Here is a 461,373-nt window from a genome sequence, read left to right as displayed (position 1 = left end):
ATCGTGCCGATGGTAGCAACACTGAGACACCTATTATCTGCCGATTAGATACGGCTGATGAAGTAAAAATGTACAATGCTGGCGGTATGCTACAACGCTTTGCTAAAGAGTTTATCGAAGGTACGTTAGATATCGTCTAAGGCTATGCTGTAGGTTTTAGTGTGATAAGCAATAAAGTATAAAAGTTGCCGATGTTGTATAACTTCATATGACATCGGCTTTTATTTGCTTTTGCGTTCTATACACTGAGTTTTGTGACTTATTCCTAAGTACTAGATAGTAGCTAAATATTGAGTTTACTTAACCAATGGCGTAATATGTACTATATATTGTACAAGTTATGCAGAATATCATGAAAGGAGTAAGCCATGAGAGTCGTTAGTTTTTCAGAAGCCAGAAAGCATTTAAAGTCTGTCCTAGATACGGTAAATGATGATGCCAACGCCACTATCGTGACCCGCCGTGACGCTGATGATGCCGTTGTGATGTCACTTGATTATTACAATAGCCTGATGGAAACCGTCTATCTACTAAAATCTCCTGCCAATGCAGCGCACTTAGCGGACTCTATTGCCCAGTACAAAGCTGGCAAGACTGCTACGCGTGAGCTAATAGATACGGTAGAAGATAGTGATAAAGGTGATGGTAGCAGCGATAATAATGAGCATACGGATGGCGACATTGAAAGTGCTTGAACTCAAAGGCTTCAATCAATGCAAAGGGTCTAACAATGAGTGAACAACTAGCATGGACAGATGCTGCGTGGAAAGACTATCTGTACTGGCAAACACAAGATAAGAAGACACTCAAACGTATTAACAAACTCATCACCGAATGTAAGCGTAATCCGTTTGAAGGCATTGGCAAGCCTGAACCCCTAAAAGAAAATCTATCTGGATTTTGGTCAAGACGCATCGATGACGCCAATCGGTTGGTATATGCCGTCGATGATAACTATCTAACGATTATCTCTTGTCGCTATCATTATTAACGAGCACTCTTAATCATGCATGTTTACTTGCTGATGGCAGTATACCCAATCTTATAACAATATAAAAAGGACTTAATACAGTGGCCCAAACCAATTCTAAATCAACACCCTCTTTCACCCCACAAATCTCAATCCCCGCCACCTATATGCGCGGTGGTACCTCAAAAGGCACGTTTTTTAAACTATCTGATTTACCTGAGCGTTGCCAAGTCGCTGGCGAATCACGTGATAACTTCCTATTACGTGTCATCGGTAGTCCAGATCCTTACGGCAAGCAAATCGATGGCTTAGGTAATGGTAGCTCTAGTACGTCAAAAACGGTTATTCTATCGGCCTCTGATAAATCAGATCACGATGTGAATTATCTGTTCGGACAAGTTAATATTGCCAAGCCTATGATTGATTGGGCGGGTAACTGTGGCAACTTAACCGCGGCCGTCGGTGCCTGTGCCATTAATATGGGACTGGTTGATGCTGACAAGATCAGTAACAGTATCAATGACAATGCAGATAGCGGTATTTGTGAAGTACGCATTTGGCAAGAGAATATCGGTAAGACGATTATTGCCCATGTACCAGTCTATTTAGATGCACAAAACAAAGTACAAGTTCAAGAGACGGGCGATTTTGAATTAGACGGTGTAACCTTCCCAGCGGCGGAAGTCAAAATTGAGTTTATCGATCCTGTAGATGCCACTAGCGACATGTTCCCTACTGGTAACTTAGTCGATGACTTCGATGTGTCAGGCTGCGGTCTAGAGGCTGATAGCATCAAAGCGACCTTTATTAGTGCAGGTATCCCAACCATCTTTATGAAAGCAGAAGATTTAGGTTTTACCGGTACTGAATTACAAGGCCACATCAATAGCGACAGCGAGCTACTTACCAAGCTTGAGAAAATCCGTGCCGCAGGCGGCGTAGCGATGGGTTTGTTTAAAGACGTGAGCGAGGCACAGACCAGCCAACATATTCCTAAAATCGCTTGGGTAGATGCAGCACAGAGCTATACGGCCTCTAGTGGTAAATCGGTCGGGGCTGGCGAGATTGATTTGGTCGTACGTGCCATGAGCATGGGGCAATTGCATCACGCCATGATGGGTACAGCAGCCGTCGCTATTGCCGCTGCGGCAACCACACAAGGTACGCTTGTTAACAAGGCTGCTGGCGGTGGTGAGCTTAATGAAGTACGTTTTGGCCACCCATCAGGCACATTGCTCGTCGGTGGTAAGACTGAACTGGTCGATGGGCGCTGGCAAGCCAAAAAAGTGTCGATGAGCCGCTCAGCAAGGCGTATCATGGTGGGTGAAGTTTTTGTGCCAGCGGATGCGTTTTAAGCGTAGCCATGGCGTATTTTAATTTGCGATAGAGTTCTATGCCAACATCTCCCCAGCCACGCCGTGTGCAATTAGATAAAAAACCTCCAGTCGAAAAGAAAGAACGGCGGGCACTGCTGTGGGATATCTTAAAAAAACTGGCGGTATTTGCTAAACCTTATCGTCTGCTTATTATCGCCACCTTAGCACTGACCGCCCTAGGCTCCTTTACCGCACAGGTCAATGCGTTTGTACTGCGTTATACCGTTGATACGTTAACCGAAATTGCCGCGCTTACTGATCCATGGCAGGCAGGTCTGCGCATGCTAGGGATTATTAGCGCGGTCTTGCTAACTAAAGAGATCCTGTCGATATTTATCTCTTTTGGTCAGCGTTTTTTTGGTGAAAAGATTCGTATCAACTTATCTCGTGACTTGTCCCAAAAAATCATTGAGCGCATCCTTACTTACCGGATGGCGTTTTATACCAGTAGTGAAAACGACAGTGGTAAATTGCAAACCCGTATTGATTATGGAGTCAGCAGTCTTACCAGCCTTGTGCAAAACTTCTTTATCGATATGCTACCGCTATTTGCCAATGCTATTGTGGCACTTATCATCATGTTTTCGACCAATTTTTGGGTTGGCATGGTCGGTCTTATTATCATACCCATTTACTTTTTTATCAGTCAAAAGCAAGCACACCGTCTGCAAGGGTTTCGTCGGCAAATGCGCGGGTTTCGAGAAGCCAAAAGCGGTTTGGTGATCTCTTTGATTAATTCAATCAGCGTGGTGAAATCCTTTGTCCGTGAATCTATCGAGGCTGAGAAACACTTAGCCATTCAAAAGGAAATGACCGACAACCAATTGCGCATTCGTAGTATTGGCTTTATTTATGATGCCATCAAAACCTTTATTGAGCAGATTGGTGTGGTGGTTATCATCCTTCTCACCGCTTATTTTGTGCTACAAGGTGAGATGACCATTGGCATGATTTTGTTTCATGTCATGCTGTTTCAAAATGTCGCCGCCCCTATCCGTCAATTACACCGCATCTACGATCAGATAAATAATGCATTGACCTATGCCGAAGGTTTTTTTGATATTTTAGAAGATGATAAACAAGTCGAAAACATCGACGGCATCAGTAGCAACAATCTAAAGGGTCATATCGAGCTTAAAGATGTCGATTTTACCTATCCTAATGGTACGCAAGCGCTAAAAAACGTCAGCTTTACCATCAAGCCCAATCGTATCACCGCGTTGGTTGGCCTTTCTGGCGCAGGAAAGAGCACGATTATCAATCTATTGGACAAGTTCTATGCCCCAGATGCTGGCACGATTTGCCTAGATGGGCATGATTTGGCTGACTGTGATACCCATGAATTGCGTCAGCGCATCGGCCTAGTCCTACAGAGTAATCATATTTTTTCGGGTACGATCAGTGAAAACATCCGTTATGGCGATATGAATGCTAGCGAAGATGACATCATCGTGGCTGCAAAAAAAGCCTCTATCCACGAGCAGATTATAGGGTTAGCTGATGGCTATGAGAGCACTGCTAAGTCCTTATCAGGCGGTCAACAGCAGCGTATTGCGCTGGCAAGGATGTTTTTAAAAGACCCACCTATTGTATTTTTGGACGAGCCGACAGCCAGTCTAGACGCCATCGCCAGTCAGCAGGTCAAAAAAAGCCTAGATCTGATCAAAAAAGACCGTACCGTCATTATGGTCTCGCACAATATCGCCCAAATTATCGATGCCGACGATCTCGTGGTGATAGAAAATGGCGAAGTGGTTGAGACAGGTACACATGAGGTACTTTATGCTCAACGCGGCAAATACTTTGAAATCTTTAGCGCTATGTCTGATAGCCTAAACCTAGACAAAATCAGCCAGACCCTAAACGGTTAGGAATGGTTAATGCCTGTCTAAATCGTTATAATGCCAATCTTTTACTGCCTATTGCCAGAAGCTAGCCCACTATGACTTGTGAATTTTCTTTAAAAACCTTTGACGAGCTGACCTCAGTTGATCTTTATCATATTTTAAAGGCGCGCTCGCAAGTGTTTGTCGTCGAACAAAACTGTGCCTATCAAGATATGGATGAAGTGGATTTTGATTGCTTGCACCTAATCGCTCATCAAAATGCAGCATTGGTTGGCTATTGTCGTATCATTCCACCTGAGTTTAATAAGCTAAAATCCAATCTATCAGTAGCTGATCCTGCCATTAAGACCAACCACACCGCGATGCCAGCCATCGGTAGAGTGCTTGTGCTATCAGAGCATAGAGGTGATGGTCTGGCACGGCAGATGATGAATCAGGCTATTGCACAGTGCCGCAAAAAGTATGGTAAAAAGCGCCCGATTATTATCTCGGCACAGGTTTACTTGCTTAGCTTTTACGAGTCGTTAGGTTTTGTACCTGAAGGCGAGCACTACCTCGAGGACAATATCGAGCATGTAAAAATGGTGCTATACGTTGCTAAGAAAAACAAAATCAAAAAAGAGAGCACGGACACTGCGTCAACCACGACCAAAGTGTTAAGTTTCCTGCTGTTTATCATGGCCGCTTTGTTTGTTTTAGGTCTGTTGTACTTAATGATTTAGACCGCTTGTGAGGTCTTAATTCTTAACATAATTCAAATTGGTTGTTCCATATTGAGTATGCTACTTTTAAATGATGATTCCTTTAAAAGGATGGCTGAGCCAATCAGCTCAGTCTCAGTCAAGGAAGTAGTACACTCAGGATGAGGAACCAACCATGTCAAATACTAACTCAGACACAACCAGTGCGACGGTAGAGAGCAACGTCCGTCCAGCATACGACGATGAAATTCAAAAAATTGCCGATTACGTTCTCAACTATTCAATAGACGAGCAGTCCCCAAACCCTACTGATGCGTGGAATACTGCGCGCCACTGTCTGATGGACACACTTGGCTGCGGTCTATTGGCGCTGCGTTTCCCCGAGTGCACCAAGCACTTAGGGCCTGATTGTCCCGATCAAATAACGCCGCATGGCGCTCGCGTCCCTGGCACCTCCTATAGACTAGACCCCATCAAGGCCGCTTTTGACATTGGCTGTATGGTGCGCTGGCTTGACTATAACGATACGTGGCTTGCCGCCGAATGGGGCCATCCTTCTGATAATCTAGGTGGTATCTTGGCAGTCGCCGACTATATTAGTCAGAAAAGTATCAGCCAAGGACAAGCACCACTGACCATGAGAGCAGTGCTTGAAGCCATGATCATGGCGCATGAAATTCAAGGTGTACTGGCACTAGAAAACTCATTCAACCGTGTGGGGCTCGATCATGTTTTTTTGGTCAAGTTAGCATCAACAGCAGTCGTTGCAAAAATTTATCAGCTGCCACGTGAGCGCATCATGGCAGCCATCTCACAAGCCATCATCGATGGTCAGGCACTACGCACCTATCGTCATGCACCTAATGCGGGCAGCCGAAAATCTTGGGCAGCAGGCGATGCGACCAGTCGTGCGGTACGTCTGGTCGATATAACGGCGCGTGGTGAAATGGGTATCCCTGGCGCATTAACTGCACCGCAGTGGGGGTTTTATGATGTGCTATTTAGCCATACCAACAAGGATCTAGCAACCAAGCCTGAAGACGATCGTCGCTTTAAATTCCAGCGAGATTTTGGTAGTTACGTGATGGAAAACATCTTATTTAAAATAAGCTTTCCTGCTGAGTTTCATGCTCAGACCGCTTGTGAAGCCGCGGTGATTCTACACCCACACATCGAAGACAGAATCGACGATATCGACAAAATCGTTCTAACCACACATGACTCAGCGATTCGCATCATTTCTAAAGAAGGCACGCTTGACAATCCAGCCGATCGTGACCACTGTTTGCAGTATATGGTGGCTGTCCCACTATTGACAGGCGATCTGATGGCAGAGAACTATGAAGACGACTATCACGAACAGCATTTGTCAATCGATGAGCTGCGCAGCAAGATGGTGGTAGAAGAAAACGCGCAGTATTCAAAAGATTACCATGACCCAAGTAAGCGTTCTATTGCCAATGCCATTCAAATATTTTTTACAGATGGTAGCAGTACAGAAAAAGTGGCTGTTGAATATCCTATCGGCCACAAACGCCGCCGAGCTGAGGGCATCCCTGTACTGGAAGCAAAGTTCCGCGCCAGTCTGGCCACGCGCTTTATCGAAAGTCGTTGTCAGCAGATTATTGAGCTATGCGACGATCAAGAAAGACTAGAACAAACACCCGTTAATGAGTTTATGGCGCTGTTTGAAGCGTATTAAATTGATGGCTTAACAGTACGCTAGCGTCAGCTTAACGGCTACCAAGGTATCGACTCTCCAGCCCAATCGACAAAACTGCCTGACTGGGTAGCAGTCATACCTGAGAGCACTTCCAATAAGCACTCCGCGCTATACGCTGGCGAGAATAAATGCCCTTCAGCGACATTGCCTTGAAATGGTGCAGACAACTGAGTGTTTACGGTGCCTGGTTGCATAACGACCACACACACATTTTTAAGTGATCTGCCCCATTCGATACTCAGGTTTTTCATGCCCATATTGAGCGCCGCCTTACTCATTCTATAGCTATACCAGCCGCCTAGCCGATTGTCAGTGATACTACCGACGCGGGCTGATACGGTAGCAAAAACGGCAGGATGATTGACGCTTCGATTAGCCTTGGCAAGCAACGGTTTGATGTGTTTGGCTATCAGCAAACTTGCTAGGGCATTGATTTGCATATTTTGTAAAAAGAACTCCGTGTCCATCTGTCGCAAGGCCTTTTCTGGCTGCGCGGTCTCTGTATGCAATAACCCTACGCAGTTGATTACCCAATCCACATGACCGACCGTCTGTTTGATGGTATCGGCAGCTTTTTTAATGCTGTCCTCATCACTGACATTCATTTGCAGCCAGTGCAGGTTTTCTGCTTCAATATTCGGCTCATTTCGATGATGAGTAGCAAATACTTGTGTGCGATGGCTTTGATTAGATTGACTGTCCGTTTGACTCACAGTCGTTTTTTGTATTAGCTGCTGCACCATGGCCTGACCAATACCACCTGTACCACCGACAATCAGGTAAGTTTTGTCATTCATGTGATACTTTTCCTTGTTTATAAGTCTTTATTTATTTTGGCTGATTTTATGAGGGTTTGCTATAGTCAATATACGCTACAATAATTGCTAGCGATTAAACCGACGTTTTATTGTATTTTATTTTTATATTGATGTTTTTATACGGATATCAGCGCCTTATGCTATCACCTCAAGACCAATTGACCGAACTAGTACGTGCCTTAGAGCGCGATCAGCATGTATTTGCTACTGACCCGTTACTTATCACTGAAAAACTACAGGGTGAGGATGGTGCACCTATCCAAAAACTGCACAGACGTGCATCCCGTATCGATAGCAATGGGATGCTCGCTCGGGTACTTGGTAAAATTGATGGTCGCATAAAAGGCATTATGATTGTCATGAGTGTGGTGTGGTGCTTATCAGGATTTTTAGGATTATTTACCCTTTTACAGTCCAACGTCGTGAATTTCTTTTATGTACTGGTCTGCTTGCTTGGATTCCACACTATTATGCTTGGCGGATGGCTTGTCATGACACTCATCAATCGAGACCAACAAGCGCCCAGTTGGTTTGCCAGCTTTGTCAGTCCAAGCTACCTTATACGCGGTAAGGACGACGTGACCAAGGCGGCCGTCGATCTGTATGAGCGGCAGTTGCAGCATAGCGGTATGCGCTGGTATTTGGGCAGATTTAGCCATCAGTTGTGGCTTGCAACATTGACGGGTATGCTGCTTGCGATTATATTTTTGTTGATTGTGCGCCAGTATAGCTTTAGCTGGGAGTCGACCCTACTCTCTAATCAGGCACTAGTAAGCTTGACTCAAATCCTCGGCTGGCTGCCCAGTATGGTTGGGTTCGATGTGCCGGATAGTACCGCCATCGCACAAAGCCGCCTTGTGACAGACGCCATGCCACTGTCTGTCGCACGGCAATGGGCAGGCTTATTAGTGGGTAGTTTGCTTATGTACGGTATTGTGCCGCGCGCAATCGCATGGGCATTTTGTGCCTTGATGTTCCGCCGCAAAAAAATGCGTTTAGACATCAAGCAGCCGTATTATCAAAAAATCCTAAACTTTTGGCAGCGGCACGTGGTGGATGCTGATGACTTTACAGAAGCACCAGTCCCTATCGCCCCAAAAGCGACGGTCAGTGCGGGCAAGAAATTAGTTGCTCTCCTTGAATACCCTGCAAATCAGGACAAATGGTGGCAGTCAGGGCTTGATGACAGCCATCATGGTTTTGGACAATCAAGCGAAGTTGAGGATTTTGGCATCGTCGATGACCGTGATGATATGGCACGGCTCAAAAATTACTTAGATGCGCATCCTGTACAGGTCTTGCTTGGGATTCATAGCAATGCATTGCCAGACCGCGGTACGCTACGTAAACTTGATCAAATCGCTGCTCACGCCAAAGATGGGCTTATCGTACAACTGCTAGGTAATAAAAGCGTTTCTACAGGATTGACTAACGCACGTACCGATGATGAGCCATTAGACAAACAAGCGGTTCGTTATCAGCAGTGGCAAACGGCGCTCTCTGCACGAAAAATTGGCTTAGTTGATATAGCTACTTAACACATTTTAATTTTTAATCTGTTACTCAAGTATGAACTTATCATTATGACTCGCATGATATACAATAAATAAATATTATAGGTCTATCACCTTAAGCAGGTCTAAAGACTTATTGATATAAAAGTTGTTAAGATACGTTTTAATGGCTGTGACGTCATATCAAGATGACAAGGATGTTTTATAGTGGCTAGGAGCCCAAGATGGCAGTAGATATCTCTTTAGACAGCCCCCTTATGACCCTAGGTCAATATGGTCAACTATTGGATGGTTACAAAGAGGCATTAAACCAAAGTATCTTAACGGCTGCGCCAGAGTCATGGCAGCCAATGCTAGAGAGCATTCTACCTGCGTATTGGCAAGAGTGGCTGCTACCGCTGGCTGGCGGTCCATTTTTCTTGTTATTTTTGGCAGAATGGCTCTATCAGTCCAAGCGCGGCAATAGTAAAAGCTTTAGTTGGCGCCGTGCGATGACCAATTTTAGTTTGGGCGGCTCTTATCTAGGGTTTGAATTGATTGTCCAAGCGCTTATCGTCATACCTACCTGCTTATGGTTATATCAATATCGCCTATTTACTATTGAGGTGACATGGCTTACCGCCATCCCTATATTCGTCGCGGTTGAGTTTAGCTATTATTGGTTCCATCGTGCGTCACACCGTATGAATTGGTTTTGGTCAGCGCATGTCGTGCATCATTCAGATGACCATATGAATCTGTCCACCGCCATGCGCCAAAGCCTACTGTACTCAGTGACGGGATGGTGGTTATTCTTTGTCCCGCTGATGATGTTGGGCGTACATCCAGTTTGGGTGTTTTTCTTTTATGCGTTAGATTTGATTTATCAATTCTTTATTCATACCGAAACCGTAGGAAAATTTCCAAAATGGGTTGAGTATGTCTTTGATACCCCATCCAATCACCGTGCCCATCATGGCACCAATAACGAATATATTGACCAAAATTACGGCGGCGTTCTCATTATTTTTGATCGCTGGTTCGGCACTTATGTAGAAGAAGATACGGTCAATAACCCCGTCAAATATGGTGCCGTTGGTGAAACCAGCCACGACAATATTGTTAGCCTGATATTTGGCGTCTTTTACCGTATGTGGCAGCGCTTTTTTCATGCCAAAGGATTTAAGAAAAAGCTCAAGGTACTGCTGCGTCCACCAAGTGCTGTTTAATATAGTCAATTCTCTATAAATTGGATACGGTGTCAGGCTTGCTTAGCCTACTACTTGTAGTGCTTTCATTCGGCTGCCTTGTATCCAAGTTATCCAAAGTATATTGAACCGACTATATCATGATCAAAAATGCGTAGATTACGATCTATGATATGGACAATACGCATTCATAATCGATACCCAATCAGATTTGTTTTACAATAAATGGCTACTGTGTGTTTCTGCCATAAATAAATATAAGACGCTACTATACTATGAATAACGACAATAAAAATGATCATGAGAAGAACAAGCCTGTGGGACTCTTTGCGGACAAAGCTTATGAGACGACCCCTGATGTTTCAAGCACTCCTTCAGACAATACATCAAAATACACAGTAGCTCAGTCAATAGCTACTCAGGATAATCAACCTGTATCAACCGAAGCATCAGCAACGACAGCACCAGCGTCAAAGATGACAAAGAAAACGATTGCCAGTGGTGAACCGCTTAAATTGGCGGTCGTCGGTCATACTAATACGGGCAAAACCTCTATATTACGCACGTTATTGCGAGACGTATATTTTGGTGAAGTCAAAAACGAAGCTGCAACCACACGTCACGTCGAGCAAGCACAGCTGACAGACAGCCGAACTGGTGAGGTGCTGGTAGCGCTATACGATACACCTGGTCTGGAAGATGCTTCAGGGCTTATGGACTGGCTAGAGGATAATACTGCTAGTCGCCGTGATGGTATTGAGCGCTTACAACAGTTTTTAGCAGCGGATGTTGCTCAAGGTGCAGACAGTTATGACTTGCCCTATGATTATAGCCAAGAAGCCAAAGTCATTCGTCAGCTGCTGACAAGTGATATGGCCATTTACGTGGTAGATGCTCGTGAGCCTGTATTGGGTAAATATAAAGATGAGCTAGCGATTTTGTCTTGGGCTGCTATCCCCGTGATGCCTGTTTTTAATTTTACAGACAGCCAGAATGCCAATATCGATGACTGGCAGACTATGCTGGCAAGACGCAATCTGCATATTTCAACGCGTTTCGATTCGGTCGCGTTTGAGTTTGAAGATGAGATGCGCCTATGGAAAAACCTAGCCACTATGCTCACCCACTCTGAGATGCTTGAGCAGTTGATGCAACGTCGAACGGAAGACTGGGCTCAGCTGTATGATGAGGCCAATATCATTATCGCTGATTTTTTATTGAATGTTGCTGCCTTTGTGCGCGAGATCAATGAAGATGACGACCCACTTCCTGTACTACAGCAAATGCAAGAAGCGGTCAGGCAAAGTGAGCGTGCGATGCAGCATAACTTACTTAACCTTTATAAGTTTTATGACAATGCCGTCGCAGCAACACCGCTTGAACTACAAGCCTATCAACAAGACCCTTTCGACCCTGAACTTCTCAAAAGCTACGGCATTCGTACCACTTCTGGTGCAGCAGCAGGTGCGCTTCTAGGACTAGGTATCGATGCAGCAGCCCTAGGTACGACACTGGGATTGGGTGCCGCAATAGGTGGGATCGCAGGAGGGTTGCTATCGAATACCAGCAGTATTGCCGATAGGATTACTGGGGTAAAACGCTTATATATCGATCCTGCTACGTTGACGCTATTAGCCACGCGAGCATTAGACTTACTTACGGCATTACGTCATCGTGGTCATGCTGCTACAGATGCCACTCAGTTATTGTATAAGGGCAGTAGTCTTGGAACGTCGTTAACTGACGACAGTGACCATGCAGATGAGGACAATAATCCAATTACGGTATGGCCAGCACACAAACTACCAAGTGAGCTCAAAAAAGCTCGAGGTAAACCGCAATGGTCATCGCTCAGCAGTGGTAAATCCGAACAAGCTCAGTTATTACGCACAGACATGGCATGGTCACTGTCAGGTAAACTACAGTTGTATAAGCATGAGTCATAAATCACTAGTTAACTATCTATGCACCCTGTGCACTTAACAACGCACTCAATGCATCAGTACCACGTACATCTGTCTGTTGCAAGTAAATCGGATACAGCGGGTACTTAGTAAAGCTTTGTTCGATATCCTGCAGCAGATGCTGCTGACGCTCAGCGCGGCGGCGCCAAAACTCATCCGACTGCGTTGTTGATATCAATTGATTGATGACGATTGCTGCTGGCATGAGCTTACTATCTTCCAATTGCTCGATAGCGCGCTTGGTCTCAGCCAATGGTAAGACGTCAGCGGTCATCACCAACACAATCGCTGTTTGTGTACGGTCATGTAATAGTAACCCTGCTTGGCGGAACAATTGCTTGCGCTTTTCTAATACGGATACAGCTTGCTCCCAGCGATCTGATTTTTTTGCTGCAAATGGATTGGCCACGTCGTTCTTTTGCGTGCTCTGTTTTTGATTGTGACTGTCCAAATGCGTCGCCACCGAACGTAGTTTGGCCTGTCGTCGCTGCTGTGCAAGCAGCCCATCCGTCCACGCCCCCATCATTTCTGGTAATACCAATAATCGCAAAGTATGACCTGTCGGTGCGGTATCAAAGATGATGTGTTCATACCCAGCATCTGCCGCTTCGACTAAATGGTGACACATGGATTCGAGCATCGCGGCTTCTTGAGCGCCAGGTGCCGACTTAGATAGCCTCAGATGCTCACGAATTTTTGGCATCATATCTGGGTTGGCATAAGCTTTAATCGTACGTTCGACTTGAGTAAAATGTTCATCGACAATTACGTCAGGATTTAACTCAATCGCATCTAGATAAGGTGATATCACCGTTTTCTCATTATTGAGTCGTATATTCAATACATCGCCCAAACTATGTGCCGGATCGGTTGAGACAATTAAGGTTTTTTGCTGCTGGCTTGCATAGTAGCTGGCTAGAGCTGCTGCTGTGGTGGTCTTCCCTACACCACCTTTGCCGCCGATAAATATAATCGGTTGCGCCTCTAACTGCTCTACCAATCCATGTAAAGGGTGTAATGCCATATTGTTATCTCGTATTTTGTCTCATTATCTAATAAATGCTTAGCTACTTTTTTATATAGTCAATCCACTACTGTTAGCAGCAGCCGACGTGGTCAAATGGACATCTATCCATTCCCATACGTGTATGCCACTCATGAAAGTTCTCTAAAAATAGAGGTTGCAACTCTAATGTATAAAAGCTGGCGGGATTATCAATACCCAAGCTCTCAGCAAACATGAGTAACATAAAAAAATCTTCTTCATCACGTGCCGCGCGTGCCATCGTCTGACGATAAGGCGCATGATAAAACTCATTTAGTCCACTCTTAAACCGTTGCCACCATGGTTGAGTGTCCTCTAATGGTTGAACATTTTCTATATTATTTGATGTGTTTTCATTTTCCATAATGTACTCATATTTTACTTAATTCTTATGATCTATCATGCCTATATGATACAAAAAACGCCAGCAATTGCTGCTAGCGTTTTTTATTAAACAGATACTTAATATGGGTTAATGTTTAAACCTCACCGCTTTTACCTTTATGTAGTGACCACTCTTTGCGTAGTACAGACAAGCTCTCAAACGTCACTAAAATAGTTGCGATTAAGATAATAATATCCATAATAATAAGTAGCCAATTACCATCAGTAAAGAAGGTTTTGAGCTGAATCAATAGTGCAAAGACAGTCATAACCAACAAGAACGACAATGGTGCTAAGGTGTACCAAACTGGCTTGCCCTTACGTAACAAGATAATGGTAACGATCATCAAGGTTAAAGCAGCCATTAACTGGTTAGTTGTACCAAATAGTGGCCAAATAATCATACCGCCCGCGCCATCGATACCACCAGCACCGAACGCTAATAACAAACAGCTTCCGACAGCAAGTAACGTTGCAACGACACTCTTATTCAATACGGGTAAATTATAAAATTCACCAAATTCTTGGAAGATATAACGTTGTAAACGTACGCCAGTATCCATCGTCGTACCAGCAAACAATGCAGCCATTACTGTAAGCATGGTCTGTGATAGCACCATATCGATACCAACGCCTGCATTCAAGATGGTCGCACCGCCGTCAATGAAAGCACCGATAGAGCCATCACCAAACTTTTGATAGACCGCTTGCCAATCACCAAGAGTCGCAAAACCTGCGGTTGCTGCAAGGATTGCCCCAAGTGCTAGCATACCCTCGCCCAATGCACCAAAGTAACCAACGAAACGAACGTCTTCTTCTTTATCAATTTGCTTAGAAGTAGTCCCTGTGGCGACCAAACCATGGAATCCTGATATGGCACCACAAGCAATTGTCACAAACAACAATGGCAGCAGTGACGGTGTATCGGCTGGTAATGCAGTGTTAACGGCTGGCGCGACAATATTAGGCGTGCCGATAAAAATAGCAGCATATAGTAGAATCAAACCGACAAATAACTGTAAGCCATTAATATAATCGCGAGGTTGAAGTAGCATCCATACAGGCAACAACGACGCAATCGCCGCATAGGCGAACAAGATCAAGATCCATACCGCGTTATCAGGCAAACCCATAACGGTCTCAGGTAACACAATCGGGAACATAGGGCCGAGATAGATAAGCCCGTACAAGGCAGTTACCCCGATAATGGACACCCAGACCAAATTCATGTTGTAGCGATAGATACACTGCCCGATGATAAAGGCAACCACTAAGGCACCCCAAACTGGCAATACCGCAGATGGCGTCTTGATCATCATATTGGCGATAGCTACGCCAAATACAGCATTGACCATCAGTAGTAATAAGAAGATAACAACCATCATCAAGCTGCGAACACGTGTGCCCATGACAGTACCAGCAATAGAGCCAATCGACTGACCTCTATTACGCATACTTGCCCAAATAGCAGACATATCATGTACGCCAGCCATAAAGATAGTACCTACCACTACCCAAATAATGGCAGGCACCCAGCCCCAAATAACCGCAATAGCAGGACCGATAATTGGTGCAGCCCCTGCTACTGACGTAAAGTGATGCCCCCACAATACATACTTATTGGTGGGAACATAATCGATCCCATCTTTCATTGTATGTGCGGGTGTAGGACGGCTGTTGTCCAATGCTAAAATTTTGGTGGCGATAAATTTTGAATAAAACACGTAGCCGCAGAGCATAGCGGCAACGGCGAATAGTAGTACAATAGCACTATTCATCTCATCTCTCCCTAGACAAGTAGTCAATAGCCTTATAAGTTCAAGCTTTTTGAATTAAAATATGAAAAATATGCTAAATTAGTGTGCGATGAGTGACTCAGCTCATCTATCGTTTAGTTAAATTCTAGCAATTTGCAAAATTATTACCAATCAACAAAGTCATTTATCTTACAACTAGGGCATGTCACTAATCAGCATTTGGTTTGATGAGCCTGAGACTAAAACTTTGTTTGAATAATAACCGATTTGGTGATAAATGTAACGCAAGTAAGACATAAAAAACAACAAATAAAGGAAGTGCAATGGCACATTATTTTGGATTCGTACCCTCAGATAAACTAAAAGCTTTAATCAGTGAGGCCGAACAAGTCGTTGCTTCAAATGAGAATGTAGAGTACTACCCTTATCGCGATGCTCTTACGCATCAGACAGCGCGCGATCTTACTGATAATTTATTGGTTGGTTTGGTAGAGATTATTCCGAACCCTGAGCGCCAAGCCTCTATGCGTAAAATTGTTGGAACGATTGAACGCGCGACAGATACTTTGCTCAATATCTTACTGGGTAAAGAAAACAACAAAGACGTGTTACCAAGTTTTCATTTTCTAAGAGATCACGCAACCTTTATTGATAATGAAGGTGTTAAACGTGTCGGCTTTAAACTGTCAGAAAAAAATGCCAATACCATCACTGAAGGTTTTGCTGCTATCACGCCTGAACATGTGGATAGAGCCAAATTTAAAACAGCACTCGAAACCATGAACGAAGAAACACTGACCCACTTCATCAGTCGTTATGCTGAGACATTAAAGCTAGGCATGATCAAACGTAAGTCAGTTCCAGTTGCCAAATCGGCAATTGATAAAGGCATGAGTATGGCACTTAATAAGCTATTACCTGACCTACCAAATGACTCATTGAATAGATTGGCCAATTATTACCGTCCATTTATTATAGAAAAGCCAGAATAACCCCAAAAGTTGGATTAATTTTGTCCCAAAAGTCATATGACGTTGGGCAAATTCACTAAAATTTGCTAAAATAAGCGGCACTTTTTACCAAAGGCGCACCCGATGACCCAAATCAGTAACCAAGAAATTGAAAAAACCTTACGCAACTCAGAGTGCCTTATTAGCAGTATCGAAGTAGCTGCTGCTTATGAGCGTTTGGCCGCTCAGCTCAATCTACATTACGCTGGTCTAAACCCAATTGTTATGGTCGTGATGAACGGCGGATTGATCCCAGCTGGTCAACTACTGACACATCTTACGTTCTACCATCGCATGCATTATATCCATGCGACTCGTTATCGTGATAACGAAGGTACTAATGAGCTTGATTGGAAATTCAAGCCTGATGTTAGTATCGAAGGTGAGCACGTATTGTTAATCGACGACATCTTTGACGAAGGTATTACCCTAAAAGCAGTTGTTGAAGAATTAAGCAAAGAAAAGCCTTTATCACTTGAGTCTTGTGTCTTACTTAATAAGCAACATGATCGCAAAGTTGCAGATTTTGACGTAGATTTTGTGGGTATTGATGTTGCAGATCGCTATGTTTACGGTTGTGGTATGGATTTCCATGGTTACTTGCGTCACCTGCCAGGTATCTATGCAATCAAAGAAGACAAAGTTTAATTCTAGACTTAATTGATTAAAATAGTTAAATCCTAAAAAAGCATCCAATTTGGATGCTTTTTTATTGCGCTGACTTATTGCGCCGACAACAACTTGAATGAATTGTTAAAACTGTAATGCCAAACCAGTATGGCGCTCAGTCGGTGTTTGAACTGCTTTTTCTAAAGCGTGCTTGGTACTATATATCGTTACCTGCTTCTTAGCACGAGTCACTGCCGTATAGATAAGCTCTTTGCTCAGCAACCTTGCATGGCTGTTATCAAAAGTAATAGCAACATGATCAAATTCAGATCCTTGCGACTTATGAATGGTCATTGCATATGCCGTGGCTATCACCTCTTCATTTAGCAAATTAACAGCTATCCCTTGAGTCTTATTTTCAAAGAACACTTCTAATTGGCTCCTTTCATCTGATGTTTGTAAGCAGAAACCAATATCCCCATTAAATAGCCCAAGCTCATAGTTGTTTTGTAGCACCATAACAGGACGTCCATGGAACCATGTATTTTGACCCAATGGTAACTTTAACTCAGTAAGATGCCCGTGAGTAAGGTAGTTATTGATATAGTGGTCGCCCCACTCACCATTGTGTCCAGCAGTGAGGATTCTAAATTGATTAAATATCTCCATTAACGAAGTGGTAGTATCTTTAACTGATTTTGGCACAGATTTTTCTACTGGATTTCTTAGTAAATCTTTAATTTTATCTATATACGATTGGTAACTATGCGAGATCTCCGAGATAATTTTTTCTTTGCTTAGGCTATTTTCTATCTTGTTATGTGATATGGCCTCTGCTTGTAACGTATTAACATATTGAAAATTCAAAGCAGCGTCTTGCCTTAATAATTGCCAAATAGCTTGAAGATTTGTCTCTGCTTGATTGATTTGAGTGGCCAGTTTACCGATACCTGACTCGGCGCTAAATCGGCGGCTCTCTGTTAGTTCTGCGTGAATAGGTTGCAATAGCGGAATGCGACAGAGATCAGCCAATACTGCTCCTGCATCGACGGCTGCTAACTGATTAGCATCGCCTAATAATATCAGCCTAGCACCTGGCTTTACCGCGCTCACAAGGTAATTAGCCAACTCAACTCCGAGCATAGATGCTTCATCAACGATGATAATATCTTCACCCAGTGGGTTGTTGACATCGTAGCGCGGTCTACCCGTTCTACCGATACCTAGTAGACGATGGATAGTTTTCGCCTCTTGCAACTGCAGTTCTACATTTGCGTCGTCTAAAGCCGCCTGCAGAGACTCTTGCATACGTTGGGCAGCCTTACCCGTCGGCGCTGCTAATGCTAGACTAGCACTGTCTGTGCTAAATCTAATATGTTCAGACTGATCTCCCCTACTCTCTGTCGCCTGTTGTAAGGCGATAACTAATTGAGCCACAGTGTAGGTTTTACCTGTCCCTGGGCCACCAGTAATGATACTAAACGCATTATTGTTCGCCACATTGATAGCGGCTATCTGTTGGTCATTTAAGTTCTCAGGCATGGTAATGTCTAAAGGCACTATCTGCTGATTCAAAATATGATTGATATGCTGCGCTAAGTTAAATTCTGCTTGCCATGTGCGGTGTAGCCAAAATGTGATTTTCGAACCTTGGGTCTCTTTATTCTTAGTTATGTTATAAATAATTGGTTGATTGTCTTTGCTTAGGCTATTTTGATTTTTGTTACAATTAGTGTTCGCATTGACATTAGCAAATAAAGCATGCTCATGGATTGAATGAACGAAAGTATTTAAGTCGCTATTTTTCAAGCGATGATATAACGTAGTTATCGCATCAAAACGTTTGATCAACATCTCTTTTTCATGGTTACTCAGTGCTAGCTGCGCCCACAGGTAATCTCGCTGACCAAACAAAGTGTCCAGTAATACAAATAGTGATGTCTCTGTTGTAGTGTCATCGTTTAGTTGCGTGTCTAGTTGCGTGTTTATCTGAGTATCAATCAGCGCAAAAATTGGTGTTGCCAGTATCTCTAGTAAGTTCTGCTGCCATGCATATAGTTTGACCAACTCACCATTAATTTGCCCTTGTAGCGGCGTTTCATGATCGGCTGCATTAATGGTTAATACAGTATGCCCTTCTTCCAAATGAGCCGCTAAAATAACGAATAGAGCCGTAAATAAATCGCTATCTTTTGACTTATCGATTCTTCTATTTTCATCGTTTGTCTTTGCATCTGCCGCGTCATATGCTACATGTGTTTGCTGACGGCGCAGCAAAATATAATCACTGAGATTACTTGCCCAGCTCTCTTGTAAACTAATGGCTGACTTGCTCTTATTGTTATTATTACTCATCGTATATTTATCTCTTATCAATCTGATTAACTGCTATAACAATTTTTATCTACCTAGTTGCTATATAAGGTTTATTAATCAGGCAGGCCAAATAGTGCGTCTAAACCTTTAATAAAGTCGATAGGAATATCCCAAGTGACCAATCCATAGCAACTGTTACTGCTCAAGCTATCGTGGTTAGACTGAGCCCTATCTTGCGATGTAGGCATAGTAGCTGCTTGAGCATTCGGGTCATACACACCGCGTAAAAACACGTACTCTACAGCGCCTAAATATTTATCTTCGTTACCCGTATAATCACTGATTCTCATAGCAAGGAACCGATGCAATGCTACTTGATAGATTGCTGCTTGTAGCCAGTACCCTGCCTTGGACATTGCTTTCTTGAGCGTATCTTTATTATAATCGCTTAGGCTATTTCCTAGAAAGTTACTCTTATAATCGACCACATAATACTTGCCAGCATGCTCATACACCAAGTCAATCTCACCACGCAAATAACGATATAGATGTGCTTTATTTTGTGGGACTAGAGTGACGTGTTTATCTATCTCATCAGGTAAATACTGTTGAAAAAGTTGACTAATATCCTGTGCTTTGAAATTCTCTGACAATCCCATGTTGAACTCTAACTCGGCAAATCGTTTACCTTTATCAAGAGCAATCAAAGGTTGATTAGAAGCCAACAGTGGCGCATGCAACACTTCTTCAATCCAATTAACTAATGCCTCATGCTTGGTTGTATCTATTGACTCAAGATCAAACCCATCACTATTTCTTTGTTTTTTGCCTTGTGATCTACGGCTCTGCTGTTCCGCACTGCTATATATCAACGGCAACTGATAGCTACTAATCGCTCTATCAATAACCTGATGCCACTGGGCTTTATTAGTGAAATCGATTTGTTCAAATATCTCATGCAAAAACGTACCAGCATTGGCACCTTTTACAAAGGTAAAGCGGATATCATCTTCTAACTTGGGACTGAATTCACTGTTTTGTTCGCTAGATTCATCGTTATTAAGTAACGAAATATTAGAAACTGAAGACTCTGTCATATCAATGTCTATCGCATCATCAATACGCTCATCCACTATCGCCATTGCTTGTGTAGATTCATCTAGCTGACGTGCCAAAGCGGTAAAGCTGGTCTTAGCCCAACCATAAAAATAATTGGTTTTCATAACCTCGGCAAAGGGCGCGTATTCAATAGCCTCTGTCGTAGGCTTATGAGCATTTGATTTGGTAATAGCCAATTGAAGACTGTCATTTATACCTGCTGAGTTAGCATCATTGCTTGCGTAACTATTGTCATAGAACTCATTAACTTTATGCCCTCTGAGCATGCCTATGGTACCTTTGAGTCTATCAGGTAGCTCAAACTTGGCATCCTCGGAGGCAAACCAATGGCACACTGGTCTTAAGTCACAATCGTTATTCCTATAGGCCTCTTTTAACACTACATAGAGCTGCTCACTGGCCCGAGTAAATGCTACATAGCCAAGGCGGCGCAGCTCATCAAAACCTTCTTGTGTTTCGATATCGGTGTAGTAGCCCTCGACAGTAGCAGAGCCTTGCAATGGTGAGAAGCGGCGCTGATTTCCTGTTGATTGATTATCTGTCGACTGTTGTACTAGCGCTGAAGGCGCTTGTTGCGCGTTATATAAGTACAGCCCATAGTCTTCCTTATTCCCAGACTTCCTACTGGCATCATCCATCCCCAATACATAGACAATAGGGAACTCAAGCCCCTTTGACTTATGAATGGTCATCAGTTGCACGCCAGACTCTGTCGGTAGCGGATATTGCTTAGCCCAATCACTATTAGGCGCTGCATCTATCTGCTGCCTGAACCACGCCAGCAACTCATACTCACCCATACCTAGACCATACTGCGCCAAGATGTCCATCACATGACGCAAGTCCATGATATGACGGTCACCTTCTGGATGAGCAGCTAGGGCCTGCCAAACACCTTGCGGCTGCACAGGGCTTTTATCTAACAAATAATGTAGCGCTGATAAGATGCCAAAGTGCTGCCAACGCTGTGCACCTTCTTTTAGATAGGTAATAAAGTCTTGATAGCTTTTTTTAGTATCAGTAGCTTCATTAGTTGAGAAGTCTTTCGAATTAGAATTATTTGAATGAGCGCTTGGCGTATTGCTGCCCTCAGTAATGCCTGACTCATGATCCGTCATCATGGCTTTGATGTCTTTGATACTCAATCCATATAGGTGGCTGGTCAACACCCGATTAATCATGTCATGACGATACGGGTATAACATGGCACTCAGTAATGCTGCCACATCTTCCGCCATAATAGTCTCAAAGATACTGACATCACTGGTAGTCAAGGTCGGCACATTAAGTTTTACTAGCTCATCTTCAACGCGTTTCAAATCTTTTTTGGCACGTGCCAGCACCCCGATATCACTCGGCTGAATCGGCTTACCTTTAAGTGTCTGACCACTATTAAGCAAAGTGGCTATATGGCGAGCTGTTATTTCATGTTCATCATAATCAAACTCTTTGTCCTTGTCATAAGGCAGGTGCAATAAGCTCACGGGCTGAGCAGAAAGCACCTCTGTCACCAGTACATCATCCAGACTATTTGACGCATTAAACCAAGACAGCTCATATTCCGGTTTTGCCGCTTTGATATGTTGGTAGTGAATACCAGTACCCAACTGCGACAGCTTATTCTCAGCAGTTGCTGCATCAGCCATGCCAAACCAGCAGTTCAATGCGTTAATCACACCGGCATTTGAACGGCGATTGATATCAAGTGTCCAAAGCGTACTCTTGTCAAACTGGGCTTTCATATAGTTGTAGTTGGCCACATCGCCACCGCGAAACCCATAAATAGCCTGTTTGGGATCACCAACCAATAGCAGAAACTCATGATTGGCTTTCTTAGTGGTTGCCTGCTTATCACTGTCCGACTGTTTACGCTTATTCTTTGGCAAATAAATACTTTCAATCATAATGGCTTGCTCGCCATTGATATCTTGCGACTCGTCAATCAATGCCACTGGATAGTGATGACGAATATAGCGCGCCAGCTTATCTCCTTGACGACCAGTTAATGCTTGGTTTAAGCGTACCATCTGCAAACTAAAAGTCGTCTCGCCACGCTCTTCTAAAATAACTGGCAGCCTATTACGCACAGCCAGCACAATATGACGGTTAAGATTGGCTAAGACAGTTATTATGTATTCGTCCAACTTTTTACTTTGTTCAATATATCGTTTAAAGTCACGCACGACCTGCAACTCGTTGAATATTAAATTAATTCTTTTGCCATCTTGAGGAACACGGAATTGATTACCAATATTGTCAGTTTTTTGAAAAGCCTCAATTAACTTGCTTGTTTTCTTCTTTTTATCAGATACAAACTTATAAGCGGCTGATCCAAAATCCTGTAATGTTTCGATTATTTTTGGCCAAGTATCTCTATTATTAAATAACTGTCCTTTTGGCACTTCATAGTACTCACCCTCAGGTCTAAAGAAAATATCAAGCTCATCGCTACGTTCAATAATATTATGTATAAGCCGCTCATAACCATCAAACGAAAAATCACTTGCCAAAATCTCATCAATCGGCGCAGAGATAAAATTAAGCGAGCGAGTCACATATTTCTTATGATCGCCCACTGCAGTCAGCTTGCCTTGCTGATCCATTAGCGCATAGAGTTTGGGCTGCTCATAGTATAAGCGGCTCTGAAACTGACGCAGCTCATCATGGATAATACTGTCAGTTACCTGCTCAATACTGCTGTCTTCAATAATCCCCATACCCTGCTGGTGACCAGTCTCGCTGCTGTACTCCGTCAACCATTTTTGCGCCAAGCTATCGAGCGTGCCTACAAATAGCTTATCCAATGTGGTTAGTACCAGTGCCGTACGCCTGATAGCTTCCGCCATGGGGTAACTGTACACGTGATCCAGCAAATAACCGACAAGATGCAAGTTAATAGGATCTTGCATGATGCCATCTAAACGCACATATTTGGCCTGATTAACCAACCAATCTTCGCGGTCTTTCTTTGCTTGTTTACGTTGCTCAGCCGCCGCTTGCTTATCAGCAGCAAGGTCTTGATTTAAATCGTCAATTCCTGTCTCAACGTTTGCGTCTACGTCTGAATTACTGCCTGCTTTTGCGTCTTTATTACCCTCAGGCATAACTTGCAGTATATTGGGATAGAGACTCTCTTTATTGCTAGTATCAGCACTTAGGCTATTAACCCATTGTAATAGCTGATAAAAATCTACCAAACGATCGTGGATACGCTGACGCATTTCGGCAGCGGCAGCTCGAGTAAAGGTCGTGGCGATGATTTGCTCTGGTGCACGTCGCGCTTCGATCAGTAGGCGTAGTACAATACCAGTCAACGTCCAAGTTTTGCCCGTGCCCGCTGAGGCTTCAATCAGGTGTTTACCCGTCAGATCAACATCAACTGCCGGTATGACATCAGCTTTACGTTCAGGCATAGCAGATAAAGTCAGCTCATCTGAATATTCATCAAATAAATTCGGTTGTGTAGACGAGTCAATGTTACTGGTTGGGTCGGTAAAGTCTGTCATATAGGCGCATACTTTTAATTATTATTTATTAGAGCAAGAGAGCAAAAAGAAACTATTCTAAACTGTTAGCTATCTAAGTTAGTTAACGCATTAAACATCGGCTCATACAGTGGTTGGGCTAATGTAGTCAACGCTGCAGATAGTGCTTTGAATGAATCTTGGTCACGCAGTACATATTGCCAAATAGCATGCTGCGAGCAAGTATCGTATACCGTGTCTGAGTTATAGTTAGGTCTTAACCAGTCGGAGAAGTCGGCACGTTTTGGCCAGTAGCTATTGCCTTCATCTTCTTCAGTTGTTAGATATCTATCAAGATAATTAAGTGCATATTCTGGTAATAACGTAATAGGCACTTGACCCGTTAACTTGCCAAAAAACGCCCATTTTATCAGCTCAATCACAGCGTCTTCATAGACAATTGGGCTTAGTTTAAATGCAATTGCTTTGTCATACTTTTTAACCTGCGAGTTGGACTTATTAAAACGCCAAATACTTACACCATCATTTAATGCCACTTGCTCGGCAGTGGTACGTCTGGCCACTTGCCAATACAAATGTGATAACCAAAACTTGAGTAAATGCCTAGGACTGGCAGAATTGGGTAATATGTTTAACCACTGCTTGGGTGATTGCTGAGCATAAGGCATGCCCGCCTGAATAATTGATATAGGTGCTAATATTGGTACTGAACCTTTTATCTTAATAATTTTTGGCAACAGCTTAAGCAGAGTCTCTATACCCTCTATATCTATCTGGTCTTTTGAATCATTATCAGTGTTATTCAGTATATTTTTTAGCTCTATCTGAACAGGATATTCGGCGGTTGGCGTCAGTAGCTGTAATACACTGCTGATATCTGCCGTACTCTCGTTGAGAATACTGCTTTCATCAAAGCCATTAGCCATTAACTGCTCTTTAAACTCTAGACATTGCTGTTGTAGCTTCTTTTGTTGATTGGGTAGCGTGGTCTGACGAGCGACACCAGCGGGCATGATTTTTTGATACATCAGGATTGGAATGATGGTTTCAGCCGCTACATTACTATCATTTTTCTTATTCTCATCAGTAACCAACTGCTTAATCAAATGATCTTTGATTTGATAGGTAGTTAAACTGTTTAGAAATAGCGGCTCTTGCTGCGACAGTGTTTCTTCACCTTGTACCACATGCACCTTTTGAGACCGTAAGAATGCTTTGGCAGGATGGCGCACTTGGTACGCCAATGCCCCTTCAATATCTATCTCTCCGATGTTAAATATGCTATCAGATAACTCTTGGATGAGCGTCTCTGTCATGCCACTGACATCGCTAGCATCAACAAATGTATCTAACGCTAGCATATTAGCCAATGCAGACAAGGTTTGATTGTCTACTTGACCTAGCTGACCCAAGCCTTGACCCAACACCTGAGCGATTGACTCATACTGCGCCTTCGTGGGTAAGCCCACCAACTCTTTATGCTCACTAGATACTCGACCTTTCAATGTGTCAAACACCGCTTGCCAAAGCGGCGCAGGCGGAAACTGCTTTTTCTGATCCAGCTTGGTTCTGCGCATGGCTGTATTTAATAAAGCATCCAGCTCGTCAATCATATCGACAGGGCTGGAATCCTGAGCATTGATAGTAATGTTGGCATTAGCATTTTCATCAATATCAGGAGACGCTTGCTCAAAAATATCAGCGCCTTCGATTGCCGTTTCAAACAGACTCTCATGAAAAGGTAGTGCAGGATGCTCAGTCACCAACCACTGCTTAATCAATTTTGGCAAATAGCGCTTAAGGCTTTCGGTGGTAGGATCAATATCCTTAGGTAATGTCTCCAGCGAGTTCACCTGCCATTGCACCTCGCCTTGTAGGAATTGCAATAGCTCACTCACTGGGTTGGCTGGCAGATGCTCATGAGTGTCCGTCAAGCTTTGGCCGTTGTAGAACATCCAGCATGCACTGCGTGCGCACAGTAGCGCATCTAAAAATGCGCCGTTGTCATCATCTTCACTGACTCTGTCACCACGGCGTGCATTGGTCGCTTTCATCAAATCATAGCGGTTATCTCGGTCACGCCCTGGGAACTCAGAGAGATCCATATTGAGCATAACTACCAACTCAAACGGCACGTTTCTTAATGCACCGAATCGACCAAAGGTAATCACCCCAGTCGGCTCGGCACTGACCTGCTGACTCTCAAGCTCGTTTTCGATACTGTCTAGCATAAAGCTCAGCTTGAGCGGCAATTGCTCCACACCTGCCAGCCTCTGCTCTACTTCTCTGTTGTCGACATCACCACTAGCGTACTGCCTATAGTGACGATTGGCTCGTAGACTTGATTTAAAGCCATTCATCGCGTTGTAGATGGCGCGCATGGTACGCGTTTGATCCACATCGCCAAAGTAGCGATGGATAACTTGTGTCTCAATCTGATCGAGCCAATCTTCCGCTTTCATTTTTTGTGTATGATCATCACGACGTGCAACCAAACCAGTATAAATGCGGCAAAGCGCTTCAACGATCAGCGCATCATTTAGGCTAACTTGTGGCAATGGCAAGGTCATTTCTGGTAATGCAGTGCTTGGCCATTCATCGTCATTTAGATCATATAAGCAGTCGCTCAACTCAGCCTCTGGCATGACCAGACCTAGGGTCAATCTGTCTAGTGCTTGTGCAAAGCTAAAACGATAGTCGTAGTCATTGCTGTCCAACGTTTGCTTAAGATGCAGCTCGTCAAAACCACGAATAAAGCCCGCCTCTACCAACAAATCACAGCCACGGCTCATTTGCTCATGAGTCAGTCCAAAGCTTTCAAACAAGGGCGGTAACATGAGCCAATCTAAGACTTCAGCTGCTTCAAAACGGGCACTATGGCTACCCAATAGTTTGTAAAAACCAATAATGGCTTCCCATAACTGGCGAATATCGGCGTCAACAACACCAGTCACTTTAGCAGGCAAAGTCAAACCGTCTTGACCCTTACCATTAACGAAGATAGACCCAATCAATGCATGATGACGTTCAACATCAGGTAGCAGCACAACAATGTCAGATATATGGCGTTTCTTTTCACCAAGTTTGATAGGTTCGTTCAACCAACGGCCGATCATAATACGCAACACTTCAAGCTGACGCTGCAAACTATGACACGAATGAATGCTTAGGCTATTATCTTGGGAAGAGATTGCCCAAAAACGGTCTTTCTCAAAACGCTTATTCTCTAACGCTTCATCTTCATACCAAGCCGTTGCTGGCTTAGCTTCATCAAAGCTTGACTCTATTTGCTTACTTACTGCTTGCGAGACTGTAGCGGCCGTTGCTTGCTGGGTCGATTGCTCATCAAGCATCAGCACATCGTTCTGTAAACGCTTTAACAAACTTGGACTATTCTGAGCGCTATTAGCATCATCGATGTACTCAGCAGCAACCCCATGATTAGAACCAATGCTCAGCGTATCATCAAAATTATCTTGCCATTCAACCAGTGCATCGTCGTATTGCTCATTACCTGATAAATTGGCAAGCATGGCAAAAGCATCGCGCGACTGCTTACCCAAACGTGATAGCAAACTGTGGCCGTAATCACGCAAAAAAACACTTTCAGGGTTAATGATCTGCTGACGCTGTAACCATGATTTATCAACGATATCGGCCCAAAACAGCTTTGATGGATTGTAATGCAATAGCGTGATATTCATGTATTGTGACAAGCGCTGTAGAAAGTCCAGCTCGGTCTGTGGCAGTTGCTGGATGGTAAAAATACGCAGTATGGTTGGCAACTGAGCACGTTCGTTCGCCTTGTTGCCTTTTAAAGCTGACCAAAACGTACGCTCCAGTGCCACACGGTGTAGATGAACATCGGCAAATAAATGCGACCATAAAAAACGTTGGGCAACTTCTAACTCTATATAATGCTCGACCAACCACTCAGGTGTGCCGCGCGCATACTTATCAAAGCGCAGTGATAAGGCGTCTTTATCTGCTATCAACTCACTTACGTTCAGCGGCTCGTTGTGCGACCATAATGCCAACCAATCCTCACGGTGAGTCAAATAGCGGTTAAACACCCTAGCCAAATCGCTTGCCAGCTGCCAAATGCGAGCATCTTGTTGCGCCTTATCCTGTTGTAAGCTGTCTTGTTGAGCAGTTGCCTGTGGGTCATCAATCAAAGACGCTAACAACGGATGAACTGGATGCTTTTCATCTGCAACGATCGACTCCTGATAATAAGTCAAATAACCAAACAATCGCCACTGCATTACTGTGGGTGATAACACCGCCACTTCGGGTACATTTAGAGTTGTCGCTTCAGGGTTTTGCGCCAGTAAGTATGCATTATGGCGAGTCAATACATCTTGCATCAGCGTCCATTGATACTGGCCCCAAAATTTAGTACGCACCAAGGTACTAATACCAGCACGGCTAGCAATAGTTTTGTCCAACCAATCACCCAATACCATTGACGGTACAATGACAATAAAAGGCTCAAAAACAGGCTGATCCTTGGACTGGTATTGTACAAGCAATTGATCAACGAGGTTTTCGGTACGATGCGACTGAATAATAGTGAACATAGACAATAATCTGATTGCAATAAAGGTGAGATATTAGGATTGATAAAAAAGGCTTCACTTATAGATGAGACGTCTGTATCCAATGTCAAAAACGCTATAAAGCGTCCAGACAAAACAAAAATCGATACTCATCAATCCATGTTTGATGGTCGTTACTATGATGCATTTCTGCTAGCATGAGGGCCATAAACAAAAGCAATCATAGTAGCAAATTCTACATATCCATTGATAACGTTGACTTGCCAAATTTGCTATCAGTGTGCCATTGATGGTTATCGTTTACTAGTGTAAATGCCGATATTATAATAAGCTTGCGACATTTAGTGTCGTTTTATACTATCATTCATATTTACAATGAAATAATCTCATTGCGGTTTTTAAATCGGCCTTTACAACCTGTATCTAAATAATACTTTCTATTGACGGGATTACTTAATATTATGCCATTGCGTCCCATTGATGCCATTTTTGTCCATCCAAAACAACGCTTATACGTCGTGTATTATCGCGGTGAGTTGTGGCAACTGCCACGTATGAAAATCGATGACAGATCATGGCAAAACAGACGACCCTATACGGATGATAGCAGCTCACTTTATTTGAGCATCCATCAAGCTATCAGCGACCCTATCCTTGCGCAGAAATTGAGAACGCTAGATCTACCTGTAGCAGTACGTGGTAGCACGTTGCCACGTTTTGAAGCATGGTGGGAGGCACATGGGTTTAGATGGTTGAAAGACAGATTGTTGACCGGTGAATCGCCGTTAGCAGCGCATCAAACTACTACACCTGCCAAGGTATTAAACCACCAACCTGATCCTCTAATAAATCGCCAAACCAATGGCCATACTGATGAAAGTGGTGAAGTTAATGAAGAACAAGTATCTCCCCCTTCTGCAGATACGGATATTTTTGCAGACATGTTGGCTGAATTAACCGATGAAGTACTAGAACAAAAGCTTTAAAAGCTAGATACCACCCTGTATATAAACGTTGCTATGAATCAACTAATAATAAAAGAGCAGTAATATATGAAAGACTACAAACTACTGCTGGCTGGGCTAATCTTGCTACTGCTCACAATCTTTATCGCGGTCTTTATTTGGTTGTGGACCAGTAATCGCAAAAATACAGACCCATTGCCAATTATGGCAAGTGAAAGTGAAGCAGACCCTAGTACGAAAGGTGATGAATCAAGAGAGATTGCTGACAGTGTTTTATACATTCGAGCAGAAGAGAAGTTACAGATACCTTTGGACGATATCATTGTAAGCTTTGAATCTCGTTATCCGCACGTGCAAGTGTTAGCGAGTTATGTACCCTCTAACGACCTTCTTACAGTACCAAGTAGTGGTTCTACCAAAGACAAACTCTCTGACTTTGTCTTTGATACAGATATGATTATTACCAATGACGATAGCCTATCTACAGAACGGGTATCACTCCTACAATCAGAATTGCAACAGGCACAAGATAGAAATGGTCAAAGTCAGAAAAGTACTGAGGGTTCTGGTATAAATGATGCATCTGATAAAAATAGTGATAACAGTGCGCATAATAATGATACCCGTACGCATAACAATGACAAAAAGATACACACTCTAAACCCCTTTAACTATGCGCTAAAAGGTGAACAAGCGCTTGAAGGTGTCATCCTGACAGACGATACAACTGCTATTAACTTCCGTAATTTTTTACTATCGAGCACAGGTCAAGATATACTAAAAAAATATGATTATCAGAATATCAGTGGTTATAAAAACAGTGTAAATGACTTATTTAAACCAACCTCACAGGCAAAAAATGCATCAGGTGATCATGCTGTAGATGTCACTGACGCGCTTAGCAACGGTGAGTAAGGATAAATTGTCTTTATTTATCTTTTGTTGATTGCTTTTATGACTGCTTTTTTCTACAATGTCACTCCATAATGCGCCTATAGCTCAACAGGATAGAGCAGTTGCCTCCTAAGCGATCGATCCGAGTTCGAGTCTTGGTGGGCGCACCAGTTAAGATATGATTAGTAATGATTAAACCCTTGTAAGACTTGTGCTACAAGGGTTTTTTATGTTTAAAGGTTAATAGGCAAGGTTAGTAAGGAATAATAAAATCATATCTTGGCTACTTTTGACGGTATCGACCAATACCGCCTAAATGGTCAAAATCATCCTCGCTATTTAAGTAAGGGTGATTTTTTAGGTTTGGGAAGCTACTTTCTAAGGAAATAAATACAGTACAGTACAAGTCGTCGTTCCAAACTACATCAAGCAAAGTTAGAACCGATATAACATTAACTTAAATTATCATTTATTAGGTATCTTTATCTCAATATTATGGTGTTTGAAATATTGATAGTGCCTCTACATATAGTAGGTCGTCTACATTTTAATAAAGGCAAAAAACCCTTAAACACTATTTGTTACTTAGTATGGAAAGCTTGTACATAAAGTCTAGTCTCCTTAAGTGATATTATTGATATTGGGGTTTGTACCTACTTAATCGACATTGTCCTGTAATACCATGTCAGCCCCTTTTTCTGCGACCATCATCACTGGAGCATTAATATTACCCGATGTTATATTAGGGAAAATAGAGGCATCAATGATGCGCAATCCCTCGACTCCATACACACGCAGGCGACTATCAACGACTGCTGTTTTTGGATCAGGACCCATCACACAGGTACCACAAGGATGATAAATGGAGCCAGCATTTTTTCTAAAAAATTGCAGCATACTATCTTCGTCCGTTACCTCTTCTGCAGGGCTAACTTCCTCTACAGTAATGGCTTTAAGAGCAGGTGCACTCATTATTTTACGAATCAGTTTATTACCTTGAATGACTTCTCTAATATCTTTCTCAGTTGATAAGTAATTTGGCTTAATCAATGCAGGTTTTGCTGGATCAGAAGAAGCTATTTCGATAGTCCCTTTGCTCGTTGGGCGACAAGGATTAAAAGCAAGCAGAAAACCTGAATAAGGTTCTGGTATTAAGCTGGCTTTTGGATCATTAGGTATCCGATACGACATTGGGTTAAAGTATAGTTGAATATTTGGTAGTGTCTCATTAGCTTCGCCTTTGAAAAACCCTCCTGCTTGATTAACACTCATAGAAAGTGGACCAGTCCGATTCAACATATATTTCAAGCCTGCATTTGCCTGACTAAATAAAGAGCCAAGCTCATCATTCAAAGTCTTCATATTAGCGCGGTAATAGTAACTAACACACAAATGATCCTGTAGATTCTGACCCACAGCAGGAGCATCATGCACCACTGGAATATCATACTGAGTCAATAATGCTTTATCTGCAATACCTGATAATTGTAATAATTTTGGCGTGTCAATAGCACCTGCGGCTATAATAATTTCACGTTTAACTTTCACAATTTCACTATTATTGTCTCGACGAATCGCTAAGCCATACGCTCTTTTTTGTTCATCAAATAATATTTTTTCTGCGACAGTATTGTGTAGAATTTTGAGATTCGTACGCTTAAGTGCTGGCTTAAGATACGCGGCGTTACTAGAGTCGCGCTGACCATTACGAGCATTGATATCATAGATTCCAGCGCCTTCAAAATGCTCACCGTTGAAATCTTTGTTAACTTTATAGCCGAGCTCTTCTGCACCTTTTAAATAATGGCTACATATAGTATGGGCACCCTCTTTCATTGAGGTAATAGCTATTTTACCTTTAGACGAGTGGTACTCAGTATCCCCTTCAGCATGTTGTTCCAGTTTTTTAAAGTAAGGCAAAACATCTTTGTAAGACCAACCTTCATTACCTGCTGTGGCCCAATCGTCAAAATCGGCGGGCTGACCACGCACATAGATCATCGCATTGATAGAGCCTGAGCCCCCTTGTACTTTACCTCTTGGCGCATAAATTTTTCTATTATCTAAGGCCTCTTCTGGTTCACTGTAATACATATAATTATATTGCGGGTTGTAGTAGGTCTTACCGAAACCCAGAGGTATTTTTATCCAAGGACTATTGTCTTTACCTCCTGCCTCGAGAATTAACACCGAATACTGACCAGACTCACTCAATCGGTCTGCCAATATGCATCCTGCAGAGCCAGATCCGACGATTATAAAATCATACTCCATTTTTAAATCTCCATTTTTCTGTTCCAGCTGGTGCAAGATTGCTCTTTATAGTCGTATGGTTTTGAGTCCATGGATAAATGAAGTTTTTTTCCTGTGTATGGAGAATGCGCTCTAACCACATCCATATTCAGTTCTATACCCAAACCAGGCTTATCAGATGGAATAATATACCCGTCTTTCCATTCGATTTTTTCCTGTAAAACTTCTGCGTGGAAGCCATCCCAAGTACCAATACTTTCTTGAATCAAAAAGTTTGGCGTTGCTGTTGCTAATTGAATACTAGCGGCAGCACCTACTGGTCCATTATACAAATGGGGTGCTATTTGAGCATAATAAGCTTCTGCCATAGCGGCTATTTTTTTGCCTTCCAAAATCCCTCCGACCCGTCCGAGATTCATTTGTAAAATAGACGCAGCTCCAGACTTCAGGACATCGTGAAATTCATACTTCGTTGTCAAACGTTCGCCAGTAGCGATGGGAATACTGGTTTTTCTAGCAACGCTTGCCATTGCTTCAGATTGTCCAGGAGGCACAGGCTCCTCGAACCATAAAGGATCAAAGGGCTCTAGTTTTTTGGCAAGTCTTATTGCAGAAGAAGGAACCATCTGTCCATGAGTACCAAATAAAAGATCACATTTATTACCCACAGCTTCTCTAATACGCTGGCAGAATGTCGCTGATTTATCTAACGCTTCTAGTGATATCTGATGTCCAGAGTAAGCGGTATAAGGCCCTGTAGGGTCAAACTTGAGAGCAGTAAACCCTCTTTCCATGTCCTTGATAGCGCATTCAACTGCCAGTTCTACGCTATCATAATCGTAATCACCCTCTTTATTCTTAGGATATAAATACGTATATGAACGTAACTTATCGTTTACTTTGCCACCGATGAGTTCATACACTGGTTTGTTTGCAGCTTTACCGATAATGTCCCAACAAGCCATTTCAAGACCACTGATGATACCCATCATTGTCAGATCAGGTCTTTGGGTAAAGCCACTAGAGTATGCCTCACGAAAAAACCGTTCTATATGATGGGGATCATAGCCTTTTAGATAACGATCGAAAACATCTTCAATAGCATGCTTCATTACTGAGGGGTGAAACGTTGCTGCATAAACCTCCCCCACACCCTCTATTCCACAGGCCGTTTTTAAGGTGACAAAAATCCAGTACATACCACCGACATGTGGTGCTGGCGTAGCGACTATGTGTGTTTCACAAGATACAACTTTCATGACAAGTCCTTTTGAGTAGCAATTATTTTTTGAATAGATGTGGCTTAGATTTAGTTACAAAGCTTTTTTCTTAGCAGTCATTTTTTTCAGTTTCAATATGGCAACCGTACCAATTAAACCCATGCTTGCGATGTAGCCAAAATAGAGATTATAGACAGACATTCCTTCATAGCGATCAGCGATAAAACTGTAGATTTGCGGTAAGAATATATCTGGCGTATAAGCAATCAGCGAGATAATACCGATTGCAAGTCCTGTCACATGTAATGGGATATTGCAGTCATCAAGTATTGCCCAATACAAGCCTCGAATGGCATAGGTCAATACCCCTATAAATAATACGACAGCCAGCAACAAGTAAATTGAGCTCAAGTTAGGGAATGCAATCATACTGATCAAACCAAGAGAAGCACCCATCAATGCTATCGCTAGAATATTTTCTTTGCCATATTTATCACCAAGAAACCCTGCACCAATGCCACCAATAGGACGCATCCAAAGCTTAGCAACTGTGATAAAGCCTGCGGTGACTGCCGTTATTTCATAGCCTTCTTGCATAAATGCAGAAAAAGAATATGTTGCCCAAAAGAGTTGATAGCCACAAAAAATGACAACAGCGACCATCCATAATTCAGGAATAGAGAGTAACGTTTTTAAGTCTATAAATAGATTACCGCTACCACTTTTTTTGTCTTTAGGATCATCGACTAACTTGTCAGTACGCACAAACAAGAATGTCAGTATTGCAAGCCCAATACATACGAAAGAGTACATATAGATAATTTGTTTTAAGGCAACTGTATTGCTTTGCCCTTGAGACTCAACAACATAGGCAAATATGCTAATGGCAATAGTCGCAAGAACCGCTTCAACAAGGCCACGGCCTCCATCGAGAATACCAAAAAAACGGCCTTGCTCATCTGGGCGAGCCAGCATTTTTACGCCCTTTAGCATGGAGGCCCAAAAAGTTAGACCTGCCCCAATACCCCAAGCTATAAAGATATAGGGTAATACTTCTTTAGAAGGTATGGAGGCGAACCATAATCCCAGCCCACCTGTTAAAGCCATTGAAAAAGCTATTAAAATACGAGGAGATATTTTATCTGCTAGCCAACCACTAGGGACATAAGCAAGGAAATAGACGATTCCTAGCATCGAATAGTAATTACCTAAGTCAGTTGTAGTAATTTGAAAGGCTTCTAAAATTGACGTTTCAAAGTTTTGGCGCAGGTAAAGTAAAGGGTAAATTGCACCAGCTGCCAACAGCAATAGAGCAAATTGGAAGTAACGCTTAAGATTATTGCTCTGGTTTATAGACACAGATACGGGTTTAGATTGTGGAGTGAGTGTATTCATGGTTTTTATTACCTCGCCAGACATTTATGGCTGAATTGTGGCTGATAATAAATCAGTAGTTTAAAACTACGAGGCGTGTTTGGGTGTACTCAAGCATCCCGTGCTTACCATCGTCACCTCCCAACCCAGAACGCTTCCAGCCTGCATGAAATCCTTGATAAGGATCAGCAGGTGTGCGGTTGATATATACTTCACCAGCTTCAATATTGTTAGCAATCTTCATTGCTGTACGATATTTTTCAGTATAAACAACAGAGGCAAGACCGAATTGGTGGTCATTTGCAAGAGCAAGCGCTTCATCAGAATTGCTGTATTTCAATACAGGTAAAACAGGCCCAAAGATTTCTTCTTGAACAATCTCCATATCTTGGCGGCAATTGGTTAAGAGTGTGGGTGGGTAAAAATGGCCTATACCTTCAGGAATATAACCACCCACTTCCAACGTTGCACCATCATCAATAGCGCGCTCTACCATTTGATGAATGTTTAAGCGAGCATTGTCATTAACCAATGGCCCCATGAAACTAGGATTTATAGAACGATCACCAAATTGTTGTTCACTCATGTGTTTGCGAAGTAACGCAACAAATTTCTCATAAATATCTTCATGAACATAAACGCGCTCAACCGCTGTACACAGCTGACCACAATTGGTTGTTTTGGAGGCAACAATTTCCATTGCTGCTTTTTCAAGATCGGCATCTGGTTCAACGATAGCAGGCGTCTTCCCTCCAAGCTCCAAAGAAGACTTAGCAATGTTCACTTGTGAGTATTCAAGCACTTTACGTCCTGCACCCACACTACCTGTTAGTGTAATCATGCCAACTTTGGAGTGTGTGCATAAAATTTCTGCAGTAGCGTGATCCATGGTCAAGATATTGACAACCCCTTTCGGCAGACCTGCGTCTTGCACGGCTTTAGCAATAGCAAATGCTGAACAAGGTGTGTTGTTACTTGGACGCACGACAACCGTATTACCCGTTATCAATGCTGGAGCAATCTTACGCAGCAGAGTGTAGACAGGATAATTAAAAGGAATAAGACAGCTAACGACCCCTATTGGCTCTCTCTGTAATAACAGGTTTTCCGACGGTGTATCACTAGGAATGATTTCGCCTTCAATACGACGTGCCCATTCTGCATGGTAACGAGTGATATCAGATGCATACACTGCTTCATTGGTCGCATCTTCGAGGCTTTTACCTGATTCCTCAGCCAAAGCGCTTCCAATGAGATGCTTATGCTTTAGCAAGCTATCAGCTAATTTGTGTAAATGTGCTGCTCGTTCAACGCTTGTCAGTATTCGCCAAGCTTTTTGAGCCTCCGCTGCAATCGATACAGCATTGATTGCCTCTTCTGAGGTCGTTGAAGGAACGTGTGCAATGAGTTCTTCGTTGGTAGGGTTATAAACAGAAATAGTAGAAAGGTTTGCTGAGCTTACAAATTCATTGTTGATAAAGTTTTGTTCTATTCTCATGACTATGATCCTTTTGTCGTCAAAAACGTCCTAGTTGTTGTTAGAACCATCCTAGATTCACTCTAATTAATTGTCAATAATTTTTTCATATTTAAAATAATATTTCCATATATAGAATTTTATGTAATATATAGGGTTATACCCAAGCAATAACCTCATTTAAACAAAGAGGATATTTCAAAAGATAAGTATTAAATTTATAGAAGGCAGTCATAATCTGTTACACACTAATGTGGTGTAGTTAGGCCTTGATAGAGGTGTTAAATAATGTAAAGTGGCTCATTTATTTAAGCGCAAAACGACCTACTTAATAGATCTAAGCATACGAATATTGGCTGATAGTGATAAAGGTATAGGTGTTAGAAAATGACCAACGATTTAGAATAAAAGATAGATATCTCGATTTAGCACCTATAAAGGCTTAGCATCATACAGGCTAGGATGTTTCTATTTTCAATCAGATAGTTTTACTAGGATTTTTTCAATGCCTATTGTTGCTTGGCTAAATACAAAGTTAGTTGTATCTATACTTATGTAAGATGAACACTCGTTAATGACAAATTCCAATTGTGAGAAAGAACGCTCAGGAGCAGCTTGCATTCAATATAAATATACGCTTATTATGCCCTAGAAGAATCAGGCTTAGAACAGACTGAGCAAAGAATATTTAGCAAAAAGCAATTTTACTAAGCTGTTTATAACGGCAAAGCACATCAGTATTTTTTATATATGAAAAAAAGGTCGATGAAGACATGCAGAACAAAGAAAAATCTAAAGCACCAGCAGTAGATAGTACGATGATGATTTTGGATTTGTTGGCATCTGCAGCTTATCCTTTAACACTTTCCGAAATTTGTAAAGAAACCGGCATTGCCATTGCAAGTGGTCATCGTATACTTAATACGATGCTTGAGCATCAGATGGTAGCACCAGATCCTAGCCGAAATAAATCCTACTGCATTGGTTCAAAAATATTCCAAATTGCATCAACTATCTATAACAAACAGAATATTATTCCATTTTTTTATCCTATTGCTGAAATTTTAAAGAATGAAATCCATAAATCAATTTGTCTCTGTGTTCCTATTGGTAATAAAATCGTCGTTGTTTCCAAAGTTGAGTCGTCACTCAGTGGTTCTTTCAATATTTACGTGGGTCAGACGATGCCATTGCACCTCTCAGCATCAGGTAAAACGATTTTGGCAATGCGATCACTTGAATTTCAGGCAAGTTATTTCCAAGCAGAGCTGAAGTTGAATCCCTCTCTTCAAGACAGTATGGAACAAATACAGGAAGATTTAGAACGAACCAGAAGATTGGGATATGCCGTCACTCATGATGAGGTTGGCAGTCAAGTCAGCAGTATTGCCACGCCTATTCTCAATCTACGTAATGAGGCCGTCGCGGCGATTAGTGCTGGAATTGTCGGTAAAACATTGAATCCACAAGATGCGCGTAACTACTCAAAAAACATGGTTCAGGCAGCGAGACAGCTATCAGCTAGGATTGTCTAACTTATAATATCCACTATTAAAATGAATATAATTAATCAGGACTGACTTGCCTGAGCCACTCTGTAAAGCGGACAACTTTAGCAAGCCCTTGGCGTTCAGCTTTGATATCAAGCCAGTAACCATAAGGGCCACTCACTTCAACCTGACTAAAAGGTACCAACGTACCCATTTTGAGCTCATGACTGATCATTCTCTTATCTACAATAGCAAATCCTGCACCATTAATAGCAGCATTGCTGACCTGATCTAAGGTACTGAACTCCATGCCGCCATCGACGTTAACCCCTCCTGTCAAACCCGCTGCTTGTAACCAGTTTTCCCATACTGGTAGCCGCTGCCCTTCATGAATTATGTGTAATAAATTGCCGTTTAGCTGCTGAGCTTGCTCTAGTAAATTAGGCGCGCATACGGCCACGTGTTGCTCTAGCATAATCAATTCACTGTAGTGATTGGGCCGAGCAGTACGTCCAAAACGTATATGGCAGTCAAAAATATTATGTTCACTGTCATTATTGTGGATAGATAGCTGTAATTCAGGAGAATGAATATGAAAATCAGCAAGTCTTGGCGCAAGCCAGCGAGTCGCAAATGTTGGCGGGAATAATAACGTGAGTTTTTGACGTTGATTGGGGTCTCTTAACTCTTGAACGGCCGTTTCCATCAGATTAAAAGACTGCTCAAGCTTGCTTAATAGCTGTTGACCGGCTGCTGTTAGCTCCAATCGATGATGACGACGCACGAACAGAGGAACGCCTAGATAGTCCTCTAAGTGTTTAATTTGTCTGCTTACGGCGCTTTGAGTGACATTCAGCTGACTGGCGGCCTTAGTAAAGCTCAGGCATTTTCCTGCTGTTTCAAAAACACGTAACGATGTCAGTGCGGGCAATGAACGCATAAAGTGACCTTAAGCAAAGCTATATTGAGAGTTTAATGATGTCTAAGCATAAAAACTTAGCAGTCTTCAGCTCATTGTGTTTCATTATGAAATAGCGATATTACTCTACTTTCTCAAAAACGGCTATTCCCAAATATACCAACCACTTGCTGTTTACTAGTACCAGTTTCAAATATTATTAGTATAGGATGTTGAATATTAATCAACTATTAAGCACAAAAAGGCCTGAATATATCAGGCCTTAAAACAAAACTATTTTAGAGGAGTGCGTCCCACAGCACAGCTGCGGAACTGATAATTACTAACGCTTACCGACTAACCGTCACCAAAGTACACCCACACACCTTTAGTTTTGGTGTAAGAAGACAACGAATGAATGGCCATTTCTTTACCCCAACCACTCTGGCGGAAACCACCAAACGGTGCAGCAAGTCCATAACAGCCGTAACGGTTAATAAATAACATACCTGCATCAATCTGCTCTGCCACACGATGAGCGCGAGACACGTCACTGGTATACAGACCTGCAGCTAACCCATAAGCAGTAGCATTGGCCATCTCTACCGCTTCTTTGGTCGTATGGAATCGAGTACAGCACAGTACAGGACCAAAAATTTCTTCTTGTGCAATGCGTGAGTCTTGGCTAACTTCAGAGAAAATAGTAGGTCGAATGAAATACCCTTTGGCATTGTCGCCCTCGGTATCTGCATAACCACCAGCGACAAGCTTGGCTTCTTTTTTACCGATTTCTATGTATTCTAAAATTTTATTGAACTGTGCTTCGTTACATTGTGGCCCTTGAGTGACTGTCTCATCAAACTGATTGCCACACCTCACAGCATTAGCCTTTACGATTAACTTATCAACCACTTGGTCATAAAGACTGTCATGAATCAAAAAGCGAGTCGGCTCTGAACACTTCTCACCTTTATGGGAGAACATGACAGTAAAGGCACGGTCAATCGCACCATCTAGGTCTGGTGTATCTTCAAAGAAGATACAAGGTGACTTACCACCCAGCTCTAAAGTGGCAGACTTAAGATTAGACAGTCCTGAGTTCTGTACGATTTTACGGCCAACGTCAGTACTACCTGTGAAAGAAACTTTGTGTACGTTGTCGCTCAAGGTAAGTTGATTTGCCATTTCGCCATTGGTTAATAGCATGTTGATCACACCTTTAGGAAAATCTAGATGCTCATCGATCAGTTCTACCAAAAAAATGCTCGTTAATGGGGTATATTCTGATGGCTTGATGATGACAGGATTACCCATAGATAAAGCGGCGGCTAACTTTAAGCTGGTCTGATATAAAGGAAAGTTCCACGGTGCTATCAGTGCGCAAACCCCTATTGGCTCTTTTATCGTATAGTTTAAAAAACCATCTTCAACAGGTGAAGTTTCGCCATAAAATTTATCCGTCCAGCCAGCGTAGTATTCAAAAATATCAGCACAAGTCGGAATATCATCTACCATAGACTCAGAAAACAGCTTACCATTAGGTAAAGACTCCAGTACTGATAACTTTTCTGTGTTATCGCGAATCAACTGGGCTATCTGACGCAGCATATTGGCGCGCTGTGGGCGGCTAATTTTTGCCCATACGCCCGACTCATAACACTGGTTAGCCATAGACGCTGTGTATTCAACCTGATCTGCATCAGCTATCTCAAAACTGCATAGTGCTTCACGATTTGCAGGGTTGGTGACGACCCACTTTTCATCGCTTGCACCATCGACCCATTCACCATTAATGTACTGACGTTTAGGACTGGTGAGCCAGTTATAAGCCCAAGATAAAGGAATATTTTCGTTAGAATTCATGTGATGCTCCATGTTTTATTTAAGTGACTTTCCGTTATAACGTGGTTTTTCATGATAGAGAGCATTTTCGCTGCTATCTTCACGATTACTAATGAGTCTGAAGGAACACTGGTTGAGTCGCAATTGACATTAGCGCATAGTGTTGTGCAAAAAACTCATCCTTCTGATCGTATTTTATTTTTCTAAATACGCTCTAATCTTTTCTAGGTCTCCGCCTGTTTCTTTGTAGACACGTGCGGTAAATGAATAACCATGGGTTTTTTTAAGACGCATCAGTGTGGGGATAAGCGTGTTGACGTTAGCGTTATTACGCTTTATATCTGGCGCCATACCAGACAGACAATGCTGATCAAACGCCTGCATGCCACTGGTCAGTACTGACATTGCATCGAGCAAGTTACTAATGATAATAGACTGCCAAGGACTATAGTCTAACTCACCGTGGTCTTGCGTCATCTGAACCGCATAACAATGCCCACAAGCTTGCATAGCACACTGCACCAAGTATTCAGGGATAGTTGGATTTATTTTTCCTGGCATGGCTGAAGAACCAGGTTGCACAGCAGGTAGTATAATCTCACCAAAACCTGTCTCTGGCCCTGATGCCATCAGCCGAAAATCTTTCGCAATGCGTAACAGTGCTCTTGCAAGTTGATCTAAATCAGCAGCCACTTTCGCTAAATCATCATAACTTTGAGATGCATCAAAAAAATTATCGGTGTGCATAAAACGATCTGATGCTTCCATCTCATTTATATTGCCGATTATTTTGTCAAAAAACGCATCAGAGCAATCTCCTTTGCGGCCAATAATATTGCCACCCAAATTAATCTTGTAAAGCTCATCGATACTATTGTCTAACCGTTGCTTTTGACGCTTAAGCTGCGCACGATAACCACCAAACATATCGGCGAAACTAATATCGACCGCGTCTTGCAAGCATGTACGAGAAAGCTTTAACACCTCTTTCCACTTATCAGCTTGCACCTCAAAAGTGTCAATCAACCCTTGCAATGTCCCCGTTAATTCTTTTCTCTTATCAATCACTGCTAAATGACAAGCAGTGTTCAAAACATCACTTGTCGAGTTGTTGAGATTGACATGATCATTGGGATGTATGGGGTAATAACTGCCAAGCGGCTGATTGAAGGTATCGTGGTTCGCGACGTTAGCAATAACCTCATTTAGATTCATATTGCTAGAAACGCCGCCGCCGCCATGAAAAGAATGCACCTGAAATTGCTCCACGGGCATTTTTTCAAGTAGATAGTCAACAGTAGCCACAATAGCTTGACCCATCTCAGCGTCGATTTCTTTTGTTTCTATATTGATTAAAGCCGCCAGTTTTTTGACCTTTAGCAACCCCTGTAACAATTCAGGATAAGCCGACAAAGGTTTCTCACCATTTAAGGGATATAACCGTATGGCCCTCTGTGTTTGTACGCCATATAAAGCATTGATTGGGACCTCGAGACAACCAATCGAATCTTCTTCAACGCGATACTGATACTCCGACATTTTTAGCTATCCTTGCCTGATTGCAATTGTCAGTTTGGAGAGTCAAACGATATATCTACTACTAAAGACTGATTAGTCGTCTGCTCTTTCCATACTTTTGAGGTCCAAAGTATTTAACTTGCTTTATCCATAAAAGTTAATTTTTCTGGGCGAGCAACACGTGGAATGCGCTTGCCTGACGTATAGTCGTTTATCAGGTCGCAAGGTGTATAGTTACGCTCAAGCTCGTATATCTCTTCAACAGTAAGCTTCATTTCAACGGCGGCTACTGCGCTATTAAACTGCGCCACTGTGTCGGCTCCAACCAACATAGAAGACACTTCAGGTTTATTTAAAACCCAAGCCTGTGCTACTTGTGCAGGTAAACAGCCACGCGCATTGGCAATTTTGGCCACTGAATGTGCGATATCTTTAGAAGCCTGATCGTTGTACATCTCTGCAGTAAAGAAGTCCGTCTGATTGCGAGTTGATTGCAAATCACTGGTTAAAATACCACGCGCTAAAGGACTGAAAACCGACACACCAATGCCCTGATCCATACAGAAAGGAATCATTTCTCGCTCTTCTTCTCTATACGCACAGTTCAATTGCAACTGCATGTTAATTGGACGTGCCCAACCATTTTTATCGCAAACTTGTAGTATTTTGGCCAGCTGCCAAGTGTACATAGTTGAAACACCGATATATCGTGCCTTACCTGCTAATACGATGTCGTTCAGTGCTGCCATAGTTTCTTCCACTGGGGTTTCAGTATCAAAGTAGTGCAGCATATAGATATCTACATAATCCGTGCCCATACGCTTTAATGAGTTATCAATAGCATTGAAAATATTTTTTCGTGAATGCCCTTGTGCATTAATGTCATTGCTCATGGCATATCCTACTTTGGTAGTGATAACTAAGTCATCTCTACGAGCGATACGGCGCAATACGTTACATACGACTTCTTCACCAGCGCCGAGAGAGTAAAAATCGGCTAAATCGATGAAGTTAATACCCATATCGAGCGCATGTGCAATAATCGGCTCACTTTCTTTTTCATTAAAGATCCAAGGTTTCCATTCTTTTGAACCCATGTTCATGGTACCAAGACAAAGGCGAGATACTTTTAGTCCAGACTGTCCGAGTTTGACGTATTGCATATTTGATCCTTAAAGGTAATCGTAGATATAGTTCTACTAGATAGTATGGTTACCGCATTTTTGAACGTGTTTTTATTGCCACTCTGCTTACGTTATTGAGCGTGAAGGCTCATTAGTTTTCCTTACCTCAGTTGATGATGTTGGTTCTAGCTCAACAATACCCCCATTAATCTCAACCCTACGGGCTAACTTTAAAAATGAAAATCCTGCACCTAATACAATCAACATACCGGGTACACCAGACAAATTGAACAACATCTTGATGGCATCAACCCCAATAAAGCTTGCACTGATCCAGGCGACAAAGGCTACGGCACAGCCCCAAATCGTTTTCACCCATAAAGGAGACGTCAAGTTATCTGAATCAACCCCTTGGATACATAGACCGCCAATCGCATCGGTCGTCGAATCGGCCGCCGTCACAAAGGTAATAAAGCAAGCAAATATGAATAGCGCACTGAGTAAAGTACTACCAGGTAACTGATTGAACAGCACATAAATCACCGAAGCAAAACCATTATCTTGATAGGCTTGGTACATAATGCCGCCCATGGTGGTATCAAAGAACAGTGAAGAACCACTGAATACACTGAACCACACAAATCCGAAAGCAGATGGCAGTAATAGATTGACCATGATGAACTGACGGACGGTATAGCCGCGGGCAATTTTTCCAAGAAACAAACAGCTTAGTGGCGCCCAAGCAAACCAACTGGCAAAGAAAGCAACTGTCCACCAACCTGGCCACGGGTCATTACCAGAAGCACCTGTGACTAGGTTGCGTGCAAAAAAGTCAGAAAGATAAACCCCTAGTGACTCAACACCCAATGATAAGATAAAGGCAGTTGGGCCCACCACAAATATGAATAGAGCCCCTACAAAGTAGAGCCAAGTATTGATTCGAGCAAGCGTTTGGATACCGCGGTGCAGTCCAGATGCAGCAGATATAAGGGCTGCCCCTATAATAACGATAGCGATAATTGCATACCCAGTCGTACTTTTCCCAATGCCCAATACAGATTCCATGCCGTCACTTATCACCAACAGCCCAGAAGTCAATGTTGCAGACATACCCAGTACAACGGCAAACAACGCTAAACCGTCAACCACTTGACCACCAATACCATCAACCCAGCGCCCCAAAATTGGACGTAACATTGAGCCAATCGAAAATGGCAATTTCAGGTTATGAAATGCTAGAGCAAATGCTAAACCGGCAACCGTATAAATCGAGTAAGGGGTAATCGTCCAATGTACAAAAATAGTAGACATCGAAAAGCGCATCGCTTCAGGGCTTTCAGGGATAATTCCTAAATATGCGGGAGGCTCATGATAATGCAGTACTGGTTCAGCAACAGACCAAAATAGAATGCCCATTGCGATAACCGTCGTTAGCGACACTGCAAACCAACGAAATGGTGTCAGCATTTGAGACGCGTTTTCGCCACCAATACGCACTCGGCCTATTGGGGCAAAAAAAGCATACGCTGCGATAAACACCATGAACAAAGCACTAAGGTTGAATAACCAAGAAAGGTTAGCCATGATCATGCTATTTAGACTTGATGTGCCTGTGATAAAATTTTGTTTATCAATGATTGTATAAGCGACTGTTAATACCAAGCAAATAAATGCAGGCCAAAAAGTCACTGGTCGTAATTTTGCCATACAAACTTCCTTGTTATGGTTCTAATTGCTGTTAAGATTACTTCAAATCTTAGTTAGTTGAAAAATGATATAAAGTCTATCAAGCATGAGTTAAAGTAATGCCACAAAATAGCGGCATACTTTTTAGGAGGGGTTCGCCTCAAGAAGTATTAGACTGAGTGATGGACTATCCTACTTCTCAAAACACCCCCTAATAGCCATAAAAAAAGGTTGCTAGCACTATGTTTTATATAGCGTTAGCAACCTTTTTTTATTATGTATCTTTATTAAGTGATGTTCTTAGGTTAGGTGATGTTATTGTTAGGGTCTGTTGTACGGCGAACCAATAGTTATAACTATCTACTGTAATCGGTTCAATATAGTTTGGATACAAGGAAGGCCAGTGAGAGTACTACAACTCTTAGACTAAGAAAGCCTGACACCGTATCCAAGCTATAGAAGATTGATTATCAAAACCATCTACTGCTATACATTTACAGAACAAACAAACCCTAGCCTACTATCTTGTCTTGCCACTTCTCTATTCATAGTTCTGATTAAAAATAACAGACAGCTCATTCGCCGCCTCTTGCATAAGGGGTACATAACTAAGCAACTCCTCTAGACTTTTTCTCACTGTCGGACCGTGTGTAAACACGGTGGCAAACGATTGTTGATCCCCATTGGGAATCATGACTGCACACGCTACCATACCCGGAATAAACTCTTCATTATCTACACCTACTCCCGTCTCACGCGTTGCCGTGATCGTTTTCATTAATTGTTTTTTATCGGTCTGAGTTTTAGTCGTTAATGCGTGTAACGACATTTTCTCAACGATGCGCCCACACTTTTCATTCGATAGTTGCGATAACAATAATTTACCACTAGCACTGGCCCAAACAGGAACATGAGTACCCGACGGTAGAAATATTTGCAACGGCCAATCTGACATAACGCGATCGATATAAACCACGTCTAAGTCTTGTAAAATCGAAATACCTACCGTCTCTCCTATTTTTGCTGACAGCTCATTCAATATGGCCAATCTTTCATTTTTAAAATCACTATTTTGTAATAAGTTCATAGCAAGCTTATACGTGCGTTTTCCGCAAGTTACCTTCCCTGGTAAGTCTAACTGAACGAATCCAAGATCCTGCAATTGATCTAATAACCGATACATACTCGGCACCGGAACTTCTAGAGTTTCAGCAAGGTCACTCACACTCATTGGTCTTTGCGAGTGGGCAAGCACTTCCACTATTTGTAAAACACGCTCAACACTTGAACCCTTCTTTTTAGTATTACTCATTATTTAGTTTAAACCTCTAGCTGATTCTCAGCGAATAAATTTATTTATTATAACGATAAAATTTACGCTTTTGCGTCTTGCTATTATAAAAATATTCTGTTACTTTTTACATAACGATAAGAATTTTATCATTATGTGAAATTTATATTTAAATACTATCCACTTTTGTGAATAGTCCGTACGACGATTGAGCCACTTACCAAGCTCATATCTGACGTCATTAATTCAAGGATGAATAACTATGTCACACAGTATCTTGCTCCCAAGGACGATGGAAATTGGACGCGATGCCTGTAAAAAGCTACCTGCAATATTAGCTAGCTTAGGGGTAAAAAAACCACTGATTATCACTGACGAAATGATGATCAAACTGGGCTATGTTGATAACGTTCAGGCTATTTTGAAAGAAGCTCAAATCAATGCTGATGTGTTTTCAGATACGGTACCCGAACCCACTGAAGGCTCTATCAAAGCAGGCGTCTCTCAAGTCAAATCACAAGATTATGATGGTTTGATTGCTTTAGGTGGCGGCAGCCCTATCGATAGTGCGAAAGCAATCTCAATCTTGGGTAAGTTTGATGGGGTCATGCGTGATTATAAGTTTCCTCGTCAAGTAGATGAAACTGGCTTGCCTATCATCGCCATACCAACTACTGCTGGAACAGGATCAGAAGTCACACGTTTCACCATAATTACTGATGATGATAACAATGAAAAATTATTGTGTGTCGGTATGGGTTTCATGCCTATCGCAGCCATTATTGATTATAGCCTCACGCTCAGCGTACCGCCGCGTACTACCGCGGATACAGGTATCGATGCGATGACCCATGCTATCGAAGCATATATCAGCCCAAAACGTAACGCTTATAGCGACCAACAAGCACTCGCGGCTCTACGCTTGATTGGACCCAATATCCAAACCGCTTATCACGATGGAAAAGACGAGGCAGCCCGTGAAGCAATGATGCTAGGTTCTACCTTGGCAGGTATTGCTTTTTGCAATTCTTCAGTGGCGCTAGTGCATGGTATGAGTCGTCCAATCGGTGCTTTTTTCCACGTACCGCATGGCTTATCAAATGCCATGCTACTACCAACAATTACCGAGTTTGGCATCTCAAGTGCACCCGACCGTTATGCTGACTGCGCACGCGCCTTAGGCGTCACTGACTCTGCTGATACAGATGATGAGGCAAATATCCGTTTGATCGATTTTCTCAAAAACTTAAACAAAGAGTTGCACGTGCCTACACTCGCAGAATTTGGTGTGCAAAAAGCGGATTTTGACAAGCTCGTCAACACCATGTGCGAGCAAGCCTTTGCGTCAGGGTCACCGAACAATAACCCTCGCATACCCAGTCTTGAAGAAATGACTCAGCTCTACACCATGTTGTGGGATGACAGTAGTACAGACCATTCATAACGCTGAAATCGCTTTATTAAATATCAACCCACCAATAGTACATACACATGTTTAAAGGATATAAACCATGCAAACGATAGGACATTTTATTAACGGAAGCTTAGTCAATAATGATAGCCAGACTCAAGACGTTTACAACCCCTCAACGGGCGAACTGAGTAAAAAAGTTGCTTTGGGCGGCGAAAAAACCATCGGTGAAGCAGTAGCTGCTGCTAAGGCTGCATTCCCAGCGTGGAGTAACACACCACCCATAAAACGCGCGCGCGTGATGTTCAAATTTAAAGAATTGCTCGAGCAGAATGCCGATGAGATTTGCCGCTTGATCGGTGAAGAGCACGGAAAAATTGTTCACGATGCGGCAGGTGAGCTACAACGCGGTATTGAAAATGTAGAATATGCGTGCGCTGCACCTGAGCTACTAAAAGGTGAGCACAGTCGTAATGTTAGCTCAAAGATCGACTCTTGGAGTGAGTTTCATCCGCTAGGTGTGGTCGCTGGTATCACGCCCTTCAACTTCCCTGCGATGGTGCCACTGTGGATGTTCCCGATGGCCATCGTTTGTGGTAACACTTTTATCCTAAAACCATCTGAGCGTGATCCAAGCTCTACGCTATTCATCGCTCAGTTGTTGCAAGAAGCGGGGCTTCCAGAAGGCGTTATCAACGTTGTCAATGGTGGTAAAGAAGCTGTTGATGCCATCTTGCATCATCCAGATGTAAAAGCAGTCAGCTTTGTTGGCTCGACCCCTATCGCTGAATACATCTATACGACCGCAGCGGCACAAGGCAAGCGTTGCCAAGCGCTGGGCGGTGCCAAAAACCATGCGATTGTGATGCCAGATGCGGACTTGGATAACGTTGTCACGTCATTACTAGGCGCAGCCTTTGGTTCATCAGGCGAACGCTGTATGGCATTATCCGTTGCCGTAGCAGTCGGTGATGAAATTGCCGATAAGATGATTGCTGCACTAAAACCTGCCATTGAAGCGCTCAAATTTGGTGTGCATTCAGAGAAAAGTAATGACTTTGGCCCTGTTATTACCAAGGCACATAAGTCTAAAGTCGTAGAGCATATCAAAAGTGCTGCCGATCAAGGCGCAACATTGGTCGCAGACGGCTCTGACGTTCAACCAGAAGGTTATGAAAACGGATTCTTTATTGGCCCAACACTGATTGACAACGTTACCAAAGATATGGACAGCTACAAATCCGAGATTTTTGGTCCAGTACTGCAAGTCATGCGTGTACAAACCATGAGCGAGGCAGTACAGCTCATCAATGACCATGAATATGGTAATGGTACATGTATTTATACCAGAGATGGTGAAGCGGCTCGTCACTTTATTGACAATATCGAAGTTGGCATGGTTGGTGTCAATATCCCACTACCGGTACCAGTCGCGTCTCAAAGCTTTGGTGGCTGGAAGCGCTCATTGTTTGGTGACTTGGCCATGTACGGGCCAGACGGTGTACGTTTCTTCACGCGTCGTAAAACTATTACGCAGCGCTGGCCAAGTGCGGCAGTGAGAGACGAGAAGCAATTCTCAATGCCCACTTAATACAATTATCTCTCAAGAGCATCACCTCACAGTTGCTCTCAAAAATATTAAATAGTATGTCAAAAACTGGTGCTTGCATCTTACCCACATCACACGTGGATAGATAGCGAGCACTCTGACTATATAGTTTGGTAGCTACTGATCTCTATGGTACCGCTCTTCACTAAATCTTTATTTCTGATAATTCCAATTTTTCGTAGTAATAGCATAATAAAATTCTAAGGATGGATGACTATGCAAGCAACTCATGAATTGCCACTCATCGGTGTCAAGGTAATCGATTTTGGCCAATATATCGCAGGTCCTGCTGTAGGTATGATGCTTGGTGACTTAGGCGCAACCGTGGTTCATATCGATCCCCCGTCAGGTCCAAAATGGCAAAGTCCCGCTAATGCCGTATTAAATCGCAATAAATTGATGTTAAGACTCGATCTTAAGACGGATGATGGACTATCACAGGCTAAACAATTGATTTTGGAAAGTGACATTGTCATCGAAGGTTTCCGTCCTGGAAAGATGGCAGAGATGGGTCTGGATCTGGTAGCACTGCGAGCAGAACGTCCACAATTGATCACATTGTCCATCCCTGGGTTTGCATCGAATGATGAACAGCGTCGTGAACTACGTGCCTATGAAAGCATCGTATCAGCGAGCTCAGGTGTGTTTACTGACATGGGTTTAAACCGTGTCCTAATGGGAATCAACCCATCGTTTTCTCCCCTGCCACTTCCCTCGGCTTATGGTGCAATGCTGGCAGGTTCCTCAGTCGTTTTTGCACTACAAGCACGTGAAAATACTGGTCTTGGCGATGCTATTGAAGTTCCTCTTGCTGCTGCTGTCATGGAAGGTCTCTGCTACAACTCAATAGAGATTGAAAACCTTCCTGAACGTTATTTGACTCAGCGTGAAGTTGAAATTCAACGTCGTCGCGTTGAAGGTATTCCGATGAACATGGGATACGAAGAGTTGCAAGAACTGCTAGATCCTTTTTATCGTAGCTATATGTGTAAAGACGGGCGTATGTTTTACGTAGTATGTCCTAGCCACAAATATCACGCTAAGCGTTGTTTACAAGTATTGGGATTATACGACGAGTTACTTGCGGAAGGATTGACTGAAGAAGAAGACACTTATTTACCTTCTAGTCAATGGACATCTGATACATCGCTTGGGGTTTATCCAATGCCAAAACATTGGGCAGATCACATTGCTGAAAAAATGAAAGGCGCTTTTTTACTACGTACTTCAAAAGAGTGGCAAAAGATTTTTGGGAAACGAGGCATACCTGGAGCACCGCAGCGTTGGTTACAAGAATGGATTCGTGACGATCATGCAGAAACTGCAGGCCTCATGATTGAAGTTGACGATCCAACTTACGGTAAAATGATCCAGCCAGGGCCGATTGTTTGGTTAGAAGGGTGTGGGGAGTCAATGCTGCAACCTAAACCGCCCATGCCTACTACTTTTGACGAGGTATTCAAAAAACTCAAGAGCTTCAAAACCAAGTTGCCTTCAATAAAGGAGACTAATGAAAAGCACGGTTGGTTAGATGGTGTTCGAGTTATTGATCTTTGTAATGTTATTGCTGGGCCACATTCAGCAAGTTACCTAGCACGTTTTGGTGCTGAAGTTATCAAGCTTGACTCTGCTTCTCCATTGTACGATAGCTGGAATACTGTCATTTATGGCATGTCTCAAATGACTGGTAAACGCTCTATCCTTGCTGATATCGGCAAAGGTGAAGGCCGAGAGCTGTTTGAGAAATTGGTTCGTTCCGTTGATGTCATTGTTTGGAATGCGACCGATACGCAAATTCAGAAAATGGGGCTAGATACTGAAGGGTTAAAGGCCTTAAATCCAGAAGCCATTTTCTGCAAGCTGGATTGCTTTAGTGGTGTTCGCAAAGGTCCATGTAGTGATTTCATAGGATACGATGATGTGGTGCAAGCATCTACTGGCATCATGCTACGTTGCGGTGGTGCTATGGATACGCCTGAAGAGCATGCTCACGTAGGTACCATTGATGTCATGTGTGGTTTTGGCGGTGCAATGAGCATTGGCGTAGCGCTATATCAAAAATACCGTACCGGGCGTATTGGACGTGGCCGTACATCACTAGTCGCCAATAGCGCGTTGTTGCAAATCCCTTATTGTTATGACTTTGAAAAACGTGGGTTATTTAATGAGCCATCCGGTCGCGAAACCAATGGCCATGATGAGTTGACGCGCTTTTACTATACGTCTTCAGGGAATTACTTATTATTAAACGCATATGAAGTCGATGTAAAAAACTTCGAAAACGTTGAAGACTTACAAGGTTTCAGTGAGCTAGATAAAAGTGAACGTGCAGCATTCTTGTCTAATATTTTTCAAAAAGCGCCTGCTCATGACTGGGTAGAACGTCTACAAGCTGCCGATATTGCGGCTGTCGTCTGTGCAGATATTAATGCGTTACGTGCTGAATACAGCCGTATAGCAGATGGTACACCAGGTACTGATCATGGTAGTTATTCGTTTTCAATTTATGAAGATCATCCAAGTGGTCATAAAGTGACACAACTTGATCCTTATGCTATTCGTCCATCGAATAGTATCGTGTACGCACTCTCTCGACCTGAGAAATTTGGGAGATCAACTCGCCAAATCATGCGAGATCTTGGTTACAGTGAAATAGAAATTGAGGCAAGTATCGCTAGCGGTTATGTGAGCGATAGCTGGAGTCAAGAATATCTACCAAGTTAATAACAAATTAACTTAGGAAACATCATCGTCTAGACCCTAAGGCCAAAGTGAATAAGTGTGTCATTAAACAAAAAGCTGTCAATACGAAACAATGGATAAAGCACATGAGAATTTTTGATAAAACTTAACTACTTTTGGCCCTATAGGTTTAGGAAAGTACCACTTGATGACCTACCTTAAATGACATGAATTAAACAGTTGAAAGGATTGCAACACTTAACATTCATTAAAATGAAAAATATACTATCTAAAGGATTAGATATGAGACAGAAACGCAGACAACCTTTAACCAATTTACCGATTAAGGTAGCAACAAAAGGCTTTTACGAGGGGTTTAATAAAGACGTTACGATTACTGCCAAAATTCTACTTGGTTTGCTCATTCTCTGGGCTGTCATCTTTCCTGAGAACTCACTCTCCATACTAGGCTCAATCAATAGCTTTTTGCTCAATCACTTTTCGACATGGTACATCTTATGTGTGGCCTTTTTCTTAGTATTAGCATTGCTTCTAGCGTTTATTCCACGCTATGGCAAGCTCATTTTAGGAGATCAAGGGGATAAACCTGAGTTCTCCAACTTTTCATGGTTTTCAATGATCTTCGGCGCAGGTATTGGGGTTGGCATGTTAACCTTTGCAACCGCAGAACCTATGTATCATTTTGCAAACAATCCTGAAGTTATTAAAGGTATGGCAACAGGCTATGGTGCCGATAATGTACGTTACGCCTATAAATGGGCATTTCTACATTGGGGTTTTAGCGCATGGATTTGCTATTCCTTAGTCGGGCTCTCAATGGCATATTTTTCCTTTAGACGCAAACTACCACTTACCATTCGTTCAGGGCTAGCGCCATTATTTGGCAAAAAACTGTCAGGTAGGCTCGGTGATACAATCGATATTGTCGCTGTTATTGCAACGATTTTGGGTGTAGCACAAACACTAGGATTTGGGGTCGAGCAATTTGTTTCTAGTATGCATCGCGTTGGTATGGGTGAATGGTTAATCAATGCTGACGGCAAGTCGTCAGCCACAGCGATTATCGTTGCATTGATTGTCATCGTTGGAGTAGCAACACTCTCTGCTCTTTCTGGCCTTGGTAAAGGTGTAAAATGGTTATCCAATATAAATATGTGGCTAAGTCTTGTTCTTTTTGCATTTTTCTTAATATTTGGTTCTACCTTCTTCGGTCTACAGTCTTTTTTCGTAGGTCTGTTTGATTATGTTGTCGCTCTTCCTGAGCTCCTAGTGACTGTTTGGCAGCCTAATGGCACACCTGTCGGTGACACACTTTCTACATGGCAAAAAGATTGGTCCGTTTTTTATTGGGCATGGTGGATCGCCTTTGGTCCTTTTGTTGGTGTGTTCTTTGCTCGTATTTCACGTGGTCGCAGCATTCGTGCTTATCTATTAGGGACTGTTGTACTACCGGCATTAATGTGTTTTATCTGGTTCTCAGTGGTAGGAGGAACCGCGATTGATTTAACGCTCAGTGGTATTGCTGGTGATGCGATTTCAGGTGTGGGCCAAGAAGCTCAGTTATTGGCGATGCTTGATGTGATGCTATCACCCGGTTTTGCTTGGATAATGGCCATTTTAGTTTTAGTCTTATTATTGACTTATTTAGTTACTACGTTAGATTCGGCAATTTTAGTTATCAATACTATTAACTCAGGTGGTAATGAAGGACCGAAAGGCCGGCCGCATATTATCTTTTGGGGTGTTATCTTAGCATTGGTTGTTGGAGTACTACTGATAAGCGGAGGCTTAGGTGCAATTAAAACAGCGATGGTAATAGGTGCCTTGCCTTTTAGTTTTGTAATGGTACTGATGGGGATATCTCTTGTGAAAGCCATTCTCTATGATACCAGTCCAGATAAGACATCCACTATAAATGCAGTCGACAAACAGTGACTGAAATGAGCATACCAAGTGTAGCGTTTGATTACGGTTTAACGAAAGTTAGTTAATTGCTCTATGCACTGAACATCAAGGTTTGATAGCAGTTAGTTTATACCACTGCAGAAACAAAAAAGGTTGCCGACACTATATATAATATAGCGTTAGCAACCTTTTTTATTTAATGCTTTACTTAGATAATGTATCTAATATTAGGAATTTTTATATCTAATCTCTAACCTAGAAAGAAGTACGGCGATAGTTACGATATTCAGGTAACCAAAAGTTCGCTTTTAATCGGCGTTGTAAATTCTCCGATGTGATAGGTAGTGCTAGCTTATCTTGAGCCGCTTGCAATGCCACTGCATACGCTATTTTTTCACTGATCTCTCTGATAACTTTGATCGGCGGTAGGATGGCACCAGGTGCTTTTTCGTATTCCATTGATATATCTGCAAGGGCTTGGCTTGCCGCCGTTAGCATATTATCGCTGATACCTGACGCACGTGCTGCTAAAACACCTAGACCAATACCCGGGAAAATATAGCTGTTATTACACTGAGAAACCTCAAAAGACTGACCGTTATAAGTGGTATGAGGAAACGGACTACCCGTCGCAACAATTGCCTTACCTTTACTCCAATTCATGACTTCTTGCGGCGTTGCTTCCACACGAGACGTTGGATTTGAAAGTGGTAGTACAATTGGGTGCTCAGTATTAGCACATAGCGACTCGATCACTTCTTGGGTAAACAGACCTTTTTGTCCGCTAACACCAAATAATACGGTGATTTTTGCTTGTTTAACCACTTGCGCTAAGCCGAGTTTCTTGCTTTTATCCCAGCTGGCAATAGCTGATTCTTTTTGTACTAACGGTTCTTGGAATTTTTGCAGCTCTGTCATGCCATCTGTTAGCAAGCCATAGCGATCAACCATGAATACTTGACTACGAGCTTGCTCTTCAGTCAATCCTTCACGCTGCATTTGGCGAATGATATGCTCAGCAATACCGCAACCCGCAGATCCTGCTCCTAAAAATGCGATATTCTGTTGGCTAAGTTTTTGACCTTTATTTAGACACGCTGCAATCAGAGTACCAACCGATACCGCAGCAGTCCCTTGAATATCATCATTAAAGCAGCATAGCTGATCACGATATTTATTCAATAATGGTGTCGCGTTTTCCTGAGCAAAATCTTCAAACTGCAATAACACTTCTGGCCAACGGCGCTTAACGGCTTGAATGAATAAGTCCACAAATTCATTATATTCATCGCCAGAGATGCGCGGATTTCTCCAGCCCATATACATAGGATCGTCAAGCAGCTGTTGGTTATTGGTGCCGACATCCAGCAAAATAGGTAGACAATAAGCTGGGCTAATACCACCACAAGCCGTGTATAAAGACAACTTACCGATTGGAATACCCATACCGCCAATACCCTGATCCCCTAGGCCCAATATACGTTCACCGTCAGTAACAACGATCACTTTAACGTTTTGTTTGGTGGCATTTTGTAGCATATCGTCGATTTTGTGACGCTCAGGATATGAGATAAACAAACCACGTTTACGACGATAAATTTGCGAGAATTTTTCACACGCCTGACCAACGGTTGGGGTATAAATGAGCGGCATGACTTCTTCGATATGCTGCTCAATGAGATGATGAAATAAGGTTTCATTGGTATCTTGGATGTTACGCAAGTAAATATGCTTATCCATCGCGTCAGTGAATGAGCTTAGTTGATGATAAGCACGTAATGATTGCTCCTCAATCGTTTCAATATTATGAGGTAATAGCCCCGTTAAATTAAAGCTACTACGTTCTTCTGATGAAAAAGCACTACCTTTATTCAGTAAAGGTGTCTCTAAAAGAGCGGGTCCAGCAACAGGAATATATAAAGGACGCTTGTTTGACATAATGTAATCTTCTTATTAAAGGCATATGAGTGAAAGCCATACTGAGTGAAAGCTATGCTAGTGCTGCATTATACATAGCATCGACTGGTATTTAACAATAGATAACAAAATCATTTTGAATAAATATGCTTCTGAACTTGAGGCCACTGATATATTTGCCTAGAAATAATCAAAAAGCACTACCAATCGGCAGTGCTTCTGAAGGTGTACTGAACGTTTATAATAGACAAACACTGAACTATTCAGCTACTTTGCTACTTTGCTTAGCTACTGATAAATAATCAGCCCAATGCCACTTTTAAAGTTCAGTTATAGACAGCACGAGCAATTACGTTTGGTTTTCGGCATTTTACCAATACCCGGATTAAAGGTATTGGTTGGGTCTAAGCTTGCATAAAAGTTCTGCAAATCAGGTTCCGCTTCGTATAGGTGTCCGACATTATGCTCAGCAGGATATTTGGCTCCACGTGCGCTCAGTAGCTCTAACATCATCTTTTTAACAAGATGTGCATCACTGCCCTTCTTCAGAATATAGTCTTGATGAAACACATAACAAAAGAAGTGTCCATAATAGAGTTTCTTCTCCAAATGCTGTTCAATGTCTTCAGGTAGCGTTTCGAGCCATTCTAATTCGTTACGTGGTATGGCAATATCTAATGCCAATATATCGCCGACGTCTTTTTCATGTATGACTTCATACCTTAGTGCGGCACCTGCTGCGGCAAAGCGATGTAAAAAGGCGCTTTCTGATTCTTCTTGACTACATTCAAAATAGTTACCCGTATTTGAAGCGTCGAAAAACACCTTCAGAAAATCCTGTGCTTCTGCTATTCCAGCATCACTCATTTTTAAGATTAAATGATGCTCATATTGGTCGCGATACTCTAGCATTCGCTTCGGTAAATGCTTTGGAAATATATTGGCGACGAATTGCATGACTTTGTCAGTGAAATGCTTTGGCATCCATGACCATTTATGGAATTTTGCATCCATAGCACCTTTGATAGAAAATAGTCTAGGTAAGGCATTGGTACCAAGATGCTTAATACTCAGGAACGTGTCTTTTCCGTATTTAGCGGATACATCGAATATATCACGATGCATGTACTCACCTACTTCCGGAATATTATCGAAGCTTGATAATATTTGCCTCCTGAGCTGTGCAAGCTCACTCACACTGTTGGTACCTATATAAAATGTTTTCTCTTTTACAGCTGTTGGATAGGTATCAAGACGTACTGCAAACACGGCAAGCTTGCCAGCGCAGCCGCTTGCTTCATACAGTCTTCGCTTATCCGCATTAAAACGACTTGGTGTGCTTGCTTCAACATCTTTTACTCTAGCGATGTACTCTTTGTCAGATGCGAGCTTGCCAGTGTCAGGTAATGCTCTTTTATCAAAATTACCTGTTTGCAAGTTAGTGAGTATTTCTTCTGGGGTATCTCCTAACTCTACGTCTAGGTGGTTAACCAGCACTAGCTGACCGTGCTTGTCTATTTGGGCAAACAATGCCAGCTCAGTATAAGCAGGACCTCTTTTCACCAGAGCCCCACCAGAATTATTAGAGACACCGCCAATAATAGATGCACCTAACGTCGATGAACCGATGACCGAGTGAGGCGCTCTATTTACGGCTTTAAGCTGACTTTGCAACTGGTGCAACGTGGCGCCAGGTAAGCTAATCACTTGCTCGTTATCATTCACCAAATACAACTGATTCATTGCAAGGGTATTGATCACAACAACTGGTCTATCGTAGTCATTACCGCTCGGGGTTGAGCCTTCAGTCAGTCCCGTTTTTGCTGCTTGCATGATAATAATGCAGTCGCCTTCCACACATATCTCTAGACTACGCCAAATCTCCAGCAACGTTTGCGGAAACAAAACAGCCAAAGCGCTGCCGCCACCAGAGCGCCACCCCATTCTATAGTGTTCATTTTTTTCTGGATCGGCCTGTACATTGCCGGCTCCCAGTAAATGGGTTAGCTTGTCTAATACTTGCTCAGGATGAAGTGTGTCTTGGTCTTGATGCGCTATATTTGATGAGAAAAGGTTTGATGAAGCTCTATTTAATGACGGCATATGACGCTCTTTATTTAGTGATTGTGTGTCACTCATGATGCTAAAGGCCCTTGAAAACCAAAGATATAAATGGCAGCCATGACGATAATCCCGCAGAACAACACATAATAGATAGTAGGTAAAATAGTGATTAGAACCTTTCAAGCCGCCATACACAGTGATTGCTCATCAGTGTATCGATTAAATATTCAAAATTCCCTAAAATATTCTACGCCTTGTCAATACATTGATATATTGCATCAAAGGACAATGTTATTTTCTTTTTTTGCTATAATCCAAAACGTATTACACCAATTGGGGAACAAGTATGGGCAAAGCTGACGATATGGTTTTATTCGTCCAAGTGGTTGATGAAGGGTCATTTTCTCGGGTCGCTGAAAAGCTGTCATTAACGAATTCAGTGGTAAGTAAACGCATTGCAAGATTAGAAGAAAGCTTAAATGCACAGCTACTGTATAGGACAACCAGAAAGTTAAGCTTAACCGATGCAGGAAGGACGCTTTATAACAAAGCTAAAATCGCTAAATTTGCCTTTCAGGAAGCTGAAAATGCCGTTACAGGCTATGGTGAGGACATGAAAGGCAACATACGTATAACCATGCCAGCGGTCTCTGCAAATCTAATATTGAGCGAATCCATTGCCGAATTCTGTAAACAACACCCAGAAATATCAGTAGATTTACAGATTACCAATCGATTGGTTGATTTGATAGAAGAAGGATTTGATCTGGCGATAAGGACAGCAGAGCTTGAAGACTCATCACTCATTGCAAGACGTCTTATAGATAGCCAGTGGGTCATATGTGCGACACCAGACTATTTAGAGCGACACGGTACACCTCAAACCCCTGAACAATTACGGAGTCATGAGTGTTTGGTCTATAAGTTTGATCATACGGCGAATGGTATATGGCCGCTATATATAGATGGTACGGAGCAACTGCTTCCTGTACAGGGTCGGTTTCATAGCAATCATCTTAATGCGATTAAACAAGCGACTCTCAGCGACCTAGGTATCGCCTTTTTACCACAAGCTCTTGTTTATGAAGAGATGCAGCAAAATACGCTCACTCAAATTTTGCAACGCTTTACACGAAAGAAAATGGGCATGTATGCGGTTTACCCCAAGGCACGGCAACCGGACCAAAAGTTGAAACTGCTTGTAGCGCATCTGCGAGAATCATTACATCAAAAACAGGCTTACTACTGCTAATAACCTTTAGACAGATCAATAGGCTTGTCCACTCTAGCTGCTTCTCCGCTAATGCAATCCTTACGCACATAGCACAGTTGAAAAATGGTGCATGATACATGTGCAAACCTTCGAATGTGGCAACGAATTTATACGTAAGAATAATAATAGGGACAATAGCCTTCCTTATATATTGAATCCGTTAAATGCGATTTTTATCGTACATCTCTTTGATTCGCTTAACTAGGATAAATAATATGCTTGCTCCCAAGCCTAATATTGAGTAAATTCGGTAATATGATGCTAATGCTTTTAGAGCATACTAGATAGGACAATATTTTGACATCAACAGTCATTAAAAATGTCGTTATGATATGAAATTAGCCTTCAATTATCATAAAATCATCAGGTGTAAAGTTAGTAACATGGTCATCAAGTTATTGAATTATTTAATAATATAATAAGTCAAGTAGTATAAACTTATCTGATACTTGCATAGCGATATTTTTGGGTTCTCTTTAATGTTTTTATAAAAATGAAGGTTGAATAATGAAGTAAAACCATCTAATAATAGGTCTATAAGTTCTAGACATTTATCTAGCAACTTATATCCACTACTATTAGGAAATAAATACAATGACGTATAAAAATGTAACTGTCGCGGGAAGCGGCATCCTAGGCTACCAAATTGCTTTTCAGGCCGCATTTCATGATTTTAATGTCAGTGTCTATGACATCAATGATGAGGTTTTAGAAAAAGCAAAGTCAAAATTTCAATTGATGTGCAAGGCTTTTCGAAAGGATTTGAGGGCAACTCAAGAGCAGTTGGATAAGGCTTTTGATAATCTCAGCTACACCTCAGACTTAGCAGAAGCAGTCAAAGATGCTGATCTAATGATTGAAGCCATTCCCGAGATTCCTGAAATTAAAATCGAATTTTATGAAAAACTTGCCAAACTAGCGCCAGAGAAAACCATCTTTGCGACCAATACCTCAACCTTACTTCCTAGCCAGTTTGCAGAATCAACGGGACGACCTGCGCAGTTTTTAGCGCTACATTTTGCCAATAAAATTTGGATGCATAATGTCGCCGAAATCATGGGACATCCTGGGACAGATCCTAAAGTATTTGATGAGGTTGTTGCTTTTGCTACTGCCATCGGTATGGTGGCAATGCCGCTGGATAAGGAGCAACCCGGCTATATCATGAACAGTTTGTTGGCGCCTTTTATAGATGCAGCTTTGCAATTGGTTGCAAAAGAAGTTGCCGATCCACATACGATAGATAAAACGTGGATGATAGTAACTGGCGCGCCGTCAGGCCCCTTTGCCATATTGGACACTATCGGTATCAACACTGCCTACAACATCACAAAACTATCTGCTGAAAAAACTCAAAATCCTGTGAGGTTCAAGGCTGCTCAATATTTAAAAGAGCAATTAATCGATCAAAACAAACTAGGATTCGCGACTGGTGAAGGTTTCTACACTTATCCAAACCCAGCCTTTATGCAGCCTGATTTTTTGAAATAATAAATAGCTTTCAAACTGGCTCTAAAACACAAAAGGCCATTCAAGCTGTATATTACATCGCTTGAATGGCCTTGTCAGTCGCGCATTTTATCTAACTAAATATCTTAATATTAGGATTTACTTTCGGCGATGACTATCCAAACTTATCTAAGTTATGTTGTTCACTAAAGAGAAAAGTCATATCGCGTCAATGCAATTATTTCAATTGGCACTGCATACTTCCAAGGCATACCGCCCGTACAATAGAACTGGCCATCTTCAAAAGCCACAATGCGAGATGTGAAGTCATTACCTACCTGATCTTCTAGAGCATTCTCATCACTCTCATCACTTACAGCACACCATATATTTTTATGACCGTCCTCAAGCATTGAACGAGTTAGTTCGCTTCCAACAATTACCGTATCCATGTTGTTACTCCTATTCAATGACAATGATTAGTAAGCTAAACAAGCGGTTTTGTAACAGCAATCACTTGAGCATCTTCGAACCTGTTTTATCTATCGTTACAAAATATTGATGGTTAGACAGATGAGCTTATAAATAGATAGTACAGATGTATTGTCAGCTAGAACAAGAAGTTGTAGACAGGTGGTAGATTTTCACGCATAGGCTGTAAGACTAATCTGTATGTAGAACGTAACAGGCACTATATTGATAATGAGTTATAGCCCCACATCATCATGAGTAAGTGCCACTCTCTTTACTGAGACAGCATATTCCCATAGATCACCTTTATCACAAACGAACTGATCGTTATTAAAGGCTACAATAGGAACCAACAATTCGTAGTAACCATTATCTATGGTTGCTATAGCATAATCATCGCTAACGTTGCTGACAGCACACCATACATAGTTGCTGATATTTCCCAAGATGGCTTTGGTTAGCTCGCTGCCTTGTAATTCAGCAATCATCTTCAGGCTCCAGTATCTATCAAGTTAATCTATTACTTTATATATAAATTCGGTTTTTGCAATATATCTGTATAACTCATAAGTTCTCGAAATACACCTGACTCCCCTTCGAGCATATTTTTTATAGTTATAATTTATGCTCAATCTATTCAAAGATATTTTTAATCTTATGCCCAATATGTTGTCTTTTTAGCACGAAAAAACAGCTTTCATTTATGCTATAAAAGACTGCTTAATCGATGCTCGTTAACGCTTTACTAACATCTAAGAAATTGACAGCGGGGGGCAGCTTATACTACCCTTTATCACTCATTCACTTTATTAATCTTACTTCTTAAATAGTAAGATCGTTCCGGAGTAATCCCATGCAGTGGACCAAACCAGCTTTTCAAGACATTCGTATCGGTTTCGAAGTGACTATGTATTTCGAAGCACGCTAAAACTTATTAGCACTCAATCCATTAAAAGCCCTAGATGATTAGGGCTTTTATTTTTTTGGAAATATTGATTTATGTATATTCACGTTTTAGGCTCAGCTGCTGGTGGCGGTTTCCCGCAGTGGAACTGTAATTGCGATAATTGCCACGGTGTGCGTCAAGGCACGATTCAGGCAAAAACCCGCACCCAATCTTCGATAGCCATATCAGAAAATGGTGTGGATTGGATCTTATTCAACGCATCCCCTGATATCCGCCAACAATTATTTGAGTTCAAGGCGGCACAGCCAGCACGTCAATTGAGAGATACAGGTATCACCAATGTAGTCTTAATGGACAGTCAACTTGACCATACGACGGGGCTATTGACCCTGCGTGAAGGTTGTCCAATTCCTGTTTGGTGTACTGACATGGTCTATCAAGATCTAACAACAGGATTTCCTCTCTTTAATATGTTAAAGCACTGGAATGGCGGCTTGCAATATAATCAAATTGATCCAGAAAAGACGTTTAAGATTGAAGGATTTGACAATTTAGAATTGACGCCTTTAGTGATTAGAAGCTCTGCACCGCCCTACTCTCCGCACCGCAACGACCCGCATGATGGCGACAATATTGCCCTGATTGTAAAAGACTTAAAAACACAAAAACAACTATTTTATGCGCCAGGTCTCGGTAAAATTGACGCTCAAGTGATGCAAATCATGAAAAGCTCTGATTGCGTAATGATTGACGGTACGCTATGGACGGACAATGAGATGCAAGAGTGCGGCGTCGGTACGAAGACCGGCCAAGACATGGGACATTTGCATATTAGTGGTGAAGATGGCTCGCTGCATTCTCTAGATCAGTTAGATAACGCTCGTAAGGTGCTGATCCATATCAATAACACCAATCCGATATTGAATGAACAGTCTGAACAAGCCGCGACATTAAAACAACATGGTGTTGAAGTAGCGTTTGATGGTATGCAGATTGAGCTGTAAGACAAACGGTAAGGCAAAGATAGCAATCGTAAGGTGAGAACAATGCAAGAAGAAAACACAGCGCTAAGCCCAGAAGCGTTTGAACAAGCGATTATGGCTAAGGGTCAGTATTATCATATTTATCATCCCTTTCATATCATGATGCATGAAGGCAAAGCGACACAGCAGCAAATCCAAGCGTGGGTCGCCAATCGATTTTATTATCAGATCAATATCCCATTGAAAGACGCAGCTATTATGGCAAACTGTCCTGATCAGCGCGTGCGTCAAGAATGGATCCAGCGCATGATTGATCAAGATGGTGTGTATCCTGACGGCGGTGGACGTGAGGCATGGTTAGGTCTGGCAGAAGCAGTTGGTCTGACTCGTGAGCAAGTGATTTCTGAAGAGCTAGTGCTACCGAGTGTGCGTTTTGCCGTGGATGCCTATGTGAATTTTGCGCGGCGGACGTCATGGCGAGAAGCCGCCAGTAGCTCCCTGACTGAGCTGTTTGCCCCGCAAATTCACCAGTCACGTTTAGAGTCATGGCCCAAGCATTACCCTTGGATAAAGGAGCAAGGCTATACCTATTTCCGCTCACGCTTGAGTCAAGCGCGCCGCGATGTTGAGCATGGTCTGACCATCACACTCGACTCATTCAAAACCGCCGAGCAACAAGAGCGTATGCTTGAGATCCTACAGTTTAAGCTCGATATCTTATGGACGATCTTGGATGCATTGAGCTTGGCCTATGTGCATAATCAAGCCCCTTATCAAAGCGTTACCACTGACAATGTTTGGCATAAAGGATTATTCAAATGAGTATACCTGCTAGCTTACCTGAGCTGGATCAATCCATCGTACCGGTATGGCGTCACGGTTATCGTTTTCAGTTTGAGCCTGCGCAAAACGCCTATGTCCTACTTTACCCTGAAGGCATGATTAAGCTCAATGACAGTGCCAGCATCATTGGGCAACATATTGATGGTCAAGCGTCCATTGCTGATATTATCCAAAAGGTACAAGCTATGTTTGGCGATATTCCCGAAATCGAACAAGACATCATTGAATATATGCTGGTCGCCCAGCGTGAACATTGGATTGATTTAGTATGACTGCGCCAGTCGGGCTACCGCTATGGCTGCTTGCTGAGCTGACCTATCGCTGCCCCTTACAATGCCCTTATTGCTCAAACCCTATCGATTACGCTCAGTATAAAGAGGAGCTAACGACAGAGGAATGGTTTGATGTGTTTGATCAGGCGCGGCAAATGGGTGCGGTGCAGCTTGGCTTTTCTGGCGGTGAACCACTGGTTCGTCAAGACCTAGAAGAGCTGGTCGCTTATGCGCACAATCAAGGCTTTTATACTAACTTGATAACATCAGGTATGGGATTGACCGAAGCTCGGATTGCGCGTTTAAAAGAAGCAGGTCTTCAGCATATCCAGATCAGCTTCCAAGCCAGCGATCCAACGGTGAACAATGCCTTGGCAGGTTCAAAACATGCCTTTGAGCAAAAGTATGAGATGTCACGTCTGGTCAAACAGTACGATTACCCGATGGTACTTAACTTTGTCATTCATCGGCAAAACATCGATCAGATTGACCAGATTATTGATCTCTGCTTAGAGCTAGAAGCCGACACGGTCGAGCTGGCTATTTGTCAGTTTTATGGTTGGGCGTTTGAGAATATAGAGGGTTTACTACCAACCAAAGCGCAAGTGGTCCGAGCTGAACGCATTACCAATGAATACCGCAAGCAGATTGAAGAACGTGGTATTAAGTGCAAACTTATTTTCGTGGTGCCTGACTATTACGAAGAACGTCCGAAACCTTGTATGGATGGCTGGGGCAAGATTTTCTTAACAGTCGCACCAGACGGTACAGCCCTACCTTGTCATGCTGCCAGACAAATGCCAATACAGTTTCCTAATGTACGACATACTCCACTGTCAGATATTTGGTATGAATCTGCAAGCTTCAATCAGTTTCGCGGTGACGACTGGATGCCCGACATCTGCCAAAGCTGCCCAGATAAAGAGCGCGATTATGGTGGCTGCCGTTGCCAAGCCTTTATGCTAACTGGGGACGCCAAAAATGCCGATCCTGTCTGTGGCAAGTCGCCTTATCACTACCTGATTGAGGAGGCGCGTATCAACAGCGAGACGCCTGTACCTTTTGAAGAACTGCGCTTTCGCAATCCTAAAAACTCTAAACGATTAAGTATGAGTCAAGAGCAACTGATTCCCACGCGTACGGTTACGGATTAATGATGAATAACCAGCCCATAATTTTTGACGGTCATAATGATCTATTAACTCGTCTATGGCTAAGTTCAACTGCCGATCCGGTACATGACTTTATTTATGGCACGCTACCAGGGCATTTGGACTTACAACGTTGCAAAGACGCGAACTGGATGGGCGGATTATTTTCTATATTTTTACCGCCCTATGCTTATGTGAAAAACAACCATCCTGAAAAACTATCTGACCCCTCAAATTCGGATTTTACTCCGCAAGAAATCGTCGATATCTGCTGCACACAATTGAAACTAGCCCAGCAACTAGAGGCAAGATCTGACGGTCAGATTCAGATTTGCACCTCATTAAAACAAATCAAAGCCTGTCAGCAGAATCAACAATTAGCTATCGTTTTGCATTTGGAAGGTGCTGAGTTTTTAGCCATACAGCCTGACCTGCTTGATATGTTTTATGAGGCAGGCCTCAGAAGCATTGGCCCACTATGGAATAGAAAGAGTCTCTTCGGTGATGGCTTAAATGCGTCTTTTCCGCATTCTCCCGATACAGGATCTGGTTTGACCGCTCAGGGCAAAGCGCTTATTTTGGCCTGTCGTGATAAGCAGATGTTGATCGATGTGTCGCATATGAATGAACGCGCTTTTTGGGATACGCTAGAAATTGCCTGCCAGCCTATTGTTGCGACACATTCCAATTCACACGCTCTCTGTCAGCAAGCACGGAACTTGACTGATCAGCAGCTGGCTGCTATTAAACAAAGCGATGGTTTGGTTGGAGTGAATTTCGATGTGGCGTTTCTTCGTACAGATGGGCAACGTAATACGCAAACTTCGCTTGATGTGATTGTCGATCATCTTGATTATCTGATCGACCATCTAGGCGAAGATCACGTTGGGTTTGGCTCTGATTTCGATGGTTGCCTCCTACCTGATGAGTTATCTGATATCAGTCAAATCTATATGTTGATTGAGCGAATGCAACAACGTCACTTCTCAAATCAACTGATTGAAAAGGTGACGTCAAAAAACTGGTTTACGGTGCTTTATAAAATATGGCAATAGTCATAATAATCAAGCAATTACTGTCTAGGAACTGTTGTTTTGCTCGTCTGAGTAAACAGGGTAATCATTAGTTCTCGTTTTACCTTAATACCTGCTCTACCCGTTCAATCAAGTATTCTTTGACCGCATTAAACAATGGATCGATTAATCGCCGTTCTGGGCAAATCAAATACAGCGGATAGTTGGCCACTTGCCAGCCGTCCAACTCCACCTCGACCAGTCTCCCCGCCTTTAAATCGCCGGCTATATCTAACTGAGACTTTAATGCGATGCCTTTACCCGCCACTGCCCAGCGGCGTACAACGTCACCGTCTTTACTTCTGCGATTGCCATCCACTTCCACACGTTTAGTCTTGCCCTCTTTTTCAAAAGTCCACTCGCTCAAATACTTTTCATCATGACCCAAACGTAAACAATTATGCTGCGATAAATCTTCCGGCATTTTTGGGATACCGATACCCTTATCAATTTTGCTCAAATACTCCTTTGACGCACACAGTATAGGGCGATTATTCAACACTATGGGTAGTGCGACCAGTGATGAATCTTTGGGCGCGCCGTAACGTAGTGCCAAATCAATCTGCTGACCGTACAAGTCCACATAGCTGTCTGACATATGTAGCTGCACCGTCACTTTTGGGTGAATGTCTATAAAATCGTCCAACCAAGGCAAAATTAAGTTTCGACCCAAATCTGATGATGCTGACAGCCGAATTGTACCCATCAGCTCAGCATCATTGTCATGCAGTCCTGCATAAGCATTGTCTAAAATAGCCACCGCATCTCGGCAATGCTTTAAATATTGCTCACCCTTGCTAGTTAGACGCAGCCTACGAGTGGAGCGAACAAACAACACCGTCTCAATTTCGGCTTCTAATCGCTTGACCGCTGCACTCACAACTGCAGGCGACAGATCTAAGTGCCGAGCACAGGCAGATAGGCTACCTAAGCGAGCGGTCTCAATAAAAATATGTAAATCCTGCAAATTTTTCATCGTCATGCCTTCGTTCAATTAGCGTCTAACTTAGCAACCACCATCGCTTGCTGCTGCTAGCCTCATTATTATATAAAAATTATTGAAACTGTTTCTCTAAACCTGCTGATTATCAAAATCATTAATTATAGTAGCATGCACCTATAAGGTTTACTCACACATTTGGAGATATACGATGGATACTATAATACGGCCTACGAGCACACAGGATACTCAACACCATAGCCACCATGATGGCGATAATCAACAGAGCGCACTACAGCAAGCACGCAACTTGCCACTACCTTCAAAATCAGACATGCTTAGACGTGCACCATCGGTAGAGCATTTCTGGAATCAAAACAGCCAGTTACTAGAGCAAGCATGGGCAGAGTGGGAAACCACTGAGCATGACTTACCTGTACTTGATGACTCATTATTTGATCCAACTTTACGTGATGCAGTGACGCAAGCATGGCGCACTCCTTCTACAGAGATGGCTGTTAAAAATTTATGGCAAGAGATACTACCTGACGTATATCAGGGGCAACTCTTTGACCCAACACAACTGTCAACGCTGCGCCGTTATCTGCAAGCAATCGCAGACGCTAATATCCCAATACGTCCTCCTTATGGTATCGCATTGAACAGTAATGGCGCCATGCTAGATGCGCGCTCGCTAGGCTATTTGGCCACCCCTAATTTTCAGGCGTTTTATCATAAAGTCATGAATCAATATATGCGCCCTATCGCTCGGTTGTTATTTGCCAATGTTTATGGCTATGACACTCAGACCTTTGGGTTCTCAATTCAATACCAGCCGACAGGCGACACATCGCTACAACTTCATACTGATGCTTCAGCGGTGACTATGAATATTAACCTAAATCTGCCAGGCGAAGACTTTACTGGATCAGAAGTCGACTTTGTCGATCACCATTTAGGGCAAACCAAACGTGCCATCTTTAAGCCTGGTATGGCGATTATTCATAGAGGCTCGGTGCCGCACGCCGCACATCCAATCACCAGTGGTAAACGTACCAATATGGTGCTTTGGCTGTATGGCGATAATATGCAAGTACCACGAGGAGTTGGGCTTAATAGTCATATTGATGCCAATCAACGTTGGACTGCTACGCACAGCCAGCCTGATAATTTCGCGCCGTTTTAACAGCGGTACGCTATCGTTAGGTCAGACACAGCATAAAAAGTTAAGACAAGCATAAACATCCAATGGGTGAGTACCTCTACGAAAATGCGCACTTAAATAAATAATAGCTAATAATTGATATGTTATAATGTTTCATTTTAACTATTCAAAGGCTATGGTATGGTGACACCTTTTCAACGGTTACAAGCGATCGACGCACTTCGAGGGCTTGTGATGCTCATCATGATGGTGGATCATGTTCGAGAGACCTTTTACTTACACCATCAAGTTCCTGATCCAATGCTGATACCAGGAACGGATGAACCCCTGTTTTTCAGCCGAATGATTGCCCATTTATGTGCACCTGTTTTTGTGTTACTGACGGGACTATCTGCTTATTTGTACCAACACAAGCACAATAGTATTCAAATGACCCGCGAATTTTTAATCAAACGCGGGCTTTTTTTAGTGTTTTTGGAGCTGATTGTCATTAACTTTGCTTGGACAGCACAATTTCCACCTGATGTAGTTTACCTCCAAGTGATATGGGCGATTGGCTTCAGTATGATTGCGCTCTCAGCGGTTATTGGTCTGCCTAAGAAATGGCTGTGGCTACTGAGCTTGGTGATTATATTTGGGCACAATTTATTAGATACCGTCTCCTTTGCCGACATTCCTATTATGCATCAACTGTGGCTGATACTTCATGAACGTGGCTGGATTGAGTTTGGTGAAGTGATTCGTTTCAGAACCTCTTATCCTGTACTACCTTGGATTGGCGTTATCATACTGGGCTACTGTATCGGTACATCTGTGTTCGGTAACTCTACGTCTGTGCAAAAGAGAAATCGTACGTTACTTACATTTGGCATGGTGAGTATCGCGTTATTTGTGGTACTGCGACTGGCCAATGTATACGGCGATCAAGCATGGCTAATGATGCCAACTCTGAGTGAAACCTTCATGAGCTTTATGAATCTCACCAAATATCCACCATCGTTACTCTTTATATTGTGGAATGTGGGCATAGGACTGGTTTTATTAGTGATGCTCCAAAAAATTGAAACCAAATTATGGATAAAACCACTGGTAGTCATCGGTTCTGTGCCAATGTTTTTTTATATCGTACATCTCTATGTATTGAAACTGCTGTATGTATTTGCCGTTCAACAGTTCGGTATGACGCATGGAGAATATTTTGGTGTAAATAACGTCAGTACACTTTGGTTCATTGCGATTGCACTGAGCATTTTACTGTATCCTTTAATGCGTGCTTTTGCCAAATTCAAACATAGTAATAAGCATATTACTATCCTCAAATATTTATAGCGATAGCTCTCAACGATATAAGAACTATATAAAAGAACAACCCTGTAAGCAGGCTTGGCCATCTCATATTGGGTGTGTCACGCCTGTTTATTGTCATCTAACATAAAGTACTACGGTTATACGAATTCTACTAATATCAACTATCAGCCCCAGATACTCGCAGACAAATAAAACACCTCAAAAAAATATCTCCTACCCTAGTACCGCTCTACTTTTCCTAAAATGTATCTAAAGCACTCTAAAAATATTATTCCATTACAAGATAATTTGGCAAGGCGCAAGCGTATCACCGCCTTGAGTATAGTGATAAACAACCTTCAAATGAATTAAAAACGCCATATTCTCAAAATAATATTGAAAGTGTTTACTCTTGTAGCTAGTGGTTCTAATGTATGAACTTTACTATTATGAGTCATCGCTAGGACGGGCTGATCATTTAACTCTATCTATGAACACGTAAGGGTTAAATAGCATCGTTTGTTAAAACCATTTATATGACTAGCTGACTAAAAAACTGCAACTTACTTTACTTAAGGACAATCATGAAAACCATCAATGAAGCACTAAACTGGCGTTACAGCACCAAAGTATTTGATGCTAGCAAAAAGATACCTGCTGAAGATTTTGAGCAGATCAAAGACATGCTACAAATGAGTCCATCAAGTACCAATATTCAACCATGGAGCTTCGTCATTGCAGATGATGATGCAGGCAAAGCTCGCATTGCCAAAAGCACGCAAGGTGCCTTTCATTTTAATACACCTAAAGTCCTAGATGCCTCACACGTGGTGGTTTTTTGTACTCGTATCCATGCCGACAATGAATATATGCAAGCGGTGTTAGAAAAAGAAGATCAAGATGGTCGCTATGCTCAGCAAGAGTTTAAAACGCAGATGCATCAAGCACGCCAATTGTTTTTAGACATTCATCGTTACGATGTGAAAGATGAGACACATTGGCTGGCCAAACAGGTATATCTCAACATGGGCGGAGTATTATTGGGCAGCGCTCTTTTGGGTATTGATACCGTTCCTATGGAGGGAGTTGATTTACAAGCACTTGATACGGAGTTCGACTTACGTAGCAAAGGATATTCTGCCGTAGCAGTGGTATCGTTTGGCTACCGAAGCGATGATGACTTTAATGCCAAAATATCTAAATCGCGCTTGAGTGAAGAGACTATTTTTATTAAGGCTTAAGCAATCATTAAGCAAAGTCTAAACATTATCAAATGGTCAATAAGCATGATTTTAACGTTGCTATTGGCCGTTTGATTTTCTGACGTTTTTTGATAACACTCCTTATTGATCTACTATATTGTTTTTAAAATAGTATAAACAAATATTCCGAGCCATTCATTACTTGCTACCAATAAGGCGAACGCTTTATTTCTTCGGCAAGAAAATCAATAAACTTTCTTTGTAGTGGTGTCACCTGCTTTCGATTGGCATAAACCACATAAACACCCAAGGTTTTGGGTTTCCATTCAGGCAATAACTCAATAAGTTGTCCAGATGCAATCAAAGACTTGACTGCGCCAGATGGTTGTAAACTAATCCCATGTCCACGCAACGTGGCAGAGAGCAAGACTTCAGAGATATTGGCGCTGATATTGCCAGAGATAGGAACAGATTCTAAACCATTTGGCCCGTCAAACACCCATGCAGACCGTCCAAAATACGCAAACGATAGACAGTTGTGATGTACAAGCGACTGTACGTCTGTAGGTCTGCCACGCCTTTGTAAATACTCAGGTGCCGCGCATACGATAGAGTGGCACTCACCGATACGTCTGGCAACGACATTTGGCTCCAAGTCATTGGTGATACGAATCGCCAAGTCAATACGGGCATCAACTAAATTGACCGAATCATCAGTGGTAAGAATATCAATCGCTGTTTGCGGCCAGTGAGATACAAAGCGACCAACCACATCCATCAAAAGGCTATCAATCAGCGAAAAGCTGGCCGTGATTCTCAACTGACCTTTTAGCTCCAAAGTGTTTTGATTGCGTATCTGATCCAACGAGTCAGTCAATCCAAGCAACTGGTACGCCACCTCAAGAGTCTGCTCACCAGGTGCAGTGAGGCTTAGACTTCGAGTCGTGCGATGTAATAAGCGCATATCCATCCAGCTCTCAAGCTCTGTCAGGTAGCGCGTTACCTTAGCTCTAGACATGTCTAAATTGTCCGCGGCACGGCTCAAGCTACCTTGTTCAACGATCGTGACAAACACCTGTAATGCAGTCAGCCTATCCATCTCTTTATCCTTATTTGCGCGAAAACTGAAACAGTAAATACCGAATTATAGCGTATTTAGACGAAATACAATCGAATAGAATAGCTACTAACAACGAATGCCGCCATTAACGCGGTCTATTTACTCAAATGAAAATACAGGTAGATTATGAAGAAATTAATGACAGCTGCTATGGCGGCCAGTGTGCTACTGCTCGCAACCCAAACAAACGCAGCCGGTCTACAACTACAAGCATATAAACCTGATCAAAATGCTATTTTCCCAGTGGTTTCTGTGCTGGCAAGTGGCGAGAAAGATGCTATTTTGTTCGATGCACAGTTTAGCGTCAAAGACGGTGAAGCTTTGGTTGATATGATCAAAAAAAGCAATAAAGACCTAAAAATGATTTATATCACGGCAGGCGATCCAGATTACTATTTCGGTCTTCAGCCTTTAGTCAAAGCCTTCCCTAATGTAAAGGTTATGTCTAGCCCTTCGATTACTGAACACATTGAGGCGACTAAAGATGCAAAATTAAAGCATTGGGGTCCAATCCTTGGTAAACATGCGCCTACCAAAATCACAGTACCGCAAACACTTGATCAGTCTACACTAACCCTAGAAGGTCACAAAATTGAAATCAAGGAGGTGGGAACCCATCAAGCATATATGTGGGTACCAGAGTCAAAAACTGTGTTCGGCGGTGTGTCGGTAACATCAGGTATGCATGTGTGGACTGCTGATACCCAAACTAAAGAAGCTCGTAGCGAGTGGATGCAATCGTTGGAACAAATGAAGCAATTAAAGCCAAACCTTGTGATACCAGGTCACTATTCAGGCAACCTACTCAAAAAAGACTATGCTGTTGATTTCACCCTCAGCTATCTAGAAACCTTTGAGCAAGCATTGGATGAGGCAAAAAAGCAAGACTCCAAGCAGTCAGAAAAGGTGATTTCTACCATGGAAGCAGCTTATCCTGCGTTATCTGGGGATACTAATTTACAAATAGGCAGTAAAGTAAATACAGGTGAAATGAAGTGGTAAATACAGACTATTAGGTAAAAACACCATGATTTGATAAGTCTGTTAGCGAAATACAAGTGTCGAAGTACTGGCGTATGAATGCTTAGTCAATCAGCATACACCAGTACTTTTGATGATCTTAATCTCTCAAAGCATCTTCAACAAAGCTCAATCGGTCTTGACCAAAAAACATCTCACCATTTACGAAGAAACTTGGTGCCCCAAATACGCCTCGTGCTACTGCTTCTTCGGTACTAGATTTTAAACGCGCCTTAACCTCAGGCTCACTAATACGTACCTTAAAATCAGTAGCCTCAATGCCTACTTTCGACAGAACTTCAGCCACAACTTCTGGTGACTCCATATTTAACTTTTCAGCCCATAGCGCATTAAAGATAGCGGATAAATAACTCTCAAATTTAGGTGTCCCTAAATAAGCGGTAACACCGCGCATAAGCTGCATCGTATTGACTGGGAAAAATGGATTGAAGCGAAAAGGCACGTCATAGATAGCTGAAAAACGCTTAAGGTCTTTGAGCATATAAGCGCCTTTAGCAGGTACGGCAGCTGGTGAGGTGTTACCAACGGCTTGAAACACTGCACCAAGTAACATAGGACGCCAAACGACCTCGGCATTATGGCGCTGCGCGATACTCGCTAATTGAGTCCATGCCAAGTAACTGGCTGGGCTACCCACATCAAAGAAAAACTCTACTTGTTTACTCATCTTTGCATTCCTTGCAATATATATTAAGAATCTTGACGGTTATTAACCAGATAGGATTAAAAAGTTTCCATCCATGGGCGTAAATCCAGCTCATGTGTCCAGCTATCTCTTGGCTGACAATGCAACTGCCAATACTGCTCAGCGATATGTTCTGGATTTAAAATACCGTCTTGGTCTTTGAGCTCATAGCGCTCGGGAAAGTTGTCACGAATAAAGTCAGTGTCAATGGCACCGTCAATGATAGGGTGTGCGACATGTATGCCTTTTGGCCCCAACTCGCGTGCCATGCTTTGTGCCAATGCCCGCAGAGCAAACTTAGCGCTAGCAAAAGCCGAAAAACCTTTACTACCGCGTACAGACGCTGTTGCACCCGTAAAAATAATTGTCCCCCTCTCTCGTGGAATCATGACTTTTGCCGCTTCTCTACCTGTCAAAAATCCAGCCAAGGCACCCATCTCCCACACTTTTCGATAGACCCTTTCTGTCGTATCTAAGATGGAGAAATGAACGTTTGCCCCGATGTTAAACACCACTACTTCAATCGGTCCAATGTCTTTTTCAATATGAGCAAACAGCTCAACCATCTCTTGCTCTACACGCGCATCACAACCAAATGGCTTGACCACTCCTCCAGCCGCTTCGATATCACTGACTAATGCCTCTAGCTTCTCAACAGTCCTTCTGGTCACGCACAAAGTAAAACCTTCTCGCGCAAAACGTTTGGCAACAGCACTGCCAGTGGCATCTCCTGCGCCGATTACAACTGCTACGGGTGCTCTGTTCATGTCTATTTCCTTATAGGTTCCTTTTTAGAACTAACAAAAACATATCTTTATTTTTGGACCCTGTCAAGCTAACCTATGACTTAACGATAAAGGAGATAACCTATGCGCTGGGATGAACTGAACCAACAGTCTTGCTCGGTGGCTCGCACTTTAGCAGTCATTGGTGATCGTTGGACGCTCATGATTTTACGTGATTGTTTTTTGGGAGTCAGGCGATTCGACGTATTTGAGCAACGCTTGGGCATTACACGCCATGTCCTATCTAACCGTCTTCGCAAGCTGGTTGAATACGATATTTTAAAAAAAGTCGCCTATCAGCAGCGGCCGCTACGTGAGGAATATAGACTGACAGAGTGTGGATTAGATTTGCACTCTGTCGTACTGGCATTAGTCAGTTGGGGTGATAAATACATGGCTGATGAACGCGGGGCGCCACTGTTGCATAGACACAAGGCATGTGGTCACATTATGCATCCGGTGACAGTATGCTCCAAGTGCGCTGAGGCCGTTACCGCACGTGATATTGAGGTTGAAATAGGTCCCAAATGGATCGGTAATGATGGAGTGAGTATTTAATGTAGTAGCGGTTTATAAGCCATTAGAGCTAGATATCAGACCACTTTATTTAAAAGACTCAACTTTTTACGGCTGTACTGTGCTTCAGCCTAAAGTGTTCCGAAACCTTGTTAACTTTTAATCTAAATGGCGTTATGCAGACCAGCCTTCTAATACAATCTTGCCATGCGCTTGCTGTTTTTCTAGCATTTGGTGCGCACTACGTAGATGTTCAGCGGTGATAGCCCCAAGATTGTGAGCGACCGTGGTTTTGATCTCGCCTGCATCAATCAATTTTGCCACTGCATTTAATAAATGATGCTGTTCAATCATGTCTGGCGTATTGAACATTGAGCGTGCAAACATAAACTCCCAATGCAGGCTTAAGCTTTTGGTTTTAAGAGGGTTGGCATCTAGTGATTTTGGATCATCAATCAGTCCAAGCTTACCCTGCGGCTTTAAGCATTTAATGATTTCTTCATAATGATCTTCAGTGTTATTGAGACTCACCACGTAATCTACTTCAGCAATACCTGTTTTTTGTAGTTCATCAGACAATGGGTTGCGGTGATTGATAACATGATCAGCACCCAAATCTTTGAGCCACTGCACGCTCTCATCTCTCGAAGCCGTACCAATAATCGTGGCAGACGTTCTTGTCTTTAATAACTGAGTTAAGATAGATCCAACACCGCCCGCTGCGCCAATGACCAATACTGAGACGTTATTAGCATCCTCGCTACTATCGCTGTCATTCGCTGCGCTATCAGAGACAGGCACTTGTAAACGGTCAAATAACATCTCCCAAGCTGTAATCGTCGTGAGTGGTAATGCCGCTGCCTCAGCGAAAGACAAAGAGGCTGGCATGTGTCCAACGATACGCTCATCGACCAACTGATATTCAGCATTGCTGCCTGAACGGGTCAAATCTCCAGCATAATAGACGTTGTCGCCTACTGAGAATAAACTGACGTCTTCACCGACAGCCGTCACAGTACCAGCAGCATCCCAACCAATAACAGCATACTCACCTTCTGCGGCAGGACGCCCTTCACGGATTTTGTAATCTACTGGATTGACTGATATGGCTTTTACTTCTACGAGAATATCGCGGCCTGAAGCAATTGGCTTATCAAGGGTGATGTCTTGTAGCGATTGTTCATTATCAATAGGTAGATTATTTTGATAACCAATGGCTTTAATAGTTTGCATAATACTGCGTCCTGTTTTCAATGAGAAATTTTTTAAAAATGAAATTTGAAAATATAGTTAGTAATGGTTTAATTGTTCGAAATTTATTGATGCCGCAAAATATAAATCTTATGCATCTTATGCAAAAATTGACTGCAATACTGTCTGAGTCTGCTGCTCAAGCTCTGCAATGGCTGCTTGGTTTAAAGCATCAGCATGTGGTCGACCAAACATCCCTCTTGCATCGCCATGTACGCCATCTTTTATATCGTTATCAAAGTATTTACCAGTATCGTTAGCGAACTCATCCGAGATGGCCAACTCCGTTAGGATATTTGCGCCCTTGCCTGCTGATGACCAATGCTGACCATACGCTTCGTTAGCCATTTTTGTGTTCAGTAGCGAACCTGGGTTGACGGCGATGACATTGATATCGTTGCTAGCGACGGTGTCAGCTAATGCCATACTCCACATCGTGAGTGCTAGCTTACTTTGGGCATAAGCATCCTTATCATCGAGGCGGGTCTGGCCTGCAAGTGCTTGATAAGATATTGACGCTTGCGCAGCTGAGCTTAAGTTCACGATACGCGCTTTATCAGACTGCTTTAGCAAAGGTAATAAAGCATTGGTCAGCTCATAAGGCGCTAGATAATTGACTACGAAACGTACATCCAAACCGTCTTTAGTCAATGCTGATGCCGTAGTATAAATCCCTGCGTTATTTATGAGTACATCAAGCTTTGGCAGTTTTTCATTGACGTCTGCTGCCATCTTTAGCACATCCGTTAAATCAGAAAAATCAGCCACAAACCCATCAATATTATCTACTGCTGCGCCTGTCGCGACTGCTTGAACTTCTGCAATGACGCTAGCAAGTTTGTCAGCATCGCGGCCATGTAAATACACTTGGTGCCCAGCTTCTGCCAGTTTTAACGCTGCCAATTTGCCAATGCCATCTGTGCTGCCAGTGATTAAAATTGTTTTAGTTGTATTCAGAGTCATAAATCGCCCTTATTGTTTGAATTATTGTTTCAGTTTTGGATACCTGTTCTATTTTATCCATCGTGATAGCGCCCATTGTAATGAAAGTGTTGTGGGTCAAACAGTAGCCATCACCTAAAACACTTTCAATATAATTTTGAAAGTGAGTTATATTTAAGGAGTTATTTAGACTGTTATCTAAGCGATTGTTTGTTATGTTTGAGACAATAAAACCGTCAACCCAACCACCCTATTTAGTCTGATATTTTTCAAACTAGGGCTGCCCTCCATCAGCGTATCTCAATAGGATAAATTGTTCATCCGCTTGATGCGCAAGCTCCGCCTTACTAACAAGGGTGAGCAGTTTTGGCAGCACTGTAAGGATGCACTGGGCATCTTGGACAATGCCTACGTACTTAGAGAAGTTTGGTGAACCTAAGACACCGCCAGCGTTGGCTGAACACAATTGGCTGTGTCTGGAACACAATGACAAATATTTTAGCCAATGGACGTTTGAAGGCTCGGGCAAACAAGTGAGCGTCGCTGTATCGGGCAAAAGATGGTGACGTGGTCAGGCGTTGGACAATAATGGGACATGGTGTTGCACTAAAATCTCGTTTGGACATTAGTTCTGATATAAAAGAAGAACGGCATATTGAAGCCAAACTAGGGGGCTGGCAAGTTGCCCCCTATCCACTATATTTGATCTGTCCTGAACGACGATTGATTGACCCACTGTTCAATGCCGTAAAAGAGTATTTAATCAACTGCGTGCAAAATTTTTTGGCTTAAATAGCGTTCGACCTTAAACAAAATACAGTCGATTCCTCCTAAAGTGCATACGGTTCTACTGGGGTAAATATTGTGCAGCCAATGAGAAAGCTTATAACCAGTAGCAAGATGATCATCGCATGTATCACTTTTATGTTGGATTGACGTCACCTTCCAATACGCCAACCTCTAAATTTGGCAAAAAAACGGTTTATTTTGTCAGAAAAGTTCAACGTCTCTGGTTCCGGCACTGCTTCAACATGATGGCGAGCTGCCAATATCGGCTGCTGTACCAATCTTTCGTGATGATCAAACGCGCGATCAAGACTGATACTCATCATAGAAAAATTGGTCGGTCGTGGTAGGCAGCGATATACCTGACCTTTATTAATCAAATCAATCACCATATGTGCATCTTTGAACTCGGTCAACATGAGCACCATCAGATCAGGCTGGATATTTTTTAGCGCATAAACAATGGGAGTGATATTTTCTTTATTGAGCGTCGAATCCGTAATAGTGACGCCAAAGCGTTTTTTTTGTAATAAGCTTGCAGCCTGCTCAATATTGCTTGCCCAGCTCACGGTATAAGCACTCTTAAAATGACTTTTTATTTGCTGATAGACACTCTCATCATCATCTAACACCAATATACTACGCTTGCTATCAATGCTGGCATGAATACGGTTTTGAGTATCATGATTTTCAGTGACATTTTGGGTGATTTCTTGGGTTTTTTGAGCAATCTCTGTGGCTTTATTAACGGTTTTTTTGAGTTCATCATTCTGCCAAGGCTTTGTGATATAGCGATAAATCTCGCCTTCATTCACAGAATCAATCACTGCATTCAGATCTGCATACCCCGTCAATAAGATACGAATAGTATTCGGGGATGCCGCCTTGATATCACGCAACACTTCTGTACCTTGCTTATCTGGCATGCGTTGATCGCTGACGACCACTTGTACCTCATTCGCGCTGATATATTCCATCAGCTCAATGGCATCGGTGGTGATAAACACATCGTGTGACTGTCGGAAGTGCATTTTTAAACTGCGTAAAATGCGTGGTTCATCATCGATAAAGGCAATTTTTGGTTTTTGCATGAGGCTCTCTTTAAATAAGTAGTTGGAAGTCTCTCAACTTTCAAATAAGGCCTGTGAAGATTCGGTTTTATGAGCGATAGACTGTATCGGCAGCAGGATGGTAAACGTCGTTCCAGTGCCAACGATTGAGCTGACCTCGATGCGACCGCTATGTTGTTCGATAATTTGTGCTGTGATAGCCAATCCCAACCCTGTGCCATCACCGGCTTTTTTGGTGGTAAAAAAAGGCTCAAAGATCTGCGTTAAAATACTCTCTTTGATACCAACACCATTATCTGTAATGCTAATTGCCACGTATTGTCGCGACTCATCAACAGACGAGAGGATCTGTAATGTCCCTTTATAATCCATTGGCATGGCTTGGGCGGCATTATTAAATAGATTGAGTAATACTTGGTTGATTTGCGAAGGATTGCATTGAATCAATGGTAGCTCAGCCAGACTGGTGCTGACATCTAGAGTTTTTAGATTATTACGTGCCATCACCAAAGACGTGTTGATACAGTCATTGATATCGACCTCTTTTACCTTGGATTCGTCAATTCGAGAGAAATCACGCAAACTCACGACCAACTCCGCAATCTGATCGACGCCATACAGGCCGTCTTTGATCAAATCTGTCAAATCCTCACTGACTTCATCTTCTTTAATTGCCTCGCAACACTGCAAGGTCTCCTCTATCAATTGAGTCACTTGTGCTTGGTCAGCCTCTGGTTCTTTTAACGCATGCAATAATTGATCGGTATGCTGTATCAGCTCATCAAAACGCATGAGGTTATCACCGACCAGCTCCATATTGCTACGCACATAGCCAAGAGGCGTATTGACCTCGTGCGCCACGCCTGCCACCATCTGACCGAGTGTGGCCATTTTTTCGGAGCGTACCAGATGCACTTGTGAGGCTTTTAATTCGTCCATGGCTTGCTGCAAATCTTTCGTACGGGCGGTCACTTGGCTCTCTAGATGGACATTTATTTCAGCAAGCGCGCCTTCGTTTTCGACGACACGATCAATCAGTTGATTGGTCTGCTCGCTGATGACTTGGATTTCACTGACATTTGAGTGTGGCAATTTATTCACGCTTAATTTTTGATATTGTTTTTGCTCAATCAATGTGCCCATATCAGCCACGGCCATTGCCATGTGCTTCAATGGACGCGTAAAGTAGCGACGAAACACCCATGCAGTCAGTAATAAAATCGGAATAAACCCCAATAGCATGGCTTGAATCAGCTGGTTTGACAGTGCATTTGCCACACTCATCATGTCATTATCAGGCTTAACGATGACCATCTTCCAATACGTAAATGGCATACGAAACACAAAAGCGGTGGCAGACTGCTGCAACACAAAATCATTGGGCACAGCGATGGTATAGACCAAATGACTGCCGACTAAGTTAAACGTCTGATCGATGTTCAACAGCAATAATGCGGAGAGTAATTGGGATTCTTGTTCGCTGATTTTGTCCAAATTGGTCGTGCTCAAAATACTACGGGCGGCGAGCGTGAAACGGCCTTCATCTTTGGCAGTCGCTTCATCGATCAGTGTGCGATTGATACTATCTAGGCGATCAGCAATAGGTGCAAAGCTAGGGTTTTTCTTGGCCAATTGATGTGCGGTTACCATTTCGCCCTGAGGATTATCTTCCGTCACTTGAGTGACCATCGACTGATCAGGAAAGGTCAAAAACCGATTGTCCAGGTCTACCAAAAAGACGTAGCCACCTACCTTATCTTGCCATTTTTTCATGGCATCATCGAGATTATCCAATAACAAATTAAAACTCACCACGCCATCAAAAGCTTGGTTACGACTGTCATATAATGACTTTGCACACGTCATCATCGGCTGATTGCTCACAGGATCCACATACGCACGGCTCCAGACACAGTGATCATGACGCGCATACATCGCTGGAATGTACCACCAATCTCGATAATAAGGATTGGGCGTTTGGCTCACTTGATTATAACGTTCTGATGGTTGCATGTTGCCTGCCTCATCACGCGCCCACACAAACGACTGACGCTCTCGACCTTGCTCATACATATTGGGGTCAAACCATACACCTCCGCCCACGATTCGCAGGTCCGTCTGCTGCATGAGATTGCCAAAGGTTTCTTTATAAAGAACGTCTTCTTTTGGCAAGCCACCAGCCATCGTACTGGTCGCCTTTGCCAATCCATCGACATGGCTGATACTCGCCATAATGCTATTGATTGCTTCATTACCCGTTTCAACCACTGTTTCTGAAGTCATCTCTAGTAGGCGCGGCTTCGCTTGGGTTTCAATAACCCAGTACACCATCAGAATAATCAATGAAAAAGCCAATGCCAAAATAATCAGCATGCGCGTGGAAATACTACCAAGCCGATTAGTCACACTCATAAACAAACCTTGTATTGATGCGCCTACTGTTATCAATGACCCATGTAATAAGTCAAGACATCAGCCATACGCAGCCACCATTCATAGTGAGCTAAAGAATACGATGCGGTTATGACAAGATAATGACAAAAGTCGTGTTTTCTATTAGGGTTTGTCCTCATTTTAAATATGACAATAAAAATGAGGAAAGTTGCTGTCAAACCAAAAAACAGCGCAGACAATACCATAAGCATTTTGATTACTATTCATCATTCATCCCTGATTAATTTATTTAGTGATAAGTTAAGGTTTATCATTGACGACATCTTTTGCCTGTAGACTATAATTTTATAACAGCGCTTAGAAGTTTGTCGTGCACACGACAATTCCTCAATAAATGAGAGATAAATACGTTTAAACATTCATAGTAAAGGAATAGACCTCCGCTACTTCTAACAAAACGGACAAGTAATATAATCATGAAAAAATCAGTGCGAACACTTTTTAGCCGAGTTGGTCTGACTGCTGTCGTTGCCGCCTTATTGATATCTGGACAAGTGCAAGCAGCAGACAGCGACAGTCATCTGAAAAGCACAGTAGATGCACAAGCCAAGTCGCTAATGAAAGCACATGATATTCCAGGTATGGCATTTGGTATTATTGTCGATGGAAAGTCGTCTTTTTATAACTACGGTTTGGCTGACAAACAATCTGGCAAGGCTGTTTCAGAAAACACTATCTTTGAGTTGGGTTCTATCAGTAAGACCTTTGCCGCGACTTTGGCCAGTTACTCCGAACTCAATGGCACACTCGACTTGGAGGATACCGCTGATAAATACATTCCTTATCTACAAGACAGCGCCATTGGTAACACCAAGCTTATCAACCTAGCCACCTATTCGGCAGGTGGTCTACCACTTCAAGTACCTAACGATGTCAAAAACAATAAGGAATTGTTCCGCTACTATAAGTCGTGGCAACCTGCCTTCCCTATCAACTCAAAACGTCTATACTCTAACGCCAGTATAGGACTATTCGGCCATATATCAGCCTTGAGTATGGGCGCGGATTACACACAGGTGATGGAAGATAAAATACTGCCCTTACTCAATATGCCTAGTACCTTTGTCAATGTTCCTAACGACAAAATGGACGATTATGCGTTTGGTTATAACGCTGCTGGAGAGCCGATAAGAGTTAACCCTGGGATTTTGGACGCCGAAGCTTATGGTATTAAATCAACCAGCGCGGATATGACCCATTACATGGCGGCTAACATGGGGTTAATCCCTTTGGATAAAAATATTCAACAGTCATTGCAAAACACTAGAAAGGGATACTATCAAGCGAGCACTGTTACACAGGGATTGGCGTGGGAGATGTATCCATTCCCCACTCAGCTAGACACACTGCTTGAAGGTAATTCAACGGATGTGGTACTCAAGCCACAGCCCATCATAGCGAACAATCAGCCGACACCTGTTTTAAACGATGTATGGGTGAACAAGACAGGCGCTACCAATGGTTTCGGTGGATATATCGCTTATATTCCCGCAAAAAAATCTGGTATTGTCATTTTGGCAAATAAGAACTACCCCAACGCAGAGAGGGTCAAAGCGGCTTACACCATCCTGCAAAGTGCGATGGCTAATTGAAGTAGAAGAAAACAGAACGTTGCTGTGTCTCTAGTGATATTCACCTTTTTTAAACCAATATAATGAATGTAAAAAAAGTCCTTTATATCAGTATAAAGGACTTTTTTTCTAAACTTGAGAGTGTTAGTTCTTACTATTTTTCAAACTCTTTGAAATCTGCTTTACGAATTTTGGCATGGATACCTTTGGTCTTATCCACGACTTGCGATACTTCAAAATCTGTCGCTGCACTTAGGTAAGCATAAGCGATTGCCTCATCAATACCATACTCTTGATTTAAGAAACGAATCGCTTCACGAGTAGACTTCTTCATCGCCTCATCCAAATCTTCATCTAGCCCTGGCGTGATCCAAAATTCAGCATTCTCTGCCAAAGGTTGCACTATTTCTTTACCCGGAATCTTATCCTTACCTACTTTTAGCAATGTAAATTTAAAAGTGGCGCGAGCAGATGCTTCAAGGGCAGTCAATGCAACCTCGCCATCGCCTTGGGCAAAGTGACTGTCACCTGTATAAAACAGTGCACCTGCCACTTGTACCGGATAATAAACCGTCGCCCCTGCACCCAATTCATTGATATCAATATTGCCACCATACATAGCAGGTGGAACTGAATGCACTCGCTCTGAGGTGTTTGCTGCGACACCCATTAGACCCATAAAGGGACTGAGTGGAAAACGTATAGACTTACCAGAATCTGTTTTTAGGATACCTTCGTATTCACCTTTGGCATTTTTTTCGATAGGCGTAAATACGGAGACATTGCCGTAGCGCTCAGGGTGAGCGGCAGACGCGTTGTCTTGTTTTGCTTTTTTGGGAAACTCGCCTGCCAATGCGCCTTTGCCATGGCGGTTAGAGATGACACCATACGGCACGCGCGGTTCAACGTTGATGACTTCTACTTTTAGGATATCGCCTGGTTGCGCCCCTTTGATTTCGATAGGGCCTGTCACGATATGTGGACCATCTTTATCAAAGTCATGTTTTAATTTTGATTTTGTTATTGTTTTTGCTTCATCTAAAATAAAGTCGTCTTTGACCCCTTTTGACTTAAAGTATTTTTCTGCATCACGGCCCTGATCTTCGAGCAAACCTTCATGTGAGACGGTATCAAAAGTCACCATACTACCAGAGGCAACAGACATAACGGGACTGGCGTCTCTGTTTGGCAAATATCCCCATGTTATGGTGTCCAAAGTAGAAGGTACGTAGTAATTGCCTTTGTATTCACCACTACTCAACTGAGTAGGTTTATCTGCTATTTGCTCAAGAACCGTAAAGTCTTCTGCTTGGGATACTGATATACCAAACGCGCTTAGAATAAACAGTGAAAGAATGGTTTTTTTGAACATAGAACACACCCTCTTTAGTTAAAACATGACAATATTGTCATACCTGTATAAAGGGCAAGTTCTATGCCATGGGCAAAACGGTGTTTTCTACTAAAGTTAGGGATAAAAGCACTATATTGATACAATTGTTTGCTTTATCGTGGTGCCCCAGCAAAAAAAGAGCGTTATTTTAGAGCATAGACATTGCATGCAGAGGTATTAAATTAAAAGGTATTGAATGAAAAGATGATGGATAGAAAACTGCATTATCAATTTTATTCTAAGTCACGCTATGCAAATTGGCGTTCGAACGACGTCCAATTCTCAATATAGGTTGACTGGCAAATAAGACAATCACACCAACTAATGAAAACACACCAAAGGCGTAGAACGCAGTAGCAGCACCATACCGATCCATAATCAAACCAGTAAAGATGACGGGTACACTAAGCCCTATATAAGCCATTAAGAAATAGCCTGCACTCGCACGTGCCTGCTCATTGCCAGCCGAGCGTGCGACTCCTAGCATACCTCCTAGATAGACAAAGCCATAGCAACTAGTACTGGCCAAAAATGCCGCCAAAAGAATGACTGGCAGATTGGCATTCAACGTCCCCCAAGACAATAAAGCATAAGCTGGTAGTAAGATCAGAAGACCAAGCTTGCTTGAAACTTGAGGGTCAAGTTTTCGGGCGATTGGCTGAACGATCAATCCACAACTGATGGCTAACATAGAGGATATTCCTGCATACTTAGCGAGTCCATGCGTGGCCAGTACTGAGGGAATAACTGACAACACCAATCCTGTCGTCGCCCAACAAATCAAAATACCGCTGCCATACCAGATGACCTCACGGTTAAAATAAGGTAGCCGTAGCATAGAGGTGGGCAAATTAGTGCGTTTAGATGCTGTCTCTGGTAATTGATACAACAAAAACATAGCGAACAGCCCGCTCGCTAGCAGTAAGAAAAAACTGGCTGGCTGATCGGTTTCATAAAACATCAAAGAAACCGTCGTCAATACAGGGCCAAGACCAAAACCTATCGTTGTACTGGCCGTCACCCACGCTGTCGCACGCATCGTATCTGTTGAGCCGAGCAGCTCAATCATATAGGCCGTCGCCGTAGCAGCCATCAGAGCCGTTCCCACACCCAGTACGAATCGCGCTATTGCTAACGCGCGCGTATATGGATAAAACAACATAAGAGCCGTCGCTGCTACCGATAGGGCTAGAGAGATTAAAATCACCTTGCGCCGTCCGATGCGATCAGATAATCCGCCAAAAGCTAACAATACAGGTATGACACCCAATACATAAAAGGAAAACGCTATCGTAGTTGCTAGCACGCCATAGCCATCATTGTGTGCATAAACGGCATAAAGCGGTCCTTGAATATTGACGCTTGTCGTTATCACACATAAGGCAAACGCTAAATATTTATTATATTTTTTCGTGGTCATATATCGCTGCTTTTTGAATAATAATCGTTGAATTGACTGAGGTTAGTGCGGTTCACTATAGAATGACACCTACCTCTACATCGTTTACGTTCAATAATTAAAACAAAAGCACAGTAGGTTATCTATATACAATCCAGTACAATTAGACAGAACTGTTTGGACTATAAAACCCATACAGTTGGGATATCCTACCCATATATTGTCATAGCTATAACCTTAAGATAAAACCTTCACAAAATTCGCCTTACCAAAAATTGTAAAAAATATGAATAAGAAGCTAACACGTATCGAAGTTGTCATGGCTGACGTAAAAGAGAAAATAGCGACCGTTATCTACATGCCAGAGTCGCGGCTACCATCTGTCCGTGCTGCTGCCAAAGATTATGGGTTTTCACCATCTACCGTGGTTGAAGCCTACGAGCGCCTGCAAACTGAGGGCATTATTTACTCTCGCCCTGGTGCAGGGTTCTATGTGGCAGAGACGACAGCACCTCTATCATTGACAGATATAGCACCAAAAATTGAGCGAGTGGTAGATCCATTGTGGGTATCGCGGCAGTCGCTGGAGCCGCCCGATGGTGCATTAAAGCCAGGCTGTGGGTGGTTGCCAGCGGACTGGCTGTTTGAAGCAGGTATACGCCGTGGTCTGCGAAATGTAGCAAAAGCTGACGCGTCCATTATCAGTGAGTATGCAACGCCGCTAGGATTGTTAACATTGCGCCAACTACTCACGCGGCGTATGGCAGGATTGAGTATCAATGCAGAACCGTCACAGGTCATATTGACGGATTCCGGCACTCAAGCGATAGATTTGATTTTTCGATTTTTGCTGACACCAGGTGATACGGTTGTCGTCGATGATCCTTGTTATTTTAACTTTCGAGCACAGCTGCTTGCCCATCGGGTCAAAGTAGTTGGCGTCCCTTATACGCCAAATGGGCCAGATGTAGAGGCCTTTGCAGCGATTTTAGATAAGCATAAGCCGCGGCTATACATCACCAATGCTGCCATTCACAATCCTACGGGCGCAACGTTATCACCTGCTACGGCATACCGTGTATTACAGTTGGCTCAAGCGGCTGGCTTGTACATCATCGAAGACGATATTTTTGCAGATTTTGAAGTCAAGCCTGCGGCGAGATTGGCGGCTTTGGATGGTTTATCACGAGTATTCTATATCGGCAGTTTTTCTAAAACGTTATCCGCATCCCTACGCTGTGGTTATATTGCAGCGCCTACAGAATGGGTTGAGAGTTTGGTAGATTTAAAGATAGCGACTGGCTTTGGTGGCAGTCAGTTAGCAGCGGCTGTTGTGTTCTCAGCGTTGACTGATAGCGGCTACCGTAAGCATATGAATGATATCCATACTCGGCTGGCAAGCGCGCGTACCCATACGCTACCACGATTGGCTAAATTAGGCATCGTACCGTGGCTGCTCCCACAAGCAGGTATGTTCCTATGGTGCCGATTACCTGAGAATAATAATGCGACCGAATTGGCCAATCGCTGCTTATCACAGGGTGTGGTATTGGCGCCGGGTAATGTTTTTAGCCAATCGGACAATGCTGAGAACTTTATGCGGTTCAATGTGGCGCAAATGAGTCATTCAAAAGTTTTCGAGGTATTGGCTCAATCGTTAGACTAACCAATCAGAGACTTATATAGTCATTCCACTGTAAAAGTATGACAGCGTTAACCTCGCTTGAAGTATCAAATGTACATCTATACTCGGTTGCCTTGTACTACTTTTAAATTGAATCAACTATAGTGCTAGTACCGTCCTATTATATAGTGACCTTTCGACTATAACTCTAAGTCTAAATATCAGCCAAACACAAGCCGAACACAATTACACCTAACCACTCCCGACAACGAATAATAACTCTCTAGGATAGCTCATATGTCCCCTATATATACTGCATTGGCTGTACTGGTTACCTTTATCTGGGGCGTAAATTTTACTTTTATTGCGTGGGGTCTTGAGAGCTTTCCGCCACTGATGCTTACCGCCCTGCGTTTTTTCTTTACTGCTGTGCCACTGGTTTTGTTTCTAAAGCCGCCTAAATTCAACCGTACCTTGTTTATTTATGCCATCGGCACATTTGTTATGCAGTACGCCTTTGTCTTTACAGCGATGCATCTAGGTGCGTCACCAGGATTGACAGCGCTATTGCTACAAATTCAGATTTTTATCACGGTATTGCTAGCGTACTTTATGTTGGGCGAAGCAGTCAGCCGTATGCAAATCGTCGGTATGTTGGTCGGTGTACTAGGACTCAGCGTGATTGCGTTAAACCTTGGCGGTGATATGCCTTTGGCAGGGTTCATCTGTATCCTGATAGCTGCCGTCGGTTGGAGCTTTGGTAATATTGCCTCCAAGCAAGCATCAAAACAGGCCTTAGAAAAAGCGTCAGAGAAAGCTGCCCTACAAGAGACGCAGCAAGGAACAAGGGTATCTGTTGCCACATCTAGCACTGGAAAAAATAAAGCCTCTGCTTTGTCTGCGCTAGCGCTGGTAGTCTGGGGCGGTCTCATTGCTTGCGTGATGTTGACGATATCTTCTCTTACATTTGAGACTGATGCATGGCAACTAGCAACATTTACTGAAGCATCACTCAAGTCTTGGCTCTCACTTGGGTTTATCGTCTATATCTCAACCTTAATTGGCTTTGGTCTATGGGCACACTTACTCAGTCAAAATACCGCCTCCAAAGTTATGCCGTTTGCACTATTGGTGCCCGTATTCGGTATGGTGACCTCAGTCCTACTCACAGGAGAAGTAGTGACTTGGTGGAAAATGCTGGCCATGATGTTGATTTTGTCAGGGCTGTTATTGGCAAATGTGAAGATAAAAATTAAAAAAGCTGTTAACGATGACCACTAAAAAACTCGGCCATCATTAGCAGCTTTTGATTTTCTGCAGCTTTTTTTCTATAGTTATCGTAAATCATCCACGACAGCTAGCATTGCTACCAGTGATGCTTCGCCTAATTTGATAGAACGCTCGGGTGACCAACCCATCTCTTCATCGGGCAGATTATCATTGTCTTTAAATGGCATCTCTAACGTATTAGCGAGGCAATCAAAACGCTCTGCTACCCAATTGGTGGCAACGGTCATATTGGCAGCACCCGGCGCATCGATCTCATAGCCAATCTCAGACTGAAAATCAGCACTGGCTAACTTTAATACGTCTGAAAATCTATCACGTAGTCCAGCAAGACGGTCACTATAGCTTGGCGTCCCTTGTGACCCAGCTAGGAATACATACGGCAATGCTTCATCGCCATGCACATCGTAAAATAGATCCACGCCTGTCGCTTCCATTTTATTAATCACATGAAATACTTCAGGGCTTTTGTCTAAGCTTGGACTTTGCCATTCACGATTTAAGTTGGTTCCGGCAGCGTTAGTACGCAAGTGTCCACGTACACTGCCATCAGGGTTCATGTTAGGGACAATATAAAAATTGGCCTTGTCTAATAACTGTTTGCCAGTCGCATTATCGCTATCTAACAAGCTATATAATAATCCCTCGATCAGCCATTCAGCCATCGTTTCACCTGGATGCTGACGAGCAGTAATCCATATATTGCGCTTGTGAGCAGCACCGTCACCTATTTTGACTAGGGTCAAGTCACGCTTATCAAGCGTTTCGCCTAGATGCTCTAACGTCACTAGCGGATGCACTTGCACGGCGGCCAATAAATCTTGATGACGCTCATAGCTATAAGGCGCAAAATACGCAATCTGAATGGTTTCGCATTCTAACTCTGCTACGATGGTCAACTTGCCATCTTTATAAGACGTTGGCAGACGGAACCAATGCTGACGATCATAAGAAGCAACCGCTTGGTAGTCCTCCCACCCTTCTAAATAGGACGCTTCGCCTGCATTCATAATATTGAGAACATACTGCTCCCCTACCTGTCCTGATAGGCGAAAGTTAAACCACTGAAAAAACTCGCCACCAACGTCTGGACGAATCGCTAACTGAATGTCTTTTTTGTCATCTGCATTAATAATGTCAATGTTGCCTGCATCGAAATTAGCTGTGATATGCATAGTCATTCCCTAATTGATTTTTATGATTGTGTTTTAAGTATTATGTTCGTTATCGACTTACTATTTTACCTATTGCCTTTTAATAATTTCTAGTTTTTAATAATCTCTAGCTTTATATTGGGCACTAGACATACATTTACTTGGTCATTACCAGCTCGTTTTCAAGGCAATCACTTGCCAAATCTATCTATTCAGATTGAATATCTATCGTTGACTAGGGCGTGTCCTCAATTCAATCGATAGTCATCTAAATGAGTTAAAAATGGCTAAATCTTGCCAAACGGTGTCAAATAGCTGACTAATATCTCGATATTATCTGCGCTATTTTCCTTGTTTGACTGCGATTTATCTCATTTTTATCACCATTTTTAAAATGAGGACACGCCCTACTAAAAGATTAAACCTCCGCTAATAACTCGACACTCACTTGAAAGTAATCATCGTCTTTTATAGTAATACTGACGTTACCGTTATGCGCCCCGACGATAGACTGTACGATAGATAGACCCAAACCTGTTCCTGTATGGCGCTCTATTGTTTTGTAATGTCGATAGAAGCGCTCAAACAACTTATCTGCCTCACTTTGTGCCAATGGCTCATCTAATTGGTTAGTGATGGTCATTCGTAGAACGGCTTGTTTTGATTGTTGAAGACTGGTTATCGTTGTGTCCACTATCTCATCTGAGTTTACTCTATCTGCCCTAATGGTTATAACGCTATCTTGAGCAGCATAATAAATCGCATTCGATATCAGATTAGCAAAGAGCCTTTGTAATAAACTTTTATCTCCTAAAACAGCGCTGAACTCACCTTTGGTTTCAATAGCGATACCTCTGTCTTCTGCAATCATTTCGTAGTAATCAACGAGATTGGTGATTAAACGGTCCGTATCCACATGACTGATTTGCGAGTCACTCAATCCTTTTTGGGTTTTTGCCAGCAGCAGCATATTATTTATCATGGCCGACAGCTGCTCTAACGTGTCATGCTGATGATGTAGCTGCTCAATGTATTCATCACCAGCTCTCGGTTTATTTAACATGACTTGCGTTTGCGTGCTGAGTGTCGCTATTGGAGTGCGCAGCTCATGGGCGATATTGTCTGAAAACCGTGACAATGATTCAAAATTACTTTCAAGCTTGGCCATCATTGAGTTGTAAGATTCTGCTAATGGTCGCAGCTCTAACGGCATATCACTGACCGTGACTCTGTCATCCAATTTGTCAGGATTCATTCTTTTCATTTTTTGGACGATGGTCGCCAAAGGTGCAAAACCCCAGTACACACCCAATGCCGCTACTGAGACAAGCAACAAGGTAATCGCGAACAAAATCATACTAAGCTGTCGATTGAACTGTAATAAATACTGATGATGCACATCTATAGGCAGTGCGATAAGCGCAAGCATTTTGTCGTCTTCAATGACCATTGCTCGATAGTATCGGCTGTTGATATTCATCACAAACTGTTGCTTATCATTATTTTGTTTCAGTGATGACAGATTAAACCCTTCCCCTAGCTCTTGAGCAAAGTTATTGGGGGTACTAGACAGTATCTGCCCTTCTTTATTAGCGATAATGGTTTTTAGATCGTAATCCAGCCAAGAAGAATGCTGATGATCAGCTTCATCTGATATCGCTGCGGTAGAAGTATCTCCATCAGGCATTACGTCAGATGCCGCTCTTCGCGGCTGTTGACTATTCAATGGATTTTGAGAGCTAGGTAGGGTTTGAGAAGTTATAGGGCTACTAGGTTCTATAAATCGTTTACGTAGATTAAAAGCCGCATGGGTCATAATCTCAGCATCCATTTGCTCAAAATGGCCTTTAACAGAACGCTGTATCCATATATAAATAATAACCTGCGATATAACAACAAATATCGTGAGCAACAACACAGTACGCCATAATAGTGGCAAGCGCCGATTATCAAACCTATATTTCATATTAGACATTGCCAGCTTCGTGAGATGGTTTGCTATCAAGCGCCGTATCGACAGCTTCTAACCGATAGCCCATCCCGCGCACTGTATGAATCAGCTTTGCATCATGATCATCGTCTATTTTTATACGAAGACGCCTTATCGCCACATCAATCACATTGGTATCATTTTCGAAGTTCATATCCCATACTTGAGAGGCGATGATTGAGCGTGGAAGCACTTCACCGCGGCGCTCTAATAAAAACTGTAATAAGGAAAACTCTTTTGCCGTGAGCTTAATAGGCTTATCTCCTCTATGCACCGTACGCTTGCCAATGTCCATCTTGAGATCCGCTATTTGCATAATCGTACTTTGATAGTCGGCTTGATTGGCACGTCGTAATAAGCTTTTCATCCTGACGATCAATTCTGCAAAGGCAAAAGGCTTGGTCAAATAATCATCACCACCAATCTCAATCCCTTTTATCTTGTCACTTAAGTCATCTTTTGCGGTTAGAAATAACACAGGTGTATGCTTGCCAGCCGCTCGGTAATTACGCACCAGCTCAAAGCCACTAACATCAGGCAGCATCACATCCATCAATATCACACTAAATTCTTCCGTCATCAATGCATGATAGCCGTCTAATCCTGTTAGCTGATGATCCACGATAAACCCAGCCTCGGTTAAGCCTTTTTTTATATACTCGCCAAGCTTCAATTCATCTTCTACCAGCAGTACTTTCATAATAGCTTCCCATATACCTTTCACGCTTACCTAGCATAGTAAAGCATAACCCCACTTTGAACATCAAAAAATCTCAAGATGACAGAATTGTAATCTTACCGTCATCTCTCTGTCAGAACCACTAAAGTATGCTTTAAAGTAACTTAATATCTTAAAGTCTTTTCGACTACATACTAAATCAAATAAGGATTTACCATGTCACTATTCAAATCAATGCCACTGCTCAAACCAATGCCACTGCTCAAATCAATGCCACTGTCTAAATCAATCGTAGCAACTGCTATAGCTTTAGTTGTTTCAACCTCTGCTTTGGCACATGACCCAAAAATGCATGCTGAAAAAGACCAAATGAACTGTGAGAAAATGCAAAAGCATATGCAGATGATGCAAAAAATGGATCATAGCAAAATGGATATGAATGATCCTGCTATGAAAGCCATGATGGCCAACATGAGCAAAATGAAAGCGATGTACCAAAAGCACTGTGTGAGCAGCGATAGCGACTCTTAAACATCAATTTATAAGTTCAATACTATAGTCAGTTCAATATAATTTCGATACAAGGAAACCGAGTGTAAGTTATACATTAGTATGCTTAGCGAGGATGACGCTGTAGCGGATTTATATAGACTTGACTATATTGTCAGAGAAGCTGATCAAGCAGTAATGGGATATTAAAGAAAATGGATTTTTAGGACAAACCTATGAAGTTCTTGTTAGGAATACTTTTTACTGTCTTTGTCGCTATTACGGGTATTTTTATTACGGTGACTAGTGGCATGATAAATATCGGTGCTGATCGAGCTCATAGTCCGCTGGTTTACGATTTTTTAGAAACTGCCCGCACACGCTCGATTGAACATGCCAGTAAGAATATTTTGGTTCCCAATTTAAAGAAGGCGGAAATGATCAGCTCGGGCGGTGCAGATTACAAAGATATGTGTGCAGGCTGTCATTTGTCTCCCGGCGTCAACAGCACAGATTTAAATAGCGGTATGTACCCAAAGCCTCCTAATTTTACCGAGGCGGATATCGTTAAGCGCTATCAAACCGAAGCTGGTGCCAGACAAAGCTTTTGGGCGATTAAACATGGCATTATGGCGTCTGGCATGCCCGCTTGGGGCGCTACTCACGATGATGACAGGATGTGGGCGATGGTCGCTTTTATTAGATCGTTACCTGACCTAAATGAAAACCAGTACACCATGCTAACGACTCGGTTAGACGATAGTATGTTGGATATGTCATTTGATGGTGAGATGGATATGTCAGGTGATGGATCCGACATGCAACATTGATTTTTTGTACAAAATGCAGTGCTCAATAGTGCTGCTTTTTTCGATTTGAGTTTTAAGCTTTACTAGTACTATTTTATCCAGTGCTATTTTATCCAGTGATTTGGCTCTAATTTTTATAATATTTAATCGTCAGACAGACGCTCGGGAGTGGTTTTATGAGACGCTATACCAATAGATTTATTAATGAACATCATCAGATATCTGGCCGTGTGCTCTCGGCGATCGTGGTATTGCCATTATCGTTAACGATTGCCGCTTGTAGTCAACCTAATTCCGCTGCTGCTGACTCAACACCAGCGACTGAGCCAACTATTGCTACGCAAAACGTGCAAACTACGCACACGGAGCAACCAACAGCTGAAACGACACCTATCAGCGCTCCTTCAGATACCCAATCAACTATCCTAAAAAACATCTCAGCCACCGTCTATAAAGATGCCAATTGTGGCTGCTGCAAAGAATGGGTTGGTTATGCCGAAGGTCATGGTCTAAACGCAACCGCACAGAATGTCGAAGACGTATCCTTATTTAAAGAGCGATACAGCGTACCGCAGCAAATGCGCTCTTGCCATACCACCGTTACTACCGATGGCTACGTTTTCGAAGGTCATGTCCCTGCTAAGTATATGGCGCAGTTCCTAAAAAACCCGCCAAGTGATGCGATCGGACTTGCCGTACCGAGCATGCCAGTCGGTAGCCCTGGTATGGAATACCAAGATAAATTTATGCCATATAAAGTGATGCAGCTTAACAAAGATGGCTCAACAGCTATTTATGCAAGTATTGACACACCGCAGCAGCAAATCTAGCTTGGTTGTCGTTTAAATAGCTTATCCAGCTCTGTTAATAAGCGGCTAAAGACATAGGCTTAGCTGATAAACATACAGACTCAACTCTCACTTTATAGATATAAATCAGGTGAATAATTATGAACAAAACTATGCTTAACCGCAGGCGTTTTTTGACAGGATCTTCTACCTTGTTAGGGGCATCCATGCTGTCCACCCTACCGTCTATTGCCAATAGTGCGCTCGGTAAAGGCCAGCAGAATGTAGCCGTCAACAGTGATAAATCTGACCATATCGTACCTATCCTAACCGGTAATGAGTTTGACCTGTATGTCAGCAAGAAGCCTGTCACTGTCAATGGCAAGTCGAGTATGGCAACCCTCATCAATGACTCATTACCAGCGCCAACGCTAAAGATGCGTGAAGGCGATACAGTAACCATTCGTGTTCATAATCAGATGAATGAGTCAACCTCTATCCATTGGCATGGCTTGCTCGTACCTTTTGAGATGGATGGCGTACCAGGTATCAGTTTCGATGGCATTCCTGCAAATAGCACCTTTACTTATAAATTCAAACTTAAACAATCAGGCACCTATTGGTATCACTCACACAGTGGTTTCCAAGAGCAAACCGGTATGCTTGGTGCTATCGTCATTGAACCCAAAGGCCGTGAGCGTCATCCAATCGAGGAAGACCATGTAATCGTGCTGAGTGATTGGACGCACCGCGATCCGCACAATCTCTTGAAGTTGCTCAAACAGCGCGCTGACTTTGATAACTATCATTTGCCGGATTTCAAAAAACTATTGTCTGATATTGCCGCAACAGATTTAGAAGCTGCTTATGACAAGCGCAAAATGTGGAATCAGATGCGCATGATGCCGACGGATTTTACTGATTTATCTGGCGAAAAGACCTTTACCTATCTGATGAATGGTAAAACCACAGCGGCTAATTGGACACAACTAGTAAAAGCAGGACAGCCCGTTAAATTACGCTTTATCAATGCTTCAGCACAGACGATATTCGATGTGCGTATACCGGGTCTCAAAATGACGGTGGTAGCAACAGATGGTATTGATGTCGCACCTGTTGCGATTGATGATTTCCGCATTGGCGTGGCTGAGACCTATGATGTCATCGTCACGCCTACTCAAGACGCACATACGATATTTGCCCAAAACATCGATCGTTCAGGCTATGTCGCGACCACGCTTGCGACCAAAAAAGGCGCGCGAGCTGCCATACCGGCTATGGACAAGATCGAATGGCTAACCATGGCCGATATGATGGGTGCGATGGGTGATAAAGGCTACAAAGCAAAGCATGCTAAGACCGAGTATGACTTTAAATCTGATATGCGTGTCGACAGTCCACGTATGAACCTCGATGATCCCGGTATTAACCTGCGCAATATCAATCGTGACGTGCTGAATTATAGTCAGCTGCGCTCTGTCGATGAGGCTATATTTGCGGAGCAGCGCAAGCCTACTAGAGAGATCGAGCTACATTTAACGGGTAACATGGAGCGCTATATTTGGGCGTTAGATGGTGTCATGTTTAAGGCTGCAACGCCTGTCAATATTAAGCCTAACGAGCGCGTGCGTATCACCTTAGTTAATGACACGATGATGAACCATCCTATGCATCTGCATGGTATGTGGAGTGACTTGCGCACGCCATCTGGAGACTTTCAAGTACGTAAACATACGATTGTGGTGCAGCCAGCGCAAAAGATTAGTTTCGATGTGACGGGAGAAGTTGGACGATGGGCATGGCACTGTCATCTGCTGTATCACATGGAAGCCGGTATGTTCCGAGAAGTTGCCGTTGTTTAACAAACCTTCAAATATGAGGCTTATTATGAAAATATTTAAGAAGAATCTGCCATTCATTGGTTTGTCATCGCTAGTCTTGCTCACGTCATCTTTTGCAACAGCTGCTGAGATGTCTGATATGGATCACAGCGGCATGGATATGTCAGGCGATATGTCTGATATGGCTCATAGCAGCATGGATATGTCGGGCGATATGTCTGGTATGGATCATAGCGGTATGGATATGTCAGGTGATATGTCTGGTATGGATCACAGTGGCATGGATATGTCTGGTATGCAAGGTGGGCAGCCACCAGCCGATACTCGCAGTCCAGACTATTCAAATGGGGTTCCCTACGGACAGTATGGTAAGCCAATGATGATGGGCAGCATGCCATTATGGGGAGTGTCAGTAGACGACTTTGGCTATCAGTTTGATGAAGACCAAATCAACTTTGAGGCGACGGGTTGGTATGGTACTGATAGCAATCGTATAAGACTACGCACGGAAGGTAGTGCTCATACTAAAGATGATAGAGAAATCGATAGCTTAAGCTCCCTTGCTTATTGGAAACCACTGAGCATTTTCTGGAATGGTGAAGCTGGTGTCGCTTACGATACTGAAAACGATAACGCTGCCATAATGGCAGGTATTGTCGGTACCGCGCCTTATTTTATCGAAACGGATGCGAGAGCCTACTTATATACCGATGGTCAACTTCGTCTTGATCTGGGCGCAGAGTACGAATGGCGTTTGGATCAGCATTGGGTAGTCATACCGGAGGTTGGACTGACTGCCTTTAGTAAAGATGACCATGATAATGGTATTACCAAAGGCTTTAATGAGATGGAAACTGAGGTCAGGCTGACTTACGAGACATTCAGTCGCCAGCTAGCTCCTTATGTAGGTGTTAGTTATGAGACAGCGCTTGGCAAGGCTCGTGGCCAACGACGTCAAGAAAATGAATCAGTTGATAGCAGTAGTTTGACTGCGGGGGTTAAATTCTGGTTTTAACTGTCTACCCATTTTAATTTAACAAAACAATGGAGGTCATATCATGGAAGCTGCTAAGCAAAAAAATATGAACCCTTATGTAAAATTTACCTTAATGATTCTGACATCGACTGTCATCATGTATATCATGATGTACTTCAATACCTACCAGTGGGATCACATTTACTTTAGTGAAACCCGAGCTTATATGGCGCTATACATGGGTGCCGGTATGGCAGTCGTCATGTTGGCATTTATGACCAATATGTATAAGAAGACCAAGGTCAATTTGATGATCTATGGTCTAAGTGTATTGATGTTTGTAGTTGGTATTTGGGGCGTTAGATCTCAAGGGACTGTCGATCAAGTCGATTGGATGCAGGCGATGATACCGCATCACTCGATTGCCATTCTCACCAGTAGTCGCGCTGATATTGAAGATCCGCGTGTACAAAAGCTTGCTGATGATATTATAAAAGCACAAAAGCGTGAAATCTCTGAGATGAAGCAGTTGATTGATGAGCTTGAATAAGAGAATGGTGTACCAGTGAACGCTGCGAAAAGCGATTACTTTTTTCTGCTCAGACGCTCAATGACCCAGCCTGCTAGTGGGAAAGACACCAACTGTGTCAGTGGAACAAGTATTATCGTTTCAATTAATACCACCACTGGCAGGCTTAATCCTTGGGTCACAGGCTTCAATAACGTCAATACGATTAGGAGCGTTGGATAAAGTCCGACATATCCTATCAATATGCGTATAAGTCTGTCTTTGGAATTCTGATTCATTGCCTACTACCTATTGATAAAACGATAAAAGAAAAACCTTTAAGCGACAAAAACAATAATTGTCGCTTAAAGATTGACTGTCTGTGAATATCCAACAAGTCACAAATTTATAAATGAAAATAAGGCCATTAGTATTAATGGCCTTATCTCAGTCACTGTTTATGTACTTTGCTATTCTTGATAGTAAGGATAATCACTGTAGCCCACATCAGTACCACCATACATCGTGGTAGGATCTACTTCATTCAATGGCCAGTTATTGGCAATACGCTCTGGCAGATCAGGATTGGCGATAAAAGGACGACCAAACGCGAATAAATCACCGTAGCCTTTTTCTAAAATGTTCACAGCTTTTTGTACCGTGTACTTGCCAGCATAAATAATACGGCCTGAAAACTCTTCTCTGACTGCTTGATAAAAAGTGTCTGGTAAATCAGGCGCATTATCCCAATCAGCTTCTGCAATGGACAAATAAGCAATACCCGCTTGCTCAAGGACTTTAATCGCTTCAATATACGTATGATGAGGATCTGACTCTACCAATCCTAAATACACGCGTGTCTCATCCGTACTCGCAAACAAAGGCGCAAAGCGTACGCCTAAACGATCAGCACCCACCACTTCACTGACAGCAGCCACGATTTCTTTTAAGAAACGCAGACGATTGGTTAACGACCCACCATATTGATCATCACGTGTGTTGCTATGTTCAGAGATAAACTGATTGACCAAATAGCCATTAGCACAATGTAGCTCTACCCCATCAAAACCTGCCTCCAATGCATTGCGCGCAGCTGCCGCATACATCGTTACCAGTTCACCAACCTCATCAGTACTAAGAGCTCGTGGCTCACTTGGATCAGCCAATGCTCCTTCACCCGGACCTGTTTCGATGAAGACTTTTACGTTATCAGCGGTAATATCAGAAGGCCCTACCGGCTGAGCACCGTTAGGCTGCAAGCTGGTGTGCGACACACGCCCTACATGCCAAAGCTGAGCAAAAATAATACCGCCTTTGTCATGTACTGCTTGCGTGACTTTTTTCCAGCCTTCCACTTGGGCTGGTGAATGAATACCTGGCGTCCAAGCATAGCCTTGGCCTCTTGGCTCAATCTGCGTACCTTCCGTCACCATAAAGCCTGCTGACGCACGCTGTGCATAATAGCTGGCCATTAAGTCATTAGGAATATTGTCAGGTTGCGTGCTACGAGAGCGTGTCAATGGCGGCATTACGATGCGGTTTTTGAGCGTATAAGGCCCAAGTGCTACAGATGAAAATAATATCTTTGTATTTAGAGTGGTTTGTGTCATAAGTGTCTCTTTTAAAGCAGCTGATGGCTTATTATTGAATGTATTGAGCCTGTTTTGATGCTTAATAGCTCATTTAGTGGCTACTTAAGCAATGTTGGTCAGCATAGCGTTTTAAAGGTACAATTAGAAACAACCAATTATTGTTTAAGATACAACTATTAATGGTACTCATTATGAATGGAATGAATCGGCTCGATATTAAGCAGCTTAGAGTATTAAAGGCGTTACTTGATCTAAAAAACCTGTCACAAGTCGCACGCAAAATGGGGCTGACCCAACAAGCCATCAGTGAGCAGTTGCGTAAGTTACGTGAGGTGTTTGATGATCGCCTGTTTATTCGTCAAGGCAATAGCATGGTGGCAACACCAAAGGCGCTATCGATGCAGCAACCTATTGACCATATATTAAAGCAGTTGGAAGATTTGTTAGAGCCAGAGATTTTTATGCCGCACACATATAAAGGCGTCTTTACAATTAGTGCGACTGACTATGCGACGCAGGCATTATTACCGCAATTGTTTAATATTACGCGACGCGACGCACCTGATCTGAAGCTGATCGTCCGTGATTTTGCCTCGGACAATATCAATCAGCTGATAGCAGCAGGTGAGCTTGATTTGTTGATTACCTTTCCTGAATTTATCCCAGATAACTTATCGTATGTGACTTTATTTGAAGAACAACATTTATGCGTGACGGGTTGTGAAAATAAACCTCCAATAGAACCATTAACGCTAGCGCAAGTGGCTGCACACGCGCAGCTCGTCGTGTCACCTTCGCGTGCTAATTTACGTGGCTCTCATGATCAATGGTTTGCAGAAAAAGGTCTAAAACGAAATATTGTGATGTCGGTTCCTAGCTTTTCGGCTGTACCAGATATTTTGCACACGACTGACATGATTGCGTTTTATCCTTCGCGATTATTGCCAAGCAGTAAGGTCAAAGAACTTGAGGTGGAAGCATTGCCGCCTACTTTTAAGGTCATAGCAGCATGGCATCCACGTACTGCTGACAGTGGCATACATCGTTGGTTAATCGAGCAATTACGAAATATATAATAATTGACTTAGCTATATCCAACTTTGAAACGACATCGAACACTCTTAAACTTGATGTAAGTATTATCTAGACTAAACATAGTCCTACGCAAGATTCTAGACGGGTGCACATAATCACCTTAGTAACAGTTTCTTAAAATAACAGTTTCTTAAAAGTAGTTATCCTACGCAATACTCTCCAAATTGGGTATTAACTCATTACTGCTTATCACTTTATCAACATCAATAAACTCACCTTTACCCATGGCGCCAAGATTATAGTCTGCAAACTCATGATATAAAGTAACCACATCACCCATGATTAAAAGTGCAGGGGTTGGCAGTTTTGCTTCAGCTTGCTGATCAGCGATATCACTTAATGTGCCGATAAGTACTTGCTGCGTTGGCATACTGGCATGACTAATGATAGCAAAAGGCGTTTCGCTGTCGCGTCCACTTGCTATCAACCCTTGTGTCATCTCATGCAAACGGTGCAAACCCATGTAAAACACAACTGTCTGGCTGCTGTCCATTAGCTCACTATAATCATTATTGGGCGCGCCATTTTTTTTGCAAGCAGTGACAAACTTGACCGATTGAGCATGGTCACGGTGCGTTAGTGGAATTCCTGTACGGCTAGCAGCGGCACTTGCGGCAGTAATACCTGGAATAGTCTCAAAATGAATGCCATGACGCACCACTTCCTGCAGCTCTTCGCCGCCGCGCCCAAAAATAAAAGGATCGCCACCTTTTAGACGAACCACCATTTTACCTGCCAGCGCGTGTTTGACCAGTAGCTCATTAATGCTCTCTTGTGGCAATGCATGGTTGGCGCGGCGCTTACCAACGAATATTTTTTCAGCCGTGCTCGCGCACATATCCAAAACATCCTCAGACACCAGGCTGTCATACAACACTACCTCTGCACGCTGCATCACCCGCCACGCTTTTAAGGTTAATAGCTCAGGGTCACCAGATCCTGCACCAATCAGATGCACAGTGCCTCTTTTGTTGCCAGTTTGCACGTTTTCTGTGCCGTATTGACCCATTAGTGGATAGGCCTCATGCGTTGAGATAGCGGCAGATATATTGGTCATGATGGTGACTCCTAATAACAGCGTGAATACAGCAAAATGGGCAACCAAAAGCAAAGTTGTCAATAAATCCCTACTCTACAATGGCTTATTGTTCATAACACAACACTCAACCGGTAGTTGCATATAAACGGTTGCAAGCGACGTGCCATACCATCATTTAAGCTTGCGCCAATGCGGCGCATTCTGCGATTAATGCGTTGATTTGCCCCACACAAGATCCACAATTGGTACCTGCCCGGCACTGCTTGCCCACTGCCGTCGCACTAGTACAACCCTGCTGTGTGATAGCGTTGAGAATAGTGTTTTTTCCAACCGACATACATGAGCATACCAAGGGTCCTGGATCAACATACCCACTGGCAGGCCGTCCCGCGAGCAACCACTTATATCGTTGTTTGACAGGTATTTGGCTGGTATCCGTAAAGCAGCTATCGAGCCAATGTACACTCGGTAATTGCGTTTGCGTTGGAGCAACATAAACAGCCATGATCAGTTGTGTACTAGGCCTTTCATCATCTGATACTTGACTAACTATAGCAGTGTTATTTGAGTCTATCTCAGGCGCAGCATGCGTCACAATAAAACGTAATTGATTCTGTACATTATCGACCGTAAACGCCGTATGCATGACACGCTTTTGACAATTTGACTCTGATAATGATTGTATAGACGCTATAAACTGCTGCCAAAACTCGGGGCACGCTAAGGTACTGCTAGCCTCATCCATTGGACTAGCGAGATTGATCAATATACTGTTATTCTGATGACTCAAACTCCAAGTAAGTGCAGGTAGCTCCTCTGGTAAAATATTCTTTGAACGTGCCTCGTATTTTATTTTAGACAATTCTTTCTCTGACGCTTTGGCAGAAAAATTGGCCAAAATAGTACGTAGTTGCACTATAACGGCATCTTGCCATTCAGGATGCACCAAAATCTTACCAAATGATTGCATAGGAACGGGCGTGACACTAATCGCCGTATTTTTGAGCTCTGGCTGCCCTGAATGCGGATCGACGACTGTTGGAATAAGAGGGCCTACTCGGGCGAAGCTAGCAAAAGCATTGCTCCAATGCATGGGCATAAATGCATCACCAACGCGCAACGTATCGCTAATGGCAACTTGCGCCATCACGGTACTCTCTGACTCGTTGCCATCCCTAGCCGTACTCATCACGGTATCATTGACTATGCCATTACTCGCCATGCCATTCTCATAGCTTTCATACTTTTCATACTTTTTGTAGTTTTCATACCTACGATGCAGTTGTACAAAGTCGTTGTCTTGAATACCCAGTTGCCGTGCATCATTAGGATGTATGGTCAGTGTCGGTATTGGCTGATGTTGATTTAACTGCGGTGCAAGGCCAGTGCGAGTCATGGTATGCCATTGATCACGCAGTCTGCCCGTAATCAGGCGTACATGAACCACCTGGCTTTCAGATTGATTATTATGCTCAAACTCACGTTTAGAGAGTGGTCGATGCTCACCAATCAGTTGGGGTTTCTGCCTTCTTTGACGTCGATGCCCATTGGCCGTACTCGCTTCATCAGAGGGCGTAATAGCGATTAACTGTGACTTGGTAACAGTAGCAGCGGAATTAATAATCTCATTTTCTAAAGGTTTTATCTTATCAATCATGGAGATACGCGTACCACCCCATTGAAACGGTAACATCTCTTCGTATGCTTGCTGACTGAGTACGATTGGCTGATATGTTTGATTGCCTTTATGATTAACATGTTGGCTAATATATTGGTGAGCAGATTTATCGGTTGGCATCTCATCTGTTATTAGAGCAGACAAGTCTTTGCTAAGATTCAGGTAGCGAGGATAGGTCTTATTGGAATGAGATACGCTTTGATTATGTGTATTACCATAAGCAGTCAATGCCACATGTTCGTTAAATATCTCGCTAGGATGTTGGTAATCAAACCCCGTTAATCCCATGCGTATGGCAACTTGAGACAGTATCCACCAATCTGGTTTGGCAAGCCCTGGTGCAGGCATTAATTTCCGCTGACGAGAGATGCGCCGTTCAGAATTGGTGACCGTTCCAGATTTTTCACCCCACCCCTGAGCAGGCAATACAATATCGGCACACTTCACCGTATCACTGTCTACCGAGCAGTCAGAAACAATCACCAAATCACATTCAGCAAGCGCTTGGCGAAAATTATCCGCATCTGGCAAGCTGACCACAGGGTTGGTGGCCATAATCCAAATGGCCTTGATACGACCATCCAATATGGCAGCAGCAGCATCGCAGGCTTTGACACCTACATTTGGGGAGATAGCCTGAGGCGACTGCCAAAAGTCTGCTACGAGCTGACGATGATCAGCATTGTCTAGTTCTAAATGCGCCGCCAACAGATTAGCAAGGGCGCCTACTTCTCGTCCACCCATTGCATTAGGCTGTCCAGTGAGTGAAAACGGACTGGCCCCTACTTTGCCCACACGCCCTGTGAACAAATGGGTGTTGATAATGGCGTTGACCTTATCAGTTCCGCTTTGTGATTGATTGACGCCCATACTAAAGGCAGTAACTGTTTTATCAGTGGCGGCAACGCATTCATAGAACTGGCGGATACTATCCGCAGACACTTGACAGGCACTGGCAACTTCATCGATACTCCATGCTTTGGCCGTATTCACCGCATCATCAACGCCCAAGCTTTGGCTAACATATTCATCATCTTGGCAACCCTGCTGATCTAGGTAATGCAGCAACCCATTATATAAATGTGTATCCGTGCCCGCAGCAATTGGCAAATGCAAATCGGCAAATTCACAAGAGTCCGTATGGCGTGGGTCTATCACAATCAGTTTTTTATTAGGATTGGTTTTTTTGGCTGCTAAAAATCGACCAAACAAAATAGGATGGCACCACGCCATATTAGAGCCTACCAGTACCAATAAATCACAAGCCTCCAAATCCTCGTAATTACCCGGCACAAGGTCTGCGCCAAACGCGCGTTTGTGCCCGGCTACTGCAGATGACATACACAGCCGAGAGTTGGAGTCGATGTTGTTATTACCGATAAACCCTTTTATAAATTTGTTAGCCACGTAATAGTCTTCAGTCAGCAATTGACCTGAGACATAAAACATAATGCTGTCTCGCCCGTGTTTGGCGATAGTGTCATTTAAACGACTGGCCACGTCATCTAAAACGGTGTCCCAGTCTGTCTGATTTACAAGTGGCTTGTCAGATAGGTCTTTGGCATTGAAATCATTACCCAATTGCATAGGCTGATGCTGTTGCATGACTGCTTGCTTGTTTTGATAATATGGCTCGGTCAAGCGGCGCGCAGTGCCCAGTGTTTGCGCCAATGCACTCCCTTTGGAGCACAATTTGCCAAAGTTAGCAGGATGATCAGGATCTCCTTTGACGCTCAGCACCTCTGTCTCATTTACGCTCGCTAAAACACCGCATCCCACTCCGCAATAAGGGCACGTCGTGCGGATAGTAGTGATAGAGCTATCAATCAAATCACCATCAGATGACAACGGTGCTTTTTTGATATTTTTGGTGGCGCTTATGTCATGTGTCTCAATGACTCGGCCTGTTGCTTTTTGCACGCTATTAGGCAGGTTGTCCGATTTATTAGCTGGCACTACTTTGCTAGCAGCAGATTCATTGGCGGTAGCGTTATTCATAATGCATCCTCTAACAGTTCAGCCGCTTTATGATGATCGACGTTCCTCTCTGTCTCATTAAATTCTATATCTACTTCCGTAGTTAGCGAATTGTTAAGCGTGATTTCATCCAAATGACAATATGCCTCGCCAAATATGAGTGTGTCTTTGATAGGCGTAATATCAATGTTATCTATAATCAACTGGCTATAAAAGCTGCCATCGCTGGTGTCCCCATAAAGCACAGCACCAATGAGTTTGTTTTCTTTGAGGTACAGACAGTGATAATGGTTTAATTCAGGCTGACGATATACGAGAGTCTCAATAGAGTCGGCAGCGTCATCATCGAAAGCAATTTGCCCTGCAGAAAATGCAGACATACCAGATACTTTTAATTTTAATGACAGCGGTTTACTCACAAAAGGAACCCAGTGATCTGGTACGGCAGCTTTATTGCCTATCACATTTATATCGTTTTCTATCAAGTCATCTTTTAAAACCGTGACCAATGTATCTACCTGCTGATTGACCGGCGCCACCATTCCAAATAGCTCGCCCTCTCGCTCTATACACTCACCAATGGCATAAACATTGGGACAACTGGTATGCATAAAATCATCGACCACAATACCGCGATTAACCTCGATCCCGCTTTGTTTGGCAAGCGCTGTATTGGGTATCACACCCACTGCCATCACGATAAAATCGGCCGCTAGCATGCGCCCGTCCTTTAAAGATAATCCGCATACTTCTCCTGCATCATTCATCTCGATGGCCTCAGTATGGGCAGAAACCGTGAGACCAACCCCTCGGCGACTGAGCTCAGCTTGCAGAAGCTCGGCAGCTGACAGGTCTAATTGGCGATTGAGTACATAACCGTCCATATGAATGACCGTCATGCTCGCGCCCTGTGCCGCCAATGCGCAGGCAGCCTCCAATCCCAGTACGCCACCGCCAATCACCAACCCCGTTTTTCCTTGGCTAGCATAGTCCATCAGAGCGGTCACATCAGCAAGGTCTCGAAACACATGCACGCCTTTAGCCGTGTGATTGGGGAACGGAATGACTCGGGCAGTTGACCCTGTGGCCATTACTACCTTGGCATAATTGAATGTTTGCCCATCATCTAGCTCAATACACTGGTGCCTGGTATCTATTGCCTCTACCGCAACCCCAGACAACACAGTAATACCCAGCTGCTCATACTCTGAGTTATCATATAAATAAGTATCTTTAAACGCTGTGTCGCCAGCCAATACGGGTGACAACATAATTCGGTTATAGCCCACGTGTGGCTCTTTACTGATTAACGTAATTGGCAAACGGGCGGTGTCATCATTTGATTGCGTGCGAGCAAGCTCAATGGCAAAACGACTGCCTGCCATGCCCGCCCCGATAATAACGATGCCAGCGTTTTTTTGATGGTCTGATGCTAAGGCGTGAGTGTTGGTATGAGTATCTACCCTAGTGGAGGCTTGCGACATAGATAGCGACATAAACAGAAAATTCCTTAGCTGTGCGGAGCAGCATTGAATGCAAAACAACGTGTCATGAAAAGTACGCCAACAACAACAATAAAATGATGACAAACTCTATGAAGCAAATGCCATGCCATACCAGTAGAGGGTTACGCTTAATGAGGGGTTCTGGATCGCGGCTGTGCGCCTTATTATCGGGGTTAAAATCTTGTAAAAACTCGCCAATGGCTTGATAGCGCGCGTTAGTGTTGACATGCAGCGCACGCATGAGTGCCTGTTGGCTGGCGTCAGGTACGTTCTGTTGCCGTAGCGGCTGCGCGGGCATGATTAGTGTTTGGTTTGGCATCATTAGTGTTTGGGTATTAAATGGCAATTGCCCCGTCAGCAATTCATAGCCAATCACTGCAATCGAGAACAAGTCAGAATGCACACCTTTTGGTGCATCGGTGTAATATTCTGGTGCAGCATAGTGCAAATCACCATTTGGTGGTCGGGTGCTGTCTTTTAAGATAGAGGAGCTGGCGGAACCAAAATCAATCAGTTTAACGGCGCCAGATTTGGTTAAAAGAATGTTTTCGGGTTTGATATCTTGATGCAGCAGATAGTTGCGATGCATGACTCGAACCGCCATGCCAATTTTGGTGAGTAAATCAAAGGTTTGCCACACATCACAAGGCGCATGACGATCCATAAAGTCCCGTAAACTCTCACCAGCGATATATTCAGTCAAATGATATAAGTATGTGGTACTTGCTGGTACTGGATAGTAACGCAGCAGCCCCGACTCACTGAGTCCAGAACCCACGTTATGACTAATATTGTTGGATGCAGGATTGACAGGCAATCGATTGGGATCAGCTTGATTGTAAGCCGACTCACCCGCACGGCGATGTTTTGATAGGCTCAAACCAATTTTACGTTCTTTTAAAAAATCACGCAGATAGTGACCATCATCCACAGAGTCTAAACTGGGTGATTTTAAAACAAAGTCATGGTTGTATTCATCTTGTACCCAGTACACGTGACTGCGAGCAGTACGAGCAATGATACCAATCACAGTAAAGCCATCAATATGATCGCCTATCTGTAAACCAGTTGGCAGCTGGTAGCGATTCACATCACGTATGACTGTATCCAGATTATCAAAGTCAATACCATCAAAATGACCAATACCCTTTGAGCCATTGATAGAAGTAAAATGGGCTAAGCGTGTGTTCATACTCAGCATGACCATGCTTAGATTATCATGACTGCCTGCACTAAAGGCTTGCTCGCACACGGCTTGACTGGTGTGAAACCCTAGCGGTAATTTGTGTGTAGTAGCCATCAACTGAAATATATCAGTCGCACTGCTGCACAGCTCAAACTGCAACTCTGTGGGCTCTATATGCTCATAAACCCCATCTGTCATGATGGCCAAACACTCGTTTTGATGAAGGGTAAATACTGATTGTTGTAGCTCTAACTGGCTATCTGCGCCAATAGCTGCAGCAAGCGCTCCTTTATCTTGGCCGCGGTGCACGCGGTGATCTTTGCTCAATACTGTCAGACAATCTACCCCAATGCGGTATATTCGAGAATCGCCTGTATGAAACAGGTGAATACGGTCACCGATACAGAGCAAGCCTGATAACGTAGACAACAACGGCGGCACCCGTTGATACGATTGAGGAAAATATAAGATATCGTTGGCTTTGTTGACTGCTGTTTTGATGATAGTGGCGACTTGATCATCGTCAAAACTGATGGATGACGTCTCATCTTGTGATTGTGCCAGTACAGTCAACCCTAATGTGATTTTGTGGGCAACGGTATTCACTACCAGTCGACTTGCCTGTTTTGGAAACTGACAAGCGCTGACCCCATCTGCCATCAGCACCAATAATGGGGCTGATAAGGACGGGGGAGATGTTGAGCGATTAGCATTAGATGATTCTGCACCTGAACATTGATAGGGCAAGCAGGTGGTGATAAGTAAGCTGTCTTGGTTTTCAGTCTTGCGACCTGCCATAGTAAAAAAATCAAGCCACCATAATGCAGTGCTGCCATCATCAATACTCTTACTTTCATTAGTCTCATCAATAGCAACAAACTGACTTGACTCTATCAAAGATGACGAAGTGTTGAAATGAGCAGCCATCTCATCCGCATTTTGACTATTGTTTCTATTGGCATTTGCTGCATGTGTTATCGTCATCTGTCGTCACCCCATACTATCTATGACTCACTTGTATTTCGGCAAATGTGCCATCTGGCATCTCTTCAATAATGATGCCTTCTGGCTCTTTTAAGAGAAACAATGCAAAGAATCCAGCCACTGCTGTCGCGGCAATTACAAAGAAAAACACTTGATAAGACACCAGGCTTAGCACCGTTAAATACACCACTGATCCAACATTGCCATACGCACCTGTCATCCCTGCAAACTGCCCTGTCATACTGCGTTTGATCAGAGGAATCACCGCAAAAACAGCGCCTTCACCTGCCTGTACAAAGAACGAGCAAAACATCGTAATTAACAATGCCAGTGCAAGTGGCCATGTTGAGTCAAGTAAGCCCATTAATAGATACCCGATGGCCAATCCAGCTGTCAAAATCAACAAAGTAATTTTGCGACCAAACTTATCACTTAGCCAGCCGCCACCTGGGCGTGACATGAGATTCATAAAGGCATAGCTTGATGCCAATACCCCTGCCATCACAATCGATAAACTAAAAGTTTCTTGGTAAAACAAAGGAAGCATCGACACGACAGCAAGCTCTGAGCCGAACGTGGCAAAATACAAAATATTTAAGATACCTACTTGCTTAAAATCATAACGATGCGCTACTGGTACAGACGTGGTGAAAACCTCTTTATTAAAACGGTAACTACTGATGAACTCGTAAACATACAGTATCGCAAGGCCAATATAGACCATGATGACACTAGACTGGCTCAGCAAGCTCACACCATCAGGTGATAGTTTCCACGCCAATAGAGCCAATGCCAAATACATAGGCAATTTAAAAACCATCATTAACCAAAAATCACCTGATGACGTCACCATCATGGCACCTGATTTTTTGGGTTTAAAATAAGTGGCCCCTTTGGGTGTATTACGCGCCATCTTATAAAAAATGATGCTATAAATCGCCATCACTACCCCTGACGTGGCTGTTGCATAACGCCACCCTTCATCACCACCGAACACTGCTGCGGCACCAATCGCGATAGTCGGCAATAACAGTGCCGCTGCTGCTGAGCCGAAATTACCCCACCCCCCATAAATACCCTCAGCCGTCCCTAATTCATTGGTTGGAAACCAATCACTCATCAAACGGATACCCACCACAAAGCCTGCACCCACAAAACCCAGTAAAAACCGAGACAGTGCCAAGATGTTGTAGTCCTGCGCGAACGCAAAGGTAAAACAAGGAATAGCACCAATGGCTAAAATGGCAGTATAAACAATACGAGGGCCAAAACGGTCTGTCAGCATCCCGATAATCACGCGGGCCGGAATAGTCAATGCCACGTTTAAAATGAGTAGCGTTTTGACTTGGTCTTTACTCAGATTGAGCGTTTCTCCAATCGCTGATAAAAATGGTGCATGGTTAAACCATACAAAAAAGGTAAGGAAAAATGCCATCCAACCTAAATGAAGGATTTTATTTTTACCCGTAAATGACAAAACATTAAGTTTGTCTTTACTAGATGCAACGGGGGCTGATGATGACATAGGCAACTTCCTCAAATGATTAACTTCAGGGTTCTGACAACGTACTAAAGGTACTAAGTGTTCAAAAAATGCAGTATTCAAATATGATAAGTAGCAATGTTTCAAGCAGTGCAATGGTTATGCCAGTTATTTGTGTACGCTGCCAGATCCATATAAAGATCAGCACTCGTTAATTATCCAAGCGCCTTTACTGGTGGGTCTATAACCATCACCACACCTGACACTTATGCTAATAAAGCATTAATAAAGCAGATTTAAAACACTCCATCAGCCTCCCTTATAAACAGCAATAACATCCAACTTGGGGCACAGCAGTAACTATTTTGGTGCATTAATTTTTGATATCGCTGTCATTAACAATCGTGCTCACCCTGATTTTTGGCAAATAGCAACGCTAATCATGCTGACATAAAAACCTTAGTATATAAGCGACTGGTCTCGATACGGCATACCTTTATGCCTAATAGCAACGCGCAAAAACCTAGCTAATCGAAGTGCTCTGGCATGATTATTGAATACTCTGTAATAGTAGGTATTAAATGCTGTTTATCAGCTGTTGTTGAGAGACGGAGCCGTTTATAGCGTGATAAAAAAATAAACGATGGCCGCGTTCAACCAGCCCCATTACTAAGGACAGACGCATGAGTAGCACTGCATTGAGCACAGAAAGTAAAGGCAATTTGGTGGTGATTGGCAACGGTATGGTCGGTCATCACTTTATTGAACGGGCAATTGAGCAAGGACTGCACCAGCAATTTGATATTCATGTATTTGCTGAAGAAGACCGCCCTGCTTATGACCGTGTTTATTTGTCGAGCTACTTTGAACATAAAGATGCCAGTAAGCTGAACCTAGTAGATTTAACGGCTTACGAATTATCAAAAGTTAATTTGCATTTGAATCAATGTATTGTAGATATCGATTCAGCCAGTCAGCGTATTACTACTGAGGCAGGCGATATTATTGAGTACTCTGAGTTGGTACTGGCGACAGGCTCACATCCTTTTGTACCGCCCATCCCAGGCCGCGAGCATCCGCACTGCCACGTATACCGTACCATTGCAGATTTAGATGAGATTTTAGCAATTGCCGATCTGCCCACTGTTAAAAAAGGCGTGGTGGTTGGTGGTGGCTTACTGGGGCTTGAGGCCGCAAAAGCGCTCGTGACACTAGGGCTTGATACTTATGTGGTCGAGTTCGCGCCGCAATTAATGGGCGTTCAGCTCGATGCCGCTGGCGGTGAGATCTTAAAGCGTAAAATAGAAGCACTGGGTGTCAAAGTACTGACAGGCAAAAACACCAAAGAGATTCTATCTAATACCGCATTTAACCCTGATGACCCCAGCAGTGATGATCAACATTTAACTATGGAGTTTACAGATGGCACCTCTCTAACAACCGATATGATTGTGTTTAGCGCCGGTATCAGGCCCCAAGATAGTCTCATTAAAAACAACCCCGAATGTGGTATCGAGATGGGCGGGCGTGGTGGCATCTTGATCAATGAGCAGTGCCGCACCAATGTAGACCATATTTATGCCGTGGGCGAATGCGCAGTATGGGACAACAAAGTATTTGGTCTGGTGGCTCCCGGTTACAACATGGCCAGTATCTGTGCCGCGCAAATCGCTGGTGACAGCAAGCAGACGTTTAAGGGTGCTGACATGAGCACTAAGTTAAAACTGATGGGTGTTGATGTGGGCAGTATTGGCGATGCACATGGCTCAAGCGAGGGCAGCTTAAGCTACCTGTATCAAAATCCTGCTGAGGGCATTTATAAAAAACTGGTCACCACACCGGATAACAAACGCTTGCTTGGTGCTGTATTGGTCGGCGACACCGAAGACTATAACAACCTATTGCAATTGTATTTAAATGACATTGACCTACCTGCACATCCTGAAAGCCTGATATTACCCAATGTTGAAAAACCCGTGATGGGCATCGACAATTTGCCAGATACCGCCACGATTTGTTCTTGTTATAACGTGACCAAAGGCGCTATCTGCTCGGCCGTCGAAAACGGCGCATACTCCGTCAGCGATGTAAAAACCATGACCAGTGCCGGTAGTGGCTGTGGCGGCTGCGCACCTATGGTCAAAGATACGGTCAGCTATCAACTCACCGCCATGGGCTTTGAAGTGAATAATGACTTATGTGAGCATTTTGCGTACTCTCGTCAAGATCTATATAGCCTGATTCGCGTGCACGGTATCAAAACCTTTGATGAGTTACTAACTGAACATGGTAGCGGTCATGGCTGTGAGATATGTAAACCAACAGTCGCCTCTATTTTGGCATCCTGCTGGAACGACTACGTACTCAAAACCGAACTGACACCACTACAAGATAGTAATGATTACTATTTAGGTAATATACAAAAAGACGGCACTTATTCCGTCGTACCGCGTGTGCCGGGCGGTGAAATCACTGCAGACAAGCTCATCGTACTGGGTCAAGTGGCAAAACAGTTTAATTTGTACACCAAAATCACTGGTGGGATGCGGGTCGATCTGTTTGGCGCACGCATGGAGCAATTGCCTGATATTTGGACGCAACTGGTACAAGCCGGCTTTGAGACTGGCCATGCCTATGGTAAATCTTTACGTACTGTGAAATCTTGTATCGGTAATACCTGGTGTCGCTACGGCGTCGATGACAGTATTGGCCTCGCCTTGAGGTTAGAGGATCGTTATAAAGGCGTGCGCTCACCTCACAAAATCAAGATGGGTGTGTCAGGCTGTATGCGCGAATGTGCGGAAGCGCAAAGTAAAGACTTTGGCATGATTGCGACTGAAAATGGCTGGAATTTATTTGTCTGCGGTAATGGCGGTATTACCCCGCGTCATGGCGAGCTGTTTGCCACGGATCTAGATACCGAAACCATGGTCAAATATATCGACCGCATCATCATGTTTTATATCAAAACAGCGGATAAGCTACAGCGCACCTCAAAGTGGCGTGAAAGCTTAGATGGCGGGCTTGACTATCTAAAAGCCGTCATTATCGAAGACAGCTTGGGCATAGCAGATGAGCTCGAAGCGCAAATGCAGTTATTGGTCGACAATTACGTGTGTGAGTGGGCAGCGACGATTAATGACACCGAAAAACTCAAACGTTTCCGTCATTTTGTAAACAGTGAGAAAGGCGATGATAATGTCGTTTTCGTGACCGATCGTGAGCAGATTCGCCCAGCGACTGATGCGGAAAAAGCAACCATCAACCTGGTTGAATTGGCCTAGCCAATGATAAGTGCCTTGTTAGTTATCACAAAAAGCAAGGCGCTGTTTTTGCACTCATGTTCCTAGACTCAAGTTTTACGACTCATTTTTCTCAAATAGAGCAATATTATCATCACTAAGGATACCGCCTCATGAACCAACAGACCATTTGCAAACTTGACGATATCATCCCTGAAACCGGTGTCTGCGCCCTGATAGATGGCAAACAAATTGCTATTTTTCGTACCAAACAGAACGATTTATTTGCTCTTGATAACTACGATCCATTTAGTCAGGCCAATGTATTGTCTCGGGGGTTGATTGGTGGCACCACGATTACAGATGATGCAGGAATAGCAAAAGAAGTACTTTATGTGGCTTCGCCCATCTATAAGCAGCGCTTTAATCTTGCTACTGGTCAGTGTCTAGATGATGAAAGTATCGTGCTTAACACCTATAAGTTCGAACTTGACGGAAATAATGTGGTGGCAACATATGAATAATAAGAGACGTTATCTCTAATTTGATAGGTCGTTAATAATTGCTCTATTAACCTAAAACATCCTTTGAACCTCGGATTCAAAGGATGTTTTGTTTTTGACAACTACGCTGAAACATTATGATCTATGCTTTAGAACGAATAATCTTTCCACAACACTCTAACGTCTCGCTCAGGGTCGTTAACAATTTTAGAGTCAGTATCAAATACCATCGTTGCTCGATCTGCTAGTCGATAGTTATCCCATGGTGCTTGTCCAGAACGAGCAAACTCGATCCAGTTTTGATGCATGGTATCGGCAAGCTTCTGCGATGGTTGATCGCCAACAAAGCTTTTGGCTTGCTCACTATCAAGAGCGTTAAAGGTAAAAGGCACATCCACAAAATGCGCGGCGCCTAACTTTCCATCAAAGGCTGGTGAAAACCACGAAAAGTTATAATGCCAGACTATATTGCCGTTGTTAACCAAGTGCTCAGCAATATGGACTGCAGGCATTCGAAAGGTATAATCAGACTGAATGTCAGCAAAGCTATCGCCAATAGATTTTTCATTCTTAATTGGCGCGTAAACATTACGCGATGCCCCACTCAAAGATAAGTCACTCAACAACTGCGATCTTTGTGTTGCAGGAATTTGGTCGATAGCACCGCCTGGAACATAATACAGTCTAGCTTCTTGATCCGTACTACCCACGATAACTGGAATGGCTGGATCTGTATTGTTTGCCAAATCTCTCATAGGTGACTCTTTAATGACATCTCCGTCAGCGACAGGTAAAAACGCTGTTCCGCCCCAAGACATCATGCCCCACTGGTCTCGATTCTTTATGGTGTTACCGATATCAATAACTTCAGTGACTAACGTTTCAAGAGGAATTTGAGAGATATCGCTTATCGTTGCTGATACACCCAGCTCTTTGGCAAAAGTTTGGCTAACTCGATCTGCTTGTTCCATGGTCATAAATTGCATTGGTGGGCTTTGCATGATTGCTTGTTGAAAGAGGCCTTTTGCTTTATCTGTGCCCAACAGTATGGCGACGCTTTCAGCACCTGCTGATTGACCGAACAAAGTAACGTTCTCTGGATTACCGCCAAAATTGGCAATGTTTTTCTGTACCCATTGTAGTGCCGCAATTTGATCGAGAATACCTCTATTATCTGGCGCACCATCTAAATGCATAAACCCATCCACACCAACTCGATAATTCACAGTAACGACAATCGCGTCGTTTCTTGCGAAGCTAGTACCGTTGTACGCCTCTTCTCCTGCATCTGCCCGAATAAAAGCGCCGCCTGGTATCCAAACCATCACAGGTAGCTGCTTATTTGATTGTAGAGCAGCCGTTGGCGCCCATATGTTTAAGGTAAGGTCGCCTGCAGCACCGACAAGCTCAACCGTCTGCTCTCTGCCTGGCTGCGGAACTGGCGCTGTTTTTTTTGTGGCGTCCAAGACTCCTTTCCACTTCTCATACGCCTGAGGAGCTTTAAACCTACGCGCTTTTGTAAAAGGATCATGAGCATAAGGAATACCATAAAATGACGTAACGTCAGCATTCACTTTACCTTGAACGTCGCCTTGATGAACAGAAACCGTCATCTGTTGTCCTTCTATATCGTTATTCGCTGCAAATGAAGACGCCATATTAAAGCTTAAAATTATGACTGTCGCTTTGCAAAACCTTTTGACCATATGGTTCAAAGCCATCATTATGATTCCTTTTTTCTGTTTACTTGTCTTTCTTATGAGAGTGGTAAAAGTGGATACCCAACCTGAAGCTTACTGTTCCTTAGAATAATACCGTGCTCTGATCAAAATTTTTATAAGATAAACGTAAGGGTTTTATAACATTATGGTGAGCCCATATACGACTAGAAAATGCAGACTAATGATTTGAGATGAAATTAAAAAGTCATACTAACCAAACTGAAAAGCTGACAATTGCGTTTTTAGCACTTGCTGGGAGTAAACCTTGTGCCCTTTGTCACGTCCTGCTGCACCCACCGCTATCATAAGCGGTAACAAATGCTCCTCTGCCCCTAATGGATGTGAGTCAAGCGCGTGAGGAGCATTTTTCCAACTGGCCAAGGCCGTGAGTCGTTTATCCGAATCTGCTGATTCCACAGTATTCGTTAGCCATTCATCAAAACGCTCTGATGGTTCAGTAAAGCTGGTATCGCCATAACCGCGCATATTATGAAAGCTCATGCCGCTACCGACGATTAGTACCCCCTCTGTACGCAGTGACGCCAGTGCTTGACCAGCAGCTATATGCGCTTGTGGGTCTAAATCATGACGCAAGGATAGCTGTACCACCGGGATACCTGCCTCAGGGAACATTAGCTTAAGCGGTATAAATACGCCATGATCAAAACCGCGCTCCGCATCTTGTTTATTACCTACCCCTGCCTCTGTCAATAGCCGGCTGACTTGCTTTGCCAATGCTGGCGCGCCTAAGGCTGGATAAGTCAAACTATAAGTATGCTCAGGAAAGCCATAATAATCATAAATGAGATTAGGTTGTTTGCCAGTGGTGATACTGAATTCAGCCGTCTGCCAATGTGCACTAATGATTAAGATAGCCTTTGGTCGCTCAGGCAAACGAGCAGAAATACTTTTTAAAAACATTGCCATCTCATACCACATATCCGCTGGTTGCCAATCCATAAAAAAACAAGGCCCTGCGCCATGCGGTATAAACAGTACAGGCTGGCTGACTGGCTCATTAGATAAAAGTGTTGTCATGGCTTTCCCCTGGTTGCTTGTCTTAAATGGCTCTTATTAAATGGCTTTGTTCACTAAAATTGAATGACCCCATTTACAACTATAAAACCTATCCTACTTTTTCTGATAATACCTTATCCATACTGAGGGAGCCGCCACCTTGAATAGCTAGGGCAAGCGTAGCCACCATCAAGGTTAATGCGTATTCATAACCGCCATTATCAGCAAATAGCCCATTGCTAATATGGACAGAAAAAATAGCCACCAACATGGTAAAGGCTGCGGCTAAAGCAGCTGGTCTGGTTAGCAGACCTAATACCAGAGCTAGACCACCGAAGAACTCAGCACCGCCTGCTAGTATCGCCATCAAGTAACCCGGCTCCATACCCATACTGCTTAACCATTGAGCCGTACCTGCTAGCCCATTACCATCAAACCAACCAAATAATTTTTGGGCGCCATGAGCTGCTAAAATCAGGCCAACGGGTACACGAAGCACTAAGGCCGCTGCTCCAGCTTTTGATGTCAAAATAGTATTTAATAGTGATGATTTCATTGATGCTCACTCCATAACGTATGATTAGAATAAATAGTGTCGAAAATGATATAGGCACACTTTACTATCAACGCTATAAAAGAGTAAGCTCAGTTATATTGAATAATTATCAACATACTGTTTATAATGGATTTGATATCGAGAGAAATATAGGTATAAATATGGATAGAATCGATGCCATGCGCGCTTTCGTCGCGGTAGTGACAGAAGGCAGCTTTAGCAAAGCGGCTATTACGATGCAGCTCTCGCCGCAGCTAGTAAGCAAATATGTAGCAAAGCTAGAGGAGGAACTACATACTCGCCTGCTCAACCGTACTACACGCAAAGTCAGCCTGACAGAAGCTGGCAGTCAATACTTTACGCACGCGCAGCAGATTTTATTGAGTATTGATGAAATGGCATCGCAGTTAGGCGGCTTACAGCAGCATCCTAAAGGCGTCTTGCGAATCAGTGCGCCCGTCTCCTTTGCCTTAAAGCATATGGCAAAGCTCATCACTGATTTTCAGGAGCGCTATCCGTCAGTTACCGTTGATCTGCAGTTGAGTGATCGAAAAGTAGATATCGTTGAAGAAGGCTTTGATATTGCCCTGCGTATCGGACAGCTCCAAAGCTCGTCGCTTATCGCCAAGCAGATTGCTCCGATTCGTGTAGTGTTATGCGCCTCACCCGAGTACCTCAAAGCTCATGGCACACCTAAGCAACTTGAGGATTTAGAGTCGCATCGCTATTTGCATTATAGCTATATGAATGTCGAAACTAAGGGTCAAATCTACAAATACCTAAAAACCAAACAATTCAAAGAACGTAGCGTTTTTCATAGTAATAATGGCGACGTACTCGTTGAAGCAGCTATTGCAGGCGGAGGATTGATATTACAGCCGACTTTCATTGCTAGCGAAGCATTAAGTACTGGCAAGTTGGTCGTAGTGTTGCCAGAATATGAACCTAGCCCTTTAGGCTTGTATGCTGTCTACGCCCATAGAAAACTACTACCTCACAAAGTCAGATGCTTTATCGACTTTATGACCAACTACTATGGCACGCCGCCATATTGGGATGAGAATATAGCGTACGCACCAAACGACTAATTACTCACCATACAAAAATCTGTTTCGTAACATAATTCACGTAATTAACAGGTTTGGTTTTATACTCCGCCCGCGCCGCGACTGGATGCTTCACTATTTTCAACCAATATGGCCGCTGCCGTTTTTTTGAGTATCGCCCACTGTTCATCATCGACATAGATGCCTTCTTTCCATGCGCGCTGATGGGTTTCAAACAGCTCGTCTGTCGATATTTTACGATCGAAATGCTGGATATCATGTTCGATATCGAAGTTTTGAGTCGCAATCTCAATAACCATATCATTGGTATTGTAATTTGACTGTGCCTTGTCAAAAAAGTAAAGGTCAGGATAGACAAACCCTTGATTCAACGTAAATAACGTATGCTTGGGCACCGAGCCATTATCCCATTTAGCCAAACAGGCATAGCCTTTGGCCGCCAGCCCTACCAGCTCGCTATAAGCCAGCCAGCGGTTATGACAGTTCTGCAAGTAAATATAAAAATGTGCTGAATCACCCATTTTTTCAAGAGCGTAATCGATGATCGTCGGCAAATGGCAAGCCAAGCTACTACCGTGCAAATCTAAATGCATTGCCTTAGCATTTTGATCGATGATATCAATTGGCGTATCGCTCTCGGTTAAAATATAAGGGCTGGCATTGTTAAAGTGTCTGACACCATCCAAGCCTGCCATCTGCAATTCAGCAACCATCGTAGCGATTACATCAGCTTCTCCAACTTCTCGATGCATCCCAGTAAAGGCTTTGTACACCATTGCTACGATTTCATTATGCGATACGATCATGAGTCAAACCTCCCTGCTCTGTCGACAAATCGGGTAATAGAGGAAACAGCCATTCATCACTATGCACTTCTGCAAATAAAGGTGCGCCTTGGAACAAGGTGATTCTGACCCAGCGATCTGATCTCGGATCAAACTTGGTCGCACCAAACATCGACAATTTACACCGTAACAGATGCATAGGTAACGCGTCTTTGTGTAAGACATTCATCTGAATATCACCCAGTTGCTTATGCCCCATTGTCCAAACACGGCGCGCAATTGAGCGGTACTTTGGTTGGTTTAAAATAAACTCAGATATCAGTTGTTGAGCGTTGACTTGTTTAAGCGCGAAGTACAGCTTGTTTGCTTGCCTTGCGATGTCTAGTGCAAGCTCACGATCTGCGCCCATCTCTTGCCCGCGCACACCTAGGCGTGGCTCTTCTTTATCCACCGAACGATACCAAAACCAATGACTATTCTCAGGCTGGCTAAAATCAATATTAATCGCCCATTGATAGTGGCGCTCCAGTACATCAATCAAATCTTGAATTACCTTACCCTTCGGTAGCGACAAGCTTTCATCGGCATTTATTTTCTCTTGAAACGCATCAACACGCTCAGGATATAGCTCCATCAAGCAAGAAATGATGACCTCTTGGCTCTCAAGACTCAAATCATGGTGCGCTTGCAAGAACTCCGCCCATGTCACATAGTGATTGATGGTAGTCATCAAATTGTTTTGTAGTACCATTAATTCTGTGACGACCGTTTCATTGAGCTTTATTTGCTGCTCATTGATGGTGACAATCTCGCCAAAATGCTGAATAGCACGTTTGATTAAACTGGCAAAATGCGCCGTTTCTTTGGGTTCAATCTGACAAGTCAATGTCGCTTGCAGTGCTTCCTCACGGGTGGTCAGCCATTGATCAACCACGCAAGGATGATTAATCAAATACGGCGCCATACCCAAACCAGTGGCATTACCAATCCCCAAATAACGCTTAATCTCTGGATGCAGTGCAACCGCTTTACTACTGCCCTTTTTCTGCGCCAAATAATCGACCCAGTCTAGACTAAACTCACGCAGCAAATACACGGCACACATCTGCGCGCGAAACGATTGGTCAAAGTCTGCGCTATGGTCTAACGGTTTAAAATCATAAATACCAAATTTACCATTGCCATAGACCGCCGTGGTACGCAAGATATAACCCACTTGCGCCAACACATCCAAATCTGGTTGCTGACCGGCAGCGAGTGAGCTCACAATATGATCAAAGACTCGTACGCTCTTATTTGCACGTGCCAGCACCATCAACATATTAGAGTTGCGACCTGCTTCTTGCAACGGCACATTGGCTTGTAAGTTATCTAGTAACTCTCCGCTTATCTCGCCAAACACCAGACCAAATGTCACATCCCACTTTTGGGCAATGACTCTATCGTTACGTTCTTCATCAGCTAGCTCGTTGCAGAACACCACCAGATGATATAGATGCTCTGGCGTATGTAGACGATAGATAACTTTGCCATAACCATTCTCATCTAAATCCCACAAATGAGTACTGAGCGTCCATTTTTCTTTATCAATCTTGCGTAGTAATGTACGCACAAAGCTAATACGGGTTTGATGCATCGCACCCAATCTTTGGGCATCCATAATCACATCACGAGTACGAAAACCTGTACCCAGTGAAGGCGGTTTGACATCGATACTTTTATTATTTGCATTATTTGTATAAACCATATTCATAATTTCACTACCTTACCTAATATATCGAGCCAGCAGCTTCGTTAACAGGGCGTGTTTGATATTCGACCATGGCACTGACAGAGACTATTTTTTAGACAATTCGACGTTGAAAATAGTAAGCTTAATCATTCTAAGCATGTATTTTTAACAATGAAGTGGCAAAAAAGAGTCCTGTCTCTTCGAGCTGATGCTAAAACTGTTCCATACTGCGTTGTAAATCTCGTTAAGGCACGAGCATTACCATCGTTTTACGCCTTGTCTGGAACAGTTTTAGCAATCAGCAGTGCCTATTTATGAATGTCAAACACGCCCTAGTCTCAATGATAATATCTATCGGTAAATAAGAAATCAGCGGTATAGATAGAGGCTAGTTTAGTATTTACCGTTTAATAATCTAGGGCGTGTCCTCAATTCAAACGAGTGTCCTCTAAATGGGCTAAAAACAGCTAAATTTTGCCAATCATCGTCAAATAGCTGACTAATATCTCGATATTATTTGCGCTATTTTCCTTGTTTGACGGCAATTTATCTCATTTTTATCACCATTTTTAAAATGAGGACACGCCCTAGAACATCACACAGTTTTTTATGTCATGCTTCTTTATAAGCTTTTTTCTGCAGAGATTTTCTTTTCTGTAGCAACTTTAGCGAGCTTCTCTTCACTAATTTTGTGTCTTACCTCTACTTTGTTAGGACGATATAAGTCTTGCTCTCGTGCCATTTTTTGTGCGATTTGTGGACCATTCCATAATGAAGGCAGCAGGACGAAAGAAACTGGCACTGCCGTAATGACGATAAAGGACTGCAATGCTGTCACGCCACCTGAGCCAAGCGAGATTAAAACAATCGCCGTCACACCCATCATGATGCCCCAAAAGGTACGAATCATGGCGTTTGGTTCACGCTCGCCACTGATGACCACGCTGATGGTATAAGTCATCGAATCGCCCGTGGTAACGATAAATACCGTGGTTAAGATTAAGAACAATATCGAGGTGATCAAAGGAAATGGCAGTTGCTGCGTGACGGCTAATAGCGCACCTGGCAAGTTAAAACCCTCAAAGGCACTACTCACACTACCTGGATTGGCAATCTCAAAAGCCAGACCAGAGCCGCCAACGACGGTGAACCAAAAGCACGTCACAAGCGGCGCAATAATACAGACGGTGGTAATCAATTGACGAATAGTACGGCCACGTGAAATACGAGCAATAAATATCGCCATCATCGGGCCATAACCCAAGAACCAACCCCAAAAGAATACCGTCCACCAGCTCAGCCAACCTTCATCACCGCGAAAGGTCGCCATTGGAACGAAGTTGTCAATCATCGTACCCACACCTTGGATATAACCATTGATAATAAAATTGGTCGGTCCGAAGAGTAAGATAAAGACCATCAGTGCAAACGCCAACATAACGTTAAAGCGGCTAAGTAGCTGCATACCGCGTGTCAGGCCACTGATCGCAGACAACGTATAGAGCGCGATAGCAAAGACAATGATAATGAGCTGAGTGGTGAACGTATCGGGAATACCGAACAATTCATTCAGCGCATAGCTGGTTTGCAAGCCTAAAAAACCAATAGGACCGATAGTACCGGCAGCAACCGCCACGATACAGCAAGCATCGATGATTGCGCCTGTTTGACCGGTCAGCACACGCTCACCAAATACTGGATACAGTAACGTACGCGGCTTCAATGGTAAGCCTTTGTCATAGTGCAAATGCATAATCACAATCGCAGTCAAACTGCCAACGATGGCCCACGCCAAAAACCCCCAATGCATAAATGATTGAGATAAGGCGTTAAAAGCGCGCTGCTGTAGATCGGCTGACTCACCGTATAAAGGCGGTGCTGACACAAAATGCGCGATGGGCTCGGCGGCAGCCCAAAAAACACCACCACCAGCCAATAGTGTGCAGAAAAGAATGGCCATCCATTTGAAACTGTCTATCTCAGGTACGGGTAAATTGCCTAAAATCACACGTCCTGTACGACCAGCACCGACGGCTAAAGCAATGACAAAAGTAGCTAGTAGCAAAATCTGCCAAAAAGGTCCAAATATTTTGACGGACCACGCGAAGCCCACTTCGACTATTTTTGCTAAGCGCGCTTCTGCAAAAATAGCCATCAAAACAAAGGCTACAATGAATCCGCCACTGTACCAAAATGCGGGGTTTTTAAGGCCTAATGTGTCGGTAGAAATAGTGGCGGCTTCGGACTCACTTACTCCTTGATTAACAGGAGTTGAGCGTCCTTGCTCACTTTGATTAAATCCCTTTAAATCGGCCATGATGTGGCTCCATATACTATGCTAACGTTGCGTTTTAGATCAGAGTGGTAGCAATGAGGGTGCGATAAAACAACCTCACTATACATACCTATCTAATTTAAAATTACCTACTTCAAACAGATATACGCTATAACACGACTGTCGTCTTATAGCGATTTCGAGCAACCATTGACTAAAATGACTCTTTAAATAGCTAGTTAAGCCAAAGGCTTTAATCCTTGCTCTAAAAAATCGAACCAGTTTTGACCGATGACTTTTCCAGCATCACTTTCGTTAAAACCGTGCTTTAGCAGACCGTTATAGATATTTTCCATACCGTCTTTGCCAGCGAACCATGGCAAAGTATCTGGCCAACCTGAATTACTGGCATTGCCTTCGCCATAGTCCATCGCTTTTGACCAGCGACCATTACGCATCCACTCAAGTACAGCTTGTGGTTGATTGAGACATAAATCACTGCCAATCGCTAAATGCTCCACACCATACTTATCAGCGCAATTGGCAATCATGGTGCAGAAGTCATCAAGCGTACATGCGCTACCATTTGGCAAATGAAACGGGTATAAGCTAAACCCTAACAACCCGCCTGCTTGAGTCAAGGCACTAATGACCGTGTCCGATTTATTACGCAGTGCATCATGAGCCGTCGTTGGATTAGCATGGCTGATACATATCGGACGCGATGACACTTCTATTGCCTCAAGCGTTGAACGCTCAGCGCTGTGTGACATGTCAATAATCATACCAACACGATTCATCTCAGCGATGGCTTGCTGACCAAATCGGGTGATGCCACTGTCATTTTTCTCATAACACCCTGTCGCTAGTAAGCTCTGGTTATTGTAAGTCAACTGCATGATCAATAGACCCAGACGACGCATCACGCTAATCAAACCAATTTCATCGTCGATTGGTGAGCAGTTCTGCGCGCCAAAAAAGATGCCAACTTTACCTTGCTCTTTTGCCGTTTTAATATCAGCCACTGAGTACACGGGTAATATAAGATCTGAGTTTTGCTCAAAGCGTGCATGCCATTCGCTAAAGCGGGTCATAGTTTGGCGAGCGTCTTCGTGATAGACCAAGGTTGCGTGTACTGCATTGATACCACTGGCTTGTAGCATCTTAAAGTAGTCACGATCCCAATGGCTATACTGTAATCCATCAATAACGATATGGTCTTGGTACATATCAATTCCTTTTAATACTTTTATCGATAGCCGCTATCTTTAGCAAGTAAGTACCTTTTGGTACAGCATCGTTCAGATAGCGACGAGCATTCTTGTTAAGACATCCCTAGTACGCTTTTTGATAAGCGGTCTTGACGATGGTATAGAACTCTTTGGCATATTGACCTTGCTCACGCGGGCCAAAGCTTGACTGTTTACGACCACCAAATGGCACGTGATAGTCAGTACCCGCAGTTGCCAGATTGACCATGACGCAGCCTGCTTGTACTTGCTCTTTGAACATTGCACTGCTACGTAAGCTCTGGGTGATGATGCCGCCCGTCAGACCAAATCGCGTATCATTGGTCATCGCAATCGCCTCTTCTAGATTTTTGACACGCAAGACACACGCCAGCGGGGCAAACACTTCTTCTTGGTTGATATCCCAGCTGTTATCCGTCTCAGTAAACAACGTAGGCGACATATAGTAGCCGTCATGCGGCATCTCTAAACGCTCACCACCAAAGGCTAAATTGGCACCAGACTGCTTGGCTTTTTCGATCCAGTCCATGTTTGATGCCAGCTGCTTGTCATCGACGACAGGCCCCATAAAAATATCGTCTTCAAGCGCATGGCCAACCTTCAAGGTTTTCATTTTGGCAATCACACCCTCTACAAACGCATCATGAATACCGTCCATCACAATGAGACGTGAAGAAGCCGTACATTTCTGCCCCGAACCGCCAAACGCACCAGCCACTGCTGCATCGATAGCAACTTGCAAGTCGGCATCGTCAGCGATGACCAAGGCGTTTTTGCTGCCCATCTCAAGCTGACAACGGATAAAGTTTGGTGCCGTCGCAGCAGCAACTTTGCGACCTGTTGGTACAGAGCCCGTAAAGCTAACCGCGTCGATGTCTGTAGAATTGATGAGCGCATCACCGACTGACGATCCGCCACCCAATAGCAGGTTAAACGTACCTTCTGGCATACCTTGACGATGGATGATTTCAGCCAATGCGACCGCGCTGGCTGGTGTTAAATTTGCAGGCTTCCAAATGACAGTGTTGCCAAAGGCCAAAGCTGGCGCGATTTTCCATACAGCGGTCGCCGTTGGGAAGTTCCAAGGTGAGATAATCGCGACCACACCGACTGCTTCACGGGTAACTTCAACTTTGACACCAGGACGCACTGAATCAGCCGTATCACCCATTTGGCGCAATACTTCCGCCGCATAGTAATGAAAGAACTGACCTGCACGATAAATCTCACCACGACCCTCTGCGAATGGCTTGCCTTCTTCCAGAGACAACAGCGTACCTAACTCATCACAGCGAGCAATCATTTCATCGCCAATCGCTTGTAGGATAGACTGTTTTTTTTCTAAAGGAGTCGCTTCCCACTTTGGCTGGGCTTGACGCGCTGCTGCGATGGCATCTTTGACTTGATCGCTACTCGCTTGTGCGAACTCACCGATAGTGTCAGTGATATCAGATGGGTTAATATTGGCGACGGTATTTACGCCTGCCTGCCATTCACCATTGATGTAAAGTGATTTGGTTGGGTCTTGTTGCAATATCTGTTGGGCGGTGTGGGCTGACATAAGTGCTTCCTTGATAAAGTATTAAATATTTTATTTATTGACTAGAGTACATTTAGAGTTTAGGGCACAGCGGCATATACGACCAGCTCAACCAGCATCTCTTCACGAGCCAGTCCAGCTATTACCAGTGCTGCCCGATTTGGATAAGGTGCTTCAAAATATTCGGCATAGACTTGATTGACAGTTTTTAGATGGTCGCGATCGGTTACGTAGATCATTACCTGTAGAACTGCATCCATGCCAACATTGGCACATTCTAGCGTGTGCTTAAGATTGTCTAGTGTTTGGCGAGTTTGCGTTTCAATACCACCTGCAACCACATCACCATTTTCATCAATAGGAATCTGCGCGGTGTACAAGGTTCCGTTATTAGTGATGGCCCACTCCAACGGTGCTTTAGACACATAAAGCGAGGTTTTAACGGCCTGTTTGTTTGAGTGAGTCATCATATTGTCATGTCCTTTGATAAGTGGTTTCAGCAGTGAGTGATCTGAAATTTATTTAATCACTGCCAATTGCTACATGACTTATCCTACTTAATTAGCAACGATAAATCTAACTAATTAAATTTGAATTTTGATAGATTTAATCTATCATTTAAGATAGATTATTAAAGAATAATTTTGAATGGTCTGAATATGAAGCTACAGCAATTGCGTCATTTCTTATTTGTCGTGGAAGAAGGAGGGTTTCGTGCGGCGGCTGATCGTGCTAACCGTTCGCAAGCTGCTTTGTCAGCCTCGATAAAGGAATTAGAAAAAACCTTGGGACAGCGTTTATTTGAAGTAGGAAACAAAGCTCTACTCACGCCTTTCGGTGAAACCTGCTTACCAAAGATTGAGCAGTTTATTAGCGTTTATCAAGCGCTAGAAGATGACTTAAAAGCCTCTGCGTCCGGCGAAAAAGGTAAGATTAGGATTGCAAGCGTACCGTCGCTAGTGACTAAATTGTTACCTAGCGTATTGGTTGAATACTCAAAAAAATATCCTGACATTGAGATTGTACTGATAGATGATAACTCTGTCGGTGTGGCCAATCGATTGTTAGCCGGAGAAATTGATTTGGCACTAGGCAATTGCACCAGTATTGATCAAACGAATATAGATTTTACTTTACTCATATCAGACCCAATCGGCGTGGTCTGTCTGCAAAGTAATGAGCTAAACAACCAGTTAAATCAATCGCACGGGCTAAAATGGCAGCAACTCATGGCGCAGCCGTTTATTTATAATGGCACTTGCAGATTACTCGAAAACACGCCAGCCGAAGCGCTCAATCGCAGGGCAAGGTACACGGTAGAAAACATCACATCGCTGTTTTCTTTATTGCGTAATGATCTAGGTATCACTACTTTACCCAAGCTTGCCTTCCCTGCGAATGAGCCGGAACTCGTTTGGATAGATTTAGTTGACCCTTCTTTAAACCGGCAAATCGGTATCTTTAAACTTGCTGATAAATCTATCTCTCCCCCAGCTCAAGCATTTTATGATCTCTGTATCGCCTATGTCCAAGAGAACTATTGGCTATAATGTTTAAGTATGTTTACTAGGGCGTGTCTTCAATTCACTCGATAGTCATCTAAATGGGCTAAAAATGGCTAAATATAGAGAAATAAAAAAGCCACGATACATTATGTATCGTAGCTTTCGGTTCAAGCAAACTTAAGCGATCTGATTTGACGATCAGATCCAACCTTCTTCTAATAGGTGCTCAGTATTGCTGATTTTAAAATTATTGCATAAATCGTAGAATGCCATTGGGTCTTCCACATTATCGAGCAACTCTCGTTTGTGCAGTGCCACAAACAGCGCCAACGCATACGCTGCACTATGGATAGATTTTTTAGGATTAAAGGTAATATCAGTAAACCCTTGATATTGAATTACTTCCTCATGCAGCTGAGGGTTTTGCTTGAGCGCATTCACGTACAGCCAATCATAAAATGTTGTTAACGGCTCTACGCCCCATTCCATACCAAAGTAATTGTAGCCAATGAGCTCGCCCGAGGTCATCAATCGCTCATCTTTGCGGGCTTGTCTTGGCGCTACTGTTAGCAAATCCGCATAAGGACCACCATCTTCAAAAACCATACTGGCTTGAAAAGCATTTTCGACACTATATGGATTGCCATCATGCTCATCGGTAATTTTTAAGCTAAACGGGCTTAGCGGAAAACTTAGCTTATTACCAGATTTACTAGATAGCTCTAACACATTCTTAAATCCATACTTTTTGCGAATGACTTGTTGTAAGTCATTGATGGATTTTTTCTTTTGTCTGGTCGCAAATCCCACATGCCGCTCAAACATAACCATATCCGTTTTTACCAAATTGTCACTGTTGACTTTGGGCATGAATACGGGTCTTTGTTCTATCGTATTTGGTACTTCTTCCATAGTGATGTGCCTTAATATCAATGGTCTTGTATAAATATTTTGTGTCAACGGTGCTGATATCACCTGCTATTGACAGCGTACTCTGTCATTGCTAGCAGCGTTTCTTATTATTGTTGTTTTATTCGCTAGCAGCCAAATACAGTGAATTGATCGAGAGTTATCGAACCCTATCAGCGCTCGCTGGGCAGTTTATCTTATTATCAGTCATTTATCCTGCCCTATTTTATAATTAATGCCGCCATACCTTCAACAATAAACCATAATTTAGCTATTTTAAGCTTAACGCCAAATATAAGACGCTACTATAAACGGGTTTAAAAGTATTCAAAGAAATACGCTTGACCTTACCATAATGTCAACCTATATGCTGTCGCTATAGATTTGAAAATAAGATTAAAAACAGAATTAAAAACGACAGAGGTTGTTATGAAAACAAAAAATACTAAAGCCCCTACTTATCAAGAAGTGCTGAGCATTGAAGGCATGAGTTGTGCCTCTTGTGTTGGGCGAGTAGAAAAATCCTTGGCCAAAGTCGCTGGCGTGCAACAAGCTACTGTAAACCTTGCGACTGAACGCGCTTGGATTAAAGGCGATGCTCAAATACACACGAGTGACTTAATTGAGGCCGTTAAAAAAGCGGGCTACGAGGCCAAACTGGTAGAACAAGACCAAAGTGATCGACAAGATAAAAAAGCCTCGGAGCAAAATCAGCTTAAACGAGATTTAGGACTTTCTGCGCTGTTGTCACTGCCCGTATTCATTCTAGCAATGGGCTCGCATATGATTCCCGCCTTTCATATGTGGGTAGTGAATAACCTCGGCACTCAGCAAAGTTGGCTGATACAGTTTGTTTTGACCACATTGGTATTACTCTTTCCAGGCCGACCCTTTTATCAGAAAGGCGTGCCAGCCTTATTGCGTTTTGCGCCAGATATGAATTCGCTAGTGGCGATTGGTACGATCGCAGCGTATGGCTTTTCCCTCATAGCGACCTTTATCCCGCAAGCGTTACCTGAAGGCACGGTGCACGTCTATTACGAAGCCGCTGCCATGATTGTGAGCTTGATATTATTAGGCCGTTATTTTGAAGCAAAGGCTAAAGGTCGTACTTCTGGGGCCATTCAGCACTTAGTAGGCATGCAGGCAAAAACAGCCCGTGTACAGCAAGATGGCAAAGTCATTGAAGTCCCTGTAGAAAACGTCACTGCACAAATGATAGTTGAGATTCGTCCAGGCGAGCGTGTGCCTATCGATGGCGAAGTCGTTGACGGTCACAGTTATATTGATGAATCTATGATTACGGGTGAACCTGTTCCTGTGAAAAAACAAGCCGGCGATCAAGTGGTCGGCGGTACTATCAATCAAAACGGTACCGTGAATATTCGAGCAACGGCCATCGGTGAAGATTCTGTTTTGGCACAAATCATTCGTATGGTAGAACAAGCCCAAGGCTCTAAATTACCGATTCAAGCATTGGTGGATAAAGTCACTATGTGGTTTGTACCAGCGGTGATGTTTCTATCAGCATTAACCTTTATAGTTTGGTTGATTTTTGGCCCTGACCCTGCCTTAACCTTTGGTTTAATCAATGCGGTTGCCGTTCTCATTGTAGCCTGCCCTTGTGCAATGGGATTGGCCACTCCCACCTCTATTATGGTCGGTACAGGTCGCGGTGCAGAATTAGGTGTGCTATTCCGTAAAGGTGAAGCGCTACAAATGCTTCAGGATGTGAGCGTAGTGGCCGTTGATAAAACAGGTACATTGACTGAAGGCAAACCTACGTTGACAGATTTTCAAGTTCAACAAGGATTTGAGAAAGAACAAGTCTTACGTGTGGTGGCATCGGTTGAAGCAAAATCTGAGCATCCAATTGCCTTAGCCATTGTTCAAGCTGCAGAACAACAGAATATTCAATTGCTTCCTATCACTGACTTTGAGGCGATGACAGGTTTGGGTATTCAAGCAAACGTGGCAGGCCAAGTGATCCACATTGGGGCGGATCGTTACATGCAACAATTGGCGCTTGATGTTGCGCCTTTTGAACAAGATGCGCTACGTTTGGGGCAAGAAGGCAAAACCCCACTCTATGTATCTATTGATCAGCAATTGGCCGCTATCATTGCCGTTGCCGACCCTATTAAAGAGACGACTCATGCCGCCATTGCCGCACTACATCAGTTAGGCTTAAAAGTGGCCATGATTACAGGTGATAATCGCCATACCGCCCAAGCGATTGCCGCAACATTAAATATCGATCAGGTAGTAGCAGAAGTGTTGCCCGAAGGCAAAGTGGATGCAATACGCCAGTTGCAAGAACAATATGGCCGAGTGGCATTTGTTGGTGACGGTATCAATGATGCCCCTGCATTGGCTCAATCCGATGTTGGATTGGCCATTGGTACAGGCACAGACGTGGCGATTGAGGCGGCTGAAGTGGTGCTAATGTCAGGTAGTCTGCAAGGCGTACCTACTGCGATTGCCTTGAGTAAAGCCACCATCAGCAATATCAGACAAAATCTGGCTTGGGCGTTTATTTATAATGTCGCCTTGATTCCGATTGCCGCAGGTGTCTTGTATCCCGCCTTTGGTATCCTGCTCTCACCCATTTTTGCGGCAGCCGCCATGGCACTTTCTTCTGTTTTCGTATTGGGTAATGCGTTACGCCTCAAGTACTTTAAAGCATAGTCAGCGAACTACTAAACCGCTACAGAGTGAATGTAGAATCGTAAAGGATATCAATATAGGGTTTAAATACACAGGTTATTTAAACCCTTTTGTTATTTAAGTCCCTTTTTAGGCTAGGATGATAAATATGAATATTGGTCAAGCATCAAAGCAATCAGGCATCTCTACCAAAATGATTCGCTACTATGAGCAGGTTGGCTTGCTAGAAACAGTCAATCGCTCGAACTCAGGTTATCGCTTGTATTCTAAAGACGATATCGACGACCTATGCTTTTTAAGACATTCTCGTGACTTGGGATTCTCATCCAAGCAAATGAAAGAGTTACTGTATCTGCGCAAGAATGCCAATCGTCAGAGTGCAGATGTTAAGCAACTGACACAAGAGCATATCGAAACGTTAAACCAAAAAATCGCGCAATTGCAGGAGATGGTCGAATCGCTACAGAACTCTTTTGATCATTGCGCAGGCGATGATAATGCAGATTGCGCTATCTTAGAGGATCTTGGGCACGGCCAATGAAGTAAATAATTAGCCCCACTATTACAGACTTTCGCATAGTTTTAAGAGCACGCCACTTGTAGGAGGCAAGTCAATTGACTTACAATAGTATTGTTAACAAGTTTTGTTAAGTTAACTTATTATAATGTATCGATATCTACTCGATTCATATCAACACCTTCCGCACAAAACTTATGCGATGACTATATAATGCTCTCAAAGCATCTTAATTTTGTACGGCGCTATTCATTGCTATCACCCGCAATGATGTGGACAGCTATGCTGTTAGCATGTTTCGCATGGCTGTTACATACCACTCCATTGTTAACCCCTTTATGGAGTAACAACGCCAGTTTGGGTCACGGCATCTGTATTGAGCTTGCACCTGTTGTATCTGCTTCTCATGATCACAGTATGCATTCGCAGCATCGTGCAAATGCATCGATGCTGACACACTCAGAGGCAGCAGCGCAATCAGCAGTAACCAACACAACGACCTCCAAACCCAACACTCATCAACACGGTAGCTGTGACATATGTACCTCCATGTCAGCAGTGATTACTCCGTTTATCATCGAACCACCTGAATTTCAGCCCATAGAAATCACTACTATCATAGCGACGATACCGTCGACGATAGAGTTTTATTATGCAACTGACTTCTTACGACCCTTCTCCCGCGCTCCTCCATTTGTCCTGATTGCTTAATCAGTCACTATCAATAATATCGGCAGCCTATTTAATGGTTGGGAATTTGCTCGGCGATAAAACGTTGAGAGCATAACCGACGACCAAATATAGCGCTGTACAGCCGGATGTTATTACTATTGATTCTCTCTGACCGTGACTGATACCCAAAAATACAATCCCTTTTATCATGTGTTTTTCAAAGTTTTCAGGACAGCATACTATGCAACATCCATCAAAAAGTACGGCAGCTACACTAAAACTTAGTGTTTTGGCAGCGGCCTTGTTTCAAATCAGTAGCGCATATGCGCACAACGGTGAAGACCATTCTAATCATGACGATATGCCCATGGCTTACCTGCCAGCTATTACCGTGACGGCAGGCGCATCAGAAGCCAATAATCTCGGTACCTCTGCGACACTTCATCAAAATGATATCAACCACCAACAAGCAGCAACCAGCGATACCGCAACCATATTGACCAAAATTCCAGGTATCAATGTGCAAAGTGCTGGCGGCATCTCAAACCTACCAGTAATTAGAGGTTTGGCAGATAACCGTCTGCGTATCTTGGTAGATGGTGTAGACTCAATCGCCTCTTGCCCAAACAGCATGAACTCACCTTTATCTTATATCTCACCGAGCGCGGTTGAAGAAACCACTGTTTATGCAGGTGTCACACCCGTGAGTGTCGGTGGCAATAGTATTGGTGGCACCATCGTCGTTGAATCAGCAGAGCCAACGTTTTCAGAAGACAGTAATGTCGTTACCTCAGGCGAAGTTGGTGCGTTCTATCGCAGCAATGGCAACGGCTACGGCGCAAACGTTGAAACCAACATAGCTAATGACGTACTAAGCCTGTCGTATAAAGGCAGCTATGCAAAGTCAGACAACTACGATGCTGGTGGTGACTTTAAAACTTATACTGATGCAAGTGGCAGCGGTCAAAGTTTGGCGAAAGATGAAGTTGGCTCGACTGCTTTTGAAAGCCAGACTCAGTCTGTAGATGTGGCTTATCACAATGGTGATCATCTGCTGCAAGGTACTTATCTATGGCAACGTGTACCAGAAGAGCTATATCCAAACCAGCGTATGGACATGCTAGACAACCAGCTCGACAGAGTGAACCTGCGCTATAAAGGTGAGTTAAACTGGGGTCAGTTAGAAGCACAGGCTTACCATGAAGACGTCGAACACTATATGAACTTTGGTAAGGACAAACAGTTCTTATATGGCAACGCTGCTGGCATGCCGATGTATACTGACAGTGAAACCATCGGTGCTAACCTTAAGGGTATCGTTGATTTAACTGACCAAAGTACGGTGACCCTAGGCGCTGAGTATCAAGACTATACACTCGATGACTTATGGCCCGCCTCTGGTACTGGTATGATGGGGCCTGATGATTTTGAAAACATAAATAACGGGCAACGTACACGCATTGGTGTCTATGGTGAATGGGAAAAGCAAGTAGCTCCAAAATGGACCACACAGTTGGGTGCTCGTTACGAAAACGTACGCACCAGTGCTGATGAGGTCAGTGGTTATAACTCAATGATGATGACCAACCAAGGCCGCGATAGCGCCATCTTTAATGCCAGTGACCGTAGCACCACTGACAATAATGTCGACGCCACTGCCATTGCCCGCTACGATATGAGCGACAACAGCTCTATCGAATTTGGGGCTTCACACAAAGAGCGCACTCCTAGCCTATACGAGCGTTATACATGGTCGACATGGGGCATGGCCTCTATCATGAATAACACTGTGGGTGATGGTAATGGCTATTTCGGTGATCCTGATCTAAAACCTGAAAAATCCAATACGCTATCCATGACATTTGACTGGCGCGGTGCTGATGATAACTGGGGCATAAAAGCAACGCCTTATTACTCGCACATCGATGATTACGTTGATGCCGTACAGTGGGATTCAGCAAACAATACCGCTGCAACCACTCAAACCAGCGACCAATATAACGTGATGCGTTATACCAACCAAGATGCCAGAATATACGGTATCGACATCACAGCTGACCGCGACTTACCCTCTAATGCTTGGGGTGATTGGGGACTGGCTGGATCACTGAGCTACACCAACGGCAAAAATAAAGATACAGGTTCTCATCTTTACAATATCATGCCACTCAATGCCAGCATTGCGCTCAATCATGAAAACAATAACTGGAAAAACCAAGTTGAAATGGTTGCTGTAGCCGCTAAAAATAAAGTATCAACGCCGCGTAATGAGGTTAAAACAGCGGGTGACGGTTTATTGAACCTGAGCACTGGCTATCAATGGGATGCGGTTAGCGTTGAGGCAGGTATTGATAATGTGTTGGACAAAAACTACGCATTGCCACTGGGCGGGTCTTATATGGGTCAAGGCAGAACCATGGGTATCAATAACGAGCTAACTACCGGATCCAACTGGGGCACTACCGTACCTGGTGCAGGTCGCTCGTTTTACATGGGCGTGAACTACAAGTTCTAAATAAAGACGTGTTTTCGATATTAGATAACTATTTATTCAAATTATTCAAATTATTCAAAATAGACAAGTTATTCAAAAAGCTAATTATTAAAAATAGATCTACTAAACCTCAACGCATAAAAAACCCTTTAAGCGACAGATGATGCTTAAAGGGTTTATATTTTGATTTAATCAAAACTACGTTAACGGTCTTTAACGATGGGCTAACTCGAAAATAGGCTGTCCGTATTCAACGTTCTGGCCACTTTCAACCAAAACTGCCGTGACAACACCTTCTTTATTACTAATCACTGGCTGCAAACGAGTCAATTCATCAATGAAGCAAACGGTTTGACCTTTTTGGATATGGTCACCTTCTTTGACCAAGTTGTCTGTTGCATCGTCTTCACTTAAGTAGACCTGCCCTACGTAAGTGGCACCTACTTGCAAGACATCACTACCAGTCTGTTCAGGCTCATGAGTAGGCGTGATCTCTATAGAATTAGCGCTCACATTATTCTGCGCACCTAAATTATTAACTACCTTAATAGACTGGCCGTTGTTTGCAATCGTGACTTCATGTAACTGACTGCTTTCAACCAGCTTGACCACGCGCGTTATTTGCTCGATATCCATCATATATTCCTTTACGTAATTTTTAACTCAGACCAAGATATTTGGCAATGGTCATGACGCTCAAAACACTCATGACGATAGCGATCAACCAACCAAATACCGCAATCCAAACTGGGTGCTTATAGTTGCCAACGATGTTTTTTCTGTAGGCTGCAATGAGAATGATGACCATGGCGATAGGCAACACCAGACCATTTAGCGTACCAACCAATACCAATACTTGGGCAGGTTTACCGATAGTGGCAAACACCAGTGTAGAGATAATGATAAAACCCATAATGAAATATCGTTTGTTTTTCTCAATAAACGGATGAAAGTTGGTCATAAAAGACACAGAGGTATAAGCAGCACCAATCACTGAGGTCACAGAGGCCGCCCAAATCACCATACCGAAAATCACTTTACCTGCATTGCCTAAAATATATTCAAAAGGCGACATAGCTGGGTTGGCTGGATCTAATGCAAACCCTTGAGACACCACACCTAAAACTGCAAGGAATAAAAACACGCGAATCACAGAGGCAATCAAAATACCCGAAACCGAGCTTCTGGTCACTGAACCTAAGTTCTCTTCTCCACTCACACCTGCTTCTAATAAGCGATGCGCACCTGAAAAAGTAATATAACCCCCAACCGTACCACCAACGAGCGTCACGATAGCGACGGCATCAATCTTATCTGGCATGATGGTTTTGCTGACCGCTTCTGCTAAAGGTGGATCAGATTTGAACACTACATAAATGATCAGCACAATAAGAATAAAGCCCATCAACTGTGCGAATTTATCCATCATAGGCCCAGTTTCTCGGCCTAAAAATATGGCAACGGCAATTACACCGCTGATTAGCGCACCTGTAATAGGTGATATGTTGAACATCGACTGCATACCAAGCCCGGCACCGCCGATATTACCGATATTGAAAGCAAGGCCACCGGCGATAATCAGAAAAGCCAGTAAATAGCCGACCCCTGGAAACACCAAGTTAGCAATTTCTTGTGCACGTTTTTTGGAGACAGCGACGACTCGCCAAACGTTAAGCTGAACGCCAATATCCATAATAATAGAGATTAAAATAACAAAACCAAAACTAGCCATTAGGCTTTCGGTGAATGTAGCGGTTTGGGTCAAAAACCCTGGCCCTACGGCTGAGGTGGCCATCAGAAAAGCCGCGCCTAAAATGGCGGTATTGTGTTTTTTTAGGGTACTCATAAACATCCTTGTACGGTATGGAATGACTTAATCAAATGATTAATGGGTGGATATTTAATGGGCAGATATAGTGATACCCTTGAGTTCTAGTTGTTTCTTTATTTCTTGGGCAAATAAGATAGCGTGTTCACCATCACCATGTAAGCAGATACTTTGCGCCTCTACTGGTACTTCTTGACCACAAACACTGGTGACAGTTCCTGTAGTAATCATCTGCAACACATGCTTAACCGCGTCTTCTGTGTCAGTTATCAGGGCGTTGTCTTTACTACGAGAGACCAGTGAGCCGTCTTTTTCGTAGTTCCTGTCGGCAAACACTTCTGATATTGCTTCTAAACCGTGTTTCTTAGCTGATTTAACCAAATAACCACCAGACAAACCCATAACCTTTAGATTTGGATCAAATCGCTTGATTTCACTAACCAAAATATCTGATAAATTTTCATCAATGGCCGCTTGGTTGTACAACGCACCATGCGGTTTTACGTAGTCTAATGACACACCAACCAAGTCACAAAGCGCTTTGGTTGCGCCCAACTGGTATGCCAATAAAGCACGATAGTCGGCTTCACTTAACGGTTGATGAATACGGCCAAAATTCTCTCTATCGTTTAGACCAGGGTGCGCGCCTACGCTCACGTTGTTTGCTTTTGCCAATTGCAACGTGGCTAGCATCTCGCTATAAGACCCAGCGTGCAAGCCGCAGCAGACATTGGCTGAGCTGACTATCGTCAATAACTTATCGTCTTGCCCGCAGCCTTCAGCCACATCAGCATTTAAATCAATTTTCATTGGCATACTCCTTTATTTGATCGATGTAATGTTGTCTTTTCTGTTGTTCACGCAGCGCCTGCTCTAACGACACAACGACGAACTGACAGGCTTTACCAAATCTAATCTGTGCCATCAGGCCTATGTCTGCTTGAATCATGGTTGCGATTTTAGGGTAGCCACCCGTCGTCTGCCCGTCTGCCATTAGGACAATCGGTTGTCCTTGTGGTGGTACCTGAATCATGCCAATATCAACGCCATGTGAGCTCATTTCTACAGGCTTATTAAACTCAAGCGCTGTAGCTCCCTCTAAGCGGTAACCCATACGGTTGCTACTGCTTTGTAGCTTCCATGGCTGAGTCTCAAACGCTTGCTTAGACGACTCAGTGAAGCAATCATACTCACTGCTTTTTATCACTCGAATAACTTCGGTTGGGGCAAGTCGAGCCACCCCAATCACAGGTAGGCTGGATTCAGATTTTACCGTTAAGCTGTCATCGGTTTTTAAATATCTGCCCTCAAATCCGCCAAACCCTGCTTTGAGATTGGTGCTGACTGACTGCAACACTGGCTCGATGTCAAAGCCACCGTGCACACATAAATAGGTATACATGCCTTGTAACGGACGCAAAAGTTTGAGCGTTTGCCCAGCTGTTGCATTGATACGCCAATAACAAGGAATGCGTTTGTCATCTAGATAGGCCTCGTATAAAGCACCCGTTAAGCAAAAACTGACGCTTTCTTCAAACTGTATGGTTAGCTCACCGAGTGCTATTTCAATAGCGGGTTCGTTGGCTTCGTTTTTCATCAAAGCGTTGCCGGCTTGTAGCGCCCAGCTGTCCATCACGCCATTTCTACCCACACCCATGCTTCGGTAACCCAGTCGTCCCGAATCTTGAATACTGGCAAGGGCACTTGCGGTTAAAATTTTCATTGATACCACCTGTTTTTTTATCTTTTTGATTCATACATCTTTTTTTATTTATCGCTCATTGATGAATATCAATCGCTTTAAATGTCAAAGTATCGCCTGCGTTAAGCAACGTCGGAGAGGTTTTGGTTAAATCAAATAAAGCAGTATCCGTCTGGCCGAGTAACTGCCAACCGCCTGGAGACTCAAAAGGATAAACCCCTGTCTGCTCGCCGCCTATACCCACTGAGCCTGCGGGCACTTGGGTTCTAGGTACAGCATGCCTTGGGAAGTATAAGGACTCAGACAAGCCGCCAAGATAAGGAAACCCTGGCTGAAAACCGATAAAGTAAACGGTATAAGTGGCTTTAGTATGTAGATCGACAACGGCTTCAACTGAGAGATTTAGGTCATTCGCCATGGCCGCTAGATCGGGGCCATATTTTCCACCGTAATGCACTGGTATCTCGACGTGCTTACCTTGGATAGTTTTTGAAGGGATATCATTGAGTAGATCTGATAGCTTATCTTTGAAAGTATTCAGCTCAGCCCAAGTTAATGGAACGATAAATACACTGAGCGTATTCATGCCAATAACTACTTCGATGACTTCTGGCATTTTCTGGATGCTGTCTGATAAAGCCCAGCATTTTTGTTGTTTTTCTAAGGTGGTTGGTTTAGGGAAAAACAACGCTAGATTGGTTTCACTGTATAGTTGCCATTGTAGTTCCATTAGCACGTGCTCCATTATTTTTTATCTACTACAGTCAAATTCTCTATAAATTGGATACGGTGTCAGGCTCGCTGAGTCTACGACTTGTAGTACTTTCACTCGCCTTCCTCGTATCCAAATTATATTGAACCGACTATATCTTGATTCTGACGCTTCTGACACTAATGTCAGATTTGGTTTTCTTTTTTGCGGGCAAGACCTGATTTATATATTGTCTTGTATCCACTGTTCCAGATAATGAATGCTCATTTGACCTTCACAAAACACCTTATCTTCAAAGAGTCGCTGATGCAGACCAATATTGGTATCAATACCGGTGATTTGCGCTTCTGATAATGCCGCACGCATTTTTTCTATCGCTTTTTCTCTTGAACGATCTTGTACACATATCTTGGCAATCAAACTGTCATAAGATGGCGGCACGGTGTAGTTCGATTCAGCATGACTATCTACTCTGATACCAAACCCTGCTGGCATGTGGCAGTAGTCTATGCGTCCAGCATTTGGTAAAAATGTCTGCGCGTTTTCTGCATTGATACGGCACTCAAAAGCGTGTCCGGTAATGGCGATATCACTTTGTTTGTATGCCAATGGAAGCCCTGCAGCTACTCTGATTTGCTCTTGCACAATATCAACGCCCGTCACCATCTCAGTGATGGTGTGCTCAACTTGCACACGAGTATTCATCTCGATAAAGAAGAATTCGCCGTTTTCATATAAAAACTCAAACGTACCTGCGCCTCTATACTGCATTTGCTCGCAAGCTGTGACACAGGCTTGGCCGATTTTCTGGCGCTGCTCTTCGGTGATACCGGGTGCTGGCGCTTCTTCAATGACTTTTTGATGACGACGCTGCATAGAGCAATCACGCTCGCCTAAATAGATCGCATTACCGTGGGTATCAGACATGACTTGCACTTCGATATGACGCGGTGCTTGTAGGTATTTTTCAAGATAGACAATGGAACTACCAAAATTGGCTTTAGCTTCTGTTTGTGTCATAGAGATAGCGGAGAGTAAGTCGGCTTCTTTTTCGACCACACGCATCCCGCGCCCACCGCCGCCGCTTGCCGCCTTGATAATGACTGGATAACCGACCTCATTGGCAATCTTGATAACTTGCTCTGAATCAGCAGGCAATGCGCCATTCGATCCAGGCACACAGGGCACGCCCGCCATCGTCATTTGTTTTTTGGCTTCAACCTTGTCGCCCATGTTTCTGATATTGTCAGCCGTGGGACCAATAAACGTGAGACCTGAGTCTTCAATCAAGGCCGCAAAGTCAGCGTTTTCAGATAAAAAGCCATAGCCTGGATGGATGGCTTGTGCGTTGGTGATTTTTGCAGCAGAAACCAGCGCTCTTTGGTTGAGGTAGCTGTGCGTGGCATTGGCAGGCCCGATGCATACTGCTTCATCGGCTAGGCGCACGGGTAACGAGTCTTTGTCTGATTCAGAATGCGCAATGACTGATTGGATGCCTAGCTGCTTACAAGCTCGGATAATACGTAGAGCAATCTCGCCGCGATTGGCAATTAAGATTTTTGTGAACATGTTTATTCCCTTAAAAATATAGTGTCAAATACAGTGTTTGTGCAGCGTCTATACAATATTGAGCGGCTATTGAGTGACTTTAACTGTTTGGCTCTATAACAAATAAGGGCTGGGCGTACTCTACGACATCACCTTCATCGACCAAAATCTCTTTAAGCGTACACGCAGTTTCTGCTTTGACCTCGTACATCATTTTCATGGCTTCAATGATGCATAGTGTCTGCCCTACTTCCACCTTATCTCCTACCTGAAAAAACACTTCTGCTGTCGGCTCAGAGCGAAGGTAAAACGTACCTAGCATAGGCGCTATTACTTGGGATTTCTCCACCTCTGTAGTCACAGTTTCGTCACTACGATCACTGTCTACATTGGTATTATTCTCCGTACTATTTTGAGCGGTTTCGGTTTGAGACTCTGAATGAGAGGCCGTTGCGTGGGGAGTATGAGCGATATGATTGCCACTACTTTGGTTGTCGTCAGATTGGCAAACGATAGAAATACGTGCATCACCATCAGTGACTTCTAAAGATTTTATATCGGCGCATTCTGCAAGTTTGATCAGTTTTTCAAGATCCGTGAAATTGATGTTCATATGATTGGCTATTCCGTTAGAGTGAAAGTGAATAATTATTTTTTATAAAAAATTCGTACCTAGTGATGTATGTAGAGTGTGATTGTTGAATGTTATGTGACAATTTATTGATTGGCTTATTAAAATAGTAGTTTGAAATTAATTATTTTTATGCGTTTAAAAGCACTTTTGTCATCAGAAATTATAGAACTGCCAAGTCTTCATCTCTTGGGTCGCAGATAAACATATGTCCTGGTGAATGCGTTATCATCAGCTCTGGCTTACTAGTCATAGCGATACTTTGCGGCGTCACACCGCAAGCCCAAAATACAGGGACTTCGCCTTCTTTTATGATGGATGCATCACCAAAATCAGGCGCATGAATGTCGGTTATACCGATGACACTAGGGTCTCCGATATGAATAGGCGCGCCGTGGACTTGCGGAAATCGAGAGGTGGCTTGGACGGCTCTGGTGATTAATGGATAAGGTATTGGCCGCATGCTAACCACCATTTTCCCATGAAACTGTCCTGCAGGCTCAGTTTCTATGTTTGTGATATACATTGGCACATTGTGATTGTCTTCAATATGTCTAATAGGAATAGACGCATTTAGCATGGCAGACTCAAAGGAAAAACTGCATCCTAAAAGAAAGCAGACCAAATCCTCTCTCCAGTAGTCTTTTAGATCTGACACCTCAGCCACTAATTCGCCAAATTTGTATATCCGATACTTTGGGACATCAGACCTCAAGTCTGCGCCTTTTGCCATGAGACGTGGCTCTGCACTACCGACATCTGTTACATCTAAAATAGGACAAGACTTTGGGTTTCTTTGTGCAAACAATAAAAAATCATAGGCCAAATTTTTGGGCACTATGACTAGGTTTGCTTGTATATGACCTTTACACATGCCGGAAGTCGGCTTGTTAAGTTCATTGTTACTGATTAACGCTCTGACCTCTGTCGGCGTCATATTTGCTAAATCTAACATTATTACAACCTCTTACGCTTTATTATTTTTAGCAGATAAAAGTTTATGATTTGTTTTATATTGGTATGGTTATTTATAATTTTATTTCATATATCGAGAACTATGATTATCGTTATGTAACTTATCAGAACACCTTCGATATGACAAGATATGAATACAGAAATATGTGATGAACATGATGAGTGATCTTCTTGAACGCACAGTTAAGGATGCAAATTGAACTATGAATAATGTCAAAAAAAAGGGCTCAAGCGTCGAGCGAGTTTTGCAAATCGTAGAAGTATTGGCCAAATCTGCTAAGCCTATGGGCGTTATTGATTTAGCAGAAACATTGGACATTCCTGTACCTAGTATGTACCGATTGTTAAATCAGCTACAACCGCTTCAATTTGTCCAATTAGATTTGCATGGAAAAGTAACCTGCGGAAAAAGAACGCATGACTTAGCTTTAAACCTATGGAAAAACAGTCCTTTTAAAGCAGAAAGATTGGCGATATTACAACAGCTTTCAGCCAAAATTGGTGAGTCGGTAGGGATTGCGGTGTTGCAAGACTTAGAAGTGGTGTATATCGATCGTGTGATATCTGACTGGCCTGTCCAAATACAGTTACCTACCGGAACCAATATACCTATCTGGGCCTGTGCCAGTGGCAAATTATTGTTGACGCAGTTGGCAGATAATAAGTGCGAGCGTATTGTAGAAAAACTATCGTTACAGGCGCTCACGACCCATACTCAGACTGACAAAAAACAACTCATGACGTCCATTGCTGAAGTACGTAAGACACAGGTAGGGACAGATAATGAAGAGTTTATTCCTGGTATGGTCGCCTGTGCTGTCCCGATTCCGAATGGTGAGCAGCCCGCATTTGCTACGGTATTTACTCATAGTCCTACCGTCAGAAAATCTTTGGATGAGCTACTGAGCTATGTGCCTGTCATGAAAGAAGCTGCCAATGAGCTATCTGTTATTTTCAATCAGGAATATAATGAGTAGCCTGTCATAACATGCTATAACGATTGTATCTCAAGCCTCTTAGGTGTCGATACGAATATGAATGTAATGAGGTTGTAGATAGCACACACTTCCCTTACATCAACGCTCATTTCCTACTTTTATCCTCTCAACCAAGAAATCGACGGCGGCTTTTACCTTAGGCACTAGATAGCGCTGCTTTTGATACAGCAGATATACGGCCATATCAGCATGCTGCGTGATTGCTAATGGATGCTCAAATTTAATCTCTTGCAATGCGCCTGACTCAAGATATGAGGATAGTGCCCACCGAGTGGACATCAAAATCCCTTCACCATCACAAGCCTTTTTTGCTAGCCATGGTCCATTGTTTGAAATTGCCACTGCTGGCCCTGAGACATCATGCCACTGATCGTCCACATAGCAGAGCCAAGGCGTTGGCCCGTTTGGGGCTTTAAAATACAGGCCTTTATGTTCCTTTAATTCCATCACATGACTAGGTGCGCCATGTTTTTCTAAATAACTGGGAGACGCAACCGGTATAAACCCATTGTCCATGAGCCTAATGGCAAGCACTCGCTCATTTGGTGCATAACCCCCGCGAATCGCAATATCGACATCGTCACGTCCCAATGCGGATAATTCATCACTGAGACTGACATCTAGCACAATCTCTGGATACAACTCACCAAACTCATCTAGCAGTGGTAGCAGTATTTTTTCACCAAAACCCACCATAGAGCTGATGCGTAACCGTCCCATCGGCGTCGTTTGATAACTGCGTACTGTTTCTTTGCTTTGCTCGAGCTGATCCAATACTTGCTGCATATCGTCATAATAGACCTGCCCTACTTCGGTCAATTTAACAATTCGGGTCGAGCGCTTTAACAGTGTCGCGCCCAAGCTCTTTTCTAAATCAGACACCCGTCTAGATAGTGAGGATGGCGGCACATTGAATGCATTTGCCGCCTTAGTAAAACTGCCCGTTTCTACGACTTTACTGAAATACTTGATGGCACGTAATTGATCCAACTGACCTCTCCATTTAGATGAATATGTGAGCATTTTCGCTTTATTATTGTCTTAAAGGCAATAGTGATTCACGTTATTCCTTATATATAACCACATTAAAACCAGTAATAATGTGTTTAACTTAGGGCGTGCTTGATATTCGACCATGGCACTGACAGAGACTATTTTTTAGACAGTTCGACGTTAAAAATAGTAAGTTTAGTCATTCTAAGCGTCTATGTTTTAACAATGAAGTGGCAAAAAATAGTCCCGTCTCCTTCTGTTTATATTGGAGCTGATGCTAAAACTGCCCCATACTGTGTTGTAAATCTAGTTAAGTCACGAGCATTACCGTCGTTTTACGCCTTGTCTGGAACCGTTTTAGCAATCAGCAGTGCCTATTTGTAAATATCAAACACGCCCTAAACGTTGCAATGAAAACACGATTAAAAATAACTTTTACGTCAACAATGGAAGAATGACTTATGATTACTTTGCACGGCTTTGCTGCAAGCAACTATTACAACATAGTAAAACACGCTCTTTTATATAAGGGTATCCCATTCCAAGAGGACCTTTTGTACGCTGGTAGTGATGATCTACTGACCGTCAGTCCAGTGGGCAAAGTACCTGCGATCACCATGCCTGACGGTTTTAATCTGTCAGAATCCAATGTGATTTGTGACTTCCTTGAAGAAACATATCCTGAAAAGCCGCTATATCCTACCGATGCAGCAGAACGCGCGACTGTACGTCAGATTATGAAAATAGCAGAGCTGTATTTTGAGCTACCAAGTCGTCGTCTGATTCCATATGTATTTTCTGGTACTCAAGCACCTAACGCAGTCAAAGAGGAAGTCCGTCAAGTATTGGGCCGCGGTATTATTGCTATGAATCGCTTATGTCAATTTTCGCCTTGGATTGCAGGCGAGCAATTCACCATGGCTGACATCTATGTGCATCACGTCAACACTATTGTCAACGCTTTTGGAGCGACTCAGCTTGAGGGGGATGTACTGGCAGAAGTGGAAGGCATGAAAGAATGGAACAAAGCCATGAGTGAAACCGACATTGCAAAAAGCGTTCAGGCAGACAGTCAAGCAAACATGCCTGAGTTTATGCAACACGTTAAAGCTCTAATCCAAGCCGCAAACGCTAAATAACATATGACAGTGTGGCCACTAAAAATGAGCCATGTTAAGAAAACTACTAAAGCTCAATAACCTAAAGAACGACCAATGCCGTAAAGGGATTGGTCTAAAAATCCAACTATTTGCAGGAGCAAATCTTATGACCGATAAAAATAAACAACTGGTTTCAACCATCAGTGATGACAACAAATTAACCCTGTCTTTAAAAGACATCGAGATGCCGCAACCCGGTGCTGACGAAGTTGTCGTTCGCATGGAAGCCATGCCATTGAACCCTTCTGACTTTGGTGTGATGTTCAGCGCCGCTAATATGTCAACCGCTGTACAATCAGGCACTGATGACAGCCCGATCATTACTGCTGATGTGCCTGCGAAATTCATGCCATCACTCAAAACGCGGGTAAACAAAGACACGCCTGTCGGTAACGAAGGCGCTGGTACAGTCGTCGCAGCAGGCTCATCAGAAGCCGCACAAGCACTCATGGGCAAAATGGTTGCAGTGATTGGTGGCGGTACATATCGTCAATACCACTGTGTCAATGTAAGGAGCTGCATAGAAATGCAAGACGGCACGACAGCTACCGAGGCCGCATCGTCTTTTGTAAACCCGCTCACCTCACTGGCAATGGTCGAAACTATGCGCGCTGAAGGCCACAAAGCCATCGTACATGCAGCAGCTGCTTCTAGCCTTGGTCAAATGCTAAACCGTATCTGTATGGCAGACGGCGTTGATTTGGTGAATATCGTCCGTAAAGACTCGCAAGAAAAGCTATTGCGCGATATGGGCGCAAAGTATGTGGTGAACTCAAGCAGTGAGACGTTCCTTGCTGATTTGACCGCCGCGATTACTGAAACAGGCGCTACGATTTCGTTTGACCCTATCGGTGGCGGTAAGCTCACCAGCGATATTCTAAACTGTATGGAGGCAGCTATTACTCGTGACGTAGAAGAATACAGCGTCTATGGCTCAAATACCTTTAAACAAGCTTATATTTATGGCGCCTTAGACCGTGGTCCGATCACCTTAAACCGTAACTTTGGTTTTTCTTGGGGTGTGAATGGATTCCTATTGTTCAATGCGCTAGGCAAACTGGGCACTAAAACCGTCGTGAAAATGCGTCAACGTGTGGCAGAAGAAATCACCACCACCTTTGCGAGCAGCTACACGCATGAAGTGACCCTAGAAGAAGCGCTACAGTTAAAATCAATCGCCGCTTATGGCAAACAGGCGACTGGTGAGAAGTACTTGATCAAGCCTCAAGTCTAATTGCAAGTTAAAGAACAGTTAAAAAAAGCAGATATCTATGATGTCTGCTTTTTTTTGTGCTTAATTATTATTGAACGATGTAAGTAAAAGGCGGTAACTTAGCCTTTTTAAATACTGACTCTATGAACATTGTCTTTTCGAGTATTGCCTTTCTGTAGACTTCTTATTTGAAAATCAAAGCGTCCTTGTAGTTATATGACTTCTTTGTGATAATTAAAATCCAGACACGCTAACTTTTAAATAAAAATATTAGACATTTTAAACTATCTACTTTTTGAGAGATGACTATGAAAAGCACAATGAAAATAATGATGGCCTCCACGCTTGTTATGAGTGCACTTGCTACTGGTTGCCAAACGACGACTAGTGTTACCAAACCAGCCGTACAGCCAGTCACAGTCGAGACGTTAGAGGCGAATAATTGGCGTCTTATAGATGCCAAGCTTAATAATGGAGACTTGATTGAAGCGTTATTTTTTGATCCATCAAGACCACTAACGCTGGATTTTATGACTGTTGAAGGCCGCAATATGGTAAGCCTTATGAATACGTGCAACAATATGAGCGCAGGATACAGTGTGACGAATGGCGAGATAGAACTGAGCGCAATCAGAAGCACTCGAATGGCCTGCCCTGAACACCTAGCAAAGTTTGATAGTGCTGCCGCCACAACAGTACAAGGCAAATACAGCTTTGGTAAAAATAGCGATAACAACCCTGTATTAGTCATCAAGAATGACAATCAGACGGCTCACTTCAAAGCCGTTCCTAAAACAAAAACACCTTAAGTACTATTACGTAGTTCTATCTTAAATTTATGAAAAATGCCTCACTATGAATCAGCGAGGCATTATTTGTATCAACAAACTGCTAGCCCCAGCATCAAAACAATAACAGTAACAAAAACCGCTCTAGACCGTTTCATAGAGCATTAAAAACAAGTATCTAAATCAACCATAATAAGGATATGTCATGTCGTTTATTAAATTTTGCACTTTGGCACTCATTGCCACATCCTCTCTAACTGCGTGTAGCAGTCACAACCAAGCCAACTCGAATGATAAAACGAGTGTCAGCCAGATTGAAGACAGTAACTCATTCATAAACACCCTAAAACCAAGCAGTGCTGAAGCGATAATCAGTCAAGTAACGGGTATTACTTCACAAGACAGAAATCAGCAAAAAGTTACTATCGTAGCCCAAGATGGAAAATCCTATACCGCATCTATTAGTAAAGCTAATTTCGGTCAGCAGAATGCTTATCAAATGCAAAAATTGGCGGTAGGTGACTATATAGAAGTTAAAGGTGACATAGAAGTAACAGGCGATCAATCAAAGCCAAATGGCGAGCATCAGCTAACTGTACATGCCATGCCGTATGTATTACGCAACATCATTGTCGCTGACCATCAAGTAGACTGCGTAGGCGTTGCGCCACAATCATGCCTTTTAACAAAGCCAGTTGACCAAGTGGGCAGTCAAGCCGACTGGCAGTATCGATACAGTGGTATAGAGGGTTTTGATTATGAGCCTGATTATGAATATACCTTGCTTATAAAAAATACAGCCGTTGCTAGACCACCTGCTGATGCATCGTCAGTGCAGAGCAAGCTGATACAAGTCATTGAAAAGAAAAGAACCCAGCCTTAGTGATACAGATATAACTCCTCTAAACAGACAAGCAACCACACGATTAATTGTTAACATTATTCAACCTGTGGTTGCATCTGACGCTTATTACGCCTAGTATTTCGCTCCTTTAAATAACTCTATATTTAACAACAGCACCTCTACAGGTTTGTCTACTCACAATAAAGAAGGATTCGTTATGCCAATAAATACAACCACAATTATTGATGGTGGCATGGGACGAGAATTGGCGAAGCGCGGTGCACCGTTTCGTCAACCTGAATGGTCAGCACTGGCAATGATAGAAGCGCCAGAAATCGTTCGTGATGTACACCGTGCGTATATTAAGAGCGGCGCAGCAGTCATTACGACCAACAGTTACGCGCTAGTACCCTTTCATATTGGCGAGGAGCGCTTTGCGGCACAAGCACAAGATTTGGCAGCGGCATCAGGTGAAATGGCACGTTTAGCAGTGACGCTAGAAGGCACAGCAACCAAAGTAGCAGGCTCTATACCGCCACTGTTTGGCTCCTACCGTGCAGACTTGTTTGATGCTGACCATGTAGAAGATATCGCCACCCCACTGATCAAAGGTCTAAATCCGTATGTAGACTTTTGGCTCGCTGAGACTCAGAGTCTAATCGCCGAATCTATCGCTGTTCGTGAGCTACTTAATACGCTAGATACAGACAATAAACCGCTATGGGTAGCTTTTACTTTAGAAGACAGTATGGATATCGATGTACCACGTCTGCGTTCAGGAGAAACCGTCGAGGAAGCCGTGGCAACGATGGCTGCTCTCGATGTCGAGGCGATACTCTTTAACTGCTGCCAACCTGATGTCATCGAGCAAGCACTAGATGTCGCACAAACTGTACTGCAGGCAAAACAAGCGCAGCATATCAAACTTGGCGCTTATGCCAATGCCTTCCCGCCGCAACCAAAAAATGCGGCGGCAAATGATACGCTTAATGAAGTGCGTGATGATTTGACCCCGCCTGCCTATTTGCTCTGGGCACAAAAATGGCAGGCACAGGGCGCTTCATTAATCGGTGGCTGCTGCGGTATTGGCCCTGAGCATATTCAGGAATTAAGCCAACATTTCACTGCTACTGCTTAAATATAGGCTGATCTGAATATAGAAAAATGTAAGATAATTAGAATATTGAGTTCATCAGGCTGACGACCATCGACTGTTATTTGATGGTCGGCATGTTACTGGTCATGGAGCTATGGAGCTAGTGCTGTAAACGTATCGAAAATTCTAGTAACAGCTATAGGCTTGAATGAAATCATCGACTAGCTTGTCATAAGTATGCGTATTGTATTTTTAACAGTCTACCCCTCCTACCGCTAACCTGAAGCCTGTCTACCCGTTTGTATCAGTAGGACACCACTTAAAATCAGTACCAACGCTATAATTTCTAAGCTGGTGATGTCCTCTCCGATTACCGCGCCAATGATGACAGCAACGACTGGAGCAATATAAGTAGCACCAGCAGCCCGCACTGAACCCAATGTCTCAATGATAAAATAATAAATCAAAAAAGCAGCACCTGTACCCAAAGTACCCAGACCAAGTATTGTTCCCCACATTGCCCTAGTATCTGTCGACAGCTGGGTTATACCATCGAAATCGATGAGTATCGAAAGCGTTATGACAGCCAACCCCACTTGCCAAGTAGCTAACGCCAGTGGTGGCAACCTCAGAGGAGATAGATAACGCCGCGCATACACAAAAGATGCACCCACACTCAAAGACCCTGCCAACATCCACAAAACGCCAACGAGAGAGACACCAGTAGCGCTTTGCCATGGTCGCGCACTTAATGCGATACCAGCAAATCCTAGCGCAAGTCCAATCGCCATTTGCTTGGTCGGACGCTCATCAGGTAAGAATAGCGCCGCGCCCAAAAAGGTAAATATAGGGATTGAACCACTTAATAGACCTGCGATACTACTGGGCAATAGCGCCGTACCTGCGACAAATCCATAATAGTAAAAAGACGTTGCGAGCACTGACATCACTATAAAGTGTGGCAAATGCTGTAACTGCGCTCGAGTAATTACCTTGCTGTGCCAAGCAACGGCAACCAATGGCAAGAACCCAAATAGCAGGCGTAAAAATACGGTTTGTGAGGGGCTGATTAGAGCCGTCGCCCATTTCATAAAAATAAAATTCGATCCCCAGATGACACCAAGGAGCAACAGTGCAGCATATGCTCGGAACATAACATTGGCCTTAACAAATAGATGAGTTGCTTTTTTCAAACAGCTAGCGTCGACAGTGTTTTATTGCTTGTATTAACAGTCTGGTATTAACTATCTTGTATCAATAGGCTTGTACTGACTGACTCGTTACACAGAGCGAATGACACCACCATCAACCCGTATATTCTGACCAGTGATATATCCGGCAGCTTCGGATAGTAAAAAGGCAATTGTTGAGGCGACTTCTTCAGAGGTACCATAACGTCTCATCGGCACGCTCTCACGTCGCTCATCGACTTCAGGCAAGCTATCAATCCAGCCGGGTAAGACATTGTTAATGCGTATACCTTTTGGCGCATAATCGTCAGAGAATATCTTGGTAAAAGCGCCAATGCTGGCACGAAAAGCCGTTGACGTAGGAAAAAGCGCAGTCGGCTGCGTTACCCAAGAGGTAGATATATTGACAATAGCACCGCTACCCTGTGCCACCATGATTGGCGTGACCAAACGAATTGCACGTACCGCACTAAGAAAGTAAACCTCTAGCCCTTTATGCCAATCCTCATCAGTGATGTCCAAGATAGGTGCGCGCGGGCCATGACCTGCAGAGTTCACAAGGGCATCAATACGTCCCCACTGTTGCATCGCCAAATCAACCAAACGTTGTACATCTTCATTAATAATGTTGGAGCCAGTAACACCAATGCCGCCAAGCTGCTTTGCTAAAGCCTCACCTTTACCAGAGGAAGATAAAATAGCGACATGATAACCATCTGCTGCAAGTTTACGAGCAGCGGCAGCACCCATGCCTGATCCGCCTGCGGTGATAAGCGCTACTTTTTTTGTCGTTATAATATTATTCATCTAACTTTCTCCATTAGTTATCGTTTTATCTATCATAACTAATAAAATCAAATTCCTAACATCATAATAAAAGATGCTAGACTGTAGAAAATCTACAGTCTAGGAAAACAAAGTGTCAAACAGCCATCGTACATTACCACCGCTCAATGCCTTGCGTGCATTTGAGGCTGCTGGGCGTCATCTTAATTTTCGGGCGGCGGCTGATGAGCTGTTTGTGACACAAGGCGCGGTTGCTCAACAGGTAAGAATGCTAGAGGAGCATATCGGCTTTCCTTTGTTTCAAAGACTACCAAGAGGCGTGGCGCTCACTAGCCAGGGTTCTGTTTACTTTGCAGAAGTTACGCGCGCTTTTAAGATTTTAGATAAAGCAACAGCTCAGCTCCTAAGAGAACCTAAGACTGTTACTATCAGCGTGACACCGACTTTTGCCACTAAGCTATTATTGCCGCGTTTATCGGCTTTGACTGCTGCGGTTCCTGATGCCGAGTTGCGTACTGTAGCGACCGAGTCCATTGCAGACTTTGATCGTGATCAGGTAGATATCGCGGTACGCCTGACGCGCCCACCATTCCCTGCAGCATTTGATACTCATCTGCTGTTCAAACAAACGCTCGTAGCTGTAGCCAGCCCTCACCTAATGGCCAATAGAGAACTACCCATGTCAATAGAAGCGCTACAAGAGATGCCATTGCTCCATGACTCACATCATCATTGGCCACGATTTTTTGGTACCACAGATAAGCTAGCCGGCGCTGTATTTAATCAAACCGCTTTGGCTTTAGATGCAGCGCTAGCGGGTCAAGGCGTTGCGATTGCTTGTCAGGCTTTCGTACAAGCGGATTTGAATGCAGGAAGATTGGTACAGATAAGCGAGTCAACGCTAACAGTCGAGCCAGATTATTATCTCGTTCGCAAAAAGAACTCGTCATCCACACCGACTGTCGACGCTGTCTGGGACTGGTGTATTACCCACTTAGCACTGGTCTAATACAGTACTAATCTGGCTAGATACTGGCTTAGATTGGCACTGAGCCAGCTACGTCAGTGATGTTGACCTCGTTAACTTTCACTTTAATAATTGTCATTAACGCTGCTTAATGTCAACTGCTCCCGCCTTTAAGCCTAATATGATGCGTATAAGCTCAGCGATATGCATCCTTCCCCTTCTCTTGCCACCTATCCGTTTTATAGCTCTCATCTTTTTCACGCTCATTTTAGCGATCTAAAAATCTAGTACATTCAACAGTCTCTCCTATCGATTAACTTTTTTACGTTCAAAAGAGTATGCGTTTTTCGATTCTTATTACGTAGAATTACACAGTTAATTCTTCATAAACAATTATCGACTAAACCCTTACTTAATTTTGTATTAGTATCTATTGGTATTAAACAAATCAGTGAGGATACAAGTACTTACCTTGTTATAGACACGTTTTTATAGCCACATTTTTTCAGTCACATTCTCTTCATATAAATTCTTATTTATCGCGCATGCTTAAGGACCAGACATGACTGCTAACTCTCAAAAACCATCGACCCATGAAACGCTTAGTTTTCAATTGATGACGCGGTCCGAACCACCAGAACTGGTTATTGCAACGATAAAATCATTATTAGCAATCAAAGAAGCACGCGATGAGATCTTAATTATTGACAACAACAATCAAGAAATCTCGTTATATGAGCCTTTAGCCAAATTTTGCGAAAGCTTAGATACTGAGCTGAATGTTCGTTTTTATCATATTGATCGTGTCGAAGGATTCAAAGCGGGCGCTTTAAACTTGGCACTTGGGTTGATGAGTCCAGACTGTAGTCACATTGTGGTGGTCGATAGTGATTACCAAGCATTACCACATGCTAGAGCCTCTATTATGCACGCTATCGCCCAATATCCTGAGCATACCCTACTTCAGTTTCCGCAGTTTTATCGTAATGAAGGACAGCTCGATGCGCATAGCGAGTTGAATCACTATTTCAATCATCATTTGTATCGTCCTTTTAATCGCATTCGCGCCTTATCAACGGGTACTTACGCCGTCATTCGACGCTCGGATCTTTTGAGCATAGGAGGCTGGTCAGGTGCTTCTATCACTGAAGATGCTCAGATGGGCGTGCTTATGCATCGACAAGGTTTTCGCAGTCAGTTTGTGCCAGAAGTCATTGCCACGGGTTTACTGCCTAACACACTAGATGATCTAATATGTCAACGTCGACGTTGGATTTACGGCAATATGCAGGTGCTCACGGATTACCTGTCAGTCCCGTACCACTCTTTAGTTCAGTATGTCTCACAATCCAAAAGTATGAGTGAACGTCTAGCCTATATGCGTGCTCATCTGTCTCAATTGAGTGCTTGGGTAAATTTCACAGGATTCTTTATTCTTTTGCATATCTGCTTATTACTGGTGATGGTTGATATGCTTTTAATAAATAATGCTAACGTGTCGATGCTTGCACCTTTGTATGTGGTTTATGCAGGTTATGCCTTTTTCATCCTTAGACGGTTGTGGGCATATTGCCATGATAAATCGCCTCTCAATAAACAAATAGATGACAGCTATCAGCCACGTTTTAGCAGAAAAGTACGAGCATGGTTGATGCACTTGAATTTTTGGGAGATTGGCGCACTGTCATGGTTTCCGGTGCTGTGGGGACGAGAAAAACCTTTTGTCTGTACGCCAAAACAAAATTATATCCAAAGTCGTCAGTCATTATTCCTTAAGAATATAGCAGCGTTGCCAAAACTGCTGTTGGTGCTAAATATCATTACAGCTCTAGTTGTAGCACCATTTTCACCGCTCTATTCGCCAGTACTATTTATATGTGCAGCGGCAGTTTGTATTCTTAAACTAAGCGCCGCCAAGGTAGCAATGGATAATTTCTCTGATGCTCGAGCAGACACACCAAGTATGAGTAAGGTTCTGAGACAGACTTTAAAAGTAGCCCATGAAAAGAAGACGACTATCACGACATCTTATGCGACGTCTTTATTTAAAGATAAAAAGACCATCGATTCGTAAAAGCCAGTATTTATAGAACTAGTACTTATAAAGATAGCGGTTTATATAAGCCAATTTTGAAACAAGGTCATTCTATTGTCTTTTATCGTTTCTATACTAGGTTCCCTATACACCACTCTACTAACCAAAACGCTTATAGCCATAATGCTTATAACTATAAAGGTCTTAAAAACATGATTAGGTCTTCGAATTCACCGCTACGTATTGCCATTATCGCGCATTCACTGTATCCCATTGCCCAGCCTTACGCGGGTGGTCTAGAAATGATTACCCAATTAATTTGTGATGAGCTAGTGGCGCAAGGTCATGAGGTATTGCTTTACGCTCATAAAGATAGCGAGACGAAAGCAACGTTGGTGCCATTATTGACTCGTCATGAGTTTAACAAGATGGTCTATGATAATGAGCATGAAACGGTCGCCATGGGCCGTGAAGAGATGTATCAATATCTCACCTATCAAATAGCCTTACGAGACGTTATCGAACGTGATGAGCGCGGTGAGATTGATATCGTACATAACCACAGTCTGCATCATATTCCGATGATGACAGGCCAAGCGTTTGGCGAAAGGTTTTTTACTACTTTTCATACGCCTATTTTTCCACAGCTACGTTTGGCACTTTTAACATTACGCTCTGGTACAACTACTCAATTTACAGCAATTAGTAAGCACCAACAGCAGTTATTCGCTGAGTTTGTCCCCTCACAAGTGGTATACAACGGCATCGACGTCGAATCCTTTACTGCCAATACAGAATCGCTTGGCAATACTAATGGTAGCGATAACGAGGTGTATTTCTGGTATGGACGCATCTGCCCTGAAAAAGGCACTCATTTAGCCATGCGGTACTGCATGGAAGCTGGGAAGAAACTTATCATTGCAGGACCTAAAAGCAACGAAGACTACTTCAATCAAAAAGTAGCCCCTTTGTTGTTTAAAGACAGTAAGAGTGGCGATGACAAACTATTCAGTTATGTAGGTCATGTCACCAAGGACGAGATTAACAATTACTTGTGCCGAGCAACTGCCATGCTATTTACCAGCACTTGGGACGAGCCATACGGATTGACCTTAGCTGAGAGTTTGGCATGTGGCACACCAGTCATTGGTTTCGATGCTGGAGCCAGTGCCGAAATTATTACCCCAGAGACAGGAGTCATCGTACCTAAAAAAGACAAAGCCGCCTTTATCAATGGTTTTTCTATGATTAAAAACATATCACGCCAAGCCTGCCGTGACCGTGCTTTACAATTTTGTTCAGTGTCAGCCATGGTAGACGGCTATCTGGAACTGTACCGAGCAGCGTTAAAAAATAGAACTGCGTTAATAGAAGACAATTCAGAAAGCTACATCAACAGTATTAACAGCTATGAGCTGTCTGATTTAACAAAAGACTCCCTGCAGTTTTTTAATCAAGCCATTCAAGCGCCAGTTGAAACTGATAATGATCTTGTTAGCTTTTCTGAGGGATCGTAATGATGCGTATCGGATATTATGCTCATCATCATGGCTCAGGACATTGCCGACAGGCAGACAAACTGGCTGCATTGCTACCTAATAACGCAAGAGCTCAATTAACGGTATTTACGAGCTTAGATATAGCTAGCTATCGTTTTACCGCTATTGATGAGCAACAAATCATACGTTTGAATACAGAAGACGAACTACCCGATGATATATTGGTAGGTCGTGCGGGAGAATATTGGCAACCAGCCAGCTTACATTACTCGCCCGTAGGCAATAGTGACATTCAAAAACGCAGTCACCAAATACTAGACACTATCTTTCAACGTAAGATTGATTTGATGATTATTGATGTCAGCGTCGAGGTGGCAATGCTCTGCCGTGCGGCAAGTATTCCTTACCTTTACGTTAGGCTTCCGGGTATTCGCGATGATGCGCCACATATAGGTGCTTTTGCTGGTGCGCTTGCCTTACTAGCTCCTTATCCTAAAGCGTTAGAGTCTACCCAGACATCTGAGTGGGTCTGTAATAAAACTCTCTATCTTGACTTTATCTACTCTCAAAAAACTGAGTCATACACTTATGAGAGCTTTATAGATATTTTGGCAAAATTAAGCGTGAACAATGAAACTTTTGTTCCTAAAACTACAAGCTTACCATCTATCGAAACTCAATTAACAGACAAGTCCGGAGCTACAACACCTATTATCACCGTTATTAAAGGCTACGGTGGACACAAAGCGATTGACGAAAAACTACCAGAGCTGCGCTCACTGCTACCCAATGCATTAATCATCTCTCTCGGGCCTATAGACGATGACAAACGATGTTATGTCGATATCTCAGCTGAGGTAGATGACGTTACACCATTCATTTGTCATAGCGATTATCTGATGATGGCCTGTGGCCTAAATGCTGTCGCGCAAGCGTATCATTACGATACGCCGCTCATAGTGGTGCCTGATGACAGGCCACATAATGAACAAGCGGTCATGGCTGAAGCGTTAGTTACTCAAAATAAAGCGCTAAATTGGCAGCAGTTTAAAACCTTAATGAGCGTCGATGATGGTCAACCTGAATCTCTTGCCCAAACCATTCATTACCGAAGCAAACAACACCCCACTATCTCGGTTGATAGTATTGAAAAAAATAACATTGAGGAAAATAGCGGCGAGGAAACCAACGTAGTTACGCTAACAGATGCTCAAGCGTTTATGCATAGCACCACTGCTTACTCTACTACTAAGCTTTGGTTTGAAAACTGGTTACTCCCTCGACTCAACTTAGCACCTGAATCAACAATTAAAGACTGACTTATTAAATATTGACTTATTAAAAACAAAAGGCAACTTGATAGCGAGGCAAAGACAAGCGATGACCATTCAGCCAACGATTAACTCCAATACTAATTCCGATATTGTACCGATGACTGTCATTACGACTTGCTATGGTCGTAATCGCCATCTCTACAACCTACTCAGCAGTCTAGAAAATAGCAGTGTGAAGCCAGCCGAAGTCATTATCGTCAACGATGACGCCGATCGCAATCGGTTAGCTGAATTCTCATTAAATATCGTGAAACTACCAACTACGGTTAAATCAGCTGTAAATGATGGTAGCGATACTACAACTACAGAGTTTGACATCGGACATAATCGCAATCTTGGAGCATTGCAGGCAACTCACGATATGCTGATTTTTTTGGATGTTGATTGCATCGTAGCGCCTACGTTTATTGAGCAAATGTATAAGAAGCTTCTGCAATATCCTAATGCGCTTTTGATGGGTCAACCGCGCTATCTAACGCGACCATTATCAGTAGAAGAAATTGCACTATTAAAAACCAATCATTTGCCTTTTTCTGTTTTAAACGAGCTGTCTGTCTATAACCCTTATCGTTATAATTTTGATGAAGCTGATTCAAACCAAGTAGGGACAGAGCAAACAGCTATCAAACAGACTGAGGATTACGGTGCATTTTGGAGCCTATGCTTCGCTATCAAGCGACATACTTTTGATAAAATTGGCGGTTTCGACACCCAATATACAGGTTATGGTGCAGAGGATACCGATTTTTCCTTTACAGCACGTCGATTAGGTATCGATTTTTACCTCACTGCTGATATCGCTTATCATCAGCAGCACAGTGTCTACCGGCCACCACTCAATCATCTGGACAGTATCATTGTCAATGCCAATCGCTTCTATCAAAAATGGCACTGTTGGCCCATGGCAGGATGGTTGTCCCAATTTTCCGATATGGAACTGATTGATTGGACAGAGGAACAGTCGTTACCGATAGCCATACAACGAGAGCCTAATGACAAAGAGGTGGAGCTTTCTCATCGTCCAGACGCTCCTTATGTTTAACTATTTCTAACTAACGAAAACTTAGTTAATCAATATTCTAGTACCGGTGAGTAGTCACGCCATTCTAGTACCGATGAATAGTTACTTCTGTAGGTGGTCGACTCATTTCCTGACGTTCAAAATCCCAGTTATGCCCATGCCAAAAATGAGCAGTTTTATCATTGTCATTGAAACCGATCATTGCTACTTCTAATGGCAGTTTCGTTTTTCGAATACTATATAAGTATGCTCGAGCTGCCAGCATCAGCCGATACAATAGAAAACCTGATGAGGGTGCTGACGAATGAATATCGGTAAAGTATGGATAGTCAGCAACGACTTCATGACGCTCTGATAGCACACTGTGATAGGTAGGGCTTGACCATAGTTTTTGCATATTCGAAGGAATATCTAAGATGCGATGAGTAGTGATAGGATCGTCATTAGGGCTTGGGTCATCAGCTAATGTTGGAAACTGATAAGGCTGGTTGCTCGTCAATACTCCTAACGGGGCGGTTTCTGACATTTGCTCCATCACTGATATATGATTGCTTCTAGGTGGTAGGCCAAAATGCAGCTTACTGTCACCAATCTGACGAAAAAACAACAGCTTAGGTAGTGAACTAGCTAACTGATGGTTAGCAAAAAAATCAGCGTGAATAAAGTGATTAAATAACACTAAGACATCGTCGGGCTGTATTAGCATCTCAAGCTGAACCGTGGTGACAGCAGGATTATTTGCAATTAGAACGACTCGTTTAGCTTGCTCTAGTGCAGTCTGTATAACGACTGGTAGCGTTAAGAAAGCAGACCGCGCTGTGCTTATATCATTAGATATATATTCACTATTCTCTGATAGCGAGATACTCTGTTTGAATATTGGTTTTTCTGTATTGGACTCTGTATTAGACATAGCAACCTTAGTCAATTTGAACTTTTGATTGCTACTTTAGCATTATTAGCGATTTTATAGAAAAAGCTTTACCCCTATTATGCATGGATAAAGCCTTATCTTAATAAAAGTCTACTACTCCATACTTATTCAACTCAAAAATCATATTTTGCCATTATTTCAATTTGCTGACCTGCTGGCATCCATGGGAATGTCGTTACGTCCTGATTTCTCCACTCAATACCCAAATCTAGATCTGGTAAATACTCATAGATAAGGTTTGCACTTTTTACATTGGCAGAAGTGTCTGCCGCATCGTCTACATTTACCTCACCATAACGCAAGTTGCCACGCAGCTTTTGGGTAAATTGATGCTTATATCCTACGCTATAGCCAGTTTGCGAGATAAGCTTCCCATCTTCAGCATCACAGTCTACGCCGCCATTCATAACTAGCGGTCCTCCAACACAGATGGCAGAATAAGCACCCATGCCTTTACCATTGTATATACTGGCATGGAGTGAATCTTTACCCAATGTCAGCTTGCCCGCTAAAGAAACACCGATACCCACATCTGAACCATCTCCGTTCTCAGCATCACGAGCTGTGACAGCCACGTTATAATCAAAGTTAGATATCTTATCTTTATAGCTGACCACCATATCAGGTAAGCTCGCATTATCATAAACAGGATCTTGCGCCGTAAAACGCAGCCCCTTATAAGTATAGTGCAACGTCAAATCTGGACGAATATAAGAACCTCCACCAGAGGCCGTGCCCAAACCAGTACCCCAGAAGTCAAGCTGCTCCGTAGAAAGAGGCGCCACTGCCAAAAACTGACCGTTCCAAGTCTTACCCACTGTCAAATTATCAACCTGAACATACGCATGACGCAAGCGCAGATTTGAGCCGCCCTTAGCGTAATCGCCATAAAAATCACCTTCGATAAACCCCGTGAGTTTTTTATCATCTACCGACTTGGTCGTTTTAACATTGATACGAGACTGTCGTAAATTACCCTTAAATTCCGACTCGCCTTCATCAGGAGAGTTAAAAGCACCTTCTGCTTTGATGTAACCACCGATACTCAAAGTCGTGTCACCTGTTGTCACAAGATCGATTGCTTGCGCAGATACGCATGTTACAACCATAGCAAAACCTACAGATAGCCTTTTTATATAAAGCATCATTCATTTCTTCCCTGTTTTATGTTGATATCCTTATCAATCCAATTGCTACTACATTTTCTCTAGTCCATAAAAATAAATAATCCTTTTAGATGAAAATTAACTGCTACTTAATAACTACTGTTCAATTAAAAACCCTAATCATAATTCGACCGATATATTAGCTGTTACGCTTCTTGATTAATATTCTCTAACGCAGCAATCGCTTCTTTTTGCGACTCATCGATAGGCTTTTTTTGCCCGCTCAATTTATCGAGATATACCAACACCGACTCACCGATTGCAACGACAGTTTTCTGAACCGTACTGTAATAGGTATATTCATGAATCAGACTTGAATTACCAATTTTTTTGACCTTGACACCAATCCATAATTCATCAGGATAGGCAACGGATATTAAATACCGACATGACGAGGCAGCCATCACCGAAGACGTTTGTTCGTTAAATAAACCAAGCCGCCTATTGTAGTAGATACGAGCGTTTTGAGCATATTCGTAATAAACCACATTATTGACATGACCAAAGGAGTCCATATCACCCCATTCCACTTGCTGAGGATAAATAACGGTAAAGTCATGCAATGGGTGATTATCATCGCTTACGACAATCTCTTGTATTTCTGGGAACGTAGGCGCAGCTTCCATAGTTTTTCTCTTTTTATTAGACAGGTTTTGTTATATAGATGATGAGTGTAACTCAGGGTGCTCGTGACTCACACACCTTCCCCATCCCTAGCATTTAGTCAAACACTAGGGTTTATGCAAGCTTTCGCTTTTGTCAAAGTCGATTTAATGGTGACCAGATTGTTTGACTAGATAAGATTTTCTGAGTACATCGAACGCATGCGTTTTTTATCGAGTTTACCGACGCTGGTTTTTGGCATGTCTGGCAAAAACCTCACTTCACTTGGCACACCGTATTTTGGCAGATGACCTCTCTCTACTGCTTGATGACCCAATGCCAAAATATCTTCCATTTTTGTGTCGACATGGTCTGGTTTTAGCACGATCAATGCCAAGGGACGCTCGCCCCAACGCTCATCTGGCACACCAATCACCGCGATATCAGCCACACTCGGATGAAAGGACAAAATGGTTTCTACCTCAAGCGAGGATACCCATTCGCCGCCAGATTTAATGACATCTTTGAGCCTGTCTGTAATGCTTAGCGTGCCATCAGCGGTCATGCAGGCGATGTCTTGAGTATGCATCCAGCCACCTTTCCACAGCTCATCACCTGCATCGGAGTTTTTAAAGTAGCTTTGGGTCAGCCACGGCGCTCGTATCACAAGCTCACCTGTTGACTGGCCATCCATTGGTTGTGGTTTACCATTCTCATCCCAGATCTCCATCGATACCAGCATAATTGGCGAACCTGATAGACAACGATAGTTAAGGTTATCCTCTAGCGTCATTGACTCTGTTTTGTCATCGAATACTGCTCGAGACAGTACAGGGCACGATTCTGACATACCAAACCCCGACATAAACTCTATGCCACATTCTATAGCTGCCTTTGCCAAGCCTTCGTTAAGCTTTGAGCCACCTAGTAACAGTTTAAGATCTTCAAATTTGCGACCGCGTTCTGCCATTTCTTTGAGAAGCATCTGCAATATTGCTGGGACACCATGTGATAGCGTGACTTTGTGCTGCTCGATCAAGTCGACCAATTTTGGTGCCAGATATCTCCCGGGATATACTTGCTTGAGTCCTATCATGGTTGCACCATAAGGCCAGCACCACGCATGTACATGAAACAAAGGCGTCATCGGCATATAGACATCGTTGTAGCGCGCGCCTTGACCTTCGGCATTGAGCGCTGATGCTAAGGTACTTGCCATCGTCTGTAGTACGATCTGGCGATGGGTAAAGAAAACCCCTTTTGGATCACCTGTCGTACCACTGGTGTAGAACGTAGTAGCAATGGTGTTTTCATCAAAATCTAGGAAGTCAAACTCGTCACTAGCAGCTGCTAATAGCGCCTCATATTCGCCATCGACATAGTCAGGCAGCTCAGCTTTCTCACCACCTACTTTGTCATCCTCTGCATCATCAGCCCACATCACATGCTCGATAGAAGGCGCATCGTCACGATAGTCTTTAATCATCGGCGCAAATTCAGCATTCAACAATAAGGCTTTTGGCGCAGCATGGTTGACGGTATATAGCACTTTTTCTTCAGACAGACGCACATTAACGGTTTGCAAAATCATGCCCGACATTGGTACTGCAAAGTATGCTTCAAGGTAACGATGACTGTCCCAATCCATGACCGCGACCACATCACCTGCCTGCAAGCCCATATTTTTTAATACATTAGCCAAGCGATTAATACGTTTAAAAAACTCAGCATAGGTATAAGTGACTTTGTCGGCATAGCTAATGGTTTGGTTGGTGGAAGCAATCTTGGCGCGGTTTAGTAGCTGTTTGATAATTAACGGAAACCCATACGCTTCTTCGGCTTGATGGTAGTTATCGTGTTCGTTGAGTATGGTTGTCATGGTATCTTCCTTGATAATAAATTGTCCTTGATATAGTCAATCCTCTGTAAAAGAGTGACAGCGTTAACCTCACTTGAAGTATCACAGTTACATCTGCGCTCGGTTGCCTTGCATCTCTTCTAAATTGAATCAACTATAATCAGTAATGGGGCGAGCTTGCTTTTGAGTCTCAAACGCGTTCTATCACCATGGCAAGCCCTTGCCCAATACCAATACATAAGCTAACCACGGCATATTTGCCACCTGTGCGCTGTAGCTCTCGAGCGGTACTCAAGGCAATTCTGGCACCTGATGCGCCAAGCGGATGGCCGACAGCGATGGCGCCACCATTGGGATTGACACGCTTATCATCAAAATCAATATCCAACCCTTTTAGGCAGCCAAGCACTTGAGAAGCAAAAGCTTCATTGATCTCAATGACAGACATGTCCTCGAGGGTCAGATTCGCACGCTTTAGTGCTAGCTTAATTGCTTCAACAGGACCTACGCCCATGATGTTGGGTTCAACACCCATTGCACCTGATGATAGGATCTTGGCAATCGGTTTAAAACCTAGCTTTTTCTCTGCTTGCTTTGAACCAATGATAAGCGCGGCAGCACCATCATTGATGCCAGACGCATTACCTGCGGTGACGACTCCATCTTTGTTTAAAGGCTTGAGCTTTTGTAGTGCTTCAATGTTGGAGCTGGCACGAGGATGCTCATCTTCCGTGACTGTTTTTGTGGGCAATTTCTTACCTTGGGGTACGGTAATAGGGGTTATTTCATCGTCAAAAAACCCTGCTTGCTTGGCAGCTTGGTACTTGGCTTGCGATGCGGCTGCAAACTTATCGGCTTCCTCTCGCGTAATACCATACTTCTGCGCGACATTATCGCCCGTCTGCGGCATGGTATCACTGCCGAACTGCTCAATAATCTTCGGGTTGGGGAAACGGCTACCGATAGTCGTATCAAATACTTTGAAGTCACGGCTAAAAGGCTGTTCTGTCTTGGCAAATACAAACGGTGCACGCGTCATCGACTCCACACCACCTGCTAAAATAATATCCCCTTCGTTGCACGTAATACTGCGAGCAGCATCGACAACAGTAGACAGACCTGATGCACATAGACGGTTGACTGTCTGACCTGGGGTAGTGACATCCAACCCTGCTAACAGAGCCGCGTTACGCGCGATATTGCGAGAGTCCTCGCCTGCTTGGTTAGCGCTGCCTAGCAACACTTCATCAAAGATATCAGCAGATAGTTGGTGCTTTTCGACCAACGCTTTCATCACGGTAGCAACCAAATCATCAGCACGTACGGTTGCTAATGCGCCAACATATCGACCAAAAGGACTTCTTAATCCATCATAAATATAGGCATCTAACATAACGTTTCCTTGTCGTATTTTTAACTCTGAATAATGGTTTTATGGTTTAACAACCATATTTTGTCGTTCAAATTAGTAAGTGATTTGCTGAGTAAACAATGACACATCAAGCTTGGCACGGCGCTGCAGCCAAGGGCTTGGACGGTAACGTGGGTCACCTGTCAGCCCGTAGATACGCTCTAAAATAAGCAATACACGCGAGGCGCCAAGATGATCGCCCCAAGAGATAGGACCATATGGATAACCTAGCCCAAGCTTGACAGCATTATCGATGTCCTCAGGTGAAGCAATCCCTTGCATAGCAATGTCACAACCAAGGTTAATTACCATAGCGATCACACGCTGTGCCACAAAGCCAATGCTTTCGGCAATCAGCGTGGCACCGACCATAGGCTGTGTGGTTGCCTCACTGGCAGCCAAGCCCTTACTGAATAATGCATAAGCTTGTGCGATAAATGTTTCCTGCGTGACGAGACTTGGCATCAAAGTACGATGCTTTGCTAGTCCAGTGAGCATATCAATGGCAACGGCTTGCTTAGGATTAACTTGATAACGAATGGCAGCATTAGTCGTATCTTCGCCATAGGGTGCTAGTAAAACCAAACTATCAGGGTTTGGCTTGTCGTTGTCATCAATAGTGATACCCTGAGACTTTAGGTAATCGACCAGCTGAGTTTTGTCTTCTGCCAGATCAGCGCCAACCCAAACTGATGTGATGACGGCATCAGATATGAGTGCTTCGGACGACTGATCTTGTGCAGTAGCTGCTGACAACTTCTGACCGTTTTCATAGTGATAAAACCCTTCACCAACCTTACGACCAAGCTTTTTACCTACTAGCATTTGACGGGTCAATGGATGTGGACGATAGCGCGCTTCGTGATAGAACTGATTGTAAATCGACTCCATCACGGGGTGCGATACATCGATACCAGTGAGGTCTAACAGCTCAAACGGCCCCATGCGAAATCCTGCGCCTTCACGCAAAATTTGATCAATATTCTCAAACGTTGTTACCCCTTCACCCAATATTTTTAACGCTTCTGTACCGTACGCTCTACCGCCATGATTGACGATAAAACCCGGTGTGTCTTTTGCTACCACACCTAGATGACCCATACGTTTGGCCAAATCGGAGAGAACGTCAACCACTGATTGTTGAGTAGACAGGCCTGGAATGACCTCTACAATTTTCATTAGAGGGACTGGATTAAAGAAGTGAAATCCTGCCACTCGTTCTGGGTGATCACAGTCAGCAGCAATTGCGGTCACTGATAAGGAAGAGGTATTGGTCGCCAAAATAGTATTGGCAGTGACCACACCTTCTAACTGGGCAAAAAGCTGTTTTTTAATGTCTAGATTTTCGATAATGGCTTCAACCACTATCTCAGCAGTCGCAATTTGGCTAAGCTCCTGTAGTACCGTCAAATTACTTAAAGTATCCTGTAGCTGCTCATCGGTAAACTTACCTTTAGCAGTGAGTTTTTCTAGGGTACTTTGCAAGGATTGTCGTCCTTGTTCAGCAGCGCCTGATTTGGCGTCATATAAAAGTACTTGGATACCAGCTTGAGCAGCAATTTGAGCAATACCCATGCCCATAATACCAGTGCCGATAATGGCGATTGTGTTCACAGTCATAATAACTCTCTACATAGTTTGCTATGAAATTTCGGTTCAAAGGTGATAACTTGCTTCAAAAGCGATCACAATGTGGCTCTGAATTCACGTGCTTATGAATTAACGCGGCTAGGGATTAATGCCCTTTGTACTCCGCAGGACGCTTTTCTAAGAAGGCTTTAGCGCCTTCTTTTTGGTCGTGAGTATTGAACAAAATCTGGAAAGCCTTACGCTCTAAAGCCAATGCACCTTCTAAGGGCATATCAACACCTAGATTTGCCACTTCTTTGATTTGCGCTAAGGCAATGGGAGAGTAATGTGATAGCTGCTCAGCAATCTCAATGGCACGTGTGATAGTAGCCTCATCTTCAACGACTTCAGATACCAGCCCCATTGTGTCCGCCTCATCAGCGCTGATCATATCGCCCGTTAGTACCATTTTCATGGCCTTATGTTTGCCAATCGCGCGAAACAAACGCTGCGTTCCGCCAGCACCTGGCATGAGTCCTATCTTGATTTCGGGTTGACCAAATTTGGCAGACTTGCCTGCGATGATGATGTCAGCATGCATGGCCAACTCACAGCCACCGCCCAGAGCGTAACCATTGACGGCAGCAATAATAGGCTTTCGGCAGTTAGTGATGGCATTCCAATAGCGTTCACTATGACGCAAGTACATATCCACTGTGCTAGTAGTCAAAAAATCGTTGATATCCGCACCAGCGGCAAACACCTTGTCACCACCAGTAAGGACGATCGCTTTGGTTTGTGAGTCATCATTTAATTGAATGAACAGGTCTGCCATTTGTTGGCGTAGCTCACTGTTTAGTGCATTGCGCACTTTGGGGCGATTAAGTCTAACGACACTCACGCCCTCTCCTTTTTTCTCACAAATAATGAGCGGCTCTTCCATGATCGACTCCTTAAACATCATTTTTGTATAAAGTACAAACACTCTAGCAAAGCATTTATTTTAAATATTAAATATCGCTATGCGGTATTTAATATCAATATATACTGTTTATTTTGGTTTGTGAAGTAGAAAAAATAGATAATTTAGAATAAAATCGGGATAAAAGGTTGTATTAAATTATATAAATACCGCAATGCGGTTTTTTAAACCAAAACTATTGTAATTTAATAATTCATCGATTATGCTGTTTATCCAAGGACGTCACATTATTTAGCACAGTCACAGAGCCGATATTGATATTAGGCATCAATCAAACAAGGAAGATTCATATGATTAGAGATAAAGAGACCCTCGACCACATCACCCAAACCATTCGTAACTTCGTCAACGATCAACTTGTCCCTATGGAACATTGGGTTGCCGAAAATGACCGCCTTCCAGAAGAGATCATTGAGCAAATGCGAGAATTAGGGCTTTTTGGACTGACCATACCCGAAGAGTACGGTGGACTTGGTGTCACTATGGAAGAAGAAGTTACGCTGGCATTTGAGTTAGGACGTACCTCCCCTGCGTTTCGCTCATTAATAGGGACAAATAATGGTATTGGCTCATCTGGCCTAGTGATTGATGGCACTGAAGCACAAAAGCAGAAGTATCTACCTCGGTTGGCCAGTGGTGAAATCATCGGTTCATTCTGTTTGACCGAGCCGGAGTCAGGATCAGATGCCGCCTCATTGAAAACGACCGCTATTAAGGATGGTGATACTTATATCATCAATGGTACCAAGCGCTATATCACCAATGCCCCGCAGGCTGGCGTATTCACTGTCATGGCACGTACTGATCCACAAAACAAGCGCTCTGGCGGTATTTCAGCATTTATTGTGGAGAGTGACACGCCTGGTATTACTTTGGGCAAAATTGACAAAAAAATGGGCCAAAAAGGCGCGCATACTTGTGATGTGATCTTTGATAATTGCGTCGTACCAGCGGATGCACTCATCGGCGGTGTTGAGGGTGTTGGCTTTAAAACGGCTATGAAAGTTCTTGATAAAGGGCGCTTGCATATTGCAGCAGCCAGTACTGGAGCTGCTACTCGCATGCTGAATGATGCACTCAACTATGCCGTCGAACGTAAGCAATTCGGTCAACCGATTGCTAGCTTTCAGCTTATCCAAGGCATGCTTGCTGATTCAAAAGCAGAAATCTATGCCGCCAAATCCATGGTGCTAGACGCTGCACGTCTGCGTGACGAAGGCAAAGACGTCGTTACCGAATCCTCATGCGCCAAAATGTTTGCCACTGAGATGTGTGGCCGTGTTGCTGATAGAGCGGTACAAATTCATGGCGGTGCCGGTTATATCGCAGACTACGGTATTGAACGTTTTTATCGTGATGTACGTCTATATCGTTTGTATGAAGGTACCACACAAATTCAGCAAGTCATCATTGCCCGCAATATGATTAAAGAAGCCAGCGAATAATCCCTACCACTTTTTCAATCACCAAAATGCACGGCGGTATTTGCTAGGATGCTGATACCGTTCCTCTCTATTTTTACCACTACGCATTAAATTAGTTTTTCATTCTCACAACGTTAAGGATATAAATTGTGAAAAGTGTCGCTATAACTGCAGATCCAAGTATGAGCTCCACCCAAAAACAACCTTGGAAACTGGCCTTCGTTTTTTGTTTTTTAGTTTTACTATGTGATGGGGCTGATATCGGTATTCTTGCCTTTACCTTATCCAGCCTAAAACTAGAGTTTGCACTGACCAATGTACAAGCTGGCGCTCTAGGCAGTTGGTCGTTATTTGGGATGGCAATCGGTGGGTTTTTTGGTGGTTGGGCTTGCGATCGCTTTGGCCGAGTACGTGTCATCGTCCTTGCGACTGGCATGTTCTCTATATTGTCTGGTTTTAGTGGATTGGTGCAGAGCTATGAGCAGTTTGTCACGCTGCGGGTTATTGCCTGCTTGGGGCTTGGTAGTCTTTATATCGCTACCAATACGCTTATGTCAGAGATGGTACCTACCAAGCATCGAACCACCGTCCTTGCTGCATTAATGACTGGTTTTACTTTAGGCTCATTGGTTATCACCAGTGTATCCGCTTGGATCATCCCTAGCTATGGTTGGCGTACACTATATCTACTGACGTTTTTGCCGATACTTTTGGCAGTATCAATGTACTTTTTAGTCCCTGAACCCCAGTCTTGGAAAGACGCTCGAGCACTAAAACTGAGCGGCGCACTAGATACTCTCAAAAAAGCAGAGAACCCATACAAAGCGATAATGGAAAATCCGAAACACCGTATCATGTTTATCCTATGGTCAATGAGCTCAGGACTTTTGTTATTCGGCTATTTTGGTGTCAGCAACTGGCTACCTTCTTATCTAGAAACTGAATTGGGTATCAAGTTCAAAGAAATGGCACTGTATATGGCGGGAACGTACCTGACTATGATGTTTGCCAAAGTCGTGGCTGGATTCATGGCTGATAAAATTGGGCGTAAGATAGTATTTGCCTTTGGTACGATGGGCACCGCATTGTTTATTCCTATTCTAGTATATATGCATACTCCAGAAAATATCGGTTGGTTAATGATCACCTTTGGTTTCTTATATGGTATCCCCTATGCCATTAATGCCACCTATCTAACCGAAAGTTTCCCTACTGCTATCCGAGGTACTGCTATCGGTGGTGCATTTAACATTGGACGGCTTGGCTCTGTGATTGCTCCTGTTGCCATTGGTTATATGGCCATGCATAACTCTATCGGCGCAGGTTTATTACTTATGGCAGGTGCATATTTCTTATGTGGTCTTATCCCTACTTTGTTCATTAAAGAAAAGCAGTACGATCCACAAGAAGCCTAACCATACCTCTTGTAACGGCTATTACTACCGTTCATACCGCATAGCGAAACAATAGTTTCTCGTTATGCTATGCTGAGAATGAGAATGTGAAAGTAAATTGATATAATATAATCAAAGAGACAGTGGGTAACTGTGGGCTGATATTAGCTCACAGAATGCTATGAATAATAAAGTTTTGTGATTTTATAACGCTTGTATGAATTTGATTGGGGATAATAGACGACATATGACTAATGATACCCTTGCCGATGAAGACACTAACAATGAGATGCATATTGAATTGTTAGAACCCATTGCAGAGATGAGAGATAAAAACGACAGACAGTTTGTCACAGCATTGGCTCGAGGATTAGAGCTGCTGCGTTGTTTTACCCCGCAGCGGCCTTATCTAGGCAACCAAGACCTAAGTCAGCTAACAGGACTTCCTAAAGGAACCATCACTCGTCTGACCTATACATTGGTCAAATTGGGATATTTAAAGCAATCGACCAATAGTAGTAAGTACCAGCTCTCGACAGGGGTACTAAGTTTTGGTTATACCATGATGACCAATATCTCTATCAATAACCTTGCGACTCCTTATATGGAAGAGCTAGCAGATTATGCCAATAGCGCTGTTGCCATGGCTACTCGTGATCGACTAATGATGGTCTATCTCAACGTTGTGCAAGGCCAAGGGACGACGACTATGCAACGCAATGTCGGCTCTTATTTGCCTATTCATCTAAGTTCGATGGGGAGAGCTTGCTTGGCGAGTATGCCATCTGCTGAGCAAGAGTTTATTCTTAATGCGATTCGTAGTAAGTATAAAGATGATTGGCTAAAGATTAGACGAGGATTAGATAAAGCCTTTCAAGACTATGAAGACTATGGTTATTGTTTTTCAATTAGTGAATGGCAAAAGGATGTCAATGCGGTAGCCATTGCGCTGATGCACCCGACAGAAGGCTTGCTCACTTTTAACTGCGGCGCACCAAGCTTTATCCTTAGTCGTACCAAACTAGAAGAAGACATTGCCCCTCGCCTACTACATATGAAAAATATGATTGAGAGTAATTTGTATATTAGCTAGCATCACTCAAATGTGCCCTATAAGAATAAAGATTCATCTCCACCAACTATTCAAGCGGTAATCATATAAGTCATTTATATCGCTTTTGCATTTTATGTTACGTGTCTTTTTATTTTCAGTGCCTTTAGACGTGTTTGTTGAGGATTCACCATGAGCCAGCTTTTTTCGCCTTTGAAACTTGGGCAACTCACATTAGATAACCGTATTATCATCGCACCCATGTGCCAATACTCTGCCAACGATGGCGCGGCAAGTGATTGGCATACGATCCATTTGGGCCAAATGAGTTTGAGCGGCGCAGGACTACTTATTTTAGAAGCGACTGCGGTCAATCCACAAGGGCGTATCAGCTATGCTGATTTGGGATTATGGGATGACAGGACGCAAGCGGCACTGGATAAAACGCTAACAGCAATCAGGCAGTACAGTCCTATGCCAATAGGCGTACAACTTGCCCATGCTGGGCGTAAAGCATCAACTGAAAAACCATGGGACGGCGGCGGTTCGATTGCCCCTGATGAGGTAAATGGCTGGCAAACGATCGCACCATCGGCGCTTGCCTATGACGAAAACTCTACTGTACCCACAGCAATGGATCAAAATGACATTGATGCGCTAGTAAGTGATTTTGTGAATGCGGCAAAACGCGCTGATGCTCTGGGCCTTGATTTAATTGAACTTCATGGGGCACACGGTTATCTATTGCATCAGTTTTTGTCGCCACTTTCTAATAACCGTGAAGATCAGTACGGCGGTAACCTTGAGAATAGAATGCGCTTGTTACTTGAGGTGTTTACAGCGGTTCGAGCTGAGTTTTCAAACAAAAAGCCCGTAGGTGTGCGTGTGTCTGCAACCGATTGGGTTGAAGGCGGCTGGGACCTCAACCAAACGATTGAGCTGGCTAAAGCTTTGGAGGCGTTAGGCTGTGATTATATCCATGTGAGCACCGCAGGACTTAGCCCAGACCAGCAGATCCCTGTAGAGCCTAACTTCCAAGTGCCTTTTGCAACCGCCATAAAAGAAGCCGTCAATATACCCGTCGTCGCAGTGGGCTTAATCACCGAAGCCGAGCAAGCGCAAAGCATCATTGCGGAGCAGCAAGCGGATGCGGTTGCATTGGCACGCGGCATCCTGTATGACCCGCACTGGCCTTGGCATGCGGCGGCCGAGCTTGGTGCAACCGTCAAAGCACCTAAACAATATCTACGCTCAAGCCCACATGGTAAGCCGTCTCCGATAGAGTAAATGTAATTGAATCAAAAAAAATAGACTGAAGCCATTACTTGCTTCAATCTACGCATTAACTCGAGTCTAAGTAATTATAGTGTAAAAAATTTAGATGAAGTTTAGTTTATTTAACTTGCCAATGGAAATAATATCAATGCTCGCATAAAAAGTTAGTAATAGTCTGCTAAAATCTGAAGCAAAGTATAACTTAGTAAGCAGCTAGCAGTCCTGATTGAATATCTTTTTACACTTCACCTGTTATTTCTTCTATTTTATCTTCTATTTTATCAAAAGGGAGGTTTTCATAAACTGAAAAATCAAAATCATTATTCATTTTAGCTTTCGCTGCTTGGAGAATTTTTAATGACTCATTTTCATTTCTATTTCTCCAGTAGCACTGATTGTTCTTGTTAGTTCCTTCGAGCAATACCTTAAAATCTTCAACTTCAAATTTATCCAGATTGGGATTAATAAAACGTTTAAAGTACATATCTGCTCTTTCAAAGTCATAGCTGCTGATAAAGCAAGCTATACCAAACCTTCTATACTCATCCTCTAGTGAGAACTCTTCTGCGACACTTTTCAATTTTGATAAATGTTCTTTATTTATGTACTTCCCTTTTCCTCCATACTTTTGGTACAGATTACTTAAAATCCATTCAGTTAATTTTATTAAATGCTTACTTGGTGACTCAGACATAAAAAACGCGATTCCAAAATAAGAAAAGTTATCTAACAATACTCGTTTAATAAGTTCTTGAGCGGAAACATCTAAAGCCAAATAAACTTCTCTTTCCAGAAATATAAAATCGACTAGATGCTTTATAGTTTCAGATTCATTGGATATACTCGAATAGTATTTAACTTCATGGTTAATAGCTTGTATTACTGAAGTTCTTTCTTTTTGAAATATAAGTTTTAATGCCCTTATATTTACATCTCTATTTTCTTTCGATTTTTCTTCTTCAGACTTAAAACCAAATTTCCATAGCCCGCGGAATATTTTTATTTTTATTTCAGACGTTAGAGAATTTAAGTACTTTGCATCCAAATAATTAAATAGCGATTTATCATCAGGGAAAATATCTTTAATTTTTTCAAGATCAGATAAAATAGTAGATAGGATTTTTTGTGTCAAGAATGGAGGCTTACAAAGTATAACTTCAATACTATTTCTAATATCACTTCTCACCATCTCTTCTGTTGGTTCAAAAAGTGTATCCTCACTACTAATAACTGGATGAGCCGATAAGTGTCGATTCTCTTGAATCATCATAACTTTATGATTTGATGCTGTATCTAGCAATTGAGTTCTTTCGAATACCAACTTAATTAGTTCCTTTTCCCATTTTGGAGAATAAGGATCTGCCTTCTGTAAACTTTCAATTTCTATAAGTATTTTCTTTGCAGCTTCATCAGCATATAAGTCTCTTAATTCTTGTAGCTTAAATATAATATCACAAACTATAACAGACCAAAGCATGACAGTAGCAGAGCGATAACATCCTGTAGCGTATGATTTATATACTTCATCAAAATACTTCCTTGTTCTCCTATCATATATTTTACTTTTTTGATTTTCTAATGAGAATATTTTAATGTCCATTTAATTTCCTAGAGATAAAGATATAATAAATTCCATACGGTGTTAGCCTACGCTTTTTTCAGATGATCTTAGTTCAGCATCAAGACCATAATTATTTTGTCTAACAACTCAGTAACAGAGGCTAATATGAATAAACATACTATACTTTATAATTACCTTGATATATATAAAGAATTCAATACCCCACCTATATCAAACCACAATCTCCGTAACAATTTCAGTTTTCACCGAGTTGGAGATAAAGCATTGCTCATGCGCCTGATGATGCATTTTTTCAAGCTGTTCCGTTATCAGCTGTTTATCACCCGAATATGTAACCTGCGGTTTTAATATCACTTTAGTCATTGATATTTTACCATCGCTGTCTTTTTCCATAGTGCCTACCGCATTGTCTATGTATGAATCAATCACATATTTTCTTTTGGCGGCAATAGATAAAAAGAAAAGCATGTGGCAGCCTGAAAGAGAGGCCAAAAAAGCCTCTTCAGGATCTACATTTTCCTCAACAGGATAAGGCAAGGTCCCCACATGAGGAGAAGATGAAGCTTGCACGACAACACCGCCATTAAATATCCATTCGTGCCCTCAGCTATATTTATTATCAATATAGCTTTCTTGACTGTCTCGAACTCAGTTGATTTTGGCAAAATACTCTGACATCTGAACTTCCTGCTAAAAGTAGCCTAAAATTTTAGTGTTTATGCGACACTATGATAGACATTCCCGATCCATTAAATGACCCACAATGGAAAGGCTCATTAGAAGCGGGTACTAAAAAGTACCTAAACGATGTCGCAGCATTAGGTCTAGACCCTCAAGCTGTCTATGAAAAAGCCAAAGAAGCGAGTGCGGCTTGTAAGGTTTAAACGACATTACTCATTTACTAATCATTTAGGAGAGTAAATCGTGAAAGCCGCTATGAAATGGGGAGTGCTGTTTGCTTTAGCCAATGATCTTGATGAATATTGAGTTGATAATAGTCTGGTTTATTGAAAAATAATTAAACTTTTTTAAACAATAATGCATCTAATATACCTACATAAAAAGGGGCGACCTATCTTAAGTCGCCCCTTTTTATATCTCATCACTTCTATTCGCTTAAAACCTTTCAAATCCACGTAAAAATTACCATGCCTCTCATTTTATAGCTATGACTTCAGATAAAGTTGAGTAAGTATCGTCTCTAGAGTGTTGCTAGCCTGCCGACCCTTAGCAAAAAGCTCCTAAGATTGTATTAATGGTTCAGTATCTGCTAGAGAAAGTCACCTTTCTTTAACTTTCATAAAAGTACGTAACGCTATAACTCGCTATTATCTACTTATTCAATAAAGCGACGTTCAACTCAGATACCTTTAACCATTCAATAAACACGCTTACTTATAATCAGCCTAAAGGACCTTACTATGAAAAACTTCAACATGAAAAAAATCGCTATTAGCTCACTATTGGCCGTATCTACTTGCTTTGCTATGATCGGTCCAGCGAATGCGGCCCAACAAGTTGTCGTAGTCAAAGACAAACATCAGACAAAACAAGCAGTCGTCGTGAAGGCAAAGCCCAAAGCGAAACAAGTGGTCGTGGTTAAAGCAAAGCCTAAGGCCAAGCAAGTGGTCGTAGCGAAAGCAAAACCTAAAGCCAAAAAAGTAATCGTTGTTAAAGACAAACATCCAGCACAAAAAGTGGTCGTTGTGAAATCAAGATAGACCAAGCAAGACCGATACCCTATACAGCTTATATAGAACCCGCTATATTAAGCAGGGAACACCACTACCTCATCGCCTTCCTGCCATGGCTGAAACTTAGTCATGGCTTGTACAAATAATGGATGCGCCAACCAGTGTTGCAGCCATAGTTGCAGCTTCGGGTACGGCAACTTATAAAAGACATCACGATCTACATGAGCGAACTGACGGACGAACGGCATAATACCGATATCAGCAATCGTTACGCTATTGCCTAGTAGATACGTATTCTTAGTCAATAACGCTTCTAAATCCTGCAGAAAAATTTCACCCTGTTGCCGATATTCTATTTGAGTCATCTCAGGGTGACGATCGGCATATTTGTAGCGATCGAGCCACTGCTTAAACTCATTGTCGTTCTGTGCTATCAGTGCATTAGCCTCAGATAAAACCTTTTCATCTAGCAGTCCTTGAGGATCGTTTTGCTCAAGCGCCCACATCATAATCTCTGCACTCTCTTCAATGACTGATCCATCTGAAAGCTGTAACACAGGAACCGTGCCTTTTGGACTAATCGCTAGCATCTGCTCTGGCTTATTCTTTAGCGTGATTTCTCGTAGCTCTACTGATAACTCGGCGAATATTAGTCCGAGACGAGCGCGCATGGCATAGGGACAGCGACGAAAAGAATACAAGCGAGGCAATGAGGTATTCATAGATTCTTCCATAGTTGAATAGAGATTAAGCAATAGGTACAAAGCAAAATTAGCAGACGCAAACCTACTGACATCGATAGTTATTAAGACGCTGTTTAATAGGTGCCAGACTTATAACTGGCCATAGTTTCTACTAATGACTTTGGCAGATAAGCATCTTTCAGGTGCGCGTGCGGATAATGCTGCTCAATCCACGAATGATAGTTGTAGACAGTTAGCGTACCACAATATAGCAAATATAGAACTTGCACGCCGATGCTACGTGATAACCCCATCACGCAATGGAAATTGATAAGCGTGATGAGGCTATCTTTTACCTGATTATTTTCTACCTGACTACCCTCTACCCAACTCTCATTATTAGCGGTTATCGCTTGTGTCTCTGCCGATTGTATCAACGCATCAATTTGTTTAAATAAATCAATATAATCTTTGAGCAATACATCACTTAATGGCCGCAAGTCTAGTAGAGGTAGATATAAATAATGGACAGGCGTACTCGTCATATTTTTAGCAGCTGCTTCAAGATGATAAACGTGGCTAGATATCTCAGAGGCTAAATCAATGACGATAATCTGATGGTGAACCGAGGGCGGCAGATTTTCTAATGAGCGCGACCGCTCTAGTAAATCACAGCCAAACAACCAATACGTTAAGTGATTATTTATATCCGTCTGCATCAATCGAGCTGAAGCAACCACTTTGACCATGTCATTGATAGAATATGGTGTGAGTGGATGTCTTTGGTTTCTAGAGCAAACTTTAAAATACCACTGTCCCAAACATGACATACCGTTATAAATGATAATGATCGGCGCAAACTTCATCCAAGTATATAAGGTGAGTCGTCCACTATTGGACTTTTGAAACCAACGTGCATCCCGCATTGGTTTGGCCTGTTGATAGGCGTAAGCTAACATTGTAAAGCTGATCAACCAATATGAAGCAGTAATAATGGCCAAATCTTCTACAACTTCAGACGCTATCATACTCATATTAGCAAAGTAAAACCCTACAATCGCTATTAACAAAAACCCGATACTACCCACTGCCAGATACTTGATTACCAGTGCATTACGGATTCGATTCGACAGCATAAGCACCAAAATGGCCAACACTGCCCCGCCTAGCATGTCTATCGAATGATGTTGATATGTCAACACCGTGGAAAGAGCAATCAATGTACATATGCCAGTAAGCAATAACCGATAAGCCCCTGAAACCCATGATTTTCTAGACCCTGCAATATCCCATAATGACACGCCAAGCAATATGGCATAACTGACATGCAATGAGGGTAACTGATTAAAAGGCTTGTCCACCAACTGTAAAAACTGATAGCCGAACTGCGTCCAATCATTAGGTGTCAATCGACTGAATGAAAAACGAGCAGGATAAAAATAGAAGATCAAACAGGCAAAGATGGTCGCTAAGATTAGGCGATAACTCAATAAAGATAATTGCGTGGATGTCCGTACTAAAAAAAAGCTGACAACAAATAAAATCAACGACCAGCTATAAGGAACAATCATAGCTGGAATAAAAGGAATTATGCTGTCAAATGGCGTGGCGAGATTATGAATTGTCGATGGGTAGAGTTTATATAATGAAACACTATACAAAGTCGTCAGGTTATAGAACAGATAAAATATGGATAATGCAAGAGCCAAATGTCTAAAACGTGTTGATTTCGATGGCGTACGATTCGTAGACAAAAGATGCGTAGACACAGTGTTCAATTAAATAGCCTTGAAATATGCTGACCTGTTTATATTGTTTGGGAAAAGCTCTGAGCGTGATGTCTAGATTGACACCACGCGCCATGCTCCTACTGTTTCTTCTTAAAAAACCACCTTGCACCTATCAGCAATGCTATTACAGCACCAATACCCAATACATAGATAGAACCAAACAAGCTCTTGTCTGCTGCAGCCAATGTCGGCGTGCTTGCTAATTTTATTTTATCATCACCTAAAACACTATCTAGTGCTAGATCATCAGCAGATTCATGCGAATGATTATCTACGTCATGGCCGTCTTCGTCATGATGATGTACCACCTCTTGACCACTTCCATCATGAGTATGCGGTTGAGCAGCATCAGCTGTCATAGGCAATGCATCGCTGTTATTTTGTTGCCACTGACCATCAACCAACTTTAGACTTAAATGATGCTCATTGCTATCACTAAGCGTATATTGCGTCTTTGGAAATTGGTCAGACAGCAATACGACCGTCATTCGGTTGCCATGCAAGTCTTTAAAGAACGTATTGGTCAAACCAATAGATTCGACCGTATCGCCAATACCCTGCGCCTCGGCAGAGAACTGTGTGCCGTGGCCCAGATGTACACTGGGGTTCACTACTTTAACGGGCTGGTCATTGATAGATAAAGTCAATGACTTAACAAAGTGCTCATTGGCTAACTGCTGAAACTCCTCCGCCGTTTTATACGCGTCGGTCGAGTACGTTTCGTTAATTTGCGCCTCTACTCCAGTCAAAGCACCATCTAGACGCACCAAATATTTGCCATCAGCCGCTTTCGACAGTATAAAAGTCGAGGTATTGGGGTTGTGGGCAGTCGCATTGACGCTCACGATACTCAGTCCAAATGCAGCTAAGCACGCAACCGTCGTTGATGACAAACTAGTCTTCAGCATACACACCACGCAGTCCGTTGATGAAGTTGTTATTGCCTGCTTTGTCCACATGATAGTGATACCCTCTCACATCATCATAATGTCCACGTGCTTCATCCAGATCGGTATATTCATTACCCTCTGTATCAGTATTAGCGTATATGCCATAACCATCAAGTGCATAACCTATCATTGGTGCATGACCGTCGTCTTGTTCAATCTTAGTCGTTAGTCCAGTGGCAGCATGATAATGGTAGCCGGCGTGAGGATTAATATGACCGCCTGCATCATCGAACGGCGCAAGCGTATAAGCGCCTAAGATATTACTGACAGGTGCTGGCGCATCAAAACGTACACCATTAAAGGCAATACCGCGTACCGATGGACCTCTCGATTGAGGGCCTGGGCCACCGAACTCAGTGATACTTGCTGAGGCTTTTGGCGTCACTGGTATATAGAAAGTATCGGTCAAATCTGCGGCGTACTCTGGCAGGCACTCCACACAATAGTTACGATACTCTGCACCGACGTTGGGGTTGGCCGCAGCGACACAGTCCTCAAGCGTTGATGTTTTTATAATTTTCCCAGTGGTTTTGTTATACATATTCCAGTTGCTGTCGCCATAGAACTCTGCTAAGTTTTTAACGAACTCGCCATCAACATCATGGACTTCGCCGCCTTCTAGCCAAATCCCACCTTTTGAGGCATCATCTGTAATATTGCTCGGACACCACGGCCCCATACCAACGTCACTTGGCTTATTTTCGGTAACGATTTTATAGCATTCACCAGTGCTGCCATCTGACAATGAGCATGACACCTTACTAATAGGCTCAACCAAGCCATCACTCAAAAAATAAGACGGTTGTACCGATGGCATCACATTGTCTGCATTTTTGCTAGATACACTGGTAGACGTACTTTCACTAGTGTTCGACACGTCACTACTACAAGCGAAAAGCCCGCCTGATGCGAGTGTCAGCGCTAAGCAGCTTAAGCTAAATTTAGCAGTAGAAAGTTGCATAAATAGTATCCCCTTTATATAAATAGTTGATTAATTCCGTATAGAAATAATATAAATTGATTGTTAATAATTAGTAAGTTTTAATGAGTCTGATAAAGAATAGAGACGACTAGAATTTTACCCAACCTACAAGCACCACAAATCATTATTGTCGCTTGTAGGTTTTATAAAACGAGACCTACATAAAAAAGCTTAACCGGTCTGAAAGGGTTAACGAGATCAATCTTAGTTGGGTAAGGCCGCTTTTAAAGCTGCTTCGGTCACACCAAGATCTTTGGCAGCCGCAGCAGTATCGAGCTCTCTTCCACCATTTTTCATAATCGCGCTTAACAACTCAGTTTCTGAAACACCAAGTGTTGTAGCTGCTGTATCAAAACCTGGGGGCAAACCTTGGCCTGGACCACCTGCTCCCGGACCTCCACCTTGAGCGCCAATGCCTTGTTTGGCAGTGGTCGTGAAGTTATCCTTAGCGACTACACCGTTCAAGCAACTTGGCAAGTTTGGAAATTCTGTCGATGCGTGGTAGTGGTAACCACCTTTAGGGTTTTCAAGGGTTGCGCCAGTATGTCCGTTGCAGGCATCCAGATCAGTCGGTATCTTGCCATCACTGTCCACGCTACCGTAGATAGGATAACCGTCAAATGCATAGGCAAACAAGGCATCAGCCTTTTGCTCTAAGGCACAACTAGCATCGACATGTTCATGCTCAAACACTGAGTTGATGTCTGTTGATGTGGCATGCCAGTGGTACCAGCCACCCGGATCAATATGGCCACCGCAAGTGTCGAGCGCAGGCATGTGTCCGGTTTGTAGCACTGAAGGCGCGTCCGCAAAAATAGGCACGCCATCAAGAGCCAACCCAACTTTGGCTACAGTGCCTAGACTGGTTGCTTGGTCAGCTTTGACTGGTGATAATGGCAATAAAATGGTCATCTCGACCGATTCGTCAGCTGAGGCAGACAGGCAGGCATTATTTTCCGTTGGCTGGGTCGTACGCACATCAACGATATTGACCTTGCCGTCAGCGTCATAGAATTGATAACCCTGCGTCTCTAACATCGTCAAAAACTTTTCATCGATACGGTAGAGCCCCGATTCTTCGCCATCCCAGTTCCAGACACCACCTTTGTCATCTAGCGTCTCTGGGCAAAACCGACCAATTTTTAAGTTATCAGGTTGGTGCTTGACTACTATCTTTGCACACTTGGCAGCAGCGCCACTTTCTAATGTACAATCGACAGTTTCAGGGGCTTTTACAAGGGCATCTTGGCTGATGCGTGTCATATCAACACCACCATTAGCAGTGCTAGCAGTTTTTAGCGTTTGACTAGTATCGTTAGCAGCCTCTACCGAATATTGCTCAGCAAGTTGACTACAAGCGGTTAGTGTTAATGCCATACTGACCAGTATGCCATTGTAAAGTATCTTTGTTTTCATAAACCCCTCCATTATGAACAGTAAACATTAGGGCGTGCCTTCATTTTGAAAATGGAGCTAAAAACGGGATAAATGACAGCCAAACAAGGAAAGTAGTAAAGATAATATCGAGATATTAGCAAGCTACTTGATACAGTTTGACAAAGATTTAGCCATTTTTAGTCCATTTAACGCTTAGTGCTCAGAGTGAGGACACATCCTAATAGTTATTATAAATTATTAAAAAAACCTCAATCTTGCCATTGATATTCGACCATAGCACTTATGACACTTATGGCACTGGTACTTGTGAAATTGGTACTTATAATGCTGACAGCGACGATTTTTTAGTCGATTCGCAGGTAAAAATGATAATGTTTTTTATAACGAATACCACGTTACCGATTAAAACTTACCTAGCTCTAATACGGTTTCAGCAGTGACTGTATTGCCTTTATACGTTTGAACCGTGACGTAATACTCATGTCCACTACCACCAGAACAAGGTGGCATATAAGCCCCTTCCTTGTCCCAGCCAGCGCCGCGATGCTCTGCTATCATCTCAAAACCTTTTGGCATCTCATAAGTATGTCCAGCCACAACCGGTAATTGCACCTTATTGGCGCCTTTTGCCAAGGTGTAACTCATGATGCCATGCCCGCCATTATTCATCTTTTTTGAATCTCGGTCGCTATATACCAACACGACACTGTCTGACCCTGCTGGAATACCAGACACACTAAGCTTTGGCGTACCGGGTTTAACTCCATCAAATTTTTGACACTGTTGTCCTTCAGGAATGGTCTTACCATCCCATTTGCTGTCCACAAAATCAACATCAAGTGCGAAGGCATAAGAAGAGGTGGTTAATAACGTCAGTAAAGATAGGCGTTTGATAATACTTTTTGATCGAACAAATGATTGAATAGAGGTCGACATCGTAAATTTCCTGATAGCTGGTTAGACTGAATGGGTGAAAAATCTCTTATAAAAACACTAACATTAAGACTGTTTTAAAATTAATTGTGTAGAAGCTAATTCTTCTGAATTCGAGCTATTCTCACCTGGTGTAAAGCCACCAAACGCATTGCGTAACTCATGAGTAATCCTTGCAAGTTGCGTCGCATTTTCAGACCCTATCGCCTCATATATTTCTTGATCTAATTCGTGCCATACCTCATAAATCTGCGTTAATAAACCTTTACCATGCTCGGATAGCTTGAGGATATTGCTACGCAGTTCTTGCTCATCGACGCGTCTTTCTATTAGACCTGCTGCCAGTAAGCGTGCTGTCATCGTGCTCATGCTTGCAGCAGACAATCCAAACTCGTCAGCCAACTGCACTTGTGATGCTTGCCCCATTCTTCCGAGCGCATCTAATACTCGTGCTTGACGCGGCATGACCTCTAAAGGGGTCAGCTTAGTACGCAGGCGTTCTTCGATGAGATGACCACAATGCAAAAAAAAGTGAAACTGATAAGGTTGATTAGGCATATTAGATAGTATTTAGTTAGCATGTTAATTGTTAGTATACTAACTATACGATGCTATTGTGAAATAATTATATTGCAAAGAATGACGTTAATCTGCATAGCACCTTATACATATGCTTCATAAATAAAGTGTTATGTAGATTACATAAACTAAATCATAAGGAATTATAACGGCATCCAAAATTGTGGAATTTAAAGAAATGTAACGATATGGTCAGCTATCCGTAACTTTTACCAAATAACCCTCTGTATCAGAAATGAAAAAATATCTAAAGTTGTCATAATAGCAACTTATTGTTGGCTAAAAACCGCCTAAACCCATTGGAAATACAGTGGTTTTGAACTTATACTTGACTATTTTCCGGACTTAGAAGGATTTGAGAAATGCAGTTTTTGAGGATGATAAGTCAGCAGTTGAGTCGATTTACGGCATTGGTTATTATTTTAGCGGCCGCAGTGACATTTATAGAGCCTGCGACTTTTTCTTGGGTGACAGGTGATACCCAAGTCATCGTTCTGGGTGTCATTATGCTCGCAATGGGTATGACACTAGGTAAAGAAGACTATAAAGTGTTGGCCCAGCGCCCGCTTGATATTTTTATCGGTTCAATTATCCAATATACCATTATGCCGATTTTAGCGATTAGCGTGGCTAGATTGTTTGACTTATCGCCTGGGCTAACACTGGGTCTAGTATTGGTTGGGACTTGTCCTGGTGGTGTGTCTTCAAACATTATGAGCTACCTTGCCAAAGGTGATGTGGCGTTTTCGGTAGGTATGACCACCGTATCAACCATCATTGCACCGTTAGTGACGCCACTTTGGCTAAATTATTTGGTTGGTCAATCTGTAGAAATGGATGGCTGGGGTATGTTCCGCTTTATGCTATTAGTGACATTGTTGCCAGTCGCTATCGGCTCTATGTTAAACATACTATTTCAAAACAAACACTGGTTTAATGATGTACGTGCGGTGATGCCAGGCGTGGCTGTATTAGCTTTTGCCGCTATCGTCGGTGGCGTTGCCGCTGTATTTGGTGATCAGTTCTTGCAGTCAGGGCTAGTCGTTATCTTGGCCATTGCGGTACACAATATCGTCGGCTATGTATTGGGCTACTACTCAGGTGCCTTATTTGGTATGAGCAAACCCAAAAAACGCACCATATCTATTGAGGTTGGTGTACAAAACGCAGGGTTGGCCACGGGCTTAAGCACGAAATTTTTCCCTGGCAATGCAGAGTCCGCCATCGCTGCCGCCGTCGCTTGTATTTGGCACTCTGTTTCTGGCTCTATATTGGCCAATATCTTCGCTTGGTGGGATAAGCGTCAGGAAGCGAAAAATCCTACCGTCATTGAGATTGAAGAGACCATGGAGCTTGGCAAACCAATTAGAAATCATTAGTACTAATAAAGGTAATACTGAGCTAGGTAATATTGAACTAGTTAGTAAAGCTAAAACGCTATGAGTGAAAACACTATGCTAGATTATTATTTCTAGCATAGTGTTTTCTAATAATGTACCTTTTAATACAGAGTCTTTTAATATAGAAACTTTTAACATAGTGTTTTCTAATAAAGCACCTTCTAATATAGCGCTCTTCAGCATAGTATTTTTAGCATAGCACTGTCGACAATTTGCATGAACTACTAGCCTCTCTTCTAGGTTCTCACTTAACGTAGTCTACCGCAACTCACTTCCAAAACGTTTACGCACCTGACGCAAGTATAAAGCTGGCGCAATACGCCATAGTAAACTACCAAAGCGCGAGAGAGGGTCCGGCAATATCCAACGTTTGCGCCGCTGCAAACCTTGATCGATCTGTTCGGCCATCCACTCAGCACTACGCATATTACCGATCATTGAGCGTGGATGCTTTGCGATACTGCCATCACGGCCGAGCGCGTGGTTCTCGATAGGTGTATCAAGAAAGCTAGGATAGACCATAAGAATATGTATCCCCTCAGACTCTAGCTCCAAGCGCAATACTTCAAAGAACTGGGTCAGCGCACCTTTTGCCGCACAGTATGCTGCCCGTCCAGGAACGGGCATCCAGCCAGCCATTGAGCCGATACAGATAATTTGACCTTTAGATTCTCTTAGCATCGGTAACGCAGCCATGGTCAGCTCTACTGCTCCTTGCCAATCTACCGCCATAACTTTGCGGAACACCGCAGGATCAGTCTGATGCGCTGGTGATCGATGGGTAATCCCAGCATTATTCACCAATAGATCAAGACGGCCAAAGCGCTCGCTAACTTGCTCAATAAGCGCAGCAATATCATCAATTTGAGTAATATTAGTGACGACTGTCATGACTCTAGCAGAGTCCTCTAACTCACGAGCGCGGGCGATCAGCGCTTGCTCATCTATATCAGCGAGTACTAAGTGATGTCCAGCAGCATACCAGTGCTGTGCCATTGCCCAACCAAGTCCTGATGCAGCACCAGTGATTAAAGTAACATTTATTGATGACATTGATGGCATTAATGATTTTCTCCCTATCAAGGTTTACGCAATCCATTGCATTCGATGAAATACTCGAAGGTTTCAGCAGACGTTTTTTCTAAACAATAACCAAACTCTTCTTTGAGTCGCCTATTACTCAGTACTGGGCGATAACGCAAAAAATTAACCTGTTCTGGTCCCGTTGGTTTGCCACCCCATTTTGCCACTTGTAAGACAGCTTTAACCAAACCCACTGGCAGAGTCAATAACGGTTTATTCAGTCGGTTTGCGATATCCTTCATCGTCAGTGCGCCATCACCTGCCATGTTGTAGATGCCAGTTTTATCCTCGCGAATACCTATTTCCATAGCGCCGATCACGTCTTGATCCCAAATAAACACAAAGGGCGACTCACTGCCTTTGAGCGCAAGCACACGCGGCGCCATAAACAGACTGGTAATTTGATTACGCGTATCAGCGCCTAGTACGGTGCCAGGTCGAAAGATCAGCTGCTGTAGTTGCGGATGCTGCTCGCGAAAATCTGCAAGCATTTCCTCGACCTGCCTTTTGTGATCCGAGTAAGCAAACTCAGGGTTACCGCGTAGTGCATCTTGCTCATCAATCCATTCAGGATTGTCAGCATGATAGCCGTAGGCAGCACCCGAGCTGGTGAGCGTTATATGTGTGACACCTGCTTTGATGCAGCAATCAAGTACGTTGCGCGTGCCATTGACATCGATATCATAGTCACGAGCACGACCTTTTGACGCTTGCAAGATAGAAGCGAGATGCACGACATGGGTGATGCCCTCTTCTTTTAGTAGCGTTGCTAAACCCTCATCGCGTACATCTAATACGTGAACCGGAAAGTCTAGATCATCACGCTTGCGAATATCTGTGCCGACGACATGGTAATGATCAGCCAGACGATTGCCCAGTTGATGGCCGATGTAACCTGCGGCACCAGTGATTAATATACGCTTGTTCACTATGCTTTTATTCATTACGCTTTTATTCATAGGGTATCCGTGCCCAAATTTGTGAAAGTGTCAATCCTGACACCAAATGCCATACGCCCCAGAATGCCGTGATCAGCATCATGCCGCCTGCCTCTGGGAAAAAAGTAAATAAAATAACCAGCCCTAGCCCTGAGTTTTGTATTCCTACTTCTAAAGTCACCGCTCGCCGATCCGCGACTGGCAACTTGAGCATCAGCCCCATGCCATAACCTAACGAAAGTGCCAAGAAATTATGGCCAACGACCAACCAAAAAAAGCTATGAAAACGCTCTAAAAATAGCGCGAAATTGCTAGAAAAAGCGATTGCCACAAAAGCCATCAGCACAAGCAGCGAGAAAATACGTAGCGGTTTTTGGATACGCACGACAAGATCTGGCAATCGTCGCCCCGTTACCATCCCCAGCACTAGAGGTAACGCTAGCACCAATAAAACCAGTATCAGAATACTACTAGGCTCAATCGTTATCTTTGTCAGATACTCACGCGTGTGTGGGTTAAGCCAACCGTAAAAGGCAAAATTGACTGGTGTTAATATAGCCGCAGCGAGACTTGATACCGCTGTCATACTGACTGACACCGCGACATTACCGCGTGCCAGCCAAGTCATAATGTTAGAAAAACTACCACCTGGGCAAGACGCGACCAAAATCATTCCTAGCGCCAACTCAGGATTGATATTCAATGCCCACGTAAACAGGCACGTGGCTAAGGGCAGTAGAAAGAACTGAGCGAACAGTCCCGCTATCGGCGCAATGGGAGACAAAACGATACGCTTAAAATCTCCAAGACGTAAACTCAATGACACGCCGAACATCATCAGCGCCAAGATAAGATTGAGCAGAATCAAGCTCCGTGGCTCAAACGCCACTGCCGCTATCATACCTCTGATGCCAATACAGGCTGTTCTGTTTCAAGCTCGGCAATATGCTTGGACAGCGTTTCTAAGTATTCATCTTTATTCACATAATATGCCATACGTGCAAGCTTAATATAATCATAGCCACCATCGAGCGTTTTGCCTGCTCGCTTACGTTTCACTTTATTGAACTGTTTAACGGCTGCTGTATTTTTCTGACGCTGCTGAATATATAGTGCAACGAGCCGTGCTTGTTGATTTCGACCCTCCCAACCTAATCCTGCTGCCTCAACCATACCCATCATAAATAAATTATCATGCTCAGGATGAAAGACATTCATATAAAGCTGCGGAGCGTCATGATTGGCAGGCCAATTAAGCTGCGCGCGCTCAATAAACGGATAGTTTAGTAAATACCCAGTCGCCATAAGAATCAAATCATAATCATGACTTTCACCATCACTAAAAGTCACCGTATGACCATCGATGCGGCGAATATCACGACGCGCTTTAATATCGCCATGACCCAAATGATGCAATACCAATGAATTGACCACAGGATGTGATTCGTACATGCGATAGTTTGGGTTTGGCAATCCATAATCAGAAGGTTTTCCGATGACCATACGAATCATCGCTGCATCCATGCGCTGCTTAACTGGACGCGGTAATTTTAGTTTTCCGCCTAATGTGTCAATGGGCTGACCTTTGATAAATTTGGGCAGAAAGTAATAGCCGCGGCGCAGACTAATATCGACCGATTTGGCATGATGTACCGCATCAACAGCGATATCAGCGCCCGAGTTACCGCAGCCGACGATCAACACACGTTTGTCATTAAACGCTGACGGGCTACGATATTCAGAGGAATGCATCAACGTGCCTGCAAACGTACCTGGCAAACTTGGCATATTGGGGGTATGTAAAGTGCCATTTGCCATGAGCACACCATCAAACAGTCGCGACTGCGTTTGACCATTGCACTCGCTAATTAAGCGCCAGCCTCCCCCTTCGGGCACCATACTGATGACTCGCGTAGAGAATTCATAATGTGATTTTAGATTAAACGTGTCTGAAAAATCACGGAAGTATTGACGGAGCTGGGTATGATGAGGATACGCCGCGACTGAGTCGCTCATAGGAAACTCTTTGAACTCCGTCATACGCTTGGACGAAATCAAGTGGGCACTTTCATACATGGTACTGTGCGGATTGTCGATATCCCATAGCCCTCCTACATCTGTGTGTAGCTCAAAGCCGACAAAAGGAATATTGAGTTTTTGCAAATTTCGGGCTGCAGCGAGCCCCATTGGACCTGCTCCAATTACTGCGTACATAAGCGCCACCTTAAAAATCCATTTCAATTATATAAATCAGTCAATTCCGTTTGACTGCACCTCTGGTGGGCGATACCAGCGTACTCCATGCCCGTGATAAAACAATAGCATACATTGATACATGAACTGGCTCAAATGAATAAATTGTCCATATAGACTACTTATAACAGGTAAACCAATCATCTACTTTATACTTCTTTTTATTCACTCTAAAGAGCCACCCTACTCCCAAATATAAGACTATAGTCATATTTATAGACGATGCTATTAGCACCTTATCAAGCGACAGCCGTACTTTACCAAACCTAGTATATTTAAAATTGACTCAGTAATTCATTGTAATAGAAATGATTATCATTATAATAACTATTTAAATTACATGCTGGAAATATTCATGCAACTGTCTCGCTTATCTGCTGCTTTGTTTCGTCTTAACTCTCTGAATGTGTCTGGCTCTTCTCTGAGATTAGCATCCATACCCTCAAGTTTGCCATCGACGAAATCGCTACCTCTAAAATCACTATGTTCAGTCATCATACTAACCACAAGTCACTCGGCATGGGCGCTAGTAGATGATGCAGATACTCAAACCACCCCTAATGTGGTACTGGACACTATCGTCGTGACCAGTAGTGCTGATGCGTCAGCAGATGGATTACCTAGCGCATATGAAGGTGGACAGGTAGCGACAGGCAGCCGCGTTGGACTCTTGGGCAATCAAGACATCATGGACACGCCGTTCTCTACTACCTCATATACCAATGAATATATCACCAATCAGCAAGCACATAGTGTGGGCGACTTACTCAAAAAAGATCCTACTGTACGTGTGGCTAGAGGTTTTGGTAACTTTCAAGAAGCCTATTTTATGCGTGGGTTTGTGACCACCTCAGATGACACCATGTACAACGGTCTATACGGCATCTTACCAAGACAGTACATTGCAACTGAGTTGTTCGAGCGCGTCGAGGTTCAGCGCGGTGCTTCTACCATGCTAAATGGTGCAGCACCCAGTGGCGGTAACGCAGGTGGTACAATCAATTTGCTACCGAAACGTGCTGGTAATGAGCCACTACGTGAAGTGACGCTTGGTTATGGTCAAGGTGACCAAGGTAAGGTCGCGGTAGATGTCAGTGATCGCTTTGGTAGCGATGATGCTATTGGCGTTCGTTTTAATGCGGCTTATCAAGATGGTGACAGCGCTATCGACGATGAGTCGTCGACCTTGGGTTTGGCTGCCCTTGGTTTAGATTATAGAGGAGATCAATATCGTCTATCGGCTGATTTGGGCTGGCAAGACAACAAACTATCAGAGACTCGTCCTAGTGTGACGCTTGCTGGTGTCTCTCATGTACCAAAAGCACCAGACGGCTCAAAAAACTGGGCACAGCCTTGGAGTTATTCAAACGAGGAGGATGTCTTTGGTACGATTCGCGGAGAATATGATTTTAACGAAAGCATTACTGGTTATGGCGCCTACGGTATCAGACATGGTGATGAGGACAACTCGTTAGCCAACCTCACAGTATCTGACGCAGATGGCACTGGCTCAACCTACCGCTTTGACAATATTCGAGAAGATAAAGTACAAAGTGCTGAGCTTGGTCTGCGTGGTCAATGGCAAACAGGTAAGATTGATCACAACTGGGTACTAGCCGCCGATCTTTATGATCAAGAAGAAAAAGGCGCTTACGCTTTTGACTTTGGTAACCAGCTCGCGACCAATTTGTACCGCCCGACAGATTATGACAATGCTTGGTCAGATACCGCTTTCTTTGGCGGACGTTTTGATGACCCTAAGCGAACGAGTGAAACTCAATTACAGAGTTTTGCGCTTGCAGACACGTTCTCACTGTTTGATGACAAGCTAAAAACCACGGTAGGCGTACGTCATCAGAATATCAAAACAACCAGCTACGACTACAATACCCAAACCAAAACAGCTGACTATGATGAAAGCGCATGGACACCAAGCGTCGGTATCGTTTATCAGCCAACGATGGACTGGTCTGTATATGGTAATTATATCGAAAGTCTTGCCAAAGGTGCCGCTGCGCCATTGGTTGATAATTCTGGCAATGCAATAACCAATGCAGGACAAAACCTAGACCCTTATGTAAGCAAACAAACTGAGCTGGGTGTGAAATATGACAATGGCGTAATCGGTAGTAGTTTTGCCATATTCCATACTGATGAGCCACGAGCTTATATCGATGACAATAATACCTTTACCGCGACTGGCGAGAACCGCCATCAAGGTGCTGAGCTAACTGTCTTTGGTAGCCCAAGTGAAAACATGCGCCTCAATGCTGGTGTTACCTATTTAAGTGCTAAGCAAAAAGATACTGGCGATAGTGCATTAGATGGCAACAGCGTCATTGGCCTGCCCACATTACAGAGTAACGTCAACCTAGAGTATGATTTGGCCGCCGTTGAAGGATTAACTTTAACGGGCGATGTTATCCATACAGGTGCGCGTTATGCCGATGCCGCCAATACCTTAAAAGTTGATGGCTATACTACCCTAGATTTAGGTGCTCGCTATCGCACTATGCTGGCAGGGCAAGACGTTACTCTAAAAGGTATGGTGACCAATGTCACAGGTGAAGACTACTGGCAGTCTGTAGGTGGTTTACCAGGCTATGGCTATTTAAATGCGGGTGAACCAACGGCCTTAAAAGTATCGGCAACGTTCGATTTTTAAGCTTTATTAGTAGGCTTTATTAGCTTCCATAAAAGGGATTAGGCGCGACCTACTCCCTTTTCTGCTATCAAAAATTTATTTTATTACTGAGTTACTATGTCTTCTCATACCACAGCGTCTTCTCGTACGACTGCTTCTTTATATCATATGATTTGGGCGAATTATCGTCTGCCTTTTCTTAAAGTCATTTTGCTAAATCTGATCAATGCCGCTGTCAGTGTCGGTATTATTGCCTATATCAATCACACCTTTATCAGTCAGCCAGTATTTGACACTTTATCTTGGCTCAGTTTGGGGCAGTTTTCACTGTTGGTATTTTTACTGCTAGTGACGACATTTTTGTCGCAATATGCATTGACGCGATTGGGACATCGATTTGTCTATGAGCTTAGAACCAAACTGGTCAAACAAATCATCGATACCACCGTTCCTCAGATAGACCATTTGGGTAGTGCACGCTTACTTGCCAGCTTGTCTTCAGACATTCAATCAATTACCGTCGCTTTTGTCCGTATGCCAGAGCTGGTACAAGGTATTATTTTGTCTGTTGGCGTTGGGCTATATCTGGGCTGGCTGTCGTTGCCATTATTGTTCATTGTCATGTTTTGGATTGTGATGACGATTTGGATAAGTACTATATTGGTCAAGCATGTCTATACGCATTTGACCGAGTTGAGAGAGATTAATGACGCTTTATATCAGGATTATCAATCGATTATAGAAGGTCGTAAAGAGCTTGCTCTTAATCAACATCGAGCAGAAAAACTGTATACAGATGATTTCTTGGCTCATGCCAAATCGTACGAGAAGACCGTAACCAAGTCTGATACTTTTCATTTATCAGCGGTGAACTGGTCCAATATTATGATGTTCGCATCGATTGGTATCGTGTTTGCAGTGGCCAATTATCTCGATATTCCGATGGGGGTTGCCACTACTTTTTCTTTAACGATTTTGTTTATGCAGTCGCCGCTCCTACATGCGGTTGGCGCCTACCCAACATTGCAGACTGCTCAAGTTGCGCTAGAAAAGATACAGTCTTTAGAATTGGCCGAGCATCAGCCAAGCTTTGCAACAGATACTGTCGCCCAGAACTGGCAGTCCATAACTCTAAATAATATCGAGTATCGCTATGTAGGTAGTAGCAGTCATAATAGTAATGCACCAGACACAGCGGTTAATGATAATGCTCAAAATAGCGAGAACAGTGATAATAGTGATAGCAATCAAAACCCTACCAATAACATCTTAAAGTCCGTCAATTTAACCTTGCAACGAGGTGACGTGGTTTTCTTAATCGGTGCGAATGGTAGCGGTAAATCCACCCTTGCCAAAATCATTACTGGTATCTTCACCCCCACTACAGGGACGGTACAAGTCGATGGACAGAGCGTCGACTCAGAGAACAATGCCGATTTTAGACAGCTATTTTCTGCGATTTTTAGCGACCAGCATCTATTTAAGCAGCTGATTGGAATTCAAGGCAATGAGCCTGATGCGGCCCTAGTATCTGACTGGCTGCATAAGCTAAACCTACAAGAAAAAGTAAGTGTGTCTGACCATAAACTCTCTACAGATAAGTTGTCGCAAGGTCAGCGTAAACGCTTGGCTATGCTGATCGCCGTCGCCGAACAAAAGGATATATTACTGCTTGATGAGTGGGCAGCCGACCAAGACCCTGCCTTTCGTCGCGTGTTTTACCAGACGCTGATACCTGAGCTAAAAGCCATGGGTAAGACACTATTTATTATTAGCCATGATGACGGCTATTTTGAGCATGCTGATCGATTATTACTGATGAAAGAAGGCTGTCTCATTGAGCTAAATGCCGAAGAGCGACAGCGTGCCAGCAAAGATGCCATTGCTATGCTTAAGTAAGCAATGCGTTAACTACTAGCATGGACCGAGCTATTTCAATCCCATAAAACGTTTGATCAATTTTAAGCTAAGTAGCAGTTAATCTGAGCAGTTTTTGAAATAATCCGCTTTTAAAATCAGCAATTTTTAAGCAAAAAAGGAGCGCCTCACTATAAGGCGCTCCTTTACTATATAAGGAATAACAGTATTCTGCTATTCGCTTATTTTAATAACTTCTGCAAAAGCCCAACTCGAGAAATCACCAAGAAGTCTAATAGCGCGATAGCCACAATCGCGATAATAGCAGTCGGGAATATGATAGCCACAACTAATAATGGAATAGCAAGTGGCCACCAGACGGAAACATTTAAGCCGCGAGCTGGTGGGTTTAATCCTACGCTATCACTCGCCTGACGAGGACGACGCTGCCACCACATGATATAGCCACTGACACAAATAGCGATTACTGCTAGGCAAAATAGCACATTAGCCAGTACGCTCCACCATCCGAGCGTGCCCATATGCAGCGCGATACCAGCCGCCATAAACTTACCAAACACATTGTAATCGTCAAAATGAATATCAGCCAAAACGTTACCCGAATAGCGGTCGATATGTACCGTACGATCTGCTGTCGGACTTTTCATATCATAGCTCATTGAATCTTGGCTAATGGTCCAGACGCCTGTACTACCTTGTGGTAGGTTCAATTGATAACGCCCTACAAAACCGATTTCACGAGCGTAGTGATCCACCGTATCAATCATAATCGGTATATTGGCGGCGATACCATCTTTACCCATGGTCGTGCCTGACACAGGCATTGGCGTCAGCTCAAGCACCCAAGGAACTTCTTTGGTGTCGCTTGAGTTTAGAGCACTGCCATGTGTGGGTGCATCAGTATGCGCTTCAGACGCTGCCGCACCATGCACATGCGGCGCTGGTGTAGAATCTTTCATAACAGCATGTTGACTGTGGTCAATCGATACCGGAACAGGCGCAACGCCCCACTTACCCGCAGGAAACTGGCTCCATGCCTGCACTACTCTCTCACCCCACACACCTGCCCATGCCATACCTGATATACAGAAAAACAGTAGCAGCACAGATATCCAACTACCCAATGTCGCATGAATCGTACGGATAAAAGAGCGTTTTTTCTTATTGCTTACCCTTTCATTAGGTATCAACATCGCTTTGACTGATTTACGTTTTTGCCACCACAGATACCAACCAGACAAAATCATCAAAATAGTCAATGATGCCGCCGTTTCTAACAGATAATCACCGACTTTACCAATCAGCAAATCACTGTGAATATCGTTAAACGTACTATAAAGACCGCTACTGGTAGGCACACTTTGGACGATATCAGCCGTATAAGGATTGACTGCCACCATATTGCTTTGGTCGTCTGATTTTATCTGAAATAAAGCCACTGTATCGGTATCACGAGGAGCGATATATTTAACCAGTGTGCTATCAGGCAAGGTGCTCAGCGCGTTCTTTGCTTGAGTAGAGACAGGTGATTGAACCGTAGACTCTGGCACGATAACCGTTAAGCGGTCGTTATCACGTCCTACTGTGTTGGACATAAACAGCATACCGAGCGCCGTTATCGCCAAAACAACTAGAAAGGGAGCAACAAAAATGCCTGCATAAAAATGCCAACGCCACACTGTGAAATAGCGCTGGTTGTTGGTGGATTGGTTGGAGGGTGTGTCCATAAATGTGACCTTAAACAATCTTTGGTTGCTCAATAAACAACGTAAACCTATCGATAATAGTGATGTATCTGCTTGCAAGACCACTCTTAAAAGGTCTCGCAGAGAGCTAGCATGACGCCGTATGATAACTGCAATACAGCGATGTAAAAGCTCTACTGTAAATAATTGTATTCAGAATGCTGCTGCATAATACGAGAAAAGCCTGACAAAAACCATCGTTTAAAATACATCGTTCAAAACAGTAAGTCTGCGTGACTCTATTCGTAATACAGCGTCATTCGCAACACTGCGTCTCTACCTGTTTAAATCCTGCAAATACTTCTCAAAACTGTCTCGTTGTAACTTTTTAATGATAATAATTATCATTAGTGTTATTATTAGCGTCGTTATAAATTTGCTTCAACTGTCACAAATAATATTCAATCATTTTAGTCCAAGAGGAAATCTGATGCGGTCTCATCTAACCACTAACGTCATTCGCAAAAAATATCTCACCACAGCAGTACAAATTGGCCTGATCATGGGTATGAGTCACGCTGCGTACGCTGTAGAGACGACAAACAATACTGAAAACGATGAGGCTGCTACACCATCAGCTACCTTAGATGCTATCACCGTCTACTCAGATGGCTATCGTAGTACTGGCACCAAAACTGCATTGGACCCAAACGATGCGCCAATGAGCTATACCAGAATCGATCAAGACCTTTTACAAAAGCGTCAGGCAGATAGCGTCAATGCTGCATTACGTTATGAACCAGGCGTGAGCTCTGAGAGCCGCGGTACAGTCTCTATCTTTGATGAGTACAATATCCGCGGATTTAAGACCTATTCAAACTTTTATGATGGTTTAAGACTGCCTTATGATGGTGCATGGAATCTGATGCCCCAAGTAGATATCTATGCCACTGAAGCAGTTGAGGTGGTGAAAGGCTCTGCATCTTCATTGTATGGTTATGCATCACCTGGCGGTATGGTGAACCAAATAGCCAAAGCCCCTAAAAGCACTCAAGAAAACGAAGTCCAGCTACGATTCGGCAATCAAAATCTAAAAGAAGTTGCTGTCGATAGTACAAGTCCAATCACTGATACCTTAGATTATCGATTTGTGGCGCTAAAACGCCAAAAAGATGGACAAATGCAAACCACAGAAGAAGATCGCCTATTGATAAATCCGTCGCTTAAATGGCAAGCGACTGATAACGTTTCTGTACTCGCTAATCTTTATTATCAAGACGATCCTGATATGGTACCTTCTACCCCATTACCTGCCGTCGGCACTGTTTACAAAGCAAGCTATGGCAAGCTAGATAGTGATGCTTATGCAGGTGACAAATGGAATAAATTTAGCAAAGAAGTATTCATGCCAAGCGTCACTGTAAACTGGGATATCAATGACCAGTTAACTTTTAAACATATCACGCGCTATACCGACGCCGAAGCACAGCAGCGTAATATGTATAACAGTGAAGGATTTGTAGATGGTAGTGACACGATTCTCAATCGTGTGGCATATACTACGGATGAGAGCATGAATAACTGGACCACGGACAACCAACTTGCCTATAAATTCAATACAGCTAACACCTCACACAATCTATTATTTGGTGTTGAGTATCAAGAGACAGACAGCAACGCGACTTACTATGATGCTGGGGCAGATGGCACACCAAATCTTGATTTATCTAATCCAGATTATTCACAAATCAATGCTGATACTCTGCCATTAGATGCTTATCGTCAAGAGGAAGATATCGAACAAAGTCAGCTTGGTTTTTATGTACAAGATGAAATGAAGTGGAAAGACTGGACGGTAGTGGCAGGCTTACGTCACGATGATTTTGACAGTATCACTGATCAAACCAAAGCCACTGGAGGCGTCATCTATAGCGATAAGAAAATTGATAATGATGCATCAGAAACCAGTGGACGTTTCGCTGCCATTTATGATTTTGGTAATAGCTTCTCTCCTTATGCCAGTTACTCGCAGTCGTTTCAACCAGTGGTCGGTAGCAACTTTATTACTAATGAAGCATTTAAGCCAACCACTGCTGATCAACTAGAAGCTGGGGTGAAGTACTTGTCAAAAGATCGTGCCACTCAAGGAACACTTGCTGTATTTGACATCACACAAAAAAATGTCGTGGTTTCAGACTACGTCAACTATAGAAACCAAACCCAAACCGGTGAAATTGCATCTAAAGGCTTTGAGATATCAGGCAGTCGTATGCTCAATGACTGGGTAGATCTCGCTGCGAGCTATAGCTATACAGATGCTGAAATTACAGAAGAAGAGATTAACCCTGAAGTGGTCGGCAATACCCCTGCTCAAACTGCCAAACACAAAGCCACGCTATGGGCAGACTACTATGCTACGGACAAACTCACTCTCAATGCTGGTGTTCGTTATGAAGATGGTATGCAGATCGATAGACAAAATACAGATGAGCTACCAAGCGTGACGCTGGTAGATGTCGGTGGCAGTTATCAAATCAACCCTATGCTGACTGTGGGTGCGAGCATCAATAACCTCTTTGATAAAACCTATGTTGGTGCTTGTTACGACATCAATAACTGCTGGATGGGACCTGAACGTCAAATGACAGTCAGTCTAAAAGCCAATTTTTAATAAATACTACAAGCAGCGGGTTGGTTCTATTAGTAAGCTAACCCCTGACCCGCTGTTAGAAGGAAAGCACAATATGGCAAAACCTACTCCAAGAGTACTAGAAGTTATTGGCACTAAATACATTACGCCAAATATGTGCCGTGTCACACTTGGCGGTGCTGGCATGGTTGACTTCCCTATCGATCAAGAAAGTGCTTATATCAAACTGATATTCCCTCAAGATGCAGATAGTCGCCCATTGATGCGTACTTATACAGTGAGCGTGCAACGTGATGATGCAATAGATGTTGATTTTGCTTTACATGAAACAGAAGGACCTGCATCGGCATGGGCACGAAATACGCAAGTCGGCGATCAAATTTTAATAGGTAGTCCAGGGCCAAAGAAACTCATCAACAATGAAGCAGATTGGTTTTTATTAGTCGGTGATATGACCGCGCTACCAGCGATTACGGTCAACATAGCCCAGTTGCCTACTGATGCTCGTGGTTACGCAGTACTTGAAGTGACGACTAAGGCAGATCGTCAGACGCTCAAAAAACCAGAGAACGTCGAGATACATTGGGTGATTAATGCGCATCCAAACGCAGACGATAGCCCTTTACTGAGCTGTGTTAGATCATTGAACTGGCTTGATGGTCAACCTGCTGTATGGGCTGCGTGTGAGTTCCATAGTATGCGCGCATTGCGCCAGTACTTTAAAGTTGAGCGCGCAATACCAAAGACGCATTTATATGTTTCTAGCTACTGGAAAGTCGATAGCACAGAAGATCAGCATAAAATCGTCAAAAGTCAGGATGCGCAAACGGAAGAGCAGTAAATATGTACTTTTAAACCAAAAAAGGTGGGGCTAATATTAGCCCCACCTTTTTTTATCAATCATTATCTATCATGCTTCGACCACCTTCCCTTCTTTAACCCGACTAATCGTCAGTCCCGTAAAGCCAAACAGCAGCGTCAGCAGCAGTGACAAATAACAGAAGAACGCATACGGCAAATACTCTAATACTGGCACCCCTAACGCCTGACTGATAAACACCCCGCATACACTCCAAGGCACCAATGGATTAATCACCGTTCCCGCATCCTCAATTGTCCGAGACAAATTCTTCGGATGTAAGTGTAGACGCTCAAATGTTGAACGGAATGCCGTACCAGACAATAAGATGCTCAAATACTGCTCACCAATCAGTACGTTAATGCTTAGTGCCGACATCGCTGCCGCAAATATCGCTCGGCCTGAAGTCGTCAATGTGTCTTTAATACCAGATAGCAGTGCAGGCAAAATCCCTAGTGCCGTTAACAGACCACCTAAGCTTAATGCCAGTATCACAATCGCCTGAGTAAAGAACATACTCTGTACACCGCCACGCGACAGCATACCACCTACTTCCCCTAGCTCTAATGACTCAGCAGGAGCATACCCTGCAAACAGATAACCGCCCAATTGACCAAAGCTTGGTGAGCTATGTACATAAGTAATAATAAGTGCCGCGGCAATCGTACAGATAATCGTATAAATCGCATTGACCCGAAACAGTGCTAGTCCGACTAATACCACAAACGGCAGTACCGAATACCCATGTACCAAACCACTGTCTATTAACTGACCTTGCAATATAGTCACTTGACTCAGATCAGCACTGGTCGTCTGTCCGGAGAACATCCAAAACAATATCACCGTCAGTATCCACGCAGGTACGGTCGTATACATCATATTACGAATGTGCTCAAACAGATCAATACCCACTACAGAAGATGCAATGGTACAAGTATCAGATAAGGGCGACATCTTATCGCCAAAGAACGCGCCTGATACCACTGCCCCTGCCGCTATCGCCACATTGGCATCAAAGGCATTACTCATACCAATAAAGGCCACGCCCAAAGTAGCTGCAGTCGTCAAACTACTACCCAATGCAATACCGATAATAGAGGTCAAGATAAAGGCAGAGATATAATAATACTCAGGTGAGATCAGCTGAAAGCCTACATACATCAGTGTAGGAATCGCTCCTGACATCATCAGAGCCGCAACCATCAGTCCGATAAAGAAGAACAGATAGATAGCACCAATACCACGCATGACACCTGAGGCCATTTGAGCTTGCATGTCATCAAAGCTCAGACCTTTATACATACCGATAGCCAGTAGTACACAGATGGCGAGGATAAGAGACAGATGAGGCACCCAGCCAAAGCCGATCATGGTGATACCCATGATACCGATAACGATGGCGGATATGATAAAGGCGAGCTTGGCACTGATTAATGTAAGCGGTTTTGGTGGCATGACACATCCTTAAAATGCCAGTAAATACTGGCACTAAATTGGGTTTTATTTTAATTTTAATGATAGAAGTATGATTAAATTGATTTGCTAATGAAGAAACCTATTACTTACCCAGTAAGTCATCGGTCTTAGCTGCCATGACAAAATCATTGCGATGCAAACCCTTGATACTATGCGACCACCAAGTGACCGTAGCCTTGCCCCACTCTACCAATATACCCGGATGATGTCCTTCTGCTTCAGCAATGTCTGCCAGTTGATTGGCAAATGCCATTGCTGAGACGAAGTTTTTAAATTTATACTGACGCTGCAATTGCTGAATACCATCCACCTCAATTAGTGACCAATCAGGAATTTGCGGTAATAATTCTTTTGCTTCGGCTTCATCGACTTTCGGTGCGCCAATGCGGCAAGCTTCGCAGCTGTTTTGTGATAGTGCTGTCATAATAAAATCCTTTTATAATGGCTGTTTCTAATGGTTGTTTTGATAGCTATTTTCTAATACTCGTACATCGATGTTGATATAGCTGTATTGCTATCTCAATATTCCGTACTGAAGCGATGGTTTTCAGGTTTAATTTTGAATTGATATCTTTAACGAGTTTTTTCTGGATAAGTCGGCTCAAATAGTCCAAGCGACATAGCTTTTTTGACCGCACCCATAATGTCACTATTGACAATATCAAATAAGGTATCTAACTCATCAATGACATAGTAGATCGGCTGTATCTGATCGATACGATAAGGCGTACGCAACACATCGAGCAAATCAAACGCTCGGTGCTCAGGTTGAGACTGAGGTTGAGATTGCGGCTTGTTTTGAGCGATTGAAAGCTCTTGCGGCATCCGATCAAGTGCATAAACCGTTTCAGAAGGTGAGCTTAATATACCGCCACCATAGATTCTACGATTTTCCACGCGACTGCCGACCAAGCCAAACTCGATGGTAAACCAATACAGTCGTGCTAAAAACCAGCGCTCCTCTTTCGTCGCGCTAAGACCAAGCTTGCCATACGTCTCATTAAAGGCTGCAAACGCAGGATGGGTCAATAGCGGACAATGCCCAACGATTTCATGAAAAATATCAGGCTCTTCAATATAGTCCATATCATCGAATCGACGAATAAACGTCGCCACAGGAAAGGACTTATTGGCCAGTAATTTGAAAAATTTACCAAAGCTGATTAATGCAGGCACAGCGGCGGTCTGCCAACCTGTGGTCGCTTGTAATACCTCATCGATATCATGCAGCTGCGGGATATGCGTCGTCGGTAAGTTCAACTTAGTCAAACCCTCTAGATATGCAGTACACGCACGGTTGGGCGTTTGTTCCGCTTGACGTGCCAGCAGCGCTTGCCACATCGCATGCTCATCATCACTATAGTGAATATGACCATTACTATCTGGCTGGTGTGAGATATACGGCTGTTTTTTATTTGTCGCGTTAGAATGACTGGACGCATCGTTGCTTTGCTTACTAGTAGCAACGCTATTGGTACCGATGGCAGTATTAAGAGAATCTATCTGTGATAGGCGTTCCATGCCTGTATTCCTTTTATCGCAATGAGAGCATTACCTTTGCAGTATGCTTGTAGGTAATACTCCTATTAAGGACAACACAAACTCCTTTTGTCTTGTCCATTGATTAAACGTGGTCTAAGCGTTAGATAATACTATAAGGTTTCAGTCTCTGGCTGACCGACTGTGCCGCGACGTACTTGGTCGCGCTCTATCGACTCAAACAACGCTTTAAAGTTACCTTCACCAAAGCCATCTGCATAATCGCCTTTACGCTGAATAAACTCAAAGAACACTGGGCTACCCAAGATGGTCTCAGAGAAAATCTGTAGCAGCAGACGCGGTGCACCGCCTTCTGTGGTGCCGTCTAACAAGATACCGCGCGTTTGCAAGTCAGCAACATTTTCACCATGGTTCGGTAAGCGCTCGCTCAGCATTTCATAGTACGCAGCATTTGGTGCGGTCATGAGTGGAATACCAGCTGCTTTTAGCTTATCGATGCTGGCAAACAAATCATCACTGGCTAGCGCAATGTGCTGAATACCTTCGCCATTGAAGTGCATTAGGTACTCTTCGATTTGACCACCGCCCTGCTTGGCTTCTTCATTCAATGGAATACGGATTTTGCCATCAGGTGCAGTCATGGCTTTACTGGTTAGTCCCGTGTACTCACCTTTGATATCAAAGTAACGAATCTCGCGGAAATTAAAGATACGCTCATAGAATTTTGCCCAGTATGCCATGCGTCCACGATAGACGTTATGTGTTAGATGATCGATGACTTTGAAGCCATAGCCGACAGGGTTTCTATCGATATCTGCAAAGAACTCAAAGTCAACATCATAGATAGATTCGCCATCCTTATAACGGTCAATCAAATAGATTAGTGATCCGCCGATGCCTTTGATAGCAGGCAATCTAAGCTCCATCACCCCAGTTGGCACATCTACTGGCTGCGCACCCATTTCCACCGCACGCTCATATGCTTTTTTGGCATCTTTTACCCGAAAGCCCATGCTACAAGCACCAGCACCATGCTCTTCAACGAAGTAACTGGCTTGGCTTTTTGGCTCACGGTTTAAGATAAGGTTGATATCACCTTGGCGATATAGCGCAACGTCTTTCGAGCGGTGATTGGCGACATGGGCAAAACCAAGCTGCTTAAACAATGCGTCGACTGCATCAGGTTGCGGAGAAGCAAACTCGACAAAATCAAATCCATTTAGTCCCATTGGGTTGTCAAATAAATCTGCCATTGTAATTATCCTTAATTTCAATTGGTAATAGAAAATCGATGAGTAGTAAAAGTCGGTTGTTAGCGAAAGTCTATAAAACGATTAATAATCAATCTTTATTGTTGACGTTGTATTTATATTAGATTAGCTTTATTTATAAGACTAATTGTTTTTTATGATTTATTTATCAGGTTTACTTATGAATATCAGCATTCGCCAATTGACCGCCTTTATCAAAGTCGCTGACAACGGCAGTTTTACTCGTGCCAGCGAACAGATGTATTTGACTCAGTCTGCTGTTAGTGGATTAATTAAAGAGCTAGAGACTGGCCTCGGTATCGTGCTGTTTGATCGCACCACTCGCCAGTTGTCTCTGTCAGCAGTCGGACGGCACCTACTACCGCAAGCGCGGCGTATCTTGAATGAGATGCAGCTGTTTGAAAATGAAGCAAGTAGCTTGACCAGCTTGGCACAAGGTCAGGTGCGCTTGGCGGTATCACAGTTTGCGGCGTCTTCCCTACCTGCCGTCATCGCTCAATTTGCCAAAGAATACCCAAATATCGGCGTCTCACTATTGGACTGCTCAGCCGAGAATTTGCTTAAGCATATCCAAGATATTGAAGTCGATTTAGGCGTTGGTACCGAGCTTGGTTTTATAGAAACTGAAGATGACATTGGGGCTGATTTGTTGTATCAGCTACCTTTTTGCGTGGTTATGCCAGACAATCATGAGCTAGCACAAAGAGATGAAATTACTTGGCAAGATTTATTAGAGACGCCGCTGATTACCTTGCAAGGCCCGTTCCTTGAGCAAGTAACCGCAGAGCTCGACGACTCTATCTCCGCTCATGTTCAACAAGCCCGCTACAAGGTGAACTTTATGTCTACCGCGCTTGAGATGACACGTCAAGGTTTCGGCATTACCTTATGCCTACCCTACATGCCTGAAGTTATTGATTGGGTCAGCGCCAATGGTCTGCTGATGCGACCACTCACTCAACCAGTCAAAATGCGGCAATTCTTTATCTATCAGCGAGCCTCACGGGCGCTCTCTCCGGCGACCATTGCTTTTAAGCAGTTTTTGCAAACGTATTTTGCGACCCATTATAACGACCTACATCACTCTGACTCATCATCTAGCGAATGACGTATAGCATGTCAAATGCGCTTGATAGACGGATAAACAATCTATTTGGCTATTTATTTTATTAATTGCCACATATAACCCACTCTCGTGTTGAGTTCAGCCGCGATTTGCTCTATGATTTTCGGCTGCTCGATTTATATTTTTACAAGGAAATGGCATGTTTGAACGTATCGATTATTACGCTGGTGATCCAATTTTAGGTCTTATGGAAAAATACTCAGCAGATAGCAATCCTAACAAGGTCAATTTAGGTATTGGTATTTATTATGATGAGAATGGCGTATTGCCTGTACTCGACTGTGTAAAAACAGCCGAAGCGCGTATTGCTGATCCTATCGCACCGCGTCCATACTTACCAATGGCAGGTCTACCAGGCCACCGTAAAGGCTGTCAGGAATTACTGTTTGGTAAAGACGCCCAGATTTTAAAAGATGGCTTGGTCGCTACTATCGCTACAATCGGTGGTTCTGGCGCGTTGAAAGTTGGTGCTGAATTTATCCATGACTGGTTCCCACAAGCCAAATGCTATGTGAGCGATCCGACATGGGGCAACCATATCGCTATCTTTGAAGGCTCTGATGTAGAAGTGGGTAAATACCCGTACTACGACAAAGCCAACAGCAGCATCAAATTTGATGAAATGATTGCGTTTTTTGAAACATTAAACAAAAACGACGTCATTTTGCTACACCCATGCTGCCACAACCCAACTGGTATGGATTTGACCCAAGCGCAATGGGATACCGTACTCAACGTCGTGAAGGCGCGTGAGCTGATTCCATTCATGGACATCGCTTATCAAGGGTTTGGTGAAGACATGGACAGCGACGCTTACGCTATTCGTAAAGCGGTTGAGATGGGCTTGCCATTGTTTGTCAGCAACTCATTCTCTAAAAACTTGTCGCTATACGGCGAGCGCGTCGGCGGCCTATCAGTCGTCTGCCCAACCGTAGACGAAACCGATCGCGTATTCGGTCAGCTAAACGCAACCGTACGCCGTATCTACTCAAGCCCGCCGTCACATGGTGGACGTGTGGTCGATATCGTTATGAACGATGAAGCACTACATGAGCAGTGGGTTGGCGAAGTGTATGCCATGCGCGACCGTATCAAAGCGATGCGCCTAAAGTTAAAGTCAGTGTTAGAAGCTAAAATCCCTAACCGTAACTTTGACTACATCACCCGTCAAAACGGTATGTTTAGCTTTACTGGCTTGACGCCTGAGCAAGTCGAGCGTTTACAAACTGAGTTTGGTATCTATATGGTTTCTAACTCACGTATGTGTGTGGCTGGACTAAATACCAGCAACATCGACTATGTGGCCAATGCCATGGCAGACGTCTTAAAAGACTGATTAGACCACGTAAGCCATGTTACTCAATATGTAACTTGATAAAAAATAAACGCGGATAAGAAAGGCTGAGCGATTGCTCGGCCTTTTTTTGTGCTTAGCATTTAATCAAAATTATTTCGTCAAAACTATTTTATTAAAATCATCTAGTCAGAACCGTTTAGTCAAAACAACGACAACCACTTTTCAAAGCAGCCTTTTCACAAAAGACATTGCACAAAAAACTTGCAATCCATATATCAATAAATTACATTATACGTAAGTAATTAATTATAACGTAATTCATAATGTATATTAGCAAGGAGCAAATCATGTCAACGACTGACAGCACCCTCACCTCTTTTATCGATATCGCTGCTGACTCTGACTTTTCTATTCACAACCTTCCTTATGGCATCTTTAGCGAGACCAAAGACGCTGCTGGTGATAGCAAGCGCCGTGCAGGCGTTGCCATCGGTGAGCATGTACTGGATCTATCTGTACTCGAAGCCGAAGGATTATTAAGTTTGAACGGTGGTCCGTATTTTGACCAGTCCACTCTAAATGCTTTTATTGATTCTGGTCGAGACAATTGGACGCAAGCACGTACGACGATTCAGACACTGCTGTCTAGCGACAATGACATTTTACGTGACAATACAGACTTGCAAAAAAAGGCGCTATTTAAGCAAGCAGACGTCACCATGTATTTGCCAGTGCAAGTACCAGGCTTTACCGATTTCTATTCATCGAAAGAGCACGCGACCAACGTCGGCACCATGTTCCGCGATCCAAACAACGCCCTATTGCCTAACTGGACCGAAATGCCTGTGGGTTATAACGGACGTGCCAGCACCGTCATCGTTAGTGGAACTGATATCGTACGTCCATCAGGTCAGCTAAAGCCTAGCCCTGATGAGCGTCCTATTTTTTCTGCCTGTAAGCGCTTGGATTTTGAGCTAGAGACCGCATTTGTCGTTGGTAAAGGCAATCATATCGGTCAGCCAATCGCCGTAGATAATGCCGCTGATCATATTTTTGGCATGGTGTTGCTCAATGACTGGTCAGCACGAGATATCCAAAAATGGGAATACGTGCCTTTAGGTCCATTTAATGCTAAGACCTTTGCCTCCGAGGTTTCTCCTTGGATTGTCACCATGGATGCATTGGCACCGTTTAAAACAGCTTGTCCAACACAAGAACCCAAGCCACTCGCTTATTTAAATGAAAAATCGAGCGACAACAGCTTTGACATCAATCTATCGGTTGAATTACTACCTAAAAATGCGGAAACAGCGACCATCATTTGTGAGACCAACTTCAAATACATGTATTGGTCAATGGCACAGCAGCTTACCCACCACACCATCACTGGCTGCAAAGTTGAAGTCGGTGACATGATGGGTTCAGGCACGATTTCAGGGCCAACGCCTGACTCTTATGGCTCGATGCTAGAGATTGCTTGGAACGCTACCAAACCAGTCACGCTTGAAGGCGGTGAGACGCGCAGCTTTATCGAAGATGGTGACACAGTCATTATGAAAGGCTATAGCGAAAAAGACGGCATCCGTGTTGGCTTTGGTGAAGTACGCGGCAAAGTATTACCAGCACTGAGCTTTGATTTTGATTAATAGTATTTAAGAAATAACATAGACAGAGAAATAGCAAAATAGGCGTGAAAATTCTCATGCAGGCGGATAGGAAAACAAACGCATTCACCTACTCATAGTTATGTGAATAAAGCCAAATGAGTAACACGTCTTATCAAAAGGACATTGATATGAGCTTTCAAATTGAGAAAATTCATCATGTGGCTTACCGCTGCAAAGATGCCAAAGAAACCGTCGAATGGTATAAAAAAAATCTAAACATGGATTTCATTTTAGCATTCGCAGAAGACCATGTGCCTTCGACCAAAGCCTTTGACCCCTATATGCACGTCTTTTTGGACGCTGGTAATGGCAATGTCTTAGCGTTTTTTGAAGTACCCAATCAACCTGAGATGGGCTTTGATCCTAATACCCCAAGCTGGGTGCAGCATTTGGCGCTAAAGGTTAAGGACCGTGACGAGCTAATTGTTGCCAAAGAGCATTTAGAAAATGCAGGCATCGATGTCATTGGCGTGACCAATCACGGCATCTTTCACTCGATTTACTTCTTTGATCCCAATGGTCATCGCCTCGAGCTGACCTATGACGATCCGACCTCAGAAGATAAAGTATCGATGATTACAGATGCCATCAAGCAAGACATGTTAGATGAATGGTCTCGTACCAAGCGTGCTCCTGCACATACACAGTTTCTGCATAGTGATGAGTTGGCTGAAGCACGCGAAACTGCTCCTGTCGGCGAGTGACATGGAACGTCAGAGTATCTTTAGAAATAAGTTCTCTAAAGATATTTTAATTATGCAATTTGATAACGCTGTGCTATCGCTAGTATTTGCTTAACCACGTTATGTTGCTCACTCATCGGTAACTGCTCTGTGGTTCCAATGATAGTAATAGCATATTCTAGCGGTAAATCTTCACCAGCAGTTTTATCACTACTCGTGGATGGTTTAGTAGTACTATTGGCAAGCTGCGGCAATATAACGGGAATCGTAATGGCGTTGATCCCCATGAGCATATCGCCCGTCACTGTTGCATAGCCTTGCGTACGAATTTTGGCCTGTAGCTGGGTAAAGTGCTGCCACTTCTCGGCCATATTTGCGGCGGTATTACTCGTATGCCATTCAGCTGTGACCAATGGCTGAATGACGGTATCAGGTTGATAACTGGCAAATAACTGCCCTGTGGCCGATGTCGTCAGAGGCATACGTGAGCCGATGCGAGTAATGATACTAATCGGACTGTCTGGCTCAACGGACTGAATAATAATAGGGCCTTCGCTAAACCATTTGGCAATTTGTACACCACAGTTTAAGGTGTCTTTGATTTCATTAGCCACTTGCGTGAGACGTACCAAAAGATTGTTCTGGTTGAGTCCAGTATGTCCTAGTGATGCCAATGCATTGACTCTATCACCAAGCCCATAGCGACCATCATTGAGCTTACGCGCGTAGTTTTTGCGGATGAGGCTGACCAAGTAACGATGGGATTTTGCTGGATGCATTTGCATGGCTTCAGCGATATCTTTTAGCATCATAGGCTCATTGCGGTCGATCAGCACATCGAGTATCGACAGCCCAATCTCAAGCGACTGAACCCCACTTTGGTTTTTACTGCTGATAGAACTGTCTACAAGGGTTTTGTCTGCTGGCATGATTTGCTCGATTCTGGTGTGCTTGGTTATTTTTTGATGATGGTTTGCTTGTTAGTAGTTTGTTCAATAAGGGTTTACCCGATCAAATATCACTGAAATACAGCCCCTACTTCATAATATTTATCTTTATAAAAACACATCAATATAAGGACATAAATCATGATGACACTTTATGGCTACTTTCGTAGTAGCACGTCTTACCGTACTCGTATCGCTATGAACCTAAAAGGCTTAGATTACGATGATATCACGATCAATCTGGCACAGGATGAACAGTTAGAATCTGCCTTCAAAGCAATTAATCCACAAGGATTGGTGCCTGTCCTACAGACTGACGATTTATTATTATATCAAAGTCCAGCTATCTTGGAGTGGTTAGAAGAGGTCTACCCTGAGCACGCACTATTACCTAACGATGCTGCTGGGCGCATGCAGGTACGCGCGTTGAGCGCCATGATTGGTTGCGACATCCACCCAATTAATAATCGTCGCATCCTACAGTACCTGCGTAATGAGCTGTCAGTCGACGAGGAAAATGTGGTTGCATGGTGCAATCGCTGGATCAGTGAAGGTTTTGCTGCTTTAGAGACACGTTTGGCAGCGGATAACAATCGCGGACAGTTCTGCTATGGGGACAGTCCTACTCTCGCAGATTGTTATTTGATTCCGCAAGTCTCTTCTGCTCGCCGCTTCAAAGTAGATTTGAGCGCTTACCCCAATATCGTCGCCATTGATACTCATTGCCGTACACTAAAAGCGTTCGCAGATGCCGATCCTATGATGCAGCCTGATTCGCCGAAAAGTTTATAATTATCAACACATTAAAACGGATAAAAGCGTAGACACAATACAGCAAACAAGTGTATAGTTAAAACCGACTTAATAAAGACATTTTTTAGTTAATTGATATTTACAAACGATGTCGAGTCTTGGCCGTCCCATCATTTAAAGTTTCTTTACAAGGATCCGTATGAAACATACCACAAAGGCTCTAATAGCAGCGATAACATTGTGCATGAGTGCAAGTGCTGTTGCGTCAAGTCACCGTGAAGCCCCTTCTATTACCAAAACCCCAAAAGTCGATGCTTCTGACTTTTATATGTTCAATAGTTACGAAAATAACCGGGCAGATTACGTTACGATTATTGCTAACTACTTACCGCTGCAAGACGCTTATGGTGGACCCAATTATTTTGCTTTAGATCCAGATGCGCTCTATGAGATTCATGTTGATAATAACGGTGATGCTGTTGAAGATATTACTTTTCAATTTGATTTCACTCAAGAGCTAAACAGCATTGAAATTGACTCAGATGGTGATCCATCAACGCCAAACGTTGCCATTCCTTTGTCTAACGCTGGTGATGCGTCTAACTCTGCTAATGTACAAACGAGTGAGAGCTATAACGTAACAATGGTCAAAGGCGACCGCCGCAGTGGTTCACGTACTCCACTAGGTAATTTTGATAAGCCATTTGACTATATTGGTACCAAATCTTTTGCAGATTACCCTACTTACGCGCGCAGCTTTATTAAACCTTTGAACTTAGGTAGCTGTGGTCAGGGTAGAGTTTTTGTCGGTCAACGTGCTGAAGGTTTTGCTATTGATCTAGGTAAAGTGTTTGACTTGGTTAACCTAAATCCGCTAGGTGCCCGTGATGCTGGTACTAACGTATTAGCAGGGAAAAATGTTACCTCGATTGCAATGGAAGTACCGAAAGCTTGCCTCGTCAATAGTACAAGTAAAGATCCTGTTATCGGTGCTTGGACAACGGCCAGCGTGCGTCAAGCGACCTTGGTCAATGGCAATCCTGCTTCAGGCATCAGCACAACTGCCAAAAAAGGCGGTGCATGGACTCAGGTTTCAAGACTGGGTATGCCACTGGTTAACGAAGTGGTCATCGGTCTTAAAGACAAGGACAAATTTAATGCCTCAGAGCCAAAAGACGACGTCGCAAAATTCGCACCTTATGTCTTTTATCCTACGCTCCCAGCATTGATTGAAACTTTGTATCCAAGCGCACCTGCACCGACAAACTTCCCGCGTCAAGATTTGGTAACCGCATTTTTGACAGGGGTTCCTACTGTCAACAAACCTGCCAACCCAAATATGGTGCCGTCAGATATGCTGCGCCTAAATACCAACATAGCAGCAGTCGCAGCTGCCAATCAAAACGACTTGGGTGTGATTAGCATCATTGACGCTCAGAACGATGGTCGCCCAAGCACTGCTAACGATATAGCAGGTTTTCCGAATGGTAGACGACCAGGTGATGATGTCACTGATATTGCTTTGAGAGTATCAATGGGCGCTTTATGTCATGCTGGCCTACCAGCTGATGCAACTTGTGTTCCTGAAGATGCAAAAGCTGGCAAAGCGCTTCTTACTGATGGTGCGCTTAAACCAGCTACCGAGTTTGACTCAGTATTTCCTTATCTAACCACCCCTACACCAGGTAGCCGATAAGCTGAATATAACCCAAGGAGAAATACTATGCGCTATATAATATTAGCCGTATTGATCACTGGATCAGCTGCGCTTTCTGGTTGTTTCAATGATAATGATAGCTCATCCGATTTAGCTAAGAGTGATGTTGCAGTAGACCAAGCCAAAGCTGAACTAGCTGTTGACAGAACTTCTGATGTAATTGATGCCAGTAATAATTTAGATACCGATGAGCCTCAAGATATCGATCGAATTATACTGCCTGAGGCCAATTTGGCAGAGCCCGTTGTGGTGACAGACGCCAACGCCTCGCTTTAATGTGATGTGAGATAAATCCAGCACCTAATCAGCTTCCTGATTGGGTGTTTATTTATGTTCTGAGCCGAGAAATTTTATGCATTGGATTCAATTTTATATCAAATCACTCTTGCTATTACTCATTAGCATACAACTTATTCATGCTACCCCTTTTGTACCAAACGATGATCAACAAGTCCTTGCGGTACTACCCGAAGATTCTTCGCCGCCTCGCTATACAAGCTCAGCTGACTTTTCCTCTGATATGAATGAAAACTCTTTGGCGCAGACCAGCGAATTATTAGAGCGCGCCTATCTACAGGGAGATCCACGTGCATTAGGACAGGCGCGCGCACAGTTAGATTTAACCAAAGATCAAAGTACAGAAACTTTGATGTTGCAAGCAAGGGCGCTTCAATCAGATCATAAGTTTGACGAAGCAAAAGAGGTACTGAGACAGATATTAAGCCGAGAGGCTGATCATCCAGATGCTTTATTGACTCTGTCATCTCTACTGGTTGTTCAAGGTCAGTTTGCGGAAGCCATGAGTTATTGCAAAAAACTTAATGATCCTGCATTACGTGTTTATGCATTGGCCTGTGAAGCGCAAGTACAAAGTATGACGGGGAAGCTTGAAGCAACAAAACAGACCCTTAATGGACTTGCGGCTCTAGCACCTGGCCTAGATGCATCAACTGCACGCTGGATCTACCTGATCCAAGCAGATGCAGCATTACGCAGTGAAGACACTGCTCTATCCACTCAAGTTTTTGATGTGATGGATAATCAGACGGTGCCTGCACTTATGGCCCGAACAGACTGGCTACTAAGTATTGGTGAGTATCAGCGAGTACGCACACTTCTCCAGACACACACTGATAAAGACGCTCTACTCCTACGCCTTATCACTGCTCAAATCAAGTTGGATGATCCTCAAGCACAGAAAAACTTGGCCTTAATGAAAGAGCGTATTAATGTATGGCAAATACGTCAAGAAAATGCTCATATGCGAGAACAGGCAACTTATGCTCTGTTATCTAAGCAAGTAGACTTGGCGCTTCAATTGGCTAAAGACAACTGGCAGCAGCAACGCGAAACAGCTGATATTGTTTTATATGCAACAGCAGCTATCGAAGCTGGCAGCCAAGAAGATATCAAGCTGATACGTCAATTTATGACAGAAACAAAGTTTGAATATTCAGCGCTTGAACAGGCATTACGCTTGGGTAAAATCAATGGTTGTCTGCATTGCAGCGCTGATCATACACAAAACTTAACCACCCAAACATCAGGTGCGCAAATGATGAATAAGGACACCCCTTTATGAGCGCATCAAAAAAAAGCCTTTGGCATCAAACCTATCGTTACGTAATGCTGCTCTCTCTGCTACTGACAGCCACTTTCGTACAGGCGCACGAATCTAGTACAGCATACCTAAACCTGTCTACCAATGAAGAGCGTGCCGTAAGCGCTGAATATGAGATCTCACTTCGCGATCTAGCATTACTGATAGAGATAGATCCAAATAAAGACAGCCAAGTTAATTGGGCCGAAGTAAAATCACAAACAGCTCTAATAGAGCAACTAATAACATCCAAGATAAGGTTAGAAGGTGATGCACAACAGTGTCAAATAACCGAGTTCTCACCATTGGCTATTAACACGCGCGGCGGCTTCAACTATTTGTATACAAGTTTTGAGCTAAAATGCGAGCAACCCGTCGATAGTCTTGATTACCAAATATTGACAGGTATCGATGCCAATCATCGATTAATTCTAACGCAGGCTAGTGACGATACGCCATTGCAAGTACTGACTGTAGGGCAGCACTCTATAGGCTCAGAGGCGAACAGTGGATGGATGTCTACAGTAGCTAATTTTCTTAAAAGTGGTATACATCATCTATTGATTGGTTGGGATCACTTGCTGTTTTTGTTTGTGTTACTCATTCCTGCTGTATACATGCGTAAAGAGAAAACATTATTAGCCGTTCCTAAACCAAAAGCTGCCTTACTCGAAGTGTTTTGGATTGCGACGTCATTCACACTTGCTCATTCTATTACGTTGACGCTAGCAGCCCTACAAATTATCAGTATACCTGCCCGTTTTATCGAGTCTGTTATTGCGCTATCTATCGCCTTTGCCGCGCTCAATAACTTGGTACCGATGCTGAGAGTAAGAGCAATCTATCTGGCATTTGTTTTTGGGCTGATTCATGGCTTCGGTTTTGCCAATGTGTTAGTAGACTTGCCGCTTGCCACAAGTGAGCGTGTTTTGGCGTTACTGAGTTTCAATATCGGTATTGAGTTAGGGCAGCTAGTGTTTATCATTGCGGTATTCCCTATCGCATTACTGCTACGTCATACCCAGTTTTATAAATGGATAATATTTTATATAGGTTCTTTGATCAGCATTTTGATAGCACTGTGGTGGTTTTTTGAACGAGCCATTCAATAAAATGACGCCTAACGATACAATGCAAAATATTGAAAAATATAAATGAGTATTTTTAAATCATTCACTCAAGGCCTCTCATAGACCAGTGACATAGGGACGATGGCATCGACAACGTTGCCATCGTTTTTTAATGGATTCAATTGTCCTGCCCTAACTTGAGTGGTCGCTATCGCATCAATAATTGGGCTGCCTGATGACTCCAATAATTGCACCTCAGTAATTACACCTTCTTTGTTGACGTGCAACTCAAGCATAACGATAAAGACATCTCCTAGGCTCATATTGACACTGCGCCATACAAGTGATGGAACACTTGTCGTAGGTTCCCCTCCATCCTGCCAACTGCCATAATCCGCTTTAAACACTGTTTCTACAGTATTGTCCATTTCATTATCTAGCTCAGCTTGGTCGCCATTTTGCTTTTCTGCTTGATCAGCAGCTAACGCAAGCATCTTTTCAATTGCCTCACTAGCCGCTTGTGCTTGCCAGCGATCCTTTTCAACCTGTTCTTTGCTAGCCTGTTTTTTGGCTTGGCGCTTCTGTATGGCCTGTTCACGATTGAACTGAGCTGTCACTGCTCGAATCATAGCAGATAGATCGTCTTCGTTTTCATTACTATTATCAGATGAACGAGCAACTTTTCTTGACTCTGCTATTGTCAGATTTTGGACTGATGACGCAGCGTTGATAGTAGGTTTAGTATTTGTAGATATTTTAGGTAGTGTTTTATTTTCTGCTGGGACGGATGCTTTCTCTTTTGGATTTACTGGATTTACTGGATTTACTGGATTTACTGGATTTACTGGATTTGATACTACTGAAGGTTCCATTACTGGTGCAATTTCGATTTCCTCTATCGGCTTTACTAACGTCTTATCAGGTATTAAGGCTTTGGAAGGTAAAGGTTGTGACCGAGAATCTTTGCTAAGCGTTTTTTCAGATGACGATGGCAGTGTGATCAGCTCTAGCTGAATAGCTTTTGGTGTAATTTTTGTCTCAAGCGGTTTTGGGCTATCCACAGATATCATCGCCCACACAGTGATACCGTGCAATATGATGACAGCAACGGTCACCCAAGTAGTAATAAGACGAGTAAAGAGGTTTGGTATCATTATACCTCTTAGAATACTCATTAAAAACAACCCTGTATATGAGTTTATCTAATTAATATTTATGCACTGTACATATAATCTATACAGTCGCTGACACCTTAACGTAATTACTTAAAACGTAATTACTCAAATTGTAGTGCTAGAGGGTCTACTAACTGCCAAGATTATTGTCAACATTTTAATAAACACACCATTTATTCAATTTTTACAATATAATTTTTAATATATTCATATTAACGGTTGTATGGTGGTCAGCTGTTGGTTATTCTTTATATAAGCATTTGTCATCGCTCAAACTTGTACTTTATCAGCTGTAGAAAAAAGTACTGTCTTATTCATCACAATAAGGTTGAACAATATGAATGATCTATCCTCAGCAGAGATAACCACCCTACCATCGGATGCAGCAAACAAGATTTATGCATCAGCAATCATGTTCAGAGATGAAACAGAAAGCGCTAGAAAAATTGCACCCGTGGTGGTCAATAAACTTTCAGAATTTGCATTATTTAGAATGGGGCTGCCTAAATCGTTAGGAGGATGGGCAGGAAACCCAATAGAAACGCTAAAAACTTATGAGACCTTGGCCAGTGCTGAGGCCTCCGTTGCTTGGATCGTTTGGAACAACCATTTGGCCTGTACATTCGGTCGATTTTTGGACGAATCTAGCATGAAAGAAGTATACAGCGACCCCTCTCATATTTATGCCAATTCCGCACGTCCTGAAGGCGTGGCCCAAACAGTAGATAATGGCTATATGGTATCAGGACAATGGACACTCGTCTCTGGATGCCAATTGGCTGATTGGTTTGTGCTCCGTTGCCTCGTTATCTCCGAAGGCTCTCCTACAACCCTTGGCCCAGGTGCAAACTTAAAGCTATTTTTTATTCCCAAGAAAGATGTAAAAATCATTGATACATGGGATGTGGGCGGTTTAAATGGCACAGGTAGCCACGATATAGTCGTCAAAGACGCTTTTGTCAAAGAGGCTTATGCAGTTGACTTTGATAGTCCTGTGGCTATCGATACTGCCTACAGTCGTCTGCCTATCGGTTGTATCAATGCTGCTGGCTGTGCGGCGATGGCGCTAGGCGTATTAAAAGCCGCCATGGACGACTTGGTTGATATGTGTCTTGAAAGGGTAACACCTGGTAAGAGTCCAGATCTACGCGACCGTGCAACGGTACAAGCTATCATTGCTAAGAGTAAAACAATACTAGCATCAAAACGCGCCCAACTGCATCATAGTGTCGAGGTACTATGGGAAGAATCTCAGCGAAAAAACACCTTTACTGATATACAGCTTGCAGATGTATGGGCAGCGTCTTGTGAAGCCGCAAGAGAAGCTCGTGATATGGTATCTGAAATTTACGCAGTCGCAGGCACGGCTTCCTTATATAAAAAACATAAGATAGAACGAGCACATAGAGACATTCATGCGATTTTGCAGCATGGCATTATTCAGCCTCATTGGATGAATCAAGCAGGTATGGCCTATGTTGGACTGACACCGAATGGTGCAATGTTTAGAATATAACAGCGTCTTAATTATAAGAAATAAGCACTTGTAAGACACAACTTACAAGCGCTTATTTTGATTTATCGATAGCTTTATTACCTTAATTGTTTATCTTTAAGCCGTAAAAAAGCAAGACATCCAATGTCTTGCTTTTTTATAGTCTTCCGATAACTACAGCTGAAAGGCTTTGTTAGTCAAAATGGAAGCCTGCACCCACTGCACCGCCTACGTTGCCTTGAGTATCTGCTGTACCATTTACCTTGATGACCCAGCGACCGTCATTAGATAACTTAGAGAAACCAATTGCTACAGCACTTTCTCCATTATAGGTACCGACACCGCCACCAATCAATGACTTACCTGCGATATAGGCCTGAGGCATTGCCGACATTGCCATTGCAGCTGAAATACCTGCGTTTGCATCGTCTTCTACTTCGTCGATTTTGTAGCCAAGATCGCTCATATTGTTATTGAGTCGACTATCAAGCGCGCTAAGCTGACTATAATTGACGGCGTCTGTCGCTTCGACCCCATCGGCGACACCAGTCATACGTTGGTTACCAGCATATAGACCTTGAGACGTCATACTTGGCCCATCTTGCATACTGATGCCCTCACTATTGATAACCGTTGTCCCAACTGTGACACTATCAACGCTGATATTACCGTTTAGATCAAACTTAATACTACTGCCATCTGCTGTGGTGGTGATGTTATTGCCACCAGTGAAGCTTAGGACACTATCATCGCCAATTGGTCTATTGATATTGGCACCACTGTCTGCGCCAAAATTGAGTCCAGCATCTAGCTTATCCGTATTGGTTTTGATATTCGTGGTATTGGTCGTGATATTGCTGGTATTCGTAGCAATATTTGTCGTATTGGTCGCGATATTGGTTGTATTAGTGGTAATACTCTCTGTGTTAATTTGCACATTTTCACTAATTTCAATCGTGCCTTGTCTGATAGAGGCAATCGCACCATCGATATTGCTTTCACCCGTTCCACCAATGTCACTGTTGGTAAAAGTACCATCTTCGGCATTGTAAACAGTGTCACCACCGATAATACTGCTGATACCAGTGCCTTGGGCATAAAGCTGACTACCGTTTATGGCGTCCTGACTTGTCGCCGAAACTTCCCCATTTTGAACGTTGGTAATTTTGGTATTAGCGGCATCAATACCACTTTTCGTAACACTTGGACCACCTACAATGGTCAGTCCATTGTCATTCATAACCGTACTACCAGTAGTTACGCTATTCAAAGTAATATCTGGGTTCAGATCAAAGCTAATATCATTAGCATTGGTAGGTATGGCTGCAGCTTGTAGTGATGGACTACTATCGAAAGCAGCCACATCACTCACTGATTTCCTAGATACCTTGATATTACCATCTTTACTGCTGAGGTCGACAGCATCTCCTTGTTTTACCATCGTAGCGATATCACCTTGAGCGGTGATGCCCCAACCTTGATCCAGGGCAATGGCGACATCTTTTAACTGCCCAACATTGACAGCATCCGTATTTAGCACACCTTCCCCAACGTTGCGAATGGTGTTGCCGCCATTGTCTAGACCACGGCTACTCAATGAGACCTGCGAAACCATTCTATTCACGCCATTTCCAACGAAGGTAAAGCCTGCATCACTCATGATGCTGTTACCTATCTGTATACTGCCATCATCTCCAAGGTCTAACTGATTATTCAGTTTCACTTGGACGCCAGTCGCAGAAGCGACAGTAGTCAGATTATTATCTCCTGTGACATTGATGGTATTGCCTAGCGAAAATTGCTGATCATTGGCACTATTGCCGTCACCAATCTTGATGCCTTTAGCAATTTCATCATTAGTCATAGTAAGCTGTGCAAAGTTTACGGCATCGGTTGGGGCAATTCCCTTATCAACTTTGATAATTCTATTATTACCATTATCAAGACCTTCTTTGCTTAACGTAATGGTCTGATTAGGACCATCAGTGATAGTGACGCCTGCATTGTTAAGCACCGTGCTTTCCATTCTCACGCTACCGTTTTTACCAAGCATGACATCTTCAGCCAATCTAACATTTAGATTGCCATCTTCATCAGCGATCACACCGATATTGTTTTCAGTTACGTTGGTAGCACCTCCTTGGAGTGTCAACGTTTGACCTAACTTGCGATTGACGACAACATTTGTATCATCTCCTGTAAAGTTCAGTCCTAGGTCCACTGTATTGTTGGTTGCATTTAATTGTCTAACATTGACAGCATCAGTATCTGCATCACCATCATCTACATTGATGATTCTATTACCGCCATTATCAAGACCTTCACCATTCACACTAACTGTACTATTAGCGAAACTGGCACTAGTAAAAGTGACATCCTCTGCTGTCGCGACTTTAATGCCACCATCCTCGGCACTAAGAACAATGTTATCTCCCGTTAGGAAGTTAGCCGTATTATCAGTTTGGTTAAGCGTTTTAACGTCAACGCCATCTATTTGAGCAACAATGGTCTGCATGGCACTGTCCGCTTTTACCAAGCTGGCTTTGCTATCGGCACTTAAATCAACAGCGTAATCGGTCGTGTTAGTTGTATCACCTTTTTCACCTACGGTAACTGTGACAGCTGCAGATCCTGCTGAAGCAGTAACGCCATCTGCATTAATAGTATAGACATCTTGTCCTGTGTCACTGTCGATTGAGAAATCAACACTAGAAACATTGGTTCCCTTTAAGACTTTGGTTCTGGCAGCGGCAGACGAGCTACTTAGTTGACTGACATTGACAGCATCATTTGGGTCTTCACCGTTATCAACATTGATAATCTTTTTGTTACCAGCATCGATACCACCAGACCTTGTTACGCTTGGACCACCAATAATTGTTAAACCATCCATGGTTAGAACAGTACTAGGAATACCTAGTGGACCATTCACCAATACTCCTAAGCCATTAACTGATGTACTAGCCAGTGCATTACCGGTTCTAACACCTAAACCATCTACAGTTGTACTAAAGTATGAGTTACCTGTTGTTAGACCAGAGCGATCAAGTGTCGTGGTATCACCAAAACCGAACGGAGAGCTTGAACCCATTTCTACACTACCGTTATTACCTAGGTCTAAGTTATTGTTGAGTTCGAACGAGACATCATTACTAGTAGTGTCTTTAGAAACAGTGATATTGCTGTTTTTACTGTTGAAGTCAACTGAATCTCCAGGTCCTACCGTACTTGCGGTAGCACTATCACCTTGTGCGCTGATATCCCAGCCTCTATTGGCTGTTTCTGTCACGACGTTTAGCTGCCTGACGTTGACAGCATCCATAGGTGCATCACCATCATCTACATTGACGATTCTGTTGCCGCCATTATCCAGACCTTCACTATTCACACGAACTGTACTATCAGCAAAGCTAGCACTAGTAAAAGTGACATCTTCTGCTGTAGCAACTTTAATGCCACCATCCTCGGCACTAAGAACAATGTTATCTCCCGTTAGGAAATTAGCCGTATTATCCGTTTTATTGAGCGTTTTAACATCAACACCGTCTATTTGAGCAATAATGGTCTGCATGGCACTGTCTGCTTTAACTAGACTGGCTTTGCTATCAGCACTTAAATCAACAGCGTAATCAGTGGTGTTAGTTGTATCATCTTTTTCACCTGCGGTAACTGTAACAGCGGCAGATCCTGCTGAAGCAGTAACGCCATCAGCATTAACAGTATAGACATCTTGACCGTTACCACCTGTAGACTTCACAACACCCGCAATATTAGTACCTGCGGCGACCTCTGTTTTAGCGGCAGCGGAGGCACTATTGAGCTGACTGACATTGACAGCATCATTTGGGTCTTCACCGTTATCAACATTGACAACCTTTCTATTACCAGCGTTGATACCACCAGACCTTGTTACGCTTGGACCATTCAGAATGGTTAGACCATCACTGGTCAACGTGGCATTAGATGGGTTAAAAGGGTTTATACCTGTTACGGTCACACCAGCGCCACTAACTGTAGTTACACCGCCCATCGCTAGACCACCTGTGATCATGCCCAAGCGATTAACTTGAGTGCCACCGAAGATATTACCTGTACTGACACTGCCGTTATTACCTAGGTCTAAGTTATTATTGAGTTCAAATGAGACATCATTACTGGTTGCTTCTTTAGAAACAGTGATATTGCTATTTTTACTGTTGAAGTCAACTGAGTCGCCAGGTTCTACAGTGCTTGCAGTGGTAGCATCACCTTGTGCACTAATATCCCAACCTCTATTAGCAGTTTCTGTCACGACGTTGAGCTGTCTAACATTGACAGCATCAGTATCTGCATCACCATCATCTACATTGATGATTCTGTTGCCACCATTATCAAGACCTTCACCACTCACACGAACTGTACTATCAGTAAAGCTAGCACTAGTGAAAGTGACATCCTCTTTTGTAGCGACTTTAATGCCACCATTCTCAGCAGTGAGAACAATGTTATCTCCCGTTAGGAAATTAGCCGTATTATCCGTTTGATTGAGTGTTTTAACATCAACGCCATCTATTTGAGCAACAATGGTCTGCATGGCACTGTCTGCTTTAACCAGACTGGCTTTGCTATCAGCACTTAAATCAACAGCGTAATCAGTGGTGTTAGTTGTATCATCTTTTTCACCTGCGGTAACTGTAACAGCGGCAGATCCTGCTGAAGCAGTAACACCATCTGCATTGACGGTATAGACATCTTGACCGTTACCACCTGTAGACTTCACAACACCCGCAATATTAGTACCTGCGGCGACCTCTGTTTTAGCAGCGGCAGATGAGCTATTTAGCTGACTAACGTTGACAGCGTCTTTATCTAAGACACCCGCTTTAACGTTTGTGATCTTTTTATTGCCAGCATTGATACCACCAGATCTGGTCATGCTTGGACCATTCAGAATGGTTAGACCATCACTGGTCAACGTGGCATTAGATGGGTTAAAAGGGTTTATACCTGTTACGGTCACACCAGCGCCACTAACTGTAGTTACACCGCCCATCGCTAGACCACCTGTGATCATGCCCAAGCGATTAACTTGAGTGCCACCGAAGATATTACCTGTACTGACACTGCCGTTATTACCTAGGTCTAAGTTATTATTGAGTTCAAATGAGACATCATTACTGGTTGCTTCTTTAGAAACAGTGATATTGCTATTTTTACTGTTGAAGTCAACTGAGTCACCAGGTCCTACAGTGCTTGCAGTGGTAGCATCACCTTGTGCACTAATATCCCAGCCTCTATTAGCAATGTCTGTAACAGCTTTTAGCTGAGATACGTTCACTGCATCAGTGTCTGCTGAACCACCTGCAACGTTAACGATACGACGTTCGCTTCCAACAGCTCCTATCGAGACTGTGCCATTATTTACATCAGCAGCGACGTTGGTTAAGAAAGATGCGCCACTTTGTACCGCCCCAATAGAGTTTTGACCTAAAGCCACGCTGTTTAGAGCATTTGCACTAGCACCTTTACCGAGTGCCACACCGCCTTGCGCTTTAGCTTGTGCATCAAGACCAATTGCAATGGTGTCTTGAGCCATGGCTTTTGCTTGATAGCCTATCGCAACCGCACGACTTGCGTTTCCGTTTGTGGCTCTTTGACCTATCGCCACTGAATTAACACCCGCTTTGGCCTCCTGACCACCAGCAAAGCCGTTGAACGAAGATCGCGCACCTTCACCGATAACGGTTGCATTTGCGTTTGCAAATGCGCTCTCTCCAACAGCGGTTGCATTATTACCTTTTGCATTGGCATTCGAGCCAACGGCAAGAGCGTCAGTACCTGTTACTGACGTGGTGTATGGCTGTGCACTGCTAGAACGAATAGGAAAATCAATGCCAGCAACGATAGTATCTAACGCTTTTAATTGAGATACGTTTACTGCGTCACTGTCTTGAGTACCTGCTGCGACATTTACAATTTGGCGAGTACCATTAGTAGAGCTACCAACAGAAACTGCACCAAGGCCTGTACTATTAGTTGCTGTAATAGCTGTTTTGTCTATGACACTAGCACTTGATGGAGCAAAGCCAACCGCACCACCTGCAACGTTAGCTACAGATTGTGATCCTAGCGCCACGCCATCTTGAGCATTAGACTGAGCGCCAGCACCCAGTGCCAAGGCCCCTTTTTCAGTAGCAGAGGCAGCCACACCGAACGCTGATGACGCGGTTGCAGCAGCATTCGCATGCGTACCTGTTGCAGTTGCAAGATGACCCGCCGTACGAGCTTTGACACCAATTGCTATGGAAGCTGCCCCGCCCGATTCAGTATTTCCTGTATATGGGTCGCTTGCATCCAGTAGATCTCGACCCGCATATTCATTAAAAACCGTATTGACTGTGCCACTGTTTAGATCAGTGCTAGTGATACTACCGTCGATATTGTATATCGATGCTAAGTTTAGGTCATCGCCACCGATGGCAATAGAAGAGCCGCCTCTTGAAACGACATTGGCACCAATAGCAATAGATTGTTCACCACTTGCCAGCGTCTGTTGTCCAAATTCAGAGCTACCAATAGCGATGGTTTGGCTGCCAGTTGCCTTTGCGTTGCCACCCATGGCAATAGCGTTATAACCTGTTGCGCCATCGTTGTTGGCATTACCAATAGCTTCAGAATCAACACTATAATATTTGGTTTTATTGTCTTTAACTATATTAACTAGCCTATATAGCTGTGAGCCATTAACTGCATCTTTACTCCCTGCCATCACAGCACCATTGGATACATTGGTGATTTTGTTATTACCATTGTTTAGGCCACTATTGCTCAAAGTGACACTATTGGCTGGATTTATGGCTGTAATCTTAATGCCTGAATTGTCAACTAAAGTATCACCCGTTTTGAGACTACCATCAGTCCCTAAATCGACATTTTCATCGAGCTTTATCGTTAGCGACTTATCATGTCTATTGGCAGTCACGCTAATATTTTTGGTATTGGGATCGCCAGTGACCGTTTCTCCACCCTGCACCGTTAGTGTTTGGTGAAGGAATGAATTGGTATGTATTTTAGGCGTTGGGTCGTCACCAACAAAGTAGGTACCCAATGCATTCACCTGCATGCCAAAGCCAGCAGCTAGTAGCCCAAGCGCTATAGTGCTCAGACGTAACGTATGGATAACGGACAGGTTAGACGTTGTATTTATGGTAGCGTTAGAGCTAACGCTAGATTTGGAAGATTTGCCACGTCCCTTCGCGTATTCACCAACGGCGGTAAAACAACTTAAGGCTTCATTCCAGATGACTTTATAAATGCGGTTCATGATGCGTACTCCCTTACAGACTTGTCAGATTTAAAAAATCAGAGATAAGATCTATGTCAGAGAGACGATGTGACAAAATAAAACGGGTTATAAGCTTATAATAACGAGACCTTGTTCAAATAATAGTTGTAGTAGTCTTTAAGGAATAAGACGTTCTGTTTTGTATAATCTTTATCACTCTCTGTATATATTAGTATTACCGAATATATACAGAGAGACAATGCCGTTCATCCGTATTTTGATACCGTTCGTCGTTTATATTCATATAAACGAATATAATTACTTTTAATTTTTGTCTATTTATAATAAATTACGTCGGTTTTAGAAAGAGTCAGCTTTTATCTATGACTAAATATGGTCTTATACACATTACAAATACACGATAAGCGCATATTGGTTACATAAATCGTTTCTATATTATTTATTTTTTTGTCTGCTAGGTAGCACTATTTGAACCACTAACCCTTGGATACCGTCTTGACGGTTATGAGCATTGATATATCCTTTATGCGCCATAACTACAGCATGAACAATAGCCAATCCAAGACCATAGCCGCCAGTATCACGATGCCGAGCAGTATCGAGCCGCACAAAGGGATGAAAAATACGTTCTAAGTCTTTTTCTGCGACACCGCCACCTTCGTCTGTTATATTAATTTGAACAGCTGGTGCCTTATTGTCCATTTGTATTGCCTTTACTTCAGCAATCACTGTCGAACCCGCTGCCGTGTGCATAAAAGCATTGCGAATGACATTTTCAAGTGCACTATACAACTGCTCTGCATTACCTTGAACTGTCCAAAATCCTTCCAAACTATCTAACGCTGAGAATACAGGCGGTTGCCATTGCCAATGTACGTCCTTATGTTGAAACTCAAAGCAGACATCCTCTCCGATATTACTAATAATGTCAGATATGTCGACTGCCTCACTTTCCAAATTATCGACGGTATATTGCTGCATTTGCAGAGATTGAATATGAATGATTTGCTCAATTAGCTCATTCATTCGTGTAGATTCTTTATCGATACGGTCTAGATAACGATTGGCATTGGGCGCAAAGTCTCGAGTCAGCTCAGTCGCTACATCCAGACGAGCAAGTGGCGAACGCAGCTCATGTGAGATATCACTGAGCATTTGCTTGCGTGCCAACTCACTATCGACGAGTCTGGTCGAGAGATGGGCAACGTCTTTGGCAAGTAGCCCCAACTCATCATCGCCCATCTTGGACAGTTCTGGGTTGGCTTGATAATTACCATCAATCATACGGTGTACGGTATTTTGTACACGACCAATTCGCTGGGTTAGCGTACGACTGAGCCATATGCAAACCAATATGCTAAAGATAACAATCAATAGCAAACGTATTGGAAAATTGCCGTGCTGTATCTCTACTACGTCTGAAAAACGCAAGTGCGGACGCAACTGTATGATGATTGACTGACCATCAGGTAGTTCAACAGACATATCAGCCAGTTCAGGACGAGTATCGATATCAGCTACTGCGGCACTACTTGCCGTTCTTGGCTTTAGGAATTTTTGCCAAAAAGATGGCTCATCTTTTGGTATCTCATTGTCGTGCTCACGCGGTCTATTATCAGCATTGCGACCTTCTACACCATGAACGTTATTCTCTACTCTAGGTGGTCTAGGCGATACTGGTCGCACCGGTTGTATTGCACGATCCATTAGCTGCCGACCACTTTGCAGTTGTCCTTGCGCGCGATCGTCTTTGTCACGGTAACGCGGGAATATAATAGCGCCTTGCTCATCATAGACTCTGATTTGATTCATCAACTGGCGATCTTGACGATACATCTGCCTGACAGACTCTACATCACCAGCCCGTAGTGACGCGACCATCTCTTCACGCTTTATCAATAGGCTATCGATTTGTATGTCCATACGAGAGGTCAGCTCTTTTTCAGCTAGCCAGCGTTCTACCACGATGGACAGTACAGAGGTAATTAAAATCGTTAGTAATAGGCTCAGGAACAAACGCCAAAACAAGGTGATGCGCACCTTAAACTTAGGTGCTTTTTTGAGGGTCTGCTCAGAAGCTCTCATCGATATGTCCGTCATTACAGCACCAGTTGATAACCTTTTCCACGCACCGCTTTTATTGGTTCATCGTGAAAAGGTTGAAGTTTTTTGCGTAAGCGAGATACGTGCACATCGAGGCTACGGTCAAATGGCTGCAATTCACGCTGCAAGACATTTTCTGACAGCCATGCTTTACTGACCACCTCCCCTTTTTGCTTGAGTAGAGCCACGAGCAGATCAAACTCTGTACCAGTGACTTGTAGCGTCACCCCATCTATCTGACAGGCACGTTGGTTTTGATCGAGATGCAAACGACTCTCTGGCAACGGAGTATGCTCTGATGCGGTCGTATTGGTACGTTTAATCACTGCATTGATACGCGCTAGCAGCTCTCTAGGGTTACAAGGTTTAGTGATATAATCATCAGCACCAAGCTCTAGACCAATAATACGATCAATCTCTTCCCCTTTTGCTGTCAGCATAATGACTGGGATATCGATAATATTTGGTAATTGGCGCAGGACACTCAGACCATCTAGTTTCGGCATCATAATATCGAGCACGAGTAAATCATAGACCGTATCTTCGTGTGCTACTGCCTTGAGTCTTTGTATAACTGCTGCACCATCATGGACGCAGTCACAGCGAATGCCGTGATTGTCCAAGTACTCTTGCAATAACTGAGTCAACTCTTCGTCGTCATCGCCTATTAGGATGTTTGGCATGCTTCTCTCCTTTAATTTTTATTTATCTCTATTTACTCAATCTATAGTAATCATGGCGCGATAAGTCCGCATACAAGTGTTATTTTGATATGGTTAGCAAGATTGTCGCCGTGGCATTTTTATTGTCGGTAGACTGTAGTTAACCATATTATCAGGCAAGCACTTGCCAATTCACCAGAAACGTTACCTTTCTTAATACTTCATAAATGTTCGTAACCTTTAACTGTCGTAATATACTCCTATCAACAGCAAGTATTGCATTTCTAAGATGGCTAACCATAGCGAGCGATAACGTTCAACAGATGGTACTTGCGAGATAAAAATTTAGTACTTATGAAATCAAACTCAATGTAATCAAGGATATTATGATGAAAAAATTACTATTAGGCTCAGTATTAGCAGCGTCTAGCATATTTACAGTGACCGCTTGCACTAGCGTTAACGCAACCACTGATACAACGCCAACTGCGCAAATGCAAAAGAACCACAAAGATGGCGCGATGAGAGGCCCAATGTCGAAACTGGACCTAACAGCGACACAGCAAGCGCAAATTAAAGCCATCATGCAAAACAAACGTGGCGATCGCACTGCTGACCGTGCAGAACATCAAGCAGAACGCGCGCAAATGGATCAGCAAATACAAGCACTGACCAATGCCAGCACTTTGAATACTGCTGCCTTAAACCGTCTGGCTGATCAACGAGCAGCAAAAGAAAAGCAACGCTTTATCGAACGTGTACAAACCCAACATGCCATCGCTCAAGTGTTGACTGCTGAGCAACGTGCAAAAATGGAACAGATGAATTCAGAGAAACAAGAAAAAGGTCGCAAGCATTCAAAAGACCGTAAAGGCCATGACAAACAGCATCAAGGTATGTAATAAGCCACTCCGGAAAAGTGTTATTGTACCCAGCTGTATACGTATAAAATGAAAAAGCGCGCCGTTAATAGGTGCGCTTTTTTATTTATTTTTTATCGTCTATATATTTTAGTTGCATCCATATTGATTGCAGGAATAGTTAAAGCTATTACCATTACTATCACTACCATTATGATAAGTATAAGAACCAATCTGTTGAGAAGATTTATTCCAAGAACCACCATCAGCACTGGTACCGTTAGTATATGAAGTATTACCAATTCTATTGGTACTTTGGTTCCAGCTACTTCCTGTACTACTATTATAGCCAGAGGTATATGTAGTATTCCCTATTCTATTATTTGTGTACGTATTTCCACTAGCATCAGAACATGTGGAGAACGATGAGTTGCCAATACATCCCGCTTGAGCAGAACTAAAAGTGATGACAGCAGAAAATATACCTACTAAATATTGTTTCATACCTATCCTATTCGAATGTGGAAAAATCATTTTTACGAAACTCGCTATTTACTCAACCGAACCAAAACGCTCTCTGACCATCGGCAACATGTTAAAGACCATTTTACCTACTGCCGTGCCATTACCATCTTGGTAGTATTGCAGCAGCTCTGGAGCATACTTTCGTAAATCAATGCTATTGCTAGCGTTCGGCGACTGCACATTACTTGGTAGGTTAGGGAACGCCAAGTCCTTAGTGCTAACAGCGGAATGCTGCTGCAACACATCTATCCTCATGCCTTTGTTGTTATTCGCTTCGCTAGTGTTATCTAACTGACGGCGTAAGTGCTCCCATTTGAGTTGACCACGTTTATCAAACCCGTATAGTTCCTGTACTTCTGTATTGGCAATGGTCTCACCCGTCGTTGCTTCCTCATTCATTTGATCTTTTATCATAGCCAGTATTTTTTGCACAACAGACTTACTGGTGAATGCCTTTGGATTTTGAATCGACTCAAACGCTGTCATCGGTTCGGGTTCTTGTACCAGCTCTGGGTATTTTTCACTGATCCGATCGTAGAAAATCTGCATATATTTCTGTTGCGATGCTTGATAATCCCCAAAGCGTTGTACGCGGCGAATGATTTGATCGCTTGGTAGCATAGCCGATAACTGGTGCGCGGGCAGCTTTGGAGACAGGGAAGCAAGTGAGTTAGGGGCAACATAATTAAACTGGCTGACAGGCGCCGCGTCATAAGTCGCATCTAACGCTGCAAAGTGGCTTTTGATTACTTCACTACCAAACCCTTTAGGCAATGTACCATCATCAATGGCTATTTTTAACCACTTGTTTTGCCATTTTGTACCGAGTTTATCGTCTAACAATTCTGAGTTTAGAATCGCAAAGTTATCTGCCCATAGGTAAATATCACCGTTTTTAAAATCCATATAAATAGGCTGGTTGATGCTGCTGTGATGATTACGTGCTTGATATTGCGCGCTGGCGAGCATCGTAGCCTTGCCTGCCATCGGTTGATAGATCCCTTGAGAATCGATAGAAAGCGGCTTTAGTAGGTACTCATCTAATAACTGTGCTTTCTTCCTATCTAACGGTCTTTGTTTATCCTCATAATTATCAAATAGCGCTTGATAATCTGGTGCTACTTTTACATCGCTATCGTATTGATGGTCATTCCATGCATGATAGGCAGCTACGCACTCAAAATACGACTGCCTTATGCTGTCACGCTTAGTAACGTAATCCACCGCTAAGACATCTTTGTTTTGCTGTTCTGCTTGCAGGATTAGAGCCGCGTACGCTTGGTCATGTGCCTCTTCGCAATGTTCATCTACATAGTCTGATGCCGCCATTTTCTCCGTACCAGTATTAGTATCAGCATCTATAAATTGTTTGTTATTGCCAATTTCAAGATTGCTATGATAGCTAAATGACTGACGACGCTGTTTTTGTAGTGCTGTTTCTAGTGTTTTTTTAGCAACGCTAGGTGCTTGTTTTACAGCCGCCGTGCTGGACTGGCCCAAATTGGTAGACTGGCAACCTGTTAACAACAGTGCCCCTGTCAAAAATGCGCTGGTGATTAACAGATTATTTTTAGTCTTAAATGGCAGACGTTGTGCAATGGTGTGATGTACTGTTTTCATTTTTTATCCTTAATAGATATAAGCGTAAATGCAATAAGATGATGTCATTTGACTTCTATTTTTCATTCATATCATCTTGAGCATCGTCAACTCGGCTCTCATCGACAGCGTCTGCGCCATTGCCATTATCGTTACCGTACTCATCAGTGCCATATTCATTACTGCTATAAGCACCTTCGACACCGCTATCTTGATAGTCGTAGCGTGCATAGCGGGCCGTTTGTAATCTGTCTTTTTTCGCGCGCTGCGTAGCTATCCATGCATTGCCATCGATAGGAGGCGTAGCGTCTGAACCAAAAGACTCAGCGAGCAGCGGTGTCAAGGCATGACGATTGAAGCTGGCTTTATCGTAACGCACTTGGTTTAGCATGGTTGTGGTCGACCCCATAAAATCACTACCGATATTGACACGTTGCTGCTTGGCCAGCAGTCGACCTGAGCTGTCTAAGTAATAGTAGTTGATTTGATTAAACGAGATAGGACCGATAGCTTCGATAAGCTGCAATAGCGAACCGACATCCGCGCTTTGATAGCCTTTATTGTATAACTGCACTTTAGCCAGTGCTGTCTTCAGTGCGGCACCATCAGGATACTTATCTGGATTGGCATCTACGTATTCTTGCAGTGACTTCGTTACATATTTGAGCGTCTTGCCGATTACTTCACCGCTTTGCTGACTACCGAAATAGACTTTTACGGCACGAGTCGCACCGACTTCTTTGGCAAACGCATCACCACTGACATCGACTGCGCTAAAATGCTCGGGCGCGAGCTCAGCCATGCTATTCTGTATTGCGTTGAGCACCGCATCGTAGAGCACCGCTGGTGGCAACTGTGCCGTGATACTTTCAGGCAAACCAAAGCTCACCGTATGCGAGGTCATCTGTGATGGTAACGGCGTATTCTCAGGGTTAACAAGTGCAACAATCGGCATGATGGCCGATGGATCTACTACGACACTGCTATTATTAAAATCAAATGCTAACGGTATCTGTATCGACGAGCTAATCGTGGGTGTGGCGTAGTCGTAGCTATAGACACTTTGTAGCTGGCGCTGCTTGGGACGGTATTGACTGACACTATTGAATGTTAAATGCTCATACTGATAAGCATTGGATGCAGCTATTTGCTCAGGAGTGCGGTGGAACATATCAAATATATTGCCAATCATACCTGTAGATGACATTGGTAGGCTGCCACGATTTACCGTCTCTGTCTTAGCTTGCTGTTTTGCCATTTGCATGGCTTCATATTTTGCAGCCATTGACTTGGGACTTAAACCCGACATCCCTGAGAGCATACCTTCAGCACCGCTACTGTATTCATCATAATTATCATAGTCCTCACTACTGTAATTATCGTTACTATAATCGTCGCTATCATAATCTGCTGTATCGTAGGCATACTCGTTATCGCTGTTGGTATCACTGCTCGTCGACTCATTCTCCCCTGCTTCAGCCAATATAGCAGCAATAGCTCTTCTCTCTGCTTCAGCTTCTGCTCTAGACTTATCATAATCACTAGGATAGTCGGACTCTATCGAATCTTTCACATCATCATAATCATTATAGTCATCATTGTATGGCTCATCATCACTTTCGCTATATGCACCTTCAGGCTGATACACATAGGTTTCTATGATCGTTCTGAGCAAGCTACTCGATCCTGCGTCGATACTATCTGGGTCAATGAATGGTGCTGAGCGATAGTTGGCTGTGGCGACTGCGACATGCTCGGTCGCCAAGTGCTGACGAATGGCTGCAAGCAAGTGTGATTTGGCTTGGTTTTCGGTGCTTGGATACTTCTCTTGATCAAACAGCTGCTCATAACGCGCGGCCTGAGCATTTTGACTGGCAGTAAAGGCTTGACCCTGACGTTGGCTCTGCGCGGCATCTGCGACACTAAAGTCCATCATAGTACTAGAGGCGCTGCTATTCGACGACAGGTTTGAAAATGAGCTGGCTGGAGTTGATTGGCAACCTGCGAGTACAAGCGAGGCACTACCAACTAGCAATGCGATAGAGGTAAATTTACCGGCTGGATATAGATGACCGTTATTATTGTTACCATTATAGTCTTTATAATCAGTGCTAGATAAATAAGCAGGCGCAGTCTCAGAGTAGCGCTGTCGATTGCGGTTATTAATATGGTGTGATGACATAGTAATCTCTTTGTATGAATAGACAGTCGATAATGAGTGTACAGTGGTACCGTTATTTATATCACAAGACGTTACAATTTAGTAATATTAGCGAATATTTCTAAAGAATTTCTTCATTCATAAATAATTTTCTCTGTATAACTGTTGTCTTATCAGTAGCTTCATTTACTTGAAAATCAGCCCCGTTTACTTGAAATATAGCTGATACAGCTAAACGCTATAAAAGCGTACACCACAAAAGATAATAAACAACTTTCTACTATTTCATATTTTCGTTACTATTTAGGCTTACCTACTTCCTAGCTCTATGCTTTCAACTCGCGTAAAAAGGACTTTGCGATGTCACAGTTATTATCTCGCCACCATCGAACCGCTCAGCAGCGTAAACCAAAAATTAATACCTTACTCAAATCTAGCGTTGTGCTCATTACCAGTACGCTTCTGCTATCTATATCTGTACAGGCTGTAGAGTCAACGGCCTCAACAAGTAACGCCACGGTCAACAATACATCAATCAATACCAGTGCCATAAACTTGGCCATCATGGCCGATAGTCCAACGGTACTCTCTGAAACCAAGCGCATCACGCGAGCGAAGACCAATACACTTAACACCACATCGAACAATGCTAACAATGCTAATAATGACCAAGCCATCTATTCTGAAGACGCCATTCATCATCCAGTTTGGGCAAAAAACGGCATGGTAGCGACCCAAGAAGCGCTTGCCTCTGATATCGGTTTACAGATTCTAAAGGACGGTGGTAATGCAGTAGATGCTGGCGTTGCAGTAGGTTTTGCCCTAGCAGTAACCTTGCCGCGTGCGGGTAATATCGGTGGTGGCGGTTTTATGATGATTTATGATGCCAAGCAAGGCAAAACAGTGGCGCTTGATTACCGTGAAAAAGCACCAAGTAGCGCCTCACGCGATATGTACCTTGATAAAGAAGGCAATGCTGTCAGCGACTTATCTCGCTATCATGGCTTGGCCGTTGGCGTGCCAGGGACAGTAGCAGGACTACTAAAAGCATTAGAAGAGCATGGTACGATGAGCCGCGAGCAAGTTATGGCACCAGCGATTGCACTGGCTGAAGACGGCATAGAAGTCACTGCTGGCTTGTCCGAGTCACTCACGGCGCTGAGCGATCGCCTGCAAAAATGGCCAAGTACTAAAAAAGTATTTTTTAAGCCTGATGGCAGCGCTTATCAGCCAGGCGAACGTCTAAAACAGCCTGAGCTTGCGCGTTCGCTAAAGCGGATTGCGGTACAGGGTACCGATGGGTTTTATAAGGGTGAGACCGCTCAAAAATTGGTCAAAGCAGTCAATGAAGCTGGCGGCAGCATGAGCCTACAGGACTTAGCCAATTATCAAGCCATCGCTCGCGAACCTGTCAAAGGCGACTATCGTGGCTATGAGATTGTCTCTATGCCGCCGCCCTCCTCTGGTGGTATTCACATCGTACAGATTTTAAATATCTTAGAAGGCTATCCGCTCAAAGACTACGGACAAAATAGCGCCCAAACCATTCACTTAATGGCGGAAGCGATGCAGTTGGCTTATGCAGATCGAGCTGAGTATCTGGGAGATGCCGACTTTATCGATGTACCTGCCAGCGGTCTAACCTCACAAGCTTATGCAGACAAACTGCGTACATTGATTAATCCAAATAAAGCCACGCCAGCAGCTACTATCAAAGCTAACAACCCTCTGCCGTACGAGAGTGATCAAACCACACACTTCTCTATCGTTGATAAAGATGGCAATGCGATAGCCAATACTTATACGTTAAACTTCTCTTATGGTACTGGTCTCGTTGCGGACGGTACAGGTATTCTGCTCAATAATGAAATGGATGATTTCTCTGCCAAACCGGGCGTACCAAACGGCTACGGTCTACTTGGTGGCGACGCCAATGCGGTGGAAGCCAATAAGCGTCCACTGTCTTCTATGAGTCCGACACTCGTATTCAAAGACAGCAAACCTTACATCGTCACGGGTAGTCCAGGTGGTAGCCGCATCATCACGACTGTCACTCAGATTATCTCCAACGTCATCGATCATGATATGAATATCGCTGAGGCAACACATGCGCCGCGTATCCATGATCAATGGCTACCTGATGAGATTCGCGTTGAAAAAGCACTGAATATTGATACCGTGAAAAAGCTCGAATCAATGGGTCATACCGTCAGTCCAAAATCCGCGATGGGATCTACACAATCGATCATGCTCACACCAAACGGTGTTTATGGATCGTCTGATCCACGTATTGTCGATGCAGCGGTGGTTGGTTACTAAAAAACTGTCTTTAATTATCAGTCACATAGCCCTCTATACCTTGTTGTATTGAGGGCTTTTTGATGTTGCCTATAACCGAGTTTTTATGACGTAATGACTTAACTTGCGCAGATTAAACCCTTTGAACCTGTGGCTGTCTGCGGCAAATAATGCTATTATTGACGACCCCATTTAAAACGTATCAATATGGCTATCGAGGTCTTATCGGCCTCTAGATATCAGTATAATTGATTGATAATCATCAGTTATTTTATCGGTAGCTTATTTCTTTGATCGTACCAGTAAGAGTCTTCTATGGCATTTGTACATCTTGGCATTCACAGCGAATATTCCATCACCGATTCTATCGTGCGTATTAAACCGCTGGTAAAAGCTGCTGCGGCTGACAATCAGCGCGCGTTGGCATTGACCGATTTGTCCAATTTATATGCCACGGTGAAGTTTTATCGTGCCTGTTTAGGTGCGGGTATCAAGCCTATTATTGGCAGTGAAGTCATCATGGATAATGAAGACACACGCCTTACCTTGCTCGCGATGAATAACGAAGGGTATCAGAACATTACCCGTATTGTATCGCTTGGGTTTACCGAAGGTCGCGCTGATCCTGTCAATCATGGTACGCCGGTTATTAAGCGCAGTCATATCTTAGAGCATGCAGCAGGTGTGATTGTACTGCTCACAGAAAAGTCAGACGTGGGTCAAGCATTGGTCGGCTCGATGCCAGAAAAGGCCGATGAACTACTTACTGAATGGCAGGAAAAATTTAATGATCGTTTGTACTTTGCGATCAAGCGTACCAATCGTTCAGGCGAAGATGCTTTTATTAGAGCAGCCATCCACTCAGGTGCCAAACACAATATCCCTATCATTGCGCATAATGACGTGCGTTTCTTAGAGCAAGATGATTTTGATGCTCATGAAGCCCGCGTTTGTATTGCAGGCTCTTATGTCCTTGCTGATCCAAACCGTCCGCAGACTTACTCGGATGAGCAGTATCTAAAAACACAAGCTCAGATGGAGCAATTATTTGCTGATATTCCGCAGGTCATTGACAATACTTTGCGCTTAGCAACTCGCTGCAATGTCACCTTAACGCTTGGCATTAACGTCCTACCTGATTTTCCTGTGCCTGAAGGCGAGACGATTGAATCGTTTTTCCGTGCAGAGTCACAACGCGGTCTTGAGCAGCGCTTAGATAAGCTGTTTCCTGTCGAAGCACGTACGGACAATTGGAACGATTTCCGTCAGAGATACGATGAGCGCCTTGCATATGAATTAGATATTATTCTATCTATGGGCTTCCCTGGTTACTTCCTAATCGTCATGGACTTTATCCGTTGGGCAAAAGCCAATGGCGTACCAGTAGGCCCTGGACGTGGTTCTGGTGCAGGTTCGTTGGTCGCCTATGCCCTAAACATTACCGACCTTGACCCGATTCATTACGATCTACTGTTCGAGCGCTTCTTGAACCCTGAGCGGGTATCGATGCCCGATTTCGATATCGATTTTTGTATCGAAGGTCGTGACCGCGTCATTGATTATGTCGCGCAAACCTATGGCCGTGATGCCGTATCGCAGATTATTACCTTTGGTACTATGGCCGCAAAAGCGGTTGTGCGTGATGTGGCACGCGTACAAAGCAAATCGTACTTTTTAGCCAATAAAATATCCAAGCTGATTCCAAAAACGCCTGGCATCACACTGAGCCAAGCGCTTGAGCAAGAACCACAGCTCAAAGACTTGATCTCTAATCCTGATAATATGGATTATGAAGATGCCATTGAGATTTGGGAGATGGCGATTAAGCTTGAAGGTGTCTGCCGAAATGTCGGTAAACATGCCGGTGGCGTATTGATTGCTCCGCACAAGATCACTGACTTTAGTGCCATCTACTGTGATGATGAAGGTCACCGCGTCAGCCAGTTCGATAAAGACGATGTAGAAGCTGTCGGTTTGGTGAAGTTTGACTTTCTGGGTTTACGTAACTTAACCGTCATCAACGCAGCGGTTGAAAATATCAATTTGCGCCGTGCAAAAGAAAACGTACCTGCCCTAGTTTTAGAGGATTTGCCGTTAGATGACGGCAAAGCCTATAAACTGCTGCAAGATGCCAAAACCACAGCAGTCTTTCAGCTAGAAAGTATGGGCATGAAAAAATATCTGGCTAAACTGCAACCGACCAATATCGAGGATGTCATCGCTATGTGTGCGCTGTATCGTCCTGGCCCACTCGATGCAGGCATGGTAGAGATGTATATCGACCGTAAGCATGGTCGCGAGGAAGTCATTTATGACCATCCCAATCTTGAGCCAATTTTAGAAAACACCAATGGCGTTATTGTCTATCAAGAACAGGTAATGCAAATCTCACAGGTGATGGCAGGCTATAGTTTGGGCGGTGCGGATATGCTACGCCGTGCGATGGGTAAAAAGAAACCAGAAGAGATGGCTAAGCAGCGCGATATTTTTGTCACGGGTGCCACTTCACAAGGTATTGATGAAGTCACGTCAGGCGGTGTGTTTGACTTGATGGAAAAGTTCGCAGGTTACGGTTTCAACCGCTCGCATTCTGCGGCTTACGGGGTATTGGCTTATCAAACGGCTTATCTAAAACAATACTACCCTGCCGAATTTATGGCAGCGGTCTTAACTTCAGATATGAACAACACCGACAACGTCGTGTTCTTTATCAATGACTGCCGTGAAAACTTTGGGTTGACCGTAGTCAATCCTTCAGTCAATCGTAGTGAATGGCATTTCGTTGCCGATACTTCGACCAATATCATCTATGGTCTTGGCGCAATCAAAGGCGTGGGTGAAGGTGCGGTAGAGTCCATCGTAGATGCACGCCGCCGCGAAGGTCCTTTTAAAGATTTATACGACTTCTGCCGCCGTGTCGACATCAAAAAAGTCAATAAGCGCACACTTGAAGCGTTGGTCAGTGCTGGCTGTTTTGATGACTTTGCCGCCACGCTACGACCTGACTTGCCAGCCGATGAAGCTTACGAGATTCGCGGCGCCTTGATGAGTCAATTGCCAAGCGCCGTACAAGCCGCTGAACAAGATCGTCAAAACCGCGAAATCGGTATGATGGATTTGTTTGGTGAAATGGACGGTGTGGTCGCAGCGCCGCCGTTAGTCATGACGCCAGAACTCATTTGGGGTGACAAACACCGCCTAAAAGCGGAAAAGAACACCTTGGGACTGTACTTAACGGGACATCCAATCAATGAGTATTTGGATGAGCTCAAACGCTATACCTCTGGTGCACGTCTCGATAAGTTAACCGATACTGGCTATAACGGCAGCTGCTATTTCTCAGGGCTTATTATAGATATTGCCAACTTTGGTAATCGCAACGTGATTACTTTAGATGATGGTACATCGAGACTCGAGGTCAGCTGCTACGCTGAGCGTTTTAATCGTGTCAAAGAGCAGTTGAAAATCGATGAAGTCGTCATCATCAAAGGCAGTATCCGTGAGCGTGATGGACGTTTGTTTGCACGTCTTGATAGTGCCATGAGCATGGTAGATGCCAGACTACGTTGGCTCAAAAAAATCAGTATCAAAGTTCACGGTAGTGATATTAATTTGCTCACACGTCTACAGCCATTACTCAAATCAGCCCAAGCTGACATTATTCCCGAGCCGCGTCTGGCTTATAACCAAGAGCAAGACGAGCAAGGTAGTAGCAGTAATAGTACCTACGACCCTGCAATGAGTGGCAGTTTGTATGATGAAAACGGTAATGATTTATTGGCATTAGAGAGCGACATGAACCATGATGCGGCCAATCAAAACGGTATGTCAGCCAGTTATGCCAATAATGCCCTGAGTAATACTGACGCTTCTATCAATGATAACTGTCTGCCACTTGGACTAAGCATTTATGAGGTCTATGGCATCGCAAATGTCGGACTGTCTGAACACTGGCGCGTTTACCCAAATGACGATAACTTGCAGACATTAAAGACTTTGGTCAGTGAAGAGAACTTACATTTCCATTACAGCTAAGACGTGCATTACGTTTTAAAAATTCATTATAGTAATCTTATTGCTTTAACTTTTATAAATTGGACAACCACCATGGATGACACTACAAATAATAATATGCTCGGACAAACTGATGAAGAGATTATCAATCATGAACAGTTCGAGGACATGCGTGACCTGCTCGAAGAAGACTTTGTTGATTTGATACAAGTATATTTTGCTGATAGTAAGCAAAGAGTTGCAGCGCTGCGAATTGCCCACCAAAAAGACGATAACGCCAATGGCTTTGAAACTGCTCATGCCCTAAAAGGTGCCAGCGCCAATTTGGGTACGACTCAATTAGTCCGTCTTAGCAGCCAGTTACAAGAATACTGCCGTGAGCGCCGTATCAATGAGCAAGCCGTCCTGATCGAAGAGATTGCCATTGCATTACACCGTGCTGAACAAGAAATCAATCAGAGACTGGGACAATAATGAGTAACGACGCTTCATTAGCAGTATCATCACGCACAGTGAACGACTATCTTGATTGCTTACAAGTAGTCATGGTTAATACGACTTTGCCTGCCAATATTGGTTCGGCTGCCCGTGCAATGCATACCATGGGCTTGTCTCGCTTAACGGTGATCGACCCCAAATTACCGATTGACGAAACCAGTGTATCTCATGCAGCGGGTGGCAGTGAGTTATTATCGTCAGCTTTAATTGCACCTACTTTAGAATCTGCTATCTCTGGCTGTCAATTGGTATTTGCTGCTAGCAGTCGTAGCCGTCATATGCCGCGCCCTGTCGTGACACCTACGCAAGCCGCTAAGATTATGTTTGACTTTATCGATGCACAGGCAGCTTTAAGTGCAGACGATAGTAATGTTGATAACTCATCTACCGCGACTTCTAGCAAACCAAATATTGCTATACTGTTTGGACGTGAAGACCGTGGATTGACCAATGAAGAATTGGCTTATGCCGATTATCATATTCAAATCGATGCCAATCCTGCTTACCCTGTGCTAAATGTCGCATCAGCGGTGCAAGTGATCGCCAGCTTTATTTTTGCTTATGCTCAAACGCACACTCAGACAGCTGATAGTTTAGATTCGGATACAAGCACAGACGCCCAATCGACAATCAATGTGAATTTGCGTCAGCAATGGGATGAGCCGGCTATTAATCATCAGCAGCTGCAACAGCTCACTCAGCGTACCACTGACCTTATGGTGCAGCGTGGACTAGCCAATAGCGAACATCTAAAATCATTGCCATCACGCTTGTCTAGACTTGGGTCACGCCTACAGCTTGATCAAAAAGAGTATCAGCTATTAAGCGCTTTGATTGCCAAGCTATTGAAAGACGAAGACAAGCCATAGTTTATGAGCTTGCTTTTATTTGACAGCTTTTTACTATATTTTGCGGTATAAAGCTGTTATAACTTGCAGAAGCTTAGCGAAAATATATATTCCTGATTATCCGAACTTTATGACCATAGATTAGAGGCATCGCTGTTTTCGCGACGACACTCTACCGACGAATAGATAGGACGCTTTATGTCATTGCCATCCAAATTATTCAAATCACTTGTTACCATCAAGAATGATTTGAAAGAAGATATTGATGCAGTATTCACCCGAGATCCTGCGGCGCGTAATAGTCTGGAAGTGATCCTAACTTATCCGGGCATACATGCGCTTGTTTTGCATCGCGGTGCACATTGTCTTTGGAACAATGAACAGAAACTAGCGGCACGCGTGATCTCTTACGGCTCGCGCATCATGACAGGTATCGAGATTCACCCTGCTGCCAAGATTGGTAGACGCTTTTTTATCGATCATGGTGTCGGCGTCGTCATCGGTGAGACTGCTGAGATTGGCAATGATGTGACGCTATACCATGGTGTTACTTTGGGCGGTGTGTCTTGGAATAATGGCAAGCGTCACCCAACGCTGGAAGACGGTGTAACCGTTGGTGCTGGTGCAAAAGTTTTGGGGCCGTTTACTGTCGGTAAAAACGCTAAAATCGGCTCGAACGCAGTGGTAGTCAAGCCAGTACCAGCAGGGGCTACGATGGTCGGCAGTGCAGCTCGCATGATCTCAGATCATCACGATGAAAAAGGCAATCCAATCGCGACAAAAGTACAAGATGCCAAGCAACAAGAAAAAGTGGCACAAGCTGGTGAGAGCAACGATCAAACTAAAGACACTACCCCTACTGCCAAACGTACCAATACCTTCCGTGCTTATGGTATCGACCCTTATTCACAAGACCCTGTCGCAGAAGCTTTTGCCAAAATGCTCGAACATATTCAACAATCAGAGAATCGTCTCGATCAACTGCAGTCAGCGATGTGTGATATTGATCCCAATTTTTGCAAAAAAGAGTATGACAAACTGTGTCTAGAGGATTTAGATGTGATTGGTCGTGCTGATATCAATGACGTAGATAACGAGCAGAAGTAACTACTAGAATTTCAGCAAAAGAAATAAAACTAAGGGGCGTACACTATACTGTACGCCCCTTAGTTTTATGTACTGCAAAAATATTAGATGTAGTCAGTGTCAATGTCAGTTAAAATAAATTAATTTACCATCTATCTACTTATCATCGACTTTCCCTTAAAACGCTATTCAAACTCTATTCAAACGCTTAATCAATAGATGCATGCGGTTAATTCCCTGACTCCCGCTTTCTCGTGCGCTTTAAATGGATAACGATCGGCCATTACAATCCAATCAGACATTGATTTAGATATTGAATTTTTGCTTAGGCTATTTTCTATATTAGCCAATTTAACCATCAAAATATCAATATCCATCGTCACTCGCCGTACTTGATTCGGCTTAGTCTGTCGACATCTATGACAATCACCTTCAAGCGTTCTAAAGGTTTGCTGTAGTTGTTGTAGGCTCACAGGTGTGGTCAGTGCTAGATGGACACATTGATTGGTATAGTCAGGCTTTGGCTGTTCCAAGGTTGTAGTAAAATCAGGATTTTGAAAAGCCGTAGACAATCGCACCTCACCTAGCGCTGCCAAGCGCTGCCGAGCAAGCGGGAGATACTTGTCGGCTTGATAGTTACTACCTAGCGCTAACACTAGCTCTACCACGGGATGCGCTTGCACAGTCTCAGGTGCGCATTGTATTAGCATTTCCACATTCAAATCCACTGACGTTTTATGCATCATCAGCTTGGCTGACGTTAACTTCTTTGGCAGCTTCTTTAGTAGCTGGCTCGTTGGTTGATGCTGGCGCATAGCGCGTTATTTGCACCCCTACCGTATCCGCTTGAGCAATAGCGGTAGGCTTAGCAATGCTCAACGTTATTTTTTGACAGTCATATTTTGCAAATATCTTATCAGAGATCTGACCAGCCAAATGCTCAAGCAGCTTTGCTTGAATCTCTTTGCACCACTCACTCACATCATCGCAGACTTCTTTATAACTCAGGGCATCGCTGACATCATCTGACACAGCAGCACGGCTAATGTCAGTCTCAAGCGCGATATCAATGAGTAATGGCTGAGTAATGGCTCGCTCCCAATCAAACACACCGATTACTGCATCGACTTTTAGACCTTTTATAAATACAACATCAGACTGAGTATGAAACATCCTTTCATCCTTGTTTGCTAATTTTTTTCGTGTTTTTAATATTTACTTAACCGATTTTAGCGCTTCTTCACGTAGGCGCGCCGCTTTTAACGCTTTACTTGGACGATGGCGCCACAGGTCAATGCTGAATAATAGCAGACCTAACCAAATCAAACCAAATACTGCCAAACGTTGTAAATCGAACGGTTCTTTATAATAGAACACCGCCAAAAAGAAAATAAAGGTCGGCGTCAGATAATTCATAAAGCTCAGAATACTGTATGCAACGAGCTTGGTAGATTTATTGAATAATAAAAGCGGTATTAGCGTAATTGGACCTGCGATCATAAGCAGCCAAATATTTGAGCTAAACCAAAAGCTCAGTTGATGACTTGCCACATCAGACTGCCAAAACCACCACAGACATAACGGTACTAACATCGCAGTCTCGACAAACATGGCATCAACAGCAGTCAATGGCGTTTGTCGTTGAATCGTCCCGTAGGTACTGAAACTAAATGCCAAAATCAACGATATCCACGGCAGACTGCCAAGCATCATCACTTGAATGACCACAGACAATAATGCAAAGCCAATAGCGACCCATTGTAGCGTGCGCAAACGCTCTTTGAACAAGATCATGGATAGCGCAACGCCGACCAATGGCCCGATAAAGTAACCCAAACTGGCCTCAAGAATACGGTCTTGATTGACCGCCCATACATAGGTCAGCCAGTTGGTCGCAATAATTAAACCAGACAAAAAGGTGAATACAATCCATCTTGGGTTTTGCTTGAGCGTTTCTATCCATCCCCAACGTTTGGTAGCCACTAACACAATCAGTAGGCAACAAAACGTCCAAACGATACGGTGACCAATGATCTCCGTCGCATCATAATCAGATAGCTGTTTGAAGTATAACGGAAATCCGCCCCAAATAAAGAACGCGATCAGCGCAGTAATAATGCCGCGTCTGGTTGTGGTTATCGGGGCAACGGGTTTTTTGATGACATTTTGGGTAGTCATAATATAGGACAACTTTTTAGAGCAAAGCGCACTCTCACCTAATTCTAATTATTATTGTCAATCGAATCGTGAAAGCGCAGGGTTACTACAGTGAGATTATAAGGTAAAAAGCAATGTACTCATGCCAATAGTGACATGAGTACATTGCTAACGATGTTAGATTAAACTTTTAAGAGTTAATGGTAGCTTAGCGACTTACTCAGCACCAGTATCCACTTGGATAGACATACCGATTTGGTTGGCAAGTTCAGCAAATCCAGGAAAGCTAGTATTAACCGTTTCAACCCCTTCAATGGTAATTTGCTGGGATGCACGCAGACTGGCTACAGAGAAGCTCATTGCAATACGGTGATCATGATGCGAGACAATATGACCACCACCAAAGACAGGCTGGCTATTGTTGACTTCACCGTTTTCGGTAGCTACGCCTTTGCCTTCGATAATCAGACCATCATCAGTTACAGTACAATCAATACCAAGCGTATGTAATCCTTCTGCCATCACAGCGATACGATCTGATTCTTTGACACGCAGCTCTTTGGCACCAGTCAATACCGTACGACCTTGTGCACAGCTAGCCGCGATAAATAGCACAGGGAACTCATCAATCGCCAGTGGTACGAGATGCTCTGGTATCTCAATACCGACTAGGTTTGAGCTGCGAATCGTAATATCAGCAACTGGCTCGCCGCCCACATGTGTCTCATTGCTTAGGCTAATATCTGCATTCATTAATTTAAGAATATCAATGACGCCAGTACGCGTAGGGTTGATACCTACTTGTGTCAAGGTCAGCTCGCTATTTTGACTGATGGCCGCTGCCACCATAAAAAACGCTGCAGATGAGATATCAGCAGGAACCGCGATATCGCCGCCTGTTAGTGTGCCACCGCCAGTGACACTGATACGATTGCCTTCTACGGTTACCGGATAACCAAAGGCCGATAGCATACGCTCAGTATGGTCACGGCTAATCTCAGGCTGTATGACTGTTGTCGTACCATCGGCCCATAGACCTGCTAGTAGCAAGCAAGATTTTACCTGAGCTGAAGCGACTGGCATATCATACTCAGTGCCTTGTAATGGCTTACCAGCTGTATCACGACCAGTGATACTTAGCGGTGCTGTACCGCTATGACCAGTGCTCTGAATCACAGCTCCCATCGTGCGTAGCGGTGCCGCCACGCGCTCCATTGGGCGTTTATTCAAGCTAGTATCACCTGTCAGCACGCTATCAAATGATTGTGCTGCCAAAATACCAGATAGCAGACGCATACTGGTACCAGAGTTACCCATATACAGTGGGGTTTTGCTAGGTTTTAAACCATTCATACCGACGCCATGAATGGTCAAGTTGCCATTGTCAGGGCCTTCGATAGTCACACCCATATCACGGAATGCTTGTAGCGTTGCTAGCGCATCTTCCCCTTCCAAAAACCCAGTCACATTTGTCACGCCTGTGGCAAGACTGCCGAGCATAATGCTGCGATGCGAGATAGATTTGTCACCAGGAATGGCGATGGTGCCAGAAACAGTATTGCTAGGGGTAATATTATAAGAAGCTGACATAGCAGAAGTATCCGTATAAGGGGTGCTGGCTAACATATGGCCGAAATGTCGCCGTGCGGCTTGCGCGCGGCCCAAAAGTCCCATCAGGGCAGTTGAATCTTGATCAATGATAAGCTGGCGCATTGTCTGTAAATAGACACCATACTCATCAAGTGCGCTGACAATCGCGCTTTGGTTGGCAAAAAATATATCATGCCACATTTTAGGGTCACTGGCGGCGATACGCGTAAAATCGCGGAATCCACCAGCGGCATAACGAAACATATCTAAATTGTCATCATGGCTTGCCAATTGCTCAACTAAGTTGAAGGCAAGTAAATGTGGCAAATGGCTGGTGTGCGCTAATATGCGGTCATGGTGCTCAGCATCCATTGACATGACATTTGCGCCTACTGATTCCCATAATAGTCGCAACTTTGCAATAGCGGTTGCACTGGTCGTCGGTAGCTCGCAAATAATGACGCTATGATTAACAAATAAACTGGCGCGGCGCGCATGATACCCTGAATTTTCAGCCCCAGCAATTGGATGCGCTGGCACCAATCCTGTCGGCAGCGAACCGAACACTACTTTAGCGGCATCAATGATATTGACTTTAGTACTACAGACATCCGTCATGATGCAATCACTGGCAAGCTGTCCGTTATCTATCGCTTGTTTGATATCAACAAACACTGCTTGAACAGCCTGTACTGGCACTGCAATAATGATTAAATCACTGCCAGCGATGACGTCCTGTAAGTTTGCACTACCTGCATCTAGCAGACCATGCTCGATGGCTTCTGTGATACTTGGTGCATGCCTATCGACTGCTACCAAACGCTCGCTCAAGCCATTATCTTTAATAGCTTGCGCAAAACTGGCACCAATCAGCCCAAGTCCAATCACACAAACTTGTTTAAATATAGATGGCGTAGTATTTAGAGGCAATTGAAGTTTATTATTTTTCTGACTACTCACGGCTTTTCTCGTTGGACACACTAAGACATAGATAGGGCCAGTCTTAGTGTTATAAATTTTAATGGCTAATTAAGAACAATTTTTAAATTACAAAGCACTTATGGATACGCTTAGTCTTCAGTCAAAATAGAACGCAGAGTATCAATCAAACGCAGATTGTCTTCAGCCACACCTACTGTGATACGCAGCCAGTTAGGTAATCCATAAGTATCCAACGGACGGACAATAACGCCTTGTTCAAGTAGCGCCTGATGGATAGAAGCAGCGGTTATATCTTCCATCTCAACCTGCACTTCGACCATAATAAAATTGGCATGCGAATTCACAAAACCCAATCCTAGCGCGTCAAACTGCTTTTCTAACCAACGCATTTGCTCATCGTTTATCAGACGAGTTTTTTCGATAAAGTCTTGATCGGCAAGTGCAGCAGCAGCGGCAGCTAAACCAACACGGCTGACGTTAAATGGCTGACGAATTCGGTTTAGTAAATCTGCCACTGCCACCGAGCTTAGAGCATAACCGACGCGTAAACCTGCCAGCCCATAAGCTTTAGAAAAAGTACGTACAATAATGACATTATCGAACTCATCCAATAATGCGCGGTTGTTACTCTCAGGACTATACTCGATATAAGCTTCATCTAGTACCACCAAGACTGAGCTTGGCACACCGGCAACAAATTGGCGCAGCTCTTTTTGCTCTAGCTGCGTACCCGTTGGATTATTCGGATTGGCAATAAAGACGATTTTGGTATTCGTATTGTCTTGAACCGCTTCGCTCATGGCTTTTAAATTATGCCCAAAGCGTTGAGCAGGCACTTCAATTCCTGTGGCACCTTGCATCTTCGCTAGCATAGGATATACCACAAAAGCATACTGGCTATAGACGATGGCATCATCAGCACCCACAAAGCTGCGTGCTAAAATATCGAGCAAGTCATCAGAGCCATTACCCAAGGTAATTTGATTGGTATTGACATCGTTAAAGTCAGCTAGCGCTTGCTTTAGATAGTAGCCATTGCCATCAGGATAGCGCGACAACTGCCCTAGCTGCTCAGTCACTGCTAGCGTCACTCGTGGGGAGCATCCCATTGGATTCTCATTGCTAGCCAGCTTGACCACATCTGAGACACCATACTCACGTGTCAGCTCCTCAATTGGCTTACCAGTTTGATAAGGTGCCAATGCCAAAATACTGTCGTAAGCTGGCGTTAACGGCGATAGATCTGACGCGGTCAATTGAGTAGTCTGCATGGTTTATCCTTAGATGATGTCTGTAAATGCTTTTTTTGAATGCTATCCGCAAAAGCTAAGACCCATCTATTATGTATGAATACCTGTGAGTAAGCCTGTAATTATCTATAGACAGTCGTCTATAGGACAGCTTTTGGATATGAGCCTAATATGCGCAAATCTTTGACCAATGGACGAATATCATTGATGGCAGCGCTAACGTTTGGATCATTAACATGACCATTCATATCGATAAAGAATACATATGCCCACTTGTTAGGACGCTCAGGACGCGTCTCAATACTGGTCATCGATACGCCATGATATGACAAAGGTTTCAAGATTTCGATCAGTGCGCCTGCTTTATCATGAGCGGAGACGACGATAGAAGTTTTGTCTTGACCAGATGGTGCAATCGCTTCATGACCGACAATAAGGAAGCGCGTGGTATTGCTTGGATTGTCTTCGATATTTGAATAAAGCTTATGCAAGCCATACTCTGCAGCAGCGACGTCACCTGCAATCGCAGCAGAGTGCCATTCGTTTTTAAGGCGGCGAGCGGCTTCACCATTGCTTGATACAGCAACGCGCTCAACATTAGGAAAGTTTACATCCAGCCAATGACGGCACTGAGCAAGCGACTGCTGGTGCGAATAAATACGGCTCAAGCCATCAATCTTAGTATGCTCAGCAACCAAGAAGTTTTGGTGAATTGGTAGTTCAACTTCACCAATGATTTTCAAAGTAGAAGATAAGAAGCCATCCAGAGTATGGTTGACTACGCCTTCTGAAGAGTTCTCGACAGGAACCACGCCATACATCGCTGTCCCCGCTTCGACTTCGCGGAAGACATCAGTAATGGTTGTCATCGGCACAGTATCAGCGGCTTTACCAAAGTGCTTGAGCGCAGCGGCATGCGTAAAGGTACCGACAGGGCCCAAGAAGGCAATACGCTGCGGCGCTTCTAAATCCAAGCATACTGACATGATTTCACGGAATAAACGCGCCATTTTCTCATCAGCGATGGGGCCTGCATTACGCTCCATGACAGCTTTTAGTACCTGTGCTTCACGCTCAGGGCGGTAAAAGATAGGATTGCTATTGTCATCAGCAGCGGTATGATTTTTCTTTACCATGGCTACTTGCTGAGCCAACTTTGCACGGTTGTTGATTAACGTTTGGATCTCACAGTCTACTGCGTCAATATTTTGGCGAATATTGTCTAAAAACTCTTTTTCAGTTGCGGTATCGCTAGCGCCTGTAGTGGTTTGATTTAGATTATCCATTGTTTGCTCTGGTGACTGCTCGCTCATTACCGCCCATCCTTTTTAGATTTTATCGCTGTTAGATATTACTATTATTTAAATATGGCTATTACATTTCTATTACTTAGCTAGCACTATTGCCAAATCTGACTGTTTTCTGTTTTTAGTTAAAGACTAAGCCTGATGATAGAAACTATGTTCAAAATCAACCTCAAAACAGTCTATCAAAAATACCTTATATTGCTAGTGCCATTTGGCGTTAATGCTATATTTACTGCCAAATACAGCAGCTTGATACATAGCCGGCTCTACTATAGCAAAAACTAAGGTCAGTGCCCATTCGTAAATGCGTATAAATATACCAACTGTTATTAATATTAGCACAGTTGAGCCAGATAACAGTGACGCATAGCATAACTATGAGGCAACACCTGCCCAAAACTGTGTTACAGTTCCAGTTCAGCTCCCTACCCTGTTATATATAAGAGGAGCATCATGTGATTAATAAGAAAAAGGATACCTGATGAGCGCATTACAACAGCTACGTACTATGACCACGATTGTTGCTGATACTGGTGACCTTGCCGCTATTGCCCGTTTAAAACCTATCGATGCAACCACCAACCCAAGCCTTATTACCAAGGCTCTGATTCATCCTGATAACCAAGGTATGCTGTCAGAGACCATGAGTCGTCACAATGGTGACGTGGATGCCGTGATCGATGCGCTGACCATTCAGGTTGGCTGCGATATTTTAGAGCTGATCGAAGGCCGAGTCTCTACTGAAGTGGACGCTCGCTTATCTTATGATACTCAAGCGACGATAGATAAGGCACTGGCCTTTATGGATGCTTACCAAAAAGCGGGCGTCGATTCAGAGCGAGTATTGATAAAAATGGCGGCAACTTGGCAAGGTATCGAGGCGGCGCGCTATCTTGAGACTCAAAATATCCACTGCAACCTGACCCTGCTGTTTGGACAACACCAAGCGATTGCCTGTGCAGATGCTGGTGTGACCCTGATATCGCCTTTCGTTGGCCGTATTTTAGACTGGCAAAAACGTCAACAAAGCCGTCAAAACGTTCCGGCTTCTGATGACATGGGCGTACAGTCAGTCAAGCTCATTTATCAGTATTACAAACAGCACGGTTACCAGACACAAGTAATGGGCGCTAGTTTCCGCTCTACCGAGCAAATTTTGGCATTGGCAGGTTGTGACTTACTGACTATAGCTCCAAACCTCATTGATGAGTTGGCAACCATGGATACCGAGGTAACTCGCCAACTGTCTCCGAGTATGTCGATGGATATGAAAGCGATGACTCAAGTAAGCTTAACGCATGAAGAGTTTAGTGCTGCGTATCAGCAAGACAAGGTTACACAGGACTTGTTGCCTAAGGGTATTGATGGTTTTATCGGAGCGCGTGACGAGCTGGCTAAGACATTGGCAGCTATTCGCGGCCAATAATAGCCACACGACAGAGCACGACGGATACTGGGCTGGCACAAAAGATATTTGCCTACTAATAGTAAGTTGGCTATCATTACCTACTTCAAATGACAAGAAGCAAGGCTTATATGAAACGGCTATCAATATTATTGGCAGGCAGTGCTTTAGCGATCAGCGCCCAGGCAGTTAACTGGGTAGAGGTGTCCGAGAGCAGCTCTGGATCAATTTTTAGTATAGATTTGGATTCTATTGAAAGCTCTGACATCAGTATCATAGATGAAAAAGACGTCGAAAATATCACAGTATCTATCCTTAGAACCTATCCTAAAGACAAAGATGCCGATAAAGATGATTCAAAGGAAGAAAAAAGCAATATTGACCATAGTGAGCAACAACTACTCATTTCATGCAAAGATGCCAGTTACTATAGACGAGCCTTTGTTAACTACGATGCTGAAGGCAAAGTAACCAAATCATGGCAGTCAGAAAAACCAATATTGACCACAAAAGACTTTAAAGTCACCACACCAAAGACAGTCGGTCGTACAGTGATAGAGCAGTCTTGTAAGGACTACGAACAAGACGAAGAGCAATAAATACAGCCTACTCAACACAGTACTAAAAAACATCAGTACAGTACCAAAAAAGCGCCCTGACATAGTATCAGGGCGCTTTATTATTTGGAGAATCGTTTAGCTATATCGACAATACATCGTGTCTAGTAGTCAAAGAAATAGCAATTCATTTTAAGCTTTTAGTACCGTATAAACAGGTACTGGGAACTCGCCATGCAAGTCGACCAAGTCCAATAACACTAGCGCACCGACCACAGTATGGTCAGCCGATTGGCACAGCTCGTAAGCAGTAGTCAACGTACCACCAGTTGCCAAGATGTCATCGACCAATAGTACGCGCTCAGGCGGCAGGTTATTTTGCATCTCAAGTGTGTCTTTACCATACTCCAGTGCGTAGGCTTTGTTGGCAACTGGTGGCGGCAGCTTACCTGGTTTACGTAGCAAGATCATGCCTTTGCCCAGACGACCTGCTAGCATACTGGCGAATACAAAACCGCGCGCTTCTACCGCACCCAGACAATCTACCTCGTCCATAAGCCCTTCTGGCAAAGCGGCAAGTAGCGCGTCAATGACAGCGTCAATATGACTGCGCAGTAACGGGGTAATGTCATAAAAATCAATGCCAGCTTTTGGAAAGTCTGGTACTGTGCGAATAATCTGCCAAAACGGATGGTCAGTATTGAGCACATGAGACGTCTCATTGTTGGTGGCGGATGTAGCGGCGGCATTGGTACTCATGATGACCCTTAGCTTATGTATTTAGATGGTTTAGTTAGTTTAGATAAGACAACAACTGGATGATATATCAGCGATAAATGCTAAGCATTACTGTGAATTTAGCGGCGATGATTATAGCATAATTGGTTTTCGTATGGCGGGCTGGCGTCCAGTCTCGTTATTAAGCGCTAATAAGGTAACGTATGTGATTGACTTGATAAAAGAAAAGTCATCTCAATATACAAGTGTAAACTTAACTATGAAAATTGCGGTTATATGCTAAACTACGTGCGTTTTTGCAGTCTAATATAATAGCTGTAATATTAAAAATGAGCGTTTATAGTACGCTGTAACTGTAATACTGGTAATGATCGATAGGACTATTTATGAAACGTTATGAATGTATTGTCTGCGGCTGGATATATGATGAGGCGCTTGGCTGCCCAGAAGAAGGTATCGCACCTGGTACTAAGTGGGAAGACATCCCTGATGACTGGACTTGCCCTGAGTGCGGTGTCGGCAAGCTTGATTTTGAGATGCTTGAGCTGTAGTAGATGACCCTCTAATTAGGACACTTCATGACAAAATCAAATGACATCAATAGTGCCAAATTGCCTGAAACGCTAGATAACAATCTAGAAGATCATCTGAATAACTACCCTACTCCTGAGTGGCGCAAATTTGGGGAGCATCAATGGCGCGACTCTGACTTGAGTAAGCACCTTCGTCAAGCAATGATTGACATCGGTGATGGTATTGAGTTGTGTGTCGAAGCTGGCGGTAACCCCAATAATCCGCCGCTGCTGATGATCATGGGGCTAGGCTCACAAATGATATTTTGGCCAGACAATTTTATTAAGCGCTTTATCGATGCTGGTTTTTTTGTGATTCGTTTTGATAATCGTGATATCGGCTTGTCTTCTAAAGTACAGATAGAAGGCTTGCCGCGTATTAGCCAGCTTAAAATGATGGTACGTCTACAGACAGGGCTGTCTAACAAAAGCACGCAGGTTGCTTATAACTTGACGGATATGGCTGAAGACACAGCACGTTTGATTAAAGCACTAAAGCTCGGTAAGACACATCTGCTTGGGGCTTCGATGGGCGGTATGATTGCACAAATCGTGGCAGCACGTTATCCGAGCTTAGTGCAGCGAATGGCGCTTATGTTTACCACGACCAATCGTGCGTTTTTGAAGCCGCCCAAGCCTAAACAGCTATATACCCTTATTAATCGTCCAGAGAGCCACTCTGAGCGTGATATCGTGCGTCATAGCGTTTGGTTTATGAAGACCGTTGGTACACCAGGTCATGTGAATGTGCGTATGGTGCGTGAAATCGCCAAGATTCGCTATCAGCGCAATTTTCACCCACTTGGTACAGTACAGCAGCTCAATGCTATCTTGGCATCAGGATCTATCAGTCGGTTTAGTAAGCAGGTCAAAGCACCGACGATTGTATTACATGGTAGCGCTGACGGACTCCTGCCTGCCTCGCAGGGTCGAGTCGTTGCCAAAACCATCCCTAATGCTACGTTCCATCTCATTGAAGGCATGGCACACGATATTCCAGAGTATTATCAGCCTTATATGGTTGACTTAATCAGTAATCATTTATCGAGCAACTAGCTTTAAAAACATCAATGTCAAAAAAAAGAGTGTAAAACCTATCGCTAACTCACAGGTTTTACACTCTTTTTTATTGTCTATTTAATCCTAGGGCGTGTCCTCAATTCAATCGATAGTTATCTAAATGGGTTAAAAATGGCTAAATCTTGCCAAATGGCATCAAATAGCTGACTAATATCTCGATATTATCTGCGCTATTTTCCTTGTTTGACTGCGATTTATCTCATTTTTATCACCATTTTTAAAATAAGGACACGCCCTAGTAATTGCATCAATCACAAGCAACGCCAGCGCCTTCCTTATCAATACACATTTTATTCCCATTCTTTAGGTTACCAATCCACGCCTTACCACCTGTAAATACAAAGGATGGTTTGCCCTGATAGCTATCGTTAGCGTTCACACCATTATTAGCAAAGCGAAAAGGAATCACCAGCTCACCGCCTAAATTGACAAAGCCCCACTCTTCACCGATACGCACGCCAGCATATTCCTCAGAAAACGGACGCACTTCATCAAATGAGTACGTAATCATGGTGACATTATTGTCATCGACGAAACCCCATTTACCATCTTGCTGACGCGATTGAAGCGTCGTAAAACGCGCCGGTACAGACTGTGATGCTTTGCTAGATTTTTCGTTAGATGAAGTAGGTTTGTTCACTGCCTGAGTGTCATTCTGGGCATTCGGATCACTCGCCGCATTGCCGTTTTTATCTACCCAACTGGTTGCACGACCTTTACGTACACGCGCTACTCCATTACGATAATTATCGATATCATCAATCGCTGCAGAAAACGAGACAACGGTACTATTGGCTGTATTAATCACACCATAGTTACCCTCTTTTTTTACCACGATACGCCCATCCGATACAGGCCGCGCCCAACCTTGACTCTCTGTCAATATATCGTACATGGCAGGCACGACTTCGCGGCCTTGCATATTGAGATAGCCGACTCGACTGTTACGCAGTACAGGCAACAGACCGCCTGACAGTTTATCGGCATCGACTTTTCGATAACGTGATAAATCAACGACTCGTTTGCCTTTTTTATCAATTAACGCCACTGGCGCACCAAAGTCTTTAATCGCCAAAAAGTAACTGCTACTGGCCGTGCAGGAGACGTTTTTGTAATAACTTTTTGGGATTTTGCAACTGGCGGCATGTGCGCTAGGCATCAAAAACCATGCGCTAGATAGCATCGTCACGACGAAACTGTATTGCGATACTTTTGGTAGCAAGCCAGACAATGTATGTGGCTGTTTTTTTGATAGCAATCGTTGAAGCATAAATAAACCTAGACAAATAATATAGATTGTTTGGTATAACAAATCAGACGTTAAGTACATTATATCGTCAATCTACTATACATGTGTTGCAGCGTTAATGTCGCTTAAAGTGCTACACACATATTATCCCTACAAACCATCTCTACAAAAATATCACTTGTATACATCATGCGCTTTCATACTCCTACGAATCGTCACCCTGATACAAATATTTTGATATATGTACTATTATCTAACTGTCATAAGACTCTTGTGAAAAACGTAGCTATATCAAACACTTTGATTATTTATTTGCGTCCAACATGCCCAATAATTTTCCGCATAGCGATAGTACCTGTATTCAGCATAATAAATTATGGTTTTGCCATTTCATTTTGCGTTTAAAACCACGACAATATGGCTTTATGTCAACATAAGTTCTGACATGATGCAATGATAATAAGAGTGCTGTTATTCAAAATGCTGTCATTCAAATACTGTTATAAGGACAAATTATGGCTATTGCTTCAACGCGATCTGCACCTATTGGCTTAGTCATTGGTTGTATCATTTTTGGATTGGGCAGCTTAATTGTCGCTCACGTCGATATTGGTGGTTGGGCCATGTCGTTTTGGCGATTGGCTGTTTCGGGTATTGTATTTGCAGTATTGGCTAAGATAATGGGCCAACGTATGCCCAAATCAAGACGCGCCATTTTTTATGCGCTACTATCAGGGGCGTTTTTAGGATTAGATTTGGCGCTGTGGCATGAGAGTATTTATGCGGTTGGCCCTGGTATTTCGACGCTGCTTAATAGTCTGCAAATATTTTTCTTGGCCGCGATTGGGTTTTTGTATTTCAATGAGCGTCAGTCTATCGTACAGCTTATTAGTTTGTTCTTAGCCATGATAGGCGTGGCGATGATAGGTAGCCCTGAATTCGCACACAACACCGCTGCGACTTGGGGCTTTGTCACTGGTATTGTATCGGGTGCCATGTTAGCTGCATCAATGACATTTATCCGCAAAACGCACGACACTGAACCGACGCCTATATTTATGCTAATGCAGCTGATCAGTATCGGCGGCGTCTTAGCCATGATTATACCGATGTTTGTATTTGACACAGGTAATATCCTACCCAATACATGGTCTGAGATTGGCTGGGTGCTTATTTATGGTACGGTAATGCAGTGTCTAGCATGGGGGTTGATTGCCTATTCTATTCCTAAGTTATCTCTGGCACTGACTGGACTGCTATTGTTGACTGAGCCTATTGCAGCCCTTGTCATTGATTATAGCTGGCTGGACAAGCCGATTAATACCTTGCAGTGGAGTGGCGCACTATTAACGATGTTTGCTATTTACTTAGGCTCATTGAAACCGAAACCACGTGCCCTTCGCCGCTATCGGTTTTTTTCAAGATTTTATAAGCGTGACTATAAGTAATATTGATTTTTTTCAATACTGTTGCTCAATATTGCCATACAAAAAAGCGCCCATGCTATCGATAGTATGGGCGCTTTTTGTTAGAGGAGATATGCTTTGACCATTTTTATTTGATAGGCACAAACTTCAATCTCATAAGCATTACTTATTTCGCTTCAGAACTTTGGTTAAACAAAGCATTTAACACGATAGCGGCTAAAGTAGCAGTACCGATACCGCCTAAATCAAAGCCACCTAAATGCAAGCTAAAGTTACCAGTACCCATAATGACCGTCACTGCCGCGATGATTAGATTGCTGTTTTTACTAAAATCAATATGGCTATCGATCCAGATTTTTATCCCAGCAACCGTGATAAGACCAAAGACAACAATAGAAGCACCGCCCAATAGAGCCGCTGGGATGGTCTGAATGATCGCACCAAACTTTGGTGACAGTCCCAATATGATAGCAACCAAACCTGCTACGACAAATATCGTCGTGCTATACACTTTGGTAACCGCCATGACACCGATATTTTCAGCGTAAGTAGTGACACCTGTACCACCAAATCCTGCTGAAAAGGTCGTGGCTAAACCGTCCGCCAAAAATGCTCGGCCCATATAAGGAGTTACACGAGCCTTGGTCATGCCCTCTACTGCCTTAAAATGCCCTAGGTTTTCAGCCACCAAAATAAAGGCCACAGGTGCAATTAGGATAATAGCGCTCATCTCAAAGCGCGGCGTATGAATGCTTGGGAGTCCAAACCATGAAGCGGCAGCTACTGTACTAAAATCAATCGCTGTACCAAAGCCTAAAATATTGGTCATGACAAAGTAAGCAACGTACGACAGAACCAGACCGACGAGTAGCAACAGACGACGCAACATACCGCGAGTAAATACTGCCACACCACTAATGAGCAATACGGTCAAGGTGGCCATCCAAGCATCAAACTGATTGGCAGACACGCCTTGAATGGTCACTGGCGCCAAGTTAAGACCGATAATCATGACAATCGCACCCGTCACGATAGGCGGCATCAAGCGCTCAATCCAGCCAGTACCTGTTTTCATTACTAACAGGCCAATCAACGCATAAATGATACCGCAGGCCATGATACCGCCTAGCGCGACATTCAAATTGGCATTAAACCCTGCCCCTGCATACGCAGTCACCGCAATCACTGGACCAATAAAAGCAAAGCTTGATCCCAAGTAGCTCGGCATGCGCCCACCGGTAATCATAAAGAACATTACCGTACAGATACCAGACATCAAGATAGCTAAGTTAGGATCAAACCCCATCAATAAAGGCGCAAGCACGGTTGCACCAAACATCGCAAAGGTATGCTGTATACCGAGCAATACGCTTTTTGACGGAGGTAGATAGTCGTTGATACCTACTGGATCACGATCCAAGTCGCCCTTATAAGGACGCCATGTCGGGAACCAACGGCCATTTTCAAAATCTGGATTGTGCGGATAATTGATAGCGGCTGAATCAATGCCTGCAGACTCCAAGGCATTTTGAGTCGATAGATCTTGAGCGCTATTGTCTGACGCTGATGAAGGGTCTTTTTGAGATGGCATGCGCGCTTGTCCTATGTGAGCTAAGCTAAAGTAATAGGCTGGGGCGTGTTGAATATTCGACCATGGCACTGACAGAGACTATTTATGAATGTTCAATACGCCCTTGAATAACTGATAAAATAAGAATCAGATGGATATATTAGTAAATTGACATATTTCTAAGGGCTTGTATAAATAGCAGAACGTTAAGTCTTTCTATCTATAATATGTCATCCCAATTCATTCATTTATGTTGTAATATGACAAACCAAAAGTATTATTTGGTATGATAACCATATCTTGCTAGATGTATGAATAAGGATGTGTCTGACTGAAAAAATTAGTCTTTTTTTTAATCCGTCTTATTTTACGATGATAACCAACTTACAGGATGTTACATAGTTGTTGACTGCGAGCATGATAACGGAGTTTCAAAATAAATAAAAGTTATTATTCAACTGCCCTCAGTGCTCATTTACCTTATAACCTTCATAAATAGTGTCTCGCGCCCACCTATCAATGGTGACTAGGAGCGATGGCTGTCTATTATATTCTTCACAAAAGCGCCCAATGTCATAGATAAAATAGGCTAAAGCGCTTAAAATTTTTGGTGACTTATTATGATCAGTGTTTTTGATTTATTTAAAATCGGCATCGGCCCATCCAGTTCGCATACCGTCGGACCGATGGTCGCTGCAAATTTATTTTTGACCTCGCTAACTGAGCAGATGGAACTGACTGCGGTTAAGACCATTGAGATTGAACTGTATGGTTCTTTGGCGGCGACTGGAAAAGGCCATGCAACAGACACCGCTATTTTATTAGGACTGCTTGGACATACGCCTAGCACGATAGATACACGCATGACCAGTAGCTACCTATCTCCTATCTTCTCTGACAAAATTCTCAATGTATCAGGCACGCATACGATTGCTTTTGATACAGAGCAAGATATCTACTGGTATGACGATACTGTGCTACCTTATCACCCTAATGCATTGACGCTACGCGCTATCTCAACTGAAGGTGTTCGCTATCAGCAGACTTATTATTCAGTCGGTGGCGGTTTTGTCATCAATGAAGAAGATGCGACTAACCCAGACGAAGATCATGCTAGCCCGACCATCGATAGAGTTCCCTACCCGTTCAATAACGCAGCAGAGCTACTAGAGCAATGTCGTGAGCATGATTTGAGCATCAGCGAATTGGTACTGGCAAACGAATGTCACTTTCATGCCAAAGAAGAAGTATTTGCTTACCTAGATAGTATTTGGGAAGTGATGCAAGACTGTGTCAAACAAGGCTGTGAAAATGGCGGCATCTTGCCGGGTGGATTAGATGTAAAACGCCGTGCCCAAGATTTGCATACGCAGCTGTGTGCTGAAAAAGACCAACCTATCACCAAGACCGATAAGTTAGCCGCTATGGACTGGGTCGATTTGTACGCGCTCGCCGTCAATGAAGAAAATGCCAATGGCGGCAAAGTAGTCACGGCTCCAACCAATGGCGCAGCAGGTATCATTCCTGCCGTACTGCATTACTATCGTGATTTTTTGCCCAACTACAGCCAAGATGGCGTTCGTAAATTTTTGCTAAACGCCACTGCTATCGGTAGCCTTATCAAACAAAATGCTTCAATCTCTGGTGCTGAAGTTGGTTGCCAAGGTGAGGTTGGTTCTGCGTGTGCAATGGCAGGCTCTGCACTGGCAGAAATCATGAATGGCACGCCAGCCAAATGCCTAAATGCAGCAGAGATTGGTATTGAGCACAATCTAGGCCTTACTTGCGACCCTATTGGCGGACTGGTACAAGTGCCTTGTATCGAGCGTAATGCGATGGGTGCAGTTAAAGCAATCAATGCAGCACGTCTAGCCTGTAGAGGTAATGGTCAGCACTTCGTCTCTTTGGATAAAGCGATAGAGACGATGAAGCAAACAGGTGCCGATATGTCTGATAAATATAAAGAGACGGCACGAGGCGGTCTGGCGGTCTATGCTGATAGTAGAATCCCTACAGCAACGCGCGGTGTTAGCGTCAACTACAGTCAATGCTAATTTGACTTCTCAAAAACTAATTTACTAACAATAAACACGTAAAAAAGCCTCTAATTCGTTAGAGGCCTTTTTGTCATGTATAACTGCTTTTATAACTGGTTTATCGTCTATATATTGACATCAATATTATTCAGCAGTTTTCGATACCACTTCGTTTAGAATCCAAACTGGCTGTACGACATTAGAGCCTTCTGCTGTTACTGCTTCTTGACGTACATCTAGGACATAACGATAGTTCGGCTCATAAGTGAAGCCCTGAATATTACCATTTAGCGTGGTGTAGTTTTTCTGATAGGTCTGGCGATACTGCAAGCACTGTGATTCAACCATGCTGCCATCAGTAGCAGTTAAGTCACATACTGCTTTACGCGGTGCAATTTCCACTTCAAAACTTGGAATATTTACTACTTTTACATTCATAGGTTGTCCTTCAACAACCATCGTGCGCTCATTGTCCATACCCATGGTAGAGCAACCAGAAAGGGCAAAAGTTGTCATCAATGCTGCAAGTGCTAATTTCTTCATTATTCAATCCTCAGATAATTTATTATTGATTCTTTATTGGTAGCTTAGTTACTGGCTCATTTATTGGCTTAGCTACTGACTTATTGTTACTTAGAAGAACTTATTATTTTGAACATCTTATCTTGCTTTGCTACAAGCTAATAAGGTTGTTTGCTTCTTACTGAAACCAGTATAGGTCGCTAGTCGTCTTGCCCTCTATAACTGCTTTGTAAAGTAACGTCAGCTTTTGCAACTGATGTTAATGAAGCGTATTGAATAGCAGAGTTATTTGCTACTGAGGAGATGATTGACATCAAAAAGCCAGAACAATATTTGTTCTGGCTCTTATACAACTATGCAAATTCTGTTTTGTTAAGAATGACTAGCTACGATAATCAGCGTTTATTTTGACATAATCGTATGACAAGTCGCAGGTATATACGGTATCGCTAGCATCACCACGTGCAAGATCGATATGGATAGTAATCTCAGGTCGACTCATGACTGTTTTGCCCGCCTCTTCTGTATAGTCAGGTGCAACACCGCCATTTTGGCAAATCATTACCTCATCTAGATACACATCGACTTGCTCTGTGTCTAGATCTTCGATACCAGCATAGCCCACTGCTGCTAATATGCGTCCCCAGTTAGCATCACTAGCAAAAAATGCCGTTTTTACTAAGGGTGAATGTGCGACTGCATAAGCCACATCGCAGCATTCTTGCGTGGTTTGACCGCCAGTTACTTTGACCGTCATGAATTTAGTAGCGCCTTCTCCATCACGTACAATCAGTTGTGCTAGACGGACAAACACATCAGCTAATGCATCGAATACAGGCTGATAATGTGGATGCTCTGGACTATCAATCACCTCTGAGCTAGCAGCACCTGTTGCGATTAACACACAACAATCATTGGTTGAGGTATCGCCATCGACAGTAATGCGGTTGAAAGACTGCTCATTGATAGCGCTTAGCATCTCTTGCAATAAGTCAGCAGCGATATTAGCATCTGTCGCCACATAGCCCAGCATAGTCGCCATATTTGGGCGTATCATTCCTGAGCCCTTAGACATACCAGTGATATGATAGCTAGTACCTGCTACATGAATTTTTTGGCTGGCCAATTTAGGAATGGTATCTGTTGTGCGAATGCCATTGGCAGCAGCTAGCCAGCTATCAGGCGCTAGGTTAGCTAATGCATTATCCAGACCTGCGATGACCGCATCACTATTTAATGGCTCACCAATCACGCCGGTAGAGAATGGCAATATTGTATTGGTATCTACACCGGCCTTTTCAGCCAACGCTGTACAGATATCAATAGCGCGGCGCTTGCCATCAGCGCCTGTACCTGCATTTGCGTTACCCGTATTGGTGACTAAATAGCGCGGACTAACCTTAGCAAAGTGCTCACGCAATACTCGCACTGGCGCGGCGCAAAAGGTGTTTTTAGTGGTTACAACCGCAGTAGTAGCTTTGTCAGATATTTCGATGACTACTAGATCATCGCGGTCCTTATAACGGACGCCTGCCGCTGTGGCACTGAGCTTGATACCATCGATAGGATGGATAACATCAGGTACTGATACATTTCCAACAGCCATAATAAAATCCTTATTTCTCAATTTTTATCGTTATTTATGAAATACGAAGTGATAAACATATAGTCAGTTCAAGACAGTTCAGATACAAGAAGAACTAGCTGCGGCACTACAACCAACAGAATTAGCGAACTCAGCATCGTATCTAATTGACATGAGGTTGACTATATATATAGGTATTACATTATATAAGTATTACGGTTTCTTTAGGTCAAATGCTGACCAAATTGGTGCATGGTCAGATGGTTTTTCCATAGCACGTAGCTCATAACTGATACCAGCATCGATACATTTATCGATTAAGTCTGAGGTACATAGAATATGATCAATACGTAACCCGCGCTTGGGTTCATCATTGAATCCGCGACTGCGATAATCAAACCAACTGTATAACTCGGTGCTCTCTGGATAATGCAGACGGTAAGTATCTGTCAGCTCACGCGACATCAATGCTGAATACCATTCGCGCTCTTCCGGCAAAAATGAGGTTTTTCTGTTTTTCAACCAACGCTTGGCATTGACTTCACCAATACCAATATCGATATCTTCTGGTGCGATATTCATATCACCCATGACGATAATCGAACGACCTTCCGCTTTTAGCGTATCAATATAAGCCATCAAGTTGGCATAATAAGCGCGCTTCATTGGAAATTTGGTTGGGTGATCTTGGCTCTCTCCTTGCGGGAAGTAACCATTGAGCACATCCACTTCACGACCTTCAAACTCATAACGTGCATGGATAAAACGTTTTTGGGCTTCTTCATCTTCGCCAGGAAAGCCTTTTTGTACGAATACAGGTGCAGCTTTGGATAATAGTGCAACGCCGTAATGCCCTTTTTGTCCGAAATACTCGACGTGGTAGCCCAGCCCTTCGATATCGCTAAGCGGAAATTGATCATCATGAACCTTGGTTTCTTGTAGGCCCATGACATCAGGATCGATTACCTCGCGCACCGCCTCGAGCTGATGCTGACGTGCACGGATACCATTGATGTTAAAACTGACAAAACGGGTCATAAACTGTCCTATACTGATTGGTTAGAATATAGCGCTCTATAAATGGGTGAAATATAAACGGCTATGATAACAAATGTAAGCGGTTCTAGCGGTTGCATGGCCTGATATCTTGAGCTAGAGTAACTCTATTATAAGCACTATCTATTATTGGTCTATCTGAAACACTTTTATTCAACAATACTTATTAAAAATATCGAGCATCGCTATGACAACACTTAAGCAAAAAAATACGACATCAGCCATGAATGATGACATCAAACCATTATTTGCTAAAGATTATAACGTCTATATTAACCATACTGATGCTGGCGGTATAGTCTATCACGCCAATCATTTGGTGTTTTTTGAAAACTGCCGACGCGACTGGTTTACTGAGCTTGGCTTAAATGGATATTTTTTGCAGACTGATAGCGGTGAAGTGCAGCATTTTGTCGTGAGTCAGGCGGACTTGCAATACAAAAGAGCCATTCTATTAGATGAGGTGATTAGCGTACGTATCGATAAAGTGGAGCTAAAACCTGCCAGCATCATATTTTATCAAAGTATATATCGCAATCTACCAAATCATGGTACTACCGAAACTGATGATAGCCAGCTACTAAGCAGCACCAAAATCGTTATTGCTTGCGTACAAAACCTTGTCAAACCAGAGCCAATGAGTAATGATGAAATAGGCAGCGATAAACCAGATAACTCAGCGACAACCCCACCAATGCGTCCTATTCGTGTACCAAAAAAGCTGCGCGTTACGATCGAACAGGCTATCGATAAGCAAGTAAATGGTCAGCAGTAGAACTGCTATGAGCATAGATACGGATAGAGTGTTGTTTGAATTTGATAATCTATGGGTACATAGCCAACGAATGATACGTACTCATAGCATTAAAGATAGTAAAGAAGCCTCGAATAAAATCTCTATGCCGTCTAGCATTTATCAAAAATGGGCAAGCAAGCTAACCGCAAACGCTTCACTGGATAAAGAGCCATCAATTCATGATCGAACGCTAATAAGCGGTGCGAGCGGTGCGCTATTGTCAGGGCAAGTCACTGTTTTGACAGGATCGTCTGGTAGCGGTAAATCAGTACTATTGCGAGTATTGGCAGGATTATTACCAATGAGCAGCGGTACTGTTCGTTTGCACGATGACTCGTCAAGTAATGTTTATCATGATATTCATGAGACTGCACCTGTACTGTGGCGCAAGCAAGTAGCTCTACTCGCTCAGCATCCACAGTTGTTAGACGGCAGTGTCCTTGAAAATTTACAAATGCCTTATCAATTATATGCTCATCAATCGCAGACTTTTGACATAGACTGGCATGTTACTCAGCTTGAACACTTAGATAGAAGTACAGATTTTTTACAACAAGACGCCAAGCATTTATCTGGTGGCGAGCGCCAACTGGTCAATACATTGCGCCTATTACAACTTAGTCCAAAAGTCCTATTATTAGACGAGCCAACCGCCGCTTTGGACATGGACACTTCAGCACAGCTAGTCAACTTGCTCATCAACTGGTTGCACGCAGATGCACAGCGCACACTCCTATGGGTGACTCACGACACAAAAGATATCATGCCTTTGGCAAATAGACACTGGCACATGCAAGCAGGTGTACTCACCGCGGACTCTTGAAGAGCTTTTATCAGAAACATTTAATCAAATGAGTAAGTCTTCTTATAGTTGCTCAGACAATTTAGCACGTTAATAACCTTAACCCTCACCGTGTATTATTACTATAATTATTTCCTAAATAAGCTCATATGAGTGGTACGAATGATATGCAAATATTTCTCACTTACGGTGATATCGCGCTTGCTAGCAGCCTAATTATCATTGTATTACTCATCTCTTGGCGCTTACGTTTAAAACTAAGCAAGACCCTTTTGATAGCGGCATTTCGTACGATCATACAGCTGAGCTTTATTGGGCTAATACTGGCGTGGATTTTTGCACGCGAACAATGGTATGAAGTGCTACTTATCTTAACGGTCATGACTTTAATTGCAGGAAGTGCCGCCAAAAATCGCGTTAAACGTAGTTATAAGGGGTTATTAACAGATACGTTATTGGCAGTCGGTATCTCAGCAATACTAGTAACGGCGATTGCGATTATAGCGATTTTGAATGTTAAGCCTTGGTATACACCGCAATTCATTATTCCTATATTGGGTCTGATATTAGGGAATTCTCTAACTGCCATTTCGTTGACAAGCAATCAATTGATTGAATCCTTTCATGAGCAATCTGGACGTATCGAGATGATGCTCAGTCTATCTGCTAAGCCATTCGAAGCCGTCCATGAGCAGATAAAAGCAGCTATCACTAATGGCATGACTCCAACCCTGAACTCTATGCTAGTCGTCGGTATTGTTAGCTTACCAGGCATGATGACGGGTCAAATTCTAGCGGGCGCCGATCCCACTCAAGCCGTACGCTATCAAATAGTCACTATGTTCCTGATATGTGTCAGCAGCACGCTTGGCTGCACCATCAGTGCCTTACTCATTTATCGACGTTTCTTTAATAAAAAAGATCAATTCATTTTACCGCAATAATTTTGGCATCTACATTCGTTTGTATTTTATCAGCTTACCAATATTAGTTATCTAATCCTTCATTTATGAGATAACAAAGTCAATATATTCTTATAAGTTAATATATGTACTGATCAGTATCGCTTACTGTTATTGTTTTAGACTAAATTCATGCTAATGTATTGCTCAAATGTATCGTTTTTTTGATACTTTATTGGTAAGCAGCAGATAAATAGTTTTAGAACGAACATTATTTTTATTTATTTGTTTTATTTGATGCTTTATATAAATATTTATTAAATAAAATGTTGTGACAGCAGCAAAAAATTAGCTATTAATCAATAGACAGGGATGCTATTGAATGTGGGATATATCACTTATTTAAATGGTGTTCTGTACTACTGATAGATTGACAACCACCTTTTCAAAATACTTTAGCCTATATCAAATCGCAAGGATGCTAACTATGATATCGAACAAACCTTGGCTTTCTCAATATCCAGCCGGTGTGCCAAAAACCATTAATCCCGATAGATATAGCAGCATCATGGAGCTGTACGAAGAATGCTTCGATCGCTTCCGTGGACATCCGATGAGCATCTGTATGGGAGTGACTCATACTTATGGTGATATTGATAACGCTTCGATGGCAGTCGCTGCTTGGCTACAGAACCAAGGTTTGCCAAAAGGTAGTGTCGTCGCTCTCATGATGCCAAACGTTCCACAGTATCTACCAACTATGATTGGGATATTGCGTGCAGGCTACGTTTGTACCCCTGTCAACCCGCTATATACTGGCCGAGAATTACGCCATCAGCTTAACGATTCTGGTGCCCAAGCAATTTTTGTGGTCGATAACTTTGCCCAAGCGCTTGAGCAAGTCATTGAAGAAACGGCTATCAAACGTGTCATCCTATCGAAAATGGGCGATATGATGGGTTTGAAAGGCATTTTGGTCAATACAATTATTCGTCAGGTCAAACGCTTAGTACCCAAGTACAATCTTAACGACCCTAAATACCATGTCACTAAGCTTCCTGAAGTATTGAAAAAAGGTAAAAACCTACCTTTTCAGCAACCAAAAATGTCTTTGGACCAAAAAGCATTTTTGCAATACACAGGTGGTACCACAGGACTTTCGAAAGGCGCTATTTTGTCACAGCGTAATATCGTAGCAGCAGCGATGCAATCAGAAGCATGGACTCGCCCTATCACGTCAGAAATCAACGAAGTGTATATCAATATGGTGATGGCACTGCCGTTGTATCATATTTTTGCATTTATGCTTAGCCTACTTGGTATGCGTTCAGGCTATACCTTTATACTAGTACCTAATCCACGTGATATTCCTGGATTTGTTAAAACCTTGTCAAAACAGCCGTTCCATATTTTCCCTGCGGTCAATACCCTCTTTAAGGGATTGCTCGATAATCCAAACTTTAAAGATTTGGACTTTAGCGCTTTGCGTATCTCACAAGCTGGTGGTATGGCGGCTACTGAGCAAACTGCGAAGCGCTGGTTAGAAGTGACTGGCTGCGCGATGATCGAAGGTTGGGGTATGACAGAAGGCGTTGCCGTCGGTACCGCCAACGTTATTACCAATCGTGAGTTTAATGGTACTATCGGTGTACCAGCCCCTGGTGTCGATGTCATTATTATCGATGAAGATGGCAGGCATGTAGGTTTAAACGAAGGGGGCGAGCTATGTATTAAAGGCCCTAACGTAACCTCTGGATATCTCAATAGAGACAGTAGTGCTGATTTTACTAGTGATGGTTATTTCCGTACTGGTGATATCGTCAGCATGGACGACAAGGGTTATATTAAACTGCTAGATCGTAAGAAAGACATGATCTTGGTTTCAGGATTTAACGTATTCCCGAACGAAATTGAATCTGTGATGCTTGACTGTGATGGTATTCTTGACTGTGCGGTAATTGGCATTCCTGATAGTCATCAAGGTGAAGCGGTTAAAATATACGTAGTACCTGAAGACAATAATGTTACCAAAGAAGTGATTACAGATTTTGCGCTAGACAATCTAACGGGTTATAAGTGTCCACGCCACATTGAGTTTGTGAGCGACCTACCAAAAAGTAATGTCGGTAAAGTACTGCGTCAAAAATTGCGTGAAAAACACAATGCAGACTACCCGCAAGTATAAATAGAGACAATTTCTAAAAAATTCTAAAAACATGAATTTATTTTTACTAAAGGCATCTTACAGTAATTGTAAGATGCCCTTTTGTATATTTATTTTCTGTCATTCAACTATAAAATTTCTCTATTATAATTACTACAAATCTACTTTTATATCCAATTATATGACATTTTTTGAATAAATTTCATGTTAATTACTTGATAAGAAAGTAAATTATTTGTCTAGGTATTTTCTGATTATTCAACATATATTATTTCATTTATCAAATTTAACTGTAAACTATCAAGTTCTTGTATAAGAATAACAGACACGGTTGTAGTTATGTTAATGTATTGCCAAAATGTGTCACTATACTTTCTGTTATTTTGATCTTATATAGTTATGACTAATATCGATTGATTAGCAGCATTACTAGTAGCTATTTTCATTACCAAAACATTAACTGTTTTTTAATCTGATGAGATATTTATGCTCTGTGATTAAATCAAGCTTTATAAGGGCCCCGTATTTTAGCAGTATGTGAACATATAGGATAGCACTCGACAATTTCTTGCTAACGGAACAGCGATTTAAATTGTTGACATGGATGTGACTACTTTTTTATAGAGCCTTAATTTATTTTAATATTTAAGGACGCTAATCATGACTGTAGATAAACCTTGGCTTGCTCAATACCCGGAAAACGTACCCAAGACGATTAATCCTGATCAGTATGAAAGCCTCATAGAGTTATATGAAGAGTGTTTTAACCGCTTTCGTATGCATCCGATGACTATCTGTATGGGTGTTACGCATACTTATGGTGATGTTGATAACGCTTCACTGGCAATAGCAGCATGGTTACAGGCTCAAGGTTTACCTAAAGGCAGCGTAGTGGCTCTTATGATGCCAAACGTTCCCCAATATCTACCAACTATGATTGGTATTCTACGTGCAGGTTATGTTTGCACTCCAGTAAACCCACTATATACGGGTCGCGAGTTGCGTCACCAATTGAATGACTCAGGTGCTCAGGTTATCTTTGTCGTTGACAACTTTGCTCAAGCACTTGAGCAAGTTATTGAAGAGACCAATATCAAACGTATCGTGCTGTCAAAAATGGGCGATATGATGGGTCTAAAAGGTATTTTGGTCAATACGGTCATCCGTCAGGTCAAACGCTTGGTTCCAAAGTACAACCTAAACGATCCTAAGTATGACGTTACTAAGTTCCCTGAAGTTCTAAAGAAAGGTAAGAATCTACCGATTCAAGCACCAAAAACCACCCTACAACAGAAAGCTATTTTGCAGTATACAGGTGGTACGACTGGACTATCTAAAGGTGCTGTCCTAACACAACGTAATGTCGTCGCTGCTGCTATGCAATCAGAGGCATGGTATCGTCCTGTGACCTCAGGTATCAATGAAGTATATATCAATATGGTTATGGCCTTACCGCTATATCATATTTTTGCCTTCATGCTGAGTCTACTTGGTATGCGTTCAGGTTATACCTTTATCCTAGTACCTAATCCGCGCGATATGCCAGGGTTTATTAAAACGTTATCAAAACAACCGTTCCATATCTTCCCTGCCGTAAACACTCTATTCAAAGGGTTACTTGACCAGCCAAACTTTAAAAACTTAGACTTTAGTTCATTACGTATCACTCAGGCTGGTGGTATGGCGGCAACTGAGCAAACCGCAGCACGTTGGTTGGAAGTAACTGGCTGCCCTATGGTTGAAGGTTGGGGTATGACGGAAGGCGTTGCGGCAGGTACTGCTAACGTGATTACTGATCGTAAATTCAACGGTACTATTGGTATACCTGTTCCTAGTGTCGATATCATTGTAGTAGATGACAATGGCAAACGTGTGGGCCTAAATCAAGCAGGCGAAATGTGTATTAAAGGCCCTAATATTACGTCTGGTTACTTTAATAAAGACAATACCAATGATTTCACAAGTGACGGCTACTTCCGTACGGGTGATATTATCAGTATGGACGAAAAAGGCTATATCACCCTACTAGATCGTAAGAAAGACATGATCTTGGTTTCTGGATTCAATGTATTCCCTAACGAAATCGAATCCGTTATGCTCGACTGTGATGGTATCGTCGATTGCGCAGTAATTGGTATTCCTGATGACCATCAAGGCGAAGCGGTTAAAATTTATATCGTACCCGCCGATAATAATGTCACTAAAGAAGTCATCAAAGAATTTGCGCTGGACAATTTGACTGGTTATAAATGTCCACGCCATATTGAGTTTGTCAGTGAATTACCAAAGAGTAATGTTGGTAAAGTACTGCGTCAAAAGCTGCGTGAACAGCATATGTCAAATAATCCTCAAACGTTGTAATACTTACCCTGCTATTTCAGAGCAAATAGAAGAAGCCCACTACAATAATAGTGGGCTTCTTCTTTTCTGCCTTAGGAAAACCAATTCGATTAACTTAGTTTATTCATTACCTGTAATGGCAAGTGCTTCATCGCGTGACTGACCATGGACCAAGGTAGGCTCGGCACACAGGCTTCATCCACACCCGCTTCGATAGCTGCGACAATAGCTTTAGTACCAGTATCTGCATCGACTTCAAATGGTAATGGCTTAGAGCCTTCGTTGATTTCGGTGCGAATATAGCCTGGGTAAATTGTAGAAACCTTAATAGGAAGATTGGTCAAAAGCATATCAGCACGAATGCCTTCTGCTAAGTGAGCCAAACCAGCTTTACTTGCACCATAGGTTGTCAAGTGTCTAGGTAATCCACGCATGGCTGACATGCTCGATATCACCACCAAATGCCCACTATTCTGAGCACGGAAGATATTCATAGCGGCTTCACACTGTGCCAGTGCTGCTACAAAATTGACATCAGCAGTGCGACGGTTGGTTTCAAAATGCCCTTTACCAATGCGGCGACTATCACCAATACCTGCATTAACCACTACTCGCTCAATGCTACCGAAATCATCTGCAAAAGCATCAAACACTTGAAAAACCGTATCATAATCACTTACATCTAGTGCTTGGTATTCGACTCGGATATTAGGATACTTGTCCATCATTTCCGATTTTAGATGCTCTAAACGATCAGTGCGACGCGCACATATGGCCAAGTTATAGCCAAGGCTAGCAAACAGTCTGGTCATACCCTCGCCCAGACCTGAACTAGCACCTGTGATAAGCACCGTTTTACCTGTGCCTACTTGCTGCTTACTCAGGTCTTTTAGATAGCTTGCAGGTCGAACCGCGCCTACTATCTGGTTTTTGCTATGGCGCGCACTTTTAGCAACCAATTTTATTAATTTATTTTGCATGTACCGTCCTTTGTATATCGATATTGCACAGAATCAAATTGGTATTTAGTATAAACGTCGATAAGGCTTATACTTTAAGTAGGTATGACACTACATTATTCGCAAACCATGTGTAAATTTATCGCCATGTCACAAACGGTTTGCCATCAGAGAATAAATGACTATATTCATTCAAAGACAGCAAGCGAGAGCTTTGATTCTTTAAAGTAATAGAGGTCACCCCCGTATTGACCAAGCTTTTATTCAGCTGATAAGCGGTCTGACTGCCTTGTCGCAATAACTGGGCAGTGATTGCAGCAATGACACCACCTGAAGTGAATACGAGCACGGTGCTGTCCTGATCTAAGCTCATGCTTGCTGCTTTTGTACGTACTTGTTCAAGGGCTTGCTGTGCACGATTATTAAACTGGGGCCAACTTTCAAGATAGTCTTGATCATTATCACCAGCATGCCAGCGCTGCATCGCTTGATCAAATAGCTCAGCCAGTCGTGTCGCTGGCGATTCTGCTTTGGCGATTTCAGCTGAGATGTCAGATCGATTGCCAGATGCCTCTGCTGACTTAACAAACACGTCTTTATGATTAAATTCATCAAATTGCGGCAGAATATAACTATCAGGCTGATCAAAGTTGATTGCGGGCGCAACAGCTGTGCCATTGCTATTACTGGCATGTACAGATGACTGGTAACGCTCCCAAAAATGACGTGCTGAGTCTTGCTGCCGAACCAACCTACCAGTAAATATGGCATCGATGCGGCGCTGCGTAGCTGCATAGTGCTGACCTAACATTTGTGCCTGAACAGTGCCTAGTTCTGAGAGTTGATCATAGTTTTCTTGTCCAAAAGACGCTTGGCCATGACGTGCTAAAAGTATGGTTGTCATAAATTATTACCTTTTATCATATTTGCTAAAGTACAGTTTGCTGAATACTTACGCTTCAGGAGAGTCAGGTGCTTTTGCAAAATAACCTTTTGGTAAAATACTTTTGACCACTTTTTGAACAGGGCTTGGTAACTGCTCGATAGCAGCAGCATCTACGCCTATGTCTTCTAAATGCGGCTGAACATGTGCATTGAATAAAGCTTCGCCTTCATATTGTGCAATTAATTTCAAACATTTAGCATGCATAACATGTATAACGAGCCAAGCGTTTTTGAACGCTGGATTGGTGGTTTGCTTATGATAATAACGATAGTAGATCTGTTGAATGATACCTGAGAGGCGGAACAATCCAAACACTTCATAAAAGGTCCAATTCTCTATCTCTAAACCTGACTGTTTTAGATAATATTCAACCACTTCATCGCGCGTCATCATGCCTTCTAAATGTGTTGGCTGACGACGGAACTGCTGCATGATGATATTATCATCTTCTTCAATCCAGTAAGCCAACGCACTACCCAAGTCCATCAATGGATCACCAAGGGTTGCCATCTCCCAGTCGAGCACGCCAATAACTTTGGTCGGCTCATCTGCATCAAGTATGACATTGTCAAAGCGCCAATCATTATGAATGATACAAGTTTTGCTATCAGCTGGTGTGTGCTTAGCAAGCCATTGTCTAACCAGTGCAAAGCTCGGTACGTTTGGTGTCTTAGCTTTAACGTAACGTTTATCCCAACCACTAATCTGACGTTCACAGTAGCCTTCACCGCGGCCCAAATTGACCAAATCAGGATGCTCGGTATAGTCTATCTGGTGTAGCTCTACCAGAGCGTCTAATACATTGGTGCAAAGCAGACGCGTTTGCTCAGGATTTAGATCGATACCTTCTGGTAATTCTGCACGAGGGATAATACCTTCCATCCGCTCCATCACATAAAAGTCAGCGCCGATAACAGCTTCATCCGTACATAGCGCAATCATCTCAGGCACATAAGGATATGCATCTTTTAACGCTTTTTGAACGGTGTACTCACGCACCATGTCATGGGCAGATTTTGCCTTGGTACCTTTTGGTGGACGACGTAATATGAGGTCTTGGTTTTTATCTTCACCCTCATACTGTAGTCGATACGTCCAGTTTGATGCGCCGCCTGAGAACTGAGTGACTGTAGGCTCGCCTACCACGTCGACACCTTGATCGCGAAGCCATGCGCTTACTGCTTTGGCATCAAGCTCTTCACCTTCGCGTACGGCACCGCCTTTGTCTAGTACTTTATTATCAGTTGCCATGAGACATTCCTTATCATGTGGTCATTTATTTTTATAACAGATATGCGAGCTAGTTCTCAATTCAATTTATCTCATTCTTCTCAATATTTTTGAAATAAGGACTCGCTTTAGTGATGAAAAATTCACTACTAAGTCGTTAATAGTGAATTCTTAATTAGCTTGTTGATTGGTTTATTCTTGATAGTTGCGTGAGCAAATCAAAACTAACTCACACAACCGTTTGTTAAGATTAAGATTAAGATTAAGATTAAGACTAAGCTTTGTCAGATTTAGCAGAACGACTAAAGCCCTGACGTTTTAACTCTAATTTAGCAATCATGGTTTTATGTACTTCATCTGGACCATCTGCCAAACGTAGTACACGTGCTTGCGCGTAGAAATTCGGTAGCAAGGTATCTTGACACACGCCCATACCACCATGAATCTGAATCGCCATGTCGACTACTTCTTGTAGCACAGTTGGCGCGACTACTTTAATAGCAGAGATTTCAGTCAATGCTTTTTTCGTGCCTTGAGCATCCATTTTTTGTGCTGCGTATAATGTTAGCAAGCGTGCTTGGTCAATTTTGATACGGGCATCGCTGATACGCTCAAAGTTACCACCCAATTGTAGTAATGGCTTACCAAAGGCAGTTCGTGACATGCCACGCTTGACCGCTAATTCAAGAGATTTTTCGGCAGCACCGATACAGCGCATGCAATGATGAATACGACCTGGCCCCAAGCGACCTTGCGCAATCTCAAAACCCTTACCCGGCCCACCAATAAAGTGACTGACGGGCACACGTACATTATCAAAGCTGATCTCACCATGACCGTGCGGCGCATCATAATCGCCAAACACTTTAAGCATACGTTTGATATTCACACCCGCAGTATTGACTGGTACCAGTACCATCGAATGCTGATGATGACGATCTGCGCTTTCATCCGCGGTATAGGCCATAACAATCAAAATATCAACCGCAGGATCGCCAAGGCCCGATGACCACCATTTGCTACCGTTAATGACAATTTCATCACCATCGACCACAGCAGTTGCTTGCATATTGGTGGCATCGCTTGAGGCCACATCAGGCTCAGTCATACAAAACACAGAGCGTGTCTTACCTTCTAGGATTGGGGTAAGCCACTTGTCTTGCTGCTCTTGAGTACCGTAGCGCCATAACAGCTCCATGTTGCCGCTATCAGGGGCATTACAGTTAAATACATGGGGTGCTAGCAAACTACGACCAGTCAATTCTGCGATAGGCGCATAATCAGTGACTGACAGTCCTGCACCTAGTGTGTCATCTGGCAAGAATAAATTCCACAAGCCCTCTTCACGCGCTTGCTTGCGCAAATTTTCGTAGGCTTCTGGCCATTCCCAGTTTTCCCAATTACCATCAGGGTTTTTTTTATGACAATCTTCCCAGAATTGGGCTTCGATAGGCTCAATATTCGTTTCGATAAACGCTTTGACTTTGGCATGCATGGCTTGACCATGTTCTGTTGCGGTAAACATTAAATTGTCGTTAGACATAAATGACTTCCTTTTCTTTATTGATTGTCTGAATCAAATGTTGATAAAAAGCTCTACTAGAACTTTAGTGCACGCACGTATACTGTTTTCCGTGTGCTACATTTATAACACAGCAATTGTCAATAAACAGCAAAAAGGCGCGACCAGCTAGGCCACGCCTTTTACAAAATATAAACAATGTATCTAAAAATTCTAAGCACTAACATACCATTATTTAACTATCATAATGATAACTAAAATTATTTCAGAATATTTAGGCGACTATTCAAATCAAAACGTGCAAGTGCATCAGGTAATTTATCTACAGCCATACTCAGTGTCGCTTCTGCTGCCTGAGCCAATCCTAACTTTTCTGCTAACGTCGGCTTCTGACGTGAATATAGTGCGTATACTTCGTTGTCTTCCATACGCTCTAAAATATAACTGTCTGAAGTTTGTAGACTATCAATTAAGTTAAGCTTTAACGCATCTTCGCCATACCAATGCTCACCCGTAGCTACTTTGGCAACATCAAGTGTTGGACGATACGTGTTAACGAAATGCTTGAATAGCTCATGCGTCTGCTCTAGCTCTTCTTGGTATTTGGCACGGTCTTCGGCATCATTCTCACCAAATACAGTCACCGTACGCTTATAGTCACCAGCGGTAAACATCTCATAATCGATGTCGTGGTTTTTTAGCCATTTGTGGAAGTTTGGCAGCTGTGACACTACACCGATTGAACCAATGATAGCGAATGGCGCGGCTATTACCTTGTCTGCAACGCAGGCCATCATATAACCACCGCTTGCCGCCACTTTATCAACACAGACCGTCAGTTTCAGACCAGCATCTTTTAGGCGAACCAATTGTGCTGCGGCCAAACCATAACCGTGTACCAAACCACCGCCTGATTCGAGACGGACGATAACTTCGTCACCTTTATTTGCGGTACTAATTAGAGTACTGATTTCTTCACGCAAATGTTTGACCGCAGTTGCTTTGATATCACCGTCAAAATCGAGCACAAAAACTTGTGCCTTGTCATCAGTATGTTTTTTCTTATTTTTAGTTTTTGCTTTTAATGCTTGCTTGGCTTTTTTGGCCATGACTTTTTTGAACTGTTTGAGGGCAGCTTTACCTTGGGTGGCTTCCATCAAATCTTCACGGCGCTGCTTTTGAGCATCATTTAAGTGCCGTATTTTAAGCTCGACAGGGTTTTTAGGGGGATGAAATAGCATGGTTACAAATCCTCAAGTCAGTAAATATATTGATATGGCTGTTTTTATTAGCGTGCGGTTGATATGTGCACACTAAGCGGTGTTTTCAAGCATGATGACAATATTTAACCCAATATAAATAACGCAGAATAAATACCTCAGATACTTACAGACTCCCGTTCTTTGATTGAACTCAGCCGGTTGTATAACAAAGGCAGATTAGGCATAATATGCGTTTATATCAAATTTTCTGCAGCCAACGTGATGACCATATGTCTTAATCGCGTTGTTTGTGTGTTTTTTTTGCAAATAGCTTGAAACGCACAACAATGGCTGCATTATTGTACTTCGAATTGGGCTGATAACTGGATAACCATATTATGACGCAAAGCACTATGACGCATAGCGAATACCGAGACGAGTATTGCGGAGCCGTAACCGAGAGCTTGCTTGAGCAAACCATTAGTATCGTAGGCTGGGTACATCGTCGTCGCGATCACGGTGGCGTGATTTTCTTAGACATGCGTGACCGCGCTGGTATCTTACAGGTCGTGGTCGACCCTGATACCCCAGAAGCTTTCGCAGCAGCTGATGCTGTACGTCCTGAATACGTGCTAAAGATAACTGGCCGTGTACGTCGCCGTTATGAAGGTACTGAAAATAATAATATGACCAGTGGCCAGATTGAGCTATTGGGCAAAGAAATTGAAGTACTGGCTAAGTCTGAAACGCCACCATTCCCATTGAATGACGAAAAAACGACTGTATCTGAAGACCTGCGTCTAAAGTATCGTTATCTTGATATGCGTCGTCCGCAAATGCAAGAGCGTATGGTGTTCCGTGCCAAGGCAACGTCAGCGATTCGTCGTTATTTAGACGACCATGGTTTCTTGGATGTTGAGACGCCTATCTTGACTCGTGCAACGCCTGAAGGTGCGCGTGATTATCTTGTACCATCACGTACTCGTCCAGGTAACTTCTTTGCCCTGCCGCAGTCACCACAGCTATTTAAGCAATTATTGATGGTGTCAGGTTTTGACCGTTATTATCAAATTGCTAAATGCTTCCGTGATGAAGATTTACGTGCCGATCGTCAGCCTGAATTTACTCAGGTGGATATTGAGACTTCTTTCTTGAACGAAGAAGAAATCATGAACATCAACGAAGGTCTTATCAAGCATTTGTTTAAGACAATGATGGACGTTGAGTTTGAACAGTTCCCACGCATGACTTACGCTGAAGCAATGCGTGACTACGCATCAGACAAGCCTGACTTACGTATTCCTCTAAAGTTGGTTGACGTTGCAGACTTGATGAAAGACGTTGACTTCAAGGTATTTGCTGGCCCTGCAAACGATCCTAAAGGTCGTGTGGCTGCCCTACGCATCCCTGGTGGCGCATCATTAAGCCGTAAGCAAATCGATGCTTATACCAAATTTGTTGGTATTTATGGCGCACGCGGTTTGGCTTATATCAAAGTCAATGACGCTAGCAGCATCAACAACGGTGTGGATAAAGAGTCTGGCCTACAGTCTCCAATCATCAAAAACATGACTGATGACGTACTTGTGAGCTTGATCGAGCGTACTGCTGCAGAAGATGGCGACATTATCTTCTTTGGTGCGGATAAAGCCAGTGTCGTGAATGATGCGATTGGTGCATTACGCCAAAAAATCGGTCTAGATCTTGAAATGACGACTCGTGAATGGGCACCGCTTTGGGTAACTGACTTCCCAATGTTTGAAGAGACTGACGATGGTCGTTGGACATCGATGCATCATCCGTTCACCAAGCCTAAAGGCTCAGTTGAAGAGTTGAAAAACAACCCAGAATCTGCCCTTTCTATCGCTTATGACATGGTATTGAACGGTACTGAGATTGGCGGTGGTAGCTTACGTATCAATACTTATGATATGCAACAAGCTGTACTTGAAGCATTGGGTATTGGTGAGCAAGAAGCTGAAGACAAATTCGGTTTCTTACTTGATGCGCTAAAATTTGGTGCGCCACCGCATGGCGGCCTAGCATTTGGTTTGGATCGTTTGATTATGTTGATGGTTGGCGCAAGCTCTATCCGTGACGTTATCGCCTTCCCAAAAACCAAAACGGCTGATTGCCCATTGACCCAAGCACCTGCTGGCGTTGATAGCAAACAACTACGTGAGCTTGGTATTCGTGTGCGTGAAAAAGCACAAGCTGATACCAGCAAGCCTGCTGAATAAATCGTTTGATGATGCGCGGTTGCTGTCTACAGTGCTTGTTACGTGATTCATTACCATGTGAGTGGTCATGAATCCGTATCATATTTTCAAAGTCGTGCCATTGTCTGTATTGCAGATGCTGGCACGTTTTGTTGCGTGGGTTATCATTAAGATACCCAGTCTAAGTATCATGCGTACCATTCAGATCAATATGGCGCTGATTACTCATACATTGCCTGAGCAGCAAAAGCGCACATTGACCAAAGACATTATTTATCATCAATGTCTGACCAGTATTGAATCTATAAAAAGTTGGGCGATGCCACCTGAGTGGAGTATCGCTCAGATTCGTGATGTCCATAATAAAGACATTTTTTTAGAGGGTCTTGCCAATCCAAATGGCATGCTTGCTATCGTACCGCATCTCGGCACTTGGGAGATGATGAATGCTTGGCTCAACCAGTTTGGTGCGCCAACCATTATGTATAAGCCGGTTGACGGCAAATTCGCTAACGAGTTTATCCTTCAGGGTCGAGCACGACTTAACGCGACTTTGGTACCTACTGATGGGAGCGGCGTCAAAGCTGTGTTTAAAACGCTCAAGCAAGGTGGTTTTAGTATTGTACTGCCCGACCACGTTCCAGAACCATCAGGCGGCGTTGTCGTTCCGTTCTTTGGTATCAAAACATTGACCAGTACCCTTGCCTCAAAATTGGCGAGCAAAACCAAATGTGCGTTGGTTGGCTTATCTTGTATTCGCCGTACTGATGGACGCGGTTTTGATATCTACTGCTACAAACTCGACGATCCAGCCTTGTATGACCGTAATGCTGAAGTAGCGACTCATGCTCTCAATCAGGCTATGGAGCGTATGATTACAGACAACTACAGTCATTATATGTGGGGCTATCGACGTTTTAAGCGTATACCAAACTTAGGCAACCCTTACCGAAAAGATAAAGAGACTTTAGAAGCCTTTATTCAATCTCACCATTCTAACGTTTCTAGTCGTTCTGATAGCGATATCAACGATAGCATTAAAAATGACAACGTTAAAATCGACAATGTTAAAAACGATAGTACTGTTAAAAGCGATAACACTAAGCTCGACAATCATTAGTCATCATTAAACTAACGTTGCACTATTTAGACATACCATCAGTTTAAACGTATCATCAGTCATAGCTATGCTAATATTGGCTGGACTCTATATTCTTTTACTTTTATTAATCCTTCATTTATCTGACTATTATCTTAATACGAGTGCATTATGACATCTGACGTAACTAAGACTTCATCTACAGATCCTAATCAGACAAGCACCAATGCTGCTGAACAGCGTTATATAATCTGTATGAAATGGGGCGACAAATATGGTCCTGAATACGTCAATCGTCTCTACAACATGGTTAGTCGACATCTAACCTTAGATTTCCAAATGGTTTGCTTGACCGATGACAGCACAGGTATTGACCCTGCGATTGCCTGTTATCCTATACCCGATATGGATTTACCAGCAGGTCCTGAACGTGGTTGGAAAAAACTGACTACTTTTAAACCTGAGCTGTATGATTTAAAAGGTGTGGCCCTATTTTTAGACATTGATATCGTCATTGTTGATAATATCGATGCGTTTTTTACTTACCAAGCAGAGCATAAAGACAGTGTCATCATTATCCGCGACTGGAAAAAACCCTGGCGCATGATTGGCAATAGCTCTGTTTATCGCTTTAATATTGGCATGAATACCTATCCTGATTTGCTGTCCAATTTTGAGCGAAACTTTGAAACCATTCGCACCCAAGTACGTCACGAGCAGGCCTATCTCTCTAACTATTTGCGTGAGCATCATCACCTAGAGTATTGGGATAAGACATGGTGTGTCAGCTTTAAGTACCAATGTATTGCGCCGATTCCTTTTAACTTTGTACGCACACCCGCTCTGCCGGATGATGCCAAAATCGTTATCTTCCACGGTGAGATTAACCCGCCCGATGCGATTGCTGGTAGTGGCGGTAAATGGTATCGACATGTGAAGCCAAGCCCATGGTTAAAAGACCATTGGCAATAAATGCTTAGTAATTAACCATATGTAGATAATTTATAATTAGCGTAAAGGCAGTGTATTAAGATATAAGATAGGTGAAATAAACGACTGGAAAATAGTATGGCGCTATATTTGAGATTACCTGCTACCGCTGGGTTCAATATTGATAATGAGCTCATCATTATCAATGCTTTTAATGCCAATGAACCTGAACAAAGCCTGCATGAAAAAGACGTCAATATTATCGCCTCAGGACCATCTATACAGCAGCTGCCGTTAGCAGAGCTACTAGATACACCTACTATTTTTGTTAATGGCAGTATCAGCCTGATTGGGCAGCATCAGTTTACCGATATTGCTGGTTACGTCATCAGTGATGCGCGCTTTATCAATCATCAGCCTGAGATTTTACAGCAGTACTATACGGGTCAACCTCTATATGCAACGTTAGCTGTCTTTGAAGCGATGGCCACCACGCACCCTGACATTATGCAAACGTACTATCATGCCATGCGAGTGTTGTACCCAGTAGATAGGCCATGGGGAGTCAAGTCAAACAAGCTATCTTTTAATAAGCTTATCTTTAAGAAAAAACTGCTTAATAAAAAAATGCCGCTATCGTACTTTATCAATAATCCAAACTTTATTATTGATAGCGATCATAAAGTGGCTGACATCGGTGTCTCTCTTAACATTACTCATGGATTTGTGGAAGCAGGCACTGTCGCTTATGTGGCGGCGCAGTTAGCGTTTTCGCGTCAAGCAGCGAGTATTCATCTGTACGGTATTGATCTGCTTAACAGCAAGCAACCACGGTTTTATGAAAATAAAAATAATAGTGCACCAAGTATGCTTAGCAAAGTCATGAACGAGCGGATTGTCCCTTCGTTTAACTTGCTCGGCAGAATCTATCAATCGCATGGTGTACCCGTCGTCAATCACTCTCCTATCTCTAAATCACTATTCGACACTTTCTAGTTAATAACTCGCCGTTAGTAACCTCTACTTGATGGCGTGTAATTAAGAACCACTAAGACTTATAAACTCTCATTTTTTATCTGAATCTAAAACAGAACCCAAGGCTAAGTACTGTCTTGCAATATTTTTAGGTAGTAACTGCTGGTTTAGCGGCACGATATAATCTGTAAGGTTGTCTATGGCTTGGTCGATAAGCATGGCCAACCCATCAATATCACCTACCGCAATCAAGTTCTGCTCGGGTAATAGTTCTCTTGGCCCAAAAGGACAATCCGTACTGATTACTGGTACGCCCAATGCTTGCGCCTCTACGATTACATATCCGAAGCCTTCAAACTTAGAGGTGAGTACCATCAGTGCAGCTGATCTAATTAATGGATAAGGGTTGGTCTGAAAGCCTAAAAACTTAATGCAATCGCTAATATTTAGTTGGAAAGCCAACTGTTTAATCTCTGATTCAAGCCTACCTTTACCTACTAGAACTAACGGCAGCTTTCGTTCTGTTTTGGCATACGCCTGTAGCAAGTCTCGATGACCTTTCATGTCATCAAATGAGGCGACATGTATAATGTACTCTTTATCTACTAAGCCAAAATGTTCAAGATGGCTAGATGCTGCTGCTTTGGTATTTATACCAGTAGCATCACAAGGATTATAGATTGTTGTGGTTTTGGTAATATTTCCTATAAGATCAATCAGGTCTTGGCGTGCACCCTTACTCACACAGCTACAAGGATAAGCGCCATAGACCATTTTCAAATGACTTATAGTCTGTACTGGCGTCTCTAATAATTGATTTTGGAACTGCTTAGATAGTGCTGTATGCAGTACATTTACGATATTTGACAACTGACTATATGCCATAATCCAGTTTATCTTATAGATATTAGCCAGTATCAAATCTGGCTTCCCTATTTGGCTAAGCACGTAAGTATCAATACGTTTAGCGACTGATTCATAGGCTTGTGCTTGCGTAGATTCTGGGTCGAGATTTTGCTCAGAAAACACCTCATCATATGGCACGATGTGATATTGCACACGAGCGTCTAGTAGCATATCTTGCGTCGCTTCCAAGCATAGGATATGAGTGCGATAGCCCATATCTGCATAAGCGCTTGCCAAAGTCGTAACCATACGCTCAGCACCGCGACCTTCAAGCGCTTTTAAAATAAATAGAATAATAGATGGCATTGGTGTCTCAGCTTGATTTTTTAACGGTATAGGCATGATAGGTTAGCCAAATGAATGCAACTATGGTCATAATTATTGCAGCGTTCTGACTTTATATGCTAGTCTCACCTACCGCTGGTGCTCGGCATTTACTCAGTAAAGTACGAGCAGGATTTAACGGTATCTCTATAAAAAATTATAATTAGTCTAACTATCTAAATCGATTAAACCTTGTTAATAATCGCATCAGCAAATATCATAGCTGGTCTAATATCGCTACTAACATAGATGTGTATCCGCAAAGAACAGGATTAGTTATGAAGCAGCCTAATGAAAACACATTAGATGTCGTCATTGCTTGGGTAGATGGCGCAGACCCTATACTCAAACAAAAGCGAGAACAGTATAAGCCAAGTAAAGAAGTGGCATCTGACGCAATAACTGACACGCGTTTCGCCAGCGACGATGAGATATATTATAATATTGCTTCTATCATCAAATATGTGCCTTTTTGTCGTCATATATATATTGTCACAGATCAACAAAAGCCAGCGTTCGTCGATGAGTTTGCCAAGCAAGGTATTTGCTCAGGAGATAAAATACGCATTGTTGATCATAAGGACATATTTTCGGGTTATGAACAGTTTTTACCTACGTTTAATACCCGCTCAATTGAGTCGATGATATGGAATATTGAGGGGTTATCTGATTACTTCATCTATATGAACGATGATTTCTTTTTTAACCAACCAGTACAAATAGATGACTTTTTGGATGGTAAAAAGCTAAACATTCACGGCCACTGGCGTAAAAGTGCTGCATTAAATGCTAAGCTTAATTTCCGAAAATCTCGCTTTAAATTGTTGGGCACACCGATTCAACCAAGGCATACTATCGCCCAAATGCTAAGCGCCAAAATACTCGGTATGGATCAATTCTTTGAAATTCATCACTATCCGCATATCGTCGATAGGAACACATTGAAAGATTATTTGCTAAATCATCCTCAGCTGCTGACAGAGCAGATTAGATATAAATTTAGAGATGTGGCGCAGGTGAACCCAATAACCCTGATGAATCATCTTAAAATTCAAAAATATGAAGCAAATTTAAAATCCGATACATCTGTTAACTATCTAAAAAATGAAAGTAGTGTCGAGGGTTTTATTGCTGCTTTAGAAGATAAATCTATCAAGTACGGTTGTATCCAAAGCCTAGACCTTCTGGAACCAGATTCACACAACAAAATCAGCCAAGCTATGAAGCATAAATTTTTAGCGTATCTCCCCGTTTCTGTGACGGGAACACCAGCTCTCTGAGCTAAGGCAACCTGACACCGTATCGTGATTTTGAATCTTATTTAGCATAAACCAATTTTGGACTAGATCTATCAAAGCATAAACATTAATTGGATATATTATGAAAATAGCAGTAGTAGGTACAGGCTACGTAGGCCTATCAAATGCAATGCTATTGGCACAGCACAACGAAGTCGTCGCTGTTGACATTGTTCCTGAAAAAATCGACTTGTTGAATGCCCAGCAGTCCCCTATTGAAGATGAAGATATTGAGGATTTTTTATTAAATAAAAATCTCAACTTTTCTGCGACACTTGATGCATCGGCAGCCTATAAAGGCGCTGATTTTATTATTGTGGCGACACCAACTGATTATGATGCCAAGACCAATTACTTCAATACATCAACGGTAGAAGCAGTGATTGAGCAAGTACTTTTGGTCAATCAACAAGCAACCATTATTATAAAGTCTACCGTACCAGTGGGATATACGGCGAGTATTAGAGAGCGTTATGCAACTGACCGTATTATCTTTTCACCCGAATTTCTGCGAGAAGGTAAAGCGCTGCATGACAACCTTTATCCTTCCCGAATCATTGTAGGTGAACAGTCAGAACGGGCTCAATTATTCGCTAACTTGCTCCTTGAAGGCGCAATCAAAAAGGACGTGCCGCTACTGTTTGTAAAGCCCACTGAAGCTGAGGCAATCAAGCTGTTTTCTAATACTTATTTAGCAATGCGCGTGGCCTATTTTAATGAGCTTGATACTTATGCGCAAACCTTTGGACTTGAAACCAAACAGATCATAGAAGGTATTGGTTTAGACCCGCGTATTGGTGATCATTATAACAATCCATCATTTGGCTATGGTGGCTACTGCTTGCCTAAAGATACCAAACAGTTATTGGCAAATTATGACGAGGTGCCAAGTAACCTAATAAAAGCCATTGTCGATTCCAACAGAACTCGTAAAGATTTTATCGCTGATAAAGTTATTGAACGAAAACCGAAAATTGTAGGTATACACCGATTGGTTATGAAAAGCGGATCAGACAACTTTAGAGCTTCTGCCATACAAGGCATCATGAAACGTATTAAGGCAAAAGGTATCGAAGTCGTTGTTTACGAACCAGTATTGAAAGAAAGTACCTTTTTCAACTCACAAGTTATTCAAGACCTAGAAGCGTTTAAATCAATGAGTGATGTCATTGTAGCAAACCGTTTATCTGCTGAAATCGAAGATGTGGCGGACAAGGTCTTTACCAGAGATTTATTCGGGAGCGACTGATGAATATATTAGTCACTGGTGCGGCAGGCTTTATTGGTTTTCATTTAATCAAAGCTCTACTAGAAATAGAGTTGCCTAATAGCAATAATCGCATCGTTGGTATTGATAACATCAACGACTACTATGACGTGAGCTTAAAAGAAGATCGCTTAAGACTACTAAATGAAATATCAGAACCAGAATACTTTACTTTCATTAAGCTAGACCTTGCTGATCGCGAAGCTATGTCTGATCTTTTTTCTACCTATCAATTCGATATTGTCATTAATTTAGGTGCCCAAGCAGGTGTGCGCTACTCTATTGAAAATCCTAATGCATATATTGATTCAAATGTGGTTGGCTTTGTTAATATACTTGAAGGCTGCCGCCATCATGATATCAAGCATTTAATCTATGCCAGCTCCAGCTCGGTCTACGGTATGAATATAAAACAGCCATTTACCACTGCTGATTGTGTTGATTTTCCTATCAGCTTATATGCGGCTACCAAAAAATCAAACGAGCTCATGGCGCATAGCTACAGCCATTTATATAATATCCCTACGACAGGATTAAGGTTTTTTACCGTTTACGGTCCTTATGGTCGACCTGATATGGCATATTTTTCTTTTACCAAAAAAATTATAGCTGGTGAGCCAATCAATGTCTTCAATAATGGTGATATGCAGCGTGACTTTACCTACATTGATGATATTGTAAAAGGTATCATTCGGATAATGGATAAAGTCCCCTTTCCTCAATACTCTACTATCACCACAGCGACTGCCCCTTATAAAATATATAACATTGGCAATAACCAACCAGTGACTTTACGCCGTTTTATCACTGCCATCGAAAACGCTTGTGGCAAAAAAGCGCAAGAGAATTTATTACCGATGCAAGCAGGTGATGTGCCTATTACTTATGCAGATATAGACGAGCTAGTAGATGATATTGATTTCAAACCTGATACCAGTATCGAAGATGGAATCACAAAATTTGTCGAATGGTACAAGCAATACTATTCAGTTTAAACAAAATTATTTCATAAACCACTTTGATAACAATTTTTTCGACAGACCTTTAAGCTCTAATTGCATCATACTTGTTCAAAGGATTTTAGTGACATGACTACACCTTCAAACTGGCAAAGAAAACTGCTATTGATATTTCTAAGTGAAAAAAGATTGAATGCGGGTAAGATTGTCAAAAACTATGATGGTAAAAGCTTTGATGAGATGAAAACGACAATAATCACTGAGTCATCGTGTGATATTGAAGCACTGACAGATGAGCGTAAAAGTACAGACTTAGAAATCCACTTAAATAACTTAAAGTATCAATCTTTAGGAGAGTCTGAGCTCTGCTTTTATCACAATACGCTTATTATATTGATGCGCCGCAAATACAAAATAGATAAAACTTTTGCTGAATTTGAAAAGCTTTGGGAGTCAGAAAGCGATTATTTGTTAGAGCACCTTTCGCTGCGCTGGATTGTTTCAGCCTGCGATACTTTCATTGATCACTCAAATAACAGTCTTAGATCTGCTATTTTAATGAACGTTATCACTCTAATGAATACCTTAAGAGTTCATGAGACCAAAAACTTTTTACAACTAAGCGCTAATGCTGAACCTATGCCGTTATTAGACGAAAAAACCGACATACTTTATGCCGGCGATTTGCCTCTATACGATGGACTTACTTATTTCCGTATTGGTACCGATGATAGCTTAAGAAATATGCGTAAACGCTATAATAAATTTCAGAAAGTCGATAAATTGGCTACGACTATACTACTCGCTGTATTCGAAAAACTACAGAACAACCAAAGTGCTTTCGCTACTCTACGGCAATTGCATAGAGATGATTGGTCCAAATGGTGGTTAGATTAAGACCTTTTATCTGTATTATTAACATTCGATGCAAATTCGATATACTTCTTGGCTATTGTGACAGGAAGGAGTGCTTCGCTAAATTCAGAGTGAAATTGCTCTGGATCTTTCATGGCTAGGCTTAATTTAGCTGCAATAGCATCTATGTCTCTCATAGGCATTAGGTTGTTTTGAGGTAACAACTCACTTGGCCCAGATTGGCAGTCAGTACTGATAACTGGTGTTCCTAACACTAAAGACTCTGCAATCACTAAAGCAAAACCTTCCCAATCAGAAGTCAATACTTTAAATTTCGCATGCTTTATATACGGAAAAGGGTTTTCATGGAAACCTAAAAAGACAACTTTATCTTCTAGATTGAGCTCTGCTACCAGCGCCTCTGTATTGCTTTGAAGCTTACCTTTACCCAAAAGAAGCAACGGCAAAGACTGATCTGTCTTTGCGTAAGCTCTCAATAGCACATCATGACGTTTTGCTTCTTTAAAACTACCAACGTGAATAATATAGTTTTGATATTCTGGAATGAAAGCATCAGCTAACTTTTGAATACCGTCTCTATTAATAGGATTATGTATTGCTGTAGTTGAGGTAACATGACCAAAGTTTTCTACAAAATCTTTTTCTACTCCGTTACTGACACAGGCACAAGGATTTTTGGAATAAATTCTCGTAAAGTTTTCTTTTCTCTGGTGACCAACATCTGTTTTTGCAAACTTATACAGTAATGACAAAGTATTATGAATCACGTAAATGATGTTCGGCAGGCTACTGTAGCTAAAAATACTGTCTGAACGATCAAGGTTAGACAAAATGATATCAGGCTGTCCGATATTTTTTTTGACATAACGATCTACCGCATGAGCGAAAAATTTATCGCGACGCTGTGTTCCTGGTATCATCTTGTAGGGTTTGAATTTGAGCACATGATAAATAAGGTTTGGATTAAGATCATATTCAACCCGTGGTTTGAATCTTAAAATATGTACTTCGTATCCTAATTCGTAAAACCCCTGCCCCAAAGTAAGAACGACTCGCTCTGCCCCTCCACCTTGTAAACAATTAATAGCGAGCAACGCTACTTTTTTATCCTGCTTCATAAACGACAACCTATGGATGAATTTCTATTCATTTAATGTGTGAAATATTATTATATTAAATGAATCAACGTTTAAATAATTTTGCAAATAGTGATTTAGAAGCCTTTGGTCGAGTCACTTTATTGCCTATATATCCTTGTTGTGATTTTTTTGGAAAACTACCAAATGGCTCAATTCGATAACTTTCTAGATCATATCCAGCAGTAAGCGCTTCATTATAGTAGGTATCGAAAAGATCGACCAAATCCTGTCTTGGATGTGGTAACACCTCACCGTCAAACCAATGCTCAATTCCTTCCTCATTCACTCTAGGTAAGGAGTACTTATGACTGAATTGCGTTCCCATATCCGAATAATGCAAAATTTTTATTTGCTCTACTGCTAAGTTTTCACCATCGATACAGTTATAGCTATCTTGATAAGGCTCAATCAGTTGCGTATTTTTCTTAAACAAAGCCATCATTTCTTTGTGACTTTTGGGATCTTTTTTAAGTTTCTCGATAGGCAGAACTATATCTTTTGCAGCGTCGCAATCCCATACACAGGTACATAGACGAGTCATATCAGCATTTACTTTAGCGGCTACTATGGACTGCCCTTTGATAGGATGCTGCCATAGCTTTGCTAGATCGTCTAAAATAACAACATCAGCGTCCATATAGATCGCACGTCCAGAGTAATTGCAATACTCTGGAATCGCCCATCTAAAACCAGAAAAAGGCGTTGACCACTTAGTAGTATCCCAGCCCTTACCAGTCTCAGGATTTGAATACCAGTAGCTGTCCGGATCCCGCGATAACTGCATCCATACTATTTCCACTGGCATACTAGTATGTTTATGAATACTATAATCTAGAACCATCATCTGCTCTAAATCACAGTTATTGGGATCACAGCCAACAAAGACTCTGATGGTATCATTTGTTTTCATAATTCTATCCATTCACTGGGTAATGCTTCTATCTTCAAGAATATAAAGATAGAACACATCAATACTAACGTCTGCTGATATGACAATACTTAACTAGAGAATAAAACCTACTCTTTCCAGTACTTTTCAATCCACCCTACTGGTAAGATAAAATGACGCAAATGGCGCAATGGGCGTTTCAAGTTTTTAGGCTCAGTAAGTCTTTTTAGATGGTCTTTAGCATTATTGGCGGCGTTTTTATTGTATCTGCCTTCAATAGCGTGCGTAGGATACAAGTCACCTGGGAAAATGACAATACGAGTGCCTTTAGGAATCTTCGGTTCTTTGATGTAGTTAAGCGGAAATGGTTGGCGACATTTACGTCTAAAGTGTGCCACCCATGCCTTTGGAAACAGCTTCACACCACCTGGTGCATTGCGGGTGACAAAGCGTTGCTCAAAACGATATTCATCGGCGATACCTTGTGGATCAGCTTTGAACTTCTCTTGGAGTGAAACAAGTGACCCTATTTGAAATCTAAAGCAAGAGGTCTGCCCCAAGCGCTCCAACGGGTTGCTTGGGTTATAAGATAAAATAACATCGTCCGGCTTGCCATACTCAAAGAAAGGATCGAGGCTATCGACGATAATCACATCCAAGTCTACAAATAATACTGTCCCTGTTAAATCGCCAAGTTTTTCGCCCCACAAACGAGATTTAGGCCACTTTCCTAACGTATTCGTTGGCATAGTGACATCTAATGGTGGCAGTTCTTGACATTCGATTTCTGGACGTACATCAGTCGTATCATCCGTAAAACACACAAAACGAAACGGCGGGGTGATATTACGAGATACCATACCATATAGTTTATTGGCGTAATCAGCACCGTACTTTGTACCCCATTTAATACAAATAATTTGTTTGATATTATTATTATCGGCTGTACTAGAATCTATTGGCATTGACTGCTCACTTAAATCGTATGAATAAATATGATGGCTATATTAGCATAGAAAAAAGACTGAACAATTATGTTCAGCCCTTTTGGTCTTTAAAGTAACGGCATTATCAATCAATAAAGCTCAACCAGTCCATATATTGCTCGTTACGACCATGGACTACATCAAAGTATAGGGTCTGTAGTTTTTCAGTCAATGGACCGCGGCCACCATTACCGATGATGCGATCGTCATATTCACGAATAGGCGTCACTTCAGCAGCAGTACCTGTCATAAATATCTCGTCAGCCAAGTAAAACTCATCACGAGTGATACGGCGTTCGATGACATTGATACCTAGGTCAGCCGCGAACTGCAAGATAGTACGACGAGTGATACCGTCTAATGCACCACCTGATAGGTCTGGCGTATGTAGCTCACCATTTTTTACCAAAAATAAGTTCTCGCCTGCGCCCTGACATACAAATCCTTGTGGATCCATCAAGATAGCTTCGTCATAGCCATTACGCGTCACTTCTTGGTTAGCCATTATAGACACAGGATAGTTACTAGAGGCTTTAGCCTTACACATAGTCACGTTTGGCATGTGATGCGTATAAGATGACGTTTTTACACGGATACCGTTTTTGATACCTTCTTCACCAAGATAAGCACCCCAATGCCAAGCAGCAACCATTGCATTGATGCTGTTATCACGTGAAGAAAGACCAAGTTTTTCTGCACCTACCCAGATGAGCGGACGAATATAAGCTTCTGCCAATTTGTTTTGCTTGACCACATCTTTATGTGCTTGCTCTAAAGTGGCAGCATCAAAAGGCACGTCCATCTGAAAGATTTTGGCTGAGCCAAGTAGACGCTCGGTATGTTCTTTTAAGCGGAAAATAGCGGTACGATTATCCGCTGTTTGGTAAGCGCGCACGCCTTCAAACACAGCCATACCGTAATGCAAGCTATGTGTAAGCACATGAACTTTAGCATCTGGCTGTTCGATCATCGTGCCATTCATCCAAAGCTTACCATCTTGTGTTGCCATATTCATTTTATTGTCCTTATGCTAGCACTGACGTCTAACTTTTTTTAGGTAGGTTTTATTTAACAGTATTGATCAACATCGTATGATAACACCGTAGCGTCAATTTTTATTGCCTAAACAACAGCTTCATTATGACGAACGACTGACAGTGTTATGATGATGTGTGACCGATTATATCACTGGCCGTCTTGGCAAATGAAATCTTTTGGTTTGGCACTATATGGTTTTTAATTATATCGTTTCTAGCTACCGATTCTACTCATAGTTTTCGTTTATAGCTTTTATTGAAAGTTTTTGTTCATAGCTTCTATTTATCGTAACGCATTACAGTTTAAGCGTCTCTTGGACTATCGGCAAGGCCTTAATCATACAAGTTTCGATATTAATCGTCATCTGTCTCCACGCCCATGAGATGCTGCCATTGTGACTGTACTAAAGCTCGCGTCTCCTGCCACAATGACTCATCAACGAGCAAAGACTGCTCTGATAGTGCCAATTGATGCGTGGCAGCGCGTATTCTTAGATAGGCATCAGTCAAATCCTGACAGACTTGGTCATCCCAAATACCAAGCAAAGCAACTTCTGCGAAAATTCGCACATTATCGCTCCATTTGGTCAAACTCGGATATTCATGCGAGTAGGCCAATACGGCAAACTGTGCTAAGAACTCAATATCTACAATCCCGCCTGCATCTTGCTTAAGATGAAACTTGCCCGCCTCCTGTTGCCATTGGCTCGTGCCTAGATGCTTTTGCATTTTGATACGCATGCTAGTGACTTCACTACGTACTTGATCCAGTGTCCGTGGCAACGACAGGACATCGCGGCGAATATCACAAAAGCGTGCAGTGACTCGCTTGTCTCCACAGATTGCGCGAGCACGTACCAGCGCTTGGTGTTCCCATGACCATGCTTTATCCATTTGATAGGTTTCAAAAGCATGACAAGACACCACCATCATGCCAGCATTTCCTGAGGGTCGCAGACGCATATCAATCTCATAAGCACGGCCATCACGGGTTTGAGTATTGAGATAATTCATCAGCTTTTGTACAAGACGCGCGGCAAACTTCATGCCACTGACTGATTTTTCACCAGTGGTCATGCCTTGCTCTTTTATCTTGTGTAAGAATACCAAGTCCAAATCTGAAGAATACGATAGCTCTAAGCCACCAAGCTTGCCATAACCGATAATTGCAAAGCCGCAGTCCGCTTCAGTGACTGGGTCGCCATCTTGGCCAATAGGATACCCATAACGGTTAACAATCTCTGCAAAAGCGCGCTCCAGTGCGGCTTCTAATACGACCTCAGCGATGTAAGTTAATGAATCCGACACTTTCATAATTGGGCGTTCAGCCAATACATCGCTAGCAGCAACCGCTAATACCTGATTCTTTTTGAACAGTCGCAGGACGCTCAACAGCTCTTCTTCATCGTTTGGCTCGACGCGTAGCAACTGTTGGCGCAAGATATCACGCAGCTCACGCTTATCTGGCAGATGGCGATAACGCTGCTGCAAAAATGTATCCAATAATACAGGATACTGAGCCAACTCTTTTGCGATCCACGGGCTAGCAGACAGCATTGGAATCAGCTCAATCGTTGCATTGGGGTTTTCAGCAATCATGACCAAGTAGATAGAACGGCGGCAAATCGCTTCAAGCAGTGAGATCAATCTCGGTAAAGCAGTATTGGCAAGTTGCTGCTGTTCTTGATGCGCTAACAATGCATGGACAATGACAGGATATGCGTCGTCTAAGCGCTCTCTGGCCTCATCACTTAAGTTAGCCACCATTTTTGATTGCCAAAAGTTCTGTAATAACTCGCGATTTTCTTCTGTCAGCACTTCATTTAAACGGGCAATTTGCTCATCTAAGTGCTCTGGATCTAGATCGGTGTCTTCGTTATCAGGTACTTGGCGCTCAGTGACCATACGCTCAAACGGGTCATTGACATGCTCTCGATGATGGTTAAGCTGATCTAGCAATGCACGCCAATTTGCAAAATTCAGCGTCACTGCTAGATTATGCTGCCACTGCTCATCGTGAGGTAAGCGCTGGGTCTGTTGGTCATTAATTGCTTGAATAGCATGCTCAAGCCGACGTAAGAACCGATACGCAGCTTGTAAGTTATCGTAGGTTGACTGCTCTAGATAACCAAGCTCACGCAACATTTGCATTGCTTGCAAACAAGGTTTGATTTGCAGCTGTGGATGCCGGCCACCATATATAAGCTGAAAGGCCTGTACGATAAACTCAATATCTCTAATGCCGCCCGCGCCAAGCTTAATATTGTCCAAGTCTTCACGCTGTGCAACTTGGTTTTGAATAAGAGACTTCATTTCTCTCAATGCTGAAAACGCACTGTAGTCCACATAATAACGAAAGACAAATGGCTTAATCAGCGCTTGTATTTCTTCATAAAACGGCTGGTCTATCTGTCCGACCACACGTGCTTTTAACCAAGCAAAACGCTCCCATGCACGCCCATGCATCGTAAAGTACTTTTGTAATGCGGACAGATGAATGGCCAAATCACTTCCATCACCCCATGGACGTAAGCGCATATCTACTCGAAAGACAAAACCATCAGCGGTCTTGTTATCAAGCAGTTTAATAATGCCTTGACCCAATCGAGTCATAAAGCGTTTGTTATCTATGCTACGTGTGCCTTTTGCTTTACTGCCATTGGTCTCGCCGCGCGCTTGATGCACAAAGATTAGATCAATATCACTCGATAAATTCAGCTCTTGCGCACCAAGCTTACCCATGGCCATAATCGCCATATCATCAATCTGTACATTGCCTTGTTCATTGATAAAGGTCGGCTCACCATATTTAGCAACCAAGTGCTGATAAGTATAATCCTTAGCAAAAGAGATACAGCCATCTGCAAATTCAGACAACTCATCGGTCAGTTGCTCCAGACTGATCGTTTGCAAGGCATCTTGCCAAATCCAGCGCATCATTAGTAGCGTGCGCAAGTGACGCAGACCACTCATGACCTTGATTTCATCAGCGAGTTGATAGTTCTCATCTAGCGTATAATCTTGTATCAGATCATCGATTTGCTGGCGGGTCAGCGTACTATTCAACGGATAGCTACGCAAAAAAGTCTGACACGAAACGGTCCGACTTTCCCAAATCTGATAAGCAAATTCGCTCGCTGTCTGCAGGACTTGCAGTTGTTCTACGGTAGGCTGATAATCTGTACCATTGTTCACACGTGAGGGCATAGCAGGTAACATAGTGACAAAAACTCCTTACATAGAATGGTAAGACTACGTGAACCTAGCTCATAAGTTTATTGTTTTTTCTTACGAGGCAGTCACAGCATCAAATAATAATACTCAGTGTGCCTACACTTGAGATAAAACCACGTTAAATAACAGTGACTCTACTTGGTTTGCGGCGCTTTATGGTAGCATAAACATCTTTGATAGAGACGACTCACCTCTCTTTTATGACACAACAACATTTGATGTGACAGTATGATCCGCTGTATGTCGCATTATCAGTATAAATTCTGTTTTCTGTCACGCAAATTTGCACACAAGCACTATAATAATAACGACCAAATGACTTTATACAAAGCATTTATAGCAACTCGGCCATAATTTTTAAACTCTAATTTATAATATGTGATACCGCGCCTTATGACGACCACTACCCCGTTACTACTGATTACTGCTGACCCTAGTCACCCATTGGCACACTTGGCGTTACGCTATGCACGCGCTTACCTGAAGGGCGCAGCGAATAGTGATGATGTTGATAACAATGACACTAATAGCGTAGGCAGCAGCGATAATGTTACCTCTGAACTACCTCTGCTCAACGTCTTCTTTTATGGCGACTCGGCTCACATAGCCAATCGATTGCGTTGGCAGTCAGCCGATCAATTAGACTTGACCAAAGAATGGCAGTCATTGGCTGAGCAGTATCAATTACCCCTGCCTGTCTGTGTCAGTACAGCCCTTAGCCGCGGTGTGAGTGATATAGACAACAGCTCACGCCATCAGCTTGACGGTACCAATCTTGCGACAGGGTTTACCTTAGTGGGACTCAGTGAACTTGCGATAATGATGCAGGACGACTGTCGTTTGATACAGTTTTGATAGCATGTCGTTTGATAGTTTGTCTATTAAGATCACTGGTAGCGGTAACTATTTTTAGGAATACATAATGAGATTATTAATTCAGCTGCACACGCCCACTGAAGCAGCAAGCTACGAAGGTTGTGCGCTTGCGCTAACTCTAGCGACATTTGGTCATGAGGTGCAACTATTCTTAGATGCACCTGTCTTTGGCTTATTGATGCAATCTGACTCGCGACTGCATGGCATGATTCAATCACTTGAGCTTTACGATATGCCAGCAGCTTGGCTACCTGATGACGTCTTTAGTGGCTGGGTCACTGGTATGTTGCCGACAGATCTGGCATCACAGCTCACACTCGTGCCAGAGGTCATCAACGCTCAAGACTTTGAGCAGATACTCACCTTTTAAGACGCTGTATAACTTAGATTTATAAAATAATAAAGCACGTAATCGGACACCTTTATGGCAACTTTATATCAATTGCATAGCACGATGGCTACCCTTAGACGCAGCACCGAAGAGATGTCTCACACTTGGCGCACGGGCGACAGTATTCTCTTGCTTGGCAGCACCCCTGCTTTTATCGACTGGCTCAATGCTTATTTAAATGATAGCGATATCGAGGATATTGCTGGTATTTACGCATTAGCAGATGATATCGAACAGCTCACAGCAAATACGATTAGCAAACTTAATTTAGAGACTAAGTTGACTGCTATTTTAAACGACGCAGAATGGGTGAATCTGACTCAAGACAGTTCGTTTGACAAAGTGGTGACGATTGCCTTATGAGTAATGACATGACCACTCACAACGCTGCGTTATCAGCGGCTGATATCGAATTGGATCAAGACGGCCATCTGTGTGACCATACGATTTGGACACCTGTTATCGCGCAGCAATTGGCAGACACACTAGAGGTCAATCTAAGCGATGAGCATTTAGAAATTTTGCAACAAGTGCGCGCGTTTTTTGATAAATTTAATCACGCGCCAGCAACCCGTCCACTAATCAAATGGCTACAAAAGACTTTGCCAGAACTCGATATTAGCAATCAAAAGCTACAGCAATTGTTTAATACAGGTTTGGTCGCGCGTCACGTCAATCGCTTGGCAGGATTACCCAAACCCCCAAACTGTTTGTAAGTACTTTATAGACGATAAAATATGATCGATGTCTCACTAGAAAATCATCATATGTACATGAGCAGTATCTAATACTTTACTGCTCATTAAGTACGCAAATATTTCTAAGTCTATAGCTATTGCTTGGTAGAATCGCTATTTTGGGTCGTAGACTGTTAATGTCTCATAACCAATGCTACGACCTTCATCGCCTGCAAATCCTTGCTGTCGCCATATTTCGTACAAACAAATAGCTACGCTATTTGATAAGTTCAAACTACGCGAGTCAGCCAGCATGGGCAGTCTTAGCCAATTATCAGCACCGATATCTTCACGTATATCATCTGATAGACCTGCCGTCTCAGAGCCAAAGACTAGCGCAATATTGGGCATGGCAGCTTTATTAGATGCTTCAGAGTCCGAGTTTTTACCAAAATCATAATCGTAGAACGGTTTGCTTAGCTTGGTTGTCAATGCGGTAACCACATGGCAGTCAGTGGCTTTTAGCGCTTGCCTCGCGGCCGTCCAATCATCATGCACTTGCAGATGGGCATATTCGTGATAATCCAGGCCTGCGCGGCGTAGCTTTTTATCATCAAGCTCAAACCCTAACGGTCTGACTAAATGTAGCTGTGCGCCGCTATTGGCACACAGTCGAATAATATTGCCAGTGTTGCTCGGCATTTTTGGTGCTACTAACACGATATGAATGGTCATTCTTACTCCGCAAATATTCAGCGCTCTATTATTTAAATTTATGAGCGGTAGGTAATCGAAAGTTACAGTTTACTGCCAATAATTACATTTTGATACTGTGCAGCGTTTTTAACTTTCACTATGATGTCTGTAATGGATAACGCGATAGCATTTATGTATGACTGTCTCATCCAATACCCCTTCAGTGAAGCTTAAGCACGATGCTTAGCGTCACTGTTGTTATTTATAACCATTCATTTATCTTTGAGGATACTATTATGAAAAAAGTAATCATCGCATCTTTAACTGCTATGTTCGTTCTAACTGGTTGCAACACGTTCAAAGGCTTTGGCCAAGACGTATCAAGCGCTGGTGATGCTGTAACTGGCGGCGCACAAGAAGTACAAAACAAAATCTAAGGTCTGCTTTTTTTAGATTTTCAAAAGGGCTTATCATTCATTTGATAAGCCTTTTTTGTGTTCTTACTTCGCTGTTATTAAACAATCGCTCAAGCAAGCTTTTATAAAAACGCGCGTAATATCTGATTGAGATAACGCTGTCCTAATACGGTCGGTTGCAACTGCGTATCACTATCTACCAACAATCCTTGTTTGACCAAACTGTTTACTTGTTCAGCAATACTATCAAGGGTTAATCCAGTTCTCTCTTCAAACAGTGACCAAGCGACGCCGCCATGTAAGCGCAGTGCATTTAGCATAAACTCGCTCACTAACTCTTCTTGATCAATCGCTTGCCAGCCAACCATTTTTGGTATGATTTGGCGTATCTCAGACATCTTCGTGGTATCTGGATTTATTACTACATAATCTTTTGGCAAACGCGATTTGCTAAAGCGATAGATACCTGACACTACTAACAAGTCATCTTCCATTTTATCTTTTACGTCTGACGAGTTACTACCATTGCTATCGTTACGACCAATCGTCACTTTACCATGTGCCCCAGCGCCAATGGCTAGATAATCGCCAAACTGCCAATAGTTGATATTATGACGACATGGTTTATCTGACTCGCCTGCCCACGCAGACACCTCATAATTGCGATAGCCTAATTGCTGTAATAACGACTGACCTGCTTGTTCAATATCTGCCAAATTGTCTTCATCGGGTAAAATAGGCTGGCTACGGTAAAACACGGTATTTGGCTCAATAGTCAGTTGATACCAAGAGATGTGCGTTGCGCCAGCATCATGCGCCATTTGGATATCTTCTAGCGCTTCATTCATGGTTTGCTGCGGTAGACCGTGCATCAGGTCGACGTTGACCCGTGCAAATCCAGCCGCTTTGGCAGCGCGAATTGCTGATAACGCTTGTACAGGATCATGGATACGCCCCAGTACCTTTAGCTTATCAGCGGCAAAGCTCTGTACGCCGATAGACAAACGATTGATACCAACCTCTAAATACTGAGCAAATGGTGCATGCTCAAGTGTGCCGGGATTGGCTTCCATCGTCACTTCGATGTCTTCTGCAAATTCAAAACATGTACGTAACCCAGAGAACAATCGCTGATACTGAGCAATGGGTAACAAAGACGGCGTACCACCACCGATAAATATCGAACCAATTTTTCGGCCCTGAGTTAAAGGTTGCTGCATTGCGGCATCTAACAGTAATGCATCGACGTATTCCTCATACATGGATAGCTCACTGTCTATCGGTAGCTCATGCGAATTAAAATCGCAATAAGGACACTTCTTCACACACCACGGAATGTGTATGTAAAGAGACAATGGAATGTCAGTCACATCGACCTCGATAGTATCCATTGTTGGTTCAGTAAGACTTAACGTATTTAGTTCGTTTGGCATACTGTCTGTATTCACTTTGGGCATAAATAAACTTATTTTGTAGTGAGCAATGATGATCGATATCAAAAGTAACGCTAGGATAGCGACTAGATGAGATAAAGAAAAGCCTATCTATCATAAAACTATTAACAAAAACACGTAGAAACGTCCTATTCACCATGGCAACTTATGGGCAGTATATAGAGGGTCTGTTAAAAACAGCCTCTACTAAGAACAGAAAATATTAAAAACGGGTTTGAGAGTGAGTCAATAGAAACTAACTCTGATAATTTTAAGAACAAATTGAAAAATAAATAAAAGATCAAAGGACAAATATATGGCGTATTGGTTAATGAAATCCAACCCTAAATTTTTTGGTATTGAAGACTTGCAGCGCCTGGGCACCGACGGTTGGGACGGCGTTCGCAACTACCGCGCACGTAACTTTATGCGTGATGATATGAAAGTTGGCGACAAGGTATTCTTTTATCACTCTAGCGCCAAGCCGTCTGGAGTCGCTGGTATTATGACAGTTACTACAGCAGGGTATCCTGATCCTACTCAGTTTCACCCTGAGCATCGTCATTATGATCCTATTGCGACCGAAGATGCACCTCGTTGGTATATGGTTGATCTTGCTTTTGAGCAAGCTTTTACAGAGGTGTTGCCACTATCAGAGTTAAAATTCTTGCCAACTTTGGAAGATTCTTTATTACTTAGAAAAGGCTGTCAGCAATTAACAGTGATTCCATTAGAGCCCAAACATTGGCGAGCAATTATGGACATGGTGGAGACACTTGAGTTGTTGCCGGAGTAAACTTATTAAATCATCTCTGAGCTATTGGCTATTGGCTGTTGTCCATCAACTATAAAATAGAGTACAAAAAACCTAAGATTAATACTTACATAGCGGTGCTAAAGCGTTGACATCATAGTGTGGCTTCTTTACCATCTTACTATGTATATGACCTGTCAATCCACTACTTGGATCGACGGGTTATTTTTATTTTAGTGTCTTTACTTTTATTTTCATACTCTGCCTATCTATTCATGCAACATTATAAGCTTGCTCATATTATTTATCGGAGTATTATCGTCGGCACTACTCTCCTCGCTGCGTCAACCTTAGTCGATTGATAGCAGTGTTTGTTTATTAAAAATAACTACCTTAATAACAATTACCGCAAAGAATAAAAAGTTGCTTACCATGGTTTTTCCATTGTCTTTCAAAGATTTTAAAAGCTATAGCTTACGTTTAGGCGTACTTGCCCTCCCTATCTTAATTACTCAGTTTTGCCAAGCCGCACTTGGCGTGGTCGATGCCATCATGGCAGGTCAAGTTTCGGCGCTTGATTTGGCTGCGGTAGCCGTTGGCTCTGGTATTTGGCTGCCGCTGTTTTTATTGGCCACAGGTGTGCTTATCGCAACCACGCCTCTGATTGGTGAAGCGATTGGTCAAGACCAACACGGGCAAGTACCGCATATCACGCAGCAGTCCTTATGGACCGCAGGTGTCATTGGCATTATCGGTTTTATCATTGTCAATTTGGCTCCCAATGTCCTTGGCATTATGGGTGTCCCAGAAAACATTCAGCCGATAGCGACACAGTATTTACATGGTGTCTCATTTGGTTTCCCAGCGCTCGCTGTATATGCCGTCCTGCGCAGTTATTGTGAGGCATTGGGTCGTCCTGAGCCTGTGACTGTCATTAGTATCATTGGCCTACTCGCAGATATTCCTTTGAACTATATTTTTATTCATGGGTTATTTGGGATGCCAGAAATGGGCGGTGCAGGCTGCGGGGTGGCGACAGCATTGGTCTTATGGATAAATGTCCTATTGCTTGCAGCCTATACTAGCTTCACGAAACGTCGCGAATTTGTAAGTACGCGATTTTTTTATGGCTTCTCTAGCCCCAATCGTACACAGATTAAAAAGCTGTTGAAACTTGGTATTCCTATTGGCATCTCTATCTTCTTTGAAGCCAGTTTATTTAGCTTAGGCGCACTCGTTATCAGTCCATTAGGAGAGCTGGCAACAGCATCGCATCAAGTGGCGCTGTCAGTGACCTCACAGCTATTTATGATACCGATATCTGTTGCCATGGCGCTCACTATCATGGTCTCCAATCGATTTGGTCAAAAAAACCTATTAGCACTGCGCCAAGTGCAAGCTACCGGACTGGTATGGACGGTATTGATCGCTTTGACCTGTATGGTTGGGATATGGCTATTCAGACCAGAACTGGCAGCAGCATTCACGGATAACCCAGAGGTCAGAGCCCAGTCTATGCATTTGCTTATCTTTGCACTCGCCTATCAGTTATTTGATGGCTGGCAGGTTAACGTCGCTGGTATATTGCGCGGCATGCAAGACACCACCATACCGATGTGGGTAACGCTCTTCTGCTATTGGTTAGTGGCCCTACCACTTGGCGTCTATTTAGTGCGTTTCACTGACGTTGGTGCACAAGGGTTTTGGATGGCGTTGATTACAGGTTTATTCTTATCATCTATTTTACTTACTTTGCGTCTACGCTATCAGCAAAAACGCTTAACTGTGCTATGGGGTTAAGCAAATTGCTTATGGATTGAATTTTATAATCATTATTAGCGTCATTTGATCATACAGACTATGAAAAATCGTGGATATTTTCTTGCTAAAAAGATGGCTTACGTCAAAATATGTAAAAATTCTCAGTTAACAACTGTACATTGATTGCTCATTGCCCTGAATCTAGGTATCATTAGCAATTAATTAGACAATATTTAGTTACACTATTTCTCGAATTTAGTACAAGGCCAGATAAAAACTATGGATATTGAAAAAATACGCACCCTCATCGCCCTTATGGAAGAAAGTGAACTGGTTAATTTAGAAATCAGTTCTGACGACGAGCATATTAGCTTAACTCGTCACTATGACGTGCCTGCACCAACTATGATGGCTGCCCCAGCTGCGAGCGCTGCTCCTGCTGCCGCTGTTGAAGGCAAACCTGCAGAAAAAGCGGGTAGCGTTGAGTCTTCGCCAATGGTTGGTGTTTTCTATTCAGCACCAAGCCCTAATGACCCACCATTTGTAAAAGTCGGTCAAAAGGTTCAGGCAGGCGATACTTTAGGTATCATCGAAGCCATGAAAATCATGAACCCGCTTGAAGCGACTCAAAGTGGTATTGTTGACGAAATCTTGGTAGATAACTCTGAAGTCGTACAGTTCGGTCAACCTGTCATACGCTATAAAGCGTAACGATATTTGCCATACTTTATTTCATTATGGCTGACTTTTGGTATATATACCGCGTCAATGCTAAACAAAATGATGCTATGTATCGAAACTCAGTCAATGACTGACGCTTCGACAAGGATGAACCCATGATAAAAAAATTGCTCATTGCCAACAGAGGTGAAATTGCCCTGCGCATCGTCCGCGCTTGTAAAGCGCTAGGTATCGAAACAGTAGGTGTCTACTCTACTGCTGATGCCAACTTGATGCACTTGCGCTTTGTTGATGAGGCAATTTGTATTGGCAAGCCTAATGCTAACCAAAGCTACCTTGATATCAATACCATCTTAACCGCTGCTGAAATCACTGGTGCAGATGCTATCCATCCCGGTTATGGCTTTTTGTCTGAGAATGCCGAATTTGCTGAACAAGTAGAAGAAGCAGGATTGACCTTCGTTGGTCCTAATGCTGATCATATTCGCCTTATGGGCAACAAAGTTTCTGCCATTAACGCCATGAAAAAAGCTGGCGTACCAACTGTACCTGGTTCAGTTGGCGCTGTGACCTTGCACAATGCTGAAGAGCAAGCACGCAATATTGGCTTCCCACTATTGATTAAAGCGGCTTCTGGCGGCGGTGGACGTGGTATGCGTGTGGTTGAACGCTTTGACGAACTAATTGGTCAAGTACAAGCGGCCAAACAAGAAGCTGAGCTATGGTTCGGTGACGACACTGTCTATATGGAGCGATATCTACAAAACCCGCGCCACGTAGAAGTACAGGTACTAGGCGATGGTAATGGTAATGCTATCCATCTATATGATCGTGATTGCTCATTGCAGCGTCGCCATCAAAAAGTCCTAGAAGAAGCACCTGCACCTGACATCCCAGATGATGTACGTGAGCCAATCTTAAAGGCGTGCGTAAAAGCTTGTGAGCTTGTTAAATATCGCGGTGCTGGTACGTTTGAGTTCCTGTTTGAAAATAACGAGTTTTTCTTTATTGAAATGAACACTCGTGTACAGGTTGAGCATCCAGTGACTGAGATGATTACTGGTATTGATGTTGTCGTCGAGCAGCTCAAAATCGCAGCTGGTTACGGTCTGTCTTATCGCCAAAGCGAGATTGAGATCCAAGGTCATGCGATCGAATGTCGTATCAATGCCGAAGATGCAGCGACGTTTGTACCCTGCCCGGGCACTATCAGCCAACTGTTTACGCCAAGTGGTTCTGGTATTCGCTTTGACTCGCATCTATACCCTGGCTATGAGATACCGACCTATTATGATTCATTAATTGGCAAATTGATCTGTCACGGTCAAACTCGTCAGCAAGCTATTGCTAAGACAGTACATGCCCTTGATGAGCTGATTATCGAAGGTATCAAAACCAATATTCCTTTGCATCGTGATGTGATTTTGGCGGATGATAACTTTACTCGTGAAGCGCAAAATATTCACTATCTCGAAAGAGAGCTGCTGACTGCGAATAAAGCCAAAAAAGACTCGTAGGCTAAAATACTTATAGAATTCGCTAAGTTTAATTAAAACAGCACATAAAAAACCGCTATTAATATAGCGGTTTTTTTATGTCATCAATAAGCTGTCAATCATACATAAAGTACAACGAGCATATCTAATTATGGCAACACTCTATTGAAGTTCATAAAGCATTCGTTACCATCAGGATCAGCGCACCATTGCATCTGGTTGCCATCATGATTGATAAATGCAATTAATGCTTCATCAGTCTGGTCGATCTGATTGCCTGAGCAATCTACTTCATTATTATCATAAACGGTCTTGATCGCAATAACTGGCAGCCCTTCTTCACGGTGGGTGACCAGATAGCGGCCGTATGTCCACTCTTTGCCACTGACAGACCACATCTCATTATCCGCACTAAAGTTATATAGCTCGCGGCACTGGTTAAACTGACCAACTGACGCAAGTAAGTTTTTACTAGTAGTTGGTTGAATGTTTAGAACCCGCTCTTCACTTTGAGTCAGGACGCCGCCGTCCATACCTGTCATCACTTTAGGCTCTACATTGCTAGGCTGTTGCGCAGTATTTGCCGACTGGTTAGCTTCCGCTTCCTTGGTCATCATGGCCTGAGTAGAATGAGCGCTGCTGTCCAAGTCTATTTCCCACTGTCCAGCGATGGCTGGACTAATATGAGTGGTAATGGTCGGCTTGGTAGCCTCACCGTTCGCAGGCAACGAAGCCAAAATAGATGCTAGCGTGAATGAAGCAAATGAAATAGGTTCCATAATTAACCTTTTATTTATAATATTTTAATATATACATTAGCGTAAGTCTTAGACACTAAAAACACAAGTAACATTATGCTATTGCTCATAAATCTATAGTTGAAATGGCGCAGGTATTTATAGCAAAAAATAACGCCATCGCTTTACTTGCTAGAGACAAGAAGCGATGGCGTTATTAGCATACAGGATTTTGCGTGATATTAATGACTACTTGACACTAAGCAGCTTCTGTATTTAGCGCTTGAGCAAAGGCTGATAACGCCCCTTTTAGCATGGCTGACACCGTACTGCTGCAAGTACCGATGCCTGAATACACCTCACCATCAACATTAAGCTGTATATAAGCGGCAGCGTTGGCATTGGTTTTGTTATCACTATTGGTATCATCATCGATACCATTACCGCTGTTATGATGCGGGTTAATCGCATGCTCTGCATAGTTAATAATATGTAGTGATTTGCCCGTATGCTGTGCAAGTCCGTCAATAAACGATGATAATGGGCCGTTACCCGTGCCATCAATATCAATGGTATCGCTATTCATCTGCACCTGACCACTAAAGTAAACCGCGCCGCCTTTATTGTTGACGCTATAGTCTAGTAGTTCAAACTTACCCTGCTGCAAGTAAGTATCTTCAAAGGTCTGCAAGATTTCATCATTCTGCAATTCTCGTGCCGCTGCTTCAGCTTGCTTTTGTACCACACGGCTAAAGTCAATCTGCATCCAACGTGGTAAGTTGAAACCGTAATTACGCTGCAAGATATATGCGACACCGCCTTTGCCCGACTGGCTATTGATACGTACCACATCTTGGTAGCTACGGCCAATATGCGCAGGATCGATGGGTAGATAAGCCACGTCCCAGACATTATCCGTTTCGCTCTGATTGCTTTCATTGTAATCAAGAGATTTTTTGATAGCATCTTGATGTGAGCCACTAAATGCCGTGAAGACCAACTCGCCTACATAAGGATGACGTGGGTGCAATGGTAGGTTATTGCATTCGCTCACCACCTGTACGATTTCGCTCATATTGCTAAAATCAAGCTCAGGATCGATACCTTGGCTAAATAAGTTCATGGCCATGACCATGATATCCATGTTGCCTGTACGCTCACCGTTACCAAGCAATGTGCCTTCGATACGATCCGCACCTGCAAGCACGCCCAATTCAGCTGCTGCTACCGCACAGCCACGGTCATTATGGGTATGCAAGCTCACAATCACATGCTCACGCTGCGCTAGATTGCGGCAGAAATATTCTACTTGATCAGCAAAGACATTGGGCATAGAAGCCTCAACCGTCGCTGGCAAATTAAAAATAACTTCCTGACCCTGCTGTGGTTGCCACACCTCACACACTGCATCGCAAACCTCTACGGCATATTCAGTCTCTGTCTGGCTAAAGCTCTCTGGCGAGTACTGAAATACCCAATCTGTCTCAGGGTACTTTGCTGCATATTCTTGTAATAGCTTGGCACCTGCAATAGCAATCTCTTTGATTTCAGCTTTATCTTTGCCATAGACTTTTTCACGTTGTACACGGCTGGTTGAGTTATAGACATGGACAACCGCACGTTTAGCACCTTTCAATGATTCGAAAGTACGGGCAATCAAATGCTCGCGCGCTTGTACCAATACTTGTAGCGTTACATCTTCAGGTACGTGGTTTTCTTCAATAAGCTTACGCGCAAAGTCAAACTCTACCTGCGCCGCTGATGGAAAACCAATCTCAATCTCTTTAAAACCAACATCTACTAAGGTCTTAAAAAAGCGCATTTTTTGTTCAATGGTCATCGGATCAATCAGTGCTTGGTTACCATCACGCAGATCCACACTTGCCCATATCGGTGACTTCTCAATCGTTTTGCTTGGCCAAGTACGATCTGGCAGCGATGGCGCAAATGCAAATGGACGGTATTTACGGAAGTCAAAAGCGGCACTTTTTGGTGTGATCTTTGCAGTCCCTGTGGCTGCGGTGTGCGTGGCTTGGTCAGACATAATCAATCCTTAGATGATATGGTTATTTATATATTTAGCTAGGCGATTAGCTGTTGATTAGATCAGTATTTATCATACGAGATAACTAGTGTTCATACCATAATAATATCAAAGTTTAGCAGAGAGAAACCTGCTTTCTTTTACTTTATTTTCTGTTATTTTAGTGGAAAAACACAATTTAGACATTATAATCGAATAAATTCACTATTAAGGCTTGAGAAATGCCAGACAATCATATTGATAGTACAGGGACTGCAGATATAGACGAGATAGATAGACAGTTGCTACGCTTACTGCAAACACAGGCGCGTATGAGCATTACTGAACTCGCTGAACGCGTCAACCTGTCTGCCACCCCTTGCGCACGTCGTATAAAGCGCTTAGAAGATGCAAACATAATCACTGGCTACCATACCAAAACCGATGCGCAAAAACTTGGCTATCCACTGGCCGTGTTTATCGCTATTAGTATGGATCGTCATACAGCAGAACGTTTTGAGCAGTTTGAACGCAAGGTTCAGAGCTTTGAAGAAGTCATCAGCTGTAGTATTGTCACAGGTCGCACCGAAGACTATCTAATTAAGGTCAGAGTACGTGATATGACACATTACGAAGAGTTTTTATTACATCGTCTCAATCGTATCGAAGGCGTGGCTCAAGTTCATACCAGTTTTGAATTACGAGAAGTATTTAGCCGTAGCGTGGTTTAGACGATCTATGCGGTCGTTGTCGACTGTCGACGAAACCATACCAATAGTACAAATCCAATCATTAATCCAATAGCAGCGACAAGTAAGCCTGCATTGAAATTACTATCTTGCCCTGCCAGTGCCACTGTTACCAAGGGTCCTAAAAACTGCCCCAATGCATAAGCCAACGTCGCTAGAGCAATCAGTAAATTAGAATAGGCAGGATTGATATTTTTAAATAGCGTTAGAGTCATCGATACCATACCGACGAAGGTCAATCCTAAAATCGCAGCGTTGCCATATAATCCAAGTGCACCATCAAACCATATTGGCAAGCACATCCCAAATGCTTGCAATACCGTCAGCCCCATTAAGGTTTTTATCTCACCGATACGTTTGGCAAGCGCGCCCCATAGGGGGTTTGACAACATCGCAAAAATACCAACGACCAACCAAATCATGAGTCCAGCATACGTCTGTGTTGTTAGACGTTGTGCTGCCATAACGGGTAAAAAAGTTGCTGAGCTAATATAACCAAACCCTGCCAGTACGTAGCTGACAAAAAGCAAAGCAAGCGCTTTATGATGTCCAGAAATTGCTTCATATAAGGCGCGTTTAAAGTTTAAATAGGCCTGATGCATTGACACGTGTTGTTTGGCATCAATCTGCTGTGAATCAACAGCCCGTACTTGTCTTGGCTTTATCGCATACAGTAGCCATACAAGCGGCAAACTGGTGACACCTGCGACCAGCCAAATTACATCGAAGTGATAGCCTAGTTTTAATAGCCACCATGTCACGATGGCAGAGGCGCTAATGCCGACGCCAATACCTGCATAATGGACTGCTGACAATACAGAACGGCGCTCAGGGCTAAGGTTTTGAATGACAAACGATGAGCTTAGAATCATCGCCACGCCACTTGCAATGCCTGCGATTAAGCGAATGATATACCATAGTATGAGCGACATATTTGGTATGACGAGTAGCATCGTGGTGACAACACTGATAATCGCCCACAGCGTCAGCGCTTGCCATGTCGAGCGCTGAGGCACAAACATGGCGATAAGAGCGCCAATAAAGTAACCGATATAATTGATTGATGCCAGCCAGCCTGCGATCGTCGTTGATAGCGACAATTGCACCATAATATCAGGTAAGGTGGCGGTAAACAGAAAGCGGCCATAACCCATAACGACTGCCATGCAGTACATACCGATACAGGCAATGGCAGCTTCGTTGGTAATCGTCGGGACCATACGGCTTTTAAAAGCAGTCATCATGACAGCGCCATTTTTGTGGTAATTAGCACACAATCCTTTGTGTTAGACAGTCAAAAGCAGTAATAAATAAACGCAGAAATAGAAAAGTTATTAGATATATTAGGCCAGCATAAATTTATTAGCGAAAACTATAATACGTCTAACGTTGGCGTCTCTACCGTATCCTGTCCTAGCATTTGTACCCGCTGATCGCTAAACATATCCATATCTGGAGCTAGCGTACGCATAAACCGATCAAAATACAACATCTGTTTGGTCAATAGAGCAAAGTCACGTGGGAAATGGATGCCATGACGTTTACCAACTTCGACAATCTCAAGCATCATTTTATTAAGCTCATCGGCTTGTTCTTTACTATTAAACGGTACACCACTAGTAAAGGTCTTATCTTCTGCCATGATGGTTGTCATCATGCGTTGCAAGTCATTCCCCAGTGCAGTCACATCAACTTTATTGCCACCATGTGTCATTTCCATATCAATCATATGGCGCGCCATGGCTTGATAGTCACTGTCTTGCATGGCTTGCATCATGCCCATACATGCGCGCCAGCTCTCAGCTTTTAGTTTACCGACAATACCAAAATCCAAAAAGCCAATACGGCCATCAGTCAATAGCATTAAATTGCCAGCATGCAGATCAGCATGGAAACTATTGCACAGCATAAGACTGGCAAACCATGTATTTAAAGTATCTGCCATAACTTGAGCAGGATCTGCACAGTATTGACGCATGAGTGACTCATCAACCATAGAGACGCCATAGAGACGGCTCATCGTTAGAACACGCTTGGTAGTCAGCTCTTCATAGACAGTTGGTGCAACGACACGAGTATTACCTGATACCGCTAAGAACTGCTGAAAATCGCGGATGTTCTGCGCTTCAGCGATAAAGTCAGTCTCGGCAAGCATACGCAGACGAATCTCGTCAATAATCGGTGCAATACTCGCAAATTTCATCGATGGCATCAGTATTTCAAGTAGCTTAGTCACACCATGCAATACACCCAAATCGGTCTGCATGATGGTCTCGACGCCAGGCTTTTGTACCTTTAGCACCACTTCATCACCATTGTGCAATCGTGCTGCATGCACTTGAGCGATAGAAGCTGAGGCTAATGGCTCTGAGTCAATATGCGCAAACGTATCATCAAGCGTCATGCCATTAGTCGCCAGCTCCTCTCTTAGCACTTGCTCGATATAAGCATAAGACAATGGCGTGGTTTGATCCAAGCAGCTCTGGAAAGCCTTAACATAATCACGTGGAAACAGCGACGGTGTACTGGCGATAAATTGACCGATTTTGATATAAGTTGTGCCTAACTGCTCAAAGGTTTCTTTGAGTAGCATCGCGTCAGGTTTCTCACCTTTTGCCACTCTTAGCGCAGACAGACCTGCCACGCTCGCTGTTTGGCGAACACGGTTCATGACATTAAAAGTGTGCTTTAATAAATGCGGACGATGAATTTTCATAAAAAACAACTATGGTAATAAGAAGGAGGTTTGAAGATAGGCAATACAATATAAAAATGCGTTAAAATCAGATTACTCAGTTATAGTGGATTCAATATAATTTGGATACAAGGAAGGCGAGTGAAAGTACTACAAGTCGTAGACTAAGCAAGCCTGACACCGTATCCAATTTATAGAGAGTTGACTATAGGACTGCTACAGACAGGACACTGCGGGTCTTTTCGATACCCCATCAGCCGCTGCTGCATCTGACTACCATCCCATATGAGCAGTTTGTTTGTCAGTGGATTTTTGGTTAATCCTAAATATTGCAGTGCAGTATTGGCTTGCAAATTGCCCATGACGGCAGTAGTACTGGCCAGCACACCAGAATTGGCACACGTACGTTCATCAGCGGCTTCGTCGAGCACTACGGAGCCAAACACGCAATGATAGCAACCAGTATCGAGCTGAGGTTCGAACAGTGCTAACTGCCCTTGCATCGCAATTGCCGACGCAGACAATAGAGGAATCTGATAGCGTACACTAATACGATTGATGACGTCACGAGTCGCAAAATTATCCGTACAGTCTAAGAGTAAGTCAGGCTTGCCGGCTGCTATATCGAGCAATTCATAAGCGTTGTCTTCATCTAATCGTGCGACTGTGCCGCGAGCCTTTATCAAAGGATTGATGCGCTCTAACATGTGCGCTGCAGTCAGTGCTTTAGACTGACCAACATCTTCTGGCAAAAACAGCGTCTGCCGTTGTAAGTTGCTTGCTTCAATCTCGTCATCATCAATCAGATGGACATAACTTACCCCAGCACGTACCAATGTCTCAGACGCAGGACAACCAAGGCCGCCTGCCCCTATTATGACCACATGTGCTGTCTTTAATCGCAGCTGAGCGTCCATATCCCAACCGTCTAATAAAACTTGCCGAGCATAACGGAGCAGCTCGTCATCTGATAGCTGTACCAGCTCTTCTACCATATTCATCTACAACCTATAATCAAAGAAATCTACTATCGAAAAACCATCTATTTGACTTGCCCTAGCGTGACACGATCATTATTACCGTAATCTTTCATGGTATGTACTGATTCAAACCCATTGTCTAGAAACAGCTGCCGAACCGCATCACCTTGATCATAGCCATGTTCAATAGCTAATAACCCACCTGTACAGAGATATGTCGTCGCTTGCTGAACGATATGCTCGATATCAGCTAGACCTTGATTGGGCGCACTCAAGGCACTAATCGGTTCAGCTGTTAGACCTGCCAAATGCTCGTCTGTCTCGTCAATATACGGAGGGTTTGACACAATCACGTCAAACTGCGGCTCATCGTTAGTAGGTAACGTTTGATACCAACTGCTTTGGACAAACTCAACATTAGCAACATTATTGCTCACGGCATTTTGCTGAGCAACTTTAAGCGCCTCTGACGATAAATCAACCGCCACGATTTGCCAATTAGCGTGTTTTAATTCATGGGCAAGACTAATGGCGATACAACCTGACCCTGTCCCCAAGTCTAGCAATCGCTTATCACTAAGTTGCGCTGGCTGAGCGTTTATCCAGTTCAATACTTGCTCAACCAGTACTTCGGTATCGGGCCGAGGAATCAAAGTATGCTCGTTTACCTTAAAGCTCAGCGACCAAAACTCCTGCTGCCCAGTCAGGTACGCAAGTGGTATGCCTTGCTGCATTTTTACCACACCGTCATTGAAACGTGCGACCTCACTATCAGTGAGCTGATAATCTTCATCAGTCATCAACGCTATCGCAGGCTTATCAATAACGTGCAACAACCAGTCCGTGAACCAAAATGACGGTAACCGATTATCTGACTCACCATTCGTCAGTTGTTGAATCTGCTGCTTGATTTGACGAATGGTTGATACGGTCATAGATAACTCTTAAAAAACAGTAAATTTATAAAGGTAAAATGCTGCTTAGCCTACTCTGTCGCGCGTGGCGGCTCTTTAGTATCGGTCAGGTTTGGATTGGTTTTGCTCAGTTTGTCACCTACCCCATTGCCACCGCTGCCATCATTATTGTCATCGCCATAAATATCATCGTTATCACCAATGACAATATGTCTATCGACAAAGTAAATCAGTGCCAGAATTGGAATACCAATAGCAAAGGTAAAGATAAAGAAAAACGGATAACCCATATTATCGACGATAGCACCAGAATAACCACCCATCACTTTGGGTATCAGGGTCATCAATGAGGAAAAAATCGCATACTGTACAGCAGTAAAGCGAATCGAGGTTAGTGCTGATAAGAAAGCGATGAATACAGCACTCGCAAGGCCTGCAGCCAAGTTATCAAATATCACTGCCATATACATGATTGGCAGGCTACCTGGGTTATATGTCAATACCACAAACAACAGGTTAGTCGCACACGCTAAAATTGCACCAATCATCATGGCATGCATGATACGGAAACGTTGAGCCAAAATCCCGCCCAAGAAGCCACCTGCAATTGCCATAATCACACCGACCAGTTTTACGGCATTGGCGATATCTGTTTTGCTAAAGCCCATGTCTTGATAAAAGACGTTGGAGATCACGCCTGCGACGATATCTGAGATACGGTATAGACCAATCAATGCCAATAGCAGCAGGGCTTTTTTGCCATAACGTCGGAAAAAATCTAAAACAGGCTCGATCCATGTTGCCATGGCCACTTCTTTTTTCACCAGTCCTACTTGTACCAGTGCATAACCTGCTGCCATCGCCGCGCCTAGGCTTACTAATAAGTGCAAGGTTTCTACAAAGAAGCTAGAAAAAGCGCCTTCGAACTCCGGTAAGACTTGTCCCATCAATATGTAAACAGCGATAAAAGCAATCACTGAAAATACAAACAACGCTACCAGTCTGACGTAGTCTTCACGAGTTTCAGCGACCAACGGGGCTTTGTTAATGATTTTTGGTTGATTGATAATAAAGTACAGTAATAATAATGGCGCGAACGCGACCAATGCTAAAAAGTAAAATTTAATCGCTGGCATTACCATTAGTGGTATCAAGGCCACTGTGCTATTAAATACTGTATTGATCAAAATATTAATCAGGTAAATAACACCGAACAGTAGGCCTGGGATAAGCAGCAGCGCAGAATAAATTAGGAATACTTTTAAGTTACCCTTTTGCTTTTTACCTTGCAGGGTCTCAGCGGTTGGCTCATAACTGGCAAACGTCGTTAATACCCCTAAAGTCATGACTCCTGCCATGATGTAGTAAGTATTACGCCATGCTTCATAACTATAAAACGTCTCATTTGAGCCGAAATAATCAGCCAAATATAACGCGCCTGCCCCTGCGACAATCATACCGATACGGTAGCCTGACACATAAATAGAGGACAGAATAGACTGCATAGACGGCGGTGCAAGCTCAATACGGTACGCATCAATCACGATATCTTGCGTCGCAGAAGAGAACCCAAGCAGCACGGCCGCGCCTGCCATATAAACCAAGACATCTTCGCTAACAGGATTTACCCTTGCCATTAAAAAGATTGCCAGCACGATAAGCAGCTGTGATACCACCATCCAACTACGACGACGCCCTAGCCACTTGGTCAAAAACGGTACAGGGAGCGCATCAATCAATGGCGCCCAAATAAATTTGAACGAATAACCCAATGCTGCCCAGCTGAACATAGTGACGACACTACGATCAATGCCTGCTTCTCTCAGCCATAGCGATAGACTTGAGAAAATCAGCAGAATAGGTATACCCGCTGAGAACCCCAAAAACAGCATAATAATGACACGAGGATCGAGATAAGCTTTTGTAGCCTCGCCCCATGACTTTTTGGCAATTGGTTGATTGGGCGGTACAGATTTGACAGCAGACATAATAACTCACCAACAATTCAGACAAAGAACACAACCGCGCACAATTTTTATCAATCTTTAGAATCAGTTATACACAAAAGGATCGATAAAAATTGCTCTACGTTGCACTAATATTATCGTTACAACAAAATCCAGTTATGGTACTTGAGAACCTTTATCTTGACTAGATGTTTTTGCATTAACTTAGCGATTGCAGGCCATATGCAATCGCTTACATTTCTTAATCGTAACGCAAAAAACCGCAGTGTTTTACCAAGGTTATCTTAGCTCTCTTTTTTATTGCTCATTTCTGTTTTGAAAGATGTCTGACAATGACGTTATTTATAGGTAATATAAAGGTAGTAGTAAAATTGACGCAGGCTTGATTGGTTAGGTGCACACTCTTGGTTTACTCTTAACTGACGATGATAATTATAGGCGTTAATGAAGATTTAGATAAACAAAACATCAAGTCTTTTATGATTGGTAATTTAAAACTTATAATTCTTATATATTAGTTTTATAAATCTACTCAGCTTAGTTATGCTTTGTACATAAACAACGACTACCGAGATTCACGGTTTGTTCTTTCTATTATCATAGCCTAGGAGTTATACCATGTCCGACTCAACCAATAACACCACTGACAAAAACACTACCCCAGATGCTGCTCGTTGTCCTGTAGATCACGAAAGCAACAATAATAATGCGCCTACTAACACAACCTATGATCAGGGTGACGGTCAAGGTCCAACGATCCATAGTGAAAACGTTGATAACTCGCATGAGCCTCAGCGTCCTAGCATGGGTGGCTGCCCTGTTATGCATCAGGCACATACTACCACTGCATCTGCTGCGACAGATTGGTGGCCAAACGCCCTGAACTTAGACATATTGCACCAGCAAGACAAAAAGACTGACCCAATGGGTGAAGACTTTGATTATGCTGAAGCTTTTAAACAGCTAGATCTAGAAGCGGTCAAAACTGACCTGAAGAACCTAATGACTGAGTCGCAAGAATGGTGGCCAGCGGATTGGGGTCACTATGGCGGCTTGATGATTCGTATGGCTTGGCATTCAGCTGGTACGTATCGCGGTGCTGATGGTCGCGGCGGCTCTAATACTGGTAACCAACGCTTTGCACCATTGAACAGCTGGCCTGACAACGTCAACCTTGATAAAGCACGTCGTCTATTGTGGCCAGTCAAGAAAAAATACGGCAATAAATTGTCATGGGCCGATTTGATGATTTTGGCAGGTAACATGGCTTATGAATCTATGGGCTTCAAAACTCTAGGATTTGCCGGTGGCCGAGCTGATATTTGGCATCCAGAAAAAGACATCTACTGGGGTTCTGAGCGCGAATGGTTAGCCGCTACCAAAAACCGTTATGACAGCGACGAAGACCGCGCGTCACTAGAAAACCCACTAGCAGCAGTACAAATGGGCTTGATTTATGTCAACCCTGAAGGTGTCGATGGTAACCCTGACCCACTAAAGACCGCTCAAGATATGCGTACTACCTTTGCTCGTATGTCAATGAACGATGAAGAGACTGTCGCTCTAACCGCTGGTGGACATACCGTTGGTAAATGTCATGGTAATGGTGATGCGACGATACTAGAAGACGAGCCAGAAGCCGCTGACATTAAAGAGCAAGGTCTAGGCTGGCGCAATCCTAAAGGTCGTGGTAATGCAGGTGATACCGTTTCGAGTGGCATCGAAGGCGCATGGACCACCAATCCGACCCAGTGGGACCATGGTTATTTCGAGCTACTATTAAACCATGAATGGGCACTGACCAAAAGTCCAGCCGGCGCATGGCAGTGGGAACCAACTGATATCAAAGAAGAAGATCGTCCGTTAGATGCTCATGATCCAAGTGTCCGTCGTAACCCAATCATGACTGATGCAGATATGGCATTGAGCAAAGATCCTATCTATCGTGAGATTTCAGAGAAGTTCCATAACAACCCAGAATACTTTGATGAAGTATTTGCTAGAGCGTGGTTCAAACTGACTCACCGCGATTTGGGACCAAAATCTCGTTACTTAGGTGCTGATGTACCAAGCGAAGACTTTGTATGGCAAGACCCTATTCCTACAGGTAACGCGGATCTGACTGCTGATGATATTGCAACGTTAAAAGCACAGATTTTAGACAGTGACATTAGTCGTCGTGAGTTGATCATTACAGCATGGGACAGCGCTCGTACGTTCCGCGCTTCGGACTATCGCGGCGGTGCAAATGGTGCACGTATCCGTTTAGCCCCACAAAAAGACTGGGCAGGCAACGAGCCAGAACAGCTACAACGTGTGCTTGAGACATTGACCAGCATTCAGTCTGGCTTTGATAAAGACGTTAGCTTAGCAGACCTTATTGTATTGGCTGGTAACACTGCTATTGAACAAGCAGCAAACGATGCAGGCGTAGATATTACTGTACCGTTTAATCCAGGTCGCGGTGATGCTGACGCTGAAATGACTGACGCTGAATCTTTCGCTGATTTAGAGCCGCTACATGATGGCTATCGTAACTGGATTCAGGGCGACTATGCGGTATCACCAGAAGAGATGCTACTTGATCGCACGCAGCTAATGGGATTGACAGCGCCTGAGATGGTCGTATTGCTTGGTGGTATGCGAGTCCTTGATACCAACCACGGTCAGAGCCAACATGGCGTCTTTACTGAACGTGCTGGCGTGCTTACTAACGACTTCTTTGTCAATTTAACAGACATGAATTACACATGGCACCCTGTAAAAGCAGCCGACAATACTGCTAATAGCTACGAAGTACGTGAGCGTGGTACAGGAAACGTCAAATGGCAAGCAAGCCGTGTAGATTTGGTATTTGGCTCTAACTCTATATTACGTGCTTATGCTGAGCTATACGCGCAAGATGATAACTTAGAGAAATTCATTCGTGACTTCGTCCGTGCTTGGAACAAGGTTATGAATGCAGATCGCTTTGATATTGCAAAATAAACCAAGTTTGAAGTTGGTCAGTATCAACTAATTACCAGTAGTAAATAACTTTATAAATAACGAACAGCTATCTTTCAGAAGGTAGCTGTTTTTTTGTGCTTAGTTTTTTATACTTAATAATGACCGTTCTTTATGAGTTGTTAGGTCAAGTTACCTCACTGACTAAACAGCATTTACTGAACAAATGATTTTTTAGCATTGCAAAATACAAATTCTATATTCATAATTATCATAAATTGATAGCTATTTATTATATACAAGAATAATAGCTTTGTTTTACACTACTTTATTACTGTATGTTCAGACATTTTTACTTTCATATACAGACGAGGTTTGTATATTTATACAATAGGATTAAGTTATGGCAATCGACGTAGTGGTCAACCAACGGCATTTGCAGATTCAGCTCAAACAGCTAGAAACAGTATGGCATACGGTGATTAACGGTTATAACTTAAGCCAAGCAGCGACCGTGCTACATACCAGTCAATCAAGCTTATCAAAGCATATTGCTGCGCTAGAAAACCAGTTAAAGACGGAAGTATTTGTGCGTCAAGGCAAACGCCTGACAGGACTGACTACCATGGGCACAGCGCTCATGCCTCATATCGAGTCTATCTTTGCTGAAATCCGTACCATTGAAAACCTCAGTCTAGATTTTAATAATCCAAACATCGGTACGCTGACGATTGCCACCACTCACACACAAGCGCGTTATGTACTGCCGCAAGTGGTTAAAGAGTTCAAAGATCGTTTTCCTAAAGTAAATTTGATTTTGCAACAGGCAGATCCTGAGACCATCGCTCAGATGGTCATCCGTGGTCAAGCCGATATCGGTATCGCCACTGAGTCCCTGCTACATAACAACTATCTTAGATGCTATCGTTACTATGACTGGACGCATCGCGTGATCGTACCAAGTGATCACGAACTGGCTAGCCAAGAGTCTATTGACCTGCCCACGCTTGCCAGCTATCCAATTGTGACTTATCACGGTGGTTTTACAGGACGCGGCGCGATTGACAAGACGTTTGATGAAGCAGGACTGGAGCCAGATATCGTATTAGCGGCGCTCGATGCCGATGTGATCAGCACCTATGTCGGTCTGGGCCTAGGTATTGGTATCATCGCAGAAATGGCATTTGAGCCAAGCCATTATCAAAACCTGACTGCCATACCCGTCGATCATTTTGGTCGCTTTACCAGTTGGATGGCGGTACGTGATGATGCAGAAATCCGTCAATATGGACGCGCGTTCATGGAGCTATGTCAAAAGCAATTTGCAAATTAATGAGCATTTGTTAAATAAAGTATCTCAGACTTGCTCACCCTTACTAGACTGAGCTGTGGATGATAAAATAGATTCTAGAACGTTATTCAATGTTTCTTTTATATATTATTCACACTTGTATTGATATTTGGTCGAATGAAATTGATTAGCGACTAAATATCAATACATATTAACTTGCTCTTTTGTAAACAGGTGATACCGCTCATGGAAAAATTCGTAGCGATCATTATGGCAATTTTTGCCGCCCCTCTACTCATTGGCGGCGCTTATTTATTGTCCTTAGGCGGTAGTCCTTACTACCTCATTGCTGGCGTTATCATACTAACGACAGCTTTTTTATTATTCAAAAAACACTGGAGTGCTTACGGATTATATGCGCTATTTATCGTAGCAACCATGGCTTGGGCGCTTTGGGAATCTGGGTTCTATTGGTGGGCGCTAGCACCTCGAGTTGGCTTTCCGCTTATATTTGGTTTGCTCATGCTACTGCCATGGGTATCCAACAAAATGCGTGGTCCTAAAACTCAAGTAGCTTCACATAGTACACCAACCACAAACAACGCTAAGAAAAGCCCTCTGTATTATTGGGGTCTACTCGTAAGCGTAATCGTAGGTGCACTGCTCTCTTTTGGTAGTTTAGCCAACAATGCCACTGACAAACTCGGTGAGCTAGACTTGACTGCTGCAAATGATGACGAGCAAAACGTCAGCTCAGATGAGACCTCAGCCAACCTTGGTGACCCATTATCAAACGGTCAGCAAACGCCAGATGGTGAGTGGAGTGCGTATGGTCGTACTGATTATGGTCAGCGCTACTCGCCTCTAGATAAAATCAATACCGATAACGTCAAAGATTTAGAATTGGCTTGGCAAATCCAAACAGGTGATGTCAAAGGTCCTAACGATGTCGGCGAGACCACTTATCAGGCAACACCATTAAAAATTGGCAATGGCTTATACCTATGTACCCCTCATAACTGGGTAATGGCACTAGACGCTGACTCTGGTGAGTCACTATGGACATTTGATCCTCAAGTAGAGAAAAACTTACAACGCCAGCATCAAACCTGTCGCGGCGTATCTTACTATGCAGGTCAAGCGACCAGTCCTGTGCAAGTACAGAAAATTGCTGGTAATACCTTTGAAAACGCATCTAAGCAATGCGATGCCAAGATATTTATCCCAACTTCTGATGCGAAACTATATGCACTCGATCCAAATACTGGGCAACGCTGCCAAGACTTTGGGGATGATGGTGCATTAGACTTGATGCATAACATGCCGTTCAATCAAGCAGGTTACTATTATTCTACGTCACCACCAGTTATCGCGGGTGATACCATCATCGTCGCTGGTGCTGTCAATGATAACTATGACGTCAACTCGCCTTCTGGTGTGATCCGTGCGTATGATGTCAATACTGGTGAGCTTCTTTGGAACTGGGACTCAGGCGATCCTGACAATACAGCACCTTTCGATGTCAATGATCCAACCCAAACTTACAAGACCAGCTCACCAAATTCATGGTCAGTTGCCACTGCCGATGAAGAGCTTGGATTGGCATACTTCCCTATGGGTAACCGTACGCCAGATCAGCTAGGTAGTTATCGAAATGCCGCTGAAGAAAAGTACGCAACGTCTGTTGTCGCTCTAGATATCGAGACTGGTGAAGCACGCTGGGTTCAGCAGTTTGTCCATCATGACCTTTGGGACATGGACACGCCTGCACAGCCAACCTTACTTGATCTAGATACGGCCGATGGTGTACAGCCTGCATTAGTTGTACCAACCAAACAAGGCGATGTATACGTTTTGAACCGCGCAACGGGTGAGCCCATTGTACCGATTAAAGAGCGTCCTGCACCGCAAGGCTATCTCATAGCGGGAGAGCACGCAGCGCCAACTCAGCCTTATTCTGGCTTGAGCTTTGAGCCTGAACCACTGACTGAGAAAGACATGTGGGGTGCCAGTCTCGTCGATCAAATGATGTGCCGTATTGAGTTCAATCAGCTCAACTATGATGGTCGCTACACCCCACCATCAACCAATGGTAGCTTGGTCTATCCTGGTAACTTTGGTACCTTTAACTGGGGCGGTATCGCAGTCGATCCTGAGAATGGCGTGATGTTCGGTATGCCGACTTACTTAGCATTTACCTCAAAACTCATTCCTAGAGATACGTTGGGCGATGCAGAGACCAATAAAGGCGAGCAAGGCGTCAATGCCAATGAAGGTGCAGATTACGCAGTAGAATTGGGCCCCTTCTTGTCACCATTAGGCGTACCTTGTCAGCAGCCACCATGGGGCACGATCGCTGGTGCTGACTTAGCCACAGGTGATATCGCTTATCAACGTAAAAATGGTACGGTACAAGACTTGTCTCCTATTCCTATCAAACTGGAACTGGGCGTACCTGGTATCGGTGGACCTATCATTACTAAAGGCGGCGTCGCGTTCTTGTCCGCGGCGACAGAAAACAACTTCCGAGCTTATGACTTGAAAAATGGCGACGTACTATGGAATGTTCGTATTCCAGCAGGTGGTCAAGCCACGCCAATGACTTACTTGAACTCTAAAGGTGAGCAAATGGTCGTATTGGTCGCAGGTGGTCATGGTTCAGTTGGCACAACCATTGGTGATTATGTCTTAGCTTACAAGCTTGGTGACCAAGATAAATAATGTTGCATTTGGTTCTTAATACAATCATCATTTAACTTATCATTATCTTATAATCGACTAATTAGAGAAGCAGGTAACTTAGGTTGCCTGCTTTTTTTAATGCCATCCTTTTTTAATGCCATAGTGTAATGCTGCTAAATCCTTTTATGACCTCACTTATGGTTTATTTATCGCTTATTTTGACAAACGACAACCTTTATAAATACACCTTAATAATTGTTAAGCGAGCTTAAAAACAGAGTTACCTAGCTTTGTTATGATTCATTAACAGTGATTAGCGGCACTTGAAACTACCACTGTCTATAAGCATATCAGTAGAAAATAATTTACACACTACTGGAACATTTATGAGTAACAAAATCCCTTTATCCTTCTTAGATCTTGCGCCTGTACCTCAAGGCAAAACCATCGCTGAAGGCATCGCCCAAACGGTCGAAACCGCGCAGCAAGCAGAAAAATCAGGCTTAAACCGCTACTGGATGGCAGAGCATCATAATATGCCGGGCATCGCCAGTGCAGCCACTTCAGTACTACTATCGCATATTGGTAGTCAAACCGACCGTATCCGTATCGGTGCTGGCGGTGTCATGCTACCGAATCATGCCCCTCTCGTGATTGCCGAGCAGTTTGGCACTTTGCAGGCACTATACGGCGACCGTGTAGACTTAGGTCTAGGCCGTGCGCCTGGTACTGATGGCGCGACGTTTCAGGCACTTCGTCGGCAAATGAAAGATGCAGAGCGCTTTCCACAAGATGTGCAAGAGCTGATGTATTTCTTAGGTAACGATACAGATGGCAGTCCTGTACAGGCATTCCCTGGCGCAAAATCAGGCATACCGATTTGGATATTAGGCTCTTCTCTATTTGGTGCGACCTTGGCTGCACATTTAGGACTACCTTATGTGTTTGCCTCTCACTTTGCTCCGCAAATGCTAGGGCAAGCAATTGAAGCTTATCGTGAGCAGTTTAAACCGTCTGTCTATCTAGATAAGCCTTATGTGATGCTGGCTGCAAACTTGTTACTAGCTGATGATGATGCGACCGCTCAATATCACTTTACCTCAGCACAGCAGAGCTTTGTACGTCTACGTCGTGGCGAAACCGGTCAAATGCCTAAGCCTACCCACGATATGGACAGTATCTGGAGTCAAGCAGAGAAAATGATGGTAGATAACGCATTGTCAGTATCATTCCTTGGCTCTGTCGACACGGTCAAACCAAGACTCGCTGCGTTTTTGGCAACCTATCAGCCAGATGAGCTGATTGTGACGGCCAATATTTATGACCAAGCCGCCCGTATCCGTTCACTTGAACTTACACCGGAGCTAAACTTATTTACTTTACAATGAAATGAGACACTTGCATAATTATTGATGAACCTTAACTGGATTTTTGACATGGAAGCAACTCCCATTATCGGTGCATCGCTCATGATTGGCTCGTCAATATTTATGTATATCGTCGCCTTTCTTGCCGTTATGGCTATCGGTGGTTATTTGACCTATCGTACTAGCCCAAAGCGCAAGCAGCGCCGTGAAGACAAGCGTAATAGTGAACGCTAGATTAATAAAAAAAGCCCTCTTTTCTTATTTGAAAAGAGGGCTTTTTTTAAAGCTGCCAAAATCAGGCAAATAAAATGTAGTCGTGCAAAAACAGTAACCAATCTGTCTCACAACTTCATTACATCAACCCAAGCGCACGTAACGTCGCTGCCCCAATCGCCATACCAAACATGCCGACAACAGTGGTAAATGCCAAAATATTAGCCGCCAATACATCATTGCCACCCATTGCTTTTGCCATGACATAGCTGGCTGCAGCTGTTGGTGATGCGACCATCAAAAACAACACCCCCATATGCACGCCTGATAGCCCAAATCCGAGCCCAACAGCGATCGCAATCAATGGTGCAATAACAATTCGTCCAATACTCGCCTGCATAGATAAGCCCGAAGGATGCAACATGGACTTTAGGTTAATACTAGCACCCGCACAAATCAGTGCTAACGGCAGAGCAACCGCTGCCAGTAAGTCGCCAGTGGTATGAATCACCCCAGTGAGTGGCGGTAGCGGCAGTGCTTTGTAGACGAATGCCCCAACCAATGCCAAAATTAGAGGATTGGTTAGCAATTTTTTCACAATCATCGTGCCGCGACTAATCCATGTGTCATCCATGCTTTTGGATACGCGGCTTAGAGTAATAACCGCCAAAATATTAAACAGTATCGTCACCACACCCATATAGACAGCACCGATACTCAATCCTTCTGCGCCGTAAGCATTGGCCACGGTTGCAAGGCCAATAATGGCCATGTTGCTACGGAATACGCCTTGTACAAACACGCCTTGGTCTTCAGGACGCTTGACGAAGCGTTTAGCATAAAACTCTGCGCCAATAAATAATATAAACGTCACCAAGATACCAACAAGGATAAGCGTAATTTGCTTACCATAATCGACGTCGCTATCAACCACGCTAAAAAACAATAAACACGGCAAGCAATAATTAAAGACAAAACTTGACGCCTGATCGATAAAAGTTTGGCTTGCTTCACCACGTCGTTGCATAAAAAAACCCAACCACATTAAGGCAAGGTTGGGTAAAACAATGGTAATAGCAAAAACAATAGCATCAATCATAAGTAGACTCAGTTCGGTGACAAGCCCATCAATATATGGACATCAGCGAGACAAATTAACAAGTAGTAAGAAAATTTACTGACCTAGTATAGAGACAAAGTAGCAAGTAGGACAAGGTTACATGTGACTTTCTTTCAAAATCAACCATTTTTTTGACAAACAAAAGCCCGTAACGAAATATCGTTACGGGCTTTTTATACTATAAGTGCTTTATTATAAAAGGCTTTATTGCATGCCTATTATGAGTCCAATGCAGCTTTTGCTTTTTTATGCTTTTTAACCGTCATTGCCAACAACTGAATGGCAGCAGGGGTTACACCACTCACACGTCCCGCTTGAGCTAGCGTCGCAGGACGAACTTGCGTAAGTTTTTGTACTATCTCATTGGACAGTCCTGACACGATACTATAATCAAAGTCTAATGGCAGCGCCGTATTTTCTAATCGCTTCATTTGATCGATATCTTCTTGTTGACGGTCGATATAGCCAGCATATTTAACAGAAATCTCTATCTGCTCGCCCACCTGTGCATCAACGGTTGAGTCCGTGATAGCTGCGATATCAGCAAAATGTATTTGCGGACGCTTGAGCAAATCAAAGGCCGTCGATTCTTTAGAGAGTACCTCACCCGTCTGCTCAGTCACTTGCTTACCTAGTGCGTTGGTAGGCGTGGCCCACATGTCTTTTAAACGTGACGTTTCTGTTGAGATCGCTTCCATTTTTTCTTGATAAGCTTGCCAGCGTACATCGTCTACTAGACCTAGCTTACGACCAGTCTCTGTCAAACGCTGATCTGCATTGTCTTCACGTAAGAGCAAGCGATATTCTGCACGGCTCGTAAACATACGATACGGCTCGGTAGTACCATGGGTAATCAAGTCATCGACAAGCACACCAAGATACGCTTCATCGCGGCGCGGTGTCCATGTTTCAAACTCACTATTGTTAGTAGTGACCAATGCCGCATTGGTACCTGCGAGCAAACCTTGTACGCCCGCTTCTTCATAGCCTGTCGTACCATTAATTTGACCGGCAAAGTACAGACGATCAATCGATTTGGTCTCTAGCGTGGGCTTTAGATTTTGTGGATCAAAATAATCATACTCGATGGCATAGCCGGGACGAGTAATATGGGCGTTTTCTAAGCCTTTCATACTGTGAATAAAGTCTAACTGCACGTCAAATGGCAAGCTCGTTGAGATACCGTTCGGATACAGCTCATGCGTGGTCAAGCCTTCTGGCTCGATGAAAATCTGATGGCTGTCCTTATCCGCAAAACGATGAATTTTATCTTCAATCGATGGACAATAACGCGGGCCTACGCCTTCGATTTTGCCAGAGAACATTGGTGAACGGTCAAGGTTTTCACGAATAATGTCGTGAGTACGCGCATTGGTATGCGTGATATAGCAATTGACCTGCTCAGGATGCATAGAGACATCACCCATATAACTCATCACCGGCAATGGCGTATCACCCGGCTGTACCGTCATCACGCTGAAATCAACACTACGCGCATCGATACGTGCTGGCGTACCCGTTTTTAAACGACCAACTGGCAGCTTGAGCTCACGTAAACGATCTGCCAACTTGATAGAAGGCTGATCCCCTGCACGGCCACCATTGGAGTTCTCTAAACCAATATGAATGACACCGCCCAAGAAAGTTCCTGAGGTCAATACCACTGTTTCGGTCTTAAAGACAATACCTGTAGAAGTCACAACAGCCGTCGCGCGACCGTTTTCAACCAAGATATCATCAGCGGCTTGCTGGAATATATCTAGGTTTGGCTGGTTTTCTAGCGTATGGCGGATAGCTGCTTTATACAAGATACGGTCTGCTTGCGCACGCGTGGCACGAACGGCAGCCCCTTTACGGCTGTTCAATACGCGGAACTGGATACCTGCTTTATCCGTTGCCAATGCCATTGCACCGCCCAACGCATCAATCTCACGCACTAAATGCGATTTACCGATACCGCCAATCGCAGGGTTACAACTCATCTGCCCGAGCGTCTCAATATTATGCGTCAACAATAAGGTCTGTGCGCCCATACGTGCAGCCGCCAGAGCAGCTTCTGTACCAGCATGACCACCGCCGATCACTATCACGTCGTAATGTTTTGGGTATTGCATGTGTGCCTCACTTGACTCATAACGCTGCTGATTGCCATATCTTATGTTCAAATAAGAAAACAGTCAGCAAATAAACGTCAGTCGAATTTATAAGAAGATAACGACTTAGATAAGTCGTTCATAATTGGTTAGGGCGGGTTCTTATTTTGAAAATGGTAATAAAAATGAGTTAAATTGCAGCCAAACAAGGAAAATAGCGCAGATAATATCAGGATATTAACCAGCTATTTGACATAGTTTGGCAATATTTAACCATTTTTAACCCATTCAGATGCTTTTGTTCAGATTAAAGACACGCCCTGAATAACCCATAATTATAACAATTTTTTAATACTTAAAAAACGTTAGAACAAAAACTATTAAAATTAAGCGAAAAGTTCTCTACTCTGGTTATTGTCTTGCTAGTTGTTGCCTTACTAGTTACTGTTTTAATCATCATTTTGGTTATTGTTGCCAGGGCTAAGCGGTACGATCTGATCTGATTGACCACTAGACAGCATATGATGGCTACCATACCCTTCTGGATTGATCTGTAGATAGGCGTTCATTTGACCAATCGCCTCACCATCATCACTGGCCAAGATCTGCTCTTTAATGAGCTCAACTGGCGGTAATGGTAAGTTTTTGAGCAATGCTAAACGCTGATGGTTATCACCTTTGTTGACTACCAACTCGATAAGCTGACGAGCATTAATTGGCAAATCTGGTGTGTTCTGTGCCAATAATGCCAAATGATAAGCGCCTGCAGGATCTTGATCTACAACGATGCGCTGCTCGATAGCCACATATGTCGCTTCAGTTGCACCACCTGCCACACTAAGCTGATGAATACACTTAAGTGCTGAGTATGACTCAGTATTAGCAATCTCAATAATGCGTGTAGATTCATTTTTTAAACGTTCACGGCGCTTTTCAATCGCCGCCTGCTCAGCCGCTTCTCTTTGCTCGTTCAACTGTTCACTGGTTTGGTTATTCATAAAGCTCTCTTACTCATCTGATAATTGTTATTTATATCGCTGACATCTTGGACACTATCTGGGGGTAAATCCTATAAAAACAACGAAACCTAATGACATGGGCGCGTGAAAATACTAATGGGGACAAGAATAGATACGCTACTAAAGACATTAATAGCGACAATAAAAAAACCCAAATAGCCATTAAATGACTATCTGGGTTTGCTGTGCTTGTATCTTGCAAAAGCTAATTGGACATCAAAAACATCCAATTAACACTTTCAAGTATTAAGCAGCAGGGCTGTTTGCTTCAACCAATGGCTTTAGCTCGCCTGATTGATACATTTGTAAGATGATGTCTGATCCGCCCATTAGCTCGCCATCAATCCATAACTGCGGGAACGTTGGCCAGTTAGCGATTTTTGGCAACGTTGCACGGATTTCTGGGTTTTCTAAAATGTTTACAAACGCAAATGGACGACCAATCTGAGTCAACACTTCGATAGAGCGCGCTGAAAAGCCACACTGTGGAAATTGCGGTGTGCCTTTCATGTAAATAATGACTTTGTTGTCACGGATTTGATCACGGATCAATTGTTCAACGTCGTTTGCAGCAGTGTTTGGGGTTTGCTCACTCATAAAAGCTCCTATTGATAAAGCGGTTCATTAAAATGATTATTTATATAAAATAATTGTGTAAAGACGTGGCTGATACATGGGGCGACTGCCGCTGTATTACAAGCACGAATTGCGATCTATGTATGTTCGATAGCATTAGGGACTAATAATACCACGGCATTGGCCATGATGCCCTCTTGACGACCCGTAAATCCCAATTTTTCAGTCGTGGTGGCTTTTACACTGATATTACTAACATCTGTTTGCAGGTCACTAGCGATATTGGCGCGCATGGCTAGATTATGCGGCGCTAACTTTGGACGCTCGCACATTACCGTAATATCAGCATTGCCTAGGCTATAACCAGCCTCTTGCACTTTACTATAAACATAACGCAGCAGTACTCGTGAATCCAATCCAGCATGTGCCGCATCGGTATCGGGAAAATGCTGCCCGATATCACCAAGTGCTAAGGCACCAAGCAGCGCATCAGCCAATGCATGTAACACCACATCCCCATCAGAGTGTGCGAGCAAACTGTGAGTATGCTCAATAGGCACGCCCGCTAGAATGACATATTGTTGCTGCTGACCATTATTATGAAAAGCATGAACGTCGATACCTTGACCAATTTTTATCATTATTATTCCAAGATGAGTTAAAGGTGATTAAAATAATTCAAAACCACTATCTGAATTTTCAAAGCGGTTTTACTAGTAGCCAGACACCATCGGTCGCCACCAGTTTCAATTAACTGGTATAATATGATGTTTATTTTATCATAATACCAGATCCAAAAGACAAGCTGACGTTGTGGTGCTGAGACTACCTATTGTAGTGATTGCATATCACTTGGCGTCGGCATGTACTTTGGATAACGTATAAATAGTTGAGCCGTTTTATGTCAGCCATACAAAATACCTCAAGCACAACCGTTTCTGAGTCTTTTCATGCTCATCGCCCTTTAACACTTGCTGATGTCGAAAATCCTAGCACCAAGCACGTGATCGTCGGTATGTCAGGTGGGGTCGATTCTTCTGTATCAGCCGTATTACTTCAACAGGCAGGCTTCAAGGTCGAAGGCTTGTTTATGAAGAATTGGGAAGAAGATGACGGCACCGAATACTGTACGGCGATGGATGATCTAGCAGACGCGCAAGCCGTATGTGACAAAATCGGTATGAAGCTACACACGGCCAACTTTGCTATGGAATATTGGGATCGCGTATTCGAGCATTTCTTGGCGGAATATAAAGCAGGACGCACCCCAAATCCTGATATCTTGTGCAACAAAGAAATTAAGTTTAAGGCGTTTTTGGACTATGCGTTGACCCTTGGTGCAGATTATATTGCTACAGGTCACTATACGCGCCGCAGTGTGAATTACAAAAATGATGACGGCACTGAGGTTGCGCAGCTCTTACGCGGTCTTGATAATAATAAAGACCAAAGCTATTTCTTGCATGCGGTTGGCGGTGACAAAATCGCCAAAACGCTATTCCCCGTTGGTGAGCTTGAAAAGCCAGTGGTACGTCAGATTGCTGAAGAGCATGACCTAGCGACGGCTAAAAAGAAAGACTCTACGGGTATTTGCTTTATTGGTGAGCGCCGTTTTAAAGACTTCTTACAACAATACCTGCCTGCCCAAAAAGGCGAGATACTTACTGATGATAATAAAGTCATCGGTACTCATGATGGCCTCATGTATTACACATTGGGTCAACGCGGCGGCATCGGCATTGGCGGTGTTAAAGACCGTGTAGAGGCACCGTGGTTTGTATTGGCAAAAGACTTAGAGAAAAACCGTTTAATCGTCGGTCAAGGGCATGAACATCCCATGCTAATGAGCAACGAGCTAAAAGCCTATAAGCTCGATTGGATCGACGGTCTACCACCTGCGAATGTGTTTAGCGACGAAGGTCTAGCCTGTATGGAAAAGTCTCGCTATCGCCAGCCAGACCAAGCGTGTCACGTATTTGCGACCAATGCTGATGGCAGCGAAGTGCGCGTGGTATTTGATGAGCCACAGCGCGCTGTCACTCCTGGACAGTCAGCGGTATTTTATATCGATGAAGTATGTCTAGGCGGCGGCGTGATTGAATCTATCGATGCACCTTGCGGATTCTAATTGATTCCTAAGACCCAACTTAAAGCACAGAGGTTGGTGCAGTGAATAGATTGATTTTAGCGGGCGTCAACATCGCTTTATTTGCATAGACCGCTTTTTTAATATCATATTTCTGCTATATTACGCGCAACGATTTCGACGTCGTTTATTATATGGTAATTTTTTATCTAGACTCTTGCAGTTTTTTATTTCATAACTACTGAGGCATAACCATGACCCCACTTACCGCTCTCTCTCCAATTGATGGTCGTTACGCATCAAAGGCTGACAGCTTACGTCCTTATTTATCTGAATTTGGTCTAATCAAAGCTCGCGTTACGGTAGAGATTCGCTGGTTGCAGTCTTTAGCTGACAACAGCGCAATTGGTGAATTAGCAGCATTTGATGACCAGACCAACGCTTTTTTGAATGCAATCGTTGATGACTTTAGCGAAGCAGATGCTCAAGCTATTAAAGACATCGAAGCGACGACCAATCATGATGTAAAAGCGGTTGAGTACTTTATCAAAGACAAGTTCCGTGGTCAGGATGCCTTGATTGACTCACTTGAGTTTATTCACTTTGCCTGTACCAGTGAAGATATCAATAACCTATCGTATGCGTTGATGCTCAAAGACAGCCGCGAGTTAGTCGTTGCGAAAATGCAGCAAGTGACTGATAGCATCGTCGACTTATCTATTGCTCATGCTGATCAACCAATGTTATCACGTACACATGGTCAGACAGCCAGTCCAACGACATTGGGTAAAGAGATGGCAAACGTAGCCTATCGCCTAGCCCGTCAAATCAAGCAAATCAATCAAGTAGAGCTATTAGGTAAAATCAACGGCGCAGTCGGTAACTATAATGCGCATTTTTCAGCGTATCCTGACGTCGACTGGCAGAGCCATGCTGAAGCGTTTATCAATCAGCGTCTAGAGCTAACATTTAACCCTTATACGACTCAAATCGAGCCACACGACTATATCGCTGAGTTGTTTGATGCTGTTAAGCGCTTCAATACAATCTTGATCGATTTCAACCGTGATATTTGGCAATATATTAGCTTAGGCTATTTCAAACAGCGCCTAAAAGACGGTGAAGTTGGCTCTTCTACCATGCCGCATAAAGTCAACCCAATTGACTTTGAAAACTCTGAAGGTAACTTGGGCGTTGCCAATGCGATGTTGGCCCATTTGGGTGAGAAGCTACCAATTTCACGTATGCAGCGTGACCTATCTGACTCAACGGTGTTGCGTAATATCGGTGTTGGCCTAGCCCAAAGCATGATTGCTTTTGACGCTTGCCTAAAAGGTGTGGGTAAACTTGAGCTAAATGCACAGCGTTTAAATGATGATTTGAATCAAGCACAAGAAGTGTTGGCAGAGCCGATTCAAACAGTCATGCGTCGCTACCGTGTTGAAAACCCATACGAGAAGCTAAAAGCCTTAACTCGTGGTAATGCCATGACTCGTGAAGCCATGCTAACCTTCGTCGAAAGTGACGAGCTATCGGCAGTTAGTGATGCGGACAAAGAACGCCTACGTGCATTGACGCCTGCTACTTATATCGGTAATGCCGCTGAGCAAGCACGCGCTATTAAAGAATGGATTGCCAAGCTTTAATAACTGATAAGAGCATACTGATAATGAAATCAGACTAGCAAGATTGGAGCGCCTAGTATTATTTACTCGCTCCTACTTGATAGTAATTTTATCTTATTAAGTTGTTATCTTAATAGCTATTGTCTGAATAAATAGTAACCTTACTTTGAACACTATGACTGGTTTTGAGTCGATTGCTTTTGATTCAAAACCCATAGTCGATAAGTAAGGTTTTATTTTTTATCATCATCGTCATCACTGTCGCCCGGTATGATGGCTTTACCCACAGCAACGGTTCCTTTGACCACACCTTTGGTAGTTTTATAAGCGATTTTTGCGGGTACTGTGACGATTTTATGGACACAGGCCTGTAGCAAAAACACGCTAGCGATGATGACAACAAAATGTAGCTTTTTCATAACGTTCCTAAGATTGAGTGGATGCTCTGCTGACAGCTATTATTTTGATAATCGTTATTGCTTATATGTACTATATAAACATCACCAAAATAATAGACATCAAATAGATGACAATCTTAAACTATTAAAACCTTCCTATAAAGCATCCCTTATTATTAATCTTGTACACCGCCAAAATATGGATTTATCAATGACTTCTATTCCTCTTTGTTTACCCGACTCTATCACGCCTGAGCAATTCCTAACTGAATACTGGCAAAAGAAGCCACTGCTTATCAAGCAAGGGTTGCCACAGCTAATTGACATGTTTGAACCAGATGACATGATTGGTCTTGCGCTTGAAGAAGATGCTAGCGCAAGACTGCTGACTCAAGCAGCCAGTAAGAAAGAAGGTCAGGCACAGTGGCAACTTAAAAAAAGCCCACTGAATGAAACGGATTTTGAAAAGCTACCAGAGCAATGGACCGTATTGGTACAAAATCTTGAGCAATGGTCGCCAGAGCTTGGTCAGTTGTGGCAAGCATTTGACTTTATTCCGCAGTGGCAGCGCGATGACATCATGGTATCTTACGCACCAGCAGGTGGTTCGGTTGGTAAGCATTATGACGACTACGATGTATTTTTGGCACAAGGCTATGGCTCTAGACGTTGGCAGTTGGGCAAGTTTTGTGATGACAAGACAGAGTTTGTTGCTGATGAGCCGCTGCGTTTATTTGACGACATGGGCGAGCTTATCTTTGATGAGATACTAGAAGCGGGTGATGTCCTTTATGTACCGCCTAAATTATCACATTTCGGTGTAGCACAAGATGACTGTCTGACTTTTTCATTTGGTTGCCGCCGTCCAAACCTAATGCAAATCATCGATAGCGTGGCCGATATTGCGACCAACGACAGCAAGCTATTTATCCCGATGCTACTACCGCAAGCGCTACAAGCGTCAGGTAAATTGCAAGCAGATAGTATTACTGCTATTAAGGCGCAATTGCTAGAGATGCTACAATCTGATCGCGGTGATGATATGATTCGCCAAGCAGTCTCAGAAGTGGTTAGTAAACGCCAGTATGATGCACTGATGCCAGAAGAAACGTTAGATACTGATGAGCTTATGCAAGCGCTATCAGAAGGGGCCACATTGCAAGCGGACTATAGCAACCGCCTACTCTATAGCCAGACCACTGATGGCACCGTGCTGTATGCCAATGGTCAACGTATCGACGGGCTTGATGAAGCTGCGATAGCAGTATTGGTACGCTTGGCCAATGGTGAAGCATTACAGCATAGCGACGTCACCGATGTTGATGCAGATGATTTGAGCGAATGGCTAGAGAACGGCTGGGTATGGGTTGATATTGCCGAATAACATCTTGTCATCAGGCTTAAGTTAAACAGCATAAACAAAAAAACCGCTATCTGATAATTGCTCAGATAGCGGTTTTTTCTTATATATCTCATGCAGTTACTAGTTTGGCATTTATAGCGCTACCAAACACCGCTTAGCCCTTATAAAAGTTGATATAAAAGCTAAGCGGATTCGTAATTAATGCAGTGATTCTACTCTGTACCAAGCTCAAGCAAGCTCGCGTTACCACCGATTGCTGTGGTATTGATAGTCTTTACTCGCTCAGTGACAAAGCGATGCAGATAGTCAGGCGTTAGCATTTCTGACAAGCCTTCCATATCAGTAACACTAATAACCTGCGTCAAAATACCGTCAGTATTGGCAAGCTCTTGACTGACGGCTTGCACTTCGCTGCGGCTACCAGAGACAGCCACTTGTGCTAGACGATCGATATATAAAAGCGTGACTGTTTGCGAATCGTTAGCCACACTCAATACATCTTCGCTGATACCTGTGTCGTGCAGTATCTTAGCAGCTTCATTACACATCTCATCTTGGCTTGGGCAATGCAATATAACTTCATTACCTGTTAGGAGTGCCGCGATAAGCTGACCTAATACTGCCATGGCTCTAGCAGTTTCGCCGCCGATAACCATGGTTTTACCACGACCAGTCACATACAAGTCATTGGACTCGCCTGTTGCCCCTGTCATACGATGCATCTCATCCAAGCTAGGCGCAGCGCTCAACAAATGGTTGAATAAACGCTTTGCTTTATTGGCATCACCAGTGAGCAATGCCAGTTTTGGAATGGCTGCTTGTAGATACGTTGCGCGATTGACTGCGCCGAGTAATCGCCAAGATTCACAAACCTGGGCATGATTTTTTTTGAATTCAGTCGCCATGTTGCTACTCCTTATGCGAGTTCTGTTTGAGTGGTAGTTTGGGTTTCGGTCGCTGTCATATGAGCAGCTGACTGTTCAGCGTTGACTGCTTCTGAGCTAAGTTGCATGAGACGCGCGACATAGTGCGGGCCACCAGCTTTAGGACCAGTACCTGATAGACCACAACCACCAAATGGCTGTACGTTTACGACCGCGCCGATTTGGTTACGGTTGATGTAAGTGTTACCGACAAATGCGCGGCGCTCAATGTGCTCAACAGTATTTTCGATACGGCTATGGATACCTAACGTCAAACCAAAGCCTGTGTTGTTGATGGCATCAATCAGCTTATTCAAATCACGCGCTTGATAACGCAGTACGTGTAGAATTGGACCAAAGTGCTCACCACCGATCACATCAATGCTTTTCACTTCGATCGCTGTTGGTAGTACAAAAGTAGACTTCTCTTGACTGACGACTGAGCTTGAGCTCATTGGCGTCTGTGCCAAAATGGTAGCAGTCGGCTCAGCACTCATACGTTCGATGTGCGCCTCTAAACCATGCTTAGCATCCGCATCAATCACTGGACCTACATCTGTGGCAGCATATAGAGGATTACCTACAGACAGCTCAGCCATATTACCTTGCAAGAGCTCGATCAAATCATCCGCCATCTCTTCTTGTACACACAATATGCGACAAGCTGAACAACGCTGACCTGCTGAACCAAATGCTGATAGTACCGCATCTCTAACGACTTGCTCTGGCAGTGCCGTTGAGTCAACGATCATCGCATTTTGACCGCCAGTCTCAGCGATAAAGACAGGCAATTCGCCACTGGTTTGTGCATGGTCATTTAAGCTTTGGTTGATACGTTGGGCTGTTTGAGTAGAGCCTGTAAATATCACCCCTGCGATATTATCAGCAGCCGTCAAAGCACCACCTACGTCGCCTGCACCAATGACCAATTGCAATGCTTCGGCTGGTATACCCGCTTGATACATCAACTGGGCACCAAAGTGAGCTACCAAACTGGTTTGTTCAGCAGGTTTCGCTACTACGGTGTTACCTGCAGCAAGTGCAGCTACAATCTGTCCCGTATAGATAGCCAATGGGAAGTTCCATGGACTGATACAAACGAAAGTGCCACGTGCTTTATATACTTGACGAGACTGCTTACCAGCCAAGTCTGTGAACTCATGTACGACATCATCTAGACGCTCTGCTTCGTCAGCATAGAAACGACAGAAATCAACGGCTTCTTTGATTTCATCGATGCCATCTTGCATGGTTTTGCCCGCTTCAACTTGGCATAGTGCCATTAGTTCAGCGTAGTTTTCTTCGTATAGCTCAGCAATCTTACGTAATATCTCAGCACGCTTAGCAGCTGGTACATTTTTCCATACCTCTTGACCAGCAACAGCAACGTCAATCGCTTGGCGAGCCACTTCAGCGTTGGCATAAGTTACTTCACCAGCACTAACTTCATGATTCCAAGGCGCAAGTACAGTCTGCTTATCAAGCTGATTCGTTTGACCATCTACTTCATAGGTATCAACCGCTTTACCATTAATGATAGAGGTTGCTGACCATGTCTTATGCAGATGGCTATCAATAGCTGATTTGAACGGTAACCATTGTGACTCTACAAAGATATTAGGGCCAAAACTTGCACGACGTTCACCGTAAATCTCTAACGGTAACGGGATGTCTGGATTGTGCAATGTTGCATTACCAAGCAGCTTGTCATATGGATGCACTGTTAGCTTTTCGATTGGGTAAGACTTATCTAGCAACTGATGAACAAACGAGCTGTTGGCACCGTTTTCTAGCAAGCGACGTACCAAGTACGGTAGCAAGTCTTTATGTGCACCTACTGGCGCATAGATACGTACAGGAATCTCATAAGCTTGCAAAATATGATCATAAAGCGCATCGCCCATGCCGTGTAGACGTTGGAATTCAAAGTCTCTATGTGCACTCATGGTCATGATTGATGACAGTGTATGCGCATTATGTGTCGCAAACTGTGGCCAGATTAGTCCGCGCAGATGGTCTGACAATAAGAAGCGCGCACAAGCAAGGTATGCAGTATCCGTACCTTCTTTACGTGTCCAAACTGGATAGCCTGATAGACCTTTTTGCTGAGCAAGTTTGATCTCAGTATCCCAGTAAGCGCCTTTTACTAGACGTACGGGTATACGATCACCGACTTCAGTAGACAAACGAGCAAGCCATGCTAATACAGCGATAGCACGTTTAGAGTACCCTTGTACAACGATACCTAAACCATCCCAGTCCGCCGTTAAATTATCACGGTACAAAGACTCAAACAGTTTTAGAGAAATCTCGAGGCGATCTGCTTCTTCAGCATCAATACTGATATCGACATTGACTTCACGTGCCGCTTCAATCAATAGCAGGCAACGCTGACGCAATAAGCCCATTACTTGTGCTTCTTGCGTGGCTTCATAGCGAGGATGCAGTGCTGATAATTTGATAGACACTGACGGCTTTGGCATGCCTTCTTTGACTTTTACGTTCGCCGTAGCTCTGATCGCATGTAGATAGTCGTTGAAGTATTTTTCCGCATCTTTATGCGTGATGGCCGCTTCACCTAACATATCAAATGAATAGGTATAGCCTCTATTACGATATGGCTGGCTGTTTTTATTGGCGTCTTCAATGGTTTCGCCCAATACAAACTGATGACCCATGATACGCATGGCTTTTTGCATCGCACTACGAATGACAGGTTCACCCATCTTCTTAGTCATGCGATCCAAGAAACCTGATGCAGTGGTGCTGCTGTCAATACTGACAACGCGACCAGTCATCATCATGCCCCAAGTAGAGGCATTGACCATAAAGCCATTGTCATTTTTAATGTGCTTTTTCCAGTCAGCCACACTCATTTTGTCATGAATCAATGCATCAGCCGTATAGTTGTCTGGTACACGAATCAAGGCTTCTGCCAAGCTCATTAGCAAGATACCTTCTTGAGTATCAAGGCTATACTCAAGCAATAATGAGTCAACCATCTTGACGGCTTTACCATCATTACGTACGTGCTCGACCAGTTTGCGCGTTTGCTCAGCAGCAGCATCGCGTTCTTCTATACTGGGTTTGGCAAGTGGCAATAACTCAGACAACCAACGTTCTTCATCGGCGCTATATAGCGGCGAAATACGCTTATTTAGCGCTTCTGCTGACTGGGCGAGATACTCAGGCGACAGCATATCAACAGGATTAAACAAGATCGGCTCTTGCGGGGTAAACTGGTCTACTGGGTTCATAATAACTCCATAACTATCGTTTAAAAACCATAATAAATGGTGCTTTAGGAAGTCTGATCGTCCTGTATAACTGCTCATAACCGCTATCAAAAAATAGGGGTTATTGACGGATATTCACAGCAATAATCAAAAGACCAAACGGCGCCATCACAAAACTAAAAATCCAGCATAGGCTGGAGACGGTTAAGTAGGTCGTTCGACTGTTAAACGGGCTACGTTAACAATACAAAGGCAACAACGAAAAGCTAAGCGGCATTAGTGCCTTCTTCTTGTTAGTAGTGAAAGGAGTGTGATGACCAAATATCGCCTTATTGAACCGAAAAATCGCTCTAATAATCACAAATCTGTCATCTTTGGTGATGCTAATTCACTGTAAGAAAAACCTCTACGGCGTTGATTGAGGTGATGCGCTTAACTCGGCTATAATATCACGAAATTTTTTTTCAAACTAACGAAATTTATTATTTTCATAAATTAATATATATCTAAATAACAATAACTTACAAGCACTTTATTGGCCATGACGCTTTGGTTACGTTTTTTTGTTTACTATTGCCCATAGTTTGGCATCACCCTACTTAATACTGGTATCAGAAATACTAAACATTAACCCCCAAAATACCGAACTCAAATTAAGACGATAGGCTTATAATGCTGACAAAAAAACCCTCCTTATCATCAGCTGATAAGGAGGGTTTCTTGATTAAGACGCTATTAATGTCTTGCTACACTTTGCATTATAGGAAGATAATTTTGAACAACAATATAGCAGTCAAAATCCAGACAGCGATACTGATATCCGCAAACTTGCCTGCAATTGCTTTTACAGCTGTAAAGGTAATAAAACCAAGTGCGATACCGTCAGCGATAGAGTATGTAAGCGGTGTGAATAGCAATACCACGACCACTGGTGCTGCTTCTGTTAAGTCGCTCCAGTTAATATCCTTTAGGGTACCCATCATAAGCACGGCTACATAAAAGATAGCGCCAGCCGTTGCATAAGCTGGAATCATACCTGCTAATGGCGAGAAGAAGATACTGAACAGGAATAGCACACCTACCGTAACAGCCATTAAGCCTGTACGGCCACCTGAGGCGATACCAGAGATACTTTCGATATAACTGGTCGTCGATGAAGTACCCAATAAAGAACCCGCTACTGTCGCTGTTGAATCAGCGAGTAGTGCTTTGCCCATGTTCGGGATATTGCCATCTTTGTCCGTTAGTTTTGCTTGACTAGTGGTAGCAATCAAAGTACCAGCAGTATCAAACAAATCGACAAATAAGAAAGCAAAGATAACACTGATCATGCCCACATCAAATGCACCAGCAATGTCTAACTGCATCAGTGTCGGTGCAATAGAAGGCGGTGAAGAGATGATGCCTGTGAACTGTGTATAGCCCATCAGTAAACTAATCAACGCAACCAATAAAATACCAATGGTTACCGCACCTGGGACTTTCTTATAAGACAGGCCAATGATAACAACAAAACCTAATGAAGCCATGACAGGACCGAATGATGTCATGTCACCAAGGCCAACTAAGGTTGCATCATGATTGACGATGATGCCTGCGCTTTGCAATGCAATAAACGCCAAGAACGCACCAATACCAGCGACTACGCCGTTTTTAAGAGACGTTGGAATAGCATTAATAATTGCTTCACGAATCTTAAATAGACTCAATAGTACAAAGATACAACCAGACAAGAACACCGCACCTAGCGCTGTCTGCCACGCGTAGCCCATACCAAGCACCACACCATAGGTAAAGAAAGCATTAAGCCCCATACCTGGTGCCAGCGCAACTGGTAGTCGGGCGTAGATACCCATGATGAAACAACCTACTGCTGCTGCTATACAGGTCGCTACAAATACAGCCCCTTTATCCATACCTGCATCGGCTAAGACGTTAGGGTTGACAAAGATAATATAGGCCATCGTCAAGAACGTGGTTATACCAGCGATGATTTCTGTTTTGATCGTGGTATTTTCACCATTAATCCCAAAATAGCGTTCAATTGCATTCATAAGTGTCGCCCCCGACTGGCTAATAAAAAGTCATCATTACCTAAAATTAAACATGACCTCAGCGAAAAAATAACGATGCCACAATAAGAATAATGTAGTAACAAAGCGTAACATATTAGACCAGTTATCTTACAAACTCAATCGTTGATAATATCTATCTCGTACAAAATAGGATTTTTAGAGACTTCAAGACTATTGGTCAGAAAAGCCACATGAAAAGCTATATATAGTCATGTTGCCCTATGCTATTTGAAAAACGACTTTCTATTCGTTATTAAGGTAATATTCGGTTTGAGTCATGAGTTTTAGGTGATAAGTGTTTGCTATGTCATTATTCATGTTATCCAACTAGCTATTGAATGAATCAGTAGCAGCCTAACCAAATAGTCGTTTAACACATTAATAATGACCTTTCTCTCATTTAGAAGTAAACTAGGGGGTTATTATACCGATACCTAAATCGCGATACTTACTGTTGCAGCATTTTTCTAAGCACAGTTACAAATTTTAGTGAAGAAACGTGCTGCGTATTAAATAATAAAGAGTAAATAGTGTTTGTTTAGGGGTTGTCTGGTTCGGATATCACTATTCCAGCCAGCTGTTATCAATTATTCGTGAGTCCATTACATGCCTGAATCATTAAATATTGTCGATCTTATTACCCAAGCCAGTCTATTGGTGCAGATTGTGATGGCACTATTGTTATTAGCCTCTTTACTCAGTTGGGTTATTATCTTTCGCATGAGTGCGCGACTTGGTACAGCCAAAAATTTTGATCAACAATTTGAGACTTGGTTTTGGTCAGGCGAAGACTTGGCCAAACTATATCAAGGCATTCAGGGTTCTCCTGATCGTCAGGGGCTAGAGCAGATTTTTTATGTGGGCTTTTCAGAATACCTAAGAATGCATAAAAAGCGTCAACCTAAAGACGATATTATCGATGGTGTTGAACGCAAGCTACGCGTGGGCTTAGGTCGTCAGCAGCAATTGCTCGAGTCAGGACTGACGACGCTAGCCAGCATTGGCTCCGTTGCTCCGTACATCGGACTGTTTGGTACAGTATGGGGCATCATGAATGCCTTTTTGGGACTGTCTCAAACTGAGCAAGCTACCCTCGCCTCTGTCGCTCCCGGTATCGCCGAAGCACTGATTGCCACAGCCATGGGTTTGTTTGCCGCTATCCCTGCGGTATTGGCATACAACCACTTCACAGCAAAATCGAGCCGACTATATGACTCGCGTGCCTTATTTTGTGATGAGATGACAGGCATGCTACAGCGTGAGACCAGCGTACAAGCGCCTATTAGTAAAGAAACCCAAGTTAATGCAGGTCAGGTGACAGGGCTATGAAACCAAACCCCTACGGCCGTGAGAAAAAAGCCCTTAATGCAGAAATGAACGTCGTACCTTACATTGACGTCATGCTAGTGCTACTGGTGATATTTATGGTGACAGCCCCGATGCTGATTACAGGTGTCGATGTTGATCTGCCAAAAGAGCAGACCAATACTATGAGTCAAAGCCAACTACCTGTGATTGTTTCTTTGACTGATAAAGGTGATATTTTTATCAGTTATGAAAGCAATGTCGACGTGCCTGTAAGTGAGCCTGAGCTGATTAATACATTATCTAACCTGCAGTCTCAGAACGATAATAGTAATGCTGAGCCAGTACAGGTGATGATCAATGCTGATCAAAACAATCAGTACGGTGCCATCATGACGCTCATGGCGACTTTGCAACAAGCAGGTATCGAAAAAGTTGGATTATTGACTGGCGCACCACTACCTACGCCTTCTTTATAGTGATAAGCGTCCTTTAGTAAATGTCTTATATCATAATAGCCAATCCTAGTAATCAATCTGACAAATCACGTTCATGAGTATCCTTACCATGCATAATGCTCCTGCCGTCTATGTACCTACCGAACCAGAAAGCAACGGGCTAACACTGCCAACGTTGCTAAGCTTGCTGGCGCATGGCCTTGTTATCGGCATACTGGTTTACAACTATCAAACCACTGAAGTTGTGACTGCTGGTAGTATCGAAACAGTCATGGTATCTCCTGAGCAGCTTGCTGAAATGCAAGGACAAATATTGGCCAACCGTGCAGCAGCCAGTGCGATGCAGATGGATAGTAGCACTAGCGACTCGTCCAGTAGTGCTCAACCAGAAGTGTCTGGCAGTAGCGTTAGTGCGCAAAATCCAAGTCAGTCAAGCTCTCAGCGCGTGCCTGTATTTACACGATCTGAGGAGCCAGCTGGTCAACCCATACTGATGAGCGAAGACCATCAACAACGTCTGCTTGAACAAAATCAAGAATATGAGCGCAAAATGGCTGAGTGGGCAGCACAATTAGATGAATCCGCCATGGAAGAGCTTGACCAAGTTGATCAAAGCAAACGTGATCAGCTCATAGAAGAACAAAAGAGACTGGGAGAGTTTCGTCAAAAGCAAAACAATCCACCAAAGATAAAACGTCCCACTGCTAGCGATCGCAATATTGAGATTGATACTGCTGGCTCTGGCAATGCAGGGAAAACCTTTAGCCTATCAGATGGGCAGTCTACTATGTCTGGTGATACGTCAACCTCTAGTACGTCCAAGGGCAGTAGTCGTTCTGCATCCAATGGCAGTCGCGGTGCTAGCAACAGCGAAATCATCAATTTAATCAAGCGCAACTATACGCCGCCTACTGCTGCGCGAGGCTCTACTCAACGTGCCACCCTGACCATCACTGTCAATGCAAATGGCGATGTGATCAATGTGACTGCCTCTGGACCTGATAGCACTGTCAACGAAGCGGCAAGACAAGCGGTACTCAATACTGGCAGCCTCCCGATTGATGCTGATGACCCCAAATACCCGACTTTTACCATACAGTTTAAAGGCAGCAATTAATCAGTTGCTAGGTTCTTGTAATATTGGTAACGTGACGTTAAGCGGCTTGTCTCGCATAGGTTGCTGCCTTATCTAGATGCTTGTCTCATTAAATAAAAAATGAATATCATACTAATTTTAGGAGCTCCATTTACTCATGCGTACCCACAAAAAACTACTAGTATCGTTACTCGCCAGCACTTCAGCATTGCTAATATCGCAAAGCGTGCTCGCTGCACCTGTTGTACTAGAGTTGGACTATGAGATTCCTGTTCAGCAAAACCAAGTCGCGTTTGTATCGTTTGCGGGTGACTCTGTCTTATCACCGATTATATTAAATGACTTGAGTAAAACTGAGCTAAAAGTAACCAATCAAGATCTACCGCAGCAGCCGCACAGTAGTAAAGAGCTGACAGGTACATTACCTGTTTGGCAAAGCATGGGCATACCGTATCTGGTCGTCGGTAGCACGCGTACCAATCGTGGCAAAATAATCACCGATTATGAAGTCATCGATGTCAAATCTGGTCGCGTGATAGAAGGCAAGCAAAGCCTAACCGCCGACAATAATAGAGAAAGTATGCGTTATGCCGGTCATGTCATCGCAGACAAAGTGTACGAGCTGATTACTGGTATTCCAGGGGATTTCTCAGGGCGCATTGCTTATATTGAAGAAACAGGAACTGGCAAACAAAAGATCTCTCGTCTCAAAGTGATGGACGCTGATGGCGAAAATGCTAGAACCATTACTGAAGTCGCAGGCTCTATTTTTTCACCAGCATGGTCACCTGATGGTAACCGTATCGCCTACTCAGTACAACGTGAAAAATCGTATCCCGTCATCTACGTGCAAAACGTCAGTGGTGGCGGCGCAACTGCCCTGACGCCTTTTTCAGGTAGCAACCTAAGCCCCTCGTTCTCTCCTGATGGCAGCAAGATATTATTCTCTAGCAGCTTTGAAGGTAGCGCTGATATCTATGAGATGAGCGCCAGCGGCGGTACACCTAGAAGGCTCACTAATTTACCGAGCAGTGAAGTACAACCAAGCTATGCACCAGACGGCAAATCTTTTGTGTTTGTCAGTGATAAAACTGGCTTTAACAAGCCGCAAGTCTATCGCTACGAGTTTGCCACAGGACAAACGACTAAAGTGTCAAACGGTGGTTATGCAACCAGTCCACAGTTTAGCAGTGACGGTACACAAATTGCCTTTTTAAGTGGACGCTCAGCGGCTATTATGAATAGTAATGGTGCTATCACTACCAATCTTGGCAATACAGGTATCGACGAAGCACCAAGCTTCTCGCCAAACGGTAAACGCGTGGTCTACGCATCGACCCAAGGCGGCAAAGGCGTGCTGACTATCAAGTCCCTCAATGGTGGCGAAGCGTTTGGTAAGTCAGGACAAGGCGTTATCCGCTCACCCGTATGGTCATCAAGCCCAAAATAACTGGTCGTCCACCAAAGTAGCAATTTTGGTTATAGTGGAATAAATATCAACCGTTAAGCAAAATTGTAAAAGCCCCAACCATAACGAATATGGTTGGGGCTTTTTTTGATTAAAAAACAGGAATAGAGAGGCCGATAGGTCTTAGTATTTATTTGTTCTCAATGGTCAACACCCCTCGTCTTTAATCTACCTTTCAATGTTACTTAACCCTCCCTCCTTCGTAACAAACCTGTAAACGCACTAGTACCAAAAAAAACATTGCAATGGCTTTTATTTTACCTATACCCTAAATAGACCTGACTAATTGGTCAGGTTGTTCAAATATTAGCCAACATATATTAGCTATTTTCATTACTTATCTTACAGACGGATGCGTACCCCTATTGTTTACATCGATAAAAAACAAGTCGAAGATTGGGTTAAAACTTTGATCTCGTGATCTACCACATTGTCTAATATCTACAGTCAAGCGGGTGCTAAGCAGTTATTTTAGGAGGAAACCACCATGAGTGAAAACATTCCAGCGAATACCGATTTACTGTATAGACTGCATGACCGTCCTACCCCCATCAAAGCATTTTTAGGTGCTATACAGCACGTACTTGCAGCGTTTGTAGGTATCATCACACCCTCTCTTATCATAGGCGGCACATTAGGTTTAGGAGAGCATATCCCCTACCTTCTCAGTATGTCATTGATAGTATCTGGCGTCGCAACCTTTATTCAGACTCGTAAAGTAGGCCCTATTGGGTCTGGCCTCATGGCATTACAAGGCACCAGTTTTGGATTTTTGGCAGCGGTACTGACAGCAGGGTTTGTGGTAAAAAACCGCGGTGGTGGTCCAGAAGAGATATTATCCGTTATTTTTGGCGTTTCATTTCTCGGTGCATTTGTTGAGATATTTTTGAGTCAATTTATCACCAAACTCAAATCTTTTATGAGCCCTATTGTTACAGGCTGCGTGATTGTCACGATTGGTTTGTCATTAACTAAAGTAGGTCTGACTGACTTAGCGGGCGGGTTTGGTGCTGAAGATTTTGGTAGTATTCCGAACTTACTTTTGGGCGGTGGTGTGCTGGCAAGTGTCGTATTGATTAGCATCATCAATAATAAAGTCATTCGCTCAAGCGCCATCTTTATCGGTTTGATGCTCGGCCTTATCGCTGCCGTATTTATGGGACGTATCGATTTTTCTCTGGTTTCTGAAGCGGCTTTTTTTACAGTGCCAATCCCTTTTAAGTATGGCTTTGGTTTTGATTGGCAGGCTTTTATTCCTATTGCCTTTATGTACATCATTACCAGTATCGAGACCTCAGGCGATCTGACGGCTACCTCAATGATATCAGGTGAACCGATCAAAGGCCCTCTCTATGAGAAACGCATCAAAGGCGGTGTACTAGGAGATGGTGTTAACTCTCTGATTGCGGCGATATTCAATACCTTCCCTGTGACAACCTTTAGCCAAAACAACGGTGTGATCCAAATGACGGGTATTGCCAGTCGCTACGTGGGTTTCTATGTTGGCGGCCTCTTATGCCTGATGGGGCTATTCCCTGTCCTTGGTGCTATTTTTACGCAGTTACCGAAGCCTGTCGTTGGCGGCGTCACGCTACTGATGTTTGCGACGGTAGCGACTGCTGGTATTCGTATCTTATCTACCGTGCAATTCACGCATCGTAATGTCTTAATCATTGCCACCTCACTGGGTCTGGCAACGGGTATCGCCTTTGTCCCTGATGTACTGTCACAAACGCCCCAGTTCTTTCAGAATATCTTTGGCTCAGCGGTAACGATGGCAGGGATTGTGGCCATCACCCTTGATATGATTTTACCTCAAAACTATGGCATCGAGTTTGATACCAAAGCACAGCATGCAAAAGACAAATTAGAACCAACGCAAGAAGTCGCTTAATGCTAAACACAAGCTAGGGCTGAACATATCGAAGTGTTTCGCCGTAAACGAGGTGCACAGAAAAATAGAAATAATCTGTGCACTTCGCTGATTAAGCACCTGACTTATTAAATAGGCACCCTGTCAAATAGGTACCTTGTCATTATTCAAGGCCACAGCCTTTTAAAATAAAAGGCACCAGAAAGTCTGCCGCACGTGCTTCATCTGCTGCGTCATACGCCGTCTTATCCATTAATCCAACGATTTCAATCTCGAATTCAGCATAACGTTGGGTAGTCGCCCAAATCAAAATCAGTAGTTGTAGAGGATCAGTAATCCCAATTTTTCCTTGCTTGTGCCACTCTTTCATTACCTGCGCTTTATCGTGTACCCACTCCTTCATCGTAGTGGACATAAATTCATGCAAATGCGGTGCACCACCGATGACTTCAATCGCAAACAACTTATGGCGACTTGGATTGACAAATGCCTGATGTAGCTTGGTACGGACGAATTTTTCGATGACTGTTTTTGGGTCGCTATCTACCGTCATAGTTACCAAGCCTTCGTTCCATTCTTGAATGATCGAACGCAGCACTGCCATGTAGAGGTTTTTTTTATTTTTAAAGTAATAGTGGACATTGGCTTTGGGTAAGCCTGCCCTATCGGCAATGCCCTGCATCGTAGCGCCGCGATAGCTTTGGAGCACAAACTCTTCTTCAGCTGCCGCTAAGATAAGCGCTTGATTCTGTGCGCGAATGGCTTGTTGGCTACGGTGCGAGGGCGTATCAGTCACTGAGGTTTCTTCCTTTTGATTGTTTTGAGTCATAGCAGTGGTATCTCACTCTAAGAGACAGGTTCGACAAAATAGTCGCTATATTTTGCTATGTATTATTATATAAACACATAGATTTGAGCAGCATAACCTGTTAAATAAAAATATTTCGCATAAAACAGTTGACCAATTAGTCAGGTTTTAGCAAAATGGGAACTGTAAATCAATTACGCCGTCATTAACTACCTCTTGCCAGACGTTTTAGACGGCCAAAATATCAGTGTTTCCTTAGCAAATCTGTTTCATATTGTCAGTTCACTATAACTTGAAATTACGCAAAGCGTATATAAGCGCCAAAGGTTTGACTACGAACACATAGATTACTGGCTTTTGATTTTAAGCCAATTAATAGCTGCTAGCTTAATCAAATCATCCATAAAGCTGAAACAGCCGCTGCTTATCAAGATTACTACTTATACCTATAAGTTTATGCAAATAATCATAAGGTATAAACCTCTATCAAACATTTATCGCCCGATACAGATAGCGGGCTACCCTATTAGAAAAGGATGTCATCGTGAGCTTAACCTTAGCGCAATTCAACGATTTATCACAAGAAGTCGCCATCGCCCAGTTAGTGACTTGCTGCACCAGTAAAAGCTGGGCCTATAAGCTTGCAGACGCCCGCCCTTTTGCAGACGTTGATGCACTGCTAGCAAGTAGCGACGCTATCTGGAACAAAGTGCAAAATGATGAGGCTAACTTATTAGAAGCGTTTGATGGGCATCCGCAAATCGGCAATGTGGCATCTCTAAAAGAAAAATATCGCAACACACAAAGTAGCGCCGCACATGAACAATCAGGCGCTAACGATGCAGCAGATGAAGTCCTCGAAGCACTTGCCAAAGGCAATCGAGACTATCTCGATAAATTTGGTTTTATTTTTATTGTCTTTGCGACGGGCAAAAGCGCACAGCAAATGCTGGATCTGTTATTAGCGCGCCTGCCTAATGATCGTGCTACTGAACTGGCAAATGCAGCCGCTGAGCAAAATAAAATTACGCGTCTACGTTTAACTAAATTACTAGGTAATGCTGAGACAACCAAATAGTAGTCGCAAAGTTAGACTAGCATTTTCACCCGATTTATATTTCTCACAAATTTAAAGGAAGCATTATGTCTGCCACCCTATCATCACATATCTTAGACACTCATCTTGGCAAACCTGCGGCTGATGTCGCCGTTACCTTACACCGCGTACAAGACAATGGTGTCGCCACATTACTAGCGCATGGTACAACCAATAGTGATGGCCGTGTCACACCAGACGCTTGGCAGTTTGATACAGCTATCGATAGCACAGAGCGTCAGCTAAATATTGGCCGCTATACCGTAACGTTCGATACTCAGTCTTATTTTGATGCTCAGCAGCTGACAGCATTTTACCCGCAAGTGGTTATCGACTTTGTAGTAAACGATGCCAGTCATTATCACGTGCCGCTTCTGCTTAGTGCGCACGGTTATAGCACCTATCGCGGATCGTAGCTCTAGCGTTGTTTAGCTCTCTGCTTTGTTATTAGTTTTCAAGAAATACTATCAAAAGAAATTACCAAGACATTTTATTAAGACACTGTCATATTAAAGGACATTTATTACATGGGCGCCTATCTTCTCGAATGGTTGAGTTTATTTTTCCGCTGGTTTCATGTTATCGCTGGGGTAGCATGGATTGGTGCATCGTTTTATTTTGTGTGGCTAGATCTAAGCCTACGCAAACCGCCACAGTGGAAAACAGACAAAGGCATTTCGGGTGATCTTTGGGCCGTCCATGGTGGCGGGTTTTATGAAATTGCCAAATACAAACTCGAACCCGAAGAGATGCCAAAGACGCTACATTGGTTTAAGTGGGAAGCTTATACCACTTGGCTGACGGGTGCGGCGATGATGTCTATCGTCTATTATGCCAATGCAACTGCCTACCTAATTGACCCAAGCAAAGTACCTTTTACCAGTATCGGTGCCATTGCCACCAGCTTGCTTTTCTTGTTTGGTAGTTACTTCATTTATGAAGTGATCGTGCGCAGTCATTTGGGTAAAAACGCGTTTATCTTTAGTACGCTAATTTTTATCTTACTGGTCATCGCGAGCTGGGGTTCTTATCAGCTGTTTAGTGATCGCGCCTCATTTATACATATCGGTGCTATTTTGGGCACGGTGATGGTAGGTAACGTATTCTTCGGTATTATGCCGGCTCAGCGTGCGCTCGTTGATTGTGTGCGGCGCGGCGAAAAACCGGGTAAAGAAGTGGCTGAATTGGCATTACAAGCCAAAAACCGCTCACTGATGAATAATTATTTTACCCTACCGCTGATTTTTACCATGATCAGCAACCATTACCCAATGATGTATGCTCATGAGAAAGGTTGGTTGGTATTGGTCTTCGTCGGTATCATTACCGCGACTGCCCGTCATTACTTTAACCAAAAGCATTTGGGTCATAAAAAACCACGCTACTTGGTTATTCCAGCCGTATTAACCGTATTATTAATTATTTGGATGCGACCTGAGCCTATTGAGCCAGCACCTGCAATGCCTGCTTCTGCCTCAGTAGCACCTACGACAACTGATAGCACCCCCATAGCTACAAGCACGACTACTGACTCAAGCACTGATACCGTTGCTAATGCTAATAACAGTATTAGCACTGATGCAGCTACTGCTGAAGCCGTACCCGTGAGCGCGTCAGCAGATGACGCTATGATGAATGTCGTGCATACGCGCTGTAGTACTTGTCATGCGGTACAACCGACGCAACAAGGCTTCGCCGCGCCGCCAGCAGGTATTATTTTGCAAACACCAGAAGACTTAAAAATTCATAAAGCGAAAATCGTCACTGCGGTACAGACTGGCTATATGCCGCTTGGTAATATTACTCAGTTGACTGATGCCGAGCGCCAACAGCTCGTAGCCTATGCATCATCACTTTAATTTGTGATAAAAAATAACTGTCCTTTACGAGCAATATTTTAATAAATATCTAAGGCTCTAAGAGATATAGGAATATAGATAATGAGCAAAAAAATTACCAGTGACTTTGATCTGAGCACGTATCCCCGCGACCTAAAAGGCTATGCTGGCAATCCACCAAAAGCGAACTGGCCAGGTGGCGCAAAAATCGCCGTACAGTTTGTATTAAATATCGAAGAAGGGGCAGAAAATAGCGTCATCCATGGCGATGGTCAATCAGAGCGTTTTTTGTCTGATATTTTGGGCACACCAGAATTTAACAACCGTCACCAGTCTATTGAATCTGCATTCGAATACGGTAGCCGTGTCGGTATATGGCGTGTATTAGATGTCTTTAAAGATTATGGTATTCCTATAACCACGTTTACCTGTGCCGCCGCTGCTGAAAAAACACCGCATATTATCGAGCGTGTATTAGAAGACGGTCATGAGATTGCCAGTCATGGTCTACGCTGGATCACTTATCAGGATATGTACCGTGAAACGGAGCGCGAACACATTCGCTGTGCCACCCAAATATTTCAACGTATGCTCGGTGGTCAACCTCTCGGCTGGTATACAGGACGTGATAGTCCAAATACTCGTGAACTGGTCGCCGAGCAAGGCGGCTATACCTATGACTCTGACTCGTACGGTGATGAGTTACCGTATTGGCTCAATGTAAAGGTCCAAGACGGCAATGTCATCACGCGCAAACCACATTTGGTCATACCTTATAGCCTCGAGACCAATGACATGCGTTTTTCGTCTAGCCCAGGGTTCACTCATGCCGAACCATTTTATCAATATCTAAAAGACAGCTTTGATACCTTATACGAAGAAGGCGCACACACCCCTAAAATGCTGACTATTGGCTTGCATTGTCGCATTATCGGACGTGCAGGACGCATCAAAGCGCTAAAGCAGTTTTTGCAATATATCACCAGTAAGCCTGATGTATGGATATGCCGCCGTGATGATATCGCTAAACACTGGTACGAAAACCATCCTGCTACGTCAGACAACACTGCTAACTGGATGTAAGCTAGGCTATCGTCCTAGTACTCATTCTACTTAGCTGAGCACGTGCTAATGAGCATAGATTAATAAATAAGATAAGCCATACGTTATTAATACACACCATTATTGAAAAAGGAATCATTGTGAGTCAAAACACTTCAGAAGTTGGACAAATTATCTCCGCAAATAATCTACCTGATGCCCTGCCAGCATTTACCAAAAAATCAAACGTCGCTGACAGTCGCTTGGGGGCGAAATCACTATTCGCCACCGACGATTTTTTTGCGGATAAAAGCCGTATTCTAAATCCTGATGCACCTATCTTTGTCGTGGGTAAATTCGATGACAACGGTAAGTGGATGGATGGCTGGGAAACTCGTCGCAAGCGCCACTTGGGTTACGATTATTTAGTTATCCAGCTTGCTCGCCCAACCAAAATTGCTGGTCTTGATATTGATACCAGTCACTTTACGGGTAACTTTCCCTCTTCAGCTAGTGTCGATGCCTTGTACGCGCCCGAGCTGCTGCAGCAAGATGAAGCTGAACTTACTAGTCTAAGCAAAGAAGATTGGGACAATAAAAATTGGCAGGCGCTAGTAGGTATGACCCCGCTGCAAGGGCACAATCATGAGCTTATCGAGATTGATCATGGGCAAACGGTAACCCATATTCGTTTAAACATTTATCCAGATGGCGGCGTTGCCCGACTACGCGTTTATGGTGATATCCAACTTGATGCCAGCCTAAATACACAAGGCGAGATGCTTGACTTGGCAGGCGCATTAAATGGTGGTCGTGCGATTGCTAGTAACGACGCGCATTTTGGTGCGGCTAGTAATTTACTACTACCAACTAAAGCGCCTAATATGGGTGATGGTTGGGAGACTCGTCGTCGCCGTGAGCCAGGCAATGACTGGTGCATCATTGCGCTAGGTCAAGCAGGTATCGTTGATTCCATCGAGATAGATACTGCTCACTTTAAAGGCAATTATCCTGATAAGGTCTCGATCCAAGCCGTCTACTCACCAAATACACCAGAGCAAACTTTAGTAACTCAGAGTATGTTTTGGGAGACTTTGCTTGCACCACAAAAAACCAACGCTGACGACGTTCATACTTTTAGTAAAGATAAGCTTAAGATAGACCAACCTATCACGCATATTCGGGTCAATATCTTCCCAGATGGTGGTATTAGCCGTGTTCGCGTGCATGGCAAAATTGCTGAGGGTGATACTGGTACTGACAGTAAAGAGGCAAAATAATGAGTGTCACTCTAACGGCTAAGCCTTTGACTAAGGCAAACTTTGCCCCCTATGGCTCGGTCATCGAGCGCTATAGTATTGATGAGCAAACCGCTGACAATACTTATGAGATCAATAACGGCTATGCGGTTCGTCATCATGCACTTGCCGAAAGTAAACTAGACGGTGGCACAGTTGGTATGAGTATCTTTCGGGCCAAAAAACGTGAGAACCCGATTGCGCTCTCGATCATGGAATACCATCCGCTTGGAACACAGGCGTTTGTATCTATGGAAGGCCAAGATTATATTGTCGTCGTTGCTAAAGCTGGTATGTCGCCGCAATCGCCTGATGACTTAGTAGTGTTTTATGCGAAATCTAATCAAGGTGTACAGTACGATGCTAATGTCTGGCATCACCCTCTACTCGCGCTTGGGCGTGACAGTGATTTCTTAGTTATTGATCGTATCAATGGTGACGGTAACAACTGTCATGAGATAGATATTACTGACTGGCATGTGCTTATTGAACTAGCAGACGAGCACAACTAACCAGCTAATACGGCACGTACATTACAAACTAAAAGCCAGCTAATTCCTATTAGCTGGCTTTTTTGTGTTTAACAGATCGGCAAGTCTTATTTATATTGACTCAAAGGCGTTTTTATACAGCCCAAGTTGGGGCATACAAAGGTCCATTTTGGTGCTTTTCTTACGAGCTTTTTCGTCCAAAAGCACTGTTTTGTATATCCACTCAAATATATAGAAGCTACTTCTGATATTTAAGAAAAACTAAGCACTATTTTGCTTATTTTATACCCTAATAAGAGCAGATAAACGTAAAAGTCAGCAAATACTAGAAAGCATAGATTTTGGAGGCTCGTGGCATGATTATTGAATACTCTTTAGTGCTAAGCGTATAAAGGCTATTTACTCATTTCTACTCAAAAACAGAAACGGTCAATAGCACGCTTACTGTTAGCTGATAGTGACTTTCAAACAACAAAACCCATTTTATAAATTATCAAAGATACATTTAAGGTAATTAATATTCCATCGTATATAAAGGAGTTACATTTTGCATTTTGATTTACGAACGAGCCTACTCTCCACCTCTAAACTATCTGATCAGCAACCATTTATTCAAAAAAAATCTAGCCAAAAGATAGCTTTACTCAAACCTTTGTCGATGGCAGTTGTTGCTATCGCTGCTTTAGGTAGCATGTCGAACATCCATGCTAAGACCTTCTTTACTGATACGAGTGTCTCCGTACTTTACGGTGATGACTATGAACTTGTAGAAGACGGAGAGCTGACGACCGTCACATTAGAGCATGCTTCTGCGCACGACTGGGGCGGCGTGTTCTTCTTTGTCGATCGAAACCAAGGTGCCGATGACATTGAAAACAATAGATTTAGAGAAACTTATGGTGAGCTGTCTCCTACATTCAAAATAGCAACTTTTAATGACAGTTTTATCAAGCAGGTTAATTTAGCCGCTACTTATGAATTTGGTTCGAACAGTACTGGCTTTGACCAAGATAATTATCTGGTTGGTATTGGTGCAGATCTCAATGTCCCTATTCCAGGAATGAAGTTTGCGTCGGCTACTTTATATCATGCTTTCAATGATAATACTGACGATGATCAGCAAATTACCTTAACCTATGGTTGGGAACGCAACAACTTCGTGGTGGATGGTTTTATAGATTATTCATTTAATAATGATGACATTGAAGATAATATTCATATTAATCCGCAAATTAAATACAACTTACAAGAAGTGCTCGGTATTGATAACCGTTTAGAAGTCGGTATGGAGTATAGCTATTGGAAAAATAAATACGGTGTTGATGGCGTAAATCAAAACTCTCCTAGTGCGTTGGTAAAGTTCCACTTTTAATACCAAATAGAAACCCTCTTGGCAGAAATAAACCCTTGTTCCAACTATATAGGAACAAGGATTTATTTTTTATATCTGAAAGAAGTCTCACTTATTTTCAGATTTAGATACACCTATAAAGTTGATTTACGATAGCGACTTACGCCTGCGATGACTGTCTGATCAATTACTCTATCATCACCCAGCATCATTAGTACAAACAACTGCTCTTCCAGTGTCTTGGTCTGCGCCATACGTCGCTCAAGCAATTCCGTTGCACCCATATCGATGAACACAAAATCCGCTTCTTTATTTGGCATAAAGTTACCGATTTTATTGTCCAATAATAGCGACTGGGCATTACCCAGCGTAATTTGGTATAGCCCTTGATGAGCGGATAACTGATTGCTTTGTAGTTGTTGAATTTTATACGCTTCTGACAGAGTCGTCAGCATCGACAGACTCGTCCCTGCCCCAACGTCAGTGGCGATACTGACACCGGTATAACTTAACGTTTTGGGTAAATTAAATAGTCCACTACCCAAAAACAGATTGGACGTCGGACAGTGTGATATTTGTGTACCAGTCGCGCGCAGACGCTCATACTCAAATATTTCAAGGTGAATACCATGTGCCAAGGTGGTGCGGCGACCCAGTAATCCCATCGTATCATAGACATCAAGATAGCCTTTATGATTGGGATACAGTTGTTTCACAAAGGCAATCTCATCATGATTTTCTGCTAGATGCGTTTGCAGATAAACACTCTCGTAACTGGTATACAGCTCACCTGCCATTTGTAGTTGCTTGGGTGTCGAAGTAATAGCAAACCTTGGCGTAATCGCTACATGCTGACGTCCGCGCTCATGCCAGTTATCAATGATGTTTTGGGTATCTCGAATGCCTTGCTCAGCAGGCACACATAGCTGCGCAGGCGCATTTTGATCCATCAGTACATTACCTGTGATCATACGAGTATTGAGCTTGTGGCTTTCCGTAAAAAATGCGTTCACTGATTCAGGATGACTGGTAGAAAACACCATGGCACTCGTCGTACCATTAGCAAGCAGTTGGTTTAAGAAGAACTGCGCCGTATCATGTGCTACTTTTGGATCGCCAAAATTGGCCTCGGTGACGAAAGTATAATTATTAAGCCAATCAAGTAATTGCTCACCGTAAGCAGCAATCATATCTATTTGCGGATAATGCACATGGGTATCAATAAAGCCTGGCATGATTAACTTATCGCGATAGTCGTGCACTTTGACTGCTGGCTCACCCTCTTCATTGGAATACTTTGACAGTATAGTTTCACTACGACCATACTCTATAATGCACCCTGTCACATCATCTACGACAAGCGCACCATCAGCGATATATTCAGGATAAACCTGTACATCTTCAATCACTGGTAGCAACGTAATGTCTCGTTCCACAGCTAATGTCTGTGAATGATCAGAGGTTGCACGCTCAGTACGATCGCTTTCGGTCAAATAGTGCAGCAGTCGAGCTTGATAGATATGTATGGTCATTCGTAGATCTCACAATGGCTTGGTAGTCCTGAGCGTTTTGATAAATAGTACTGAGCGCTTTAATGATTTGATAAAAAGTATAAAATATATATGAAGTGAGCCGTTCAAAGAGTAGCCTGATGATACTTCTGTAGGAGCTGTGCCACGATAGAAATCGCCACCGCCATCGGCTCTTTTCCGCCAATTTGCAATCCAATTGGCATGACCAACTGATTGACCAGTTGCTCACTGTAGCCACGCTGAATCAAGCGATCTCTAAAACGCTTGGCTTTGGTTGCCGAGCTAATGCAACCTACGTAAGGTGTCGAGATATCTGAGCATTTATCATGTAATGCGCTCATGTCAGAAATAGTATCTAATGCCGCCCGCACTAACTCAAAATCAACACTATGGTCATGAGTCATAACCAGAATAAAACGCTGACCACCCTGCTCGATAAATGGGCGCACAAAATCTACAGGCTCATCATCGATATGCGGACGGATATGTGCTGGTAAGTTATAAAGTTTGGATTGATTAGTAGTAGGTTCATCAACTAAGTAACGCTTAAACATCTCTGGGCGACTGTCCACCCAATCTACCTGACAAGGTAGCTCAGCGAGGATGCTCATTAGCGCTGATGCTACATGTCCTGCACCAAACACTAGTACTGACATCGGTGGCGTCACGTTAAAGCATTCGAACATAACGGTGACGCTACCACCGCAACACTGTGCCAACTTTGCACCTAGCGGGTAGTGCTTGGTGTAGACAGCATCACGGCGCACCGCTTTAGAAGGTACTGATGCGCTTTCACTGTCAGTTTCAGCGACTTTTGGTTTTACTTCTTTTGATACCGTTGCCGCTATTTCACCATTCAATAGCTGCCGTGCCGTATTGACAACGTCGTGCTCTAGACCGCCGCCGCCTAGCGTATCCACGATGCAATCTTGCGTGACAATCATTTTTGCCTGTAGCGCTCGAGGAGCAGATCCATTTATGGCTACGACTGTCGCCAACACGTGAGCGATACCTCGCTGCTGATATCGCGATAGACCTTCATACCAGATCACTGGCGGTGCTAACGACTCATTCACTGTGCGCAGGACCTCTTGCCCCTGCTACATTTGGATGCTCTATCGCGTTAGGCTGGTCATCGGCTTGTTTACCTTCGACTTCCTTTGGATCGATATCTTTGGCATGACGTACGTCTTGTGGCATTGCTTTTTCGTTGTAAAGGTCACTGTTCTCTTCTGCGCCTTTTACTAAACTATCAACCGTATCTGTGTCGGCTTCAGTTGTTAAATCCCACGACGTGCCTTGCATGCGCATCACTGCTTTTAATACCGCTTCTGGCGTCGCAGGCATGGTCAGCTCTGGATTCTTTTTATACTCACCGAGACTTGCGACGGCATTGTTGAGTGCGCACCAGACACTGGCTGCCAACATAAACGGCGGTTCTCCAACGGCTTTAGAGTTATAGATAGTTTGTTCTTCGTTTTTGCGGTCGTATAATTTGACATTCCACTGCTTAGGTAAGTCATGCGCAGTTGGAATTTTATAGTTGGCAGGACTGTCAGATGCGAGCTTTCCTTTATCATTCCAGATCAGCTCTTCTGCTGTGAGCCAACCCATGCCTTGCACAAAACCGCCCTCAATTTGACCGATATCAATGGAAGGGTTAATCGACTGCCCTGCATCATGTAGCACGTCACAGCGCAGCACTTTGTACTCCCCTGTCAGCGTATCAATCTCAACCTCAGCGCAGGCGGCACCTAGCGCAAAGTAAAAGAACGGACGACCCCATGCTTTAGAGCGATCATAAAATATCTTTGGCGTTTTGTAGTAGCCAGTAGACGACAGACTGATACGATTCTGGTACGACAGCTGAATCATCTCAGCAAAAGTTAGAGTTTCTTTATCACCGATATAGACATGGTTATTTTCAAAACGTATGTCTTCTTGTGCCACTTTAAAATGCTCAGCTGCAAATTCAACGATGCGCGCTTTGATGCTCAAGCAAGCATTTTGCGCCGCTTTACCGTTGATATCGGTACCTGATGACGCAGCAGTTGGTGAGGTGTTAGGTACTTTATCTGTACGCGTCGCTGATACCTTGACCGTATCCAGATCCACATCGAACTCATTGGCGACGATCTGGGCGATTTTGATATATAGTCCTTGCCCCATCTCTGTACCGCCGTGATTGAGATGGATACTGCCATCGGTATAAATATGTACCAGCGCACCTGCCTGATTGAGCGTCTGCACGGTAAATGAAATACCGAATTTGACGGGCGTTAGCGCGATGCCTAAACGCTTGTCACTGCCTTCAGCAGCAGCTTTTTGATTGGCTTGTATGATTTGCTGACGGCGATTGTCATAATCGCAATCTTCTGCCAGTGTGCTCATGATGGTCGCCAAATCAAAGTGCTCAATGGTCTGACCATAATGCGTACTTTGACCATCTTGATATAGATTGGCTAGGCGCACTTGCAGTGGATCTTGACCCAAGGTATAGGCGATATGATCCATCATATATTCAGCCGTCATCAGCCCTTGTGGTCCACCAAACCCGCGATAGGCTGTATTGGATACCGTATGGGTCTTGCAGCGATGACCTGCCACATGAGCCGCTGGATAATAGTAGGCATTATCACAGTGGAACATCGCTCTGTCGACAATGGCATCAGACAGATCTGGCGCGTAACCGCACAAACCAGCCAATTGCATATCGACGCCTAGTATACGACCCGACTCATCCAAGCCAACCTCATAGCGATTGGCAAACTCATGACGCTTACCGGTCACAACCATGTCGTCTTGACGGTCTAGACGCATACTGACAGGAACGTTATGGCGCTTGGCAATGATACCGCACAGACAAGCCCATGCCGCGGCTTGCGTTTCTTTACCGCCAAAACCGCCGCCCATACGGCGCACGACCGTATTGACCGCATTGAATGGCAAGTCTGTCACTTCAGCGACGAGCTGCTGCACTTCGCTTGGATGCTGCGACGACGTGTATACCTCTAGCCCGCCATCATCACACGGCACCACGTAAGACACTTGCCCTTCAAGATAAAAGTGCTCTTGCCCGCGCATGTGAATATGACCTTCGATGCGAACTGGTGCGTTCTCAAGCGCCGTCGCAGCATCGCCACGCTTCATAAAATGACTCGGACGCACAAAAAACTCTTGCTCTAGCGCCTTATCAATACTCAGCACCGCTGGCAATGGCTCATATTCAACCACGGCTTTGGTAGCCGCTTTTTTGGCGGCACGGTGACTGCTCGCCACCACTACAAATAGCGTCTGACCGACATATTCTGTAATGTCATCTACCATCAGTGGCTCGCCATCGAACACCGCACCGATATCCGTTTGCGCAGGTAAATCCTGGAAACTTAAAACATCTACCACCCCATCAGCCTCTCTAACAGCGCTCAAATCCATACTCAGGACACGTGCATGAGCATGGCTGCTCTTGCCGACTGCTAGATGTAGCGTACCTTGTGGTTTTGCAATATCATCCACATAAGTCGCCGTCCCCATCACATGACTGATCGCACTATCATGCTTGGCCGAGGTGCCAATTTTGTTTTTTGGCGGACGCACACGGCGGATACTATAACTGTCGAATAAGGACGAATGATGGCTCATGGCAAGTCTCTTCTATTAATACGCTTTTATTGATGCTCTTTTTTTGGCAAATATAACGATAAGGCGGTATTAGCAATTTACAACTCTGCTAATTAAGCAGTCTCAGTCTGTCTACCTGCTACCAACTGCTTACCGCACTTCACCAGCAGACGCTGTACCACATGTGAGCGATATTCACGGCTGGCTCTAACATCAGTCATAGGGGTAACGTCTGCAGACAAAACTTGTGCTGCTTGCTCAAAACTCGCAATTTCAGCCGCTTGCCCAATGAGCGCTTGCTGACAGGTTGTGGCCAATAATGGTATGGCAGCCATTCCGCCAAGTCCAAGCCTTGCATTCTCTATCGTCATGCCATCTGCTGATATATCAATTCGCGCAGCCAATAGACACGCTGAAATATCATCCTCATAACGTTTGCTAATTTTATGAATAAATAAGTGCTGATTGTCATGCATCAGAGGAATATGGATAGCGACTACGTAACTGCCTGCTTGCAGTTTGGTCTTTTTATAATCTAAGAAAAATTCTGATAAAGGTATGATTTCATCTATATAAATCGAATCGCTATTATCCGATTCTGCACGATTAGGCGCGCAATGACGAAGATGAATTGACGCATCTAACGCCAATAAAATCGGTGGTAAATCACCAATCGGCGACGCGTTGGCTATATTGCCACCGATGGTGCCCATATTACGAATTTGCGGAGAAGCAATACGCTCAAATACTTGCGCAAAGCTTGGAAAATACTGCTCAAGCACAGGCAACATCTGCTGATAGCTCATGCCAGCACCTAATACTAGTGATTGGCTAGAAGCTTGCTCATTATCTGACTCTTGACTGTTTGAGTCAGACTTTGCGTCAAGTAATGACCATGATTTTAGTGCCTCGACACCTGAAAGCTGGATAATGACCTCGTGATCAACCAAATGCTGGGTTACACTCAATCCCAAATCCGTACCGCCTGCCCAAATCGTAGCCTGCGGATAGGCCGCTAATACTTGGTTAAGCTCATCTAGTGACTTGGGCATATATAACTGTCGCCCAGCATCACTGATTGCAGGGGCAATCGCTTTCAGCTCTTCATTCTTTAATTCAGTTGGCACATTTGTAGAGACTGCTGATTCCTTTGTACTGTTCATCGCATTTGTCGCGAGACTGATCGTCAAGTCTTTCACCGCCGACTGCTCCGCCTCTCTCTGCTGACCGATATTGCTCATCAATAGGCCCGCCTCGATAATCGGTCGATAACCTGTACAGCGGCATAGATTGCCAGAGATTGAAGCAACCACTTCATCATAGCTTAATTGCTTGGTATCATTCTGACTTGCTATTTCTTGACTTGTCTGCATACGATTGTTTTCGTAAACACAAGCCAGCGACATCACAAACCCAGGCGTACAAAAACCGCACTGTGACCCATGACATTCAACCATCGCTTGCTGTGCCGGATGCAGCAAAGCACGTTCTGGGTGATGTTCTGGATTATCTGCTAAATAAGAAGCCGTCATCAGATGATGACCATCCATGAGCGACACTAGCGTAATGCAGGAGTTGACTGTATAGAACGGAGGCGTCACATTTTTTTCGTCGCCATTTCCATCATTAAGCGCTTGCTGGCTAGCGTTAGGTAGGCGCTGAACCATAACCGTACAAGCTCCGCAATCACCACTACCACAGCCTTCCTTCGTATCCGTTTGGCCTTCATGCAATCGTAGATACTCAAGCACCGTCGTATTAGGGTTAAGCTGGGTTAGCTCGTGGCGTTTCCCATTTAAGTAAAAACTAATCATAGCAAGACTCGGCTAAAATAAAATAATGAAGATAAGCATAAGGCTTTTGACGGCTTAAATGCTGAACGTAAGCACTTGGTTTACATCATGCTGCAACCGTTCAAGTACGGTTATTCTGTTTTATTCGCTGATACATTCTTAAGAGATAAAAAAATCAGCACATCGTGCTTTTTAATATCAGGTAAGCTGGTTGCAAATATCAGCATTCATCGAACAATCTTGTTAGAAAACTCGTACTATAGGATACTTGACTATTTGGTCAGCTTTCAACATATTATCATTATTCTTATTTATAACACAACCCGTTAAAATGCCTATAGATACTATCAAACAGTTGGCGAATAATTGGCAAATAACTTCAATTTTAGGAATAACTATACGTTTTGTAGACTTTATTCACTGCTCAGCTACTCAATATTAGACATTGTTTTCATAAGTAGCTTTAATTTTATATATGACAAATCAAACGAAGCGTTAGATAAGCCATACTATAAACAGCGAGATAGCCTGCGTAAAAACAGTACCGAATACATATATCGCCTTTAAACTGCTATCAGCAGCTGATTTTTATATATAATGTCTGCAAATAAGCCTGACTCTTCACTGTTGTGACTTCTAATGATAAATAATCGTGACATATCGTTGGGCTAAAATCGTTTTTGAGATATTACTATGAAGTCATTTGCCTTTACCTATTTGCTAATAGCAACGATGCTGTTAGGAGGTTGTCAATCATTTCAATTCGTTGACAGTCCTATCCCCGTGAAGCCTGCCCCTACTAAGCTTGTTGCTCAATAAAAGCCTAGCGCTTAATAGCACTTATCGTTCAATAAAAACTGGCACAAAAAAAAGCAGACATCGATAATGTCTGCTTTTTTATTTGATTGCTCTGTCGGTTCTAGCTGTTTTTAAGGTTTAGTGTCAGCTGGTTGATGCTTAATAATCGTTTTGGCTAGATGATCACCAAACCAAATAGCAGTATTAATATCTCCTGAACCTGGTGTCTCTTCAGGTGGCCCATCAAGCGACTGAGTCATTAATCCCAAAAAGCTAGACAGACGGTTCAAATCATGACTCTCATGACCTGTCGGCATCAATGGCAGACCAATCCAATTCATACCATGTTGCATCGCATATAGAGAAATCTGCTGCAATACAGCAAGTTTATCACCGCTCAGGCCGCCCGAATTGGCAAACGCTGCTGCCCATTTACCCTCCCATTTACGATGATACCAACGCTTAGAAGTCTCATCCATAAAGGTCTTAAACTCAGCCGTCACGCTACCCATATACACTGCGCTGCCGAAAACCAGCAAATCTGCCTGATCTAAGTAGTCCCAATCAACATCATAAACATCGACAGCCTTGGCTTGCGCGGCTGGCAATTGCTGATGCGCACCTTGTACTATCGCCTCAGCGACACGCTTAGTATGACCATAATTACTATGGAAGATAACAGCGATTGAGACATTAGGCGTGTTATCAGTAGGTGTAGAGGTTTCAGACGATTTAGCAGGTGTATTCATACGTACTCTAATAATAAATAATTGGTTGAATATAAAACTTATAAAATATTGGATACTTAGCCACAGTCGATAGCTAGTGACTTCACTTTCACTGATAAGTACTTATCGATAGCTCAGGCTCTTAAGCTTTCAAACGATACAACAGAATCAAGCAACGCTTCTTTTAATCAATTTAACTGGTAGAAACATCAATGGTGATGGAGCAATCGCATAGTCCTTGATTGCACTGTTTATAACTACATAGTCTTTAATTACATAGTCTCTATACGTCAGCGTATACATACCAGTATATATGCGATGAACTTCATTGAATTCAAGTCCATTGTATCAGACGTATTTTTGTTTTTAAGTTATTTATTAAAGTCTGACTAATCAGACCATATATACTTTTAATATATTTTGTATAAATAAGTCAGTCACATTAACTAATAATATGACACAAACAAATTCCCGATACCTAATAAACCTATAATTATCAGCAGTATAGACAACTATTAATATCAGCTCATATACACAACGGTTTATTTATTCCATATCATCATATACTAATTCTATTTCTTCTAATCTCTCCGTATTTACATTAATGACAATAGGATTATGATGTACCGCTTCTTACTGCTTAACCAAATCAATCGAATTAACAGAAATACAGTTTCCAATTCTGCAAACCTGCGTAACTATACTCATATAAATTCTTATAAAAATAATATCTGATAACATCATCGGATAAGGAAGCTATTACCTTGACTACTCTCGTTCAACCTGTAAACGACACAAAAGATCCTATCGTCAGAGATGATCTAGCCTTAAATGCACCGCAAAAATCCTTGATTATGGGTGGTGGCATCGTAGGACTGATAGTGCTCGCGTATCTATTAGCCACTCAACATATATCTCAATCATTGCTACTTGGCATAGGTCTTTTATTAGGCTATACCCTTTTTCATGCCCGCTTTGGCTTTACCTCTGCTTTTAGACGTATGATGGCAGTGGGCAACGGTCAAGCGATGCGCTCACACATGCTGATGTTGGCGGTTGCTGTTACGCTATTTGCGCCAATCCTTGCTTATGGCACGACGCTGTTTGGCGGTCCTGTCGCAGGTTATGTCGCGCCATTAGGGGTCAGTCTAGTTGTAGGCGCATTTGTATTTGGTATCGGCATGCAACTGGGCGGCGGCTGTGCCTCTGGTACGCTCTATGCAGTAGGCGGTGGACGCTCTGTTATGTTTATCACCTTTATTTTCTTCATAGTGGGCGCCACGATTGGGGCTTATCACTTGCCATTCTGGACAGAAGAGATGCCTGCTTATGCACCTTTCTCTTTGGCAACCTCTACAGGTCTTGGCTATACAGGGGCATGGCTGGTGTCGCTAGCCATATTCGGCATTATCGCATGGGTGACGTTAGTCGTTGAGAAAAAAAGAAACGCACCGAAGATGGCTCCCGTGCCTTCTGAGTCTGGCTGGAAACGAATCTTTCGTGGTTCTTGGCCGCTTTTTGCTGCCGCAATCGTCTTAGCTTTACTTAACGGTCTGACATTACTTACACGTGGTCAACCGTGGGGCATTACGTCAGCATTCACATTATGGGGCTCTAAAATTGCAAGCGGTTTTGGTATGGATGTGGCTAGTTGGGGCTATTGGCAAGGGGCTAATGCAGCGGCTCTTGAAGCTTCTATCTTTGCAGATTCGACCACTGTATTAAATATCGGCATTATCATTGGCGCGTTTATCGCCTCTGCTGCGGGTGGCTTGTTTAAGTTTACTAAGATTACTGCTGGTAACTTTGCAGCGTCAGTCATCGGCGGATTGATGATGGGATATGGTGCGCGTCTCGCGTTCGGTTGTAATATCGGTGCTTACTTTGGTGGTATCGCTTCTTTTAGCTTACATGGCTATATCTGGGGCATACTGGCAATGGCAGGTACGTTCTTGGCATTGTATTTACGTCCTCTATTTGGCTTGTCAGTTCCAAAATCTAGCGACTCCGTTTGCTAATACATATGGTGTACTAATACAGACCTTATGTTAATAGAACATGTAGCACTTAAATAAAAAAAACAGCAGAATAATCTGCTGTTTTTTTATTGTTTATCACTTCGTTTCCACTACTCATTATTATATAGTCAAAGAAATCTAAAACAGCTACAAGGCAGCCAACCGTAGATTGTACATATAGTACATCTAGGGAGAGTAACATCGTAGCGGTTTAGTAGTTCGCTGACCATAAAACTATTAGCGACGGACGATGACCAGTGCCATCCGACCCGTGGCAGGCTGCTGCATATGAGTCTGGCGGCGATACGAGTAATAGTGAGTATTTGCGTAACTACAGTCAACAGGCAAATCATTCACAACCGTAGCACCAGCAGCTTCTAACTGCATGGCGGCAAGCTTCGGCAAATCTAGCTTTATTTTATCATCATAAGACGATATAGAAAATAGCGACACAAAGTCATCGATATGCGTCTCTGGCAACGTCTGATTGGCTATACACCCAGCCAATAGCTTATCGCGAACGTCTGTATTTACTTCATAGTTTTCCTGACTGATACAAACACCTATCCAAGCTTGTATAGGGCCTGAATCAGTAAATCGATTAACAGTTTCTTGTATGACACCACAGGCCAATCCTTGCCAGCCTGCATGAATCGCTGCGATTTTGCCACTGGTGGGCTGATATAAGACAATCGGTACACAGTCCGCCGTCATGATTGCCAGACCGCGACCACATTGTTGACTAACCATCGCATCAGCAGACATTGGCGCCATATTCAGCGTAGTAGCATCGACATCATGAATATGTTTACCATGAACCTGACTGACCCAATGTAAGCGATTAATGGCCGCATGCTGCTCGTTCTGTGCAGACTTATCTGTCAGTTGCTCATTGATAGCAGCTAATAGATTCATGCGGTTGTTTAATACTTGCAGTGCATTATCATTGACATGGAGGCCTAAATTCAGCTCACCGTAATTTGACTGACCCTCATACCCTGTACGCTGGTTTTTAGCAGCAGAGTCATCAATATCATCATGCAAAAAAGCAGCCGTCTGAAAAATAGCCACATTATCAATTTGCGCAATCATTGTCATCGGGAACGTGTTCGTCATGGCTGCTCGCTCTCACCTCTCATCTAGTAAACGTTAGCGTTTACTCTTCATAATAACCGTCGCTTAGTACTGCCATCAGTTTTTGCATATCTTCAGGTAGTGGCGTCGTTACTTCAATGTCTTCACCTGTCGTCGGATGTACGAATCCTAACGTATAGGCATGCAGTGCTTGGCGCGGGAAATTATTAATAGCTTGACGCTGAGCTTCTGTCAATCCAGAACGCAATTGACGACGGCCACCATAGACACGGTCGCCGACTAATGGATAAGTAATGTGACTTAGATGCACACGAATTTGATGCGTACGTCCAGTCTCAAGCCCGACATCTAGCAGACAGTAGTTTTCGTTCAATGGCGTGACATTTAGCAGATGTGTTACTGCTTCGCGACCAGCGGTCATCACCGTCATTTTAGTACGCTGATTACGATGTCGACCAATCGGTGCATCGATACGACGATGACGAGATAAACTTGCTTGGTCCCCTGCCACCACACACTTATAGTGACGATAAACAGACTTGTCTTTTAGTTGTTCCATCAGTGCCATCTGAGCAGGTTTGGTTTTACCAATCAATAGCAATCCGGAGGTGTCTTTATCAATACGGTGCACCAGACCTGCACGCGGTAAATGATGCTGCTGAGGATAGTGATATAGCAATGCATTGACCAAAGTGCCGTTTTGGTTACCCGCGCCTGGGTGAACCACCATACCGACAGGTTTATTGATTACCAGTACGTCATCATCTTCATAGACGACATCGATATCTATGTTTTCTGGCTGGTCTTCGCCATGCTGCTGTAACGTCGTTGATAGATGCAATACGTCATCTGCTTTGACCCGGACTTTCGGTTTTTGGACACTGCCGTTATAGAGCAGACTACCATCAGTAATCCAGTTCTGGAGTTGCACCCGCGAAAAGTCTGAAAACGCTTGTGAGGCGACCTTATCAATACGCAGACCAGCTTGATCTTCTGTGACCACATGCGTCATATCTACAATCACTGGTACAGCTTGACCCGCTACTGGGGCTTCATCGTCGTCGCCGTCCATGTCGCTGTCATCAATATCATTATCATCAATGTCGCTATCGTTCAGATCATTACCATCATCGATGAGCAACTCTTCATTATCAAGCGCATCATCATGCACTTGCTCACTCATCATTGCTTGATTATCAGGTAGCTCATTATTGTTCAAAACATCATTTGGCATTGGTGACTCTTGTGCTGATGAATCAGTATCTAGCGATTGATTCGGTGATAAATTGGTAGTCATGGCATCATTATTCATAGCGGATTGATACATGGCAAAGTCCCTGACAGTGTTTTGTGAGGTGACTTCGAAGATAGTATTATAAATATCAGTATAAAAAATTGTCGTTTTTTTATTATAGTCTTTGCCTATAAATGGCAGATAACCACCTTTAAGGTACAAAAAAGCGAAGACAATACCCCTCTAGTGTATCATGTCGCACGCATAAGCCCTATAGAAGCTGCATGCTATCTGATAATTTTTGAGCATGCTTTTGAGCTGTAAGATGCCTCGCTTAACTCTCTAGAACATGACATTGCTGTAATTTACTGTATATTTACTCATGCTAGCGACATTCGATATCGCTCGTGACAGCCGCTCATGTTAAACTGCCTATACAATATAGATGGCGAAAAAATAGACGTAGCAAATGTTATTCTATAAAGTATAGCCATGTTTTGCTGTATGCTATGGCACTGTATGCGAATGCCGTACTTAGATACAGTATAAAAATAGCATTGGGTTTTGTTGACCGTGTTTGCCATTTAAGCCGTTTAATTATGGTTAAGTGCATGTGGTCTATGACTGGCTTACTATGCAAGCGCTATGTATCAAACCCAATCTATCAGTACAATACGTCATAACAAAAACTGCATTCGATAAAAAATTTTTGCTGGTGGATCGCTGGCTATTTAGCGTCGTTTTTTATCACTAACCTTTTATATAGCATGATAGCGCCGCTGCTATTATGCGTCTTGTGTCGGAGAAGAAGTATGCAAGCTGTTGGCAATACGTTTATCAAACTGTCCTCAATAACCCTACTGGCGCTTAGCGTCAATCTAGTGGGTTGCCAGACTTTCAAAAATCTAACTGGCGCCAAAGATGGTGAAGCAGTAGAAACAGCTGAAAAATCAGAGCAAGGGTATTATAACGAGGCCGTCAATCAGATTGACAAAGGTCACTATATCCAAGGTATCGAAGAGCTGACCAATCTGCGCACATTCTACCCAACCGGACAGTACGCTGAACAAGCCTTGCTTGACATGATGTATGCACAATACGAAGGCGATAAGTATGAGATGGCGGCAGCAAGTGCTGAGCAGTTTATCCGTCTGTATCCGTCTAACCCACAAGTCAGCTACGCCTACTATGTGCGCGGTGTAGCTAATATGGAAGGTTCATCTGAGAGCCTAAAGCTATTTAAACTGAACCAAGCTGAGCGTGATACCGCGTATTTGCGTATTGCCTTTGCCAACTTCCAAGAGCTTATTAATAAATATCCAAACAGCCCATATGCACCAGATGCCGCTCAGCGTATGACGTTTATCTATAATCAGTTTGCTGAGAGCGAAATGAGCGCAGCCAATTGGTATATCGAGCGTGAAGCTTATGTAGCAGCGGTTAACCGTGCCAAATGGGTATTCCAGTACTACCCGCTGAGTGAGTCAACGCCAGATGCTCTTGCGGTACTAGCCTATAGCCATGAAAAACTTGGTCTAACCGATTTGGCCAATGAGTACAAAACGCTGTTGCAGATCAACTACCCAGAAATGCTAACCAGCAATGGTAGTGTGAAATTAAGCACCAAACGTGACCGTACTTGGCTCAATAAAATCACCTTTGGCAAGCTTGGTCGTTCGAACACAACTGACAAATCAGTCGCGTCTGGCGAGTATAACGGCGCAACTAAGACACAAATGATTCGTAATGCAGCCCAGTTGAGACTAGCAGGGACAAATACGACGCCTGCCAATACTCCAGTCGCCAATAATGCTGCCGCACGTAATGGTATTAGCGTGGGCTTAGGTCTGCCTGAAGCGTCAGCTGAGCGCGTGACCAGTCAATCAAGCACTGGCTCAACTGCAAGAGAAGCCAACGTCGATCCCCTAAATACCAATCCAACACGTCGCACTACGCTAAATGACGACAGTGTGAGCGATATGGATAATAATTGATTACGTAAAGTCTTTTAGCCTAGCTAACACAGTCTGTATTCATTGATAATAAGGTCAACATTATGTTGGCCTTATTTTTCTAGCAGTACCTTATTACCTCTGCCCCAACATAATCGACCTATGGTAAACTGTTTTTTGTATGAGCATTCCTAACCATATTCTTGAACAACTAAATAGCCAAGCTGACCTGATCAGCATCATTGGCAAACACACCACGCTCAAACGCGCTGGTAGTGAATATAAAGGCTGCTGCCCTTTTCACGGTGAAAAATCGCCTTCCTTTTATGTCAATCCACAAAAAAACATCTATCACTGCTTTGGCTGTAGCGTCGGTGGCAATGCCATCAGTTTTTTGCGTGATTATGAAAATTTGACATTTATTGAAGCGGTCAATGAACTATCAAAACAAACAGGCATTGAAGTACCGAAAGAAGAACAGCAAAACGTTAGTTATCAACGTCGCGCACCCAAACCCATTGCACCGCCACCTGTGTACAATGTGCCTAGCCCAACTGTAGAACATAGCAAAGTAGGTCAAGACGGTACAAATCAAGACAACCATCAAAATAATCGTCAAGACATTTATCAAGACAATCATCAAAATAATGTTGCCCAAAGTGACCAAAACTACATCGACCAGCCCATTTATAATGACAATCAGGGCTACGAGAACTTTCCACCATTAGAGGCGTATGATTCAGTGTCCTATTCGATGGACTCGTATTCCTCAGAGCCTTATTCACCAAACCATTCAGATGACAGTGGCTATCCGCCAGCATGGCTGACAGATACCGATACTAGCGCTGGTATGCAGGACGCTCATGGTATTGAGCAAAGCGATGATAAAGATGGCAATCTATATGAGCTGCTAGAGCAGATCCAACAGTTTTATCAGCACAATTTGACCACGCATCCCCATGCCAAACACTACTTTTTATCACGCGGTATCACCGAAGACACCTTTGAGACCTTTGGTCTTGGCTATGCGCCATTTGGTTGGCAGCATCTTGAGCATCAATTTCCGCAGGATATTGAGGGTCTAAAAGCCTTAGGATTGGTACGTCAATCAGAGTCTGGCCGCGACTACGATCTATTGCGCGACCGAGTCATCTTCCCAATTCGTGATAATCAAGGCCGCACCATTGGCTTTGGTGGCCGGGCGCTCGATGACGAAGTAAAGCCTAAATATATCAACTCCTCAGACTCGCCCGTCTTTCATAAGCAGCATGTACTATACGGCTATTATGAATCACGTCAGCAGCGCGCAGACAGCTGGCTGGTGGTCGAAGGCTATATGGATGTGATCGCCCTTTATCAAGCGGGTATCTATGGGGCAATCGCCTCGATGGGTACAGCGATTAATGAAAGCCAAATATCGCGTCTACTGACACTTAATCCAACGCTTACTTTGAGCTTTGATGGGGATAGTGCAGGACAAAAAGCCGCTTGGCGTACACTTGAAGTTGCGCTGCCTGTACTGGCCGATGACAAAGAGCTGCGGTTTTTAACCCTGCCTAACAATCATGATCCTGATACTTTTATTAAGAGTCAGGGCAGCGATGCCATGCGTGAGCAAATCGCTAATGCCATGCCGCTATCACAGTATATTTTTGCGTATTTGAGTGAGCGTTATGACATGAGTCTGGCTGAAGGCAAAGCCAAGCTCATGTCCCAAGTACGCTCGTTGACGACCGCCTTACCCAAAGGCAGTAGCTTTCGCTATTTGCTCAACAATGACGTTTATCAAAAGCTTGGCGGCAGGCGCAGTCAGAATGTCGAGGCCAAAGATGCGCTGCTAGATTTTGATGGTGATATGACCATCAGTCAGCAATTGCAGCTGTGCTTTTTGTTTCAGCCGCGCGCGTTAATCGATGACCCTATTGAGTCGATTTGGCAACAGTCAGGGATTAATGGCTTACACCTACCTGCCCATATAAAACAAAAAGCATCGCCTGATACCCTACGTCCTCTTGCCTGGGAAGACTTGCAAGATGCTGCTTTGCTAGACATCGTAAGCACCATCAAGCGCTGTCTTAATTACCTACCAAAAGACGTCAATGCAGCGGCGCATTTTATCTTATCAAACGTAAAGCCTGCGACCCAAGACATGCTCAGCCGTAATTGGGGCGGCTTCTATAAAGCGCTAACTGCACGTAATATTTTGGGGCTTGATGGTCTAATCGAAGAGCTAGTCAGTCAGCTGCTTGAGCGCAACATGAAGAAAAAAATACAAGAGCTGATACAGAACCCAGATCATATTAAGCTTGCGATCGTTCGCAAACAAACCCAATTATTGAATGATTGGCTACGGGCACAGCAGGCAGAGCAATCTGCCCAGATGGTCACTGTGCAGTCTTAATGTTTAATTTCAAATGGCGACCCTTTAAAAGTCTAGCAGCTGCCCCCACTACTAATGATTATGCCCAGTAGCATGAGTCGCTCCTAAATCATTTCGCTGGTGGTAAATAATCAGTAAAAAATGGTCGGTAGCTATCACTAGCTCGTGCTTGACGACTGTGGTCTGTGTTAAACTGTGTCGCTGTATATTGACAGCACTGCTTGGTGAATGATTGTGAGCATGCATCGTTAAGCACAAATTTTAGGTATTATTTTTACGTATCAGCTTTTAGATACTATTTATTAAGTCTGTATTTTTTTAAGTACCATATTGAAGTCTTTTTAGCTTTTCTAATTTTTAGCTGTTTATCAGCATTGTTATTGTAGTGTTTTGAGCCTTTATTCATATCAACTCATTTTTGATATTATTGACAACCTCTACGCCATATTTTGATCAATCGATTGATAAGATCAACGCAAAGAGCGAGCGATAGCGAGTCACAATATAAAAATGTCCGATGCAAGTAAGCGAGTATTTATGAACGATAAGTCAGTTTCTAAGTCCACATCTCAACTGGCCACCTTAATCCAAATGGGCAAAGAGCAAGGGTATCTTACCTACGCTGAGGTGAATGACCAGCTGCCCGACTCTATTACCGAAAGCGATCAGATCGAAGACATTGTGCAAATGCTGACCGATGTCGGTATCAAAATCTTTGAATCAGCTCCTGATGCCGATGACATCTTGATGAACGATGATTCAAGCGATGATGATATGGCAGCAGATGAGGCAGCGGCAGTACTCGCTTCTGTTGAAACTGAGCCTGGTCGTACCACTGACCCTGTACGTATGTATATGCGTGAAATGGGTACGGTTGACCTACTAACTCGCGAAGGCGAGATTGCCATTGCTAAGCGTATCGAAGAAGGTATTCGTGATGTACAGCATGCCATGGCTTATTGGCCTGGCACCGTACAGTTCGTCCTTGACGAATATGAAAAAGTACAAGATGGCGAAAAGAAACTATCTGACGTCATCACTGGTTTCTTAGATCCTGAAACCGAAGAAGACAAAATCGCAGCCCAAGAAGCAAAAGAGGCAGCGAAAGAAGAGCGTGAGCGCATTAAAGAAGAAAAAGAAAACCCACCGGTTATCAAAGCCAAGATCAATGCGAAAGCAGCTGCGCTTGATGATGACGATGAAGACGAAGACGACGTTGAAGAAGAAGCTGAAGAAGAAACCAGTGGTCTTGATCCAGAAGAAGTTCGTTTACGCCTAGAAGAAATCGAGCATCTATTTATCAAAGCCAAGCAAGCATTGCTTGATTATGGCCGTGGTAGCGTACAGGCTGATACCGCGTATGCTCTACTTGCTGAGCGCTTTATGATGCTAAAGCTAAACAATCGCTTGTCAGACCAAGTCATGGCCATCATGCATGACGTCTATGACGACGTGCGTAAGCAAGAGCGTCAAATCATGCGTTTGGTGATTCGCCGTGGTCGTATGCCGCGTGAAGAGTTCCGTAAGACCTTCCCTAGCAATGAAACCAATGTTGATTGGTTGATTGAACGTATCAAAGGTAAGCCTGCATTTGCTGGTACGCTAGAAAAAGTCACTGATGACGTTATTTTACTCCAACGTCGCATCCGTGATTACGAGCAGCAGCTCGACATGAAAATCCACGATATGAAAGATGTGGCACGTCGTATGGCGGTTGGTGAAGCAAAAGCTCGCCGCGCGAAAAAAGAAATGGTTGAAGCTAACCTACGTCTGGTTATCTCTATCGCCAAAAAATATACTAACCGTGGCCTACAGTTCTTGGATCTTATCCAAGAAGGTAACATCGGTCTGATGAAAGCCGTTGATAAATTTGAATATCGCCGTGGTTATAAGTTCTCGACCTATGCCACTTGGTGGATTCGTCAGGCGATTACTCGCTCTATCGCTGACCAGGCGCGTACCATTCGTATCCCTGTGCATATGATTGAGACGATCAACAAGATCAACCGTGTCTCACGTCAGTTGCTACAGGAAATGGGGCGCGAGCCAACGCCTGAGGAATTAGGCGAACGCTTAGAGATGGACGAAGTTAAAGTCCGTAAAGTGCTGAAGATTGCTAAAGAACCTATCTCTATGGAAACCCCTATCGGTGATGATGAAGATTCGCACCTAGGTGATTTTATCGAAGATGGTACGATTTCAAGCCCTGTTGATGATGCAACAGCTGCTGGTTTGCAAGAAGCGACTCGTGATGTACTCGGCAACCTGACTGAGCGTGAAGCGCGTGTCCTAAAAATGCGTTTCGGTATCGATATGCCAACGGATCATACGCTAGAAGAAGTCGGTAAACAGTTCGATGTAACGCGTGAGCGTATTCGTCAGATTGAGGCAAAAGCATTGCGTAAATTGCGTCATCCATCACGTTCTGAGCATTTGCGCTCTTTCCTTGAAAATGATTAAATTTTCAGAGAAATACTGAGCCTAACTAATAGGTTTCAGATAGTTGCCAAAAATAAAAAAGCTGAGTATATCTCAGCTTTTTTTATGCCTGCTTTTTAATTCTAGAAATTATTAATCACAGCATTTGTTAATCACGATGCTTGTTAGTTAAAAATCTTCTTAATTACAAAGCCTCCTAGTCATAAAACCCTTTAATCCAAGAGCTCCTCCTTCAATATATACCCTTATTTTTCTTACTTCCTAATAACTTATTTCATTGAAAATTATCTAACTATAGATACAGACACTCCTTTAAAAATCACTTTATAGTTGACACTATCAACCTTATTCTATATAGTTGCTCCTATCAACTATATCAAAGAGTTTTTATGTCTAATAATTCATTGAGCGAAACACTACATCAATTGATGCATACCTATACCAACCTGTTGCTAGAAGGCATTCGCCAGCAAGGTGTCGAGTTGTCCGTGACCAATATCAGAACGTTAAAAGGTGTCTGTTATAACCCAAACAGTACTGCGCTATCGATCTCTAAACACATGCAGCGAGACAAAGCGCAAATCACTCGTGCCTTAAATGACCTTTTGGCGGCTGAGCTAATCTTGAAGACAGATAACCCGCTTGATGGTCGCAGCCAATTACTACAGCTGACCCCTAAAGGCGAACAAGTTATGACAAAGCTTGATGCAGCAGAAGAATGGACAAGGCAGCAATTAACGAAAGATTTAAGCCTCGTAGAGCTTGCGTTATTTTTCCGTGTCAGTCGCACCATGATAGACAACGTTAGCAGCAGCAAGACTACCGATAAATAAGTAAGGACAGATCCACATGAATAACACAATAAATCAAAAACCCGTACGCGAAATCATGACTGTTGCTCACAAGCAAATGATTACTCCGCACTACATCCGTATATACCTCACAGGCCAAGCAGATACTATTGCCAATATCGCGACCATGACAGTTGGTGCAAACAACAAAGTGCTTATCCCTGTCGATAAAGCTCAGCCAATTGACCTAAATGACAATACTACTTTCGTTATTCGCACTTATACTCATCGCGGCGTTGATGTAGCAAAACAACAGATCTGGATTGATTTTGTCGCTCATGGTGACGAAGCCCCTGCTTCAGGTTGGGCCACTCATGCTGAGGTTGGCGACGAGATTGGTATCTTAATGAAGCCTAAAACCAAAGCGCTTTGTCCTGATGCAGATAATTTTCTATTGATTGGCGATGCCACAGCGATACCAGTGCTCGGCTCGATATTAGAAAGCTTGCCTGCCAGCGCGACTGGTCAATGCATCATTGAAGTACACGGTACAGAAGATGAGCAAGAATTGTCGACAGCGGCCAATATCACCATGACATGGTTACACAACCCAGATCCAACGCAAGGCAGCCAATTAATCGACACAGTGAAATCTCTCGATTTGCCAACTGCAGAACAGAGCCGTTTTGCTTATATCGCTAGCGAATTCTCATCTGTCAAAGCCCTGCGTCATTATCTAAAGGTCGAGCAACAGTGGTCTAAAGACGAACTATATGCATTTTCTTACTGGAAAGCAGGTGTTGCAGAAGACCAATCTGTAAGCGATCGACAAGCAGAAAAAAACACCGATTAATTAATCGCTCTTTATGATAGGAAAATAACTATGGCTCCAAATACTATGCCAGCAAATACCGAGACCCTGCTCATTGATGGTAATAAAAACAATGGCGCTAAGAATGATGGTGTTAAAAAAACACCGTTGCTCTACAAAGTGTTATTAATCCTTGCTTTGATGACTGTCATAGGTGGTCTCTTAACAGGTGTGATGACCTATATGAATGTCGGGTATTCCGATACATTTTTTATAGACTGGTCTAGAGCGTTACTTGCAGCGTATGCGATTATGCCGATTGGCTTCTTACTGATGGGTCTGGTCACAAAATACATTAATCATAAGCTACCTAATACCAAAGCGTACAAACGTAACCTCATCACAGGCATATTGATGGCTTGCATAATGGAGTCTATGTTGGCCTTTAGCACCGCCTCAAAGACGATTGGTTTTGCCAATCAAACGGCATTTTTGAACGGCTGGTTAGAAGGGTTTCTAGTTGCATTACCAGTAGGATTGACGTTAATGGTCATTGTTTCTATGACTATTAAACCAAAAATTGAGACATTTCTAAAAAGCTAAAATATTACGACTATGTTTATTAGATTTTTTGGCACACGACCGCGACGCTAACCAGATTAACAAAAAATCTTAATAAAATTGAAGAACATAAAACATTAAGGGCGTGTTGAATATTCAACACGCCCTTGTCATGTCAGAAGCTTTCTAATACTATTTTACTGCTGGTTTTGCAAAGAACTAACGTGTATTTAATAAGTCAGTCGTAACAACGTTTAGTGTTAAATTTGATTTGATACAGACTTTTTTTACCCGTCATATATTGTTACTATTCGACAATATTCCGATGACTAGACAGTACAACTGTCATAATTAATCTAGTTTTGGCTGTATACTCTACTATTATAGAAACGTATAGTCAGAATACAAACGCTAGTTATAAACAGTATCCTACTAGTAGCCATTTATTTGTATATGTTTGACACATTGGTGGTAGATAGATTCTACTCCGCTTTAGTGTTTAGACCCATAATGAGTAAGCTAAAAATCTAATGTTCCACTCTGACAGTTGTTGATTATTAACTAGGTATCGATATCACATATTTTATGAATACAGAAAACATAATATCTGCACTTAACAACCCCATGCGTCGTCAAATCATAAAGTGGTTGAAGGACAGATCGAACTTTCCAGCGTCGTTACCAGAGCACGCTAATCTGGATGGGGTATGCGTCAGCTACATCCAAGAAAAAGCTGGATTGTCGCAATCAACCATTTCAAATTATATGGGTGTGTTAAAAAAAGCAGGATTGGTTACGTCCGAACGCCATGGACAATGGACGTTTTATCAGCGTCATGAAGCTAACATCGAAACATTTCTCAATGAAGTTGCAAAAGAGCTGTTAAAGCTTTAAAAAATTCTCATAATCTTTAGAAACACTTTGTTCCACTATAAAACATCTATATATTTCAATATAACGATTAATTATCTTAATATCACACCATTTTCTAAATTATCACCCTCTTTTCTTCTAGCTATCTTGTCCCTTCTGATTATCTATTGCCTCCTAAAATATTTATCCGTAATAGAATATAATCTTCTAATCAGGTTTTAATCTGCATAAAAAAAGCCGAGATACACTCAGCTTTATAATATTTATCAATATGACACTATTAATACGTAGCTAAATTAATGCACGCCTAAGCTTTGCTCAGCATCTGGCTTATCATGCACACCGAAATTATCTATCATCGCTTGGCTCGCCTCGTTCAAACCGATTAACTCTACCTCAGTGCCTTCGCGACGAAATTTAATGATGACTTTATCTATGGCGGCGACTGCTGTCACGTCCCAAAAATGCGCGCGCGACACGTCAATGACCACGTTAGAGACAGATTCTTTAATATCAAAGGAGTCAATCATACGCTCTGCTGATGAGAAAAATACTTGTCCGTCAACTCGGTAATAACGCGTTTGCGCTGCTTCATCCATGTGACTATGCACACTCATATAGCGTTCAATCTTATTGGCAAAGAACAATGCTGACAGCAGCACGCCAATCAATACGCCATAGGCCAAGTTATGCGTTGCGACCACCACAGCGACAGTCGTAATCATGACCACATTACTTTGTAACGGCTTGGTTTTTAGTTCCTTAAACGAACCCCAGTTAAAAGTACCGATAGACACCATAATCATCACAGCGACCAATGCAGCCATTGGAATAATCTTTAACCAATCACTTAAAAACACCACCATTAATAATAAAAATACGCCTGCTACTAGAGTAGAAAGACGTGTATAACCGCCTGATTTTACGTTGATAATCGACTGGCCAATCATCGCACAGCCTGCCATCCCGCCAAAAAAGCTACTAACCACATTGGCAATACCTTGACCTTTGCACTCTTGCGTACGGTCGCCTTTGGTGTCGGTTAAATCATCTACGATAGTCATGGTCATCATAGACTCAAGTAAGCCCACTATCGCCAGACTGATAGAGTACGGGAAAATAATAATCAATGTATCTAAGTTCAACGGAATATCAGGTATCAAAAACATCGGCAGGGTATCAGGCAGCTGGCCCATATCATTGATAGTACGCGCCTCTGCACCTAATAAGATGGCTATAGCCGTGACCAGTACAATACTGACCAATGGCGATGGAATCACTTTACCGATCTTTGGGATATATGGATAGCCATAGATAACGACGAGACCTAGCGCCACCAGACCATAAACATGTACTAGGTTTGAACCTGCCTGCGGCATCAGCTCAGGAATCTGCGACATAAAAATCAAAATAGCCAAGGCATTGATAAAGCCGAGCACTACGGATTGAGACACATACTTCATCAGATTTCCTAGCTTTAAGAAGCCAAAGATAATCTGTATAACACCTGTCAGCACACTGGCTGCTAACAAATACTGCAAGCCATAATCTTTGACCAGTGTCACCATTAGTAACGCCATCGCACCAGTCGCCGCCGAAATCATCGCTGGACGACCGCCAACAAACGAAATCACTACCGCGATACAAAACGAGGCATAAAGCCCTACTTGGGGATCGACACCGGCAATGATAGAAAACGCAATCGCTTCAGGGATAAGCGCCAAAGCGACGACCATGCCAGCCAAGACATCGCCGCGCGCATTGGATAGCCAATGCTCTTTAATTGTATTTAACATATTTAACTCAGTTTTGGAGAACTGCTTTAGTCTGTCAATAAACGAAGTATCTAATCACTATTTAGAAAGCATCTATTTGGAAAGTATCTAAAAAGTAGTTAAAAATCATCTCACATGAAAAGTCTGACACATCTTTATTTAGATCCTTTGCTATCTAGGCACATCTCTGTTTATACCCTTTGATATCCAGACACGTTGCCCATTGCCTATCAAATGATAAATATAAAAATGTGAACGAGCATAGTTATCGAGTTATCGTCATAACATATTTTTAGTGGGATAATTTTTATGATCCACTAGATATATCGAATAGTGATACAAACGTTAAAGCAGTGCGTGCGCACAAGAAAAAGCGTCAGACGCTTTATAAGAGTAATTGCTATAGGAAGCAATCATTACTGAGGAGGGGTACAGCTAGGGTGGCGTATTCATCTTTGTGGTGGCAGCTTTTATAGAGTTAAGAAGTGATATTTTGCATCATTTTAACATACATAAAGTAGATTAATAAAAACATCGCTCTTTTGGCGAGGATTTAACTCCTATAGCTATCTCAATTATCAAGCTTAAGTAATCACCTTACTCTTTAGTTTGAATAAATTTATAGCCTTTTGGGCTTTACAGAACTCATTTCTATATTAGAATCACACGTGACATTTAATAGTGTCTACATATACCCCATCGCTAGGAAACTGACATGATTGTCCGGCAAACACCCAATGCCCTTAAGATATTTTTCACTCTACGTGGATCAATCATTCCAAAAATTTATCCGCAAATTTTGCTGATTACTATTCTTAGTACGCTCATCACGATTATTCAGCACTGGATGCCTGACTCGTTTCCTTATTATGGTATGGCAACGTTTACCTTGCTCGGGATTGCCTTATCGTTGTTTCTTGGGTTTCGAAACAATGCCAGTTATCAGCGTTGGTGGGAAGCGCGCGGACTGTGGGGTCAGCTGGTATATGACTCTCGTAGCTTAACGCGCCAAGTGCTGTCTTTTATAGATGATGACGATGCGAATGCCATAGATGATGGCGAGGATGACAATGCGACTGCACACGATACTCAGCGAACGATGGTATATCTGACCATTTCTTTTGCCCATGCTGTGCGCCACCGATTGCGTGGTACGCCACCTTGGGCGGATATCGAGCCTCTTGTTGCAGCGATACACCATGACCGTATGCGCCAAGCGAAAAACGTACCTGATTATATAATGCGCCTAATGGGTAAACAGCTTGGCGATATTCGGCGTCAAGGACTGGTATCGGAACAAGTCATACAAAATATGGATGAACGCCTGACCTCTATGACAATTGTACTGGCAGCGTGCGAGCGCATTCATAACACACCACTGCCCTTTGCTTACATGCTGCTGGTACATCGCACGACCTATTTATATTGCATTATGTTGCCCTTCGGTTTGGTGGCATCACTCGGTTGGGCAACCCCATTAATTTGTGCGGTGATTGCTTATACTTTTTTTGGTCTGGATGCGCTTAGTGAAGAGTTAGAAGAGCCTTTTGGTTTGGCGGCTAATCAGTTACCTTTGACTGCCTTGTCACGCACTATCGAGATTAATCTAAGAGAAGCATTGGGAGAGGCGGATATTCCACCTGATATCACTCCTATCAATGGTTATTTGCAATAATAGCTTCCATTAATAGTTTTAATAAAAGCCACTTAACTTACTACTTTAAGATGAAACGGACTAAATACAGACTTCACTTGAATAATCGCTCATAGACCACTATAAACAGTGCATATATTCTCTGCCTAATATAGCCATTCCACTATAAAAGTATGACAGCGTTAACCTCGCTTGAAGTATCACATGTACATCTACACTCGGTTGCCTTGTACTACTTTTAAATTGAATCGACTATAGCCTGACTGATTTAAGTGCCACTAATGTCTACACTGAGCCTGTCTCAGCTTTTGGCGTTATGATTTTGGCATGATTTGAGCAGATGTCTAACTAATTGAATGCATATAGCAGCGATTTTCGAATGACTTAATGTTAGTTACTTAATTATTTAATGCTAATGACTGATTAACTTTTTCCTATTTACCTATATAAGCGAGGCTCATATCATGAGTGATGATTCAAAAGACAACAACGACAACAGCACAAATAACCCAACCAGCAATCAGCCGTCAGTTAAAGTCACTGACCTGACGCCAAATAAAGGCGCATTGGTAGGCAAAAAGACCGATATTCAAAACCCAGAGCTTTGGGAGTTCCCGATGAACTACCCACTAAGCATCATCGGTCATGAAGGCGAGCGTGAGAGTTTGCTTAATGAAGTGAAGCTAATTTTGGGTAGCCAATTCCCTGATTTTGATTTGGCGTCTATCGAAGTTAAACCGTCTAAAACGGGTCGTTTTCACTCAGCACGGGTTAATTTGTACCTAACCGCTGCTGAGCAAGTGAATGCGCTTTATGCCTCACTTGATAATGCAAAAACGGTTCGTATTGTTTTATAAGTCGTATAAAAAACTTTCACGCCTTTTTAGTCCAAATCGTCACTCGCTAGTAATAACATATGGGTGGCGATTTTTTGTGGTTTGATGTACAATCTGCGCCCGCATTATTGCCGCTATGACTCCCATTATCAGTCGACAATAACCGAGAGAATGAAAAGTAAATCTCACGATATTTTTACAAAAATTTTATTATTGACCGCATTTGCGTCTAACCCTTATCCCATCGTCCTTTGCCAAAATTTGGACTGCCTACAACCTTGTAGCAACATAGTTTTATTCTAAAATCAATATAGTATTTTCAAAATTTTCCCGCTATATTGTGCCTACCAATTAACAAACACGCTATATGTAGTACTCAGTGATTTTAACCATCACTATGAGTAGTGGTAGCTTTTTGCCCAAAAAAACCAGCTAGCACAACCCAGCATAATAGCGTTATAAAGAATGTCTGCCGCCCACTCGGCGCGCAGCATCACAATAAGCAATCAAAATAGAGGCCAGCATGACACATATTGACAAAATCCAAGTAACCAAACGTGATGGACGTTTAGAGCCTATTGATTTAGACAAAATTCACAAGGTAATAGCGTGGGCAGCTCACGGCTTGGACAACGTGTCTGTGTCTCAAGTTGAGCTAAAGTCGCACATCCAGTTTTATGAAGGTATCAAGACTCGTGATATTCACGAAACCATCATCAAATCTGCCGCCGACCTCATCTCTGAGACCACGCCTGACTATCAATATCTAGCTGCGCGTTTGGCTATCTTCCATCTACGTAAGATTGCTTACAACCGATTCACGCCGCCGCATCTGTATGACCATGTCAAAACGCTAACAGACGCTGGCAAATACGATCAGCATATTCTAGCGGACTATAGCCGTGCTGAATTTGATGAGTTAGAAGAATACCTTGATCACTGGCGCGATATGAATCTTGCTTATGCCGCTGTTGAGCAAATGGCTGGTAAATATCTAGTACAGGATCGCGTGAGCAAGACTGTTTATGAGAGCCCGCAGTTCTTATACATGCTGGTTGGTATGTGTCTGTTTAGCCAATACGACAAGTCAGACCGTCTTAATTTCGTCAAACGCTTCTATGATGCGACCTCAGAGTTCAAAATCTCACTACCGACGCCTATCATGTCAGGTGTGCGTACGCCATCGCGCCAGTTTAGCTCGTGCGTACTGATCGAATGTGGTGATAGCCTAGACTCTATCAACGCGACTACTAGCGCCATCGTACGCTATGTGTCACAGCGTGCTGGTATCGGCATCAACGCAGGTCGTATCCGTGCCCTTGGTAGCCCTATCCGTGGCGGCGAAGCACAGCATACTGGCTGTATCCCGTTCTACAAACTGTTTCAGACTGCTGTTAAATGCTGCTCACAAGGTGGCGTCCGTGGCGGTGCTGCAACGTTGTTCTACCCACTATGGCATTTAGAAGTTGAGTCATTACTGGTACTCAAAAACAACCGCGGCGTCGAAGACAACCGTGTCCGTCATATGGACTACGGCGTACAGTTAAACAAGACAATGTACACGCGCCTCATCAAAGGTCAAGACATCTCGCTATTCTCACCAGGTGACACGCCAGGCTTGTATGATGCGTTCTTTGAAGATCAAGACAAGTTCGAAGAGTTGTATACCAAATACGAAAATGATCCTAACGTACGTAGCCGTCAAATCCCAGCAGCAGATTTGTTCAGCCTGATGATGCAAGAGCGCGCCAGCACGGGTCGTATCTATATCCAAAACGTCGATCATTGCAACACGCATAGCCCATTTGACGCGACGGTTGCGCCGATTCGCCAGTCAAACCTATGTATGGAAATCGCGCTACCGACCAAACCACTGGATAACATCAATGACGAAGAAGGCGAAATCGCGCTTTGTACGCTATCAGCGGTCAACTTGGGTAAAGTCGAAAACGTCAGCGACATCGAAGAGCCAGCTGAGCTAATTGTTCGTGCGCTTGATGCCTTGCTCGACTATCAAGACTATCCCGTAAAAGCGGCTCAAAACGGCAGTATGCGTCGTCGTACGCTCGGTGTGGGCGTGATTAACTACGCTTATTACTTAGCTAGGAATGGCGCACGCTATTCTGACGACAGCGCGCTTGGTCTGACTCATCAGACGTTTGAAGCATTACAGTTCTATCTCTTGAAAGCGTCAAACAAATTGGCAAAAGAGCAAGGTGCGTGCCCTGCGTTCAATGAGACTACGTACTCACAAGGCATCTTGCCGATTGATACGTACAAAGCCGACTTGGATAAAATCTGCCAAGAGCCGCTACATCTCGATTGGGAAACGCTACGTGGCGAGATCACTGAACACGGTCTACGCAACTCTACCCTAACCGCCTTGATGCCGTCTGAGACCTCTAGTCAGATCGCCAACGCGACCAACGGTATCGAGCCACCACGTGGTCTGGTCTCTATCAAAGCGTCAAAAGATGGCATCTTAAAGCAAGTCGTGCCTGAGATCGATAAGCTAAAAGATCAGTACGAGCTACTATGGCAAATGCCAAACAATGACGGTTACCTAAAGCTGGTCGCTATCATGCAGAAGTTCGTCGATCAAAGTATCTCTGCCAACACCAACTACGATCCTGTTCGTTATGCTGGCGGCCGTGTACCGATGAAGATATTGCTAAAAGACTTGCTAAACGCTTATAAAATGGGTGTGAAGACGTTGTACTACCATAACACTCGTGATGGTGCGAACGATGCCCAAGCGGATATGGAAGATGATTGTGCTGGCGGTGCTTGTAAGATTTAAGGTTCTTATTTAAACAAACTTTCTTAAAACTATTGGAGATTTTAAAATGAGTATTAAATTTGCAGATTCAGAAAAGACTATAGTCATTCCTTCTACTCTAGTCTTCACAGATGCTTCAGGGGATAAGCATGAGGTACAATCTAATGAAGTGGAATTCAGTGAAGTTAGAGATGAATTTTCACAAGATATACTAGCTATTAACATGCAAGTAGAAATTGACGAATGCGGTACAGTTACAAATAACGTTATACTTGATAGTAAAGTAGATCATATCAAGAGAAAAATCGTATCTGAAGCATTTGCTAATGTTGGCTACTATAATGAAAACCCCAATAATAGTTATGATGAACGTTCCTACGATACTAATTTAACTCTTTCAAAAGACACTTTAAAAAAAGTGAAAGTTAAACATAAATAAAGTCATGAGTACAGGTTGGGTTATATCAGTATTAATCTGCCCTGTGCTTAACTAATAAAAACTAAATTGGTAGGTTATATTTTATATAAACTGGTTAAAGCTTACGAGACTCAAAAATTCATAAAAACAACCTTTTGAGTCTCGTTTTGTGAAACTAATTTACATTAAGCAAAACAGCTTTCATCTAGTTAGGTATTATTTATGGATGCTACAGATGTAATCACTATTTCGGCTATTTTTCTTGGACCTATTCTTGCAGTACAAATTCAAAAATTTATTGAATATCGGAATGAACACCGAAATAGAAAACTTAGTATTTTCTATACACTAATGTCAACTCGTGCTGCACGTTTAACTACAGAACATGTCAGCGCATTAAATATGATTGATATTGAATTCTATGGAAAAATGTTTTTTGGAAAACGTAAGCAGTCTGAAGGTGAGAAAAAAATTACAAATGCATGGAAATTGTATAATGGCCATTTAAATAATAAGTCTCCGTATGATAACCCAGATATTTGGAATGAAAAAGTTGATGATTTATTTACAGCTTTGTTATATGCAATGGCTAAGTATCTTGGCTACGATTTTGATGAAGTTCAATTGAAAAGAAATTGTTATAGACCTTTAGGTCATGACGATCTGGAATTAGATTTATACAAACTCCGTAAAGGATTAGTAGAAGTGTTAGATGGAGAAAGAGCAGTTCCCATGAATCTTAAAAGTTAATCTAATATTGAGTTTAAAGGTGCGCAAGGCACACCCTGCAAATTACATCCAAGCGGAAGAGTCGTTAATAAAAAAGAAAGCACGTAGGTTGGGTTGACGAAGGAAACCCAACGGTTTGAGTCTTTGTCGGGTCTCGTACCTCTACACCAACCTACTCAAATGCATAGGAAGCGGATATTTTGTAGGGTGCGCCCAATCAGAAGAGTCGTTAAGAAAAAAGAAAGACGCCCTAGCAAGGCTTTTTAGCCCTGAGCGAGGAAATAACGAAGCACTGCTTCGTCCGAGCGCAAGAGAATTTGCATTTTCGCAAATTCTGTAGCAACTATCCTGCTGACGACGATGACTAGGCGGATACAAGCGGTAGGCGGGATTGGCTACTGTTATAATGAAAACATACAGATAGAATTAAAACGATGGAGGTCATGTGCAATATACCGCAATCATCAAAGACGGTGGTTTGTTTATCCCAAACGTATTTTCAGACCTAAACGATGGTGGCTCGCATATCGTACAAGTCGAGGTTGATATTGCAGAGGTGCGTCAGCAGTTAGGTGTGGATGAAGCACCAAAGACAACTATCGCCAAAAAAAGCGTGGCAAAAGCAGCCAAAAAGCCAGTATCGAGATTGGCTAAAAAAGACTTAAAAACAGCAGCGGAAGAATCTGATGTGAGTACCCTACGCAAAAGCGCGCTTGATGAACTAGAAGCGCTTGATGATAGTGAACTGAGCGAGATATTCAAAGCCTATATGAACGATGGGCAAGAGTCATCACAGATATCACTAGAGAACCTCTAAGCTAAAACGCTATAATCCAAAAACGTGTCATAACATCAAATCAAAACCAGTCAAACCCATATAGATTAATAACCGTATCAATTATAAAGGCAGTCCCATGACTTACTCGATTTTTTCTCAAACGCCAAACAATGCGCTAAAAGAGCCGATGTTCTTTGGTCAGCCCGTCAACGTGGCGCGCTATGACCAACAAAAGCACCCGATCTTTGAGCAATTGATTGAAAAGCAGCTGTCGTTCTTTTGGCGTCCAGAAGAAGTCGATGTGTCACGCGACCGTATCGACTTTAGCAATCTGTCCTCGCATGAGCAGCACATATTTTTGAGTAACCTCAAGTACCAGACCCTACTCGACTCTATCCAAGGTCGTAGCCCAAACGTGGTGTTACTGCCGCTGGTGTCTATCCCTGAGCTTGAGACCTGGATTGAGACATGGTCATTCTCTGAGACCATTCACTCACGCAGCTATACGCATATCATTCGTAATATCGTCAATGATCCAAATATTATCTTTGATGACATCATGCAAAACGAGCACATCTTAGGTCGTGCCTCTGATATCGCCCAGTATTATGATGAGCTGTACCGCAACTCGCAGCTATATAGCTTGTACGGTCCAGGTACGCACAATATCAATGGCGAGCAAGTCACGGTTGATTTAAGATCATTGAAGAAACAAATGTACCTATGCATCATGGCGGTCAATGTCCTAGAAGCCATTCGTTTCTATGTGTCGTTTGCTTGCTCGTTTGCCTTCGCTGAGCGCAAGTTGATGGAAGGCAATGCTAAAATCATCAAGCTGATCGCTCGTGATGAAGCGCTGCATTTGACGGGTACGCAGCACATGCTGAACCTTATGCGCAATGGTCGTGACGATCCTGAAATGGTTGAGATTGCCGCAGAGTGCTATGAAGAAAGCATCGAGATTTTCCGTAAAGCTGCTGAGCAAGAAAAAGAATGGGCAGGCTATCTGTTCAAAGATGGCTCGATGATTGGTCTAAACAAAGACATCCTTTGCCAGTACATCGAGTACATTACCAACTTGCGTATGGAAACCGTCGGCTTGCCAGCGGCGTTCCCGAACTCAAAATCAAACCCAATCCCGTGGATCAACACGTGGTTGTCGTCTGACAATGTGCAAGTAGCACCGCAAGAGACTGAGATTAGCTCGTACTTGGTTGGTCAGATTGACTCTGACTTATCAGACAGTGATTTTGATGATTTTGAACTGTAAAAAGCTGAATTATAAGAGCTGAGTTATAAGAGCTTTGAGCTATAAAGGCTTTAAATTATAAAAGCTTAGAATTATAAAGGCTTGAGCGGTAGAGATTTGAAGCTATAAAATTTCTACCGCTGTAATCGTCTTATGGGTTAATAGTAGGGATAGCAATAGCACAGACATATCCCAATAGGATTAACGATGACTTGGGTAATGACCAGTAAAAAGCAGTTCTATCTACATGATGACGAGAGTCTGCTAGATGGACTGCTACGCACCGGACACGATGTAAACTATCAATGCCGCGAAGGCTACTGTGGTAGTTGCCGAGTCAAACGTATTGCTAGTTCGCATACAGTTGATTATCCATTTGACCCACTGGCGATGATTGAAGAAGATGAAATCCTGCCTTGCTGTTGCCGTGTGCAAGGTGTCATCTACATCAATCATGACCCGATTGAAAAGTTATAGCAGAGTTATAAGCAATAGTGGCTATAAGCAAAAAGGGTTATCAGTAAACAAAGCTAATCTTTGAGTTCAGAAAAATCAGCTCCAACAAAAAGCGCGCTCCTTATCTAAAGGAGCGCGCTTTTTTATGCTATCAGCTAAATAAATGTGCTGACTCATATATACATTATGAGCCAGCACATAGTGGTAAGAATAACCTACGACGACTTACTGCGACGCGGCATCTTGTTCAAACAGTTTCATCAGCTCTTCGCGCATACGATCACGCTCTGCCTTTGACATCATTGGCGTTTCTTCATCACCTTGGATGTTTGGCTGCTCCATTCCGCCCAGGCTCTCATTTTGTAGTACGACAGGACGCTCAAGTGGCTCTTGTGCTGGACGCTCTTCTAGCGTGATTTTTACTTGGGCGTTTTTACCTTGACGCAATATCTGCGCATCCAGTTCAGTGTTTGGTGGCTTACGAGCAACATACTGAATCAAGGTATTGGCATCTGTCATCTCAACATCATCGATGGTTAGGACGATATCACCGACACGTAGACCGCTTTTTGCCGCTGGACTGTTATCAATGACGTTTAGTACTTCTACGCCTGTTGATGTCTCTAACTGCGTTGGGTCACGTAGCTGTGACTGAATCTCGATACCTAACCAACCACGACTGACACGGCCGTCTTTAATCAAAGCATTCATCACTTGCTCAACCAGTGCCGTTGGAATCGCAAAGCCAATACCCATCGAGCCACCAGAGCGCGAGAATATGACGGTGTTGATACCAACTAGCTCGCCATGAGCATCGACTAGTGCGCCGCCTGAGTTACCAGGATTGATTGCCGCATCGGTTTGGATAAAGTCTTCAAACTTATTGACGCCCAGTCCAGTACGACCAGTCGCTGAGATAATCCCCTGCGTCACTGTCTGACCCACACCGAATGGATTACCAATCGCTAGCGCCAAATCACCCACACGAATCGGATCTTCGCGGAATCCGAGTGGTGTCAGCCCTGTCATATCGACCTTGATCACGGCTAGATCACTATCAGGATCTGTACCGATGATTCTGGCACGACTCTTACGACCATCATTGAACGCGACTGTGATCTCATCGGCCTTTTCGATCACATGGGCATTAGTCACGATATAGCCATCTTCTGATACGATCACACCAGAGCCTAAGTTGGTATTGCCCTGCTCTTGTGATGGGCCACCATGATATTCAAAAAACCGGCGCAGTACAGGGTCATCCATATAAGGATGCTCGGTCATCGTTTGCGTCGTATAGATATTGACTACAGACTGCGACGCGCGCGCCACTGCATTATGATAAGAAGAGATAGGCGCTGGCGTGTCCGACACTGGTTCTGCTGCTTGCTGCTCAGCAGGCGGGGTTCTCGGCGGCTCCCATGTGGCCTCCGACGTCGACTTCATACTCGTGAACAACCAGATAAACGCTGCCAACACTAGCAGCAATAAGACCCAAGGTAACCATTTTAATAAAGACGCCTTGTTATTGGTGTTCCGGGATGACGACATATAAAACCTCTATAAATTTATTGCAAACAGACAGTGAAAAACGATGTGAGATAATAGCGACCGCTTAGCTAGTCTTGACCCATCAATTGAATGGTCAAATGCTATACAGCTAGGCAGACTCACGTGTATAAATTATAACCGCAATACCAGTAAATAGTAACGTATCGTGTACCATTTCAGTTATCCAGCTTGTCTGCTTGCTTACAACGGCATGTTAAAATAGCTTTTACGATATTCAACACTTAAGCATTTCGAGAATTGAACGTAAAGCTAGAAGCCCAAAACCAAACACTCTCCAACATGATAGATAATACATAATCTTTGCTTAGTTAATCTATAGCACCTTACGACATACACTTTATTGATGACAGGAAAACATAATGACTGCAAATCATACGACAGCTGAATTAAACACTCAAAGCATTAGCGCTCAGGCGTTGACACAGTTCTGTGACGACTACTTATCTACCAATGCGTTTAAAGACTATGCACCAAATGGTCTGCAGGTCGATGGTGGACGCCCGATTCAACGTATCGTCACTGGTGTCACGGCTTGTGAAGCCTTGATAGATGCTGCCATCGCTGACAATGCCGATGCAATTATGGTGCATCATGGATACTTCTGGAAAGGTGAACCTGCTACGCTCACTGGGATGAAAGGTCGACGCGTGCGCAAGCTGATGCAACATGGTATCTCTATGATTGGCTATCATCTACCGCTTGATGCACACCCAATCTCTGGCAATAACGCAAAACTTGCTGACATGCTCGGCATGACGATCAACGGTGCGCTCTATCCTACCGAGTCACATCCTGTAGGCAATATCGCTACTTGCACACCGCAAACTGCTGACGATCTCATTGCCACCATTACTCAAGCTTTAGGTCGCGCGCCATTACATATTTCAGCTGAGTATCATGCAGACTCAGCTGCTCAGACAAATGGCAGGCTGATCGAACGTGTGGGTATATGTACAGGCGGTGCGCAGGATATGATTGAGCAAGCAGCTACTATGGGCTGTGATGCGTTTATCTCAGGAGAGATATCTGAACGTACCACGCATAGCGCGCGTGAGCTTGGGATTGACTATTTTGCTTGTGGTCATCATGCAACGGAGCGTGGCGGTATTCAGGCGTTAGGAGAGATAGTCGCTCAAAAATTTGGCCTGCCAGTTACTTTTATTGATATCGAAAACCCAGCATAACGCAGCCACTTAAAAAGCCATTTTAAACGGTTGTCATTTATAGAGAAAATGATAGTTCGACAGCCAAACTAGACTTGCTAACAGCTATAGTCAAACCATAAGCATAAAGTCCAGTTTGACTACTATTTAAACTTTGTTATTCTATTTTTGATTATTACGTACCAAATATCTGGAAAATTAACCGTTTATATCTCAATTGTTAAGTTTTATCGCTTTTTTCTTAACTCTACTTGAATAATGCAATTAGTAACCGCATATTACTACCCGTAAGAAAGAACGTTTTGTCATGAAACTTCCCATTATTACAGCTTCCGGTTATGGCACCAAAATAATGCTGGTAGTTGTTTAAAACTTTATCATGCTATATCAGCGATAAGATTTTAAACCGCTACCCATTGAAATACTATGTTTGCACTATGTATGTTAGCAGCATGGTATTTTTTTATTTTTGGTGTCGCGATGACGGTATGACCTAGTTAGTTTGATAGACCGCTATAAACTATCAATTCTGGTTATTTTGCTTACCCTCATTGCTGGACAAACAACTTTAGTAGCCAGCTATTCTATTACTAGTAACTTAATATTAGTGATTCAAAGTATAGCCAGCCATCAAAGTTAGCATAGTTAAAACAGATGAATGTATTTGCCTCATTGGCAAAACCTTACATCAATGTTTCAAGCTATGTTTTTGTCTCAATAACTTAATCATGACCTTACCTATGTTTGATATATAGTTGTTTGGCCACTAGCCATATTTAGTTATCGATGAAGGAATCATCTGATTTATATCCTTCGCGTTGTTGTGCGTTCAGTATTTTAAACCAGTACTTATAAATACGGTTTAGAACGTTTTTATGACATATCGATAGCTGGCTGACGACAAACTATCCCACTAACTCTTAGAGAGAGAGTACGCTAGTGGCGCTATAGTCAAACAAGATAGAGCGGCATTTATCCTATTAAAAATGCCACTCTATTTAAGACACGATATCGATATATGTCAATATTATGCACATATGTTTATACGTGTTTTTGCGGTAAGAAGGATGGCTAAAATCAGGAGACATCCATGCAGCGTATTACTTATCGTGTAAAAGTATCTGCGCAAGGGGCCAGACGCCGTATTTCTTATTTACTGCGTCCATCTAAACGCCTACTGAACACCAAAAGTAACATCGTTTCATCCGTTACCCCTATTGCGTCTAATCGTTTTGCCAGAACCAAGAAGCTGGCACAAATCTCTAGTATCGCTCTACTCTCGTTGCCCGCTGAGAGTTTGACGACCATGAACACATCGGTACCAGCCTATGACAATGTCATGCTGGAAAACACCTTGACCATTGCTGCGGTACCAGGCGATAGCACTTACTTTGCTACCGATGGCTTCCAACATGGTTTTGGGTTTGATCTGGTGCGCACTTATGCTGACGAGCTCGGTGTCGATATCAATCTAAAAGCCTATGCCAGTGAAGAAGCGGCACTAAAAGCACTAAGAACTGGCAACGCTGACATGGCGTTGACTACGGCTAGCACCAAGCTAAAAAGCCAGCTGAACCTATCGTCTATCAATGTCAGCTGTGGTTATGATTCTAGTCTGACTAAGAACGGACTACATCCTAAGGTAAGTTGGACATTTAGCTCATCCAATGATCCACTATCAAGAAAGGCCAGTTACTTTTTGTGCGATAGCATCAAGCTAAAAAACACACAAAAACTTGCCGCGTTCTACAATCAAAACTTGCTCAAAGATGCCTATAGTCAGGATCATTTCCAGAGAACGTTGACGGAAAAATTACCGGACTATCAGTCTTCGTTTGAAGAGCAAGCACGTAATTATAATCATGATTGGGAACTATTGGTCGCGATGGGTTATCAAGAGTCACACCTTGATGCCAACGCTGTCTCGCCGACGGGCGTACGCGGGTTAATGATGCTGACCAATAACACTGCAAAAGCGATGGGCGTCTCAGACCGTGTCGATCCTTACCAAAGTATTGGCGGCGGTGCACGCTATCTAGAGCAAGTGAAAGCAGACTTCTCTGATGTGCCAAAAACTGACCGTATCTGGTTTGCCCTTGCAGGTTATAACATGGGTCCCAATGCGGTAAAAAGAATCCAGCGCGAACTACGAGCTCAAGGTATCGATGATAAGAGTTGGGCGAACGTCTATGCTTATTTAGCAGATAATAGAGCGTCGAATAGCCGCTATGGTCAAGCCATGCATTATGTCAGTAATATCAGAAGCTATCTTGAGACTATTAAAACTCAGACGGTCTAGTTTGTAACTATTACTAGACGGTTCGCAAGTTTATTTCTAACAGTAAGTCATTCTTATTAAATAAAAAAAGCTGCTCTTATAAAGAGCAGCTTTTTTTGTGCGATACGATTCATAGTTAATATTAACGACGTCTTATGTAAACGGTATCCATTAATATCTTATTCATTAACGATTAGGTACAGTCAGACGCTGACCACGTTGCAACATCGTATCAGCAGCGATATTGTTCATATCAGCCAGCTCTTGCGTCGATACGCCATATTTACGTGCTAGACCAATCAAGCTATCACCCGAACCAACCGTATAGCTTACTGTCGCTTTTGGTACTTTAAGCGTTTGGCCGCGTTGTAGCTGAGCATTAGTCGCTAGATCATTGGTCGCTGCCAAATCCTCTACCGATATGCCAAACTGACGTGCTAGAGCAATTAGGCCATCGCCAGATTTTACTTTGTAGCTTTCAGTGTTACCTAATTTCGTACCACTGCTTGTTGAGCTACTACTACTGCTACTAGCAGAGCTGTTGCTTTGGCTGCTACTAGATGCACTTGCTACACTGCCGCTAGCAGGAATAGTGATAGTACGGCCCAGTATCAGATTCGAGTTGGTATTTAAGTTATTTGCTGATGCCAAATCACTTAAGCCAATATTGTAACGTTTGGCGACACCCGTTAGCGTATCACCTGATTTTACTTTGTAGCTGACCGCTTTGTCATTCAACTGACGATCGACCAATTCTTTAGTAGCAGGTACTTTAATCGTTTGACCACGTTGCAAGCGAGCTTTTGCATCAAAGTTGCTGTTTACCGCAGCAAGTTCTGTTGCACTCACTCCGATGCTATTCGCAATACCAATCAGCGTATCACCTGATTTTACTTTGTAATTGGTGGTCGCGACCGAACTTGAGCTGTTACTACTGCTAGCACTTGTCGTACTTGCAGCATAGAAATCAACACTGGCTGGCACTTTAAGTGTCTGACCAACATATAGCGAACTTGTGCTGTTGATACCGTTGAGACTGGCTAAAGTATCTGTCGACACATTGAATTGACGTGCCAATGCAATTAATCCGTCCCCTGCTTTTACTTTATAGTTTTTGGTCGCAGTGCTTGATTTACTCGGTTTGGTAGAAGGCGCTGCAGGTGTCGTCGCAGGGGCAGTCACTTTACCCGGTATGAGCCATAATTTTTGACCTCTGAGCAGATCAGCACGGCTGCTCAGATTATTGTAGCTGGCTAGCTGAGTAACTGATAAGCCAAAACGATTGGCCGTACCGATAAGCGTGTCACCACCTTGTACAACATAACTATCAGGCTGACTAGCAGCTGCGTTGTTAGCAGTACTCAATGGCTCGATAGTCTTGGCGTCATATAGATATAGCGTGCTGCCAGAGAGCAGATTGGCACTGGCATCTATCTGGTTCCATTCTGCGATATCACGCCAGCTAACCCCTGCTCGACTCGCAATGTTCGAGAGCGTATCGCCACGTTTTACCGTATAAGTGGTACGAGTGCCTTGTGGTTTTGGTTTACTTACCGAGGTTTTAGCAAAGCTAAGTTTTTTCTCTGCGCCACTCGCTTCTAAGATAGACTGCTGCGTCTGTACGGCTGATAGATTGATGTTGCCGTCAGCATTGATAACATTGGTCTCAGATGTATTTCTACGGATTTGATTAGCAATAAAATCACGCTCTTCTTTGCTAAGCGGTGGTTCTTGAACAATTGTATTGTTCTGAGTAATCTGAGCTGAGGTAGTCGGTAGACTGTTACTGCTCTTAAGCTCAGCGTTGATTTTGTTGGTCTCTGCAGTGGTCAGTGGTGGCTCAGTACGAGCTGAGGAATTACCGCTATATACCGAGCTGCTAGTTGGTGTCGCAGATGGTGAGATATAGCTTGTGGTCTGCTGAGGTACACTTGCGCTAGCCGCATAATCAGCCAATGCGCTACCAGTAGATGGTAGAGATGAGGCAGTATATGGTTTGTTATTATAGCTTGGCGTAGTCGCTGTCGTACTTGAGCTACCTGCGTTATTTGATGCAAGCACGTTACCTGTACCGTTACCTCTGAGCCCACTTAATTTAGCATCGGCATTGAGGCTGACGTCGTTTGGAATGATGACACGCTGCGGGCCTGAAGAGTCAACACGGCCTGAGGTCAGTGCAGTATTTAGACGCTCTAGCTCATCATAGCTAACGCCAGTTAACTGCGATACTTCTGCCAAGCTCACACCATAGTTAACGGGTACACTACGGAAATGCTGACGGTTAGCGATAGCTGGTAGATACACACCATACTGCTCAGGCTTAGCAACGATTTCGGCTACAGCTAAGAAACGCGGCACATAGTTCATCGTTTCAGTCGGCAGTTGGAGTGACCAATAGTCTGTTGGTAGTCCGCGCGCTGCGTTGGCATCGATTGCTTTTTGTACACGGCCAGGTCCAGCGTTATAAGCAGCCAATGCTAGCTCCCAACTACCAAACTGGTTGTGCAATGCTGTCAAAAAGTCATAGGCAGCACGTGTCGACTCAATAACATCACGGCGACCATCATAAGTGCTGCTTTGATTCAAGCCATAGATACGGCCCGTACTTGGAATAAACTGCCATAAGCCCGCCGCTGCTGCACTACTCGTACCACTTGGATCGTAAGAGCTTTCGATAACTGGTAACAAGGCAAGTTCTGTTGGGATATTGCGACGCTCTGCCTCTCGTACCGTATGATAGATATAACGACTGGCACGTGCAGTTAGGCGATTTAGATAATCCTGTCTACTGGTAAACCAGCTTTTTTGACCTTCAATACGCTGATTATAGATTGGCTTACCACCATTCATGCGGTAGCCTGCGCGTAGACGATTCCACAAATCACCATATTGCTGAATAGCAAGTTGGTTACCTTCTACCATGGTCATGTCAGTGGCTTCTAACAAGTCAGCCAACTCATCCAAACTCTCTGCGTCCAAAAACGCAGTTGAGTAGTCTGCACTACTTGTATTAGCCCCTTGATTGGCAGGACTTTTAGTGATGACAGATGAGCTATTGGTCGCACCTTTGTTTTTTACCGCTGATGTATTGCTACACGCACTAATCAGTAAAGTGGATACCGCAAGCGTCAATGGCAACGCAATAAATGAGCGAGAGTGTGATAGCACAGTAGACATGATATTGGAGGTTTCCTAACGACAGAAATTAATAAGATAAAGTTGATAGATAGTATAGTATGCAATGTAAAGCAAAGACTAGCCTAATATAAAAGATAATAATAGACGCTCAAGTAGCCTATAAAACTAAGTAATGACTAGTGTTAGCCAACTAAGACTTTTTATAGGTCGAAATTGCAGCTAGCTCAATCAGATATTGTTTATATTACCTATTGTATTTTGAATCTTGCTTGATTAATGGCGACTTAATTAATAGCCACCTGTGATACTGCGCGCAAGAGCACTGCATTACCAGTAGATAAGGTCAAGGTCACACGAGATGTGGTGACAAATGATACTTGCTGACCGTTTTTTACCCAGCTCTCATTGGTCGTCACATTGGCTTTGGCTTGTGAACCAGTAATCACCACGTTGTCTACCGAAATATCGTAGCGATAATTAGATGTGTCATTCCAGCTGTTTTGCAGCAGCTTTAAGTACGCATCTTTGTCTAGACTGGTAGATTTACCTTTTCTAGATAAAGAAATAAGCGCGTCATCTGACACAAGGCGCGATACCTGATTGATGCTCTGGCTATTCGCTGATGCTTTCATTGCGGCGGCATAGTTCTGTACCAAATCTTCGGTCATAGTTGCCGCTTGTGCATTGATACTGATGGTGCTGGCTACTGCTACGATTGCAGTGATGCTGGCGCTTTTCATCAATAGAGCTAATAGCCTATTTCCCAATAATTTTTTCATGATAATCCTTAGCGATATTTTTTTCGTTAGTGTCATATATTGACGATTAACGCTCTTTTATCATTTATTTTGGCAGTGTATCTGTATAGATATATCTATATAAGTATACTCATATCATATGCCGAGCCTATCATCGAATTCTCACAGCCATGTGACACCCTGTGTAATTATTGCGAATAGAAACACAGGCTATCAAATCAAATACTCTTAAGGTTTTATGCTGTAAATCCTAGCTCAAACGGTTAGATGCTTTGTAGCTCTAGCTTGATAGTCAGTCCATAATGAGCTGACCATTGTTAAACCATCAATCTTTAGAACCGTCAATACTTATCGTTAAGCTATTAACGTTAGAGTTTGGCTTCATTAAGGCATCATTAAGGCTTCGTTAGGATTTAGGTTCGTTATTACTGTCTTCATATTGCTCATCATCGCTGAGCTTCATTCCTAAACGCTCTACCCGTCTGTCCATCATCTGACGAGCCAAGGCCTGCATGTCTTCGACGCGGTCTATCTCATCGACAATCTCAAGACCCAACAATGTCTCAAACACATCTTCTAACGTGACAAGCCCTTTAACTTCACCATATTCACCGACTGTAATCGCAATATGAATACGGTTTTTTAGCATCAACTCTAACAAATCAAACAGCTTCATCTTAGAGAAGACAAAAGTGATGTCGCGCTGAAATTGCGTCAACGGCTTGTGCATAGCATGGTTAACTTTAGCCAACAGCATATCGGTTTTTAGGACAAAGCCTGTAATGTTATCCAAATCACCATCATAGATTGGCAAGCGAGAAAACGTCAGCTTTGGACGATCAACCAATAGCTCAGCAACGGTTTTGTTCTCTTCGAATGCGAGCATCACCGAGCGCGGCGTCATGATGTCTTCGACTTTAATCGCGCCAAACGCGAGCAAGTTACGAATGATACGCGACTCTAGTGGGTCAATTTGTCCTGACTCTTCGCCGATACTAGCAAGAGCAGCAAACTCGCGGCGACTAAAGGTTTGCGGCTCTTTACCGCGTACTAATAATTTCGTCAGACGCTCTGAGAACCAGATTAACGGGTATAGCAGCATGATGATGCCACGAACGAAATAAGCAACCAGACTGCTTAGTTGACGCCAGTAAACTGTACCCAGTGTTTTTGGGATAATCTCAGACAAGAATAAGATAGCAAGCGTCATGAGGGCCGAAAACAGACCAAACCACGCACTACCAAAGACGATCGTAGCCTGTGCACCCGCCCCGATAGAGCCGAGTGTATGGGCAACCGTATTTAACGTTAGAATAGCAGCTAGTGACTGGTCGATATTGTCCACTTTCAGGCTTCTAAGCATGTCTGCTTTTTTAGGACTGGTTTCTTGCACATCCGCAATAAACGATGGCGTCATGCTTAGCAAAACAGACTCTGCTAATGAACAGACGAAAGAGATACCAATGGCGAGTAAGACAAAAAATATCAATAAAGAAACGCTAAGCGCGGTTGGTGCCGCCGCCTCGCTAGATGTTGATACAGCACCAGCTGCCCACACTGCCTGCGGTAGCATAAAGATTGCTAATACAGATAGTGCCGAAAAAGAAGTATAACCAAATCGAGAACTAGTCGTCATTCTCGGGGGAGGTTCTGCAGATGCGTCTTTACGATGAGCGCGCGGACGACATAAACGAGGTACAAACATAAAAGTGGTGAACAAGTTAGGTAACCTAAAAAGAGTAAAAGGAAGATAATGTCATGAGCAATTTATATTGATTTTCAGATTATCTTTAACAAAATAATAAAAGATATCTATCTATCGTATAAATAGTTACTCAAAGCTGATTTAGCTGATTTAATCGCTATTTCAAAGTCATACTATGCTTCAATAAGCCGTAATCTGGTTCAATATATAGCATACTAAATACAGGCAATCATTGCCATTTGATAGTAGCATTGATGATACCATTTCACAATAAGTCACCATTTTTAAGTTTTTGTTTTTTGACGACTTTTATTGCCCTATTATTAACGGTTGTATGACGACATCTTTACTAGCCAATTCATGACAGCTATTTAAGCTGAGGCTTTATATGGGTTATCTGAATATAGTAAAAACATTGTTGTCCTATCCGTTGGCTGATAGTATGCCTTACGCTAAGAAAAACACGCTCAGCCTATGATTAACAGTTACCAAGTCTGGGATTTTTTGTTACTATGCGTCTAATTTTATTATTGTCTATGACTTACTGAGAGATATTATGAGCTTATTTATTCAAGCTGCCCATGCTGCGCCAGAGACTGCAGGTGCTGCAGGTCTATTCGGTCAGATTTTACTGCCTGTTGCGTTTTTTGCGATTTTTTACTTCTTGGTCATTCGCCCGCAGTCTAAGCGTACCAAAGAACACCGTGCCATGGTTAACGCATTGACCGTTGGTAGTGAAATCATTTTCGCTGGTGGTTTAATGGGCCGTATCAAAGCAATCGAAGGCGATTATGCCGTTGTTAGCCTAAACAACAATACTGACGTGAAAGTACAACGTGCTTCTGTTATTTCAGTATTGCCTGCTGGCACGATCGAAAGCGTCTAATTAGAATGTTCACTGGTTTTTATTAGTGAAAATTTATTAGTGAACATTCGATAGTCGTCACATTAATGAATGTAATGACTAAAAAATGACCGTATATGATTTACGGTCATTTTTCGCTATTAACGCAGTAAGGTAAAATTGCTATATAAATTAGGCTTACTGTTTAGATGTCCTATCTTTATCCAAGTCAGCCATATGGTTTTTGGTGACTGGATAAACAGGCATCTGTATTATTTGCTTTACTGTTTTATGCGTTACTATCATCGCGGATGATCGCAATGGTGCATGATGACGGCTGCTGAACATAGCACTCGACCGTTGCTATCGCTAACTTCCCATCTGCTAACTTGTGGCCTACGTCGCCAGTCGTTTATCAACTTAAAGAAGTGATTATGCAATATCCCGCTTGGAAATACTTACTAATTGCCGTCGTGCTACTCGTTGCCGGTCTATATGCTGCCCCCAACCTTTACCCTGACGAACCTGCTGTGCAGATTACGAGCGCAGCCGCAGGAACTCAGCTATCTGAAGGTATCTTGACCGAGTCTCAAAGCTTACTCGAAGAGGCAGGTCTAGATAACCACGATGGTACGTTTGAGGGCAACAGCGCGCTGGTACGCCTCAACAACCCAGTCGATCAGCTAAAAGCGCAAGAAGTGCTACGTCAAAACTTGGGCGAAGACTATGTCGTTGCCCTTAACCTAGCACAGACGACCCCGCAGTGGCTACGTGATATCGGTGCAAGACCGATGAAGCTTGGTCTCGATTTGCGTGGTGGTGTACGCTTTGTACTCGAAGTCGATATGGACAAGGCGCTTGAACAGCGTTTGACCAGTGCCAGTCGTGATATGCGACGTGAGCTACGTGCTGAGCGAGTAGCAATCAAAGGTATCAAAACCGAAGATCGCGGCGTGGTATTGCATTTTGCTGATACTGATACTCGTAACCGTGCCCAAAACGTATTACAAGGCTCGATGAGCAATACGTTCAACTTGCAGTCTTCTATTGATGATCAAGGTCCTGCATTGGTCTTATCGTATAACGATGCGACACTTGACGAAATCAATAGCTACGCGGTCAACCAGAACTTGACGACTCTACGTAACCGTATTGCTGAGCTGGGTGTTACCGAAGCTTTGGTACAGTCGCAAGGCGCTAGCCGTATCGTCGTTGAGCTACCTGGTGTACAAGATACCGCTGAAGCGAAACGTGTACTTGGTCGTACTGCAAACCTTGAGTTCCGTATGGTGGCAGAAGACGCCGACACCTATACTGGCGGCATACCTCCAGCAGGCACAGAAGCATTCCCATTCGAAACACTGGATGGTCCTCCTGTATTGTTAGATCGTCAAGCGATCGTCACAGGCGACAAAGTAACCAACGCGCAAACTGGCTTGGATGAAAGCGGTCTACCTGAAGTAAGTATTACCTTGGACAGTGCTGGCGGCAAGCTCATGCAGAACGCCACACGTACAGCGGTTGGTCAACAGATGGCTGTATTGTTCATTGAAAACAAACAAAGAATCACTTACGAAGAAGATCCAGTGACTGGTGAGACAACTGAGGTGCGCACACCTTACGCTGAGACCAAAGTCATCAACCGCGCTAACATTCAAGCGGTATTGGGTTCATCATTCCGTATTACTGGTCTAGATAGTAGTGCTGAAGCAGCTGAGCTTGCGCTATTGCTGCGCTCGGGTGCACTTGCTGCACCGATGTACTTCGTAGAAGAGCGCACTATTGGTCCATCACTCGGTCAAGAAAACATTGATAAAGGATTGTTCTCTACGCAGGTCGGCTACCTATTAGTCTTCGCGTTTATGATTATCTTCTATCGCTTGTTTGGTGTGATTGCCAACGTTGCGCTAGCCGTTAACGTTATTATCATCATTGCGATTATGTCGATTTTGGGTTCATCACTTACCCTACCTGGTATCGCAGGTATCGTTTTGACCATTGGTATGGCAGTTGATGCCAACGTGCTGATCTTTGAGCGAATACGAGAAGAGATTGCCAATGGTGTCCGGCCAAAATCAGCCATCGTGGCAGGTTTCGATCGCGCATTTAGCAGTATTTTTGATGCCAACATTACAACCTTATTGGTCGCGTTTATCCTATTTGCGATTGGTACTGGTCCGATTAAAGGCTTTGCGATTACGCTAGCTATTGGTATTGTCAGCTCGCTATTCACTGCAATTTTGGTGACACGTGCACTGGTACAAATTGCTTATGGTAAGCGTAAATCCATCAAAAGTCTGAGCATCGGTTAGGAGAATATTATGGCGATCGATAATAACAACCCTTTAGAACAGCAGAATAATCCTGATCGAAATGGCTCAAACGGTGACACGACCAATGCAAGTACGCGTCGCCGTAACAAACCGCGTCGTGATGGTAAAGGTAGCAATACTAAAACCAATAACCCTACTACCGCAAAGTCAGGCAAAAGCTCTAGTCGTCGCGGTGGTAAAGGTCAAAATGCCAAAGACAGTCAAGTACTGTCTACCGCTGTTGATTCTGACGTAATATCAGGTGACGCCGCTGATGATGCCGCAGCTGTCGCTGAAGGTGGCATCAAAGCAGTGGGTAACCAGCGTATCATTCCATTTATGAAGATAGAAAAGCCAATGGCGCTATTATCTTTGTTTATGGTTATCGGTAGTATCATTGCTATCGCGGTAAATGGTCTGAACTTAGGCCTCGATTTCACTGGTGGTGTTTCAGCAGACGTGCGTTATGAGCAGCCTGTTGAGCAAGTTGCTGTTGTACAAGCACTAGCAGACAATGGCTTCGATGATGCGGTTGTACAGTATCTAGGTACTCGTGAAGAGCTATTGGTACGTCTACCCCCTCAGTCTGACAACGTCGATGGGCTAAGCGCAAACCTGACGCAAGCATTGGCACTACCTAGCAACACCGCTACGATTAGCAACGTCAATATCATTGGTAGCCAAGTTGGTAATGAAGTTTATCTAAACTCAGTCATGGCATTGGTATTGGCACTGGTTTGTATGCTTGGCTATGTTGCCCTACGCTTCCAGTTCAAACTGTCTTTAGGTGCCGTACTGTCACTATTTCATGATGCTGTCGTAACCATTGGTGTATTTGCGCTATTCGGCTTCCCGTTCGACCTGACGGTATTGGCTGCGGTATTGGCATTGATTGGTTATTCATTGAACGATACGATTGTTGTCTATGACCGTATCCGTGAAAACTTCCGCCGTGTTCGTGGAATTACGCCAGAACAGACGATTGATTTGTCATTGACCGAGACGCTACGTCGTACGATTATGACCATCTCAACTGTTCTATTAGTTGTATTGGCAATGCTCTTCTTGGGCGGTGATGGGTTATACTGGTTCTCAGTAGCTCTATTCATTGGTTTGCTTGCGGGTACTTACTCATCGACCTATATTGCCAGTTCGATTCCGCTGCGCATGGGTCTGTCGCGTGATGACTTTATCGTAAAAGTAAAACCAGAGTTTGAAGAAGAAATCGTTACTTTCAACGATCCAAAAATGTTTGAGCAAGACAACGTCTAGTAAGGTATATTAGATAGATTGATACGTTGAAATAGCGTGTCATCAGTCTTTATAGACCTACTGATTGTACAGCTACAACGTTTAAATAAGAGCACCTGACTCATGAACAATGAGTCTAGGTGCTTTTGTCTTTATAGCTGTTTTGTCTCTTATACTAAATGTACTGCCTTATAATTTTATTATCATTTAACGAACATATCTCTTTATCGTTCACGTATAAAAGAGTTACCCATGTCAGCTAATTCCGCAACTTCTCACGCGATGCCACCTATTGATACAAGCTATATACGTATTGTCGCGATTGCGCTGCCTGTGCTACTGGCCAATTTGGCCATGCCATTACAAAGCGTCATTGATACGGCCATTGTCGGCAATATGAATGACACGGCGAAACTTGCTGGTATGGGTTTGGCCATACAACTGCTGTCGCTATTGCTTGTTAGCTTTAACTTTTTGCAGTATGCATCATCTGGACTCGCTGCGCAGGCATTGGGACAACTGGCGAATAATAATAGCAATACATCAGCCGTATCAGCACCTACGCCTTTGTTGTCTATCTTACAGCGTGCTTTGTTATTGGCGTTTGCTATCGGAGCAATATTGCTACTGGCAAAACCATGGCTGATTGATTTTGGCTTACAAGCCCTGTCAGCCAATCCTGAGAGTGGACGCGCGGCGAAAACCTACTTAGACATACGCTTTTGGGGCGTGATCGCGGAGCTGATGAATTTTGCATTTATTGGTTGGTTTGCAGGGCAAGGTAAGACCCGTTATATGCTGTATCAGCAGGGCTTTATTGCTGTACTTAATATCGTACTGACTCTGTTTTTTGTATTTGTAATGCAGATGGGCTTGGCTGGTGTCGCACTGGGAACGACTATTGCATTTTGGTTTGGAATATTGATGGCACTGTGGTTGAGCCGTCAACATCTAAAAATATCGTGGTCTGTATTATTTAAAGCAGATCGACAGTATTTTACGAAAGAAAAAATGCTTAGGCTATTTTCTTTAAACAAAGATATTTTCGTGCGCACCCTTATTTTAACGCTAAGCTTTGCTTGGATTACTCGACTATCTGCCCAAAGCGGTGATGTCATACTGGCTGCCAATGCTATTTTATTGCAAGTATTAAGCATATCTGCCTTCGCTTTAGATGGCGTCGCTGTCTCTGCTGAAACGTTAAGTGGACAAGCTGCAGGACGACGTGATTGGCCACGGTTTCGTATTATCGTCAAACGTACAGGCGTGGTTAGTTATGGCCTTGCTATCGTGTTAAGCGCTATTTGGTGGCTTGCAATGCCTACGTATTTGGGATTTATGACCAATATTGAGTCGGTGTTTACCCTCGCCTATGACTACCATTTATATGCCGTATTATTGCCTCTGGTTGGTGTTGGTGCTTATTGGCTGGATGGGATATTTTTCGGTTTGACGGCTGGTAGCGTGATTCGTAATGCGGCGCTGATACTGGCTGCTATTTTCTTCCCTTTGAGCTGGTTGCTCTATCAGCAATGGGATATGACAGGTATTTGGCTTAGCGTGTGGTGTCTATTATTATTAAGACTAATCATTCTAGGTGGGTTTTTGTACCGTGCTAATCAGACTGGCAGTTATGAGAAACTACAACCTGAAGCTTAGTTAATTTTATACTATGTTTGCTCTATCAATTTTCGATAGATCATTTTTATTAAGCTCGTTTTTTGCTTTTTAATTTTATAGTAATACCGTTTGAATCAATAATTTTTATATCGATAAATTTATAAAAATATCATAAGAAAAATTTAGGATGTCATGTGAATACTCATTCAAATGAATTAAGCCACCAACATAAGAGTCATTATCAATGGGCTGAGGGCTTTAAGAAAAGCTTGCCAGTTGCTATGGGATATCTGCCTGCCGGTATTGCCTTTGGTGTACTCGCACAGGTAGCAGGTATCCCGATATGGGCAACGATTATGCTCAGTATCATTCTCTATGCTGGTGCAGCTCAGTATGCTTGTCTGCCAATGCTGAGCGCAGGCCTACCGATTGGCAATATCGCCACCAATATTGCCGCAATTAATCTACGCCATGTATTCTACGGTATGCCGTTATTACAGTATTTACCAAAAAATAAGCTGGCAAAGACGTATTGTTTGTTTGCTTTGACCGACGAGACTTTTTCGATCATGACCAGCTTACCAAATGAGTCGCGACGAGCGCTTATACTTCCTATCAGTCTCTTCAACCAAAGCTGGTGGGTACTGGCGAGTACGGTTGGCGTAATGATTGGCAGTACGCTCAGTGATTTGGTGCCAAATTTAGATTTTGCTTTGGTTTGTCTGTTTGCAATTCTCGCTTATGAGCAATTTCAAAGTATCAAACGCTACTTCCCGATTGGTATTGCCGTGCTTGGCTTAATCATTGCTTCGCTATTTACCAGTGACTGGTTGCTACTAGTGGCCATCACTATCTGCATGTTTATGATCTTGGTACGTGGGTTTTGGATAGAGCGTCAACAGACAGGAGACTCTTATGACCAGTAGTTATCTTATTTTTGCTACGCTTGCCATGGCAGCAGTGACCTTTATCACTCGTGCGCTACCCGCACTGATACCTAGAAAGCTACTAGACACACCTTGGCTACACCGATTAAATGAGAGCTTGCCATTATCAGTGATGGTACTGTTAATTTTGACTAGCCTTTCCTACCAAGACGTATCGACAACTGTTACTTTAAGCGATACCGAATTACATCTATTAATGGCACAAATCGGCGCACTTATTTTGGTATTGTTTATCTATCATATCAGCCGTCAGCTTTTGGTCAGTATGGTTGTCGGTATTGCAGCAATCAATGGTCTCTTTTGGTTATTTAACAGTTTCTTAGGTTAAAATCACTTCTTTCATTTATGCGATTGTTAGTACTCTTAGCTAAATTTCAAACATAAAAAAGCTAGATTCTATTTAGAATCTAGCTTTTTTTAGCTAAAAACAATGACTTTAGTTTAGCTTAAAGCTCTTCCACACCCATCATATCAACTGGGGTATCAGCCACTATTTGTACGCCTTTTTTACCAGTCTTGGCAGTATCATTACGCTGCTCTTGCAGGTGATCAAGATACGCTTCATTGATCTGACCAGTGATGTAACAGCCGTTAAATACCGCACAATCAAAACCTTCCACTCGGCTGTGTTTGGTATCTTTTACTGCGTCGATCAAATCATCCAAATCTTGGAAAATCAAACGATCAGCGCCGATGATATCACGTACTTCTTCAACGCTATTGCCTGAAGCAATAAGCTCGCTACGTACAGGCATATCAATGCCATATACGTTTGGAAATTTCACTGGTGGCGCAGCACTGGCAAAAGATACCTTGTTAGCACCAGCATCTCGTGCCATTTGAATGATTTCATGACAAGTCGTTCCACGAACGATAGAATCATCAACCAACAGCACGTTTTTGCCTTTGAACTCTAGCGGCACAGCGCTCAGCTTTTGGCGAACTGATTTTTTACGCTGCTGCTGACCTGGCATAATAAACGTACGACCGATGTAGCGGTTTTTCATAAACCCTTCACGGTACTTGACGTTCATTTTTAGCGCCAGCTCCATCGCTGAAGTACGCGACGTGTCTGGAATTGGAATAACTACGTCGATATCATGATCATCACCCCACTCTGCAAGGATTTTGTCAGCCAATTTTTCACCCATACGTAGGCGTGATTTGTACACCGAGATATTGTCCATAATAGAATCTGGACGAGCAAAATACACATATTCAAAGATACAAGGCGTGTATTCTTTTTGCTCTACGCATTGATGCGTATGTAGCTTATGGTTCAAATCAATAAAGATTGCTTCGCCTGGTTTTACATCACGAACGATAGTAAAGCCAGAACCTGTCAATGCAACTGATTCAGAAGCAACCATATACTCAGTGCCGCCATTCGGTGCCATACGCTTACCAAAGATAAGTGGACGGATACCATTTGGATCACGGAATGCAAGTAAGCCATGACCAGTAATCAAAGCGACAACGCCATAAGCGCCTTCACAGCGTTTATAAACGGCTTTTACTGCTTCAAAGATATCATCAGCCGTTGGATGCGTTTTGCCTAGATTCTGCATCTCATGTGCCAGTACGTTTAACAGTACTTCAGAATCTGAGTCAGTATTAAGATGGCGGCGATCTTCGATATACAAAGATTTGGCCAAACTCTCAGCATTGGTCAAGTTACCATTATGCGCAAGGGTAATACCATAAGGCGAGTTGACATAAAATGGCTGAGCTTCAGCGCTGCTAGAAGTACCAGCTGTCGGGTAACGAACGTGACCGATACCGAACTTACCAACCAGTTTCATCATATGACGATTCATAAATACGTCACGTACCATGCCATTTTCTTTACGTAGATAGAGTCGCCCATCTTGCAAAGTGACAATACCTGCTGCATCTTGCCCGCGATGCTGTAGCATCGTCAAACCGTCATAAAGAATCTGATTGACTGGTTCGTGAGCTGCAACTCCAATGACTCCACACATAATAGCTATATCCTATTTTGACTCATACATTAGTACGACAATAACGGCAAACTTAACGACAGTATATTGCTAAAATCATTCACTGTCGCACGCCGCTAACCTGATGATATTGTAAGAAACTTAACGAGATTTTTCGATAATCTATGTTTGATTATCAGTGACACGTGTAAACATTTAGAAGTATAAAAAGAAGTAAAATAATAGACAGTTGGATAAAATAATAAGCAATTCAACAATTACGACTGATTGACCTGATCCCAAGCCATACCCAATACGTCCGATACTAGAGCCTTGCCCATCGGTGCATACGGCATCAGCTCAGGCGCTAGTACTGAGGTTTGCCACTGCGGCATCTGTACTAGCAATGGCGCACTGACGCTCAGTACAACCAAGACCATCAATACGTTTTTGGCAGCACCCAGTACGCCGCCCGCCATTTTGTCCAAGACGCCCAAACGTAAGGTTTTGAGCACGCCTGAGAACACGAAAGCCATCAGATGCATGATTGCTAATATGGCAATCACTACCAATAGAAAGGCCATGGCCATCTGTAACACAGGGTTTTGGACGATACCCGTTAATTGGGGCGACACTACTCCTGCCAGCCTAGTAGCAGCGATAAGAGCGATAAACCAACCTACCAAGCCTATTGCTGTTTTAATCAGTCCTACTTGAAAGCCGCGCCATAAGCCAATCAAGACAACGATAGCAATCACAATATCTAAACCACTCATGCTTTACGCCTTATTACCTTATTTATTGGATTAGCTTTCCATGGCATCGTAATAGCCACCGATTGCCTGAATGCAAGACTGCACCAGTCCAGGCCCACGATAAATAAGCCCTGTGTAGAGCTGTACCATGTCTGCGCCTGCTTCGATTTTTTTGACGGCTTTGGCACCACTATCGATACCGCCTACGCCTATCAAAGCGACTTTACCATCTAACTGATCAGAGAATTGTTGCAAAATCTGGGTACTAATATGACTCACAGGACGGCCTGATAGACCACCCATTTGGTCGCCATCACGCAAGTCTTCGACACCTACACGGCTTAGTGTTGTATTGGTGGCAATCAAACCATCAATTTCAAAGTCTATTAATTGCTGCGAGATATAATCAACTTGTAATGGCTCTAAATCCGGAGCAACCTTAAGCACTAATGGGACATAAAAACCATATTCAGTAGCTAACTGACTGTGACGGTTTTTAATCGTATCCATCAGCTGAGTCAGCGCTTCACCACTTTGCAAATCACGTAAGTTTTTGGTATTTGGCGATGAGATGTTGACCGTGATGTATGAGGCGTGCGGATACACACGCTCTAAGCAATACACATAATCATCGGCGGCTTGCTCTACCGGCGTATCGGCATTTTTACCAATATTGATACCGATATTGCCTTTATATTTACAGCGTTTGACATTGTCGATTAGATAATCAACGCCTTCATTGTTAAAGCCCATGCGATTAATAATCGCGTCTGCTTGCTTGATTCTAAACAGCCTTGGCTTATCGTTGCCTACCTGTGGTCTTGGCGTGACGGTTCCTACTTCTATAAACCCAAATCCTAACTCAGCCAGCGCGTCAATATAATCACCGTTTTTATCCAAGCCTGCTGCCAGACCAACTGGGTTAGAGAACTGCAAACCCATACAGTCTGTTGGTTGCATTGACTGACCATACGCCAAGCCTAAAACACGCGCTTTATGCGCTTTATCCAATAAAGATAGTGTCATCTCATGGGCGTGTTCGGGATCCATATTAAACAAAAAAGGACGAAGTAAGGCATAAGACATAGTGATGGCAGACCCTGCTTGGAAGAAATAGTGAATAAAAAATACGAATGAAATCGGGCGCAGCGATTATATCAGCTTAACAGAAATAAGAGCAAAGTTTCAGTCGCTAAATTTCTACATTTAAGCAGTAACCAATACTGATGAGTCTCTGCTACATAACAGTGAATTGTCGTTTTCTAAGCTAAAGACATAGCACAAAGGTACTTTTAAAAATCTACGGTACTGGACGCCCATCAGTCAACGCAATCCAACCACGTATAATGCGATATAAATGCCAGATGAAGGTAAAGGTCATAATCAGTAAACCAAGCCCAGCCAGTAATATAGAGCCAATAGCGATATTGCCACTATCCGCCAATACGCTAACGCCAAAGCCGCCTAGCGCAAAGGTAATCAAAATGATGCCAATGACGAACCAAACGATACTGTACCAAAAAGTCTTAATTTGCCAATCGAAATGCGTGGCTAACCATGAACCATTAGCATCATGGCGCTTGGCATAATTCATGACAATCGGCACAATCCACAGTAAACCCGCAGTAAAGTAGCTGATCACATAGAAGAAATAAGTGATGTGATTATAAGTAATTAACGAACGGCGCTTATCGTTGCTCATACTGTCCCGCATTATGTGAGGTTTTCCTTACTAGTAATATTTTTGTTCGATAGTCATATGATTAACTATTTAATGGAGCCGGATAAATGGCTTTTCAATGATACCAACGATAAAGCTGTATTCTGCTGTCTAATATCGAGTGTCGAGTACTAAGCATACAGTGATATAAGTATCTAAAATTTCTGACATAAGCATCTAAAATATTTATCACAAAATGATGCATTTTAAGAAGTGACCGTTGCTTGTACCTGAATAGATTTATTGGTCAGGTCTTGCTGCATAGATAACTGTGTAAATTGCCAGCCTTGCTGTTCAAGCTTACCCAGTGCAGTGCTGACGACCGCTTGACTAGGATGCGTAAAGCTCAATTGCACTGCATCGCCAGTCGAAACCACCTGAGCATCTGCTATACCTGAGTTATTGAGCAGCGCATTGATACGACTAGCAGGCGGCATATCAACCTCTCCAGTAGCGTTATTCCCAGAATTCAATGCACTACTATCAATATTACCTGCTTGAGCACGCAACCAAAAATAATCCGCCACTTGCTCCTGATAGTCGTCTTTACTATCGCTTGCTGCTTGATGAACGCTATAGCCACCATAGCCGCCTATAAACAACAGTAAAAATATAGACAATATAGCTAATGCGAGTTGATCACGGGGAGGTAATGCTTGCCAGCGCGTCGTTAGTACATTCTGATAATTATTCATACGCTCTGACAATACATGAGCCTTAGTACTGGTTGCAGAAACAGCTGCATTACGTTTGGTACGGCGTTGTAATCGTTTCATGTTTTGACCTTTATTACCAATACCTTGATGAGTTACGACGCTGCCGCATTGCTTGCCATGTCGCTGTTTTCTGCAATATTATTTTCTATCACATTAACAGTGACTTGACCACTAAACTGACCTTGCTCATTACTATTCACTTGCGCAAGTTTGGCATTCAAGCCTTGCGCCACCAGTGTGCTTGTGAATTTATCAAGACTACTACGATCTGGGGCAATCAAGGTAAAGCTGAGCGCTGATGGCTGCATTACTAGCGACTGTGCATGCAATGAGGACTGTTTAATTAATGGTGATATGCGTGACAGTGCGGCCATATGCGATGCAGGCGCTTGGCTATCGCTACGCAGTTTTGGTTGCAGCTGTACTTGCAGTTTGGTGCGCGTACTCAGTGGCTCATCAGCAAACCAAGACTGATATTGTGCCGCAATTGCAGTCTTGGTTGCTGCGGTCGCTTCATTATACTTATACCACTGCACACCATCGGTTGCCATTTGCAGCACTAACGCTGATAGCGCAACCATCATTGCCACTCGCAAATATGGTGATAATTGTGAGTCAGTAGATTTCATAAAGAAATTAAGCGCGTGACGTTCGGGACTGTCAATTGGCTTAGGTACTGTAGACAGGGTCCTCAGCAATAGCTGATGATCAGCGATCAGCGCTTTAGTTTGCGCCACTAAATCCGTGGATGATGATGAACCTAGTGAGTCAAGCGATGCGTCAACAAGTGCCTCAATAGACGGCAGTACCATTACCTCACTCAAATGCGGGAAACGCTCAAACATTAGCGGTAAATAGCTAACGGCCATACCCTGACGCAATGACTGTCGCAATAGCATAGTCTGCGAATCTTGATAAAGGGTCACTTGTTGACCTGCGCCCTCTTCTGGCGGTGGCAACAACAAAAAATCTGGCAGTAACGCTACTATATTCATACCGGCTAGCTGCGCGCTTTGTTGCCATGATTCAATGTCGTTTTGTGCCAGTGCGTACAGTTGCGTCGTATCAGCATGGCTCAATTGACGGATGTTCAATTGCTCAATAGGCGTTAATGACGTTTCTTCAAATAAGTACTGCTTGCCGCTATTACCAAGCTGTTTAAGCTGAGCAGCATTGAGCGCCGTATCCACTTGCAATGCATGACTTGAGGGAAAATATAGACAAAGCGTCTTTTGGCTATTGGACTTATAATTACCATAGATTGTTTGCAGCTGTTGCCAACCATCAACCATTTGCCATTGCTGTACATCTTCGTGCCAGACAGCTAGCGGGCTATGCTGCGCTCGTAACCAAACATGTAACACTAAACGTGTCCTCAATTATTGCTGCGGTTATCAAAATATCGTTAATGATTAATGCGGTTTTTGAAAGAGCTGAATGACTTCATACAATTAATAAGCGGCATGCTTCGCACAAATACCATTTTAAATCCGTCATATCTAATCAATTCTGCTCTAGCAAATCGTTTCTAAGCAAAATATTAGAATGTCTAGTCTAATAAGGCTGGTCAGGAACAAATCGATCAACTTCCGTTGCCATGCCAGTCATCACAAACTCCATTTCAAACACTCTGGCTTCCGCTAGAGAGAACGACTCTGGATAATCGCCTGTCAGCAATCCCGCGATATAGGCGACGATAGACATATGACAAACAACGACCAAACACTCAGCTTCAATATTGGCAATATCTATCAGAGCTTGGCGCGCATCATCCGAGGGCGTGATATTGTCCTGCACAGATGATAGTACTTGCGGCGCTTGTGACTGGAACGCAGATAAAGTCTGCTGCGCTCTCGTATAAGGGCTGACCACAAAACGATCTGGGCTATAGTGAGTGGTCACATACTCTGCCGTTTGCGCTGCTTGCTGCTGACCAAAGTCCGTCAGCTGACGCGCGCTATCTGGACGTGTCTCATCTTCTGCTTGACCATGACGTACTAATATAATTTTCATAACCTTCCTTGGAGCGCTGAGTTCGACTTTCTTAATACTGATTTTTAATGGTGTGTCTTACTTATCAGCATCGCCATCTTTGCTTTTGCTATTGCTATTGCTACCAGAGGTTTTCATATGAGCCGTAAGCGCAGCATTGCTATGATCATGCGCCATGACAAACTCAACATCGCTACGGAACCCAGCTTCCATTAGATGTAGCGCAACACCTAAAGCAGCCTTGTCCTCATAAATGACCGCATAGAGCGCATGGGTAATTGGCATATAGATACCCGCTTTGGTCGCCTTTTCATGTACTTGCTGAATGGTATTTACCCCTTCAGCAGTTTGGCCAAGCTTTTTGACCGCGGCATCAATGCTCATACCACGACCGAGCATATTACCGATACGATAGTTACGACTTAGCTCTGAGCTACAAGTAGCATATAAATCGCCTACGCCAGATAAGCCCAAGAAAGTGAGAGGATTGGCGCCTTCTTCAACACCAAAACGACTCATTTCTGCCAAAGCACGAGTAAGAATCATCGCCTTCGTATTCTCACCTACTTCATAAGCTGCCGCCATACCCATGGCAATTGCGTAGATGTTTTTTAGCGCGCCGCCAAGCTCGACGCCGCGTATATCATCACTAGCAAATACTCTAAAGAAAGCACTATGTAACGCTGCTTGCACGGCATGACGTAACGGTTCCGATTCACTTGCGATAACCGTGGCAGACGGCATATTTTTCATGATTTCGATAGCAAGGTTCGGCCCTGACATGACGCCAAAGTTCACTTCTGGCAGCACTTCTTTGATGATATCGCTCATCATAGCAAAGGTGTCTTTTTCCATACCTTTGGTCAACGATACAATGGACTGACCACTGATAAAAGGTGCGATGTTTTTTAGCGTTTCACGAAAGGCCAAACCTGGCACAGCGATAAAAATAATGTCTTTATCTTTGACGCTTGCCGCCAAATCATGGCTGTATTTCAGTCGGTCATCAAGCTTATAGCCCGGTAGATACTTTTTATTGGTCTGTGTTTTCGCCATCGCTTTTACGGTACGCTTATTACGTACCCACAGCGTGGTATCACAGCCATTACGTGCGGCTAAATTTGCCATTGCCGTACCGAAGCTACCACCACCTAAAAACGCCAAACGCAGCTTGGTTGGATTGCTATGAATGTCGGCCATATCCTTTGCCACAGCTGATTCAACAGGGCTAGGATTTGACTTTTTACGGCCGAGACCTGACTTGGTTGCTCGCTCAAGAATACCTGCAAGCATACCGTTCTGCTTTTCAGACGACTCTTTATCCGTCTCATTATTAGCACTGGTGTTGTTTTTATTACTATTGTTAGGGCTTGTCATGTTCTTTTATCCGTGTTGACTGACGTATTATCAATAGAATCTATCGGGCTCAGCTACTGGCCTTATTATCTTTGAATTACAACTTTGTGCAATTATAATCTTATAAATAGACAGTACTGAGCTACATTACGACTCGAAGCGAACTAGCGGTTCGATATCAATAGGTTTGCGTTTGGATTCATCCTTGGGACTTGTGCCAGTATAAACAAAAGCGGTCACATAATCATCTGCGCCTACGCCGAAATACGCTTTTACCGCAGGCTCATTACATAGCAGCCCAGTGCGCCAAACGGTACTAAATCCTTGAGCTTTTAATGCCAAGATTAGATTTTGTACAGCAGCGCCCGCACTTAGCATCTGCTCAAAAGGTGGCACTTTTTTGTGTTCTTGCATTTGAGTTACAGCCGTTATGATCAACGGCGCTCGCAATGGCATATTTTGAGTCTTAATGATTGTTTTCTCAGACAACTCTTCGCCATCTTGTAGCGCTTTTGCTTGGGCAGCTTCGAGCAAGGCACGGCCCAATTCATGGCGCGCCTCACCTTGCGTCACGATAAACCGCCACGGACGCAATTTCTTATGATCTGGCGCAGTTGCCGCACATTCAATGGCAGACTCAATCTGCGCACGCGTCGGTGCTGGCTCATCTAGATTGCCCATGCTGCGTCTTGAATTGATCCAACCTATCAGCTCGTCACTGGTAGATAAGATATCATTCGCTGCTACGTTCTTCACAGACAGTTTTTTGTCTTCTACCTCTTGGCTTTCATTATTAGCATTGTCAGTTGTAGTCATTGTTTTATCCTTATTTATTATTATCTATCACTACTTATTATTTATAATATCATTTTCTTATTTTTTAACCGCTATAGAGCAGTTGAGAGCTACACATAGGCAGTCTCAACTAAGCAATAAACTATGCAACATCTTCGACTCGGTGGTCCATGCGTAGATAGTCCTCTGACTGCATCTCAAGCAGACGTGAGCGAGTACGCTCAATCTCAAACGCCAACTTCTCTCCTTGGTACAAGTCTAGAATCGGCTGCTCTGCCCGTACCAATAGTTTTACACGGCGATCATAAAATTCATCGACGAGATAAATAAAACGGCGCGTTGGATCACGCAAGTCGTCATCTAATGCTGGTACAGAGTCAACTAAAACGGTGCTAAATCGTTTGGCAAGCTCAATAAAATCGGCGGCTGATCGCGGCGCCATACAGAGATGACGGAAGTCACAGAATAAGATATCTTCGGTACAAGCGTTGATTTTTACTTCTCGTCCATTGATAGTAATGGGCTCTTTACTGATTTTCTGATTATTCGACAAGCTCGCAAAACGGTTGGCTAACCAATGATAGTTCGCCTTAGTAAGCGGCGCTTCGTATAGCTCAGCTTGCTGCAATACGCGCAGACGATAATCAATCCCAGAGTCGATATTCATTACCGTCGTATGACGCTCAACTTCCGCAATGGCAGGCATAAAACGGTCACGATGTAAGCCATCTTTATACAATCCAGCTGGCTCAATGTTTGAGGTAGCAACCAAAGTTATACCGCGATTGAACAGCATAGTGAACAAATCGCCCAATATCATGGCATCAGAAACATTAGAAACAAAAAACTCGTCAAAACAGATGATAACCGCTTCTTTATAAATAATATCGGCGACTTTTTCGAGTGGATCGCTCTCACCTTGTAGTTTGTTAAGCTCTCTATGGACACGCTGCATAAAATGATGAAAATGCAGACGCATTTTGCGCTCGATGGTCAACGAGTCATAAAACATGTCCATCATCCAAGTTTTCCCGCGGCCGACACCGCCCCACATATAAAGACCCGTTGGCGCGACTGGCTTAGATTTTAAAAAGCCAAAAAACCCTTTCTTTTGCGGTGCGCTATTGATGAGCTGATGGTATATCTCATCAAGATAGCTCATGGCCTGAAATTGCTGCTCATCCCGAGTAAACTCATCTGTACTGACGGCTTTCTCGTAACGTTGCAATGGAGATAAACTCATAATACGACTCATCGTTGGATTAAATAAATATCAAAATAGTAGGATAATTTAGCATAATACTGGTGCTACCAAGCAAGCCATGCTAAACCATATCAAAGCAGAAGCTATCAAGCTCAGCTAGGTAACAAATAAATTAGCTGTCCTGCCCAAAGCTATGCTTGTCTAATAAACCTTTGAGCTCTGATAAGCGACCATGGAAGAAATGACCCGCGCCATCGACCACGCTGACTTCAATGCCTAATCGGTCTGCAAATGCCTGCATATTATCAGGTTCAATCACTTCATCCGCATTACCATAAATCTCAAAAATTCTATCCGCAGGCAGACTAATATCAGTACTGTCGTTTTTTTCGACTGATGGTGCGATCAGGGCAATTTTCGTTACTTCAAAGTCACCCAGTCCCCATATATGTGCAGCTTCAAGCACTTGCTCAGCCACGCGTGCCGTGACATAACCACCAAAAGAAAAGCCACCCAGCCATAGCTTTCGAGCATTGGTTTGTTCAGCAATCCATTGTAGCACGGTCATTGCATCGACCACTTCACCTTCCGCATAATCATGCTCGCCTGTCGATTGACCAACACTGCGAAAGTTAAAGCGCACCACATGCATACCATTATCACGGGCAAAGCGATACATGGTGGTGACCACTTTGTTATTCATCGTACCATCAAACAACGGATTGGGATGGCACAGCAGCGCCACCGTGTCTGTATTTGGATCATTAGGATTGTCATTTTGCCACAGTGCGTCAACCTCGAGCACGCCAGCAGGAGCAGGAATTAATTGCATAGTATTACTTATTAATAAAAAATGAATGGCTCAATTATCCTAGATACAATTTATATTTCAAGTGATTTGCTGTGTACGGATGCGACTTGTTTTATTTTTGGTCAATAACGGTTGGCTACAGTTTTGCAATATTGCTGTTCTCAAGATATTGAACCCGTTTATATCTAGGGCAAGGTTCATCGGCAATATACCCGTAATACAGCACACAATAACTGTCTAGACAGGTAATCTCTAGATAAGCTACATTCATAAAGCTTTGCCTATAGCTAAGACATTCTGCTTATATAAATCAGGAATTATTTATGAATACTTTTAATAAAACTGCTAGCTTGACGGCTACATTAGTGGCTGCAATTGCTTTAAGCGCCTGTCAGAGTACGCCTTCTTCACCAGTTATCCAACGTGCCAACTCTATCTATGAGACAACAGGTATCGCTGATACCAAAGTTAAGGCACAACAAAATGCGATCGATAATGCTCAAAAAACTTGTCGAAGCAAGCAAGTGATTATCGTTGATGATAATGTAAAGTATAATGGTATCTTAAACGAACGCACTGGCCGTATGGTTGGTCAAGTAGGTGCTGTCGTCGGCTCAATATTTGGCACGGGTACACCAGATTTGTCACGTAGCGATGATTACGAATACACCATTAACTTCCGTTGCCAATAAATATCGTCAATACCATATAAATCAGATACAGTGTCAGGCTCACTCAATCTGCTATTTGTAGCACTTTCGCTTGCCTTCCTTGTATCTGGATTATCTTGGATCGACTATATCTAGCTAGAAATATCCATCTACTTTTCTCTACACGACGACCTCTTTTAAACAGAAACAGGTTTACAATCCAATCGCTAACATTAATTGACATACAATTCTTCTCTGATTAAACAGCCAACAAACTGCGATATAGATAATATATCAATCAAAGCTTGTTGGCTTCGCTTTTTGTGCTCTTCTTTTTAAGTTAAACTATCCGCTATCGTATTCAGCACATCCTCGTCAGTCTTTATATTTTCATTATCTTTGGTCTAATATTATGCGCAAACCCAATCTTTCAAATATTAAACAGGCCAAAGTATTAGCACCTGCCAAAGATTTGGCCACTCTAGAGGCGGAACTCGCTGAGCAGGAAGACCATCTAGAGGATACCGTCCTACGCCTAAGTGATTATTTATCAGCGGTTGAAATGGTCATCAAACAAACTTTTGACCACCGTGTCTGGGTAAAAGCTGAAATCCGCAATCTGTCGAGTAAAGGTGGTCATTACTACTTTGAACTGGCCGAAAAAGACGACGATGGCAAAGTGGTCGCCAGCTGCCGTGGCAATCTCTGGCGTTTCAAAGCTGCTCGTGTATTAGCTAAGTTTGAACGTGCAACTGGCATGCCGCTTGAGCGTGATTTGACCGTACTCCTCAAAGTATCGGCAGGCTTCCATGCCCAGTACGGCTTTTCAATCACCATTGAAGATATTGATCCCAGCTATACGCTAGGCGACTTGGCACGGCAATATGCAGAAATGGTCGATCGCTTAACAGGTGAAGGATTATTACATCTCAATCAGCAGTTACCCGCTCCTTTTGATATCGAACATGTGCTGGTCGTCGCTCCTGAAAAGGCGGCCGGATTGGGTGATTTTCAAGCAGATGCCGATCGCTTAGCCAGTACAGGTGCGTGTCAGTTCCACTACCATAATGCGACTTTTCAAGGCAATCATGCGCCTGCTGAAATCCGCCAAGCCATCGTTAGCGCCCAGCAGCAGTTTTACGATATTTATCAGCGTCTACCAGACTTGTTGGTCATTATTCGCGGCGGCGGTGCGGTTGGTGATTTGGCTTATCTCAATGATTATGAGCTGGCCGCTTTGGTTGCTGAGCAGCCTGTCCCTGTCTGGGTGGGTATCGGTCATGAGCGTGACAAAGTCATCTTAGATGAAGTGGCACATACCAGTTTTGACACCCCCTCAAAGGTAATCGCTGCTATCCATAGCCACTTGGCCCAGCTCGTCACTCAGACGCTACAACATCAGGCACAAATCAAGCAAGCGGCTCAGCGTCAATTGAATATTGCTGAGCAACAAACCGCACGCCAGTTAAGCCAAATACAGTCGCAAACGGTTGGGCAGCTCACCGCTCTACGAAAGGACAGTGACTATGCATGGCGCAGTATTCAACAAAGTGCCCAGCGCCAAGTCAAGCAAGCAGTCAGACTGACGGCTGAGCGATACACACAAATGCAAACCTTAGCGCATCAAAAGCTCGCAAAAGCCGCGACTAATAGCAAAAGTTATCAAGAATCAATCATGCAAAACGCACAGCAGCAAATTGTGCAAGCACAGCGTGATAGCGAACATCTACGTGATATTGTGCTATTACATCGACCGTCTCGCGTGCTCAAGCAAGGATACACCATGCTCACGGATGCTCAAAACAAGCAGACGCTCACTAGTAGCAGCCAACTCTATCCTGAGCAAACTGTCAATATCATTTTAAAAGATGGCAACGCAAAAGCGCAGATTCTCGATGTCACTATGGATAAAGAAGCGACAGAAACCTCAGGCGCTCCAACTTAACCACATAATAATATCTACAGATTACTCATCTACTTACCTTTAAAAATTAGGAAATTTTATGACAACCCCTACTCGCCGACGCAAAAAAGCCGCCCCAAAAACCTTTAAGGCGGCTTACGATATCTTAAAAACCAATGCGGCGGAACTGCAGCAACAGGACGAGCCTGATATTGATAATCTGATGACAACGGTTGAAGAGTCTATTGCCGCTTATCGCGTTTGCGAGACTCGTATCAATGCTGTACAGCAAGCATTGGATGTGGCCTTTGCCGAAGAAAAATCTACCAGCAGTGTTGATGGTTAAACGAAAAACAGCCACTAGATAGCAGCTGTTTGGTCAAGCCAAGCGTATCAATCTCATTTGGCACATTTGGCAACGCAACAGTTTGATATTCGGTTTACTCTGGTTCGTCAACCTCAAAGACTTGGCGCAGATAGGCAAGATACGTGTCGTTATTTATCATAGTCTTGCCTGGGCTATCAGACAGCTTGGCGACTGGCTGACCATTGCACTCTACCAACTTGAGTACGATATTAATCGGTGTAATGCCCATATCATTGGTTAGATTGGTGCCAATACCAAAGCTAGTTCTAATGCGACCTTTAAAGTATTGATGCAGCTCCCACGCCTTCTCTAAATTTAACCCATCGCTAAAGGTCAAAATCTTGGTTTTTGGATCTATTTTTAACTTTTCATAATGGGCAATTGCCTTGTCGCCCCAGATATAAGGGTCGCCGCTATCATGACGCAGACCGTCGAATAGCTTAGCAAAATATAAATCAAAATCACGTAAGAACGCATCCATTCCAACCACATCTGTCAATGCAATACCCAAGTCGCCACGATACTCATGCACCCACGCTTCAAGCGCGGCCTTTTGTGAGTCACGCAGACGCACATCTAATGCCTGAAACGCCTGCATAAACTCATGCGCCATGGTGCCTATTGGTGTCATTCCTAACTGCTTGGCCAAATACACGTTAGACGTACCACCGACTATCTTTGGCTCGGCTTTATGTAGCGTCTCCACTACATGTGCCTGCCAGCGTCGACTAAAGCGTCTACGCGTGCCAAAATCCGCAACAATAAATGGCGGCGTCTCCTGACCGTACTGAGTTTGCTTTTCGGCATACTGATGTAATAGCGCTACTTTTGCATCGAGGCGACGTTGCCCTTCTTCTATCACGCTGTCATTAGATAAAGCATTAAAATACAGCTCATTGACGATAGCTAGTACAAATACTTCAAAGAACATCGCTTGAATCATCGGCCCTTCGATGTCGATAAACAGGCGACCCTTATCGTCTGTATTTACCGTAATAAAACGACGTTTTAGCTTAAATAACTCTAGATAATCAACGAAATCTGAGCGAATAAAGCGTAAGCTACGTAAGTACTCTAGCTCGTCTGGTAAAAAGCGCAATTCGCATAAGCTGTCTAGTTGCTGCTCTAGATCTTTTTGGATATCAGCCAATGGGTAGGCTGCATCTTTGTTATTACGGCAGCGAAAGCGATAAACACCATGGGTTTGCGGGAACTGATGCAACATGGCTTGTAACATCGTAAATTTGTACAAATCATTATCAAGCAATGAAGTAATAATAGGTGCATAAGAAACGGTCATGCTATGGCCTTAAAAGTGCAAAATAAGAAACAAACGTCATTTGATAGACAAAGCGACATCATATGTGGACGATAAACAATACACGCTCATTCATTATGAGCCATCGATAAACCGTTCAGTATAACGAAGTTTGGTATTTATTTCAGAGTTCACTTTTGATTGCAGCAAAATGATAGTGAAGTGCCAGCAAAATGATTGCGATTATTTAAACCATTTATAAAAACATCGTATAAGTCTATCCAGACAACCTATTCATAGATGGTTAACACGGCTTACGCTTTTGCACTCATAAACTGCTCCACATAATCATCAGCAGGATTATGCCGCAACTCGCTTGGCGTCCCCGTTTGTATGAGTCGACCGCCATTTAGCATACTGATACGCTGACCTACTTTGACAGCTTCATCGATATCATGGGTAATAAATACAATGGTCTTGTTCAATCGCTCTTGTAATTCGAGTAGTTGGTCTTGCAGCTGAGCGCGAATAAGCGGATCAAGTGCAGAGAACGCTTCATCCATTAGCAAAATTGGATTGTTCGTTGCTAAAGCACGAGCTAGCCCGACGCGCTGCTGCATACCCCCTGATAGCTCATCAGGGTAGCTGTTTTCCAGATTTGATAGCCCTACTTCATTCAGCCAGTGTCGAGCCGTTTCATTTCGCTCGTTTGCACTCATTTTTCGGACACGCAGACCATAAGCGACGTTTTGTATGACTGTCATGTGCGGCACTAAGCCGAAATGCTGAAAAACCATACTGACTGTCTGCTGACGATAATGCTGCAACTGCTTGTCGTTGAGCGCTAAAATATTAATAGCCGTAGCAGAACCCTCTTCTACTACCGTACTCATATTATCTGTCGCTGATTGCCTATCAGTCGTTGTATGAGTCGCATATTCTCTATTCAGAGCAGTATCTACCCATATCTCGCCACTGGTTGGATCTATCAAGCGGTTAATATGGCGTATCAGCGTTGACTTGCCAGAGCCCGATAGACCCATGATGCAATGCAACTCGCCTGCCTTGATATCTAGATTGATATCATAAAGACCAACTGAATAGCCCGTTTGCTCTTTTACCTTGATGCTATCCATACCCTCAGCCAGCAATGCCAATGCAGACTGTGCTTGCGTACTACTGGCATTATAAATCTTACTGATATTTTTTAGTTGAATATGATTCATCGGTGCTCTCACTATTCACGTGGTTTTTATTATTAGGGCTTCGGTCGATTACCATGGGTTCAATCGTATACCACTAAACGACTTTCTATCCAATCGGACGTCTGCCTGCTTCAATGGTTTTTTGACGGGTACGCTTACCTTGACCAAATGCTTGCGTAATACGGTCAATGATAATGGCAACGATAACGATGGCCGTACCTGCTTGTAGACCCTGACCGATATTGAGCGTTTGGATAGATTGCAATACATCTTCACCCAGCCCAGGAGCACCAATCATTGAGGCCAATACCACCATGGCAAGTGACATCATCACAGCCTGATTGATACCTGCCATAATACTAGGCAACGCTTGTGGCAATTTAATCCAGAGAAGTAGCTGTAAATGCGTACTACCAAAGGAGCGTCCTGCTTCGACCATTTCATGATTGACTTGTGTAATCCCTAACGTCGTCAGACGAATCAAGGGCGGCAACGCATAAATCACGGTCGCGAATAACGCAGGCACTTTACCAATACCAAACAGCATCAGCACTGGTATGAGATATACAAAACTCGGCATAGTCTGCATGATATCTAGCACTGGCGTCACAATCTTGCGTAGCAGTTTGCTACCTGACATAGCGATACCAATAGGAATACCAATTACCACCGTGACCAGTACCGATACGATAAGCAGCGCTAGAGTGTCAATTAATGCACCCCATAAACCAAAAGCGCCAATCAAAAACAGCCCTGCACCACATGCCAGCGCAAACCAAATCTTGCGAACACCAAACCAGCCAAGCACAGTCACAAATGCAATAATCAACCAAGGCGGGATAACCGTTAATAATCGTTCAATAGGTAATAGCAGATAAGTAAGCGCCATCGTGCTAATAGTACGAAATACATCGCCATAGTTTTGAACGACGTTTGCTAAAGCATTATTAAGTGGGGTCTCAAGCGACCATGAAGGAAAGCTTGATGCGAGCGCTGACGCATTGATACTAGATGCAGTTGCTTCTGTAGAGATAGCACCCGTTGAGCTAAGGCCTAACTTGGTAGCGAGATTGGTAGCAGCCTCATCGGATAACCATGCTTGCCAAACCTCTGGGTTGTCACGCAAAAACACCACGGCTTGCTCATCGCCAGTGCGTTTACTTTCGCTCATCTCCAAGATAGCACCGTTTAGCTCATCAGAGGTAAATTGCACCTTTTCAAAGACAGCTGCTAGTTCAGGATTGGATTCGACAAACGGGGTAGAAACGGCAATACCTAACGGTGATACTGGAAATCCTGACACGCAATCCATCTTACCATCAGCGAGCAGCAGATTTTGCCAACAAGCATCCTCATAAGCTGGGAACTCTAGTGGCGCAAGGTCATATTTTGCCATTAGCCCAGTAGGCTGCCAGTAGTAAAACAACAGTGGCTTATGCTGTTCAAAAGCGGAGGTAATTTCGGCATCGAGAGCAGCACCCGTACCAGGGTGTGCGTTGTTAAAAAGACTGTCTAGACCGGTGGTTTTTAGCAAACGTGTGTTAAAAATCTCACACGTCCAACCAGAGGGGCAGTTCATAAAGCGAGATCTACCAGGATCTTCAGGGTCCTTAAATAGCTCAGTATATTTAGGCAAATCTTGATAACTGCGAAGTCCTGGATTCTCTTCCAAGACGTATCGCGGGACATACCAGCCTTGAGTTGCACCACCTTTTAGCGTATCGCCGATGATAGCCACTTTATTTTGCTCAATGGCTTTTTCCATGATTGGCGAGCGACCAACCCACTGCTCCCCGATGACCTGAATGTCATTTTGTGATAGTGCTGTATCAAGTGCAGGCCCTGCTCCTGGTACCTCCTCTACCGTACAACCGTATCCATCTTCTACGATATGTCTGAGTATGCCAGAGGTGAACTGCCCACTCTCCCATGTCAGTGCCCCAAATTTAATCGTTGAGTTACAGGCAGCAGATGCTGATACAGGCAGTAGTAAAGCGCTCATCCACAGTAAGCTTAATGCAATCCATTGGCGCATGCTCTTTCCTATTATTATGTTGTATCGGCCTGAAATCATTATTAAAACAATAGAGCTAAAAAAAGCTGAACGTCGCTATAACAAGTTTACCAAGGCTAGCCATATACCATTCAGCTACTATCTACTGTTGTTTAGACTTACTACAAAGTGTAGCGATTTATAGAAGTGATGACAAACGCTTATTTGTCGATTAACGCATTAGATAAATTTACGATAATTTTGATAAAGCTCTTAAGATAAGTCGCTCTTAATTTTAGAAATCTATATTTGAGAAGTTATATTTTAGACAAAAAATAGCACCTATCTGGGTAGGTGCTATTGGTTATGGTATCGATCAAAAAAGGTCACTATTACTTTCTATAGCTACTATAAAATGTCTAACTCAAGAATTGTTATTTTAAAAACAGTTATTTTAAAAACAGCGCCATCGCCTTTTTAAACAATCCACCATACGGCGGCAATAATAAATTCAAGCCATTGAGCTTGGTTTGGACAAAAACCGGCTTCATATGGCTGAGACGTTCAAAGCCAGCCTTACCATGGTACGCGCCAGTACCAGAGTCACCCACACCACCAAATGGCAAGTCATGCTGAGCCACATGTATCAGAACTTCGTTGATACACAGACCACCTGAGACCGTATTATTACGCACGTTTTCGATACTGCTGTAGTTGTCACTAAACACATATAGCGCCAATGGGCGTGGACGCGAGTTTACAAAATAAATGGCATCATCAAGCGTCTCATAATGCATCAGCGGCAAAATCGGGGCAAAAATCTCGTTTTGCATAAGGTCGCTGTCAGGCGCAGGCTCGCTGACGATGACTGGCGGCATTAGACGGTTTTCTATATTGGGTTCGGCGCCAGTTAACGCATGTACCTCGCCGCCTGTTAACGCATCTAGATAGCCTTTTACCCGTTTGAACTGCTCACCATTAATAATGCGAGAATAATCTGGGTTTTCTTCAATATTAGGATAATGCTTGGTCATCCACTCTTTTGCGAGTTGGATAAACTGGTCATGGTATTGGCGCTGAATCAAAACATAATCTGGCGCAATACACGTCTGTCCCGCATTTAGTGTCTTACCCATCATCACTCGATTGACGACAGACTCTAGATTGGCATCATCTAGTACGATTACTGGTGATTTACCACCAAGCTCAAGTGTCACTGGTGTTAGATTTGGCGCAGCGGCAGCCATGACTTTTTTGCCCACCGCAGTCGATCCGGTATATAACAGGTGATCAAATGGTAACTCACTAAAGGCGGCGGCAATCTCGACTTCACCGAGTACCACACAGATCATATCTGGCGAAAAATAACGAGCAATGGCATCAGCAAACGTCTGAGCAAATTGCGGTGCGGCCTCACTCATCTTGACCATAATGCGGTTGCCTGCGGTGATTGCATCTATCATCGGGCCAATTGCTAAAAACAATGGATAGTTCCAAGGCACCATGATACCGACCACACCCAATGGCTGCGGCTGAATTTCATTATGAGCTGGCATATATAGCGCTGAAATAGGCGCACGATGTGCTTTCATCCATTTTTTGCCGTGTTTTTTGGCGTGGCTAATACCGGTAAAGCTAGGAAATAACTCAGCAAACTGCGTCTCTGACTGGCTACGATAGCCAAAATCTGCACTAATCGCCTTTGCAAAACTCTCTTGGTTGTCACTAAGCATCACTTCTAGATTATCTAGCTGCATCGTACGAGTGCCCCAATCATTGATTGGCTGGGTACGGCTTAACATTTGCAAGCGAGAGAATTGCGCTTTCATCTCATCGATAGTCGTCGCCGTACTTAGGGCTTCAGGCACACGCTGCAGCGCAAAACCTGTCTCGGTCACTGCCTGCTCATGGGCGCTTTGGTTGCTATCTGTCATTTGTCTTCCTTGTCATAATCATAGTAATAGTCATAAGGTTTGTAGTCACTATACTATATTGGGTTAGAGGCTCTATCTTTCTAGTCAGGTGCACTCTTTGATAACCTACTCTGACTATAAATTTCATCAGATTCCATTCATCACACTTTAATGTAGCGCATCGACTGAGCAATGAACAGCACCTTTGGTTGACTACTGCGTCTGTACTAGCAGCACTTTTATAAGCGACTTGCCACTGTTCTATACCTGTTATTTCATCAGCCATTGCTAGCTGTTTGCTATTAGCATTTACGCCATTTACAGACATTGCGACAGTATATATCTTTGGGCGATAGTCGCCAAAACTGCTACACTACCGATGAACATTATTTATTTTAAACTTGATAATAATAAGACAGATACTCTCATGCAAAATGACACACAACTCCTCAGTGATACGCTTGTCAGCAAATCTCTATCAGCGGCCGATTATGTCCCTACTCTCGATGCGATGCTGGCACGCACCCTCGAACGTATCGATCTAAAAAAGCAACAAGGACTGCGTACGCCTGATGAATTATGGATTGTCGATCATAACGATGTCTACACGCTTGGACAGGCAGGCAAAGAAGAGCACATATTACAGCGCACTGATACGCCTATCATCAAGACCGATCGCGGTGGTCAGGTGACATGGCATGGCCATGGGCAGTTAGTACTCTATTGGTTGTTTGACTTGGACAGTCTCAAATGGAGTGTGCGCAATCTCGTCTCCCATGCTGAGCAAGCGATAGAAGACATCATCAATGACTGTTTGCGTAGCTCACCGTCTAATAGTGACAATATCAGTGCTCATGCACGCCGCGATGCCCCAGGTGTCTACCTATATGCAGATACTACTGCAACAGATGGCAGCACCGCTACAAATGACAACTCTCTTGATAATAAGGTTATGCTTGGCAAAATGGCCTCGCTAGGCTTTAAGATTAAGCATGGCTTTAGCTACCATGGTATTGCGATTAATCTAAATTGTGACCTGTCTTCATTTAACGCCATCAATCCTTGTGGCTATGCCGGCATGCAAATGTTGCGTCTGTCTGACTTTGTAGCCATGCAGACAGATTCAGAGCAAACAGAGCCAGAGGCCCAGTCTAAACAGAAAATGAGCGATTCATTCAGCTATGAGACAGTCACTCAAAAACTTATTGATAACATCGCCAAGCGCCATGCTGGACTGATTGAGTTGCGAGCTATCGCACCCAAGTAAGTTTTGAGCCCATTTTTGCATAATCTTTTTTTGCATAATATCTTGCACGCTTAGACTTAAGCATTAAGAGAAAATTCAGTACAAACTTGCTATAATCGCATGCAGTACAAATCGGACGCAGCAACTATCCTTACTGTATCCCCAGCTCAACCCCTTATTCAAACATTTAAAACAAAAGCAAATTGGAGCATTTTATGGCAGATTTTAACAAAATTTTGGACGCAGGCGATGTAGACGGCGGCATCATCAACGTAGTAGTAGAGATCCCAGCTGGTAGCAGCCATAAAATTGAGTGGAATCGCGAATTAGCGGTATTTGAGCTTGACCGTATTGACCCACAGATTTTTGCCAAACCTTGTAACTATGGTTTCATCCCACAAACACTTGACGAAGACGGCGATGAGCTTGACGTATTGCTATTGACTGAGCAGCCACTACCGACTGGTATTTTCTTAAAAGCAAAAGTTATCGGTGTGATGAAGTTTGTTGATGATGGCGAAGTAGATGACAAAATCGTTGTTGTCCCTGCTGATGACCGTGACACGGGCAATGCTTACAACAGCTTAGAAGACCTACCAAAGCAGTTGATCAACCAATTAGAGTTCCATTTCAGTCATTATAAAGACCTGAAAAAAGCTGGTACGACGGTTGTTGAATCTTGGGGCGATGTCGCAGAAGCGAAAGAAGTTATCAAAGAGTCTATCCAACGTTGGAAAGATCTATAATTATCGAATATTGGCAAAAATGCCGATAACGATAAATAATAAAATACCGCAGTCACCATGGTGGCCGCGGTATTTTTTTGCTTGAACATTGCTTATCTAACATGGTTATAATGAGCATATAACTCATTCGCACTTATACGCCGTAATAAGGACAGTCATGTTTAACCCCGACCCTAGCGCAAAACCGGTCAATACCAAGTTGCCAAAAGACGTCATTATGATGGTCGAAAAAAACAACCTAGTAATGGCTATTAAAACTTTGGCGGCAGACGAAAACATCAGTATGGATGAAGCCAAAAGTAGAATTGATGCTTATGAGACCCAGCTGAAAGTAAAGCAACAACAGAAGCTCAATACTATCGCTAGTAAACAAGGCATTCCAAATCAAGCCATTAGCTTTGATAGAGAGCAAGAGGAAGAAGAGCCTGGACCATTGGTAAAAAACCGTGTTAAAACGACCAAACAAAGTCAAGGGTTTAAGGGGCTGCAAGATGGCGTCGATAGTCAGTTGAATGACTTAGGCTACAAGAAACCTCTACTGCCTTATTGGCTAAAACGATTGCTCGTGATTGCTGTCTTGATGATAGGAATATTTTGGATATTATGGCGAGTATTTGGTTAAGTGATTTAGCTAAATAAAGGACTGAATCAACATACCTTCTATAAAACTGCATACTGGCTAGCTATAATTTAAGAATGTAGCTAGTCAGCATGCTAACTGAAAAACTGCCCTTGAATCTTTTCACAGCGTCCACTAGTCTAAAACTACTTAAAGCAATCCTTTATATAAGAAGTAACAGCCTACGACGGTTAACAGTACTGCAAAGCATTTTTTCAGCAACTGTGGCGATAATGCATGAGCGACTTTCGCGCCTAGCTTGGCGGTGAAAAAGCTCATGATACTAATGCCCAAAAAAGCATAGATATGGACAAAGCCAATCGTATTGGGCACGTCGACTTGCGCCTGCATGCCAAAGAACATAAATCCTAGCGCGCCTGCAATGGCGATAGGCAATCCACATGCGGCTGAGGTTCCAACTGCTTTTTGCATAACCACACAGTAACGTGTGAGATAAGGTACGGTTAAGCTACCACCGCCAATCCCAAAAATAGCAGAAGCGATACCGATACCAGCTCCTGCTGCTAGTTGCTTAGGTTTTGAAGGCAAAGCTATATGGACATTGCCAGCTTCGTTATTTGCTTTCTTTTTGCCACCCATAAACATTTTATAAGCGACCCAAAGCAAAAACACACCAACAATCAACTGAAGATACAACCCAGATATCTGTCCTGCGATACCCGCCCCTAAAAAACAGCCTATTACTAAACCTGGCGTCAGATTTTTAAAGACAGGCCACATGACCGCGCCCTTTTTGTTATGCGCCATGAGCGAGCTTATGGATGTAACGATAATAGTCGCCAGTGAAGTACCCAAGGCCAAGTGCATGATACTGTCAGGACTGTAACCCATTTGCGTAAAGACAATAAATAGCAGTGGTACGATAATAGTGCCACCGCCTACTCCAAATAGCCCCGCAGCAAATCCTGCTAGCGCCCCTATTATTAAAAAAGTTATTAATTCCACAGGATAGTTACTTCTTATTTAGATTTAATGAGATGATAGTTATAGTTAAACGACTGCTCAATATTGCATGAGCAATAGTCCATAGGCTTCGGTGTTGGATTGTAGATATTAGATTAAATAAGCTCTACTTGCCCAACTCTAGAATAGGCACGGTTAAAGTAAACCAACCCTTCATCAGTTCCGCCTTGTGGTTCAGCCTGATTGATGGCGACAACGCGGCACATAAAGACGCTATGCGTGCCGACTTGTTGAATTTGTTCAATCTCACAATCAAAGCTGACTAAAGCATCTTCTAACACAGGAGCGCCTGTTTGTAATTGTGTCCAAGAACCATATTCAAACCGTTCTTCTGAACACAATTTAGAGGCAAAAGCATTGGACAGCTGCTCATGTTGCGCGCCTAACACATTGACACTTAAAATCTTATTTTCCAGAAAGTAGCCATGTGACCGAGACGTTTGATTCATACAGACAAGCAAAGTCGGCGGTGTGTCTGTGACACTACATACTGCCGATGCTGTAAACCCATGCATGCCCGTCGCGCCTGATGTGGTTACCACATTGACCGCAGTCGTTAGCAAAGACATGGCATCTCTAAAGTCGGTCGCGTCAATCCTATCTTTAATCATGGCTTCCATCCTGAGAAACGTTAAAAAATAACGTTAAAAAATTGTGCTTCAATTTTAGTTTTGCAAGGGGAATTCTTTAAATAGAATTTCCTAAACGGCTAAACTCTAAGCAGTCAGTTCTTGACGAACGATTTGAGCACCAGCGCTTAAGGCTGCGAGCTTACCACGTGCGACTTGGCGAGACAAAGGTGCCATGCCGCAGTTGGTCGCAGGATACAGCTTATCAGCATCGACAAATTGTAGCGCTTTGCGTAGCGTATCTGCCACCTCTTCTGGTGTCTCGATAGTGTTGGTTGCCACATCAATGGCACCGACCATCACCTTTTTACCGCGAATCAATTCAATCAGATCCATAGGTACACGTGAGTTTTGACACTCCAGTGAGATGATATCGATTTTCGACTGTTGCAGTTTAGGGAATGCCTTTTCGTATTCGCGCCACTCTGAGCCCAGTGTCTTTTTCCAATCGGTATTGGCTTTGATGCCATAGCCGTAGCAAATATGAACAGCTGTCTCACACTTTAGACCTTCAATGGCACGCTCTAAAGTTGCAATACCCCAGTCGTTTACATCATCAAAGAACACATTAAATGCGGGCTCATCAAACTGGATAATATCGACACCAGCCGCTTCTAATTCTTTTGCTTCTTGATTCAGGATTTTAGCAAATTCCCAAGCCAATTTTTCACGGCTTTTATAATGACCGTCATATAACGTATCAATCATCGTCATCGGCCCTGGCAACGCCCATTTGATTGGCTGATCGGTTTGCTGACGCAAAAACTTGGCATCATCAACGAACACAGACTTTGGACGACTTACCGCACCAACGACTGATGGCACGCTCGCATCATAGCGATTACGAATTTTGACCGTCTCACGCTTCTCAAAGTCGACACCATCAAGGTGTTCGATGAACGTAGTCACAAAATGCTGACGGGTCTGCTCGCCATCACTGACAATATCAATCCCTGCATGCTGCTGCTCTTGCAATGATACACGCAGTGCATCTTGCTTGGCTTCAAGCAACTGCTCGCCCTCTAACACCCAAGGTGACCAAATTTTCTCGGGTTCTGCTAGCCAAGAAGGTTTTGGTAAGCTGCCAGCGGTAGACGTCGGTAATAGTAGTTTCATACGATTTATCTTCTAATTAATTTATTTTTTATTATGTTGATGAGTGATGCTCAGTTAAGCGGCTTGCTTCCTAGCCGTTTCTTTATCAGCAGCTTCTTTTTGAGCAGTCTCGCCTGTTACATCATAGCTTGCAGCCCATTCCTCAAGGATGGTTTGATACGGCTTGATAAAGTGTGTCTCAGTAAATCTGCCTTGGGTTACTGCCATCTGACTACGTTCGGCGCGGTCATAGACTACTTGCGTCAATGAATAGTCTTGGTAATTCAGGCTAGGTTGATACACTTGTCCAGCGCTTGAGTTAGCATTGTAAATCTCAGGACGGTAGATCTTCTGAAAGGTCTCCATAGTACTTATCGCGCTGATAAGCTCAAGATCGGTGTAATCACTGAGCAAGTCCCCTGCAAAATAAAATGCTAATGGCGCGGCGCTTCCTTCAGGTTTAAAATAACGTACCGTTAAGCCCATTTTATGAAAATAGTCGTCGGTCAACGAGTATTCATCTTGCTTGTATTCAATGCCCAATACAGGATGCTGATTGACAGTACGGTAGTAAGTCTTGCTGGTTGACACGCTCAGGCAAATCACAGGTTTTTTGTGAAAATGAGCGTTGTAAGCCTCTGAGTTCAATAAGTATTGAAACAACTTGCCATGTAACTCACCAAAATTATCTGGCGTTATGGATGCTAGGTTTTTGTCGCGATGCTCTGGTAACACAATACTAAAGTCATAATCACGCACATAAGATGAGAAACTGTTGCCAACCATACCGTCGATACGCTTGCTTTCTTTATGATCCACAATCGTTGTTTTTAGCGTTTCGATAATAGGAAACGTCTGACCATTGCCTTTAACATCTAGATCGACAGAGATGATATCAACTTCAACAGAATAACGATCTGCTGTCAGATTATCCCAATGCGCCAATGCATTGAATCGATTATTGATCATGGTTAACGTTTTGCGTAAGTTCTCTTGGCGGTGCTCGCCGCGTGCCAAATTTGCAAAGTTAGTCGTCAAACGCGTGCTATCTGCAGGCTGATAGTTTTCGTCAAAACGAATGTGCTTAATTGAACAATTGAATTCTTTACTCATGGTGGTCCACTACCTTATTTATCTGAGATAAAACCAAATCTGTGTATGAGGTGAATCATACCGAAATCTAAACATGAATAAAAACGATACAATTTAAACATAAGATGAATTTTATTCATCTTACTAAAACTTAGATATATAAAGAAAATTTAACAGCGGAAGTTTTGAGTATTTATTTATCGCATAATTAAGCCTTTCACATACTGGTGGCGAAGAAGGTTCTTATAATGCTTAAGAGTATTTGAGACATAAAAAAAGGATACCGTAGTATCCTTTTTATTCAAATTCGAGCCTGATAACACATCGATTCTAGTGATGCTCACCAGGAAGAATTTTGGCAAAGGCACGCTGAGCAAGGTTAGGCTTGCTATCAGTCGTTTGCGCAGCAGTCGAACTTGGGAAAATGCGATAGCCAATGGACTGGACGCCAACGTTAAAGGCTGGTACCAGTGAATAAGTCGCCGATGCAAATTTACCCATATTACTAGCGATGCTATTTGGCTTATGAACGATGGCTTTTGCGACCATCATCGCTGCTTCGTCAGGCATCAATGCTGGCATATAGCGATATAGCTTGGTTGGCGCAATCATCGGGGTACGCACAAGTGGCATAAATATATTGGTCACTTTGATGTTATCGCCTTTGACTTCAGCAGCCAAACAGCGACTAAATGCATCTAAGGCAGCTTTTGACGCGACATACGCTGAAAAGCGCGGACTATTTGCCAATACCCCAATTGATGAGATATTCACGATTTGACCAGTTTGGCGACCAATCATCGTTGGCAAGAAACCAAGGATGATTTTGACCGCGCCAAAATAATTAATCTCCATGGTACGTTCAAAGTCATGAAAACGGTTGACCGACTCATGCACTGAGCGGCGAATCGAACGACCCGCATTGTTGACTAGTACATCGACATGCTTAAAGTCAGCCAAAATCTTTTCACTGGTTTTTTCAATCTCATCCATATTGGTCAGATCGCATGGATAGTAACTGGCCGCGCCGCCAAGTGTTTCAATGTTTTCCTTGACCATTTTTAGCTTATCTTCAGTACGGGCCAGCAAAATAACATGCGCGCCGCATTCACTGAGCAAAAAAGCCGTACGTTCGCCGATACCACTTGAAGCGCCTGTGATGATAATATTCTTGCCTTTGACGGCTTTGGTAATTGCTTTTTTCGAGAGATTGGCCATAAAAAGTCCTTTTCGTTTATTCTATAGTTATTGGTATTCGGTTATAGCATAGCAAAAAAATGTCGTATGGAGTGAACAAAACCATAGTGGGCGTTAGCTGACGGGACTTTTACAAATTTCGTCGTCGACATAAATATTTATAGATACATTTTTAGCTTGTTGTTAATTACTAAGTGCTAAGTGCTAAGCTTTTTTCTGAACAATTATAAGGAGTATCTGCTTTGATAGACACACTAACTCACTATATCGACTTAATTGCCAAAATGATCGAAGTCATTGGCGTCCTCATTATGTTTTTTGGACTATTTCTTGCTTTATATAGAGCTTTTCGAGCGTCTGGCCATTTTAATAATGATACTTATGTTGAAATCAGGCAGACCGTAGGCAAGTCTATATTGTTGGGGTTAGAGGTGCTAATTGCCGCTGATATCGTGGCTACTGTCGTCACCGAGCCATCGCTACGCAGCGTACTGGTGCTAGGTTTTATCGTACTGATTCGAACCTTTTTAAGCTTATCGCTACAAGTTGAATTAGAAGGACGATTCCCTTGGCAAAATAGAAAACCTGCGCCTGACAAACAGCCTGATACTGATACTGTGCCCATTGATAAAGCATAGCTGTTATATAAAAGAGCTATCGAAAGGCAAGACGTAAAAAGTACTGTGAAAAGTAACTAGCACTGATTTATAAAACAAGATTTAAGCGATTACTACTCGTGCGCCTGTAAAAAAGTCTCGACCACTTTAAACTGTCCAGCGGTACTTTCTTCACCATACATCGCCTGTCTAAAGGCGTTAGAATTTGGAATACCTGTCGTATACCATGCAATATGTTTGCGAGCGATACGGCAGCCTGAGTACTCTCCGTAGAAATCATAAAGCTCTTGCAAATGAGCCAGTACGATCTCTTTTATCTCACTAACGCTCGGTGCCTCTAGACGCTCGCCAGTACGCAAAAAGTGCTCAATATCGCGAAATATCCATGGTTGCCCTTGTGCAGCACGCCCAATCATCACCGCATCACAGCCTGTCATCTCATACACGTGTTGGGCTTTTTGCGCGCTATCGATATCGCCATTGGCAATGACAGGAATACTGATGCTTTCTTTGACTTCGCGTATCAGCTCATAGCGTGCATTGCCTGTATACATGTCTTCACGCGTACGTCCATGAATAGCAATCGCTGCAATGCCGGCCTGCTCAGCACGCTTGGCGACTCGTAAGATGTTTTCACGACCGTTTTCAAAACCTAGACGTGTCTTTAGCGTGACAGGTGCATCAACGGCATTGACCGTTGCATCTAGTAATCGCGCGACCAAATCCTCATCTTGCAACAATGCAGAGCCTGCCAGCTTACGACAGACCTTCTTGGCCGGACAGCCCATGTTGATATCGATAATCTGTGCGCCATTATCAATTTGATAACGGGCCGCTTCAGATAATTTGTCCGGCTCAGCACCTGCTATCTGTGCCGAAATAGGCGCAATCTCGTTATCGAAATTGGCACGGTACAAGGATTTTTTGCGTGCATAAAGAGCGGTATCAGCGATGATCATTTCACTGACCGCATGACCTGCACCAAATGATTTGCACAATCGACGAAAAGGATTGTCTGTCACGCCTGCCATCGGTGCGACCATCAAACGGTTTTCAATCGTCAGGCCACCTATGTTCAATGGCTGCAACAATGGATGGTCAGACAAAGGCGAGGACGAAGGTAAAATGGGAGAATCAATAGACATAAAAAACGGCTTGATTTGTAAGGAAAACAAGCCGTTATTCTAAGGATTCCTGCGTTTATTGCAAGCGATTAACGTGAATAGCTTGCATAAGCATTACTCGTTTTTAATACATTCCATGCATTATTTATCAAGCACACTGCCCTGCTCTAGTGTGATGTCATCATCATGCTCTTGCATGCGCCACGGTAGACTATCAGGCGATATATTGAGGAAATGTAAATACTTCTCAAACTGATCAATAATGTCATTAATCACTGATTCAGATTTGTAGCCGTATAAGTCATAGGTCTGACCACCACGGCGTAGATACACCTCAGCGCGATGATGGTGCTCTTGTGGCAAGGTATCTGCGCTGTCTTCAGTATAATAATCAGGCGCATCATGCTCTGATAAGCGCACCTCATACCAAAACTCGACATCGTCACCGCGCTGTAGCTCTAATACAGCTCGGTTATTGACCACATCATAATTGACCTCAGTCGTCCAGCCGGTTTCTGCAAATTTAGACGACACCTCCATCATCGAAGGCATAACTACTTCTTTAATATAACTTAAGACCTTTTCACGCGTTGGCTTATCGGTCATATAATCAATACGCTCGCGCCATGCAGACGGTTTGAGTAGATGCGGCGGCAGTCTGTTGTCATTACCAAGGCTCTGATTACGATGTCCTTCGATACGCAGCGCACGCCACATGCCAAACATTGAAATAAGAATAATAATCGCAAATGGTAACGCACTAACGATAGCCGCTGTTTGTAGGGCTTCTAAACCACCTGCAAGTAGCAATACTGCTGCGACAGCACCTTCAGTTACTACCCAAAAGCTACGCTGCCACCATGGTGTATCACTGCGACCACCTGCCGCTAGCGAGTCGATTACCAATGAGCCAGAATCCGAAGACGTCACAAAAAAGGTAATAATCAATAAAATGGTCAATGACGACACAAATTCAGTAAACGGTAGATTCTCTAACAGTTTAAACAAAGCAATCGCTTGGTTGTTTTGTACTTCACTGATTAATGAGGTATAACCATCGACCATGATCATGTGTAGTGCGGTATCGCCAAACACCGAAAACCAAAAGAATGTAAAGAAGGTCGGTACCAACATCACACCCAATACGAACTCACGGATGGTACGACCACGGCTAATCTTGGCGATAAACAGACCCACAAAAGGCGCCCATGCAATCGTCCATGCAAAAATAAATAAAGTCCAGCTGCCGATCCAATTGCTATTTTCGTATGCCTGCAAGCTAAAGGTACGCTCGACAATATTACCCAAATAGCTACCGGTATTTTCCATAAAGGCATTCAAGATAAAAATGGTCGGACCGACAACAAATACGAACAACATCAACGCAGTTGCCAATAGCATATTTAAAATAGATAAGCGTTTTACACCCTTATCCATACCTGCCAATACCGATACCAATGCCGCGGCTGTCACCAAGGCAATGGCTATCACCTGTACAGTCGTATTCACTGGAATGATATCTGGCAATAGATAATTGAGTCCAGCATTAATTTGCGACACCGACAAACCTAAACTAGTAGCAATACCGAACATCGTACCCAATATCGCAAACACATCAACCGTATGACCGATAGGGCCATGAATCCTTTCACCAATAATCGGGTATAGCGTCGAGCGTATTGATAGTGGTAAACCATGACGAAACGCAAAATACGCTAGTGATAAACCAACGACACCATAAATCGCCCAAATATGAAAACCCCAATGAAAATACGCAATTTGCATCGCCTCTTTTGCCGCAGCAATAGTCTGCGGATCCGACATTGGCGGACTAGAAAAGTGCATCACTGGTTCCGCTACCCCATAAAACAGTAGCGCAATCCCGTAACCTGCCGAAAACAGCATAGCAAACCATTCAAGAAATCCGTACTCCGCCTCAGCATGATCAGGGCCTAGCTTGATACTGCCATAAGACGAAAACGCCAGTACAATAATGAACATCAAAAACAGTGCCACTGCCAGCATATAAAACCAACCGAATGTCTCAGTCGTAAAACTAAGCACATCACTAAACAGAGCACCCGCCGCTTCAGGATTAATAGCCGTACCAATGACCAATAGCAGCATAATGATGGCTGCAGGTACAAAGACTGGTAATAAAATAGTCGAACGAGGTAATTTACTCATGAAAGATAATATCCTCAAAAGTTGACGATGCCTTTTTATGAAAATTTTTAATTAAGGCAAAGATTAGAAAATGTGTGTGAATGGTTATAATAATTATCACACTCTTTTCCAAAACCCTAGACAAGCGTTCAACTCGTAACATGACTTTAACGAATGTTACATGACTATTACCAAGAAAATAAAAAAGGCAGCTTGCTAGCTGCCTTTTGATTGTATATGTGTTCTGTTTTAGTGATTTATAATCTATAAATGCTCGCTAATTCGTAAATACCAATATTTTTTTACCTAAACAGAAGCAATCTGTTTCCTAACTAGGCATCAATCACTGCAGCCAGTTTCTGCGCAATATTTGCCAAATCATTACTATCGGCTTGGGTTACTGCATGACGACCCAATTCATGAATGCTTGATGGAATGAGGTGCACATGATAATGAAAAACCGTTTGACCTGCTTGTGAGCCATTCAACTGCATTTGGATAACGCCTTCACGCTCAAACACTTGACGCTGGGCTTGCATAACTTTTTTAGACGTCATCAATACCGCAGCGGCATATTCTGGCTCAAGATCGGCCAAATCTACCGCTTTTTGCTTCGGTATCACCAATACATGGCCTTCTGCTTGCGGCATGATATCCATAAAGGCGAGCGTTTTATCATCTTCATATACTTTGTGATATGGAATATCACCATCTAACATTTTGGCAAAAATGTTATTGTCATCATAAGCAGTTTGTGGATTTACTTCAGTCATTATTTCTTCCTTTAAGAGTTTTATTATTAGTTAATTAATAGCTTAATAGCTATCAAAAATAGATAAAAGTGTCTGTCATATAGTGGACGAAATATAAGTTGAGTACAAGCCAACAATGTGAGATCAAGATTATTAAATCAATTGTAACTGGCTTTGTTAACGAACTTTAAAAAAACATTTTTCCAAAAAACGAGCCAGCCATAAAAAAACCGGATACCAAAAACGATAAATATGTATAAACCGTTGATATATAAATTCTCGAACCATGCTTCTTGATCTATCAGACCTAATGTGAACCAGTTTGCATTGGTTAAAAAACCTAACGTGCCAATAGTCATAAAAAATCCAAAGATAAGTGACCAAGCGCAGCTACGTAAAAAAGACATGACGCTATGAATATTTCTGGGGTCAATCTGCTGCATTCCCATAAACTTTAGCGGCTTCCACAATACGATAGACAATGCCGCTAAGATAGGTACAAACATCATCACTCGAATAAAATGGTAAAACATTGCGGCATCACCAAATGGAGAAGCCAAAAATGCCCATTCATCTCCAAAATACTCTTTTAATACTGTGTCATTGTGACCATCATCGAACCATAAATTAAAAATCTGTCTGTCTTCGCTAATTGGAGGCATCGATAGATTATTATGTACCCAGCCAATGCACATATTGACCCAGTCAGGCTGCCACACTAGGCTCAGATCCCTTATCCAGCAGCGGGTATACAATATATCGAAGAGTATGAATGCAAATAAAAATGCCAGTGATAGCGTTTCTAATCGGTTAGGGGGCAACTTGCCATTGCTAGCAATCTGCTTATATACCTGCTCTTTTTGTTCAACATCTTCTATGCTGCCTAATGTTTCATACACTTTGGCAGTGGCTTGAAACAGTTGACCATGACGTCCTTTTATCAAAAAATACCAAAATTTGGGGATGCTCAATGCGACACATAGGATTAAAAACCATACCGTATTAAATGCTAAATTCTGCAAATCGTTGAATACAGGTATGCGTATACCAATAGAAAACAAACCAACGAAAAACCAAAATAGGCAGATGAGTAAGTAGTAGAAGAGATACTCTTCATAGAGACGGTCTGATGTCATCCATTCTTGGATAGATTCATTATCGGAGAACTTTTTCATTAATTCCTTTGCTTATATTTCCATATAAATTATCGACTATATTTTAGATTATTTTAATAGACAAAATACGATTAATTTATAATAAGTCATTCAACTAAAGATATTATTTTATACGTATAAACTACCATCTTATCCCACTAATTTATTGGCGGGCCATGCCCTTAAAATGTTATATTAGCCCTCTATTTTAACAACGCTATGTTTATGGATTTGCCTACTTTGCCAACCAATAGATCAGATAGCCTAGATAACGGCGACCCGTCTTCAACACTCAATGACAATGCCCAAACGTCTGGATCAAATGTCTCTGTGCCTGATAGTACTGGCTTAGAGCAACTTAGTACTGAGCCTAACAATAGTACTCAAACCATCGATCCAAGCGCTATCATATTAGCAGAAGCACTAACTGATAAAGCCATCAGCTGGCAGATACACAATTGTAAAATTATAAAGAAGACTGTCACGCAAGATTTGCCATTGCCTTTTTTGTATCACTATGACAGTTTAGATGATGCGATCAAACAAACGCACCCGCTCACTCCTGAGTTACTGCTTCAATTCAATACACCCATGTCGGCTCATGAGGCTGCCAAATTAATTGGTATTGACGAGGAGCTGCTGACCAGTCCTTGGCATGTGAAAATTATCGGCTCGTTGGTAGTATTTAGTGAGGCATTGCAGTTGGCTGTACGGCTACATTGGACCAATACGGGTAAAGAGACGCAGCAGGTATATACCAAGGATGCTGCAGATGCAATTACAGCAGCGTTCAAAGAATGGCAGTTTTTTGGTCGCGTAGACGTCCTTTATAAAAATAATAAGCAAATATTAATTAGTATTGACGAGCAAAACCCCAATACGCAAGCACTACCTGCCGAGTCACTGTTGACGATTGACGCTAGTGGCGATTATCAACAGCTACTGGCTACTCATGCGCTTGCAGCCATTGTGAAATTAGAAGCAGACAAAGCTGATCTTCCTTGGTTTGATAAAGCCATATTAGAACGTATTGAATAGATATTTTAAATAACTGTTTTTTTTGCTCATCGCTTTTGATTATTAATTCGTTATTATTAATTCACTGTTATTAGCATAATGTTTTTAGTTATTCATATCTAATGGTATGGTAACGAATTAGTATTATTCACTAGTACTCACTCTCTATAAAAAGCACACTATCCCTATTAAAACTGAGGGTGCACATTTTTATAACCCCGCCTATTTGTAAGGAATATCACATGGATTATCGCTCAAAAACTTCTACCGGCGGTCGTAATATGGCAGGCGCGCGCGCATTATGGCGTGCAACCGGCATGACTGACGGCGACTTTGGCAAGCCAATCATTGCGATTGCTAACTCTTTTACCCAGTTTGTACCCGGCCATGTGCATCTAAAAGACCTTGGACAACTGGTCGCCCGTGAGATTGAGCAAGCAGGCGGCGTTGCAAAAGAGTTCAATACCATTGCGGTCGATGATGGTATTGCGATGGGCCATAGCGGTATGTTGTACTCGCTACCAAGTCGTGATTTGATCGCTGATTCTGTCGAGTATATGGTCAATGCCCACTGTGCAGATGCGCTAGTTTGTATTTCTAACTGTGACAAAATCACTCCGGGTATGTTGATGGCCGCCATGCGCCTTAACATTCCAGTGGTATTTATCTCAGGTGGGCCAATGGAAGCAGGCAAAATCTTAGCCAGTACCGTTGGTAAGAGCCACAATACCGATAGTAGTGACAGTAGCGCTGTTCGCAAACTTGACCTTGTCGATGCCATGATGGATGCTGCTGATGATAGCATCAGTGATGAAGACGTCGCCGCTATCGAAGCCTCAGCCTGCCCTACTTGTGGTTCGTGCTCTGGTATGTTTACCGCCAACTCGATGAACTGCTTGACCGAAGCTTTAGGCCTAGCACTACCAGGTAACGGCTCACTACTAGCTACTCACTCATTGCGCCGCGAGCTATTCTTAGAAGCGGGTCGTACAATCGTCTCATTAGCCAAGCGTCGCTACGAGCAAGATGATGACTCTGTGCTACCACGCTCTATCGCTACCAAAGCTGCTTTTGAAAATGCTATGAGCTTAGATATCGCCATGGGCGGTTCGACCAATACTATCTTGCATTTACTTGCTGCTGCCAATGAAGCAGAGATCGATTTTAAGATGGCTGATATTGACCGTTTGAGTCGCGGTGTGCCTTGTCTAGCAAAAGTAGCCCCTGCCTCACAGAAATACCATATGGAAGACGTGCATCGTGCTGGCGGTGTCTTTGCATTACTCGCTGAGCTTGATCGCGCTGAATTACTAAAAACTGATGTACCAACGATCCATAGCGCCACGATGAAAGAGGCGATTGATAAGTGGGACATCATGAACCCTGACAATCATGAAGCTCGCGCACGCTTCCTTGCAGCACCTGGTGGCGTACGTACTACAGAGGCATTCTCACAATCAAAAGAGTGGTCAAACCTCGACGTCAACCGTGAGTCAGGCTGTATCCGTAGTGCCAAACACGCCTACTCTACAGATGGCGGCTTAGCCGTACTATATGGCAATATCGCCGAGCGCGGCTGCGTGGTCAAAACCGCAGGCGTTGACGAAAGCATCTTGACCTTTACTGGTCGAGCGCGTCTATTTGAATCACAAGATGATGCGGTTGCTGCGGTATTGGCTGATCAAATCGTTGCAGGCGATGTCGTCATCATTCGCTACGAAGGCCCTAAAGGCGGCCCTGGTATGCAAGAGATGCTGTACCCAACGACTTATCTAAAGTCAAAAGGATTGGGCAAAGAATGCGCCCTACTGACAGATGGTCGCTTCTCTGGTGGTACATCAGGTCTATCAATTGGTCATGCTAGCCCAGAAGCTGCTGAAGGTGGGGCGATTGGTTTGGTCGAAGAAGGCGATAGTATTCATATCGATATCCCAAATCGTACCATCAACATGCAAGTAAGCGATGCAGACTTAGCTGCTCGCCGAGAAGCTATGGAAGCGCGTGGACGTGATGCATGGAAACCTGTCAACCGTGACCGTCATGTCTCGCCAGCATTACGTGCTTATGCGGCTATGACTACCAGCGCTGATACTGGTGCCGTACGTGACGTGAGCCAAGTCGAGCGCTAGTCTGTAAGCTATCAACGCTTCAAACATACTGATAAGAATATATTAAGCCTGCGCAATGCAGGCTTTTTTTTCACCAAAAAACAACGTAGCTGTCATTTTGATAACTATTTTTTGCGGTAATTATTTTATTTTGACGTCATGATAAAGAGTATCAGTGACTGACTATCAACTATTGCTGTGAATTATCATCAATATCTAAAATTACCCTCTTAAAATCGACCCTTAAAACATAACGACGTGCGTAAACCTTATGATTGAAAAATATAACTTATTCTTATTAATCTGCGGGATTGCCTTTTTACTCGGGGCATTGTTTCCTGTTATTTTTAAGCGCACCTCTATCTCATTACCGATGCTCCAAGTCAGCTTCGGTCTGATGATGGGCTACTGGTGGACGTCTTTGTCCTTTTTAGACCCACTTGATAACGGTTTACTCATCGAAAAACTGACTGAGATTGTTGTATTGGTCTCATTGGTTGGTGCTGGTATTAAAATCGACACAGAGTTGTCTTGGCGATTGTGGCGACCAACAGTAAGACTGCTACTCATTACCATGCCTATTGGTATTTTTGCGATGGCAGTCTTGGGGTATTACGCGTTTGGTTTGAGCCTTGGTGCAGCTATTTTATTAGGTGCAGTGTTAGCGCCTACTGATCCCGTGTTAGCTTCGAGCATTCAGGTGGGACCTCCCAATACAGGAGGAGAAGACACACCGCGCTTTACTTTAACGTCAGAGGCCGGGTTGAACGATGGCCTGGCTTTTCCGTTTGTGTACCTAGCGATTAAGATTGCAGAAGCGTTCAGTGAAGGCAAAGCCTTTACTTACGAGATGCTATGGTCGTGGTTTACTCATGATGTCTTGTGGAAGATTGGCGCAGGCGTAGTGGTAGGTGTATTGGTTGGTAAAATATTGGCCAAAGTCGTGTTTTCTAAACATACCCGTGAGACTACCATCTCGCAAGGCTATGTGGTTATTGCTTTGACGCTACTAGCCTATGGACTTGCAGAGTATGTACACAGTTATGGCTTTATCGCTGTATTTGTGGCTGCATTTGCGTTTCGTCGCTCGGAGTGTGAGCATACCTATCATCAAAAACTGCATGATTTCGCTGAGCAATCAGAAGGCTTACTAATGTCATTAGTGCTGGTTATCTTCGGTATGTTCCTCGGTCAAGGGTTGCAAGCAGGTGTCGAGCTGACATGGCGCGTCTATATCGTCAGCTTTACCTTCTTACTACTTATACGTCCAATTGGTGGATTTATTGCTTTATCAGGATTGAACTTACCACATACCGAGAAATACGCAATATCGGCTTTGGGTATTCGTGGTATTGGTACTTTGTATTATCTGTCCTATGCGCTCAATCAAGGGTTCTTCGCAGATGAAGATGCGCTCAAATTGTGGATTGTCTGTTCGATTGTCATTTTGACTTCTATCTTTATCCACGGTCTTAGCGCATCAAGACTGCTTAAAATGACACCAAATAAGCAGCATTAACATTAATGCTGCTTATATTTAAAACAAAATAAATTCGCGATCAAAACTAGCATTATTAAAGTATCTCTTCTACCCAGCTCAAGACGGCTTCCTTCAGCGCAAACTGACGAACGTCATTGAGCATGGTGGTATCAAAATTATGAATAAAAGCAAATGACAGTTGGCGCTCAGGGTCGCACCAAGCAACCGATCCGTTATATCCCATATGCCCAAATCCTGATAATGCAGGACTCATTCTCTTATCCGTATCATCGTTGTTAGCATACAAGCTGAATAATCTATGGTAGCCCAATCGCCATTTCATGGCCGCTGGCATAACCGCATCTAAACCCTCAACCTGCGGAGTAGATAACTGCTCAAAAGCAGCACTATCAATCAGTGTTTTCCCTTGCCATATACCGCCATTAGCAAGCATTGCATAAATCGTTGCCAGTGCTTTAGCAGAAGCGACACCATTTGCCGCTGGAATGACCGCCTGTAGTGTCTGACGATTATAATAGTCAAGGGCATGTTTGCCAGCAGGTATAAGCGCTGCCTTATAGTTTTTTAGATTGAGCTGACTGGTATTGAAATATAAGCTATTAATACGCGCAGTATTTAATACAGGCTGTACGTTATCATTGTCAGAGCTATCTAGCTTTCCATCAAGGCTACTTTGCATCTCAGCTGCACGCTTGTCATTTAGCATTTTCTGTTGCCAGCAATGATAACTAGGTAAGCTTGCATAAGTACGTAAAGTCTCTTGAGAGTCTACTTTTAAGGTTGGTTTTTGGCGTCTCGATTTTAATTGAGAGCTTATATCTTCTGATTCTTCAAAATCTTTGGCCAATTTTGCCACCTGATCTACTTTGCTATCTGGCACACCAAAATAGCAGCTGTCAGCAATGCCCAGAGGCTCCGTTAGATACTGGCGCAGTGCTTCAGTGAATGATAAATTCGTGACTGCCTCTACTACGCCGCCCAATACCCAACCGTAGACCAATGCACTATAAGCGCTGTCATACTTGGTCGCATCTTCGGGAGAAGTAATAGGCATCGCTGCAATGTGGCGCAACATCGTATCCCAATCGAGTACCGTCTCGCTGTCAACATCAATACTTTGGATCGAAAATAAATCGGCCTGATGTGACATGACTTGTCGTAACGTCATTTGGTCTTTACCATTTGGAGCAAATTCTGGCCAGTAATAGGCAATAGGTTTGTCATATTCAAGCAGTTGCTTCGAAACCAGCACGTGAACCAACGTTGCCAATACCCCTTTACCAGTAGAAAAGTTAATGGCCAACGTATCGGGCTGCCACGGCATATTAGGACGCGCCATACCTGTGCTGGCTTGTGCTATACACTGACCTGCCTGATACACGGCCACAGCCCCGCCAGCAGGTGCATCATCAAGCTGTAAATCTGTCAGTAATTGCTGTAATTTGTTTTGAAAGTCAACGTTTATAGATGTATTAGAATTTTCTGTATTATGATCCATTATTATTACCTTGCTCCAGTGATATAAATTATTCTATTTTTAAGATGATAGTAATACACAAGCTATATAAAATATTTGAACCAGTATAAATGAATTGTGAGCCAATAAAAAAGGCCACCTATTGGTCGCCTTTTTTATTATTTATTTCGATGATATTTTTAAAGTTTACTAACGTCTAAGACAGCACTAATATTCAATGCCACAAATCTAGTTAACGCGGTACTAGTAAACGGTTATGAACTTCTTGTTCAAGCTTGGTCAAACCATGACTGCGACCACGTTCCATCGCTGTATCCATTTTACGTCCACGCAACCATCCTGCCCGCAGCGCTATTGCAGCTCCTACTCTATTACCCGACCCACAGTGCATAGCGACTTTTTTGCCATGGTGCTGGCGCAATACATTATCAAACGCCAATATCTTAAGCTGCTTTAGCTCTTTAGCACCGCTGATAGGCAGCTGTTCGTAGTGCATACCTGCTTGCTCAACTGCTGATGCCTCATCAAAGCTCAACTCGTCATCAGGCTGCAAGTTGATGACCAGCTCGACACCCGCTTTCGCTAAAGCCGCAACTTTTTCGTCATCTAACGCACCGCACACGATAGTGTTTGCATCTGGACGAAAATAAGGCTCAAAGATATCGGCCAAATCAACGCCATTATCGGTACTAATATGAATGTTAGCGCCGCTATCGTTAGCAGCGACCGTATCGGTTGCTATCGAGCTATCTGTTTGATCTACGTCTATCGCGTTTTCTTCTGAAGGCATGTTTTGTGAAGTCATAATAATAAATATGTACGTTAAATATGGCTGTTAAATAGAAGCTTTATGATGTTTATGCTACTTGCTGTCGCTCTTTAAGGTCACAACACCTGCCAAATGCGGTTTATTGTTTTTAGAGCTATACAGTCCAAACTCACAAGTATCATCTACGTTTTTGAGCTGGGCTACTGGCTCAGCAATCAGCTCTACTTCAGCTGGTAAAAAGATAGGCAGCTTAAATGAGACGTCAATTGTATAAGCATCAGGCAAGTCACCCATTAGAGCAAGGCACTTAGCCTTTGACCACATACCGTGTGCAATCGCTTTAGGGAAACCAAACGCGCGTGCTGATAGTGGATGCAAATGAATCAAGTTAAAGTCGCCTGAGACAAAGGCATAACGACGACCGATATCTTCTGGCACTTCAAAAATGCTATGAACACCTTCTTCGTTTACTTCAGGCTTGACCATTACTGGACGCGGCGCGCTCTTTTTATCTTTACTACTAGGTTTCTTGCTACGTGATAAATAAGTTGACGTGCCTTCCCAGATGACTTCATCTTCTGACTTTACGATAGTGACAAAGTCAAACTGCTGACCTTGAGCATGATCACGTAGGTTATCAAAAGTAACCGACATTGCTACCGTTTCACGCTCTCCAATCGGGCGATACTGGGTGACGCTATTATCAACGTGAACAAGACCTAACATGGCAAATGGGAATGGCTCTTTGACCATCATATTCATTTGCAGCGTCTGTGACAATACCGAGAAGTAAGTCGCTGGCACTTTACCATCATCAGCAAAACCGCAAATTTTGCGATAGTCATCTAGGTTTTCTTGATCGATATGCAAGTCATCTACATAGTAAGTAGATTGTGGCAACTGGTCTCTACTAACCTTGCCGCCATTACCAATAGGCAATAAGCTTTTGACAATATTGGCATAAGTGGTGTGCGCTTTTGGCAACGCATCATAATGTTTGTCTGACATAAGTACATCCTAAGTGTGGCTTGAACAAGTTCTTTAACGTATATAAAGACAATCTGCAGTCATTGACTAAAGCCTACTATTAAATCATTTAATAAGCATTAAATTTAATCAACCTCATGAGTATCTCTAACAGCAAAAAATAGTTTGGCTATTGGTTCTTGTGTTTTTATCATAAAAAAGCCACCCTTGGGCAGCTTTATTACACTTTATCAGAGATTATTTCGTAAGCATATGTGATACAAACGAGAAATAATAGCTCATATGATACAACTACTGTCTCTATCTATACCTTATTTCTCACATATACTTATCAATTAATCAACATTATGCACCAAGTAAGCTTTGACCACAGACGCGAATCGTGTTGCCATTTAGACCGCCAGACGCAGGTGACGCGAACCATGCGATAGTCTCAGCCACATCTACTGGCAGGCCGCCTTGGCTCATTGAGTTCATGCGGCGACCAGCTTCACGAATAGCAAATGGAATGGCTTCTGTCATTTGGGTTTCGATGAAACCAGGAGCGACTGCATTAATCGTCATGCCTTTAGCATTGTCTTCTAATTGCTTGGCAGTTGCGTTAACCAAACCAATCACACCAGCTTTAGAAGTGGCATAGTTGGTCTGACCCATGTTGCCCGCGATACCTGAAATTGATGATACACATACGATACGTGCGTTTTCTTTCAATACATCGTTATCTAACAAGTAGCGGTTCAATCTAGCGATACTGCCTAAGTTGATATCGATGACCATGTTCCACTTTTTCTCATCCATCTTAGCCAACGTCTTATCACGAGTCACGCCAGCATTATGGATGATTGAATCTAGGCCACCACGTTTCTGGGCAGCGTCAGCGATTTCTGCACCAGCGTCTTCACTAGTGATATCTACCGTCAAAGCAGAACCACTGATTTCGCTAGCAACTTTTTGTAGGTCAGCTTGCTGCTGCGGTACATCTAGACAGATAACATGCGCCCCTTCACGAGCCAATACCCGAGCGATAGCTTCGCCAATACCGCGACTTGCGCCAGTCACCAGCATAGTCTTGCCGCCCAAAGGCTGGTTCCAGTCAACATCGACTGAGCTGCCTTTACTGACACGTACTACTTGTCCTGATACGTAAGCTGAACGAGCTGAGGTAAAAAAGCGTAAGGTTGAATCTAGGTTTTGCTCTGCGCCTTCTTCAACATAAATCAGCTGCGCTGTGATACCGCGCTTAAACTCTTTGCCCACTGATTTCACAAAACCCTCAAGCGAGCGTTGAGCCATTGCTGATTCAATATCAGTGATGTTTTCTGGCGTACGGCCAACCACAACCACACGGCCTGATTTTTCTACGCGGCGTGCAACTGTATGGAAAAACTCATAAAGCTCTTTTAGCTGTTCAGCATTGCTGATATTACTGGCATCAAAAAGCAGTACTTTGAATTGATCATCGCCGCCCGTGTTGGCTTTTGCCTCAACGCCTGCATCAGCAAGTGCGTCTTTGATATCATCGCTACTATTTACATATACTTCGGCATGGACGTCTGACAGGATACGGGCAACCGACTCACTGACACTCTTGTCATCACCAGTAGCACGGCCAACCAATACACTACCACGCACCAAACGCTCACCGCTTTCGAAACGATCAAGCGTCGTTGGCATCGGCAAACCTAAGTTTTTTGCTACTTTTTTGCCAATAGAAGATTGAACAAAATCACCGTAACGGTCTGACATAATATAATCCTTATAATTAATGATTCGTATAATAATAAAAAATGCAATGAATCTATTATATAGAGACATTGACATCGTAATTATTTAAATTTAGTAAATCGCCTCAAAACTAGCCTAACTATACACTTCCCTTATAAACAAGTCCAAAAACAGATAATGTCTACAACAATCTGTAAACAAGTCAGTATACAAGCCAGTCGTTTTTAGCAGCGTTAAGCGCCACTATAACATGTTAAAATCCGACCTATAGGTTATGGCATACTTAATTATTGATAATAATATATTATCAAACGTACTGTTATGCAATGCTAATATTTCTTACTAGCCAGTCTATTAGAGCGATGCGTCATGGTCATGAATCTACTACCGACCTCATACAAGCGTCACATAGTTTGCTAAAGAGATACATTAAGTGAATAAAAAACGCCTTATGATAAACAGCTGTATTGCGTAATAAATGATAATATTTGCTTGTATAAAATAACTTAACTATTTTTATTGTTACCTATCACTTTTTACTTCTACCCATACTTTTTAAGGATAATATTATGAGTAATAAAAACAATCATCCAGATAGCCCTGTTGTTGAAAGTACAGTTGTTAAAGCAACGGATACAAAATCAGATACAGCAAAAAAAGAAACTGCTGCAAAAAACACCTCGACTAAAGACACTAGCGCTAAAGATACTGCTAGCAAAAAAGCGGGCGATGAAAAAGTAGAAACCACTGTTGCCAAAAAACCTGCTCCAGCTAAAAAAGCCAGCACAACCAAACCAGCTTCAAACCTAAACCGTGTTGCGATCTTAGGTGGTAACCGTATTCCATTCGCGCGCTCAAATGGATCATACGCTGATGTTAGCAACACAGACATGCTAACCGCTGCATTGGACGGTTTGGTTGAGCGTTATAACCTGCAAGGCGAAACCGTAGGTGAAGTGGTATCTGGCGCAGTCATGAAACTTAGCCGTGATATCAACCTTACTCGTGAAGCCACATTGAATACCGCGCTAAACCCACATACACCAACTTATGATATCTCACAAGCTTGCGGTACTGGCTTGCAGGCGACATTTGCTTCTGCCAACAAGATTGCACTTGGTTTGATCGATTCGGCGATTACTGGCGGTGTAGATACTACCTCTGATGCTCCTATCGCTGTCGGCGATGGCTTACGTAAAGTACTGATCAAACTTGGTGCGGCAAAAGACAACAAACAACGTCTAAAAGCGTTAATGGGTCTAAATCCAAAAGACTTAATCGATTCACCGCAAAACGGTGAGCCACGCACTGGCCTATCAATGGGCGATCATCAAGCGATTACTACGCTTGAGTGGAATATCAGCCGTGAAGCGCAGGATGAGCTTGCATTTAACAGCCATCAAAACCTAGCACGCGCTTATGACGAAGGTTTCTTTGACGACTTAATCACGCCGTACAAAGGCCTGACTCGTGATAACAACTTGCGTCCAGATACTACATTAGAAAAATTGGGTAAATTAAAGCCAGTATTTGGTAGAAAAAATGCCAATCCAACGATGACAGCTGCCAACTCTACGCCGCTTACTGACGGTGCTTCTTGTGTACTACTAGGTACTGATGAGTGGGCAAAAGAGCACGGCCTAAAACCACTTGCTTATATCGTCCATCAAGAAACCGCAGCGGTAGACTTCATCGGTAAATCTGGCACCACAGAAGGTTTACTAATGGCACCAGCTTATGCGGTACCACGTATGCTTGAGCGCGCTGGTCTGACTCTACAAGACTTTGACTTTTACGAGATTCATGAAGCCTTCGCTTCACAAGTACTATCAACCTTAGCTGCTTGGGAAGATGAGAAATTCTGTGAAGAGCGCCTAGGCTTAGATGCACCGCTAGGTTCTATTGATCGTAGCAAGCTAAACGTAAACGGTTCATCACTAGCGGCAGGTCATCCATTTGCGGCAACTGGCGGCCGTATTCTAGCTACTGCTGCTAAATTATTGGATCAAAAAGGTTCAGGCCGTGCACTTATCTCTATCTGCGCAGCAGGTGGTCAAGGCGTGACTTGTATCCTAGAAAAATAAGCTTGGTCACTTTTAAGTGAAAAAGATACGCTGACTTATTATTTTAATCAGTACATATCTATCAATAAAAAATGCCCTTTAATTTATTTAAAGGGCATTTTTTATTGTCTGTACTTTGCTATGATAGAAACGACCTAGATAGTAGCCTCTTAAAAAAGCCGATACGCAAAACAAAGGTAATATTTATGGGTAAGACAAAAATTTTATTAAGAAAAATAAGGCAAGTCATTTGTGGCTCTGAAAAACTGGTGATGACAGAACCGCTTGCAACCGCTGATTTTCAATCTCTAACGACTGAGGAGGATATAGAGCGGTACCATCAGGAACAAGCCATTCTTACTGAACGCATCGAAAAAGACATTCTTGATGATGATTTACGTCGAAAAATGCACCAAGACTTAATCGATACATATGATGAAGAACTAGAAAATGAAATAGATGACTATGCACGTGACTTTCGTTTTAACGGACGTGAGATGAGCGAGCAAGAAAAACTGGATCGACGCACCTACTTTCAAGAGTTGGTACGACTACAGCGAGAACTGATAAAACTACAAGATTGGGTCGTTGATCGCGGTGAGCGTATTGTCGTTATCTTTGAAGGGCGGGATTCTGCTGGTAAAGGTGGCGCCATTAAACGCATTACCCAACGATTGAACCCACGCGTGTGCAGGGTAGCTGCCCTGCCGGCTCCCACTGAGCGCGAGCAAACGCAGTGGTACTTTCAACGTTACGTGGCCCACTTGCCTGCAGCAGGCGAAATCGTATTGTTTGACCGTAGTTGGTACAACCGCGGAGGCGTTGAGCGTGTCATGGGGTTTTGTACTGACGCGCAATATGAGGAATTTTTTCAATCAGTACCAGAGTTTGAGCGTATGCTCGTACGCTCAGGCATTCGCTTAGTAAAATACTGGTTTTCTATCACTGATGATGAGCAACATGCACGATTTATGAGCCGAATATATGATCCGCTTAAGCAGTGGAAACTTTCACCAATGGACCTACAGTCGCGTCGACGCTGGGAAGATTACACCAAAGCAAAAGAAACCATGTTTGAGCGCACTCATATTCCTGAAGCACCCTGGTGGGTTGTCGAAGGCAATAATAAAAAACGTGCTAGGCTGAACTGTATTGCCCATTTGCTCGACCAAATCCCTTACAAAGAAGTGCCTCGTGACGAAATTGAGTTACCCAATCGCAAACGCGATGATGAGTACTACCGCGAACCTATTCCCGATGATATGTATGTGCCGCCTCGTTATTAAGCGTCTAGCGCCTACTACTATAAAAAATTAAAGAAAATTGATCTAAAAAAGCAGCCTTACTAAATAATAAGGCTGCTTTTTTTATATTAATAAGTTCAAAACCACAGCCAAACTTATTAAAGATACAGGTGTGTTTTCTAGATATTACCTAGTTATTACCTAGTTATTATATAGATACTACATAGTATAAGTCGATTGCAAGCTATCGATTTTTCCCGCGAGTAGGCGCTCAACCTCATTCTTAATTCTTTGACCAGAGACGTCACTACCAATTTGCACAGCAAACCCTGCTGGGCGACTGCCTTGACTCTTAGAGTTAATCCAAACAACCTTACCATTCATTGGTAGGCGTTCACTAGAGTTGGGTAGCGTGATAGCGATAAACACTTCATCACCCAATTGCTGAGCTTTGTCAGACGGTACAAACAAAGCGCCATTACTGACAAATGATAAATAGCTGGCATATAACATTTCGATACTTTCATAATGACAGGTCAAAATCCCGCCACGTCCTGGCATTGCCATAGTCAGCTTCCTTCATCAACTGGGTTTAGTATGTTTATATAAATAATTGATAGTATATAGTTAAGAACAATTGCAAATTTACGAACACAAATTAAGCGTTAAAACATGGCTCTATAAGCTTGCCAACTCTTGCATTAGCTTATCATAGGCAAATTTTTCTTGCACATTTTGTTGCAGCGCAATTTTGGTCTGCTGCACGCTGTTAGCAAATGCCTCTAACCCGCTATCAGTAGGTTGATAAGTAGCCAATATCGTTGATAGATTGACATCCTTTTGTAGTTCACTCAGCCCCAAACAGACACGGCGTATATCAAGGAACATCAGCTCAGACAGCTGTATAAACTCTTTAATATTAAGCTGACCTTGCCAATAATCACTTGCCGCCACACCACTACGTTTACCACTACGTAATGCCTGCCACGTGGTCAGCCATAAGCTGCGCTTGCTATACCATGGTGCTTGCGCCAAAGCTATAGCAGCTAACGGCGCACCATTGGCTAATTGTATCAATTGCTCAATCGCAGCGTTACTAACGGCTTCGCGGTTAATCGTATGACCTAGCGCCTGCGTCACATAATCGACAGCAACAGTCGGCTCAATTGTCTGTAGTGCCAACTGTTGAACACGACTCTTAATCGTTGGTAATAGCTGAGCAGGCGTATCACTAATCAAAAATAGATGCACCTGCGCTTGTGGTTCTTCCAATGTCTTAAGCAGCGCATTAGCAGCGGCCACCGTCATTTTCTCAGCGTGATCTAATACACAGATGCGCATTCCCTGTCCGCCTTGATAAATAAAAGGCTGCAAAGCACGAATATCATCTACTTTGATTTTAAAAGCACTATTGCTAGTAGCTTTAGCGCCTTTTTTATCTTTTGTACTACTTAATTTTTCTTGAAGCGTATCGCTTTCGGCACTGATAGGCATAATAACGAGTGGTAATACTTGCAAGCTCGGATGAGTTCCCGACTTGAGCCACTGACAACTCTCACATACTTCGCAAGCACCTAATGGGTGTGCGCCACGCTCACGGCATAATAGCCAAGCGACCAATCGCCATACAAAGGCGCGTTTACCCATACCTTGCATACCAGCAGCGAGCAATGCATGCGGCAAAGACTGCTGCTTAAGTACGCGCTCGGTCAACTGTAACCACAGTACTTTTTGCCATGGCAGTAGTGGCGCAAAATATATACGGTCTGTGTTATCTAGTGCGTCCATATTTCCTGTCAAATTATTCATGGTTATGGCTCTATCACATTGATTAAGTATTTCAGGTATAGCCACGACAACAATACTTTAGCGTTGTAGGAAACTTAGAATCGCACACAACTTTGCTCAGACTATTACTTAGTAGGGTTCTAAAAGTTATCTAAGCTCATCGCGTTTAGACGATCTAGATCTTCTTGTGTGTCGACGCCAGCTGGTAGCTGACAGGCAGCTTCTGCGATGGCGATATGCTGACCGTTTTCTAAAACACGTAATTGCTCTAAGCTTTCAAGTATCTCAAGTGGCGTTTGTGGCCAGTCTACGAACTGCTGTAATAGACTGACACGATAAGCGTATAAACCCAAATGGCGATAGGCGTTCTTTGGTGGGTGCATCTGATTATTATCAGCTAATACAACATCACGATCACAAGGGATCGGTGCGCGGCTAAAGTAAAGCGCACGCTGTAAGTTATTAGCAGATTGGCTGACTACTTTTACTACCGATGGCCGCTGGAACGTATCATAGTCATCGATAGGCTCACAGAGTGTGGCCATCACGCTATTCTCATCTGCTACCAAAAGCGCCTGTACTTGCTCTAAAAGTAATGGCGGTACAAGGGGCTCATCGCCTTGCATGTTCACCACAATATCATGCTCAGCCCAACCTTTGATAGCTGCTACCTCTGCCAAGCGATCCGTCCCTGAAGCATGCTCACTACTGGTCATAACCACATCAAAACCTGCATCGGTGCAAACTTTTGCAATTTGCTCATCATCAGTCGCTATACACATGTCATTAGCAAAACTTGCTGTCTGCGCTTTTTCTGCTACCCAAAGTATCATCGGCTTACCATGAATAGTTAGCAATGGCTTACCAGGTAAGCGCGTGCTTTTAAAACGTGCAGGAATCACGATATGGGTCTTGGCGGGCGTGGTGGCGAACGACATGGCGTATTCCTATAAAAGTGGTACGGAAATTTAAGATATTAGTTGATATTTATGATGGGACTGACGTGTTCATATCATGGTCGATACGAATCCCTAGCGCCTTTAGCTGCGCATCTAGATTATGATAACTATTCTCTGATAATACAGCCGTCACTGGCAACACCCATAGTCTACTGACAAGTTCTAAATATTCATCATTGAGTGCTTGTGTCGCTGTATAGTCTGCCAATAATGCGCTGATTTTTACCGCATCTTTACTGGTTACGATGATAGGATAATCACCATACTGTAAAAGCTCAGCCAAACTAAAATCGTAATGGTCAGGGTAAGGATGCTCTATGACCTCAAAGCCAATGGACTCTAAGGTATCAAAAAACCGCTGCGGATAGCCGATACCACTGACAGCATGGACGCGGCTGTTATTAGTAGGCTTCACACTATTTAGTTGTGCTGCGCTCGATGTAGGATCCCATAGGCGCTGTAACTCAGCTGGTTGCAAATGCATGGTCAAACGAACAGTAGACTGTATCTTATTACCACTTCTAGAAGTCAGAGTTAAATCTGTACTTGGTTTTTCATGGTAAATAACATTTGCACCCTCTAATCGTGACATCGGCTCACGCAAAAAACCTGTTGGTAGTAGCTGCTTGTTGCCAAACCCACGGGCGGCATCTACCACAATCCATTCGATATCACGCTGCAGTGCATAATGCTGCAAACCATCATCTGCAATAATCAATTGCAAATTAGGCTCTGCCTTTAATAGAGTGGCAATCGCTTGCTGGCGATTGGGACACACTGCCATAGCAGCGCCTGTCATATGAGCAATCAAACACGGCTCATCCCCGACTATATGGGGTAAGCTAGTAGCACTAACCAATGCTGGCATTTGACTCGTATCACCGCCATACCCGCGACTGATCACCCCTACTTTTATGCCTTTTTTTTGTAAGTAGTTGACCAGAGCAATAATCAGCGGCGTCTTACCACTACCGCCCACACTGATATTACCAATGACCATCACGGGAATAGGTGCTCGATAGCTTGATAACAGGCCGGCCTTATAAGCTTGACGACGCAAGAAGGTGATGAAACCGTATAACCAACTGACAGGCAGCAACAACCACAACCAAACAGCTTGACGTTGCCATGCGCGGGTGACTGTCGTCTCAATACTCATTAATCAATATCGCTTATCTTATTGGTTCATGGCTGCGTGAAAATTGGCTAAAAACTTCTAAACTGACTACTCAAAATCTCGAGCATACATTTGCGCATAGTGGCCTTGCAGCTGCATTAACTCATGATGCGTTCCTAACTCAACAATCTGACCGCCATCCATCACAGCAATACGATCCGCTGACTCGATAGTCGTCAATCGATGGGCAATAACCAATGTAGTACGGTCTTTCATCACATTATCGAGCGCTTGCTGGATATAATACTCAGACTCATTATCCAGCGCGCTGGTGGCTTCGTCTAAAATTAGAATCGGTGCATCCTTTAGTAATGCGCGAGCAATAGATAAACGCTGACGCTGACCACCAGATAGTTGCAACCCTTCAGCACCAATTTCGCTTTGATAGCCGTTTGGCATTTTCATAATAAAGTCATGAGCGAAGGCATCTTTTGCGGCTTGTTCAACCTCAGCTTGAGTCTTGTCAGCTAGGCTACCGTAAGCAATATTATTAAATACGGTAGTATTAAACAATACTACTTGTTGGTTCACCATTGCAATCTGGGCACGCAAACTCTCTAACTTAATGTCTTCAATAGGCATACCGTCTAATGTGATTTGCCCTGAAGACGTCTCTAGAGTACGTGTTAATAAATTGACTAGTGAGGACTTGCCCGCACCACTTCGCCCTACTAATGCAACTGTCTCACCTGCTTTAATATTCAAGGTAAAGTCACGTAGAGCCACCGTCGAATCTGGATATACCAAGCTGATATTGTCTAACGACATTTGCCCTGATAGCGCTTTACTGATTGTGCCTGTGTCTTCTTCTTCTGGCTCATCAAGTAGTGCAAAAATCGACTCACCAGCAGCCAGACCTTTTTGCAGCTTCTGATTAATATCAGTCAGCGAACGTACGGGCTTACTTAATAAACCTGCTGCTGCAATGTAAGAGATGAACTCACCTGCTGAAATATCATCTATTACTTCAGGTCGCAACGCAAGCCAGACGACAACGGCCATCGCAATCGCCATCAACAGCTGTACGGCTGGCGTATTAATACTATTGGTAACAACCACCTTCATACCTTGGCGTAGGTTTTTCTTCGATGTTTTGTCAAAACGTGCTGACTCGTATGATTGACCACCGTAATTTTTGACCACTTGATAGCCGCCGATGACTTCATTGGTAATGTGACTGACATTACCCATCGTTTCTTGGATACCTTTTGAGAGCTTAAGATAGCGCTTTGACGCAATGCGCACCAGCCATAGTATTGGTGGTAATACCACAAATAAAATAAGCGTTAGACGCCAATTGCTATAGAACAAAAAACCAATCAACGCGACAACGGTCAAACCATCACGCAGCAAAGTCTTCATTGAGTCTGTACTGGCTGCCGTGACCTGTTCAACATCAAATATCAACTTCGATGAAATCGTACCGGCTGGATTGGCCAAATAAAATGAACTAGGCAAGCGCAGTAATTTGTTGAAAACTTCTACACGTAGCTCATAGACTAAGTTGCGTGAGACCAATGCAGAGTAATAGTTACCCAAAAAACTACCAACCCCGCGCACAAAGAATAGCAATATAATCAATAGCGGAAATAAGGTTTGTTTGCTTCGATCATTCTGATTGATAGCATCAGTAATATATTGCAAAAGCTTAGCAGTCCAAATCTCTGTCCCTGCATTAATCGCAAAACCTAACGCCGTCAATAGCAATGCCCACCAGTAAGGCTTTAAATACCTTAATAAGCGTAATAGTGTCTTACTCTTAGGCGTAACGGGCGATACTGCCGATGCATTTTTAGCAGAAGATTTTTTAGAGTCAGGTAAATAAGCTTGGCTCATAAAAGCCTCAATTTGGGTATCGTGGTATGAATGGGCTGTGTGACACACAGTTTTATGATGGTAAGGCTATATCTGTTATTGCGGCAGCGTTTGGCCAAGTGGTACCACTGTACTGATATTTAAATTCAAAAATCCGAGCTTTCCAGCGATATCCATCACTCGCACCACAGACTGATGAGTCGCATTGGCATCCGCTGCAATGACAAATAGCATATCGCGGTTGCTGCCCGCCTCTTGCTGCAACATACTGGTCAGTTCAGCCTCATTGCTACTAGCAAGTGTAATGCCATTGACCAAATAGCTACCATCTTCTTGCACAGCTACTTCGATACTGTTGTTTTGTTCTGTCAGTGCAACACCTTCCGCTTCAGGAAGGATAATATTTAAACGACTGAAGTGATTGAATGAGGTGGCAAGTAATAAAAACACAATCAAAAACAGTAAACAATCAATCATCGGTGTTAGATTAATTTCAAGCGGTTCAACCGTTGGTTTTCTAAAACGCATATCAATCTCTTTAATTCAGCTACCATTTATAGGCTTAAGATTTCTATTCTTTAAAATCGCATTGACTACACTGCCGCTATGCTAGTCTTATCCGAATCCAACCCACCGAATGAACGTTCTTGTGCAATACTATCTTCTATTGACGTACGGCTAGAAGCTGTAGATGGCTGCGTACTAGCAAGCAAGTGATAATCATATAACTCTTGAATCATAAGCCCTGCTTGGGTTTCGAACTGAGCATTAATATCAATGATACGGCGCTGAAAATAACGATAAGCAACCAGCGCAGGGATAGCAACGATCATACCTGCAGCGGTAGTGATTAGTGCCTGTGACACGCCAGCAGCTAGCATCGTCGGATCTTGCATGGCACCATCGGTAATCGCCAAAAATGACGAGATGATTCCTAATACCGTACCTAATAGGCCAAGTAACGGAGCTATCGCACCGATAGTTCCTAACATATTGATGTTTTTTTCTAACTGATGAACTTGGACGCTGGCACGGTTTTGCATGTGCATTGCCATCGACTCTAACCCATACTGACGATATAGCAAACCCGTTGCCAAGATATCGCCAAGCGCCGTCTTTTCTTTTACATTCATCAATTGTGTACGGCCAATATCGCCATTTTCACGTAAACGAGTTATTAGCTGTTCACGTAACCTGCTAGGAGCGACTTTGTTAAACTGTAGTGTATGGCTACGTTCAATAATGATAACTAATGCTAATATAGAACAGACCACGATAGGTGTCATTAGCCAGCCACCTGCTTTTACCAACTCCCACATATCTACTCTCTTCCGTATTTTTGCAAAAATAATTATTACAGAGGCGACTTAGCAATTGGATAGATACGGCTAACTCGCAAACGTTCTTAAGCCTGAGCTTCTATATGTTTAATCAACGCAGCTAATTGGTCTTGATTATGGAAAAATATCTCAACACTACCTTGACCATCTTTTTTATGTTTTAGTTTGACTTCAGCACCCAGCATATCTGTTAATCTTTGGGTCAAACGCTCTACATCACGAGATTGTGCTTGTTCAGCACGGTTGATCTTGGGTGCTGGCTGCAAGATTGATTTGACCAATTTTTCAGCCTCTCGCACGGTCATACCGCCATCGATAATCTTTTGCGCGATGATAGGTTGCTGTTCAGAGGACAATGCTAAAAGTGTACGAGCATGACCCATATCTAGCGCACTATTGGCCAAATGGTCTTTTACTGTATCATGCAGCTGATTTAAACGAAGTAGATTCGATACTGTCGTACGCGCCTTGCCGACGACTTCAGCGATCATGGCATGACTCATACCAAACTCTGTATGAAAACGCTGCAATGCTGCTGCCTGCTCAATCACTGACAAGTCTTCACGCTGAATATTTTCAATCAGTGCTAGTGCAATTGCTAACTCATCAGATAAGGCACGCTCAATCGCAGGGATAACCGCTTTTCCTGCCATTTTTGCTGCACGCCAGCGGCGTTCACCAGCGATAATTTCATGAGTGACAAATGCTTCACTCTTATCTTCGTTTGCCAACAATGGGCGGATAACGATAGGCTGCATCACGCCATGCTGCTCGATAGAAGACGCCAATTCTGCAAGTGCTGTCTCACTCATATCTCGACGAGGCTGATACTTACCTGCTTGCAAGCGTGTGACATCGATTTGTACAAGGCTAATCTGGTCTTCAGTTGCGCTCGTATCTGCATTATTGCCACGCGATTTATTGAGTGACGCCTTGCTAGTAGCACGAGATGAACGTGGTGCGCGAGTGCTATTCTCACTAGCAGCATCGTTATCAGTAGTCTTCGCAGATGATTTTTTACTGGCTTTTGTTGGAGTGATATCAGGCGCTATATCCGTAGACACAGTATCTACAGGCGCATTAGTCTCTACAGGCACATTAATATCTGGCGCAGCATTTTCACGCGCCACCATGTCGTCTTGCAAGGCAGAGGCGGTAATTTGCTTTTCTTTTTTGATTGACCCTAATAAGGCATCTAAGCCCCGATTAGCAGCCAACCCTCTTTTCTTCGCCATGATTACCTATCCTCTAACGCTAAAATAAAAGCCAATTGATTAATAATGCGGCTTACTAAATACAATATTAAGTGTTCTATATTTATGCTATTCATTTACTGTCTTGATCAGTGACGCTTTTTATCTAACAACCCTTTGTAAGAACTTTAGATAAAAACTAGTTGCTTTGCTTCATTACTTCAGCAGCAAGTTTTTGATACGCGCGTGCGCCTTTTGACCATCTCTCATACGCAATAACTGGTAAGCCGTGCGCAGGAGCTTCTGCCAAGCGAATATTTCTTGGAATATGAGTTTTGTACATAATATCGCCAAAATGCGCTTCTAGCTCAGTAGAGACATCACGGGCAAGCGTGTTACGCGCATCGAATAGCGTTCTGACCACACCGCGAATATATAGCTTAGGGTTCAACTCTGTAAGACGTTCAATCGTTTGTGATAAGTCAGCCAACCCTTCTAGTGCATAATACTCACACTGCATAGGGATAATCACACTGTCCGTAGCCACCAACGCATTAATCGTCAGTAGATTCAAACTAGGCGCACAATCGATAATTACATAATCGTATGGCTGTTTTTGTGTGGATACCTGATCGTTAACCAATTCGGCCATCGCTGTTTTGAACAGCTCATGACTATCTGTCTTACTCATTAGCGTAATGTCCATGCCAGCCAAATCGCGATTGGCACCGATAACATCGAATCCAGCAGGACTAGTAACAATTGCTTCAGACAACGCGACACCATCTAGCAAAACGTCCGCTATGGTAAGATCTAACTCGTTTTTGTCAACACCTGTACCACTGGTCGCATTACCTTGTGGGTCTAAGTCAATCAGCAGTACATGCTTGCGTTTAGCAGCCAAGCTGGCGGTCAAATTTACTGCCGTTGTGGTTTTACCCACACCGCCTTTTTGATTCGCAATTGCTATGATTTCCATACACTCACTCAATTTTATTAGGGTCTATTACTTTTGACTCGGTTGGTACGATTATTTTTGTTCAATCTTGTGCAGCGACACTCGCTCAGTATTTAAAAATAAGCAATTTATGGTCTGAAGTGCTCAGTTTGCGGTCGAGCATTTTAAATGCTTTTAAATACTATGTCATTTAGATACAGACGTAAACTGTGTTTCACAAAAAACAGTGCCTGTTTCATGACTGCGAAGTGTTTATGCCTTAGCTATCTTTGACAGACATTTCAATTAAATGACGACTGTCGTGCAAACGTGGCACCGTCAGTTTAATGGTTTTGATATGCCAATCACTATCGAGTGCTTGTAGCTCTTCCTCACTCGGGACTTTACCTTTCATAGCACATAAGAAGCCGCCATCTGCCAATCTTGGCTGCGCTACTTCTACAAAATCTATCAAACTGGCAAATGCTCGTGATGTCACCACCGCATAACTTGCTTCATGCGCTTCAATACGCGACGCAATCGGCTGCATATTACTCAAACCAAGCTCGCTGCTAATTTGCTTAATAAAGCGGATTTTCTTCTGATTGCTATCAAGCGCAGTACACTGGCGCTCAGGCTGACAAATGGCAATAATAACTGCCGGCAACCCTGCTCCCGTGCCGATATCTAGCAACGATCCGGCGGGTAAATGCGTTATAATAGACAGACAATCTATCACATGCTTGATCAGCGCTTCTTCTGGATCAGTGATGGCGGTCAGATTATACGCTTTATTCCATAGTAAAAGCTGGTCTAAGTACAATAATAACGTGCGCTGCTGCGTTTCACTTAACGGCAGACCCAGCTCATTTATCGCTTGCGCCAAAATATTAGCCAGCTTTGGCAGTTGCGCACCAAGCTTTACGAAACCAGCCGGATCAATATTGATATTACTCATACTAGCAGACGATGAAGAGTTTTTAGCAGAAGCTGACATACAACGAGTTATCCAGTTTTGACTTGTGAACCGTTTATTTTATCATGCAGTCTGCCCATTGAATAGTTGCAGATTGCGCCAATGTGGGACATCTTATACTATCTACGCTGATCATGAGGCGTTATTCTGCTTTGATTGCCTCCAATTCGCTGATTAAGTCATTCGTTTTTTACTGTTTACGCTCAAGCATTTGCCTAAATATGATACAAAACTGCGCTTAATGACTTCGCTAATAGGTGACTATATCTTGTAAGATGTCATGATTGATTATAAAAAACTCAGAATACGCTTGAACAGATAAAACCAATCACTTCTCATATTCCTTTAATACTTTTTAAGATGATTTTTCAAACGCCTATGACAGAACAACCCTACACCCTTATATCGCAAGTATCAAAAGATGCTAACAATATGGTAGTACCTACTACCAATACAAAAAATACTAAGCAAAAAGCACCTGATACCCCAAACCCTATCTTCACAGAAGTTCAGCAAAATTGTCGCATTTCCGCTGAGCAATTAAAACGTTATAGCGACCCTGATGAATTGCCTACGGATACACGCACTGCGCCCGACTTAGATGTGGGCTTCGGTCAACAACGCGCGCTCAAAGCATTACATACAGCGCTGGATATTAAAGCCAGTGGTTACCATGTGTTTGCCGCTGGTGAAAACGGTTTGGGCAAACGTACTGTCATTAGTCGTCTGTTAACGCGTATTGCCGCCGACGCACCGACGCCTGATGATTGGGTATATGTGCATAATTTCACCGATCCACGCACACCATTGGCACTGCGTCTACCAGCTGGTCAAGCTTCGCTATTACAGCAGCAAGTTAACAACTTATGGCAGCAAGCAAAAAAGCGTTTAAGCCAACGCTTTCGTAGCGATCAATACCAAAGTAAAATCGAAGCCATCAAAAACAGTACTCATCAAAAAGAAAGTCATGCCTATGACGCGCTTAATGCTGAAGGCAAACAATATGACCTAGCATTGACGTTTCGCTCGTTTGATAATAAAGCCGTATTTGTTCATCCTAGTCAACTGCCTACAGAAAGCAATAGCGTTGATGACAAGCAAATAAAAATACCTAGCAATCGTAAAGATTCAGAAAAGCTCGATGATAGCGAAAAAGTTAACATTTTGGGCAATGAAAACACTGAAAATAAAGAAAATAAAGATTCTACATATGGCAATAATGAGTATGAAGCTGAGCTGAATAACTTTGTGCAAAAGAACCATATGCAAAAGCGACTGAGTCAATTGACTATCGCTTTAGAGCAACTAGAAGACGAAGCCAACGATGAGATCGAAGAGTTACATCGTAGTATTGCCCAACGTGCTTTACAGCCATTATTTACTCCTATTTATGAGCAGTTTGCGACTCATCCACTTGTCGTGGCATATCTCAAAGCTGTATTCGACGACATGGTCACTCATGTAGAGCGTATCGTCAATGGCGATGATGAAGAGTTTGTGACGGCAGTGTTGGCTACGACGCCTAGTCGTTATGCAGTCAATGTTATTGTCAGTCACACACCTGACAGTGGCGCGCCCGTGGTCTTTGAGGATTTGCCAACCCATCTCAATTTATTAGGGCATGTCGAGCAGATCACCCAATTAGGTACTGTGACCACTGACGTGAGTATGATTCGTGCAGGTGCTCTACATCGCGCTAATGGCGGCTACTTACTGTTAGAAGCTAGCCACGTCCTTGAGCATCCTTATGCATGGCAAGGCTTAAAGCGCGCTTTACAATCACGAAAAATCAAACTATCAAGTCTAGAGCAAATGCTGACGCTAACCGGTAGCTTGTCTCTCTCACCCGCGCCTATTGATTTAGATATCAAGGTTATATTGTTAGGTGAAGCAGATTTATATTATGAGCTGCTAGAGCTTGAGCCTGAATTTGATGCAGTATTCAAAGTCCGAGCTGACTTTCATGACGATGTGCCTCGTACCACTAAGCATGAATTGGCATTGGTCGCAAAAATGGCCGATATCATCGACTATGCCGACCTTTATCCGTTTGATAGCAGTGCACAGGCCACGCTACTTGAACATTTAAGCTTGCAAGCTGAAGAACAAGATCGCTTAAGCCTACACAGTGACTTATTGATTAAGCTTTTGCATGAATCAAACCGTCACGCTCGCTTAAATAATGAGAATATGGTAACGGCAGATCATGTCACTCAGGCAATCGATGACATGGATGAGCGTTCAGGGTATTTGCGCGATCTGTACTGGGATGAGCTTAAAAACGGCCAGCAACTTATCCAAACGCAAGGCGATGCTATTGGACAAGTTAATGCTTTAACCGTAGTCAGTTATGCTGATAGTGAGTTTGGCATGCCAGCACGGCTTACTGCGGTCATTCAGCCCAATATTGGCACAGGTGAAATTCTTGATATTGAGCGTGATGTAGACTTGGGTGGTAGTTTACACGCCAAAGGTATGCTGATTATGACCAGCTATTTGCGAGCGCTGTTTAGTCAACATCATGCGCTGAACTTTAGTGCCTCGCTGGCGTTTGAGCAAAGCTACGCGCAAATCGATGGCGATAGTGCCACCGTTAGCGAAGGCTGTGCATTGCTATCCGCGTTAGCAAACGTGCCTATCAATCAGTCTCTCGCGATTACTGGATCAATGAACCAGCTAGGCGAAGTACAGGCAGTTGGTGGCATCAATGCTAAAATCGCAGGTTTCTTCGACGCTTGCCGCGAGCAAGAGCTAACAGGCGATCAAGGCGTCGTCATTCCGATGGCTAATGTCAAACAGCTGATGTTACGTGATGACATTATCGATGCGGTAAATAGAGAGAAATTTCATATCTATGGCGTTTATACTCTAAGTGAAGCCCTGACGCTGATGACTGGCTTGCCCATCGACACCATGAATAAAAAAGGCCGTTATCGTAAAGATACTTTATTTGGCAAAGTATTAAGCCGTCTGATGCTATGGGATGAAAATCAAGACAGCACTGATGACATCGATGATGAAAAGTCCAAAAAGAAAGCAAAGAAGAAGCGTAAAGAAAAACGTCAAAAGAAAGAAGATAAGAGAATAAAAGAAAAGCGAAAAGGTGAGAG

General features: G+C 43.2%; 361 protein-coding genes, 1 tRNA gene and 2 pseudogenes (2 of these 364 running past the window's edge). 177 read left to right on the top strand and 187 right to left on the bottom strand.

All coding sequences use genetic code 11. The features are described 5' to 3' along the window. From acnD to AK824_RS07005, 7 genes and pseudogenes are all read left to right on the top strand, one after another. Nucleotides 1-140: the end of a Fe/S-dependent 2-methylisocitrate dehydratase AcnD gene (gene acnD, locus AK824_RS07035; RefSeq protein ID WP_057762487.1), read on the top strand. Its footprint begins 2,494 nt before the window's first position; 140 of the gene's 2,634 nt are visible here — the last part of the coding sequence; its start codon lies beyond the left edge, outside the window; the stop codon is at nt 138-140. Between the two features lie 228 nt (nt 141-368). Further along, nucleotides 369-617: pseudogene (locus tag AK824_RS07030) on the top strand (type II toxin-antitoxin system Phd/YefM family antitoxin); the annotation flags it as partial. A gap of 113 nt (nt 618-730) precedes the next feature. Continuing rightward, a complete protein-coding gene (locus AK824_RS07025) occupies nt 731-991 on the top strand; it encodes a Txe/YoeB family addiction module toxin (protein ID WP_037025847.1) in 261 nt (86 codons plus the stop codon). 146 nt (nt 992-1,137) lie between these two features. Continuing rightward, a complete protein-coding gene (prpF, locus tag AK824_RS07020) occupies nt 1,138-2,325 on the top strand; it encodes a 2-methylaconitate cis-trans isomerase PrpF (protein WP_264753509.1) in 1,188 nt (395 codons plus the stop codon). A 38-nt stretch (nt 2,326-2,363) separates the two neighbouring features. Further along, nucleotides 2,364-4,217, top strand: a complete 1,854-nt coding sequence (locus tag AK824_RS07015; protein WP_057760179.1) for an ABC transporter ATP-binding protein — start codon at nt 2,364-2,366, stop codon at nt 4,215-4,217. A gap of 71 nt (nt 4,218-4,288) precedes the next feature. Next, nucleotides 4,289-4,915, top strand: a complete 627-nt coding sequence (locus AK824_RS07010; protein WP_057760177.1) for a GNAT family N-acetyltransferase — start codon at nt 4,289-4,291, stop codon at nt 4,913-4,915. A 154-nt stretch (nt 4,916-5,069) separates the two neighbouring features. Further along, entirely contained in the window at nt 5,070-6,596 is a 1,527-nt protein-coding gene (locus tag AK824_RS07005) for a bifunctional 2-methylcitrate dehydratase/aconitate hydratase (protein WP_057760175.1), read from the top strand. 38 nt (nt 6,597-6,634) lie between these two features. Here AK824_RS07005 and AK824_RS07000 read toward each other — a convergent pair whose 3' ends face one another. Continuing rightward, nucleotides 6,635-7,414, bottom strand: a complete 780-nt coding sequence (locus AK824_RS07000) for an SDR family oxidoreductase (RefSeq protein ID WP_057760174.1) — start codon at nt 7,412-7,414, stop codon at nt 6,635-6,637. 158 nt (nt 7,415-7,572) lie between these two features. Between AK824_RS07000 and AK824_RS06995 the strand changes: the two genes are divergently transcribed. The 3 genes from AK824_RS06995 to AK824_RS06985 all read left to right on the top strand — a co-directional run bounded on the left by AK824_RS06995 (nt 7,573) and on the right by AK824_RS06985 (nt 12,082). Then, nucleotides 7,573-8,973 (top strand): DUF2868 domain-containing protein, encoded by a 1,401-nt coding sequence (locus AK824_RS06995; RefSeq protein WP_057760171.1) that lies wholly within the window; start codon nt 7,573-7,575, stop codon nt 8,971-8,973. Between the two features lie 200 nt (nt 8,974-9,173). Beyond that, complete coding sequence (locus tag AK824_RS06990) at nt 9,174-10,157, top strand: sterol desaturase family protein (RefSeq protein WP_082624596.1); 984 nt, start codon at nt 9,174-9,176, stop codon at nt 10,155-10,157. Between the two features lie 254 nt (nt 10,158-10,411). Next, nucleotides 10,412-12,082, top strand: coding sequence for a DUF3482 domain-containing protein (locus tag AK824_RS06985; RefSeq protein WP_057760170.1), 1,671 nt, complete (start codon nt 10,412-10,414; stop codon nt 12,080-12,082). A 16-nt stretch (nt 12,083-12,098) separates the two neighbouring features. On the opposite strand, the gene AK824_RS06980 is transcribed toward AK824_RS06985, so the two are convergent. From AK824_RS06980 to AK824_RS06970, 3 genes are all read right to left on the bottom strand, one after another. After that, entirely contained in the window at nt 12,099-13,124 is a 1,026-nt protein-coding gene (locus tag AK824_RS06980; RefSeq protein WP_057760168.1) for an ArsA family ATPase, read from the bottom strand. Nucleotides 13,125-13,197: 73 nt separating this feature from the next. Beyond that, entirely contained in the window at nt 13,198-13,509 is a 312-nt protein-coding gene (locus AK824_RS06975) for a cory-CC-star protein (RefSeq protein ID WP_057760166.1), read from the bottom strand. A 115-nt stretch (nt 13,510-13,624) separates the two neighbouring features. Continuing rightward, on the bottom strand, nt 13,625-15,307 hold the full coding sequence (locus tag AK824_RS06970; RefSeq protein WP_057760164.1) for a carbon starvation CstA family protein: 1,683 nt from the start codon (nt 15,305-15,307) through the stop codon (nt 13,625-13,627). Nucleotides 15,308-15,609: 302 nt separating this feature from the next. Between AK824_RS06970 and AK824_RS06965 the strand changes: the two genes are divergently transcribed. Next, the gene (locus AK824_RS06965; RefSeq protein ID WP_057760162.1) at nt 15,610-16,278 is read left to right on the top strand and encodes a hypothetical protein; all 669 of its coding nucleotides are present in this window, start codon (nt 15,610-15,612) and stop codon (nt 16,276-16,278) included. Between the two features lie 102 nt (nt 16,279-16,380). After that, on the top strand, nt 16,381-16,944 hold the full coding sequence (locus AK824_RS06960) for a hypoxanthine-guanine phosphoribosyltransferase (protein WP_057760160.1): 564 nt from the start codon (nt 16,381-16,383) through the stop codon (nt 16,942-16,944). Between the two features lie 105 nt (nt 16,945-17,049). On the opposite strand, the gene recD is transcribed toward AK824_RS06960, so the two are convergent. From recD to AK824_RS06945, 3 genes are all read right to left on the bottom strand, one after another. Next, nucleotides 17,050-19,260, bottom strand: coding sequence for an exodeoxyribonuclease V subunit alpha (gene recD / locus AK824_RS06955; RefSeq protein ID WP_057760156.1), 2,211 nt, complete (start codon nt 19,258-19,260; stop codon nt 17,050-17,052). Between the two features lie 74 nt (nt 19,261-19,334). Next, on the bottom strand, nt 19,335-23,846 hold the full coding sequence (locus AK824_RS06950) for a UvrD-helicase domain-containing protein (RefSeq protein ID WP_057760154.1): 4,512 nt from the start codon (nt 23,844-23,846) through the stop codon (nt 19,335-19,337). 65 nt (nt 23,847-23,911) lie between these two features. Continuing rightward, nucleotides 23,912-28,405: an exodeoxyribonuclease V subunit gamma gene (locus tag AK824_RS06945; RefSeq protein ID WP_057760153.1), complete on the bottom strand. Its 4,494-nt coding sequence runs from the start codon at nt 28,403-28,405 to the stop codon at nt 23,912-23,914. Nucleotides 28,406-28,845: 440 nt separating this feature from the next. Here AK824_RS06945 and AK824_RS06940 point away from each other — a divergent pair, with 440 nt between their 5' ends. From AK824_RS06940 to AK824_RS06930, 3 genes are all read left to right on the top strand, one after another. Further along, entirely contained in the window at nt 28,846-29,370 is a 525-nt protein-coding gene (locus AK824_RS06940) for a hypothetical protein (RefSeq protein WP_057760151.1), read from the top strand. 66 nt (nt 29,371-29,436) lie between these two features. Beyond that, entirely contained in the window at nt 29,437-30,264 is an 828-nt protein-coding gene (locus AK824_RS06935; protein WP_057760149.1) for a hypothetical protein, read from the top strand. A 73-nt stretch (nt 30,265-30,337) separates the two neighbouring features. Then, nucleotides 30,338-30,413 (top strand) — tRNA-Arg (locus tag AK824_RS06930). Between the two features lie 487 nt (nt 30,414-30,900). Here AK824_RS06930 and AK824_RS06925 read toward each other — a convergent pair. The 4 genes from AK824_RS06925 to aldA are packed head-to-tail and all read right to left on the bottom strand — an operon-like array spanning nt 30,901 to nt 36,588. Continuing rightward, entirely contained in the window at nt 30,901-32,553 is a 1,653-nt protein-coding gene (locus AK824_RS06925; protein WP_264753475.1) for a GMC family oxidoreductase, read from the bottom strand. Beyond that, on the bottom strand, nt 32,520-33,755 hold the full coding sequence (locus AK824_RS06920) for a mandelate racemase/muconate lactonizing enzyme family protein (protein WP_057760145.1): 1,236 nt from the start codon (nt 33,753-33,755) through the stop codon (nt 32,520-32,522). Before AK824_RS06920 ends, AK824_RS06925 begins: the two co-directional genes overlap by 34 nt. A gap of 54 nt (nt 33,756-33,809) precedes the next feature. Continuing rightward, nucleotides 33,810-35,111, bottom strand: a complete 1,302-nt coding sequence (locus AK824_RS06915; RefSeq protein ID WP_057760143.1) for an MFS transporter — start codon at nt 35,109-35,111, stop codon at nt 33,810-33,812. Nucleotides 35,112-35,163: 52 nt separating this feature from the next. After that, on the bottom strand, nt 35,164-36,588 hold the full coding sequence (gene aldA, locus AK824_RS06910; RefSeq protein ID WP_057760141.1) for an aldehyde dehydrogenase: 1,425 nt from the start codon (nt 36,586-36,588) through the stop codon (nt 35,164-35,166). A gap of 752 nt (nt 36,589-37,340) precedes the next feature. Here aldA and AK824_RS06905 point away from each other — a divergent pair. After that, on the top strand, nt 37,341-38,102 hold the full coding sequence (locus AK824_RS06905; RefSeq protein WP_057760139.1) for an IclR family transcriptional regulator: 762 nt from the start codon (nt 37,341-37,343) through the stop codon (nt 38,100-38,102). Between the two features lie 31 nt (nt 38,103-38,133). Here AK824_RS06905 and AK824_RS06900 read toward each other — a convergent pair whose 3' ends face one another. The 6 genes from AK824_RS06900 to AK824_RS06875 all read right to left on the bottom strand — a co-directional run bounded on the left by AK824_RS06900 (nt 38,134) and on the right by AK824_RS06875 (nt 46,437). Beyond that, on the bottom strand, nt 38,134-38,997 hold the full coding sequence (locus tag AK824_RS06900; RefSeq protein ID WP_057760137.1) for a LysR family transcriptional regulator: 864 nt from the start codon (nt 38,995-38,997) through the stop codon (nt 38,134-38,136). 315 nt (nt 38,998-39,312) lie between these two features. After that, complete coding sequence (locus tag AK824_RS06895) at nt 39,313-40,818, bottom strand: aldehyde dehydrogenase family protein (RefSeq protein WP_057760135.1); 1,506 nt, start codon at nt 40,816-40,818, stop codon at nt 39,313-39,315. A gap of 174 nt (nt 40,819-40,992) precedes the next feature. Continuing rightward, on the bottom strand, nt 40,993-42,336 hold the full coding sequence (locus AK824_RS06890) for a lyase family protein (RefSeq protein ID WP_057760133.1): 1,344 nt from the start codon (nt 42,334-42,336) through the stop codon (nt 40,993-40,995). Nucleotides 42,337-42,449: 113 nt separating this feature from the next. After that, a complete protein-coding gene (locus AK824_RS06885; RefSeq protein WP_057760131.1) occupies nt 42,450-43,478 on the bottom strand; it encodes an aldo/keto reductase in 1,029 nt (342 codons plus the stop codon). 87 nt (nt 43,479-43,565) lie between these two features. Continuing rightward, nucleotides 43,566-45,146, bottom strand: coding sequence for a BCCT family transporter (locus tag AK824_RS06880; RefSeq protein ID WP_057760130.1), 1,581 nt, complete (start codon nt 45,144-45,146; stop codon nt 43,566-43,568). Between the two features lie 520 nt (nt 45,147-45,666). Further along, complete coding sequence (locus tag AK824_RS06875) at nt 45,667-46,437, bottom strand: IclR family transcriptional regulator (protein WP_057760128.1); 771 nt, start codon at nt 46,435-46,437, stop codon at nt 45,667-45,669. 241 nt (nt 46,438-46,678) lie between these two features. On the opposite strand from AK824_RS06875, the gene AK824_RS06870 reads away from it, so the two are divergent. The 4 genes from AK824_RS06870 (at nt 46,679) to AK824_RS06855 (ending at nt 54,074) form a co-directional block, all read left to right on the top strand. Further along, nucleotides 46,679-47,860: an iron-containing alcohol dehydrogenase gene (locus AK824_RS06870; protein WP_057760126.1), complete on the top strand. Its 1,182-nt coding sequence runs from the start codon at nt 46,679-46,681 to the stop codon at nt 47,858-47,860. A gap of 67 nt (nt 47,861-47,927) precedes the next feature. Beyond that, on the top strand, nt 47,928-49,418 hold the full coding sequence (locus AK824_RS06865; protein ID WP_057760124.1) for a CoA-acylating methylmalonate-semialdehyde dehydrogenase: 1,491 nt from the start codon (nt 47,928-47,930) through the stop codon (nt 49,416-49,418). Nucleotides 49,419-49,652: 234 nt separating this feature from the next. Next, nucleotides 49,653-52,160 carry a CoA transferase gene (locus AK824_RS06860; RefSeq protein ID WP_197411791.1) on the top strand — a complete coding sequence of 836 codons (2,508 nt, stop codon included), beginning with the start codon at nt 49,653-49,655 and terminating at the stop codon, nt 52,158-52,160. Nucleotides 52,161-52,421: 261 nt separating this feature from the next. Next, nucleotides 52,422-54,074 (top strand): BCCT family transporter, encoded by a 1,653-nt coding sequence (locus AK824_RS06855; RefSeq protein ID WP_057760121.1) that lies wholly within the window; start codon nt 52,422-52,424, stop codon nt 54,072-54,074. A 225-nt stretch (nt 54,075-54,299) separates the two neighbouring features. Here AK824_RS06855 and AK824_RS06850 read toward each other — a convergent pair whose 3' ends face one another. Both AK824_RS06850 and dld read right to left on the bottom strand, forming a co-directional pair. Further along, entirely contained in the window at nt 54,300-55,982 is a 1,683-nt protein-coding gene (locus tag AK824_RS06850; protein ID WP_057760119.1) for an NAD-dependent malic enzyme, read from the bottom strand. 309 nt (nt 55,983-56,291) lie between these two features. Further along, nucleotides 56,292-58,100, bottom strand: a complete 1,809-nt coding sequence (gene dld / locus AK824_RS06845; protein WP_227511128.1) for a D-lactate dehydrogenase — start codon at nt 58,098-58,100, stop codon at nt 56,292-56,294. Between the two features lie 271 nt (nt 58,101-58,371). On the opposite strand from dld, the gene AK824_RS06840 reads away from it, so the two are divergent. Both AK824_RS06840 and AK824_RS06835 read left to right on the top strand, forming a co-directional pair. Then, nucleotides 58,372-59,277, top strand: a complete 906-nt coding sequence (locus AK824_RS06840) for a LysR family transcriptional regulator (protein WP_057760117.1) — start codon at nt 58,372-58,374, stop codon at nt 59,275-59,277. Nucleotides 59,278-59,892: 615 nt separating this feature from the next. Then, entirely contained in the window at nt 59,893-60,789 is an 897-nt protein-coding gene (locus AK824_RS06835; protein ID WP_057760115.1) for a 3-hydroxyacyl-CoA dehydrogenase, read from the top strand. A gap of 164 nt (nt 60,790-60,953) precedes the next feature. Here the strand turns inward: AK824_RS06835 and AK824_RS06830 are convergent, their stop codons facing one another. Beyond that, the gene (locus tag AK824_RS06830) at nt 60,954-61,199 is read right to left on the bottom strand and encodes a hypothetical protein (protein WP_057760113.1); all 246 of its coding nucleotides are present in this window, start codon (nt 61,197-61,199) and stop codon (nt 60,954-60,956) included. Between the two features lie 255 nt (nt 61,200-61,454). Then, complete coding sequence (locus tag AK824_RS06825) at nt 61,455-61,706, bottom strand: hypothetical protein (RefSeq protein WP_057760112.1); 252 nt, start codon at nt 61,704-61,706, stop codon at nt 61,455-61,457. Nucleotides 61,707-62,071: 365 nt separating this feature from the next. Here AK824_RS06825 and pqqA point away from each other — a divergent pair, with 365 nt between their 5' ends. The 6 genes from pqqA to AK824_RS06800 all read left to right on the top strand — a co-directional run bounded on the left by pqqA (nt 62,072) and on the right by AK824_RS06800 (nt 66,429). Beyond that, a complete protein-coding gene (gene pqqA, locus AK824_RS13525; protein ID WP_082894360.1) occupies nt 62,072-62,146 on the top strand; it encodes a pyrroloquinoline quinone precursor peptide PqqA in 75 nt (24 codons plus the stop codon). Nucleotides 62,147-62,217: 71 nt separating this feature from the next. Beyond that, on the top strand, nt 62,218-63,129 hold the full coding sequence (gene pqqB, locus AK824_RS06820; RefSeq protein ID WP_057760110.1) for a pyrroloquinoline quinone biosynthesis protein PqqB: 912 nt from the start codon (nt 62,218-62,220) through the stop codon (nt 63,127-63,129). Between the two features lie 42 nt (nt 63,130-63,171). After that, nucleotides 63,172-63,930, top strand: coding sequence for a pyrroloquinoline-quinone synthase PqqC (gene pqqC / locus AK824_RS06815; protein ID WP_057760108.1), 759 nt, complete (start codon nt 63,172-63,174; stop codon nt 63,928-63,930). Next, a complete protein-coding gene (gene pqqD, locus AK824_RS06810; RefSeq protein WP_057760106.1) occupies nt 63,927-64,223 on the top strand; it encodes a pyrroloquinoline quinone biosynthesis peptide chaperone PqqD in 297 nt (98 codons plus the stop codon). The genes pqqC and pqqD overlap by 4 nt, the downstream gene beginning before the upstream one ends. Beyond that, entirely contained in the window at nt 64,220-65,377 is a 1,158-nt protein-coding gene (gene pqqE / locus AK824_RS06805) for a pyrroloquinoline quinone biosynthesis protein PqqE (RefSeq protein ID WP_057760104.1), read from the top strand. Before pqqD ends, pqqE begins: the two co-directional genes overlap by 4 nt. Nucleotides 65,378-65,379: 2 nt before the next feature. Beyond that, nucleotides 65,380-66,429 carry a dipeptidase gene (locus tag AK824_RS06800; RefSeq protein WP_413772200.1) on the top strand — a complete coding sequence of 350 codons (1,050 nt, stop codon included), beginning with the start codon at nt 65,380-65,382 and terminating at the stop codon, nt 66,427-66,429. 79 nt (nt 66,430-66,508) lie between these two features. On the opposite strand, the gene AK824_RS06795 is transcribed toward AK824_RS06800, so the two are convergent. Then, complete coding sequence (locus AK824_RS06795) at nt 66,509-67,423, bottom strand: LysR family transcriptional regulator (RefSeq protein WP_057760101.1); 915 nt, start codon at nt 67,421-67,423, stop codon at nt 66,509-66,511. A 175-nt stretch (nt 67,424-67,598) separates the two neighbouring features. Here AK824_RS06795 and AK824_RS06790 point away from each other — a divergent pair, with 175 nt between their 5' ends. The 3 genes from AK824_RS06790 (at nt 67,599) to AK824_RS06780 (ending at nt 71,080) form a co-directional block, all read left to right on the top strand. Then, nucleotides 67,599-68,573: a 2OG-Fe(II) oxygenase family protein gene (locus AK824_RS06790; protein WP_057760100.1), complete on the top strand. Its 975-nt coding sequence runs from the start codon at nt 67,599-67,601 to the stop codon at nt 68,571-68,573. 159 nt (nt 68,574-68,732) lie between these two features. Next, nucleotides 68,733-69,881 carry an acetyltransferase domain-containing protein gene (locus AK824_RS06785; RefSeq protein ID WP_057760098.1) on the top strand — a complete coding sequence of 383 codons (1,149 nt, stop codon included), beginning with the start codon at nt 68,733-68,735 and terminating at the stop codon, nt 69,879-69,881. Nucleotides 69,882-70,423: 542 nt separating this feature from the next. After that, complete coding sequence (locus AK824_RS06780; protein ID WP_057760097.1) at nt 70,424-71,080, top strand: oxygen-insensitive NAD(P)H nitroreductase; 657 nt, start codon at nt 70,424-70,426, stop codon at nt 71,078-71,080. A gap of 166 nt (nt 71,081-71,246) precedes the next feature. Here AK824_RS06780 and AK824_RS06775 read toward each other — a convergent pair whose 3' ends face one another. Further along, nucleotides 71,247-72,140, bottom strand: a complete 894-nt coding sequence (locus AK824_RS06775; protein WP_057760095.1) for a LysR family transcriptional regulator — start codon at nt 72,138-72,140, stop codon at nt 71,247-71,249. Between the two features lie 147 nt (nt 72,141-72,287). On the opposite strand from AK824_RS06775, the gene AK824_RS06770 reads away from it, so the two are divergent. Continuing rightward, nucleotides 72,288-73,163, top strand: coding sequence for an MBL fold metallo-hydrolase (locus AK824_RS06770; RefSeq protein ID WP_057760093.1), 876 nt, complete (start codon nt 72,288-72,290; stop codon nt 73,161-73,163). A 118-nt stretch (nt 73,164-73,281) separates the two neighbouring features. On the opposite strand, the gene AK824_RS06765 is transcribed toward AK824_RS06770, so the two are convergent. Together AK824_RS06765 and AK824_RS06760 are read right to left on the bottom strand one after the other, a co-directional pair. Then, complete coding sequence (locus AK824_RS06765; RefSeq protein ID WP_057760092.1) at nt 73,282-73,869, bottom strand: 2-hydroxychromene-2-carboxylate isomerase; 588 nt, start codon at nt 73,867-73,869, stop codon at nt 73,282-73,284. 56 nt (nt 73,870-73,925) lie between these two features. Beyond that, the gene (locus AK824_RS06760) at nt 73,926-74,654 is read right to left on the bottom strand and encodes an SDR family oxidoreductase (protein ID WP_057760090.1); all 729 of its coding nucleotides are present in this window, start codon (nt 74,652-74,654) and stop codon (nt 73,926-73,928) included. Nucleotides 74,655-74,756: 102 nt separating this feature from the next. Here AK824_RS06760 and AK824_RS06755 point away from each other — a divergent pair, with 102 nt between their 5' ends. Beyond that, complete coding sequence (locus AK824_RS06755) at nt 74,757-75,230, top strand: winged helix-turn-helix transcriptional regulator (RefSeq protein WP_057760088.1); 474 nt, start codon at nt 74,757-74,759, stop codon at nt 75,228-75,230. A 132-nt stretch (nt 75,231-75,362) separates the two neighbouring features. On the opposite strand, the gene AK824_RS06750 is transcribed toward AK824_RS06755, so the two are convergent. Together AK824_RS06750 and AK824_RS06745 are read right to left on the bottom strand one after the other, a co-directional pair. Continuing rightward, the gene (locus AK824_RS06750; protein ID WP_057762481.1) at nt 75,363-76,412 is read right to left on the bottom strand and encodes a zinc-binding alcohol dehydrogenase family protein; all 1,050 of its coding nucleotides are present in this window, start codon (nt 76,410-76,412) and stop codon (nt 75,363-75,365) included. 126 nt (nt 76,413-76,538) lie between these two features. After that, nucleotides 76,539-77,402, bottom strand: coding sequence for an SDR family NAD(P)-dependent oxidoreductase (locus AK824_RS06745; protein WP_057760086.1), 864 nt, complete (start codon nt 77,400-77,402; stop codon nt 76,539-76,541). Between the two features lie 362 nt (nt 77,403-77,764). Here AK824_RS06745 and AK824_RS13520 point away from each other — a divergent pair, with 362 nt between their 5' ends. Then, the gene (locus AK824_RS13520) at nt 77,765-77,947 is read left to right on the top strand and encodes a type 2 periplasmic-binding domain-containing protein (protein ID WP_156410694.1); all 183 of its coding nucleotides are present in this window, start codon (nt 77,765-77,767) and stop codon (nt 77,945-77,947) included. A gap of 22 nt (nt 77,948-77,969) precedes the next feature. Further along, complete coding sequence (locus AK824_RS06740) at nt 77,970-78,173, top strand: type 2 periplasmic-binding domain-containing protein (protein WP_057760084.1); 204 nt, start codon at nt 77,970-77,972, stop codon at nt 78,171-78,173. Between the two features lie 146 nt (nt 78,174-78,319). Here AK824_RS06740 and AK824_RS06735 read toward each other — a convergent pair whose 3' ends face one another. Both AK824_RS06735 and AK824_RS06730 read right to left on the bottom strand, forming a co-directional pair. Next, nucleotides 78,320-79,258, bottom strand: a complete 939-nt coding sequence (locus tag AK824_RS06735) for a response regulator (protein ID WP_057760082.1) — start codon at nt 79,256-79,258, stop codon at nt 78,320-78,322. A 33-nt stretch (nt 79,259-79,291) separates the two neighbouring features. Then, nucleotides 79,292-81,649: a sensor histidine kinase gene (locus AK824_RS06730; protein WP_057760080.1), complete on the bottom strand. Its 2,358-nt coding sequence runs from the start codon at nt 81,647-81,649 to the stop codon at nt 79,292-79,294. 458 nt (nt 81,650-82,107) lie between these two features. Here AK824_RS06730 and ampC point away from each other — a divergent pair, with 458 nt between their 5' ends. Then, nucleotides 82,108-83,283: a class C beta-lactamase gene (gene ampC / locus AK824_RS06725; RefSeq protein ID WP_057760078.1), complete on the top strand. Its 1,176-nt coding sequence runs from the start codon at nt 82,108-82,110 to the stop codon at nt 83,281-83,283. A gap of 133 nt (nt 83,284-83,416) precedes the next feature. Here the strand turns inward: ampC and AK824_RS06720 are convergent, their stop codons facing one another. Next, nucleotides 83,417-84,634, bottom strand: a complete 1,218-nt coding sequence (locus tag AK824_RS06720) for an acetamidase/formamidase family protein (RefSeq protein WP_057760076.1) — start codon at nt 84,632-84,634, stop codon at nt 83,417-83,419. A 259-nt stretch (nt 84,635-84,893) separates the two neighbouring features. After that, complete coding sequence (locus AK824_RS06715) at nt 84,894-86,075, bottom strand: MFS transporter (protein WP_057760074.1); 1,182 nt, start codon at nt 86,073-86,075, stop codon at nt 84,894-84,896. Between the two features lie 265 nt (nt 86,076-86,340). Here AK824_RS06715 and AK824_RS06710 point away from each other — a divergent pair, with 265 nt between their 5' ends. Next, nucleotides 86,341-87,720 (top strand): aminotransferase-like domain-containing protein, encoded by a 1,380-nt coding sequence (locus tag AK824_RS06710; RefSeq protein WP_057760072.1) that lies wholly within the window; start codon nt 86,341-86,343, stop codon nt 87,718-87,720. 255 nt (nt 87,721-87,975) lie between these two features. Beyond that, a complete protein-coding gene (locus tag AK824_RS06705) occupies nt 87,976-88,959 on the top strand; it encodes an EamA family transporter (RefSeq protein ID WP_057760070.1) in 984 nt (327 codons plus the stop codon). Between the two features lie 53 nt (nt 88,960-89,012). On the opposite strand, the gene AK824_RS06700 is transcribed toward AK824_RS06705, so the two are convergent. From AK824_RS06700 to AK824_RS06690, 3 genes are all read right to left on the bottom strand, one after another. Beyond that, nucleotides 89,013-90,140 carry a M14 family metallopeptidase gene (locus AK824_RS06700; RefSeq protein WP_057760068.1) on the bottom strand — a complete coding sequence of 376 codons (1,128 nt, stop codon included), beginning with the start codon at nt 90,138-90,140 and terminating at the stop codon, nt 89,013-89,015. 397 nt (nt 90,141-90,537) lie between these two features. Continuing rightward, nucleotides 90,538-92,085, bottom strand: coding sequence for an ATP-binding protein (locus AK824_RS06695; RefSeq protein WP_057760066.1), 1,548 nt, complete (start codon nt 92,083-92,085; stop codon nt 90,538-90,540). A gap of 1 nt (nt 92,086) precedes the next feature. Continuing rightward, the gene (locus tag AK824_RS06690; protein WP_057760064.1) at nt 92,087-92,809 is read right to left on the bottom strand and encodes a heavy metal response regulator transcription factor; all 723 of its coding nucleotides are present in this window, start codon (nt 92,807-92,809) and stop codon (nt 92,087-92,089) included. A 195-nt stretch (nt 92,810-93,004) separates the two neighbouring features. On the opposite strand from AK824_RS06690, the gene AK824_RS06685 reads away from it, so the two are divergent. From AK824_RS06685 to AK824_RS06660, 6 genes are all read left to right on the top strand, one after another. After that, the gene (locus AK824_RS06685) at nt 93,005-93,319 is read left to right on the top strand and encodes a hypothetical protein (protein ID WP_413772199.1); all 315 of its coding nucleotides are present in this window, start codon (nt 93,005-93,007) and stop codon (nt 93,317-93,319) included. 194 nt (nt 93,320-93,513) lie between these two features. Continuing rightward, nucleotides 93,514-94,107 carry a c-type cytochrome gene (locus AK824_RS06680; RefSeq protein ID WP_057760062.1) on the top strand — a complete coding sequence of 198 codons (594 nt, stop codon included), beginning with the start codon at nt 93,514-93,516 and terminating at the stop codon, nt 94,105-94,107. Nucleotides 94,108-94,262: 155 nt separating this feature from the next. Beyond that, entirely contained in the window at nt 94,263-94,916 is a 654-nt protein-coding gene (locus AK824_RS06675) for a DUF411 domain-containing protein (protein ID WP_057760060.1), read from the top strand. Between the two features lie 119 nt (nt 94,917-95,035). After that, the gene (locus AK824_RS06670) at nt 95,036-96,736 is read left to right on the top strand and encodes a copper resistance system multicopper oxidase (RefSeq protein ID WP_057760058.1); all 1,701 of its coding nucleotides are present in this window, start codon (nt 95,036-95,038) and stop codon (nt 96,734-96,736) included. A 25-nt stretch (nt 96,737-96,761) separates the two neighbouring features. Then, on the top strand, nt 96,762-97,730 hold the full coding sequence (locus AK824_RS06665) for a copper resistance protein B (protein ID WP_057760056.1): 969 nt from the start codon (nt 96,762-96,764) through the stop codon (nt 97,728-97,730). A gap of 43 nt (nt 97,731-97,773) precedes the next feature. Continuing rightward, the gene (locus tag AK824_RS06660; protein WP_057760055.1) at nt 97,774-98,241 is read left to right on the top strand and encodes a DUF305 domain-containing protein; all 468 of its coding nucleotides are present in this window, start codon (nt 97,774-97,776) and stop codon (nt 98,239-98,241) included. Between the two features lie 35 nt (nt 98,242-98,276). Here the strand turns inward: AK824_RS06660 and AK824_RS06655 are convergent, their stop codons facing one another. Together AK824_RS06655 and AK824_RS06650 are read right to left on the bottom strand one after the other, a co-directional pair. Next, nucleotides 98,277-98,498, bottom strand: a complete 222-nt coding sequence (locus AK824_RS06655; RefSeq protein ID WP_057760053.1) for a putative antibiotic biosynthesis monooxygenase — start codon at nt 98,496-98,498, stop codon at nt 98,277-98,279. Between the two features lie 171 nt (nt 98,499-98,669). After that, nucleotides 98,670-99,809 (bottom strand): alkene reductase, encoded by a 1,140-nt coding sequence (locus AK824_RS06650; RefSeq protein ID WP_057760051.1) that lies wholly within the window; start codon nt 99,807-99,809, stop codon nt 98,670-98,672. Between the two features lie 173 nt (nt 99,810-99,982). Between AK824_RS06650 and AK824_RS06645 the strand changes: the two genes are divergently transcribed. Further along, nucleotides 99,983-100,867: a LysR family transcriptional regulator gene (locus AK824_RS06645; protein WP_057760049.1), complete on the top strand. Its 885-nt coding sequence runs from the start codon at nt 99,983-99,985 to the stop codon at nt 100,865-100,867. 164 nt (nt 100,868-101,031) lie between these two features. Here the strand turns inward: AK824_RS06645 and cobA are convergent, their stop codons facing one another. The 5 genes from cobA to AK824_RS06620 all read right to left on the bottom strand — a co-directional run bounded on the left by cobA (nt 101,032) and on the right by AK824_RS06620 (nt 110,780). After that, the gene (gene cobA, locus AK824_RS06640) at nt 101,032-101,895 is read right to left on the bottom strand and encodes a uroporphyrinogen-III C-methyltransferase (protein WP_057762478.1); all 864 of its coding nucleotides are present in this window, start codon (nt 101,893-101,895) and stop codon (nt 101,032-101,034) included. A gap of 205 nt (nt 101,896-102,100) precedes the next feature. Beyond that, entirely contained in the window at nt 102,101-105,601 is a 3,501-nt protein-coding gene (locus tag AK824_RS06635; protein ID WP_057760047.1) for a nitrate reductase, read from the bottom strand. Beyond that, nucleotides 105,598-107,076: an NAD(P)/FAD-dependent oxidoreductase gene (locus AK824_RS06630; protein WP_227511218.1), complete on the bottom strand. Its 1,479-nt coding sequence runs from the start codon at nt 107,074-107,076 to the stop codon at nt 105,598-105,600. Before AK824_RS06630 ends, AK824_RS06635 begins: the two co-directional genes overlap by 4 nt. A 52-nt stretch (nt 107,077-107,128) precedes the next feature. After that, on the bottom strand, nt 107,129-109,255 hold the full coding sequence (locus tag AK824_RS06625; protein ID WP_319823144.1) for a bifunctional protein-serine/threonine kinase/phosphatase: 2,127 nt from the start codon (nt 109,253-109,255) through the stop codon (nt 107,129-107,131). 16 nt (nt 109,256-109,271) lie between these two features. After that, nucleotides 109,272-110,780, bottom strand: a complete 1,509-nt coding sequence (locus AK824_RS06620; protein ID WP_057760045.1) for a NarK family nitrate/nitrite MFS transporter — start codon at nt 110,778-110,780, stop codon at nt 109,272-109,274. 641 nt (nt 110,781-111,421) lie between these two features. Between AK824_RS06620 and nirB the strand changes: the two genes are divergently transcribed. Together nirB and nirD are read left to right on the top strand one after the other, a co-directional pair. Next, a complete protein-coding gene (nirB, locus tag AK824_RS06615) occupies nt 111,422-114,022 on the top strand; it encodes a nitrite reductase large subunit NirB (RefSeq protein ID WP_057760044.1) in 2,601 nt (866 codons plus the stop codon). Between the two features lie 131 nt (nt 114,023-114,153). After that, nucleotides 114,154-114,504: a nitrite reductase small subunit NirD gene (gene nirD, locus AK824_RS06610; protein WP_057760042.1), complete on the top strand. Its 351-nt coding sequence runs from the start codon at nt 114,154-114,156 to the stop codon at nt 114,502-114,504. 128 nt (nt 114,505-114,632) lie between these two features. Here nirD and AK824_RS06605 read toward each other — a convergent pair whose 3' ends face one another. The 3 genes from AK824_RS06605 to AK824_RS06595 all read right to left on the bottom strand — a co-directional run bounded on the left by AK824_RS06605 (nt 114,633) and on the right by AK824_RS06595 (nt 117,777). After that, nucleotides 114,633-116,141, bottom strand: coding sequence for a carboxylesterase/lipase family protein (locus AK824_RS06605; protein WP_156410693.1), 1,509 nt, complete (start codon nt 116,139-116,141; stop codon nt 114,633-114,635). A 273-nt stretch (nt 116,142-116,414) separates the two neighbouring features. Beyond that, nucleotides 116,415-117,242 carry a DODA-type extradiol aromatic ring-opening family dioxygenase gene (locus AK824_RS06600; RefSeq protein ID WP_057760040.1) on the bottom strand — a complete coding sequence of 276 codons (828 nt, stop codon included), beginning with the start codon at nt 117,240-117,242 and terminating at the stop codon, nt 116,415-116,417. Between the two features lie 88 nt (nt 117,243-117,330). Then, nucleotides 117,331-117,777, bottom strand: coding sequence for a DoxX family protein (locus AK824_RS06595; protein WP_057760038.1), 447 nt, complete (start codon nt 117,775-117,777; stop codon nt 117,331-117,333). A 161-nt stretch (nt 117,778-117,938) separates the two neighbouring features. Between AK824_RS06595 and AK824_RS06590 the strand changes: the two genes are divergently transcribed. Further along, a complete protein-coding gene (locus AK824_RS06590; RefSeq protein WP_057760036.1) occupies nt 117,939-118,865 on the top strand; it encodes a LysR family transcriptional regulator in 927 nt (308 codons plus the stop codon). Nucleotides 118,866-118,924: 59 nt separating this feature from the next. Here the strand turns inward: AK824_RS06590 and AK824_RS06585 are convergent, their stop codons facing one another. The 6 genes from AK824_RS06585 to AK824_RS06560 all read right to left on the bottom strand — a co-directional run bounded on the left by AK824_RS06585 (nt 118,925) and on the right by AK824_RS06560 (nt 126,896). Then, entirely contained in the window at nt 118,925-119,650 is a 726-nt protein-coding gene (locus tag AK824_RS06585) for a DUF3726 domain-containing protein (protein WP_057760033.1), read from the bottom strand. Beyond that, nucleotides 119,634-121,382, bottom strand: coding sequence for a hypothetical protein (locus AK824_RS06580; RefSeq protein WP_264753503.1), 1,749 nt, complete (start codon nt 121,380-121,382; stop codon nt 119,634-119,636). The genes AK824_RS06585 and AK824_RS06580 overlap by 17 nt, the downstream gene beginning before the upstream one ends. Before the next feature lie 601 nt (nt 121,383-121,983). Beyond that, the gene (locus AK824_RS06575; protein ID WP_057760032.1) at nt 121,984-123,678 is read right to left on the bottom strand and encodes a BCCT family transporter; all 1,695 of its coding nucleotides are present in this window, start codon (nt 123,676-123,678) and stop codon (nt 121,984-121,986) included. Between the two features lie 197 nt (nt 123,679-123,875). Then, a complete protein-coding gene (locus tag AK824_RS06570; RefSeq protein WP_057760030.1) occupies nt 123,876-124,865 on the bottom strand; it encodes a membrane dipeptidase in 990 nt (329 codons plus the stop codon). 106 nt (nt 124,866-124,971) lie between these two features. Next, a complete protein-coding gene (locus AK824_RS06565) occupies nt 124,972-126,447 on the bottom strand; it encodes an aldehyde dehydrogenase family protein (RefSeq protein WP_057760028.1) in 1,476 nt (491 codons plus the stop codon). Nucleotides 126,448-126,506: 59 nt separating this feature from the next. Continuing rightward, nucleotides 126,507-126,896: a RidA family protein gene (locus tag AK824_RS06560; RefSeq protein WP_057760026.1), complete on the bottom strand. Its 390-nt coding sequence runs from the start codon at nt 126,894-126,896 to the stop codon at nt 126,507-126,509. A 189-nt stretch (nt 126,897-127,085) separates the two neighbouring features. Here AK824_RS06560 and AK824_RS06555 point away from each other — a divergent pair, with 189 nt between their 5' ends. Continuing rightward, on the top strand, nt 127,086-127,976 hold the full coding sequence (locus AK824_RS06555) for a LysR family transcriptional regulator (protein ID WP_057760024.1): 891 nt from the start codon (nt 127,086-127,088) through the stop codon (nt 127,974-127,976). A 153-nt stretch (nt 127,977-128,129) separates the two neighbouring features. Here AK824_RS06555 and AK824_RS06550 read toward each other — a convergent pair whose 3' ends face one another. After that, nucleotides 128,130-128,843 carry a DarT1-associated NADAR antitoxin family protein gene (locus tag AK824_RS06550; RefSeq protein WP_057760022.1) on the bottom strand — a complete coding sequence of 238 codons (714 nt, stop codon included), beginning with the start codon at nt 128,841-128,843 and terminating at the stop codon, nt 128,130-128,132. Between the two features lie 468 nt (nt 128,844-129,311). Between AK824_RS06550 and AK824_RS06545 the strand changes: the two are divergent. From AK824_RS06545 to AK824_RS06530, 4 genes and pseudogenes are all read left to right on the top strand, one after another. Then, nucleotides 129,312-131,528 (top strand): annotated as a pseudogene (locus tag AK824_RS06545) (heavy metal translocating P-type ATPase); the annotation flags it as partial. Nucleotides 131,529-131,655: 127 nt separating this feature from the next. Continuing rightward, nucleotides 131,656-132,048 (top strand): Cu(I)-responsive transcriptional regulator, encoded by a 393-nt coding sequence (cueR, locus tag AK824_RS06540; protein ID WP_057760020.1) that lies wholly within the window; start codon nt 131,656-131,658, stop codon nt 132,046-132,048. 189 nt (nt 132,049-132,237) lie between these two features. Next, nucleotides 132,238-132,735, top strand: coding sequence for a DUF2946 family protein (locus AK824_RS06535; protein ID WP_156410692.1), 498 nt, complete (start codon nt 132,238-132,240; stop codon nt 132,733-132,735). Nucleotides 132,736-132,937: 202 nt separating this feature from the next. Further along, the gene (locus AK824_RS06530) at nt 132,938-135,211 is read left to right on the top strand and encodes a TonB-dependent receptor (RefSeq protein WP_082624592.1); all 2,274 of its coding nucleotides are present in this window, start codon (nt 132,938-132,940) and stop codon (nt 135,209-135,211) included. Between the two features lie 192 nt (nt 135,212-135,403). Here the strand turns inward: AK824_RS06530 and AK824_RS06525 are convergent, their stop codons facing one another. From AK824_RS06525 to AK824_RS06490, 8 genes are all read right to left on the bottom strand, one after another. Then, nucleotides 135,404-135,829: an acetyl-CoA carboxylase biotin carboxyl carrier protein gene (locus tag AK824_RS06525; RefSeq protein ID WP_227511217.1), complete on the bottom strand. Its 426-nt coding sequence runs from the start codon at nt 135,827-135,829 to the stop codon at nt 135,404-135,406. Nucleotides 135,830-135,848: 19 nt separating this feature from the next. Continuing rightward, nucleotides 135,849-137,036, bottom strand: coding sequence for an NRAMP family divalent metal transporter (locus AK824_RS06520; RefSeq protein WP_057760015.1), 1,188 nt, complete (start codon nt 137,034-137,036; stop codon nt 135,849-135,851). A 54-nt stretch (nt 137,037-137,090) separates the two neighbouring features. Then, on the bottom strand, nt 137,091-137,828 hold the full coding sequence (pxpA, locus tag AK824_RS06515) for a 5-oxoprolinase subunit PxpA (RefSeq protein WP_057760013.1): 738 nt from the start codon (nt 137,826-137,828) through the stop codon (nt 137,091-137,093). Then, the gene (locus tag AK824_RS06510) at nt 137,818-138,741 is read right to left on the bottom strand and encodes a 5-oxoprolinase subunit C family protein (protein ID WP_057760011.1); all 924 of its coding nucleotides are present in this window, start codon (nt 138,739-138,741) and stop codon (nt 137,818-137,820) included. The genes pxpA and AK824_RS06510 overlap by 11 nt, the downstream gene beginning before the upstream one ends. 55 nt (nt 138,742-138,796) lie before the next feature. Continuing rightward, complete coding sequence (pxpB, locus tag AK824_RS06505; protein ID WP_057760008.1) at nt 138,797-139,450, bottom strand: 5-oxoprolinase subunit PxpB; 654 nt, start codon at nt 139,448-139,450, stop codon at nt 138,797-138,799. 204 nt (nt 139,451-139,654) lie between these two features. Then, nucleotides 139,655-141,001, bottom strand: a complete 1,347-nt coding sequence (accC, locus tag AK824_RS06500; RefSeq protein ID WP_057760007.1) for an acetyl-CoA carboxylase biotin carboxylase subunit — start codon at nt 140,999-141,001, stop codon at nt 139,655-139,657. A gap of 79 nt (nt 141,002-141,080) precedes the next feature. Further along, on the bottom strand, nt 141,081-141,593 hold the full coding sequence (gene accB / locus AK824_RS06495) for an acetyl-CoA carboxylase biotin carboxyl carrier protein (protein WP_057760005.1): 513 nt from the start codon (nt 141,591-141,593) through the stop codon (nt 141,081-141,083). 181 nt (nt 141,594-141,774) lie between these two features. Next, a complete protein-coding gene (locus AK824_RS06490; RefSeq protein WP_057760002.1) occupies nt 141,775-142,566 on the bottom strand; it encodes a putative hydro-lyase in 792 nt (263 codons plus the stop codon). 223 nt (nt 142,567-142,789) lie between these two features. On the opposite strand from AK824_RS06490, the gene AK824_RS06485 reads away from it, so the two are divergent. Beyond that, nucleotides 142,790-143,563 carry an IclR family transcriptional regulator gene (locus tag AK824_RS06485; RefSeq protein ID WP_057760000.1) on the top strand — a complete coding sequence of 258 codons (774 nt, stop codon included), beginning with the start codon at nt 142,790-142,792 and terminating at the stop codon, nt 143,561-143,563. A gap of 99 nt (nt 143,564-143,662) precedes the next feature. Here AK824_RS06485 and AK824_RS06480 read toward each other — a convergent pair whose 3' ends face one another. Continuing rightward, the gene (locus tag AK824_RS06480; protein ID WP_057759998.1) at nt 143,663-144,574 is read right to left on the bottom strand and encodes a LysR family transcriptional regulator; all 912 of its coding nucleotides are present in this window, start codon (nt 144,572-144,574) and stop codon (nt 143,663-143,665) included. Nucleotides 144,575-145,038: 464 nt separating this feature from the next. Here AK824_RS06480 and AK824_RS06475 point away from each other — a divergent pair, with 464 nt between their 5' ends. From AK824_RS06475 to AK824_RS06455, 5 genes are all read left to right on the top strand, one after another. After that, the gene (locus AK824_RS06475) at nt 145,039-145,716 is read left to right on the top strand and encodes a glutathione S-transferase family protein (RefSeq protein WP_057759995.1); all 678 of its coding nucleotides are present in this window, start codon (nt 145,039-145,041) and stop codon (nt 145,714-145,716) included. A gap of 127 nt (nt 145,717-145,843) precedes the next feature. After that, nucleotides 145,844-146,971: a zinc-binding dehydrogenase gene (locus AK824_RS06470; protein ID WP_057759993.1), complete on the top strand. Its 1,128-nt coding sequence runs from the start codon at nt 145,844-145,846 to the stop codon at nt 146,969-146,971. 287 nt (nt 146,972-147,258) lie between these two features. After that, nucleotides 147,259-147,759: an META domain-containing protein gene (locus AK824_RS06465; RefSeq protein WP_057759991.1), complete on the top strand. Its 501-nt coding sequence runs from the start codon at nt 147,259-147,261 to the stop codon at nt 147,757-147,759. 184 nt (nt 147,760-147,943) lie between these two features. Beyond that, entirely contained in the window at nt 147,944-148,621 is a 678-nt protein-coding gene (locus AK824_RS06460; RefSeq protein ID WP_057759989.1) for a DUF4377 domain-containing protein, read from the top strand. 178 nt (nt 148,622-148,799) lie between these two features. Then, a complete protein-coding gene (locus tag AK824_RS06455) occupies nt 148,800-149,720 on the top strand; it encodes a homocysteine S-methyltransferase family protein (RefSeq protein ID WP_197411824.1) in 921 nt (306 codons plus the stop codon). 233 nt (nt 149,721-149,953) lie between these two features. Here AK824_RS06455 and AK824_RS06450 read toward each other — a convergent pair whose 3' ends face one another. Continuing rightward, entirely contained in the window at nt 149,954-150,832 is an 879-nt protein-coding gene (locus AK824_RS06450) for a DMT family transporter (RefSeq protein WP_057759987.1), read from the bottom strand. A 126-nt stretch (nt 150,833-150,958) separates the two neighbouring features. Next, entirely contained in the window at nt 150,959-151,675 is a 717-nt protein-coding gene (locus AK824_RS06445) for an SDR family oxidoreductase (protein WP_264753502.1), read from the bottom strand. Between the two features lie 112 nt (nt 151,676-151,787). Between AK824_RS06445 and AK824_RS06440 the strand changes: the two genes are divergently transcribed. From AK824_RS06440 to AK824_RS06420, 5 genes are all read left to right on the top strand, one after another. Then, nucleotides 151,788-152,663, top strand: a complete 876-nt coding sequence (locus tag AK824_RS06440; RefSeq protein WP_057759985.1) for a LysR substrate-binding domain-containing protein — start codon at nt 151,788-151,790, stop codon at nt 152,661-152,663. Between the two features lie 520 nt (nt 152,664-153,183). Further along, nucleotides 153,184-154,695 (top strand): glycosyltransferase family 2 protein, encoded by a 1,512-nt coding sequence (locus tag AK824_RS06435; RefSeq protein ID WP_057759983.1) that lies wholly within the window; start codon nt 153,184-153,186, stop codon nt 154,693-154,695. A gap of 173 nt (nt 154,696-154,868) precedes the next feature. Then, nucleotides 154,869-156,173 (top strand): glycosyltransferase, encoded by a 1,305-nt coding sequence (locus AK824_RS06430; protein ID WP_057759981.1) that lies wholly within the window; start codon nt 154,869-154,871, stop codon nt 156,171-156,173. Further along, entirely contained in the window at nt 156,173-157,474 is a 1,302-nt protein-coding gene (locus AK824_RS06425; RefSeq protein ID WP_156410690.1) for a hypothetical protein, read from the top strand. Before AK824_RS06430 ends, AK824_RS06425 begins: the two co-directional genes overlap by 1 nt. A gap of 61 nt (nt 157,475-157,535) precedes the next feature. Next, on the top strand, nt 157,536-158,531 hold the full coding sequence (locus tag AK824_RS06420; protein ID WP_057759976.1) for a glycosyltransferase family 2 protein: 996 nt from the start codon (nt 157,536-157,538) through the stop codon (nt 158,529-158,531). Nucleotides 158,532-158,595: 64 nt separating this feature from the next. Here AK824_RS06420 and AK824_RS06415 read toward each other — a convergent pair whose 3' ends face one another. The 7 genes from AK824_RS06415 to AK824_RS06385 all read right to left on the bottom strand — a co-directional run bounded on the left by AK824_RS06415 (nt 158,596) and on the right by AK824_RS06385 (nt 166,994). After that, nucleotides 158,596-159,423, bottom strand: coding sequence for a hypothetical protein (locus AK824_RS06415; protein WP_057759973.1), 828 nt, complete (start codon nt 159,421-159,423; stop codon nt 158,596-158,598). 134 nt (nt 159,424-159,557) lie between these two features. Further along, entirely contained in the window at nt 159,558-160,553 is a 996-nt protein-coding gene (locus AK824_RS06410) for a hypothetical protein (protein WP_227511216.1), read from the bottom strand. A 203-nt stretch (nt 160,554-160,756) separates the two neighbouring features. Beyond that, nucleotides 160,757-161,236: an acyl-CoA thioesterase gene (locus AK824_RS06405; protein ID WP_057759970.1), complete on the bottom strand. Its 480-nt coding sequence runs from the start codon at nt 161,234-161,236 to the stop codon at nt 160,757-160,759. A gap of 167 nt (nt 161,237-161,403) precedes the next feature. Next, complete coding sequence (locus tag AK824_RS06400) at nt 161,404-163,092, bottom strand: fatty acid--CoA ligase (protein ID WP_057759967.1); 1,689 nt, start codon at nt 163,090-163,092, stop codon at nt 161,404-161,406. Between the two features lie 169 nt (nt 163,093-163,261). Continuing rightward, nucleotides 163,262-164,464, bottom strand: a complete 1,203-nt coding sequence (locus AK824_RS06395) for a 3-oxoadipyl-CoA thiolase (RefSeq protein ID WP_057759964.1) — start codon at nt 164,462-164,464, stop codon at nt 163,262-163,264. 72 nt (nt 164,465-164,536) lie between these two features. Continuing rightward, complete coding sequence (locus tag AK824_RS06390; protein WP_057759962.1) at nt 164,537-166,102, bottom strand: 3-hydroxyacyl-CoA dehydrogenase; 1,566 nt, start codon at nt 166,100-166,102, stop codon at nt 164,537-164,539. Nucleotides 166,103-166,217: 115 nt separating this feature from the next. Beyond that, nucleotides 166,218-166,994 (bottom strand): enoyl-CoA hydratase, encoded by a 777-nt coding sequence (locus tag AK824_RS06385; protein WP_057759956.1) that lies wholly within the window; start codon nt 166,992-166,994, stop codon nt 166,218-166,220. 329 nt (nt 166,995-167,323) lie between these two features. Here AK824_RS06385 and AK824_RS06380 point away from each other — a divergent pair, with 329 nt between their 5' ends. From AK824_RS06380 to AK824_RS06365, 4 genes are all read left to right on the top strand, one after another. Continuing rightward, complete coding sequence (locus AK824_RS06380; protein WP_057759953.1) at nt 167,324-168,478, top strand: acyl-CoA dehydrogenase family protein; 1,155 nt, start codon at nt 167,324-167,326, stop codon at nt 168,476-168,478. 161 nt (nt 168,479-168,639) lie between these two features. Continuing rightward, complete coding sequence (locus AK824_RS06375) at nt 168,640-169,872, top strand: MFS transporter (RefSeq protein WP_227511232.1); 1,233 nt, start codon at nt 168,640-168,642, stop codon at nt 169,870-169,872. A 226-nt stretch (nt 169,873-170,098) separates the two neighbouring features. Then, the gene (locus AK824_RS06370; RefSeq protein ID WP_057759948.1) at nt 170,099-170,944 is read left to right on the top strand and encodes an IclR family transcriptional regulator; all 846 of its coding nucleotides are present in this window, start codon (nt 170,099-170,101) and stop codon (nt 170,942-170,944) included. A 150-nt stretch (nt 170,945-171,094) separates the two neighbouring features. After that, nucleotides 171,095-172,189 carry an NADH:flavin oxidoreductase/NADH oxidase gene (locus tag AK824_RS06365; protein WP_057759946.1) on the top strand — a complete coding sequence of 365 codons (1,095 nt, stop codon included), beginning with the start codon at nt 171,095-171,097 and terminating at the stop codon, nt 172,187-172,189. 226 nt (nt 172,190-172,415) lie between these two features. Here AK824_RS06365 and AK824_RS06360 read toward each other — a convergent pair whose 3' ends face one another. Together AK824_RS06360 and AK824_RS06355 are read right to left on the bottom strand one after the other, a co-directional pair. Next, entirely contained in the window at nt 172,416-173,777 is a 1,362-nt protein-coding gene (locus tag AK824_RS06360) for a hypothetical protein (protein ID WP_057759942.1), read from the bottom strand. A 192-nt stretch (nt 173,778-173,969) separates the two neighbouring features. Then, nucleotides 173,970-174,329, bottom strand: a complete 360-nt coding sequence (locus AK824_RS06355; RefSeq protein WP_197411823.1) for an OsmC family protein — start codon at nt 174,327-174,329, stop codon at nt 173,970-173,972. Nucleotides 174,330-174,487: 158 nt separating this feature from the next. On the opposite strand from AK824_RS06355, the gene AK824_RS13515 reads away from it, so the two are divergent. Both AK824_RS13515 and AK824_RS06350 read left to right on the top strand, forming a co-directional pair. Beyond that, on the top strand, nt 174,488-174,643 hold the full coding sequence (locus tag AK824_RS13515) for a hypothetical protein (RefSeq protein ID WP_413772209.1): 156 nt from the start codon (nt 174,488-174,490) through the stop codon (nt 174,641-174,643). A gap of 537 nt (nt 174,644-175,180) precedes the next feature. Beyond that, nucleotides 175,181-175,480 carry a hypothetical protein gene (locus tag AK824_RS06350; RefSeq protein ID WP_057759939.1) on the top strand — a complete coding sequence of 100 codons (300 nt, stop codon included), beginning with the start codon at nt 175,181-175,183 and terminating at the stop codon, nt 175,478-175,480. 47 nt (nt 175,481-175,527) lie between these two features. On the opposite strand, the gene AK824_RS06345 is transcribed toward AK824_RS06350, so the two are convergent. The 7 genes from AK824_RS06345 to AK824_RS06315 form a co-directional block, all read right to left on the bottom strand. Next, complete coding sequence (locus tag AK824_RS06345) at nt 175,528-176,175, bottom strand: glutathione S-transferase (RefSeq protein WP_082624591.1); 648 nt, start codon at nt 176,173-176,175, stop codon at nt 175,528-175,530. A 95-nt stretch (nt 176,176-176,270) separates the two neighbouring features. Then, nucleotides 176,271-177,707, bottom strand: a complete 1,437-nt coding sequence (locus AK824_RS06340) for a phosphatase PAP2 family protein (protein WP_057759933.1) — start codon at nt 177,705-177,707, stop codon at nt 176,271-176,273. Between the two features lie 296 nt (nt 177,708-178,003). Beyond that, nucleotides 178,004-178,834 carry a hypothetical protein gene (locus AK824_RS06335; RefSeq protein WP_057759930.1) on the bottom strand — a complete coding sequence of 277 codons (831 nt, stop codon included), beginning with the start codon at nt 178,832-178,834 and terminating at the stop codon, nt 178,004-178,006. After that, the gene (locus AK824_RS06330; RefSeq protein ID WP_057759925.1) at nt 178,821-179,837 is read right to left on the bottom strand and encodes a YHYH protein; all 1,017 of its coding nucleotides are present in this window, start codon (nt 179,835-179,837) and stop codon (nt 178,821-178,823) included. The genes AK824_RS06335 and AK824_RS06330 overlap by 14 nt, the downstream gene beginning before the upstream one ends. A 225-nt stretch (nt 179,838-180,062) precedes the next feature. Further along, the gene (locus tag AK824_RS06325) at nt 180,063-181,274 is read right to left on the bottom strand and encodes a YHYH protein (protein ID WP_197411822.1); all 1,212 of its coding nucleotides are present in this window, start codon (nt 181,272-181,274) and stop codon (nt 180,063-180,065) included. A gap of 384 nt (nt 181,275-181,658) precedes the next feature. Then, nucleotides 181,659-182,192 carry a hypothetical protein gene (locus AK824_RS06320; protein WP_057759923.1) on the bottom strand — a complete coding sequence of 178 codons (534 nt, stop codon included), beginning with the start codon at nt 182,190-182,192 and terminating at the stop codon, nt 181,659-181,661. A gap of 63 nt (nt 182,193-182,255) precedes the next feature. Next, on the bottom strand, nt 182,256-182,747 hold the full coding sequence (locus AK824_RS06315; protein ID WP_057759920.1) for a MarR family winged helix-turn-helix transcriptional regulator: 492 nt from the start codon (nt 182,745-182,747) through the stop codon (nt 182,256-182,258). A gap of 383 nt (nt 182,748-183,130) precedes the next feature. On the opposite strand from AK824_RS06315, the gene AK824_RS06310 reads away from it, so the two are divergent. After that, nucleotides 183,131-184,147, top strand: coding sequence for a bile acid:sodium symporter family protein (locus AK824_RS06310; protein ID WP_082624589.1), 1,017 nt, complete (start codon nt 183,131-183,133; stop codon nt 184,145-184,147). Nucleotides 184,148-184,426: 279 nt separating this feature from the next. Here AK824_RS06310 and AK824_RS06305 read toward each other — a convergent pair whose 3' ends face one another. Genes AK824_RS06305 through AK824_RS06290 form a run of 4 tightly spaced genes read right to left on the bottom strand, consistent with a single transcriptional unit; the run spans nt 184,427 to nt 188,403 of the window. Further along, the gene (locus tag AK824_RS06305) at nt 184,427-185,221 is read right to left on the bottom strand and encodes an SDR family oxidoreductase (RefSeq protein ID WP_264753501.1); all 795 of its coding nucleotides are present in this window, start codon (nt 185,219-185,221) and stop codon (nt 184,427-184,429) included. Nucleotides 185,222-185,247: 26 nt separating this feature from the next. After that, nucleotides 185,248-186,210, bottom strand: a complete 963-nt coding sequence (locus AK824_RS06300) for an SDR family oxidoreductase (RefSeq protein WP_227511215.1) — start codon at nt 186,208-186,210, stop codon at nt 185,248-185,250. Continuing rightward, the gene (locus tag AK824_RS06295; protein ID WP_057759917.1) at nt 186,203-187,090 is read right to left on the bottom strand and encodes a bile acid:sodium symporter family protein; all 888 of its coding nucleotides are present in this window, start codon (nt 187,088-187,090) and stop codon (nt 186,203-186,205) included. The genes AK824_RS06300 and AK824_RS06295 overlap by 8 nt, the downstream gene beginning before the upstream one ends. Continuing rightward, complete coding sequence (locus AK824_RS06290) at nt 187,087-188,403, bottom strand: flavin-containing monooxygenase (protein ID WP_057759914.1); 1,317 nt, start codon at nt 188,401-188,403, stop codon at nt 187,087-187,089. The genes AK824_RS06295 and AK824_RS06290 overlap by 4 nt, the downstream gene beginning before the upstream one ends. A 394-nt stretch (nt 188,404-188,797) precedes the next feature. Here AK824_RS06290 and AK824_RS06285 point away from each other — a divergent pair, with 394 nt between their 5' ends. Both AK824_RS06285 and AK824_RS06280 read left to right on the top strand, forming a co-directional pair. Next, a complete protein-coding gene (locus AK824_RS06285; RefSeq protein ID WP_057759911.1) occupies nt 188,798-191,107 on the top strand; it encodes a TonB-dependent receptor in 2,310 nt (769 codons plus the stop codon). A gap of 96 nt (nt 191,108-191,203) precedes the next feature. Further along, complete coding sequence (locus AK824_RS06280; protein WP_082624588.1) at nt 191,204-192,985, top strand: multidrug ABC transporter permease/ATP-binding protein; 1,782 nt, start codon at nt 191,204-191,206, stop codon at nt 192,983-192,985. 200 nt (nt 192,986-193,185) lie between these two features. On the opposite strand, the gene AK824_RS06275 is transcribed toward AK824_RS06280, so the two are convergent. Further along, entirely contained in the window at nt 193,186-194,691 is a 1,506-nt protein-coding gene (locus AK824_RS06275) for a PepSY-associated TM helix domain-containing protein (protein ID WP_057759909.1), read from the bottom strand. Between the two features lie 448 nt (nt 194,692-195,139). Between AK824_RS06275 and AK824_RS06270 the strand changes: the two genes are divergently transcribed. Both AK824_RS06270 and AK824_RS06265 read left to right on the top strand, forming a co-directional pair. Next, nucleotides 195,140-197,320 (top strand): TonB-dependent siderophore receptor, encoded by a 2,181-nt coding sequence (locus tag AK824_RS06270; protein WP_057759906.1) that lies wholly within the window; start codon nt 195,140-195,142, stop codon nt 197,318-197,320. 73 nt (nt 197,321-197,393) lie between these two features. Then, nucleotides 197,394-198,140, top strand: coding sequence for a siderophore-interacting protein (locus AK824_RS06265; RefSeq protein WP_057759903.1), 747 nt, complete (start codon nt 197,394-197,396; stop codon nt 198,138-198,140). 69 nt (nt 198,141-198,209) lie between these two features. Here the strand turns inward: AK824_RS06265 and AK824_RS06260 are convergent, their stop codons facing one another. The 4 genes from AK824_RS06260 to hppD form a co-directional block, all read right to left on the bottom strand. Next, on the bottom strand, nt 198,210-199,613 hold the full coding sequence (locus AK824_RS06260; protein ID WP_057759900.1) for a Na+/H+ antiporter NhaC family protein: 1,404 nt from the start codon (nt 199,611-199,613) through the stop codon (nt 198,210-198,212). 103 nt (nt 199,614-199,716) lie between these two features. Continuing rightward, nucleotides 199,717-200,058: a 4a-hydroxytetrahydrobiopterin dehydratase gene (locus AK824_RS06255; protein ID WP_057759894.1), complete on the bottom strand. Its 342-nt coding sequence runs from the start codon at nt 200,056-200,058 to the stop codon at nt 199,717-199,719. A gap of 149 nt (nt 200,059-200,207) precedes the next feature. Further along, nucleotides 200,208-201,155, bottom strand: a complete 948-nt coding sequence (gene phhA, locus AK824_RS06250; RefSeq protein WP_057759891.1) for a phenylalanine 4-monooxygenase — start codon at nt 201,153-201,155, stop codon at nt 200,208-200,210. A 131-nt stretch (nt 201,156-201,286) separates the two neighbouring features. Further along, nucleotides 201,287-202,387: a 4-hydroxyphenylpyruvate dioxygenase gene (gene hppD, locus AK824_RS06245; protein ID WP_057759888.1), complete on the bottom strand. Its 1,101-nt coding sequence runs from the start codon at nt 202,385-202,387 to the stop codon at nt 201,287-201,289. Nucleotides 202,388-202,565: 178 nt separating this feature from the next. On the opposite strand from hppD, the gene AK824_RS06240 reads away from it, so the two are divergent. From AK824_RS06240 to AK824_RS06225, 4 genes are all read left to right on the top strand, one after another. Further along, nucleotides 202,566-203,513, top strand: coding sequence for a LysR family transcriptional regulator (locus AK824_RS06240; protein ID WP_057762455.1), 948 nt, complete (start codon nt 202,566-202,568; stop codon nt 203,511-203,513). 157 nt (nt 203,514-203,670) lie between these two features. After that, entirely contained in the window at nt 203,671-204,867 is a 1,197-nt protein-coding gene (locus AK824_RS06235; protein WP_057759885.1) for an amino acid aminotransferase, read from the top strand. A gap of 308 nt (nt 204,868-205,175) precedes the next feature. Next, nucleotides 205,176-206,474 carry a fumarylacetoacetase gene (fahA, locus tag AK824_RS06230; protein ID WP_057759882.1) on the top strand — a complete coding sequence of 433 codons (1,299 nt, stop codon included), beginning with the start codon at nt 205,176-205,178 and terminating at the stop codon, nt 206,472-206,474. Nucleotides 206,475-206,623: 149 nt separating this feature from the next. Beyond that, nucleotides 206,624-207,199 carry a VOC family protein gene (locus AK824_RS06225; RefSeq protein WP_057759880.1) on the top strand — a complete coding sequence of 192 codons (576 nt, stop codon included), beginning with the start codon at nt 206,624-206,626 and terminating at the stop codon, nt 207,197-207,199. A gap of 50 nt (nt 207,200-207,249) precedes the next feature. Here AK824_RS06225 and AK824_RS06220 read toward each other — a convergent pair whose 3' ends face one another. Beyond that, on the bottom strand, nt 207,250-208,107 hold the full coding sequence (locus tag AK824_RS06220; RefSeq protein ID WP_057759877.1) for an IclR family transcriptional regulator: 858 nt from the start codon (nt 208,105-208,107) through the stop codon (nt 207,250-207,252). Nucleotides 208,108-208,269: 162 nt separating this feature from the next. Between AK824_RS06220 and maiA the strand changes: the two genes are divergently transcribed. The 5 genes from maiA to AK824_RS06195 all read left to right on the top strand — a co-directional run bounded on the left by maiA (nt 208,270) and on the right by AK824_RS06195 (nt 213,307). Next, nucleotides 208,270-208,917 (top strand): maleylacetoacetate isomerase, encoded by a 648-nt coding sequence (gene maiA, locus AK824_RS06215; protein ID WP_197411838.1) that lies wholly within the window; start codon nt 208,270-208,272, stop codon nt 208,915-208,917. 160 nt (nt 208,918-209,077) lie between these two features. Beyond that, a complete protein-coding gene (locus AK824_RS06210; protein ID WP_057759871.1) occupies nt 209,078-210,574 on the top strand; it encodes a DUF4331 domain-containing protein in 1,497 nt (498 codons plus the stop codon). Between the two features lie 27 nt (nt 210,575-210,601). Then, entirely contained in the window at nt 210,602-210,871 is a 270-nt protein-coding gene (locus AK824_RS06205; protein WP_057759868.1) for a hypothetical protein, read from the top strand. A 76-nt stretch (nt 210,872-210,947) separates the two neighbouring features. Next, on the top strand, nt 210,948-212,177 hold the full coding sequence (locus tag AK824_RS06200; protein WP_197411821.1) for a tetratricopeptide repeat protein: 1,230 nt from the start codon (nt 210,948-210,950) through the stop codon (nt 212,175-212,177). After that, a complete protein-coding gene (locus tag AK824_RS06195; RefSeq protein ID WP_057759864.1) occupies nt 212,174-213,307 on the top strand; it encodes a HupE/UreJ family protein in 1,134 nt (377 codons plus the stop codon). The genes AK824_RS06200 and AK824_RS06195 overlap by 4 nt, the downstream gene beginning before the upstream one ends. Before the next feature lie 65 nt (nt 213,308-213,372). On the opposite strand, the gene AK824_RS06190 is transcribed toward AK824_RS06195, so the two are convergent. Then, nucleotides 213,373-214,419, bottom strand: a complete 1,047-nt coding sequence (locus tag AK824_RS06190) for an energy transducer TonB (RefSeq protein ID WP_057759862.1) — start codon at nt 214,417-214,419, stop codon at nt 213,373-213,375. A gap of 358 nt (nt 214,420-214,777) precedes the next feature. On the opposite strand from AK824_RS06190, the gene AK824_RS06185 reads away from it, so the two are divergent. Beyond that, a complete protein-coding gene (locus tag AK824_RS06185; RefSeq protein ID WP_057759859.1) occupies nt 214,778-215,956 on the top strand; it encodes an acyl-CoA dehydrogenase family protein in 1,179 nt (392 codons plus the stop codon). Nucleotides 215,957-216,128: 172 nt separating this feature from the next. On the opposite strand, the gene AK824_RS06180 is transcribed toward AK824_RS06185, so the two are convergent. The 3 genes from AK824_RS06180 to AK824_RS06170 all read right to left on the bottom strand — a co-directional run bounded on the left by AK824_RS06180 (nt 216,129) and on the right by AK824_RS06170 (nt 226,006). Continuing rightward, nucleotides 216,129-223,238 (bottom strand): YadA-like family protein, encoded by a 7,110-nt coding sequence (locus tag AK824_RS06180; RefSeq protein ID WP_057759853.1) that lies wholly within the window; start codon nt 223,236-223,238, stop codon nt 216,129-216,131. Between the two features lie 417 nt (nt 223,239-223,655). Next, nucleotides 223,656-225,305 (bottom strand): sensor histidine kinase, encoded by a 1,650-nt coding sequence (locus tag AK824_RS06175; protein ID WP_057759851.1) that lies wholly within the window; start codon nt 225,303-225,305, stop codon nt 223,656-223,658. Between the two features lie 14 nt (nt 225,306-225,319). After that, the gene (locus AK824_RS06170; RefSeq protein ID WP_057759848.1) at nt 225,320-226,006 is read right to left on the bottom strand and encodes a response regulator transcription factor; all 687 of its coding nucleotides are present in this window, start codon (nt 226,004-226,006) and stop codon (nt 225,320-225,322) included. Nucleotides 226,007-226,371: 365 nt separating this feature from the next. Here AK824_RS06170 and AK824_RS06165 point away from each other — a divergent pair, with 365 nt between their 5' ends. Then, the gene (locus tag AK824_RS06165) at nt 226,372-226,887 is read left to right on the top strand and encodes a Spy/CpxP family protein refolding chaperone (RefSeq protein WP_227511214.1); all 516 of its coding nucleotides are present in this window, start codon (nt 226,372-226,374) and stop codon (nt 226,885-226,887) included. Between the two features lie 108 nt (nt 226,888-226,995). Here the strand turns inward: AK824_RS06165 and AK824_RS13425 are convergent, their stop codons facing one another. The 3 genes from AK824_RS13425 to AK824_RS06155 are packed head-to-tail and all read right to left on the bottom strand — an operon-like array spanning nt 226,996 to nt 231,151. Continuing rightward, the gene (locus AK824_RS13425; RefSeq protein WP_082624586.1) at nt 226,996-227,349 is read right to left on the bottom strand and encodes a hypothetical protein; all 354 of its coding nucleotides are present in this window, start codon (nt 227,347-227,349) and stop codon (nt 226,996-226,998) included. A gap of 48 nt (nt 227,350-227,397) precedes the next feature. Beyond that, nucleotides 227,398-228,990, bottom strand: coding sequence for a hypothetical protein (locus AK824_RS06160; RefSeq protein WP_057759843.1), 1,593 nt, complete (start codon nt 228,988-228,990; stop codon nt 227,398-227,400). Between the two features lie 55 nt (nt 228,991-229,045). Next, nucleotides 229,046-231,151, bottom strand: a complete 2,106-nt coding sequence (locus AK824_RS06155) for a hypothetical protein (protein ID WP_057759839.1) — start codon at nt 231,149-231,151, stop codon at nt 229,046-229,048. Between the two features lie 339 nt (nt 231,152-231,490). On the opposite strand from AK824_RS06155, the gene ggt reads away from it, so the two are divergent. The 5 genes from ggt to cysE all read left to right on the top strand — a co-directional run bounded on the left by ggt (nt 231,491) and on the right by cysE (nt 239,895). Continuing rightward, the gene (gene ggt / locus AK824_RS06150; RefSeq protein ID WP_057759837.1) at nt 231,491-233,449 is read left to right on the top strand and encodes a gamma-glutamyltransferase; all 1,959 of its coding nucleotides are present in this window, start codon (nt 231,491-231,493) and stop codon (nt 233,447-233,449) included. A 294-nt stretch (nt 233,450-233,743) separates the two neighbouring features. Beyond that, nucleotides 233,744-237,463 carry a DNA polymerase III subunit alpha gene (gene dnaE, locus AK824_RS06145; RefSeq protein WP_057759834.1) on the top strand — a complete coding sequence of 1,240 codons (3,720 nt, stop codon included), beginning with the start codon at nt 233,744-233,746 and terminating at the stop codon, nt 237,461-237,463. Nucleotides 237,464-237,535: 72 nt separating this feature from the next. Beyond that, on the top strand, nt 237,536-237,916 hold the full coding sequence (locus AK824_RS06140) for an Hpt domain-containing protein (protein WP_057759831.1): 381 nt from the start codon (nt 237,536-237,538) through the stop codon (nt 237,914-237,916). After that, nucleotides 237,916-238,809, top strand: coding sequence for an RNA methyltransferase (locus AK824_RS06135; RefSeq protein ID WP_057759829.1), 894 nt, complete (start codon nt 237,916-237,918; stop codon nt 238,807-238,809). The genes AK824_RS06140 and AK824_RS06135 overlap by 1 nt, the downstream gene beginning before the upstream one ends. A gap of 177 nt (nt 238,810-238,986) precedes the next feature. Further along, a complete protein-coding gene (gene cysE, locus AK824_RS06130; protein ID WP_057759825.1) occupies nt 238,987-239,895 on the top strand; it encodes a serine O-acetyltransferase in 909 nt (302 codons plus the stop codon). Nucleotides 239,896-240,086: 191 nt separating this feature from the next. On the opposite strand, the gene AK824_RS06125 is transcribed toward cysE, so the two are convergent. The 6 genes from AK824_RS06125 to pheA all read right to left on the bottom strand — a co-directional run bounded on the left by AK824_RS06125 (nt 240,087) and on the right by pheA (nt 247,126). Beyond that, nucleotides 240,087-240,584: a 2-amino-4-hydroxy-6-hydroxymethyldihydropteridine diphosphokinase gene (locus AK824_RS06125; protein WP_227511230.1), complete on the bottom strand. Its 498-nt coding sequence runs from the start codon at nt 240,582-240,584 to the stop codon at nt 240,087-240,089. A 25-nt stretch (nt 240,585-240,609) separates the two neighbouring features. Then, nucleotides 240,610-241,047: a dihydroneopterin aldolase gene (folB, locus tag AK824_RS06120; protein ID WP_057759823.1), complete on the bottom strand. Its 438-nt coding sequence runs from the start codon at nt 241,045-241,047 to the stop codon at nt 240,610-240,612. 42 nt (nt 241,048-241,089) lie between these two features. Then, on the bottom strand, nt 241,090-242,052 hold the full coding sequence (rarD, locus tag AK824_RS06115; RefSeq protein WP_057759820.1) for an EamA family transporter RarD: 963 nt from the start codon (nt 242,050-242,052) through the stop codon (nt 241,090-241,092). A 195-nt stretch (nt 242,053-242,247) separates the two neighbouring features. After that, nucleotides 242,248-244,581, bottom strand: coding sequence for a bifunctional prephenate dehydrogenase/3-phosphoshikimate 1-carboxyvinyltransferase (locus AK824_RS06110; protein WP_156410689.1), 2,334 nt, complete (start codon nt 244,579-244,581; stop codon nt 242,248-242,250). Between the two features lie 110 nt (nt 244,582-244,691). Beyond that, the gene (gene hisC, locus AK824_RS06105) at nt 244,692-245,834 is read right to left on the bottom strand and encodes a histidinol-phosphate transaminase (RefSeq protein WP_057759817.1); all 1,143 of its coding nucleotides are present in this window, start codon (nt 245,832-245,834) and stop codon (nt 244,692-244,694) included. Nucleotides 245,835-245,953: 119 nt separating this feature from the next. Continuing rightward, a complete protein-coding gene (gene pheA / locus AK824_RS06100; protein ID WP_057759814.1) occupies nt 245,954-247,126 on the bottom strand; it encodes a prephenate dehydratase in 1,173 nt (390 codons plus the stop codon). 475 nt (nt 247,127-247,601) lie between these two features. Here pheA and AK824_RS06095 point away from each other — a divergent pair, with 475 nt between their 5' ends. Next, nucleotides 247,602-248,546, top strand: a complete 945-nt coding sequence (locus tag AK824_RS06095) for a transaldolase (protein WP_057759811.1) — start codon at nt 247,602-247,604, stop codon at nt 248,544-248,546. 110 nt (nt 248,547-248,656) lie between these two features. After that, complete coding sequence (locus tag AK824_RS06090) at nt 248,657-249,124, top strand: hypothetical protein (RefSeq protein ID WP_057759809.1); 468 nt, start codon at nt 248,657-248,659, stop codon at nt 249,122-249,124. Nucleotides 249,125-249,274: 150 nt separating this feature from the next. On the opposite strand, the gene AK824_RS06085 is transcribed toward AK824_RS06090, so the two are convergent. Continuing rightward, nucleotides 249,275-249,841, bottom strand: a complete 567-nt coding sequence (locus AK824_RS06085; protein WP_057759806.1) for an adenine phosphoribosyltransferase — start codon at nt 249,839-249,841, stop codon at nt 249,275-249,277. A 365-nt stretch (nt 249,842-250,206) separates the two neighbouring features. On the opposite strand from AK824_RS06085, the gene AK824_RS06080 reads away from it, so the two are divergent. Both AK824_RS06080 and AK824_RS06075 read left to right on the top strand, forming a co-directional pair. Next, entirely contained in the window at nt 250,207-250,371 is a 165-nt protein-coding gene (locus AK824_RS06080) for a rubredoxin (protein ID WP_057759803.1), read from the top strand. Between the two features lie 27 nt (nt 250,372-250,398). After that, on the top strand, nt 250,399-251,448 hold the full coding sequence (locus tag AK824_RS06075; protein ID WP_057759800.1) for an alpha/beta fold hydrolase: 1,050 nt from the start codon (nt 250,399-250,401) through the stop codon (nt 251,446-251,448). 271 nt (nt 251,449-251,719) lie between these two features. Here the strand turns inward: AK824_RS06075 and AK824_RS06070 are convergent, their stop codons facing one another. Beyond that, a complete protein-coding gene (locus AK824_RS06070; protein ID WP_057759797.1) occupies nt 251,720-252,742 on the bottom strand; it encodes a WG repeat-containing protein in 1,023 nt (340 codons plus the stop codon). 494 nt (nt 252,743-253,236) lie between these two features. Between AK824_RS06070 and AK824_RS06065 the strand changes: the two genes are divergently transcribed. Continuing rightward, nucleotides 253,237-254,169 (top strand): DMT family transporter, encoded by a 933-nt coding sequence (locus AK824_RS06065; protein ID WP_057759795.1) that lies wholly within the window; start codon nt 253,237-253,239, stop codon nt 254,167-254,169. 145 nt (nt 254,170-254,314) lie between these two features. Here AK824_RS06065 and AK824_RS06060 read toward each other — a convergent pair whose 3' ends face one another. Next, nucleotides 254,315-255,739, bottom strand: a complete 1,425-nt coding sequence (locus tag AK824_RS06060) for a solute carrier family 23 protein (protein WP_057759792.1) — start codon at nt 255,737-255,739, stop codon at nt 254,315-254,317. 596 nt (nt 255,740-256,335) lie between these two features. Here AK824_RS06060 and AK824_RS06055 point away from each other — a divergent pair. Continuing rightward, entirely contained in the window at nt 256,336-257,772 is a 1,437-nt protein-coding gene (locus tag AK824_RS06055) for an L-serine ammonia-lyase (RefSeq protein ID WP_227511229.1), read from the top strand. 126 nt (nt 257,773-257,898) lie between these two features. Here AK824_RS06055 and AK824_RS06050 read toward each other — a convergent pair whose 3' ends face one another. The 3 genes from AK824_RS06050 to xthA form a co-directional block, all read right to left on the bottom strand. Then, complete coding sequence (locus AK824_RS06050) at nt 257,899-258,297, bottom strand: DUF4377 domain-containing protein (RefSeq protein ID WP_057759787.1); 399 nt, start codon at nt 258,295-258,297, stop codon at nt 257,899-257,901. 361 nt (nt 258,298-258,658) lie between these two features. After that, nucleotides 258,659-259,882 carry a bifunctional glutamate N-acetyltransferase/amino-acid acetyltransferase ArgJ gene (gene argJ, locus AK824_RS06045; RefSeq protein ID WP_057759781.1) on the bottom strand — a complete coding sequence of 408 codons (1,224 nt, stop codon included), beginning with the start codon at nt 259,880-259,882 and terminating at the stop codon, nt 258,659-258,661. A gap of 192 nt (nt 259,883-260,074) precedes the next feature. Beyond that, nucleotides 260,075-260,899, bottom strand: coding sequence for an exodeoxyribonuclease III (xthA, locus tag AK824_RS06040; RefSeq protein WP_057759777.1), 825 nt, complete (start codon nt 260,897-260,899; stop codon nt 260,075-260,077). Between the two features lie 205 nt (nt 260,900-261,104). Here xthA and AK824_RS06035 point away from each other — a divergent pair, with 205 nt between their 5' ends. The 5 genes from AK824_RS06035 (at nt 261,105) to AK824_RS06015 (ending at nt 267,942) form a co-directional block, all read left to right on the top strand. Continuing rightward, nucleotides 261,105-261,692, top strand: coding sequence for a thioesterase family protein (locus tag AK824_RS06035; RefSeq protein ID WP_057759774.1), 588 nt, complete (start codon nt 261,105-261,107; stop codon nt 261,690-261,692). Between the two features lie 7 nt (nt 261,693-261,699). Beyond that, nucleotides 261,700-262,536, top strand: a complete 837-nt coding sequence (locus AK824_RS06030; RefSeq protein WP_197411820.1) for an ABC transporter ATP-binding protein — start codon at nt 261,700-261,702, stop codon at nt 262,534-262,536. Nucleotides 262,537-262,682: 146 nt separating this feature from the next. Next, a complete protein-coding gene (locus tag AK824_RS06025; RefSeq protein WP_227511213.1) occupies nt 262,683-263,459 on the top strand; it encodes an ABC transporter permease in 777 nt (258 codons plus the stop codon). 445 nt (nt 263,460-263,904) lie between these two features. Further along, complete coding sequence (locus AK824_RS06020; RefSeq protein ID WP_057759765.1) at nt 263,905-265,602, top strand: AMP-binding protein; 1,698 nt, start codon at nt 263,905-263,907, stop codon at nt 265,600-265,602. Between the two features lie 639 nt (nt 265,603-266,241). Next, complete coding sequence (locus AK824_RS06015; protein ID WP_057759762.1) at nt 266,242-267,942, top strand: AMP-binding protein; 1,701 nt, start codon at nt 266,242-266,244, stop codon at nt 267,940-267,942. A gap of 89 nt (nt 267,943-268,031) precedes the next feature. On the opposite strand, the gene AK824_RS06010 is transcribed toward AK824_RS06015, so the two are convergent. The 5 genes from AK824_RS06010 to sohB form a co-directional block, all read right to left on the bottom strand. Then, nucleotides 268,032-268,733 (bottom strand): SDR family oxidoreductase, encoded by a 702-nt coding sequence (locus AK824_RS06010; protein WP_057762449.1) that lies wholly within the window; start codon nt 268,731-268,733, stop codon nt 268,032-268,034. 286 nt (nt 268,734-269,019) lie between these two features. Next, complete coding sequence (locus tag AK824_RS06005; protein WP_057759759.1) at nt 269,020-269,784, bottom strand: histidine phosphatase family protein; 765 nt, start codon at nt 269,782-269,784, stop codon at nt 269,020-269,022. A 48-nt stretch (nt 269,785-269,832) separates the two neighbouring features. Further along, on the bottom strand, nt 269,833-271,077 hold the full coding sequence (locus AK824_RS06000) for a phosphotransferase family protein (protein ID WP_057759756.1): 1,245 nt from the start codon (nt 271,075-271,077) through the stop codon (nt 269,833-269,835). 253 nt (nt 271,078-271,330) lie between these two features. Then, nucleotides 271,331-272,581, bottom strand: a complete 1,251-nt coding sequence (locus AK824_RS05995) for an acyl-CoA dehydrogenase family protein (RefSeq protein ID WP_057762447.1) — start codon at nt 272,579-272,581, stop codon at nt 271,331-271,333. 257 nt (nt 272,582-272,838) lie between these two features. Further along, entirely contained in the window at nt 272,839-273,819 is a 981-nt protein-coding gene (gene sohB, locus AK824_RS05990; RefSeq protein ID WP_057759753.1) for a protease SohB, read from the bottom strand. Between the two features lie 374 nt (nt 273,820-274,193). Between sohB and aspS the strand changes: the two genes are divergently transcribed. The 4 genes from aspS to AK824_RS05970 all read left to right on the top strand — a co-directional run bounded on the left by aspS (nt 274,194) and on the right by AK824_RS05970 (nt 279,024). After that, entirely contained in the window at nt 274,194-276,020 is a 1,827-nt protein-coding gene (gene aspS, locus AK824_RS05985; protein ID WP_057762445.1) for an aspartate--tRNA ligase, read from the top strand. A gap of 67 nt (nt 276,021-276,087) precedes the next feature. After that, on the top strand, nt 276,088-277,119 hold the full coding sequence (locus AK824_RS05980; protein ID WP_082624583.1) for a lysophospholipid acyltransferase family protein: 1,032 nt from the start codon (nt 276,088-276,090) through the stop codon (nt 277,117-277,119). 150 nt (nt 277,120-277,269) lie between these two features. Next, the gene (locus tag AK824_RS05975; protein ID WP_057759750.1) at nt 277,270-278,070 is read left to right on the top strand and encodes a hypothetical protein; all 801 of its coding nucleotides are present in this window, start codon (nt 277,270-277,272) and stop codon (nt 278,068-278,070) included. A gap of 96 nt (nt 278,071-278,166) precedes the next feature. Next, nucleotides 278,167-279,024, top strand: a complete 858-nt coding sequence (locus tag AK824_RS05970; protein ID WP_057759745.1) for a hypothetical protein — start codon at nt 278,167-278,169, stop codon at nt 279,022-279,024. A 69-nt stretch (nt 279,025-279,093) separates the two neighbouring features. Here the strand turns inward: AK824_RS05970 and AK824_RS05965 are convergent, their stop codons facing one another. Beyond that, entirely contained in the window at nt 279,094-280,251 is a 1,158-nt protein-coding gene (locus AK824_RS05965; RefSeq protein WP_227511212.1) for a glycosyltransferase, read from the bottom strand. A gap of 260 nt (nt 280,252-280,511) precedes the next feature. On the opposite strand from AK824_RS05965, the gene AK824_RS05960 reads away from it, so the two are divergent. From AK824_RS05960 to AK824_RS05945, 4 genes are all read left to right on the top strand, one after another. Next, on the top strand, nt 280,512-281,513 hold the full coding sequence (locus tag AK824_RS05960) for a Stealth CR1 domain-containing protein (protein WP_057759741.1): 1,002 nt from the start codon (nt 280,512-280,514) through the stop codon (nt 281,511-281,513). A 100-nt stretch (nt 281,514-281,613) separates the two neighbouring features. Continuing rightward, on the top strand, nt 281,614-282,780 hold the full coding sequence (locus AK824_RS05955; protein WP_057759738.1) for a nucleotide sugar dehydrogenase: 1,167 nt from the start codon (nt 281,614-281,616) through the stop codon (nt 282,778-282,780). Then, the gene (locus AK824_RS05950; protein WP_057759735.1) at nt 282,780-283,793 is read left to right on the top strand and encodes an NAD-dependent epimerase; all 1,014 of its coding nucleotides are present in this window, start codon (nt 282,780-282,782) and stop codon (nt 283,791-283,793) included. Before AK824_RS05955 ends, AK824_RS05950 begins: the two co-directional genes overlap by 1 nt. A gap of 93 nt (nt 283,794-283,886) precedes the next feature. Next, entirely contained in the window at nt 283,887-284,654 is a 768-nt protein-coding gene (locus AK824_RS05945) for a hypothetical protein (RefSeq protein WP_057759732.1), read from the top strand. Here AK824_RS05945 and AK824_RS05940 read toward each other — a convergent pair. The 5 genes from AK824_RS05940 to glnE all read right to left on the bottom strand — a co-directional run bounded on the left by AK824_RS05940 (nt 284,651) and on the right by glnE (nt 291,903). Further along, nucleotides 284,651-285,751 (bottom strand): glycosyltransferase, encoded by a 1,101-nt coding sequence (locus tag AK824_RS05940; RefSeq protein WP_057759729.1) that lies wholly within the window; start codon nt 285,749-285,751, stop codon nt 284,651-284,653. The genes AK824_RS05945 and AK824_RS05940 overlap by 4 nt on opposite strands. 64 nt (nt 285,752-285,815) lie before the next feature. After that, nucleotides 285,816-286,682 (bottom strand): glycosyltransferase, encoded by an 867-nt coding sequence (locus AK824_RS05935; RefSeq protein WP_057759725.1) that lies wholly within the window; start codon nt 286,680-286,682, stop codon nt 285,816-285,818. Between the two features lie 107 nt (nt 286,683-286,789). Then, the gene (locus AK824_RS05930; RefSeq protein WP_057759722.1) at nt 286,790-287,626 is read right to left on the bottom strand and encodes a hypothetical protein; all 837 of its coding nucleotides are present in this window, start codon (nt 287,624-287,626) and stop codon (nt 286,790-286,792) included. A 106-nt stretch (nt 287,627-287,732) separates the two neighbouring features. After that, on the bottom strand, nt 287,733-288,662 hold the full coding sequence (locus tag AK824_RS05925) for a branched-chain amino acid transaminase (protein ID WP_057759719.1): 930 nt from the start codon (nt 288,660-288,662) through the stop codon (nt 287,733-287,735). 376 nt (nt 288,663-289,038) lie between these two features. Next, nucleotides 289,039-291,903, bottom strand: a complete 2,865-nt coding sequence (gene glnE / locus AK824_RS05920; protein WP_156410687.1) for a bifunctional [glutamate--ammonia ligase]-adenylyl-L-tyrosine phosphorylase/[glutamate--ammonia-ligase] adenylyltransferase — start codon at nt 291,901-291,903, stop codon at nt 289,039-289,041. Between the two features lie 408 nt (nt 291,904-292,311). Here glnE and tusD point away from each other — a divergent pair, with 408 nt between their 5' ends. From tusD to AK824_RS05900, 4 genes are all read left to right on the top strand, one after another. Further along, the gene (tusD, locus tag AK824_RS05915; protein WP_057759716.1) at nt 292,312-292,773 is read left to right on the top strand and encodes a sulfurtransferase complex subunit TusD; all 462 of its coding nucleotides are present in this window, start codon (nt 292,312-292,314) and stop codon (nt 292,771-292,773) included. Between the two features lie 67 nt (nt 292,774-292,840). Next, nucleotides 292,841-293,164 carry a hypothetical protein gene (locus AK824_RS05910; RefSeq protein WP_057759713.1) on the top strand — a complete coding sequence of 108 codons (324 nt, stop codon included), beginning with the start codon at nt 292,841-292,843 and terminating at the stop codon, nt 293,162-293,164. A gap of 54 nt (nt 293,165-293,218) precedes the next feature. After that, nucleotides 293,219-293,548 carry a hypothetical protein gene (locus AK824_RS05905; protein ID WP_057759711.1) on the top strand — a complete coding sequence of 110 codons (330 nt, stop codon included), beginning with the start codon at nt 293,219-293,221 and terminating at the stop codon, nt 293,546-293,548. 8 nt (nt 293,549-293,556) lie between these two features. After that, nucleotides 293,557-293,901 carry a TusE/DsrC/DsvC family sulfur relay protein gene (locus AK824_RS05900; protein ID WP_413772216.1) on the top strand — a complete coding sequence of 115 codons (345 nt, stop codon included), beginning with the start codon at nt 293,557-293,559 and terminating at the stop codon, nt 293,899-293,901. A gap of 135 nt (nt 293,902-294,036) precedes the next feature. On the opposite strand, the gene AK824_RS05895 is transcribed toward AK824_RS05900, so the two are convergent. Beyond that, entirely contained in the window at nt 294,037-294,597 is a 561-nt protein-coding gene (locus tag AK824_RS05895) for a tRNA (cytidine(34)-2'-O)-methyltransferase (protein ID WP_057759706.1), read from the bottom strand. Nucleotides 294,598-294,854: 257 nt separating this feature from the next. Here AK824_RS05895 and AK824_RS05890 point away from each other — a divergent pair, with 257 nt between their 5' ends. Beyond that, nucleotides 294,855-294,995, top strand: coding sequence for an entericidin A/B family lipoprotein (locus AK824_RS05890; protein WP_057759705.1), 141 nt, complete (start codon nt 294,855-294,857; stop codon nt 294,993-294,995). A gap of 101 nt (nt 294,996-295,096) precedes the next feature. On the opposite strand, the gene hemW is transcribed toward AK824_RS05890, so the two are convergent. Further along, on the bottom strand, nt 295,097-296,365 hold the full coding sequence (gene hemW, locus AK824_RS05885; RefSeq protein WP_057762438.1) for a radical SAM family heme chaperone HemW: 1,269 nt from the start codon (nt 296,363-296,365) through the stop codon (nt 295,097-295,099). A 358-nt stretch (nt 296,366-296,723) separates the two neighbouring features. Here hemW and AK824_RS05880 point away from each other — a divergent pair, with 358 nt between their 5' ends. From AK824_RS05880 to accC (AK824_RS05865), 4 genes are all read left to right on the top strand, one after another. After that, entirely contained in the window at nt 296,724-297,203 is a 480-nt protein-coding gene (locus AK824_RS05880; protein ID WP_057759702.1) for an EVE domain-containing protein, read from the top strand. Between the two features lie 390 nt (nt 297,204-297,593). Further along, nucleotides 297,594-298,961 carry an MATE family efflux transporter gene (locus AK824_RS05875; protein ID WP_057759699.1) on the top strand — a complete coding sequence of 456 codons (1,368 nt, stop codon included), beginning with the start codon at nt 297,594-297,596 and terminating at the stop codon, nt 298,959-298,961. 240 nt (nt 298,962-299,201) lie between these two features. Beyond that, nucleotides 299,202-299,633, top strand: coding sequence for an acetyl-CoA carboxylase biotin carboxyl carrier protein (accB, locus tag AK824_RS05870; protein ID WP_057759695.1), 432 nt, complete (start codon nt 299,202-299,204; stop codon nt 299,631-299,633). Nucleotides 299,634-299,758: 125 nt separating this feature from the next. Continuing rightward, nucleotides 299,759-301,120 carry an acetyl-CoA carboxylase biotin carboxylase subunit gene (gene accC / locus AK824_RS05865; RefSeq protein WP_057759692.1) on the top strand — a complete coding sequence of 454 codons (1,362 nt, stop codon included), beginning with the start codon at nt 299,759-299,761 and terminating at the stop codon, nt 301,118-301,120. Between the two features lie 128 nt (nt 301,121-301,248). On the opposite strand, the gene AK824_RS05860 is transcribed toward accC (AK824_RS05865), so the two are convergent. After that, nucleotides 301,249-301,878 carry a hypothetical protein gene (locus AK824_RS05860; protein ID WP_057759689.1) on the bottom strand — a complete coding sequence of 210 codons (630 nt, stop codon included), beginning with the start codon at nt 301,876-301,878 and terminating at the stop codon, nt 301,249-301,251. Nucleotides 301,879-302,095: 217 nt separating this feature from the next. Next, nucleotides 302,096-303,880 (bottom strand): 2-isopropylmalate synthase, encoded by a 1,785-nt coding sequence (leuA, locus tag AK824_RS05855; protein WP_057759686.1) that lies wholly within the window; start codon nt 303,878-303,880, stop codon nt 302,096-302,098. Between the two features lie 221 nt (nt 303,881-304,101). Between leuA and AK824_RS05850 the strand changes: the two genes are divergently transcribed. Continuing rightward, nucleotides 304,102-304,590 carry an Lrp/AsnC family transcriptional regulator gene (locus tag AK824_RS05850; protein WP_057759684.1) on the top strand — a complete coding sequence of 163 codons (489 nt, stop codon included), beginning with the start codon at nt 304,102-304,104 and terminating at the stop codon, nt 304,588-304,590. Nucleotides 304,591-304,595: 5 nt separating this feature from the next. Here AK824_RS05850 and AK824_RS05845 read toward each other — a convergent pair whose 3' ends face one another. From AK824_RS05845 to AK824_RS05825, 5 genes are all read right to left on the bottom strand, one after another. Further along, the gene (locus AK824_RS05845) at nt 304,596-305,852 is read right to left on the bottom strand and encodes a YbfB/YjiJ family MFS transporter (RefSeq protein WP_057759681.1); all 1,257 of its coding nucleotides are present in this window, start codon (nt 305,850-305,852) and stop codon (nt 304,596-304,598) included. 128 nt (nt 305,853-305,980) lie between these two features. After that, nucleotides 305,981-307,324: an ABC1 kinase family protein gene (locus AK824_RS05840; RefSeq protein ID WP_057759678.1), complete on the bottom strand. Its 1,344-nt coding sequence runs from the start codon at nt 307,322-307,324 to the stop codon at nt 305,981-305,983. 170 nt (nt 307,325-307,494) lie between these two features. Continuing rightward, on the bottom strand, nt 307,495-308,298 hold the full coding sequence (locus tag AK824_RS05835) for a HesA/MoeB/ThiF family protein (RefSeq protein ID WP_413772215.1): 804 nt from the start codon (nt 308,296-308,298) through the stop codon (nt 307,495-307,497). Between the two features lie 47 nt (nt 308,299-308,345). After that, a complete protein-coding gene (prmC, locus tag AK824_RS05830; protein ID WP_057759672.1) occupies nt 308,346-309,218 on the bottom strand; it encodes a peptide chain release factor N(5)-glutamine methyltransferase in 873 nt (290 codons plus the stop codon). Between the two features lie 50 nt (nt 309,219-309,268). Further along, nucleotides 309,269-311,185: an AmpG family muropeptide MFS transporter gene (locus tag AK824_RS05825; protein WP_057759669.1), complete on the bottom strand. Its 1,917-nt coding sequence runs from the start codon at nt 311,183-311,185 to the stop codon at nt 309,269-309,271. 783 nt (nt 311,186-311,968) lie between these two features. On the opposite strand from AK824_RS05825, the gene katG reads away from it, so the two are divergent. The 5 genes from katG to AK824_RS13510 all read left to right on the top strand — a co-directional run bounded on the left by katG (nt 311,969) and on the right by AK824_RS13510 (nt 319,684). Then, nucleotides 311,969-314,152: a catalase/peroxidase HPI gene (gene katG, locus AK824_RS05820; RefSeq protein ID WP_057762436.1), complete on the top strand. Its 2,184-nt coding sequence runs from the start codon at nt 311,969-311,971 to the stop codon at nt 314,150-314,152. A 361-nt stretch (nt 314,153-314,513) separates the two neighbouring features. Then, nucleotides 314,514-315,443 carry a LysR substrate-binding domain-containing protein gene (locus tag AK824_RS05815; protein ID WP_057759664.1) on the top strand — a complete coding sequence of 310 codons (930 nt, stop codon included), beginning with the start codon at nt 314,514-314,516 and terminating at the stop codon, nt 315,441-315,443. A 204-nt stretch (nt 315,444-315,647) separates the two neighbouring features. After that, nucleotides 315,648-318,122 carry a membrane-bound PQQ-dependent dehydrogenase, glucose/quinate/shikimate family gene (locus AK824_RS05810; protein ID WP_057759661.1) on the top strand — a complete coding sequence of 825 codons (2,475 nt, stop codon included), beginning with the start codon at nt 315,648-315,650 and terminating at the stop codon, nt 318,120-318,122. 347 nt (nt 318,123-318,469) lie between these two features. Beyond that, a complete protein-coding gene (locus AK824_RS05805) occupies nt 318,470-319,471 on the top strand; it encodes an LLM class flavin-dependent oxidoreductase (protein ID WP_057759659.1) in 1,002 nt (333 codons plus the stop codon). Between the two features lie 48 nt (nt 319,472-319,519). Then, the gene (locus AK824_RS13510) at nt 319,520-319,684 is read left to right on the top strand and encodes a hypothetical protein (protein ID WP_156410686.1); all 165 of its coding nucleotides are present in this window, start codon (nt 319,520-319,522) and stop codon (nt 319,682-319,684) included. A 118-nt stretch (nt 319,685-319,802) separates the two neighbouring features. Here AK824_RS13510 and AK824_RS05800 read toward each other — a convergent pair whose 3' ends face one another. The 5 genes from AK824_RS05800 to ispF form a co-directional block, all read right to left on the bottom strand. Next, nucleotides 319,803-320,762, bottom strand: coding sequence for an AEC family transporter (locus AK824_RS05800; protein WP_057759655.1), 960 nt, complete (start codon nt 320,760-320,762; stop codon nt 319,803-319,805). 239 nt (nt 320,763-321,001) lie between these two features. Next, nucleotides 321,002-322,897 carry a tRNA uridine-5-carboxymethylaminomethyl(34) synthesis enzyme MnmG gene (mnmG, locus tag AK824_RS05795; protein WP_057759653.1) on the bottom strand — a complete coding sequence of 632 codons (1,896 nt, stop codon included), beginning with the start codon at nt 322,895-322,897 and terminating at the stop codon, nt 321,002-321,004. Nucleotides 322,898-323,325: 428 nt separating this feature from the next. Beyond that, complete coding sequence (locus tag AK824_RS05790) at nt 323,326-323,874, bottom strand: hypothetical protein (RefSeq protein WP_057759650.1); 549 nt, start codon at nt 323,872-323,874, stop codon at nt 323,326-323,328. Nucleotides 323,875-324,141: 267 nt separating this feature from the next. Continuing rightward, nucleotides 324,142-324,492, bottom strand: a complete 351-nt coding sequence (grxD, locus tag AK824_RS05785; RefSeq protein WP_057759647.1) for a Grx4 family monothiol glutaredoxin — start codon at nt 324,490-324,492, stop codon at nt 324,142-324,144. Between the two features lie 116 nt (nt 324,493-324,608). Further along, nucleotides 324,609-325,112: a 2-C-methyl-D-erythritol 2,4-cyclodiphosphate synthase gene (gene ispF, locus AK824_RS05780; protein ID WP_057759642.1), complete on the bottom strand. Its 504-nt coding sequence runs from the start codon at nt 325,110-325,112 to the stop codon at nt 324,609-324,611. Between the two features lie 374 nt (nt 325,113-325,486). Between ispF and mnmA the strand changes: the two genes are divergently transcribed. Continuing rightward, on the top strand, nt 325,487-326,599 hold the full coding sequence (gene mnmA, locus AK824_RS05775) for a tRNA 2-thiouridine(34) synthase MnmA (RefSeq protein WP_264753507.1): 1,113 nt from the start codon (nt 325,487-325,489) through the stop codon (nt 326,597-326,599). A gap of 212 nt (nt 326,600-326,811) precedes the next feature. Next, on the top strand, nt 326,812-328,203 hold the full coding sequence (gene purB / locus AK824_RS05770; protein WP_057759636.1) for an adenylosuccinate lyase: 1,392 nt from the start codon (nt 326,812-326,814) through the stop codon (nt 328,201-328,203). 212 nt (nt 328,204-328,415) lie between these two features. Here purB and AK824_RS05765 read toward each other — a convergent pair whose 3' ends face one another. After that, nucleotides 328,416-328,601, bottom strand: coding sequence for an NF038104 family lipoprotein (locus AK824_RS05765; protein ID WP_057759633.1), 186 nt, complete (start codon nt 328,599-328,601; stop codon nt 328,416-328,418). A 190-nt stretch (nt 328,602-328,791) separates the two neighbouring features. Here AK824_RS05765 and AK824_RS05760 point away from each other — a divergent pair, with 190 nt between their 5' ends. Further along, nucleotides 328,792-329,964: a cupin domain-containing protein gene (locus tag AK824_RS05760; protein WP_057759630.1), complete on the top strand. Its 1,173-nt coding sequence runs from the start codon at nt 328,792-328,794 to the stop codon at nt 329,962-329,964. A 191-nt stretch (nt 329,965-330,155) separates the two neighbouring features. Here AK824_RS05760 and AK824_RS05755 read toward each other — a convergent pair whose 3' ends face one another. The 3 genes from AK824_RS05755 to AK824_RS05745 all read right to left on the bottom strand — a co-directional run bounded on the left by AK824_RS05755 (nt 330,156) and on the right by AK824_RS05745 (nt 336,156). Continuing rightward, the gene (locus AK824_RS05755; protein ID WP_057759629.1) at nt 330,156-330,848 is read right to left on the bottom strand and encodes a 1-pyrroline-5-carboxylate dehydrogenase; all 693 of its coding nucleotides are present in this window, start codon (nt 330,846-330,848) and stop codon (nt 330,156-330,158) included. A gap of 11 nt (nt 330,849-330,859) precedes the next feature. Continuing rightward, the gene (gene putA / locus AK824_RS05750) at nt 330,860-334,123 is read right to left on the bottom strand and encodes a bifunctional proline dehydrogenase/L-glutamate gamma-semialdehyde dehydrogenase PutA (RefSeq protein WP_057759626.1); all 3,264 of its coding nucleotides are present in this window, start codon (nt 334,121-334,123) and stop codon (nt 330,860-330,862) included. Nucleotides 334,124-334,860: 737 nt separating this feature from the next. After that, complete coding sequence (locus tag AK824_RS05745; RefSeq protein WP_057759623.1) at nt 334,861-336,156, bottom strand: NCS2 family permease; 1,296 nt, start codon at nt 336,154-336,156, stop codon at nt 334,861-334,863. Nucleotides 336,157-336,783: 627 nt separating this feature from the next. Between AK824_RS05745 and tolQ the strand changes: the two genes are divergently transcribed. The 5 genes from tolQ to AK824_RS05720 all read left to right on the top strand — a co-directional run bounded on the left by tolQ (nt 336,784) and on the right by AK824_RS05720 (nt 342,398). Continuing rightward, nucleotides 336,784-337,506, top strand: a complete 723-nt coding sequence (tolQ, locus tag AK824_RS05740) for a protein TolQ (protein WP_057759620.1) — start codon at nt 336,784-336,786, stop codon at nt 337,504-337,506. Further along, nucleotides 337,503-337,961, top strand: a complete 459-nt coding sequence (gene tolR / locus AK824_RS05735; protein WP_057759618.1) for a protein TolR — start codon at nt 337,503-337,505, stop codon at nt 337,959-337,961. The genes tolQ and tolR overlap by 4 nt, the downstream gene beginning before the upstream one ends. A 73-nt stretch (nt 337,962-338,034) precedes the next feature. Next, a complete protein-coding gene (locus AK824_RS05730) occupies nt 338,035-339,057 on the top strand; it encodes a cell envelope integrity TolA family protein (RefSeq protein ID WP_227511211.1) in 1,023 nt (340 codons plus the stop codon). A 136-nt stretch (nt 339,058-339,193) separates the two neighbouring features. Further along, nucleotides 339,194-340,486: a PD40 domain-containing protein gene (locus AK824_RS05725; RefSeq protein ID WP_057759612.1), complete on the top strand. Its 1,293-nt coding sequence runs from the start codon at nt 339,194-339,196 to the stop codon at nt 340,484-340,486. A gap of 505 nt (nt 340,487-340,991) precedes the next feature. Then, entirely contained in the window at nt 340,992-342,398 is a 1,407-nt protein-coding gene (locus tag AK824_RS05720; RefSeq protein ID WP_057759609.1) for a nucleobase:cation symporter-2 family protein, read from the top strand. A 142-nt stretch (nt 342,399-342,540) separates the two neighbouring features. Here the strand turns inward: AK824_RS05720 and AK824_RS05715 are convergent, their stop codons facing one another. Next, on the bottom strand, nt 342,541-343,206 hold the full coding sequence (locus AK824_RS05715; protein ID WP_057759606.1) for a TetR family transcriptional regulator C-terminal domain-containing protein: 666 nt from the start codon (nt 343,204-343,206) through the stop codon (nt 342,541-342,543). 523 nt (nt 343,207-343,729) lie between these two features. On the opposite strand from AK824_RS05715, the gene uraD reads away from it, so the two are divergent. The 7 genes from uraD (at nt 343,730) to AK824_RS05680 (ending at nt 350,321) form a co-directional block, all read left to right on the top strand. Further along, complete coding sequence (gene uraD / locus AK824_RS05710; RefSeq protein ID WP_057759604.1) at nt 343,730-344,263, top strand: 2-oxo-4-hydroxy-4-carboxy-5-ureidoimidazoline decarboxylase; 534 nt, start codon at nt 343,730-343,732, stop codon at nt 344,261-344,263. Between the two features lie 65 nt (nt 344,264-344,328). Beyond that, nucleotides 344,329-344,697, top strand: coding sequence for a hydroxyisourate hydrolase (gene uraH, locus AK824_RS05705; protein ID WP_057759601.1), 369 nt, complete (start codon nt 344,329-344,331; stop codon nt 344,695-344,697). Nucleotides 344,698-344,808: 111 nt separating this feature from the next. Next, nucleotides 344,809-346,140: a urate hydroxylase PuuD gene (locus AK824_RS05700; protein WP_057759598.1), complete on the top strand. Its 1,332-nt coding sequence runs from the start codon at nt 344,809-344,811 to the stop codon at nt 346,138-346,140. Between the two features lie 81 nt (nt 346,141-346,221). Continuing rightward, the gene (gene puuE / locus AK824_RS05695; protein WP_057759595.1) at nt 346,222-347,202 is read left to right on the top strand and encodes an allantoinase PuuE; all 981 of its coding nucleotides are present in this window, start codon (nt 346,222-346,224) and stop codon (nt 347,200-347,202) included. A gap of 149 nt (nt 347,203-347,351) precedes the next feature. Next, a complete protein-coding gene (gene alc / locus AK824_RS05690; protein WP_264753506.1) occupies nt 347,352-348,440 on the top strand; it encodes an allantoicase in 1,089 nt (362 codons plus the stop codon). Further along, nucleotides 348,440-348,970 carry an ureidoglycolate lyase gene (locus AK824_RS05685; protein WP_057759593.1) on the top strand — a complete coding sequence of 177 codons (531 nt, stop codon included), beginning with the start codon at nt 348,440-348,442 and terminating at the stop codon, nt 348,968-348,970. The genes alc and AK824_RS05685 overlap by 1 nt, the downstream gene beginning before the upstream one ends. Before the next feature lie 526 nt (nt 348,971-349,496). Next, nucleotides 349,497-350,321 carry a DUF5020 family protein gene (locus tag AK824_RS05680; protein WP_227511210.1) on the top strand — a complete coding sequence of 275 codons (825 nt, stop codon included), beginning with the start codon at nt 349,497-349,499 and terminating at the stop codon, nt 350,319-350,321. Nucleotides 350,322-350,434: 113 nt separating this feature from the next. Here the strand turns inward: AK824_RS05680 and guaD are convergent, their stop codons facing one another. From guaD to AK824_RS05655, 5 genes are all read right to left on the bottom strand, one after another. Then, nucleotides 350,435-351,832 carry a guanine deaminase gene (gene guaD / locus AK824_RS05675; RefSeq protein ID WP_082624582.1) on the bottom strand — a complete coding sequence of 466 codons (1,398 nt, stop codon included), beginning with the start codon at nt 351,830-351,832 and terminating at the stop codon, nt 350,435-350,437. Nucleotides 351,833-351,936: 104 nt separating this feature from the next. After that, the gene (locus tag AK824_RS05670) at nt 351,937-352,908 is read right to left on the bottom strand and encodes an XdhC family protein (protein WP_057759590.1); all 972 of its coding nucleotides are present in this window, start codon (nt 352,906-352,908) and stop codon (nt 351,937-351,939) included. Further along, a complete protein-coding gene (gene xdhB, locus AK824_RS05665; RefSeq protein ID WP_057759587.1) occupies nt 352,901-355,474 on the bottom strand; it encodes a xanthine dehydrogenase molybdopterin binding subunit in 2,574 nt (857 codons plus the stop codon). The genes AK824_RS05670 and xdhB overlap by 8 nt, the downstream gene beginning before the upstream one ends. 92 nt (nt 355,475-355,566) lie before the next feature. Then, on the bottom strand, nt 355,567-357,267 hold the full coding sequence (locus AK824_RS05660; RefSeq protein ID WP_057759585.1) for a xanthine dehydrogenase small subunit: 1,701 nt from the start codon (nt 357,265-357,267) through the stop codon (nt 355,567-355,569). Nucleotides 357,268-358,175: 908 nt separating this feature from the next. Next, nucleotides 358,176-358,793, bottom strand: a complete 618-nt coding sequence (locus tag AK824_RS05655) for a flavodoxin family protein (RefSeq protein ID WP_057759582.1) — start codon at nt 358,791-358,793, stop codon at nt 358,176-358,178. Between the two features lie 743 nt (nt 358,794-359,536). Here AK824_RS05655 and AK824_RS05650 point away from each other — a divergent pair. Next, nucleotides 359,537-360,790 (top strand): YeeE/YedE family protein, encoded by a 1,254-nt coding sequence (locus AK824_RS05650; RefSeq protein WP_057759579.1) that lies wholly within the window; start codon nt 359,537-359,539, stop codon nt 360,788-360,790. A 237-nt stretch (nt 360,791-361,027) separates the two neighbouring features. Here AK824_RS05650 and AK824_RS05645 read toward each other — a convergent pair whose 3' ends face one another. Both AK824_RS05645 and AK824_RS05640 read right to left on the bottom strand, forming a co-directional pair. Then, the gene (locus tag AK824_RS05645) at nt 361,028-361,906 is read right to left on the bottom strand and encodes a purine nucleoside phosphorylase YfiH/LACC1 family protein (RefSeq protein WP_057759577.1); all 879 of its coding nucleotides are present in this window, start codon (nt 361,904-361,906) and stop codon (nt 361,028-361,030) included. A gap of 40 nt (nt 361,907-361,946) precedes the next feature. Continuing rightward, a complete protein-coding gene (locus tag AK824_RS05640) occupies nt 361,947-363,212 on the bottom strand; it encodes an RluA family pseudouridine synthase (protein ID WP_413772208.1) in 1,266 nt (421 codons plus the stop codon). Between the two features lie 719 nt (nt 363,213-363,931). Here AK824_RS05640 and AK824_RS05635 point away from each other — a divergent pair. The 7 genes from AK824_RS05635 (at nt 363,932) to AK824_RS05605 (ending at nt 372,947) form a co-directional block, all read left to right on the top strand. Then, complete coding sequence (locus AK824_RS05635) at nt 363,932-365,113, top strand: outer membrane protein assembly factor BamD (protein ID WP_057759574.1); 1,182 nt, start codon at nt 363,932-363,934, stop codon at nt 365,111-365,113. Between the two features lie 139 nt (nt 365,114-365,252). Beyond that, nucleotides 365,253-367,472 carry a DNA primase gene (locus AK824_RS05630; protein ID WP_057759571.1) on the top strand — a complete coding sequence of 740 codons (2,220 nt, stop codon included), beginning with the start codon at nt 365,253-365,255 and terminating at the stop codon, nt 367,470-367,472. Between the two features lie 516 nt (nt 367,473-367,988). Continuing rightward, the gene (gene rpoD / locus AK824_RS05625) at nt 367,989-369,911 is read left to right on the top strand and encodes an RNA polymerase sigma factor RpoD (RefSeq protein WP_057759568.1); all 1,923 of its coding nucleotides are present in this window, start codon (nt 367,989-367,991) and stop codon (nt 369,909-369,911) included. A gap of 368 nt (nt 369,912-370,279) precedes the next feature. Then, nucleotides 370,280-370,723 carry a MarR family winged helix-turn-helix transcriptional regulator gene (locus tag AK824_RS05620; protein ID WP_057759565.1) on the top strand — a complete coding sequence of 148 codons (444 nt, stop codon included), beginning with the start codon at nt 370,280-370,282 and terminating at the stop codon, nt 370,721-370,723. A 16-nt stretch (nt 370,724-370,739) separates the two neighbouring features. Then, nucleotides 370,740-371,534 (top strand): siderophore-interacting protein, encoded by a 795-nt coding sequence (locus AK824_RS05615; protein ID WP_057759562.1) that lies wholly within the window; start codon nt 370,740-370,742, stop codon nt 371,532-371,534. Between the two features lie 30 nt (nt 371,535-371,564). Then, entirely contained in the window at nt 371,565-372,095 is a 531-nt protein-coding gene (locus AK824_RS05610; protein WP_197411819.1) for a DUF2798 domain-containing protein, read from the top strand. A gap of 543 nt (nt 372,096-372,638) precedes the next feature. Further along, a complete protein-coding gene (locus AK824_RS05605) occupies nt 372,639-372,947 on the top strand; it encodes an ArsR/SmtB family transcription factor (protein ID WP_057759558.1) in 309 nt (102 codons plus the stop codon). A 275-nt stretch (nt 372,948-373,222) separates the two neighbouring features. On the opposite strand, the gene AK824_RS05600 is transcribed toward AK824_RS05605, so the two are convergent. After that, nucleotides 373,223-374,722, bottom strand: coding sequence for a SulP family inorganic anion transporter (locus AK824_RS05600; RefSeq protein WP_057759556.1), 1,500 nt, complete (start codon nt 374,720-374,722; stop codon nt 373,223-373,225). Nucleotides 374,723-375,416: 694 nt separating this feature from the next. On the opposite strand from AK824_RS05600, the gene AK824_RS05595 reads away from it, so the two are divergent. The 8 genes from AK824_RS05595 (at nt 375,417) to yfaE (ending at nt 383,621) form a co-directional block, all read left to right on the top strand. Beyond that, entirely contained in the window at nt 375,417-376,376 is a 960-nt protein-coding gene (locus AK824_RS05595; RefSeq protein ID WP_057759554.1) for a bestrophin family protein, read from the top strand. A gap of 545 nt (nt 376,377-376,921) precedes the next feature. Next, complete coding sequence (locus tag AK824_RS05590) at nt 376,922-377,212, top strand: YbeD family protein (protein WP_057762424.1); 291 nt, start codon at nt 376,922-376,924, stop codon at nt 377,210-377,212. A gap of 502 nt (nt 377,213-377,714) precedes the next feature. Then, entirely contained in the window at nt 377,715-379,991 is a 2,277-nt protein-coding gene (nrdA, locus tag AK824_RS05585) for a class 1a ribonucleoside-diphosphate reductase subunit alpha (protein ID WP_057759552.1), read from the top strand. 46 nt (nt 379,992-380,037) lie between these two features. Beyond that, nucleotides 380,038-380,409, top strand: a complete 372-nt coding sequence (locus tag AK824_RS05580) for a hypothetical protein (RefSeq protein WP_057759550.1) — start codon at nt 380,038-380,040, stop codon at nt 380,407-380,409. Between the two features lie 201 nt (nt 380,410-380,610). Next, on the top strand, nt 380,611-381,138 hold the full coding sequence (locus AK824_RS05575; RefSeq protein WP_057759548.1) for a DUF6680 family protein: 528 nt from the start codon (nt 380,611-380,613) through the stop codon (nt 381,136-381,138). Between the two features lie 424 nt (nt 381,139-381,562). Continuing rightward, nucleotides 381,563-381,934 (top strand): hypothetical protein, encoded by a 372-nt coding sequence (locus AK824_RS05570; protein WP_057759546.1) that lies wholly within the window; start codon nt 381,563-381,565, stop codon nt 381,932-381,934. A gap of 97 nt (nt 381,935-382,031) precedes the next feature. Continuing rightward, complete coding sequence (gene nrdB, locus AK824_RS05565) at nt 382,032-383,165, top strand: class Ia ribonucleoside-diphosphate reductase subunit beta (protein ID WP_057759544.1); 1,134 nt, start codon at nt 382,032-382,034, stop codon at nt 383,163-383,165. Between the two features lie 186 nt (nt 383,166-383,351). Beyond that, nucleotides 383,352-383,621, top strand: coding sequence for a class I ribonucleotide reductase maintenance protein YfaE (gene yfaE, locus AK824_RS05560; protein WP_057759542.1), 270 nt, complete (start codon nt 383,352-383,354; stop codon nt 383,619-383,621). 204 nt (nt 383,622-383,825) lie between these two features. Here the strand turns inward: yfaE and AK824_RS05555 are convergent, their stop codons facing one another. Continuing rightward, the gene (locus tag AK824_RS05555; RefSeq protein WP_057759541.1) at nt 383,826-385,151 is read right to left on the bottom strand and encodes a S1C family serine protease; all 1,326 of its coding nucleotides are present in this window, start codon (nt 385,149-385,151) and stop codon (nt 383,826-383,828) included. Nucleotides 385,152-385,531: 380 nt separating this feature from the next. Between AK824_RS05555 and AK824_RS05550 the strand changes: the two genes are divergently transcribed. Both AK824_RS05550 and AK824_RS05545 read left to right on the top strand, forming a co-directional pair. Then, on the top strand, nt 385,532-386,356 hold the full coding sequence (locus tag AK824_RS05550; RefSeq protein WP_057759539.1) for a Nif3-like dinuclear metal center hexameric protein: 825 nt from the start codon (nt 385,532-385,534) through the stop codon (nt 386,354-386,356). Between the two features lie 1,069 nt (nt 386,357-387,425). Beyond that, nucleotides 387,426-388,634, top strand: a complete 1,209-nt coding sequence (locus AK824_RS05545) for a transglycosylase SLT domain-containing protein (RefSeq protein WP_057759537.1) — start codon at nt 387,426-387,428, stop codon at nt 388,632-388,634. Nucleotides 388,635-388,799: 165 nt separating this feature from the next. On the opposite strand, the gene AK824_RS05540 is transcribed toward AK824_RS05545, so the two are convergent. The 3 genes from AK824_RS05540 to AK824_RS05530 form a co-directional block, all read right to left on the bottom strand. Next, nucleotides 388,800-391,790, bottom strand: coding sequence for a LysM peptidoglycan-binding domain-containing protein (locus AK824_RS05540; RefSeq protein ID WP_057759535.1), 2,991 nt, complete (start codon nt 391,788-391,790; stop codon nt 388,800-388,802). 245 nt (nt 391,791-392,035) lie between these two features. Then, complete coding sequence (locus AK824_RS05535; protein ID WP_057759533.1) at nt 392,036-392,530, bottom strand: hypothetical protein; 495 nt, start codon at nt 392,528-392,530, stop codon at nt 392,036-392,038. 385 nt (nt 392,531-392,915) lie between these two features. Beyond that, nucleotides 392,916-394,214 (bottom strand): CNNM domain-containing protein, encoded by a 1,299-nt coding sequence (locus AK824_RS05530; RefSeq protein WP_082624580.1) that lies wholly within the window; start codon nt 394,212-394,214, stop codon nt 392,916-392,918. A gap of 556 nt (nt 394,215-394,770) precedes the next feature. On the opposite strand from AK824_RS05530, the gene yajC reads away from it, so the two are divergent. The 6 genes from yajC to AK824_RS05495 all read left to right on the top strand — a co-directional run bounded on the left by yajC (nt 394,771) and on the right by AK824_RS05495 (nt 401,516). Next, nucleotides 394,771-395,100 carry a preprotein translocase subunit YajC gene (yajC, locus tag AK824_RS05520; protein WP_057759529.1) on the top strand — a complete coding sequence of 110 codons (330 nt, stop codon included), beginning with the start codon at nt 394,771-394,773 and terminating at the stop codon, nt 395,098-395,100. A gap of 392 nt (nt 395,101-395,492) precedes the next feature. Next, on the top strand, nt 395,493-397,370 hold the full coding sequence (gene secD, locus AK824_RS05515; protein ID WP_057759527.1) for a protein translocase subunit SecD: 1,878 nt from the start codon (nt 395,493-395,495) through the stop codon (nt 397,368-397,370). A 9-nt stretch (nt 397,371-397,379) separates the two neighbouring features. Beyond that, nucleotides 397,380-398,642, top strand: a complete 1,263-nt coding sequence (gene secF / locus AK824_RS05510) for a protein translocase subunit SecF (RefSeq protein WP_057759525.1) — start codon at nt 397,380-397,382, stop codon at nt 398,640-398,642. A 231-nt stretch (nt 398,643-398,873) separates the two neighbouring features. Then, a complete protein-coding gene (locus AK824_RS05505; RefSeq protein WP_057759523.1) occupies nt 398,874-400,280 on the top strand; it encodes an MATE family efflux transporter in 1,407 nt (468 codons plus the stop codon). Nucleotides 400,281-400,435: 155 nt separating this feature from the next. After that, nucleotides 400,436-401,167, top strand: coding sequence for an AzlC family ABC transporter permease (locus tag AK824_RS05500; protein WP_057759521.1), 732 nt, complete (start codon nt 400,436-400,438; stop codon nt 401,165-401,167). Further along, nucleotides 401,157-401,516: an AzlD domain-containing protein gene (locus AK824_RS05495; protein ID WP_057759519.1), complete on the top strand. Its 360-nt coding sequence runs from the start codon at nt 401,157-401,159 to the stop codon at nt 401,514-401,516. The genes AK824_RS05500 and AK824_RS05495 overlap by 11 nt, the downstream gene beginning before the upstream one ends. Nucleotides 401,517-401,634: 118 nt before the next feature. Here the strand turns inward: AK824_RS05495 and purF are convergent, their stop codons facing one another. The 11 genes from purF to AK824_RS05440 form a co-directional block, all read right to left on the bottom strand. Then, nucleotides 401,635-403,170 carry an amidophosphoribosyltransferase gene (gene purF / locus AK824_RS05490; RefSeq protein ID WP_057759518.1) on the bottom strand — a complete coding sequence of 512 codons (1,536 nt, stop codon included), beginning with the start codon at nt 403,168-403,170 and terminating at the stop codon, nt 401,635-401,637. Nucleotides 403,171-403,406: 236 nt separating this feature from the next. Continuing rightward, on the bottom strand, nt 403,407-403,904 hold the full coding sequence (locus AK824_RS05485) for a CvpA family protein (protein WP_057759516.1): 498 nt from the start codon (nt 403,902-403,904) through the stop codon (nt 403,407-403,409). Nucleotides 403,905-403,934: 30 nt separating this feature from the next. Then, complete coding sequence (locus AK824_RS05480) at nt 403,935-404,969, bottom strand: quinone-dependent dihydroorotate dehydrogenase (RefSeq protein WP_057759514.1); 1,035 nt, start codon at nt 404,967-404,969, stop codon at nt 403,935-403,937. A 214-nt stretch (nt 404,970-405,183) separates the two neighbouring features. Beyond that, nucleotides 405,184-405,585, bottom strand: a complete 402-nt coding sequence (locus AK824_RS05475) for a DUF4870 family protein (RefSeq protein WP_227511209.1) — start codon at nt 405,583-405,585, stop codon at nt 405,184-405,186. 224 nt (nt 405,586-405,809) lie between these two features. Next, nucleotides 405,810-406,379, bottom strand: a complete 570-nt coding sequence (gene gspM / locus AK824_RS05470) for a type II secretion system protein GspM (RefSeq protein ID WP_057759510.1) — start codon at nt 406,377-406,379, stop codon at nt 405,810-405,812. Between the two features lie 32 nt (nt 406,380-406,411). Beyond that, entirely contained in the window at nt 406,412-407,683 is a 1,272-nt protein-coding gene (gene gspL, locus AK824_RS05465) for a type II secretion system protein GspL (protein ID WP_057759508.1), read from the bottom strand. A 190-nt stretch (nt 407,684-407,873) separates the two neighbouring features. Then, the gene (locus AK824_RS05460) at nt 407,874-408,332 is read right to left on the bottom strand and encodes a SixA phosphatase family protein (protein WP_057759506.1); all 459 of its coding nucleotides are present in this window, start codon (nt 408,330-408,332) and stop codon (nt 407,874-407,876) included. Nucleotides 408,333-408,389: 57 nt separating this feature from the next. Next, the gene (locus AK824_RS05455; protein WP_057759504.1) at nt 408,390-409,688 is read right to left on the bottom strand and encodes an NAD(P)H-dependent glycerol-3-phosphate dehydrogenase; all 1,299 of its coding nucleotides are present in this window, start codon (nt 409,686-409,688) and stop codon (nt 408,390-408,392) included. 126 nt (nt 409,689-409,814) lie between these two features. Then, the gene (locus AK824_RS05450; protein WP_057759502.1) at nt 409,815-410,483 is read right to left on the bottom strand and encodes a nitroreductase family protein; all 669 of its coding nucleotides are present in this window, start codon (nt 410,481-410,483) and stop codon (nt 409,815-409,817) included. Nucleotides 410,484-410,604: 121 nt separating this feature from the next. Continuing rightward, nucleotides 410,605-411,705: a cell division protein ZapE gene (gene zapE, locus AK824_RS05445; RefSeq protein ID WP_057759500.1), complete on the bottom strand. Its 1,101-nt coding sequence runs from the start codon at nt 411,703-411,705 to the stop codon at nt 410,605-410,607. A gap of 133 nt (nt 411,706-411,838) precedes the next feature. After that, nucleotides 411,839-412,498 (bottom strand): alpha/beta hydrolase, encoded by a 660-nt coding sequence (locus AK824_RS05440; protein ID WP_057759498.1) that lies wholly within the window; start codon nt 412,496-412,498, stop codon nt 411,839-411,841. A gap of 302 nt (nt 412,499-412,800) precedes the next feature. Here AK824_RS05440 and AK824_RS05435 point away from each other — a divergent pair, with 302 nt between their 5' ends. The 3 genes from AK824_RS05435 to xseB all read left to right on the top strand — a co-directional run bounded on the left by AK824_RS05435 (nt 412,801) and on the right by xseB (nt 415,376). Further along, complete coding sequence (locus AK824_RS05435; RefSeq protein ID WP_057759496.1) at nt 412,801-413,169, top strand: hypothetical protein; 369 nt, start codon at nt 412,801-412,803, stop codon at nt 413,167-413,169. Nucleotides 413,170-413,539: 370 nt separating this feature from the next. Then, nucleotides 413,540-415,072: an exodeoxyribonuclease VII large subunit gene (gene xseA, locus AK824_RS05430; protein ID WP_057759494.1), complete on the top strand. Its 1,533-nt coding sequence runs from the start codon at nt 413,540-413,542 to the stop codon at nt 415,070-415,072. Nucleotides 415,073-415,130: 58 nt separating this feature from the next. Further along, entirely contained in the window at nt 415,131-415,376 is a 246-nt protein-coding gene (xseB, locus tag AK824_RS05425; protein WP_057759493.1) for an exodeoxyribonuclease VII small subunit, read from the top strand. 94 nt (nt 415,377-415,470) lie between these two features. On the opposite strand, the gene pncB is transcribed toward xseB, so the two are convergent. The 4 genes from pncB to AK824_RS05405 all read right to left on the bottom strand — a co-directional run bounded on the left by pncB (nt 415,471) and on the right by AK824_RS05405 (nt 421,787). Beyond that, nucleotides 415,471-416,697, bottom strand: coding sequence for a nicotinate phosphoribosyltransferase (pncB, locus tag AK824_RS05420; protein ID WP_057759491.1), 1,227 nt, complete (start codon nt 416,695-416,697; stop codon nt 415,471-415,473). Nucleotides 416,698-416,969: 272 nt separating this feature from the next. Continuing rightward, nucleotides 416,970-417,881, bottom strand: coding sequence for an ATP-binding cassette domain-containing protein (locus AK824_RS05415; protein ID WP_057759489.1), 912 nt, complete (start codon nt 417,879-417,881; stop codon nt 416,970-416,972). Between the two features lie 85 nt (nt 417,882-417,966). Continuing rightward, nucleotides 417,967-419,895, bottom strand: a complete 1,929-nt coding sequence (locus tag AK824_RS05410) for a glycine betaine ABC transporter substrate-binding protein (RefSeq protein ID WP_082624579.1) — start codon at nt 419,893-419,895, stop codon at nt 417,967-417,969. 407 nt (nt 419,896-420,302) lie between these two features. After that, nucleotides 420,303-421,787 carry a coniferyl aldehyde dehydrogenase gene (locus tag AK824_RS05405; RefSeq protein ID WP_057759487.1) on the bottom strand — a complete coding sequence of 495 codons (1,485 nt, stop codon included), beginning with the start codon at nt 421,785-421,787 and terminating at the stop codon, nt 420,303-420,305. Nucleotides 421,788-422,193: 406 nt separating this feature from the next. Between AK824_RS05405 and lipB the strand changes: the two genes are divergently transcribed. The 3 genes from lipB to AK824_RS05385 all read left to right on the top strand — a co-directional run bounded on the left by lipB (nt 422,194) and on the right by AK824_RS05385 (nt 424,380). Further along, on the top strand, nt 422,194-423,033 hold the full coding sequence (lipB, locus tag AK824_RS05395) for a lipoyl(octanoyl) transferase LipB (RefSeq protein ID WP_057759481.1): 840 nt from the start codon (nt 422,194-422,196) through the stop codon (nt 423,031-423,033). A 194-nt stretch (nt 423,034-423,227) separates the two neighbouring features. Further along, complete coding sequence (locus AK824_RS05390; protein WP_057759479.1) at nt 423,228-423,758, top strand: inorganic diphosphatase; 531 nt, start codon at nt 423,228-423,230, stop codon at nt 423,756-423,758. 157 nt (nt 423,759-423,915) lie between these two features. Continuing rightward, nucleotides 423,916-424,380 (top strand): hypothetical protein, encoded by a 465-nt coding sequence (locus AK824_RS05385; protein WP_057759477.1) that lies wholly within the window; start codon nt 423,916-423,918, stop codon nt 424,378-424,380. A gap of 147 nt (nt 424,381-424,527) precedes the next feature. Here the strand turns inward: AK824_RS05385 and AK824_RS05380 are convergent, their stop codons facing one another. From AK824_RS05380 to AK824_RS05360, 5 genes are all read right to left on the bottom strand, one after another. Beyond that, nucleotides 424,528-425,343, bottom strand: a complete 816-nt coding sequence (locus tag AK824_RS05380; protein ID WP_057759475.1) for a sulfite exporter TauE/SafE family protein — start codon at nt 425,341-425,343, stop codon at nt 424,528-424,530. A gap of 113 nt (nt 425,344-425,456) precedes the next feature. Beyond that, on the bottom strand, nt 425,457-425,972 hold the full coding sequence (locus AK824_RS05375) for a flavin reductase (RefSeq protein ID WP_057762420.1): 516 nt from the start codon (nt 425,970-425,972) through the stop codon (nt 425,457-425,459). Between the two features lie 105 nt (nt 425,973-426,077). Then, on the bottom strand, nt 426,078-427,106 hold the full coding sequence (locus AK824_RS05370; RefSeq protein WP_057759473.1) for a methionine synthase: 1,029 nt from the start codon (nt 427,104-427,106) through the stop codon (nt 426,078-426,080). A 54-nt stretch (nt 427,107-427,160) separates the two neighbouring features. Continuing rightward, a complete protein-coding gene (locus AK824_RS05365; protein WP_057759471.1) occupies nt 427,161-428,198 on the bottom strand; it encodes a DUF1852 domain-containing protein in 1,038 nt (345 codons plus the stop codon). Between the two features lie 309 nt (nt 428,199-428,507). Further along, entirely contained in the window at nt 428,508-429,395 is an 888-nt protein-coding gene (locus AK824_RS05360; RefSeq protein WP_057759469.1) for an SDR family NAD(P)-dependent oxidoreductase, read from the bottom strand. 221 nt (nt 429,396-429,616) lie between these two features. On the opposite strand from AK824_RS05360, the gene AK824_RS05355 reads away from it, so the two are divergent. Further along, nucleotides 429,617-430,012, top strand: a complete 396-nt coding sequence (locus AK824_RS05355; RefSeq protein WP_082624578.1) for a DUF1622 domain-containing protein — start codon at nt 429,617-429,619, stop codon at nt 430,010-430,012. Nucleotides 430,013-430,104: 92 nt separating this feature from the next. On the opposite strand, the gene dusB is transcribed toward AK824_RS05355, so the two are convergent. The 4 genes from dusB to AK824_RS05335 all read right to left on the bottom strand — a co-directional run bounded on the left by dusB (nt 430,105) and on the right by AK824_RS05335 (nt 435,208). After that, entirely contained in the window at nt 430,105-431,136 is a 1,032-nt protein-coding gene (dusB, locus tag AK824_RS05350; protein WP_082624577.1) for a tRNA dihydrouridine synthase DusB, read from the bottom strand. A 120-nt stretch (nt 431,137-431,256) separates the two neighbouring features. Further along, entirely contained in the window at nt 431,257-433,302 is a 2,046-nt protein-coding gene (locus tag AK824_RS05345; protein WP_057759466.1) for a BCCT family transporter, read from the bottom strand. A gap of 311 nt (nt 433,303-433,613) precedes the next feature. After that, on the bottom strand, nt 433,614-434,054 hold the full coding sequence (locus AK824_RS05340; RefSeq protein WP_057759464.1) for an HIT family protein: 441 nt from the start codon (nt 434,052-434,054) through the stop codon (nt 433,614-433,616). 137 nt (nt 434,055-434,191) lie between these two features. Continuing rightward, on the bottom strand, nt 434,192-435,208 hold the full coding sequence (locus tag AK824_RS05335) for a hypothetical protein (protein WP_057759463.1): 1,017 nt from the start codon (nt 435,206-435,208) through the stop codon (nt 434,192-434,194). Between the two features lie 204 nt (nt 435,209-435,412). Here AK824_RS05335 and AK824_RS05330 point away from each other — a divergent pair, with 204 nt between their 5' ends. The 3 genes from AK824_RS05330 to AK824_RS05320 all read left to right on the top strand — a co-directional run bounded on the left by AK824_RS05330 (nt 435,413) and on the right by AK824_RS05320 (nt 439,831). Continuing rightward, nucleotides 435,413-436,225: a hypothetical protein gene (locus AK824_RS05330; RefSeq protein WP_057759461.1), complete on the top strand. Its 813-nt coding sequence runs from the start codon at nt 435,413-435,415 to the stop codon at nt 436,223-436,225. A gap of 221 nt (nt 436,226-436,446) precedes the next feature. Continuing rightward, a complete protein-coding gene (ilvD, locus tag AK824_RS05325) occupies nt 436,447-438,333 on the top strand; it encodes a dihydroxy-acid dehydratase (RefSeq protein ID WP_057759459.1) in 1,887 nt (628 codons plus the stop codon). A gap of 250 nt (nt 438,334-438,583) precedes the next feature. Continuing rightward, nucleotides 438,584-439,831: a cation:proton antiporter gene (locus tag AK824_RS05320; protein WP_057759457.1), complete on the top strand. Its 1,248-nt coding sequence runs from the start codon at nt 438,584-438,586 to the stop codon at nt 439,829-439,831. A 55-nt stretch (nt 439,832-439,886) separates the two neighbouring features. Here the strand turns inward: AK824_RS05320 and AK824_RS05315 are convergent, their stop codons facing one another. The 4 genes from AK824_RS05315 to AK824_RS05300 form a co-directional block, all read right to left on the bottom strand. After that, nucleotides 439,887-441,311 carry a serine hydrolase domain-containing protein gene (locus AK824_RS05315; RefSeq protein ID WP_082624576.1) on the bottom strand — a complete coding sequence of 475 codons (1,425 nt, stop codon included), beginning with the start codon at nt 441,309-441,311 and terminating at the stop codon, nt 439,887-439,889. Nucleotides 441,312-441,522: 211 nt separating this feature from the next. After that, the gene (locus AK824_RS05310) at nt 441,523-442,095 is read right to left on the bottom strand and encodes a protein tyrosine phosphatase family protein (RefSeq protein ID WP_227511208.1); all 573 of its coding nucleotides are present in this window, start codon (nt 442,093-442,095) and stop codon (nt 441,523-441,525) included. 57 nt (nt 442,096-442,152) lie between these two features. After that, nucleotides 442,153-443,067 (bottom strand): MaoC family dehydratase, encoded by a 915-nt coding sequence (locus AK824_RS05305; protein ID WP_057759453.1) that lies wholly within the window; start codon nt 443,065-443,067, stop codon nt 442,153-442,155. A gap of 324 nt (nt 443,068-443,391) precedes the next feature. After that, nucleotides 443,392-444,792 carry a 3-oxoacyl-ACP reductase gene (locus AK824_RS05300; RefSeq protein ID WP_057759451.1) on the bottom strand — a complete coding sequence of 467 codons (1,401 nt, stop codon included), beginning with the start codon at nt 444,790-444,792 and terminating at the stop codon, nt 443,392-443,394. A 548-nt stretch (nt 444,793-445,340) separates the two neighbouring features. Here AK824_RS05300 and AK824_RS05295 point away from each other — a divergent pair. Next, nucleotides 445,341-446,855: an acetyl-CoA C-acetyltransferase gene (locus AK824_RS05295; RefSeq protein ID WP_057759449.1), complete on the top strand. Its 1,515-nt coding sequence runs from the start codon at nt 445,341-445,343 to the stop codon at nt 446,853-446,855. A 185-nt stretch (nt 446,856-447,040) separates the two neighbouring features. Continuing rightward, nucleotides 447,041-448,120, top strand: a complete 1,080-nt coding sequence (gene ppk2, locus AK824_RS05290) for a polyphosphate kinase 2 (RefSeq protein WP_264753500.1) — start codon at nt 447,041-447,043, stop codon at nt 448,118-448,120. Nucleotides 448,121-448,297: 177 nt separating this feature from the next. Here the strand turns inward: ppk2 and AK824_RS05285 are convergent, their stop codons facing one another. The 10 genes from AK824_RS05285 to rsmG form a co-directional block, all read right to left on the bottom strand. Next, nucleotides 448,298-448,645, bottom strand: coding sequence for a PilZ domain-containing protein (locus AK824_RS05285; RefSeq protein ID WP_057759448.1), 348 nt, complete (start codon nt 448,643-448,645; stop codon nt 448,298-448,300). A 111-nt stretch (nt 448,646-448,756) separates the two neighbouring features. Next, nucleotides 448,757-449,887 carry a DNA polymerase III subunit delta' gene (locus tag AK824_RS05280; RefSeq protein ID WP_057759445.1) on the bottom strand — a complete coding sequence of 377 codons (1,131 nt, stop codon included), beginning with the start codon at nt 449,885-449,887 and terminating at the stop codon, nt 448,757-448,759. Nucleotides 449,888-450,006: 119 nt separating this feature from the next. Continuing rightward, nucleotides 450,007-450,804, bottom strand: coding sequence for a 3-deoxy-manno-octulosonate cytidylyltransferase (kdsB, locus tag AK824_RS05275; RefSeq protein ID WP_057759443.1), 798 nt, complete (start codon nt 450,802-450,804; stop codon nt 450,007-450,009). 49 nt (nt 450,805-450,853) lie between these two features. Further along, nucleotides 450,854-451,984, bottom strand: a complete 1,131-nt coding sequence (gene lpxK, locus AK824_RS05270; RefSeq protein ID WP_057759441.1) for a tetraacyldisaccharide 4'-kinase — start codon at nt 451,982-451,984, stop codon at nt 450,854-450,856. 66 nt (nt 451,985-452,050) lie between these two features. Next, nucleotides 452,051-453,838 carry a lipid A export permease/ATP-binding protein MsbA gene (msbA, locus tag AK824_RS05265; RefSeq protein WP_057759439.1) on the bottom strand — a complete coding sequence of 596 codons (1,788 nt, stop codon included), beginning with the start codon at nt 453,836-453,838 and terminating at the stop codon, nt 452,051-452,053. Between the two features lie 75 nt (nt 453,839-453,913). Beyond that, nucleotides 453,914-454,345, bottom strand: a complete 432-nt coding sequence (locus AK824_RS05260; RefSeq protein ID WP_057759437.1) for an ExbD/TolR family protein — start codon at nt 454,343-454,345, stop codon at nt 453,914-453,916. 65 nt (nt 454,346-454,410) lie between these two features. Further along, a complete protein-coding gene (locus AK824_RS05255; protein WP_057759435.1) occupies nt 454,411-455,136 on the bottom strand; it encodes a MotA/TolQ/ExbB proton channel family protein in 726 nt (241 codons plus the stop codon). An 86-nt stretch (nt 455,137-455,222) separates the two neighbouring features. Continuing rightward, nucleotides 455,223-456,392 (bottom strand): ParB/RepB/Spo0J family partition protein, encoded by a 1,170-nt coding sequence (locus tag AK824_RS05250; RefSeq protein ID WP_057759433.1) that lies wholly within the window; start codon nt 456,390-456,392, stop codon nt 455,223-455,225. A 157-nt stretch (nt 456,393-456,549) separates the two neighbouring features. Then, complete coding sequence (locus tag AK824_RS05245) at nt 456,550-457,329, bottom strand: ParA family protein (protein WP_057759431.1); 780 nt, start codon at nt 457,327-457,329, stop codon at nt 456,550-456,552. Between the two features lie 238 nt (nt 457,330-457,567). Then, nucleotides 457,568-458,284: a 16S rRNA (guanine(527)-N(7))-methyltransferase RsmG gene (gene rsmG / locus AK824_RS05240; RefSeq protein ID WP_057759429.1), complete on the bottom strand. Its 717-nt coding sequence runs from the start codon at nt 458,282-458,284 to the stop codon at nt 457,568-457,570. Nucleotides 458,285-458,641: 357 nt separating this feature from the next. On the opposite strand from rsmG, the gene AK824_RS05235 reads away from it, so the two are divergent. After that, nucleotides 458,642-461,373: the 5' portion of an ATP-binding protein gene (locus AK824_RS05235; RefSeq protein WP_057759427.1), read on the top strand. It continues 109 nt past the right edge of the window; 2,732 of the gene's 2,841 nt are visible here — the first part of the coding sequence; its start codon is at nt 458,642-458,644; the stop codon falls past the right edge of the window.

It is taken from the genome of Psychrobacter sp. P11G3, assembly GCF_001435845.1.
GTDB lineage: Bacteria > Pseudomonadota > Gammaproteobacteria > Pseudomonadales > Moraxellaceae > Psychrobacter.
Note: the sequence above shows the minus strand (reverse complement) of the source record. Positions and strands in the feature narration are given on the sequence as shown.

What these genes read in the sequence shown, in the direction of transcription:
- AK824_RS07025 (WP_037025847.1), top strand. Translation starts at nt 731, where the DNA reads ATGAGTGAACAACTAGCATGGACAGATGCTGCGTGGAAAGACTATCTG.
- prpF (WP_264753509.1), top strand. Translation starts at nt 1,138, where the DNA reads ATGCGCGGTGGTACCTCAAAAGGCACGTTTTTTAAACTATCTGATTTA.
- AK824_RS07015 (WP_057760179.1), top strand. Translation starts at nt 2,364, where the DNA reads ATGCCAACATCTCCCCAGCCACGCCGTGTGCAATTAGATAAAAAACCT.
- AK824_RS07010 (WP_057760177.1), top strand. Translation starts at nt 4,289, where the DNA reads ATGACTTGTGAATTTTCTTTAAAAACCTTTGACGAGCTGACCTCAGTT.
- AK824_RS07005 (WP_057760175.1), top strand. Translation starts at nt 5,070, where the DNA reads ATGTCAAATACTAACTCAGACACAACCAGTGCGACGGTAGAGAGCAAC.
- AK824_RS07000 (WP_057760174.1), bottom strand. Translation starts at nt 7,414, where the DNA reads ATGAATGACAAAACTTACCTGATTGTCGGTGGTACAGGTGGTATTGGT.
- AK824_RS06995 (WP_057760171.1), top strand. Translation starts at nt 7,573, where the DNA reads ATGCTATCACCTCAAGACCAATTGACCGAACTAGTACGTGCCTTAGAG.
- AK824_RS06990 (WP_082624596.1), top strand. Translation starts at nt 9,174, where the DNA reads ATGGCAGTAGATATCTCTTTAGACAGCCCCCTTATGACCCTAGGTCAA.
- AK824_RS06985 (WP_057760170.1), top strand. Translation starts at nt 10,412, where the DNA reads ATGAATAACGACAATAAAAATGATCATGAGAAGAACAAGCCTGTGGGA.
- AK824_RS06980 (WP_057760168.1), bottom strand. Translation starts at nt 13,124, where the DNA reads ATGGCATTACACCCTTTACATGGATTGGTAGAGCAGTTAGAGGCGCAA.
- AK824_RS06975 (WP_057760166.1), bottom strand. Translation starts at nt 13,509, where the DNA reads ATGGAAAATGAAAACACATCAAATAATATAGAAAATGTTCAACCATTA.
- AK824_RS06970 (WP_057760164.1), bottom strand. Translation starts at nt 15,307, where the DNA reads ATGAATAGTGCTATTGTACTACTATTCGCCGTTGCCGCTATGCTCTGC.
- AK824_RS06965 (WP_057760162.1), top strand. Translation starts at nt 15,610, where the DNA reads ATGGCACATTATTTTGGATTCGTACCCTCAGATAAACTAAAAGCTTTA.
- AK824_RS06960 (WP_057760160.1), top strand. Translation starts at nt 16,381, where the DNA reads ATGACCCAAATCAGTAACCAAGAAATTGAAAAAACCTTACGCAACTCA.
- recD (WP_057760156.1), bottom strand. Translation starts at nt 19,260, where the DNA reads ATGAGTAATAATAACAATAAGAGCAAGTCAGCCATTAGTTTACAAGAG.
- AK824_RS06950 (WP_057760154.1), bottom strand. Translation starts at nt 23,846, where the DNA reads ATGACAGACTTTACCGACCCAACCAGTAACATTGACTCGTCTACACAA.
- AK824_RS06945 (WP_057760153.1), bottom strand. Translation starts at nt 28,405, where the DNA reads ATGTTCACTATTATTCAGTCGCATCGTACCGAAAACCTCGTTGATCAA.
- AK824_RS06940 (WP_057760151.1), top strand. Translation starts at nt 28,846, where the DNA reads ATGCCATTGCGTCCCATTGATGCCATTTTTGTCCATCCAAAACAACGC.
- AK824_RS06935 (WP_057760149.1), top strand. Translation starts at nt 29,437, where the DNA reads ATGAAAGACTACAAACTACTGCTGGCTGGGCTAATCTTGCTACTGCTC.
- AK824_RS06920 (WP_057760145.1), bottom strand. Translation starts at nt 33,755, where the DNA reads ATGAAAGTTGTATCTTGTGAAACACACATAGTCGCTACGCCAGCACCA.
- AK824_RS06915 (WP_057760143.1), bottom strand. Translation starts at nt 35,111, where the DNA reads ATGAATACACTCACTCCACAATCTAAACCCGTATCTGTGTCTATAAAC.
- aldA (WP_057760141.1), bottom strand. Translation starts at nt 36,588, where the DNA reads ATGAGAATAGAACAAAACTTTATCAACAATGAATTTGTAAGCTCAGCA.
- AK824_RS06905 (WP_057760139.1), top strand. Translation starts at nt 37,341, where the DNA reads ATGCAGAACAAAGAAAAATCTAAAGCACCAGCAGTAGATAGTACGATG.
- AK824_RS06900 (WP_057760137.1), bottom strand. Translation starts at nt 38,997, where the DNA reads ATGCGTTCATTGCCCGCACTGACATCGTTACGTGTTTTTGAAACAGCA.
- AK824_RS06895 (WP_057760135.1), bottom strand. Translation starts at nt 40,818, where the DNA reads ATGAATTCTAACGAAAATATTCCTTTATCTTGGGCTTATAACTGGCTC.
- AK824_RS06890 (WP_057760133.1), bottom strand. Translation starts at nt 42,336, where the DNA reads ATGTCGGAGTATCAGTATCGCGTTGAAGAAGATTCGATTGGTTGTCTC.
- AK824_RS06885 (WP_057760131.1), bottom strand. Translation starts at nt 43,478, where the DNA reads ATGCAATACGTCAAACTCGGACAGTCTGGACTAAAAGTATCTCGCCTT.
- AK824_RS06880 (WP_057760130.1), bottom strand. Translation starts at nt 45,146, where the DNA reads ATGGCAAAATTACGACCAGTGACTTTTTGGCCTGCATTTATTTGCTTG.
- AK824_RS06875 (WP_057760128.1), bottom strand. Translation starts at nt 46,437, where the DNA reads ATGAGTAATACTAAAAAGAAGGGTTCAAGTGTTGAGCGTGTTTTACAA.
- AK824_RS06870 (WP_057760126.1), top strand. Translation starts at nt 46,679, where the DNA reads ATGTCACACAGTATCTTGCTCCCAAGGACGATGGAAATTGGACGCGAT.
- AK824_RS06865 (WP_057760124.1), top strand. Translation starts at nt 47,928, where the DNA reads ATGCAAACGATAGGACATTTTATTAACGGAAGCTTAGTCAATAATGAT.
- AK824_RS06860 (WP_197411791.1), top strand. Translation starts at nt 49,653, where the DNA reads ATGCAAGCAACTCATGAATTGCCACTCATCGGTGTCAAGGTAATCGAT.
- AK824_RS06855 (WP_057760121.1), top strand. Translation starts at nt 52,422, where the DNA reads ATGAGACAGAAACGCAGACAACCTTTAACCAATTTACCGATTAAGGTA.
- AK824_RS06850 (WP_057760119.1), bottom strand. Translation starts at nt 55,982, where the DNA reads ATGTCAAACAAGCGTCCTTTATATATTCCTGTTGCTGGACCCGCTCTT.
- dld (WP_227511128.1), bottom strand. Translation starts at nt 58,100, where the DNA reads ATGAGTGACACACAATCACTAAATAAAGAGCGTCATATGCCGTCATTA.
- AK824_RS06840 (WP_057760117.1), top strand. Translation starts at nt 58,372, where the DNA reads ATGGGCAAAGCTGACGATATGGTTTTATTCGTCCAAGTGGTTGATGAA.
- AK824_RS06835 (WP_057760115.1), top strand. Translation starts at nt 59,893, where the DNA reads ATGACGTATAAAAATGTAACTGTCGCGGGAAGCGGCATCCTAGGCTAC.
- AK824_RS06830 (WP_057760113.1), bottom strand. Translation starts at nt 61,199, where the DNA reads ATGGATACGGTAATTGTTGGAAGCGAACTAACTCGTTCAATGCTTGAG.
- AK824_RS06825 (WP_057760112.1), bottom strand. Translation starts at nt 61,706, where the DNA reads ATGATTGCTGAATTACAAGGCAGCGAGCTAACCAAAGCCATCTTGGGA.
- pqqB (WP_057760110.1), top strand. Translation starts at nt 62,218, where the DNA reads ATGTATATTCACGTTTTAGGCTCAGCTGCTGGTGGCGGTTTCCCGCAG.
- pqqC (WP_057760108.1), top strand. Translation starts at nt 63,172, where the DNA reads ATGCAAGAAGAAAACACAGCGCTAAGCCCAGAAGCGTTTGAACAAGCG.
- pqqD (WP_057760106.1), top strand. Translation starts at nt 63,927, where the DNA reads ATGAGTATACCTGCTAGCTTACCTGAGCTGGATCAATCCATCGTACCG.
- pqqE (WP_057760104.1), top strand. Translation starts at nt 64,220, where the DNA reads ATGACTGCGCCAGTCGGGCTACCGCTATGGCTGCTTGCTGAGCTGACC.
- AK824_RS06800 (WP_413772200.1), top strand. Translation starts at nt 65,380, where the DNA reads ATGAATAACCAGCCCATAATTTTTGACGGTCATAATGATCTATTAACT.
- AK824_RS06795 (WP_057760101.1), bottom strand. Translation starts at nt 67,423, where the DNA reads ATGAAAAATTTGCAGGATTTACATATTTTTATTGAGACCGCTCGCTTA.
- AK824_RS06790 (WP_057760100.1), top strand. Translation starts at nt 67,599, where the DNA reads ATGGATACTATAATACGGCCTACGAGCACACAGGATACTCAACACCAT.
- AK824_RS06785 (WP_057760098.1), top strand. Translation starts at nt 68,733, where the DNA reads ATGGTGACACCTTTTCAACGGTTACAAGCGATCGACGCACTTCGAGGG.
- AK824_RS06780 (WP_057760097.1), top strand. Translation starts at nt 70,424, where the DNA reads ATGAAAACCATCAATGAAGCACTAAACTGGCGTTACAGCACCAAAGTA.
- AK824_RS06775 (WP_057760095.1), bottom strand. Translation starts at nt 72,140, where the DNA reads ATGGATAGGCTGACTGCATTACAGGTGTTTGTCACGATCGTTGAACAA.
- AK824_RS06770 (WP_057760093.1), top strand. Translation starts at nt 72,288, where the DNA reads ATGAAGAAATTAATGACAGCTGCTATGGCGGCCAGTGTGCTACTGCTC.
- AK824_RS06765 (WP_057760092.1), bottom strand. Translation starts at nt 73,869, where the DNA reads ATGAGTAAACAAGTAGAGTTTTTCTTTGATGTGGGTAGCCCAGCCAGT.
- AK824_RS06760 (WP_057760090.1), bottom strand. Translation starts at nt 74,654, where the DNA reads ATGAACAGAGCACCCGTAGCAGTTGTAATCGGCGCAGGAGATGCCACT.
- AK824_RS06755 (WP_057760088.1), top strand. Translation starts at nt 74,757, where the DNA reads ATGCGCTGGGATGAACTGAACCAACAGTCTTGCTCGGTGGCTCGCACT.
- AK824_RS06745 (WP_057760086.1), bottom strand. Translation starts at nt 77,402, where the DNA reads ATGACTCTGAATACAACTAAAACAATTTTAATCACTGGCAGCACAGAT.
- AK824_RS13520 (WP_156410694.1), top strand. Translation starts at nt 77,765, where the DNA reads ATGCACTGGGCATCTTGGACAATGCCTACGTACTTAGAGAAGTTTGGT.
- AK824_RS06740 (WP_057760084.1), top strand. Translation starts at nt 77,970, where the DNA reads ATGGGACATGGTGTTGCACTAAAATCTCGTTTGGACATTAGTTCTGAT.
- AK824_RS06735 (WP_057760082.1), bottom strand. Translation starts at nt 79,258, where the DNA reads ATGCAAAAACCAAAAATTGCCTTTATCGATGATGAACCACGCATTTTA.
- AK824_RS06730 (WP_057760080.1), bottom strand. Translation starts at nt 81,649, where the DNA reads ATGAGTGTGACTAATCGGCTTGGTAGTATTTCCACGCGCATGCTGATT.
- ampC (WP_057760078.1), top strand. Translation starts at nt 82,108, where the DNA reads ATGAAAAAATCAGTGCGAACACTTTTTAGCCGAGTTGGTCTGACTGCT.
- AK824_RS06720 (WP_057760076.1), bottom strand. Translation starts at nt 84,634, where the DNA reads ATGTTCAAAAAAACCATTCTTTCACTGTTTATTCTAAGCGCGTTTGGT.
- AK824_RS06715 (WP_057760074.1), bottom strand. Translation starts at nt 86,075, where the DNA reads ATGACCACGAAAAAATATAATAAATATTTAGCGTTTGCCTTATGTGTG.
- AK824_RS06710 (WP_057760072.1), top strand. Translation starts at nt 86,341, where the DNA reads ATGAATAAGAAGCTAACACGTATCGAAGTTGTCATGGCTGACGTAAAA.
- AK824_RS06705 (WP_057760070.1), top strand. Translation starts at nt 87,976, where the DNA reads ATGTCCCCTATATATACTGCATTGGCTGTACTGGTTACCTTTATCTGG.
- AK824_RS06700 (WP_057760068.1), bottom strand. Translation starts at nt 90,140, where the DNA reads ATGCATATCACAGCTAATTTCGATGCAGGCAACATTGACATTATTAAT.
- AK824_RS06695 (WP_057760066.1), bottom strand. Translation starts at nt 92,085, where the DNA reads ATGAAATATAGGTTTGATAATCGGCGCTTGCCACTATTATGGCGTACT.
- AK824_RS06690 (WP_057760064.1), bottom strand. Translation starts at nt 92,809, where the DNA reads ATGAAAGTACTGCTGGTAGAAGATGAATTGAAGCTTGGCGAGTATATA.
- AK824_RS06685 (WP_413772199.1), top strand. Translation starts at nt 93,005, where the DNA reads ATGTCACTATTCAAATCAATGCCACTGCTCAAACCAATGCCACTGCTC.
- AK824_RS06680 (WP_057760062.1), top strand. Translation starts at nt 93,514, where the DNA reads ATGAAGTTCTTGTTAGGAATACTTTTTACTGTCTTTGTCGCTATTACG.
- AK824_RS06675 (WP_057760060.1), top strand. Translation starts at nt 94,263, where the DNA reads ATGAGACGCTATACCAATAGATTTATTAATGAACATCATCAGATATCT.
- AK824_RS06670 (WP_057760058.1), top strand. Translation starts at nt 95,036, where the DNA reads ATGAACAAAACTATGCTTAACCGCAGGCGTTTTTTGACAGGATCTTCT.
- AK824_RS06665 (WP_057760056.1), top strand. Translation starts at nt 96,762, where the DNA reads ATGAAAATATTTAAGAAGAATCTGCCATTCATTGGTTTGTCATCGCTA.
- AK824_RS06660 (WP_057760055.1), top strand. Translation starts at nt 97,774, where the DNA reads ATGGAAGCTGCTAAGCAAAAAAATATGAACCCTTATGTAAAATTTACC.
- AK824_RS06655 (WP_057760053.1), bottom strand. Translation starts at nt 98,498, where the DNA reads ATGAATCAGAATTCCAAAGACAGACTTATACGCATATTGATAGGATAT.
- AK824_RS06650 (WP_057760051.1), bottom strand. Translation starts at nt 99,809, where the DNA reads ATGACACAAACCACTCTAAATACAAAGATATTATTTTCATCTGTAGCA.
- AK824_RS06645 (WP_057760049.1), top strand. Translation starts at nt 99,983, where the DNA reads ATGAATGGAATGAATCGGCTCGATATTAAGCAGCTTAGAGTATTAAAG.
- cobA (WP_057762478.1), bottom strand. Translation starts at nt 101,895, where the DNA reads ATGGGTCAATACGGCACAGAAAACGTGCAAACTGGCAACAAAAGAGGC.
- AK824_RS06635 (WP_057760047.1), bottom strand. Translation starts at nt 105,601, where the DNA reads ATGAATAACGCTACCGCCAATGAATCTGCTGCTAGCAAAGTAGTGCCA.
- AK824_RS06630 (WP_227511218.1), bottom strand. Translation starts at nt 107,076, where the DNA reads ATGTCGCTATCTATGTCGCAAGCCTCCACTAGGGTAGATACTCATACC.
- AK824_RS06625 (WP_319823144.1), bottom strand. Translation starts at nt 109,255, where the DNA reads ATGACGATAACACATGCAGCAAATGCCAATAGAAACAATAGTCAAAAT.
- AK824_RS06620 (WP_057760045.1), bottom strand. Translation starts at nt 110,780, where the DNA reads ATGTCATCATCAGCCCCCGTTGCATCTAGTAAAGACAAACTTAATGTT.
- nirB (WP_057760044.1), top strand. Translation starts at nt 111,422, where the DNA reads ATGAGTAGCACTGCATTGAGCACAGAAAGTAAAGGCAATTTGGTGGTG.
- nirD (WP_057760042.1), top strand. Translation starts at nt 114,154, where the DNA reads ATGAACCAACAGACCATTTGCAAACTTGACGATATCATCCCTGAAACC.
- AK824_RS06605 (WP_156410693.1), bottom strand. Translation starts at nt 116,141, where the DNA reads ATGGCGTCTTCATTTGCAGCGAATAACGATATAGAAGGACAACAGATG.
- AK824_RS06600 (WP_057760040.1), bottom strand. Translation starts at nt 117,242, where the DNA reads ATGACAACACTTTTATCTAATGAGCCAGTCAGCCAGCCTGTACTGTTT.
- AK824_RS06595 (WP_057760038.1), bottom strand. Translation starts at nt 117,777, where the DNA reads ATGAAATCATCACTATTAAATACTATTTTGACATCAAAAGCTGGAGCA.
- AK824_RS06590 (WP_057760036.1), top strand. Translation starts at nt 117,939, where the DNA reads ATGGATAGAATCGATGCCATGCGCGCTTTCGTCGCGGTAGTGACAGAA.
- AK824_RS06585 (WP_057760033.1), bottom strand. Translation starts at nt 119,650, where the DNA reads ATGATCGTATCGCATAATGAAATCGTAGCAATGGTGTACAAAGCCTTT.
- AK824_RS06580 (WP_264753503.1), bottom strand. Translation starts at nt 121,382, where the DNA reads ATGAATATGGTTTATACAAATAATGCAAATAATAAAAGTATCGATGTC.
- AK824_RS06575 (WP_057760032.1), bottom strand. Translation starts at nt 123,678, where the DNA reads ATGGCCGATTTAAAGGGATTTAATCAAAGTGAGCAAGGACGCTCAACT.
- AK824_RS06570 (WP_057760030.1), bottom strand. Translation starts at nt 124,865, where the DNA reads ATGTACCAAGACCATATCGTTATTGATGGATTACAGTATAGCCATTGG.
- AK824_RS06565 (WP_057760028.1), bottom strand. Translation starts at nt 126,447, where the DNA reads ATGTCAGCCCACACCGCCCAACAGATATTGCAACAAGACCCAACCAAA.
- AK824_RS06560 (WP_057760026.1), bottom strand. Translation starts at nt 126,896, where the DNA reads ATGATGACTCACTCAAACAAACAGGCCGTTAAAACCTCGCTTTATGTG.
- AK824_RS06555 (WP_057760024.1), top strand. Translation starts at nt 127,086, where the DNA reads ATGAAGCTACAGCAATTGCGTCATTTCTTATTTGTCGTGGAAGAAGGA.
- AK824_RS06550 (WP_057760022.1), bottom strand. Translation starts at nt 128,843, where the DNA reads ATGGAAGAAGTACCAAATACGATAGAACAAAGACCCGTATTCATGCCC.
- cueR (WP_057760020.1), top strand. Translation starts at nt 131,656, where the DNA reads ATGAATATTGGTCAAGCATCAAAGCAATCAGGCATCTCTACCAAAATG.
- AK824_RS06535 (WP_156410692.1), top strand. Translation starts at nt 132,238, where the DNA reads ATGCTCTCAAAGCATCTTAATTTTGTACGGCGCTATTCATTGCTATCA.
- AK824_RS06530 (WP_082624592.1), top strand. Translation starts at nt 132,938, where the DNA reads ATGCAACATCCATCAAAAAGTACGGCAGCTACACTAAAACTTAGTGTT.
- AK824_RS06525 (WP_227511217.1), bottom strand. Translation starts at nt 135,829, where the DNA reads ATGATGGATATCGAGCAAATAACGCGCGTGGTCAAGCTGGTTGAAAGC.
- AK824_RS06520 (WP_057760015.1), bottom strand. Translation starts at nt 137,036, where the DNA reads ATGAGTACCCTAAAAAAACACAATACCGCCATTTTAGGCGCGGCTTTT.
- pxpA (WP_057760013.1), bottom strand. Translation starts at nt 137,828, where the DNA reads ATGAAAATTGATTTAAATGCTGATGTGGCTGAAGGCTGCGGGCAAGAC.
- AK824_RS06510 (WP_057760011.1), bottom strand. Translation starts at nt 138,741, where the DNA reads ATGAAAATTTTAACCGCAAGTGCCCTTGCCAGTATTCAAGATTCGGGA.
- pxpB (WP_057760008.1), bottom strand. Translation starts at nt 139,450, where the DNA reads ATGGAACTACAATGGCAACTATACAGTGAAACCAATCTAGCGTTGTTT.
- accC (WP_057760007.1), bottom strand. Translation starts at nt 141,001, where the DNA reads ATGTTCACAAAAATCTTAATTGCCAATCGCGGCGAGATTGCTCTACGT.
- accB (WP_057760005.1), bottom strand. Translation starts at nt 141,593, where the DNA reads ATGAACATCAATTTCACGGATCTTGAAAAACTGATCAAACTTGCAGAA.
- AK824_RS06490 (WP_057760002.1), bottom strand. Translation starts at nt 142,566, where the DNA reads ATGTTAGATTTAGCAAATATGACGCCGACAGAGGTCAGAGCGTTAATC.
- AK824_RS06485 (WP_057760000.1), top strand. Translation starts at nt 142,790, where the DNA reads ATGAATAATGTCAAAAAAAAGGGCTCAAGCGTCGAGCGAGTTTTGCAA.
- AK824_RS06475 (WP_057759995.1), top strand. Translation starts at nt 145,039, where the DNA reads ATGATTACTTTGCACGGCTTTGCTGCAAGCAACTATTACAACATAGTA.
- AK824_RS06470 (WP_057759993.1), top strand. Translation starts at nt 145,844, where the DNA reads ATGACCGATAAAAATAAACAACTGGTTTCAACCATCAGTGATGACAAC.
- AK824_RS06465 (WP_057759991.1), top strand. Translation starts at nt 147,259, where the DNA reads ATGAAAAGCACAATGAAAATAATGATGGCCTCCACGCTTGTTATGAGT.
- AK824_RS06460 (WP_057759989.1), top strand. Translation starts at nt 147,944, where the DNA reads ATGTCGTTTATTAAATTTTGCACTTTGGCACTCATTGCCACATCCTCT.
- AK824_RS06455 (WP_197411824.1), top strand. Translation starts at nt 148,800, where the DNA reads ATGCCAATAAATACAACCACAATTATTGATGGTGGCATGGGACGAGAA.
- AK824_RS06450 (WP_057759987.1), bottom strand. Translation starts at nt 150,832, where the DNA reads ATGTTCCGAGCATATGCTGCACTGTTGCTCCTTGGTGTCATCTGGGGA.
- AK824_RS06445 (WP_264753502.1), bottom strand. Translation starts at nt 151,675, where the DNA reads ATGAATAATATTATAACGACAAAAAAAGTAGCGCTTATCACCGCAGGC.
- AK824_RS06435 (WP_057759983.1), top strand. Translation starts at nt 153,184, where the DNA reads ATGACTGCTAACTCTCAAAAACCATCGACCCATGAAACGCTTAGTTTT.
- AK824_RS06430 (WP_057759981.1), top strand. Translation starts at nt 154,869, where the DNA reads ATGATTAGGTCTTCGAATTCACCGCTACGTATTGCCATTATCGCGCAT.
- AK824_RS06425 (WP_156410690.1), top strand. Translation starts at nt 156,173, where the DNA reads ATGATGCGTATCGGATATTATGCTCATCATCATGGCTCAGGACATTGC.
- AK824_RS06420 (WP_057759976.1), top strand. Translation starts at nt 157,536, where the DNA reads ATGACCATTCAGCCAACGATTAACTCCAATACTAATTCCGATATTGTA.
- AK824_RS06415 (WP_057759973.1), bottom strand. Translation starts at nt 159,423, where the DNA reads ATGTCTAATACAGAGTCCAATACAGAAAAACCAATATTCAAACAGAGT.
- AK824_RS06410 (WP_227511216.1), bottom strand. Translation starts at nt 160,553, where the DNA reads ATGGTTGTAACATGCGTATCTGCGCAAGCAATCGATCTTGTGACAACA.
- AK824_RS06405 (WP_057759970.1), bottom strand. Translation starts at nt 161,236, where the DNA reads ATGGAAGCTGCGCCTACGTTCCCAGAAATACAAGAGATTGTCGTAAGC.
- AK824_RS06400 (WP_057759967.1), bottom strand. Translation starts at nt 163,092, where the DNA reads ATGACAACCATACTCAACGAACACGATAACTACCATCAAGCCGAAGAA.
- AK824_RS06395 (WP_057759964.1), bottom strand. Translation starts at nt 164,464, where the DNA reads ATGTTAGATGCCTATATTTATGATGGATTAAGAAGTCCTTTTGGTCGA.
- AK824_RS06390 (WP_057759962.1), bottom strand. Translation starts at nt 166,102, where the DNA reads ATGACTGTGAACACAATCGCCATTATCGGCACTGGTATTATGGGCATG.
- AK824_RS06385 (WP_057759956.1), bottom strand. Translation starts at nt 166,994, where the DNA reads ATGGAAGAGCCGCTCATTATTTGTGAGAAAAAAGGAGAGGGCGTGAGT.
- AK824_RS06380 (WP_057759953.1), top strand. Translation starts at nt 167,324, where the DNA reads ATGATTAGAGATAAAGAGACCCTCGACCACATCACCCAAACCATTCGT.
- AK824_RS06375 (WP_227511232.1), top strand. Translation starts at nt 168,640, where the DNA reads ATGAGCTCCACCCAAAAACAACCTTGGAAACTGGCCTTCGTTTTTTGT.
- AK824_RS06370 (WP_057759948.1), top strand. Translation starts at nt 170,099, where the DNA reads ATGACTAATGATACCCTTGCCGATGAAGACACTAACAATGAGATGCAT.
- AK824_RS06365 (WP_057759946.1), top strand. Translation starts at nt 171,095, where the DNA reads ATGAGCCAGCTTTTTTCGCCTTTGAAACTTGGGCAACTCACATTAGAT.
- AK824_RS06360 (WP_057759942.1), bottom strand. Translation starts at nt 173,777, where the DNA reads ATGGACATTAAAATATTCTCATTAGAAAATCAAAAAAGTAAAATATAT.
- AK824_RS13515 (WP_413772209.1), top strand. Translation starts at nt 174,488, where the DNA reads ATGATAGACATTCCCGATCCATTAAATGACCCACAATGGAAAGGCTCA.
- AK824_RS06350 (WP_057759939.1), top strand. Translation starts at nt 175,181, where the DNA reads ATGAAAAACTTCAACATGAAAAAAATCGCTATTAGCTCACTATTGGCC.
- AK824_RS06345 (WP_082624591.1), bottom strand. Translation starts at nt 176,175, where the DNA reads ATGAATACCTCATTGCCTCGCTTGTATTCTTTTCGTCGCTGTCCCTAT.
- AK824_RS06340 (WP_057759933.1), bottom strand. Translation starts at nt 177,707, where the DNA reads ATGATTGTTCCTTATAGCTGGTCGTTGATTTTATTTGTTGTCAGCTTT.
- AK824_RS06335 (WP_057759930.1), bottom strand. Translation starts at nt 178,834, where the DNA reads ATGCTGAAGACTAGTTTGTCATCAACGACGGTTGCGTGCTTAGCTGCA.
- AK824_RS06330 (WP_057759925.1), bottom strand. Translation starts at nt 179,837, where the DNA reads ATGCAACTTTCTACTGCTAAATTTAGCTTAAGCTGCTTAGCGCTGACA.
- AK824_RS06325 (WP_197411822.1), bottom strand. Translation starts at nt 181,274, where the DNA reads ATGAAAACAAAGATACTTTACAATGGCATACTGGTCAGTATGGCATTA.
- AK824_RS06320 (WP_057759923.1), bottom strand. Translation starts at nt 182,192, where the DNA reads ATGTCGACCTCTATTCAATCATTTGTTCGATCAAAAAGTATTATCAAA.
- AK824_RS06315 (WP_057759920.1), bottom strand. Translation starts at nt 182,747, where the DNA reads ATGCCTAATCAACCTTATCAGTTTCACTTTTTTTTGCATTGTGGTCAT.
- AK824_RS06310 (WP_082624589.1), top strand. Translation starts at nt 183,131, where the DNA reads ATGCAGTTTTTGAGGATGATAAGTCAGCAGTTGAGTCGATTTACGGCA.
- AK824_RS06305 (WP_264753501.1), bottom strand. Translation starts at nt 185,221, where the DNA reads ATGTCATCAATAAATGTTACTTTAATCACTGGTGCTGCATCAGGACTT.
- AK824_RS06300 (WP_227511215.1), bottom strand. Translation starts at nt 186,210, where the DNA reads ATGAATAAAAGCGTAATGAATAAAAGCATAGTGAACAAGCGTATATTA.
- AK824_RS06295 (WP_057759917.1), bottom strand. Translation starts at nt 187,090, where the DNA reads ATGATAGCGGCAGTGGCGTTTGAGCCACGGAGCTTGATTCTGCTCAAT.
- AK824_RS06290 (WP_057759914.1), bottom strand. Translation starts at nt 188,403, where the DNA reads ATGTACGCAGTAATTGGAGCAGGTCCAATGGGGCTCGCTGCAGCCCGA.
- AK824_RS06285 (WP_057759911.1), top strand. Translation starts at nt 188,798, where the DNA reads ATGCAACTGTCTCGCTTATCTGCTGCTTTGTTTCGTCTTAACTCTCTG.
- AK824_RS06280 (WP_082624588.1), top strand. Translation starts at nt 191,204, where the DNA reads ATGTCTTCTCATACCACAGCGTCTTCTCGTACGACTGCTTCTTTATAT.
- AK824_RS06275 (WP_057759909.1), bottom strand. Translation starts at nt 194,691, where the DNA reads ATGGACACACCCTCCAACCAATCCACCAACAACCAGCGCTATTTCACA.
- AK824_RS06270 (WP_057759906.1), top strand. Translation starts at nt 195,140, where the DNA reads ATGCGGTCTCATCTAACCACTAACGTCATTCGCAAAAAATATCTCACC.
- AK824_RS06265 (WP_057759903.1), top strand. Translation starts at nt 197,394, where the DNA reads ATGGCAAAACCTACTCCAAGAGTACTAGAAGTTATTGGCACTAAATAC.
- AK824_RS06260 (WP_057759900.1), bottom strand. Translation starts at nt 199,613, where the DNA reads ATGCCACCAAAACCGCTTACATTAATCAGTGCCAAGCTCGCCTTTATC.
- AK824_RS06255 (WP_057759894.1), bottom strand. Translation starts at nt 200,058, where the DNA reads ATGACAGCACTATCACAAAACAGCTGCGAAGCTTGCCGCATTGGCGCA.
- phhA (WP_057759891.1), bottom strand. Translation starts at nt 201,155, where the DNA reads ATGGAACGCCTATCACAGATAGATTCTCTTAATACTGCCATCGGTACC.
- hppD (WP_057759888.1), bottom strand. Translation starts at nt 202,387, where the DNA reads ATGGCAGATTTATTTGACAACCCAATGGGACTAAATGGATTTGATTTT.
- AK824_RS06240 (WP_057762455.1), top strand. Translation starts at nt 202,566, where the DNA reads ATGAATATCAGCATTCGCCAATTGACCGCCTTTATCAAAGTCGCTGAC.
- AK824_RS06235 (WP_057759885.1), top strand. Translation starts at nt 203,671, where the DNA reads ATGTTTGAACGTATCGATTATTACGCTGGTGATCCAATTTTAGGTCTT.
- fahA (WP_057759882.1), top strand. Translation starts at nt 205,176, where the DNA reads ATGTCAACGACTGACAGCACCCTCACCTCTTTTATCGATATCGCTGCT.
- AK824_RS06225 (WP_057759880.1), top strand. Translation starts at nt 206,624, where the DNA reads ATGAGCTTTCAAATTGAGAAAATTCATCATGTGGCTTACCGCTGCAAA.
- AK824_RS06220 (WP_057759877.1), bottom strand. Translation starts at nt 208,107, where the DNA reads ATGCCAGCAGACAAAACCCTTGTAGACAGTTCTATCAGCAGTAAAAAC.
- maiA (WP_197411838.1), top strand. Translation starts at nt 208,270, where the DNA reads ATGACACTTTATGGCTACTTTCGTAGTAGCACGTCTTACCGTACTCGT.
- AK824_RS06210 (WP_057759871.1), top strand. Translation starts at nt 209,078, where the DNA reads ATGAAACATACCACAAAGGCTCTAATAGCAGCGATAACATTGTGCATG.
- AK824_RS06205 (WP_057759868.1), top strand. Translation starts at nt 210,602, where the DNA reads ATGCGCTATATAATATTAGCCGTATTGATCACTGGATCAGCTGCGCTT.
- AK824_RS06200 (WP_197411821.1), top strand. Translation starts at nt 210,948, where the DNA reads ATGCATTGGATTCAATTTTATATCAAATCACTCTTGCTATTACTCATT.
- AK824_RS06195 (WP_057759864.1), top strand. Translation starts at nt 212,174, where the DNA reads ATGAGCGCATCAAAAAAAAGCCTTTGGCATCAAACCTATCGTTACGTA.
- AK824_RS06190 (WP_057759862.1), bottom strand. Translation starts at nt 214,419, where the DNA reads ATGATACCAAACCTCTTTACTCGTCTTATTACTACTTGGGTGACCGTT.
- AK824_RS06185 (WP_057759859.1), top strand. Translation starts at nt 214,778, where the DNA reads ATGAATGATCTATCCTCAGCAGAGATAACCACCCTACCATCGGATGCA.
- AK824_RS06180 (WP_057759853.1), bottom strand. Translation starts at nt 223,238, where the DNA reads ATGAACCGCATTTATAAAGTCATCTGGAATGAAGCCTTAAGTTGTTTT.
- AK824_RS06175 (WP_057759851.1), bottom strand. Translation starts at nt 225,305, where the DNA reads ATGAGAGCTTCTGAGCAGACCCTCAAAAAAGCACCTAAGTTTAAGGTG.
- AK824_RS06170 (WP_057759848.1), bottom strand. Translation starts at nt 226,006, where the DNA reads ATGCCAAACATCCTAATAGGCGATGACGACGAAGAGTTGACTCAGTTA.
- AK824_RS06165 (WP_227511214.1), top strand. Translation starts at nt 226,372, where the DNA reads ATGATGAAAAAATTACTATTAGGCTCAGTATTAGCAGCGTCTAGCATA.
- AK824_RS13425 (WP_082624586.1), bottom strand. Translation starts at nt 227,349, where the DNA reads ATGAAACAATATTTAGTAGGTATATTTTCTGCTGTCATCACTTTTAGT.
- AK824_RS06160 (WP_057759843.1), bottom strand. Translation starts at nt 228,990, where the DNA reads ATGAAAACAGTACATCACACCATTGCACAACGTCTGCCATTTAAGACT.
- AK824_RS06155 (WP_057759839.1), bottom strand. Translation starts at nt 231,151, where the DNA reads ATGTCATCACACCATATTAATAACCGCAATCGACAGCGCTACTCTGAG.
- ggt (WP_057759837.1), top strand. Translation starts at nt 231,491, where the DNA reads ATGTCACAGTTATTATCTCGCCACCATCGAACCGCTCAGCAGCGTAAA.
- dnaE (WP_057759834.1), top strand. Translation starts at nt 233,744, where the DNA reads ATGGCATTTGTACATCTTGGCATTCACAGCGAATATTCCATCACCGAT.
- AK824_RS06140 (WP_057759831.1), top strand. Translation starts at nt 237,536, where the DNA reads ATGGATGACACTACAAATAATAATATGCTCGGACAAACTGATGAAGAG.
- AK824_RS06135 (WP_057759829.1), top strand. Translation starts at nt 237,916, where the DNA reads ATGAGTAACGACGCTTCATTAGCAGTATCATCACGCACAGTGAACGAC.
- cysE (WP_057759825.1), top strand. Translation starts at nt 238,987, where the DNA reads ATGTCATTGCCATCCAAATTATTCAAATCACTTGTTACCATCAAGAAT.
- AK824_RS06125 (WP_227511230.1), bottom strand. Translation starts at nt 240,584, where the DNA reads ATGCTAATACAATGCGCACCTGAGACTGTGCAAGCGCATCCCGTGGTA.
- folB (WP_057759823.1), bottom strand. Translation starts at nt 241,047, where the DNA reads ATGTTTCATACTCAGTCTGATGTTGTATTTATAAAAGGTCTAAAAGTC.
- rarD (WP_057759820.1), bottom strand. Translation starts at nt 242,052, where the DNA reads ATGACTACCCAAAATGTCATCAAAAAACCCGTTGCCCCGATAACCACA.
- hisC (WP_057759817.1), bottom strand. Translation starts at nt 245,834, where the DNA reads ATGCAGACTACTCAATTGACCGCGTCAGATCTATCGCCGTTAACGCCA.
- pheA (WP_057759814.1), bottom strand. Translation starts at nt 247,126, where the DNA reads ATGAGCGAGCAGTCACCAGAGCAAACAATGGATAATCTAAATCAAACC.
- AK824_RS06095 (WP_057759811.1), top strand. Translation starts at nt 247,602, where the DNA reads ATGAGCGCATTACAACAGCTACGTACTATGACCACGATTGTTGCTGAT.
- AK824_RS06090 (WP_057759809.1), top strand. Translation starts at nt 248,657, where the DNA reads ATGAAACGGCTATCAATATTATTGGCAGGCAGTGCTTTAGCGATCAGC.
- AK824_RS06085 (WP_057759806.1), bottom strand. Translation starts at nt 249,841, where the DNA reads ATGAGTACCAATGCCGCCGCTACATCCGCCACCAACAATGAGACGTCT.
- AK824_RS06080 (WP_057759803.1), top strand. Translation starts at nt 250,207, where the DNA reads ATGAAACGTTATGAATGTATTGTCTGCGGCTGGATATATGATGAGGCG.
- AK824_RS06075 (WP_057759800.1), top strand. Translation starts at nt 250,399, where the DNA reads ATGACAAAATCAAATGACATCAATAGTGCCAAATTGCCTGAAACGCTA.
- AK824_RS06070 (WP_057759797.1), bottom strand. Translation starts at nt 252,742, where the DNA reads ATGCTTCAACGATTGCTATCAAAAAAACAGCCACATACATTGTCTGGC.
- AK824_RS06065 (WP_057759795.1), top strand. Translation starts at nt 253,237, where the DNA reads ATGGCTATTGCTTCAACGCGATCTGCACCTATTGGCTTAGTCATTGGT.
- AK824_RS06060 (WP_057759792.1), bottom strand. Translation starts at nt 255,739, where the DNA reads ATGCCATCTCAAAAAGACCCTTCATCAGCGTCAGACAATAGCGCTCAA.
- AK824_RS06050 (WP_057759787.1), bottom strand. Translation starts at nt 258,297, where the DNA reads ATGAAGAAATTAGCACTTGCAGCATTGATGACAACTTTTGCCCTTTCT.
- argJ (WP_057759781.1), bottom strand. Translation starts at nt 259,882, where the DNA reads ATGGCTGTTGGAAATGTATCAGTACCTGATGTTATCCATCCTATCGAT.
- xthA (WP_057759777.1), bottom strand. Translation starts at nt 260,899, where the DNA reads ATGACCCGTTTTGTCAGTTTTAACATCAATGGTATCCGTGCACGTCAG.
- AK824_RS06035 (WP_057759774.1), top strand. Translation starts at nt 261,105, where the DNA reads ATGACAACACTTAAGCAAAAAAATACGACATCAGCCATGAATGATGAC.
- AK824_RS06030 (WP_197411820.1), top strand. Translation starts at nt 261,700, where the DNA reads ATGAGCATAGATACGGATAGAGTGTTGTTTGAATTTGATAATCTATGG.
- AK824_RS06025 (WP_227511213.1), top strand. Translation starts at nt 262,683, where the DNA reads ATGCAAATATTTCTCACTTACGGTGATATCGCGCTTGCTAGCAGCCTA.
- AK824_RS06020 (WP_057759765.1), top strand. Translation starts at nt 263,905, where the DNA reads ATGATATCGAACAAACCTTGGCTTTCTCAATATCCAGCCGGTGTGCCA.
- AK824_RS06015 (WP_057759762.1), top strand. Translation starts at nt 266,242, where the DNA reads ATGACTGTAGATAAACCTTGGCTTGCTCAATACCCGGAAAACGTACCC.
- AK824_RS06010 (WP_057762449.1), bottom strand. Translation starts at nt 268,733, where the DNA reads ATGACCAGACTGTTTGCTAGCCTTGGCTATAACTTGGCCATATGTGCG.
- AK824_RS06005 (WP_057759759.1), bottom strand. Translation starts at nt 269,784, where the DNA reads ATGACAACCATACTTTTAGCACGTCATGGCCAAGCGTCTTTTGGACAA.
- AK824_RS06000 (WP_057759756.1), bottom strand. Translation starts at nt 271,077, where the DNA reads ATGGCAACTGATAATAAAGTACTAGACAAAGGCGGTGCCGTACGCGAA.
- AK824_RS05995 (WP_057762447.1), bottom strand. Translation starts at nt 272,581, where the DNA reads ATGTTTACCGCAACAGAACATGGTCAAGCCATGCATGCCAAAGTCAAA.
- sohB (WP_057759753.1), bottom strand. Translation starts at nt 273,819, where the DNA reads ATGCTATTTCATCCCCCTAAAAACCCTGTCGAGCTTAAAATACGGCAC.
- aspS (WP_057762445.1), top strand. Translation starts at nt 274,194, where the DNA reads ATGACGCATAGCGAATACCGAGACGAGTATTGCGGAGCCGTAACCGAG.
- AK824_RS05980 (WP_082624583.1), top strand. Translation starts at nt 276,088, where the DNA reads ATGAATCCGTATCATATTTTCAAAGTCGTGCCATTGTCTGTATTGCAG.
- AK824_RS05975 (WP_057759750.1), top strand. Translation starts at nt 277,270, where the DNA reads ATGACATCTGACGTAACTAAGACTTCATCTACAGATCCTAATCAGACA.
- AK824_RS05970 (WP_057759745.1), top strand. Translation starts at nt 278,167, where the DNA reads ATGGCGCTATATTTGAGATTACCTGCTACCGCTGGGTTCAATATTGAT.
- AK824_RS05965 (WP_227511212.1), bottom strand. Translation starts at nt 280,251, where the DNA reads ATGCCTATACCGTTAAAAAATCAAGCTGAGACACCAATGCCATCTATT.
- AK824_RS05960 (WP_057759741.1), top strand. Translation starts at nt 280,512, where the DNA reads ATGAAGCAGCCTAATGAAAACACATTAGATGTCGTCATTGCTTGGGTA.
- AK824_RS05955 (WP_057759738.1), top strand. Translation starts at nt 281,614, where the DNA reads ATGAAAATAGCAGTAGTAGGTACAGGCTACGTAGGCCTATCAAATGCA.
- AK824_RS05950 (WP_057759735.1), top strand. Translation starts at nt 282,780, where the DNA reads ATGAATATATTAGTCACTGGTGCGGCAGGCTTTATTGGTTTTCATTTA.
- AK824_RS05945 (WP_057759732.1), top strand. Translation starts at nt 283,887, where the DNA reads ATGACTACACCTTCAAACTGGCAAAGAAAACTGCTATTGATATTTCTA.
- AK824_RS05940 (WP_057759729.1), bottom strand. Translation starts at nt 285,751, where the DNA reads ATGAAGCAGGATAAAAAAGTAGCGTTGCTCGCTATTAATTGTTTACAA.
- AK824_RS05935 (WP_057759725.1), bottom strand. Translation starts at nt 286,682, where the DNA reads ATGAAAACAAATGATACCATCAGAGTCTTTGTTGGCTGTGATCCCAAT.
- AK824_RS05930 (WP_057759722.1), bottom strand. Translation starts at nt 287,626, where the DNA reads ATGCCAATAGATTCTAGTACAGCCGATAATAATAATATCAAACAAATT.
- AK824_RS05925 (WP_057759719.1), bottom strand. Translation starts at nt 288,662, where the DNA reads ATGAATATGGCAACACAAGATGGTAAGCTTTGGATGAATGGCACGATG.
- glnE (WP_156410687.1), bottom strand. Translation starts at nt 291,903, where the DNA reads ATGTTACCTGCTATGCCCTCACGTGTGAACAATGGTACAGATTATCAG.
- tusD (WP_057759716.1), top strand. Translation starts at nt 292,312, where the DNA reads ATGACGACCACTACCCCGTTACTACTGATTACTGCTGACCCTAGTCAC.
- AK824_RS05910 (WP_057759713.1), top strand. Translation starts at nt 292,841, where the DNA reads ATGAGATTATTAATTCAGCTGCACACGCCCACTGAAGCAGCAAGCTAC.
- AK824_RS05905 (WP_057759711.1), top strand. Translation starts at nt 293,219, where the DNA reads ATGGCAACTTTATATCAATTGCATAGCACGATGGCTACCCTTAGACGC.
- AK824_RS05900 (WP_413772216.1), top strand. Translation starts at nt 293,557, where the DNA reads ATGACCACTCACAACGCTGCGTTATCAGCGGCTGATATCGAATTGGAT.
- AK824_RS05895 (WP_057759706.1), bottom strand. Translation starts at nt 294,597, where the DNA reads ATGACCATTCATATCGTGTTAGTAGCACCAAAAATGCCGAGCAACACT.
- AK824_RS05890 (WP_057759705.1), top strand. Translation starts at nt 294,855, where the DNA reads ATGAAAAAAGTAATCATCGCATCTTTAACTGCTATGTTCGTTCTAACT.
- hemW (WP_057762438.1), bottom strand. Translation starts at nt 296,365, where the DNA reads ATGGATACTATCGAGGTCGATGTGACTGACATTCCATTGTCTCTTTAC.
- AK824_RS05880 (WP_057759702.1), top strand. Translation starts at nt 296,724, where the DNA reads ATGGCGTATTGGTTAATGAAATCCAACCCTAAATTTTTTGGTATTGAA.
- AK824_RS05875 (WP_057759699.1), top strand. Translation starts at nt 297,594, where the DNA reads ATGGTTTTTCCATTGTCTTTCAAAGATTTTAAAAGCTATAGCTTACGT.
- accB (WP_057759695.1), top strand. Translation starts at nt 299,202, where the DNA reads ATGGATATTGAAAAAATACGCACCCTCATCGCCCTTATGGAAGAAAGT.
- accC (WP_057759692.1), top strand. Translation starts at nt 299,759, where the DNA reads ATGATAAAAAAATTGCTCATTGCCAACAGAGGTGAAATTGCCCTGCGC.
- AK824_RS05860 (WP_057759689.1), bottom strand. Translation starts at nt 301,878, where the DNA reads ATGGAACCTATTTCATTTGCTTCATTCACGCTAGCATCTATTTTGGCT.
- leuA (WP_057759686.1), bottom strand. Translation starts at nt 303,880, where the DNA reads ATGTCTGACCAAGCCACGCACACCGCAGCCACAGGGACTGCAAAGATC.
- AK824_RS05850 (WP_057759684.1), top strand. Translation starts at nt 304,102, where the DNA reads ATGCCAGACAATCATATTGATAGTACAGGGACTGCAGATATAGACGAG.
- AK824_RS05845 (WP_057759681.1), bottom strand. Translation starts at nt 305,852, where the DNA reads ATGATGACTGCTTTTAAAAGCCGTATGGTCCCGACGATTACCAACGAA.
- AK824_RS05840 (WP_057759678.1), bottom strand. Translation starts at nt 307,324, where the DNA reads ATGAAAATTCATCGTCCGCATTTATTAAAGCACACTTTTAATGTCATG.
- AK824_RS05835 (WP_413772215.1), bottom strand. Translation starts at nt 308,298, where the DNA reads ATGGTAGAAGAGCTGGTACAGCTATCAGATGACGAGCTGCTCCGTTAT.
- prmC (WP_057759672.1), bottom strand. Translation starts at nt 309,218, where the DNA reads ATGACCGTATCAACCATTCGTCAAATCAAGCAGCAGATTCAACAACTG.
- AK824_RS05825 (WP_057759669.1), bottom strand. Translation starts at nt 311,185, where the DNA reads ATGTCTGCTGTCAAATCTGTACCGCCCAATCAACCAATTGCCAAAAAG.
- katG (WP_057762436.1), top strand. Translation starts at nt 311,969, where the DNA reads ATGGGTGGCTGCCCTGTTATGCATCAGGCACATACTACCACTGCATCT.
- AK824_RS05815 (WP_057759664.1), top strand. Translation starts at nt 314,514, where the DNA reads ATGGCAATCGACGTAGTGGTCAACCAACGGCATTTGCAGATTCAGCTC.
- AK824_RS05810 (WP_057759661.1), top strand. Translation starts at nt 315,648, where the DNA reads ATGGAAAAATTCGTAGCGATCATTATGGCAATTTTTGCCGCCCCTCTA.
- AK824_RS05805 (WP_057759659.1), top strand. Translation starts at nt 318,470, where the DNA reads ATGAGTAACAAAATCCCTTTATCCTTCTTAGATCTTGCGCCTGTACCT.
- AK824_RS13510 (WP_156410686.1), top strand. Translation starts at nt 319,520, where the DNA reads ATGGAAGCAACTCCCATTATCGGTGCATCGCTCATGATTGGCTCGTCA.
- AK824_RS05800 (WP_057759655.1), bottom strand. Translation starts at nt 320,762, where the DNA reads ATGATTGATGCTATTGTTTTTGCTATTACCATTGTTTTACCCAACCTT.
- mnmG (WP_057759653.1), bottom strand. Translation starts at nt 322,897, where the DNA reads ATGCAATACCCAAAACATTACGACGTGATAGTGATCGGCGGTGGTCAT.
- AK824_RS05790 (WP_057759650.1), bottom strand. Translation starts at nt 323,874, where the DNA reads ATGAATAACCAAACCAGTGAACAGTTGAACGAGCAAAGAGAAGCGGCT.
- grxD (WP_057759647.1), bottom strand. Translation starts at nt 324,492, where the DNA reads ATGAGTGAGCAAACCCCAAACACTGCTGCAAACGACGTTGAACAATTG.
- ispF (WP_057759642.1), bottom strand. Translation starts at nt 325,112, where the DNA reads ATGATAAAAATTGGTCAAGGTATCGACGTTCATGCTTTTCATAATAAT.
- mnmA (WP_264753507.1), top strand. Translation starts at nt 325,487, where the DNA reads ATGTCAGGTGGGGTCGATTCTTCTGTATCAGCCGTATTACTTCAACAG.
- purB (WP_057759636.1), top strand. Translation starts at nt 326,812, where the DNA reads ATGACCCCACTTACCGCTCTCTCTCCAATTGATGGTCGTTACGCATCA.
- AK824_RS05765 (WP_057759633.1), bottom strand. Translation starts at nt 328,601, where the DNA reads ATGAAAAAGCTACATTTTGTTGTCATCATCGCTAGCGTGTTTTTGCTA.
- AK824_RS05760 (WP_057759630.1), top strand. Translation starts at nt 328,792, where the DNA reads ATGACTTCTATTCCTCTTTGTTTACCCGACTCTATCACGCCTGAGCAA.
- AK824_RS05755 (WP_057759629.1), bottom strand. Translation starts at nt 330,848, where the DNA reads ATGGCGACTGAATTCAAAAAAAATCATGCCCAGGTTTGTGAATCTTGG.
- putA (WP_057759626.1), bottom strand. Translation starts at nt 334,123, where the DNA reads ATGAACCCAGTAGACCAGTTTACCCCGCAAGAGCCGATCTTGTTTAAT.
- AK824_RS05745 (WP_057759623.1), bottom strand. Translation starts at nt 336,156, where the DNA reads ATGAATGCAATTGAACGCTATTTTGGGATTAATGGTGAAAATACCACG.
- tolQ (WP_057759620.1), top strand. Translation starts at nt 336,784, where the DNA reads ATGCCTGAATCATTAAATATTGTCGATCTTATTACCCAAGCCAGTCTA.
- tolR (WP_057759618.1), top strand. Translation starts at nt 337,503, where the DNA reads ATGAAACCAAACCCCTACGGCCGTGAGAAAAAAGCCCTTAATGCAGAA.
- AK824_RS05730 (WP_227511211.1), top strand. Translation starts at nt 338,035, where the DNA reads ATGAGTATCCTTACCATGCATAATGCTCCTGCCGTCTATGTACCTACC.
- AK824_RS05725 (WP_057759612.1), top strand. Translation starts at nt 339,194, where the DNA reads ATGCGTACCCACAAAAAACTACTAGTATCGTTACTCGCCAGCACTTCA.
- AK824_RS05720 (WP_057759609.1), top strand. Translation starts at nt 340,992, where the DNA reads ATGAGTGAAAACATTCCAGCGAATACCGATTTACTGTATAGACTGCAT.
- AK824_RS05715 (WP_057759606.1), bottom strand. Translation starts at nt 343,206, where the DNA reads ATGACTCAAAACAATCAAAAGGAAGAAACCTCAGTGACTGATACGCCC.
- uraH (WP_057759601.1), top strand. Translation starts at nt 344,329, where the DNA reads ATGTCTGCCACCCTATCATCACATATCTTAGACACTCATCTTGGCAAA.
- AK824_RS05700 (WP_057759598.1), top strand. Translation starts at nt 344,809, where the DNA reads ATGGGCGCCTATCTTCTCGAATGGTTGAGTTTATTTTTCCGCTGGTTT.
- puuE (WP_057759595.1), top strand. Translation starts at nt 346,222, where the DNA reads ATGAGCAAAAAAATTACCAGTGACTTTGATCTGAGCACGTATCCCCGC.
- AK824_RS05685 (WP_057759593.1), top strand. Translation starts at nt 348,440, where the DNA reads ATGAGTGTCACTCTAACGGCTAAGCCTTTGACTAAGGCAAACTTTGCC.
- guaD (WP_082624582.1), bottom strand. Translation starts at nt 351,832, where the DNA reads ATGACCATACATATCTATCAAGCTCGACTGCTGCACTATTTGACCGAA.
- xdhB (WP_057759587.1), bottom strand. Translation starts at nt 355,474, where the DNA reads ATGAGCCATCATTCGTCCTTATTCGACAGTTATAGTATCCGCCGTGTG.
- AK824_RS05660 (WP_057759585.1), bottom strand. Translation starts at nt 357,267, where the DNA reads ATGATTAGTTTTTACTTAAATGGGAAACGCCACGAGCTAACCCAGCTT.
- AK824_RS05655 (WP_057759582.1), bottom strand. Translation starts at nt 358,793, where the DNA reads ATGAATACACCTGCTAAATCGTCTGAAACCTCTACACCTACTGATAAC.
- AK824_RS05645 (WP_057759577.1), bottom strand. Translation starts at nt 361,906, where the DNA reads ATGACGAACACGTTCCCGATGACAATGATTGCGCAAATTGATAATGTG.
- AK824_RS05640 (WP_413772208.1), bottom strand. Translation starts at nt 363,212, where the DNA reads ATGTATCAATCCGCTATGAATAATGATGCCATGACTACCAATTTATCA.
- AK824_RS05635 (WP_057759574.1), top strand. Translation starts at nt 363,932, where the DNA reads ATGCAAGCTGTTGGCAATACGTTTATCAAACTGTCCTCAATAACCCTA.
- AK824_RS05630 (WP_057759571.1), top strand. Translation starts at nt 365,253, where the DNA reads ATGAGCATTCCTAACCATATTCTTGAACAACTAAATAGCCAAGCTGAC.
- rpoD (WP_057759568.1), top strand. Translation starts at nt 367,989, where the DNA reads ATGAACGATAAGTCAGTTTCTAAGTCCACATCTCAACTGGCCACCTTA.
- AK824_RS05620 (WP_057759565.1), top strand. Translation starts at nt 370,280, where the DNA reads ATGTCTAATAATTCATTGAGCGAAACACTACATCAATTGATGCATACC.
- AK824_RS05615 (WP_057759562.1), top strand. Translation starts at nt 370,740, where the DNA reads ATGAATAACACAATAAATCAAAAACCCGTACGCGAAATCATGACTGTT.
- AK824_RS05610 (WP_197411819.1), top strand. Translation starts at nt 371,565, where the DNA reads ATGGCTCCAAATACTATGCCAGCAAATACCGAGACCCTGCTCATTGAT.
- AK824_RS05605 (WP_057759558.1), top strand. Translation starts at nt 372,639, where the DNA reads ATGAATACAGAAAACATAATATCTGCACTTAACAACCCCATGCGTCGT.
- AK824_RS05600 (WP_057759556.1), bottom strand. Translation starts at nt 374,722, where the DNA reads ATGTTAAATACAATTAAAGAGCATTGGCTATCCAATGCGCGCGGCGAT.
- AK824_RS05595 (WP_057759554.1), top strand. Translation starts at nt 375,417, where the DNA reads ATGATTGTCCGGCAAACACCCAATGCCCTTAAGATATTTTTCACTCTA.
- nrdA (WP_057759552.1), top strand. Translation starts at nt 377,715, where the DNA reads ATGACACATATTGACAAAATCCAAGTAACCAAACGTGATGGACGTTTA.
- AK824_RS05580 (WP_057759550.1), top strand. Translation starts at nt 380,038, where the DNA reads ATGAGTATTAAATTTGCAGATTCAGAAAAGACTATAGTCATTCCTTCT.
- AK824_RS05575 (WP_057759548.1), top strand. Translation starts at nt 380,611, where the DNA reads ATGGATGCTACAGATGTAATCACTATTTCGGCTATTTTTCTTGGACCT.
- nrdB (WP_057759544.1), top strand. Translation starts at nt 382,032, where the DNA reads ATGACTTACTCGATTTTTTCTCAAACGCCAAACAATGCGCTAAAAGAG.
- yfaE (WP_057759542.1), top strand. Translation starts at nt 383,352, where the DNA reads ATGACTTGGGTAATGACCAGTAAAAAGCAGTTCTATCTACATGATGAC.
- AK824_RS05555 (WP_057759541.1), bottom strand. Translation starts at nt 385,151, where the DNA reads ATGTCGTCATCCCGGAACACCAATAACAAGGCGTCTTTATTAAAATGG.
- AK824_RS05550 (WP_057759539.1), top strand. Translation starts at nt 385,532, where the DNA reads ATGACTGCAAATCATACGACAGCTGAATTAAACACTCAAAGCATTAGC.
- AK824_RS05545 (WP_057759537.1), top strand. Translation starts at nt 387,426, where the DNA reads ATGCAGCGTATTACTTATCGTGTAAAAGTATCTGCGCAAGGGGCCAGA.
- AK824_RS05540 (WP_057759535.1), bottom strand. Translation starts at nt 391,790, where the DNA reads ATGTCTACTGTGCTATCACACTCTCGCTCATTTATTGCGTTGCCATTG.
- AK824_RS05535 (WP_057759533.1), bottom strand. Translation starts at nt 392,530, where the DNA reads ATGAAAAAATTATTGGGAAATAGGCTATTAGCTCTATTGATGAAAAGC.
- AK824_RS05530 (WP_082624580.1), bottom strand. Translation starts at nt 394,214, where the DNA reads ATGTTTGTACCTCGTTTATGTCGTCCGCGCGCTCATCGTAAAGACGCA.
- yajC (WP_057759529.1), top strand. Translation starts at nt 394,771, where the DNA reads ATGAGCTTATTTATTCAAGCTGCCCATGCTGCGCCAGAGACTGCAGGT.
- secD (WP_057759527.1), top strand. Translation starts at nt 395,493, where the DNA reads ATGCAATATCCCGCTTGGAAATACTTACTAATTGCCGTCGTGCTACTC.
- secF (WP_057759525.1), top strand. Translation starts at nt 397,380, where the DNA reads ATGGCGATCGATAATAACAACCCTTTAGAACAGCAGAATAATCCTGAT.
- AK824_RS05505 (WP_057759523.1), top strand. Translation starts at nt 398,874, where the DNA reads ATGTCAGCTAATTCCGCAACTTCTCACGCGATGCCACCTATTGATACA.
- AK824_RS05495 (WP_057759519.1), top strand. Translation starts at nt 401,157, where the DNA reads ATGACCAGTAGTTATCTTATTTTTGCTACGCTTGCCATGGCAGCAGTG.
- purF (WP_057759518.1), bottom strand. Translation starts at nt 403,170, where the DNA reads ATGTGTGGAGTCATTGGAGTTGCAGCTCACGAACCAGTCAATCAGATT.
- AK824_RS05485 (WP_057759516.1), bottom strand. Translation starts at nt 403,904, where the DNA reads ATGAGTGGTTTAGATATTGTGATTGCTATCGTTGTCTTGATTGGCTTA.
- AK824_RS05480 (WP_057759514.1), bottom strand. Translation starts at nt 404,969, where the DNA reads ATGTCTTATGCCTTACTTCGTCCTTTTTTGTTTAATATGGATCCCGAA.
- AK824_RS05475 (WP_227511209.1), bottom strand. Translation starts at nt 405,585, where the DNA reads ATGAGCAACGATAAGCGCCGTTCGTTAATTACTTATAATCACATCACT.
- gspM (WP_057759510.1), bottom strand. Translation starts at nt 406,379, where the DNA reads ATGAAACGATTACAACGCCGTACCAAACGTAATGCAGCTGTTTCTGCA.
- AK824_RS05460 (WP_057759506.1), bottom strand. Translation starts at nt 408,332, where the DNA reads ATGAAAATTATATTAGTACGTCATGGTCAAGCAGAAGATGAGACACGT.
- AK824_RS05455 (WP_057759504.1), bottom strand. Translation starts at nt 409,688, where the DNA reads ATGACAAGCCCTAACAATAGTAATAAAAACAACACCAGTGCTAATAAT.
- AK824_RS05450 (WP_057759502.1), bottom strand. Translation starts at nt 410,483, where the DNA reads ATGACTACAACTGACAATGCTAATAATGAAAGCCAAGAGGTAGAAGAC.
- zapE (WP_057759500.1), bottom strand. Translation starts at nt 411,705, where the DNA reads ATGAGTTTATCTCCATTGCAACGTTACGAGAAAGCCGTCAGTACAGAT.
- AK824_RS05440 (WP_057759498.1), bottom strand. Translation starts at nt 412,498, where the DNA reads ATGCAATTAATTCCTGCTCCTGCTGGCGTGCTCGAGGTTGACGCACTG.
- AK824_RS05435 (WP_057759496.1), top strand. Translation starts at nt 412,801, where the DNA reads ATGAATACTTTTAATAAAACTGCTAGCTTGACGGCTACATTAGTGGCT.
- xseA (WP_057759494.1), top strand. Translation starts at nt 413,540, where the DNA reads ATGCGCAAACCCAATCTTTCAAATATTAAACAGGCCAAAGTATTAGCA.
- xseB (WP_057759493.1), top strand. Translation starts at nt 415,131, where the DNA reads ATGACAACCCCTACTCGCCGACGCAAAAAAGCCGCCCCAAAAACCTTT.
- pncB (WP_057759491.1), bottom strand. Translation starts at nt 416,697, where the DNA reads ATGACCGTTTCTTATGCACCTATTATTACTTCATTGCTTGATAATGAT.
- AK824_RS05415 (WP_057759489.1), bottom strand. Translation starts at nt 417,881, where the DNA reads ATGAATCATATTCAACTAAAAAATATCAGTAAGATTTATAATGCCAGT.
- AK824_RS05410 (WP_082624579.1), bottom strand. Translation starts at nt 419,895, where the DNA reads ATGCGCCAATGGATTGCATTAAGCTTACTGTGGATGAGCGCTTTACTA.
- AK824_RS05405 (WP_057759487.1), bottom strand. Translation starts at nt 421,787, where the DNA reads ATGACAGATAGCAACCAAAGCGCCCATGAGCAGGCAGTGACCGAGACA.
- lipB (WP_057759481.1), top strand. Translation starts at nt 422,194, where the DNA reads ATGCAAAATGACACACAACTCCTCAGTGATACGCTTGTCAGCAAATCT.
- AK824_RS05390 (WP_057759479.1), top strand. Translation starts at nt 423,228, where the DNA reads ATGGCAGATTTTAACAAAATTTTGGACGCAGGCGATGTAGACGGCGGC.
- AK824_RS05385 (WP_057759477.1), top strand. Translation starts at nt 423,916, where the DNA reads ATGTTTAACCCCGACCCTAGCGCAAAACCGGTCAATACCAAGTTGCCA.
- AK824_RS05375 (WP_057762420.1), bottom strand. Translation starts at nt 425,972, where the DNA reads ATGATTAAAGATAGGATTGACGCGACCGACTTTAGAGATGCCATGTCT.
- AK824_RS05370 (WP_057759473.1), bottom strand. Translation starts at nt 427,106, where the DNA reads ATGAAACTACTATTACCGACGTCTACCGCTGGCAGCTTACCAAAACCT.
- AK824_RS05365 (WP_057759471.1), bottom strand. Translation starts at nt 428,198, where the DNA reads ATGAGTAAAGAATTCAATTGTTCAATTAAGCACATTCGTTTTGACGAA.
- AK824_RS05360 (WP_057759469.1), bottom strand. Translation starts at nt 429,395, where the DNA reads ATGGCCAATCTCTCGAAAAAAGCAATTACCAAAGCCGTCAAAGGCAAG.
- dusB (WP_082624577.1), bottom strand. Translation starts at nt 431,136, where the DNA reads ATGTCTATTGATTCTCCCATTTTACCTTCGTCCTCGCCTTTGTCTGAC.
- AK824_RS05345 (WP_057759466.1), bottom strand. Translation starts at nt 433,302, where the DNA reads ATGAGTAAATTACCTCGTTCGACTATTTTATTACCAGTCTTTGTACCT.
- AK824_RS05340 (WP_057759464.1), bottom strand. Translation starts at nt 434,054, where the DNA reads ATGACTGAAGTAAATCCACAAACTGCTTATGATGACAATAACATTTTT.
- AK824_RS05335 (WP_057759463.1), bottom strand. Translation starts at nt 435,208, where the DNA reads ATGAAAAAGTTCTCCGATAATGAATCTATCCAAGAATGGATGACATCA.
- AK824_RS05330 (WP_057759461.1), top strand. Translation starts at nt 435,413, where the DNA reads ATGGATTTGCCTACTTTGCCAACCAATAGATCAGATAGCCTAGATAAC.
- ilvD (WP_057759459.1), top strand. Translation starts at nt 436,447, where the DNA reads ATGGATTATCGCTCAAAAACTTCTACCGGCGGTCGTAATATGGCAGGC.
- AK824_RS05320 (WP_057759457.1), top strand. Translation starts at nt 438,584, where the DNA reads ATGATTGAAAAATATAACTTATTCTTATTAATCTGCGGGATTGCCTTT.
- AK824_RS05315 (WP_082624576.1), bottom strand. Translation starts at nt 441,311, where the DNA reads ATGGATCATAATACAGAAAATTCTAATACATCTATAAACGTTGACTTT.
- AK824_RS05310 (WP_227511208.1), bottom strand. Translation starts at nt 442,095, where the DNA reads ATGACTTCACAAAACATGCCTTCAGAAGAAAACGCGATAGACGTAGAT.
- AK824_RS05305 (WP_057759453.1), bottom strand. Translation starts at nt 443,067, where the DNA reads ATGTCAGACAAACATTATGATGCGTTGCCAAAAGCGCACACCACTTAT.
- AK824_RS05300 (WP_057759451.1), bottom strand. Translation starts at nt 444,792, where the DNA reads ATGTCAGACCGTTACGGTGATTTTGTTCAATCTTCTATTGGCAAAAAA.
- AK824_RS05295 (WP_057759449.1), top strand. Translation starts at nt 445,341, where the DNA reads ATGAGTAATAAAAACAATCATCCAGATAGCCCTGTTGTTGAAAGTACA.
- ppk2 (WP_264753500.1), top strand. Translation starts at nt 447,041, where the DNA reads ATGGGTAAGACAAAAATTTTATTAAGAAAAATAAGGCAAGTCATTTGT.
- AK824_RS05285 (WP_057759448.1), bottom strand. Translation starts at nt 448,645, where the DNA reads ATGGCAATGCCAGGACGTGGCGGGATTTTGACCTGTCATTATGAAAGT.
- AK824_RS05280 (WP_057759445.1), bottom strand. Translation starts at nt 449,887, where the DNA reads ATGAATAATTTGACAGGAAATATGGACGCACTAGATAACACAGACCGT.
- kdsB (WP_057759443.1), bottom strand. Translation starts at nt 450,804, where the DNA reads ATGTCGTTCGCCACCACGCCCGCCAAGACCCATATCGTGATTCCTGCA.
- lpxK (WP_057759441.1), bottom strand. Translation starts at nt 451,984, where the DNA reads ATGAGTATTGAGACGACAGTCACCCGCGCATGGCAACGTCAAGCTGTT.
- msbA (WP_057759439.1), bottom strand. Translation starts at nt 453,838, where the DNA reads ATGAGCCAAGCTTATTTACCTGACTCTAAAAAATCTTCTGCTAAAAAT.
- AK824_RS05260 (WP_057759437.1), bottom strand. Translation starts at nt 454,345, where the DNA reads ATGCGTTTTAGAAAACCAACGGTTGAACCGCTTGAAATTAATCTAACA.
- AK824_RS05255 (WP_057759435.1), bottom strand. Translation starts at nt 455,136, where the DNA reads ATGTGGGAGTTGGTAAAAGCAGGTGGCTGGCTAATGACACCTATCGTG.
- AK824_RS05250 (WP_057759433.1), bottom strand. Translation starts at nt 456,392, where the DNA reads ATGGCGAAGAAAAGAGGGTTGGCTGCTAATCGGGGCTTAGATGCCTTA.
- AK824_RS05245 (WP_057759431.1), bottom strand. Translation starts at nt 457,329, where the DNA reads ATGGAAATCATAGCAATTGCGAATCAAAAAGGCGGTGTGGGTAAAACC.
- rsmG (WP_057759429.1), bottom strand. Translation starts at nt 458,284, where the DNA reads ATGTCAGCTTCTGCTAAAAACTCTTCATCGTCTGCTAGTATGAGTAAT.